Below are 461,373 nucleotides of genomic sequence, written 5' to 3'. Positions count from 1 at the left end.
CCAAGCGCGCTTTGTTTGTCGCCGTAAGCGCCCCCGACATGAATGTTAATGACGGCACGGTCCGCGATGCCCATAGCGTCGAGCATGTCATAATGATAGGCCATATCCTTGACCGCATTTGCGGTAATCTCCTGTTTTGGGCTTGTGAAAAGGGTGAACTGGTTCGGATGAAAACTCGTTCTGAGATCATATTTTCTGACCAGCTCGCCGATCTCGCGGAACTCCTGGCGAAACGGCGTGACAAAATCCCACAGCACATCCGGGTGGGTGGCGAGCGGCACAATCGAGCTTGAGAACCTGTACAGCGGGATGCCGTGTCCGATCACATAGTGGATGGTGCGCAGCGTATTGGTAAGATTTGCTTTCGTCACAGAAAGCAGGGCCTCTTTCCGTTCGCTTGCGGAAAGTGTTGTATAGCGCGCATACGTTAAGGTTTTTGCGGGGGATGCGTCCCAAAGACACGTGGCGTTTGAGACGAATCCGAATCTGAACAGCATAGGTTTTCTCCTTTATAAAAAATAAGATATGGCCCTTCCCAGCCATTCTGCAGGAAGCTGTCTGACGGAGCGCTGTTTCACTTTTTCTAATGTGAGGAGCTCGGATTTTTCGATGTCCTGCTTTATGGTTGAGAGCACTTCCTCAGTAAAGGTCTCATCATTAATGATGACATTCACTTCTTCATTCCAGAACAGGCTCCGTTTATCAAAATTCGGCGTGCCGATAATACTGATGCGGTCATCAATAATGAAGGCTTTGACATGATAAAAGCCTTGATAATACCGGTAGATGAGGCAGCCGGCCTTCAGAAGCTCGGGATAATAGGCAAAAGCTGTTTCCCGAACGAGCGGGTGGTCTGACTTCATCGGCACAATCAAAGTCACTTTGACGCCTTTTCGGCAAGCCGAAATAAGCGCTGCCTGAAGCTTTTTGCTCGGTACATAATAAGGCGTGCAGATAATGATGTTTTTCTCCGCTTTAAGGATGCAGCTTTCATAATGCGATTCAAGCGAAAAACCGTCAGACGCATATGTCCTATGAGCGATACTCCCTTCGGATAACGGCGGATAAACCTCGGGTGATTCCAGTGTTTTTCCGGTGCTTCGTTTCAGATCGTTTGCAAAAAGAGTCTGGAGATCCGCAGTGCCTTCGCCGGTCACCCGCAGGTGATAATCCTCCCAGTTTCCGAACTTCGCTTTTTTGCCGAGATACTCTTCCGCGATATTAAATCCGCCTACATAGCCGATTTTGCCGTCAATGACGGTCACTTTCCGGTGATTCCGTTTTTGCAGCCTGAAAAAAAGATACGGAAATCCCGGTTTGTTCAGAAAATGAACGTGAACGCCGGCTTTTTCCATCGTTTGAATGGAAGGCTTTTTCACTTGGCGGCTGCCCGCCCAATCGAGCAGCAGATATACGGAGACGCCGGCCTGCGCCTTTTCTTTCAATAAATGAAACATATCATGGCAGACTTGGTCGTTCTTCATAATAAAAAACATCATATGAATAGAAGAGACGGCTTGGCGGATATCAGCCGTCATTTGCTGCACAAGCTCATTGCCGCAGTGAATGAGTCTGATATCACTCTTTTTCGGCGCGAAAACGGGTTCGTACGCCTGTTTTTTGTACGCCGCCCGGCCAAGCAGCATATCAAGCAGCATAAGTGCGATAAATATAATGAAAATGACAAGTAACACAAAAAAGACCTTCATACCGACGCCTCCTTTCCGAAGTATCGGTAGTGTGCCCCGAGAATCCGAATTTAATTATTGACTGAACACTCATTCATTATTTATGATAAAGTAAAGATATGACAATGAAGAGGGGAATCAGAACAAAGGGGGAGACAAGATGAACGCTTTTCTCATGGTAAACGCGCTGCTGTTCTTAGCTGTAACCGCTTACGCCGTTTATTTATTCGTTTACCTGATCAGAACAAGGATCGCTTATATTAAGCTCGGCCAGAGGGAAGAATTTGATAAACGCCTGAAAGAACGCTTGCAGAAGATATGGGTGAATGTGTTCGGACAGAAAAAATTGCTGAAAGATAAAAAAAGCGGAATCATCCACGTTCTGTTTTTTTACGGTTTTATACTCGTTCAGTTCGGTGCTATTGATTTTATTCTGAAAGGGCTGCTTCCTGACCGGCATTTGCCGTTCGGCCCGCTTTATCCGGCATTTACCTTTTTTCAGGAAATCGTCACGTTTCTTATTTTAGTCGCCGTGGTCTGGGCATTTTACCGGCGCTACATTGAAAAACTCGTCAGACTGAAACGCGGGTTTAAGGCGGGGCTTGTCCTCCTGTTTATCGGCGGACTGATGGTAACGGTGCTTCTCGGGAACGCCATGAACCTTTTATGGCACGATCATTCTCTGTCTTGGACTGAACCGATCGCTTCCTCGATTGCGTTTGTACTCGGCGGTCTTTCAGCGCCGGCTGCAGCCGCCGTGTTTTATGTTTCATGGTGGCTTCATCTGTTGTTCCTGCTCAGCTTTTTAGTGTACGTGCCGCAATCAAAGCATGCGCACTTAATTGCGGGTCCGGCGAATGTGTTCCTCAGCAGGCTTGATTCAAAAGGAAAGCTGGAAAAAATCGATTTCACCGATGAGACGAAAGAAAGCTACGGCGTCGGAAAGATTGAAGACTTCCGCCGCTCTCAGCTTGTTGATCTTTATGCCTGCGTCGAGTGCGGACGCTGTACAAATATGTGTCCGGCCTCCGGTACGGGCAAAATGCTATCGCCGATGGATCTCATTTTAAAGCTCAGAGACCACCTGACGGAAAAAGGCGCTGCCGTGACGTCAAAGTCCCCGTGGGTGCCCGCCCCCGTTTTTCAGCACACGAAAGCGAATCAGCTCGCAGCGGCTTCCTCAGGGGGAGGATCGCGTGAGGCGGCGGCAGCCATTGACTACAACCCGAGCTTAATCGGCGAGGTTATCACGGAAGAGGAGATCTGGGCGTGCACCACATGCCGCAATTGTGAAGATCAATGCCCGGTCATGAATGAACACGTTGATAAAATTATCGATCTGCGCCGCTATCTCGTGCTTACGGAAGGGAAGATGGACAGCGACGCGCAGCGGGCGATGACAAGCATTGAAAGACAGGGAAACCCGTGGGGCTTAAACCGGAAAGAGCGGGAAAACTGGCGGGAGCAATCCGATGCGGAGATTCCGACGGTGAAAGAAATGAAAAAACAAGATAAAGAGTTCGAATACTTGTTTTGGGTCGGTTCAATGGGTTCCTATGACAACAGGAGCCAAAAGATTGCCGTTTCATTTGCAAAGCTGCTCAATGAAGCGGGCGTATCCTTTGCGATTCTTGGCAATAAAGAAAAAAACTCAGGCGATACACCGCGCCGTTTGGGCAACGAGTTTCTGTTCCAAGAGCTGGCGGAACACAACATCGGCGAATTTGAAAAACACGGGATCAAAAAAATCGTCACGATTGATCCGCACGCCTATAATATGTTCAAAAATGAATATCCGGATTTCGGATTCCGGGCCGAAGTCTATCATCATACTGAATTATTAGCAGAGCTAGTGTCGCAGGGGAAATTAAAACCGCTTCACCCGGTGAATGAGACGATTACTTTCCATGACTCATGCTATTTAGGCAGATACAATGAGGTGTATGAGCCGCCGAGAGCGATTTTAAAAGCTATTCCGGGCGTTCAATTGAAAGAAATGGAGCGCAGCCGTGAAAACGGAATGTGCTGCGGCGCCGGGGGAGGACTCATGTGGATGGAAGAAGAAACGGGAGCGAGAATTAACACGGCCCGGACCGAGCAGGCGCTTTCAGTCAGCCCGACGGTCATCAGCTCCGGCTGCCCTTACTGCCTGACCATGCTCGGTGACGGTACGAAAGCGAAAGAAGCCGAAGACGCGATCGGCACTTATGATGTCAGTGAATTGCTCGCCATGTCTGTATTCGGCGCGGAAAAACAAGAGTCTTTATAGAGAAAAGCAGGCCGCCCGCGCATATGCCGGCGGCTTTATTTTGGCGCATCGGACGAATTATGAAGGAACGGCTCTAAAATTTCTTAAATTACACTGTTAAGGGTAGCATATTCTGTTTTAATTTGTTTATAATGAGAGGTATGGTTTGTGAACAAAACAATACAAAATCGTTCTTATTATAGGATAGAAACAGATACATATAAGTAATAGAAAGGGAGTGTCCGACCTTGAGTATCAAACAATATTCTCAGGAACAGCTGAAGCAGATGGCTTTAGTTGAAATCGCTCACGAAATTTTCTCAGAACATAAAAAACCGGTTCCGTTCCAGGAGCTGCTGAATGAAATTATCTCCTTGCTCGGTGTTACGAAAGAGGAACTGGGTGACCGTATCGCCCAATTTTATACCGACCTTAACATTGACGGCCGCTTCATTGCCCTGTCAGACCAGACATGGGGGCTTCGCAGCTGGTATCCGTACGATCAGCTGGACGAAGAAACACAGCCGACTGTAAAAGCGAAAAAGAAAAAAGCGAAAAAAGTTGTTGAGGAAGATCTTGATCTTGACGAATTCGAGGAAGTTGATGAAGATGACATCGATCTCGATGAGGTTGAAGACGAGCTGGACATTGAATCAGAAGACTTTGACGACGATCTCGATGAAGATGAGGACGAAGAGCTTGAGATTGATGAGGAGATCATCGACGAAGATGAAGAGGATTTTGATGAGGAAGACGAGGATCGCAAAGACTGATATTCTATCTCGAAAACGATCTTGACTTTCATTGTCGAACTATGTAGTATGTATTTTGGGCTCTTCAAAAAGAAGAGAATTCATAAGAGTGCTACGCTCCCTTTCAAGAAATTGAAAGGGAGCTTTCTTATTTTCATCTCCCAAATTCTTTTACACATCATTTGTTTTTAGTGAAATGATTTTCTATAAAACGGCACATTTTAAAGAATGTAGCGCAGACCGAAGAGAGGAGCAAACGAAATGACGAAATACATTTTTGTAACCGGGGGAGTTGTATCTTCACTCGGAAAAGGAATTGTGGCAGCATCACTGGGCCGCCTTTTGAAAAACAGAGGCATGAGCGTCACTATCCAAAAATTTGACCCTTATATCAACGTTGACCCGGGAACGATGAGCCCGTACCAGCACGGTGAGGTATTCGTTACCGATGATGGCGCTGAGACTGACCTTGACTTAGGGCATTATGAGCGTTTCATTGACATTAATCTGAACAGATTCAGCAACGTGACGACCGGTAAAATCTACTCTGCCGTCTTGAAAAAAGAACGCCGCGGGGACTACCTCGGGGGAACGGTGCAGGTCATTCCGCATATCACAAATGAACTGAAAGACCGCGTTTACCGTGCCGGCAAAGAAACAAACGCGGATGTAGTCATTACTGAAATCGGCGGAACAGTAGGGGACATCGAATCCCTTCCGTTCCTGGAAGCCATCCGTCAAATGAAAAGCGACATCGGCCATGAAAACGTGATGTACATCCACTGTACGCTTGTGCCGTACATTAAAGCGGCGGGCGAGCTGAAAACAAAACCGACGCAGCACAGCGTAAAAGAGCTGAGAAGCCTCGGCATTCAGCCTAATATCATCGTCGTGCGCACAGAAATGCCGATTTCTCAAGATATGAAAGATAAAATCGCGCTGTTCTGCGATATTGACACGAAAGCGGTTATCGAATGTGAAGATGCGGACAACCTTTACTCCATCCCGCTTAACCTTCAGGAGCAGGGACTCGATAAGCTTGTCTGCGATCATATGAAATTAGAGTGCAAAGACCCGGATATGACGGAATGGAAAGACCTTGTCACGAAAGTGAAAAACTTGTCTAAAACCATTACAATCAGTCTCGTCGGAAAATATGTCGAGCTTCAGGACGCTTACATTTCAGTCGTTGAATCACTTCGCCACGCGGGCTATGCGTTTGACGCCGATGTGAAGATCAAATGGATTAACGCTGAAGAAGTGACAGAAAGCAATATTCAAGAGCTGACAAGCGGCACAGACGGAATCATCGTGCCGGGCGGTTTCGGAGACCGCGGCGTAGAAGGAAAAATCATCGCCGCCAAGTATGCGCGTGAACAAAAAATTCCGTTCTTCGGCATCTGCCTCGGTATGCAGATTGCATCCATTGAATATGCACGAAACGTATTAGGTCTGGAAGGGGCTCACTCTGCGGAGATCGATCCGTCTACTCCTTATCCGATCATCGACCTTCTTCCTGAACAAAAAGATGTCGAGGATCTTGGAGGAACGCTTCGTCTCGGACTGTACCCTTGTAAGCTTCAGGAAGACACGAAAGCTTTCGAAGCTTATGCGGATGAAGTGGTGTACGAGCGCCACCGCCACCGTTATGAATTCAATAATGAATACAGACAGCAAATGGAAGAGAACGGTTTTGTGTTCTCAGGCACAAGCCCTGACGGCCGCCTTGTGGAAATCATCGAGCTGAAAGACCATCCTTGGTATGTCGCTTGCCAATTCCACCCTGAGTTCAAATCAAGACCGACAAGACCTCAGCCTTTATTCAAAGACTTTATCGGCGCTTCCGTACAAGCTGCAGAAGAGAAGTAATAAAAAAAAGACTTGCCTCCGTTAGAAGCGGCAAGTCTTTTTTCTGCATCAGGCATATTCCTGCATCATTTCCTTTAACGTAAAGGACAGTGCGTGATATACATACAGGCCTGTCATTAATGAAGGGAAGCCGTATCTTGTTCCGTCTTCGTCGGGCAGAAGCGGCATTTTTAATTTGCTGTCAATATGAACATCGCAAAATTCCTCAATCCCGGTTTGGTCCTTGATGACGGGAGATACGCAGACGAGGCCGATGCCTTTTTCATAAAGCTTTTGAGCCAGCGCCTGTTCTTCAGCCGTGCCCGGACCTGAACAGAACATCAGCACCCTGTCGCTTTCTGTAATCGAATCAGCTGTATCCGGAAACGCTTTGACGGCAGGCATCGGTTCGGAGCCGAGTTCCGCCTCGCACAAAATGCCCTGCATCTCATTTGCGCCGTATAAATAAATGGAATGGCCGCTGACGGCTGCCTGCGCCAGCAGCCGCGCGCCGTCTTCTATTGCTTCTGATTCCTTATCCTGAATGCGGGAAAAAATGCCTGCAAGCTGTGTCGTAAAGATCTTTAACATGAGTGAAACCTCCTTTACACATACAAGAACAGTATACAACAAAAGAGAAAATGCTCAGAAAATGTCGGAAAGTAGACTATTATAATTAAAGGAAATGTGAAAATCAAACAGAATACATAAACAACTGCTTACTTTTGACGAAAATGATAATATTGGGGTGTAAAATGATGAATGAAAAGATTTTAATCGTAGATGACCAATACGGTATACGTATATTGCTTAATGAAGTGTTTCATAAAGAAGGGTACCAGACGTTTCAGGCCGCCAACGGCATTCAGGCGCTGGACATCGTAACGAAGGAACGGCCCGATCTCGTGCTTTTAGATATGAAAATCCCCGGCATGGACGGAATCGAAATTCTCAAACGAATGAAAATGATCGACGAATCCATCCGCGTCATTATTATGACCGCTTACGGAGAACTCGATATGATTAAGGAATCGAAAGAGCTCGGTGCGCTTACACATTTTGCCAAACCTTTTGACATTGATGAGATCAGAGACGCAGTGAAAAAATATTTACCTCTAAAATCGAATTAATAAAATTAGAAACAATTATGTCATTGTGTTGCCGATTTGTCGAAAAGTTGGTATCCTAGAGATGGAGAAAAAGCGATCTGTTGTTTTACATATGACAGGTTTTTATGGTCATGCTATAGGGTGGAAAGCTTTTTTCGAGAAGAAGCAAATCAGGCTACATAAGGAGGACTTTCGACATGCCTTTAGTTTCAATGACGGAAATGTTGAATACAGCTAAAGAAAAAGGATATGCTGTTGGACAATTTAACTTAAATAACCTTGAGTTCACTCAAGCTATTTTACAAGCAGCACAAGAGGAAAAATCCCCGGTTATTCTTGGTGTTTCAGAAGGCGCGGGACGCTACATGGGCGGCTTCAAAACAGTGGTTGCCATGGTTAAAGCTCTTATGGAAGAATACAAAGTGACAGTACCTGTTGCCATTCACTTAGACCACGGTTCAAGCTTTGAATCTTGTGCGAAAGCGATTCATGCAGGTTTCACTTCTGTAATGATCGACGCATCTCACCATCCGTTTGAGGAAAACGTAGCAACTACAGCTAAAGTGGTTGAGCTTGCTCATTTCCACGGCGTTTCAGTTGAAGCTGAACTCGGAACTGTCGGCGGACAGGAAGATGACGTTATCGCTGAAGGCGTAATCTATGCTGACCCTAAAGAGTGTCAAGAACTTGTAGAGCGCACTGGCATCGACTGCCTTGCACCTGCATTGGGTTCTGTTCACGGTCCTTACAAAGGCGAACCGAACCTCGGCTTCAAAGAAATGGAAGACATCGGCAAAACAACCGGCCTTCCGTTAGTACTTCATGGCGGTACAGGAATTCCGACTGCCGACATTAAAAAATCAATCTCACTTGGTACGGCTAAAATCAACGTAAACACTGAAAACCAAATTTCTTCTGCAAAAGCTGTCCGCGAAACATTGGCAGCTAAGCCGAACGAATACGATCCACGTAAATATCTTGGACCTGCTCGTGAAGCGATCAAAGAAACGGTTATCGGCAAAATGCGTGAGTTCGGTTCTTCAAACCAAGCTTAATCCAAATGTAACATCCATAACCGCCTGACAGCTTTGACAGGCGGTTTTATGTCTTACCTTTAGAAAGCGCAATCATGTTTTACAGTTCTGAAAATTTATTACTGGGGAGGCTTTCCTTATGTTATTTTTCATTGATACAGCAAACATTGACGAGATTAAAGAAGCTTATGAACTTGGCGTTCTTGCCGGAGTTACGACAAACCCTAGTTTAGTGGCAAAGGAAGCTGACGTGTCTTTCCATGACAGACTGCGTGAGATTACGGAAGTCGTGAAAGGCTCCGTAAGCGCCGAAGTCATTTCCCTGAATGCTGAAGAAATGATTGAAGAAGGTAAAGAACTTGCGAAAATCGCGCCGAATATCACGGTGAAAATTCCGATGACGTCTGAAGGATTAAAAGCCGTAAAAGCGCTGAGCGACCTGAACATTAAAACAAACGTGACGCTCATCTTCAGCGCCAACCAGGCGCTTTTGGCCGCCAGAGCCGGAGCGACTTATGTTTCTCCGTTCTTAGGCCGTCTGGATGATATCGGTCATAACGGTCTTGAACTGATTTCAGAAATAAGACAGATTTTTGACATTCATGACATTGATACACAAATCATCGCAGCTTCCATCCGTCATGCGCAGCACGTGACTGAAGCCGCTTTACGCGGTGCGCATATCGGTACGATGCCGCTGAAAGTCATTCACCAGCTGACAAAGCACCCGTTAACGGATAAAGGCATCGAGCAATTCTTGGCAGACTGGAATAAATAAGGGCGAAAAAGGCGGCAAACCGGTTGCATCCGTTTGCCGCACCCTTATGTTTTCCTGTTTGACGCGGGCCTTCAATATCAAAGTTCCCCGGAATGTAAACCCGGCGGGTCTCTGTGCATCCTATGTTAAAAATGCCCCGCAAAGCTTCGCTATTTTCTTCCTGTTATTTTATAATGTCCTTGTATTCTTTCTCTTCGAATTGGCTACATTTTGGACAAGAGCTTTATTTGCAGAGACAGAATAAAATGCCATTTTATTTACGCTCCGCTGCTATCTTCTTATGGAAGGAGACTATCATGGAAAAGTTGAATATTGCCGGCGGCGACCCGTTGAACGGAACCGTACATATCAGCGGCGCGAAAAACAGCGCCGTCGCATTGATACCCGCAACCATTCTGGCAAATTCCGAAGTAACGATTGAAGGGCTTCCGGAGATCTCAGATATTGAAACGCTGCGTGACCTGCTGAAAGAAATCGGCGGAAACGTCCATTTTGAAAAAGGAGAAATGGTCGTGGATCCTTCACCGATGATCAGCATGCCGCTTCCTAACGGCAAAGTAAAAAAACTCCGGGCTTCCTATTATTTAATGGGTGCGATGCTCGGGCGTTTCAAGCAGGCGGTCATCGGACTGCCGGGCGGATGCCATCTTGGGCCGCGGCCGATAGACCAGCACATTAAAGGGTTTGAGGCGCTTGGCGCAGAAGTCACCAATGAACAAGGCGCGATTTACCTGCGCGCCGAAAGGCTGAGAGGCGCACGGATTTATTTAGATGTCGTCAGCGTGGGAGCGACGATCAATATCATGCTTGCCGCTGTACTGGCTGAAGGAAAAACCGTGATAGAAAACGCCGCCAAGGAACCTGAGATTATTGATGTTGCCACATTGCTCACCAGTATGGGCGCAAAGATAAAGGGCGCCGGAACCAATGTGATCAGAATCGATGGCGTGAAGGAGCTGCACGGATGCAGGCATACCATCATCCCGGACAGAATTGAGGCGGGCACCTTTATGATCGCCGGCGCGGCGATGGGGAAAGAAGTCATTATTGATAATGTCATACCGACTCACCTGGAGTCTTTAACGGCAAAGCTCAGGGAAATGGGTTTTCACATTGAGACGAGTGATGATCAGCTGCTCATGCTCGGCGGGCAGAAGCAAATAAAACCGGTCGATGTGAAAACGCTTGTTTACCCGGGATTCCCGACTGACCTTCAGCAGCCGATGACATCTCTGTTAACGAGAGCGAGCGGCACGAGCGTCGTGACTGACACCATCTACTCGGCCAGATTTAAACATATTGATGAACTGAGACGGATGGGCGCCAACATGAAAGTGGAAGGCAGATCGGCCATTATCACCGGTCCGGCCGAGCTTCAGGGCGCAAAAGTAAAGGCGAGCGATCTGCGTGCGGGCGCTTGTCTGGTCGTAGCTGGGCTGATGGCTGACGGCGTAACCGAAATTACCGGTCTTGAGCATTTGGACCGCGGCTACAGCAATCTTGAGAAAAAACTCGAAGGTCTGGGCGCCACAATCTGGCGGCAAGGGCTGACGGACGAAGAAATAGAACAGCTGCAAAATTCATAGAAATGCGGACTTTTGAGAGGAGATCGTGTTGAAATGGAAAGAAGCTTATCAATGGAATTGGTTCGAGTTACTGAAGCGGCGGCTTTAGCATCTGCCAGATGGATGGGCCGCGGGAAAAAGGATGAAGCCGATGATGCGGCGACAAGCGCAATGCGTGACGTGTTTGACACGGTGCCGATGAAAGGCACGGTCGTGATTGGGGAAGGCGAGATGGACGAAGCGCCGATGCTTTACATCGGCGAAAAGCTCGGAAACGGATACGGCCCCCGCGTCGATGTCGCCGTCGATCCTCTTGAAGGCACAAACATCGTAGCCAGCGGCGGCTGGAATGCACTGACGGTGATCGCGGTCGCTGATCATGGAACACTGCTGAATGCTCCTGATATGTATATGGAAAAAATCGCGGTCGGACCTGAAGCGGTAGGCTGTATCGATATTGAAGCTCCTGTCATTGATAACTTAAAAGCTGTTGCGAAAGCGAAAAACAAAGATATTGAAGATGTCGTGGCAACCATTTTAAACCGTGACAGACATGAAAGAATCATCTCTGAATTGCGTGAGGCGGGCGCCAGGATCAAACTGATCAATGACGGTGATGTCGCGGGCGCCATCAATACGGCCTTTGACCATACGGGCGTAGACATTCTTTTCGGTTCAGGCGGGGCACCTGAAGGCGTGCTGTCTGCTGTTGCGTTAAAAGCGCTCGGCGGCGAGATCATCGGCAGGCTTCTGCCGCAAAGTGCGGAAGAGCAAGCCCGCTGTGAGCGGATGGGCCTTGATGTGTCCAAAGTGCTCCGGTTGGAGGACCTTGTGAGAGGGGACGACGCCATTTTTGCCGCAACGGGCGTAACGGACGGAGAGCTTTTGAAAGGCGTTCAGTTCAAAGGCTCCGTCGGCACGACTGAAAGTCTGGTCATCCGGGCGAAATCAGGAACGGTCCGATTCGTTGACGGAAGACACAGCCTGAAGAAGAAACCAAATCTTGTCATCCGGCCATAAATAGAGAAAAGCGGGACGGAAAGTCCCGCTTTTCTTTTGCAAAAAAGAGTCAACCCTATCATTTATATGTCAAAGCATTATTTAAGTTGAATAATTTTTTAAAATGAGGTAAAAATAAAGAGTGCTGCGATTTTTCTGTGTAATTCCTTCTTTTGAGTACTGGGAAATTTTCAAATTCTACCGCATACAGACGATATAAATATTGATCTTCTCAAGTTTTTGTCCTCGCTTCCTTCAAAACTCATTAAGACATTCCTTTTTTAAAAAAAGCGCCGATCATGGGTGGAAGTGTTACCGATAGAAGTTCCTGAACGTTTTATAAAAGAATGTGCTTTGGCGGAATCATGCTAAGCAGCCGATTTTGAATGAAAACAGCAATACATTGACTATGAAAAGCGTGGTGTTTTTATGAAAGACGTATCTATTTCCTCTTTGGAAAATATGAAATTAAAAGAACTATACGAACTGGCAAGACATTATAAAATCTCCTACTACAGCAAACTGACCAAAAAAGAATTAATCTTTGCGATACTGAAAGCCAACGCCGAGCAGGAGGATCTTCTGTTTATGGAAGGCGTGCTCGAAATCATCCAATCGGAAGGATTCGGCTTCCTCAGACCGATTAATTACTCGCCAAGCTCAGAAGACATCTACATTTCTGCTTCCCAGATCCGCCGCTTTGATTTAAGAAACGGTGACAAAGTATCCGGCAAGGTGCGCCCGCCGAAAGAAAATGAACGCTATTACGGACTTTTGCACGTTGAAGCGGTAAATGGAGATGATCCGGAATCTGCGAAAGAGCGCGTCCATTTTCCTGCGCTGACTCCGCTTTACCCGGATCGCCAAATGGTGCTTGAGACGAAACCGAATTATCTCTCAACACGAATTCTCGATATGATGGCTCCCGTCGGATTCGGCCAGCGGGGACTGATCGTAGCGCCGCCGAAAGCCGGTAAAACCATGCTGTTAAAAGAAATCGCTAACAGCATTACGACAAATCAGCCTGACGCTGAATTGATCGTTCTCTTAATTGACGAAAGACCGGAAGAAGTAACGGATATTGAACGTTCCGTAGCGGGCGATGTCGTCAGCTCGACGTTCGATGAGGTGCCGGAAAATCATATCAAGGTAGCTGAGCTTGTGCTGGAACGGGCGATGCGTCTCGTTGAACACAAAAAAGACGTCATCATTCTGATGGACAGCATTACCCGTTTGGCGCGTGCCTACAACCTCGTCATCCCGCCTAGCGGACGTACGCTTTCCGGCGGTATTGACCCGGCTGCATTCCATCGTCCGAAGCGCTTTTTCGGGGCTGCGAGAAACATTGAAGAGGGCGGCAGCCTGACCATTTTGGCGACAGCGCTCGTAGATACGGGCTCCCGGATGGATGACGTCATCTATGAAGAATTTAAAGGAACGGGCAACATGGAGCTTCACCTTGACCGTTCTCTTGCGGAAAGACGGATTTTCCCGGCGATCGATATCCGCCGCTCAGGCACACGGAAGGAAGAGCTGCTCGTGCCGAAAGAGCATCTTGACCGTTTATGGGCGATCCGCAAATCGATGTCTGATTCTCCGGACTTCGCAGAGAAGTTTATGAGAAAAATGAAAAAAACGAAAACGAATCAGGAATTCTTCGATCTGATCAACCAAGAATGGAAGCAGGCAAACCTTTCATCATCAGCCCGCCGCTGATAAAAAATGTATTTGCAAATGCAGTAAATGACTGATATAATTCTCTCATATGCGTTCCGGATTCGATCCGGAATAATAACTCTGTTTCCACACGGGATTCAGGGCGGAAGGAGATGGATACAATGAAAGCAGGAATTCATCCTAATTTCAAAAAAGCAACAGTTAAATGCGCTTGCGGAAATGAATTTGAAACAGGCTCAGTAAAAGAAGAGGTACGCGTTGAGATTTGCTCTGAATGCCACCCATTCTACACTGGACGTCAAAAATTCGCTTCTGCTGATGGTCGTGTTGATCGCTTTAACAAAAAATACGGTCTTAAGTAATAATAGATTTTACAGGCAGGCAAGAATTGCTTCTTGCCTGTTTTTTATGTCTATAAACAGGAAAAAAGGGGAGCGGATAGCCTATGTACATAATGAAGCAAAGCGGATGGCTTGAGCTGATATGCGGCAGCATGTTCTCTGGAAAATCAGAAGAGCTGATCCGCAGAGTGAAAAGAGCGACATATGCGAAGCAGGAGGTTAAGGTGTTCAAACCTGCCATTGATAATCGCTACAGTGAGGAAGCCGTCGTTTCTCACAATGGCACATCCATGACAAGTCACGTCATCTCGTCCTCGGCTGAAATATGGGATCATATCAGTGAAAGCACGGACGTCATCGCAGTAGATGAAGTGCAGTTTTTCGGCAAATCAATCATTGATGACTTATCCATGCTTGCTGATAAAGGCTATCGTGTCATTGCGGCCGGACTTGATATGGATTTCCGGGGAGAGCCGTTCGGCGTTGTGCCGGACCTGATGGCGATTGCCGAATCGGTAACGAAGCTGCAGGCGGTCTGCTCTGTCTGCGGGTCACCGGCAAGCCGTACGCAGCGTTTAATTGACGGGAAGCCCGCTTCCTATGATGATCCGGTCATTTTAGTAGGCGCGTCGGAGTCATACGAAGCGAGATGCAGACATCATCACGAAGTCCCGAAAAAACAGACTGATAAATAACCCTTTTCATGAAAACATCGGAAAAAAATCCGGTGTTTTTTTATCGTTTTTTCAAAAAATGTAGTTAAATAATTTAAAAAAGAGTATGAAAAAATTAAGTAATTTTCATCTCTTGAATTTTCATTTTTACAGGCATAAAATGACTAAGTAATGTAAATAGTTATGAGACATTGTTCGAATAATTGTCAAAAAAAGATATAGCAGATCGCGATCGCACTAGCCAAAACGGGTAATTACTTAACTTTGTTAACTATTTGAAGAAAGAAGGAGATTTTCTTGAATAATATTAAAGTAACGAAGGAAGGCAACTTAGAAACTACTTTAAGAGGAAAAGAAGTTCTATCTATCCCTACTTTAAATAAAGGTGTTGCGTTTTCAGCAGAGGAAAGAAAAAGCCTTGGATTAGACGGGCTGCTTCCTCCGACAATTCTGTCTCTTGATGAGCAGGCAAAACGCGCATACGAGCAGTTTCAGGCTCAGCCGGACCGCCTTCGCCAAAACGTGTATTTGAACGATTTGCAAAACCGTAACGAAGTTCTTTTCTTTAAATTGCTACAAAACCATCTTCGTGAAATGCTGCCGGTTGTTTACACACCGACTGTCGGTGAAGCGATTCAAGAATACAGCCATGAGTACAGAAGACCTCAAGGAATTTACCTTTCTATCGACAATGTGGAAGGAATTGAAGAAGCCTTTGAAAATCTTCATGCCACTGCGGGCGATATTGATCTGATCGTTGCGACAGATTCAGAAAGCATCCTCGGAATCGGTGACTGGGGTGTAGGCGGTATCAACATCGCCATCGGTAAATTAGCCGTATACACAGCTGCTGCCGGTATTGACCCAAGCCGTGTTATTCCTGTTGTTCTTGACGTCGGTACAAACAACGAGAAACTTCTGAATGATCCTTTATACATCGGTAACCGCCATGAACGTATCCAAGGCGAACGTTATGAAGCTTTCATTGACGCTTATGTAAAAGCTGCGCTTAAATATTTCCCTAAAGCTCTTCTTCACTGGGAAGACCTTGGAAACAAAAACGCGCGCAATATCATGAAGAAATACAACCATGAAATACTTACATTCAACGATGACATTCAAGGAACTGGTGCGATTACGCTTGCAGGTGTTCTTGCGGCTATGAAGAAAACAGGCGCGTCTATTAAAGATCAGCGTGTGGTTGTCTTCGGTGCGGGATCTGCCGGAATCGGAATCGCTGACCAAATCCGCGACACTATGGTGCTTGCCGGTCTTTCTGAAGAAGAAGCCAACAAAGCGTTCTACACAATGGACTACAGAGGCTTATTAATTGAAGGCATGGAAAACATTCTTGATTTCCAACAGCCGTACCTGCGTACAGCTGAAGAAATTAAAGATTGGAAACGCGATGAAAATGGACAAATTCCTTTCATTGAAGTTATCCGTCAAGCGAAACCGACTATCTTAATCGGTACATCAGGCCAAAGCGGTGCATTCAGTGAAGAAATCGTGAAAGAAATGGCTAAACACGTTGAGCGTCCGGTCATCATGCCGATGTCTAACCCGACACCGCTTGCTGAAGCCGTTCCTAGCGATCTTTTCAAATGGACTGACGGTAAAGTGCTTGTGGCGACAGGAAGCCCGTTTGACAATGTCGAGTACAATGGCGTTTCTCATGAAATCGGACAATCTAACAACGCATTCGCGTTCCCTGGACTTGGTCTTGGTTCAATCGTTGTAGAAGCGAAAGTGATTACTCCTGCAATGTTTGCGGCAACTGCTGACGCAATCGCAGAAAGCGTTGATTTTGAAACACCGGGTGCAGGCCTTCTGCCGAGCATGAGCGACTTACAAGAAGTTTCAATTAAAGTTGCGATCGCAGTAGCGGAAACTGCAATTAAAGAAGGCGTGGCAAACCGCATTCCTGAAAATGTGGAACAAGCCGTTCTTGATGCAATGTGGAAACCGCAATATAAACAAGTTGTAGCTAAATAATTTGTACGATTAATTTTACAGTCCGAGGGAAAGCTTTTATCTAAAGGCTAAAGTATACGGACATCAAGGATTTGGAGGAGAACATTTTGAGCTTCTTAGATATTTTAATCCTCCTGGCACCGATCTTTTTCGTGATCGTGCTGGGTTGGTTCGCAGGTCGCTTCGGAAGTTATGACGCGAAGTCAGCAAAAGGGGTAAGCACCTTAGTTACGAAGTACGCGCTGCCGGCGCATTTTATCGCCAGCATTTTAACCACTTCAAGAAGTGCGTTTTTAACACAGATTCCTTTGATGATCGCTTTAATCATCGGGATCGTCGGATTCTATATCGTCATTTTGCTGGTATGCAAATTTATCTTTAAGTATGATTTAACGAATTCATCTGTATTTTCTTTAAACTCAGCACAGCCGACATTTGCGTTTATGGGTATTCCTGTACTCGGAAGCTTGTTCGGCGCAAACGAAGTAGCGATTCCTATTGCCGTTACGGGTATCGTAGTTAACGCCATGCTTGATCCGCTTGCGATCATTATCGCTACTGTCGGTGAGTCATCTAAGAAACAAGACAATGAAAACGAAAGCTTCTGGAAAATGACTGGTAAGTCTATTCTTCACGGTCTTTCCGAACCGCTTGCGGCTGCACCGCTTATCAGTATCATTCTTGTGCTTTTCGGTGTAAGTCTTCCTGAGCTGGGCGACAAAATGCTTGAGCAGCTCGGCAGCACAACATCAGGTGTTGCGCTCTTCGCCGTCGGTGTAACTGTCGGTATCCGCAACATTAAGCTCAGTCTGCCGGCTTTCGGTATCGCTTTGTTAAAAGTTGCCGTTCAGCCTGCATTGATGTACCTGATCGCTCTTGCAGTTGGACTTCCGGCTGACCAGATCACAAAAGCGGTATTGCTTGTTGCATTCCCTGGATCTGCGGTAGCGGCGATGATTGCCACACGCTTCGAAAAACAAGAGGAAGAAACTGCGTCAGCGTTCGTAATCAGTGCGATTTTATCTCTGATCTCACTGCCGATCATCATTGCGCTGACCGCATAATAAAAAGCTCCCTGTTTCAGGGAGCTTTTTTGATTAGAATTGAAATTTAAAAGGTGAAAATCTGGTTTTTTTTCTGGATTTCTTATGTTCTGAAGAAGCGGCTGTTTCTGAGAGGGGAGCTGACTGGGCAAGTTCCTGGATGCGGGAGGCCAATGTTTGCAATTCGGCATTGAGGTCGTCAATTTCCCGCCTGTGCTGAAGAAGCTGATATGAAACCCCTTCATCCGCTTTTTGTTTCAGCTGGCGTTCCAGCTCTTCTATTCTGGAAAGCAGATGGTTCCCGTCCTGTTTCTCTTTCGTGAGAACATCCAGTTTGCGCTCCAGCTCAGCCAACCTTTGTTCGGCGCCGCCGTTGATTTTCGGACGCTGCAAAATAAAGCCCGTCCGTTTTTTCGGCTGCCGGGGCACTTGGACGTCCAGAAGAGCAGTGCCTTCAGAAATTTGCTGCTTGACCGATTTCAGCACATCAAGGTCCTCAGGCGTAAAAGAATAATGTCCGAGCTCGTTCCGTTCAGCCGGAAGATTCAGCTGCTTGACCCACCTTTGCACCGTTTTTGCGGAGACGCCGAGTTCTTTCGCGGCCATGTTTGTATTCATGATCACATACCTCCTTTTTTGCTAGGTATTCGACCATGAGGCGGCGTTCCCTTCACATTAGACAAAACAAGAAGGAATTCGCCAAAGAAAGCGGCATTTCTTCAAAAAACGTTACGCTTCATACAATTCAAGCGGAAGCTTGTCGGGATCGAAGAAAAAGGTAAAGCGTTTTCCCGTCAGCGGATCGGTTCTGATCGGTTCTGTTTCGATGCCTTTTTCCTTTAACTCCCGGACGGCTGCTTCAAGATCGTTTACAGTGAAGGCAAGATGCCGGAGACCTGCGGCTTCAGGGCGGGTCGGCCGTTCGGGCGGATCGGGGAAGGAAAACAATTCAATCACATACGCGCCGTCCAGCGCCAGATCGAGTTTATAAGACCCGCGCTCCTTTCGGTATGTTTCTTTCATAATGCCGAAACCGAGTATCTCGGTGTAAAAAGCTTTCGACTTTTCATAATCAGAGCATATGATTGCTATATGGTGGATGGATTTCAGCATATCCGCTCCTCCTTTTTTGCTTCAGTATAACAGAGGCGAATTGCTTTTGACTGGCGATAAGCCCTATACTATAATGAGAATGTTACGCACAGGAAAACAGAGGTGAAGACCGTGTTAGACCGTTTACAGTCAATTGAACAACGATACGAAAAATTAAATGAGCTTTTAAGTGATCCGGAAGTGGTCAACGATCCGAAAAAGCTTAGAGAATATTCGAAAGAGCAATCTGATATACAAGAAACCGTTGAAGTCTATAGACAATACAGAGACGCATCAGAACAGCTTGCCGATGCGAAAGCGATGCTTGAGGATAAGCTTGATGCCGATATGAGAGAAATGGTGAAGGAAGAAATCTCCGAACTTCAGGGAGAGACTGAAACCTTATCAGAGCGTTTGAAAGTGCTTCTCATCCCGAAAGACCCGAACGATGACAAAAATGTCATCATGGAGATCCGCGGCGCAGCGGGCGGAGAAGAAGCCGCGCTGTTTGCGGGAAATCTCTACAGAATGTACTCCCGTTATGCCGAAGTCCAAGGCTGGAAGACTGAAGTCATGGAAGCAAGCGTGACCGGAACGGGCGGTTACAAGGAAATCATCTTTATGATTACGGGAAAAGGCGCGTACTCTAAGCTGAAATATGAAAATGGGGCGCACCGCGTGCAGCGTGTACCGGAAACGGAATCAGGCGGCCGTATTCATACGTCTACGGCGACGGTGGCGTGTCTTCCTGAAGCGGAAGAAGTAGAAGTGGACATCCACGAAAAAGATATCCGCGTTGATACATTCGCATCAAGCGGACCGGGCGGACAAAGCGTAAACACGACAATGTCAGCCGTACGTTTAACGCATTTACCGACAGGTGTCGTCGTATCCTGCCAGGACGAAAAGTCTCAGATTAAAAACAAAGAAAAAGCGATGAAGGTGCTCCGCGCCAGAGTCTATGACAAATTCCAGCAGGAAGCTCAGGCTGAATACGATCAAAACCGTAAATCAGCCGTCGGCTCAGGCGACCGTTCCGAACGTATCCGCACATACAATTTCCCGCAAAACCGTGTGACGGATCACCGCATCGGCCTGACGATTCAAAAGCTGGATCAAATCCTGGAAGGCAAGCTTGATGAAGTGGTTGAAGCGCTAATCGTAGAAGACCAGTCAAGCAAGCTCCAGCAGGCGGAAAATTAAGATGAAGACCATTTTTGAAGCCCTAAGCTGGGCTTCTTCTTATTTAACTGAAGCGGGAAGAGAAAAAAACGCGGCCGAGCTGCTGCTGTTAAATGATACCGGAATGGATCGGAGCAAGCTTCTCGCAAATCTGCAGGAGCCCGTCGGCGAGGACGAGCTTTACCGATTCAGACGGCATGTGGAAATGCATAAAGAAGGCGTTCCGATTCAATATATTATCGGGAAAGAACAGTTTTACGGCAGGGAATTTTTTGTGAATGACGATGTTCTCATTCCGCGTCCGGAAACGGAAGAGGTCGTCTTTCATCTGCTGGACAAACAGAAGCGGGTGTTTTCCGAGGGAGAACGCCTGAACGTCATTGATATCGGTACGGGGAGCGGAGCCATTGCGGTGACACTTGCGCTTGAATGCGGTCATTTTTCAGTAGCGGCTTCGGATATTTCAAAAGAAGCGCTTCAGGTGGCGCAAAGAAATGCGCAAAACCTCGGAGCGGACGTGTGCTTTTTACAGGGAGACCTGTTAACTCCTTTTATTTCGTCAGGAAAAAAAGCGGACATTATTGTTTCCAATCCGCCGTATATTTCTGAAGAAGAGATGGCGGATTTATCGGATATCGTCCGTTTCCATGAGCCGCTTCATGCCCTTACGGACGGCGGTGACGGTTTGAAATTCTACAAGCGGTTTATGGAGGATCTGCCTCTTGTCATGAAGGACAAAGCGCTTGTCGTATTTGAAATCGGATATAATCAGGGAAAAGCCGTGGGAGACCTGTTCCGTCATTCCTTTCCGAATGCGGAAGTGGAAGTCGTAAAGGACATCAACGGAAAAGACAGAACCGTTTCGGCGGTCATCAAATCATGAAAAAAGCCTGCCGGTACGCACACGGCGGGCTTTTGTACAATGGAAAGAAAATGAAGGGGGATCCGCCTTGAAAAAAGCGTTTGCCTTCGGATGTATACTGGCCGCCGCAGCTTGTGCGGCAGGATTTGTTCTGCCGTTTGACTTTGATGTCATATTCGGTGCCGTTACGGCCGTTCTTATCATCACGGCGATCATTGTTTCCGGGCTGGCCGTAAGCGGAGCGGAGCAGCGGGCCAACTATCATTCTGAAACAAAAGAAGGACGGCACGCCCGTTTGAAGATGGCCGCCGTTTTCTTTTGCGGCGCTCTGCCTTCAGCCGTCTGTCTGCTGATTACGCTTCTGTAGCCGGGGTTGGTCTTTGCAGCAATACGGAATCCCACACCCAATAGACGATGGCTGTTAAAACCGCAAAGATATAAAAGGCTGAATTAGAAAACAGAGATTGGCCTGACGGCTGCAAAAGGCCGAAGATGAGCCCGTTTGCGACGAATGACGCCCCTAAATAATAAAGAAAATACACCGGGTGAAATCTCTTCGGCTTTTTATTCAGAAAGTATTGAAGCGGGAGCGCGAAAATTAAATAAGGAAACAAAAAATAAAACGCCATCGAAATGAAAGCCGCAATAATGAATTGATGAACATACAAAATTGAATAAATGACAGACATACATGCCGCCGACAGCAGCACGGTGTAATTATATTTCATCTGAAAACCCTCCTATCAAAATAATATCGTACCATATTCTGAGTCTGTCAATGCAGATTATCAGCTTGCTAGATTTTTTTCTTCCTGCCGGTTTAAACCTTTTCCGTCATGTCCATAATGAGACTAGACAAAAAAGCACGGAGAGGAACGGTGGGGACCGATGAAACAGACAATGATGATTTGCATATATATTTTTCTTTTATTATCAGGAGCGCTTGCAGGTTTGACAAAAGAAGAAACGGCGCGGGCATCAGCCAATGAGCCCGTTGTCATACCGGATGAAGCGATCCGGCTTAGGATTTTGGCCAACAGTGATAACGATGAGGATCAAAAGCTCAAGCGCCAGATCAGAGATGCTGTAAACAAGGAAATCACGGGCTGGGTGAAAGATATCACTTCCATTGAAGAAGCGCGCCGCCTCATTCGTTCGAAGCTCCCTGAAATTAAAGAAATCGCCAAAAAAACGATGAAAGAAAAGGGTGCGCATCAATCCGTATCCGTTAAATTCAATAAAATCTCGTTTCCGACAAAGCTTTACGGCAATATGGTCTATCCGGCCGGAAAATATGAAGCGATTTTAATTACTCTCGGCAATGGTGAAGGCGCCAACTGGTGGTGTGTCTTGTTTCCGCCGCTGTGCTTCCTTGATTTCTCAAACGGTGAAGCGGTGAAAGACCAGGAAGACGGCGGACAGAAGCACGAAGAAACGAAGAAACAGACAGAAAAAGTAATGGATGACGTAAAAGCAAAGGCTGATAAAGCGAAGAAAGAAAATAAGGATGACGATAAAACCGAAGTGAAGTTTTTCCTCGTCGATTGGATTTCAGATCTATTTTCCTGAAGCAAAAAGGCATAAATCCGGATTCGATTCATAGATTGGAAGAAAGAGTTGGTCGAAACGGAGGGAAATATATGTTTTATCAGCTGAGAGTGGCAAGAGATCAAGATACGGAAGCGTTGGAGGCCTTTTTGAAAAAGGCTGATACGGCACATGCTGAAATCGATCAGCAGATCAGCCGGTTTATCATGCTGGAGGACAGTGAAAAAAAGATTGCCGCCTGTCTCGGCATCGAAAAATTCAGCGGCGGAAAAGGGCTTCTTCGTTCACTCGTCATGTCGGACAGGCTGAACCAAAGCCATATCGTTACGCTGTTTCAAAGTATGGATGTGCTGTGTAAAAAACATGAAATTCAAGATGTCTACTTAGTCGCCAATCAGCCATCATCTGCTGAATTTCTGACTGTGATGGGATTTGAAACGTGCGCCGATGTGCCTGATGAACTGTATACGTCCGAGCATTTCCGCAATTCGTTATGCACAGAGGGTTCGTTTTTAATGGTGAAAACCACCGCCTAACCTTACTTATACACAAAGTTATCCACTTATTGAAAAGTGTTGTCCACAGTTTGTGGATAACACTTGTTTTATTTAAGGACATCTTTTATACTTTCAAAAGGAATACACGAGAGAAAATAAAGTTTTACCGCTTTAAAATAAGGAGTTTGGTTATACATGAAAACAAGAAGATGGTTTGTGGATTCTTCCGCAGAATTATCCACAACTGACCCCCAGATTACACAAGCAGCGGAATTGCTTCGTCAGAATGAAGTTGTGGCTTTTCCGACAGAAACCGTTTACGGACTTGGCGCTAATGCTGAAAATACGGAAGCCGTAACGAAAATATATGAGGCGAAAGGAAGACCGAGCGATAATCCGCTGATCGTGCATATATCTGACATCGGCCAGCTTGATCGTTTTATCAGCCATATTCCCGAGACGGCGAAAAAGCTCATGAAGCTTTTTTGGCCGGGGGCGCTGACTCTTGTCTTGCCGTGTAAGCCCGGGGTGCTGTCACCCCGTGTCACCGCGGGGCTTGAGACGGTAGCTGTCAGAATGCCGGATCATCCGGTGGCGTTAGCCCTGATCAGCTCGGCCGGACTGCCGATCGCAGCCCCGAGCGCGAATTTATCAGGCAAACCGAGCCCGACGAAGGCCGAGCACGTGGCTCATGATTTAAACGGCCGCATTGCCGGTATTGTGGACGGCGGCGCGACGGGGATCGGAGTAGAATCAACCGTTCTTTCCTGTGCGGGGAAACAGCCTGTGCTGCTTCGCCCGGGCGGCGTGACAAAAGAGCAGATTGAATCCGCCGCCGGTCCGGTCCTTGTGGATAAAGGACTGACCGAAGAAGATGAAGTTCCTATTTCTCCCGGTATGAAATATACACATTACGCGCCTTCTGCACCGCTGGCTATTGCTGACGGCGGCGCCCGGAGAATTCAAGAGCTGGCGGACGAATATAAAAGCCGGGGAAAACGAATCGGCATCCTGACAACAGAAGAGAACGCCGATAGTTACCAGGCTGATTTTATTAAGGTCTGCGGCCGGCGCGCCGACCTTGAAACAGTGGCGTCCGCCTTATACGATGCGCTCCGCAGCTTTGATGAAGCGGAAGTGGATATGATTATTTCTGAATCCTTTCCGGATACCGGAGTGGGGCTCGCCGTTATGAACAGGCTGATGAAAGCCGCAGGCGGCACCGTTATCCATTAACTTGTTCTACCCCTTATCGGACATGCATAAGCTAAACAAGCGGGCACGTCCAAGGGGGTTTTTTATTTCATGTCGAATCTATTCATCGGGGAGCTTGTCTCCTTAAGCATCATGGCATTTGCTTTGGGGACGGATGCTTTTTCCGTCGGGCTCGGAATGGGAATGATTCAGATGAGGAAAAAACAGATTTTTCATATAGGGGTTGTCATCGGACTGTTTCATGTCATGATGCCGCTGGCGGGAATGGCGGCCGGGCATCTGCTGTCCGGTTTTCTGGGGATGCTCGCTGTTTACATCGGCGGGTCTCTTCTTTTCATTTTAGGGGTGCAAATGATCATCGCCGCGTTTAAACAATCAGACGGGCCGCTCATATCTCCGGCAGGCTCGGGACTGATATTATTCGCGGTCGGTGTCAGTCTTGACAGCTTTTCTGTCGGGCTCAGCCTCGGAATGAACGGTTCCAATCCGATTCTGGCCGTTGCGCTGTTCGGAGCCTTCAGCGCCGTTTTAACATGGGCGGGTCTTTTGGCGGGAAGAAAGGTGCAGTCCTGGCTCGGCTCCTACAGCGAAGCGCTCGGCGGAGCCATTTTGATCGGATTCGGGCTGAAACTGCTTTTACCGATATAAGATACGTAAAAAAAGAAACGAAGATGCCGTTTCTTTTTTCTTCATTTATAATAGGCAGTAAGAGGTGACGGATATGAAAATAATCTTTGTTTGTACAGGCAATACGTGCCGCAGTCCCATGGCTGAGGCTCTTTTTAAATCCATTGCGGTAACGAAAGGGCTGGACGTCAGCGCAAGCTCTGCCGGAGTATTCGCGTCTCCGCACGGAAAGGCGTCGGCACATGCCGTGGAAGCGCTGTTTGAAAAACGGATCGCTCTCAATCACACATCATCTCCCTTATCGGAAGAACATATCGAGACGGCCGATCTTGTGCTGGCGATGACCGAACAGCATAAACAGCTGATCGAAAGCAGATATCAAAACAGTCAGGGCAAAGTATTTACCATTAAAGAATACGTAACGGGGACAAAGGGAGATATCTCTGACCCGTTCGGCGGTTCGCTTGATGTTTATAAACAGACGCGGGACGAACTGGAGGAGCTGCTGATCCTTTTGGCTGATCAATTACTTGATGGCAAAAGCAAGTAACCTGTCAGAAAATCTGCAAACAGGTCATTTGCAAAACGAATGTGAAAGAGTAGAATGAAATCAACGGATTTCGTAAAAAAAGGACAAGCACACTGGGCTGTCTTCGCCCAGCCACACCTAGGAGGTAAATTGAATGAAAGTAGCTATTGCGTCAGATCACGGCGGCGTCCATATCCGCGAAGAAATAAAAAGTCTTTTAGATGAATTGCAGATTGAATACATTGATATGGGCTGTGAATGCGGCGGCGGCTCTGTCGATTATTCAGACTACGCTTTTCCGGTAGCGGAAAAAGTGGTGAGCGGCGAAGTTGACAGGGGAATTTTAATTTGCGGCACAGGCATCGGCATGAGCATTTCCGCTAACAAGGTAAAAGGAATACGCTGTGCGCTTGCCCATGACACTTTCAGCGCAAAAGCGACGCGAGAACACAATGATACAAATGTTCTTGCGATGGGAGAACGCGTTATCGGCCCGGGTCTGGCGCGCGAAATCGCAAAAATCTGGCTGACGACTGAATTTACGGGCGGCCGCCACGAACGGCGGATCGGCAAAATCGCAGATTACGAAGAAAAAAATCTGTAAGAGGTGCTGGACAATGGAAGAGATGAAGCAAAAATGGACGGGCATGCTGACTGAATTTCAAGAGCAGGCCGGACTGACGGACGGCAGTCTGCTGGTAATCGGGTGCAGTACGAGTGAAGCCGCCGGAAGCCGGATCGGCACCGCCGGAAGCGGGGAATGGGCTGAATTGATTTACGGCGGACTTGCCCGATTCAAGGAAAAAACGGGTGTGCATCTTGCTTTTCAATGCTGTGAGCATTTAAACAGGGCGCTTGTCATCGAAGCGGAAACGGCCGAGCGGTTCAGGCTTCCCATTGTTTCCGCCGTCCCCGTCCCGAAAGCGGGCGGAGCGATGGCTTCTTATGCATACCGGCAGATGCAATCTCCCGTGCTCGCTGAATCGATTCAGGCCGACGCCGGAATTGACATCGGAGATACGTTCATCGGCATGCATTTAAAACCCGTCGCCGTCCCTGTCCGGGTATCAAGCCGTGAGCTCGGAGAAGCACATGTGACGATGGCCCGGACAAGGCCGAAGCTGATCGGCGGAATTCGCGCTGTTTATGAATGCGAATGATGAAAATACTTTTCCTATATAATGTTCGTGTTTTCTAATTAAATATTGTGATTTTTTTAAATAAGCTGTTACATTCACCTGAAAAACCATGTACAATAAGGTGGTAAAAATAAAGAACAGGAAACGGATAGGAGAGGATTTCGCTGATGAAACATTTACCTGTACAAGATAAACAAGTGTTTAACGCCATCAGAGATGAGCGTAAGCGTCAACAGACTAAGATCGAATTAATTGCTTCTGAAAACTTCGTGACGGAAGCGGTAATGGAAGCACAAGGCTCTGTTTTAACAAACAAATACGCTGAAGGCTATCCCGGCAAACGCTACTACGGCGGCTGTGAGCACGTTGATGTCGTTGAGGACATCGCCCGCGACCGCGCGAAAGAGATTTTCGGAGCTGAGCATGTAAACGTTCAGCCGCACTCAGGCGCTCAGGCGAACATGGCTGTTTACTTCACGATTCTAGAGCACGGCGACACGGTGCTCGGCATGAACCTCTCCCACGGCGGCCACTTAACACACGGAAGCCCGGTTAATTTCAGCGGCGTTCAATACAACTTTGTTGAATACGGTGTCGATAAAGACACGCAATATATAGATTATGAAGATGTGCGTGAAAAAGCGCTGGCGCATAAGCCGAAACTCATCGTTGCCGGAGCGAGCGCGTATCCCCGCACGATCGACTTTAAAAAATTCCGTGACATCGCTGATGAAGTCGGCGCTTACTTCATGGTCGACATGGCGCATATCGCGGGTCTTGTCGCGGCCGGCCTTCATCCGAATCCGGTTCCTTACGCTGACTTTGTAACGACAACGACTCACAAAACACTTCGCGGACCGCGCGGAGGAATGATCCTTTGCCGTGAAGAGTTCGGCAAAAAAATTGATAAATCTATTTTCCCTGGCATCCAAGGCGGACCGCTTATGCATGTCATCGCGGCAAAAGCCGTTTCTTTCGGGGAAGTGCTTGAAGATGATTTCAAAACATATGCGCAAAATGTCATCTCGAACGCGAAGCGCCTTGCTGAATCTCTGAACAAAGAGGGCATTCAGCTCGTATCAGGCGGAACGGATAACCACCTTGTGCTTGTTGACCTCCGTTCTCTCGGTCTGACCGGAAAAGTCGCTGAACATGTTCTTGATGAAATCGGCATTACATCTAATAAAAACGCGATTCCTTACGATCCGGAAAAACCGTTCGTCACAAGCGGAATCCGTCTCGGTACGGCAGCTGTGACAAGCCGCGGATTTGACGGTGACGCGCTTGAAGAAGTCGGCGCCATCATCGGCCTCGCGCTGAAAAATCATGAAGACGAAGCAAAACTTGAAGAAGCGAGACAGCGTGTGTCTGCCTTGACTGAGAAGTTTCCTTTATACAAAGAACTGGACTATTAATAAGGAAGAAACCCGCCGGAACCCTAATCCGGCGGGTTTTTTTATGATTTTCTTGAAACTGTTTGTCTTTTTCTGTAGAATCAATAGAAGTGTGAAAAAGTCACTCGGACAACAAAAAAGGAGCTGAACACAGTATGGGAAAGGTTTACGTATTTGATCATCCTTTAATCCAGCATAAGCTGACATATATTCGAAATGAAAATACAGGCACAAAGGATTTCAGAGACCTTGTAGACGAAGTTGCATCACTGATGGCGTTTGAAATTACACGTGATCTTCCGCTTAAAGAAGTGGAAGTGAAAACACCTGTTCAAACAGCGACATCCAAAGTGATTTCAGGGAAGAAACTCGGTATTGTGCCGATCCTGAGAGCGGGTCTTGGAATGGTGGACGGCATGCTGAAATTAATCCCGGCGGCTAAAGTGGGACATGTCGGATTATACCGTGATCCGGAAACCTTAAAACCGGTGGAATACTATGTCAAGCTTCCTTCTGATGTAGAAGAGCGTGAATTTATTGTCGTGGACCCGATGCTTGCAACGGGAGGCTCTGCGGTTGAAGCGATAAACAGCCTGAAAAAGCGCGGCGCGAGAAACATTCGTTTTATGTGTCTTGTAGCGGCTCCGGAAGGCGTGGAAGAGCTGCAGAAACATCATTCTGACGTTGATATTTATATCGCGGCCCTTGATGAAAAACTGAATGAAAAAGGCTATATCGTTCCGGGTCTCGGTGACGCGGGTGACAGACTGTACGGAACAAAATAAATCAGAAAACCTCATTCAGAGGTTTTCTTTTTTTATCCAGATTTTTGCTGAATGGGGAGAGTTCATACAGTTATAGGTGAATTTGTGAACATTCTGTGTATGCTTTCGGTATAAAAAGTTTTTTAACTTTAAACAGATTGACACATGTTAGGGGCTATTGTATGCTAAACGAGGGTATTATGAGAAGGTTTTCATTCCTTTCATTTCTAGTATCCATCCTCATTTTAAATCCTCCCAAAAAAACCCGTTACATGAGGATTTATCTAAGCGAATGAAACAGCATCCCGCACCAGGAGGATGAGTGGTTTTTTCGAACAGGCCGTTTTTTTGCGGGACAAAAAAGGCCTTCTGCAAGGGTTAACCGCATGTATTGCCGTATCCAGGAATTATATTACATTTTCATCAGGAGACAGATAGTTGATGGACGATCCCAATCTTACATTCAGCAGACAACGGAGATATGTATTTATGATCTTAGCAATCTATTTGCTGGGATATGGTCTTACGGCGTATAAAACTGTTTTTTTAGGCCTCTTTTTGGGAACTGTTTTCAGTTTGTTTAATCTATGGCTCTTGACCAGAAGAATGAATGCTTTTGACAAGGCCGTAGCGAAAGGAAAGTCCATACGATCACTCGGGAGCGCAGCGCGTTGGTGCAATGCGGTACTTGCGATGGCTATCGCCTTTAAATATCCCGACAAAGTCAGTGTGGCAAGTGTGATTATTGGATTAATGACAATTTATCCCGTCATTATGATAGATTCCATTATTCAGCTCAAACGTTCATCAATGGAAGAGAGGTGAAAACCCATTGAATCACGATTACAGAACTATTGATTTGTTTGGTCTTACTTTTAATCTGACAAACATTCTGATGATTACTGTGGCAAGTGTGATTGTGCTGCTGATTGCGATTCTTACTACGAGAACGCTGTCCATCCGTCCGGGAAAAGCCCAGAACTTCATGGAATGGATTGTTGATTTTGTCCGCAATATTATAGGCAGTACAATGGATTTAAAGACAGGGGCTAACTTCTTGGCGCTTGGTGTAACCTTGCTGATGTACATATTTGTATCAAATATGCTGGGGCTGCCGTTTTCTGTAACGGTCGGACACGAGCTTTGGTGGAAATCACCGACGGCTGATCCGGCTATTACCCTGACTCTGGCCGTTATGGTAGTGTCATTGACGCACTATTACGGCGTGAAGATGAAAGGCTTGAAGGAATATTCTAAGGATTATCTCAGACCGGTTCCGCTTATGTTCCCGATGAAGATCATTGAGGAGTTTGCGAATACGCTGACACTCGGACTTCGTCTTTACGGTAACATTTTCGCCGGGGAAATTCTTCTGGGCCTTCTTGCAAATCTGGCGACGAATTTCTACTCAAACAGTTTCTTTCTCGGTTTGGTCGGCACAGTCGGAGCCATTATTCCGATGCTTGCATGGCAGGCATTCAGCTTGTTCATCGGTACCATCCAGGCATTTATCTTTACGATGCTGACGATGGTGTACATGTCACACAAAATCAGTCATGATCATTAAAATCATATATCCATTCGGATAACATTTTAAAGGAGGAACTTTTTCATGAATTTAATAGCAGCTGCGATTGCAATCGGTTTAGGTGCACTTGGTGCAGGTATTGGTAACGGTTTGATTGTTTCACGTACGGTAGAGGGAATTGCCCGTCAGCCGGAAGCAGGAAAAGAACTTAGAACTCTTATGTTCATGGGTATCGCATTAGTTGAGGCCCTTCCTATTATCGCTGTCGTTATCGCGTTCTTAGCGTTCTTTGGCTAAGCAAAAAAGCCTTATATGAACTAAAAATGGCGAAGATCACTCTAAGAGAACCTTCGCCATTGCTTTATGTCTGATAAGCAGGCCGGCTTGAAACGGCTTTTTATCAGCAGAGAAAACCTGCAGAAGGGAGTTGCCGTAGTAGATGTCTCAATTACCTCTTGAATTAGGACTTTCGTTTAACGGCGGAGATATCCTATTCCAATTGTTAGCTATGTTAGTTTTATTAGCGCTTCTCAAGAAATTCGCTCTTGGACCGCTATTAAATATAATGAAACAGCGTGAAGATCATATCGCCGGCGAAATTACGTCCGCTGAAGAAAGAAATAAAGAAGCGCAGAAGTTGATTGAAGAGCAGCGCGTTCTTTTAAAAGAAGCGAAACAGGAATCACAATCACTCATTGAAAATGCGAAAAAGCTGGGTGAAAAGCAGAAGGAAGACATTATCCAGGCTGCGCGCGCCGAGTCTGAAAGATTAAAAGAAGCGGCGAGAACCGAAATTGTCAAAGAAAAAGAACAAGCGGTTTCCGCACTTCGCGAGCAAGTCGCATCACTTTCTGTCTTAATCGCATCGAAAGTGATTGAAAAAGAGCTTGATGAACAAGCCCAAGAAAAACTGATTCAGGACTATCTTAAAGAGGTAGGAGAAAGCCGATGAGTGGATCTGCTGTCTCTAAACGATACGCGTCAGCGCTTTTCGACATTGCCGTTGAGACTTCTCAAATCAATGAAATCGAAGAAGAGCTTACCGTACTAAAAGAAGTTTTCCGAAACGAAGCCGGATTACAGGAAGTGTTAAGCCATCCGAAGGTATCGGCTGCTAAGAAAAAAGAGCTGATTCAGCAATCATTCGGCGCACTGTCTGAGTCCGTGCTGCATACGATTTTTCTTCTGATTGACCGCCGCCGGTCTTCGATTGTGCCTGATCTCACAGACGAGTTTATTAAACTTGCAAATCAGGCCCGTCAGACAGAGGATGCGGTTGTTTATTCAGTAAAACCGCTGTCAGAGGCGGAAATGTTATCATTATCTCAAGTATTTGCAAAAAAAGCCGGAATCGCTTCGCTCAGAATCAGAAATGAAGTGCAGACGGATTTAATAGGCGGCATTAAAGTCCGCATTGGAAACCGGATTTATGACGGAAGCGTGAGCGGAAAGCTTGAGCGCATGGAACGTCAACTTGCCGGAGGAAATCGATAGAAGGGGTGAAACCTAAGTGAGCATCAAAGCTGAAGAGATTAGCACGCTGATAAAGCAGCAAATTCAAAATTACCAATCTGAAATTGAAGTTCATGACGTAGGTACAGTCATCCAAGTCGGAGACGGTATTGCGCGTGTGCACGGCCTTGACAATTGTATGGCCGGTGAACTTGTTGAGTTTTCAAACGGCGTTTTGGGTATGGCTCAAAACCTTGAAGAATCCAATGTAGGTATCGTTATCTTAGGACCTTACAGAGATATCCGTGAAGGCGATGAGGTCAAAAGAACGGGCCGCATCATGGAAGTGCCTGTAGGCGAAGAATTAATCGGACGTATCGTCAACCCGCTCGGACAGCCGGTAGACGGACTGGGTCCGATTCTGACAAGCAAAACCCGACCGATTGAAAGCCAGGCTCCAGGCGTAATGGACCGTAAATCGGTACATGAGCCGCTGCAAACAGGTATTAAAGCGATCGACGCGTTAATTCCGATCGGCCGCGGACAGCGTGAGCTGATTATCGGGGACCGCCAGACAGGTAAAACATCTGTTGCGATTGATACAATCTTAAACCAAAAAGACCAAGACATGATCTGTGTGTACGTAGCGATCGGTCAAAAAGAATCTACAGTACGCGGCGTAGTGGAAACACTTCGTAAGCACGGCGCGCTTGACTACACGATTGTCGTGACGGCGTCCGCTTCACAGCCGGCTCCGCTTCTTTACCTTGCACCGTATGCAGGGGTGACAATGGGTGAAGAATTCATGTACAACGGCAAGCACGTTCTCGTCGTATATGATGATTTATCCAAACAAGCGGCCGCTTACCGTGAGCTGTCATTGCTTCTTCGCCGTCCGCCGGGCCGTGAAGCATTCCCTGGGGATGTATTCTATCTTCATTCCCGTCTGCTTGAGCGCGCAGCCAAGCTGAGTGATGCAAAAGGCGCAGGATCAATTACGGCGCTGCCGTTCGTCGAAACACAAGCCGGAGATATCTCCGCTTATATCCCGACAAACGTCATTTCCATTACTGACGGACAGATTTTCCTTCAATCCGACCTATTCTTCTCAGGCGTGCGTCCTGCGATCAATGCCGGATTATCCGTATCCCGTGTCGGCGGATCAGCCCAAATCAAAGCGATGAAAAAGGTAGCGGGAACATTGCGTCTTGACCTTGCTTCATACCGTGAACTTGAAGCATTCGCTCAATTCGGATCTGATCTTGACCAGGCGACTCAGGCGAAACTGAACCGCGGTGCGCGTACAGTTGAAGTGCTGAAGCAAGACTTGAATAAGCCGCTTCCGGTTGAAAAACAGGTAGCCATTCTTTATGCGCTGACAAAAGGATATCTTGATGATATTCCGGTTGCGGATATCAGACGTTTTGAAGAAGAGTACTACATGTACCTTGATCAAAACCATAAAGATCTGCTTGACGGCATTGCGAAAACAGGAAACCTTCCTGCTGATGAAGACTTCAAAGCTGCAATCGAAGGCTTCAAACGCACATTTGCACCAAGCAACTAACCCTTAGAAGATGAGAGAAAAAGGTTCTCTTTTTCTCTCTTTTTACGCAAATGAAGAATAAAGGTGGTGAAATCTTTGGCCTCATTACGCGATATTAAGTCAAGGATCACGTCAACGAAAAAAACAAGCCAGATCACAAAAGCCATGCAGATGGTATCCGCTGCGAAACTGAACCGTGCGGAAACCAACGCGAAGTCATTTGCTCCGTATATGGATAAGATCCAGGAGGTTGTGTTTAACGTCGGAAAAGGCGCGAAAAACGCGAAACACCCGATGCTTGTCTCAAGAGAAGTGAAAAAGACGGCGTATCTCGTCATTACGTCTGACCGCGGGCTTGCGGGTGCGTTTAACAGTTCGGTTCTGCGAAACGCTTACCGCACCATTCAAGAACGCCATCAGTCTAAAGATGAATACACGGTGATTGCAATCGGCAGAGTCGGCCGCGATTTCTTCAAAAAACGGGAAATCCCGATTTTGTCTGAGTTAGTGGGGCTTGGCGACGAGGTCACTTTTGCTCAGATTAAAGATTTGACCCGTCAGACGGTTCAAATGTTTATCGATGGCGCTTTTGATGAACTGCATTTGGTATATAACCATTTCGTCAGTGCGATTTCACAGGAAGTGACGGAGAAAAAAGTGCTGCCTTTAACGGATTTCGGAACGAGCGGCGGGAAGCGCACGGCTTCTTACGAGTTCGAACCGGATGAAGAAGAGGTGCTCGAAGTGCTGCTCCCTCAATATGCGGAAAGCTTAATTTACGGTGCGCTTCTTGACAGTAAAGCAAGTGAACACGCTGCGAGAATGACAGCAATGAAAAATGCGACTGATAATGCGAAAGAACTCATTGATTCACTTTCGCTTTCATATAACCGCGCGCGTCAAGCGGCGATTACACAAGAAATTACCGAAATTGTCGGCGGTGCAGCCGCTTTAGAATAGAAAGATTTTGTCAGGAGGGATAGCGATGAAGAAAGGACGCGTAAGTCAGGTGCTTGGACCGGTTGTCGACGTACGTTTCGAGGACGGCCACTTGCCTGCGATTTATAATGCGATTAAAGTTTCACAGCCAGCTTCAGGCGAAAATGAAGTAAGCATCGATCTAACGCTAGAGGTTGCTCTTCATTTAGGCGATGATACAGTCCGTACAATTGCCATGGCATCTACGGACGGAATTCAGCGCGGAATGGAAGCCGTTGATACAGGTGCTCCGATTTCCGTTCCTGTCGGTGATGTTACTCTCGGCCGCGTATTTAACGTACTGGGAGATAAAATTGATTTAAATGAACCGCTGCCTGCGGATGCTCAAAAGGACCCGATCCACAGATCAGCTCCTTCATTCGATGAGCTTTCAACTGAGGTTGAAATTCTTGAAACAGGAATTAAAGTTGTTGACCTGCTTGCTCCTTACATCAAGGGCGGTAAAATCGGGTTGTTCGGCGGTGCCGGCGTAGGTAAAACCGTATTAATCCAGGAATTAATCAACAACATCGCGCAAGAGCACGGCGGTATTTCCGTATTCGCCGGTGTAGGAGAGCGTACTCGTGAAGGGAACGACCTTTTCTACGAAATGAGCGATTCAGGCGTTATCAAGAAAACAGCCATGGTCTTCGGACAAATGAACGAGCCGCCGGGCGCACGTATGCGTGTAGCACTGACGGGTCTTACAATGGCTGAGCATTTCCGTGATAAACAAGGACAGGACGTACTGTTCTTTATCGATAACATTTTCCGTTTCACACAAGCGGGTTCAGAGGTTTCCGCGCTTCTCGGCCGTATGCCTTCTGCGGTTGGTTATCAGCCGACGCTTGCGACAGAAATGGGTCAGCTTCAAGAGCGTATTACGTCTACAAACGTTGGTTCAGTTACATCTATCCAGGCGATCTACGTGCCTGCCGATGACTACACTGACCCGGCTCCGGCGACGACATTCGCTCACTTGGATGCAACGACTAACCTTGAGCGTAAATTAACTGAAATGGGTATCTACCCTGCGGTTGATCCGCTGGCTTCCACTTCCCGCGCGCTTGCTCCGGAAATTGTCGGAGAAGAGCATTATGCGGTGGCGCGTGAAGTCCAGTCAACGCTTCAGCGTTACAAAGAACTTCAGGATATTATTGCGATTCTCGGTATGGACGAATTGGGCGAAGAAGATAAGCTTGTCGTTCACCGCGCACGCCGTATCCAGTTCTTCCTTTCTCAAAACTTCCACGTAGCTGAGCAGTTTACGGGACAAAAGGGTTCTTACGTGCCTGTTAAAGAAACGGTAAGAGGCTTTAAAGAAATCCTTTCCGGTAAATATGACCATCTTCCGGAAGATGCATTCCGTCTTGTGGGACGCATTGAAGAAGTCATTGAGAATGCAAAAGAGATGGGTGTAGAAGTTTAATCTGGTCCTAGGAGGGTAAAAGCATGAAGACCGTTAAAGTCAATATCGTTACTCCCGACGGCCCAGTATATGATGCTGATATTGAAATGGTAAGTGTAAGAGCCGAGAGCGGTGATCTCGGTATCTTGCCGGGCCATATTCCGACCGTGGCTCCGCTTAAAATCGGCGCTGTCCGCCTTAAAAAAGACGGACAGACCGACTTGGCGGCTGTCAGCGGCGGATTTTTAGAAGTCCGTCCTGATCAGGTCACTATCCTTGCACAAGCCGCTGAAACAGCGGACAGCATTGATAAAGAGCGCGCCCTTGCTGCGAAAAAGCGGGCGGAAGACCGTTTAAACAAACGATCAGATGATACTGACATTCGTCGGGCTGAGCTTGCGTTACAGCGGGCTGTAAACAGATTGGATGTTGCAGGAAACTAAAAAAGAATCCTTCTCGGCTATCTGAGAAGGATTCTTTTTCTATATTAACGCATAAGAGATTCATAGACGCCGATAAGCGGATGATCCTCTTCTTTTTGCAGATATAAATGTTCACAGCAGTTGTCGGTGTGCCACGTTTTGTTTCCTCTTCGCACACCCGTCGTATAGGCGCCGTCCGTGTACGGATAAGGTTTGACGATCCATTCGGCATCGTCATGGTGTCTGATGGCGCAATCGATGACATACACGCTGAGCATTTTCTCAAATTCGTCAATCGGCAGGTTCCAATCCGCCAGCAGCAGCTCTTTTATGCTGCGGAAGTAAAGGGTTTCCAATTCCTGCAGGCTGCCGTGTGAATAATCTAGAGAAATGTTGAAAAACTGACATAATTCTTTCAGTTCCTCTGTTTGGGACTGTCTATAATCATAGTAGAATGCAATCGCTTCCCACTCGTGGTCAAATACGGGCAGTGTTTCTCCATACTGCTTTTCCGGATGAAAAAAGGAATGATTCATATTCCCATCTCCTTTCCAAAAAAGTATACCATGCCGGAGAACGGACATTTAAGCGGGGATTGCCCCTAATTTTGGATAAAAATTCTGCTGTAAAAATGATCATCTTTCTCTCTTCTTCTTATATAATAAGAGAGGATATGAGGGGCGGAAAAAATGAAAGGAGATGGAATTTGTGAATGTATTGGGGCAGCAGGCCGCAATCAGCATCCTGATTCACTTGGTATGCATTGCGGTGACATGGTGGGCGCTTCAGGCCGTCAACTTTGATCCGCTGATCCGAAAAGGAAAAATAGTGCAGGCACGGCTGCTGATTATTCTTCTTACCATTGCGATCGGGACGGCAGTCGCCAACTTCTTTTTAGATTATCTTACCTATTCGAAGCAGCTTCCATACTTGTTTTAAGAAGTTTCGTCAGTTTTAATGAAGGGAATCGCTGGGGGAGAAACCAATTTTACTTCACCCGCTTGGCGAGTTTTGACGAAGTTTTCCATGTATCGCTTTCCCCGGCTCCGGCAAAAATGGGAGTAAAGGGGAGAGATCGATATGAAGAAAAAAAGAGCAGGCCGTATCATCTTGTTTTTTGTTTTTTTAAGCGCCTTAATTGCGGTATTTCATTCCATTCATGCGAGTGAGCTGTCTCCGCTTGCCCAAATTGCCGAAGGAATGGAACGGCAGCATGTCACTGTTGATGAGTGGACGCTTCATGCGAAAGAAAATCTGAACCTGTCACTGAGTGAATTTGATGACAAGGTGAAAGAACTGAAGACGCAGAATCCGCAGTATCATTGGGAAACCGCCGAGGAAGATAAAATCATAAAGGCCGTCGGCACATATTCTGACAAAAAAAATCACACAACTTTTAAACTGCAGCTCGTCACTACCCTCAAAAATCAGAACCCAACTTCGTATTTATTATATGAGCAAATGAGCCCGGAGCAACCGGAAAACTGGAATGATACATATGAACAGTTTGAACGGCAGGCACATGACATATTTCAAAATAAAGTATTTATTTTTACTTGTCTAAAGGGTCATTTAAATGATAATATGAGTATTGTTTTGCAAAAAAAAGCAGAACAGCTCATGAAAGAATTTGAAGCAAGTCCAGTTGAACATGTAGTTGAGCCTCATTTCGTTTCTGTTTCTGCATTTACATATAAGTGGACAGATTACATCATGACATCGAAACATAAGATGAATGTGCAAATTGCGCTTAGAAGTGCGGGAATGGGCGAAAAACATACCGTTACGGTTGGCACACCAATCGTGACAACTGAATATTAATATAGAGAATATAGGGACGCGGAGGGGAATACCTTGGAAAAAATCATCGTCCGCGGCGGTCAGAAGTTAAACGGCACAGTGAAAGTTGAAGGAGCAAAAAATGCCGTTTTGCCTGTTATCGCTGCATCTTTATTAGCAAGTGAAGAAAAAAGCGTAATATGTGATGTACCTACGCTCTCCGATGTATATACAATTAACGAAGTGTTGCGTCATTTAGGAGCAGATGTGCATTTTGAGAATAATGAAGTTACCGTAAACGCTTCTTACGCTTTAGAAACAGAAGCACCTTTTGAATATGTGCGTAAAATGCGCGCGTCAGTGCTTGTTATGGGCCCTCTGTTAGCCCGTACGGGTCATTCAAGAGTAGCGCTTCCTGGCGGCTGCGCAATCGGCTCAAGACCGATTGACCAGCATTTAAAAGGCTTTGAAGCAATGGGTGCAAAAATCAAAGTAGGCAACGGCTTTATTGAAGCAGAAGTGGAAGGCCGTCTGCAGGGCGCAAAAATCTATTTAGATTTCCCAAGTGTGGGTGCGACAGAAAACTTGATTATGGCAGCTGCATTAGCTGAAGGAACAACAACGCTTGAAAACGTGGCAAAAGAGCCTGAAATCGTTGACTTAGCGAACTATATCAATGCGATGGGCGGAAAAATCCGCGGAGCCGGCACAGGCACCATTAAAATTGAAGGTGTCGAGAAGCTTCGCGGCGTAAGACACAATATCATTCCTGACCGTATTGAAGCGGGTACTTTCATGGTGGCTGCGGCTATCACGGAAGGAAATGTATTAGTAAAAGGTGCGGTTCCTGAGCATCTTACGTCTTTAATTGCGAAGATGGAAGAAATGGGCGTCAAAATTACGGATGAAGGAGAAGGCCTTCGTGTCATCGGTCCTGCACAGCTGAAGCCGATCGACATCAAAACGATGCCTCACCCAGGATTCCCGACTGACATGCAGTCACAAATGATGGCGCTGCTGCTCCGTGCGAGCGGAACAAGCATGATTACTGAAACTGTGTTTGAAAACCGTTTTATGCATGCTGAAGAATTCCGCCGGATGAATGGCGACATTAAAATTGAAGGACGTTCTGTGATCATTAACGGTCCTGTACAGCTGCAAGGCGCAGAAGTTGCCGCTACGGACCTGCGTGCGGGCGCGGCGCTGATTCTTGCGGGATTAGTGGCTGAAGGTCATACACGCGTCACGGAACTGAAGCATTTGGATCGCGGTTATGTGGATTTCCATAAAAAACTTGAGGCTCTCGGCGCTGACATCGAGCGTGTTGTCGATGAAACGGCCGCTGAACAAGAAAGTAAAGAAGCCGTTACTGACTTAAACGCATAATGGTTACAAAAACAGTATGTCAATCTGGCATACTGTTTTTTTATATGGTTTATCATCATTATTATGCTCTGAATTCCAAAAAAGAATACGTTTTTCGCGTAAATAATCGAATAAAAGAATCTGTCCAAAAGGAAGTCATATTAGCTTGTCCCTGCCCATAAGATGAAGTAGAGTCGAATCCCAAGCAGGAGGCAGCTGATATATGAAACCCATTGTATTTCTACTATCCGGGCTGTGTGTACTTATTCTTCTTGTTCCCACCATTCTCGTCCTTCCGTTTCAGGCCGAAAAAGGAGCAGCCGTAAACAGGGAGCCCGGACACAAAACAGCACACACCATACGAGAAACAAAAGGAGCAGAAACAACATTGAAAGAATCACCTGTATCCGTTCCGGTTTATCGGACATCCAATCATTCTGTAGAAAACATCCCGCTTGAAGAGTACGTGATCGGTGTCGTGGCTTCCGAAATGCCCGTAGAATTTAAAGCGGAGGCCTTAAAAGCCCAGGCGCTCGCTGCCCGTACATTCATCGTCAGACTGATGGTCGCAAACTCAGCCGTTCAGGCCCCGAAAGGATCACTGGTGGATGACACGCAAATGTTCCAAGTCTATCAAAGCAAAAGCCAGCTGAAAAAAGAATGGGGTTCTAAGTACGCGCAAAACCTTAAGAAAATCACAAACGCGGTGGCCGGTACGCAAGGAAAGATTTTAACGTATGAAAACAAGCCGATTGAGGCATCTTTTTTCTCTACAAGCAATGGGTATACGGAAAATGCGGAAGCCTATTGGACAAGCGCCATTCCTTATTTAAAGAGCGTGAAAAGCCCTTGGGATAAAAAATCGCCAAAATATCTCGCCACCCAGACTTTCAGTGTGCCGGAGTTTCAGCAGAAGCTCGGTGTGCAGCTCGCAGGACAAGACACGGTGGGGCAGATTACGGCCAGAACGCCGGGACATCAAGTGGCGACGGCCGTCATAAACGGCAAGAAGCTGAAGGGACGAGACATTCGGGAAAAACTCGGACTCCGTTCTGCCGACTTTGAATGGAAACGAACCGGCGGCAGCATCACCATTACGACGAAAGGATTCGGTCACGGCGTCGGCATGAGCCAGTACGGTGCCAATTATATGGCGGAGCAGGGAAAATCCGTGACGGACATCGTCAAGCATTATTATCAGGGAGTGGATATTTCCGAGGCAGATTCATTTTTAAGCAAATATATGGCGAAAAAGTAGACGCTTTCATCAGCGTCTTTTTTTCGGAAAACTATTCCATAAACGGTTAAGGAACCAACGGACTCATATAACGAAAGGCTAAAGGCTGACAAATGCGGATAGATGGCTGCGCACCGGGTGAAAATCACTGATAAAAATGCCGCTTCTATGTGAATATACGCAAAAATAATGAGGAACCCCGTCCTATTTATTTCCCTTTTCAACTCATTTACGATAGGTAGTGTTCGACGTTGAACGGAAATCTATTGAAAAGGGGAAAAGCAATGAAAAAAACATTTTCACTCATACTCATGTTCGGTTTGCTGCTGACTGCTGCATCTCCTGCTTTTGCTGCTGAGAATGCAAACGAGAATTCTTTCTTTAAACCTAAAAACAATACCGCCATTTTGCTTGATGCGAGCGGCAGTATGGCGAAACGGATAGACGGTGTTTCTAAATACAACATGGCAAAAGATGAAATTGTCCGTTTTGCGGATCAAATTAAATCTAAATCACATGTCAGAATGACGGTTTTCGGTTCTGAAGGCAATAATAAAAACTCCGGAAAAGTTCAGTCTTGTGAATCTATTCGCGGTGTATACGGATTCCAAAAGTTTGACAAACAGAGCTTCCTTAATTCTCTGAACGGAATCGGGCCTACTGGCTGGACACCGATTGCAAAGGCATTAGAGGATGCGAAGGCTTCTTTTAACGGCGTGCACAAACTCGGCAGTAAATCCGTTTACCTGTTAACGGACGGCGAGGAGACATGCGGAGGAGATCCTATTAAGACAGCGAAAGAACTTCGCAAACAGCATATTAAAGTCAATGTAATCGGCTTTGACTTTAATGAAGGCTTCAATGGCCAGCTTCACGCGATTGCCGGAGCGGGCGGAGGAAAATATTACGAAGCTCACAGTCAAAAGGATATGAACCGTATCTTTACATTAGAAGCGAGTTCATTAGCGGAATAAGAAAAGGCGCCGTTTTCGGCCCTTTTTTTTACGCCTGAATTAACAAAATTTTCAAGAAGAAATGAAGAGAAAACTGTAAAAAGAATCAGATTCCGGACTTATATTACAAAAAGGGCGAAAAAGGCATTAAATCTGTCATCTTTTATCCAATCTTTCTAGGATGAAGCGCATAATTCTGTTCATTTTTAACGATGTACCGCCCCTCACACAAAAGGCATCCCGCCCTATTTCTTTTTGCATATTCCTCATCTAGCATAGAGAAGAGCCGGGGCCCATCGGCGAAAAACAAATGGAGAGGAATGAAGGAAATGAAAAAAATGTTTACTGCGGGGATTGTCGGACTTTTGACGCTTTCACTCGGATCACCTGTTTTTGCGGCTGAGAAAAAGCACGAGGAAACAAACGTCGCTGTGCTGTTTGACGCAAGCGGAAGCATGATACAAAAAACAGGGGGAGAGCGTAAAATAGATGTCGCGAAAGATTCTGTCACCTCTTTTGCGAAAGTTCTTCCTGAAGACACAAATCTGATGCTCCGGGTGTTCGGCCATAAGGGCAATAATAAAAACTCCGGAAAAGCCGTATCATGTAATGCGACAGAAACTTTATACGGCCTTCAGCCGTACGCCGTGACTCCGTTTGAGCAATCGCTCAGCCAGATTAAACCGACCGGCTGGACACCGATTGCAAAGGCGCTTTCTGATACACGTGAAGAATTTGAGCGGGCCGGCGCTAAAGGGAAAAACGTCGTATACCTGATTACAGACGGTGAAGAAACATGCGGCGGTAATCCTCAGGCTGAAATTCAAAAGCTCCGTAAAGCGAACGTCAACACGATCGTCAATATCATCGGCTTCAACTTCGGCATGAAAGGAAGCGAAAGCCTTGAAAAAGCGGCGGAAGCAGGAGGCGGCACATATGTCTCAGCTGACAGCGCGGCCGAGTTCAAACAGGCTTGGGAAGACGCTGCAAAGGATTTAGCAAAAGAATAGGTTAAAAAAGGACGCCCGAGCGGCGTCTTTTTTGTTTAGAAAACGGAACCGAGGGAATGATACGACTAAAAGGAGATGACCGCTGTTGTTAAAAGGAGCAGGCATTATATTAGTGCTGGCGGCAGTCGTTTTTGTTCTATTGGGAGTTTTTCTGAAGCTTGCCGCCTTCATATTCGTCAGTATATTGGCCATTATCGCCGCAGTTATTTTATTCACCGTTCTGAGCAGACATCACCGCAACGAAACATAGAGTCCGAAGAGGGCTCTTTTTTTAAACCGCAAATTCGACAAAATACAGGGATTGTGGAAGAATAAAAGAGAAGGATACTGCGGAGGGGAATACAGTGGATGAAAAAACAACAGCGGTAAGAGAAATATACCGCTATGAAAAAGGGGTATTAACAAAAACGGCAGATCGGATGGTTTCAGAGTATCCATTGACTGTCATGGTGAACGGGCAGGAATTTGTTACGCTCGTCTGCACGCCTGATCATTTAGAGGAGCTCGTGATCGGATTTCTCGCATCAGAAGGCGTCATTCGTTTTGAAAAAGAGATCAAAAGCTTTACTATAGATGAAAGTCTCGGATTTGCATATGTGGAGCTGACGAATCCCGAAGTGCTTGAGCAAAAAGACTATACGAAAAGAGTCATCGGTTCATGCTGCGGGAAAGGCCGCCATTTTTACTTTCAGCAGGATGTAAAAACGGCCAAAACCGCCGTCAGCCGCATCACTATAACTCCTGAGACGTGTCTTCACCTCATGAAGGAGATGCAAAGCGGGAGCGGCACATTCCAGGAAACGGGCGGCGTCCATAATGCGGCGCTGTGCGATACGGAAAAGATGCTCTTCATGAGGACGGACATCGGGCGCCATAACGCACTCGATAAGCTGTACGGCTGCTGTTTGAAAAACGGAATGCCCGTCCGTGACAAGCTGATTGTTTTCAGCGGCCGGATTTCCTCAGAGGTCTTATTAAAAGCCGCAAAAATCGGCGTGTCGATTGTCATTTCAAAATCGGCGCCGACGGAGCTTGCGCTGCAAATGGCGGAAGAGCTGAACATCACGGCGATAGGCTTTGTCAGAAACGGGTCGTTTAATGTATATACACATCCTGAACGGATTGAACAATAGAAAGGGGTCTTGGGCTTATGAATACAGAAACGCGCCGGGTGTCAGACAAAAGGGACAGGCCGCTCAGGGATCTCCGTATCTCTGTAACCGACCGCTGCAACTTCAGATGCACGTACTGTATGCCAGCCGAACTATTCGGACCGGATTATCCATTTTTACAAAAGACAGAATTGCTCTCATTTGAGGAGCTTGAGAGGCTTGCGAAACTGTTTGTCGGCCGTTTCGGCGTTGAAAAAATCAGGCTGACGGGCGGAGAGCCGCTGATGAGAAAAGATATGCCTGAATTGATCAGAAAACTTGCGCGCATCCCGGGGCTTAAAGATATTGCGATGACGACAAACGGCTCACTGCTTCCCGTGTATGCGGAAAAGCTGAAGCAGGCGGGGCTGCACCGCGTGACTGTCAGCCTCGATTCTTTAGAAGATGAGCGGTTTAAGGCCATTAACGGCCGCGGCGTCTCGGTGAACAAGGTGCTTGAAGGCATAGAGGCGGCAAAAGAGGCCGGACTCGGTGTTAAAATCAATATGGTTGTCCAAAAAGGCGTCAATGAAAAAGACATCCTGCCGATGGCTCGCTATTTTAAAGAAAAGGGTCATATTCTCCGGTTTATTGAATTTATGGATGTCGGCAATACGAATCAATGGAACAAAAAAGACGTGATCACGAAGGCTGAGATCATTGATCTGATCAATCAGCACATGCCGACGGAACCGGTAGAAGCGAATTATAAAGGCGAGGTCGCTTCCAGGTTCCGCTATCTTGACGGATCTGGCGAAATCGGCGTGATTTCCTCCGTCTCAGATGCATTCTGCGCCTCCTGCAACAGAGCGCGCCTGTCGGCGAGGGGCGAGCTGTTTACGTGCCTGTTTGCTTCCGCAGGCTACGATGTGAGGAAGCTTGTGCGCGGCGGCCTGACCGATGACGAATTGACGGAGTCCATCGCTTCTGTCTGGAAAAACCGCACGGATCAGTATTCAATTGACCGCGCGCTTTCTAAAACAGATGGGAAAAAGAAAGTCGAAATGTCTTATATAGGCGGATGATGAAGCTTGCCCGAACAAGGGCAGGCTTTTTTATTCAAAAGAAGCTGAGCGGTCTGTTCAAAAAATACCGGTGCCAGCCGAAATATATGATAGGAATTTTGATGCAGGACGATCAAGTTATTCAATTCCAAAGCCATACAATATGTTAAAATATAACCAATAGAAATTAGAAAAGGTTGTGAAAGGGGCATGACCGCATACGAGATTCCGTCATCTCAAGTTGGAGTCAAGATCAACAAATGGTACAAGCACATTTTAGCGTTTCAAGCGGCTGATGCCATAAAGCTGAAAGAGGAAATTGATGAGGATATACAACGGATGGAGGAAGACCAGCTGCTGCTGCTGTATTATCAGCTGATCAGCTACCGCCATCATATTATGCTTGATTACGTCAAGCCGGATTTCACCGAACAATCACAAATTCAGTACAGCGAGCTGCAAAAGACGATCGAAAGCACGGACAGCATATCGGGACTGTCTGAGTATTATTTCCATTTGTTCAGAGGGATGTATGAATTCGATCAGAATAACTATGTTGCAGCTATTTCTTTTTACCGGAAAGCGGAAAAACTCCTTTCATTTGTCGAGGATGATATAGAGAGGGCGGAATTCCATTTCAAGATGTCTGAAGTGTTTTATGTCATGAAGCAGACTCATTTTTCCATGAATCACGGGATTCAGGCGCTGGATACATATATAAAACACGATTTTTACAGAGTGCGGAGGATTCAATGCCATTTCGTCATCTCAGGAAACTATATCGACTGCAAAAACTACGACAAAGCGCTCGATCATTTAGATGAAGCGCTCCGCCTTTCTTTGCTTGAAGGACAGCCCCGCCTGATCGGGTCTTCGCTTTACAATCTGGGGAATTGTTATTCTGAAAAGCGCGATCTGGATGAAGCGGCCCGTTACTTTAGAAAAGCGGTTCCCGTTTTTGAGGAGCATCAGCTTGAACAGCTTCCGAAGGCGCTGTTCAGCTTAACACACACCCTTTTCAGGCTGCATGATGACGAAGCGGCCCTTGCCTATTATGAAAGAGGGGTTATGATCGCGAAAGAACGCGGCGACCGATTCAGTTTAGAGAAATATAAGTTTTTACAAGCGCTTTATCTGGAATCCCTCAATATGGACTTAATCCACGAAGTGTTTGATTATATGAATAAAAAATCGCTGTATGTGTATATTGAAGATTTCGCCTTGGAGGCCGCCATTTACACAAGCGCCCATAAGCAATATAAAGAAGCGGCGTATTTTTATGAACAAGCGATTCGCATGAGAGAAAACATTCAAAAAGAACAATGTTTATACGATATATAAGTTTCTTTAACCATCTGATCGGCAGGTGGTTATTTTTTTATGCACATTATGACGTTTGATCTTAGAAAAAATCGGAAAAATCGCAAAAGAGGGAAAAAAGAATGATGGAAAGGAGGGATTTGTTGTTCGGATTTAATGATATGATAAAGTTTTTCGTATCATTTCTCATCATTCTGCCGATGGTGTCTGTCATCCATGTGTCAGGCCACAGTTTTATGGCGATGCTGTTCGGAGGCAAGGCGTCATTGGATATCGGAATGGGGAAACGTCTTTTAAAAGTAGGACCGATTCAGGTTCGGCGTATCTACTTTATAGATTCTTTCTGCAAGTTCGGCGAATTGCGGATAGATAACCGTCTGACGAGTGCGCTCGTCTATTCCGGAGGCTGTCTGTTTAATCTCGCTTCTATTTTTTTAATAAATCTGCTGATCATAAAAGATGTCCTTGAGCCAAACTTATTTTTTTACCAATTTGTCTATTTTTCAACTTATTATGTTTTCTTTGCCCTTCTTCCGGTCCAATATGGGGATAATAAGCTGTCAGACGGATTGGCCGTTTACAAAGTGATCCGCTACGGGGAACGCTGTGAAATCAATAATTGAGAGTTTACATGTTTGTGTTCGGGCTGAAAGGGAAGAAAACAAGTACACAAGAACAAAAGGAGCTGAAGAGATCATGAGTCAAGATAACGGTTTAAAAGACAAAGTAAAAGGCGGCATGAACAAAATGAAAGGGGAAGCGAAAGACAAAGCCGGTGACATGACAGACAAGACCGACTTAAAAGCGGAAGGTAAAAAAGACAAAGCGAAAGGCAGCCTGCAAAAGGGTGTCGGCAAAACGAAAGATAAACTCAGTGACGATTAATTTGAAATGAAAACCCTGCAAAAGCCCAAAATGTTTTGGGCTTTTTTTTATGAGAAATGACAGAATTTCCAGTTCGTTTGGTTAATATTCACTAAATTTTTAAATATTCTATAAATTTACCGGTAATTTCTTTATAATATTCACAAAGAATGCATCTTTCTTCACATTTGATTAAACGTTTGTTTAAGAAAAAAATAAGAAATCGGGAATTTCTGCAAAAGGAATCAGGCTGTTCGCCGTCGAATAACTTTTATCACTTAACATTTCATGAGGTGAAGGGGGTGGTAACCGCCTGCATCGTTTCGGTATGACCATGTGGATTGCGTTTACTATCAAAAGGGGGAATACGATGAAACTGACACCGGTTGAACAAGAAAAATTGCTTATTTTCACAGCGGGCGAGCTCGCAAAACAGCGGAAAGAGCGCGGCGTTCTGCTGAATTATCCTGAAGCTGCCGCATATTTGACCTGTTACCTGATGGAAGGCGCCAGGGACGGAAAAAGCGTTGCTGAGCTGATGGAATCCGGCCGCACCGTTTTGACGGAAAAAGACGTTATGGAAGGCGTTCCGGAAATGCTGGACAGCATTCAGGTGGAAGCGACGTTCCCGGACGGGGTTAAGCTTGTCACCGTTCATCAGCCGATCAAAGCGGAGGTGAAGTCATGAAGCCGGGAGCCATTCAAGTCGCAAAGGGGACCATCACCATTAACGAAGGCCGAAAGACGCTGGAGGTGTCAGTCACCAATAACGGAACAAGGTCAGTGCAGGTAGGGTCGCATTTTCATTTTGCGGAAGCTAACGGCGCCCTGTCCTTCAATCGGGAGAAAGCAATCGGCATGCGTCTTGACATTCCGTCAGGCACATCGGTCCGTTTTGAACCGGGAGAAGAGAAAACCGTCACGCTCGTGGAAATCGGAGGACGAAAAACGGTCAGAGGTCTGAACGGCATGTCTGATACGTATATGGATGAGCGGGGTAAAGAGAAGACTCTGTCAAATCTTAAAAAAGCCGGATGGATGGAGGAGGCAATCCGATGAAAATGTCACGCGAGCAATACGCAGAACTGTTCGGACCGACAACGGGAGACAAAGTCAGACTCGGAGATACGGATTTATGGATCGAGGTCGAAAAAGACTTCACGAATTACGGAGAAGAAATGATTTTCGGCGGGGGAAAAACAATCCGGGACGGTATGGGACAGAACGGCCGCATCACAGGAAAAGACGGGGCGCTTGATCTTGTCATTACAAACGCCGTCATCCTGGATTATACCGGGATCGTCAAGGCGGATATCGGAGTGAAGGACGGCCGGATTGTCGGCGTGGGGAAAAGCGGAAACCCGGATATCATGGATGGGGTGGACCCGCACATGATCATCGGCGCCGGAACAGAAGTCATTTCCGGTGAAGGAAAAATCGTAACGGCCGGCGGCGTTGATACGCATATCCACTTTATCTGCCCGCAACAGATGGAAGTCGCGCTTTCTTCAGGTGTGACCACGCTTCTGGGCGGCGGAACGGGCCCTGCGACGGGAAGTAAAGCGACGACCTGTACATCCGGCGCGTGGTACATGTCGAGAATGCTGGAGGCGGCTGAGCAATTTCCGATCAATGTCGGGTTTTTAGGGAAAGGGAATGCTTCTGATAAAGCGCCTCTCATTGAGCAGACAGAAGCCGGCGCGATCGGCCTGAAGCTGCATGAAGATTGGGGAACAACGCCAAGCGCCATCAAAACTTGCATGGAAGTAGCGGATGAGGCGGATATTCAGGTGGCGATTCACACAGACACGATTAATGAAGCGGGCTTTTTAGAAAACACACTTGATGCGATCGGCGACCGGGTTATCCATACATATCACATAGAGGGAGCCGGCGGAGGCCATGCACCGGATATTATGAAACTCGCATCTTACGCCAATATTCTGCCGTCCTCTACGACGCCGACGATTCCGTATACCGTCAACACGATGGACGAGCATCTTGATATGATGATGGTCTGCCATCATTTAGATTCAAAAGTGCCTGAAGACGTGGCGTTCAGTCATTCACGCATCAGAGCGGCCACCATTGCGGCGGAGGATATTCTGCACGATATCGGCGCCATCAGCATGACATCATCTGACTCGCAGGCGATGGGCAGGGTGGGAGAAGTGATTATCCGGACATGGCAGGTTGCCGATAAAATGAAAAAGCAGCGAGGCGCTCTTTCAGGAGAAAACGGCAATGACAATGTACGCGCCAAACGCTATATCGCCAAATACACGATCAATCCGGCCATCACCCACGGCTTGAGCCATGAAGTCGGTTCCGTCGAAAAAGGAAAGCTCGCCGACCTCGTATTATGGGACCCGGTTTTCTTCGGCGTCAAACCTGAACTTGTGCTCAAAGGCGGCATGGTCGCCCGCGCCCAAATGGGAGACCCGAATGCTTCCATTCCGACGCCTGAGCCTGTGTTTATGCGGCAGATGTACGCTTCATACGGTAAAGCGAACCGCAATACTTCTATTACATTTATGTCCCAGGCCGGTATCGCAAACGGCGTACCGGAAAAGCTCGGGCTTGAAAAAATGATTTCTCCCGTACGGAATATCCGTAAGCTGAGTAAGCTCGACATGAAGCTGAATGATGCGATGCCGAATATACAAGTCGATCCGAAAACCTATCAGGTGTTCGCCGACGGAGAAGAGCTGGCATGCCAGCCCGTCAGCTATGTTCCGCTCGGACAGCGTTATTTCTTATTTTAATCCTTCTCCGGCCGGTTTCCCGCCGGCCTATTTACACCTCTGTTGCCAACTTGATTTCATCCTCCCGCCTGATTTAGTGTATATTAATAGTTGACAAACAAATGAAATGTAACTATTATGGTTACAACGGTGGTGAAAAACATGATTAACAGCCGTCTTGCTGTGGCCATTCACATTCTATCGCTGATCTCAACGGATGAACGGGCATCATCAGATATGATTGCAGGCAGCGTAAACACCAATCCCGTCGTAGTGCGGAGAACGATCAGCCAGCTGAAAAAAGCAGGTATTCTGACATCCCGGGCGGGTGTTCCGGGAGCCAGCCTGAAAAAAGATCCGTCTGAGATTACCCTCCTGGAGGTTTACAGGGCGGTGCAGAATAAGGAAGAGCTTTTTGCGGTTCACGATAATCCGAATCCGGACTGTCCGGTCGGCAAAAATATTCAGCGTGCGCTTGATGAGACGTTCGGAAGCGTTCAGCGGGCAATGGAGAATGAATTGGCGAGCAAGTCCCTTTATGATGTAATGAATCATCTCTTTTGTTAAAAAGAGATGGCTTCATGCCGCCAGAGGTGTAACAATAATGGTTACAAATGAGGAGGAAAAGAACATGAAAATCGGAATTATCGGAGCAAGCGGAAAAGCGGGAAGCGCTATTATGAAGGAAGCGAAGGAACGCGTCCATGAGGTGGCGGCAATCGTCAGAAATGCATCAAACGTAAAAGATCAAGATGTCACGGTTGTGGAAAAAGACATCTTTGATTTGACGGCTGAGGATATAAAGCCATTTGATGCCGTAGTCAACGCATTCGGCGCGCCGGCGGGCAAGGAGCATCTGCATGTTGAAGCGGGAAAAGCACTAATCAGCATCTTCAAGGAAGCAAAAGATACAACATTATTTGTCGTTGGCGGAGCAGGCAGCCTCTTTGTTGATGAAGCAAAAACAACACGTCTGGCTGAAACGCCGGAATTTCCGAAAGAATATCTGCAGACAGCGCTTCAGCAGACGAAAAATTTACAAGACCTTGAAAACAGCGAGTCCATTTCTTGGACATTTCTGAGTCCGGCGGCAATGTTTGATCCGAACGGAAAACGCACGGGAGCATACAAAAAAGGCAAAGACACACTCATCGTCAATGATGCAGGCGACAGCTATATCAGCTACGCCGATTATGCCATTGCCGTGTTGGATGAATTGGAAAATCCAAAGCACCAAAACGAGCGCTTTACCGTTGTCGGAGAAGCGGAATAAGAAAAAAATCCCCGGCGGATGCGCCGGGATTTTCTTTTTTAATATGTATTGGCATCAATGTTATCAAATACGCCGTCAACAATGCCGAGCGTCATAAGTACAATGAAGAGAACAATACCGAGAACGGACAAGCCGACCGTCACGATCAGATAGATCCCCTGCATTTTCACGAACTTCGCGTAATTCTCCAGCATATGTTCCTCTGTCAGTTCATTGAACTGCTCCGCCATCTGTCCCGCTTCTTTTGCAGAGCGCATCAAAAAAATGCCGGCAATGATCTGCAGAACGCCTGGAATGGCTCCGATTAAGAAGAAAAACGCACCCGACAGCGCCGCAAATGCGCCCATAATAATAAACAAAATACCTGTCGCTTTTCCCCATTTCGAAATAGAAATAAGCGAACGATTTACTGATTCAGGTTTCAAAACTTGGCACTCCTTTACAAAAAAATACTCACTTTTCATTTATACACTATTCGGCCATTCTTTTGAATATAAAATGTGTTTTTTCCCGCCGTGTGTCCGTTTCTATATAAGAAATTCCCGGAGATACACCCGGGAATTACAAAATCGGCGACAGAAGCCTTGAAATCGATTCTTTGATGCGGATCCGCAGCGAACGCTCCTGGTATTCTTCATACGTATATTTTCTGGAGACGAGCAGATCTTCTTTAAATGAAGAAATGAGCTTTTTCGCGATGGTGACGTCATAAATAAAGGCGTTGACTTCAAAATTAAGCCTGAAGCTTCTGACGTCGATATTCGCCGTACCGACTGAAGCCGTCTCATCATCGACGACAATCGTCTTTGCATGAATAAAGCCGTTATCGTAAATATAGACCGAGGCCCCGGCTTTCAAAAGATCGCCGATGTAAGATAAAGTCGCCCAGTAAACGAAAGCGTGATCCGGTTTGTTCGGGATCATGATTTTTACGTCGATGCCTGACAGGCAGGCGATCCTGAGAGCGTCTAAAAGACTTGAGTCAGGAATAAAGTAAGGCGTCTGAATCAGGATCGACCGTTTGGCCGTTGAGATCATTTTGATATAACCATTTTTAATTTGTTCCCATTCTGAATCCGGTCCGCTCGTGACAATCTGCATCCCCACATTGCCCTTCGGCTCGCATTCCGGAAAATGATTCGGAACGTATGTGAGCGTATGGTGATGGGAGGCTTGATTCCAGTCGAGGATAAACCTTGTCTGAATGGCGTGAACCGCCGTGCCCTGAAGCCTGAGGTGCGTATCGCGCCAGTAGCCGAATTTCGGGTTCAGGCCGAGATATTCGTCTCCGACGTTAAAGCCGCCGACATATCCGGTTTCGCCGTCAATAATCACGAGCTTGCGGTGATTCCGATAATTGAGCCGCAAATTAATCGGACGCAGCCTGGAAGGAAAAAAGACCTCCACATGGCCGCCGGCATCCCGCAGCGGTTTGAAGAATTTTTTTCTGAGCGTTCTTGAACCGAGTTCATCATATAACACTCTGACCTTTACGCCTTCCTGTGCTTTTTTCACTAAGGCATCGCGCAATTTTTTTCCCAGCTCATCACCTTTATAAATATAATATTGAAGATGAATGTGATCTTTTGCATTGGAAATGTCTTTCATTAAGCGTTTGAATTTATCGCGCCCGTCCGTTAAAATCTCAACTGAATTATCCTCTGTAAAGACAGCGTGGTTGTTCATGACAAGCATATAGATCAGGTCTTTATTATCCACAGTCGCCCTGTTGTTAAATTGGAATTGCCTCGATTTCAGATCTTTCAGCTGAAACTTCAGCAGCTTTTCAATCCCGATCTTTTTACGGTCTTCCCATTGAAACAGGTGCTTGCGTCTCAGGTTATGGCCGAATAAGAGGTATAAAATAAACCCTAAAATGGGAATAAAAAAAAGAACCAAAAGCCAAGCCCAGGAAGCGCTGGCGTCGCGTCTTTCTTTGAAAATCACGATGATGGCCAAAAGTATATTTAAAACGAAAAAAAATCCGAATAAAATAAATGAAATGCTCACTTTGCAACCCCGCTATATCATATTTATCAAGACTGTGCCCATTAGTATTCCGACAAGTGCAGCAATCTGATTCCCATTTCAAATTATAACATTGACATTTTGAAAGAATAAAGAGCCGGAATCAAAGATGGATGCAGTTTTCTTTCAAAGAAAGTTCCGGGTGCGGTAAAATAAGCATATATGAAAAAGAAGACAAAAATGACAGCAAAGGGGAGAGGGTATGAAGCTGGAACATGCGGAACAATTGCCGGGATTCATAAAAAAAGAAATTCAGAAAATCCAAATCGCCATCACGCCGCTGATGAAAAAAAGCATCATTTACCGTTTTCTTGCTTTCCCGCTCGCCGCTTTTTCTCTGTTTCATCTGGCATCGCTTTTGATTCAGGCTCCTTCCGGGAGAGGAGCTTTCGTATCGGCCGGCATTTTTGCGCTCCTTGCGGCCTTGGGTCTTGCGTTTTTTAAAGAAGCCGGTTATCAGCGGAAACAGGTGCAAAAAACGATCCGTCTGTATATGCTGAACAGAATCAGAAAAAGCAATATTCTGTCCGAGGAACGGAAAAACGCCTATACCCGATTGATTGCGGAGGAGCCGTCTGCGATGAAGAGTTTTATTGAATTTTTAACGGAAGAAGACCGGAAAAAAGAAATGCTGTATTAAAAAAGAGCTGACACGCGATCAGCTCTTTTTGTCATTCAAACACCGGGTCGTTCTCATAGTAATAGGAATCAGGCGTGTCATACGTATCAGTGTTGTGATAAGCCATAATTCCGATGACAGCGAAGATGACGACTAAAATAAAAGCGATAATGCCCAATGCCACACTGGATACAGCGTAAAAAAACTGCATTTTGATAAAGGACGCGTAATGTTCGAGCATATTTTCTTCCGCGTTTTCTTCTATGCCTTCCTGAAGGGCGGCAGCCGCTTTTGCCGAGCGCATCAGCATGACGCCGGAAATGATGAGCAAAACCCCCGGGATGGCTCCGAGCAGCGTCACTATGGCTGACAGAGCGGACAGAGAGCCCGTAATGATAAGAAATACGGCGGTGATTTTTCCCCATTTGGCAATGTCTGCAAGGGAACGGGTTTTTTTATTGAGCGGCTGATTTTCGTCTTTTTCTTTATCGATGCTGATCATGACAGTTCTCTCCCTAAAATGTTCAAGTCATATCGTTTTCCGTCCATTTCGGCGATACCCGGGAATACGCCCCATTCAGTAAAGCCGAATTTTTCAAACAGCTTAATGCTCGGCACATTATGGCCGAAGATAAAAGCCATCAGATTCCGGATGCCGATTTTCGGAGCGATCGCAAGAGCTTCTTTCAGCAGAAAGCTTCCCGCTCCTTTACTCCGGCAATCCTGATGCAGATAGATGCTGATCTCCGCTGTTTTGTCATAGGCCGGACGGCCGTAAAACGTTTCAAAGCTGATCCAGGCCGCCACTTTGCCGTTCTCATCTTCCGCGACCATCAGCGGGCGCCGGTCCGTGTGCCGCAAAAACCAATCCATCCGGTCTTCGGGCGTCACTTCTTCCGTATCAGCCGTTACCATTCGTGAGGCAATCGTCGAGTTGTATATGGCCACAACCGCATCTAAATCTTCCGAAACGGCTTTGCGCAGGGTTAAATTCATATTCCGGGATCTCCCTTCACATTTTATTACATAATTAAGAGCAATCTGCACATACTACTTCCAAAAAGTTTTTTATAGATGTGTATATATTTTCAGAAAAGTGTTCAGAATGTTGCTGAGGTGATGAACAAATGAGAGAGGAAGAAAAGAAAACTTCTCAAGTCAAAAAACTTCAGCGGTTCTTTCGCAAACGCTGGATATTCCCTGCAATCTACTTAGTCAGTGCGGCCGTCATTTTAACAGCTGTCCTTTGGTATCAATCCGTTTCAAATGATGTGAAGGACAATCTGACGAATAACGGCGGAAACTCCGCGTATGACAACGGCAAAGACGATGCCGTCGAAGTAGGCAAGTCAATGGAAAACGTCGCAATGCCGGCTGCTCATTCTGAAAATGTTTCTGTTGTGAAAAAGTTTTACGAAACTAATGCCGCAAAAAAAGAGAAAGAAGCAGCACTTGTTAACTATAATAACACGTACAGCCTAAGTAAAGGAATTGACTTAGCTGAGAAAGACGGAAAATCATTTGATGTTTCTGCTTCTCTGAGCGGTACGGTTGTTAAAGCTGCTAAAGATCCGGTACTGGGATATGTTGTCGAAATTGAACACTCAGACGGCCTGTCTACTGTCTATCAGTCTTTATCTGAAGTCAGCGTCGACCAGGGCGACAAAGTAAAGCAGAACCAAGTCATCGGAAAATCAGGAAAAAATCTTTACAGTGAAGAAAGCGGAAATCACGTTCACTTTGAAATCCGCAAAGACGGTGTAGCGATGAACCCGCTGAACTTTATGGACAAACCGGTAACATCTATTGAAAAAGCGGCGGCTGAAGAGAAAAACGCTGTGACAGAAGAAACGGAAGGGGCCATTCAGCAGTCTTCCGAGAAAAAAGATGTGACGCCTAAACAAGAAACCGAGGAAAAACCCGGCGGTAAAGAAGACGGCACAAAAGACAAGACAGATGGTAAAGATGACGGTTCAATGAAAGATTCAGGCAAGTAACTGTGATCCTTAAGCGCCTATCAGCTCTGATAGGCGCTTTTCATTTTGCCGCATGTGCCTTTATACTGGTAGAAAACGAGGAGATGCTGAATGAATAAATGTCTGGCGGCGGGGTGGCTCGTCTTTGTTTTCATTTCTGCTTTGACTGAAAGCTTTCACGATATGATTGTGACGCAGACGGTGGCCTTCCGTTTCACGCCCCATCCGGATGCTTCCGGTTTCTTTGTGTTCGATATGGCGGAGCTGGCCATACCGGAAGCGGCGATTCAAAAGCTCGGGCACGCGTTTTCGTTTTTTGTGCTCACCTATTTGTTTTTCAGAGAGCGCAGGCGCATGAAGAGGGCGGTGCTGTATGCATTGGCCGCCGCGTTTTTGACAGAAATCGTCCAGCTCTTTTTCGGAAGAAACGGATGCCTCCGCGATGTGCTGATTGACGGTCTCGGCACTGCCGCATTCTGTGCTATACAAAGGAAAAAGCATACGGCCAAACATACAAAAACCGGCAGTCTGTGACAGACGCCGGCTTTTTTTATAGATTATGGTTTGTCGATTTGTTTTTATGAACGATACTTTCGTAGATTCGCACGATCAGATCGACAATCGGACGAAGCACATTTGAAAATCTGAACAGCAGGAATCCGACAACGAGGGCGACAATAATGCTTCCGAGCACATCAATCGGATAATGGTGGCCGACCCAGATTCTTGAGAAGCCTGTCAAAAGGCCGAAAATCACCAGCGGCCAGCCGAGTTTTTTGTTGCGGAACAGAATCGCAATTGAAATCGCTAAAGCGCCTGTCGTATGGTCACTCGGAAAAGAAGCATCCGCGGCATGAGGGATCAGCGTATGAACCGTATGCTCGACAAAGGGGCGCGGCTCGACATAGACTTTTGTGATGAGATAGTTGACGATAAGCGCCGCAATCCCGGTGAAGCCCGCATACAGGGCGTTTTGTCTGCCTTTTGTGCTTCCGAACAGCCACATGGCAAGCAGGAAAAGGGCATAGGCGTAAATGGAGTATTCCGTTATAAATACCATGATAGAGTCGAGAATGGCACTATGGTGCGACAAACCATTGATCGCTTTAAATAGTTCGTAATTCACAAATATCACCTTTTATCTTTATTTTATATGAACAGTGTAATGCTTTTTTCTATGAGACACAATTGGTATTAAAAATAATCATAAAAAAGTAAACAGATTGAAACGTGACTGTATTGCTGTGCGTCAAGTATGAGGGAAAAGAATAGCCGAAGGAGTTTTGTCCGTTGCTGAAACGTTTAAAAAACGCCGATCTGCCGCTTGTGTTTGTCATCATGCTGCTTTGCGGATTCGGCTTGTTAATGGTGTACAGCGCCAGTGATGTGATGGGGTCTCAGCGGTACGGAGACCCATCCTATTTCTTCCATAAACAGAGAACCTCTTTACTGATCGGAATATGCTTATTTTTATTCGCCGCCTGTCTGCCGTATAAGCGGTATGCGCGGCTTGTACCGCTGTTTGTGGTCGGTTCGCTGTTATTGCTGCTGCTCGTGTTGATACCGGGAATCGGGCTGGAGCGGAATTTTTCCCGCCGATGGCTGGGAGCGGGACCGCTTGTCGTACAGCCGTCTGAATTGGCGAAGATCGCGATGATTTTGTATTTCGCTTCAATTTATACGAAAAAGCAGCCGTACATTCATCAATTTGTGAAAGGTGTTCTGCCGCCTTTAGTGATTTTGGGGACCGCTTTTATCTTGACATTGGCTGAGCCTGATTTAGGGACGGCTTCCTTAATCCTGGCGGCGTGCGGTTCGATTTTATTATGTGCCGGCTTGAAAAAGCGCCATTTGTTCGTGCTCGGGGCAACGGCGGTGTCAGGGGTCGTTTATCTCGCATTTTCCGCTTCTTATCGTGTGAAGCGCCTCGTTTCCTTTACCAATCCGTTTGGTGATGCGAACGGGGATGGCTATCAGCTGATTCAATCCTATTTTGCTATTTCCGGAGGCGGATTTTTCGGAAGAGGGCTTGGGAACAGTGTTGAAAAAATGAATTATCTGCCTGAGGCGCATACTGATTTCATTATGGCCGTGATCAGCGAAGAACTGGGGATATTCGGTGTTCTGATCGTTTTGGGATTATATTTTGCGTTAATGCTTCTCGGCGTAAAAACAGCCGTGCGTGCTGATGACCCGTTCGGGAAGCTTCTCGCCGTCGGAATTACGTTTCAATTAATGTTTCAGGTTGTATTGAATTTGGGAGCGATGAGCGGACTTCTCCCCGTCACGGGTGTGCCGCTTCCGTTTATCAGCTACGGCGGTTCTTCGTTGATCATGACGCTGTTTTTGTGCGGCATACTGGTCAATATCAGTACATATGCGAATAAACAAACCGCACGTCATAAGCGGCCGATCCCGCATGAAAAAAAGGTTTCTTCTTTTTGATGAAGATTGAAAAAAACGCCCGGGACATGCTGTCTCCGGGCGTTCTGTATGTTTATAATGCTTCGGGTCCTTCTTCTCCGGTGCGGATATTAATCGTGTTTCCGATTTCGTAGACGAATATTTTGCCGTCGCCCGGCTCCCCCGTTTTCAGCACTTTTTTCGCCGTTTCGACCACTTGATCAACGGGGACTTTACTTACAACGATTTCCACTTTCAGCCGTTCATACACATTGCTCTCAATTTTGATTCCGCGGTACAGTTCGGTGTGGGCTTTTTGAAGGCCGCAGCCGTGTACGTTGGAGAAGGTCAGCGATGTGACTCCGATTTTACCGAGTTCCTGTTTCAATGTTTCAAATTTAGCCGGACGCGTAACGATTTCTACTTTGAACATTTGACCGCTCATCTAAGTCACTCCTCACTTTATAAGTCCTGATATGCTTTTTCCCCGTGCATCGTTAAATCAAGCCCAAGTGACTCTTCTTCTTCACTGGCGCGGAGGGGAATGAAGAGACCTACAATTTTAATGATAACGAAAGTGACAATAAATACAAATACATAGGTTGCCGCAATGGCTGCAATCTGTTTCCAAAGCAGCCCCGGATCGCCGTAAAACAGCCCGTTTGCCCCGCCTTCATTGACGGAGACGGTGGCGAATAAACCGGTCGCGATGCCGCCCCATGTGCCGCCGATCCCATGCAGGCCGAAAGCGTCAAGCGCATCATCATATCCGAACGTCTTTTTGAGCCAATAAACGCCCCAAAAACAGACAAGCCCGCCGATGAAACCGATCACAATGGATGAAAACGGCGTAACGAACCCGGCGGCCGGCGTAATGGCGACAAGCCCGGCGATAGCGCCTGATACAGCGCCCAGCATGGTCGGCTTTTTGTTCAGCATCCACTCGATTACAATCCATCCGATAATTCCGGCGGCAGCTGCGGTGTTTGTATTAATGAAAGCAAACATCGCAATGCTGTCAAGCGTCAGGGCGCTGCCGACATTGAAGCCGAACCATCCGAACCAAATGAGCGCCCCGCCCAAGAAAGTATAAATTAAGTTGTGAGGGGAAGCCGCCGTACCGTCCTTGCGTTTCCCAAGCACAATCGCCAGCACAAGCCCGGCGACTCCGGAAGAAATGTGAACGACGTTTCCGCCTGCGAAATCAAGAGCGCCCATTTGGCCGATCCAGCCGCCGCCCCATACCCAGTGCGCAACGGGCGTATATACGAGTGAAGCCCACAAAAAGGAAAATACAAGAAAGGCGCTGAATCTCATGCGTTCAGCAAATGCTCCGGAAATAACCGCCGTCGTCAGTACGGCAAATGTCATTTGGAACATCATGAACAATGAATGCGGGATCGTATCACTGTAGCTTCCGGGTTCAAATCCGACTCCCTTCAGCCCCGCCCATTCAATGCCGCCAAGCCATGTATTGCCGGGAGCAAAAGCAAGTGAATATCCGTACAAAACCCAAACGACGGATACGATGGCGAGTGAAGAAAAACTGTGCATCGCCGTGCTGAGCACGTTTTTGCTTTTTACCATTCCGCCGTAAAACAAAGCCAACCCGGGGGTCATCAGCCACACGAGTAAAGCGCAAAAGAACATAAATACTGTATCGCCTATCTGCATGTTGTATTCCTCCGTCTCATTTCAGAATGTGATCATGATTAATTAATTATTATAGAGAAAAAAGAACGATAAAACATTTTCGTGTAAGGTTATATGACATGGTTTTTCGCGATATATAATGTCGAATTTTCAAATAAACAGGAAGTGACTTTATATCCGTAAAAAGAGCGCCGGAGCACGGCGCAAGAAATCCGGCCCGGGAAAGAGTAAAATAAACGGGGTGAGAAACACTAACTGTATCAGGAGGAATTATTATGACTGCATCATTAAATCTGCAATTTGAAAAAACGGCTTTGGTCATTATCGATTTACAAAAAGGCATCGTTCCGATTGATAAAAGCGGCGCCGTTGTGCCGAACACCAAAAAATTAATTGATGTGTTCCGTGAAAAAGGCGGCTTTATCAGCTTTGTGAACGTGGACTTTCACGACGGAGCGGATGCGCTGAAGCCGCTGACGGATGAAGAGGCGGCAGGCCATTCGGCTCCGGCGGCGGATTGGGCTGAATTTGTGCCTGAAATCGGAGTGAAGGAAAATGATTATACGGTAACAAAACGGCAGTGGGGGGCGTTTTTCGGCACGGACCTGGATCTTCAGCTCAGAAGACGGGGAATCGACACGATTGTATTATGCGGGATTGCGACAAACATCGGCGTGGAAAGCACGGCGCGGGAGGCTTTTCAGCTCGGGTATCAGCAAGTTTTCGTGACTGACGCGATGGCGACATTCAGCGATGAACAGCACGAGGCGACACTCAAGTTTATCTTCCCGAAAATCGGCAGAAGCCGGACGACGGAAGAATTTATCGCGCAGACCAAATGACAATCTCCAAAAAAAGCCGCGTCCTGTTTCTGACTGCCGTGGCTTCGGGAACGATGCTGAACCCGTTGAACTCGTCGATGATTTCTCTTGCGCTTCACAGCATTCAGCATGAATTTCACCTGTCGTTTACTACGGTGTCCTGGCTGATATCGTCCTTTTATCTGGCCAGCGCGGTGGCGCAGCCTGTCACCGGGAAGCTCGGTGATATGCTTGGCAGGAAGAAGCTGTTTTTGATCGGACTTCTGCTTGTTGCCGTCTCTGCCATCGGCGCGCCGTTTGCGCCGACTTTTATGACGTTGCTGATCATGAGGCTTTTTCAATCGATCGGAAGCAGCGCGATATATCCGTCCGGCGTCGGGTTGATCCGTTCAAATATCCGGGAGCGGCAGGCATCGGCGCTGGCCGTTCTGTCCATATTTGCATCAGCTATGACGGCGCTCGGTCCGACTCTCGGCGGTTTTCTGATCGTTTGGGGAGGATGGCCCGCAATCTTTTTCGTCAATCTGCCGTTTATCGTTCTCAGCTTTTTTCTCGGCATGTATATGTTTCCGAAAGATGAAAAACGCGAGATCGGCGGCTTGAAATCCGTGCTCCGTCAGCTTGATACGATCGGTATACTCCTGTTTGCCGGGGCGATTATACTTCTCTTGTCGTTTTTATTGTCCTTCAGTACGAAGCCACATTATACAGAAGGCGTATTCGGGCTTTTGTTTGTCGTCCTGTTTATCTGGCGCGAGCTGAAAACGGAGAAGCCGTTTATTGATGTCAGGCTGTTTAAAACACATCGGAAACTATCGTCGGTGTATATTCAATTTATTTTGCTGAATATCTTCTTTTACTGCATTTTTTTCGGGCTTCCGAGCTATTTTCAGGATGAAATGCATTTGTCCGTTCAGACAAGCGGATTGATTATGCTGTTTATGTCGGGCATGAGCATCTTGGTGTCGCCGTTGACCGGAAAATGGATAGATAAGAAAGGGATTCTTCAGCCTATTGTCGCCGGAACATGTCTGACCGCGATCGGGGCGGTGCTGTTAACGTTCTTCTTTCTTCAGGCGCCCATGATAGGAAAAGGGCTGATTCTGTCTGTGTTGGGCGTCGGCTATGGATTTGGCAATGTGACGTTTCAGGCGGCCATGCTGAAAACAAGCCCGGCTGACATGGTCGGAACAACGTCCGGCCTGTTTCAGACCTGCCGGTATCTGGGTTCGATTTTGTCTTCTGTCATTTTGGGCATTCTTTTCGGAAAAGAAATTACCGCCGGCCATTTTCATATGCTTGGCACGATTCTTATCATTGTCGGCGCCGTAAGCCTTTTGATGGCGTTCCGGTTTTCGGTTCTCCTCAAAAAGGCCTCTTAACAGCCGCATCAAAAGAGACGGGCTCTCCCCGTCTCTTTTTTTATGTGTAATATGCTCAAAAATCAAAACGATTATTGTCGACAGCACCCAATGTTATTTGCGGAATTTTCAGTTATATTTTTTAACATGAAATGTGAGGAATCCGAACATTCGGGAGGGAGAAGATGAAAAAAACAATGAACAGTCGGCTCAGCAATAAAGATTTACTGCCTGTGGAGGAAGGAGAACGGACGTGGAAAGCGGTGAATTTTGCATCCATCTGGATGGGGTGTATTCATAACATTCCGACCTATGCGACTGTGGGCGGACTCATTGCGATCGGCCTTTCACCATGGCAGGTGCTCGCCATTATCGTGACAGCGTCACTCATTTTGTTTGCCGCTATGGCCTTAAACGGCCATGCCGGTACGAAATACGGCCTTCCGTTTCCGGTCATTATCAGAGCTTCCTACGGGATATACGGCGCTAACATTCCGGCGCTTCTCAGGGCGTTTACGGCCATCATGTGGCTCGGAATTCAAACATTTGCCGGGAGCACGGCTTTACATATCCTGCTTCTGAATATATGGCCTGGCTGGGGGAGTCTCGGCGGAGATTGGAATTTGTTCGGGCTTCATCTGCCGGGCTTTCTGTCGTTCATTTTCTTTTGGGGCATTCACCTGCTTGTGCTGCGGCACGGCATGGAATCGATCAAAAAATTTGAAGTGTGGGCGGGACCGCTTGTTTATCTCGTATTCGGCGGAATGGTCTGGTGGGCGATAGATATTGCCGGCGGGCTTGGCCCGATTTACTCCCAGCCGGGAAAGTTCCATACCTTTTCTGAAACGTTTTGGCCGTTTGCAGCCGGAGTAACTGGCATTATCGGAATATGGGCGACGCTGATTCTGAATATTCCTGACTTCACCCGGTTCGCCGCGTCGCAAAAAGAACAGATTCGCGGCCAGTTTTACGGGCTGCCGGGAACGTTTGCGCTGTTTGCGTTTGCGAGCATTACGGTGACTTCCGGGTCACAGGCGGCGTTCGGAGAACCGATTTGGGATGTGGTGGAGATTTTGGCCCGGTTTGATAATCCTTTCGTTATCGCTCTTTCAGTCATCACGCTCTGCATCGCCGCCGTTTCGGTTAACGTGGCGGCAAATATCGTGTCACCGGCTTATGACTTGGCGAATGCCTTGCCGAAATATATTACCTTCAAGAGAGGAGGGTATTTGACCGCCGTTTTGGCCCTGTTTACAATACCGTGGAAGCTGATGGAAAGCGCCACAAATGTATATGCGTTTCTCGGGCTCATCGGCGGGATGCTCGGACCGGTGGCCGGAGTGATGATGGCCGATTATTTTATGATCAGAAAAAGACAGCTTTCAGTTGAAGACCTTTATTCGGAAAACGGACAGTACACCTATTACAAAGGCTATAATTACCGGGCATTTGCCGCGACCTTTCTCGGCGCATTTATTTCCTTAATCGGGATGTACGTCCCGGCGTTGGCCGGAATCTATGATATCTCCTGGTTTGCGGGTGTGCTTGTGTCATGTCTCGGATATACGGCGCTTATGTACATTCATCCTCCTTATGCAAAATCGGCGGGGCGCATGGTGCGGGAAAGAGCGGCAGAATAAAAAAAGCCGGGGGCTGCACCCCGGCTTTTTGTCATATCAGTCTGCGATTGAAACGTTTCCGTCCGCTTCAAGCGGCGTTCTTTTTTTCTGGCTCCAGCCATACAGAAGCAGGGCAATCAGGACGAACAGCCCCGCTGCCAGATAAATCGTATGGAATCCGGCGGAAGCGACAAAGAGGCCGAATACATAGGACCCGCCGGCAATCCCGCTGTCAAAGAAAGTGAAGAAGGTAGCCGTTGCGAAGCCTGAACGGTGTCCGGGCGAGTTCTGAATCGCCAACGTCTGCATACACGGTACGATAGAGCCGTAGCCAAGACCAATTACAGCGCCGGACAAGAGAAGCATGACGGCGCTGTTTGTCATCGCCAGCATGCAAAGACCCGCGGAGAACACGATAATGGACGGATAGATGACGATCCCCGGCCCCACTCTGTCAAACAGCTTTCCAGTGAAAGGACGGGCAGCCATCATCGTCACTGCGAAACAGACGAAGAAATAACCGCTGACATCCAACAGATGGATCGTCTTTGCGTAAACGGATAAATATGACGTCACACTTGAATAACAGAAAGAAATGGACAACCCGACAATCGCGATTTTAAGCGCGCCTTTTTCAAACATATCGGAGAAAGAAAAACGGAAGACAGTCGTTCCGCTGTTGTTTTGATCCGGCACACGAATCATGAAAGCGATTAACAAGCCTAAAGAAACAAAAACGGCAAAAATCGTAAAGAAAACCGGGAATGAAATGACCTTCACAAGGCTCAGCCCGAGAAACGGACCGATCGCCATGGCAAGGTTCATAGACATTGCGAAATAACCGAGCCCCTCGCCGCGCCGCTTAACAGGAATAATGTCAGCGGCGATTGCGCCCGTGACCGTCGTTAAAATGCTGAACCAGATGCCCTGGAAGAAACGCAGTCCGAGCAGCAGATAAAAATTGTGTATCGGCAAATACAGATAAGAAGACAGGGCGAACAGCGCCAGAGAAATAATCGTCATTCTTTTTTTACCGAACCGTTCGATAATCGCCCCTGAAAATGGACGGGTAATAATAGCGGATAACAGGAACAGGCTGATCAAAAGCCCTCCTTGCGACTCACTGCCGCCAAGCTCCTGAATCATATAAATAGGCAGCACGGCCAAAAATGTATAAAAGAACACAAAGACAAATAAATTCACGAGTACGACCATTATAAAATCTTTGGTCCAGATCGAGTCAGATTTACTCAAAAGTACAGCACTTCCCTTTCTTTATGATTTCGTTAAAAACACATTCAGAAACTCAGAAAAAGCTTCTTTATCTCCATCTTGGAAATCCGCAAGCATGTCTTCCTCGAACTTCAGCATCTCTTGATTGATGCTGTCATATTTCAATTCAGCTTCCATCGTCAGGACGACGAGCTTTTCCCGCTTGTCTTCTCCCTGTTCCCGCTGAATCCAGCCGTTTTCTTCAAGGCGTTTGATCGTTCTTGTAATGGTCGGCGCCTCCACGTTCAAATAGGACCAGATTTCTTTTTGGGTCATCGGTCCGATCGTTTTTAAGCAATATAGGATTGACCATTGAGAGGAGTAAAGGCCGAATGGTTCCAGCCGTTCATTGGCTTTCTTCGTAATCAGGCGGGCGCATTGATTGATTTGATGAATGAGGCGTCTGTTGACGTGGATCATTTCCGTTCTCCTTTTCAAAAAACTTACCTAAGTAACTAATTGTGCTTTTTTATTCTACAGCAGGATCGCGCGGATGTAAAGCCCACGTTCAAAAGCAGAAAATTGTGATCCGCCCCTTGTCCTTATTGAGTTTTTAGCATATTCCCAATTCATTGCTAATACACTGTTACAAACCTAACAAAGAGAGTGTTTGAGGTGAGGGATCGTGGGCATATTTCAAAAACCTTCTTATATAATCGGACAACGAAGAAGCGGCATCATCAGTGAATCTGTTACAGAATACGGATCTCATTTCACACTTCTCACATCCAACTGGGGAGGTCGAGTGGTGTGCACGATTACATCAAAGAGCGAACAATCAAGATTGGTAAGTATATCGTGGAGACGAAAAAAACCGTTCGTGTCATTGCGAAAGAGTTTGGTGTTTCCAAAAGTACCGTACACAAAGATTTGACAGAGCGCCTGCCTGAAATCAATCCTGACTTGGCGAATGAAGTAAAAGAAATACTCGATTATCATAAATCCATCAGGCATTTAAGAGGGGGAGAGGCGACGAAGTTAAAGTACAAAAAGGATGAAATTCTTGAAGGGGAGCCCGTTCAGCAGCCGTAGCGTCTGACGTCTGCCGGCCCCTTTTTTCTCCTCCGGGCCGTTTCGCGAATATCCGCAAAATTTTGTCAAGAACTTATATGGTTCAGCAGCTTTTTTTTGATAAATTATGATAATATATATAATTAGGGCACAATGTGGATATTTTACTGTGAAACAGATATCAAGGAGGATATAAATAGATGTTTGCAAGGGATATTGGAATTGACCTCGGTACTGCAAATGTACTGATCCATGTAAAAGGAAAAGGAATTGTTCTGAATGAGCCTTCCGTTGTGGCGCTTGATAAAAACAGCGGAAAAGTGCTGGCGGTCGGCGAAGAAGCCAGACGAATGGTTGGACGTACACCTGGGAATATTGTTGCGATCCGTCCGCTGAAAGACGGCGTAATCGCAGACTTCGAAGTAACAGAAGCCATGCTGAAACACTTCATTAATAAGCTGAATGTAAAAGGACTTTTCTCAAAACCGCGCATGCTGATCTGCTGCCCGACGAATATTACGTCCGTTGAGCAAAAAGCGATTAAAGAAGCAGCTGAAAAAAGCGGCGGAAAACATGTATACCTTGAAGAAGAACCGAAAGTTGCCGCTATCGGCGCGGGTATGGAAATCTTCCAGCCAAGCGGTAACATGGTTGTTGACATCGGAGGCGGAACGACAGATATCGCAGTTATTTCTATGGGCGATATCGTCACCTCCTCCTCTATTAAGATGGCTGGGGACAAGTTTGACATGGAAATCTTAAATTATATCAAACGTGAGTACAAACTGCTGATCGGTGAACGTACCGCTGAAGATATTAAGGTGAAGGTCGCAACGGTTTTCCCAGACGCACGTCATGAAGAAATCACCATTCGCGGCCGTGACATGGTTTCCGGTCTGCCGAGAACAATTACAGTAAACAGCAAAGAAGTGGAAGAAGCCCTTCGTGAATCAGTTGCTGTCATTGTGCAGGCTGCCAAGCAGGTTCTTGAAAGAACACCGCCTGAATTGTCCGCTGACATCATCGACCGCGGCGTTATTATTACCGGCGGCGGAGCGCTGTTAAACGGACTTGACCAGCTTCTCGCCGAAGAGCTGAGGGTTCCTGTTCTTGTCGCTGAGAATCCGATGGATTGTGTTGCGGTCGGAACGGGCGTCATGCTTGATAACATGGACAAGCTTCCAAAACGCAAACTGAGCTGATCATAAAACCTCATTCTGAAAAAGAATGGGGTTTTTTTCTGTCAAACCCTTCACGAACGGGAAGGAAAATCCGATAATAAGAAAAAATGCTGATTTTCATTATAGAACAAATGTTCCGGTTGAGCAACCGGAAATAATGAGGTGGAAGACTTGTTAAAAGGATTATATACCGCAACGTCCGCAATGATTACACAGCAGAGAAGAACGGAAATGCTGTCAAATAATATCGCAAACGCGAACACATCGGGGTACAAAGAGGATCAAGGCTCGATCCGCGCTTTCCCTGAGATGCTTCTGAGCCGAATCGAAGGCGATAAAAAAACGAAAATCGGTTCCGTCAATACGGGCGTGTACATGCAGGAGCTGAAACCATTGTTCACGCAGGGAAGCCTGAAAACAACCGATCAGCCGACGGATATCGCGCTTATGGAAAATCAGGTTCCCAAGAATGCTGAAACGAACGAAAACGCTGAGCTGTTTTATCCCGTTCAGACCGCGGGAGGCGTGCGCTATTCAAAAAGCAGCACTTTCTCATTAAATCAAAACAATCAGCTTACGATAAACGGAAATCTTGTTTTATCAACAAACGGACAGCCGATTACAGTCGACAATGAAAAATTCACCGTATCAGAAAACGGAACGGTCACAACAAACGGCCGGCAGGCGGGGCGGATTGACATCAGAATGGAAGAAGACGTGCGCAATCTGAAACGGGACGGCAACGACTTATACAGCACGGCCGACGGCTCTGAACTGCCGAGCGCGGCGGCGAATCCCCAAGTTTCGTATTCATTAAAGCAAGGCGTCTCGGAGCTATCAAACGTGGACGTGACGAGCACGTATACAGAAATGACGGAAGCATACAGATCATTTGAAGCCAATCAGAAAGTCATTCAGGCTTACGATAAAAGCATGGATAAAGCCGCAAATGAAATCGGCAAAGTGTAACAAAATGGGGGACGTTCAATTATGATGCTCAGATCAATGCTGACGGCTTCAACAGCCTTAAATCAGCTTCAGCAGCAGATGGATACAGTCAGCAGCAACCTTTCAAACAGTGATACGACAGGCTATAAAGCGAGGGACTCCCGCTTTTCAGAACTGATCAGACAGCAGTATGACCATATAGATGATAAAAAGGAAAATTCGCCAAACATGCGGAAAACACCGCCCGGCCTGCGTCTCGGCTCCGGAACGGTCATGACGCCGCAGATGGACTCAGGACAGGGAAGCATCAAAAAAACCGACCGTGACCTTGATATCGCGTTCACATCACCTTATCAATACCTCCAGGCAGAAGCGGACGGACGGCGGGTGTATACAAGGGACGGCTCACTCACCCTCAAGCCGGCCGGCGGAAATGACCGGCTGCTTCAGCTCATGACAGCGGGAGGCAATCCCATTCTCGATGAGAACGGTCAGCCCATACAGATTGACAGTTCGCTGACTAAGCTGAAAATCAGCAAAACCGGAACTCTGACAGCTTCAGACCAGACAGGAACCCGTTCGCAGACTTTTAATCTCGGCATCGTTAATGTCAATAACCCTCAGGAGCTTCATGCGGAGGGGGATAATCTGTTTTCCGTAAATGGCACCGGGGCTTCAGCCATTGAAGAGCTTACCGGCGCAAAACGGCAGGAAATCGGCATGGAACAGGGCGCGCTTGAAAATTCAAATGTCGATATGTCAAAGGAAATGACCGACTTAATCGTGTCTCAGCGTTCCTACCAGCTGAACAGCCGCACGATTACATTGGGAGACCAAATGCTGGGCTTAATCAACTCAGTCAGATAAAAGAAGGGGCGTTTTGATCAGCCGCGCATGATAAAAAATGCGGCTTTCTCAAAATCGCCCTTTTTTTTGTAGTAATCAGTAATATCTTGAAGCAGCACTTCTAAATCCACCCACGCTTCAATTTTCTGCAGCTCCAGCACAAGCTTCTGCAGCCGGTCGTACGGATCCTCCTGAGAGGTATACAGTATGTTGAGCGCGGTCAGCTTCAGTTTCATGATGTTGTTCTGCACTTTATCAGCTATGTATAATCCTTTCTGAAGCACGGCTTGTCCTTCTGCGGCAGACCCGGTTTTAAAAAGTGACCTGACCGCTTCGTATACACAATGAAGATAGGAAACGGGAGACTCCTTCTCGAAAAGCTGATTGCCTAAAACCTTTTTGTAAAAAGGGAGCGCCTCTTGATCTTTTTTCTGGGCGGTCTTTAAAAATCCAAAATTATAATAGGCGTGGCACAGCAGGTTATTGTCATTGATCCGATCCGTTATTTTTATAGATTCATTGAAGAGCTGTTCCGCGTCTTCATAGCGTGCCTCGTCTATGTAGTTCACGGCGAGAAGCAGCTGGCAGCTGAGCACTTTTTTGATGTAGCCGGCTTCATTTTGATAGATCTCCAGTGCTTTATTGACATATTGAATGGAAAGCGGAGACGACTTCATCATGTAATAAGCACCCGCTGTTTTATAATAAAATTCAGCGGCTTCAAAACGGTCCTGGATGGCCGGCAGATACTGTTCAGCTTCTTTAAAGCGGCAGACCGCACGGTTCGGAGTGCCATTCACCATATGGAATAACCCTTTGAAAAAATAGAAATAATAAGTTAATTCATGATCCATCTCATCTTTGCGCCGCTTCAGCTCGCAGAACAGTTTATTCAGACCGTCTTTTTTCTCAAACAGCAGCTGGAACCGCGCGAAAAACAGCTGATATCTGAGTTTGAGCTTCGCATTCCTTTGTAATTTGGGGAGATGCTGATTGATTTGTTCGTGAAGGGAACGGGCTAGATCGAATTGGCGTTTTCCCATGGCGTCATACCACTCATTCAGCATCACCAGCGTGCGTTTTTCAGTAAACTTAGCAATCATCTTCCAACCTCTTTGCATAGGGTAAAAATCTTTATTTATCATAACACATTAATGGACGAGGCTCATTGCCAGCTGGTTACAGTTTACAGCGCAGTTGAAAAAGAAATTGATTCATAATATACTTCCAAATGTACAGATTGGTTACCGCATATACCTTCTATACATACTATTGTCGATGAAGGAGATGTCAAGGAATGCTTGATACTCAGCAAATTAAAGAAATTATTCCCCATCGCTATCCGTTTCTTCTGGTAGACAGAATTACGGAAGTCGAAGAAGGAAAACGGGCGGCGGGATATAAAAATGTTACGGCTAATGAAGACTTTTTTAACGGACATTTTCCTGAATACCCTGTGATGCCGGGCGTATTAATCGTGGAGGCTTTGGCGCAGGTCGGAGCGGTTGCGATGCTGATTAAAGAAGAAAACCGGGGCAGACTCGCATTTTTTGCGGGGATTGATAACTGCCGTTTTAAAAAGCAGGTAAAACCGGGTGACAAGCTGGAGCTTGAGGTTGATATTATCCGCGCACGCGGTACGATCGGACGCGGCAAAGGCGTTGCCAAAGTTGACGGCGAGCTCGTGTGTGAAGCTGAATTAACCTTTGCACTCGGAGAATAAAAAAACAAATGGGCTTATTAAAAAAGCCCATTTTGTATAGAAAGGGGTGAATGTAATGTGGTCGGAATTTAAAAGCTTTGCGATGCGGGGCAATATCATGGATCTGGCAATCGGGGTTGTCATCGGCGGCGCTTTCGGGAAAATCGTGACGTCGCTCGTTGAAGATATCATCATGCCGCTTGTCGGTCTGCTTCTGGGCGGTCTCGATTTTTCTGGACTGGCCGTGACATTCGGCGACGCCCATATCAAGTACGGAAGCTTCATTCAAACGATTGTGAACTTCTTTATTATTTCATTTTCTATTTTTATCGTGATCCGCACAATAGGCAAGCTGAGACGTAAAAAAGAAGCAGAGGAAGAGGCGGAAGAAGCTGAAGAAACAGATCAGCAGACAGAGCTGCTGACTGAAATCAGAGATCTGCTGAAACAGCGGGCTCAATATAATGACTAGGATAGAAAAAAAGGCTGGATGATTAATGTCCGGCCTTTTTCATGATTACAATTTTTGTTTGAACGCTTCAATCAGCCGGCTGCCCGAGTAGCCTTCTTTCACGAGTGACTCAAGAATGCTTTCTGATCCGGGGTGATTTCTTGACACCATCTGACCGTAAATTAAAACTTGAATACTCTTTTCCAGCTCCACGATATTTTTGATGCTTCCCGACAGCTGGGCGGGACGGTTGCTTTTTTTCGTAATCGTTACAAACACCTTCGCTTCTTTCTGGCTTTTCATCAGCATGTCAAAAAAAGAAAAGTGTTCGGCCGGGACCAGAGCTTCAATTAACCAATGATTTTCACCGTCTTCTTTATTGATAATCAATCCGTCTAAAAGGGGAAACTGTTCAATCGGCTGATCGTCTTTATCTAAACGTTCCACATTCAGATCAACCAGTTTAAATGTTTTCATCTCTATTTTCACCCCTGTTGTCCATGTTTTTCGTTCATTTATTATAACACATCTTACTTTTTTCGGGAAAAAGCTGTAAGACATGCTTCATCATCTTTGTAGGCGGTCGACATTTAATCATTTCTATTTTTTCATTATAATGTAAAAGAATATAGTCATGGAGAGATGCTTATGAATCAATTGCGCCTGAAGGAAATCTATATAGAAGACGGCACAAGGCGGGAAGATCATTCCTACTTAGTATCCAAAAAGGAAGATTGTGAGGTGCATCTTAACAGAAGCGGGAATGTCGTCTTTTTATATGAAACAAAAGACCGCATGGAACAGTATAAAATTCAGCTTTCACTGTCTGATAAAAAGCTGAGTTTTTACTGGTTCGCATGGGATGGCGGAAAGTTTGTCCGCATGTTTGAGAAAGACTGGCTCAAAACGAAACTTTTCTCGCGGCTGCTCAAAAATACATATTACATAAGCGGTCAAAAGAAAAAGTTTTTTTTATCAGAAAGAAAAGCGAAAACATAAGAGCGGCATAAACGGATAACGGTATTTCCCGCTTTTTGCTTTCAGAGGCCCTTGTACTACAATGAAGCCAGCCGCGAAAAGAGAGGAGGACACGGCTTGTTTAACCACGTTATGCTTGTCGGACGGCTGACGAAAGACCCGGAGCTCCGTTTTACATCAGCGGGCATCCCTGTCGCTCATATTACCTTGGCGGTGAGCCGCAATTTTAAAAGCGCGTCGGGTGAAACCGGTACGGACTTCGTCAACTGCACCATCTGGAGAAAAAACGCTGAAAACACGGCGCTGTACTGCCAAAAAGGGTCAATGGTCGGTGTGAGCGGCAGAATCCAGACGAGAAGCTATGAAAAGACAGACGGCGTAAAAGTCTATGTGACCGAGGTCATGGCTGATACCGTTCGGTTTATGGATCAAAAACGGAAAGAGCCGCTGGCTGAATAGCATGCTTTTTTCCTCTATCTCCCGCCTTTTTGCGGGCCCCGCAATGCCCCCTCCCCATCCGCCAGTCGAAAGACTGGTTTTTTTGTACGGGTACTAAAAAATGGTTAAAAAGAAGTGATTTCACTTATAAACACTTAAAATCATTGAATATATTGAAATGAAAACTTATAATTACTTACAGATAAGTGACGAAAAAAGGAATGAGGACGTGTATCAAGAAGAAAGACTGATTGCGATAATGGAATATTTGAAACAGCATCGGCGGATCACCGCGGAACAGATCTGTTCGCTGCTTCATATTTCAAGAGACACCGCAAGACGGGACCTTGTAAAGCTGAAAGAGCGCGGGGCGATTATCAGAACACGGGGCGGCGCGATTCTCCCGTCTGTGCATCAGGAAGTGCCGGGCTATTCGGGCCGGCTGCAAACCGTTTCTGAAGAGAAAAACAAAATCGGCAAGCTGGCCGCCTCCCTGATCCATAAAGGAGACCGGATCATTCTGGATACCTCCACAACCGTTCAGGCCTGCGCCGAGCATTTAAATGTCACCGACTGCACTGTTATTACAAATTCGATCAATCAGGCCGATATCCTTTCTGCAAAAGAGGGAATTGATATTCATCTGCTCGGCGGAAAGCTCCAAAAGGAACATCGGTTTTTATACGGTGCTTCTGTCGTAGAAAAACTGGGGGATTATCACGCCGACAAGGTGCTGATCGGCGTTGTCGGCATCTCGGAAAACGGTCTGACGATACCGCATGAAGAGGACGGCATGGTGAAACGTAAAATGATCCGCCAGGCGGAACAGGTGATTGCGCTGAGCGATCATTCCAAGCTTGGCCGTACGAGTTTTTATCAATATGCAGAACTGCACGAGATTGATCTGCTTATTACCGATCGGCTGCCGGATCAGGATTTTTGCGACCTGCTCGACCGGCACGGCGTAGAATTGCTTGTAACTGAATCTGAAGAAGAGGATGAGGACATGTGAAACTGATTGCCATAGATCTGGACGGCACACTGCTGAACAGCAGCCATCAAGTGAGCGATGAAAACGAGCGGGCTTTAAGGGAAGCCGGGCAAGCCGGAATTGAAATTGTGGTCTCTACGGGGCGCGCGCATTTTGACGTGCGCTCCATATTCGAACCGCTCGGCATAAAAACCTGGGTCATCAGTGCAAACGGAGCCGCTATTCACGCTCCTGACGGCAGCCTGTACCATTGTGATGCGATTGAAGAAACAAGAGCGCGGGGCATTTTGTCTTGGCTTGAAGAGAATCAATATTACTATGAGGTGTTTACAAACAAAGCCATATATACGCCTGAAACGGGCAGGCAGCTGCTCGAAATCGAAATGGACCGGGTGAAAAGCGCCAATCCGGATACCGATCTTTCTATTTTGGAGCAGGCGGCTTCAGTTCAATTCAGCCAGTCCGGTTTTGCTTACATTCGAACATACCGTGAGCTCTTTGAGAAAGAAGAGCGCCTGGATTTTTACAATATTCTCGGCTTTTCGTTTGATGAGCGGAAGCTGAAAGCGGGCTGGGAACGATTCAGCGATCAGAAAGATATCACCCTTGTCAGCTCTGCGGATCACAATTTTGAACTGTCGGCGCGAAATGCCTCAAAAGGGCAGGCGCTTAAACGGCTGGCGCAAAAGCTCGGCATTCCGATGGCTGAAACCGCCGCGGTCGGTGACAGCTTAAATGACTACTCAATGCTTCAGGCGGCCGGAAAAGGCATAGCGATGGGAAATGCGAGAGAAGATATTAAAGAGATCGCAGACGCCGTTACATTGACAAATGATCAAAACGGCGTTGCGCATATGATCAGGAATTTACTGTAAAAGGTTTGGCGATACTGTTCATGACTGGCGTGACGCATTCATGGCAAATGCGGCGTAACAGTAAGGACGACATAAAAGACCGGCTCTTCAAAGAGAGCCGGCCTTTTTACGTTCAATGTGATTGCGCCGATGCGCTGAGGGTGAATAATTCTTCAAGCTCCTCAGATGACAGCTCGGTTATCCAATTCTCACTTTGGATAATCTGATCGTTCAGCGTTTGTTTCGTTTCGAGCATGGTGTCAATTTTTTCTTCAATCGTTCCCGTCGTAATTAATTTGTGAACGTGGACGAACCGCTCCTGGCCGATTCGGTAGGCGCGGTCGGTCGCCTGGTTTTCCACCGCCGGATTCCACCATCTGTCATAGTGAATGACGTGATTGGCAGCCGTGAGGTTCAGGCCGGTTCCGCCCGCTTTCAGTGACAAAATCAAGGTCGGGTATTCTTTCTTCTGGAACCGCTCCACGAGAGAATCGCGTTCCTGCTTGGACAGGCTTCCGTTTAAAAACTGAACCGGTTCTCCGAATGTTTTTTCCAGAAGGCGTTTCATCATGTTGCCCATCTGAATGTATTGGGTAAATATGAGGCAGCTTTCTCCCTGGCCGCGGATCACCGCCATTAAGTCAAGCAGCTTTTCCAGTTTGACTGATCTCCCGTTTAACAGCTCTGTCTGTTCTTCCTTTAAATAGAGCGCGGGATGGTCGCATATTTGCTTCAACCGGCCGAGCATGCTCAGAATCAGCGCTTTCCGCTGCATGCCGGTCAGAGAAGCCATATGTTCAAATGTATCTTTGACAAGTTGCTCATAAAGGGATGCCTGTTCGGCCGAGAGCGGGATGAACTCTTTTTCTTCAAGCTTGTCAGGGAGATTAAGCGCCACGTCTTCATCCCGTTTTGTCCGGCGCAGTAAAAACGGCCGGATTAACTGCTGAAGCTGGCTGATTCTTTTTTCGTCCCGGTCCTTTTCAATCGGCAGCACATAGCGTTTATGAAAGCCCGTCAGACTGCCGAGATAGCCTTTGTTCATAAAATCAAAGATCGACCAAAGCTCTGTCAGGCGGTTTTCCATCGGTGTTCCGCTCAGCGCGATATGATGCACGCCTTTCAGCTTTCTGATCGCGCGGGACTGTTTCGTATGCGCGTTTTTAATATTTTGCGCTTCATCAAGGCAGATGGTGCTCCAAGTCACGGAAGAAAGCTCTTCCTGATCGGCGTGTGAGAGTCCGTAAGAAGTAAGCACGACATCCGCGTCCTGATAGGCGGGGACAAATGCTTCTTCCTTCGGCCGGCGGGGGCCGTAATGGAGCACGGCCTTCAGCTGCGGCGCAAAGGTCTGGAGCTCACGCTGCCAGTTGCCGAGCACCGATGTCGGCGCAATGATTAAGGCAGGCGCTTTTTGCCGTCCGCTTTCTTTCACATGGAGAAAATAGGCGATCATCTGAATCGTCTTTCCAAGACCCATGTCATCTGCGAGACAGGCGCCGAAGCCGTTCTCCCGTAAAAACAGAAGCCAGTTCATGCCGTAAATCTGATAAGGACGGAGCGTGCCTTGAAAAGCGGCGCTGACTTCATGCTCCGGCAGGTCCCGGGCGTCCGCCAGTTTGCGGATCAGGCTTCTGAGCTGTTTTGATAATTCGATCTTGATCCCGGCAAATGCCGATGAGTCAATGATGTCCGTGTCCTCGCCGCCATCTTCATTCTGATCCATCAGCTCACGCGCCAATACATCGGACATATGAAGGCCTTCTGATTCCGCTTTTTCCATCAGTTTTTTCATCTGTTTAATAAATTGCGGATCAATTTTCACCCATTGACCGCGGATGTTGACGAGACGCCTGTTGTTTGCGACAAGCTCATTGAATTCATCCTCTGTCAGCTCAATTCCGTTTGTGGCGAATCTCCAGTTGAAATCAAGCAGGGCGTTCATGCCGACGAAGGACTCGCCCCGCGGTGAGGAAGACACTTTCGCCTTGAGCATCATATTGCTGTCCCGGACAATCTGCCACCATGATGGGAGAAGAATCTCAACGCCCATATCGACAAGGGTCTCACTCGCTTCCGATAAGAAGATCCATGCCTCTTCTTCAGAAATCAGCGTCGTTCCCGAATCAAACGAAAGCCAGGGAACCGTTCTGCGGAAGCGGTCCTGCTCACGCGCGATTTTTCCGCTGTATGCCTGCCACGCTTTTTTCAGTCCTTTCAGTCCGTCGAAAAAGGTGATGGCGCCGGTTTTTTTCTCGCGTAAAAACATTTCGATTTTCCAGTCGTCGCCATCGAAATCAGGCTCGTTTAATCGCAGGCCGACGGTAAACGGCGTCAGATCGTCATGCCAGCCGATTCCTTCGAGAAAATCATCTTCATCCAAAAAGGAGCCTTTAAATGTATGAACGGCCGGCGAACGGGTTTCGATATGCTGCCATTTCTCCCGCAGGTCATCATTGTACTGAATGTAGTCTTGTACCGCGGCCGAGAACCAGTCTGCCGTAAATCCTTCCAGCAAAAGTTCGCGGTCTTTGAAGCGCAGGACGCCATTTTGCCAAGCGTCATAATCCGGAAGAAAATCGCCGTCGGCAATAAATTCGTATATCGTCGAAGCCGCTTCAATTAATGGCTCCGTTTCCTTTGTCAGCTGCACGGTGCTGAATGAATTGAACGAGTTTTTTCCGAGCAGCTCGACGGTCATCCACGGGCTGAGCAGAACGGCCGGGGTGCCGATGAAGCTGACGTCTTCAAGAAACGTTCCGTAAAAGGTGGACTCATGCCATTGGAACAAATGAGTCTTCATCTGACTGAGAGTGAGCGGCTGCTCTTTCTCATCATGGCTTGACAGCGTAAATGTCCAATCTTCCATTTGTTCTACATGAATGAAAATTTCCTTAAGACTCGCCATCAATCAACTTTCCTTTCTGCAATTCTTCTTGAAGGGCGCGCAGCCTCTTGTAGCTTGCGCTCAGCTGGCTGATATACCGCTCCCATACCTGCTGTTTTTTTGCCTTTTTATACAGCGTCCGCAGTTTTTTCAAATGCCGCGCAGCCTCTTTATAGGCGCTGCGGTTTTTTTGGTCGATAAAAAAGGCCGCAGCCCGGTGATAGGAGGGAATGAGGGCTTCCGGATCGCTGGCGGCAATTTCTTTCAGGATGTCCTTTTCGATTTCCCAGACGGAAAAACCGACGAGGCTGTGAATCTCCACCCATTCCGCGTACCGCCGTTTTTCGTACAGATACTGGCTGTATTCAGTAAAGGTATAGGGAAGGCAGCCGGAAGCAAACCGTTCAAACAGCTGATCATCGCGTGAGTGCCGCGCATAATCTGCCAGCAGCACAAACAGTTCTCCGATAATGTCGCGCATTTCTTTAAACGGCTTATCAAGCTTCGTATAGGTCACGGCAAGAGGTTCGATGTGACCATACCATGTCTTCAGCCGTTTCCAGTCTTTTTTCGCGGTGAGCTCACCGAGCCATTGAAAGGTATACGGCAGCGCTTCAGGAGGGAAGCGGGACATATCTTCAAAGACCGCTGTATCATCTTTTTGCAAAAAGGCCAAATGAAGCCGTCCGAACCGCAATTCCGGCGAAAAACGGCGTCCGCTTTCCTGTGCGAGAATCTCCTGTTCACGCGCGATCCATTTCGGCCGGTTCAAAAGCGCGCTCCACATTTCGCCGAATACCCGGAGGCGTTCGTATTGAAAAAGCTCTTCTTTCAACAGCAGCCTGCGGAGCACCGGGGGCGTCCGGTCCAAAAAGGGATCAAGCGAGAAAGACAACGCGTACGTTTTCAGTCTGTCAATGGAGGAGTAAATCGTATCCATCAGCTGTTCCACATATGGATTGATGCTGTAATAATCTTTTTCGGCATCCAATCTGCCTGACTCAATCAACGTAAACATGTGAAGCCAGACGGCAAGCGCCGAATGAATCTGATATAAGCTTTTAAGCTCAGGTTTTTTCGGGGCGTGTTTTTTGAGCGCTGACAAATAGCCGTAATAAAGCCCCTGCATCGTCTGGCTTCCGGCCGGCGTCCGCGCCTCCCACAGCGAGAATTCCGAATCAAAAAAAGCGAGCCAGCTTGACAGCGACTCTTCATTCGGCAGCACTTTTTCCTGAAACTGCCGGCGGACAAGCTCCCTGCTTTCCTCAAGCTTTTCTCTTTCAAGCCAATGCTCGGTAAAGGAACCGACCCGGTCAAATTGGGCATATACGTAAAGAAAAACGGCCAGCACGTGGCGGCAGATCGTCTCAGACGGGCATGCGCAGCCGCTTTTCACCATGAAAAATAAGTTCAGCGTGACCCTTACAGGCACAACATCCTGCACATACGCGGAAATCTCTGTCGGGGTTTGAACCTGTATACGATAGACGGAATCCTGCCGATATAAAATGAGTGCCTTCTTCATCAGCTGAACATTGTCTTCATTGTAAGGAAGAAGTTCTTTAAGCTGTTCAGCCGCTGCGAGCACATCTTCTTTAGCAATCATATTCTGAAGCATGATTATCGCTCCTAACGAGTCACAAAATAAAAAGATTCCAATTCCTCTATTATATCGCAACACATGATTCGGAAAAAGTTTTTCCTAAAAAAGGACATAAAAACCCGAGTGTGTCGAATGATGTATTAGAGATTGCAAAACAGCACCCGACAGCATATAATAATCTTGTTTTCAATTTAATGGAAGCCGAAAGGAAACGAATGATGAAGAAAACGAAGTTAGATCAAGAGGAGTTTCTGAAGATTTTAATGCATGCGCACGACATCGGTGAGCAGTCCTCTGAGATGACCACAAAAGAAATGCTTGAGAATTTGATTTCTCATATTAAAAATGGATATGCAACATAAAATCCCGCGGGCTCTTTACCGCGGGATTTTTTATTGCTCCTGTAAAACCAGTGTATAAAACGCTTACAAAAATAAACCGGAAGTGTTTGTCTATTTTTGTCGAATATTGTCATTTGAAAAGGTTAGAAATGACAGTTCAAAGCTGTATAATCGTAATTGGAAAAGTTCATTGGAGGGAATAGGAATCGATATGGAGGTTATATGGGAGAATCTACAAGCATAAAGGAAATATTCGCAATACTGAGAAAGCGTCTGCTGTTTATACTTATCATTACCGCGGCGGCGGCTGCCGCAGGCGGACTCATCAGTTTCTTCGCTCTTACGCCGGTCTATGAAAACTCAACTCAAATTTTGGTCAGTCAATCCAAAAACAACCAAAAAGAAGTCCAATTCAATGACGTTCAAACCAACCTCCAATTAATCAACACGTATAATGTCATCATCAAAAGCCCGGTCATTCTCGACGAAGTAATTAAACAGCTGAAACTGTCAATGACTTCGAAAGAACTGGAATCGAAAATCACGGTATCCAGCGAGCAGGATTCACAAGTCGTGACAATCGCCGTGCGGGATACGGATGCAAAGCGGGCGGCCGTTATGGCAAATGCGGTTGCAGCCGTTTTTCAGGACAAGATCACAACCATCATGAATGTGGATAATGTCAGCATCCTTTCAAAGGCCGAAGCGGCGGACAGCCCGTCACCCGTAGAGCCTAACCGTAAGCTGAATATCGCGATTGCGTTTGCCGCCGGACTTTTGGGCGGGATCGGTCTCGCCTTTTTGCTGGAACACTTGGATAATACGATCAAATCGGAAGAACAGCTGGAATCGGTACTCGGCATCCCGATCTTGGGAACGGTTACTTCAATCAGCACAAAAGACAGCCTCGCTAAAGGCGTGAGGATGGCAGAAACAAAACAAGCGGGAGGCGGACATGTTGACGCGTAAAAAAGACAAATTTGCAAAACGAAGCGTGATTACGATGTCAGAGCCGAAGTCCATTAACTCAGAACAATATCGTACGATCCGCACAAACATTGAGTTTTCTTCCGTTGATACGGAGGTGAAGTCTCTTTTGATCACATCCGCCGGTCCGGAAGAAGGAAAATCGACTACCGCAGCCAATCTTGCCGTCGTATTTGCCCAGCAGGGGAAAAAAGTGCTTTTAATTGATGCGGATCTGCGCAAACCGACGGTTCATTTCTCCTTCAAATTGGATAACGGAACCGGCTTAACGTCGCTGCTGGTAAAACAGATTCCGTTTCAGAAAGCCGTTCTGCCGGCTGATGAAGCCAATCTGGATATTTTAACGAGCGGGCCGATCCCACCCAATCCGGCGGAGCTTTTATCGACGGATGCCATGAAGGGGCTTCTGTCAGAAGCAACCGACGCTTATGATAAGGTGATTTTGGACACGCCCCCCGTATTGGCCGTAGCCGATACGAAAATATTAGGCAGCTATACTGACGGGGCCATTATGGTGATCTCAAGCGGGAAAACGGACAAGGAAAAAGCGGCCAAAGCGAAAGAAGCGCTCGATTACTGCCCGTGCAAACTCCTTGGGGCCGTCATGAACGGGAAGAGACAAACGAAACATTCGGACTACGCTTATTATAGACAATAATGTCATAATGGGCGCGGTCCATTCTTTTTAAGGAGGGACTGTAATATGATAGATATCCATTGTCACATCCTTCCTTCCATAGACGACGGCGCGGCGGATGATACAGAAAGCCTCAAGATGGCGAGAGAAGCGGTCAGACAGGGGATTGATACGATCATCGCGACGCCGCATCACATGAAATACCGCTATGACACTGACCGGCATACGATCAAAGAAGCCGTCAGACTGTTAAACAAACGTTTGAATAAGGAAGGCGTTCCGCTGACCGTTCTGCCCGGCCAGGAAATCAGAACAGACGGAGATCTGCTGGCAGGTCTTCAAAATGGCTCGCTTGTCCCGCTCCATGATACAAAGTATGTGCTGGCGGAGTTTCCGGCGGATCATGTCCCGGCCTACGCTGAAAGGTTATTTTATGAACTGCAGCTGAACGGATATGTCCCCGTCATCGCCCATCCGGAGCGGAACAGAGAAATCCGCGAAAACCCATCCGTCCTTTACAGTCTCGTGAAGAAAGGCGCGGCTGCCCAAGTGACGGCCGGCTGCATTGCCGGGGCATTCGGGCGGAAAGCGAAGTCCTTTTCGCTGCAGCTTATTGAAGCGAATTTGATCCACTTTCTCGCATCTGACGCCCATAATCTCGGATCGAGAAATTTTTATTATCAGGAGGCGCTCGGCGTTCTGAAAAAAGAAGCCGGGGCGGAGCTGATTTACATGCTTACGGAAAACGCGGCGCTTCTCGTTGAAAACAAAGCTGTTTATAAGGAACCTCCGCTGCCTGTGGCCCGGCGTAAGCGCTGGGGTCTTTTTTAATCGTCGTCTCCATCCCGTTTAAATGAGGCGTAAGCGGCTGTTTTGCAAGATGATCTTTTTATGCTTATGCTATTATCAGCGGCCGGCGCCGTTTTCCTTTCAAATCCGCAGGCTTCCGGCATTCTGCCGGCGCCGGGGTCATATGATAATAACGGTAAGCTGCCCAGCAGCAATTTCTAAACGGTTGGGGGAACACGATGAAAATAACAGTGATCGGAACAGGCTACGTCGGTCTTGTGACAGGAGTGTCTCTTTCAGAAATCGGCCATGACGTAACATGCATAGATATTGACGAACGTAAGGTTGAGCAGATGAGAAAGGGAATGTCCCCTATCTTTGAACCGGGTCTTGAAGATATGATGAAACGAAATATCGGCCGGTATCGGCTGGCCTTTGAAACGAGCTACGAAAAAGGACTTGCGGAAGCAGACGTTATCTTTATAGCGGTCGGAACGCCGCAAAAAGAAGACGGGCACGCAAACCTTACCTATATTGAAAATGTCGCCGAAATGATTGCCGAACATATTTCAAAAGATGTGATCGTCGTGACAAAAAGCACGGTTCCCGTAGGAACGAATGACAGGATCAGCGAGGTTATTCATTCACGGCTGAAGGCGGACGTGAACATTTCGATCGCCTCGAATCCGGAATTTCTGCGTGAAGGTTCGGCGATTCACGATACTTTTCACGGTGACCGCATCGTGATCGGGACTGAGGACCGGCAAACGCGGGAAACGCTTGACCGGGTTTTCGCGCCGCTTGCGATTCCGGTTTATCATACGGATATCAGAAGCGCTGAGATGATCAAATATGCGTCAAACGCTTTTTTAGCGGCAAAAATCAGTTTTATTAATGAAATTTCTCATATATGTGAAAAAGTCGGTGCGGATGTGGAATCAGTCGCACACGGAATGGGATTGGATAAACGGATCGGCAATCAATTCTTAAGAGCCGGCATCGGCTACGGCGGATCCTGCTTTCCGAAAGATACAAACGCCCTCGTGCAGATCGCCGGACATGTGGAGCATGATTTTGAATTGCTGAAGTCCGTCATTAAAGTTAACAATAACCAGCAGTCTATGCTGGTTGATAAAGTGCTGAATCGTCTCGGCGGTGTCACGGGAAAAACCATAGCCTTATTAGGGCTGTCTTTTAAGCCGAATACGGATGATATGCGGGATGCGCCGTCCATTGTCATTGCGGATCGTCTGGCTGCTTTTGACGCCCGGATTACAGCGTACGATCCGATCGCTTCATTCCGGGCTTCCGAGCTGCTTCCGGATACGGTGTCTTATCGGGACTCCATAGAAGCAGCCGTCAGAGGAGCGGATGCCGTCCTGATTTTGACAGACTGGGAACATATTAAGCATTTTCCGCTTGAAGCCTACAAAGAGCTGATGGAAACCCCGGTTATTTTCGACGGGAGAAACTGCCACTCGCTTGAGGAAGCGGAACAGGCGGGCGTGGAATATATCTCAATCGGAAGAAGAGCCGTCGTGCCTCAGACTGATTCTGTCACTTAAAAGGCCGGCAATCCGCGCCGGCCTTTTATCATGCGGTTATTTAGAAACGAAGGGGGCATCAATCGTGGAAAAAACATGGCAATTGCCGAAACAAATGGAATCATCCCGCGGCCTGCTGGAACCGTCATCGAGGCCTTTTATCAAACTGCACGTCAAAAAAGCTGAAACGGGACGGTATGACAGTAAAATCGCCGGAGATCCCTATTTTCCGAAACATGAGCCGTATCCTGAAGATGAAAGCGGCAGGCCGATGAAGCTCCTCGCCCAGATCAATTTTGCGGACATGCCCGGACTGCCTGATTTTCCGGATACCGGTATTCTTCAGTTTTACATATCGGTCAGTGATGACGTATACGGTCTGAATTTTGACGACGGATGCGCGCAAACGGGTTTCTGTGTCAAATATTTTGAGCACGTGACAGAGCAAGAAGCAGAGCTCATGGATGATTTTTCTTTCGTTCAGGTTGACGATGAGTACGATTTTCCGATTCAATCAGAAGCGCTGATCACCCCTGAGCTGTCTGCTGAATGGGTGCTCCCGTCTGATTTTCAATTCAGGCAGTATGCCGGGATGGATGCCTTCGACTATTTCGAGCAGTTTGACGACGAGGTGTATGACGAATATACGGCGAACGCATTCGGCCATAAAATAAGCGGATATGCGTCCTTTACCCAGGAGGATCCGCGGTCTTATTCTCATCAGGACCATACGATTCTGCTGCTGCAAATTGATTCAGACGATGATATTGATTCGATGTGGGGAGATGTCGGAATCGCCAATTTCTTTATCAGACCGGAAGACTTGAAGAAAAAAGATTTCTCAAATGTTTTGTACAACTGGGACTGCAGTTAACCGAACATTTTGATCATCATACACGGCAAAGGAGACGGTTAAATCTGTCTCCTTTTTTTAGGGAATTTATCATGGATATATAGAGGAGATCTGTGAATGGATATGCCGGTTATGTGAGTCTTTTGGCGTTAATGATGAGCGCTCCAGCTGTTGAAAATAAGTCATTTAACCTATTTAAGCCGCTTTCTGTCTATTTTAAAATATAATATATGGAAATATAGTATGGAAAAGTCTGTGCTTTTTGTACGACTTTTTGCGTAAGACGAGGTGAAAACAGATGAGCCATTCAACCACATTAAGCCATATTAACAGCACAATCAGCCATAAACTGGGCGAGATCGAACACCAAATTGAAAAATTAAAAGAAGCGAAGAGAGAGATAGAATCTCTGCAGGAAGAGGGCATGTCTGAAATTAAAGACATCCTCAGACCGCACTTGGATCATCATTGGACCGGCACTTTCGCAGAAGAATTTGATGACCGGCGCGATCAGGCCCATACAGAAGCATACAGAATCGTCACAGATAAATACGACGGGTATATGTATCGAATCGGCTTGAAGATGACACAGCTTGAAATTGAAAAAGGAGGGCTCCTTGCCGCCAGAAGCATCGCGAGAGAGGCAGAACACCTGCTGACGCTTGGAGAAGAAGCCCTTGACGCGGTAGGAGACAAAATACAATCAATCAAAAGAAGCTGGAGTTGGTTTTAATGGAAATAAAACTCAAATACGGAGCCGTCATGAAGCAGCTTGAATCCGTCAGCAGCGCTTTGGAGGCCGTTTCTATCGGGAGCGCCGGTTCAAACGGAAAAAACAGACTCGACTATACCTCCAAGTATGAATCCCGCGAGGCAAAGCTTGTCTCCATGATCAGCGAATATAAGCAAGCCGTTCATAAGAATATCGCGGACGTAAAAGACAACGTAGACTCCCTGAAAGAACAGGACGAGGCGATCGCCGTAAAATAACGAAAGAAAGGACTTGCCGATGAGCAAAGTGTTTGAATCACAATCGTTAACGGATGAAGCAGACAAGAGAAAGAAACAATACGAAGCTCTTGAAGAGCAGCTGCATGCGCTCAAACAATCCTTTCAAGGAATGGCTGATCTCGGCGATGCTTTGAAAGGGAAAGGCGCAGACAATATAAAGGATTTCTTTCAGGGGCAAGCGGAAATCGCCGACAGCTGGCTGACGCTTGTCTCTGCTCAAATTGCGTTTTTAAATGGCATTTCAGGTGACATAAAAGATCAAAAACTGAGTGATTCATATGTGGAGACTTCATTTTTGGAGCACGAGCTGGCCAACGCAGACTTGAAAGCTTCAGAGATTGTCTCCGCTCATAAAGCAGAAATCGATTCGATTTTGTCAAGCATCAGCGATATTATTCATCTCGACACGTATTCACTTGATGCCTACGCGGATAAAATGGGCGATGCCCAGAAAACCAGACGTGACACGATCACGGCAGTCGATAAGCTTGATGAATCCCTGAGCACTGAATATCAAAACTTAGAATCCCTGGACAACGCAGTGCTCAGCAAATATTCCGTACTTATGCAGGCCACCAGCAACGGAAAAAACGCATCCCCTATGTACTATGACAAAAAAGCCTTCCACAGCAATGAGATCTACAAAAGCGTTATTGAAACAGAAAAACAGGGAACAGCATATATCGATGCGAAAACCCAACAAGCCGAAGCAAGACAGCTTCAGGAAAAAGCTGAAGAAGAAGCCAATAAACCATGGTACGAGAAAACATGGGATGGCATCTGCAACTTTACTGGAGAAGTCACTGGCTATTATGATTATAAAAGAGCAGCAGAAGGCGTTGATCCGGTTACCGGGGAAAAACTTTCAACCGCAGAACGCGTTACAGCAGGAGCAATGGCCGCCGCCGGATTCATACCGGTCGTCGGCTGGGCAGGCCGCGCCTTCAAAGGCGGAAAAGCCATTTACAAAACCGGAAAAACTGTCATTGCCGCAGAGCATGCTTTAGACGCCTACAAAGCAGGCAAATCCCTAGACATTCTCAAAATGACAGAAATGGGCGCATACGGCCTCGTTGCCTCAAACGGATTCTCAGAAGCGGTCACAGGCAAAGATATGTTTGGAAACAAAGTATCTGAGGAGAAGCGTAAGCAAGGGGCGCTGGAAGCGGCTTTGAGCTTGGTTGGAGCGGGCAGTCTGGCCAAATCGGTTGATCATAGTGTATCAATGTATCGAAAAGTGGATAAAGGTTCGACAGTTAAAGTGAAACTATCAGATATACGACATGTCGTGAATCCGACCCATGTGAAAAAAGTAGCTCATCAAACCTATCAATCAGTTAAAAAACGATCTTTATCGGTGATAGAATCAGCTGGTGAAACCGTACGTTTTGCGAAACAGCTGATGGGAACATTCCGAAATCAGCCAGCATACGCATATGCTAAAAGCAGCTACTATACTGAGAGTTTGATTAATAAAGAAGCTGTCAAGAAAGTCGCACAGTATCCAGTTAATTACCTAAAACAAGTTGCTAAAGACCATATTCACTATATTACACAAACAGGGAAGGTATTCTATGATGCCTCGTCGAAAGTGTTTCGTACAAGCGATGGAAAATTTGCGAAAAAACCGAAAGCAGATCATGTAGAAGAGCCTAAGGTGCTGAAAGTTGAGAGGCAAAAAAACGTTCATAGTGAAGGCACTAAAGCTGCTGGTGAACTAAATAAAGACTTAGCGAAAGCATATCTCAGAGATATAGAAGCCAAAACTGGACGAAAGGTTTGTAAAGAGCAGATCGACCATATAAAAGAAGCTTTAAGAAATAATAACTATGAGAAATTAACACCAAAAGAAACAGCTAAGCATAGGAGCAAATTCACATCAAGTTTGAAAGATAGATTGATTGCAGAATGGGAAGAAAAAACCAATCAAAAGTGGCCTAGATATACAGAAGAGGTTTTTGATAAGCATGGAGAAGTCGCCCGAAGTATTGGTCAACCGTACGATGCCCATCATATCATAGAGAACAACTTTGGTGGCCCTCACGAGTGGTGGAATATTCATCCGGCAAAATATCCGGATGAACACCAAGCGGGGATACATGGAAAGGGAGCACCATCAGGAAAACTTTTTCCAAGGAGGTAAAAATAGTTCATGGCTGAATTTGGATTTATAAATCATTTAGAAAATAAAACATATAAGGTACCTGAAGAGGAAATATTAAAAGCTGAACAAAGAATGAACGTAGATATTCCAAATGATTTAAAACAATTATATTTAGAAGTCGGTTATGGTTTTATTAAAGGTGAAAGTGATAATGCAATTAATAGGATATTGGGGCCAGGGGCAGTAGCCGACATTAGACTGAGAGAAGGAATTTTTGAGTTTGACCCAGATTTAGATGAACTTTATGATGATGAAAATAAACTTATTTTTTTTGAAGTAAACGAGGGTGTTTATATTTCGATAGATTTACAATTGGAAAATAATCCAATATTTTATTTTGACACTCAAATAGCTGAATCGTTAGAGGATTTTTTTAAAAAGTTCCTCAATGATAACGAATATTTTATTGATTTAATTGAGGATTAGACTTAAAAATGGGATAGTTAGAAGAATTAATTGACCTTGATTGGCTAGTGAAGCCTTTCAAGGTTTTTTTTAAAATGAATTGTTATTTTCTATTTAAGGTGACTTAAATGTCTGTTGCGCTATGAACCTGTCACAGGAGAAAAACTCTCCACCACAGAACGCCTCACTGCAGGAGTGTGAACCGGTGAGAAAAAAAGGTGATAAGTATGATGCTCACCATATTATCGAAAACAGTTTTGAGGGAGAACATGAGTGGTGGAATATCCACCCAGCTAAGTTTCCTAATGAGTATCAATCTGATATTCATGGGACGGGTTCACCTGCTAATGAACTATTCAAGGGAGGTAAATAATTGTGAAATATGATTTTATTAAAAGTTACAAAGAGAACACATTTTATCCAGTAAGTGAGAATGAAATTTTAGAAGTAGAAAATAAGTTAGGTTTAAGGCTACCTTATGATTTGAGACAGTTTCTTCTAGAGGTGGGTTACGGCTTTCTTAAAAAATCAGAATATAATATTAACCGCATTCTTGGACCTGCTTCAATCAGAGATGCAAGATTAAAAGTTAATGACTTTGAATTTTATCCAGATATTGAAGTTTATGAGGAACTTGAAGAAGATAAAGTGATTTTCTTTGAAGCAAATGAAAGTGCTTTGTTACTAATTGAATTAGGCAATGAACAAAATAATTCAATATATTATGATGATATAAAAATTGCAGATTCATTAGAAGAGTTTTTAATAGAACTTATGAAAAATGATAAATATTATCTCGATTTAATTGAGGATTAGGTAAATTAATGGACCTTGATTGGCTGCTGAAGCCATTCTAATTTTTTTATAATAAAATGTGTTTTCAAGAAGAAAAACTAAAACGCTACAGAACAATTAACAGTTGAAGTGACTTGCCGCATATACAGCCTTTCAACACGGGATTAACATTAGGAGATGCCTTGTTTACTGTTATAATTAGAATTGCTATAGTTAAAAACTTGCCGTGTTGTCATCGGCAAGTTTTTTTACGGATAGGATAACAATTTGGAGTACAGAAGGTGGTATAACAAGTAATGAATTTTGGGAAATATTATAATCTAGTAGAAGAGGTAATTGAATTTTCAAAAACCTTCAAACCTATAAAATCAGTTAATGTATCTAATTTTACTAAAATAATTAATGATCAAAAACAGGCTGAATACTTGGCTTATGAAGAAGTATATGGAGAAGACGAATATACATGGAAAGATATAAGGGAAATTGAGATGAGTGAAGTATGGGGGCGATTTTACGAATTAGAAGATAATCAAAAGCCGGAAAATATAGACTCGTTATTAGATATTTTTTCTGAAAACATCAGAAGTGCTTCTACTGGATATAATGCCTTTTTTGAGGATATAGTAGCTGACCTAAACAATTGTGCTATTAATAGAGCAATTAATGGTAATACGAATAATTTTTTTGAAAAAGTTTTTGAAATTTATAAAGCGGGTTATTTTCCATGTGGTTGGAATGGCGATTATCCTAACGGGAATTTTATCGTCTTGAAAAAAGATTGAGAGTGGATCTCAAGAAACAAACGTCAGTCTAATGACTAATCCAAGGGCTGGCGTTTTTGTTTTAATATATACAGTTTTTAGTTCTTTAGGGAAATCTCATAGAAATATGTTGATAGAAACAGTAATAAGGAAGGATTACGAAATCTACTTATCAAAAACCTCTTCTGTATGGCTTGGCCACTTTTGATTGGTTTTTGCTTCCCATTCGGCAATCAATTAAAAATAATTATATTTTGAAGTAGAGTTATCTATTTCATTATCTTAAATCCCATAATGGAGAAGTTGCCCGAAGTATTGGTCAACAGTATGATGCCCATTATACATAGAGAACAACTTTGGAGGCCCTCATGAATGGTGTGGAATATTCATCCGGCAAAATATCCGGATGCACACCACGAGGAAATATATGGAAAGGGAGCAACATCAGGAAAGCTTTTTCCAAGGAGGTAAAAATAGTTCATGGCTGAATTTGAATTTATAAATCATTTAGATAATAAAACATATAAGGTACCTGAAGAGGATATATTAAAAGCTGAACAAAGAATGAACGTAGATATTCCAAATGATTTAAAACAATTATATTTAGAAGTCGGTTATGGTTTTATTAAAGGTGAAAGTGATAATGCAATTAATAGGATATTGGGGCCAGGGGCAGTAGCCGACATTAGACTAAGAGAAGGAATTTTTGAGTTTGACCCAGATTTAGATGAACTTTATGATGATGAAAATAAACTTATTTTTTTTGAAGTAAACGAGGGTGTTTATATTTCTATAGATTTACAATTGGGGAATAATCCAATATTTTATTTTGACACTCAAATAGCTGAATCGTTAGAGGATTTTTTAAAAAAGTTCCTCAATGATAACAAATATTATATTGATTTAACTGAGGATTAGACTTAAAAGTGTGAAGGGTTTGAAGAATTAATTGACCTTGATTGGCTGATGAAGCCTTTCAAGGTTTTTTTACAAATGAATTGTTATTTTCTGTTTAAGATGACTTAAATGTCTGTTGGGCTATGAACCTGTCTTCGGGGAAAATGGAAATTATATTGAATAATTGGAGGTTAATTATGGATAATACAAATTTCAGTAATTTAACAGAAGACGGCAAAGTAATATTTTTTCTTGGATTTTCAGAAAAAGTTTTGACGGTATTTTCTCAAAAGGAAGATCAGGTCTTAGCAAAGAAAGTTATATATAAATGTTGGGATTGGTTAAAAGATAAAGAAAATATAGGGGACATTCTATATGAATCACTAGATAATGAAGAAAATGGGATAACATTAATTCAAGAGATGTCAGTGAATGAAACAGATGTAACAGCTTGGAACTGTATTATAGATGCAGTTGCTTATACTAGTAGAAAAGCATTTGAAAGAGAAGACGTCAAATATTATCCAGAACCAATTGCTTTAGTTGATGATACATTATTAGACCATTTTATGGATTGTTTTACAAAATGCATAGATAATGCAGATAGTTATATTAGAAAAATGAATATTTTATTGGATGCATACAAGAATGGGAACATTATGGGTGATTTACGGACAGAGGTTTTAAGGGAACTTCAAATACAAAACTAATTATGCACTCAATTGAAAAGGTAATGCATAGAAAAAGCACTGGATTTCCTTTTAGGTAACAAGTGCTTTTGTTTTTTACAAATTACTTATGCCTGTACAATTAAAAGGTGCTTACTTGAAATAGATACTTCATAATGGCTGTCCTCATGAAGTCCGTTACTGGAAAAGTCACTGGCTATTATGATTATAAAAGAGCAGCAGAAGGCGTTGATCCGGTTACCGGGGAAAAACTCTCAACCGCAGAACGCGTTACAGCAGGAGCAATGGCCGCCGCCGAATTCATACCGGTCGTCGGCTGGGCAGGCCGCGCCTTCAAAGGCGGAAAAGCCATTTACAAAACCGGAAAAACTGTCATTGCCGCAGAACATGCTTTAGACGCCTACAAAGCAGGTGACATTCTCAAAATGACAGAAATGGGCGCATACGGCCTCGTTGCCTCAAACGGATTCTCAGAAGCCGTCACAGGCAGAGATATGTTTGGAAACAAAGTATCTGAGGAGAAGCGTAAGCAAGGGGCGCTGGAAGCGGCTTTGAGCTTGGTTGGAGCCGGGGCGCTGGCGAAGCATGTAAACAAAGGCATACCGCTTGCAACCCATTCAAAAGTCCAAAAAGCAAACAAAACACTAGAAAAAGTAAAGCAATTCAAAGTCCCGACAAATGTCCGCGTGTACGCAGAACGCCCGGTAACAACTAATGGCTTCACGTTCGGACTCCCAACAGCCCGTATAGATGTGGAAACGGCCGCTGTGAAGGATCTTGGGATTGTGAAGATGGTTAGTGATGGCGTCCGTAAGGGAAGATCTCATAGGCCCAACATTTCTAAAAATCACGATAAAGTAGCACATGATGGGTATTATGGACGTAAAGAATTTAGAACGATGCTTAATAATGCTTCGTTCACTCCGCATGGACATAAACATGTTAAGGCTAAAACTCCTGAAGAAGCAAAACGTTTTAGTATGACAGGTAGAAAGGCTGCTCAGTACTTACCAGATGTGAATAACAAAGTTTTAGAAAAAGAAGCACTTCTAAAAGGTCATATTATTGATAATGGCAATAACAACTATTATTTCATTTATGATGCAGGAAAAACAATCGGTTATGATCTTGGCACACCAACCAACCTGGATTAGAGCAGAGTTTTCTGGCGGTGAATATCACGGACATCCGATTTCTGGAAGTCGATTAGATAAGTATTTAAAACAACTTGGTATTGATAAGTAATAGGAGGCTTTTATGAGAAAGATAAAAAAAATGCCAGAAGTAAGTTTACAATCCTTAAGGATTCCGAAAGGATGGACCATAAATCAAAACAGCTTTAGAGAAATTGATCCGAAAAATCTAGCTCCAGACGATGAAAAGTGGTTATTTTTTTCACAAGATTTATTGCAATTAACATACTCTCGTAAAAATTACTTACTTGATTTAGGTTGGTATCCAGATGCGGATGCTAGTGGATTTTATCAACTGGTTGTGATACAAAATGATGATTGGGATAACCCCATGTATGAATTTCAGTCAAATAACCATATTGAAGTAGTTGAAAATATAGAAATGATATTAAACAAAGTTACGAATAGTGAAATGTAGTTAATTGATTAAAACTAAAAGCTTGCGGAACCTGAATTGCAAGTTTTTCAACAAGAATTTTTAAGCGAAAAACAGACACTAGTTAACTTGAGGCAGGATTGATTTTAGGTGCACGTGAAACAAATACACCATTTCAACATAAACGAAAAAGAAGAATTTATAAAAACACAGCAATCCCTTAAACATAAAATTAACCTGTCACCCACCATCGCCCCAGACTCCATCAACACCTGCGCAGGCGTCGATCTCGCCTATTGGGATCAGGACGGCGAACCGTACGGGGTGTGCAGTATCATTGTCATTGACGCCGATACAAAAGAAGTCATTGAAAAAGTGCACAGCATGGGGAAAATCAGTGTGCCGTATGTTTCCGGTTTTCTTGCGTTTCGTGAGCTGCCGCTGATCATCGAAGCGGCGAAAAAGCTGGAGACGGAGCCGGATGTGTTTTTGTTTGATGGCAACGGGTATCTGCATTACAATCATATGGGCATTGCCACCCATGCGGCTTTTTTTCTGGGTAAGCCGACGATTGGGATTGCGAAAACTTATCTCAAAATTAAAGGCTGTGATTTCATAATGCCTGAAAATGAAGTCGGTGCCTATACCGATATCATTATTGACGGTGTGGTATATGGCCGGGCGCTGCGGACGCGGCAGGATGTGAAGCCTATCTTCTTGTCTTGCGGGAATGACATTAATTTAGAAAGCAGCTATCAGATCACGATGAGCCTGATCAATCAAGAAAGCAGACTGCCGATCCCTGTCCGCCTGGCTGACCTTGAAACACATATCCTGCGAACATTTTATCAGAAAAATCACGTATAACCCTTGCAGTTCAGGAGCTGCAAGGGTTTTTATTGATCAGGCCATCTGTGAAAATGGCAGGAACCACGTGCAAATTAAGCAGAAGCGAAGAAACAACTGTCATAGCGAACACATGTCGGTACCGAAATAAAAAAGCACCTGTCCAGGTGCTTTTCTTTATAAATGAGGGATCACAAGGCCTCCATACAAAAACGCCGCGATAATCAAAAATGCCGGGTGCATCTTGAATTTTGTCAAAGCAAGGAGGGAGATCCCCGCAATCACTATTGATTGAACCCAGCCGATAGCTTTGATTCCGTCTGCGCCGATTTGCCAGGTAAGAATGAGCATCATGACTGCAATGACAGGCTGGACGGACAGCGTCATGCCTTTGATGACAGGTGATTGGCGGAAGCGCTGAATGATGCGCAGCAGGACGATCAATGCGAGCGCCGACGGTACAACGGTTGCGATCAGCGCGATCAGGAAGCCGGGCCATCCTCCTGCGCTGTAGCCGACATACGCGGCGATTTTGGTGGCGATCGGGCCCGGTAATGCGTTCGCAAGTGCGAGCATATTTGAGAATTGATCGTTTGTGAGCCAGCTGTATCTGTTGACGACTTCTTCAAACATCAGCGGGATAGACGCAGGCCCGCCGCCATATCCCAGCAGGTTTGCGATAAAAAACGCCATAAATATATAGATCATTATCATGGGGACGACATTCCTTTATCTTTTGAATGCTTATTTGTGATTTTGTTTTTCAATTTAAAATGAAACGCACCGTACGCTAAAAAAATGATAATGACAAGGCCGGGATTGATCTGTAACGTTTGCAGGCCGATAAAAGCGACGATAAAAAACAGGATGCCGGTGACCCAGCCGAAACCTTTCAGCGCTTTTTGCCCAAACTCGTATGCCATGATACCGAGCATTACTGCAATCACCGGCGTGACGGCACCGATCATGCCGGCAACAACCGCTGAATGGCTTAACACATTTACAGCGGTAAACAAGCCCGCCATAGCGAGGCATGTAGGGAGAATGTGGGCGAGAGTTGCCGCGATTGCGCCTAACGTGCCCTTTAGCCTGAAGCCCAGATACGCAGCCATTTTAGTGGCGATTGGACCCGGCAGCGCATTTGCGATCGCTAATATTTCCCCGAATTCATCATCGTCTATCCATTTGTATTTGTTGACGGCTTCATGGCGGATGAGCGGGATCACGGACGGGCCGCCCCCGAATCCGAGTATGCCTGTCCGCACCATCGCCGCCGTAATGTCCCAATAGGGGTTTTTCATTGCCGTGTCCTCCTTACAGCTTCATGCCCATTCTGCTTTTATACCGTTTAATCAGCATTTGGCAATCGACACTGACGACGCCTTTTTGCGTATAGAGCCGTTTTGTCAAAAACTCTTCCATCTCCTGATCATTTGCGAAAATGCCGTGCATATGCAGCTTGCTCGGACCTGTCATATGATAAAGGCTTGTCACGGCGGGCTCCTGTTCAAGCTTTAATGCCGTTTCCTCCAAATACTGCGGCTCCACCTCCACATTAAAAAACACAGACACATGACGTCCGATTTTCGCCGGGTTGATGACGGCGGTGAATTTTTCAATCACGCCGGCATCCAGTAAATGCTGGATGCGCTGCTGAACCGCCACTCGCGACAGATTAACCCGCTTTCCTAAGTCTGTATAGGAAATCCTCCCTTCCTCGTGCAGAATCGAGAGAATATGTTTATCCGTTTCATCAAGTACAAGATTCGGAATTCTGTACTCATGTTCCAATCGGTTTCACCTTCCTTCATTTGGCAGATATTATTGTATCATGAAATCTTACGGAATGAAGGAGAATTTTTTAATTATTTTCGATATGTAATAAATCAGGTTCATTTCCTATCGTAAGGTAAATAATGCGTGAGATTTTCTTCCAGGAAAGTAGATGCCCCACGGTGCCGTTTTTTATAATTGAGAAAATTTGTAAAGGGGCTTGCCATGAATACTTCAACCATCGGAACGAAACAAATGGTCGTCAGTCCGCATTATCTTGCTTCTCAGGCGGGTGCCGGCATTCTCGAGAAGGGCGGCAACGCGTTTGATGCGGCGGTGGCGGTCAGCGCCTGCCTGGCAGTCGTGTATCCGCATATGACAGGGATTGGCGGAGATTCATTTTGGCTTACATATCATCAAGAATCGGGCAGGATAAAAGCATATAACGGGAGCGGCCGTTCAGGAATGCAGGTGACGAGAGACTTGTATCGGGGCAGAGAAGCGATACCTCTGCGCGGGACAGAAAGCGCCATTACCGTTCCGGGAATGGCGGACAGCTGGGATGCCGTGCTTTCGGCGTACGGACGTCTTTCGCTCGCTGAGGTGCTGAAGCCTGCTCTTGATTATGCGGCAAACGGATTTCCGGTATCCGTCGATCAGTGCGCCCACACAGAACGTAATCTCGCTCTTTTAGCCTCGATGCCGTATACCTCGTCCATTTTTACGAGAAACAAAAAAACGCCCATGCCAGGCGAGCGGTTTGTCCAAAAGGATCTGGCGGCCAGCTTGGAACAGCTTGCCGAAAAAGGCAGGAGTGCATTTTATGAAGGAGATCTCGCTCAAAGCATCACATCATTTCTGCAGAACAACGGCGGGCGTCTGACGCTTGAAGATTTTAAAGCCCATCGCGGCGAGTGGTCGGACCCGGTATCCTCTGATTACCGCGGGTGCCGAATCTATCAGGCTCCGCCGAATTCACAGGGCTTTACAGGCTTAATGACGCTCAATATATTGGAAAACTATGATTTTACCCAGATTGAACACGGCTCCTTTGAATATTATCATCTGCTGATCGAGGCGCTGAAAAAGAGTTTTCAGCACCGGAATGAAGTGCTGACTGATCCTGCGTTTTCTCATATTCCGCTGGATCGGCTGCTTGATAAACGGTATGCAAAGCAGCTGGCGGAAGAAATCGGTGATATGGCTGCGCCGGCGGTAAGCCGGCCGGTCGGAAGCGACACCGCTTACGCCGCCGTCGCCGATGCGGAAGGAAATGCCGTTTCCTTTATTCAGAGCCTTTATTTCGAGTTCGGGTCTGCCGTGACGGCGGGGGAGACGGGCATTCTGCTGCAAAACCGCGGGTCATTTTTCTCACTGGATGAATCTCATGTCAATACACTTGAACCGGGCAAGCGGACGTTCCACACACTCATGCCGGCGATGGCCTTTAAAGAAGGAAAGCCGCACATCCTGTACGGAACCCAGGGAGGGGAAGGCCAGCCGCAAACTCAGACGGCGGTGATTACGCGCATCATTGATTACAAAATGGATCCGCAGCAGGCTGTCAGTGAGCCGCGCTGGGTCTGGGGACGGACATGGGGAGAGGAGTACGAAGGGCTGAGGGTCGAAAGCAGAATCAGCCCCGAAACGAGGGAAGCGTTAAAGCATTGCGGTCACCGCGTTGAGACCGTTGGCGATTTTGACAGGCTCATGGGACACGCAGCAGCGATCGTCATTGATGAAGAAGGCTTTCTCAAAGGCGGAACCGACCCGCGCGGAGACGGAGCGGCTGCAGGAGTATAGAGCATGATCCGCTAAAAAGGGTGAAAAAAATAAGCACGCCAAGTGCCGCGGAAAGACCCGCGTAAAACGAATCGTACACATATTGCTTTTTCTCCTGCTGGTGCCAGCCGTTGCAGCAAAAAAACATAGAAATAACTCCCGCAAATACGTACAATTCATTGAAAAATGTCACCGCTGCGGTGCCTATAATAAGCAGTGAAATTTCGATCAATCGATGTGTGCCGTTTATCGGTTTCTGATTTTTAACAGGCATTGGCAAACCGAGAAGTTGACAGCAAACACTTGAAACATGAGACTGAACAAAACAAATACGGCTGAAAAAATCAGTAAATGAATGATATCCATGGTCTCCCACTAAAACTTGGTCATTCCTTTCATACGGGTGAGGACATTCTAAATTTCAATATTCTATAAGACATTAGGCTGTGTTAAACGGTAAATGGCTGAAAAAGACCCCTTTTGAAAGGGGTCTTTTTGACTAGTTTCTTCTATTATATTAGGTCCTGTTTCAGGTCGGACGGACGAGTGTATATGTCTTTCCGAGTCTGGCATATTCATTCCCCGCGAGCCTCGCCGCGGGCTGCAGCTCATCCATCCGTATGTAGCCCTTATCAGCGTCATATACTTGGTCATTCAAATGAAAACAAACGACTCTGCCGATGATGAGATCTGTTGTCGTTTCTCCGCTGTCATTTTGGAACGGAAGGTGGCGTTCGAGTATACATTCAAACCTGACCTTCGCTTCTTTTATACCGGGAACACTGATACAAGCGCTGTCTGTCACAGAAAGGTCTGTTATGCCAAGCTCACTGACATCAGGATCAAGCCTTGCCGCCGTTTTGTTAATGTCTTCAATAATGGACTCATCACTCACATGCACGACGAATTCCTGATGAACGATTGCATTTCTCGCGGTGTCTTTCTGCCGTCCGTCCGCGCGGTTTACAGAGATGGCAAGAAGCGGCGGATCTGCGGAGACAATGTTATAAAAACTGAAGGGCGCCGCGTTTACGGCGCCGTTGATAGATGAACACGTAGTGACAAATGCAATCGGCCGGGGAACTACAGTGCCGGAAAGCAATTTGTAGGTGTCTTTTGCGTTCAGTTCGTCTGCTCGTAAGATATGCATCAATTCGGCCGCCTTTCTTTTTCGTATAACCTGATTATACCGAAAGAAAATTCGGAAACACAACAAAAGAAACCCGGCTGCATATCTTATCTCGTGGCATATATCTGATTGAGGAAAAAAGGCTTCCGTTTAGCCGGCAGCCTATTTACAAATGGTGTTAGGTTGTTGGGGGATTATTTGTAGTTTTTCTTTACAACCCAAACATTTCCGTCTTTCCAGTACTCTGTTTTGCTGCAGTAATCGTCTTTTTTATGGCTGGTTTTTTTATGAGAACGGTAAGGTTTTTTCTGAGTGCGTTTTTTCTTGCGGCGGCACGATTTTTTATTACTGCGTGATCTTTTGTGAGAGCGGCACGATTTTTTATTGCTGCGAGATCTTTTGTGAGAGCGGCACGATTTTTTATTGCTGCGTGATCTTTTGTGAGACCGGCATGACTTCTTACGGCTGCGGGATTTTTTGCGAGAGCGGCACGATTTTTTATTGCTGCGAGATCTTTTGTGAGAGCGGCATGATTTTTTATGGCTGCGTGATCTTTTGTGAGAACGTGATCTTTTATGGCTGCGAGATCTTTTGTGAGAGCGGCATGATTTTTTATGGCTGCGAGATCTTTTGTGAGAGCGGCACGATTTTTTGTGGCTGCGAGATCTTTTGTGAGAACGGGATTTTTTATGGCTGCGAGATTTTCTCTTCTTACCGCTTTTTTTGCTGTGCGGCTCTTGGTACAAATAATTTTTCAACCCTTCGGTACTTGCAGACTGTACTGCTTCTTCGATATCAGAATGGGAATAGTGGCCCATTTTGAAACCTCCTCTTGATATATGTTTTAAGGATGCGATCCTTACTACCACATAGTACGCATGGAAGAAAAAAGTGTATGTGTGTTCTGCTGAGTTTTATATAAAATGCACAGCCTAAATTAATACAGGGAGGTTTACAAGTGAAAGACCAATCAAACTTGCCTCTATACCAGCTGTTTATTCATCCGAAAGACTTGTGGGAGCTGAAAAAAGACATTTGGGATGATGATCCGGTGCCCGCGGTGCTGAGAGTTAATCAAAAACGGCTTGACATTGATCTGGCGTACCGCGGCTCTCATATAAGAGATTTTAAGAAAAAATCGTATCATATCACGTTTTATTCGCCGAAAACATTTCGCAGGGCTAAAGAAATACATTTAAACGCTGAGTACAAAGATCCGTCGATGATGCGGAATAAACTGTCTCTCGATTTCTTCGCGGAACTTGGGACGCTGTCACCGAAGGCGAATTTCGTATCCTTGCAAATCAACGGCAAATATGAGGGGGTGTACCTTGAGCTGGAGTCAGTGGATGAATACTTTCTGGCGAAACGGAATCTGGCGGACGGCGCCGTTTTTTACGCGGTTGACGATGACGCCAATTTCTCCCTTGTCAGTGATCTGGAGCGGGATACGAAAACATCGCTCGAACTCGGCTATGAAAAGAAAACAGGAACGAAAGAAGACGATTTTTACTTGCAGGATATGATCTATAAAATTAATACCGTGCCGAAGTCGGAGTTCAAGGGGGAGATTGTCAAACACTTGGACGCGGATAAGTATCTGCGGTGGCTTGCGGGCATCGTGTTTACCTCTAACTATGATGGGTTTGTTCATAATTACGCCTTGTACCGGAATCATGAAACGGGACTCTTTGAAGTCATTCCGTGGGATTACGACGCGACGTGGGGAAGAGACATTCACGGAGAGCGGATGGATGCCGATTATGTCAGAATACAAGGGTTTAATACCTTGACTGCAAGGCTTCTGGATGAACCGTATTTCCGCAAAGCATACAAACAGCTTCTGGAAGAGACGCTTCAGACCCGGTTTACCATTGACTATATGAAACCGAAAGTCATGTCGCTGTATGAACAGATCAGGCCGTTTGTCGCGAAGGATCCTTATAAGAAAGATGAGATTGACCGCTTTGACCGGGAGCCTGATGTGATTTGCGAATACATTAAGGAGCGGTCCGCCTTCATCAGCAGTGAGTTAAAGCAGTGGAATATCTGATTTTAGAATGAAGGGAAATTTTTTGCAAATAGGCTGGTGAACCAGTTCCCGAAAAGAATCGGGATACGTATATATGCATTATGTTTTGACATTAATGAGAAATATGACTAGGAGGACAATAGATGAAACGCAATACGAATCGGCATCGGTTTGATGATAACTTTTTGCATGCGATGGAAGGAAAAGTGATTACTGTCTACCGGGGGGGCCCGGAGTCTAAGACAGGAAGATTGGCAGACATTCAATCGGATTATATAGCTCTTCAGGTTGATAATAAAATTGTTTACTATCAATGGAAGCACGTGAAAAGTGTAACGGAAAATACGAGTGAGACAGTATCGCCGGCCGAGTCGGCAGAATGCGAAAAAGCTGATGATTTCCAAGACCTGATCAGCCGGATGACCAATCGCACGGTGCAGTTGAATCAGGGAGGTCCGGAATCGAAAAGAGGAAAGCTTCACGAAACAGGGGACGATTTTCTTGTGCTGGAAACGGAAGATGACGGAATTGTATATTTTAACACCGACCATGTCAAAAGCATCAGCGCGGAACAAGAAGATGATCAAGAGGATGAGCGTACAGAGTTTGAAATGGCCGATGATTTTCACGGCATATTTAAATGCCTGATCCACAAATGGGTTTCTATCAACCGCGGCGGTCCTGAAGCCGTTGAAGGTATACTTGTGGATAATTCCGACGGCCACTATACCCTTGTGAAAGATAAAGAAGTGCTGCGAATCCATCCGCTTCATATCAAGAGTATAAGCGCAGGGGCAAAAGGAGCAGCTAAAAAAGAGGAGAATAAAAACGAGAATCAAGGTGAGAAAGAGTGTACTGAAGAGGAATCACATGAGGAGCATCATACTTCCTCTGAAAAATCGAAAAGATCATCAAGATCGGTTCGATCCTCAAAACGGGATGAAGAGGACTCTTATAGTTACGCCACTGTATTAAGAACAATAGATTATCGGTGGAAACGCGGCCGTAAATGACCGGAAAGATTGTCCGTAAACGCGGGAGAGGGGGGATGAAATGGCTGGATTAAGCAGATTTCTGGATAAACAAGTCGATATTGAAATATCGGGAAATACAACATTTTCAGGAACTCTTTTAGATATCGGTCATGATATCATTGTGATTTATGACGGCCGGACTTTTCTTTATATCCCGCTGCTGCATCTTCAGCGGATGACTTTGACGCTGCCGGACGATCAGAATCAAGGGGCGTACACAAGAAAAGAAGGTCCGCATCCTGAAAAACAGGAACATTCATTTTCTTATCGAAATACCCTCCAGCATATAAAAGGCAGATTTACAGAAATATTCGTGACAGGAGACCGTTCCATTCATGGGTATGTGACAAGTGTTCTAAACGATTATTTCGTTTTCTTCTCTCCGGTTTATAAGACGCTTTTCATTTCGATGCATCATTTGAAATGGCTGACACCATACTCCAATGAGCAGACGCCGTATACATTAAACAGCTCAGAGCTGCCGGTTGTTCCCGCTAATGTGCCCCTTGTCCGGAATTTTGAGGAGCAATTAAAAAAATATATCGGCAAATTGATTATTCTGGATTTAGGAGATATACCGAATAAAGTGGGATTGTTACAGGACGTCTCCGCTAATATCCTTGAATTGACCAATGCAGAGGGAGATACTGTTTTTTGGAAATTGAATCATTTAAAAACCATGCACCTCCCATAAATAATAAAACTGCCTCTCTTATACAGCAGGCAGTTTTTTTCATCGGAGCTAAAGATAAATCCAACTGATCCAAACAAATAAAACGGTAATGGTAAACACAACGGTGAGAGGGACAACGATAATAGTCGTTTTTATATATTCCGACCAAGAGACTTTTTCGCCGTGCTGTCTGGTGATATGCATCCAGATAAGTGTGGCTAATGTCCCGATCGGCAGAAGCAATGATCCGATATCACTGCCGATAATATTAGCCAAATAAATGATTTTAACGGTTAATGGGTCGATTGACATTTCAGTTAATGTCAAGGTGCTGATCATTAAGGCAGGATGGTTATTGAACAAATTGGAGAGGACGGATGTAGCAATTCCCATAATAGATGCTGCGTGGGCAATGCTTTGTGAGACATAAGGCTCAATATACTGCACAAGCAATGCGGTCAGTCCGATATTATGAAGACCGTAGATGATAATATACATCGTGAAGGCAAAAACAAAGATATGCCATGGTGCTTTTCTTAATAAGTCTGCCGGGCCGATTTTTAAATAAAACCATCTCCAGCCAAGCAGAATGACTGAACTGATGACGGCCACAAGCGAAACGGATATGCCGATGTAAGAAGCTGCAAACAGACTGATCCGTACTAACAATACGAATGCCAAAACACAAAACATGATGTTCGTGCGGCTGTTTTGGGCCGGGTCCGGCGGAGGCTGAAGCGGATGATATCTTTTGTGTTTCAGCGAATCAAAATGAACCGGAATATCGGGGAGCTGCTTCGGCAAGCGGCGGTAAAAAACAGCAAACAACAGAAAGGCCATAAACACCAGTCCCAGCGTGCCGGGGATAAACATCATGTTGGTATACAAATAAAGATCCATGCCTATCATTTTGAGAGAAATTAAATTGACGATATTACTGACGCCGATCGGGGTGCTTGCTGCCGTCGCAATTAATACACCGCTTATTAAATACGGCGTTTTTTGGTGTCTTTTAAGTCCGAGATACTGTAATACCAATAGTAAAATAGGGGTGGTGATTAAAACGCTGCCGTCATTATTCAGAAAGAGCGTCATTGAAAAACAAAGCAGGTTGGTTAACCAAAAAAGCCGGATGCCTGACCCTTTGGCGCGATGGAGCAGCTTGGCTGCCGCCCAATTGAAAAAACCGAAGCTTTCCAGCGCGATCGCCATAATCATTGTGGAGATAATGGTTATGGATGCTCCGGTGACTTTTGACCCTATATCTCCTAAATCATGAAAGGAAACGGTTCCGCTTAACAATACGAGAATGGCGCCCAGCGCTGCCGGAACGGCTTCATTTATTCCCCCGGGTCTCCAAAATATAAAAATAATGGTTGCAAAGAAAGAAATCAGGGTCAAAATGACGCTAATATGTGTAATGTGTTCTGCCTCCTTTTTGAATGGGCCATTGCCGCCCCGTTATTTTTATCCCTCCTGATCAGTTGTACTGTATGTATACGAGTACAGGACGAAAGGTGTACTGAGCGTTTCTACTAATTTAATAAAATTCCATATAAGCACACAAAAAAAGAGGCTGCTTTTCGGCGCCCTCTTTTTTTATGCATTTTCCTTATCCGCCTGCAATAAAGCCTGGCGTTTATTCATAATCTCCAAGAAATGTTTCAGGATCGGGTTTTGATTGTCCTTGCGGTAGGCGATGACCCATTCGGCGGTAAGCTGAACCTGATTGATGTCGCGATAGGCGACTTCGAGATTAAACAGCTTTTTAGCTGAAGAAGGTACGAAGGTCACACCGATTCCGGCGCTTACCAACCCGATCACCATTTGATACTCCGTCGCTTCCTGAACGATTTTCGGTTTGAAGCCCGCCTGCTCGCAAAAGTTTACAAATTCCAGGTATAAAGTCGGCCATGTTTCTTTCGCAAGTGTGATAATCGGTTGGTTTTTTAAATCCTGAATATCGATTGTTTGTTTGGCGGTAAGCGGGTGCTGCTTCGGCAAAGCCAGTATGCAAGGACTGCTCTGCACCTTTTCCATATGTAAAGCCGAATGCTGTAAAGGCGGATGAAGGATGCCGATATCAATGTTTCCCTTCAGAAGCTCTTCCTGCTGTCTGAAAGAGGAAATTTCACGCAGATCCAGCTTGACAGAGGGGAACTTTTCACGGAATTCCCGAATGATCGGCGGCAGAAATTCATATGTGGCCGAGCCGACAAAACCGACGACAAGGCGGCCGAGCTCTCCCCGTGCGGTCCTCTGCGCCATTTCAATCGCTTTGTCTATTTGTTCGATCGCGTTTCTGCTGTGTTTTAAAAAACTTTCTCCGGCAGCTGAAAGCTCTACAACCCGTTTCGTGCGCTTTAATAAAGTCACGCCGACTTCCTTCTCAAGCTGTTTGATCTGCTGGCTGAGAGGAGGCTGTGTCATATTTAACCGAAGCGCAGCTTTGCCGAAATGAAGTTCTTCGGCAACGGCAATAAAGTATTGAAGATGGCGAAGCTCCATCCTTATCCATTCCTTTCCCTTTGTTAATTATTCGTGAAACATATTAATCATACGGCGAATTGATATTGGAGGTCAATTTCCAAAGAGTGTATAGTGAATAATATCACAAATTACTTAAAATTTTATATTTAATATGCATAATAAGGAGTGAGGGTGTTGGCAAAAGCAACAAATGAACTAAAAACCTCTGGTAAAAATCGCGGGGCGGAGCTTGTTGTTGATTGCTTAGTGGAGCAAGGTGTCACACATGTTTTTGGCATTCCGGGTGCAAAAATTGATGCAGTATTTGATGCGTTAAAAGATAAAGGACCTGAACTGGTTTTATGCCGTCACGAACAGAACGCTGCGTTTATGGCAGCGGCTGTTGGAAGACTGACAGGAAAACCTGGCGTTTGTCTCGTTACTTCAGGCCCGGGGGCATCCAACTTGGCGACCGGCTTGTTAACGGCTAATACAGAAGGTGATCCGGTAGTTGCACTGGCGGGAAACGTGATTCGCGCAGACCGGTTAAAACGGACACACCAATCATTGGACAATGCGGCGCTATTTCAGCCGATCACAAAATACAGTGTAGAAGTACAGGAAACAGGGAATATACCAGAAGCGGTAACAAACGCCTTCAGGGCAGCGTCAGCAGGTCAGGCCGGCGCGGCTTTTGTGAGCTTTCCGCAGGATGTTGTGAATGAAATCACAACTGTAAAAAACGTACGCAGCGTGCCGGCGCCGAAACAAGGCCCTGCACCGGAAGAAGCGGTCAGTGCGGCTATCGCGAAAATCCAGACGGCGAAACTTCCCGTTCTGTTAGTCGGCATGAAAGGCGGAAGACCGGAGGCGGTAAAACAAATCCGCAAACTGCTTGCTAAAACAAAACTGCCTTTCGTGGAAACGTACCAAGGGGCCGGCACATTGTCCAGAGAGCTGGAAGACCAATATTTCGGCCGGATCGGACTGTTCCGCAACCAGCCGGGCGATCTTCTGCTTGAACAGGCGGATGTCGTATTAACGATCGGTTACGATCCGATTGAATACGATCCGAAGTTCTGGAATGTAAACGGCGACCGTGACATTATCCATCTTGATGAAATTCAGGCCGATATCGATCATGCGTATCAGCCGGAATTAGAATTACTGGGCGATATCGCCGCAACGGTCAAACAAATTGAGCACGACGCGGTGACATTTGATATGGGCAGCCGTGAACAGGAAGTGCTGGACGAATTAAAACAAATACTCTCAGACAGCGAGAAGGCTCCAAGCGACCATAAATCCGACAGAGTGCATCCTCTGCAAATCGTCCAAGAACTGCGCAGCGCAATTGATGACGACGTAACCGTTACTTGTGACATCGGCTCTCACGCCATCTGGATGTCCCGCTACTTCCGCGCTTATGAGCCGCTGAAGCTGATGATCAGCAACGGCATGCAGACATTGGGCGTAGCGCTTCCTTGGGCGATTGCCGCCACATTGGTGAATCCGGGTGAAAAAGTCGTATCTGTTTCAGGAGACGGAGGATTCCTGTTCTCAGCAATGGAACTGGAAACGGCGGTCCGCTTAAAATCGCCGATCGTTCACCTTGTCTGGAATGACAGCACATATGATATGGTCGCATTCCAGCAAATGAAAAAATATAACCGTACATCATGCGTAGATTTCGGAAACATTGACATCGTAAAATATGCGGAAAGCTTCGGCGCCACCGGCTTGCGCGTTGAGTCACCGGAACAGCTGGCAGACGTGCTGCAAAAAGGCTTGAACACAGAGGGTCCTGTCATCATCGACATTCCTGTCGATTACAGTGACAACGTCCATTTATCAAGCGACATGCTTCCGAAGCAATTCAAAGAAAAAATGAAAGCAAAAGCTCTCTAGCACTCTGCGCACCATGACCTGTTTTCTAAAACAGCCCAATTCAAAAGGAGTGAAGGGAATATGAAAAACGCAAGTGACATCCAAGTGATGAGCCGCGGAGACAAGGGCTCACCTGAGGATCAGATTTATCAAGTATCAACAATGACATCTCTGCTGGACGGAGTATATGACGGAGATTTTGATATGGCTGACATTCCGAAGTTCGGTGATTTCGGAATCGGCACTTTCAACAAACTGGACGGCGAGTTAATCGGATTTGACGGACAATTTTACCGTCTGCGCGGCGACGGAACGGCTACGCCTGTTAAAAGCGGAGACCTGTCACCATTCTGCTCATTCACATTTTTCACGCCGGATATGACGCATACGATCGACGGCGAAATGACCCGTGAAGAATTTGAGCAGGAAATCGCCAGCCTTCTGCCTAGTAAAAACTTATTTTATGCGATCCGTTTAGACGGCGTATTTAAAAAGGTGCAGACTAGAACGGTAGAGCGTCAGGAGAAACCGTACGTTCCGATGATCGAAGCGGTGAAAACACAGCCTGTGTTCAACTTTGACGACATTCAGGGAACGATCGCCGGCTTCTGGACACCGGGTTACGCAAACGGCATCGCTGTTTCCGGATATCACCTGCACTTCATTGATGAAGGGCGCAATTCCGGCGGACATGTGTTTGACTATGTCATTAAAGATTGCAAAGTGACCATTTCTCAAAAAATGAACATGAACCTCAAGCTTCCGAATACGGCGGACTTTTTCAACGCAAATTTAGATAATCCTAATTTCGCGAAGGATATTGAAACAACCGAAGGAAGCCCTGAATAAACGAAAAAAGAAAGCCCATTTTTCTTCGGGGCTTTCTTTTTATTTGGCTGAACCGGCAATGATTAGGTAAAATACAGTCAAAAGGGAAAGGTGTGGTAGCTGTGAAAGTATTGGTATTAGCGGTTCACCCTGACATGGAGAACTCAGCGGTCAATAAGGCATGGACAGAAGAATTAAAAAAACATGATGAACTCACGGTCCGTGAGCTTTATAAAGAATATCCGGACGGGCAAATCGATGCGGAAAAGGAGCGTCAGCTGTGTGAACAGTATGACCGGATCGTATTTCAATTTCCGCTGTATTGGTACAGTGCGCCTCCGCTCTTAAAAACATGGATGGATCATGTGCTGTCGTACGGATGGGCTTACGGCTCCAAAGGAAAGGCGCTGCACGGCAAAGAATTGATGCTGGCTGTTTCCGTAGGTGCCGGAGAGGATGCATATCAGGCAGGCGGTTCCAATCACTTTACATTGAGCGAGCTGTTAAGGCCGTTTCAGGCAATGGCTAATTTTACAGGTATGACCTATTTGCCGGCTTTCGCGCTGTACGGTGTAAATGGGGCGGATGCGGCGGATATTCATGACAATGCTAAACGTCTGGCTGCTTACATAAAGAAATCATTTTAAAATGAGCCGCCGCTTCGCTTTCATCCGACAATATTTCCTGAGAAATATTTCGAATCCCCGACATTTTTGACTGTCAGAAAGAAAAAAACGGATTTCGCGCTGAATTTGCGAAATCCGTTTTGATATTATGTCAGTTTTTGCAGATCTTTTGTGCTGATATATCCCGTTGCGCCGCCGTAATCAACAAGCGCCCAGCCGAAATCAATCCCGCCGCGGGCTGTTTTTTTCCAGCCTAAGAAAGAAACGCTCGTGTTTTTAGCAAGGGAAGCTTTGACCGCTTGTTTTTCTGTAAATACTTTTGTTTTTGCCGTAGTTTTTACGGTTGTTGCTTCTTTGACAATATAATGAGTAGATACAAATCCTGTTTTTCCGTTTTTATAATGAACTTTTGCCCAGTCAGCGCTCGGGAATGAAACAACCTTTAAGCTGTCGCCTAAATGAAGGATATCAGCTTTCGGACTGGCTGCTGATGCTTTTGTTCTGACGTTCAATGCTTCCGCGGAAACGAGATAAGAGTCAAGCGGATAGCTGTACAGATCGTCAATCTTGACCGCTTCTTGCGCGTGTGTCTCGGGAAGAGGCGTTATTCCGGCAGCGGAAGCCGCTGTTATTCCCGCTGCAAGAGTCAGGATTGATGCCGCTTTGGCTGTTTTCTTCATCTCTATCTCTCCTTTTACTTCTTCTTTTCACGTTTTTCCGGAAGTATAAACATCGGACGGTTACTTTTGCGTTTGAAGTTTCAATGGAGCGGAAATGGTTTTTTTGATTTTTTCTCCTTTTAGCACCTGTTCCGCCGCTTCTGCCGCCAGTTTTCCGATCAGTTCCGGCTGCTGGGCGACCGTGGCTGTCAGCTTCCCGTTTTTAATGGAAGAAATCGCATCCTTATTTCCGTCAAAACCGACGACCAGAATGTGTTTGCCTGAGCTGTTGATCGCTTCGAGCGCACCGAGCGCCATTTCATCATTATGGGCGAACACGGCTTTGATGTCAGGATGGCCCTGGAGCAGGTTTTCCATGACGGTTAATCCTTTTGTGCGGTCAAAATCCGCCGCTTGTTTCGTTACGACATCCAGCTTTTTGTCGGCAATATGATGAAATCCCGTTCCGCGTTCCCGGGTCGCCGAGGCGCCCGGAACCCCTTGCAATTCAGCTACCTTGGCGCCTTTTCCGAGGTAGTCGGCGAGGTAGTCGGCCGCCATTTCTCCTCCTTTGATATTGTCAGAGGCGACAAGCGTTTCGACTTTGCCGTGTTCGGCTGAACGATCAAGCGCAATGACAGGAATGCCGAGGGAATTTGCCGATTCGACGGCGGTTGAAATCGCTGATGAATCGGTCGGATTGATCAGCAGTGCATCGACGCCCTGCTGGATCAGATCTTCTACGTCATTCGACTGTTTTGATGAATCATTTTGAGCATCGACAATAATGACCTTCATGCCCCGTTTTTTGGCTTCCTTTACAACTCCTTCTTTTAATGAAACGAAGAATGGGTTATTCAAAGTGGAGACGGACAGTCCGATTGTAAATTCTTTTTTATGTTTTGCGTTTGACGGCTTTGCCCATTGGGGCGGCTCAAGTGAACAGGCGGACAGCAAAAACAGTGATAATGCCGCAATCGCGATGATGGCTTTCTTCATAATGATCCTCCTACTATGCCGATTTTTTGCGGTCCAGCAGCACCGCGATTAAAATGACGATTCCTTTGACGACGAGCTGATAAAAAGATGATACGCCGAGAAGGTTCAAGCCGTTGTTCAGCGTTCCGATAATCAAAACCCCGATCAGCGTTCCGATGATGCGCCCCCGTCCGCCGGACAAACTCGTTCCGCCGAGAACGACCGCTGCGATGGCGTCCAGCTCGTATGATTCCCCGGCCGTCGGCTGTGCGGAATTTAGGCGTGATGTCAGAATCGCTCCCGCAAGCGCCGATAATAAACCTGTCAGAGAATAGATCATGATCTTGATACGGGGCACTTTGATTCCCGATATCAGCGCCGCTTTCTCATTGCCGCCGATGGCGTATGTCCGGCGGCCGAACGGTGTTTTGTGGAGAAGAATCCATAGGGCCGCAAATGCAATCAGCATCGTAATGGCGGGGACGGGGATGCCGAGAAAATACCCGCGCCCGAATAATTGAAAAGCGTAGTTTGTACCGAGTCCCGTAATCGGATTTCCGTCCGTATAGACGAGAGTCAGTCCTCGAAAGACGGTCATTGTCGCTAAAGTGGCGATGAACGGCGCCATTTTTCCTTTTGTTATTAAGAAACCGTTGATCATACCGAGTACGGCGCCGATCGCGCAGCCGAGGATGACGGCTAAGATCGGGTCAATGCCTGATACCATCATACCGGCGACTAATGCGCTTGATAAGGCGAGGATGGCTCCGACAGAGAGATCAATGCCGCCCGTTAAAATGACAAATGTCATTCCGAAAGCGATCAGTGCGTTAATCGCAACCTGCCGAAGAAGGTTGAGAATATTGAGCGGTTCAAGAAAACTCGGGTTTAAAACAGAAACGATCAACACAAGAATCAGTAAGCCGAGAAACGGACCGAGTTTTTGCGTGAAGGTATGAATGGAAAAACGCTTTTGTTCAGTTGGTGTCATTGGTTCAGTTTTCATTCTGCTGCCCTCCCGTGGCAAGTGTCATGATGTGTTCTTGTGTTGCGCCGGCCGCATTGATTTCTCCATTGATACGGCCTTCATGGACGACGATGATTCTGTCACTCATGCCGAGAATTTCCGGCAGCTCGGAAGAAACCATGATGATGGCGACTCCGCGATCGGTCAGTTCATTCATTAATGAATAGATTTCCCGTTTCGCGCCTACATCGACGCCCCTTGTCGGTTCATCGAGGATGAGAACTTTTGGACCGATACCGATCCACTTGGCGATGACGACTTTTTGCTGATTTCCGCCTGATAAATGCCGCGCCGCGATTTCCGGAGAAGCGGTTTTAATCGTCAGCCTTTTGATGAGCAGCTCAACGAACTCCGCCTCGCGTTTTCGGTCAATGATGCCTTTCGGAGAGAAACTGGTCAGGTTCGGCAATGAGATGTTTTCACGAATGGACGTATCCAGCAGCAGCCCTTCATCTTTGCGGTTTTCTGTAATCAGACCCAGTCCCTTGCGGATGGCATCATATGGATTCCGAATGTCGGTTTTTCGGCCGGAAATCCGGATCTCTCCGGAATCGAGCCGGTCAATGCCGAACAGCGCCCTCATGATTTCTGTCCGTCCGGCACCCATTAAGCCGGAAACGCCGAGGATTTCTCCGGCGCGCACATGGAAACTGACCTGTGAAAAGCTTCCTTTTTTTGAGGCGTTTTTCACTTCGAGCACCTTATCGCCGAGTGACGGTGTGCGTGTCGGATATCGATCGGTCAGCTCCCGCCCGACCATTTTTTTGACCACTTCATCAAAATTGGTGTCTTTAATATGCACCGTATCGACAGTAAGGCCGTCCCGCATAATGGTGATCCGGTCACAAATCGAAAAAATTTCTTCCATTCTGTGCGATATATAGACGATCGATACGCCGTCCTGTTTTAACGCCGTCATTACTTCAAACAGCTTGCTGATTTCCCGTTCGGTCAGCGCCGCGGTCGGTTCGTCCATAATAATGACTTCGGCGTTTGTCATCAGCGCTTTGGCAATCTCAATCATCTGCTGCTGTCCGACGGAACATTGTCCGGCTTCCCGATCAAGAGGCAGCGAGACACCCAGTTTTTCAAGCTGTGATTTTGCTAGCGCTTTCATTTTCTTCGTTTCCAAAACGCCGAATGCCGTCGTCAGCTCTTTACCGATAAAGAGGTTTTCAAGCACCGTCATGTCCGGCCATATATTCAGCTCCTGATGGATAAAGGCGATTCCGTGTTTTTCGGCTTCTTTTGGATTGGAGAAGCTCATATTTGTTCCGTTTATCGTAATATTTCCTTTGTCAAGCCGGTGCAGCCCGGTGAGCAGATTCATTAAAGTCGATTTGCCCGCTCCGTTTTCTCCCATTAAAGCGTGGATTTCTCCCGGTAGAAGCTCAAATGATACGCCGGAGAGCACTTGGTTTTTCCCGAAGGCTTTATGAATGTCTGTCATGCCGATGTGCATGCTGGATCCCTTCTTTCTAAAAAATCACACCCGCCTGCAGGATGCAGTTGGCGTATGGCGTCATTTCACCCGTTCGGATGACGGCTTTTGCTTTCCGTGTGAGCCGTTTGAATTCTTCATGGGGCATGTATTCGATCGTCTGCTCTGAGAAATGGCTTTCTATAAATCTTGCATTCTCAGGATTTGCGTCTTTGATTTCAGAGGCGGCAATCACCTTTTCGACTGCCATTTCTCCGGCGGCCAGTTTGGTAACGTCCCGAAAGGCGGGAACGCCCGCCGTTAAGGACAAATCAATTTTAGGGACACCATCAGGGACGGGGAGACCCGCATCAGCGATCGCGATGAGGTCTGTATGCCCGAGATCGGCTAATACTTTGGCAATGTGGCTGTTTAACATTCCGTGTTTCTTCATGACAGCAGCTCCTCGACTTCTTTTCTGGCAGGCATGCCGCCTTGGGCGCCGAAGTGCTGCACGGACAGGGAGGCGGCGAGGTTGGCAAACAGCAGCGCTTGTTCGATGTCCTGTCCTTCCGCGAGTGCGACGGCAAATGCCGCATTAAAGGTATCGCCGGCTCCCGTCGTGTCGACCGCTTCAACAGGGAAGGCGGGAACGAGCCGTTCCGCGATGCCGTCTGAGTACCGCACGCCTTGTTTTCCTTCGGTAATAAACAATTTGCCGGGATAGCCGGCGAGCGCTTCTTCTTTCGTCCGATCAGGAAATAAAATGGATGCTTCATGTTCGTTCGGCGTAAGATAAGCGGCATTCTCAATGGTTGATTGTTTCAGCGGGCGGGCCGGCGCCGGATTCAGGATAACCGGAATTTGATGCGCACGGCAGTAGCTGCACACTTCTTCAACGGTTTCTTCAGGGATCTCCTGCTGGATCAGAACAATATCAATGCCGGGAAGTTTCGCGAGCGCTGTTTTGGCATAAGCGGGGGAGATGTCATCGTTTGCGCCTTTTACGACGACGATGCTGTTATCTCCTTCTGCGAGCACAATATGAGCCGTTCCGCTTTTTTTATGTGTAATCGTTTCCATATAGTCCGTATTGACACCGTTTGCCTGGAGATTTTCAATAATTGCTTTTCCGTAGCTGTCACTGCCTACTTTTCCTACCATATATACGTTTGCGCCCAGGCGGGAAGCTGCTACGGCCTGATTGGCGCCTTTTCCTCCGGGCACGGTTTGAAAGTCTGCGCCCAGTACGGTTTCTCCAGCTTTCGGACGTCGTTCAGATGTGACGACAAGATCCATAGAACAGCTTCCGATAACACAAATTTCACTCACGGTGATCATCCTTTCTCGTCGTTTGTCTTTTCATGTATGTCACGGGCATTTGTATGGCCGTCTCTTTCGGCGGTTCTTTCTTTATCAATTGCAGCAGCAGGTTTGCCGCTCGTTTTCCCATCTCATATGCAGGCTGGCGAATGGTTGAAAGGGGCGGGAATAAAAGCCCGCTCTGCGGAATATCGTCATACCCGATAATCTGAATCTCCTCCGGAACTTTTTTACCGAGCCGCAGCGCCTCATGGAGTACGGCAGCCGCCGCAATATCATTGCTGGCGATGACGCCGTCGGTTTCCGGGTATGCGGCAAACAATTCTTCTGCTAAAATGGCGGCATCCTTGATGGAAAATGAAGCGGCGGAGATGACATTGAACTGCGCGCCGGCTTTTTGCAGCACATCAAGTGCGCCGTTAAAACGTTCCTGAGCGGTTTGAAGGTGGCCGGGCCCTTTGACAAGCGTGATGCTTGTGCTTTGGCCGCGGAGCATTTCCTCAGCCGCTCGTTTTCCGCCTGCCCGCCCGTCACTGAATACGGATGGGGCGCCTTCTTTTGTCCGGTCCAGAAATACGACCGGGTAAAGGCTGCCGCTGTATTCGGGAAGGTCGGGATAATTGGTGGCTGCCAAAATACCGGCAACTTGATTTTGTTTAAATGTTTGCAGGTAATCGAGTTCTTTTTCCAATTCTTCATCGCTGTTGCCGATGATCAGCCGGTATCCTTCCCGCTGCAATTCGTCTTCAGCGCCGCGGGCAAGCTGCGGGAAAAAGGGATTCGTAATATCCGGAAGCAAAAGCCCGACCAGTCTGGATTCTCTTTTATTAAGAGAACGGGCAACTTCATTCGGATAATAATTCAGCTTCTCCATGGCCAGCATGACCTTTGTTCTTGTATCTTCATGCACGTAGCCATTGTCATTGAGGACACGCGAGACCGTGGCAACAGAGACGCCGGCAGCGCCTGCGACATCTTTAATCGTTGCCAACAAACACTCCTCCTTCATTTATGTAACCGTTTACATAGAAAGGGTACCACGAATAAATTCGATTGGCAATAAAAAAAGAGGCCGGGGCCTCCTTTAATTCACGATACCGATTTGAGAGATATTCACTTTGATATCAGGAACAATCTCTATGGAAGGGTAGATTTCACGCCAATTGAGATGCTTGCCCCGCTCATAATAATGGGTTTGGTATCTCCGGCCGATGCCGAAAATATCCGAGTTATGCTCCTGAATATGGCTGATCACCGATCTGGCCTGTTCATTCAGATTGGCTGAGGCTTGTTTGTTAATTTGGGCGATAGCCGTATAAGAACTCAGTTTGTCCTTCGGATACTCCAAGACACGTGCATTCAGGTTTAAACGAATTTTCACTTTCAAATGCTGAGGATCTGTATTTAGAAATACAATCTTTCGCGAGGTATCCGTGATGCCGAGAGAAATGTAATTTTCAATATCCATTTTGTATTTGTCCCACAGTTTCAGATTAATATTAGCCGATTTATTAAATTGCCCGCTTAAAAGAGTCAGAAGGGTCGAATCCTGACCGAGCACCTCAGTCACTTTCCGCTGACCGCTGAACAGGGCTGAACCCTCTACCTTTATGGTCTGTCCGTTAATCGATAAATAAGGAAGGGCGAAATCCTCATTAGCCGTCAGCATGCTTGAACGGATGGATTGCAAATTTTCCATGCTGATATTTGATTCCGTATAAGCGCTTGTTAATAAATTCGTTAAATACTTGCTGACGATCAATTTCTGCCGGACGATCAGCTTCAGTACTTCAATCGCCTCGCCGTCCTTTACAACCGCCGGATGAGCGAGGAGCGGACTTTTTGGATCCCTGTAAAATACATCGAGGTATGGAAAAAGCGGTTTTTCCGCCATTTTCTCACCGATTAATAAGACTCTTTGCTTGGACGTGTCAATACGCTGATCAACAAGCTTATCCAATTGGAACCGTGCTTCACGGATGGTGTGCCCTGAAGCGCTGAGCACCGTCGTAACGAAGGAGCCGCCTGTTTCCTGTTCCGCCTGGGAGGACTGAACCTTCCGATAGGTGATGCCGATTTTATTTTTACCGTCTTGATCCACGTCGAGGCTTGCGGTCAGCACGAGAGAAATATCTTTAAATAAATTTTGGTCCCAGCAGCCCGCAAGCGTAAGGCTTGCACACATGAGACTGATAAGAAACGCTTTTTTAATGCGCATGGCGGACACCCTTTTTGCATACAAGGACAATCAATGTCATAAACGCCGGAAACAAATACACAAAAACAATGTCGGAAAGACGGAAAACCTGATCCAGCTGCTGTATCGTTTTATCCGTGCTTATGGCCCAAATAGATGGAAGAAAGACGAGAAAGGCCAGCAGATAAACAAACCGGCTGTGGTCTTTTTTGTTGAACAGCTTGGCCATTCCGGTGCTTGCCAAGTAAAACACGTTGGCCAATGTTGAAAAGACGGTCACGAACCAAAACGTCAAAAAGATCAGATCCGTCCGTTCGATAATTCTGAATGAAACGGTTTTTAACAAATACAGTACAGGCTCCGGGATAATCTTTATTTCTTCGGGGCTGATTGTGACAAAGCAAGTAAGGGTGATGTACAGATAGTAAAGGATAATACAGACGTTTGAAATCGTCATTATTTTGTAGCGCTGGCTGACGGTGCAGTTGATAAGGGGCCCGATTACAAGCGCCGCCTGAAATCCGGTAATGCTGACCAGTGTCTGCTGCACCCCGGTCAGCATGTCTTTTGCGGTTCCGTGAAAAATCGGCATAATGTTTGTCACATCAGCTTTTCCCAGCGTGTATAAAAGCGGCAGAGAGATCAGCAGCAAAAAAGGCGTTAAGATAAAGCTGAACCTGGCGATAGCATTCAGCGGGGCTTGGGCGATATAGACAGAACCGAGTATCAGCATTAAGCAGATCACCCAATTCGGAGTCAGAGGGAGCACCCAGATATCCAAGATCCGTGTAAATACAGAAAGAATGAGCGTGCAGAGAAACGTGAAATATAAAATATACAGCACTTGCAGCCCTTTGCCGGCGAATGTTCCGAACACCTCCTCCAGCATTTCGTACAGATTCATCTTCGGAAACCGGTGAAATAATATCATATACAGACTGAATGTAAGCTGGACAAGCAGCCCGGTGAGCAGAATGGAAATCCACCCGCTGCTTCCCGATTTCATCATCAGCAAATGGGGCAGCGCCAAAATGCCGATGCTGATCTGCGTCTGATTAATGAAAAACACTGCTTGAAGCCGGCTGATTTTTTTAGTCTTCATCTTTTCTCCACCCCCGAACATGTTTAATCTGCTTTGAATCTTGCGGCCTCAAATAAAACGGCCTTCTTTTAATGAACCAAGCCGGAAGCCGGATAAACGCATCCTTTAAGTCACTGAAATGAAACGGCGTCAGAGATGATAGATAAGGAATCCCGAGTGATTCAAGCTTGCACAGATTCATCAGGATAAGCCCGAAGCCGAGCCCGATACCAATAAAACCGAACGATGATGCCAGAAACATAAGCGGAAATCTGAGCGTTCGAATGGACGTGCTCATTTCATATGAAGGAAGCACAAAAGAGGAAACAGCCGTAACGGCTACGACGATAATCATCATATTAGAAATGAGTCCCGCCTGAACAACTGCGTCACCGATCACGAGACCGCCGACAATGCCGATCGTCTGACTGATCGGTTTCGGGAGCCTGATACCGGCTTCGCGGATCAGTTCGATCGTAATCTCCATAATCATGGCTTCTATCAGCGGAGGGAAGGGAATATCAACAATCGAATTTTTCATGGTGATAATCAGATCGTTGGGAATGACTTCAAAATGAAACGCAATCAGCGCAATATAAAAAGCGGGCAGCGTAATCGCGATCATAAAGGCGAAAAATCTCAGCACCCTCAAAAAACTGGCGGAAATCCACCTTGTGCTGTAGTCATCCGGCGATTGAAAAAATGAAAAGAACGTGATCGGCGCAATTAAGGCTGACGGGCTCCCATCCATCATGATGAGGACACAGCCTTCCATCACGCTTGCTTTTGCTTTATCCGGCCGTTCCGTATGAACGATCTGCGGAAATATGGAAAACGAATTATCTTCTATCGACTCTTCGATAATTCCGGGCGCAAGCACACTGTCTATACGCAGGTACGACAGGCGCCGCTTCACTTCCTCCACAATCTCCTGATTGGCGATATTCTCAACAAAAATGACTGCGACCTTTGATTTGGCTCGTTCTCCGATATCCATATAATGAACGGAGAGGTGGCGGTCCTGTATGTGAAACCGCAGCTGATGAATGTTCGTTTCCAAACTTTCCACAAACCCGTCATGGGCCCCGCGGACGATGCTTTCAGATTCTGGTTCCATAATGGAACGCAGCGGATTCTGCCCGACAGAGAACAGCTTCGCCTTACTTGACGCATCGCTGAGAAAAACAACCTGGCCGGCCAAAATCCCGTCGATAATTTTTCTGATCTCATCCGTTTCCGCACTGCTGACAGCATCCATCGCTTCCTCAAGTGAGCCGTTCTGCAAGTTGTCGCTTAACAGAAACTCATTCAGCTTCTGTTCTTCTATCATTTGTTCAATATAAAAAAAAGCGGTATGACGATCCTGCAGTTTGATCCTTCGTATTTTAAAATCACCGCAAACACACATCAGTTCCTGCATTTTTCGTACAGCCGATTCAAAATCACCGGGAAGCCGTTTGTTTTGTATATCCGCAGACATCAGACCGCCTCCTTTCCGCGTTATCTGTAGTTTTCAGCGGCTATTCCTTTTTTATGCATTTTATAAAATAGAGGAATTTATTGATGATGCTTGATGTTTTACCAAGAAGTTCACAATTATGGATGAACATTTCTTGAACGAATATAAAGATTTATTAAAATTATTTCAAAAGAGTGATAAATGGCCTGTAAATGGAACGAAAGCAAATAGACTTTCCGCATATAAATTGTGTATTTCCTGTAAACACTCCGGACCCGTCTGTTTCTGTCATGAGCAAGTCATTCCGATAGTTATTTTGGAATAGGACTGTCAGCAGGATATGGGGAGAAATGAATGACTTTAAGACCTTATCCTTAACAAAAAAGGCAGTTTGCATCCAGCGGACGGAGAGTCCCGAATCGTATGCGCAGTGCGGAAAATGTTGATATAACGGGCTGTGTAAAGATGGATTATGATTGCATCTTTTTCTTCCGGAACGCAAATAGTCCATTTAGTCCAAACGAATATCCGTAGGAAAATGTAAACGCATTCATTTTTCTTATAAAAAATTTAAGTGAGTTCGAAGTCCTGCTTATTCCCAAAAAAAGCAATTCGATAATAGGAAGAATAGCGCCGCTAATAGAGAAGTTTGGCTCAGTGCAGGCGGGGAGATTATGTTACATAATGCCGATTGAGAATTCATAGTGAAGCTATATACTGATGAATGAATTTATCAATACAGAAGGAGATGTCAAAAATCAATGTGGTTACTCATTATAGCCTGTGCTGCCGTACTAATCATCGGAATCATTGAAAAAAGGCGGCATCAGAAGAATATCGATGCTCTGCCAGTACGCGTCAATATTAATGGTATCCGCGGCAAGTCAACCGTAACGAGGCTGACGACCGGAATACTGATGGAGGCGGGCTACAAAACAGTCGGAAAAACGACGGGAACAGATGCAAGGATGATCTATTGGGATACACCTGAGGAGAAACCGATCAAACGGAAACCGCAGGGCCCGAATATCGGCGAGCAAAAAGAGGTAATGAAGGAAACCGTAGAACGGGGCGCCAATGCCATTGTCAGTGAATGTATGGCGGTAAACCCGGATTATCAGATTATCTTTCAGGAAGAACTGCTTCAAGCCAACATCGGCGTCATCGTGAATGTGCTTGAAGACCATATGGACGTTATGGGGCCGACGCTTGATGAAATTGCTGAAGCATTTACCGCGACGATTCCATATAACGGCCATCTTGTGATTACAGACAGTGAATACACAGATTTCTTTAAAGAAAAAGCCGCAGAGCGGAATACCGAAGTCATTATTGCGGATAACTCTAAAATTACTGATGAATACCTGCGGAAATTCGAATATATGGTCTTTCCTGATAACGCTTCCCTTGCGCTCGGCGTTGCCCAAGCTCTCGGTATAGATGAAGAAACAGCGTTTAAAGGAATGCTGAATGCGCCGCCTGATCCTGGCGCCATGAGAATTCTGCCGCTGCTCAGCACGAAGGAGCCCGGTCATTTCGTAAACGGCTTTGCCGCAAATGATGCATCTTCTACTTTAAATATATGGAAACGTGTAAAGGAAATCGGCTACCCGACAGATGAACCGATTGTTATCATGAACTGCCGCGCCGACCGCGTGGACAGAACGATTCAGTTTGCCAACGACGTGCTTCCGTACATTAAAACGAAGGAACTCATTCTCATTGGCGAGACAACAGAACCGATCGTCAGAGCTTATGAAGAAGGCAAGATTCCTGCTGATACACTGCACGATCTGGAATATAAATCAACAGACGAAATCATGGACGTGCTGAAAACAAGAATGCAAAACCGTGTCATATATGGGGTCGGCAATATCCACGGTTCAGCGGAACCATTAATTGAAAAAATCCAAGAGTACAAGGTGAAACAGCTCGTTAGCTAGGAGGAATAGGATAAATGTTCGGATCAGATTTATATATCTCACTTATTTTAGGCGTGTTAATCAGTTTAATTTTTGCGGAAAAAACAGGTATCGTACCTGCCGGTTTAGTTGTACCGGGTTATTTAGGACTCGTTTTTAACCAGCCTGTCTTTATTTTACTCGTGCTGTTAGTGAGTCTTCTTACATACGTCATCGTCAAATACGGTTTATCTAAATTTATGATTTTGTACGGACGCAGAAAATTCGCAGCAATGCTGATTACGGGAATCTGCTTAAAAATCGCACTTGATTTTCTTTACCCGATCGTACCGTTTGAGATATCAGAATTCCGCGGAATCGGTATCATTGTACCGGGTCTGATCGCCAACACCATTCAGAAACAGGGATTAACGATTACATTTGCCAGCACGCTGTTCTTAAGCGGCGCAACTTTTGCCATTATGTTTGCTTACTACTTAATCTAATGTAAGGTGTGTCAAACGATGAAAAAACAATTAACCTTTCAAGAAAAACTGCTGAAGCTGACCAAACAGCAGAAAAAGAAGACCAATCTTCACGTTTTTATCGCACTGCCGATCGTCTTTTGCCTGATGTTCGTCTGCATCCTGACAGGGAAGGCGGAGACGCCGAGTGTGAAAAGAAATGCCGATGACCTTGTGTCAGCCTCATTCGTCGGAGATATTATGATGGGCCGGAATGTGGAGAAAGTGACAAAGCATAACGGAACGGAAAGCGTTTTCCGCTACGCAAAGCCATTCTTCGAAGCATCCGACTATGTGTCGGGGAACTTTGAAAACCCGGTTACATATAAAAAGAACTACAAAGAAGCAGAAAAAAATATCCACCTTCAGTCAAACAAAGATGCCGTAAAAGTATTGAAGGACATGAATTTCACCGTTCTGACGGCAGCCAACAACCATGCGATGGATTACGGCCCTCAAGGAATGCGGGATACAGTTGAAGAATTTTCAAAGCAGAACCTTGAACTTGTCGGTGCAGGCCTTACGCTTAAAGAAGCCGAGGAAAACATTTCATATCAAGATGTAAACGGAGTCAAAATCGCAACGTTAGGATTCACCGATGTTTCCGGAAAAGGCTTTGCAGCTAAACGAAATGCGCCGGGTGTGCTTCCGGCCGATCCTGAGCTGTTTATTCCGATGATCTCTAAAGCCAAAAAGAATGCAGACCTCGTCATTGTTCAAACACATTGGGGACAGGAATACGATAATGATCCGAATGACAGACAGCGCCAATTGGCAAGAGCAATGTCAGATGCCGGAGCGGATATTATCGTCGGACACCATCCGCACGTGCTTGAACCGATCGAAATGTACCACGGCACTGTTATTTTCTACAGCCTGGGCAACTTCGTATTTGACCAGGGATGGACAAGAACGAGAGACACAGCGCTTGTTCAATATCACCTGCAGAAAAACGGCACGGGCCGCTTTGAAGTCACGCCGATGAACATTCACGAAGCGACGCCTGCGCCGGTTAAAAAAGGCAGCATCAATCATAAAACAATCATACGTGAACTGACGAAAGAATCGAATTTCAAGTGGAGCGTCAAGGACGGAAAATTAACGTTTGATGTGGACCACAGCGATATCTTAAAAAAGAAAGCGGAGTGAAAAACAAATGAAAATCATTAAAGCAGGATGGCCGTTTGTCGCAATCATTATGGTATTTATGTTTATGTCAGCTTTTAAATTCAATGATCAGCTCACAGATCAGGAAAAACAAAAAATTGACACAGAAATGCAAAAAATTCAGCAGGAGGACACAGCGGGCGCGAAATAAGCGCATGATTCCGCTTGCCGGCATATTTTTTGTACCGAATCCAGTAAAGAATGCCCGTATCGGGCATTCTTTTTTTATGCTCTCCTAAACATTTACTTAAAGTTACCGATGTAAAAACTAGTAAAAATAAGGAGAGTGAACAGAAAACATGCTCACAAGCTGGAGGAAGTACATCCTTGCCGGCCTTATGATTTGTCTTGTGGCACCTGCAGTAACGAGAACGGAAATTGCTGAAGCGGATTCTCAAGTTTCTGCCCTGATGGTTTCAGACGCGCAAAAACTTGTCGGAAATAAATATGTTTACGGAGGCGAAGAGCCTAAGGAAGGTTTTGATCCGTCCGGATTGATGCAGTATCTTTTCAGCAGGCAGAACATCCATCTGCCGAGAACGGTCAGTGATCAATGGAAAGTCGGAGCTGCCGTCAAAGAAAATGAGCTTTTACCAGGGGATATTGTTTTTTTCAAAAAGTCGGATTCATTACAAACAGCGCCCGTCCAAGACGGCCTTTATATCGGAAATGGAGAGATGATACACAGTTCTCCGTCAGCAGGCGTAACCGTCACAAGCTTTCAAAAAAGCAATTATTGGATGAATTTATATCTTGGCGCAAAGCGGATTACAAAAGATCCGGAGCTGGCTGATAATCCGATCGTTCAGGAGGCCGCCCGTTATCTCGACATTCCGTATGTATTCGGCGGAGGCACACCTGAAGAGGGATTCGACTGTTCAGGGCTTGTCCAATATGTTTTTGAAAACAAGCTTCACATTTATCTGCCGAGATCTGCGGAACAGCAGTGGCTGGTCGGTGAGAAAATAAAACTGAGCAGCATAAAGCCCGGGGACGTGATTTATTTCAGTGATACGTATAAAAAAGGAATTTCCCATGCGGGCATTTATGCGGGAGAGGGAAGATTCATCCAAGCGAGCCGCTCAGCAAAAGTCACCATTTCCTACTTGTCGGAAGATTATTGGAAAAAACATTTTACAGGGGTGCGCCGATTCAGCAATCTGGCCATTTCAAAAGAAAATCCCGTTGTGTCAACAGCGGCTGATTATATCGGAATTTCTTATCTGAAAGGCGGCGCTTCACCGGAAACCGGCTTTGATACGGCGGGATTTGTTCAATACGTCTATCAAAAAGCAAAAGGAATCAGCCTGCCGCGTTACGCGGAGAAGCAGATGCAGGCGGGCGCTCCGGTCAGTAAACAGGATTTGAAGCCCGGCGATCTGGTCTTTTTTAAAGCGGAAAGCCTAAACCCGGCCATTTATATCGGGAACGGACAAGTTATTCATGTCACTCTGTCCGCAGGCGTGACCATAACAAATATGAATACGAGCGCTTATTGGAAGGACAAGTATGCGGGCAGCATCCGGCTTCCGTAAAAAAAGACGTCAGAGAGTATCTCTGACGTCTTTTTCTTTTACCGTTTGGGCGCTCTGAATCCCGCCGCTTCCGCTTCCTCTACAGAACAGAACATTTCCACTTTACAGATAACGTTGATTCATCTGTTATAGGTGCTTACTCAACCTCATGTTTATCTTTTCAAATTCTTCAAAAGGCATGCACAGTGCGAATGCATATCGACTACCTAGACGAGCATAACTCGCCAATGGTTCGGATAGAGTTATTAATCTTTCATAAGGAGAGGGTTTAAATTGAAACACATCACTTTTGCTTTATTAGCAAGCATCCTGGTCATTATTGCCGAAGTGGTTCACAGAATAATTTTTAGAATGTTTGGCTTACCATTTGATCAAGCAATAATTTCTGGGGTGGATTTGTAGTTGTTTATTTTGTACTAGCTCTATTTTCTTCTTTACTCTTTAGAAATTTAGGTTCAAACAGTAGAAAATTCGAGGCTTAATAAGGGTTCTGGTGCTTTCTCCGTTTATTGAAGCAACCAAGAGACGTATATGTTATATGGAACAAAAAGACCGGCCAGCGCGCCGGTTTTTTTATGTCAGTACGTTTGCATAGAGGGATTGCTATCAGAAGCGCTCCTAGAGTTTTATGAGCACAGTGAAGAAATGTCCAAAAATTTGTATTTTTTTCGACAACAACCTAACCTTCTACAAAATATGACAAATTTCCCCATTGCAAGGTAGTAAAATCAGATTACCTGCTAAGCGAGTAAGCAGCAGGCAACAAATCAAAAGGGGGCAATAAAAATGTTAAAAAGTAAACTCAAAAAGATAGTAGGAGCTACAGCACTTGTTGGCGCTATACTAGTATCTGGATCACCAGCAGTAAATGCGGTGGTTAAGCCTGAAGATTTAATACCAATTCGAAACAAATACAAAGATGCTTATCAATTTCAATGGAATGGTAACAATAAAGTAACAGTTTTCTGGAGGGATAGTAACGGTGATTCTATTCATGACACATTTGATTGTGTAACCGTTATAGATGGTACTTGCTATGTATATAAGTAATTAGATCGTAATCAATCTTATTTTTCAATCCTGTCTCAATTTAAAAATGAACTTGAATAAAAGAGACAGGATTTTCATTAATAAATCAACTTCTGATAATAAAGATATGGGAACTTAGCTAACTGGCCTACAGTTGATATCCCCAATCGATTTAAATTCTCTTCCATCCTCCCGCCTATTCCCCACATTTTAGACAAAGAATGAACCTTCCAGAGCTTATTTGTTACATCTTCATATCTCCAACGGGCAATGCCGCTTTTTGTTTTCTTGCTTTCTATGTCAAGGGCCAGTTTATTAAGTAACATATTGTCGCCAATCACTACTGTGCACATCAAACCAAATTCTCTCCACATACTGCTTTTTTTAAATTGCTGCGGCCATTTCTTCAGAATCTTCCTTTCCTGCATCTAAAAAAGGTTCATCAATCGAATACGTATGAACACTTTCTTCAGAAACAAACCTATAGAATAGTTTTGTAATCTCAGTTGAGGGGTCTGTCGTCCGATCGTAGTATGTACTTCCTGGCGTGTGATAAATGCCGTTTCGGCTGCCTTTAATGTTGCATCCCTGTGAGGTGTCGGCTGCCTTCGTTTCGGCATGCCCGCCGGAGGAAGAGGCGGTGTTTTGCGCCGATTCAGCGTTTCCGGCTGTTTTTGTTTCTTCCTTTTGCCGCTTTAATGTTTTATTTTCTGACTGAAGCGTTTCAGCGGTCTTTTCGAGTTTCTTTTGTGAATCTTTTAATTTCTCATTGTCTTGTTTGAGTGATTTGTTTGTTTTTTTCAGCTCTTTTATTTCTTTACTGAGTTTTTCTTCATTTCCTGCTTCGGCTTCGGATTTTTCCTTTTCGGCCGCGGCGCTGATGCTTTCATATTTTTTCTCAAGCGCCTGATGTTCCTTCGTCAATTTTTGATAAGCCGTATAAGGGTGCTGTATTTCTCCTCGGCTTTCACGGCCGATGTGTCCGGCTCTGCCGAAGAGCCTCCGATCAGCAACAGGATAAACCCGCCGATGAGAAGGGGGCCAAAACAGCTTTTTTGAAAAACGTTTTTCTTTTTTTACTGCTTTGCATATGAGATGGAATATTCAAAGTATCCAAGTGCGAAGAGAAAAGCTAAAAATCCAATAATAGCGATTGCATTCGACATCATGAAACTCCTTTTTTTCTTTATTTTACAATTTATTTTCATTTTTAGGAATTCCTTTTTTAGAAACATGAAAAGCCAGGTCGTGGAAGACCTGGCTTTTGCCGGACAGATTTTTTATTGTTCATTGTCGAGAAGCCGGTTGATGAAATAGGCAACACCGTTTTCATCATTGCTTTTTGTAATATATGTGCTTTTTTCTTTCAGTTCATCAATCGCATTGCCCATGGCGATGCGGTTTCCGGCCGCTTCAAACATGGAGAAATCATTCGGGCTGTCGCCGATGGCGTAAATATCCTGTTTTTCTATTCCGTACAGCGAAGCAAGCTCCTTCAGAGCCCGTCCCTTTCCGGAACCGGCAGGGAGGATTTCGATAATGTGTTTTCCGGAAGAAGTCTGGGATAATTTCGGGTGATGTGTAATTTCTTCTTTGGCGTTTTTCAGTTTTTCCATATCAAAAGAGAAACAAAGGAGCTTGTAAATATGTTCGTCTCCGTTAAAAATCGCCTGTATATCCTGCACGGGTTTAATGCCGAATTGTTTGAACTGCGTCTTTGCGCCCTCCCACAATGTCTGAATATCTTCCTCAGGATTGGCGCTTTTCAGAATGTCCAGTTCCGCCTGCAGTTTGGACTCGCCGTCAAACGGAGACAAGAGATGATCATCCGTATAAACCTCGAAGTAAATATCGTTTCCCGTTAAATAAGCGGCGATATCCTTACCGGCCTGCTGATCCATTAAGAACCGGCTGATGAGGCGGTATCCTTTGTCGTGAACTGTCCCGCCGTTTGCCGCAATGATCGGAATATCCAAATCTTTTAAGAGCGCCTTAACATCAAAAGTGGCTCTGCCCGTACAGATGGCCACAAGAATGCCCGATTCATCCGCTCTTTGTAAAGCCGCTCTGTTTTCCGGAGAAATCACACTTTCCGAGTTCAGTAATGTGCCGTCTAAGTCAATGGCTATCAATTTCATATGTATGGATGCCCTCCTTAAAAATAAAGCTGCTTCATGTAGTATGTTCAGCTTTTTGTGAAATCAGCACAGAAAGCCGTCAGTTAAAAGGCTATACCTTCATGTCCTTTTTTTCAACAGAAAAACGGCGGGGTTTGCTGAAACCCCGCCGTGACATCTTACTCGTCTAAATCCTTTTTTAATGTCGCTTTCACTTCTTGAAGCTTCTCCTCATTCAGCTTGAAGTAATAAATATTTTTGCCGTACTGAGGAGTGTAAATATAGCTGTCTGAACCTGTCAGCTGCAAAGAATCCACTTTTTTCAGCGAGGTGATAAACGGAAACAGGCCGATGGCGTCATTAAGAGATAAGTTCATTTTTAAGTTTTTCCCTAAGCTGTCGACGATATCGTCATAAGAAGGGATCGAGCTTAACGATTTAGATTTGTTAATAATGGCGCTCAGCACTTCCATCTGTCTTTGTCCTCGCATCAGATCGGTGTCCGCTTTGCGTGTTCTTACATAAGCCAATGCCTGCTCCCCGTCAAGCGTCTGAACGCCCGGCTTCAGCACGACTTTTCCTTTTGTATCGACTTTAATTCGATCGGCAATTTTCTGGCTTTTTACATTTACCGTAATGCCGTTCAATTCATTGACGACATCCCGGAACGCGTTAAAGTTGCTCTCAACCACATAATCTACCGGAATATCAAGCATGTTTTCTACTGTTTTATAAGTTAAATTATAACCGCCGTAAGCATGTGCGTGCGCGAATTTGTCATAGCCGTGTCCTGGGATATTGACATAAGAATCCCGCGGGATGCTGAGCATTGTCGCTGTTTTCTTTTTCCGGTTGAAGGTGACGAGCACGTTGGCGTCACTTCTTGCGTCATCTACTGATTCGCCCTTATTGTCACGGGCGTCTATTCCTAAAAGCAATACGGTGAAAGAATCCTTCTTCGGATCAAACTCTTTGATCCGTTTCACGGACTGGTCGCCGCGGTCAAGGCTGACGTGCGCTTCTTTAGTTGCATTATTCAGTTTCACAAATGCGTAGGTGCCGACGGAACCGGCGATCACCAATAAGAAAGCGGCGAAAACCAGTACAAATTTCACCCATTTTCTGAGGCGTTTTTTCTTTTTTCTGCGTTGAGATCGTTCTTCCATATCATTACCTCTCGTTTCTATTCTTTGTGAAGCGTACCATAATTGTTGACTTGGAGCAACTCTGCAAATGAGAAAATTCTAAATCTTTCTCTCTATTTCGACAACATCTACTGTTATTTTTGCATCAGGTTCACATTATATTGGACGGCAGGAACCGGGAAATGTTTCGTCGCTTTGTAAAAAATAATCAGTAAAATAATGGATATTAACGATACGAAGGTTTGAAACAATCGGAAACAGGCAAAAGAAGCAGTAGAACAATTCCGCGCGGATACAGCGCAGGAAGAGGGGAGTCAATATAACATGAAAAGCATACACTCGAATAAATGGCTCTATTTTTTCGGCGCCCTCGGCGGTGCTTTATACGGATATGATACCGGGGTCATTTCCGGGGCTATTTTATTTATGAAAAAAGAACTGGGACTGAACGCCTTCACAGAAGGCCTTGTCGTCAGTTCGTTATTGGCGGGGGCGATTCTCGGATCGGGATTCGCCGGCAAGCTGACTGACCGGTTCGGCAGGCGGAAAGCCATCATGGGGGCGGCGCTGCTGTTTTGTATAGGCGGATTAGGTGTCGCATTTGCACCGAATACACAGGTGATGGTTCTTTTCCGGATCATTCTCGGACTGGCTGTCGGAACATCTACAACGATCGTTCCGCTTTACTTATCGGAGCTGGCTCCGAAGCATAAACGGGGCGCGCTTTCTTCGCTGAATCAGCTGATGATTACGGTCGGAATCCTCATTTCGTATATCGTGAATTATATATTTGCCGATTCAGGCGCTTGGCGCTGGATGCTTGGTCTTGCGGTTGTGCCGTCAGTCATTCTGCTGATCGGAATCTTATTCATGCCCGAAAGCCCGCGCTGGCTGTTTACGATCGGCAAAGAAGATAAAGCAAGAGAAATTCTTTCGTCATTGCGGGGAACGAAGAATATTGATGACGAGATTGATCAGATGAAAGAGGCGGAAAAGGAAAACGAAGGCGGCTTGAAAGAATTGTTTGAGCCGTGGGTGAGACCCGCGCTGATTGCCGGCCTCGGACTTGCCTTTTTACAGCAATTCATCGGGACAAATACAATTATCTATTATGCTCCGAAAACATTTACCAGTGTCGGGTTCGGCAATTCTGCGTCTATATTGGGAACCGTCGGAATCGGTGCCGTCAATGTTATTATGACGCTTGCGGCTATCAAAGTCATTGATAAAATCGGGCGGAAGCCGCTGCTGCTGGCCGGAAATGCGGGCATGGTCATCAGTCTGCTCGTATTGGCCGCGGTCAATCTTTTCTTCGGAGATTCAGCAGCCGCATCATGGACAACGGTTATTTGTTTAGGCCTGTTTATCATCGTGTTTGCAGTTAGCTGGGGACCTGTCGTGTGGGTTATGCTTCCGGAATTATTCCCGCTGCATGTCCGCGGTATCGGGACGGGTGTCTCGACTCTGGTGCTGCATGCCGGAACATTGCTTGTCTCATTAACCTTTCCGATGTTAATGGAGGCCGTCGGGATCAGCTATTTATTTCTCATATATGCCGTGATCGGGATACTGGCATTCCTGTTCGTCCGGTTTAAAGTGACCGAGACAAAGGGGAAAAGCCTTGAAGAAATTGAACAAGACCTGCGAAGCCGTAACGGCGGCTCGGAATCAGAGTCAAAACAGCAGACAGTTCATCCTTAATAGTCTGGTATGAGAGGGGGCGGTGATACACCGGCCCCTTAAAACTTATGCGTGCCGCGCCCGGTCACATAAATGACAGGAATATGTCATACGTTAGTATAAAGTCACGATAAAGGCGGGGATGCCGGTGAAAACGAGCATTATTATCCTTACATATAATGAGCTGGAACTGACGAAAAAATGTCTGGCCAGCATTAATCAATACACCGACAAAGAAGAGATAGAACTGATTATAGTTGATAACGGTTCATCAGACGGAACAAGAGACTACATATCAAGCCTTCCTGACGTCAAAGTTATTCTAAATGAAAAAAATCTCGGTTTCGCCAAGGGCTGCAACCAAGGAATCGAAGCGGCGGCGGGGGACAATCTGCTGTTTCTGAACAACGATACGATGGTCACCAAAAATTGGCTCAGCGCCATGCTGAGGGTGCTGTATCAATCTGAAAAAACCGGTATGGTCGGGCCCGTCAGCAACTATGTCAGCGGTGATCAGATGATCCATGACGCGTATCAATCGCTGGATGAGCTGGAGTCGTTCGCCGAAGCTTATTGTGAAAGGGAAAAGCATAACACGAAGCGGGTGCTCCGCCTTGTCGGCTTCTGCCTTCTGGTGAAAAAAAGCGTCATGGAAGACCTCGGCCCGTTCGATGAACAATTCGGATACGGTTCTTTTGAAGATGATGACCTATGTCTGCGCGCCCTGCAAAAAGGCTACAGCCTCTACATCGCCCGCGATGCCTTTGTGCATCATCACGGACACGCGACGTTTACGGCTAATCAGGATATCAATATCAATCAATTATATTTGGAGAACCGCCGGCGGTTTACGGAAAAATGGGGCACTGATTTTACGTACTTTACCCATCCGAGACCGGAAATTGCTGAGCTCGTTCCCCGGGATGCGAAACGGATACTTGATGTCGGCTGCGGCGCGGGGGCTACGGGACTGGAACTTCAAAACAGACAGCCCTGTGAACTGTACGGAATAGAACTGCACCCGCTGGCGGCGCAAGCGGCAAAAGGGCACTATGAAGCGGTTTTGCAAGAAGATGTCGAAGAAGTGAAGCTGCCTTATCCGGAAGGCTTTTTTGATTGCATCATTTTTGCGGACATCCTTGAGCACTTAAAAGACCCTTGGCGTGTCATTGAAACGTATTCGTCTTATTTATCGCCTGCCGGATCAATCGTATGCAGCATTCCGAATATTTCTCACGCCGAAGCGCTGTTCCCGCTTCTGCTCGGTGACTGGACATACAGAGACGCCGGTATTCTTGACCGCACCCACTTGCGTTTTTTTACGCCGCAGACGGTGCGCACGCTCTTTCCGGAAGAGACATTTGACGTAAAAAAACAGTCCTATACGTATGTTCACGTTGATGAGCGGGTGCAGCTGTTTTTACAGGAAATCACACGCATGGCGCAGGCGATGCAATTTCCGGTGACACAGCTGCCCGAACAAAGCCGGATTTATCAAATCCTCCTCCGTGTCGAAAAAACACACTGAAGCCTATCGTCCCATCGTTCCGAAGTTGACAATCTGAATGGAAACATCATAGTCAAAAGCGGCTTCAGAAAAGGTCTCATCCCAATGATTCTTCACTTTCTTCCAATAGTCGGGATATTGAACGCGGACTCTGTCAGAAAAGAATACAGGGTCCGTTTCATATTGATTCTGCAGCTTATCGATGACTTCTTTTACATCGCTTTTCAGTTTTTTTTCGAAAATCTTTTCCAGCCCGTTTAAATAATGCTGATTGAATGAATCCTCGCCGGCATATTGATCCTCTGACAAGAGGCCTTTTGTTTTCACCGCTACGTGAAATGACAGCTTTCCGTTTTTCAGCCGGGGGGTGATTTTGGATGTTGATTTTTTTATCTCGAAGGTAATCGGGTGTCCTCCTTTATCCATAGCGGGCAGCACGCCGCCCTGTATCGTTCCCATCAGCCAATTCAGGCTTTGTGTTTCGTATGATGACAGAAATCCTGCCAGTCTGTTTTGTTTTTTGTTTTTGATTATGGCCGCTCCGTCATACACCGTTTTTCCTTTTTGATTGCTGACGGCCTGAATGAGAAAGCTGACTTTATTATGGCAGTAAATTGATGCTCTCCCGATTCTGAGCGGTTTTAAAATTTTCCCGTTGTAGCCGCCGTTGTTCGTGAGGTCGATCAGCTTTTCCGCGGCCATGGGCTGCTGCTGATTCGGCGTCGGCTCTGTCAGAATATCGGACGCTTTTCCTCTTGCGGCGAAGAGATAGCTGCTCCGCCGCAATTCATCATCGCGGATAAAGTGATTCATCATCTGCAGTATATTTTGATCGGCCAGCAATTTATCGCTGAAGACCAGGACTTTTAAATGATCGCTGTAAACGGGCGGATCTTTTAAAGAGACCTCACTGACTGCTTCAAGAATGGTATCCCCCCGCGTCGTCACATTGACAAACACGGGCCGGCCGGAAGCCTGGCTGTTTTCACTTTGGGGCAGCAGATTTTGATAGGTTAATTTATATTGGCGGTCACTCGTTACATCAATGGCCACCCCCCGGGCGAAAGATACCTTTTCGACCTCCTTCGCGTCCCAGCATCCTGAAAGCATCATCAATATGAAAAGCGCCGCCGCCCATTTTATGAAAAGTGTCATGACGTCTGTTTCCTCCCGGCTATTTTCTTCAACCAGCTGACAAACCAAGTGAGAAAAGGAATCATAATGACGGCAAAAAACGTATACCCGAGAATATTCGCGAATGCAAACACACTGTTGATATCATCGGGGTACATCGAAAGGCCGAATGTCACCGCTAATAATCCTCCCAGCAGCCAGCCATTGTTTTTATTTTTCAGCCCGAAAATGGTGTTTAATCCGAGATGCGCCCCTTTAAAAGAGCCGAGCATACAGGTAAACTGCTGGCATGTCCACGTAATTAAAAGAAAGATATCAAACCGTTCAATGAAAATTCCCTGGATTTCTAAGGCATGAATAAGGGAAATTGTCGGATACGTCACCGTTTTTGCTTCAGCGACCGACATACAGCCGATTACGACAAGCAGCGTAAAGCTGTAAAATAAGCCCGCACTTCCGATGCCGAAGACAGCCGCCTTTTTCGCCTGCTTCGGATTTTTCATAAACGGCACCAGAAAAAGAATCACTTCAAGTCCCGAAAAATAAAGAAGGGTCCGCGGAAACAGCTCAAAAAAGCTTTTGTAGCCCCCTTCCATGACAGGACGGACGAAATCCAGATTAAACAGTCTCAGGCTGAATATGAGCAGCGTAAGCAGAATGATGATCGTAATCGGAAAAAGATAGGCATAGAGCTTTGAAATGGGATAGATCCCGCCCGTCACATGGTAAATGCCGACTGCCAGAAAGATGAATATGACGACACCCATCGGCGTATTTTTCAGTAAAAAGTAGTTGATGACTTCACCGAGAAAACGGGCTTGGAAACAGACGGTGACGACAAAATAACAGCTGATGAACAAATTCAGCAGCGAACCGACGGCGCGGCCCATAATCCTTTGATTCAGCTCATAAATGGTTTCTCCGCTGTTCTTCTGCAAAAACGGCATAAAGAGCAGGACGATGCCGATAAAAACGACACTCTGCACAAGAATAATGATCCATCCGCTCGGACTGTCGGCTGAAGCGGCGGAACGCGGCAGTGTTAACACACCGGCTCCGATCATTGTTCCGCTTACCATGAGAAGGGTCTGCATAAAAGACAGCTTGTCTTCCGGTTTTTTCATGGGGATCACCTTTGCCTGATTTTATCTTTTGTCTCTTTTCTGGTCGGCCGTTTTTTCAAAAGGTGTGTCGGCAGTCTGACAATCGTATCTTTTAAGTCCTGGCCCGGCTGCGCCATAATCGGAATGATATAGTCCTGACCGAAGCTTTTCAGGCGCATCAGATGGCCGATGACAAGCAGATAGCACATGATCAGCCCGTATAAACCTAAAATCGCCGACAAAATCATCGAAAAAATACGGATGAGCCTCAGCGGAAAATTGAACGCATAGGAGGGCGCCGTAAAAGAGGCCAATGCCGTAACGGATACGACAATTACCATCATCGCACTGACGATGTTCGCCTGAACGGCGGCCTGGCCGATCACCACGCCTCCGATCAGGCCGATCGTCTGGCCGATCGGCTTCGGCAGCCTGAGTCCGGCTTCTCTGATCATCTCGATCGTAAAAATCATGATTAACGCTTCAACAAAAGGAGGGAACGGGACATTCAATCTGCTTCCGGCAATCGTCACCGCCATTCTTGTCGGCAAAAGCCCGGCGTGAAACGTAACGAGCGCAATGTAAAGGCCGGGTAAATAAATCGTGATTAAAATGCATGTATATCGAAGCAGCCTGAGAAAGGTAACCGGAATCCACCGCTGATTATAATCGTCAGGAGAGTGGATAAATTCATCAATGGTAGCCGGCACCAAAAGGGTAAAAGGCGTTCCGTCCACAAGAACGGAAACCCTTCCTTCCAAAAGAGCGCCCATGACCCGGTCGGGACGTTCGGTCGTCAAAACGGTCGGGAAAATGGAATACGTGTTATCTTCAATGAGCTGCTCGATCGCTCCTGATTCCGGAATGTCATCAATGGTGATGGAATTCAGTCTTTTTATCACTTCTTTTACGACATAATCAGGCGCGATATCCCGAATATAGGCCACGGCGAGCCGCTTTTTCGTCCGTTCGCCGAGTGTGATCTCTTTGATCTGAAGGTTGGGATCACCGGACTGCTCACGCAAAAGCGCCGTGTTCGTCCGAAGCTTTTCGACAAAGCCTATCCTCGGCCCCCGTTCAAGCACTTCTGAAGCCGGTTCTTCAATATCCCGCATTTTAAATGTTTCCGTATCAAAGGAAAGGGCTTCTTTCCATCCTTCAGCCAGCAAAACCGATTTGCCGGAAAGAATGTCTGCCTCAACATCCTTAAGTGAAGAAAGCCGGGTGTGGCGATATCCGAAAGAAATGGATGACAGCGGTGTTTCAGCCGGTTCCTTCTGATGCTCTGCGGCCGTCTGCACGGGAGAAATAATATATTCGGCAAGCAATTGATTTTCGGTCAGGCCGTCTATATACACAAGACAGGCGTTACATTTGCCGTTTCCGTACGTAAACGAATAAAACATAATGTCATCGCTTTGGCCGAACCGTTTTTTCAGCGCTTTAAGGTTTTGGCCGAGCTCAGCATTTATCGTCACAATGTTCCCCCCTTCCATCCGTTATTTTAATTTGCGACAAACAAGGCATTTTATTCTGGAACAGGAAATGACTGAGCATTCCGCCTTATCCGAATGGTATAATGAGCAGGTCAGCCATTTATACATATTGTTTTTTAACTGCGGCTCCCTCCGTGTTTTAAAAAAGATACAGGGGGAATGGGATATGAGCCGCTTTTTAAGGGGAGGGGAACGAACATGACGCAAGAGCCGATTTTTTTACAGCCTGTATGTAAAGAAAAAATATGGGGCGGCACGTTATTACGCGAACGATTCGGATACGGCATACCTTCAGAAACAACCGGCGAATGCTGGGCGATCTCAGCCCATCCGCACGGGATGAGCACGGTCAAAAGCGGTCCGTATCAAGGGAAAACCCTGATGGAACTGTGGGATCAGCATAGAGAATTATTCGGCGGAACGGAAGGGGACCGGTTTCCGCTGCTGACGAAAATACTGGACGTCAAACATTATCTGTCCGTCAAAGTCCACCCTGACGATTATGACGCCGAGGAGCATGGACAGGGCGAAACGGGAAAGTCTGAGTGCTGGTACATTATCGACTGTAAAGAAAATGCGGAAATCATATACGGTCATACGGCCCGTTCGAAAGCGGAGCTTGTCACCATGATTAACAGCGGTGATTGGGAAGGCCTGCTGCGCCGCGTGAAAATCAAACCCGGCGATTTTTATTATGTGCCGAGCGGAACCATTCATGCCATTTGCGCCGGGGCGCTCGTGCTTGAAACGCAGCAGAATTCAGATGCCGCCTACCGGATATATGATTACGGGCGTACAGATCAAAACGGCGGAACGCGTGATCTGCATATCCGCGATGCCGTCAATGCCGCCACCGTTCCTCATGTGGACGGATTTTTAGATGAATCAACCGAAACGAGAAAAGGCGTCACCATCAAAACCTTTGTGCAGGGAGAATACTTTTCTGTATACAAATGGGATATCAGCGGGACGGCGGAAATGACCCAGGACGCTCCGTTTATGCTGTGCAGCGTTATAGAAGGGAGCGGCTCCATCATCTGTGAAGGCAAATCCGCAAAGCTTGAAAAAGGCGCGCATTTCATACTGCCGGATCAGATGCCTGACTTTACGGTAACCGGAGAATGCACAATCATCGTTTCTCATATATAAATCATTCGAACTTAATCCCGTCTCTGGGATTAAGTTTTTTTATTTGGAAAATTGGATGACTTCTCTCTGTAAAAATGAAGGATGCCGGCCGATAAATAAACTAGTTTGATAGAAACCAATTGAATCAGAAAGAGGAGAAGGAATGAAAAAGAGATTCGTTGCACCTATGTTATTGTCCGCCGTTTTCCTTGTCTTTAGCACCGTTACAGAGCACGCTGAGGCCGCATACAGCGACTATTCCGTTTATGAGCTGGAGACGCAGCAGCAATTTGCTTCTGAGAATGAAGCGCTTCAAGCGGCAGCGAAATTGAAAAAGGATACGGGGTGGCAGGCTGACGCAAAGAAAGCCGGAAATGCGCCGCTCACTTATCAAATCTCCGTATCAGGTTTACACGATGAAACTGATGCGAAAGCCGTGCTGAAAGATTTTACGAAGCAGACGGGTGTGGCCGGCACTTACAGCGCAAGCGGAAGCAAACAGCCGTACGTGACTGTCACATCGGGAGTTCTATCAGACGAGCAGCAGACGAAAAACCTTCTTGCCAAATTGACGAAAGAAACGGGCGTGACCGGCACCGTCAAGCCGACGGGAACAAAGCAGCCGTACATGCAGGTCATGACTGCTGAGATGGCAGCTGAAGCGGACGCAAAAACGCTCACTAAAGAGTTGACGAAGCAGACGGGGGTGAAAGCGTCATACCGTCAGATCAAGCGGGAAACAGCGCAGTTTCAAATCCAGTCAGGAACAATTACCGGCGATCAAAAAGCTTTTCAAATCCAAACTGATTTTCAAAAGGAAACAGGCTTACAATCGTCGCTGACAATGACGGCAAAGGGCAGCGCGAATATCACCTTGACAGCCTCTGACATTTCAAATGCAAATGATGCGGCAGGCTTAGCGAAACAGCTGCAGCAGAAAACGGGTGTCAAAGGGAATGTTCAAAAGTATGCCCAAAGCAAAACGGCAACCGTGTACAATGTGCAGTCAGGGTATTTTAACGGAGTCAGCGCAGCACAAAATGCCGTCAGCCAAATCAAGAAGAATACCGGCGTCAGCGGAAGCTATCAAAAAGCCGGCACGAAAAATAATTATACGGTCGCGATGAGCGGACTGACGGCTCAGCAGCTGCAAAGCGTTCAATCTTTCTTTAAAAAGAAAAAATGGCATTGTGACGCATCACCTGTCAAAAAGCCGGCGTCGGTGTCCGTTTACCGGATCACGGCAGGACAGCTTACCGCCGCACAGGCAGATCAAGCAGAGGCGTTTTTCCGCCAGCAGCATGTAAAGACGGCAAGAACCGCGGCGGGAAAAACAGCAGAAAATGAATACCAGCTGCTTTCTCAACAGACGGCAGACCAGTCGAAGATAAAAAAAGGATTGAATCTGCTGGCCGGATATAAGCTGACTGCCGTTTCCAAAACAGTAGCCAAGCAAACGGGAGCAGCGTACCAAGTCACAACCGAATCACTGCTTGATACGGCAAAGATCAATCGTTCACTGGATTTCTTCAAAGGGAAAAAAGTATCCGCCGCCGCACAGAAAACAGGCGAAACAGCGTATACACAATTCAGCATTGAAACGGCACCGCTGCTTAAAAAGGAAGACATTGACCGTGTGACTGCCTTTTTCAAGCAAAACAAAGCGGTTGGCACTGTGAAGGAGACGGGGAAAACCGCCTATTCACAGTACGTCATCAAAACCGAAAAGTTCAGCAGTAAAACCGTTTTAAGTAAAAGCATGAGCTATTTCAGCGCCAAACAATTGCAGGCCGGTTATACGAGTCAAAGCCAGCCGGTTTATGAGCTCCGCATCCGCGATCAATTCACGGGAGCCGCTTCCGCAGAAGCCGCTTCCCAAAAGCTGAAAAAGCTGTACGGATGGACGATGGCCATTTTGAAAATAAAGAACGGACCGCAAATTATGAATACCAATTACAACATCTCGGTTGCTGATATGGTCAAAAAACAAATGACAGTCAGCCCGCAGACTGATGCCGCGGCTTACGCGTCGCTTACTTACATCAATACGGCTTCCGGAACGGTCACAGCAGACGTCCTGAACGTCCGATCAACTCCGGAAGTCAGTTCCGGCAATATTATCGGCCAGCTGAAAAAAGGCGATAAAGTCAGCATCATCGGCCAGACAAACGGCTGGGCCAAGCTCAGTATGGGCTGGAGAAACGCCAGCAGTAATGAAGTCGAGCAATACGTCAATCCGGATTACTTCGCACAAGACAGCAAGTATTACTTTCAATTTCTGAAGCTTTCTCAGACAGCCGGATTGAACGCATCGGAACTGAATCAAAAAGTGCTGGTCAATAAAGGAATACTGACAGGAAAAGGCCAGGCCTTTATTACAGCCGCCGGCAAATACAGCATCAATGAAGTGTATTTGATTTCGCATGCTTTGCTTGAAACGGGCAATGGCACGTCAGAGCTTGCAAATGGCATTACGTATAATGGAAAAAAGGTTTATAACATGTACGGCATCGGGGCTTATGACAGCAACCCGAATTACTACGGCGCACAATACGCGTATAATCAGGGCTGGTTTACTCCGGAAGCCGCGATTATCGGCGGAGCCCAATTCATCGGTGCGTCATATATTCACAATCCTTCATACGAACAGGACACACTGTATAAAATGAGATGGTCTCAAACCGCGTCCCATCAGTATGCGACAGACATCGGCTGGGCGTATAAGCAGGTAAACCGCATGTACAGCTTATACTCACTGCTGGATGACTATACGCTTTACTATGATGTTCCTGTCTATATGAAAGTGTAAAAAAAGGGCTGAAGTGTATGCTTCAGCCCTTCTTCATGCAAAAAAACACCTGCCGTCGGATTCAGGCAGGTGCTTCATCTCTTTTATTCATTTTTGTCTCTGCAAATTTCAATAACGCTTCACTCGAATTCCCATTTGAGTACATATTCCATTTGTCCGAGAACCGCTTCATTTCTTCTGCGTTAAATTGCTCTTTCGTCATTTCTTCAAGAAGGGCTCCGCTGTCATGACATGCCTTCCCGGGAATAACGGACGTATAATTGTCGATTAAACCGCGCTTTTGATCATATTCTTCCAGATCATATGTGAAAAAGAAAATCGGTTTATTTAAAAGCGCGAATTCAAAAGGTACGGAAGAGTAATCCGTAATTAAAATATCTGCCGCCTTTAAGAGATCATGAAGACGCATGTCAGACACATTTTTGATCGATTCGCTTTCAAACGAAGCTGAAATATGATCCAAAACGGCAGGGTGAAGCTTTACAAGCAGCATATACTCTCCGTTTAATTCGTTTGTGAGCTGTTCTTCGGTGAATGGGAGCCGGAAGGACTGCATATCATAATCCCTGAATGTCGGTGCGTACAAGATGATTTTTTTCGGCCATTTGCGCTTCAGTTGCGGCTTGTTTTCTTCATAATAGACGTCAGTCAGGGGGACACCCGTTTTTAACAGCTGGCTGTCCCGTATTCCGAAGGACTTTTTAAAAACGTCAGCCATCGCGTCTGAGCCGACGGTGACAAAATCAAACGAACGGTACACTTTTTTAAAGCGGCTGATGTCTGATGCCGGACGGTTTTGATTCGTCACATCCTCAAGGCCGAACTTTTTCAAAGAACCGTTCGCATGCCACACCTGAATGCATGTCGTTTGCGGCCGGCGGTTTAAAACGCTCGTCAGGAGAAAATAGTTATCCGTTATGACCGCTTTGCTCTTAAAAAGGATCGAAACGGCCTTCACAAGATGCAGCGGGTTTTTTTCGTTCAGATAAAAAGAGCCGAGACCGTCCAGCTCTTTTTTCAGACTGACGGCGTGTCTCGTATACAGAACCGTCACTTCGTAAGAAAGCGATTCAGCGTGCGCCTTGTAAGAACGGATGAGAGCCTGCGCATTTTCTTCAAAAGATACCAGCAGGGTCAGATGGTTCTTTGGCTTCACAGGCTTGAACAAAACGCCGAGAACCGTCAGATATATAGAATAGAAAGCGGCGAATAAAGATCGCAAGTTCATAGATTACCAATCTCTTTTGCAGTTTTATTTGTTTAAAGCTGTTTTGTTTGATCTTCAGCCTGCTTGGAATACAGGCTTTTATTTGATTTATTATCTCTCAAAACGGTAAAAGCATACTTCGGAATGTTCAGCATCCTTTTCCATCTCCACGGATTCGTCACCAGCCGGTACAGCCACTCCAGATTCGTTTTGATCATCCATCGGGGGGCGCGTTTCACCGTTCCGCTGAAAACATCAAAGCTTCCGCCCAAACCGATCGATACAGCCTGAGGGAAAAGATGTTTGTTTTCATAAATAAATTGTTCCTGATGCGGATAACCTAAGGCGACAAAGACGATATCGGGTTTCGCCCGGGAAATCTGTTTGGCGACGAAGCGTTTATCCGCTTCATAGCCGTTGCTGGCTCCGACAACTTCGATATGCGGATACTCTTTGCTGATCCGATTCAAAACGGCATCAAGCACGTCTTGTTTAGCTCCGTATAAAAATATTTTTTTAGACTGCCGGTTTGCGAGACCGAGCAGCGAAAGAAACACATCGAATCCCGCAATTCTTGATTTCAGCGGGTGCTGCGTCAAACGGGACATTAACACGACGCCGATACCATCCGGCAGGACGAAATCCGCGGAAGAAATGACTTGATGATAACCTTTGTCTTTCGCCGCAGCGTATCCGATCTCGGGGTTGACCGTCGCAATGACGGCACCTTGCTTTTGTGCGATATAATAAGTGTCTAAATATGAAATAAACTCCTGTAAATTTCCATTAACATAAGAAAGGTTGTGCACCATTTCAGTCTGCATCTGCCGTCCTCCTTTTGTACGGGATTTCCTTTCACTTTTTCGTGACTTAGGCTAAGCTTTATTTTAACATAATACCTTCAGATAAACTTAACAATAGTTTTACAAAAATATAAATAAGATAACAATTTCTTTAATCATATGCGTGAAAACCCTGCTAAACTCCTATTGCAATAACATTTGTTAATAAATGGAATTTAACTTCGTTTTACATTAGCTTAACCTTTTCAGGGCTATGTGATATAATGAGGTTCCATGAGTACGAAATTGGCACTTTAGTGATTAAGGATACAGCTGCGCAGCATTTCAGGGCAGTTGCTTGTTATACGTATGATGATAGAAAGGAGCTTTTGTTTCATGAAGAAGGTCATTACTTACGGAACGTTTGATTTACTGCATTGGGGTCATATTAAACTGCTTGAGCGCGCAAAGCAGCTTGGAGATTACCTTGTCGTTGCCATCTCAACAGATGAGTTCAACCTTCAAAAACAAAAAAAGGCCTATCACAGCTATGAACACAGAAAGCTGATTCTGGAAACAATCCGTTATGTCGATGAAGTCATTCCGGAAAACAGCTGGGATCAAAAAGTACGGGACGTAGCGGATCACAACATCGACGTGTTCGTAATGGGAGACGATTGGGAAGGCAAATTCGACTTCCTTAAAGATCAATGCGAAGTCATCTATCTCCCTAGAACCGAAGGCATTTCCACTACACAGATTAAAAAAGAAATTGCCGGGGTGTAATTGAAACATTCGGATATACAGATGATAAAGAAGTACTCCCTCCGGATAGGGAGTACTTCTTGTAATATAAGGTTATTTTCGCTATATTTGTTATGCGCTTTTGAAAAAAAGCTAGACAATAAGAGGAGAATTTAAAGATGAATCTTAGTAACTTTTTTAAATTGAATAAAAAAGAGTCCAAGCCTTCCATAGAAGAACGCGAATATACGATTTTAAATAAAGAAGCATTGGCGGATGAGAAGAAGGTAGCGGTAGTCGTTCCTGTTTATAATGCAGAAGAATACGTGCGGAAAACAGTTGATTCAGTAATCCTTCAAAACATCGGTTTTCAGCATATTTCTTTAATTTTGGTCGATGATTGTTCTACTGATGATTCCAGAAACATTCTGACTGAATACGCCGAACTGTATGAAAATATTACAGTCGTATTTCTGAAAGACAATACGGGAACCCCTGCTTATCCGAGAAACTTGGGAATTGAGCTTGCAAATGCAAAGTACATCACCTTTTTAGATGCGGATGATTGGTTTGCGCCGAACGGAGTTAAAATTTTATTCGACATGCTTGAAAGAGATCATGTAAATTATGCGGTCGGAAAAACGATCGAAATGCAGGTGAACGGACAAAAAACGATCGGGAAACATGAGTCCTCACTGAACAGAGCGAAAGTATCGCCTTTTTCAATCCGGCATATTTTCTATCATCTCGGCCCGCGGGCAAGAATGATGAACTTACAATTTTTAAGAGATAATAATATCAGATATCCGGAAATGAAATTTGCTGAAGATAAGCAATTTTTTATGGATGTTCTTTTGTCGTGCGGAGATATTTCAACGTCAACCGAACCGGTCTATTATCTGAACAGAATGGACAATAATGAGTCGCTGACAAAACAGACTAATATAATGGAAAAAACCGACACGAACATAGCCGTAATGAAGTATATTCTGAACAAAAAACTAGATACTGAAAAAGAAAAGATGGCAATGAACCGCCTGATTGAATTCGATTCCATTACGCGGCTTTTCGATCGGATGCACTTCCTGAAAAGCGAAAACAAAGAAGCCTACTACAATAAATTCAATGAAATTCTGAATGTGTTAAAGAAGACGAAATACGATATTTCCGAGACGTTTTTTCATCCGATTCATAAAACAGCCTACCGTCTGCTGATTCAAAAACAGTATGATGAGGTTGAAAAGCTGTTCCGCTGGTCTAAAAAAGAGCCTGAAAAAAACATCGTGACGCGGGATGGACTGGCTTATTTAGAAAGCCCGCTGACGGATGAAGAAAATAAACTGGTCGAACTGCGAATGCACGGAGAAACGGAAAGCGCGGTGTTCGCCGATAATAAATTCGCCGTTACGTTCCGCTTGTTCGGACAGGACCGAAATAATGCCCAATATATTCAGTTCCAGCACAGAGATAACATGAAAGTACTTCACCAGTTTCCGGTTCAGTCACTGGGAGACGGGCGGTACGTCCTTGAAATCCCGTTAAGTGACATTGAAAAAGTCGGACTTGGCGGTTATATTATGTATGTCATTTATAACGATTATGAACGTGTCATGTTAAACAGAGAAAATGACGAAAAGATAACAGCAGAAGCGAACGGGCTGCAATATCAATTCTACCGGACGGTGAAGGGGAACCTTTCGCTGAAAGTAACAAAATGATCATTGTGATTGGATATGTTTAATTGAAACAGAGGAGTAGACTTATTTTATGGGTATAGAAAATCCTGTCAGATACAAGTTAAAACATCTTAATATAAAGGACGATACATTCAGCATTACAATATCCTGTGAAAATGTCACTTTAAATGAAGAGCCTTCTCTTCAGATCATAAACCGTAGGACAAAAGCAGAACTTTCCGTCCCTCTGAAACGATTGGGCGAAGAAGGCGGGGAATACCATGCTGTCATGGGCACGGATCTGCTTTCTGACCATACGGACGGCAAAGGATGTCTTGATTTCTATGTCTCCTTTATAAATGATGACAGTGATATCAATAAAAAACGGTTAAAATCCAGCTTAGAACCTATTGAACTGTCTTCTTATAAAGATGAGGCTCATCATATGTTCTTTTTCCCTTACACGACGAAGAAAGGGAATTTCTCCTTAAAGCTGCTGCAGAAAAAGTTCGTCACTCGGATTGATGAAATGGAGCTCGAATCTGACGGCAGCTTACATCTTAAAGGTTTTGCATTCCGGCTGAATGCAGCGGAAACCTTAAAGATAAAAGAAAAAAACCTGATTCTGAAAATGAAAAAAGGAAACGAGGAAGAAGAAGAGCCTCTCATTCTGAAGTATCCGCTTCATGACGTGCCTAGGCACGACCTTGATGAATATGTTCAGGATACAACAATACTTGAAACGATTGGCTTTGATACAAAGATTGATTTGAATTCTGTTTATACAGAATTGAATCAGCAGCTTATCTTTCAATTCCATATTCAATTCATTTTTGAAGATGCCGGAACAGGTGAAGAGATAATCACCAACAGCAAGCCGTTAAAAGTACTGAAATCTGAACATGTAAATCCTAACCAATTCAAGATTCTGAAAACGGAAAAAGGGCCTGCCAGATTTCATGTTTTCACGAAAAAGAAAACGAAAAATCTTCATCTGAGAATGAATGATTACAGCTTCAGCACCCGCGTAGAGTATTTTGTGAAAGGAAAGCTGAAACGGGGCGCATCCTTTGTACGGAAAAGCAAGAATAAGCTGAAAAAGTTCATTGAGAAAAGAATACAAAACACTTATAAAGCGGGATTCAGGTTTGCAGGGAAACTGCCTGTCAAACAGAAGTTTGTCATGTTTGAAAGCTTTGCCGGAAAGCAATACAGCTGCAATCCGAGGGCGATTTATGAATACATGAGCAAAGAAATGCCGGAATACCGTCTGTGCTGGAGTGTAAACCCCGCTTATACACAGACATTTAAAGATAAAGGGATTCCTTATATCGAACGCTTTACGTTTAAATGGCTGTTTGCTATGGCAAGAGCCGAGTACTGGATTGTCAACAGCCGTATGCCGCTGTGGATCCCGAAACCTGAGCACACGACATATGTCCAGACATGGCACGGTACGCCTCTAAAGCGCCTTGCCGTTGATATGGATGAAGTGCATATGCCGGGAACCAACACTGAAAAATATAAGCGCAACTTTACGACAGAGGCTTCAAAATGGGATTATCTGATTTCACCGAACGCATATTCAACCGAAATTTTCGCTCGGGCGTTTCAGTTTAATAAAACCATGATTGAATCGGGGTATCCGCGGAATGACTTCCTTCAGACGGATAACAGTCCCGCTGTCATCAAAGCGCTGAAAGAAAAAATGAACCTTCCGCAAGATAAAAAAGTGATTATCTACGCACCGACATGGCGGGATGACCAATTTTATAAGAAAGGCAAATACAAGTTTGACCTTGATTTAGACCTTCACCAATTGAGAGAAGCGATCGGCGACCGTTATGTCATTATTTTACGGATGCATTATCTGGTGGCTGAAAACTTTGATCTCGGACCGTATGAAGGATTTGCGTATGATTTCTCCAGCTACGAAGATATCCGTGAGCTGTATATGGTCTCTGATTTACTCATAACGGACTATTCATCTGTCTTTTTTGACTATGCAAATCTGAAAAGACCGATGCTGTTTTATGTGCCTGATATCGAAACGTATCGGGATAAACTCAGAGGGTTTTACTTTGACTTTGAAAAAGAAGCGCCCGGCCCGCTGGTTAAAGAAACAGGCAACGTTATCAAATGGGTGAAAGAAACGGAATCTGATGATTATAAGCTTCCGGATTCGTTTGGTCCTTTTTATGAGAAGTTCTGTTATTTAGAAACCGGGGAATCGTCTGAAAAAGCCGTAAAAGTGATTTTCGGAGACAAGTAAATAAGTGCAAAAAAGCATAATTTAACCACGTTAATTATGCTTTTTTGCTTAATTGACGGCATGTTGCGCTCAATGGACGCAGGCCTGTTATGAAGTGAAAAATACATCGTAATCTGTTACAATTATGAGCGGTGCTTTTGTAAGTCAAAGCTATTACCAAAACTTACGACTAAGGAAGATTAGAATGAATGCATTGGTAAAAATTCTGAAAGAGCAATTCAACTCATTTCCGCTGATTATGCGGCTTGCAGTGTACGAAACGAAATCAAAGTATCAAGTGAACTATTTGGGTATATTGTGGCAGTTTCTCAACCCTATGATTCAAATGCTGGCTTACTGGTTCGTATTTGGGCTGGGGATTCGCGGCGGACATGATATGGTGCTTGGAAATGGAGACAGCGTACCGTTCATCGTCTGGATGCTGGCCGGCTTAATTCCTTGGTTCTTTATCAGTCCGACGATACTGGATGCATCTAACAGCGTTTTTAAACGGATAAATTTAGTGTCGAAAATGAACTTTCCGATCAGTTCACTGCCTTCTGTAGTGATAGCATCGAATTTATTCAGTTATTTTGTGATGATGGCGATTTATATTATTGTGCTGCTGAGCAACGGTCTGTTTCCGACGCTTCACTGGCTGCAATATATTTATTACCTGTTTTGCATGATCAGTTTTATGTTTGCTTTTGGCCTGTTTAATTCGACCATCAGCGTATTAATCAGAGACTATCAGTTTTTGCTTCAGGCTGTCACAAGGCTGCTCTTTTTCCTTCTGCCGATTTTCTGGGACATTGCAGAGAAATTTGGAAACAGGCCGGAAGTTTTGACCATCTTGAAGTTAAACCCTCTTTTCTATATTATCGAGGGCTTCAGAGACAGCTTTATGGAAGGGCAGTGGTTTTTCCACGACGTGAAATATACGCTGTATTTCTGGTTCGTCACACTGCTGTTGTTAACAGTCGGTTCACTTCTTCATATGAAATTCAGAGATAAGTTTGTTGACTTTCTTTAATATAGTAAGGAGATTATACGATGAAACTAAAAGTTTCGTTCAGAAATGTTTCAAAACAGTATTTTCTATATAAAAAACAGTCTGACAAAATTAAAGGGCTGTTTTTCCCAAACAGAAATCAAAAAGGTTTTTTCGCTGTCCGAAATGTTTCTTTTGACGTCTATGAAGGAGAAACGATCGGATTCGTAGGTATCAACGGCTCGGGAAAATCAACGATGTCCAACCTGCTGGCAAAAATCATCCCGCCGACAAGCGGAGAGATTGATATGAACGGGCAGCCGTCTTTAATCGCCATTTCCGCCGGTTTAAACAATCAATTAAGCGGTAAGGACAACATTCGTTTGAAATGCTTGATGATGGGTCTCAACAATCGGCAGATAGACGAGCTTTATGAAAAAATCGTTGAATTCGCGGATATCGGCGACTTTATAGATCAGCCTGTTAAAAGCTATTCAAGCGGTATGAAATCCCGTCTCGGCTTTGCTATATCGGCACATATGGATCCTGATATCCTTATTATTGATGAGGCACTCTCAGTAGGAGACCAGACTTTCTATCAAAAATGTGTAGACCGTATTACGGAATTTAAAGAACGCGGAAAAACGATCTTTTTTGTCAGTCATTCAATCGGACAGATTGAGAAAATGTGTGATCGTGTGGCTTGGATGCATTACGGCGAAATGCGTATGTTTGACGAAACAAAGGCCGTTGTGAAGGAATATAAAGCTTTTGTGGATTGGTTCAACAAGCTTTCAAAGAAAGAAAAGAAGAAATACCAAAATGAGCAGATTGAAGGCAGAACGAGGGCTGCCGAAGAACAGAAAATCACTCAGGCGCAGAAAAAGAAAGCGAAGCCCAAGTTCATTGCCAATACGATACAGATTACGCTGCTTGCATTACTGGCTGTAGGCGCGGCCGCTTCGATGTTCTCAGACAAGCCTCTGCGTGCGATCACATCTTTCGGTGACGTCAAACAGAGCGATGCCGGGCTTTATGAGTCGGTGAATAAACCTGCTTTGGTAAAAGCTGAAAAGGCGGATCTTTATGCTGAAAAAGATATAAAAGGGAAAGTCTCCGCAAGTGTAAGTTTCGGCACGAAGGTGCAGGTGGAAGCCGAGAATAACCAGGCGGCCAAAGTGAAATTAAATGATAAAGAGTACTTTATGAAAAAGGCTGATTTGTATAAAATGAACGCCTTAAAAAAGACGGATGTTCAGCTCGATGATTTCAGCAGCAGTTTATCAAGCCAAACAGCAAAAGAGTTTCTCTCATATATAAATAAAAGCCGGGACGATGTCCAGAGCAAATTGAAAAATCCGGCTGACGGGCAAACGGATGACGGACGAAAAGTAATAAAAGAATCCGATGCAAAAACGGATTTTGTGATTGAAAATAATACAGTCTCCGAAGTGATTTTTCATTTATCGCGTCCCGCAGACATCTCAGCTTTAAGTAAAAAAGGCGGCAGCAAAATCAACCAGCACTTGCTCATGGTTAAAAACCAGGAATATACTTTCTCTGTGAACAATGCTGATAAAACACTGACCGTAACGTCTAAAAAGTAAAGATCACATAAAAAAAGCTGCCGGATTCGGCAGCTTTTTCTATTCATTAGATTCTTCTTTTTCGAGAAGGTCCTTCATGAACGGAATTAATTTATGGCGGATATCGTTATCCTGTAAGGCAAATTCAAGCGTCGTTTCGATAAATCCAAGTTTTTCACCGACATCGAAACGTCTTCCTTCGAAATCATATGCGAAGACACGCTGAATGTCATTAAGCTTTTGAATGGCATCCGTTAATTGAATTTCCCCTCCGGCGCCGACTTCCTGCTGTTCCAAATACATGAAAATTTCAGGAGTAAAAACGTATCTTCCTAAAATCGCCAAGTTGGAAGGGGCTGTGCCCGGTTCAGGCTTTTCTACAAAATTTTTGACCTGGTAACGGCGTCCTTCATTTGTTAACGGGTCGATAATTCCGTATCGGTGTGTGTCACTTTCAGGAACTTGCTGAACTCCGATAATTGAAGACAATGTTTTTTCATATTCGTCCATCAGCTGACGAAGTCCCGGTTTTTCAGCCTGGACAATATCATCGCCGAGAAGAACGGCGAAAGGTTCATCACCGATGAAGTTGCGTGCGCACCAAACCGCATGACCGAGTCCCTTTGGCTCTTTTTGCCGGATATAGTGGATGTCCGCGATGTTTGACGATTTTTTCACTTTTTGGAGCAGTTCGATTTTCCCTTTTTCCTCCAAGTTTCGTTCCAGTTCAGGCGCGTGGTCGAAATGGTCTTCAATTGCTCTTTTACCTTTTCCGGTTACGATAATAATGTCTTCGATGCCGGATTCGACAGCTTCTTCGATAATATACTGAATTGTCGGCTTATCAACGATTGGCAGCATTTCTTTAGGCATTGCTTTTGTGGCCGGCAAAAAACGAGTGCCTAAACCTGCTGCCGGAATAATGGCTTTGCGTACTTTCTTCATTGAATAACACCATCCTTGTTTCTGCTAAATCTTTTTTTAAGAACTATAATCTAGTCTTTTTCAACTTTACCACAATTGATTGAAATTCACACCTTTTAATCCGCTTTCAAAGAGTCTTATAAAGGTTTTTGCTTTGTTTGCCGTTAAGCTTTACAATATCTAAGAAACGGCATAAATATGTTATAAAACGAGGTGCAGACAAACCGTTGAAAAAACTAAAAGTAATGACCGTATTCGGTACAAGACCTGAAGCAATTAAAATGGCTCCGCTCGTATTAGAGCTTGAAAAATATCCGGAAATTGATTCACTGGTGACTGTAACCGCACAGCACAGACAGATGCTGGATCAAGTGCTTGAAGCATTCAGCATTACACCTGATTATGATTTGAACATTATGAAAGAGCGTCAAACGCTTTCTGAAATTACATCTCATGCTCTGTTGAAATTGGACAAGCTGTTTCAAGAAGTAAAACCTGATATCGTTTTGGTTCACGGAGATACGACGACAACTTTCGCCGGAAGCCTTGCCGCCTTCTATCATCAAATCGCAGTCGGCCATGTAGAAGCCGGACTGCGTACGCAAAATAAATACTCTCCTTTCCCTGAGGAAGTCAACCGGCAGATGACAGGCGTGATCGCTGATGTGAATTTTGCGCCGACAAGCCAGGCTGAACAGAATCTGCTTGCGGAAAATAAAAAGCCGGATTCCATATTTGTCACGGGAAATACGGCGATAGACGCGCTTCAGACGACAGTCCGGGAAGATTATTTTCATCCGATTTTTGACAAGTTGGACGGAAGCAGGATGATTCTCCTGACAGCGCACAGACGTGAGAATTTAGGCAGGCCGATGGAACAGATGTTTAAGGCGGTCAGAAGAGTCGTTGAAGAGTTTGAGGACGTACAAGTCGTTTACCCCGTCCATTTGAATCCCGCCGTTCGTGAAGCCGCAGAGGCCCATTTCGCTGATTCGCACAGAGTGCATTTAATAGAACCTCTGGAGGTTGTGGATTTCCATAACTTCGCTGCGAAAGCCCATTTCATTTTGACCGACTCAGGCGGGGTGCAGGAGGAGGCGCCTTCCCTCGGCAAGCCGGTACTGGTGCTCCGGGACACAACCGAGCGCCCCGAAGGAGTGAAAGCCGGAACATTAAAGCTTGCGGGGACAGATGAAGAAACGGTGTATCAGCTGACAAAGCAGCTCTTAACCGATCAGGCTGAATATGAACGGATGTCAAAGGCATCGAACCCCTATGGTGACGGATCGGCCTCAAAACGGATTGCGGAGGAACTGCTGTATCGTTACGGCTATAGAAAAACCCGTCCGCAGCCTTTTACAGAATAAAAAACTCTGCATGAAATGCAGAGTTTTTTTATTAATTCAGGCTTTCTTTTAATTCTTTTTTTACTGAAGCGAGGCTTGCTTCATCTAATTTATAATAATAGATATTGTTAATTCTCGTTCCCGTTCCCTTCAGTTCATGCTGAATGACTTTGCTGCGGGCGTTTTTATAGTCAGTCATAACCGTCCACATATCATCGAATGACATGTTTGTTTTCATATTGTTTTCAATGACCTTAAACATATCGCCGAATTTTGTGACAGACGAGATGTTTGCCCCTTTCGCGATAATCCCTTCAATCACTTGGCGCTGGCGCTGCTGCCTGCCGAAATCTCCCCGGGGATCTTCTTTTCTCATACGGGTGTAGGCAAGTGCTTCTTCACCATTCAGGCTGATGTTCCCCGTTTTGAAAGAATGCCCGTCGTAGTTGAAGGCAAACGTGCTGTTCACCGTAATTCCTCCGAGTGTATCTACAGTATCTTTGAAGCTCTCCATGTTTACTTTCACAAAATAATCTACCGGCACATCAAGAAGGTCCTCAACGGTATCTGCGGCCATCTGCGTCCCGCCGAAGGCATAGGAGTGGTTGATTTTATCCATCGTTCCTTTGCCGGAGATTTTCGTATATGTATCGCGCGGAATGCTGACCATTTCCGTTGTACTCGTTTTAGGATTGACGGTCATATAAATCATCGTATCAGCGCGTCCTTTATCATTTTTCCGTTCATCGACGCCCATGATTAAAACAGAGATCGGGTCCTTCTTTCCGAGATCTATATCTGTGTCACGCTTGTCCGATTTTTTTAAGTCTTCCTGAATACTTGCCACCGTTGAAGCTGCTTTGTGCCACAAGTAGTAGACGTATCCTCCTGATGATAAAACTAACAGCCCGATGATTGTTACGATTGTCAAAAGAACTTTTTTCTTCTTTCTTTTTCGTTCAGCTCTCATTTGTCATCACCTTTTCTATTAACTTTCATGATGTAATTTACTAATCTTTATAAACCGAGTTATTTTTTTACTTCTAATCATGTAATAGACGAAATTCTTAAAAAAAGGTTACAAAAAGACCTTAAAATTTCCTTAAAAAAAAGTTAGTATAAGACGATACATAAAGATGAGGTGAAAAAAATGAAAAAAAATATTGCAGCTTCGTTCTTAATACTGCTCTTTTCTGTTGTATTGGCAGCTTGCGGAACGGCAGATCAATCAAAGAAGGGAAGCGGTTCTTCGGAGACGCAGACTCAAAAAGAAACGGCATATTATGTCGGAATGGCGGATACGCACACAATTGAAGTAAAAGTGGATGATCAGCCTGTCAGCTTTGAATTTTCTGATGACTTCTCTGATGTTCTGAATAAATTCAGCGAAAATGACAAAGTCAACATCACTTATTTCACAAATGATAAAGGCCAAAAAGAGATCAAGGAAATCGAGAAAGCAAAATAAAACACTATGATCAGCAAAAGGCGGGATAAAAAATTGAAGAAAACAATATGGGCTGTCTGTTTTTCTGTGATATTCAGCCTGGCTTTATTACCGGAAAACACTTTTGCGGCCAGTTCTGATATCTCCGTAAAACTGACGAATTATATAGGTAATAAATCGACTCTGAATATCGAACCCTCCGGAACTTATAAACTGACCGGAAGCGATGTGTCCTCCGTTGTCAGATTGGGAGGCGCATCCAAATATGATACGGCAAACACCGCGACATCAAAGTATTGGAAAAATCCTTCCAATGTGGTCGTCGTTAATACGGACGCTTATTTTGCGGACACGCTTTCCGTCGTTCCTTTAGCGAATAAACTGAAAGCGCCTATTTTGCTGACTGAAGCGAATAAACTCAGCAGCAGCACAGAAGCGCAAATCAAGAAATTCAGTCCGGATAATATTTTAATCATCGGCGGGACGAACAGTATTTCGTCAGCCGCGGAAAAGACATTGAAGAAATACGGCCGCACGAAACGGATCAGCGGAAAAAACAGGTATGATCTGTCCAAAAATATTGCGGCCGAAATGGGCAGCTATGATCAGGCAGTCGTAGTAACGGGAGATGTTTATACAGATGCATTGGCGATTGCGCCTTATGCTGCGCAAAACGGCTATCCGATTCTCCTGACGAAAAAAGACTCCCTCCCGAGCTACAATCTGCCTAAAAAAGTAATCATAATGGGAGGCACTTCAAGCGTCAGCAAAGACGTGGAGAATCAAATTAAAAAGAAGGCCTCGGTCACAAAAAGAATTACCGGCTCAAACAGATATCAAATATCAGCAAATGCAGTCACTTCGTTGGGCATGGATGCAAGCAAAACGGTGGCTGCCAACGGGACAAAATTAGCGGACATCGTTGTCGGCTCGAATATTGCCGCCGCAAACCATATGCCGCTTGTATATATCAAAAAAAGCGAAACACCGGCCGACGAAGCCAGCCTTTTTAAAACAAAAGGCACCTATTCTTATACATTAATAGGCAGCGCGAATTCAATTGCCGATTCAGTTAAGGCTGATTACGCAAAAGAGTTTTATCTTGTAAACGGAAAAACGTACCGCATTGAAACGTCCGGCGGCAAATTAGGCGTTGCCGGCATTAACAGCGGCAAAACGTCTTTCAAGGCGGTTCCTGAAAAATATTCAACATCAAACACAATCAGCATTGACGGCAAACCATATTTGGGGAATATGAGTTTTTCTGCTGAATCCGGCAAATATGTGAGACCTGTTAATGAAAACATTCCTTTTGAGGATTATCTGAAAGGTGTCCTGCCGAATGAAATGCCGGGAAGCTGGGCGACAGAAGCGCTGAAAGCTCAGGCGGTTGCCGCCCGTACCTACTCGATCAGCAAGGCGGGACAAACAGTTGCGGATACGACGGCTTTTCAGGTTTACGGGGGATACAGCTGGTATCCGAATGCCACAGCAGCCGTTGACGGAACAAAGGGAAAAGTGCTCACTTACTCCGGCAAATTGATAGATGCCACTTACTCATCAAGCAATGGCGGGTACATGGAAGCCAGCGATGAAGTCTGGGGATCGAAAGTGCCGTATTTAGTAGCCAAAAAGGATACAAAAGATCCGGAAATCAACTGGTCTTTAACATTGCAGAAGCAGCAGCTGCCAGCCGGCCTGGATATGAAAAATCCCGCAGCCTGGTGGTCTAAAACAGACGAAACAAATGCTGCGCAGCTCAATGGAATAAGAAATTGGCTGATGAAAAATAAAGAAACCAATGCAAATTCCATAAAAATTGCAAGCATCAATGATCTCTCACTTACCGGAACAACAAAAGGCCAGCGGGCAGAAGACGCTTCGGTGAAGGTCACGTACCATGTGAATGACAAGTCGAAAGGCTATGTTATGAACAAGACAGCATCTATTGGGGTGAAAGCGTCTGAACTCAGAACGATGATCGGAGCTTCATCTTTTAAAAGTACATACGCCAGTGTGTCCGGCAATTCTTCACAAATCACGATATCAGGAAAGGGATACGGACACGGTGTAGGAATGAGTCAATACGGAGCAAAAGAAAGAGCGGAGGCCGGAGAGCCGTATACTTCTATTCTTGCGTTCTATTATCCTAATACAGCACTTACAAACTATTAAACTTCTGTGGAGGAGATCGGATTGAAATTCATCATAAAATGTCTCCCTGTTTTCATTCTCGGGGTCATTCTTTTTGTTCCTTCCGCTTTGGCTGACAATACGGTCAAAAGGATAGGCGGAAGCACCCGGTATGATACGGCTGTATTGGCGGCAAAACAATCATGGGGTGAAGCGAAAACAGTTGTTATCACCGGCGGAACTTCATATGCTGATGCGATTGCCGCTGCGCCGCTGTCATATCAAAAAAATGCGCCGCTGCTGTTTACGAATAAAGATCAGCTGTCTGCCGGCACAAAAAAGGGATTAATTGATTTAAAAACAAAAAATGTGATTATCGTAGGCGGCACACCTGCCGTTTCCAAAAATACTGAAAATCAAATTGCTAAATTAGGCATCAGTGTCAAACGATTGTCTGGGAGCACGAGATATGCCACAGCCGCAAAAGTGGCGGGTGAAATGACAAAATCTTCTACAGCTCTGGTGGTAAACGGGTTTGTTGATGCAGATGGAATGGCTGCGATTTCTTATGCGTCTGCTAAAAAATATCCGATTTTATTTACCAATGACTCAACGTTAAATGGTTCTACATCCAATGCGATCAAAAGCCTGGGGATTAAAAACACGATTGTCATCGGCGGGACCGGAAGCATCAGCAGCTCGCTTTACAATAAGCTGCCGAATCCTTCAAGAGTCAGCGGCAAAAACCGTTATAATCTGTCTGTGAATCTTGCGAAAAAGACAAGCTTAAGCACAGGCTATACGTTTATTACCAATGGATTTAAAGAGGCGGATACCATTGTCGGAGGCGTTTTAAGTGCCAAACAGGGAAGAGTTCACCTGCTGACGAATGGAGACAGTCTGTCAAAAGACGTTCGGACGTATATCGGAAGTAAAAACATCACGAGCTTCACCGTCATAGGAAGTGCTTCATCTTTAAGCAATAATGCCGCATCGCAGCTTAAAAACCCCGTTGTCGGCAAAAAGGTCTTTATTGATCCGGGCCACGGTTTACAGGATTCAGGAGCAACCGGCAATGGCTTACTTGAAAAAAATGTGAACCTTGATATTGCTACGCGCCTTAACAACCAATTATACGGCGCGGGTGCGCTTACTGTAATGTCGAGGACGGGCGATACCTTTGATTCCCTTGAAGAGAGAGTGAACAAAGGGGCGAAGGCGAATGCCGATATTTTCATCAGCGTCCATGCAAATGCCAATGATAACAGCAGTGCAAACGGTACGGAGACGTATTATGATACAACCTACCAATCCGCAAACAGCCTGAGGCTTGCTCAAAATATTCAGCCGAAAATGGTTTCTGCCCTCGGTACGCGTGACCGCGGTGTGAAAACTGCCGGATTTTATGTGATTAAGTATTCCAAAATGCCTAGTGTTTTGTTAGAAACCGGCTTTGTCACAAGCCCGATTGATGCCAGCATTTTAAAACAATCAACGAAAAAGGACAGTCTCGCGGCGGGGATCACCCAAGGCGTTTCCTCCTATTTCAGATAATATTTTTCATTGCAAACAGACCGGTTCATACCGGTCTGTTTTTTTATTTTTTCATTATGCTTTGACTCAAATATGGATATGAATAGATTTACAATAAAAAAACAATAATCGAAACATTCTAATAAACATTAACGTTTCCTTTACTTCCAATTAACATCCATCTGCTAAACTCACGGCATAGGTCATCAAACATCCCAACAAATCGTGAGGTGTGTGTCAGTGGGAGCAGAGAAAAGCATGAATGTAAATAATAACTATGCAGTGCGGCAGGGGACTTCCGCTGCCGTAACGGAAAGAACGGCCCGTTATTTAGCTTTTAAGCGATTCATGGACATTGTGTTTGCGCTTGCGGGGCTTTTGGCGGCGCTCCCGGTGATGGGCCTGTTCTCCATACTGATTCGTTTGGAGTCGCCCGGTCCGGCTTTTTATAAGCAGGAGCGGGTAGGCAAAGACGGGAAGCCGTTTTATTTGTATAAGCTCCGCTCTATGAAAATAGATGCTGAAAAATCAGGGGCGGTCTGGGCGCTGAAAAAGGACCCCCGCGTAACAAAGGTCGGCGCTTTTATCAGAAGGACCCGTATTGATGAGCTGCCGCAGCTGTTAAATGTGCTGCGGGGAGAAATGAGCCTGATCGGCCCGCGTCCCGAACGGCCCGTTTTTACGGAACAGTTTCAGGCTGAGATACCCGGATTTACGGAGCGGCTGGCTGTTAAGCCGGGATTAAGCGGATGGGCGCAGGTCAACGGGGGATATGACATGACACCGAGGGAAAAGCTGATGTTTGACTTATATTATATCCGCAACCTGACCTTTTCATTGGAACTGAAGATTATGCTCAAAACGTGCAAAGTGATCTGGACCGGTGACGGGGCACGATAGAAAATTCTGGTCACAAGACAAAAAAGTAGGGAAAACGATGCCTAGTATTACAAGTCAAATCTTGCGCGGCGCTAAATGGACAAGTATTTCGACAGCGTGTATTACGGTCATTCAAGTCGTTCAATTCGCCTTGCTTGGGCGGGTCATGTCACTGGCTGAATTCGGCCTTGTCGGCATGATCACAACGGTTGTGGTGTTTGCCCAAATTGCGCTTGATATGGGCTTTGGCGCCGCGCTCATTCAAAAAGATCATGTAACTGAAAAACAGATGTCTTCCCTGTACTGGCTGAATATCATAACGGGACTTGCGCTGTTTGCGCTTCTGTTTTTCAGCAGTCCGCTCATTGCCGATTTTTATCGGCGGGAGGAGCTTGCCTATTTGATCCGCGTGCTGGCCATCATGTTTTTAATCGCACCGATCGGCCAGCAATATCAGTATATGCTTCAAAAAGCGCTGGCGTTTAACACGTTAAGCAAGATTGAAATCTTTTCAAATGTGCTGTCCTTCGTTTATTTGGCAGCTGCGGTTTTTTATACGGATCCGATTCTCGCGTATGTGATTTCTCAGGTGCTGCTGCAATCGTCAAAAGGTCTTCTGTACTGGATATCCTGCAGAAAAACATGGAGACCGGCGTTTGTTTTTGATCTGAAGGGGATGAAAGGCTTCTTTTCTTTCGGAGCCTTTCAGCTGTCTTCCCGGCTTGTGAACCGGCTCGGAGCGAATATTGATATGATTCTGATCGGCAGTTTTATTGGCGCGGAGGCGCTCGGCATTTACAATCTGGCCTATCAGATCGTCACGCTTCCGGTATTAAAGATTAATCCGATCATTACAAGAGTGGCATTTCCCGTCTTTGCGAAAAACAAGCATGAAAACAGCGTCATCAGAGAAGGATTTCTCAATATGACCAAAATGCTCGCGCTGATTTCTTTTCCGCTTTTGCTCGGTTTGGTTTCGGTGTCGGATGCATTCGTGGCTTCGATTTTCGGAGAAAAATGGCTTACGGCTGTCCCGGTCTTAAACGTTCTCGCCATCGTCGGGATTTTAAGGGTCCTGATGAACCCGAACGGATCAGTGCTGCTGGCAAAAGGGCGGGCTGATCTGGCATTTTATTGGGATGCCGGGGTGATGCTGCTGTATGGTGCGTCTTTGTACGCCGCCGTGCTGTCCGGCAGCCTCTTGACTGTAGCCTGGACGTACGCTTTCATCAGCATCCTGAATTTCCTGATCGGGCGCTGGCTGTTGGCATATGTCATTAAACTGCGTCTGTCGGTTTATTTCAAAGCCGTGGCCAAACCGTTTCTGCTTACGGCGGCAATGGGTGTCATCGCTTTTACAGCCAGCTTCGGCACCGAGCGGATCAGCCTTGATGTAAAGCTGCGTCTGGCGATCTCAGTAGCCTGCGGCGCATTGTGTTATTTATTCCTGTTAGGAAAAGCTTATCCGCATATGAAAAGTAAATTAAGAAAAGGGCGTTTGCTATGAAGGTATTGTGGATGACAAGTGTATATCCGAGCAGTGAAAAGCCGGGAGAAGGCGTTTTTCATGAGACGCAGGCACAAGAACTGAGAAAACTCGGCGCGGAGATGACCGTCATTTGTCCGCGGCCGAAGCTCGCCGCGCCATTCCGGATGCTGAAAAAGACATATCGGCAAAAGGATATAAGGCCTGCGCATGAATGGCGGAAAGGCGTGTCCGTCCACCGGCCGTTTTATCGGGCGGTTCCCGGGCAGCTGAAATGGGCCCAGCCGCATAAAAGAATGGCGTCATCGGTTCTTTCTGCGATCAAAAAGCACGGCCTGAAGCCCGATCTGATTCACGCGCATTTCGCCATGCCGTCAGGCGGAGCGGCCGCCATTGTCTCAAAAGCCTTGGGAATTCCGTATGTTCTGACATTGCATGGCAGTGATGTCAATGTCTATCCGCATTACAGCAAAAGCGCTCGCCGCGCATTTACATTTGCGGTCCGGGAGGCTGCTGATATTTATGCCGTCAGCGGCAGTCTGCGGGAACAAATGAAAAAGCTCAGCGAAGCGGATTGCAGCGTGCTTCCGATCGGCATCACGCTTGACGCCTTCCAAAAAAGAAACGAGACGAAAGAAGCCATCAGAAAACAGCTCGGTCTTCCTTCTGATAAAAAGCTGATCGTGTTCATCGGCAGGCTTGTGAAAGAGAAAGGCGTTTTCGACTTATCAAAAGCCGTTCAGTCATTGGATGAAAGATTTGAAGCCGTATTTGTCGGTGATGGACCCGCCAAATCCTCATTGCGGGAAGCCGCTCACATCGTAACGGGGCAAGTGCCGAATGACAAGATACAGGATTATCTGCTGGCGTCGGATATCATGGCGCTGCCGTCCTACAGTGAAGGCATGCCGACTGTGGTCATTGAGGCGCTCGCTCTGAAGGTGCCGGTAATTTGCACCGATGTCGGGGGTTTGGCTTCATTATTCGGTAAATATCGGCGTTTGCTGATCAGACCGGGTTCACCCGAAACGCTGGCAGAATCCATTTTGCAATATGACGAAGGAGCGGCTTGGACGCCGCAAACTGCCGATGAACTTTATCAAACCGTCTGCACGTATTTTGATGCAAGCCAAAACGCGAAAGCGCTGAAAGAGAAATACCGGACCGTAATGAACCGGGACGGGCAAGAGGAGAACCTTTCGAAAGAGGGATGAAGCTGTGAAAAAAATCGCTGTATTAGGAACAGGGTATGTAGGTCTTGTATCTGGAACTTGTTTTGCGGAAATCGGCAATCATGTGACTTGCTGCGACATTAATGAAGCGAAAATCAGAAGCTTGCAAAACGGAGTCATCCCGATATATGAACCGGGGCTTGAGGAATTAGCCGAAAAAAATGTCAGTGCCGGGCGTTTATCCTTTACAGCCGAAATTGAGCCGGCTGTAAAAGCCGCTGATATCATCTATATCGCCGTCGGGACACCGATGTCAAAGACGGGTGAAGCCGATCTGACCTATATTAAGGCAGCGGCGCAAACAATCGGAGAACAGCTGAACGGATACAAAATTATTGTCAACAAAAGCACCGTTCCGGTCGGGACGGGAAAACTCGTTTACCAAATCGTCAGCGAAGCGTCGAAAGGAAACCATCCGTTTGATGTCGCGTCAAATCCTGAATTCCTCCGCGAAGGCTCGGCAGTGCGGGATACGATGCAGATGGAGCGGGCGGTCATCGGCGCCACAAGCGAACATGCCGCTTCGGTTATTGAAGAGCTTCATAAGCCGTTCCGTACAAAAATCGTAAAGACCAATCTTGAAAGCGCGGAAATGATTAAGTATGCCGCAAATGCTTTTTTAGCCGCAAAAATATCCTTTATTAACGATATCGCCAATATTTGCGAACGTGTCGGGGCGGACATTTCTCACGTGTCAGAAGGCGTCGGCCTAGACAGCCGCATCGGGAATAAATTTCTGCAGGCGGGTATCGGGTTCGGCGGTTCCTGCTTTCCGAAAGATACAACCGCTTTATTGCATATCGCAAACGCCGCCGGCTATCCGTTTCAAATGATGGAAGCCGTCATTGAAACCAATCAGAAGCAGCGGATCCGTATTTCGGAAAAATTGAACCGCGCCATCGGTCCGGTAAAGGGGAAAACCGTGGCCGTACTGGGGCTGGCTTTTAAACCGCACACAAATGACGTCCGCTCCGCCCCGGCTCTTGATATCATCACAAGTCTTAAAGAGCAGGGCGCTTACGTGAAAGCGTATGATCCGATCGCGATTCCCGAAGCGTCTGCTGTATTAGGAGACGGCGGCATTGAATATCACACAGAGCTGTACAGTGCCATCGAAAACGCGGATGCATGTCTGATTACAACTGATTGGCCGGAAGTCAAGGAGATGGATCTTCAGAGGGCGAAGCAGCTGCTCAAACGGCCGGTCATCATTGACGGCAGAAATATATTCCCGCTGGAATATATGAGGGTTTCAGGATTCACTTATCATTCCGTCGGACGTCCCGCGGTTCATGCCGACCGGCAAATAAAAGAATTGGCAAGATAGAAAAAGATTTGTTTTGAGGCTCTCGGCAGCCCGGCTCGGCTGCCGGTTTTGGAAAGGGGTTTGCCATGTGAGTATCAAACGTTCAGCGGCACATGTTCTAGTGCTGCTTGCCGCTGTCATTACAGGAGTATTCATCATGCTGGAGGCGGTCAGAGCGGATGCCGGCTTTGGAAAAATCACCGTGCTGCTGCTTGCAGCCATGATCGGTATTGCCGGACTTGCTTTGATATCCGCCTTTACAACAAACGGCCGGATGTTTATGGGGCTCATTTATATACTGATCGCGTGTACATTTCTGAATCAGGCCTTCTTTGCGATCCATCTCGGGTTTTTCAGCTTATTTATATACCGGCTGTTATTAATCGGGGCGGGCGCCCTTCACATCGCCGGCATCCTGACAAACCGGCATCATATTGACAGATGGAATCGGGTGAATGTAAAAGGGGTTCTGATGTTTTTCGCTTTATGGTTTACATACGGTCTCATATCGCTATTGTGGGCAAAATCCGTGACGTACGGGATTAAATATTTGGCTTTAATGGCGATGGGCATGTTTTTGATTTATCTCATCGTCATGTTTATTCAGCGCCTTGATCAGCTGATGGTTTTTTACGGCATATGGCTAGTGATGACCATTTTTGTGATGGCGATCGGCTTTTACAATCATTTTACACACCACCATCTGCCGAGCTCCACGCTTTATAACGGACCGCAGTACAAACAGCATTATCCGACGTCTGTTTTCTTTAATCAAAATGATTTCGCGACGTTTTTATGCATCAGTTTCTTTCTGTACGCGGCGGCGGTGAAAAATATGAAAAACGGCTATGTGAAGGCCGTCAGCCTGCTCTTTGCGATCTGCGCTTTGTATTTAATCATTTTGACCGGTTCGCGCGCGAGCCTGCTGGGCATATGTGCGGGGGCAGCTGTATACGTCTTCATCCTGCTGCCTTCCCTGCTGAAAAAACTCGCGCTGTACGCTGCGGGGGCGGGTGCTGCGCTCTTTGCGGTTTTATTTGCGGGCCGTATCACCAATGCCGTCTTGAATCTCTTTTCAGCTCCGCAGGCGATGCCGGGACAGCACCCGCTTCCATCGAACCTCGCGCGGGCGAATCTTTTAAAGAACGCCTTTCACTACGTGATTGATTCCTGGGGATTCGGAGTGGGTGCCGGAAACGTCTCGTACTATTTAAAAGCTGAACCCGTGTATGATACGGGCGGCGTAGCTGAAGTGCACAACTGGCTCATCGAGATTATGGCGAACTTCGGCGTGCTCACGATGCTTGGCTATCTGACAGTCTACTTGTTCCTTTTTTGGACACTTTATAAATGGCATGAAAGAAAAACGGAAAATCAGTCAAGACTGATCACAGAAGGACTTATCACGGCAATGGCCGGTTTTTTGGTAAGCAGCATCAGCCCAAGCTCCGTATCGAATTTATTTTTTCACTGGGTATTTCTCTCACTCGTGATTGCGGCGGTCAATATTCTGAGGCGTTTACAAAAGGAGCCTGCCGTTACGGCGTACTATGAAAAACAGGGAGATGCGAGATGAAGGATATGTTGACAAGATTAACCCGGCGTATCAAAAAGAATATCATTTGGATCATTGCGCTGCCCGTTGTCCTAGGGGCGGCCGGTTATCTATTGCCGTCAAAAATCACCGGAACCAGCAGTTTCACATCGGTAGCCGCGATCGCCGCAGGAAATTATGATCATCCGCTTTATAACAATACAAAAGAAATTCCGCTCCTTTTGACGAGCGATACTTTTTTAAAGCAGGCTCTGCCTGAAAAAACAGATGAAGAAAGAACAGCCGTAAAAAGTAAACTGACTGTCGAAACACAGTCAGATTCATTGATCACGGTCAGTTACAGCGACCAAGATAAACAGGAGGCCGAATCGGTGTTTCAGGCTGTCATAAAGACTTTTCTGAAGAATGATCAGGAGCTGTTTGAAAAACGGGCAAAAGTGGTTCGGCAGAGTATTGACGCGCTTCAGGGAGAAACCGTCAGCGCGGATGCCAAAGTGGATAAGGAAAGATTTTTATACGAATTGAAAAACACACAGCTGAACCTGAAAGCTGCCGGCGTCATCAATTCAGAGCCGGTGAGTGAAACGGCGGGACAGGGCATGCCGCCGAAAAAGAAAGCGGTTCTGGGCGTTTTGATCGGCATTGCAGTTGCATTTATGTTCATTGTCATTCCTGAGTTTTTTAGAGAGTCCTTTTAAAAATCTGCGATGGAGATGTGACCATGACAAACTGGAAACCTTTCGTATCTGTCATTACACCGTCTTATAATGCAAGTGAATATATCGAAGACACGATTCAATCCGTTTTAGATCAAAGCCACCCGCATTGGGAAATGATTATCGCGGATGATTGTTCAACGGACGGAACGAGAGATATTTTACGGCAATATGAACAAAAGGATGAGCGGATCCGCGTCGTTTATTTAGACAAAAACCGGGGAGCCGCGGCTGCCAGAAATACAGCCCTTGAGCATGCCAAGGGGCGTTATGTCGCATTTTTGGACAGCGATGACAGATGGAAAAAGGAAAAGCTTCAAAAACAGCTGGCGTTTATGTCAGAGAGGTCCTGTGCTTTTTCATTTACGGGCTACAGCGTCATGGAGCAGGACGGAACGCCGACGGACAAAACGATTCAAGCGCCTGAAAGCCTGTCCTATGATGAAGCTTTAAAAAACACGATTATCGGATGCTTAACGGTCATGATTGACAGAGAACAGACGGGGCAGATTCAAATGCCTGATATCAGAACGCGGCAGGATTTGGCGACATGGCTGTCCCTTCTGAAAAGGGGATTTACAGCTTACGGCCTGAATGAGTGCCTTTCAGAATACAGGCTTGTGCAGAATTCAATTTCAAGCAACAAGTGGAAAGCCGCCAAAAAAACATGGTTTGTTTATAGAGAAATTGAGCGCCTGCACTTTATCAAGGCTTCGTGGTGTTTTATGCAATATGCGAAAAACGCGGTCATGAAAAGACTGTAGGCGTTAGAGGAGCTGGGTGATGAAGGTGGAACCGATTATTCACGTAATCGTCGGAGCGGCGGAATGGGGTCATGACCGGCTGAGATACAGACGGCACCGGCTGGCTGAATTTCTCGCCAGGCAAAAAGAAACGAAAAGTGTCATTTGGGTATGTCCGTCCCCGCGCGCAAATGACGGGCAAATGACCGGTATTGCCGAGGGAATCCGGCAGTTCGCGGTAAAGGATCTCCTGCAGCAGAAAGCATTCCGCTTCGGCAGGTATACAGATTTTTGCTACAGGAATAAGCTTTCACCATTGCTGAACGTGCTGAAGGAAGAAGGAGAAGGGGCCCGATGCTGCTTATGGTACACCTTCCCTGGTTTTCCGCTTCTGTCAGAACTGTTTCCTTGGGATGAAGTGATTTACGATTGCAGTGATCTGTGGGCCGCTCCGATCAGCGGACGGGCCGGGGTGCTGTCAAATATCAGAAGAAATATCATTAAACAGGCGGAAATGAGAATCATTCAGCGTGCCGATTCCATTACGTGCACATCTGACTGTCTTCATCAGGAGGTCGGAAAAAAGCTGGAGAACCCGTGCCAGAAGGTTTTCACCATTGAAAACGGAGTGGAATATGACCTGTTTTCACAGGAAAATAAACACCCGGATGAAGACATTTTACAGGGAAGAAATGGGCCGGTTCTCGGTTTTATCGGCGGCATCAAACCGAAGCTCGATTTCGCGCTTTTGGCGGAAACGGCAGATTTACGGCCAGATTGGACGATTTTATTGGTCGGTCCGAACACGGCTGAGGATGAGCAGGATTTCAAGTCGCTTCTGAAGCGCCCGAATGTCATCTGGACGGGACCTGCCGCGCCGAATGAGGTGCCATCCTATATGCAGCTCGTCGACATCGGCATTATGCCTTATAAAAATTCACCTTATAATGACGCGGTATTTCCGCTCAAGCTTTTTGAATTTTTAGCTGCCGGCAAACCGGTTGTCGGCTGCAACCTTGCTTCTACGGCCAAAATCAAAAGGCCTTATGTTTATGAATACGTTGAAGGCAGCAGCCCCGCAGATTTCATCGCAGCCTGCGAATCGCTCTTGGCAGCGGATCGCGGCGGATCATACGAGGCGTTGCGCCGCGAATTGGCCCGGAGACGGGATTGGAATGTTTTATTCGGCCATATGCTCGAATGCACGGGTATCATGAAAAATGCGCAGTCCCATTAAAAGGGAAAGCGCATTTTTTGATTTGCGTGTTTCTTTTTGATGATGCTTGTTATAATAACTAGTAAGAATTATAATGGAAGGAACGGTTCAATATCAGAAAAGACTTCATATAATTCCAAAGGAGACTTCTTTATGCTTGACGAACGCATGTTTCGCATAGTTGTTGCGTTTTTTGTCTCTCTGCTAACGGTTTTAATCCTAACTCCTATCGTAAAAAAAATTGCGATCAAAATAGGTGCAGTTGACCAGCCCAGCAACCGAAAAGTACATGATAAAATAATGCCCCGTATGGGCGGATTGGCCATTTTTATCGGCGTAGCGGCGGGTGTGCTCGCGGCCGGCATATATAATGAAACGAAGATGACCGCCATCACGGTGGGCGCGTTTATTATTGTTATTTTAGGAATTCTTGATGATAAATACCAATTAAGCGCAAAGGTAAAGTTTTTCGTCCAGTTAGCCGTAGCCATTATGATTGTGAGCACGGGACTGAAAATGGACTTTTTCTCCGTGCCGTTTTTAACGGAACGTTTAGAATTGGGATGGATCGCTTACCCGCTGACTGTGTTATGGATCGTCGGTATCACGAACGCGATGAACCTGATTGACGGTTTGGACGGACTCGCTGCCGGTCTGTCGGTCATCGGACTGTCCACCATCGCAGTAATGGCGTTATCCGGAGGCAAAATCCTTATCCTGTCACTTTCTCTCGTTGTGATAGGAAGCACACTCGGATTTTTATTTTATAATTTTCACCCGGCAAAAATATTTATGGGAGATACCGGATCGCTCTTTCTCGGATACGTCATTTCAGTACTCTCATTATTAGGTCTTTATAAAAGCGTGACTTTATTCAGTATCATCATTCCGATCATTATTTTGGGCGTGCCGATTTTTGATACGACGTTCGCTGTCATCAGACGGATACTAAACAAACAGCCGATTTCAGCGCCTGATAAGTCACATATACACCACCGGCTGATGGCCTTCGGGCTGTCACACCGAACGGCTGTCATCATCATTTATTTAATCGGCTTTATTTTCAGCATCAGTGCCATCCTGCTGAAAAGCGCGACCATATGGCTTTCGCTGTTTATTATTTTTGTATTGATTGTATTTATGCAAATCATAGCAGAGGTCACAGGGTTAGTAAATGAACAATTTAAACCATTTACCAAGTTTTACAAGAGATTGGTAAAGAAGAATTAAAAAGAGCAGATCATGCAAATGGTCTGCTTTTTTCTTTGATTCTGCTACTCTCTTAATTATATAGAAAAACCCGATCCTGCTCAAAGGATCGGGTTTACTGTTAATAGCCTGTTGTGCCGCCGGACTGTGTGCTGCCGGTTTCGTTTGCACCCGCAGTACCGTTGGTTGAATCGGTCGTGCCGCCGGTCCCTGTGCCGCCGGAAGTTGAATCAGTCGTACCGTCCGTTCCGGTGCTGTCAGAAGCAGGATCGGCCGCAGTGCTGCTTCCGGCCGGATAATCCAAATGCTTCTGCAAGGTTTGCCGTACTTTTTCGAGATTGGCCGGATCCGGTTGGAAATAATACGTTCCGCCCGTAGACGCGGTTCCGCCTCCGCCTAAATATAAATCTGTTCCTGTTATGGTCAGTGTATCAACCTTTTTGCTGGTAAAGCCGCTGTAAATCTGCTGAAGGGCGAGTCCTTCAGTGATGCGGATATTCGTTTGTACGTTATTGCTCGCTGTTTCAGCGATTTTATCGATTTTAGCAATATTTCCAGCCTTAGACATTTGGTCGATCAGTGCGTTTAGGATCTGCTTTTGGCGGTCATTCCGGCCGAAGTCTCCGCGCTTATCCTGCTTTCTCATCCGCGCGTAAGCCAGAGCCTGTTCACCGTTCAAATGCATGTTTCCTTTCTTGAAGTAGATCCGTTTCTTTTTACTGACGTCACTCATCTCGTCGAAATCAAATGGCACCTTTACATTGACTCCGCCGACTTCATCAATAACATCCTTAAAGCCGTTAAAATCGACAGTGACATACTTATCAATCGGTATGCCTAATAAGTCTTCTACAGTCGAGACGGTTTCATCCGCTCCGCCTTTAGCAAAAGCCGCATTGATTTTTGACTTTTTACCGGTTGTATCGCCGGCAAGCGTCACCCGCGTATCACGCGGAATACTCAGCATTTTCATTGTTTTATTTCTCGGATCAAGGGTAACAACAATAAGAGAGTCTGATCGTCCGCCTTTTCCGCTTGTGGCATAATTTTCGATCCCCATAAACAAAATGGAGAACGGTTTTTTCTTCATATCGATGACTTCATCCCGCAGTTTTGATTTATCTCCGCGGGAAAGGGCATCATATGCATTATCTGCCGCATTGATCGTTTTGTATACTTTGTACCCGCCAAACCCGGCAGCAACTAACAAAACGAGGGTAAGCAGCAGCAAAATCCGTTTGAAAATAATCTTTCGTTTGTTTTTCTTTTTCTTACGAACACGTACTCTTACACGTTCAGCCATTACATTAGTCTCCTTTAGGGCTGACGTCTGTTTCTAAATACGTCAGTTCTCCCTCTGTATTAATACTTTTGCCGTTCGTCAGCTCTGTCATCCATTTTATAAACGCTTCTTTTTCTTTTTCTTCAACGTATGTTTCAAATTCCACATGATCCGCATAATGGATCTCCTTCAGTAAAAAAACTGATTCTCTCAGTTCATTCTCTATTTTGCCGAGCCACGTATAATCCGCCGATGTATGCATAATCCGCATCAGCTTCCGTTCCGTAACTCCTATATGATTTAACCCCTCAGACACTGACTTCCCGTATGCGCGAATCAATCCGCCTGCTCCGAGCTTTATTCCGCCGAAATACCGGGTAACCACCGCGCAGGTATCTTTCAGGCCGCGTTTTTTCAGCACTTCCAGCATGGGTACGCCGGCTGTGCCGCTTGGTTCTCCGTCATCATTCGCCTTTTGTATATGATCCGTTTCTCCGATCAGATAAGCTGAGCAGTTATGAGTCGCATTCCAGTGCTGTTTTTTGATCTTTTGTATAAATTCCTGCGCTTCCGATTCAGAAGCGGCACGGCTCAGGTGGCAGATAAAACGTGATTTTTCGATCACAATCTCATGTTCACCTGTTTCTTTAACAGTTAAATAGCTGTGCAGCATGATTGCTGGACCCTCCTGACAAGCATTAAAAGACTTGTTTCTACAAATTCGAACAGACTTTAGAATTTTTGCGCATATTTTGGTATTATGAAAGAGTAAGATACTATATAAAAATGTTTTTTTCTAGAATATACGCATTCTTTCATTATAATTCGACACAAATTGCAGTTCAATTACATTTATAATAAAAATACATAACAACACCGTTACGGAGGGAGACTGATGAATAAAACGAAGATGGACTCCAAAGTTTTGGATTCTATACTTATGAAAATGCTGAAAACCGTGGACGGGAGTAAGGACGAGGTTTTTCAAATCGGAGAGCAGTCGCGCCAGCAATATGAGCAGCTGGTCGAAGAACTCAAACAGATCAAACAGCAGGTGTACGAAGTCATTGAGCTGGGCGACAAACTCGAAGTACATACCCGGCACGCAAGAAACCGCTTGTCGGAAGTAAGCAGAAATTTCCATAAGTTCAGCGAAGAAGAAATTCGCAACGCCTATGAAAAGGCGCACAAACTTCAAGTGGAACTGACGATGATCCAGCAGCGTGAAAAGCAGCTGCGGGAGCGCAGAGATGATTTAGAACGCCGGCTTTTGGGGCTCCAGGAAATCATTGAACGGTCAGAATCATTGGTCAGCCAAATAACCGTCGTTCTGAATTACCTGAATCAAGACCTTCGCCAAGTGGGGCTTCTGCTTGCCGATGCGCAGGCTAAACAAGATTTCGGTTTAAGAATTATCGAAGCCCAAGAGGAAGAAAGAAAAAGAGTTTCCAGAGAAATTCATGACGGCCCGGCTCAAATGCTGGCAAATGTCATGATGAGATCGGAATTGATAGAACGGATCTTCCGCGACCGCGGCACGGAGGACGGCTTTCAGGAAATCAGAAATCTTCGCCAGAATGTGCGGAATGCTCTTTACGAAGTCAGAAGGATTATATATGATTTAAGACCGATGGCATTGGACGATCTCGGGCTGATTCCGACACTGAGAAAATATCTTTATACAACTGAAGAATACAACGGAAAGGTGAAAATACATTTTCAGTGCATCGGAGACACGGAGAACAAAAGGCTTGCCCCGCAATTTGAAGTGGCGCTTTTCCGTCTCGCTCAGGAAGCCGTCACAAATGCACTGAAGCATTCAGAATCAGAGGAAATTACAGTAAAAGTGGAAGTAACTGCTGATTTTGTCGTTCTTATCATTAAGGACAACGGAAAAGGCTTTGATATCAATGAGGCTAAACAAAAGAAAAACAAGTCATTCGGCTTGCTGGGAATGAAAGAAAGAGTAGATCTGCTTGAAGGAACGATAACGATAGACTCTAAAATAGGTCTTGGGACATTTATCATGATTAAGGTTCCGTTATCTCTCGGCCTATAATTTGTTAAATAGAGCCAAAAGACATATTGACCGAACAGCGGCGTATATAGAACAATAGGATAAGGAGGCGTAGCGTGTGACTAAAGTAAATATTGTTATTATCGACGACCATCAACTATTCCGTGAGGGTGTAAAAAGAATATTGGATTTTGAACCTACCTTTGAAGTGGTAGCAGAAGGTGACGATGGTGATGAAGCGGCTCGTATCGTCGAGCATTATCATCCCGATGTCGTCATAATGGATATCAATATGCCGAATGTAAATGGAGTAGAGGCTACTAAGCAGCTTGTTGAGCTGTACCCTGAATCTAAGGTAATTATCCTCTCCATCCATGATGATGAAAACTATGTGACTCATGCTTTAAAAACAGGTGCAAGAGGCTATCTCCTGAAAGAGATGGACGCGGATACTTTAATCGAGGCAGTGAAAGTGGTAGCCGAGGGCGGTTCTTACCTTCACCCGAAAGTAACCCACAATCTTGTCAACGAATTCCGCCGTCTTGCGACAAGCGGAGTTTCTGCTCACCCTCAGCATGAGGTTTATCCGGAAATTCGGAGACCATTACATATATTAACGAGACGGGAATGTGAAGTGCTGCAAATGCTTGCAGACGGAAAAAGCAACCGCGGAATCGGTGAATCATTGTTTATCAGTGAGAAAACAGTGAAAAACCACGTGAGTAATATTTTGCAGAAAATGAACGTTAATGACCGGACACAAGCCGTTGTCGTAGCCATTAAAAACGGATGGGTAGAGATGCGTTAGTCTGTGTGAGAAGACTTGCCTGTTATGGCAAGTCTTTTTTTATGGCTTCATATCTATTAAAATACTTATTAAGTACTTAATAAGGCAGGTAAAGTGATGAATATTGCAGTTGTAACAGACAGTACAGCATATATTCCGAAAGAGATGAGAGAAGAACATCATATTCATATGATCCCTCTTCAAGTGGTTTTCGGTGAAAAAACATTCCGCGAAGAAACAGAACTCGACTGGAGAAGCTTTTATAAAGAAGTGAAAAATCATGATGAGCTGCCGACTACGTCCCAGCCTTCTTTCGGTGAATTAATCGCATTGTACGAAGAGCTGGGCAAAACATATGATGCAGTCATAAGTATACATTTGTCCAGCGGAATCAGCGGGACTTATAACAGCGCCGCTTCGGCAAACGCTATGGTTGATCATATTAAAATTTATCCTTTTGATTCAGAGATCAGCTGTTTGGCGCAAGGTTTTTATGCATTAAAAGCTGCACAGCTTATTAAAGACGGAGTTGACTCTCCGGAAGAGATTATAAAAGAGCTGGAAGAAATGAAAAAAACAGTCCGTGCTTATTTTATGGTGGACGATTTATCACATCTGCAGCGGGGCGGGCGTCTAAGCAGTGCTCAGGCTTTTATCGGCGGTCTGTTAAAGGTAAAGCCTATTCTTCATTTTGACAATAAGCTAATTGTTCCTTTTGAGAAGATTCGGACACGCAAAAAAGCGATTTCTAGAATTTTTGAGCTGTTTGCCGAGGATGCAGGTAAAGGAATCCCGATGCGGGCCGCTGTCATTCATGCAAACAGGGAAGAAGAAGCTGCTGAAATTATTCAAGAATTAAGCGGTAAATATCCTCATGTCGAATTCTATAACAGCTATTTCGGAGCCGTGATCGGAACCCATTTGGGCGAAGGCGCCATCGGAATCGGCTGGTGTTTGAAAAACTAAGTGCAAATCTCCGTTTTCAAGGGCGGAGATTTTTTATTTTCTGATTTTCGTAATTCGACAAAAAGTTTCCCGGCAGGCATACTTTAAGCAGAAAGGAGGCTGAGAGATGTCCGGAGGTGTTTCAGAATTTTCGGAGGTGCGGGATTTCTTTTACGGCAGGCATTTATTGAGATCTGAGATTCCGTTTTCTGATCAGTGCATCAAACGTTTTATAGAAGAAAAATATATAACGGCCGAGCCGTCAGTCATCCGCCGGAAAAACCGTTATGTCTGCCGTCGATGCGGCCAGTCTGACCAATCCTGCTTTGCGGTATTTTGGGCGCCCTCTGCCAAAAGACATATTACCTATTGCCGTTCCTGTGTCGTAATGGGAAGGGCTGATGAACTGACGTCATTATACTCTTGGAATCAAGCGGCTGAAAACAGCTGGGAGCCTATAAAGCTTTCTTGGGAAGGAACACTGACAGATGGACAGAAGCAGGCGGCGGATGCGCTTATAGAAGCGATAAAAGAGAAACAAGAGCTGCTGGTATGGGCGGTTTGCGGATCAGGGAAAACAGAGATGCTGTTTCCGGGTATAGAGTTTGCGCTGAATCACGGCTTGCGCGTCTGTGTCGCGACTCCGCGTACAGATGTCGTACTTGAACTGCTGCCGAGACTGAAAAAAGCATTTGAGAAAGTAGAAGTTTCTGCTCTGTACGGCGGCAGTGAAGACAAAGGCAGCTTGACTCCGCTAATGATCTCAACCGCTCACCAGCTGATGCGCTATCGAGATATTTTTGATGTAATGATAATAGATGAAGTAGATGCTTTTCCTTTTTCAGCCGATGAGACATTAAGATTCGCGGTTGATAAAGCCAGAAAGAAAAACAGCGCCCTAGTTTATGTAACGGCAACTCCTTCAGACACATTAAAAAAGAGGGCTGAGGCCGGTTTGCTGAAAAGCGTTCGCATACCGGCCAGATATCATCGGAAACCGCTCCCGGAGCCGCGTTTTTTGTGGTGCGGCAATTGGAAGAAGAAGCTTGAGAAAGGAAAACTGCCGCGCTCTGTAACGGATTGGGTCCGGCAAAAACTTCAATCACGACTGCCGGTTTTCTTATTCGTTCCGTCTGTACATATATTAAGAAAGACAACGGATTATTTTCAAAAATTAAACATCCGTGCAGAAGGCGTGCATGCGGAAGACACATGCAGAAAGGATAAAGTGAAACGGTTCAGAGAAGGACGGGTTGACTTGCTGGTAACGACTACGATTTTAGAAAGAGGCGTTACCGTACCCAAAGTCCAGACTTGTGTCCTCGGCGCAGAAGCACCTATCTTCACTGAGAGCGCACTCGTACAGATTGCAGGCAGAACGGGCAGGCATTATAAACATTTCAGCGGTGATGTCGTCATGTTTCATTTCGGAATGACAAACGGTATGAAGAAAGCAAAAAAACATATAGAATATATGAACAAATTGGCACAAAAAAATAAATTGTTGGACTAGTTAATTTCAGAAAACGTGATACAGTATACTCATACTTTTCCTATGAGGAGCTGTCAACATGCTTGTCAATTCTAAAGAAATCGTATTAAAGGAACTTCTCGACCGCTATATACCTCAGCTTCATATGAAATGCACATGCCGGGTATGCAAAAATGATGTACTGGCACTTTCATTAAACCGGGCTGAACCGGCATATGTTACTGATAAAAAGAAAGTTGCTTATGCAAAAGCAGAGATGGTTGATAAACAGAAAAATACGGCGCTGCTTGTGATTCTTGCTGAATCAGCGGCGATTGTTTCGGTTAATCCCAGCGAGTTCTGTGAGACTCGGGAAGGAGCGTAATTTCTCTGAATTGTTTATTGTGTGACTCCCCAATTTCAAGATCACTGACTTGGAGATCTCTATTTTCTCTGGCGCCGGAGCAAGAGGTATGCAGCGCATGCAGCAATCAATTTGAAAAAATTGAAGGCCCCGTATGCAGTTTATGCGGAAGGCCTCAGCAGTCAAACGAAAAATGCGCTGACTGCATGGCGCGGGAATCAAAAACGGAACAGCGCTTTTTGTTGCGGCAGAACCGTTCGGTTTATTTGTATAATGATGCAATGAAGGATTCATTGGCCCGGTTTAAATTCAGGGGTGATGCGAAAATCATTCAAGCATTTGAACGTGATTTTACTGCCGGCTTTAAAGCGGCATATCCGGCAAATACACATATCCTCGTCCCTATTCCGCTGAGCCCCGAACGGCTGGCGGACCGCGGATTCAATCAATCCGAGCTGCTGGCCTCCCTGCTCGGAATGCCCGTCATTTCCCCCCTCATCAGACTGAACAATGAAAAACAATCCAAAAAGAGCAAAACAGAAAGGCTCTCCGGAGAAAAAAAGTTTTCAGCTGCCGAAAACTCCGCAGAAGGTATGAACGTCATTTTAATAGACGATATTTATACGACGGGCGCCACACTTCATCAAGCTGCCGAAGCTCTGCTGACTGCAGGCAAAGCGTTATCGGTCTCCTCTTTTACTTTAATCAGGAGCTAAATCATTCTTTTTTCCTGCCGATATAATTGATAGAAATATAAGGCAGATAAAAGAAGGAATAGGAGTTAATACGATGGGTGAATTGGCGAATTGTCCAAAATGCAATGCTTTATTTTTTAAAACGAACCTGCAGACCGTATGTCAGGCATGTATTAAAGAAGAAGAAAAAGCATTTGAAACCGTCTATAAATTTTTGAGAAAGCAGGTCAACAGACAGTCGACGATGCAGCAGATTACTGAGGAAACAGGTGTTGAAGAAGAGCTGATCCTCAAATTTATCAAACAAAAAAGGATTCAGATCAGCCAGCTTCCGAATTTGGCATACCCTTGCGAAAGGTGCGGAAATCCGATCAGGACGGGGAAATTTTGCAAGTTCTGTCAAACCGATATTGAGTCGCAATTAGACCATATGAATCAAAAAACAGCTGCTGAATTCAAAGAGAAAAGTAGTTCAAATGACACATACTATGCCTATAATACCAAAAACACCTGATTCCCTAAACTAACTGATAACGCAGTCGATAAAAGAATTAGACTGCGAACAGAAAGCGAGAGGAATCCTATGAAAATCAATCAGTACGGAACACAATCCGTTAATCCATACCAAAAAAATTACGAAAAGCAAGCCGTACAAAAAGAGGCTGCAAAGCCGAAAGACAAAGTGGAAATTTCTTCTCATGCAAAAGAGCTTCAAAATGCGTCAGATGCGGTCATTAAAACACGTCAGGAAAAAATCGCTCAGCTGAAAGCGGATATAGAGAGCGGAACATATAAAATAGATTCAAACAGCATCGCTGAAAAAATAGTGAATTTCTATAAAAAGCAATAAAAAGGAGAAAGCCAATGTCAGCAAAGCCAATTATTGATCAACTGAAGCGACTTTGCGCACTGCATGAACATCTGCTCACGCTGTCTGAGGAGAAAACGGAAGCGCTGAAAGCAGGTAAAACAAAAGAGCTTTCCAACATATTGACTAAAGAGCAAAAGTATATTCAGGCAATCGGGCAGACTGAGGAAGAACGGATCAAGCTGACTTCTCAGTTTCTAAGCGGCAGTGAGGACAACACAATTGCTGCGTGCATCTCCAGAACTTCAGGCAGCGAAAAACAGGAGCTTGAAGGGTTATTTCACTCTTTGTCTGCGCTTCTTGACCGTCTGAAAGAAGTGAACGAGATGAACAAACAGCTCACGATTCAGGCTTTGCAATTCATCTCCGGGGCATTCGATATGATAATGCCGGGTGAAAAAGAGAATATGAATTATAAAGAGCCGCAAACGGCGCGCCAGCCTGTCAGCCGTTTGACATTATTCGATTCAAAAGCTTAGAACGGAGGATTTTCAATGCCATCGACTTTTATGGGGCTCGAAACAGCAAGGCGTGCACTGAGTGCGCAGCAGACTGCATTGAGCACAGTTTCAAATAACGTTGCAAATGCAAATACAGAAGGATATACAAGGCAGCGAGTCACGTTACAATCGACGAGTCCTTATCCCGCTGTATCAAAAAACAGTGATCTGACGGCCGGCCAAATCGGAACAGGGGTTAAAGCGGGTTCAGTGGAGCGCGTCAGAGACAGTTTTTTAGACTATCAGTACAGAACTGAAAATACAAAATTAGGCTACTATACAGCCCGTTCCAATTCATTATCGCAAATGGAAGGCGTCATGAAAGAGCTTGACGATAACGGATTAAACGGATCGCTCAGTTCGTTTTGGAATGCCCTTCAGGATCTGGCGACGAATCCGGAAAATACGGGAGCGCGCTCAGTCTTGCAGGAGCAGGGAAAATCTCTTGCCGAAAGTTTTAACTATATATCTACCTCGTTGACTAACATTCAGGGTGATATTAAAAAGAACCTGGATAACACAGCGGACCAGGTCAATTCAATTCTCAATCAGCTGAATGACCTTAATAATCAAATAGCTGCAGTTGAGCCGAGCGGTATGCTTCCTAATGATTTATATGACCAAAGAGACAGATTGATTGATCAATTATCTTCTATGGCAAATATAAAAGTTTCATATAATAAGTCGGGCGGACATTCCTTGGCGACTGCTGAGGGCACGGTTAACGTGGAATTGCTGAACGGAAATAACAATTCTCTCGGAACGCTGCTGGATGGTAATACAAAAACCGTTTCAGAAATGAAAATCAACTACGACAAGGACAGCGGCCTTGTGTCGAGTGTGTCAGTCGGCAGCAATGCGGTCAATGCGGATGCATTTACCGGAAAAGGCTCACTTTTAGGTCTTATTGAGTCATACGGCTATATGTCAAATGGAGAAGAAAAAGGCCTCTACCCTGAAATGCTGACGGCTCTTGACAATATGGCGCTATCCTTTGCTGACGCGTTTAATGCAGTTCACGAAAAAGGAAAGACCTATACAGGCGAACAGGGCGCGGCATTTTTTGATTTCAGCGGTGATGAAGCGGTGCCGGCAAAAGGTGCGGCAGCGAAAATAAAAGTCAGTGACAAAATCCTCGCGTCTACTGACAATATCGCAGCGTCGTTAAACGGAGAAAAAAGTGACGGCACAAACGCGACTAACTTGGCAGCCGTGCAGAACAGCAAGCTGACTATTAACGGTGAAACCACTACAATTAACGACTTTTATGAATCCCTTATCGGCAAGCTGGGCGTTAACTCACAAAAAGCGGCCAATCTTATGAACAACTCTGAAAGCAACACTCTTTCAGCCGATCAAAGGAGACAATCAGTCAGCGCCGTGTCTTTAGATGAAGAAATGACAAATATGATTCAGTTTCAGCACGCTTATAATGCCGCTGCGCGAATCATAACGATGCAGGATGAAATATTCGATAAAATTATTAACGGTATGGGCACCGGAGGAAGATAGGAGATAAGTAAATGAGAGTAACTCAAGGGATGATCGCAAAAAATTCTCTTCGATTTATCGGCTCAAGTTATGACAAGCTCGATCGGCTTCAGCAGCAAGTGTCTACGGGGAAAAAAATCACGAAAGCTTCTGATGACCCGGTCGTTGCAATGAAGGGAATGCAGTACCGTACTCAGCTTGCGCAGGTAAACCAATATCAGCGGAATGTTTCGCAAGGTTTTACATGGCTGGAAAACTCGGAATCAAGCGTAAACTCAGAAACCGATATTATGGGGAAAATCCGGGACTTGATGGTTCAGGCCAAAAGTGATTCGAACGGTGAAACGGAATTAAAAGCAATCGGTACAGAAATCGGCCAGCTGAAAAAGCAGCTCGTTTCTGTCGCGAATACTCAGGTGAACGGGCGTTACCTGTTTAACGGAACCAATTCAGACGTCCCGCCGATCACTGAAAATGCTGACGGTACATATACGTACAACTATGAAAATTACACTAGTGCTTCGGATGTTAACATCAACATCTCGAACGGTGCAGTGCTGAAAGTGAATTCTGACCCGAATTCAGCTTTCGGGGGCGTCGCTCAAAATGGGGATAATGTATTTGAATTTCTCAACTCCTTAGAAGCTTCTTTAAGCAAAGGTACGCTTTCCGAAGCAGATTCAAAACAGATTCTGTCAGATATCGACGGTTTTACTGACAAAATGAATGCTGAAAAATCCAATATCGGTGCACGCACAAACCGTTTGGAACTTATTCAGACAAGATTGGAATCACAAGCTGCAACTGCTGAAAAAGTATTGTCAGATAATGAAGATGTAGAAATGGAAGATGTGATTGTTGATTATTTATCTCAGCAGACGGTTCATAGAGCAGCGCTGTCAGTGAATGCGAATATTATTCAGCCGTCACTGATCGACTTTCTGAAATAATATAACTGACCGTCTTCAATATATAAAAAAAGCGACTCACACAGGGAGATCGCTTTTTTTACTAGAACACTCTAAAGAGGAGGGATTTCTATGCAGATGCCGAGATTGATTATTGACAGTGTGCCTGCTAAAATCGGTATTACCTTTCAGAAGGAAGAAATCGAGATGGAACAGCCGCCCGCTGACCTGGAAATCGAACAGCCGCCGGCAGAGCTGAGCATTGAAAGCACGCCGGCCAAACTGACGATTGATCAGACGAGGGCTTGGGAGAACTTGAATCTCAAATCATTTGAAAAGCTGAACGCGGAAGCCGCCCAGAAAGGAGCGGAAGCCTGCAGTGAGTTTATTGCAAAAACAGTCAGAGAAGGGAAGGAAATGGCGGCTATCGAAAAGAAAACCGGCAATGTGATGGCCCGGCAGGCAGCGGATGTCAGGCCGCCCGATCCATTCGGCGAATTCAGTGACTTTCTGCCTGCGCAGTTTCTCGTCGACATTGACTGCATTCCTTCAAAGCTTACGGTTGATATAGAGGCCCGCAAACCTTCAATTGAAGCAGCCGCCCACAAACCGGTATGGAATTACACGCCGGGGAAAGTTCAGATTGATATGATGCAAGACCCTAAGGTGACGATTTCGGTTGACGATGGTAACACAGAATAAAAGATGAAAGTGGTAAAGGATTGTGAAGCATGATTATTAAAACAAAATATCACGGAGAAATCAGAATAGACGAAGGGCAGATTATCTCATTTGAAAACGGCCTGCCGGGATTTAATGACGAGACTCAATTTGTTGTTCTTCCTTTGTCGGAAGATTCACCGTTTTTGGCGCTGCAATCTGTCAAACAGGAGCACATCGCCTTTATTGTCGCCAGTCCGTTTATTTTCTTTAAAGGGTACGAATTTGACATTGACCATGCGACGCTTGAGCTTTTGCATATTGAAGATATAGAGGACGTCGAGGTTATGGCGATTTTAACGCTGGAAGAGCCTTTTGAAAACACGACCGCCAATTTAAAAGCGCCGATTATCGTCAATAAAAAGGAAATGAAGGCGAAACAAATCATTTTACATGATGCTTCCTATGAAACAAAACATCTGATAGGAGGAGGATCATGCTAGTTCTCTCAAGAAAAGTGAATGAGTCAATTCAGATCGGACCCGATATTGAAATCAAGGTGATTGCGATTGAAGGAGAGCAAGTGAAGCTGGGAATTGAAGCGCCTCAGCATGTGGATATTCACCGGAAAGAAATATACTTGTCGATCCTGGAAGAGAACAACAGAGCCGTATCTTTTAATACCGATTTATTACTTAATTTATCCTCACAAAAAAAGTGAGGATTTTTTTATTTTCATATAAACAATAGAAGCGGCCGTCCGATATATATAGTGTAGCCAATGAGAGGAAAAATTTTCTTCAGAATGACGCTGCGAAAAATGCACAAGGACGTGCGAAAAACAATTCAGGGAGGAAATACAAAATGAGAATCAACCACAATATCGCGGCTCTTAACACTAGCCGTCAGCTGAATGCAGGTTCAAACTCTGCTGCAAAAAACATGGAAAAATTATCTTCAGGTCTTCGCATCAACCGCGCTGGTGATGACGCTGCGGGTCTTGCGATCTCTGAAAAAATGCGTTCTCAAATCCGCGGTTTAGACATGGCGTCTAAAAACGCTCAAGACGGAATCTCTCTTATCCAAACATCTGAGGGTGCATTGAACGAAACTCACAGCATTCTTCAGCGTATGAGCGAGCTTGCTACACAAGCGGCTAACGATACAAACACAGATTCTGACCGTTCTGAGCTTCAAAAAGAGATGGACCAATTAGCGTCTGAAGTAACAAGAATCTCTACTGACACTGAGTTCAACACGAAAAAACTTCTTGACGGAACTGCGAAAAACCTTACGTTCCAAATCGGAGCTAATGAAGGCCAAACAATGAGCCTGTCTATCAATAAAATGGACTCTGAAAGCCTGAAAGTCGGTACGACTTATACAGTAAATGCTGACGGATCTAAAATTACAGACAAAGATGGAAATGAAGCAACACTTGTAACTGACGGTTCTAAAGGACCGAATGGCTACTATGATGCTACTGATAAATTAGTTTATCAAGCTGACAGTGCTTTGACTGCAGATTCTAAAGTAACAAAAGGTATCGACATCTCATCTTCTGCTAAAGCTGCGTCTTCAGCTCTTACAACAATCAAAACAGCTATCGACACAGTATCTAGCGAGCGCGCTAAACTTGGTGCGGTTCAAAACCGTTTAGAGCACACAATCAACAACCTTGGTACTTCTTCTGAGAACCTGACATCTGCTGAATCACGTATCCGTGACGTAGACATGGCTTCTGAGATGATGGAGTACACGAAAAACAACATCCTTACTCAGGCTTCTCAAGCTATGCTTGCGCAAGCTAACCAACAGCCTCAGCAAGTTCTTCAATTGCTTAAAGGTTAATGACGGAAAGATCCTGGTTCTCCAGGGTCTTTTTTTATTTCCTCAGCTTTTCCCCTCATCATGCCAAGGAATCCCTATTGACAAAATGAAACATTATAATTTCAGTTAAAATATTGAAAACCTTTTAATATGACCGATATAAGAATAAGATCATACATTTATGGAGCTGCGATATGATAAACAGTCGGAAACTCACTGTTGTCATAGAGCCGTCTACGACTAAACGCCGAAAAGGAGAGGGTACATATGGTCACAAGAATCACAGGCCTAAATTCCGGTCTTGATGTAGATTCTCTGGTGAAAAAACTGATGGATGCCGAAAAGCAGCCGCTTAATAAATTGAACCAGAAAAAGCAGACGCTTGAATGGAAGCGTGATGCTTATCGGGAAATGAATACCCAGATTACCGACATGTATTCCACTACATTTAATAATATGCTGATGTCCACAAACTGGAATAAAAAAACAGTAACAAGTTCGGATTCCAGTGTCAGCGCGGTGGCCGTCAGTGCTGAGCAAAATATTTCAACAAGCATGTCCGTTCAGCAGCTGGCCACGCCGACGACGTATAAATCCTCAGGCTCCATCAATTTCACTTCAGGCCAGAGCCAAACATTGAAATTCAATGTCACAAATCCGGGTGACACGAAGCCGACTGAGGTAAACGTCACGATCGCCGCGACTGATACGATTGACGATGTGATTTCCAAACTGAACAGCTCGGGCCTCGGGGTGACGGCTTTAAAAGAGAAAATTTCCAATGGCACGGATTATGCGGACACGATTGCGTTCACTTCCAATAAAACGGGGGAAGGGTTTACCCTTGCCGCAGGCGATGACGCAACCAAAAGCTTTCTGAAAGATCAGCTCGGTTTTGCCGTTGATGATGCGACAAATAAACTGACGGCCAATGCCGAAGGGAAAAACGCGAAGTTTACATTCAACGGCCTTGAAATGACCAAAACGTCAAATAACTTTACGATCAACGGCATTAAATATACGCTGAACAGCGTGACGGATAGCAATAAAACGGTTACGATTAACAGCACGACTGATACGGACGGCATTTTTAACAACATTAAAGATTTTGTTGATAAATACAACACGTTAATTAAAAACGTAAACGCGAAGGTGACGGAATCAAAATACCGGGATTATACGCCGTTAACCGATGAACAAAGAGAAGCGATGACCGATAAGCAGGTTGAGCAGTGGGAGGCTAAAGCCAAAAGCGGTTTATTACGGAGCGACAGCACGCTGCAGAACGGTTTGGCGGAAATGCGGATTGATCTGTACTCAACGGTTACGATTGACGGAAAAAAATATCAGCTCGCGGATTTTGGAATTGAAACGTCTGATAACTACGCCGATCAAGGAAAGCTTGTCATTAAAGATGAAGCGAAACTGAAACAGAAAATTACCGAGAATCCGTCTCTCGTGGCTAAGCTGTTTAATGCGGACAGCCCTGATACAGCGAAAACCAAAAACCCGGAAGAGCAGGGGATTGCCCGGAGATTAAAAGACACATTAAACAAAATGCAGACTCAAATTTCAAAACAAGCGGGCACGGAAAGCTCGGTATCAACCAGCTTTGCCATCGGAAAAAGCCTGAACGAAGTAGAAACAAATATTACTAATATGAAAACGAAGCTGGATGACATCGAAACAAGATATTATAAAAAGTTCAGCGCGTTGGATACGGCATTGGAGAAATTGAACAGCCAATCTTCATATCTCATGTCAATGTTAGGATCTTCAACATCATAATCTTGGAGGTTTCACAAAAATGGCAATAAATAATCCTTTTGCTGCTTATCAGCAGACATCCGTCTTTACAGCCGCTCCGGAAGAGCTGACCCTTATGCTTTATAACGGCTGCCTGCGATTCATTAAGCTGGGCAGGCAGGCCATGAAGCAAAACAACCCTGAAGCCAAAAATGAAAATATCGTAAAGGCGCAAAACATCATTCAAGAGCTCAGCATCACGTTAAACAGGGAGATTGAGATTTCCGATCAGATGTCGTCAATCTATGATTACATCCGCCGCCGCCTGATTGAAGCGAACGTGCAGAATAACGAAGGATTTTTAGATGAAGCGGAAAAGCTCGTTACTGAATTTCGCGATACGTGGAAGCAGGCCATGCAGAGCGAACGGAAAAACAGCCATGGCGCGGGCGGCCTTGCCTGATGAACAGGAATGTCTTTTCTTTGTATAACGAAACGAAGAACATGTACGCCGAACTGAAGGATGCACCGGAAAGCGACGGTCTCATCAGCAGCGTTACGGCATTTACGGAGAAAAGGGAGGAGATGCTTGCGGGCATAAAACCGCCTTTTTCCGAAGAAGAACAAACGCTGCTTCAGCAGGTGACCGAGCTTGACCGCCTGATTGCCGGAGAAGTGAAACGGATCCAGGACGGCATCCGAAATGAAATAAAAACACTCAAGAAAAAACGGGTGTACCATAATACGTATTTTAATCCGTATCATCAAACGACAAGTGACGGCCGTTATTACGACAAACGCAAATAGGTGAGTGTTTTGAGAAGTTTGAACGATTACCATTTGGTGTCAGCATACTACCAGCTTCTTTTTACGATTGATGAGGGGCTTTGCTACCTATTGGATACGCAGGATGATTTTTTTAAGACGGAGGGCGAACGGATTTACAACGATTTGATTCAGGCTTTTTTTCATCTCGACTCCTCTCATGCGCTTATTTTGTCTATCGTTGAGTGCCAATGCGTGGAGACTGCGATTCGGTCATTTGACGAGATTTTTCAGAATTTCAGCATGTTAAATGATTATGATTTCCCGTCCGCTCCGTTTCAGGAGTTTTTAAAGACCATCTTTCTGCCGCATTATAAGCTGTGGATGGAGCAGACGCACGACTGCATCAAACCGTATGTTCTTCACTAGACCTGCTGCAAGCGGCAGGTCTTTTGCCTGCGTTCTTTGCATATACTTTAATCCTGCCGGAAGCTGCCGGATAAAAAGCTGACACCATTCGTCATCGTTCACTGATTTTACACATTATTTTAACGTTTCAGCAGGGATCAGAAGGGGTAAAAGAGAAATAGATACATATCCTTAGATAAAGGGAGGCGTTCTTTGATGAACTACAATATCAGAGGAGAAAACATTGAGGTTACACCTGCGTTAAAGGATCATGTGGAGAGAAAAATCGGCAAGCTGGAACGATATTTCGAGCAGAGCGTCAATGCCGATGTGAACGTCAACTTAAAATTCTATAATGATAAGGAATCAAAAGTTGAAGTCACCATTCCGATGACTGATCTGGCGCTTCGTTCCGAAGTGCATAACGAGGATATGTACAATGCAATTGATCTCGCAACAAACAAGCTGGAACGTCAAATCCGAAAGCATAAAACAAAGGTCAACCGGAAATTCCGTGAGCAGGGTCTGCCGAAACATTACTTCGAGAACGGGAGCGCCGCTGACACGAACGTAGCGGTTCAGGATGAAATTGAAGATGACAGCCCGGAAATTGTCCGCCAAAAGCGTTTTAATTTAAAACCGATGGATAATGAAGAAGCGATTCTCCAAATGAATATGCTCGGACATAATTTCTTCGTATTCACCAATGCCGAGACGAATCTCACAAATGTCGTTTACCGCAGAAATGACGGCAAATACGGATTAATTGAACCGACTGAATAAACCCATCCAGCCTTCCGTGAACGCGCGGAAGGTTTTTCTCTATCTTTATCTGCAAATTCTTTGGAAATAACAAAAGGTATGTTATGATAATGAGAGGTATACATGGACAGAAAATTATCATTTATTCCATGCGAAATTTGCATGTGAACATAGAGGAGCGTTATAGATGCTTGGGATTTTAAATAAAATGTTTGATCCGACCAAACGTGCGCTGAACAAATACGAAAAAATAGCAAATGACATTGATGCTGTAAAAGGAGATTATGAAAATCTCTCTGACGATGCACTTAAACATAAAACGGAAGAATTCAGAGAGCGGCTTGAAAAAGGAGAAACGACGGATGACCTTCTTGTCGAAGCTTTTGCCGTCGTTCGTGAAGCTTCCCGCCGTGTAACCGGCATGTTCCCGTTTAAAGTGCAGCTGATGGGGGGCCTTGCCCTTCATGAGGGGAATATCGCCGAAATGAAAACAGGGGAAGGGAAAACGCTGACGTCCACGCTTCCCGTATATTTAAATGCTTTGATGGGAAAAGGCGTTCACGTCGTAACAGTCAACGAATATCTGGCAAGCCGTGATGCTGAGCAAATGGGAGAAATTTTTACGTTTCTCGGGCTTACGGTCGGCCTGAACCTGAATTCGATGTCAAAAGACGAAAAACGCGAAGCTTACGCAGCCGATATCACGTATTCCACGAATAATGAGCTCGGCTTTGATTATTTGCGTGACAATATGGTGCTTTATAAAGAACAAATGGTGCAGCGTCCGCTTCATTTTGCCGTTATTGATGAAGTCGATTCAATTTTAGTCGATGAAGCGAGAACGCCATTAATTATTTCCGGACAAGCTCAGAAGTCCACAAAACTGTACGTGCAGGCAAATGCGTTTGTCCGCACACTCAAGAAGGATCAGGATTATACGTATGACGTCAAAACGAAGGGCGTTCAGCTGACGGAAGAAGGAATGACGAAGGCTGAAAAAGCGTTCGGCATCGACAACCTGTTCGATGTCAAAAACGTCGCCTTAAACCACCATATCAACCAGGCTTTAAAAGCCCATGCGGCAATGCAGAAAGATGTGGATTATGTTGTTGAGGACGGCCAGGTCGTCATCGTTGATTCCTTCACCGGCCGTCTGATGAAAGGACGCCGCTACAGTGAAGGCCTTCACCAGGCGATTGAGGCGAAAGAAGGCCTGGAGATTCAAAATGAAAGCATGACTTTGGCGACGATTACGTTCCAAAACTATTTCCGTATGTACGAAAAGCTGGCCGGTATGACCGGTACCGCAAAAACGGAAGAGGAAGAATTCCGCAATATTTATAACATGCAGGTTGTATCCATCCCGACCAACCAGCCTGTCATCCGTGACGACCGTCCGGACTTGATCTATCGCTCAATGGAAGGGAAATTCAAGGCGGTGGCGGAGGATGTCGCCCAGCGCTACATGACCGGACAGCCTGTTCTTGTCGGTACGGTTGCCGTTGAAACGTCTGAATTGATTTCAAAACTTCTGAAAAACAAAGGTATTCCGCATCAGGTGCTGAACGCGAAAAACCATGAGCGTGAAGCTCAGATCATTGAAGAAGCGGGACAAAAAGGCGCTGTCACGATTGCGACCAACATGGCAGGACGCGGAACCGACATTAAACTCGGTGAAGGCGTAAAAGAGCTTGGCGGCCTTGCAGTCGTCGGTACGGAACGCCACGAATCCCGCCGGATTGACAACCAGCTCCGCGGACGTTCAGGACGTCAGGGAGATCCGGGCATCACACAATTTTATCTTTCAATGGAAGATGAATTGATGCGCCGTTTCGGAGCTGAACGGACGATGGCGATGCTTGACCGGTTCGGTATGGATGACTCCACGCCGATTCAGAGCAAAATGGTGTCCCGCGCCGTGGAATCGTCTCAAAAACGTGTCGAAGGAAACAACTTCGATTCACGTAAACAGCTTCTTCAATATGACGACGTGCTCCGTCAGCAGCGCGAAGTCATTTACAAGCAGCGTTTTGAAGTCATTGATTCTGAAAACCTGCGTGACATTGTGGAAGGCATGATCAAGTCTTCTCTGGAGCGTGCGATTGCCGCTTATACACCGAGCGAGGAGCTTCCGGAAGAATGGAATCTTGACGGACTCGTGGAGCTGGTCAATACAACGTATCTTGATGAAGGCGCGCTTGAAAAGAGCGATATCTTTGGGAAAGAACCTGATGAAATGCATGAGATGATCATGGACCGCATCATGACGAAATATAATGAAAAAGAAGAGAATTTCGGCGCAGAGCAGATGCGTGAATTTGAAAAAGTAATCGTATTGCGTGCCGTCGATTCAAAATGGATGGATCATATTGATGCGATGGATCAGCTGCGTCAAGGGATTCACCTTCGCGCTTATGCGCAGACAAATCCGCTGCGTGAATACCAAATGGAAGGTTTCGCAATGTTTGAGCACATGATTGAGTCCATTGAGGACGAGGTCGCAAAGTTCGTCATGAAGGCTGAGATTGAAAGCAATCTGGAACGCGAAGAAGTTGTTCAGGGCCAAACGACGGCTCATCAGCAGCAGGACGGCGATGAAGCCAAACAAGCGAAAAAAGCGCCGGTGCGCAAAGTTGTAGATATCGGACGCAACGCGCCTTGCCATTGCGGAAGCGGAAAAAAATATAAAAATTGCTGCGGCCGGACAGAATAGTCACGACTGCAGGAAGCGAACATGACCGGGTCTGCGTCTTATGACGCCCCGGATCTTTTAATGAGGTGAATGGAATGGAATTATCAGAAATCAGGGCAGAGCTCGAAAATATGGCTTCTCGTTTAGCGGACTTCAGGGGGTCTCTTTGACCTCGAATCAAAGGAAGCCCGCATTGCAGAATTAGATGAACAGATGGCGGAACCGGAATTCTGGAATGACCAGCAGAAGGCCCAAACCGTCATCAATGAAGCGAACGGTCTGAAAGACTACGTGAACTCCTATCATCAGCTGAGCGAGTCTCACGAAGAGCTGCAAATGACATATGAGCTTTTAAAAGAAGAACCTGATCAGGAACTTCAGCAGGAGCTTGAGAAAGAGCTGAAGTCATTAACGAAGGAATTGAATGAATTTGAGCTTCAGCTGCTGCTCAGTGAACCATATGACAAAAATAACGCGATTTTAGAGCTTCATCCGGGAGCCGGCGGTACGGAATCCCAAGACTGGGGTTCCATGCTGCTCAGAATGTATACCCGCTGGGCGGAAAGACGCGGATGCAAAGTTGAAACACTTGATTATCTGCCTGGGGATGAAGCCGGAATTAAGTCGGTCACACTGCTTATTAAAGGCCACAATGCATACGGCTATTTAAAAGCGGAAAAAGGCGTACACCGTCTCGTTCGGATTTCTCCATTTGATTCATCAGGCCGCCGTCACACGTCATTCGTGTCATGTGAAGTCATGCCTGAATTCAATGAAGAAATCGATATCGAAATCCGGACCGAAGACATTAAAGTTGATACGTACCGGGCAAGCGGTGCCGGCGGACAGCACGTCAATACGACTGATTCAGCCGTTCGGATCACCCACCTGCCGACAAATGTAGTCGTCACATGCCAAACGGAACGTTCACAAATCAAAAACCGCGACAGAGCGATGAAAATGCTCAAAGCGAAGCTGTATCAGCGCAGAATTGAAGAACAGCAGGCGGAGCTTGACGAAATCCGCGGCGAACAGAAAGAAATCGGCTGGGGCAGCCAAATCCGCTCGTACGTATTCCATCCGTACTCCATGGTGAAAGATCACCGGACCAATACGGAAATGGGGAACGTGCAGGCGGTTATGGACGGAGATATTGATATCTTTATTGATGCCTATTTACGCTCCAAACTGTCATAATCCGGGAACACACCTGCCAATGGCAAGGTGTGTTTTTTTTTATCACTTCTCTTTCTCCGTTTTTCACAATAGCGCTTTAGCAAATTAATACGGTATTTGGCTGTTATTTACTTCTAAGCCGGGAAGACTTAAAATGCTATCGAGAGAAAATCGGAGAACGGAGGATTTTGCATGGATGTGAATCACAATAAGCCGCTCCGTCTGATCAAAGATTATATATATATCATGATCGGCGCGGCGATTACAGGGGTCGTGTTTAACGTATTTTTGCTGCCGAACCGTATAGCAGCGGGAGGAGTAAGCGGAATCAGCACCATTTTAGAAACATTTGGTTTTGAACCGGCTTACGTGCAGTGGATTATTAACATTCCTTTGTTTATCGCCGGAGTGATCATTCTCGGCGGGAAATTCGGAATGAAGACGCTTGTCGGTTCCATCGTTCTGCCGCTTGCCGTCTTTTTAACAAGAGATCTGCCTGCCGCGACGACCCATGAATTGCTGGCGGCGATTTTCGGAGGCGTGGGGATCGGTACGGGTATCGGCATCGTTTATCTCGGCAAAGGCTCCACGGGGGGAACGGCTCTGGCGGCGCAGATCATTCACAAATACACGGGGCTTTCGTTAGGGACGTGTCTTGCCATCATGGACGGATTAATTGTGCTGAGCGCGATGCTCGTTTTCGGAGTGGAACAGGGACTGTATGCGATGCTCGGGGTATTTATTTCAAGCAAAACGATTGATGTCGTGCAGGTCGGGTTCAACCGCTCCAAAATGGCTTTAATCATTACGCAGCATGAAGAAGCCGTCAGGTCGGCTGTGTTTACGCAAATCGACAGGGGTGTGACGAAGATTTCCGCAGTCGGCGGGTATACGGAACATGACCGGCCGATTTTAATGTGTGTCGTCGGCCAGACCGAATTCACAAAACTGAAACAAATCGTCAAACAAATTGATGAGTCAGCTTTTGTCATTGTCGCAGACGCAAGCGAGGTGCTCGGCGAGGGTTTCAAACGCGCCTAAACGGAGTTATAATAGCGAAGGGGTGCATCTTACACATGAAATCAAAATGGGCGCTGCTAGTGCTGGTTCTGACCATGTCCGTCCTGCTGGCGGCATGCGGCGGATCCAATGAATCAAAAAAAGAAGGCTCTGACAGCTCAGGCGGATCAAAAGCATCCGCGTCAGCAGGAGAAGAGCTTTATCAGCAAAGCTGTATCGGCTGCCACGGAAAAGACTTAGAAGGCGGCGGCGGTCCCAATCTGCAGGAAGTCGGCGGGAAGTATGATGAAGCTAAAATTGAAAGCATCATTATAAACGGCCGCGGCAATATGCCGAGCCATCTTGTAAGTGATGAGGACGCAGCGAAGATCGCGAAATGGCTGTCACAGAAAAAATAACAGAAAAACCTTGCCTGTTATGAGGGGCAAGGTTTTTTCACGGCCTGGGAATGAAAAGAAACTGTAATAGTAATATGTCTAAATTTGACGTATAATGAAGTGTACTGAGGAAAAGGAACTTTCAGATTTTTCATCTGTTTCCTGGTAAATCGGCCATAAATCGCAGTATTGTTGCGAACTCTATGGCTGCAAGACATAAATAAAAGATTAGGTGATTTCATGATAGAGATGAAAGAAGTATATAAATCCTATCCGAACGGTGTAAAAGCGATTAACGGGCTGTCAGTCATGATTCATCCCGGAGAATTTGTATATGTCGTAGGACCGAGCGGAGCCGGTAAATCTACTTTTATCAAAATGATTTACAGAGAAGAAAAACCGACAAAAGGGCAAATATTGATTAATCATAAAGATCTCGCGGCTGTAAAAGAAAAAGAGATTCCTTTCGTGCGGCGTAAAATAGGTGTTGTTTTCCAAGATTTCAAACTTCTTCCGAAATTGACAGTATTTGAAAACGTCGCGTTTGCGCTTGAGGTTATCGGAGAGCAGCAGTCAGTCATTAAAAAACGAGTGCTTGAAGTGCTCGATCTTGTGCAGCTGAAGCATAAAGCGCGGCAGTTTCCCGACCAGCTTTCCGGAGGAGAACAGCAGCGTGTTTCCATCGCAAGATCCATCGTCAACAATCCTGACGTCGTTATAGCTGACGAACCGACGGGCAACCTTGATCCGGTAACATCATGGGAAGTCATGAAGACGCTGGAAGAGATCAACAACCGCGGAACGACTGTCGTGATGGCGACACACAATAAAGAAATAGTAAACACCATGAAGAAACGGGTCATCGCGATCGAAGACGGAATTATTGTGCGTGATGAGTCAAGAGGGGAGTATGGTTCTTATGATTAAAATTCTCGGGCGCCATTTGCGTGAGAGTTTTAAATCTCTCGGAAGAAACACATGGATGACTTTTGCATCCATCAGTGCCGTTACCGTTACATTGATATTGGTCGGCGTGTTTTTAGTCATTATGCTGAACTTAAACAACATGGCTAAAAATGCTGAAAAAGAAGTGGAGATTAAAGTATTAATCGATCTGACGTCGAATAAGAAAACGCAGGATACGCTGCAGAATGAGATTAAGGACATCTCGGGAATCCAAAGCGTAGAGTTTTCATCTAAAGATAAAGAGCTTGATCAATTGGTCAAAAGCTTCGGCGACAGCGGAAAGGCCATGAAAATGCAAGATCAGGAAAACCCGCTGAACAACGCGTTTGTCGTCAAAACGACAGATCCGCATGATACGCCGAAAGTCGCGAAAAAAATTGAGAAGCTTGATCATGTGTATAAAGTGACATACGGAAAAGAAGAAGTCAGCCGTCTGTTTAAGATCGTCGGCGTGTCACGCAACATCGGGATTGCGTTAATCATTGGCCTTCTGTTCACGGCGATGTTCTTAATTTCAAATACGATTAAAATCACGATTTTCGCAAGAAGAAAAGAGATAGAAATCATGAAGCTTGTCGGTGCGACAAACTGGTTTATCCGCTGGCCGTTTTTCCTTGAAGGGCTGCTGCTCGGAGTATTCGGTTCAGTCATACCGATCGCACTCGTGCTCAGTACGTACCAGTCGATGGTCGCTTGGGTGGCCCCAAAAGTTCAGGGATCATTTGTTTCACTTCTGCCGTACAGTCCGTTTGTGTTCCAAGTATCACTTGTGCTCATTCTGATCGGCGCGGTTATCGGAGTATGGGGAAGCCTGACTTCCATCCGAAAATTCCTTCGTGTATAAATAAAAAAAGCCAGTCTTTATCAGACTGGCTTTTTTTGATGGTTCCGTTACTGAATGACGGGCAGGGCTGGTGATCCGGGCTTTAATGTAAAGTCATAAGACGATTCGTCACGGTACATCGGGTCCGCATAAATGGAGTTTGAATCGTTTGCCGTTCCTTTTTGGTAAGCTGTGAATGAGTGGTATTCTTTGTTTTTCCAATTCCAAATGCCGTCTTTTCCTGTTTCTTTGTGATAGACGTTATGGTTAACGGTATTGCTTTCATTTTTCGTAAAATCATTTGCGATAAAAATCCGGGAACGGCTTGCCGTCATGATGTTTTTTTCGATGGTGTTCCCTTTTGTGTCGTACTGCAGCAGCAGCTGGCCGCCGTCAAGGTTCTTCGTGTCATTTCGGTACATGATGTTATGGGAGATCACGGAATTGATTGTGCCGCCGCGCTTCGTGTCATAGCCTCCGATTGAAATACCCGTGTAAGCATTGTTATACACCTTGTTATCCGTAATCCGGATATCTTGTGCGTATTTCCCTCTATGCTCGGAAGTGGCTTCAATGCCGAGATCGTTGTTGTATACGGTGTTTTTCCTAATGTCCACATGTTCTGCGCCGTCAACGTAAATACCGCCCGCTGAGTATTCATTGCCGTAGGCGGGATTTCCGTAAGAGGAATTATGGCTCACTGTATTGTTTTCAATGACGCCGTTTCGCGCATAATCGTTTTCTTTGGACGTTCCTTCGTAGCCGATTACGTCAATCCCGATATTGTTATTGTCCCGGATGGTATTGCCGGCGATGTTAAATCCGTCAATATTTCCGTTCAGAACTACCGCCTCGCTTGCGCCCAGCGTCAGTTTTTCAACCGTATTATTTGTGATGCTGACATCCTTCATCGCGCCTGTGCCGTAAAACGCGATGCCGTGTGCATTTCCGTCATCAGCCGTTGTTTTAATGTTTTGGATGCGGTTGCCGTCAATGGTAATATGACTGCTTGATCCGGTGACATAGATTCCCATGGCTGTCGCATCTTCTGATGAAACTGAGAGATTTTCAAGCGTAATGCCGTGAATGGTAATGTACTGTTTATTGCGGATTTGAATTAATGGTGTTTCAGAATCGCCGTCTGACGCAGATTTGCCGCTGATGGCGACATGCTCATTCTCATAGTTCTGAAATGTAATCGGCTTCTCAGACGTGCCGCTGTGCTTGACCTCAAATGTTTCATCGTACGTTCCTTCCCGTATCAATACGGTTGTTCCGGCCTCAGCCTTTTCCGCCGCATGCTTCAATGTGCGGAAAGGCTTTTCTTTCGTTCCATCATTTTGATCGCTGCCTGCGGGAGAAACATACACGGCATCCGCCTGCGTTTTTTCATTGGCCTCTGTTTTTTGCCAGACAAAGGCGGTAATGCCTGCGGCCAGCACCGCTGCGGATAAAATTGATAATTTTATTTTCATATCGTATTCTCCTGTATATTTAATGAATTATATACAGAATATTATACGTTACCCATTTATATGAAACAATTGCGTATTCATTTTTTTGTTGCCATTACATGAATTCTTTCAGGTTTACACATACTATCTCCAGGTTTTCGTAAAAGGACTAAGAGGAGGTAAACGATGAAACAGAAAATAATCGCAGCGATAGCGGCCGTCAGCATCATGTGCGGCGGAGCCCATATTGCCGGGGCGGCACAGCCGAATTCATCAGAAGCAGAAAGAAGCCAGGCAATGGAAAAAATCGAAAAAGCATATGAGCTGATCTCGAACGAATACGTGGAAAATGTAGATAAAGAAAAGCTTCTTGAAGGAGCGATTCAGGGGATGCTGTCTACATTAAACGACCCTTATTCCGTTTATATGGACAAGCAGACCGCCAAGCAGTTTTCCGATTCTCTTGATTCTTCTTTTGAAGGTATCGGCGCTGAAGTCGGTATGGAAGATAATAAAATCATTATCGTTTCACCGTTTAAGCAATCTCCGGCTGAAAAAGCAGGCCTCAAGCCGAATGATGAAATCATCAGTATAAACGGCGAGTCAATGAACGGGAAAGATTTAAACGAAGCCGTGCTGAAAATCAGGGGGAAAAAAGGATCGAAGGTTTCTATTAAAATACAGCGCCCGGGAACTGAAAAACAGCTGTCATTCCGGATTAAAAGAGCGGAAATTCCGCTGGAAACCGTATTTGCTTCCCGCAAAGAATCAGGCGGGCATCATGTCGGCTATATCGCCATATCGACATTTTCCGAGCATACCGCTCAGGACTTCGCAGCGGCGCTGAAAAAGCTTGAGAAACAAGGGATTGACGGGCTCGTTCTTGACGTAAGGGGAAATCCCGGCGGATACCTTCAAAGCGTCGAACAAATTTTAAAGCATTTCGTCACAAAAGACATGCCGTATATTCAAATCGCGGAACGTAACGGGGATAAAAAACAATATTTCTCAACCTTAAAAGATAAAAAGCCGTATCCCGTCAATGTCATCACGGATAAAGGAAGCGCCTCCGCTTCGGAAATTCTTGCGGGCGCATTGAAAGAGGCGGGACATTATGACGTTGTCGGTGATACCTCCTTCGGCAAAGGAACGGTTCAGCAGGCCGTACCTATGGGAGACGGCAGCAATATTAAATTGACGCTGTACAAATGGCTGACACCGAAAGGCAATTGGATTCACAAAAAAGGCATTACCCCGACAATCGCCGTAAGCCAGCCGGATTATTTTGCAGCGGGGCCGCTTCAGCTGAAACAGCCGCTTCAGCCTGATATGAACAGTGCGGATGTCAAACACGCCCAAATCCTGCTGAAAGGCTTGGGCTTCGACCCGGGCAGGGCGGACGGCTATTTCAGCAAAACAATGAAAAAAGCCGTTCTGGCGTTTCAAGACCGGAACAAGCTTGATAAAACAGCTGTCATTGACAAAAAAACAGCGGAAAAAATGAATCAGCTGATGAACGAGAAGAAATCTGACGAAAAAAATGATTTACAGCTGCAAATGGCGTTAAAATCATTATTTGTAAAATAAATGAAAAGGAGGCGTTTTTTTCGCCTCCTGTTTCTTTTGTCCTTCATCAAAAATGAACCAAAAGATATATAATTATGACGTTTTTGACAAGATATTAAAAAAATTTTCACATTTAAACATTTATAAAGGACAAACATTACCCGATATTTATAGGGAAGAGAGACTTTATGCCGAGTTAATATGTATTCAAAATGAAACTTTTGAAAGTTGCCTCAGTCAGTTTTAGTTCTTACAATAAAAGAAGGTTCTAATAGAGAACAGTTTTAGTCTGGCAGCTGCATTTCAGTATTGAAAGCAGAAGTGTTTGCGGCGCTTCAGCACGGCAGCTGTAATCACCCGTGCTTATCTGGATAAAAAAATGGGGGTTCACAATTGAAGAGGGCAAGTATTGTGCGTGAAAAAAAATATTATGAATTAGTGGAACAACTAAAAGACAGAACAAAAGACGTCACATTTTCATCAACAAAAGCACTAAGTCTTCTCATGCTGTTCAGCAGATACCTGGTCAATTACACAAATGTTGAATGCGTTCACGAAATCAATGAAGAGTGTGCAAAGCATTATTTCACTTACTTAATGAAAAACCATAAACGCTTAGGAATCAATCTGACGGATATTAAGCGGTCTATGCTTCTGATCAGCGGCGTGATCGAGGTGGAAGTCGACCACTATCTGAAAGATTTCTCTCTCTCAAATGTAACACTGTGGATGACGGAAGAGAGATAGACGTTTGAGATATTCAAGCCAATGATTATTTGGTAGAATAGAATTAAAATGTTTGGCTTGAGGCGGTGAAAGCAGTGTCTGTTCAATGGGGAATTGAACTTCTGAAAAGTATCGGTCTGTTTTTTTTGCACCCGATGTTTTGGTTTTTTATCATCATAAGTCTCGCATGCGGATATTTGCGGATTAAACGTGAACGCCATACGTTTCATACAAAAATCGCGGATATGTATGACGAGCTTATCTTTACATACATAAAAGGGCTTATACCGGGGATTCTTCTCTCCATATTATTTTTTGGACTGGGAATTTCGATTCCATTCGGCCTTCTCGGCATCATTGCGGCCGTGACGGCTTTGGCTTCGCTGACGTTCCGTATGAATTGGCTGTCATCAGCTTATATTGTCAGCGCCGGTATGTTCATTGTGTTTGTCCTTCAATATACCCACACAGTGCCGTTCGCGGATCGGTTTCCGCAGGCATTCGGCGTGAATTGGGCGTCAGCGGCCGTGTTCATGGGCCTTTTGATCATTACGGAGGGAGCGGCAGCTTACCGTTCAGCGCATGAAAAAACATCTCCGGCGCTTGTCGTCAGCAGCAGAGGTCTGCCCATCGGCCGTCAATTGGCGAATCGCGCATGGCTGCTTCCGCTTTTCTTATTGGTTCCGGGCAGCGGGCTTGAAACACACCTTTCTTGGTGGCCTGTCTTTACCGTGCCGGGCGGCTCTTTCCATTTGATCTGGATTCCTTATATCGCGGGCTTCGGACAGCGTGTGCAGGGATCCCTTCCGGAGGTCAGCATAAGGATAACGGCGAAACGTGTTATGTATCTCGGAATGATCGTTACCGCATTCGGGGCAGCGGCCCTTTGGTGGACTCCGCTTGCCGGTGCTGCCGTTTGTATCGCGGTGCTCGGACGCCTGTTTTTATCATTGAGACAGCGGTTGAACGATAATGCGGCTCCGTTTTATTTCTCTAAGCGGGATCAGGGCCTAATGGTGCTCGGTATCATTCCGAATACGCCCGCGGAAGATCTTAATCTGAAGATCGGTGAGATTATTACGAAAGTAAACGGCATACCCGTGAAGCATGTATCGGATTTTTATGAAGCACTTCAAAAAAACCGCGCATTTGTAAAAATGGAGATCATCGGCCTGAACGGTGAGATCCGGTTTGATCAGCGCGCGTCCTATGAAGGCGAACATCATGAATTAGGTATTTTATTCGTGCAGGATGAACATGAGCAAGAAGAAATGACAGCATTATAAAAAAACCCCGGTGCCGTTAAAAACACGGCGGCCGGGCTTTTTTTTACGGCCGGATTACAATGTCAGCCGGATACAATTCTGAGGTAATGGTGCCGACGACGGTATCGGACGCCGTGTCGATGACGGAAATCAGATTACTGAAAAAGTTCGTGACGAAGATACGTGTTCCGTCAGTATCCGGTTTGGCGCCGTACGGATACTGACCGACAGGAATAACCGCGGTGATCGTGTTTGCAGCTGTATTGAGCACAGATACGGTGCCGCTGCTTGAATTTAAAATATACACTTTCGCTCCGTCAGGCGTTATCGTGACACCGAGCGGATTCATCTCCGTATTGACGGTATCAATGAGGGTGTTTTTGCTGGTATCAATAATGGAGAGATTGTTGCTGTTAAGGTTTGTAATATAAGCCTTGCTTCCGTCCGGCGAAAAGACGAGATCAGAAGGAGAACTGTACGGCAGAATAATGGTTGCCGTCACTGTATTGTCTGCCGTGCGGATGATGGAAACGGTGTTGGTATTGGTATTCAGCACATATACAAGCTGTCCGTTCGGCGATACGGCGATGCCTGTCGGCAGAAGGCCGACGGGAATGACTGAGATGACGGTATTGGTTTGTGTGTTGATCACATAAACATTGCTGCTTTGCTGGTTGGTGACGTATATAAAGTTTCCGTTTGGCGAAGCTGCGATTTTATAAGGAGACGCGCCTGTCGGAATTCTCTTGACCTCGCTGCTTGTCTCGGTTGAGATAACGGATACGCTGTTTTCTCCCGAATTACATACGTACAGAAATCTGCCGTCGGGCGTTATTGTGATGCCAAGCGGCGCAGCCCCAACCGGAATGACATTGGAAACTGTGCCGGTGATTCTGTTGATGGTGCCGACATGGTTGCTCAAATAGTTGGTCACATATGCAAAAGCTGCCGGATTCACAGTGAGATCAGCGGAGGCCGGCAGCAGAGAACCGATGATCAGCACCGTATTTTCTGCGGAAAAGGTATACGTGCCTGCCGCCGGGAGTGTTTTGTTTTTCAGCACAAGCGTGAACTGGGCAAGTCCGAGAAGATCGAGCGTCAATGGCAACGTGACTTTTCTGCCGCCTTCTGATATTTGTGAAGAAGTTAAATTGTTGTTGTTGATGGTGTCATTCGTCGTTGCGGTAAACCCTTCAGGCAGCCGGAATACGACTCCGCCTAACGAGAGCACGGAATTCGGCGAATAGGTAAGAACGAGATCTGACGCAGTTCCTTCTGTGCTGTTTTGAACGGCACTGACTGTAAGAGACGGCGCCAGCGGCCTAACTTGGTCTGAACTCTTAGCCATTTACATTCCCCTTTTCTCTTTTAACTAAAAGATTCTCATAGAGCAAACGGCATTGCGATACTCTATGCATCGGGGGAGTGGGGTGACACTTTGAAAGAGAAAATTAAGAAGAAAAACTAGAAAAGGTTCCGGAAAGCAGATGCTTACGGAACCTTTTTCGTTTACGCCGAATGGCTTTTTTTCGTATGAACGGTTTCCCCGGACTTAATTCCAAGTGATACGAACAAGCCGATCACAGAAACGCCGATTAATATGATAAACAGAATATGAAATCCGGAGATTAAACCGATCAGTGCTGAAGAAATAATGCTTCCGAAATAACGGAAGGTGGAAAAAATCCCGGACGCGATGCCGGACATGCCCGGTTCTACCGTCGCAAGAGAAGACACCTGCATGCTCGTCAGCCCCGCCCCGGATGCGATGCCGCCCACAATAAGCGATGCCATAAGGAACGGGACGGAATGGGAATAAACCAAAAGCAGAAATAATAGATTGGCTCCGGCCATCAGCATGAAGGACAGAAAAATCATTCTTCGCGCGCCCCATTTATGATGCAGCTGAGCCCCGCCCCAGTTGCTGGCGGACATAAAAATCGAAAAGACGGACAGCGCCATGCCGCTGTGCGACGTATTCATGCTGAAGTGGCCGGTCATAAAGAGCGGCATAATCAATAGCACCGCGTACATCATTAGATTGCTTAACAGAACCGACAGATTGGCGCTTGTAAATGTTGAGCTTTTAAACAGGTCAAAATCAATAATCGGATGTTTCGTGCGCAGCTCCCGCCTGAAAAATAACGGAACAAATACAAGAATGAGCAGCGCGTATACCCAATAGCCCGTAGAGCTTTCGTTTTTCGTCAGAAGAATAATAGATACAATGCTGCCGGCAAGCAAAACGGATCCGATGATATCAAGCGGCGCGTCAGAAGTTTCTTCTTTATATTTAGGAAACATCATCAATGCCGTCCCGAGTGCGATCGCAAGAAACGGAATATTGACCCAAAAGATAGAATGCCAGCTGAAGCTCTCGATTAGAAGAGAGCCGATAAACGGGCCGAGAGCCGCGCCCAGTCCGGCACCGAGGCCGAAAAAACCGAATACTTTCGGAAGCCGTTTTTCAGACACGACATGGCGGATGATGGCGATGCTGTTTGGTGTAAGCAAAGCGCCGCCGGCGGCCTGAAGCGCCCGGAAGAAAATCAATAAGAAAAGACTTGGCGAGAGGGCGCACCCCAATGATGCGATAAGAAAAAGGCCGACGCCCCATAAATACATTTTTTTGTTCCCGTACATATCACCGAGCTTGCCGGCAATGGGCTGTGTCACGGCCATCACGATTAAATACACCGTCACTACCCATGTGATGCTGGCAATTGATTCGCTGAATGAGCGGGAAATGGATGAAAGGGCGACTGCGATCATCGTAGAATTGATGGGAACGAGTATGGCTCCCAGCAAAAGCGAAACGATCAGCGCCCATTCTTTCTTTGAACCCATCCTTCATCCTCCTAGGAGCCGGAAAAATTACCGGCTGACGATTCCTTTGATAAAAATCTCAGTGCTGTGTTTCAGCATCGTTTCCTCAGAAAGAGTAATGACCCTTTTCCCCAGCTGCAGACGGTGCATAAAATAACCGAAGACCATCGTCATAAAGACGTCTGCATTTGCTTCTTCACTGCCGGGGCTTATGATGTTTTTCTTGGTCAGCTCCTTAAAGTAAACGATTAAATATTTTTTCACAGATTGCGGATATACGATGATATCCTGCAGGACGTCTTCGAATAGTTCCGGTTCGCGCAGGCAAATACGGAACACCTCTTTTTTTTGTTCCAATTGCTGCAAAAGGGCCGTGGCGAAATGAAGAAGATCCTCATACAGATCGCCTTCCGCCTTGGCGATCATGTTTTCCGGTGCGGGCGTCTGCTGCTCAATCATTGCTTTCATTAGTCCTTGTTTGTTTTTAAAATTACGGAAAATCGTTGCTTCGCTTACATTCGCTTTTTCTGCGATTTCCTTTGTTGTCGCGGCGCGGTATCCTTTTTGGATAATAAGATTCATCGCAGCGTCAAGAATTCTCTTGTTCGTCGTTCTCAACATGTTTCACCTCGCGAAAATACTGGCAGGACAAGTATACACCCGCCCTGCCCGTCAATAAAGAGGGAAACCTAGCATGAAGCGCGTTTGACAATCGTAATCTTGCCGTTTGTGCCGTCTACCGAGACGATATCTCCGTCGTTGAGCCTGTCAGTCGCTGCGCGAGTGCCGAGAACGGCGGGAAGCCCGTATTCTCTTGCGATGATGGCCGCGTGTGACAGGATGCCGCCCGTGTCCGTAATGACGGCTTTTGCGTCTTGAAACAGACTGGTCCAAAGCGGTGTCGTCATTTTGCAGACAAGCACATCTCCTGATGAAAAACGGGAAAATTCACTTGCGTCACGAATGACTTTCACCGGGCCGCTTGCGATTCCGCTTGAAGCCGCAAGTCCGTAAATATGATGTTCAGTGTTTTTTTCATCTTCTGTGATGGAACCGGTAATCTGCTCAGCCGCTTGCAGCTGTTCTGGAGTCGGAGTGCCGAGATAAGCGGGCGCTTCAAGAAGCTGATATTGCTGGAACAGCTGTTTACGTTCAGCCGCTTTTTCCTGCATCGGAACAGGCGACGCCAGCGCTTTCTCGACTTCATCGCTGTATAAGTACCACATATCCTCCCGGTCATCGATCACGCCTTGTTTTTGTAGGAGCTCGCCGATTTTCAAAAGGCAAAGGCGTGCTTTGGCGTCCAGCATCGCATCAATATAAAAATGGTGATCATCTTTGATGACGGATGAAGACAGCGTCCACTGATAATAGCGGTCAAACCTCTCCCTGAAGCCGTCATCTTCGATTTTCTCCATGAAGGCGGCGTAAAGCTGTTTTCGTTTTTCTATCGTTTTATGAAACTCACTGTCAAAATCGTAGCCGTTCCGGACATAGTTCTGAATGTTAGCCAATGCGAAATAAGGATTTTCCGCCCACGTTTCTTCGATCAGATCGTGGCTTTTCACGGATCTCCAGCCGTATTCCTGTAAAAATTCACCGACTTGTTCAAGAAAGCGCTTTCCTTCATTTGATTGCAGAAGCGTCTGATGAAGCTCACCGGCAGGAGAAACCGTAAAGACGCGCCGCAGCTCAGGACTGTCCTTTACTTGTCCGGAAAGAAGCCAAAGCTGTCTGTCTGTTTCTAATGATTTATTCATGACACCCGCCAGCATTTCGTACAGAAGGGAGGTGTTTTCTTTCTCAATCTGTCCGTACATCGATTCCAGCATCATGTTTAACGCAACCTGCGGAAAGACAATATTGAAATGTTCTTCGTATCCTTTTAAATAGAAGTCTTGCAGGTTCCGGAAAGCATCGAGGGCAGTCTCCGGTGTATGGTTTGTATGCGCCAGTTCGTCCAGCTTTTGATAAAAAGGCAGAAAGGTTTCATGAATAATATCGTACATGCGATCAGCCAAGATGGGAAATAGCGCTTCTAACTGTTCTGCGGGCGGTTCGTCGTCCGTCTTATGCTGTCTGGAAAAAACACGGCCTTGATGAAGCTTGACACGCTCGATTTCGATGCCCATTACAGGGAATGTCTTTGTGCTCTCTTTGAGGCCGTATTCTAAAGCCGGCACAATAAGCGAGGCGAATAACGGGCTGACGGGGCCTTCTATATTGGACTCCATATTAAGCCAAAAATCTTTCTGATCCCGGGACGTCATGATAAAATCCCGTTCTTCGTCCGCCGCTTTCTGATCCTGCACGATGGTTGTAATCGGTCTGGCCTGAAGCAGATACAGCTTATTTTCGGCAAATCCGAATTCAAGATCCACGGGATAACCGTACAGTTCTTCGGTCTTTATCGTCAGCATGGCAAGCTCTTTGATGTTCTCGTCATCAAGGCAGAAGCGGTTTCTCATGTCAGCGGACGTCTCTTTTTCCGTCACGCCTTCCTCTTGAGAAACGATATACATTTCTTTTAAGCCGATTTCTTTGTCAATCTGAAATGTGCCTTTATTGACGATAAATGTATCGGGCGTCACGCTTCCGGAAACGATTGCTTCTCCGAGACCGTAGCTCGCGCTGATCATCAGTTCTCCGTCATCGTGTGTGACCGGGTTGCGGCTGAAAATGACTCCCGAAACCTCAGAATTGATCAGCCCTTGCACGACAACACCCATTAACGGTTCTGCGGTATCGTTGTTCATTTTCTCTTTATAGCCGCTGACCCGCGCCGAGAAGAAGGAAGCCCAGCATTCTTTCACTTTTCCGAGAAATTCTTCTTCTGTTTTGATATTTAAATAGGTTTCGTACTGGCCCGCGAAAGAAGCGCCTTCAAGATCTTCGGACGCGGATGAGGAACGTACGGCGACAGAGGCGTATGATTCTCTCAATTCATAAAATGATGCGGCCAGCTCATCCCGGAGCTCTTTTGAAAACGTGCCGTTCATAATGGCGCGCTCCATCTGTGCCTCTTCTGCTTGAAGCCGATTGTCTTCTATAAAACGTGTCAGAGCGTTCGTCTGAATGACAAAACCGTCGGGAACGGGCAGGCCGTTTTTCGTCAGTTTAATCAGGTTCATTCCTTTTGCTCCTGCTGAGCGGCTCGATTCTTCCGCTTTTTGAAATCGTACTGAATACATGCGTGATGCCCCCTTTTTCTTCATCCAAGAAAATGATAGTGAACACTATCATTACATTTTAAAGAGGGAGGAAGAAACTGTCAAAGACACAAAGACCTAATCGTTCTCCGCCTTTCGGCTGAAGAAAGGCAATTTGATTCATTTCGTTAACGGTTCAATGGATTTGCTTTTACATTTTTTCTGACAGATGATTGAAGAATGCTGAAAAAGGGTATTGTGATAGCAGGGGAACGATTGTCCGATTCTTCATTTTTTACTATAATCAGATGAGATGAAGAATTCCCGAGGAGGGTTTTTGTGATTACAAAAGCCGTTTTTGCATTATGTTTCCCTTTTATGCTGGTCGTCCTTTTTACGAGAGTCACTTTTAACCACTATGTGGCGATCGCTCTCACAGCCGCGCTGCTTTTCGCATCCTATTTAAAAGGCTACACCGAAACGTATTTTATCGTTGGATTGGATGTCGTCTCTCTGGTAGCCGGCGGGCTGTACATGGCTAAAAAAGAAGCAGACAAAAAGAAAGACAATGCCTGACATGGTGAATATGAAATAGAATGCCTGCTTTTACGCCATAAAAGCAGGTTTTTTATACAAAAATTGACTTGGTAAAAATAAACCATCGAACTTTAGTTCGTATTTTTAGTGATTTTGCCCGTCATTGTGTTACTATATCAATAGGAAGATTTCGTAAAGAAACGGAGGCTTTTTTGTGAAAGATCGTTTTGAGTTAGTCTCGAAATATCAGCCCCAGGGAGATCAGCCGCAAGCGATTGAGAAGCTTGTCAAAGGCATACAGGAAGGCAGAAAACACCAGACTCTCCTGGGAGCGACAGGGACGGGCAAAACCTTTACCGTGTCCAATTTGATTAAAGAAGTCAACAAGCCGACACTGGTCATTGCCCATAACAAAACCCTTGCCGGACAGCTGTACAGCGAGTTTAAGGAGTTTTTTCCGAACAACGCTGTCGAATACTTTGTCAGCTACTACGATTACTATCAGCCGGAGGCGTATGTGCCTCAGACGGATACATTTATAGAGAAAGACGCAAGCATTAACGATGAAATTGATAAACTGAGACACTCCGCGACATCCTCACTGTTTGAACGAAGAGATGTCATTATTATCGCGAGTGTATCATGCATATACGGTCTCGGTTCGCCTGAAGAATACCGGGAAATGGTCGTGTCGCTCAGACCGGAAATGGAGATTGAGCGAAATGAGCTGCTGAGAAAGCTTGTGGATATCCAGTATGCCCGCAATGATATCGACTTTCAGCGGGGGACGTTCCGCGTGCGCGGAGACGTTGTGGAAATCTTCCCGGCTTCCCGTGACGAACATTGTATCAGAGTGGAATTTTTCGGTGATGAAATTGAGCGGATCAGAGAGGTTGACGCTTTGACCGGAGAAATTCTCGGCGACCGCGATCATGTCGCGATTTTCCCGGCTTCCCACTTCGTCACACGGGCAGAAAAGATGGAAAAAGCGATTCTGAATATTGAACAGGAGCTTGAGGAGCGCTTAAAAGTCATGCGCGAAAACGGCAAGCTTCTGGAAGCCCAGCGTCTTGAGCAGCGCACGAGATATGATCTTGAAATGATGCGGGAAATGGGTTTCTGCTCGGGGATCGAGAACTATTCAAGACACTTGACGCTCCGTCCTCCGGGCTCCACGCCGTATACGCTGCTTGATTATTTTCCGGACGATTTTATGATTGTCGTTGATGAATCACACGTGACGATTCCGCAGGTGCGCGGCATGTTCAACGGTGACCAGGCAAGAAAACAGGTGCTTGTCGATCACGGGTTCCGCCTGCCGTCAGCGCTTGACAACCGTCCGCTCCGATTTGAGGAATTTGAAAAGCACATGCACAATATCGTGTACGTGTCGGCTACCCCGGGGCCGTATGAAATTGAGCATACGCCGGAAATGATCGAGCAGATCATCAGGCCGACGGGACTTCTCGACCCTCTCATTGATGTCCGTCCGATCGAAGGGCAGATTGATGATCTGATCGGTGAGATTCAGGCGAGGGTTGAACGGAATGAACGCGTGCTCGTGACGACTTTAACGAAAAAAATGTCAGAGGACCTGACCGATTATCTGAAGGAAATCGGCATCAAGGTCAATTATCTTCATTCCGAGATTAAGACGCTTGAACGGATTGAAATCATCCGTGACCTCCGCCTCGGGAAACATGATGTGTTAATCGGCATCAATCTGCTGAGGGAAGGGCTTGATATTCCGGAAGTGTCACTTGTCGCCATTCTGGATGCGGATAAAGAAGGCTTCCTCCGTTCCGAGCGTTCGCTGATTCAGACGATCGGACGGGCGGCCCGGAACGCAGAGGGCCGCGTCATCATGTATGCCGATAAAATCACGCGTTCGATGGAAATTGCGATTAATGAAACGAAGCGCCGGAGGGAACAGCAGGAGCGCTTTAACGAAATCCACGGCATTACGCCGCAAACGATCAATAAGGAAATCCGCGATGTGATCCGCGCGACGCAGGCCGCTGAGGATAAAGAAGAATATAAAACAAAAGCCGCGCCTAAGCTGGCGAAGATGACGAAGAAAGAACGCGAAAAAGTCGTTGAGCAAATGGAGCACGAAATGAAAGAAGCGGCCAGAGCGCTTGATTTCGAGCGGGCGGCAGAGCTTCGTGATTTACTGTTAGAGCTAAAAGCGGAAGGATGATGAACACATGGCAATTGACCGGATTGAGGTGAAAGGGGCAAGGGCGCATAATTTAAAAAACATTGATGTAACGATTCCGCGGGATCAGCTCGTCGTCGTGACGGGTCTGTCCGGATCGGGAAAATCATCCCTTGCTTTTGACACCATTTACGCGGAAGGACAGAGGCGGTATGTTGAATCGCTTTCCGCCTATGCGCGCCAATTTTTAGGGCAGATGGATAAGCCGGACGTTGATGCGATCGAAGGGCTTTCTCCGGCCATCAGCATTGACCAGAAAACGACAAGCCGCAATCCGCGGTCAACTGTCGGAACTGTAACGGAGATTTATGATTATCTCCGGCTCTTATACGCGAGAGTCGGGAAGCCGCACTGCCCGGAGCACGGCATCGAAATTACGTCTCAAACGATTGAACAGATGGTTGACCGTATTCTTGAATATCCGGAGCGGACGAAGCTTCAAGTGCTCGCGCCGATTATCTCCGGCAGAAAAGGCGCCCATGTCAAAGTGCTTGACCAAATCAGAAAGCAAGGTTACGTAAGAGTCCGGATTGACGGAGAAATGGCCGAGCTTTCCGATGAGATCGAACTTGAAAAAAATAAAAAGCATTCCATTGAAGTAGTCATTGACCGGATTGTCGTCAAGGAAGGCGTTGCCGCCCGGCTTTCCGACTCACTGGAAACCGCGCTCCGCTTAGGAGAAGGCCGAGTCATGATTGATGTCATCGGCCAGGAAGAGCTGATGTTCAGCGAGCATCACGCCTGTCCGATGTGCGGTTTTTCAATCGGTGAGCTTGAGCCCCGGCTGTTTTCGTTTAACAGCCCGTTCGGCGCCTGTCCGACATGCGACGGTCTTGGCTTGAAGCTGGAAGTGGATCCTGAACTCGTCATTCCAAATCCTGAGCTGTCATTAAAGGAACACGCCATAGCCCCGTGGACGCCGATCAGTTCACAATATTATCCGCAGCTGCTTCAGGCGGTCTGCACACATTACGGCATTGATATGGAGACTCCGGTCAAAGACCTGCCGAATCATCAGCTTGATAAAGTGCTTTACGGCAGCGGCAATGAACGGATCTACTTTAAATACGAGAATGATTTCGGGCAAGTGCGGGAAAATGAAATTGAGTTTGAAGGTGTGCTGCGCAATATTGAGAGACGGTATAAAGAGACAAGCTCCGATTATATCCGTGAACAGATGGAGCAGTACATGTCACAGAAGCCGTGCCCGACGTGCAAAGGCTACCGGCTGAAGAAAGAAGCGCTGGCCGTTTTGGTCAACGGACGCCACATCGGAACCATTACCGAGCTTTCCGTCGGCGATGCGCTGGAATTTTTCAAAAACCTGACGCTGTCTGAGAAAGATATGCAGATTGCCGATTTAATTTTAAGAGAAATTGTGGAGCGGCTCAGTTTCTTAGATAAAGTCGGTCTTGATTATCTGACGCTTAGCCGGGCGGCGGGGACGCTGTCAGGCGGAGAAGCCCAGCGTATCAGGCTTGCGACGCAGATCGGCTCCCGTTTGTCAGGCGTCCTGTACATTCTGGATGAGCCGTCCATCGGCCTTCACCAGCGTGACAATGACCGTCTGATCAGCGCGCTGAAAAACATGAGAGATCTCGGCAACACACTGATCGTCGTTGAGCATGATGAAGATACGATGATGGCTGCCGATTATTTGATAGACATCGGTCCCGGAGCCGGCATTCACGGCGGCCGTGTCATATCCGCGGGCACGCCTGAAGAAGTGATGAATGATGCGGACTCTCTGACCGGACGTTATTTATCAGGGGCTCAATTCATCCCGATGCCTCCGGAGAGAAGAAAACCTGACGGCCGATTCATTGAAATCAAAGGCGCTTCAGAAAACAACTTGAAAAAAGCGAACGCCAAATTCCCGCTCGGCACTTTTACGGCGGTGACAGGTGTGTCCGGTTCCGGAAAAAGCACGCTTGTGAATGAAATTCTGCATAAGGCGCTTGCGCAAAAACTTCATAAAGCCAAAGCGAAACCGGGAAGCCATAAAGAGATCAAAGGCCTCGATCATCTTGATAAGGTGATCGACATCGATCAGGCGCCGATCGGCCGGACACCGAGATCAAATCCGGCAACTTACACGGGAGTATTTGATGATATCCGCGATGTGTTCGCGCAGACAAATGAAGCGAAGGTGCGAGGCTACAAAAAAGGCCGATTCAGCTTTAATGTAAAAGGCGGGCGCTGTGAAGCCTGCCGCGGTGACGGCATTATCAAAATTGAGATGCATTTCCTTCCCGACGTGTACGTCCCGTGCGAAGTGTGCCACGGCAAACGTTACAACCGGGAGACGCTTGAGGTCACATACAAAGGAAAAAGCATTTCTGACGTTCTGGATATGACGGTGGAAGATGCTCTGTCTTTCTTTGAAAATATCCCGAAAATCAAACGCAAGCTTCAAACACTTGCCGATGTCGGACTCGGGTATGTGACGCTCGGCCAGCCGGCGACGACGCTGTCAGGCGGAGAAGCGCAGCGCGTGAAGCTTGCTTCCGAACTGCATAAGCGCTCCACCGGACGGACGCTGTATATTTTGGATGAACCGACGACAGGCCTTCACGTCGATGATATCGCACGGCTTTTGGTCGTGCTTCAAAGACTCGTTGATAACGGAGATACCGTTTTGGTCATTGAACACAATCTCGATATCATAAAAACGGCGGACTACATCGTAGATCTGGGACCTGAAGGCGGCGCGGGCGGCGGCACGATCGTAGCCTCAGGGACACCCGAAGAAGTTGTCGAAGTGAAAGAATCATATACGGGCCGCTATCTGAAACCAGTAATGGAACGTGATAAAAAACGGATGAAAACATTGCTGGCCGAAAAAGAAACGGCAGCCACGTAATAGATCAATAAAAACAGCCCAAAACGTATCGGTTTTGGGCTGTTTTGTTACAGGCTTTTTTTCTGTCGGGGAAGCTGTTTGCTTAAATGCATTAAGTCCTGCAGAATATGGGTGCTGCTGCTGTCCAGCAGCACTTTTATATATTGAATATCATGGGAAATGGGAAGTGGGGCTGCCTTGATCTGTTCCAATTCAGCCAGCATTTCACTGTTCATTCTTTTCTGTTCGCGAATTAATTTTCGCAGACTTTCTTCCGTCACTTGGTCGTTTCCGGGATCTTTCTCCATTGTATGTCCTCCTTGCATACGGTCAGGCTTTGTTACATATTGTAATGGGTTCGGGGAAAAGATTCTATAGTGAGATCCCGGAAATCCAAAATTATGTATAACGAATCATGTCCTTAGCATGAAAATGAAACCCGCCCATTTGTCATACGTATGTATAAGGAAGGGTTTTTTACATGACAGCACAGGGAGTGTTTTTATTGAATCGAAACCAAGCGATTATCGCATCAATCTGTTATTTCAGTGTATTTCTCGCGCCGCTCATTCTTCCGATTGTGGCTTACTTTGTCGTCGATGAAAAAGAGACGAAGCGGCATGCCATGCGCGCCCTGATTTCTCACATCATTCCGTTTGCGGGATTGTTGATTGTGATCGCCGGCGTTGTCGGCGGAGTGATTACGGCTCAGGGGGAGAGTATGGTTCCGTTTTTTGTTATGATAACAGGAGCTGCTGTTTATTTTCTGATCCTCATCGCAATGGTCATTTGGAATATCGTGCAGGGAATTAAGGTATTACGCCAGGTGTAAGAAAAGTCGGGGGAGGAGTTTTGTATGAAGCAGGAAAAAGAACGGATTTTAAAGCTTGTGGAAGAAGGCAGGCTGACGGCGCAGGAAGCCCTGACGCTCATTGAAAAACTGGATCATGAATATAAAGAAAAAGAAGAACAGATCACCGCATTATCAACAGAAGTCCAGGAACCCGCGGAAGATTTCGAAAGCGGGACAAAAGGAAGCCAAAAACCGTCGATCGGGGCTAAGCTGTTCGATTGGATTGATTCGGCCGTCAAAAAAGTGAAGGAAGCGGATCTCGATCTGAATTTCGGCCATGCACACGAAGTCCAGCATATTTTTCAATTTAAAGACAGTGAATTCTCGGCCATTGATATGCAGATCGCAAACGGCAGCGTCAATATCGTGCCGTGGGCGGATGAAGATATCAGAGCCGAATGCCAGGCGAAAGTGTACCGGGCGGACAGTCAGGAGGCGGCACGCACCGCATTTCTTCAGCACATTGAATGTGAAGTGAAGGGCAATAAGTTTTTTGTCCGCACGGAAAAGAAAACGATGAAAACCAATGTGACGCTTTATGTTCCTCAGAAAGAGTACGATAAGATAAGAGTGAAGCTGTTTAACGGACCGATCAGAGGGGAACATTTACATGTAAAAGAATTCTCAGCGAAAACGACAAACGGCGTTCTGTCATTCTCTCATTTGACGGCTGAGAAAGCGTCAGCGGAAACGGCTAACGGACAAATCAAGCTGGCCGGACACCAATGCGGCACGATTGAAGCGGAAACGATTAACGGCTTGATTGATTTGCGCGGATCGAGTGAATCCATTGACGTCCAAAGCTTTAACGGCAATATCATGCTTACCGTGACTGCGCCGCATTGCCGCTCCATCTACACGAAAACGACTACCGGAAACGTGGAAATCGCCCTGCCTGATGACGCGGCGGTGAAAGCGGAGCTGAAAAGCAATCTCGGCTCTCTCAGCCATGAGCTGATTGATGCGGAGATTTTAAAGGAAAAGAATGATACCATTCAAAAAGAACTGATGCTGGCATCAAATCAGGGCCATGATCAGCATCTCTCGATTTTCTCAGAATCGTTAACAGGGGCCATTAAGCTCAAGCATACTCAGAGGTGATTTGGATGAAAAGACTTTACCGTTCAGAAAAAAACCGTAAAATCGCCGGTGTCGTCGGCGGTTTGGCGGAGTACATCAATATGGATGCGTCGCTTTTGCGCATCATAACCGTTGTATTAGCGCTTGTCACGAGCGGAATCGTGCCGATTGTATATATTATCTGGTGTTTTGTTGTACCTTTAGAAGGAGATTTGAAATAAATGATCAAATGGGCAGTCAGCATTTTAGTAAATGCTTTATTATTAATCGTTATTGCGGGATATTTTGATTCCGTTCATATCAGCAGTATCGGAGCGGCTGTTATCGCAAGTGTGATTCTTTCTGTGTTAAATGTGCTGATCAAGCCGATCATCATTATATTGACATTGCCCGTCACGGTCGTAACCCTCGGCCTCTTTCTGTTTGTCATCAACGCCATCACGCTGATGATGACCGCTGCCTTGATGGGAGACAGCTTTCAGATTGACGGGTTCGGCACCGCCATTTGGGCATCCGTCGTGCTGTCCGTTTTCCACTTGCTGATTCAAAAAGGCATATTGGAGCCGCTTAGAAAAAGATAAAAAAAGCTGTCCCCAAGGGGGGCAGCTTTTTTATGTGCGGTACATAAGCGGCCGCCTCCTGACGCAACATAATGCATAGGGAGGTAATGAGATGAAACTTGTGATGACGCTCTTTTTTCTGATTGGTTTGCTTTGTGTGAGTCCTTCTGCGGATGCGGCGCGCAAAGAATCAGCAATCCCCGTGAATCAGCAGGAATTCGGACAGCCGCCTCATTACATACCGCTTCTGGAGAATCCTCCCCAAATAGAAGTAAAGGCGGAAATGAAAAGAAACCTGTTTATACAGGCTCATGTACAGAATCCCGACTATCAAGCATTTTCGGCGTTTCTTTTTTATAAACAAAGCAATGAGCTGGGATTTAAGATGGTGCCGATGGAGCCCGCGCCAGGCTCAATCCGGCTGTTTACGGCACAGGTTTCAAAACGGGATATCTGGAATGGAGAATTGGAATATTACCTCGTTTTCACCAATGGCAGACAGAGGGCGGAATCGGAGAAAAAGCGGCTGAAGCTTGACGGCTATCAAGCCGATTTGAATCATATTCCCGAGCTGATGATTACGGAACTTGCCGTTGATACGAAAAATGAAGACGGCGCTGATGCCTATGAATTTATCGAGGTGTATAACACGACGGACAGACCCATCCATTTTAAGGATTATCACATCCGCTACCGCTATCCGAAGGAAGGGCCGGAGTCAGATATGATATGGAGGCCGAAAGAAGATACGGTCATTCCGTCAGGCGGCTCTTACGTGTTTTGGCTGAGACGCGCCGCATCAGAACTGACGATAGATGATTTCAACCGCTACTACGGAACACAGCTGAAGGAGGGAAAACATCTCGCCGTCATCGAAGGGACGGACGGAATGTCCAACGACCGACCGCGGACGGTGGTGCTGTCGGCAAATACCGGAAAAACCATCGCCTCAGCACATTATCGAAAACACGCATTCCGCCGGCTGACTTCTTTGCTTTATAAATATCCGCTGAACGGAACGGGAGAATTGCTGAAGATTTCCACGAGCGAACATAAGCCGTCACCGGGATTCGTTTTTCAGGCACAGATCCCGCAGCAGAAAAGGGTGATCAAACCTGACAAGGAAAAACCGGTCATTGAAGACCTTACGGACCGAAAGCCGGTCCGGCCCGCTGAAAGCATCGAATTAAAGGCTGACATACGGGACAAAAACCTTGTCAAAACAGTCGCGTTTTATTACAGAACCAATGAGAAAAAACCATTCAAACGAATTCTGGTAGAAAAAGACCGCAACGACAGCTTATATCGTCACATTCTTTATTCTCCGGAACTGCTCGGCCAGGATCAGCTTGAGTATTACATCGCAGCCGGTGACGGAGAAAATGAAGCAAAAACGCCCGTCAAGATGATTGACATTGAACAGACGAGCAAATCACACGGACTCAGGATGAACATTGAACCCGAAGATACGATATCCGGCACCTATCTGCTCAAAGCGACATCCGACGTCAGCGCTGATAAGATCAAGCTGTGGATTGACGGCAAGCTGCAGGAGACCCGGCCGGCGCTGGAAAAAGAAGTTTACTTCGCTTTCGATGCCCGGAAAACGAATCTTTATTTCCAAAATACCGTCATGATGGAAAACGAGGTGCTGCACATTTTTGACGATCCGGCACACCGCTACAGAACGTACTCGGTTCTGCTGCCGGAACGTCTGCTGCAAAAAGGGGGCAAAACACAGAAAGTCTCCATCCGTTCGGGTTCAAAGGTTTCTCCGTATGACACGGGGGAGAATCGGGATGATTTTATCGTGAAAAATGCCCGCCTGGTGCTTTCAGACGGAACGGTGATCAAAAACGGGGAGCGGGATCCGGCTGAGCAGCTGTTTATCGGTGACGGCAAGCGGGCGAATCAGCGCATGACCTTCTCATTCAGCCTGCCGGATCATTTGTTTACGTCGCGGCTTCTGCCATGGAATACGGCGAAGCTTTCTGAAGGACATCACCACATTTTTGTAAGTGACGGTGAAGAGCAGCTCAGTCAGTCTGTGCTGGTGGACAATACCGGGCCGAAGATTGTTCCGGGAATCAAAGAAGGCTCGACACTGAAAGGTAACTTTGAGCTGAAAGCGGACATCCGTGATAAATGGAGCAAAGTAGAAGAAGTCAAAGCGTTTTTGGACGGAGAAAGCATCACGCTCCCGCATCATACGTCATCAGCCGATCTTAAGCCCGGAAAGCACACCCTTACCATCACTGCGGCAGACCTTGCGGGAAATGAAACAACATCCGTCCGCACCTTCCACATCAAACGGGAGGAGCCGAATCAGCCGGAGTTTACCGGCCAAAAAACCGGCGCCCATAAAGCGAAGCTGTCCGTCCGGGTAAAAGATCCGACGAAGGATGAAATGAATTTATCATTTTACCGTGGCTTCCGTTATACCGCGCGGAATCCGGGCAGCGTGAAAGTGTATCAGCATGCCTCATTGACAGAACCGCCGAGAGGCATTAAAGAAAATGAAATGCCGTTTACACTGCCGGAAATGAACCGCATCTCGGCAAATGACGGAAAAACCGTCTCGACGGAAAGCATGGAGCGTTTCCCTTATCACCGGTTTGAAGTGTCTGTTGACCCGTCTATTGACGAAACGGATCTGGCCGAGGCGGTCTGGAAAGGAAGCTCTCTGCCCGGCCGGAAGGTAACCATGTATATTTGGAATTACCGGACAAGCCGCTGGCAGGAGGCGGACAGCGTCCTTGCCAAAAATAAAAAGCCGTTTACGTTAAAAGCCGCCGTGTCCGCAGCCGATGCGGTGAAGAACTCAAAAATGAATGTCATCGTGCAGGATCAAATACCGGCGAAGGGCAACTACTCATTTGTCTGGATGTCGGATACACAGTATTACGCACAAGGGCACCCGAACATTTTTGATAAAATGACGGAATGGATCAAAGAAAATAAGGAAAAACACAATATTAAATATGTCTTTCATACCGGTGATATTGTCGATGATTCAATGGTTATGAAACAGTGGAAAAACGCCGATCACTCCATGCGGACACTCGACAAGGCGGGGATTCCGTACGGAGTGCTTGCCGGAAATCATGACGTCGGCCATAAAGACGGCACATACAGGACCTTCGGGGATTTCTTCGGGAGCCGCCGTTTTGAAAAGAAAATGCATTATGGCGGATCATACAAAAATAACCGCGGGCATTATGATCTGCTGTCGGCAAGCGGGAACGATTTTATTATGATTTATATGGGCTGGGGAATTACGGATCAAGAGATTGACTGGATCAATCAAGTGCTAAAGCGGTATCCGGACCGAACCGCCATATTATGCTTTCATGAGTATTTGCTTGTAAGCGGAAACCGAAGCCCGATCGGGGAGACGATCTATCAAAAAGTCGTCAAGCCGAATCGCAATGTGGCGATGGTATTAAGCGGCCATTACCATAATGCCATGAAAAAAACCGATGCCCTTGACGATGATGGAGACGGAAAACCGGACCGCCTCGTTCATCAAATTCTGACCGATTATCAGGATGGCCCTGAAGGGGGGCAAGGCTATATGCGCATTATGCAATTCGATCAGGCCGCCAATCAGGTTCACATGTTCTCCTACTCGCCGTATACGGACGACATCAATTACTATGACACCGATCTGTTCGCTGATAAAGACGAATTCTCAGCCGAAATGGATTTACAGCCGAAAATGAAAAAAGTAGCGACCGATTATTTTGAATGCAACGTCTATACGAATGAACTGCTCGGTCATAAAAAACACGTAAAAAGCGGAAAAACCGCGCATTGGGTCTGGGACGGCCTGCAGCCAGATTCCGTTTATTACTGGTACACCGTTGTCAAGGATCCGTACAACGGAAAAACAATATCGCCGATCTGGATGTTCAAAACAGGAAAAACGCCGTATCACCCGGCTCCGGATCAATTTGATTTTAAGCATGCTTCCAACCCATAATGCGAATACCGCCTGCTGATTGCCCAGAACAAAATCTGACGGTCAGCAGGATTTTTTCTGTAACGCGAATGGCGGCGCACAACTGTGATAAGTGTTTTTGACTTTTTTATGTCCCTTTTCTATACTTAAAACCGATTGGTTTTCTTAATATGCAGGAGGAAACATAATGAACAGTAAAACCGGGACAAAAGAAAGAATTATTCAAGCCTCTGCATACCTTTTTCAGATTCAGGGATACCATGCGACAGGTTTGAATCAAATCATAAAAGAGAGCGGAGCGCCCAGAGGGTCCGTATATCATCACTTTCCGAACGGAAAAGAAGAACTTGCTATTGAAGCGATCAAACATACGGGAAGATGCGTTAAAAAACAAATACAGAATAGTATGACTCAATTCGCGGATCCTGTCGAAGCCATTCAGCACTTTATTCATAGAACGGCTGAACAGTTTAATAATCCGCAGAGTATTGAGGGAGTGCCGGTTGGTTTGTTAGCGAGTGAGACAGCTCTGATAAATGAAACGTTAAGATGCACTTGTGTTGAGGTGTTTAAACAGTGGACGGATGTGTTTGTGGAAAAATTTCTTCAGCACGGATTTGAGCGAGAGGAAGCGGAGAAGCTTGGAATGACAATCAACTCGATGATTGAAGGCGGGATTATGTTTTCACTGGCTCATAAAAACAAAGAACCGCTGCTGCTGATTTCAAAGCAGGTTCCATATCTTGTCCGAAACAGAGGGTAGCATTTTGTTACTCTTTTCTTTATAATGACAACATGTAGACCGGTCGGTACAGTAAGATGTACGTTGGTTTACAAAGAGGAGGAAACACATTGGCACTATTAATCAACTCATTACCGCAAGAAAAAATGCCTTATTTATTGCGCAATGGGGAAGGACCCCGCTATTTGTTCGGGAGGCAAGCGGCGACCATTCTGGCAAATAAAAAAAGCACGGGTGACATGTTTGAAATCGTCCTGCTTTCCGGGGGAAAAGGCGATTCTTTCCCGCTTCATCTTCACAAAAAAACACATGAAGGCATCTTGGTTTTAAACGGAAAAGCAGAACTGACCCTCAATGGCGAGAAGCACCTTCTTACAGAAGGCGACTACGCCCAGATTCCGGCGGGCACAGTTCACGGCTATACAATGAGAAGCCATCGCACCCGTTTCGTTTCTTATACGATGAACGGAAACATGGCAGACTTTTATGCTGAAATCGGAACACCCTACAGTCATGCGGAACATCCTCCGTATGGTGAGGAAGTGTCTGATGACGTCTTTTTACAAGCCGCTTCTGGGTCTGACATAGAATTTGTATCAAATGAAGATGTCTTGGAAACCGAGGCGAAGCTTGTCACGAATGCAAAGCGTCCTGATGAAGTGGTTCCGTACGTACTTGAATCCGGGGAAGGGGACCGTCTGTTAACAGGAGACCAGCTTCACCGGATTGTTGCCGCTCAGAGCAATACTGACGGGCAATATATCGTGGTTTCTTCCGAAGGTCCGAAAGGCGATCGGATTGTTGAACATTATCACGAACATCATACAGAAACGTTTTACTGTCTGGAAGGCCAGATGACGATGTGGGCAAATGGTGAAGAAATACAGCTGAATCCCGGAGATTTCCTTCATGTTCCGGCTCATACCGTTCACTCTTACCGTTTGGATTCTCCGTATACGAAAATGGTCGGACTGCTTGTTTCCGGTTTATTTGAACCTTTCTTCCGGACTTTGGGGAGTCCGTATGATTATCATATTTTTCCGGCTGAACCCCAGCCCCTTCGTTTTGACAGAGTCATAGAGAATATCGGTCGGCTTGATTTGAAAATGGCAGATCAAAAAAATATGTAACTCCATAAAAAACATCTCCAACCCGAATCGGTTGGAGATGTTTCATTTCACCCTGTCCATATAATGCACAAATGTGTAGCGGTCGCCTCTGTATGCGGATTTGACATGCTCAAAGGCAGTGCCGTCCTGCAGATAAGTGGTCCGCTTTATATAGAGGACGGGCGCGCCGGGCTGGATGCCGAGCAGTTCCGCTTCTTCTTCAGAAGCTGCACCCGGTTCAAGCTCTTGTTTGGCGCGTGAGATCGGCATCTGATTGTACGCTTCGATATGCTCATACATGGATGAGCGAAAATGGGAGGCGTCCAGTTTTCCTGCTTTGTCAAACGGGATGTACGAGGCTTCAATTGCCATCGGGATATCATTCGCCAGCCGGACGCGGATGATTTTATGAAGCGTTGCCTGATAGCCGCATCCTAAAATAGAAGACAATTCTTCAGTCGCCTGAATCAGCTGGTATTCGGCAAGTCTGCTCCCCGGCTTCATACCCCGGCTTCTCATATCTTCCGTAAAGCTTGTCAGCCCTTGGAGCGGCTGTTCCATCTTCAGTTTGCTGACGAACGTTCCCCGGCCTTTCTGCCTGTATAAAAACCCTTCATTCACCAAATTGGAAAGGGCCTGGCGCACCGTCATTCGGCTGATGCCGAATTGTTCGGCGTATTCCCGCTCCGACGGAAGCAGCGCATCCGCTTTCAGCTCGCCGTTTTTGATTTGTGTTTTCAACTGTTCCATAATCTGAAAATAAATCGGAACCGGAGATTGTTTATCAATCTGCATAGGTCAAATCCTTTCAATCGCCGCCCGCAGCCTCTTCATCAATCAAGACCGTCACATCCGGGTGTGCGTGCAGGGCGGAGGCGGGGAATGCTTCGCTGACGCGTCCGTCCAGAAGCTGTTTCACCGCTTGGGCCTTGCTTTTTCCGGATGCCATGATCAAAATCCGTTTGCCGGACAAGATAGTCCCGATCCCCATTGTCACGGCTTTTTCAGGGACTTGATCGATTGACGGAAAGTACCGCGCATTCGCCTGTCTTGTCTCTTCATTCAGCTCAACGACATGGGTTCTGGATTCAAATGGCGTCCCGGGCTCATTAAAGCCGATATGGCCGTTGTGTCCGATGCCTAAAAGCTGAATATCCGCTCCGCCGAGTGTTTGAATTAATCGGTCATAGCGTTCGCATTCAGCATCAAGATCGTCTGCCCGTCCGTCAGGGAGAAAGTGGCGGTCCTTTCGGCTGTCGATATGTGCAAAAAAATGTGTATTCATATAATAATGATAGCTGTTTTTGTCCTCGGGAGAAAGTCCGGCGTATTCATCAAGATTGATCGTCGTGATATCCCGGAATGACAAGCCTTCGGAGCGGTGCCTCCGCACAAGTTCTTTGTATACGCCTTCGGGGGTGCCTCCCGTCGCAAGGCCCAGAACGGCATCCGGCTTTTGTTTGACTGTTTCAGCGATAATCGCTGCGGCTTTTTCACTTAATTCTTCATAATGTCTGCATGTGATGATGTTCATGTCCAATCAGCCTCCTTTGAGATATATGCGGTGTTTCCGCGGCAAATGGATGCCAGCACGCCGCACTGTCCGTCCGTCAGAATAACGTCGGCGTCTTTTCCTTCGGCAATACTTCCTTTGCGGTCAAATATGCCGAGGCGGCGGGCTGCATTTGCCGACGTCATATTTGCTATATCCAGCCATGAACAGTTCGTAAACCTGCGCATGAGGGCTGCGCCTTCATTCATTTTTAAAATGGAACCGGCCAGCGTCCCGTCAGGAAGAAGCGCCGTGTTCCCGCGAACGGTGACTTTTTGTCCGCCGAATTCGTACTCTCCGTCCTTAAGCCCTTTTGCCCGCATGGAGTCTGTAATCATCACCAGGTTTTGGCTTCCTTTCGCCAAAAAGGCAAGCTTTACGGCCAAAGGATGGGAATGAATACCGTCAGTGATCAGCTCCGCCGTGATGCGGCCGCAGGCGAGAGCCGTACCGATGCCCCCCGGCTCACGGTGATGAAAGGAGCTCATGGCGTTGAACAGGTGCGTCATATGTAGCGCTCCGGCATCCGCCGCTTTTTCTAAAAGATCGGCTCCCGCGTTTGTGTGTCCCATTGACGGGATGATGTTGCGGTCTTTTAAATAACGGATCAGGCTGAAATCAGGATCTTCTTCCGGCGCAAGCGTCACAATTTTGATCAGCCCTCCAGAGAGATGTTCCCATTTCTGAAAGAGCCCGGCATCGGCCGGGGTAATCCATTGTTTCGGCTGTGCTCCCGCCTTTTCCGGAGAGACGAAAGGCCCTTCTAAATGAATGCCGATCAACTCAGCTCCTTTATGCGCCTGGGGTGAAGATACCGTCCATTCTTTGGCGTTTTCGAGCGCTTTTTCAATGTTTTCGTGCTGCTGTGTAATTGTTGTCGCTAAAAAAGAGGTTGTTCCTTCTTCGGGCAGCCGGGCGGCCATTGTATCAAGCGCCGCGAAATCGGCATCCATCGTATCCGCGCCGTATCCGCCGTGAATATGGATATCAATCATTCCGGGAAGCGCATACGTGCCCTTGGGCGCCTTCCATTCCTTCTCATACGTTTCTTGCGGTCTTGTTTTACCCGCGTAAGAAATGATGCCGTCTTTTATGCCGAGAAATCCGTTTTGGATGATTTCATCTTCTGTTACGATGTCTGCACCGCTGATTAACAAGCTTTCAGCCACTTTAAAACACGCCTTTCTGGTTAGTTGTTAGTTTTATTTTACTCCTTTTTAGACTAGTTATCTAGACCAGTTATCCCGGAATTGTATAAATCTGTTTTGGTTCAGACGGTAAAGTGATAAAATATAACTGTTCAAAGCTCGGAACATCCCAGAACAGGAGGAACATATCTTGGCAAAGGTTCGGACCAAAGACGTAATGGAGCAGTTCCATTTAGAATTGATCAGCGGAGAAGAAGGAATTAACCGCCCGATTACGATGAGTGATTTATCACGGCCCGGTATTGAAATCGCCGGTTATTTTACATATTACCCGAGAGAACGGGTGCAGCTTTTAGGAAAAACGGAGCTGTCATTTTTCGATCAGCTTCCTGAAGAAGATAAAAAACAGCGGATGGAAGCGCTGTGCACCGATGTGACGCCGGCTATCATACTTTCCAGAGATATGCCGATTCCGCCGGAGCTTGTAGAAGCGTCCGAGAAAAACGGTGTGCCGGTGCTCAGATCGCCTCTGAAAACAACCAGACTGTCAAGCCGGCTGACGAATTTTCTTGAGAGCCGTCTCGCGCCCACAACCGCCATTCACGGCGTGCTTGTGGATATATACGGCGTCGGTGTGCTCATTACGGGAAAAAGCGGCGTCGGTAAAAGTGAAACAGCGCTGGAGCTCGTCAAACGCGGCCATCGCCTTGTCGCGGATGACTGCGTAGAAATCCGGCAGGAGGATCAGGACACGCTCGTCGGGAATGCGCCTGATCTGATTGAGCATCTGCTCGAAATCAGGGGGCTCGGCATTATAAATGTCATGACGCTGTTCGGAGCGGGCGCCGTCAGAAGCAACAAAAGAATCACAATCGTCATGGACCTTGAGCTTTGGGAGCAAGGGAAACAATACGACCGTCTCGGACTGGAAGAAGAAAAAATGAAAATCATTGATACGGAAATTACAAAACTGACCATTCCCGTCCGCCCGGGGCGAAATCTCGCCGTTATTATCGAAGTTGCCGCGATGAACTTCAGATTGAAGCGGATGGGCTTAAATGCTGCCGAGCAATTTACGAATAAGCTGGCGGATGTCATTGAAGACGGCGAACAAGACGAATAGGAGTTGGCAATAATATGAACGAAGCAGGAACACCAATCAATCCGATTGCCTTGCAGCTCGGGCCTTTATCCGTGCACTGGTACGGGATCATTATCGGCGCGGGTGCGTTATTAGGGCTTTGGATGGCCATGAGGGAGAGTGAAAAGCGGGGGATGGAAAAGGACATTTTTATTGATCTTGTTCTTTTCGCCATCCCGATCGCAATCATTTGCGCACGGGCATACTATGTGCTTTTCGAGTGGAGCTATTACTCGGAACACCCCGGGGAAATCATTAAAACCTGGAAAGGCGGCATCGCGATTCACGGCGGATTGATCGGCGCGATCGCAACGGGCGTTGTTTTTTCAAAAGTAAGAGGGATCTCATTCTGGAAGCTGGCGGATATTGCCGCGCCGAGTATTCTGCTCGGTCAGGCCATCGGGCGCTGGGGAAACTTTATCAACCAGGAGGCTCACGGCGAAACGGTCAGCCGGTCATTTTTAGAAAGCTTGCACCTTCCGGATTTCATCATTAATCAGATGTACATAGACGGACATTATTATCACCCGACGTTTTTGTATGAATCGCTGTGGAGTTTTGCGGGCGTCGTGATTCTGCTTCTGCTCCGCCGGGTGAACCTGCGCAGGGGCAATCTGTTTTTGACGTATGTGATCTGGTATTCAATCGGCAGATACTTTATTGAGGGAATGCGGACGGACAGCCTGATGCTTACGAGCCAGCTTCGGATCGCGCAGGTCATTTCCATTGTGCTGATTGTTCTCGCGATTATTTTAATGATTTTCAGACGCATGAAAGGGTATGCCGATAAGCGGTATGCCGACACGGACTGACGTCTGAAATCGGAAAGGACATAAGATGACTGATAAACGTGTAACCGCTATTTTATTCGATCTCGACGGCACGCTGATTGACACGAATGAACTGATTATCGCTTCTTACCTTCATACGCTTGATCATTATTGCCCGGGGCAGTTTAAAAGGGAAGATGTGCTTCCGTTTATCGGCCCGCCTCTGTATGAAACGTTTTCAGGCATTAATGCTGAAAAGTGCGATGAGATGATCAGCATGTACAGAGCATTCAACCATGAAAAGCACGATGAGCTCGTCACGGAGTATGAAACGGTTTATGAAACGCTTGAAGAATTGAAAAAAGCGGGATATCAGCTCGGTATTGTCACCACAAAGCTGAGGGATACAGTGAATATGGGATTGAAGCTGACAGGCATCGGTGCGTTTTTTGATACTGTCGTCACGCTTGATGATGTAAAGCACCCGAAGCCTGATCCTGAACCTGTGCGGCTCGCGCTCAGCCGGCTGGGGTGCGAGCCGTCGGAAGCCATGATGGTCGGTGACAATTATCACGATGTCATGGCTGGGAAAAACGCCGGCACGAAAACAGCCGGCGTCGCGTGGACGATTAAAGGCGCACAGGCGCTTTCCGCCTATGAACCCGATTATATGCTTGAGAAAATGAGTGATTTATTGCACATCACCGGAGTGAAGTAACCCGTGAGAAAAACAGACCGCCATCCGGTTTCAGGTGCAAATTCATTGTGGCATGTTTATCAGACGGTTCCCTTTCTGAAGGTGATGAAAAATTTCATCATCATTCAGATCGCAAGGTATACGCCGTTTTTAAGCGTGAAAAACTGGCTGTACCGAACCTTTTTGAAAATGAATGTCGGACAACAGACGTCATTCGCGCTGATGGTGATGCCGGATATCATGTTTCCCGAAAAAATCACTGTCGGAAAAAACAGCATCATCGGCTACAATACGACGATCTTGGCTCATGAATATTTAATACATGAGTACCGGACCGGTTTTGTCACAATCGGTGACGAGGTGATGATCGGGGCAAACACAACCATTCTGCCCGGCGTCACCATCGGGAGCGGAGCCGTTGTATCAGCCGGCACGCTGGTGCACAAAGATGTCCCGGCCGGGGCGTTTGTCGGAGGAAATCCGATGCAAGTGATCTATACGGACGAAGAAATGAAAGAACGAATGGGAAACCCCGCTGATTAACGTCAGCGGGGTTTTTTTATGACTTGATCACAATGGCCTGGCTGCCCATCTGCTTCCAGGCTTTTTCAAAGTCAGACCGGTCTGTTTTTCTGTTTTTATAGCCGTAAGGATCATTAACGTATACATAATCGTGATCATAACCGGTGACGGCTACGCTATGCATGCTGAACGTAATGTCGATCTTTCCGTTCGGCGTATTCCAAGTCTGCATATTATCAACCGGCTTAAAAGATGTGGTGGTAATCACCCAGACCGGCCGCCCTTTTTCAAGCTGCCGGTACACTGAAGAAATGTCTTTTCCCGTAAGATCGTATACTTTGTTCCCCGCATATTCTTTGGCAAGTTTATCAATCGGCTCATGATAAACGCCTAAACCGGGGCCGTTTTCCATATCTCCGGCAAATCCTTCATTCGGATCTCCTTTCAGCCCGCTGCTGTATGTGAGCGGAACTTTATTGATTTTATCCGCCAATGTATTTTTTGACACATGATATCCGGCATTGTTCAAAATCATGGCAAGGCTTGTCACCTCACAGCCATTGTAAAGTCTGGGAGAATCCATCTGTCTGTACAGAACGACATTCAGCGGTGACGCGCTCCCTTTTAACGGTGTTTTCTCATCAGGCTCGTCGGACTGCTGATTAAAAAAATTCAAATGAATATCGTTTGTATAGATGTTATACCCGAGATAGACAAGGATGGCTGTCAGAATCAGCACACATAATGTTCCAAGCGTCTTCATTATTACTCTCCCTTGTTTCTGATGAAGCTATTCTATGTATTATAGCACTTCTGCTCAATATGATTCGATCGTTCCGATATGTTTACAAGTTTGTTCATTCTTTAGCCATGTTTATGGAAAATAATAGGCGGACATTGGGCGTTGCAATTCGTTCTTTTATCTGCTAACATATTATCATATTAGCGAACTAAAGGATTCGGAATTTTCCTTCAGATAAAGCGGAGGTGTAAAAGGCAAATGTTTATGTTTGAGAAACCGCATGGCATGAGAGATACGCTGCCCGGTTTATACGAAGCAAAGAAAAAAGTCCGTTCTACACTGACGGATTTAATTGATAAATGGGGTTATCAGTTTATGGAGACGCCGACCCTTGAATTTTATGAAACAGTAGGCGTCCAGTCCGCCATTGAAGAACAGCAGCTGTTTAAGCTTCTCGATCAGGACGGAAAAACGCTTGTGCTTCGGCCTGACATGACCGGACCGATTGCCAGGGTGGCGGCGTCTAAGCTGCACAAAAACAATCATCCGCTCAGAGCGGGGTACGCGGCAAGCGTCTACCGCGCTCAGGAGCGGGAAGGCGGACGTCCGGCTGAATTCGAACAGGTCGGCGCGGAGCTGATCGGCGACGGATCAACAAGTGCGGACGCCGAGGTGATTGCGCTCGCGGCCGGCGCTTTGAAAAACGCGGGATTGCGCCAATTTAAAATCGCGATCGGCCATGCCGGACTCGCAGATGAGCTGTTTGTCGAGGTTTTGGGCAATGCCGAGCGGGCGGATGTTCTGCGGCGCTTTCTCTTTGAAAAGAATTACGTGGGGTACAAAGAACATGTCAAGTCGCTCCCGCTTTCTTCAATAGACAAAAGCCGGCTGCTCGGACTTCTGGAATTGCGCGGCGGAAAAGAGATCTGCGCCAAAGCGGGGGAGATCATCGGCATCTCCGGGCGAAGCGTGATTCAGGAGCTGGGAGACCTATGGGACATTCTTGAAGATTACGGGTGTGCCGAGCATATTCGCCTTGATCTGAACATGGTAAGCCATATGAGTTATTACACGGGAATTTTATTCGAAGTGTACGCGGCAAATGTCGGGTTTGTCATCGGAAGCGGCGGCCGCTATAACAATCTTCTCGGCCGTTTCGGCAGCCCTGCTCCCGCCACGGGCTTCGGGCTCCGTATCGACAGGCTGATTGAAGCGCTCGGCATCCGGGGAGAAACAAGTGATGCGGACGCGGTTATTTTCAGCAAGGAGCAGCGGCCGCAGGCCATTTTATTCGCGGAGGAAGAAAGGGCAAGAGGAAGAAAAGTCGTCCTGCAGGATTTGGCGGGCATTGAAAATATCGATCATATGACAAAATCATTCGCAAACGTCACCTACTTTATCGGTGCCAGAAAGGAAGAGCAGAATGGGTAAGGTACTCACAATGGCTATGCCAAAAGGACGGATATTTGAGGAAGCTGCCGGATTGCTGCGGCAGGCCGGATACAGGCTGCCCGGGGAGTTTGAAGAATCGAGAAAATTGATCATCGACGTTCCGGAAGAAAATCTCCGCTTTATTCTGGCAAAGCCGATGGACGTCACGACATATGTCGAGCATGGCGTCGCTGATGCCGGTATCGCCGGAAAGGATGTCATGCTTGAAGAAGAGCGTGACGTATATGAGGTGCTCGATCTGAACATCAGCAAATGCCATCTCGCCGTTGCAGGGCTTCCGGGAGCTGATTGGAACGGAGTCGCTCCGAGGATTGCGACAAAATATCCGAATGTTGCGTCAAGTTATTTCAGAGAACAGGGCGAGCAGGTGGAAATCATTAAGCTGAACGGTTCCATTGAGTTGGCGCCTTTAATCGGGCTAGCTGACAGAATCGTAGATATCGTTTCAACCGGGCGGACATTAAAGGAAAACGGTCTCGTAGAGTCGGAACATATTTGTGACATCACATCGCGTTTTATTGTCAACCCGGTCAGCTACCGCATGAAGGATGATGTAATCGACGAAATGGCGGCCAGGCTGGCGAGGGTTGTGGAAGGAGACACGGCAAAATGAAAATAACCGCAATAAAAAGAAGCGAACGGTTTTCACTGAAGCGTTCCATCGACAGCGGAACCGAAGAGCAGCGGAAAACCGTCAGAGCGATTATTGAAGACGTCAGAAAAAACGGTGATAAAGCCGTTTTAGCTTATACAAAAACATTTGACGGGGTCAGCCTGAACCAGATGGCGGTGAGCGGGGACGAAATCGCCGAGGCGTGCCGTCTGCTTGATGATCAGCTGCTGGAAGTGATCAGGCAGGCGATTGCCAATATTAAAGAATATCACGAACGCCAGCTGCAATCCTCTTGGTTTTACCACCGCAAAGACGGCACGATGCTCGGACAGAAAATAACGGCGCTCGATTCCGCGGGCGTATACGTGCCGGGCGGGACTGCCGCTTATCCGTCTTCCGTTTTAATGAATGTCATCCCCGCTCTCGCTGCGGGAGTGGAACGGATCGTTCTCGTCAGTCCTCCGGGAAAAGACGGCTGCCTTTCGCCGGGCGTTCTGGCGGCGGCGTCTGAGCTCGGCATAAAGGAAATTTACAAAGCGGGAGGCGCACAGGCGGTTGCCGCGCTCGCTTACGGAACGGAAACGATACAGCCTGTAGATAAGATCACGGGCCCCGGCAATATATTTGTAGCACTCGCGAAGCGCGAAGTCTTCGGCGTTGTGGATATTGACATGATTGCCGGACCCAGTGAAATCGTGGTTCTGGCAGACGATACGGCGGTGCCCAAAGAAGTCGCTGCTGACCTGCTTTCACAGGCCGAACACGATACGCTCAGCTCAAGCGTGCTTGTCACCGACTCACGGAAGCTTGCCGAAGCAGTATCAGATGAGGTGGATAAACAGCTTCAGACCCTGCCGCGCATAGAAATCGCCGAAGCGTCGATCAAGGATCACGGCCGCATTTATATCGCGGAATCGATGGAAGATGCAGTGGACACGGTGAATGCGCTGGCGCCCGAGCATTTAGAAATCATGACGCATTCGCCGGAGGCTTTGCTTGGAAGCATCAGACACGCGGGGGCGATTTTCTTAGGAGGATACAGCGCTGAACCGGTCGGCGATTATTTTGCCGGACCGAATCACGTTTTGCCGACAAACGGAACGGCGCGGTTTTCAAGCCCGTTGAATGTAACAGATTTTCAAAAGAAATCGAGCATCATCTCTTACAGCCGGAAGGCATTTGAAACGCACGCGGACAGCATTGCCGCATTTGCGAGACTGGAAGGGCTTGAAGCGCACGCAAGATCGATTGAAGCGAGAAACGGAGGAATAACCGATGAGAAAAGCGGAACGCGCCAGAACAACAAATGAGACCGATATTAAGCTGGCTTTCGAAATAGACGGAGAAGGAAACGCCGACATCAGCACGGATGTGCCGTTTATGACTCATATGCTTGATTTGTTCACAAAGCACGGGCAATTCAATTTAACTGTTGACGCAAAAGGCGATACGGAAATAGATGATCACCATACGACTGAAGATATCGGCATCTGTTTAGGGCAGGCTTTTTTGGAGGCGCTCGGTGATAAAAAAGGGATCAAACGGTACGGATCAGCGCTAGTACCGATGGACGAAGCGCTCGCCCAAGTCGCCGTAGACCTGAGCAACCGGCCGCACCTTGAGATGCGCGCTGCATTTCCGCAAGCGAAAGTCGGAACGTTTGATACTGAGCTGGTACATGAATTCCTATGGAAACTGGCGCTGGAAGCGAGAATGAATCTGCACGTCATCGTTCATTACGGCACGAATACCCATCATATGATAGAAGCAGTGTTTAAGGCGCTTGGCAGAGCGCTTGATGAAGCGTCAGCCATTGATCCGCGCGTCAAGGGTGTACCATCAACGAAAGGAATGCTGTAAATGATCGGTGTAATTGATTACGGAATGGGCAATTTATTCAGCGTGTCTAAGGCGCTGGAACGCGTCGGCGTCCCGTATCTCGTATCAGACCGGCCGGAAGAGCTGGAAAAAGCGGATGCTTTTATTCTTCCCGGTGTCGGATCGTTCAGTGACGCCATGGACAATTTACGCAGCTTGAAGCTTGATCGATTCATTCACCGCATGGTTGATGAGGGGAAGCTGCTTCTCGGCATCTGCCTCGGCATGCAGCTTATTTTCGAAGAAAGCAGCGAAAACGGCACTGCAAAAGGACTTGGCTTATTAGCCGGAAAAGCAGTGAGACTCAAAGACAGGGACGCTGAAGGAAACAAGCTGAAGGTGCCGCATATGGGCTGGAACCGGCTGACCTTTCACCAAACGTCTCCTTTGCTTTCAAAAGCGGAAGAAGGCTTCGTTTACTTTGTCCATTCTTATTATATAGACGGGATGGAAGACGGCGATCTTCTGGCAAGTGCCGAGTACGGCGTTCGAGTTCCCGCGGTCGTCGGGAAACACAATGTCTTCGGGACGCAGTTTCACCCGGAAAAAAGCGGCACGGCCGGAATGGCGATCCTAACACAATTTACAAAAATGGCAGCGGAACAGAAGGTGAAGAAATGAGCGCTTTTACATTATATCCGGCAATCGATATGAGAAACGGCAAATGCGTCCGGCTCATCCAAGGTGATTACGGCAAGGAAACGATATACGGAGACTCGCCTTTAGACATGGCGGCGCAATTTGCAAAAGAAGGTGCGGAATGGATTCATCTCGTGGATCTAGACGGTGCGAAAGCAGGCAAGAAAGTAAACGACCGGCATGTTCTTGACATCGTGCGGCAGCTTGATGTCAAAGTCGAGATCGGCGGGGGCATCCGTTCTGAAGCAGACGTGTACGGTTACTTATCACAAGGCGCCGATCGCGTCATTCTCGGCAGTTCGGCCGTTTCTGATCCGGCGTTTGTGAAAAGCATGCTGAAACAATATGGCGGGAAAATCGCCATCGGTCTCGATGCGAGGAACGGGTATGTCTCTACGGAAGGCTGGCTGGAAACATCCTCCGTAAGAGCGGCCGATCTGGGCCGTGAATTGGTTGTGGAAGGAGCGGAAACCTTCATTTTTACGGATATTGCAACTGACGGCATGCTGTCAGGCCCGAACATTGAAAGCACCGTCCAGCTCGCAAAAGCAACGGGAAAAACCGTCATCGCTTCAGGCGGGGTCAGCTCAGTCGCTGATCTCAAAGCGCTGGCCCGCTTCAAAGACGCCGGCGTATCAGGAGCGATTATCGGAAAAGCGCTGTATACAAAACAATTTACGTTGGCCGAGGCGCTCAGCGGGGTGAAGGACGCATGATAACGAAACGAATCATTCCGTGTCTTGATGTGAAAGAAGGACGCGTCGTCAAAGGCATTCAATTTCTCGGGCTGAAAGATGCCGGCGATCCTGTCGAGCTGGCTGAAGCATATGACAGGGAGGGCGCTGACGAGCTCGTTTTTCTCGACATTTCCGCTTCTCGTGAAGGCCGCAAGACGATGACAGACGTCGTTGAACAAGTTGCGGCAAAACTGGCGATTCCGTTTACGGTCGGCGGCGGAATCAATCAATTAAGCGATATGAAACGAATGCTTCGCGCCGGCGCTGATAAAGTATCCGTTAATACAGCGGCCGTCCTCCGACCCGAGCTGATTACGGAAGGAGCGGACTTTTTCGGCTCGCAATGTATCGTAGCGGCGATCGATGCAAAGTATGACGAAGACTCAGATTGCTATAAAGTGTACACACACGGCGGCAGAAAGAAAACCGAGTGGGAAGTCACAGCTTGGGCAAAAGAAGCCGTCAGCCGGGGAGCGGGTGAAATCTTGCTGACTAGCATGGACGCAGACGGAGAGAAAACGGGCTTTAACCATACGCTCACAAAGCTTGTCACACGTGCCGTCCCGGTGCCTGTCATTGCGTCAGGGGGAGCCGGCAGCGTGCGCCATATGCTTGAAGCGTTTACGATCGGTGAAGCGGACGCCGCGCTTGCAGCTTCAATATTTCATTACAAAGAAACATCGATAAAAGAAGTGAAAGATTATATGAAGAAACACGGGGTGAATGTGAGATGAAACGGGCAGATGAACTGCGGTTTGACGAGGCCGGACTGATTCCCGCCATCGTACAGGATGCGGCAAGCAAAGAAGTGCTGACACTGGCTTATATGAATCGTGAAACATATGAAAAAACGATAGAAACGAAAGAAACCTGGTTTTACAGCCGTTCACGGCAGGAGCTGTGGCATAAAGGAGCGACGTCGGGGAATACCCAAAAGGTAAAAGCTATCCGCTATGATTGTGATCAAGATGCCCTTGTCGTGCTTGTGGAGCCTTCAGGACCCGCATGCCACAAGGGAAGCTACAGCTGCTTTACTCCGGAAAAAGCGAACGTACAGGATCGTTTCGGCATCTTAAATGAACTGGAAAGCGTAATCGCCAAACGGCAGGCGGAGATGCCTGACGGGGCGTACACAACGTACCTGTTTCGGGAAGGTGTCGATAAAATCCTCAAAAAAGTCGGCGAAGAAGCCGCAGAGGTTATTATTGCCGCGAAAAACCGCGATCATGAAGAATTAAAATGGGAAGCGGCGGATTTGCTTTATCATTTGCTCGTTCTATTGCGAGAGCAGTCGCTTCCTCTGGACGACGTGCTTGCCGTCCTTGCGAAACGTCATTCGGCATCTGAATAAAAAAACCTCACGGAGAGATTCGTGAGGTTTTTTACATGCCAAACCTAAACGTTCATTAAAATATTCCTTATTTCTCAACCGGAGGCAGATGAATTTGATAATATTGACTAATAGAGTTTATTTTGGTTTTTATCAAAAATGTACGTTTTGTTCATATTCCGTTCATGCTCATCCGTTATAGTATAAACAGTGATATAGGAGGAAAACATATGCCGAATAAACAACCGAAACCAAAAGGGAAATTCAGTTCATTCTTTTCATTAGTCAAAAAAACAAAACCATCATACGGAATGCTGGCCTTCGCGCTGTCTCTCAGTATTGTGACAACGCTCGTCAGCCTGCTGATTCCGCTATTGACAAAGCAGCTCGTTGACGGTTTTTCCATGTCATCGCTGTCAGGCATGCAAATCGGAATCATCGCAGCCGTATTTATCGTACAGGCCGCATTAAGCGCCTACGCCACCTACGCCTTGAACTACAGCGGCCAGAAAATCATTTCGGGGCTGCGTGATTTGTTATGGCAGAAATTAATTAAACTGCCTGTCTCTTATTTTGACAAAAACGCCACGGGAGAAACGATCAGCCGTGTCACCAATGACACGATGGTGGTAAAAGAGCTGATCACAAACAATATCAGCGGATTTATTACCGGAATTATTTCCGTAATCGGATCACTGACGATCTTATTTATCATGAACTGGAAGCTGACATTGCTCGTGCTGATCGTCGTGCCGCTGGCTGCGGTTATTTTAGTGCCGATCGGCCGGAAAATGTTTAAAATTTCTCGGGAAACACAGGATGAAACAGCGAGATTCACCGGATTGTTGAACCACATCCTCCCGGAAATCAGGCTTGTGAAAGCGTCAAACGCTGAAGAAGCGGAATACGGCCGCGGAAAAGCGGGCATCATGGCGCTCTTTAAACTCGGTCTGCGTGAAGCGAAGGTGCAGTCACTTGTAGGCCCGCTTATCACCCTTGTATTAATGGCGGCGCTGGTTGCTGTCATCGGGTACGGCGGAATGCAGGTATCATCAGGTGAACTGACGGCCGGCGCACTCGTTGCCTTTATCTTGTATTTGTTTCAGATCATTATGCCGATGGGCCAGATCACTTCATTTTTCACACAGCTTCAAAAATCCGTCGGCGCAACGGAACGGATGATTCATATCCTTGCAGAAAAAGAAGAAGACATCCAGACCGGGAAAGCGATTGAAAACGCGGATCAGCCGATTAAGCTCGAACAAGTCTCATTCGGCTACAAAACAGATCAGACCATCTTAAAAGACATTACGGCAACGATTGAGGCCGGCAAAGTCACCGCGATTGTCGGACCGAGCGGCGGCGGAAAAACAACGTTATTTAAACTGCTTGAACGATTCTACAATCCGACGGCCGGCAGCATCCTGCTCGGAAATGAACCGATTGATACGTATTCCCTTGAATCATGGCGGGAGCATATCGGATACGTGTCTCAAGAAAGTCCGTTAATGTCAGGCACCATCCGCGACAATATCTGCTACGGATTAAAACGCGAGGTGACCGATGAGGAACTGAGAAAAGCAGCCGATATGGCCTACGCCCTGCAATTTATTGAAGATTTACCGAAGAAATTTGAAACCGAGGTCGGTGAACGGGGGATTATGCTGTCAGGCGGACAGCGCCAGCGCATCGCCATTGCCAGAGCGCTTCTTCGCAATCCGAGCATTCTTATGCTTGATGAAGCGACATCAAGTCTGGACAGCCAATCTGAAAAATGGGTGCAGCAGGCGCTGGAAGTCTTGATGGAAGGCCGCACCACCATCGTGATTGCCCACCGTTTATCCACGGTTGTGGATGCAGATCAGCTTCTCTTTGTCGAACAGGGTGAAATCACCGGACGGGGCACACACCATGAATTAATGGCATCCCATTCGCTCTACCGCGATTTTGCGGAGCAGCAGCTGAAGCTGAATGCCGACTTAGAAAACAAAGCTGTGTAAAGCAAGACTTTATGAAAAGAAAGCAGCTGAAAAGCTGCTTTTTATTTTACAGCTTAGCCGATATGGCACAGTGACGGCACCATTTTGAGAGTCCGCTGAAAATACAGGAGACAATGAAAAAATAAGACGGCTTATAGCAAAAGAATACAAGTGAAATTTGGAAAAGCAGAAGGAGGGATTTTCATGGCTGTCATATTGGTTGCGGATGATGACCGCCATATCCGTGAGCTTGTCCGCCTCATGATGGAGCAGAGCGGCTTTGACGTCGCAGAAGCGGAAGACGGGGAAGCGGCGGTGCAGCTGATAGAATCAACACATATTGACCTCATCATACTGGATGTGATGATGCCGAAAATGGACGGGTTTGAAGTCAGTGAAGCCGTCCGCAGCTTTACGGATATTCCGATTTTGATGCTGACGGCAAAAGGCGAAACGCTGGATAAAGTGCAGGGTTTTACTTCCGGAGCGGACGATTATCTCGTCAAACCGTTTGAGCCGCTTGAGCTGGAAGCAAGGGTCAAAGCATTGCTGAAACGCTACCGGATCACCGCTGAAAAACTGCTGACCATCGGAACGGTCACATTAGATAAGCAATCCCGTACTGTAACGCGCGGCGGCGGATCGGGAATGACGCTGCCCCGGCGTGAATTTGAGCTTTTATTTAAGCTCGCCGGTTATCCGAATAAGACGTTTTCAAGAGAGCATTTAATAGAAGATATTTGGGGCTTTGATTATGAAGGTGACGAGCGGACGGTTGACGTTCATATTAAAAGGCTGAGAGAAAGGTTTCCGGAAAAGGACTATCCGTTTGCCATTCATACGGTGCGGGGTCTCGGCTACCGGTTTGTGGTGACAGAATGAAACAGATTCTCAGAACGGCGGGAAGAATCATCATCCTTCTCGTATTCACCGCATTTTTATGGCTGGCTGCCCACTTGATCGTTCAGGGCTTCGGTGTTATATGGCCGATTTTGCTGACGCCGTTCGTCGAGCAAATTCTGACGCTTTGGCTTGTTTTCGGCCTGCTGTTTTTAACGATGTTTATTTTTTCAAAGTCAGCGCGTAAACGACATCATGCGATCTGGGATTCGCTCACCGCCACGATCAAGCAAATGTCGAGCGGCAATTTCACCGCGGCCGCTTCCCGGAAAATGGAGAAAATTGAGCGGGACCACCCCGTGACGAAGTTGGCTGATGAACTGTCGACACTCGCCGCGGAACTGAGTGAAATGGAAAAACTGAAACAAGAATTTATTTCAAACGTTTCCCATGAAATCCAAACCCCGCTTACTTCATTAAAGGGCTATGCGCACCTCCTAAAAAAACCGGATTTATCATATGAAGAGCGGGGGCGCTACTTACACATCATCGAGACAGAAACAGAACGATTATCAAAAATCAGTGAAAATCTGCTGAAGCTCACCGCACTCGAACGCCAGACCGAACCGATACAAAAAAAACCGTTCCGCATTGACAAACAGCTGCGGCGCACCATATTGACCTGTGAGCCTGAATGGTCGGCCAAACAGATTGAGTTTCTCATTGATTTGCAGGAGTCGTATGTGTACGGAGATGAAGCGCTGCTCAGCCAAGTCTGGATGAATCTCATTCACAATGCCGTGAAATTTACCGGAGAAGGAGGCCGCATATCCGTTAAAATTACAGATTTGCCGGAGGCTGCGGCCATCGAAATCGCCGACAACGGAATCGGAATGGAGCCTGAGCAGGCAGAGCGCGTATTTGAACGGTTTTATAAAGCGGATAAAGCGAGAAACGCGGGGGGAAGCGGGCTCGGCCTGTCCATCGCCAAAAAAATCGCTGAGCTGCACGGCGGTTCGATAGAGGTTGAAAGCAAGCGCGGCGAAGGAACCCTTTTCCGCGTCATTCTTCCTGCCGACCCTCATGAAACAAACAGCTAAAATCTGGTCGAACCAGCCAGTAAAAAACGAAGCCGATCCTGTCTTTTGAACTATTGAGGCGAAACCGTTTTATGGTATACTACTGACGGTAATACGTATAAAACGGAGGGTATTTGTGGGAAAACACACTTCTGAACATAAAAAGCACGCACAAATTGTCCAGCTGCTTCAGGATGGACAATATTTTTTTCATAAAGGCTTAAAAGCATATAAAGAGCGGAATTTAAAAAGGGCCAGCAAACTGATTCAGCGGGCCGTTCATCTCGAACCGAATGATTCCGAGATGCTGTCCCGGCTGGCCGTCATTTATTCTGAAATGGGGCACTACCAGCAGTCAAATGAGCTGTTCGACTTTATTTTGGTGAACCTGAAAGAAGAAATGCCCGAGTGTCATTATTTTAAAGCGAATAATTTCGCGCATTTGGGGCTCTTTCAGGAAGCATACAAAGAAGCGGCGGCTTATTCTGATGCCGATCCGGACGGAGAATTCAGCGAAGAGATTGAAAACCTGATGGAGCTTCTGGATTTCGGCGAAGCGGGTGAAAACGAATCGCTCTATGACCAGGATGAACTGCTGATCAGGCAGGACCGGGCAAAAGCGCTTCTTGAGAGCGGCCAGCTTCATGAAGCGGTTGTCATGCTTGAAGAGATTACAGCCGATTACCCCGAGCTTTGGTCCGCATACAATAATCTGGCGCTCGCTTATTTTTACTCTGGCAATGTAACAAAAGCGAAACAGACGGTATTTGAAGTGCTTGAGAAAAATGAAGGCAATCTCCACGCCCTGTGCAACTACCTTGTATTCTGCTATTACGAGAGGGAAGATGAAAAAGTCGGAGAATTGAGCGAAAGGCTCGCCAACGTGTATCCGATTCTATTCGAACAGCGTTACAAGCTGGGGGCGACGCTTGCGCTTGTCGGCAGACATGATCTTGGCTATAAGTGGCTCCGTTCTCTATACAAAAGCGGATTTGAAGGCGACGACACGTTTTATTACTGGCTTGCCGCCTCAGCATACGGGACAGGCCGTACAGAATTTGCCGAAACCATTTGGAGAAAGGCCGAAACTGAATTTCCCGAATCAGACCGGCCCGCGCCTTGGGCGGAACGGCAGGAACCGCTGCCTGCTTCACTTGAACAGCGGCTTGCCGCCTATTATATCAGCAGCGCTGAAGGAGAGCGGCACCAGCTTGAAAAAGTTCTGGCTGCAAAACGCGCCGCCTCGCCGTTTGAACAAGAATTCGTCAGACTGCTGCTTTCCGGTGAAAAAGGCGCTTCAGGCGTCTCCCGTGATGCTTTGTTCACGTATCGGACGGTCAAGCTGCTGGAGAAAGCGGAAGCCGACAGTTTAAAGACTGACGTCATGAGCTGCTGGGTTTTTCACGTTATTCAGCACATCCGCGCCGCCGCTGCCGTACAGAATGAGCGGGCATGGGCCGCAGCCATCGCATACGTATGGAAGGAAGCAAACGGCGAAAAAACGACGAAAAAAGAAACCGCCGCCGTTTACGGTATATCCGTTGCAACACTCTCAAAATACATCAGACAAATAGATGATATATTAGAATAAAACCGATTCTTTCTATATAAAGAGTCGGTTCTTTTTTTATCAGGAAGTGATAAAACAGAACTTTACTGCCGAAAAAAGAGATTTTCATACGTATTTTTTTGCTTTTTGAATCAAAAACAGGCCGCAATCACCGTTTATTTTGCAAATGATGAAATTTGCAATCACATTGAAATATAACTGTAATAAAAATTGTCGAAACATGATGGTATAATGATTCTCGTACATAAGAGATTAGTTTTTTTTACATGTGCTGTATAATCTATACCAATTAACCAGTTTCAAAGATTCATACATAAAAATCATCAGCCTCACGGTATGTGAGGGAGCGTAACTTTGATGTTCATAATAGAATTCCAAATGAGAACAGGTTTAAAGTAAAAGGGAGGAAAGAAAAAGTGAAAAAGAGTTTATTAACACTTGGTTTGGCTTCCGTCATCGGGACAAGCAGTTTTTTGATCCCGTTTACAAAAACTGCATCGGCGGAAACATTAGACAGCAAAAAAGCGAAAATCGAAAGCAAGCAATCTGAGGTGGCTTCAAGCCTCGAAGCGAAAGAAAAGGAATTATCTAAGCTTCAGGAGAAGCAGGCTAAGATTGAAAAAGAACTGAAAGACATTAACGCCAAAGCGTTGGATACAAGTAATAAAATCGAAGATAAAAAAGCTGAAAACGAAAAAACGAAAAAGCAAATCGCTGATTTGAAAAAAGAAATCAAAGAAACAGAAGCGCGTATTGAAAAACGCAATGAAATCCTGAAAAAACGCGTTCGTTCTTTACAGGAAAACGGCGGTTCTCAAGGATACATTGACGTTCTTTTAGGAGCGACAAGCTTCGGGGACTTCATTTCCCGTGCGACTGCGGTATCTTCTATCGTTGATGCGGATAAAGACCTGATCAAACAGCAGGAGCAGGATAAAGCGAAACTCGAAGATGCAGAAGCTGAACTTAACGTGAAGCTTAAAAAAGTCCAAGATGACCTTGCGAAGTTAGAGTCTATGCAAAAAGACCTGAACAAACAGCTTGATCAGAAAGACAAGCTTTTCGACGAAGCGAAAAACGGTCAGAAAAAAGCGGCTTCCGCTATCTCTGATCTGAAAAAAGAAGCGTCACAGCTTGCAAACGAAAAAGCTCACACTGAAAAAGAACAGAAGCGCATTAAAGAAGAGCAGGCTGCAGCGGCTGCCCTGATCAAAAAACAGGAAGAAGCACAAAAAGCCTCTGAAGACCAAAACCAAAAAGATGACAGCCAGCCGGCATCTGCGGTTAAAACTGTGAAAAAAGCGGCTGTTTCAACTGAAACATCCGATTCATCTGACAGCTCAAGCAAATCGAGCAATTCAGGCGGATCATCTCATAACAGCGGCGGTTCAGATGATTCTGACGGATCTGTTATTTCAAATTCAGGCGGTATTGAAGGTGCGATCAGCGTAGGATCAAGCCTTGTGGGTAAATCTCCGTACAAGTTCGGCGGCGGACGCACGCAATCTGATATTAATAACCGTATTTTTGACTGCTCTTCATTTGTACGCTGGGCTTATGCTAACGCAGGCGTTAACCTCGGACCTGTAGGCGGCACAAGCACAGATACGCTAATCGGAAGAGGAAAAGCTGTCAGTGCGTCTGACATGAAACGCGGAGACTTAGTATTCTTCGATACGTATAAAACAAATGGCCACGTCGGCATCTACTTAGGTAACGGAACGTTCCTGAACGATAATACATCCCATGGTGTATCTATTGATTCTTTGAGCAACAGATACTGGAAAGATGCATTCAACGGCAATGTAAGACGTGTTGTGCAATAATGAATAAGACAAGGGCCTTCCATCCCGGAGGGCTCTTTCTTTATTTGTATACCCGGGTCAGGAGCTGCCTAATCACGGTTTCTCAGAAAAATGAGCAAAAAAATAGCGAATCGCTCTCAGATTTTATAGGATATGGGTAAGGAATACGATTGATGGGGATTCTTATTCATATAGGGGGCGCCCCATTTCGAAAAGGAGTGAATCATGGTGTCAGAAGAAAAAATTTATGATGTGATCATTATCGGCGCGGGTCCGGCGGGGATGACCGCTGCTGTTTACACATCACGAGCGAATTTATCCACATTAATGATCGAAAGGGGAATTCCGGGCGGCCAGATGGCCAACACGGAGGATGTTGAAAACTATCCGGGTTTTGAAAGCATTCTCGGCCCTGAACTTTCAAATAAAATGTTTGAACATGCGAAAAAATTCGGTGCGGAATATGCGTACGGCGATATTAAAGAAATTGTTGACGGCAAAGAATATAAAACGGTTAAAGCCGGATCAAAAGAATTTAAAGCGCGCGCCATCGTGATTTCTGCCGGAGCGGAATACAAAAAGATCGGCGTTCCCGGTGAAAAAGAACTTGGCGGCCGCGGCGTATCGTACTGTGCGGTATGTGACGGTGCATTCTTTAAAAATAAAGAGCTTGTCGTTGTCGGCGGCGGAGACTCCGCCGTGGAAGAAGGCGTCTATCTGACACGCTTTGCTTCAAAAGTCACCATCGTTCACAGACGCGACAAATTGCGTGCGCAAAGCATTCTCCAGGCGCGTGCCTTTGACAACGAGAAAATTGATTTCAAATGGAATAAAACCGTAAAAGAAATTCATGAAGAAAACGGAAAAGTCGGCAGACTGACTCTTGTGGATACTGTGACGGGAGAAGAGGAAGAATTCAAAGCTGACGGCGTCTTTATTTATATCGGCATGCTTCCGCTTTCTAAACCGTTCGAAAACTTGGGCATCACAAATGAAGAGGGCTACATTGAAACAAATGATCAAATGGAAACAAAAGTTCCCGGCATTTTCGCCGCTGGAGACATCCGTGAAAAATCACTCCGCCAGATCGTAACGGCGACAGGTGACGGAAGTATTGCGGCTCAAAGCGTTCAGCATTATGTGGAAGAGCTTCAGGAGACGCTTAAAACCGTTTAATCATCACTGTAATGTTCAGTTTTTGAATCGTTACTGGGTTTTAATTCCGCTGTAACACGGGTGAAATACTGATGTTTTAAGATGAATGTAGTAATTGACCCCCTTTTTATATGAATACACCTTGGCACGGATTTCAGTATCCGTGCCCTTTTTTTGTGATTTTTGGTTATCTGTCAAATAAAAGAAAAGGATGTCGGTGTCTCTGCATTGTGAGAGACATGCCGAAACGGTATAATGAAGAGACGATGATTTGTTGAGAAGGTTAGGTGACGTACTTGTGCAAAGAGTGACAAATTGTGTGCTGCAGGCAGATGACCAGGTTCTCCTTCTCCAAAAGCCGAGACGGGGCTGGTGGGTCGCGCCCGGCGGGAAGATGGAGAGCGGCGAATCAGTCAGAGATTCCGTCATCAGAGAGTACAGAGAAGAGACGGGTATTTATATATTAAATCCGCAGTTAAAAGGCGTGTTTACCTTTATTATTAAGGAACAGGAACAAATCGTGTCAGAGTGGATGATGTTTACTTTTGTCGCCGATTCCTACACGGGACGGAATGTCGCTGAATCAGAAGAAGGCGTTCTGAAGTGGCATGACGTAAAAGATATCCACAACCTTCCGATGGCACCCGGAGACGGGCATATTCTTGATTTTATGATCAAGGGCCAAGGGCTTTTGCACGGGACCTTTACGTATACGCCGGATTTCGAGCTGCTCAGCTATCGTTTAGATCCGCAGCTTATCAAATAAAAAGAAAGACCGCAGGGGGGAGAAAGATGAGTGTGAATGAAAATCATGATATTCAGCTCGTCATTATAACGGGAATGTCTGGAGCGGGGAAAACCGTCGCCATCCAAAGCTTTGAGGATCTCGGCTATTTTTGCGTCGACAATCTGCCGCCTTCCTTGCTGCCGAAATTTTTGGAGCTGATGAAAGAATCAAGTTCAAAAATGAGCAAGGTCGCGCTTGTCATGGATCTGCGGGGACGTGAATTTTTTGACAGGCTGATTGAGGCGCTGGATGAAATGGCGGAAAATCCGTGGATTACACCGCGCATTCTCTTTTTAGACGCTAAGGATTCCATCCTTGTGACGAGATATAAAGAAACGAGACGTTCTCATCCGCTGGCCGCTACCGGGCTTCCTCTTGAAGGAATCGCGCTGGAACGCCAGCTGCTTGAAGAATTGAAAGGGCGCTCTCAGCTGATCTATGACACATCGGATATGAAACCGCGTGATCTGCGTGAAAAAATCGTTGCGCATTTCGCCACGAACCAAGGTGAAACATTTACAGTGAACGTGATGTCATTCGGTTTCAAATACGGCCTTCCGATAGATGCCGACCTCGTGTTTGATGTAAGGTTTCTGCCGAATCCGTTCTACATTGAAAGCATGAGGCCGCTTACGGGGAAAGATGAGGAAGTGTCATCTTATGTGATGAAGTGGAACGAAACCCAAAAGTTTATCGAAAAGCTTGTTGATCTGCTTGGCTTTATGCTTCCGTCCTATAAGCGCGAAGGAAAAAGCCAGCTTGTCATCGCGATCGGCTGTACGGGCGGCCAGCACCGCTCCGTTACACTCGCTGAGTATCTGGCTGATTATTTTAAAAAGGATTTTTATACTCATGTCACTCACCGGGACATTGAAAAGAGAAGCCGGAAATGAATAAGAAGCCGAAAATCGCAATCTTCGGCGGCGGAACGGGTCTGTCCGTGCTGCTTCGGGGATTAAAGCATAAGCCCGTTGATATTACGGCGATTGTGACAGTTGCTGATGACGGCGGAAGTTCAGGCCGTCTGCGGGATGAACTTCAAATTCCGCCGCCGGGTGACATCCGTAACGTATTGGCCGCTTTGTCAGATGTTGAGCCGCTCGTTGAAAATCTGTTTCAGCACCGTTTCAACAAAGGAAGCGACTTAACCGGACATTCGCTCGGCAATTTGATTTTGGCAGCGATGACAAATATAACCGGTGATTTTTTTCATGCTGTCACCGAAATGAGCAAGGTGCTGAATGTCCGCGGCAGAGTGCTGCCGGCTGCCAATACCAGTGTCGTTCTTCACGCCGAAATGGAGGACGGGCAGGTCGTCTCCGGAGAATCGACAATCCCTTCTTACGGCCAGCGCATTAAACGGGTGTTCCTTACGCCTGAAAAAATTGATCCGCTGCCGGAAACGATTGAGGTGATCCGCCAGGCCGATTTAATCATTATCGGTCCGGGAAGCCTGTACACAAGCATTCTTCCGAATCTGCTCGTGCCGAAAATCGGAGAGGAAGTCGTCAAGGCTGCGGCCAAAAAAGTATATATCTGCAACGTCATGACCCAGCCCGGCGAAACGCTTCAATACAGCGCGGCCGACCATGTCAAGGCGCTGAACGATCATATGGAGCAGCCGTTTATCGACACGATTTTAATCAATAATGAAGATATCCCTGACGAAATCAAAAGCAAATATGCGAAAGAGCTGGCCCGACCCGTTGAATTTAACGTTGAAAAGCTGAAAGCCATGGGGCTTGAGGTCATCAGGGACCAGATTATCACGTATAAAAATGGCGTAATCCGTCACGATACACATAAAGTGGCTTCTCTTCTCGTTGATTTATTAAGGGACTAGAGGTCTTTTGAAATGAGGTGGCTCATATGTCATTTGCATCGGAAACAAAAAAAGAACTGACGAATCTGGAAGTAAAGGACTGCTGCGCCAATGCGGAGCTGTCCGCTCTGATTCGGATGAACGGTTCACTGTCATTTTCAAACCGCCATCTCGTGCTTGACGTTCAAACCGAAAATGCGGCGATTGCCCGCCGCATTTATACATTGCTGAAGAAACAATATGATGTATCGGTCGAACTGTTAGTCAGAAAAAAAATGCGGCTGAAAAAAAACAATGTTTATATTGTACGCTTTTCTGAAAACGCAAAGCTGATTCTGGAGGAATTAAAAATCCTCGGAGAGAACTTTGTATTTGAACGGAATATTTCTGAAGAACTGGTGGCGAAGCGGTGCTGCAAGCGTTCTTATATGAGAGGGGCGTTTTTGGCGGGGGGATCCGTGAATAATCCCGAAACATCGTCATACCACTTGGAAATCTTTTCGCTTTATAAGGAACATAACGATTCATTATGCGCGCTGCTGAATGAATTTCATCTGAACAGCAAAACGCTTGAACGGAAAAAAGGCTATATTACGTACTTAAAAGAGGCGGAAAAAATCACCGAATTTCTGAATGTCATCGGCGCCCACAATTCACTGCTGCGCTTTGAAGATGTGCGGATTGTCAGAGATATGAGAAACTCAGTGAACCGCCTCGTAAATTGTGAAACAGCCAACTTAAACAAAACCATCGGGGCTTCGCTCAGACAGGTGGAAAATATTAAATACATTGATGAACGGATCGGTCTTGAAGCGCTTCCGGAAAAGCTTCGCGAAATTGCGCAGCTGCGGATTGATTATCAGGAAGTCACGCTGAAAGAACTTGGGGAAATGGTTGCAAGCGGGAAAATCAGCAAATCCGGCATCAATCACAGGCTGAGAAAGCTCGATGAAATCGCAGAACAGCTGCGTACAGGACAAAGCATCACTTTGAAATAACCGTACAGAAAAGGGGAGATCTTATGGTTCAGGAGAAAGTGGAAGTGCGTTTAAAGACGGGATTGCAGGCGCGTCCCGCCGCATTGTTTGTACAGGAGGCAAATCGCTTTACATCAGATGTGTTTCTTGAGAAAAACGGCAAGAAAGTGAATGCCAAAAGCATTATGGGATTAATGAGCCTGGCGGTCAGCACGGGGACGGAAGTCACTCTGATCGCTGAAGGCGAGGATGAAAAGGAAGCGCTTGAAAAGCTGTCCGCTTACGTGCAGGAAGAAGTGTAAGCGCTTTGTAAGGAGGACGGAACGATGAATGAGTTCCTGAAAGATTGTTATCAAACGATAGGCTGGGAAAAGGAGTCACTCGATTTCAGCAGCCTGCCCGAATTTTTAAAGGCGCTCGCGTATCGGTTTCCGTTTGAAAATCGCGCGGTTTTATCAAAAAAAGAATATGACGTCACGAAAGAAGGACTTTGGCGGCATATGGTGAAAGAGCCTCATGGCGGACTTTGTTATGACTTGAACGGACTGCTTTATTTCATACTGAAAGACGCCGGATTTGACGTCAAATTGATCCGCGGAACGGTCTGGAACAACGGATGGGAGCTGCCCGGCACACATGCGGCCGTGCTTCTTTCCGCCGAAGGAAATGAATACATCGCTGACACAGGCTTCGGACTCAATCTCGCCATGCGGCCCGTTCCGCTATCCGGCGCCGAGGCGGTCTCTGCTGCCGGAGCGTTTCGTGTGAGAAAAGAACAAACGGAATTCGGGACACACGTGCTTGAAATGAACAAAGGGGACGGCTGGCAGACAGGTTACGCATTTTCGCTTGAAGAAATCGGTGAAAAGGACCTCAAGGCCATGAAACAAACGATCTTTGAACATGAGCGGTCTCCATTCAATAAACGCCTGCTTGCTTCTAAGCGGACGCCGGAGGGGCACATGGTTCTGTCTGAACGCAATGTAACGATTCAAAAACACGATGGCCCGGCGGAAAAAAGTGAAATTGACCGATCAGAGTTTGAAGAAAAATTTATTACACACTTTATGTAAAGCTTGCAGGTTCTCTGCAGAAAAAAACGGCCTCCCGCAGGGAAGCCGTTTTTTTCGTTATCTGATTTTTGTAAAGGTCTGATAATGGTCCGTTGTTTTGTAAATCAGCCAGTCGCTTGAGTAAAGAATCCGGTCTGAATTTCTGAAGCCTGATGTATAGTTAATATCCGCTTCACGCCACGTTCGTCCGCTTTTGGCCGGGAGTTTGCCTTCCCTGTTTGAGAAGATGTCTCCGCCGATGCTTTTCCCCGGAGCGACGTCCGCCAGATTCCCTTTTGATGCCACCCAGCCGAGGGCTTGTGCTTCTGATTTTGTAATGTAATTATCAGGAAGCTTATGATATGTCTGAAGATAATCCGCAACCCCGTCAAACGTGTTGATAACCTGTGCTTCTGTGTGTGCCTTGTGAGAAGGTGTTTCCGTTTTGGCAGCTGTTGAAAACAGCATCCCCGCCGCGGAGACAAGCACCAGTAAACAAACGGAAATCCATGATAATCGTTTTTTCAAAGCAATACCTCCCATTTTCATCATGTGAAGCTGATTCCTTTTCATTGTATCAGCAACGAAAGAAAGGAATAGAAAGAATTTAAAAATAGTACTTTTTATCTAGCGAAAAATAAACCCCGGCTGAACCAACCGGGATTTGTCTTCTTATTGAAATTCCTTAGTAAGATTTTTCGGCGTTCTTCCGTATACGGCGTCAATCATGTTTTGAGCGGCTTGTGTGAACATATTCAAGCGGATTTTAGCCGTTGCTGACCCGATATGCGGAAGCAATGTGACGTTTTCCAGCTGTAAAAGCGGATTGTCTTCTGAGACCGGTTCTTTTTCAAACACATCTAAACCGGCGCCTTTTATCCAGCCCTCCTGCAAGGCGCGGATGAGCGCTTTCTCATCAACCGTCTTTCCCCGGGAAATATTGACGAAAAATGCCGTATCTTTCATTAGTCTGAATTCCCGTTCTCCCATCATATGATACGTTTCGTCAGTAAGCGGCGTAATTAATAGCACAAAGTCTGACGTTTTCAGCAGTGTATCTAAGTCGGCATATGTAACGCCAAGCTCTTTCTCGGCATCCGGTTTTCTGTTGCGATTATAGTATAACACGTCCATATCAAAGCCGAATTTTGCCCGTTTGGCGGCTTGTTCACCGATTCTGCCCATGCCGATAATTCCTAACGTCTGATGGTGGACATCCATACCGAAAAGGGATTCTTCCTCAACAGTTCCCCATTTGCCGGCGCGGACGAATCGATCCAATTCGGCAACCCGTCTGGCGGAAGACAGGATTAATGAAAAAGCCAGATCAGCGACAGTGTCGTCCAAGGTGTATGGCGTATGCGTGCCGACGACCCCGCGTTTTTTCATTTCTTCTATATTAAAATTATCGTAGCCGACTGAATTATTGCTGACGACCTTCAGCTTCGGCGCGTGATCGAGTAAATCACTGTCAATCGCCGTTCCGGATGTCAGCAGCCCTTCAGCATCCTTCATTTTCTCGTACAGTTCTTCTTTTGAAATGGTATCTTCTTTCCAGATGTCATAGCGGCAATGTTCGCCTATCATTTGTTCGACTTCCGGCGGTATCGGTTTCGCGATGAATACATATGGTTTCAACGGGCTTCTCCTCCTTTGTCTTTCTTCTCTATTTTATTATAAAAGAGAAGCGGTAAAGTGAGAAATATTCAAACGCTCCGAATAAATTTCTGGTTCTTTTGAACTTAAAATGAAAAAGAGAAAAGGTAGTTCCCCTAAACCATAACAGAATCCGCCTATATTTCTGAAGGCAAAATGAGCGAAACGGCTGTTTTCAAAAGCTTTATAGGTTGGTATAAAGATAAATTTTATTATTTTTGAAAGATATAAATGAATATAATCTGAATTTACAGTTAAATTATCGTGTCTTTTTTTGAAAGCCTTTTCCACGCCTTTTTCTGTGCTATAATTCCTTACTGTAAGCTGGGTAAGAAGGCTTGCAATACAATATGATGGGAGATGATTAGAAAAATGGTTTCTTTATCAAGCATTTTGGAGCACAACCAGCAGTTTGTCCAAGAAAGGAAATACGAACCTTACCAAACGACAAAATTCCCGAAAAAAAAGCTTGTCATCGTATCCTGTATGGATACAAGGCTGACGGAGCTTCTGCCGCAGGCGATGGGACTCAGAAACGGTGATGCCAAAATCATAAAAAACGCGGGGGCCATTGTTTCTCACCCATTTGGAAGTGTCATGCGGAGCATTTTGGTTGCCGTTTATGAACTGGAAGCTGAGGAAGTCTGTATCGTAGGGCACCGCGAGTGCGGAATGTCGGGGTTAAATGCGGCTTCCATATTAAATAAAGCAAAAGATCGCGGCGTGGAGGAGAAATGTCTCAGCCTTCTTGAGCATGCGGGAGTCGACTTGGAAACATGGCTGACCGGTTTTCACAGCGTTGAAGAAAGCGTGGCACACAGCGTGAATATGGTCAGGCATCATCCGCTCTTGCCTGAAGAGGTGCCTGTGCACGGGCTTGTGATCGATCCGGGGACGGGGACGCTGGATGTTGTCGTTGACGGTTATGAAACGGTCAAAGGGGGATGCAGCTGACGATGCAATTTTCCGGCAGATATCAGGGGTACAATTTGCAGAAATTTCAGAAAGACTTGATCGCGGGAATTGTAGTTGGGATTGTAGCAATTCCTCTGGGAATGGCTTTTGCCATCGCCTCGGGGGTCGGTCCGGAATACGGGCTTTATACCGTTATTGTGGCCGGAATTCTGATTTCGTTGTTGGGCGGCTCTAAGTATCAGATCGGGGGGCCTACGGGGGCGTTTGTTCCCATTTTATTTGCCATTGTGATGCAGTATGGTTTTGAGAATTTACTTGTAGCCGGTTTTATGGCAGGCGTGATGCTCGTCCTGTTCGGCGTATTTAAACTCGGGAAGATTATGAAATTCGTGCCGAAGCCGGTGATCGTCGGATTTACGGCCGGGATTGCGGTGCTGATCTTCTCGGAGCAGATTGCCCATTTTCTCGGTCTGCGCGATATTCAAAAGCATGAAAGCTTTATCCTCAACATTGCGGAGATCGGCAAGAAGCTCGGGACCTTTAATTTGTACAGCATTTTCATCGCCGGCATCGCTTTAGCCATTTTGCTGTTATCAGCGAGGCTGATGCCGAAGATTCCCGGCGCGCTTGTGGCGCTGCTTGTATCTACAGCCGCGGCGGTTATGTTTTTTCCTGACAGGATGGCGACAATCGGTTCTGCTTACGGAGAAATTCCGAGGTCGCTCCCAGCTTTGCAGCTTCCGGATTTCTCAATTGATAACATGATTATGATGTTTCCGTCGGCTCTGATCATTGCGCTTCTCGGCGGACTTGAATCAATCTTATCAGCGATGGTCGCGGATAATATGAAAGGATCACGGCATGACAGCAATAGGGAGCTTGTCGGGCAGGGCATCGCCAATATGGCCGCGCCGCTTTTCGGCGGCATACCGGCAACGGGAGCGATTGCGCGGACCGCCACAAATATTAAAAACGGCGCAGTTTCTCCGATTTCCGGTATTGTCCACGGAGTCACCGTTCTCCTCGTCCTGCTCGTCTTCGCACCGCTTGCCGTTCATGTACCGCTGGCAAGTATGGCGCCGGTGTTGATGGTTGTGGCTTGGAACATGAGCGAGCGGAGGGAAGTCGCCAATATGATGCGGCTGAAAAACACTGATTCATTCGTGCTGGCGGTAACCTTTTTGCTGACGGTTCTGTTTGATTTAATCATCGGCGTTTCTGCCGGTCTCGTCCTCGCTTTTGTTTTCTTTATCAGGAAAATGAGCGAATCGACAAGCATCAAAACACCGCATGCTGCGGTCAAATCGGTGAAAAATGATTCGTCCGTCAGCACATATTCCATTGAAGGGCCGCTGTTTTTCGGTTCAATTGATTCATTGGAATCGTCATTGCTGGAGAGGCTTCAGGAAAAGCCGAAGACGCTTATTCTGCTGATGAATAATGTGCATTACATGGATACTTCCGCAGAAGCGGTGCTGGGGAATGTTATGAACCGGATCAAACGCCATAACGGCAGATTGATGATCGTCGGATTGCAATCACAGCCGAGGGAGCTGATCCGTAAAACGGGGCTGTTCCATAAAATCGGAAAACAGCACTTCTTTGAACATCAGGACGAGATAACGGGATAAATTCAGGCGCGGCCTGTCCAAGAAAAAAACGGACAGGCCGTGTTTTTATTTGGTTTCAAAGCGTTTGATCAGTTTTTCCTGATGGGCTTTCATCGCATCCTCTAAGGTGATCCCGTACTTATCGGCGAGGATGGCGAGGTTTCCGAGAACATCACCCATTTCTTCAATCAGCTCCTGCCTGCGTTCAGCCTGTGTCGTGTCCTTTTCATCCGGCCGGTCTCTCCCGATTTCATATGCTCTAACCGCCCGGGCGAGCTCACCCGCTTCTTCCATTAAAAAGCCGATTCTGATAAATGGCCCGTATTCCGTCCATCCTCTTTTTTCGTAAAAGTCTTTCATCCATTGTTCCGTTTCAGCCATCTGCATGTGAAACACTCCTTATGTCCTGTATGATTCTTATTGATATTATCATATAGAGATGGGACAATATATAGTGTGTTTTGATTTTCTGATGTACATATATAGATGCGGAGATGAAAAAATGAAAACCATTTGTGTATTTGCGGGGTCAAACCCGGGGGTAAATGAAGAGTACAAACGCAAAGCGGCCGAACTCGGTGAATATATGGCGGAGCAGGGAATCGGCCTTGTTTACGGCGGTTCACGGGTCGGTCTTATGGGAACCGTTGCCGATGCGTTAATGGCAGGCGGCGGAAAAGCTGTCGGTGTCATGCCGAGCGGACTGTTCAGCGGAGAGATTGTTCATCAGAATCTGACGGAGCTGATTGAAGTCAGCGGCATGCATGAGCGGAAAGCGAAAATGAGTGAGCTGGCTGACGGCTATATTGCCATGCCCGGCGGATTCGGAACATATGAAGAATTGTTTGAAGTGCTGTGCTGGACCCAGATCGGCATTCATCAAAAACCGATCGGACTTTATAATGTAAACGGCTATTTTGAACCGCTGATCAATATGGTCAAATACAGTATAAAAGAAGGCTTTTCCAATGAGTCTCATCTTCAATTGATTCATACATCCTCACGTCCGGATGAGCTGATTGAACAGATGAATCAGTACACATACCCGATTTTAGATAAGAAGTGGAGGGAAGTGTAAAGGGAGATTCTATAAGCAGTCATCGGGATTAATATGAATCTGCTCCCATTGGCCGGAGCTGTTTTTTCTCAGTTGTTTGGCTAACCTATCTGTATCATTCGTGAGCTGAAAATAGACAAAACGAGGTTTTCGGCTTCACGTAAAACACTAAAATAATGTAAGATCGTTTTGTCCGGGGACAAAGTGAGGGATTGGGGCAGATGAATGCTTTTCACAGGCTTATCAATATAAGGATCAAAAAAAGAACTTTCAATTGCTGTGTTCAGGACAGGCAGACAAGAGGGCCTGAAATATGTTTCGGCATCAACTGCTCTGAAGGAAGATTGTTCTGCGCTTGCATCTAATCCATCCTGATGGAAAAGTTCTCCGCCCATAAAATACCTTTTCTTTCTGGAAAAAGACCGTCTTCTCCACTTTATAGCGCGTCACGCCTTTCTTGATGATAAGACATATGTATGAGAATAAGATGAGAAAGAGACTGCGGATAGTTTTGAAAGAAGAACATCCATTTCCTCAGAGGAGATGGATGTTTTTTTGCGGTTTGCATAGTGTATGCGTTTACAACTTTTGACGCAGGATTGTTTCTTCCGATACGAAATCATCCTGCTGCATCGTTTGTTTTTTTGAACCGATTCCAAATATACCGAAAAAAGTTTGATTCAAAAATGGTGGAATAATCAATTTTATGAGCCGCCTTTCATTGCAATGGAGGTAGACAGGCAGGAAACCTGTAAAGAGATGGTGAAAAACGGCCTCGGTTATTCTGTTGTGCCGGAAATCTGTCTTCAGCCTTCTGATGAGTTATATACCTTGGCGCTTTCCTATAAAAATAACGAGCCTGTGATACGCGATACGTGGCTCATGTATGATTCTTCAGTGTTAGAATTGTCTGTTGTAAAAGCATTCATTACTTTTTTGAATGAAGAGAAAGCATAAAAAAACCTGCAAGAGGTTGAGACTCTCTTGCAGGCGGGATATTACTTCTGGTCTTCCGTATTGCGTGTCAGCACTTTATCGATTAAGCCGTATTCTAAAGCTTCATCAGCTGATTTGAAGTTGTCGCGGTCCGTGTCGCGCTCGATCACTTCAAGCGGCTGGCCGGTACGTTCAGCAAGCACTTTGTTTAATTTATCACGAAGCAAGAGAATGCGTTTAGCCGCGATTTCAATTTCAGTCGCCTGTCCTTGCGCTCCGCCAAGCGGCTGGTGAATCATGACTTCACTGTTAGGAAGCGCGTAACGTTTGCCTTTTTCTCCGGCAGCAAGTAAGAATGCTCCCATAGAAGCGGCCATACCGATGCAGATCGTGGATACTTTCGGTTTAATGAACTGCATTGTATCATAGATTGCCATACCGGCAGTGATTGATCCGCCAGGGCTGTTAATGTAAATGGAAATATCTTTTTCAGGGTCTTCCGCTTCAAGGAATAAAAGCTGTGACACGATGGAGTTTGCAACGTTGTCATCAATCGCAGATCCAAGCATGATAATACGGTCCTTCAAAAGACGGGAGTAAATGTCATAAGCTCTTTCTCCGCGGTTCGTTTGTTCAATGACTGTAGGTATTAAATTCATAATGCTCCTCCTTCACCTTTTAGGTAAGTATGTATTTACATGATACATTTTTGGTCAATAAAGGTCAAACAAAACGCTGACCAAAATGCCAACCTTTTCTTCTAACACCATTTTTCCCAGAAAACAAAAAGTTCAAACAGCAAAGTGAAAATGGAAGTTATCAATGGTCAATGGGCTGCTGTATGCCGCGCTGCCCTGTACCCCGGAGCTTGAGAAAATTATATGGCCGGAGCATACGAAATAGACCGCAGACGCGTCAGCACAGCACCTGATTAAGTTGTCCGTCTTTCCAAAAGCAGTACCGGCAAATACGTTTCCGGCGGAATATCATCAAATTCGCCTTCAATTTCTTTAGCTAAAATCTCGATGGCTGTTTTGGAAATCAATTCGATCGGCTGCTGGATGGTTGTCAATTCCGGCAGAATTGATTGAACGGTCTCGGTGCCGTCATAACCGATCACTTTTAATTGATGGGGGATGTCTTTTCCCCGTTTTTTAGCCTCGGTCATAACTGCGGCTGCCATGATATCATCGCTGGCAAAAATTCCGTCGGTGTCAGGCTGTTCATCAAATAATGTTGAAATGATGTCATGGTAATTTTGATAAAAGGGCACTTCGTATGTAATGGGCTGCCGTCCGTGTTTGTGCATGACATCTTCGTATGCTTTTCTTCTGAGGTTTGCCGGTGTAGTGAGTTCAATCGGACCGTTGATATGGACGATGTGCCGGCACTCTTTTTCGATCAGCAGTTCCGCCGCTTTTTTTCCGCCGTCATAATTGTCTGAGCCGACGACGGGAATCGAGTCCGATAAGTAATGGTCAATGGCGACAATCGGCAGATTTTGCTTGTGGTAATTGAGAATTCCCCGGTTATAAGTCACGGCGATGACGCCGTCCACTTGGTTTCTAATCAGCATTTCCAAATATTTTTCTTCTTTGTCTTTCCGATGTAAACTGTTGCAAAGCAGCAGTTTGTAGCCCATGGACGTACAAATGCTTTCAATATGAAAGGCGAGTTCACCGAAAAACGGGTTGCTGGCGTTCGGGATGATAAGCCCTATTAAATTGGTTCGTTTTCGGAATAAGGAGCGGGCCAGATCGTTTGGAAAGTAATTGATTTCTTCCATCGCCTTGTACACTTTTTCTTTTGTTTTTTCGCTGATATAGCCGCGGTTATTTAATACCCGCGAAACGGTTGTAGAGGAAACTCCCGCTATTTTTGCAACATCATGAATGTTAGGCTTCATTCCCTTGCCCTCCTGCTTTACTGAAATGGCTTACAATTCTCGTCACGCACTTATTTTAGAGAATCGGGCTGACATGTGCAAGGAAACTCCATGTGTCTGTTTTCACATGAATAGGATTGATTTCAATAATCAGAAAATTGTATGTCAACCGATTGACATATGAAACCGGTTGACATACAATTCTTTTTGAAAGCGCTTTACAAAAAAGGATATTGGTGCAGCAAAAGTGAAAGGGCCGAACAGCGGTAAAAAGAAAGCGCTTACGATACACTCGCATGAATCTGCTGAAAAAGAAGAAGGAAGTACGTGGCTTAGCGGTTCGGGAACGGGGATTAAGACATATACATGTCCGATCAAAGGAGCGGTGAACATGAAAAGCGCAAAAAGTCTGTATTGGAAACTGAGTGCTTATTTTTTCTTTTTCTTTTTTACTTGGTCATCCAGCTATTCTTTATTTGCGATTTGGTTAGGGCAAGAAATCAATTTAAACGGATCAGCGACAGGCATTATCTTTTCTGTAAACGCCGTATTTGCCCTGTGCATGCAGCCTCTTTACGGTTTTATCTCTGACAAATTGGGGCTGAAGAAAAAGATATTGTTTATGATCAGCTTTCTTCTTCTATTTACAGGCCCGTTTTATATTTTCATCTATGGACCGCTCCTGCAGTACAACGTCTTCCTTGGCGCGGTTGTCGGAGGCTTGTATTTGGGTGCCGCTTTTTTGGCGGGGATAGGCGCGATTGAAACTTACATTGAAAAGGTCAGCCGGAAATATCAATTCGAGTATGGAAAATCAAGAATGTGGGGCTCGCTGGGCTGGGCGGCCGCTGCATTTTTTGCAGGGCAGCTTTTCAATATCAATCCCAATATCAACTTCTGGATTGCGTCTGTATCAGCTGTCATTTTAACGGCCATTATCATGTCTGTGAAAATCGAAATGACCGACCATGAGAAAAACAGAGCGGATTCGGTCCGGTTAAAAGACGTGGGTCGTCTCTTTTTATTAAAAGATTTCTGGTTTTTTATGATGTACATTATCGGAGTGACTTGTATATACGGCGTTTATGATCAGCAGTTTCCGATCTACTATGCGTCTTTATTTCCTTCAGTGTCGATAGGTAACCAAGTATTCGGCTACCTTAATTCGTTCCAGGTATTTTTGGAGGCAGGCATGATGTTTCTCGCACCTTTAATCGTCAATAAGTGTGGGGCGAAAAACAGTTTGATTTTAGCGGGGTTTTTAATGGCTTTCCGCATTATCGGATCCGGAATCGCAGTTGAGCCTGTAGGGATTTCATCAATGAAACTCATCCACGCACTGGAATTGCCGATTATGCTGATCGCCGTTTTTAAATATTTGGCGGCCAATTTCGATACGCGTCTTTCGTCCGTCCTTTATCTCGTCGGCTTTCAATTTGCATCACAGGCAGGCGCGTCGATTCTATCACCGCTTGCGGGAGGATTGTATGACAGTGCGGGGTTCCGTCAAACTTATCTCATTATGGGAATCGTAGTCTTTGGTTTTACCATGATCTCCATGTTTACTTTATTGAACCCGAAAAAAACAGCAGGCGTGTGCAGCATTTATAAAAAATCGGATAGAGAGGATGTCGCAAATGGATAGAATTCAGCAGGCGGAAGAAGCCTTGAAGAAAGCCGAGGGTAAAGTGAAACAAAGATATCGGCTGGGGTACCATATTATGCCCCGGGCGAATTGGATCAATGATCCGAACGGGCTTATTCAGTTTAAGGGAGAATACCACGTTTTTTTTCAGCATCATCCGTTTGATGAGAACTGGGGGCCGATGCATTGGGGACATGTAAAGAGTAAAGACCTCATTCATTGGGAGCACTTGCCGATTGCCTTAGCGCCGGGCGACGCATTCGATCAAAGCGGCTGTTTTTCAGGAAGCGCGGTCGATGATCATGGAAGACTTGCCTTAATCTATACCGGGCATAATATGATTGATCCTGAGAAAGACCTTTTCTATCAAACTCAAAATATCGCTGTCAGCAAAGATGGTGAAGTATTTGAAAAGCTTCAAGATAACCCTGTTATTGCGGAACCGCCGGAAGACAGCGCCCGCCATTTCCGCGACCCGAAAGTGTGGAAGCATCGCGGAGGCTGGTATATGGTAGTCGGCAATTCCACAAAGGAAAACGTCGGGCGGGTCATTTTATATCGTTCACCTAATTTGCGTGATTGGGAATACGCCGGCGTTCTCGCCCAAAGTGACGGAAATCTCGGCTATATGTGGGAATGCCCTGATTTCTTTGAATTAGGCGGCAAACATGTCCTGCTGATTTCGCCTCAAGGGATGGAAGCAAACGGTGATTCCTATAAAAATTTACATCAAACCGGTTATTTAATTGGTGACTATAATGATGAAACAAATAAATTTACACACGGCGCTTTTAAAGAACTGGATCACGGCCATGATTTTTACGCCGTTCAAACATTACTGGATGATAAAGGACGCAGAATTGCCGTCGGCTGGATGGATATGTGGGAATCCGAGATGCCGACAAAAGCGGACGGATGGTGCGGTGCTTTGACGCTGCCGCGGGAACTGATATTGCGTGATGATCATAAACTTTTGATGAATCCCGTGGAAGAAACCAAGCAGCTGCGAACAAAGGAATACCGGGAATGTGCCGGCCGGCAGGTATCAGGGAGTTACTTGGCAAAGACGTCCGAAGAGCTGCTTGAAATCCAAGTCGTGTATGATGTAAACGATTGCGATGCCGAATCGGCAGGTTTTAAGATACGGGGCCTTGATGAAGAAGAACTTGTTCTTAAGTACAACCTAACGGATAAAAAATTGACACTTGATTGCACCAAGATGGGGAAAGCGAAAGACGGTGTAAGAAGGGTGCGGCTGGATGCAAGCGGCAAGCTGGCGCTGCGTATATTTATTGACAGATCCTCGATTGAAGTATTCGCAAACCATGGAGAAGCAACGATGACAAGCCGTATCTATCCGAAAGAGGGCAGATTGGGGCTTGAGCTGTTTTCTGAGAAAGGCGCTGTGAAGGTTGAAGAATTCACCTATTGGACGTTAAAAGACATTTGGAAACGAAGCTAAAACACTGAAGGCGTTTCGCGGCGTGTCTGTTCGCAAACGAATAGCCGTTATGTGAGGCGGGATTATGCTGCATGAGAACGCTGCATAATCCTGTCACGATACGCCGTAAATCACGTTTCATTGAAAAAGTATTGCTTTCTGCACGTTTCTTTATTATAATATAAAGGTATCTGATTGAAATAACGTGCGCTCGTAGCTCAGTTGGATAGAGCGGTGGTTTCCGGTACCACGTCTGTCGGGGGTTCGAATCCCTCCGAGCGCGTAACAGTTAAAAACCTCGCAGATGAATCAATCTGTGAGGTTTTTTTGTTTACCTTGTTTTGAAGCTGTTAACGAATGTGTCTCTGTTATTTTCAGCTCCGGCAATCAGCTGCGCACTTTCACTGATCCGCTGTGCGAGAGCTTTTTGCGCTTTGCCTTCGAAACTGTTCAATAGGGCTGAATAAACTTCAGTTAATTCATCTTTCAATGTGTTCAAATCGAATTTTGGCTGAAGCGTTCGGCGCACTGTTTCCAGTTTTGTCCCCGCTGCCTGTGTCATGGCGGTTTTCAGCATCTGCCGCTGCAGCATTTTCCTCATGGGATCATCTTTTTGTTCCAGAAGCTTGTCTAATGTCGTCATAAAAATCATCTCCTATAAACGTAACCAGTTTGCCAGCATGTGATCTTTTTCTTTAAAGTCATCCGCTATTGTATGTAAGAATCCGCCGATCTCTTCAAGGTCTGTGATCGCCGTCTGCAATGAATCAATAAATGCCTGCTCAGCCTGTGTGTCGTAAAAAACCGGGCCTTTATCGTAAGACTGCGCAATATCCTCAAGTGTATTGGCCACATCTTGTGCATGAAGCTGATCATACAGGCCGTGTCCGACTTGGCCGTAAAATTCCGTTTTCAGCTCGGCGATTTTTTCATCGTGCTCTTGATAGGCGTTCTGCGCTTCTTTTTTCATTGTCCGCAAATCCTCGGTCATGGCCTGCACCTTTTCAGCCAGCTTTTTGGCGATCGCGGGCGTTACTTTAATCGCGTCTCCGCTTCCGATCGCACCGGCCGGGAGGAGAGCTCCGAGGTTTTTATCGAAGACTAATTCATCTCCGTTCGGATTTGCGATGTTTCCGTTTCGGTCAAACATGAAATTCGCTTCGTTTAAACCGTGTGTATCTGGATTTCTCAGAATGACTGTAGTGAAGAAATAAGCGAGATTCTTGCCTATCTGCTCGCTCAATTTCCCATCAAGACGCTGCTTTCGGCTGAACTGTGAGAGCGAGGGGTTTTTCGTATAAATCGTTGTCCCGTTATGCCGGTCATATTCGTTCCAATAACCTGCCCCGACCATGTCGTCCGGATTGATAATTGATCGTATGTAAGGATCGTATAAGCCGCTGTTGATTTCTTTCTGGGTTTCTTTATCATGCAGTTTTACGACAGAAGGACTGTTAAAAGCGACTGCGTAAATATCATTGTTGACCGCACTGTATTCCGCTTCTGCGCCTCCCAGTGAATGTCCGGTAGTTGAAATAATCGTTGACGTTCCGGCATACTTTTTCTTTACGCTGCGTACCAGCTGATCGGCTTGATCGATTTGCGAAGTTTTCGTCAGCAGCTTATAGTTTCCGGTTGTGAGCATGGCGTCTTGAGAAGGTGTTCCATTATATTTTCCGAGTGTTTTAGACGTGTCCTTGGCGCCCTTTTTAACAATATAATGGGTTTCTTTTTTCGGATCATTTCCGAAAACAATGTTCCCGCCGTCGGCTTTTACGCCATCATTGATCGGATCTTTTCCGATATCGGTTCCCGCAAAGGCGACGACAACGTTTTTGGGGTCTTTTGATTTAATCCATTTTCCGTTTTTCTTTTCAGCTTGTGACAGAACAACCGCGTCAAGTCCTGTATCACTGTCATTTCGAACCTGCTCAACGTACCAACCAATCTTGTTTTCTGTTACAATTGGTGTGTTACTTTTTAATTTTTCTTTAATTTGATCATACTTATATGCATTTCTACTTAATGAATAATATGTGCTATCCGACAAATTTGGAACTTTTATGTTTTTATTCATGCAAAACCTCGTAATTTCAGTGTAAAATGGTGTTTGGAAGGATGAATCATTTTGAAAAAATTCCTTATTATTCTAGCTTTAGTAATTATAGCAGTCGGAGGTTTTATTGTGAAGAACAACGCCCAACATAATGAAGAAATTGAAGAATTTAAAACTGCGAAAATACATATGGAAAAATTTTTGAAGGCAAATTATGAAGGGATAGACAGCGTTCAGTTCGAGGATAGATATGAAACGGATCCAATGGGCGGTATGCAAGTGTTTGGATATTATAATCAAGACAAAACCAACAAATTTGATGGTATCTACGATCCGACAAATAATAAGATAATGAGCCATAGTGTTGATGCAGTTATGAAAAAAGAGTGCAGAGACAAAGATTGCGAATACTAAAAATAGACGCCAACGAAGGTGTCTATTTTTCTTCATAATGTCTGATATAATTTACCGCTTTTCAAGGCCGAGAGATATGCTATGTATGCATCTTTTTCGACAATCAATGCACGAACCTCATAGTTAAAATTAACATAGAAGGGGGTGGTTTCTAATTGAAAAAGAACAGGTACATAATGATTCTTATTTTAATAATTGTAGCAGTTGGGGGTCTTTTTAAGAAGCATCAGTATGATCAAAAGAAAAAAGAGATTGCGTTATTCGAAGAAGCCCAGAATCATATGGAAAAGTTTTTAGCAACGAACTATAAAAATGTAGATGATATCCATTTTTCTGATGATTACTATATTAATCCAATGGGTGGTATTAGTGTTAAGGGTTATACTAACGGAAAAAAAGAGTTTGAAGGTCTATATGATCCAAGTAATAAAGAAATATTGTCATATACTGTTGATGCCGAACCCAAAGAAGAATGTAAAGATAAGCTTTGTACAAGATAAATTAGCCCGCCCAAATCGAGCTGGGCTAATTTTGTTTTATTGCCTATCCTCTATCTCCTCGACATAAAACAAATCTTCCATAGGCACATTTAATCCTCTGTTAATAATGAATAGTGTTGTGATATCATGTCTTGTATTTGTTTTAAATCTATCGTAGCTCTCATAGAGCCAACCTAACTCAGCCAATTCCTTCTGGCTTTGAATTCCCTTCCTCTTCATAACTTCATTTAACCTAGATCTAACTATAAGATTTTTTAGAAATTCACACACCCTTTAGGCAAGTGTAACTAACGCTTATATAAAAGTATTCTCGACTTCTGATACATTGATGTTTTGTAGACATATACAACACCCCAAAGGTTGATGTAAATTTAATATAAGAAAGGATGAGTTTGTGAATAAATACATAATTATCCTGATTTTTGTAATGGTTATAGCGTCAGGAGGTACCTACTTGAAGTCCCAACATGATAAAAAAGAAGCAGAACAAGAACTTTTTATCCAAGCGAAGAACAAAATGGAAAGCTATATAAAAGCTAATTACAAAAATATAAAGCAAATTACATACATTAACGATTACAAAATAAATCCTATGGGTGGTATTTCCGTGAAGGGGTACTTGAATGGTAATAAGGAAAAAGAATTTTTTGGACTTTATGACAAAACGAATGATGAAATAGGAGTATCATCAGTCGATGCGGAAGAGAAACCTGAGTGTCAAGAAAAAGAATGTGAATACTAAAAGGCGCTAGAATAGAGAAAACCTTTTTATGATTCCTTTCTAGTTCGCGAGCCGCATGTGAACATGAAGCGGTAATGAACAATACAGTAAATGAAAAAGACAAGGGTTTCGGCATTTGCCGTCCTTGTCTTTTTTTATTAAACACCTTTTTACCGGGTGAAGCATCTCATCATTTGACAGTCCATTTTAACAGCGTTACAATTAATCATGTAAATAGTTACATGTATATATAAACATAATGTATCGGGGGAGGTGATACGTCTTGAATGAACCTTCTTTAAAAAAGTGATGTCTCTGCAAATTGAAGTGGATGAACCGATCGTTGCTGGGCAGACTGGATTAGGGAAAAGGCAGCTGATCCCGATTCGGGGCGGAACGGTCAGCGGCGCTATAAAGGGGCGTGTTCTTCCGGGCGGGGCAGACGCCCAGATCATCCGTCCGAACGGCCGGGTCGATCTTTCTGCCAGGTATGCGCTGGAAACCGAAGAGCATGAAGTCATTTATGTTGAGAACAACGGCCTCCGCCAAGTCAGTGAACCGTTCCGCCGGCAGGCTGCAGAGGGGCGCATCATTGATCCCGAGCACGTGTATTTCCGCACTGTGCCTGTGTTTGAAACAAGCAGTAAGGCATATTAGCATCTGCAGGACCGGATGTTTATCGGGGCTGCGGTCAGGTTGCCGGATGAAATTCGGTTAGATATTTATGAAGTTCAATAATAATAATATGGAGAGTGAGTTAACATGGAAAACTTTATCGGAAGCCATATGATTTACACATATGAAAACGGCTGGGAGTATGAAATTTATATTAAAAATGATCATACGATCGACTATCGGATTCATAGCGGAATGGTAGGCGGCCGCTGGGTGCGCGACCAAGAAGTGAATATCGTAAAGCTGACAGAAGGCGTATATAAAGTGTCATGGACTGAACCGACAGGCACAGACGTTTCATTAAACTTTATGCCGAATGAAAAACGGATGCACGGGATTATTTTCTTCCCGAAATGGGTTCATGAGCATCCGGAAATCACGGTGTGCTACCAAAATGATTACATTGATGTGATGAAAGAGTCACGTGAGAAATACGACACATACCCGAAATATGTTGTTCCCGAGTTTGCGGATATTACGTATCTCAACAATGCGGGAATCAATAACGAAGCATTGATTTCAGAAGCGCCGTACGAAGGAATGACTGATGATATTCGCGCGGGAAAATTAAAATAATAGAAAAAACCCGGCAGCTTGGCCGGGTTTTTTTGTATCAGTAAATCCGGCGGCTTTTACGACAGGGTTTTGGTCATGATAAAGTCGATTTGTTTATCATCCCCCATATAAAAAGAGTGTTCTCCGGTGTGAATAAACCCCATTTTTTGATAAAACGCAATTGCATTTTCGTTTTTTTCCCATACGCCCAGCCAGATTTTCTTTTTATTGTGTTCAGTTGCGATTTTTACAGCCTGATTCAGCAGAAATTTTCCAAGTCCGTGTTTCTGATAGTTCTTTCTTATATAAATTCTCTCAATTTCTAGAGAATCTTCACTCATTTTTTCTGATTGAGCTTCGTTCATGTTGACTTTTACATATCCGGCAAGGTCATCATCATAATAAGCAAAATAGAATTGCGAAGAGAGATTGGATAATTCCGTTTTCAGCTGTTCAGAGCGAAATGCAGTTTCCAAATAAGCTTTCATATTTTCAGATGAATTTTGATCTTTAAATGTATCATTGAATGTTTCAATGCTTATCTCTCGGAGTGCCGCTATATCGTTAAGGCCGCACTTTTTTATTTTGATATTCATATTCATACATCTCCTTTCTTCAGTTAATTTTCTGTTGTATTTGCAACGAAAATACCGTATATTAAACATATCGTAATTTTGTTGTATTTACAACTTAAAATTATAAAATGAGGCTGATCAAGTGAGATATGTTTTTTATGTTTTGGGAATCATCATATTGACCTTTGGTATTTCTGTCACCATTCAATCCGATCTTGGAACGTCGCCTTTTGATGCGCTTATCGTGGGACTGTCTGTAAATGCGGGCCTTACCGTGGGAAGCTGGGAAGTCATTATAGCTTTCCTGCTAATTTGCTGTAATTCAATGTTAAAAAGACAAAGACCGGAATTTTCAGGAATGATTACCGCGTTTATAACGGGAATTGGGATTGATTTGTGGCTTTTTTTCCTGCATCGAATCATAACGCCTGAACTATGGTACGGAAAAGCGGGGTGCTTTGCAATCGGTTTGGTTGTGATAGGGATAGGCACCGCGACTTATCTGCACACAAATTTCGCACCGATCCCTGTTGACCGGTTAACGTTAATTATCCGCGAATTAACCGGGAGAAGCATCTTTTTTTCAAGAACGGTCATTTACTTCGTATTTTTTATACTGGCATTGATCTTAAAAGGACCGGTAGGCGTTGGTACGTTTTTTACCGCTTGTTTAGGAGGAATTATCCTTCATTTCTTTATGCCGATTACCGGAAGGTGGATAGACAGCATCTTAACAGCATCTCAAAAGCAGGAAGAAACTAAAACCCGGTGACGGCCGGGTTTTTTGCTTAATGTGCGTTATTCCTTATTTTTAAGAGGAGGCCCTGCTGCGGCAATCTGTGCGATTTTGCGGTTAACGTCTCTATCGTATAGTCCGCCGTGATAGCAGATGACCTTTTCGATATCATAGGATGCCAGTTTTGCCACGGATCGATAGGCTTCTTCCATGTCAGGAGTTTGAGGCGGATTCGGTCCTTGAAGCTCCCCGCCTCTGACGATCAGAGCGTCTCCGGCGATAAGCGGTTTCGAGGCCGAATGATACAGGCTGATATGCCCCGGTGTATGCCCGGGTGTATGGATCACGGTCAGCCCGCCGGCCAGTTGATCTCCGTCTGTGACGGTATGAGTGACGGTCAGTCCGAACGTCTGCTTGCCGTTTGAAGACATTTGCGCAGCGAGCGGCTTTGGAAGTGTTTTAAGGAGGGGAAGTTCTCCCTGTATATAAGGTTTATCAGCGTCATGGGCATAAATTTCAATGTCCGGAAATTCCGTTTTCAGCTGTGCGGCGCTTCCGATGTGATCAATGTCCTGGTGGGTGAGCAAGATGCCGGTTAATTCCCCGGGTGAAAATCCCGCGGTTTCCAGCTGCATTGCGATGTCTTTCACCATACCGGGCATTCCCGTGTCAACGAGAATCAAATCGTCTTCTGTATGAAATATTGTCGGTGTCATAGTGAATTGTCCATCCGGCATTGCCGGGATCGGGATGTGTAAATGAATAGGGATACATTTCGCTTTTTCTGTCATTTGTTTGCCGAAAGCTTTACTTTCAGCGCACCTCCAGTTCATATATCAGATTTAAAATGCATTCATCAGGGCGCCTATCTTCTGTGCGGCGCTCTCTGAAAAGAATGTTTTCATGTGTGAGTCGGTCTCAGCTGCCGTTTCTTCCGCATAAGCAAACATTTTTTCTTCATATTGTTTTACCGCTTTGTCTATATCAGCATTGTGTAAGATAGAAAGCCCGAGTTCCGCCGCATCCAGCATAGCCAGATTGGCTCCCGCCCCGGCAAACGGCGTCATGAGATGGGCGGCATCACCGATCAGCGTGACGCCTTGTTTGTGCTGCCACTTATGCTGCACGGGCAAGCTGTACAGTCTTCGCGGCAGAATGGTTTCTCCTGCGTATTGGATGTAATGTTTCAGGTCATCGCTCCAGTCCTCAAAAAGCTCCAGAAGTTTCTGCTTCGCCTCCTCGGGCTGATCATAATCTATGTCGTTTTCATCTATCCAATTCCTGCCGGCGGCAAAGCATAAATAGACCCGGATTTTGCCGTCTCCATTGAGCTGAGCCATAATCGCTTTCCGGTCATCAAGGGCATACATGCTCCCCGTGCCGTGAAAGCAGGCGAGGTCAGGGAAGTAAGCCGCCGCATTCATAATATGAAGCTCAATCATGCTGATTCCGGAGTATTCAACAGGCGCATCGCTGAGAAGGGGACGAACCCGGGAAAAGGCGCCGTCCGCCGCAATGATAAGATCAAAGACGTCTGTATGTCCGTTTTCAAATTCGAGCTTATGACGTCCTTTCTCAAGCGGAACGGCATGAGAAAGCTTATGCCCCCATTTGATCGTGTCCGGCTTCAGCGATTGCAGCAGCAGTCTGCGAAGTTCGGTTCGGTCAATTTCAGGCCGCCCATGATCCGTCAGTTTTTCAGGTCCGGTCTCAGCAAAAACGGTTCCTTTTTTATCTGTGATTTTCAGCGCCTGCCCTTCATAACGGCAGATCGACCGGAAGGAGCCGAGAAGGCCGGCCGCCTGCAGCGCTTTTTGTCCGGTTTGTTCATCTAAATCAAGCGTTCCGCCCTGCTGCCGCTCAGCCGGTGATGTTTCCTGCTCATAAATGACCGGGGCGAGCCCTCCCTGCTGCAGAATGCGCGCCAGTGTCAGACCGCCGGGCCCTGCACCGATAATCGCAATTCGTTTTTCTTGGCTGTTCATATTTATACTCACCTCAATTTTTTAACTGCCGGTTTATCCGGCTTCTTGCAGTATAATAGGTTTGTATGAACTCAATATGAACTTGTAAAAAAGGGGAGGGGTTTTCATGAGCGGTCAAAGAAAGCTCGTTTTTTACGGAGCTGTCAGCGCAGATGGCTATCTTGCGCGGGAAAATCATTCTTTGGATTGGCTGATCGGAACTGAAGGTGAAGAAGACACCGATTATGCAGACTTCTATGAATCTGTCGATACGATCGTCATGGGCAGAAAAACATATGAGGAAATATTGGTTTTATTGCCTGATGAATTTCCATATAAGGGGAAAGAATGCTTTGTGTTTTCACGGACATTGACCGGGTGTACTGAAGATGTGCGGTTTATTCATGAAGAACCTGCCGATTTTATACAAGCGTTGAAACGCCAAGATGGCAAGCGGATTTGGATTGTCGGCGGTGGTGATCTGCTGCAGCCGATATTGAAAGAAGAGCTTGTCGATGAGTTTATCATTCAGATCGCTCCCGTTCTGCTTGGCCGGGGTATTCCGTTATTCAGACCGGGAGAGACGGAGACCGCATTGAAGCTTACGGATGTCCGGCGCTACAAGCAATTTGCGGAATTGCGTTATGAAGTAAGATAGAATGAAATATGAAAGAAACCCAGTAAGGTTACCGGGTTTCTTTTTTCATGTTTGTTTTTATTTTTTGATATTGTGTGGGCCGGTCCGTATGAAAATCCTGCAACCATTTAATATGGAAATGGGTATTCTGCGAAACCGAATGACTAGGCTGAAGCTGACTGATGTCTGAAGTGAGATGAAAACGAAACCCCAAGGGAGCGGTTCCCTTGGGGTTTTTTTATGCTTGAAACAGAATGCGGCGTTTGGCTGAATCGGGATCGCTTTCCGTCGAGACGGATGTGTTGAAAATGATCGTCTCACGCGAACCTGTTTCATACTGAGGCCAATGGAGCTGATCAGTGTCCGGTTTTCCGGTTTTTGCAAAAGCGATCCATGCGGATTGAATCAGCTTGGAGAGCTGTTTTGCATCTTCGCCGAGCGGTTCCTGCAGGGTCTTTTTCAAAGAATCAAAGTTTCCGAACACAAACGGCAATTCCAGAGCGTGAACCGCTTTATGAAACGGCGGTGTTTCGCCATGCCAGTCAAAGCGGTACATCCAGACGGGCGCGTATTGCGATTGTTCTTGTGCAAAGGCAACGGCAGGCCGCCAGAATTTCAGATCTGTCATCATATCAATTTGTCCTGTTAAAGAATGCGGATATAAATCTGCCGCTTGCTTGGCGCAGTTCTCTCCGAGATGATAAAGCAAATATTCTTGCTGTTTTTTCTCGGAATGAATTTCTGTATCAGGGGTGAAAAACAAATATGCTTCATCACGATTGGTTCCGATGATCATTGGTATGCCTTCCGCGGCCCCGTCTGCTATGGCTTTGGCCGGTTCCGCAGGCAATGTGGCCGGATCGATGGCGGGCTGAAACAAAAGATGAAAAATGCTTTGATCTATTGTGTTCCGCAACTTATCCGCAGTCTTGAGAATGTCATTAACGGAAAGCTCCTGCAATTGATCAGTGCCCGCCTCTTGAATAAATGCTGTTGTGATCTCTTTTGCCACGTCCGCCGGCATCGTCTGAGAGGCGCCGCTTTCCAGTATGGCTTTATGAAACAGGCCTTTTGCGTCAGGCATGGCCATAAGTGAGGCGATGCTCATGCCGCCTGCCGATTCACCGAATACCGTGACATTATCAGGGTCTCCTCCGAATGCGGAGATATTGTCCTTCACCCAGCGCAGCGCGGCGATCTGATCGAGCATGCCGATATTGCCGGGATATGTGTCATTAATAGAAAACAAATGTAAAAAACCGAACGGCCCGAGCCTGTAATTAAGTGTCACCACAATAACATCGCCGTCAGCGGCAAGAGCAGATGCGTCGTAAGTCGGTTCGCTTCCGGCACCTAGGAAAAATGCGCCGCCATGAATCCATACCATGACAGGACGTTTCCCGCCCTCTGAATCGGGAGCGAACACATTGAGGTAAAGGCAATCTTCAGATTGAGGCGGTACATCTCCGGAAAATGACATCGACAGCAAATCAGCCGGCTGCGGGCAAACCGGTCCGAACGAATCGGCATTTTTTACGCCGTCCCAAGGTGCGGGCGGCTTCGGCGCTTTAAATCTCAGTTCTCCAACGGGCGGTTTTGCATACGGTATACCCTTCCATGTGCGGACACCGTGACCGGCAGTTCCCTTCAATGCGCCGCAGCGGGTTTGAACGGTAAGTTCTGTCATTATTTCATCCCCCTTTTTCATTTCATTATAAACAGAGATGATGACAAGAAGCGAATAAAAGCCCTTTCATCAGCATATGATCAGTAACGTTTCCGTTCTAAAAATGATCTGACTTCCTGAACGGACAAGCCGAGTTCTTTTGCTTCCTGCATCAGCGCTTTCCATTCCTCAATATTGGATTCAGTCAGTTTTCTGTTGCGGTAGGGTGCGGGCTCCGGCCGTTTTTCAGTCAGTTTGTTCGTAAAGGTGAACAGTTCTTCTTTCGGCATGCCTGACTGCACGGCCTGCACAAGATGGATACGCCACTCATCTTCCGTGTCTCCCATGTGATGCAGCATCGTTTCGGCATCAAAAAGCTCCGTCAGATCGACCTGCAGGGTGGCGGACACTTTTTTTAGAAATTGAATAGACGGATTTGAATGAACCCCCCGTTCTATCTTGCTTAAATAAGATTTAGAGACACCTGCTTCGACTGCTAGCTGATTAATGGAGTAGCCTTTTCTTCTGCGGTATAAACGTATTATTCTTCCAATCATTATGCTGAATTCTCCCCTGTATACTGGCATTTTTTGTTCATTATAAGAAATTTTTTGTTCTTTATAAAATTTAAAATTATAAGGTAAGTGCAGTAAATAAGAGGAAAATCATGATAATGTTCTCTAAAAAGAACTAAATGGCTTAATTTGAAATTTTCAAATTTCGGGCTTTTCTTTTATAATCCAATCATTAACAGAAGGGGGCGTTTAAGCCTGATGCAACAAGGATGAGGCTGTATATTACATGAATGAGAATATGAGTTTTAAAGAATTATTTGACATTATTAAGCACAGATTTTTACTGATTTTTATCATGACAGCAGTGGTGACGCTGGTGACGGGATACATCCAATTTCGAGTGATTTCGCCCGTTTATCAGGCATCGACCCAGGTGCTCATTCATGAAACAAGCGGTGAAAAAAAATCAAATCTCAGCGACATCCAGCTGAATCTCCATTACAACAACACGTTTCAAACGATAATGAAAAGCCCGGTTGTGCTTGAGAAAGTGAAGCGGAAGCTCCATCTTTCTGAGACGGCATCCGCTTTGAAAGCAAAGATCACGACAAGCAGCGAAACCGATTCAGAAATCATCACCGCAGCGGTGCAGGATGAGAATCCGAAACAGGCCGCCGCAATAGCGAACACGCTGATGAAAACATTTAAAAAAGAAGTCCGCGACAGGATGAATATAAAAGGCGTCATCGTTTTGTCTGAGGCAAAAGCATCGGAAAGCCCGATGGTCAAGCCTTCGCGCATCCGGAATATCCTGATGGCATTCGGTGCGGCCCTTATGGCCGGTGTGACGCTTGCGTTTTTTCTCCACTTTCTTGATGAAACCGTTAAAAGCGAGCGGCAGCTCAGCGAAAAAACAGATTTGCCTGTTTTAGGGGTTGTGTATGATATCAAAAATCAGAAGACACGGTCTGATGAAAAACATTTCGGGGAGTGAGGCATTTGGGATTCAGAAAAAAGAAGTCAAGACGGGGATTGGCTCAAATATCCGTTTTACACCACAAATCATTGGTAGCTGAACAATACCGCACCATTCGGACAAATATTGAGTTTTCCTCTGTACAGACCCATTTGCGCTCCATTCTCGTCACTTCTTCCGTTCCGGGAGAAGGAAAATCATTCAGCGCCGCCAACCTTGCCGCGGTATTTGCGCAGCAGGAAAAAAAGGTGCTGCTCGTCGATGCGGATTTACGAAAACCGACGATACATGAGACTTATCAGCTTGAAAATGTACAAGGTCTTACGAATGTGTTAGTCGGAAACGCTTCCCTCAGCGAAACGGTGCAAAAAACACTGATAGATAATCTTTATATCTTAACAAGCGGTCCGACGCCGCCGAATCCGGCTGAGCTTTTGTCCTCTAAAGCGATGGGAGAGCTGATTCAGGAGATGTACAGCCGGTACAGTCTGGTCATTTTCGATTCACCTCCGCTTTTGGCGGTGGCGGACGGACAGATTTTAGCGAACCAGACGGATGGAAGCGTTCTCGTCGTCTTGAGCGGAAAAACAAAAATGGATACCGTCCAAAAGGCGAAAGACGCGCTTCAGCAGTCGAAGGCGAAGCTTTTGGGCGCGCTGCTGAATAAAAAGAAAATCAAAAAAACAGAACACTACTCGTATTGAGCGGTGAAGGTGATGTCTCCTTACCTTTATCAAAGGAGGCACTCGGCTCTGCTGTGGGCAGCGGTTTTCGCTGCCTTAGATGCTGGTCGTCGGTGGCGGGGTGTGAGGACGGGTTAAATGCCCAATTTATCTTAAAATGCCGCATTTTTATCGGCTTAGCTGTTATGCCTGTTTTTTTTTTGCGAAAACCGTATCAGCTAAACCGATAAATGAGGAGGGGAAAGATTGACTTACCGGAGAAGACTTTCAATGATATTTGCATTGGATACGTATCTCGTTTTACTTTCCGTTGTTATAGGATATCAATTTTTTGAGGATTCTTATCACTTTTATGACTCCGGAGCGCTCTTGCTGACCGCGGTGAGCATGCTGATCAGCCACCATGTATGCGCTTTTATGTTTCACCAGTATAAGCAGGTATGGACGTATACGGGAATAGGGGAGCTGCTTGCCCTGCTGAAGGGGATCACTCTGTCCGCAGCGGTGACGGCCGCCGTTCAATATGGGGTGTTCCACACGATTTTGTTCCGGCTTTTAGCTGTCAGCTGGATGGTTCAGCTATTGTTTATCGGAGGCAGCCGGATGATTTCACGCGTGCTGAAAGAAACGATCGGCAAGAAGCAAAATGACTCTTCCCGGGCGCTGATTATCGGCGCCGGCGCGGGGGGGACGCTGCTCGCCCGTCAGCTTACGCAGAAAAATGATCTCGGAATCATGCCTGTGGCTTTTATTGATGATGACCAGACGAAGCATAAGCTCGAGATTATGGGGCTGCCCGTCATCGGCGGAAAAGAAAGCATTATGCCGGCGGTGCAGAGGCTGAGAATTCACCATATCATCATCGCCATTCCGTCTCTTTGCACCCATGAGCTTCAGACTTTATACAAAGAATGTGTGCAGACGGGCGCCCATATTAAAATCATGCCGCAATTTGATGAGATCCTGCTGGGAACACAGGCTGCCGGACACATCAGAGATGTAAACGCCGAAGATCTGCTCGGCAGAAAACCGGTCACCCTGGATACGAGCAAAATTTCTGACAGCATAAAGGGAAAAACGATTCTGGTCACGGGTGCCGGCGGCTCTATCGGTTCTGAGATCTGCCGCCAGATCAGCTCGTTTCTTCCGCGTGAAATCGTCCTTCTCGGCCACGGGGAAAACAGCATTTATTCCGTGCATTCCGAACTGTCAGCACGCTTTGGGAAAGAGGTGCTTTTTCACGCTGAGATCGCTGATATTCAGGACAGAGATAAAATCTTTACTTTGATGAAAAAATACGAGCCGCACGTCGTCTATCATGCGGCTGCCCATAAACATGTGCCGTTAATGGAACATAACCCGGAGGAAGCTGTCAAAAACAACATCATCGGCACAAAAAATGTCGCCGAGGCCGCCGATATGTGCGGAACGGAAACGTTCGTGCTGATTTCTTCTGATAAAGCGGTCAATCCGGCCAATGTTATGGGGGCGACGAAGCGGTTTGCGGAAATGGTCATCATGAACCTCGGAAAAATCAGCCGCACCAAATTCGCCGCCGTCCGTTTCGGAAATGTGCTCGGAAGCCGCGGCAGCGTCATTCCGATTTTCAAAAAGCAAATTGCAAAAGGCGGACCCGTCACCGTCACGCATCCGGCGATGACAAGATATTTTATGACGATCCCCGAAGCGTCAAGACTCGTCATTCAGGCGGGGGCGCTTGCAAAAGGGCGGCAGATTTTCGTTCTGGATATGGGAGAACCCGTCAAAATCGTCGATCTGGCAAAAAACCTGATTCATTTATCAGGCTATACGACAGAACAGATTCCCATTGAATTCTCCGGCATCCGACCGGGAGAAAAGATGTATGAAGAACTGCTGAATCATAATGAAGTACATACGGAACAGATTTTTCCGAAAATCCATATCGGGAAAGCGGTGGACGGGGATTGGGCCGTGCTCATCCGCTTTATGGAAGAATTCAGCCGTCTGCCTGAGGAAGAGCTGAGAAAACGGCTGTTTGAGGCAATCGAATCAGTACATGAAGAAGCGGCCGCAGGCGTGTGATGGGAGGTCAGAAAGATGACGAAAAAAGTATTATTCTGTGCCACTGTCGATTATCATTTTAAAGCCTTTCATCTTCCGTATTTTCAATGGTTTCAGGATATGGGCTGGGAGGTGCACGTCGCGGCAGGCGGTGATATGAATCTGCCGTTCGTGAATGAAAAGTTTTCCGTTCCGATCCGGCGCTCACCGTTTCATCCCGAAAATCTTTCTGTTTACAGACAGCTGAAACGGCTCATTCAGGATAACGGCTATGACATGATTCACTGCCATACGCCGGTCGGCGGCGTGCTCGCCCGCCTTGCCGCGAGACAAGCGCGCCAAAAAGGGACAAAGGTGCTCTACACCGCGCACGGTTTTCACTTCTGTGAGGGAGCGCCTCTGAAAAATTGGCTTCTTTATTACCCGATCGAAAAATTTCTTTCTTCTTATACGGATTGCCTGATTACCATTAATGAAGAGGATTACGAACGGGCCAAGCAAATGAAAAAAACGGATTGCGACGCGAAAAAAATACACGGCATCGGCGTTGATACGGACAGGTTTCGGCCTGTGAGCCGGGCGGAGAGTGAACGTCTGAGAGAAAAACACGGCTTCACTGCCGGAGAATTTATCCTCGTTTATCCCGCTGAATTAAACGGCAATAAAAACCAGGGTATCCTCATTGAGGCTGCGGCATTGCTGAAGAACAGCATCCCTGAGCTGAAGCTTGTATTTGCGGGGGAAGGCGCGATGGAAGAGTCGTACAGAAAAAAGGCTGAATCACTCGGTGTATCCGACATTGTGCGGTTTTACGGTTTTTGCCGGGACATTCATGAACTCATTCAGCTTGCTGATCTGTCTGTCGCCTCAAGTATCCGCGAAGGGCTCGGCATGAATGTCCTTGAGGGAATGGCTGCCGAAAAGCCCGCCGTTGCTGCAGATAACAGGGGGCACCGTGAGATCATCGAAGACGGCGTGAATGGTTTTCTCGTGCCGGCCGGAGACAGCGCGGCGTTTGCCGATCGGATTGAAAAGCTGTACCGCTCCCCCGGCCTGCGAAAAGCAATGGGGCAAAAAGGGCGCCGTACGGCGGAATGTTTTTCAGAAACACGCACGGTAAAGGAAATGGCGCATATTTACGCCGGTTATATGGATAAAAAGGAGAAAAGCGTATGAATGCAGGAGCACAACCGAAAATTTCCGTCATCATGGGAATTTATAATTGCGAACAGACATTGGCGGAGAGTATTGAATCCATCCTGAGCCAATCTTATAAGAATTGGGAGCTGATTATGTGTGATGACGCGTCAACTGACGGAACGTATCAGATTGCGCGCCGTTACGCGGATCATTACAGCGACCGGATCACGCTGATTCAAAATAAGACAAATCAACGGCTTGCCGCTTCGCTGAACCGCTGTCTGACATACGCATCGGGCGATTATATCGCCAGACAGGACGGAGACGATATCTCCGCCCCGAGGAGACTGGAAAAACAGGCCGCTTTCTTAAACAAGCACGCCCACTATCAAGTCGTAGGCACGGGTATGCTCGTATTTGACGAATTCGGCGTGAGGGGCGCCCGGCTTTTGCCGCCGGTGCCGAAACCGGAAATCATGGCGAAAGGCACACCGTTCTGCCACGGCACCATTATGATGCGGGCCGAAGCGTACAAAGCGCTCGGCGGCTACCGGTCAGTCAGGCGGACGAGGCGGATGGAGGATATCGATTTGTGGCTGCGCTTTTTTGAAGAGGGCTTCAGGGGGTACAATCTCCAGGAAACGCTGTATAAAGTGAGAGAGGACAGCGATGCGTTTAAACGGAGATCGTTCACGTATTCCATTGATAATGCTGTGCTCGTTTTTCAGGCGTGCAGACGGCTGAAGCTGCCGCTTTCTCATTACGTGTATATCGCAAAGCCGCTCATCCGCGCTATTACGCCGCCCGCGGTCATGAACCGTTATCATAAAAACAGGGACATCCGCCAAAAAGAAGGGCTTGCCGAACATGACTGACACACCTGTTCGGGTGCTGCACATCTTCAGCGGGATGAACAGAGGCGGCGCAGAAACGATGATGATGAATTTGTACCGGAAGATGGACAGAACGAAGGTGCAGTTTGATTTTTTAACCCATAGGAACGATCCGTGCGCTTATGATGAGGAAATTCTTATTCTCGGCGGACGGCTTTTTTATGTGCCGAGCATCGGCAGCACAAATCCGATAACATTTGTGAAACAGGTCAAACGGGTGATTCAGGAAAAAGGCCCGTTTGCCGCCGTGCACGCCCATACCGATTTTCAATCGGGATTTATCGCGCTGGCTGCGCGTTTAGCCGGTGTCCCGGTGCGGATCTGCCATTCTCACAGCACGTCGTGGCGGGGGCGGTCGTCGCGGCTTGCCGGGATGCAGCTGTTTGTATTCAGACGGATGATCACGGCAAACGCCACCGCGCTGTGCGCCTGCGGGGAAGAGGCGGGACGTTTCTTATTCGGTAAAGAAAAAGATGTGCATCTTTTGCCGAACGGCATTGATCTCGATTTATTTGCAGGCGGGCGTGCGGATACAGAATCGGAAAAAAGGAAGCGGGGCATTGCCGGCGGCCGTTTGGCAATCGGCCATATCGGCCGCTTTACAGAGGAGAAAAACCACCAATTTCTGCTCCGGCTGGCCGCTGATATGAAAGAGCGGGGCATCGGCTTTCAGCTGATTCTCGCTGGAGACGGTCCGCTTCGCACTGATATGGAAAAACTGGCGGAGAAGCTGGGGCTTGATGATGATGTGCGTTTTATCGGTGTAGAGGAGCGCGTCCATGATCTGCTGAAAACGCTGGATGTATTTGTCATGCCTTCTCTATATGAGGGGCTGCCTGTCACGCTCGTTGAAGCGCAGGCCTCCGGGGTGCCGTGCGTGATATCAGACGGCATAACAGAAGAAGCCGATGCCGGGCTCGGACTGGTCAGCAGGCTCAGCCTCAAAGAGCCGCCCGAACTATGGGCAGCCGCGATTTTACGGGCAGCGGAGACACCGGTGCCTGACAAGGCCCGCATTAAAGAAACCCTTGGACGGCTGGGATATGATGCGGGAGAAAATGCGGGGGCTGTTATGAAGCTTTACAATATGAATTGTGAAAAGGAACAGTAACGAATGATTGTATATGTAGTCAATATGGGAATTGTTTATATTTGGTCATGGTTCGCGAAAATGTGCGGCGGGCGTGATCAATCGCTTTCGACCGGGTACCGCCCGAATCAGCTCGTCATGCTGGTTCCGCTGCTATCGCTGGTATTGGTCTCCGGGTTACGCTACAGAGTCGGAACGGATTTTCAGACGTACGCGCTGATGTACAAACTGGCGGGCAATTACGGCAGCATATGGGAGATTTTCGGGTTCGGAGCGAAAAAAGCCGCCGTTGACCCGGGGTTTACCGCTCTCATCTGGCTCATGAATTTTATCACGAAAGATCCGCAAATCATGTATTTCACCGTGGCGGTCGTGACGTGCAGCTTTATTTTAAAAGGGCTCGCCGAGTTCGGCCGTCCGTTTGAGCTGAGTGTGTTTTTGTTTTTAGGCACGTATCATTATTACGCTTCTTTTAACGGCATCAGGCAGTATATGGTGGCGGCCGTGCTGTTTTGGGCCGTCCGCTACGTGATCAGCGGAAGCTGGAAGCGTTATATGTCAATCGTTGTCCTGTGCTCGCTCTTTCATTCCTCGGCCCTGATCATGATTCCGGTTTATTTTATCGTCAGAAGAAGGGCATGGTCGCCCGCGATTTTCGGGCTGTCGGCATTGTTTCTTCTCATGACGTTTCTGTATCAGAAGTTCATTTCGCTGTTTGTCGTCGTACTGGAAAACAGCTCGTACGGCCATTATGAGAAATGGCTGATGACCAATACGAACGGGATGAACGTCGTAAAAATCGCGGTGCTGCTTCTGCCGCTGTTTTTGGCTTTCTGCTACCGGGAGCGGCTGCGGAAGCTCTGGCCTGGCATTGATGTCATCGTGAATTTCTGTCTGCTCGGCCTGCTGTTCGGTCTGCTGGCGACAAAGGATGTTATTTTTGCCCGGTTTAATATATATTTCGGCCTGTACCAAATGATCCTGATACCTTATTTTGTGAGGATTTTTGATGAAAAATCGAATGCCCTGATTTATATCGCCATTATTGTCTGTTATTTTCTTTACAGCTATTTGCTTATGCCGGTCGATTCGTCTGTGCTTCCGTACAGAACGATTTTTTCCCGGTAATGGATACTGGAGGTTTATATGGAAACACCCGAGGTCAGTTTATTAATTGCTGTGTATAATACGGAAACCTATTTAGAAAGATGTTTAGATTCATTGCTCAATCAGTCGCTCGCCAATATCGAAATCATCGCCGTCAATGACGGGTCAACCGATCAAAGCCCGGCCATTCTTGAAACCTATCAAAAGCGGGATGAGAGAATACGGGTCATTCATCAGAAAAACCGGGGGCTCGGCGCGGTCCGCAACAAAGGCATTGAGGCGGCGCGCGGCGAATTTATCGCTTTTATTGATGCGGACGACTGGGTTGAACCGGATTATTGCCTGCGCATGTATGAAAAAGCGAAGGCTGATCAGGCTGATCTCGTCATTTGCGAATATGCGGCCGAATTTGCGGATACGGGGAAAACCGTCGTATCAACGATCGCTTCAGCATATGAGGGCCGTCCGAAACAACTGTACCTGAAAGATTTATTTGAGGGAAGAGTCAGCGGATTTTCATGGAACAAGCTGTACAACAGAACCATGATCGAACAGCATCGGCTGCGCTTTCCGCTTCGTGATGAGCTGGAGCACGTGGAGGATCAGTACTTCAGCCTCCGGGCGCATGTTTACGCAGGTGCGGTCTCGTACGTGGATCAGCCGCTCTATCATTATCGGATTCACTTGACTTCCATTGTGCAAAGCTATCAGAAAAAGCTGTTTGACTCAGGTCTCGTTCTCTATCGGCTGAACGAGGCTTTTTTGCGTGAAAACGGCTGCTTACAGGAGTACCGGCAGGAGCTGGACTTTTTTATCGTCCAGCACGGAACAGTCTGCCTGCTTAATGAATGGAAGCGGAATAACGGCGGACGTTTTTCTGAGAAATGGCAGAATATCAGCCGGATATGCGCTGATCCAGTGTTCCGCCTGAGTCTTTCCAAAACAGGAACGGCGCCGTTTGACGCTAAACGCTCATGCCTTCTGCTTTTGGCGAAGCTGAAGCTGATTCCGTTCGTATCGCTGGCATCAGCTGCGTATCAGCGGGCAATCGAGTACAAAATGAAAATCAGAGGGTGAAGACATGTCGATACAATCTTTAAAAATCAATCTCGCGGAATGGCTTTTGCTTAAGGTTAAATACCCGTCTCAATTTCATTTCGGAACGGCAGCGGACGGGGCGGGGCATACAGCGGCAAGAAAAAAGATCATTCTGACTCTGCTTCCGTCCCACGATAATCTCGGCGATCACGCCATCGCCTACGCAAGCAAAACGTTTCTTGAACGGGAGTATCCCGATTTTGACATCATTGAGGTAGATATGAAGGATATATACAGATCCGCAAAAGCGCTGATCAAAAAACGTCACCCCGATGATATGGTATTCATCATCGGCGGAGGGAACATGGGTGATTTGTACCGTTATGAGGAATGGACGCGCCGTTTCATTATAAAAACATTCCATCAGTATCGGATCGTTCAGCTTCCGGCGACGGCTCACTTTTCTGATTCAAAAAAGGGGCGGAAGGAACTGAAGCGCGCCCAAAAAGTGTATAATGCGCATCCCGACCTTTTGTTAATGGCGAGAGACGAGACGACGTATCAATGGATGAAGCGTCATTTTCCCGGAAAAACAGTGCTCAAACAGCCTGACATGGTCTTATATTTGGATAAAAGCGAACGGCGCCTCCCGCGGGAAGGGATCTACCTCTGTTTACGCGAGGACCGGGAGAGCGCGCTGACCGCTGAGGAAAGAACGATGGTAAAAGAAGCTTTGGCTGAAGAGTACGGAGAACTGCATTCATTTACCACGACGGTCGGCCGGAGGGTCAGCCGCCATACACGCGAAGAAGAGCTGGAGGCGCTGTGGAATACACTGAAAGGCGCTGAAGCCGTCGTAACTGACAGGCTTCACGGGATGATTTTTTGTGCGCTGACGAAAACGCCTTGTGTCGTCATTCGTTCTTTTGATCATAAAGTGATGGAAGGCTTTCAATGGCTGAAACATATACCAAATATGACATTGCTTGAACGTCCGGAGCCTGAAGCCGTGACGGCCGCTGTAAACCGGCTGCTGAGCGGCAAGTATGAGGAAGGCGGTTCTTTGCGCAGTGTTTATTTTGCCGGGCTGCGCTCGAAAATCAGCGGTGATGCCCAATGAACGCGCCGCTGGTAAGCGTGATCGTCCCGATGTATAAGACAGAGCCTTTTATTAAAGCATGCGCGGTATCTTTAACAAAACAGACGCTGAGAGACATCGAAATTATTTTCGTCAATGACGGCTCACCGGATCAGTCCGGCCGGATGGCTGAACAATTCGCCGCAGCAGATGCGAGAATCCGGGTGATTCATCAAGAAAACGGCGGTCTGAGCTCGGCCCGCAATGCCGGAATTAAAGCCGCCCGCGGCCGTTATATCGGCTTTGTGGACGGCGATGACTACGTGACGGAAACGATGTTCGAGCGGCTTTATGAAGAAGCGGAAAAGAACCGGCTGGATATCGCCGGATGCGGCTATTATAAGGAAACGCCGTCTAAGGAAAGAGCGTATATGCCGCCGTCCATTCCGCCGGGCCGCGTCTTCACAGCGGCTGAGATGACTGATCTGCTGATTCGCGCGCACGAACATCGGTTTATTTGGTACGTATGGCGCTATATATACCGGAGAGAAGCATTGCAAGGGCTGTTGTTTCATGAAGATATCCGATTTGCCGAGGACTCTCCGTTCAACTTGGCAGCGTTCCGCCATGCAGCACGTGTCAAAGTGATAGAGGAGGGGCTTTATATTTATCGGGAAAACCCAAAAAGCCTTACAGAAACTCCATTTAAGCCGCACTTAGATGACGAACTGCAAAAGCAATATGAAGCGAAAATGGCTTTTTATGAGGCGAACGGGCTGACGGACGCCTGCCGGAGCGATATCAATACGTATTTGTGCAAGCATCAGATCCCGATGCTGATCGCCAATGCATGCGCCGCCCCGCAGCCGTCACATGAGATTACGGCGCACATCGGCAGAATTTTAACGTATGACATGGTAAAAGCGGCGGTGCGCAGCACGCCGTGCCGGCATAAACAGCTGCTGGCCGGGGAACGTGTGGTGCTCGGCCTGTGCAAAATGCGCCTTCCGCTGCTTCTGCATGCATTTTTCGATCGGAAAACGAAAGAGAAAGGCAGTGCGGAAGGAGCATGAAATTTGCCATTAATTTCGGCGCCAATGTGACGGCGTTTTTACTATCGGTGTTTTTATCAGTATGGATGACCCCCTTTATTGTGAAGACATTAGGTGTGGAGGCTTTTGGGTTTGTCCATCTGACACAGAATATTATTAACTATTTCTCTATTATTACCGTTGCGCTGAGCTCTGTCGTTGTGAGATTTTTCACCGTCGCCGCCCACAGGGGGAACAGGGATGAGGCCAATGCGTATGTAAGCAATTATTTAGCCGCGTCTGTCGTGATCTCGCTATTGCTCGCTGTGCCGCTCGCCGGGACGGCTTTTTTTATTGACCGGATCATGAATGTTCCGGCCGGGCTGTTAACGGATGTGAGGCTCTCTATCGTGATCGGCAGTGTGCTGTTTATGCTGACGTTTTTTATGGCGGGTTTCGCGACGGGGCCGTTTTTTGCCAACAAGCTTTATATCACAAGTTCCATTCAGGCCGTGCAAATGCTGGTCAGGGTGCTGTGTGTGCTTGCTCTGTTTACGTTCCTTCCGCCGAAGATCTGGCAGATCCAGCTCTCGGCTTTAGCCGGCGCTATCTGCGCAGCCGTGCTGACGTTTTTCTTTTTTAAGAAATTGATTCCGTGGTTTTCTTTCAGGCGGAAAGCCTTGTCATTACAGACGAGCAAAGTGCTGTTTTCAGCCGGTGCCTGGAGCTCTGTCAACCAGATCGGCGTGCTGCTGTTTCTGCAGATTGACCTCATGACGGCAAACCTCGTGCTGGGGCCGTCGGAAGCGGGCGTTTATGCGGCGATTATTCAATTTCCGCTTCTGCTCAGAAGTCTTGCCGGGACGCTTGCTTCGCTGTTTGCGCCGGTTTTGACTTCCTTCTATTCAAAAGGTGATATGGAAGGTCTCCTGTCTTACGCCAATAAGGCCGTGCGGCTCAACGGGCTTCTGCTCGCGCTTCCCGCCGCCCTATTAGGAGGGCTTGCCGAACCGTTTCTGTCGATTTGGCTGGGCCCGTCGTTTGTGAGGACGGCGCCGATTTTATACATTCACGCCGCGTATTTGGCGGTCAGTCTCTCCGTCATGCCGCTATTTTACGTATGGACGGCTTTTAATAAACAAAAAACGCCCGCCGTCGTTACTTTATGCTTAGGCGGACTGAATGTCCTATTAGCCGTTGTTCTCAGCGGGCCGGCTCATCTCGGTCTGTACGGCATCACCATTGCCGGAGCTGTCTCTCTCATTTTGAAAAATGCCGTCTTCACGCCGCTGTATGTTTCACATATTACCGGTTTTCAGAAAACCGCGTTTTACAAAGGCATGTTCGGTCCGTTGGCGGCGGCTGTATTTGCCTGGGCTGTCTGCCGGGGAATCCGGCTGTTTTCACCGCTTGACAGCTGGACCGGCCTAATCGCCGCAGGGCTTGCCGTATGCATGAGCTATACCGCATTCGCTTTTTTCTTCATTTGTACGAAGGAAGAAAGGCGGCTTGCTTTACAGAAATGCCGAAAAGTGAAAGGAGCTGTTCAGATTTGAAGGCGAAACGTGTATTTGATATAGCGGCCGCGATGTTGTTATTGTGCGGCGCAAGTGTCATTCTTCTCTTCGCCATGGCCGCCGTCAGATGCGCCATCGGGTCGCCGGTGTTCTTTAAACAGACGAGACCCGGGTATAACGGACGTCCGTTTACTTTGTATAAACTCAGGACGATGACGGATGCGCGTGACGAAAACGGTGCGCCGCTTCCGGATCATCTGCGTCTGACCCGAGCGGGAATGCTGATCAGAAAACTGAGCATCGATGAGCTTCCCCAGCTTTTTAATGTGATCAAAGGCGATATCAGTCTGGTCGGCCCCCGCCCTTTGCTGATGGATTATCTGCCGCTTTACACGGCGGAGCAGGCGCGGCGGCATGAGGTGAAACCGGGCATTACGGGCTGGGCGCAGATTAATGGGAGAAATGCGATTTCCTGGGAAGAAAAATTCAAGCTCGACGTGTGGTATGTCGATAACCGCACATTCCTTCTCGACTTGAAAATACTGCTGTTAACAGTGAAAAAGGTTCTCGTGTCAGAGGGGATACATCAATCCGGCCATGCGACGGCAAAGCGCTTCACAGGCAGCGGAGATATCTCATCGTGAAAAAGGTCGTGCTGATCGGACACGGCGGACACGGAAAAGTTGTAAAGGAAATCGTGAAGGCCCGGTCCGATATGGAGCTTGCGGGCATATTGGACGACGGATTCAGCGGTTTTGCCGTTCGGGGCGGTTTGTATACGGGCCGAACGAAAGACGTGCACATGCTTCGGAAACTCGTCCCCGGAGCCGTGTTTACGATATGCATCGGTCACAATGGTGTAAGAAAGCAGCTCGCTGAAACGCTTGGGCTTGAACATGATGATTACGCCGCACTCATTCACCCCGGGGCGATCGTCAGTGAAACGGCTTCCGTCGGACACGGAACGGTTGTGATGGCGGGCGCCGTCATTCAGGCGGGCGCAGACATCGGCTCGCATTGCATCATCAATACGGGTGCGGTTGCCGATCATGACAATGCAATCGGAGATTACGTTCATCTTTCCCCGCGCGCTGCGCTTGCCGGCGGAGTGAAAGTCGGGGAAGGAGCGCACATCGGAATCGGCGCTTCCGTCATACCGCGGATAGACATCGGTCCTTGGTCGGTTATCGGCGCGGGGGCTGCCGTCATCAGCCGGATTCCCGCTCATGTGACGGCGGTCGGCGTTCCGGCCCGCGTCATCTCCTCTATTCATAATGAAAAAGGATGATTTCATGCAAACAAACAAACGGATTTATTTGTCTCCGCCTCATATGAGCGGAAAAGAACAGGAATACATCGCGGAAGCTTTCCGTTCCAATTGGATTGCGCCGCTCGGTCCGCTCGTCAATTCGTTTGAAGCGCGGCTCGCGGAATATGCGGGGGTGAAAAGCGCGGCGGCGGTAAGCTCGGGAACGGCCGCCATCCATCTTGCCCTGCGGCTTGCGGGTGTGAAAAAAGGAGACGCTGTATTTTGTCCTTCCTTTACGTTTGTCGCCACGGCGAATCCGATTGTGTATGAGCAGGCAGAGCCCGTTTTCATTGATTCGGAATGGGAGACGTGGAACATGTCGCCCGCCGCGCTTGAGCGGGCGCTCCGGGATGCAAAACGGTGCGGCAGGCTCCCAAAAGCGGTGATCGCCGTCAATCTTTACGGCCAAAGCGCAAAAATGGATGAATTGTTAAGCCTTTGCGACGCATACGGAGTCTGTCTGATTGAAGACGCCGCCGAGTCCTTAGGATCAACATATAAAGGCAGGCAGAGCGGCACGTTCGGCCGTTTCGGCATTTATTCCTTTAACGGCAACAAAATCATTACAACATCGGGAGGCGGCATGCTCGTGTCTGACGATGAAGCCGCTATTGAAAAAGCGAAGTTTCTTGCGTCACAGGCGAGAGATGCCGCCGTTCATTACCAGCACAGTGAGCTCGGTTATAACTACAGGCTCAGCAACATTCTCGCAGGCGTCGGTATATCGCAGCTTGAAGTGCTCGAAGAACGCGTCCGGGCGAGGAGAGAAATCTTTCACAGGTATAAGGAAGCGCTGGAAACGTATCCGGGCATCCGCATGATGCCGGAGCTTGAAGGTACGGTTTCAAACCGATGGCTGACGGCTCTGACGCTTGATAACGGCGTGACGCCTGAGGAAGCTGTCGCCTGTCTTGCCGAACAGAATATTGAGGCCCGGCCGCTGTGGAAACCGCTGCATACGCAGCCGCTTTTCTCATCTTCCGTTTTTTATCCTCACAGCGATCATGAACGGGTCTCTGAGAACCTTTTCAGCCGGGGCATTTGTCTGCCGTCCGGGTCTGATTTGTCTATTGAAGAGCAGCAGCGTGTCATTGACGCACTTGCACAACTGTTTGAAATGAAAGGGGAGAAAACATGGACAGCCGCCATGTCATGAGCCGATTAAAAGAAACGCTGACAGGTCTGCTCAGCGTCATACCGCCCCAGTCTGACATCATTTATGCCGACTATCCCCTCTACGGAAATGTAGGGGATTTATTGATTATGAAAGGGACGGAGGCGTTTTTTAAAGCGCACGGCATCCGCGTGAAACAGCGCTGGAATCCTGACAATTTTCCGTTCGGACGCAGGGCGGACAAAAAGACGATCATCGTCTGTCAGGGAGGCGGGAATTTCGGGGATCTCTATCCGTACTATCAGACGTTCAGAGAAAAAATCGTCAAAGCCTTTCCCGAAAACAGGATCGTCATTCTGCCCCAATCCATCTATTATCAGGATGAAACACGGCTGCGAAAGACAGCGGCGCTTTTTGCGGAGCACAAGGATCTGCACCTGTTTACGAGAGATCATGTGTCATACGAAACTGCGAAACGCTTTTTTTCGGCGAATCACATCGGGCTTCTGCCTGATATGGCCCATCAGCTGTATCCGATCAAGACGGCAGCGGCTCCGTCACGCGGCAGGCTTCATTTTATCCGCACGGATGGGGAAATCAATCCGAAACTGCAAAATAATCATTCCGTTAAAAGCTGCGACTGGCAGCATGTGCTGTCAGCAAGTGACCGCCGGGGAATCGCTTTTTTCCAGACGCTGAATGTCCTGAATAAAAAAGCGGGAAACCCGCTGCCGATTGCGCGGTTTTGGAAAATCTATTCGGATTTCCTGACGAAAAAAGCGGTCCGGTTTTTCAGCAGGTACGAATCGGCGGAAACGTCAAGGCTTCACGGCCACATCCTGTCCTCGCTTCTTGGGAAACCGAATACTGTCATTGATAATTCATACGGGAAAAATGCCAACTATTATCACACCTGGACGCACGAAGCGCCGGACGTCCGTCTGATCGGTGAAACCGCCGACAAGAAGGAAAACCTTCCGCTTTGAATGAGCGGAAGGTTTATTTTGTTTCTCCCCGTTTTACTTTGTTATACGCCTCATCCAAATGCTGAATTCTTTTGAGCACAACCGAGTTTTTCGTCAGCTGATCCTGTACAAGGGTTGAGACGACGGAGCGGTAATAGCTGTTCATCGCATGAATTCGGTCTTCATTCGGATTCATTTCAATATGCTGTGTAAAGTTTTCAATAAAATAAGGAACAGAAAAAAGTTCTGACATCTATAAAGCAACTCCTTTTAATAAGTATATACGGTATGAAACCAATCATGTACAATGAAAAAAGGGGAGTGAGCATGATGGATATCAAACTTCAGCAAACACAAATTTTAAAGCCTCAATTGACTCAAGAGCTTAAACAGGCCATCACTTTGCTCGGATACAATTCCGCGGAACTGGCCGGGTATATTGATGAGCTCTCTCTGGAAAACCCTCTGATTGAACGAAAGGAAACAGACACGCCGCCACTATCTTACCATAAAACAAATAAAAACAGGATGAAAGAACAGGACGGAAGCCAGCAGATCAGGCTTACGCGCAAATCGCTGCAGGATTCGCTCAAACAGCAGGCCTTAGACATAAAGCTGTCCGATGCCGAAAAGAAAATTTTTAATTATCTGATATATTCCTTGGATTCAAACGGATATTTAAAAGAGGACATACAAGCTGCTGCGGACCATGTATCCGCTTCACTAGAGGAGACGGAAGCCGTTCTGGCAAAGCTTCAATCGCTTGAGCCTGCGGGAATCGGCGCCCGGTCTTTACAGGAATGCATTCTTCTTCAGCTCCGCCGTCTGCCCAAGCGGAACGAACAGGCGGAATGGATTGCCGGCGCCTATTTTGAGCTTTTTGCAAGGAAGAACTGGAAAGCGCTTACATTGAAAACGGGCATTCCGCTCAAAGACATTCAGGACATCTTTGACATGATCAGCGCGCTTGACCCGAGGCCGGGGCTATGTTATGCGCATGAGGAGCCGGGTTTTTACATTGAACCGGATATTTTCATTACGGTGAAAAACGGCATCATTCAAGCGCGGCTCAACAGCCGTTCGTTCCCGGATATCCAGCTTCATGCCCATTATCGGCCGATGCTGTCAGCCGTTGGATGCCGAGACACGAAAGATTATCTCTCGGCAAAATATCAGGAATGGCGCTGGCTGAACCGGGCTTTATCGCAAAGAAAACAAACGATCACGAGAATTATCGGCGTCCTGACTGAACGGCAGGCATCCTTTTTTCTCACAGGAAAAAGCGGCATGCAGCCGCTGACTCTAAGAGAGGTGGCGGAAACGCTGGAGCTCCACGAATCAACGATCAGCCGGGCCATAAAAGGAAAGTACGTGCAGACGCCGTACGGACTGTACGATATGAAAACATTTTTTTCGGCGAAAGCTGAATCATCGGGAGAAGGCAGCGCCTCAAATTATGCCGTAAAAGCACACCTGGAAGCATTGGTCCGTAAAGAAGACAAAAAGAAACCTTTTTCAGACCAAAAGCTTGCCGATCTGCTGCTTGAACAATATGACATCCGAATTTCAAGACGCACCGTCGCCAAATACCGTGACCAATTAAATATCCCGCCGTCATCGGCGAGAAAACGATACAGCTGAAACCTCCCCGAGCCAAATCCCGGGGAGGTTCTCTTTGTTACGGGATCATCCATGAAAACAGATGATGCTGTAAAAATGTAATGAGACAGACGAGCAAAAGCAAAAACAGACTGTGCTTAATCGTGAAGCGGAAAAGCTCTGCTTCCTTGCCCGCCAGACCGACAGCGGCACAGGCCACCGCAATGGATTGCGGAGAAATCATTTTTCCGGTGACGCCGCCTGATGAATTGGCGGCGACAGAGAGAACCGGATCCATTCCGACAGAGAGCGCCGTCACCTTTTGCAATCCGCCGAACAATAAATTGGCCGACGTATCAGAGCCGGTAATAAACACGCCGAGCCAGCCGAGCACCGGCGAAAAAAAGGTAAACATCGCGCCCGTCATGGCAAGCGCAAGACCGAGTGTCGCGCTCATGCCGGAAGCATTCGTCACATAAGCAAAGCCGACAACAGATACGATGGTGACAATCGGAAGCGTTAGTTCTTTTATGGTTTCTATAAGCGCTCCGCCCCATGACTTCCAAGGCATGCCGAGTGCGAACTTGGAGATGACGGCAGCAATCAGAATCGCCGTGCCCGCTGAACCGAAAAATTCAAGCTTGTACACGGCTTCAATCGGCGTGCCGTCAGCCTGAAGAATTTGCTGATTTACAAATGGGACGGGAGGGGTGAAGGTCAATGCGCTCCCGGCTGCATTCAGCCAGGAAAGCCATAGTGACGTTCCTTCGTAATGACCAGTCAAGGCGGCCTTCACGCCGGGAATCCCCCAAACGGATATCATGGCCGTCAGAAGAAGGAAAGGAGACCATGCTTTAAAAACCGCAGCCCCCGCGTACACGGCCGGCGTGCCGTCAGCGGCTGCTGCTGATTCCCGTTCTGCCGCGAACCGAAAGGCCGTTTTCGGTTTCCAAAATTTCAAAAACACGGTGAGCGCGGCCATGGACACAAGCGCCGACAGCACATCAGGCAGCTCAGGCCCTAAAAAGTTTGAGCTTGCGTACTGCACGGCCGCAAAGGAGACGCCGGAAACAAGAATGGCCGGCCATACTTCAAAAGCCTTTTTAAACCCGCTCATCAAAATGATTAAATAAAGCGGAATAAATACGGATAAAAACGGCAGCTGCCGGCCGACCATTTGAGAAATTTCCATAGCCGGTATTCCGGTCGGACCTTCGACGGCGGTAATCGGAATGCCGATCGCGCCAAAGGCAACAGGCGCAGTATTGGCAATCAGGCAGATCCCCGCCGCATAAAGCGGCTGAAAACCAAGTCCGACGAGCAAAGCGGCCGAGATCGCGACGGGAGCGCCGAAACCGGCGGCGCCTTCTAAAAACGCCCCGAATGAAAAGGCGATGAGCAGCGCCTGCAAACGCCGGTCATCTGTAATCGACAGCACCGAACTCCGGATAATCTCAAATTGTCCTGTTTTTACGGTGATTTTATACAAAAAGACGGATGTGATGATAATCCAGCCGATCGGAAGCAGCCCGTACACCGCTCCCTGCGAAGCGGACAGCACCGCTTTTTCGGCCGGCATTCCGTAAACAAATACAGCGATTAAAAGTGAAACGGCTAATGTCAAAAGCCCCGCTATGTACCCCTTCATCCGTTTCACCGCCAGCGCCCAAAAAAAGAAGATAATCGGCACGAGCGCGCAAGCCGCCGATAAAAGCAAATTTCCCCCTAAAGGAGCGTACCCCTGTGTCCATTGCATCCCTAAAAACCCCTCCTTATGACATGTAAACGATTACTTTTTATGATAAGGTCATCTGATGACCGGGTTAATTAGCATTATATTTTGAAGGTTTTGAAAATACAATACTTTTCTGAAACAAATTGTCTGAACCTGTCGGCGGCACGAAAAAAGAAGTATAATAGACGATAAACATCAAGATTCACAAGTGACGGGGTGATCACGTTGAAATATAAACAAATTAAAACGAAAAAAATCTACGAAGAAGTCGCTGATGCATTGCTTGAGAAGATAAAAGCGGGCGAGCTTAAGCCGGGTGAAAAGCTTGATTCCGTTCAGGCGCTTTCTGAGAGTTTTCAGGTCAGCCGCTCGGCAGTCAGAGAAGCGCTGTCAGCTTTGAAAGCGATGGGGCTCGTCGACATGAAACAGGGAGAAGGCACATACATAAAAGAATTTGAGCCGGCCCATATTTCCCAGCCGCTTTCTTCCGCCCTCTTAATGAAAAAAGAGGACGTCAAACAGCTGCTCGAAGTCAGAAAGCTGCTTGAACTGGGCGTCGCCGCAATGGCCGCTGAAAAACGAACCGAAGAAGATTTACAAAAAATCCGCCAAGCTCTCATGGAGATGAAAGACATCGACGGAGACGAAGAATTGGGGGAAAAAGCAGATTTCTCCTTTCACATGGCGCTGGCTGAAGCATCACAAAACGGCCTGCTCAAGCATCTCATGAATCATGTCTCCGCGCTGCTTTTGGAAACGATGAGAGAAACGAGAAAGATTTGGCTGTTTTCTAAACAAACGAGCGTGAAAAGATTATATGAAGAGCATGAACGCATTTACAGCGCCGTCGCCGCCGGAGACGCGGATGAAGCGGAAGCCGCGATGACGGCGCACCTGACGAATGTGGAAGAAGTGCTGGGGGCTTACTTTGAAGAAAATGTATAAAAGCTGACTTGTGAAAGGGGATAAGATCACATGCAGGCCGAATCTTTTTTTTCTGACCATGCAAGGAAAGCCCTTACAAACGATCCTCCCGGGGAATGGATGCCGGATGCTCCGAAAGCGTGCATCCCTCTGCATTCCGGCTATCCCGATCCCGCACTCGTTCCTGATAAGGAGCTGAAAGAAGCCGCATCCCGCCTTCTGGATGAGGAGCGCGATCTGCCGCTGCATTATATGGGAAGTCCGAGGCCGGCTGTTTTAAAAAAGCAGATTCAAAAACGATTAGCCGTCCGCGGCATTCACTGCCTGGACGATGAGCTGATCGTGACTTCAGGCGCCTGTCAGGCGATAGATCTGGCTGCCCGGGTTTTTCTTGATGAACAAACCCCCGCTGCCGTTGAAGCTCCTGCCTACATGGAGGCGCTCGAGATTTTAAAAAATTACACACCGCATATGATGAGCGTTCCGGCAGATCAAGAGGGCCTGCAAACAGAAACATTAGCCCTCATGCTTGAGGAAAGAAAACGCAAAGGGCTTGTGCTTCCCCGTCTTCTGTACACGATACCCGCTTTTCAGAATCCTGCGGGAACCGTGATGTCAGCAAAGCGGAGAACCCGCTTGCTTCAGCTGGCCGAAACGTATGATTTTCTCATCTTGGAGGATGATGCATACGGAGAGCTCGGATTCACCGATATCCCGCCGCCTTTAAAGGCCATGGATCAGAAGGGCCGGGTACTGTACGCCGGTTCATTATCAAAAGTCATCGCCCCGGGTATGAGGATCGGCTGGATTACAGGGAATGCTGCTTTCATCAAGGCTTTGTCATGGTTTAAAAAAGACTTGGACCACCCATTTTCTCAAGCGGTGACCGCCGTCTACCTGGAGCAAACGGATGTTGAAGAGCGGCTCGCCGCCTTGCGGGAAGCATACCGGAGCAAACGTGACGTTTTGCTCGCCGCATTAAAACAATATCTTCCGGAATCCGCATCTTGGAACGTGCCGGACGGCGGTTATTTTGTTTGGGTGAGAGTGCCGGGTGCGGATACGTCCGCACTGCTGGCGCGGGCTCTTTCTTCAGGCGTTTCTTATGTACCCGGAAAATATTTTTTTCTGAACCAGGAAGACGGTGCGGAATATCTCCGCCTGTCGTTCAGTTATGCAGGTAAAGCTGCGATAAAAGAGGGCGTGCAAAAGCTGGGGCGCCTGCTGGAAAACGAGATGTAAAGCAGCATGTGAAGCTTTCGGGCTTCTCTTTTTTTGTGCCTCTAGCGCATCGGGCACAGGATTTTTCAGAAAAACCTTCCAATCCATATTCAGAATAGTGTAGGATATTTATAGAGCTTTCCCAAAAACAGGTCATCAGATGACCAGATCACATATTGAGGATGAAAGAGGGGTTCATCATGAAAGTCTCATTATTTGTCACGTGCCTTGTGGATATGTTTCAGACTAATGTCGGAAAGGCGACGGTTGAATTGCTGGAACGGCTCGGGTGTGAGGTGGATTTTCCCGAAGGGCAGATTTGCTGCGGTCAGCCGGCATACAACAGCGGGTATGTGACGGATGCGAAAAAAGCGATGAAGCGGATGATTGCCGCGTTTGAGGAAGCGGAGTACGTCGTCAGTCCGTCAGGTTCCTGTACGACGATGTTCCGTGACTATCCGCATCTGTTTCAGGACGATCCGAAGTGGGCGGTAAAAGCGCAGCAGCTTGCAGACAAAACATATGAGTTAACAGATTTTATTGTCAATGTTCTCGGGGTGGAGGATGTCGGGGCAGTGCTGCATAAAAAAGCGACATTACATACATCGTGCCACATGACAAGGCTGCTCGGCGTGTCGGAGGAGCCGATGAAGCTTTTGCGCCATGTAAAGGGGCTTGAGTTTACTCCGCTTCCCGGAAAACATCAATGCTGCGGATTCGGCGGAACGTTTTCTGTGAAAATGGCGCAAATCTCCGAACAAATGGTGGATGAGAAGGTCGCCTGTGTGGAAGACACGGAGGCCGAGGTGCTGATCGGTGCGGATTGCGGCTGTCTGATGAATATCGGCGGGCGTCTTGACCGGAAAGAAAAAAACGTCAGAGTCATGCACATCGCCGAAGTGCTGAACAGCAGATAACGAGAAACAACAGGGGGGTAAAATCATGGCGATGAAAATCGGTACCGCCGCTTTTAAAGAGCGGGTATCAGAAGGAATAGATAATGAGTTTATGAGAGGAGCCGTCTCCGGAGCGCAGGAACGGCTCAGGACAAGAAGGCTTCAGGCGGCAGAGGAATTGGGAAACTGGGAGGATTGGCGTTCGCATGCGGAAGAAATCAGGCAGCATGTGCTGGACAATCTTGATTTCTATTTGGAACAGCTCGCCGAAAATGTCGCCAAAAGAGGCGGACACGTCTTTTTCGCCGAAACGGCGGAAGAAGCGTCCTCATATATCCGCGATGTCATTCGGCAGAAAAGCGCCAAAAAAATCGTTAAATCCAAATCCATGGTGACAGAAGAAATCAATATGAACGAAGTGCTTGAAGAAGAGGGCTGTGAAGTCGTAGAAACGGATCTCGGCGAATACATTCTCCAGATTGACGATCACGATCCGCCGTCACACATCGTTGCTCCCGCTCTTCACAAAAACAAAGAGCAGATCCGTGACGTGTTTAAAGAAAGACTCGGATACAAGCAGACGGAAAAACCGGAAGAGCTCGTTATGCACGCACGCAGCGTTCTCCGGAAAAAATTTCTCGAAGCGGACGTCGGCATCACGGGCTGCAACTTTGCAATCGCGGATACCGGTTCGGTCAGTCTCGTGACAAACGAAGGAAACGGCCGCCTTGTGTCCGCGTTGCCGAAGACGCAGATTACCGTAATGGGAATGGAGCGGATCGTTCCTTCATTTTCTGAGTTTGAAGTGCTTGTCAGCATGCTGACGAGAAGCGCCGTCGGCCAGCGGCTTACAAGTTACATTACGGCGCTGACGGGTCCCCGGCGGGAGGGAGAAGCTGACGGACCGGAGGAATTCCATCTAGTGGTCGTGGACAACGGGCGTTCCCGCATACTCGGCACGGAATTTCAATCGGTGCTGCAATGTATCCGCTGCGCCGCCTGCATTAATGTCTGTCCCGTGTACCGGCATGTCGGCGGACATTCGTACGGGTCCATCTATTCGGGCCCGATCGGCGCCGTCTTATCGCCGCTTCTCGGCGGATATGACGAGTATAAGGAGCTTCCGTACGCCTCCTCCTTATGCGCGGCCTGTACGGAAGCGTGCCCCGTTAAAATTCCGCTGCACGAACTGCTGCTCAAGCACCGGCAGAACATCGTGGAAAAAGAGGGCAAAGCGCCGTTCAGCGAAAAATTGGCCATGAAAGCTTTTGGGCTCGGCTCATCATCCCCGTCCCTTTATAAAATGGGATCAAAATGGGCGCCAGCCGCCATGATGCCGTTTACGGAAGATGACAAAATATCAAAAGGACCGGGACCGTTAAAGGGATGGACAACAGTCCGGGACTTCCCGGCGCCGCATAAATCAAGATTCCGAGATTGGTTTAAAGATCGGGAAACACAAAAGGAGGAAGAATGATGATGAAAGGGACGGTTAAACATCAGGAATCCTTTTTAAACCGGATCGCTGAAAGCCTGGGCAGAGAGCGCAGAAAATCAGGCGTGTCCCTGCCTGAATGGAAGTATCAGCCTCAATATGAAACGCACGCGGGCTGTACGGAAGATGACCTTGTCACGATGCTGAAAGACCACTGCGTCAACATTCATACGGAGCTGATCGAAACGGATGCCGCCGGGCTTTACGCCGCTTTGCGCACGCAGGTGGAACGCTTTGAAGGGGGGCCTGTCATCATCCCGAAAGACAGCCGGTTTGAAACGTACGGCCTGCAGAACCTTATGACAGAAGAGTGGCCGGATGAAGGGATTCCGGTATGGGAATGGGATGCGGAACAAGGAGCGAAAAATATTGAAAAAGCGGAACAGGCGAATGTAGGCATCACATTCAGCGAGATCACGCTTGCGGAATCAGCCACCGTCGTTTTGTATGCGTCAGAGCATGCCGGCCGTTCTGTCAGCCTGCTTCCGACGACCTATATCGCAATCATCCCGAAATCTTCCATTGTGCCGAGAATGACGCAGGCCAGTGATATATTGAAACAGCAGATCAGAGACGGCGTCACTGTTCCTTCCTGCATCAACTATATTACAGGACCGAGCAACTCGGCCGATATCGAAATGGATTTGGTTGTCGGCGTCCACGGACCCATTAAAGCTGCTTATATCCTTGTGAATGACCGATAACAAAAACAACCCCCGGTTCAGACCGGGGGTTGTTTTTATATAAACGCGTTAATGATCATGATAAAACAAATCGCACTGACAGAAATAATTGTTTCCATCGCCGTCCATGTCAGGAATGTTTCTTTCACCGTCATTCCGAAATACTCTTTAATGAGCCAGAAACCGGAGTCGTTGACATGAGACAGAATCAAAGAACCCGCTCCTGTTGCTAATACAAGAAGCTCGCTGCTGACGCCCGGCATGACAGATGCAATCGGTGCGACAATGCCGGCCGCCGTCATCATGGCAACAGTCGCTGAACCTGTGGCGACGCGGATGACCGCCGCGATTGTCCAGCTTAAAAGAACGGGAGAGAAGCTTGAATGCTTCGCCAGATCAGCGATATAAGTGCCGACGCCTGAATCAATCAGGACGTTGTTAAAAGCGCCGCCGGCTCCGATCACAAGCAGAATGGAAGCGATCGGCCCCAGACAGTCATTGCTGAATTTTAAAATGCTTTCTCTGTTAAAGCCCTGATAAAAACCAAGGCTGAAAAAGGAGTAAACCGTGGCGATCAAAAGTGCTGTGACAGGATCGCCGATAAATTTAAAAGTTTCATAGAGCGTGCTTTTTTCCGGAAGCGCAATTTCGGCAAGCGTTGCCATAAGCATCAGGATCACCGGTACCAATATCGTAAACAATGTATTTGCGAATCCAGGAAGCTTGCGTTTCTCATTTCGTTCAATAAATTGTTTTTTCAAAAGGTCGGGAACGGGTTTATGAATGCGCTTACCAATCCATTTTCCGTAAAGCGGCCCCGCGATGATGGCAGTCGGAATGCCGACGATTAAAGAATACAAAATCGTTTTTCCGACATTTGCGTGATAAATGCCGACAGCCGCCATCGCCGCCGGGTGGGGCGGTACCAATCCGTGCACGACGGAAAGTCCCGCAAGGAGCGGAATCCCGATCGTCACTAATGAAACGCCGGTTTCAATCGCAATCGTAAACAAAAGCGGCACAAGCAGGACGAAGCCGACCTGGAAAAACACCGGGATGCCGACGATAAAAGCGACGGCCATCATCGCCCAATGCACTTTCTTTTTGCCGAAGCGGCCGATCAGGGTGTGAGCGATCCGCTCCGCACCCCCTGATTCAGCCATCATTTTACCGAGCATCGTACCGAGAGCCAGCACGATCGCAAGCAGAGACAGCGTATTGCCGAGCCCGGTTTTCATCGAAGTGATAATGTCCGGAAGATGCATGCCCGTTGCGAAACCGACAAGAATGGATGTAATCAAAAGACTGATAAAAGGATTTAACTTAGCGACTGTAATCAATAAGAGTAAAACGATAATAGCGGCAATGACAATAAACAGTAACATGACCTTTTCACCCTTTCAAAGAAGAATTAACGGCTTTGTTTGAGCTGAAATTCACTGATGACGTCAAATTCATCTTTGAGCTTGTCATACAGCCGCTCGTATAAGTAAAACAGCTCAATATATGTTTCGCTGTTTTTGACATTCGGTTCATGGCGGTGAGAAATTCTGATCCAGTCCTGAACATCCTCAATCTGTTCCATTTCGCCAAGGCTGTGTAGAGCGAGGACGGCAGCTCCGAGCGCCGAGGCTTCATAACTTTCCGGTACGAGAACTTCCCGCCCCATCGTATCGGACAAAATCTGTCTCCACAGCGGCGACCTCGCAAATCCTCCCGAAGCCCGCACGTCTTTTGCGGGACCCGCCAAATCTCTCAGTGCGACCCCGATTGAAAAGACGCTCATGATGACGCCTTCCAGCACCGCTCTGATAAAATGCTCCCGTTTATGACGGAGGCTGATGCCGAAAAACGTTCCGCGGGCATTCGGATTCCAAAACGGCGCGCGCTCTCCTGATAAAAACGGCAGAAACAGCAATCCCTCAGAACCTGCGGGCACTTTATCCGCGATATCAATCATTAAATCGTACGGATCAATGCCCAGCCGCTTCGCCGTTTCGACTTCCGGAGAAGCGAATTCATCACGAAGCCAGCGCAGCATAATGCCTCCGTTATTCGTCGGGCCGCCGATGACCCAATGCTTGTCAGTCAGCGCGTAACAGAACGTCCGCGCTTTTTCATCCGTAATCGGTGTATCCGTCACCGAACGCACGGCACCGCTTGTTCCGATCGTAACGGCTACTTCGCCTTTGCCGATCGCGCCTACTCCCAGGTTCGCGAGCACGCCGTCATTTGCGCCGATGATAAACGGGGTATCCGCATGAATGCCCATCCGTGCCGCGATTTCCGGCGGAAGGCCGCGCAGCTGATGAGTGGTCGGCACGATGTCCGACAGCTGATCTTCCCGGATTCCGGCAATCCGGAGCGCTTCTTCATCCCAGGAAAGCGTCTCTAAACGGAACAGCCCTGTTGCCGAAGCGATGGAATAATCGACGACATATGTCCCGAAAAACTCGTGCAGAATATATTCCTTAATACTGATGAATTTGGCGGTTTTCGCGAATGTCTCCTTATCCTGCTCTCTCATCCACACAATTTTGGAAAGCGGGGACATCGGGTGAATCGGTGTACCCGTCCTTTTATAAATATCGAAACCGTTCATCTCTTTTATAATCCGTTTTGATTGCTCAGCGCTGCGGTTGTCCGCCCAAATGATGCTTTTGGTCAGCAGGCCGCCGTGTTGATCGACAGCAATCAAAGAGTGCATGGCGGTGCTGATACCGATTGCAAGCAGTTTGTCAGGACTCAGTCCGGCCTTTGTGACGGCGCCCCTGATGCTTCCGATAACCGCTTCCAAAATGTGCTCAGGATCCTGCTCGGCCCATGCCGGCTTTGGCTGTATTAAATCATAGTGAACCGAATGCTTGGCTAACACTTTGCCTCTTGGTCCGAACAGAACGGCTTTCGTACTGGTCGTGCCGATATCCAGACCGATAACAGCTTGGGTTTCCTTCATATATATCCCGCCTAATCTAATTGAATAATAAGATAGATTGATAATGTATGCCCTTACAAAGTCAATTATAGGAATAATTTTTTTATAAATCAACGATGAAGAAGAAAAATTTTTTCATAAAATTGTCTCATTTCCCGCTGTATCGGCATTTTTCTTTTGAAAAATAAATATTCAGAAAGCGATTACAAACGTTTGTGCGCGATCATTTTTCTGATTTTCTGCAAGTTGGCGAGCGTTTTCTCCTGCCGCAGACGGGCCGTTGCGAAATACAGTGTATCAATGACTGTCAGCTGGGCGAGTCTTGCGGACATCGCTTCCGTTCTGAAGGCCGTCTCCCTTGTTGATGTATACAGCACAACGTCGGAAATCTGGGTGAGAGGCGATTTTTGATAGCTTGTAATGCCGATCGTTCCTGCGCCGAGCGATTTGGCCGTTTTCACCGCGTCGAGCACATCTTTGTTGCTCCCCGAATGAGAAATGCCGATGACCGCGCTTCCGGGACCGAGAAGACCCGCTGACATCGCCTGAAAGTGAGAATCCGTATGCGCGATGCAGTTTATGCCCGTACGCATAAACTTATGATACGCGTCAGTGGCGATCAGCCCGGAGCCGCCGTTTCCGTAAAATTCGATTCTGTCTGCACCGTGAATCATCTCTACCGCTTTTTCAACATCGGCCGGATCCAATAAATGAAAGGTATCGGTCAGGCCGGAAATATTTGCGCGGAAAACTTTCTGAATGATGACTTCGATATCGTCATCGGGGCTCATTTCTTCATGAATGTGCTGTACCGGCTCCTGAACGATCTCCTGAGCAAGCGTGATTTTTAAATCCTGATAGCCGGAAAAACCGAGACGCTTGCACAGCCTGAAAATCGTCGCTTCAGAGCTTTTCGTTTTTTCCGCCAGCTGAATGATGGAGAGGTGAACCACGTCTTTCGGTTCCTTCACGATATGGTCTGCAATCGCTCTTAATTTTGGCGACAAGCCTTTACTGGCAGCTTGAATCTTCCCGATGCTGCTAGAATTGACAGGGGTCATGCTATAACCTCCTTACTCGAATGTAAACGCATACTTTTATGATAAAGCAAGTTTCAATATAAGGAAAACAGAATTTTAAAATTGTTTTTTCGATTTAAAATATAAAAAAAAGAGAAAGGCCGCCGATGATAGAAAGTGAGGAGGAATCTGGATGAAAAAAGCATGGATTCTCGTCATTTCATTCGGCATTGCGCTTGCCCTGTTTTTATACGCAAATACAAAGGTAAAAGCGGAAAGCGCGGCACCCGGAAAGCAAAGCCCGGTTTCCGAATTTCTGCTGAGATTTTTGAATGACTTGGAAGGGCAATAAGCGGCAAAAATTATGTATTGACTTTGAAAATAGAAGACTGTATATTATGTTACTATATTCAGAAAATAAAAACTCAAGAGATTCATTTAACATAAAACACTGTGAACGGGAGCAGTAAAAGAATCCAGTCAGAAAAAGAGAGCCGCGGGGTGGTGCAACGCGGACTGATTGTTCTTTGAACTCGCCCGGAAGTGGCAGGGCGGAACGGAATTGTCGGAATATTCCCTATGTCCTAACGGCTGACCTTCGTTAAAAGGTTTAAAAGCTGGATTCCGGATATTCGGGATCAACAAGAGTGGTACCGCGGCTGCCTGAGGCACGCCGTCTCTTTTCTAAAAAGAGGCGGCGTGCTTTTTTATGTGATGAACGATTTTTTGCGAGAGGGCGTGTGATAGATGGAAAAGGACAAGCAAACGTTAAAACGGACGATGTCGTCCAGACACATTATGATGATGGCGCTTGGAGGCGCGATCGGAGCCGGGCTTTTTAAAGGCAGCAGCACGGCGATTGATGAAGCCGGGCCGTCCGTATTATTGGCCTATCTCCTCGGCGGAATTATTCTGCTGTTTATTATGCAGGGGCTGGCTGAAATGGCTGTCCGAAATAAAAATGCAAGAACGTTCCGTGATTTAGTTCAGCAGTCTCTCGGATCGTACGCCGCATACTTTTTAGACTGGATTTATTGGAAAATGTGGGTGCTCAATATTGCCGCAGAAGCGGTAGTAGCCGCGATTTTTATTCAATATTGGCTGCCGGAATGTCCGATATGGATCCTGGCTTTGATCATTTCCATCGTGGTTACGGTTGTTAACATGCTTTCGGTGAAGCTGTTTGCCGAGACAGAGTACTGGCTCGCGCTTATTAAAATTACGGTGATTGTCATCTTTATTTTATGCGGTATTCTGCTGTTATTTTTCTCATTCGGCAATCACACGGCGCCGGGGCTGTCTCATTTAACGGACCACGGCGGATTTTTCCCGCATGGAGCGGGGGGCGTCATTACGGCGATGCTCGTTGTGATCTACTCATACGGCGGAACGGAAATCATCGGCGTCACGCTGGCGGAGACAAAAAATCCTGAAAAGGTGATTCCGAAAGCTGTCCGCAGCACGTTAACGCGGATTGTCGCTTTTTACTTGCTGCCGTTTTTCATCATTGTCAGTCTGATTCCTTGGAATCAAGTCAACAGCGTTCCGGAAAGCCCGTTTGTTATCGTATTTAAGATGATCGGAATTCCGGGTGCCGACCATATTATGAATGCCGTCATTCTTCTTGCGATCATCTCGTCCATGAACTCGGGACTGTACGGATCATCCCGCGTCTTGTTTACGCAGGCTTCTGACGGCCGGGTGCCGAAAGTCTTTTCAAAACTATCGAAGAAAAAGGTTCCTGTCTATGCGATTCTGACATGTACGTCGTTTTTATATGTAGGCGTTCTGATTTCTTTATTTGCGGGAAGCCAGACGTTTAATTATTTGATGGGTTCACTCGGCTATACCGTGCTGTTCATTTGGCTGATTATCGGGTTCGCCCATCTGAAATCAAGAAAACATGCAGCGGAACAGCCCGCTTATTACGTAAAATGGTTCCCGTACACGACATGGTTCGCGGTGCTTGCGCTTTTGGCCATCCTGATTGGCGTGATTGCCACGACTTCCATCGTCATCACCTGCATCACGGCGGCCATCTATCTGCTCATTACGGCTGCGTATCTTGTAAAAGGGAGACGCCAATAAATAAAAAACTCTTGCCCCGCGGCAAGAGTTTTTTTAATGAACGGCCTTTTTTTCTGGGGCCAAAGCAGGTGTTTTCAGCTTCTTCGGTGTCATATTCACCAAACAGATGCTTGTGACGATCAGAAGCAGTCCGGCCAAAAGGCTGACGGTCAGCGGCTCATGCAGGAAAATCGAGCTGACGATAATGGAAATGAGCGGGATCAGGAAGGTGTAAGAGGCAACCTTGCTTGCTTCCCCTGAACCGACAAGCGTAAAAAAGACGAGCCAGCCGAGCGCGATAACAAACACCGAAATGAATAGAAGGCTGAGAATGAACGGAGCTTTCCATTGAATCGCTGAAAAGCTTTCCGAAAAACTGCCGGAGCTGACAAGCAGCCCGCCGCCGATCAGAAGCTGAAGAGCGACCATCCAGATGGAGTCCACGCGTCCTCCCGTTCTTTTCATAAATACCGTGCCGAGCGCCCAGCTGACCGCAGAGCCTAATGCCAGAAGAATGCCGGCGATGGAAATATGGCCTCCGAAACCGGCTGCGCTGATGACGGCGACACCGGCGAAGCCCAGAATAAGACCGGCTATTTTTAAAGGAAACATCGGTTCCCCGAGCCACAGCCAAGAAAAAACGCCCATTAAGACCGGCTGGAAAAACACAATGGCTGAAAATAAGCCGGCGGGCAGGTAATTCAAGCCGACCGTTTGCAGGCCGTAAAATAAAGTGATATTTAAAATAGCAGAAATAAGATAGATCGGCCACGTTTCTTTAAAACGCAGCTTTTTAAAACGGGGCACCGCAACCATTAACAGCAGCAGTCCGCCGATCAGCGTGCGGATTCCGGCAAACAGAAGGGGCGGCGAATAGGCGAGCGCGGCCTTTGTCAGCGGCCAGTTAATCCCCCATACCGTGACTAAAAACGCCAGCATGAGAGCCGTCTGTATTCTCGAAAGCTGTTTCACGTCGTTCACTCCTTGTAGAACAATTCCATCATATGATACGGTAATCAGTAAGATAAATAAAATGAATCTTTTTTATAAGGAGCATAAGTAAAACGTTATGACGATTACACAACTGCGGGTTTTTGTTCAAATAGCTGAAACGGGAAGTTTTACAAAAGCAGGGCAGGCGCTGAATATGACGCAGCCCGCCGTCAGCCATGCCGTATCGGCGCTTGAGACGGAGCTCGGCATCAAGCTGATCATCCGGGAACGCCGCAACGGCTTAAGGCTCACGGACACGGGCAAAAAAATTCTCGTACATATCAGAGAGGTGCTCAAAGGCATAGAAAAAGCCGAGCAGCTGGCTGCCGCGGAAAGAGGGCTTGAACAGGGAACGATTCACATTGGCACATTTCCGGCCGCTTCCGCTTATTTCATTCCAAAGCTGATCAGCGTGTTTAAAAAAAGGTATCCGAAGCTTGAACTGGTGCTGCATGAAGGAACGGCGGACGAAGTGAAGGAGTGGCTGCAATCCCGGATGATTGATGCGGGCATTTTGCTTTTTCCGACAGAGGATATGGATTATTTCCTGCTGAAAAAAGACAAAATGGCAGCGGTTATGCATAGGGATCACCCTCTCGCCGCACGCCCAGCCGTAACAATAAAGGATCTGGACGGCGAACCGATGGTGGTCTGCGACGGCGGTTACACGTCGCCTTTTTCCGGCCTGTTTAAACAAGCCGGTGCCGAACTTTGCGCCGCCTTTACCGTTTTTAATGTCAGCACATCCATTAATATGGTGCGGGAGGGGTTAGGCATGGCAATCTTATCGGAAATGTCTATGGCCGGCAATCCTCTTCCGGAAGAAGTGGTGATTAAAGAGTTTACCCCGGATGTATTCAGGGAGGTGCAGCTGGCGGTTCCTTCTATAAAAGACGCCTCACTTGCCGCCAAGCTTTTTATTGAAATCGCCGAGGAGCTGTTCATCCGTAAGAAAACCGCCGCTGACTGATTGTTCGAAGATCATCGAATCAAATTGTTTAACTCACGGGAACAGCTGTGGTAAGGTGTGTGGTAGAGACCTTGTTTAAGATCTGCTTACACTAAACCATAAAGGAGAAAACGATGGCTGAACATACATTGAAAGATACTGCGTTTTCCGTATTGAATTTATCGCCGGTCGTACAGGGGGGGACGGTTGCAGAATCGTTCCGCAACAGCATGGATTTAGCGCGCCGCGCCGAGGAGTGGGGCTATAACCGCTACTGGCTGGCGGAGCATCATAATATAGAAGGAGTTGCCAGTTCGGCAACGTCAGTGCTGATCGGCCACATCGCCGGCGGCACGAAAAAAATCCGCGTCGGTTCAGGCGGCATTATGCTGCCGAACCACTCGTCGCTTGTGATCGCGGAGCAATTCGGAACCCTTGAAACGTTATATCCGGGGCGGATTGACCTCGGGCTCGGACGCGCTCCTGGAACCGACCAATTAACGGCGAGAGCCTTAAGAAGGAATATAAACAGCGGAGAAGATTTTCCGGAGCAGCTTGAAGAATTGAGAAATTACTTCAAACCGTCAGGCAATGTGCGCAACCAAGTCCGCGCCATTCCGGGCGAAGGGCTGGACGTGCCGATCTGGCTTTTGGGCTCAAGCGGCTTCAGCGCGCGTCTTGCGGGTGAGCTCGGACTTCCGTTCGCCTTTGCAGCTCACTTCTCACCGAAAAACACCGTGCCCGCTCTTGAGCTGTACCGAAGCTCCTTCCGCCCGTCAGACGTACTGGATAAACCATACGCGATGGTCGGCGTCACCGTCATTGCCGCGGATACGGATGAAAAGGCGGAGCATCTGGCGACATCGCATTATCAAAGATTTTTAGACCTCGTACGCGGTACGCCGAATCAGCTGAAACCTCCTGTTGAAGACATGGATCAAATCTGGTCGCCGTATGAAAAAGCGATGGTCAATGAACAGCTCAGTTCAACGATCGTCGGCGGACCTGATCGTGTGAAGGAAAAGCTGGAAAGCTTCATCCGGACAACACAGGCGGATGAAATCATGGTGAATTCGGAAAGCTTTGAGCATGCCGACAGAATGCGGTCGTTTGAAATTATTGCCGAATTAAAAAACAGCTGAGCAAAAAAGCAATGTGCGTGCACATTGCTTTTTTTATTCGCTGATCCGCTTTACGGAATTCCGGATAACGAGTTCCGGTTCGTACACGACGTTATCCTGCTTCGGTTTTTTATGTTCTAAGCTGTCGATGACGTATTTTGCCGCCGCTTTCCCCATAATTGATTTCGGATGCTTGACAGAGGTAAGCTTCACCTCGGAAATCTGGGCGAAATGTGAATCATCATAGCCCATGACTGACACGTCATCAGGCACCTTTAAACCGAATTCTCTGAGAAGATTAATCGTCTTCAGCGCAATTTCGTCATTGTAACAAAGAATGGCCGTCGGATGTGACCCGCTGTTCTGCTCAAGGGTAAGCTTCATTTTTTGGAGAAGCACGGTTTCTTTTTCCTCAGTTGTGTAAGTCACGATCATGTCCGGCGATGGAAAAATCCCGCGCTCCCGATGTGCCTGCAGATAGCCGTTCATCCGTTTGACGCCCTGCGTGTCATCTGCTTTAAAGATTCCCATAATGTGCGTGTGGCCGAGGGACATAACGTATTCGCAAGCCATCATGCCGCCTTTGACATCATTGACGGAAAAGCTCGGTGCGGCCAGCTCCGCATAAGAGGCGTTAATCATGGCAAACGGAATGCCGTTTTTCTCCAGATTGAGATAGTAGCCGATGTTGGGCGTCTGAAGCGCGCTTTTTGTGGGCTCGACAATCAGCCCGTCTATATTTTTGGACAGCAGGTTTTCAAGGCCCCGTCGTTCACTTTCTGTATTGTTGTTGGTGCTCGTCAGAAGCATGGAATAGCCCTGTTCGCTTAAATAAGATTCGATTCCCCTGATGATGCTCGGGAAAATATAGTCTGATATGTACGTTGTAATAACGCCGATCGTTTTGTTTGAATGCATGGCTGATTTCGCCGTGCGTGAAGCGACAAAGGTGCCTCCGCCCTGAACGCTGTACAGCAGTCCTTGCGAGACCAAATCCCCGATCGCTTTTCTGATGGTATGGCGGCTGACGCCGAACTGCTGCATCAGCTCATTTTCCGTAGGCAGTTTTTGATCCGGCTGTATTTTCCCTTGATTCAGCCAAGAACAAATTTCTTCTTTTACTTGAGCATATTTCGGTAGCATATCAATTCCTCCAAAATGTATACGGACAAATTCAAGTATAACATAGTAAGCCCTTTCATCAAGCGTCAAAAATAATTGACAGATTATGAAAAACTGCTTATTCTTTATTTGTACGTACTAATTTTCCTTATTTTTAGATAAAATTCTTTATAAGTACGTACAAATGTGACGGCGAAGATAACAAAGCCACACCAAACGCCGGCACTCTGATTTGTAAGCGTTTTTATTCTATTATACGCGGGAGGGTAAAATTCATGAAGAATCACCCGGCACCAATTGGTTCACATGTACCAGTCACTCGGCAGCATTCCATGTGGTTTGTCATTCTCATCTCATGTGCGGCCGGACTTGGAGGGCTTTTGTACGGTTATGACACGGCGGTGATTTCCGGCGCGATCGGTTTTCTGAAAGACTTGTACCGCTTAAGTCCTTTTATGGAAGGGCTCGTGATTTCAAGCATTATGATCGGCGGTGTTTTCGGTGTCGGTATTTCCGGATTTTTGAGCGACCGTTTCGGACGGAGAAAGATCCTGATGGCAGCAGCGCTTTTGTTTGCGGTGTCAGCGGTTGTCTCTGCGCTTTCTCAAAGCGTGTCTTCCTTAATTATCGCCAGAATTATCGGCGGCCTGGGAATCGGAATGGGCTCCTCGCTTTCTGTCACCTATATTACCGAAGCCGCTCCGCCGGCCATCCGCGGCAGTCTGTCTTCACTGTATCAGCTGTTTACGATATTGGGGATCTCCGGCACTTATTTTATTAACCTTGCCGTCCAGCAATCCGGTTCATATGAATGGGGAGTGCATACCGGCTGGCGGTGGATGCTCGCTTACGGAATGATTCCGTCCGTCATCTTTTTTATCGTGCTGTTTCTCGTGCCGGAAAGTCCGCGCTGGCTTGCAAAAGCGGGGCGCCGGAATGAAGCCCTCGCCGTGCTGACGCGTATTAACGGCGAACAGACCGCGAAAGAAGAAATCAAACAAATCGAAACGTCTTTACAATTAGAAAAAATGGGTTCATTATCTCAGCTGTTTAAACCGGGGCTGAGAAAAGCGCTTGTGATCGGGATTCTGCTGGCTTTATTCAATCAGGTCATCGGTATGAACGCGATTACGTATTACGGGCCGGAAATCTTTAAAATGATGGGCTTCGGGCAGAATGCGGGGTTTGTCACCACATGCATCGTCGGTGTCGTCGAAGTGATTTTCACCGTTATCGCGGTTCTTTTAGTCGATAAAGTAGGCCGGAAAAAGCTGATGGGGGTCGGATCTGCCTTTATGGCGCTGTTCATGATCTTAATCGGGGCATCCTTTTATTTTCATCTGGCGAGCGGGACGGCTTTAGTCGTCATTATATTGGGATTCGTCGCCGCTTTCTGCGTTTCAGTGGGGCCGATTACGTGGATCATGATTTCAGAAATCTTCCCGAATCACCTCCGTGCACGCGCCGCCGGTATTGCGACAATATTCTTATGGGGGGCGAATTGGGCGATCGGCCAGTTTGTGCCGATGATGATCAGCGGCTTAGGTCTCGCGTACACCTTCTGGATATTCGCCGTCATTAATGTTCTCTGTTTCTTGTTCGTCGTGACGATCTGTCCTGAGACGAAAAATAAATCACTAGAAGAAATAGAACAACTCTGGATAAAATGAAAGCGTTTTACGACAAAAGCCCGCTCCGGCGGGCTTTTGTCTGTCACCTTCATTCCGTTTCTGTATATAATGACTGTATCAAGGAGATACTGGTAAATGTTGCGAAGAATGTCGAGGAATTGACCTTTAACAGTTGAATTAACAATGTCACCCTGTTAAAATAATTAAAGAAAGCAGACATAATTTTTTTTGGCTATGATGGGACGTTTTTTGTCATAGCGGGACATTTTCTGTCCAGTATGAATAGGAAGGAACGTTTGAGTCATGAACCAGTTAATACAAGCTCAAAAAAAATTATTGCCTGATCTTTTGCTTGTGATGCAGAAAAGATTTGAAATCTTGCAGTATATCAGGCTTACTGAACCGATCGGCCGCAGAAGCCTTGCAGCCAGTCTCGGATTGACCGAGCGCGTTCTCAGAAGCGAGGTTCAGTTTTTGAAAGAACAGAATCTCATCGATATAAAAACAAACGGCATGACACTGACGGAAGAGGGCTATTCACTGCTTTCGATTCTGGAAGATACGATGAAGGATGTTTTAGGATTGACGCTTTTGGAAAAGACATTAAAGGAACGTCTTAATCTGAAAGACGCCATTATCGTTTCCGGAGACAGCGACCAATCTCCTTGGGTCAAAAAAGAATTAGGGAGAGCGGCCGTCGCATGTATGAAAAAGAGATTTTCAGGCAAAAATATCGTCGCTGTAACCGGCGGTACGACAATTGAAGCTGTCGCCGATATGATGACGCCGGATTCAAAAAACCGCGAGCTCCTGTTTGTGCCTGCAAGAGGCGGTTTAGGCGAAAACGTCAAAAATCAGGCGAACACCATATGCGCGCATATGGCGGAAAAAGCTTCAGGCACTTACCGGCTTTTGTTTGTTCCCGGACAGCTGTCACAAGGCGCCTACTCATCTATTATTGAAGAGCCTTCCGTAAAAGAGGTGCTTCACACGATTAAATCAGCGAGTATGCTCATTCACGGAATCGGCGAAGCTAGAACAATGGCGGAGCGAAGAAACACGCCTTTGGAAGATTTGAAGAAAATAGATGACAATCACGCGGTGACAGAGGCATTCGGCTACTACTTTAATGCGGACGGAGAAGTCGTTCACAAGGTGCATTCAGTCGGAATGCAGCTCGATGACCTCGGCGCCATTCCCGACATTATCGCGGTAGCGGGCGGATCATCAAAAGCGGAAGCAATTGAAGCTTATTTTAAAAAGCAGCGAAACACGGTTCTCGTCACGGACGAAGGAGCCGCAAAGAAGTTATTAAGGGATAACAGTCCCTCAATATAAATATCTCTCACTTATTTAAAGGAGGAAACAATCATGGCAGTAAAAGTCGGTATTAACGGTTTTGGTCGTATTGGACGCAACGTATTCCGCGCAGCATTAAACAATCCTGAAGTTGAGGTAGTAGCGGTTAACGATTTAACAGACGCTAACATGCTTGCTCATCTTTTACAATATGATTCCGTACACGGAAAATTAGACGCAGAAGTTAAAGTTGACGGCAGCAACCTTGTTGTTAACGGCAAAACAATCGAAGTTTCTGCTGAGCGCGATCCTGCGAAACTCAGCTGGGGCAAACAAGGCGTTGAAATCGTAGTTGAATCTACTGGTTTCTTCACAAAACGCGCAGACGCTGCGAAACATTTAGAAGCTGGCGCGAAAAAAGTTATCATCTCTGCACCTGCTAACGAAGAAGATATCACAATCGTTATGGGTGTTAACGAAGACAAATACGATGCGGCTAACCACCATGTTATCTCTAACGCATCTTGCACAACAAACTGCCTTGCGCCGTTTGCAAAAGTACTTAACGACAAATTCGGCATCAAACGCGGTATGATGACAACTGTTCACTCTTACACAAACGATCAGCAAATTCTTGATCTTCCGCACAAAGACTACCGTCGTGCGCGTGCAGCAGCTGAAAACATCATTCCTACATCAACTGGTGCTGCTAAAGCAGTTTCCCTCGTTCTTCCTGAACTGAAAGGCAAACTGAACGGCGGAGCTATGCGTGTGCCGACTCCAAACGTTTCTCTTGTTGACTTAGTTGCTGAACTGAACAAAGACGTAACGGCTGAAGACGTAAACGCAGCTCTTAAAGAAGCGGCTGAAGGCGACCTTAAAGGAATCCTTGGCTACAGCGAAGAGCCATTAGTATCCGGAGACTACAACGGCAATGCTAACTCTTCTACAATCGATGCTCTTTCTACAATGGTTATGGAAGGCAGCATGGTAAAAGTAATCTCTTGGTACGATAACGAAAGCGGCTACTCTAACCGCGTTGTTGACCTTGCAGCTTACATCGCAAAACAAGGTCTTTAATTCATAGCTCCCGGAAAGGGCCGGACTTGGTTCTTTCGGACAGAAACGCTATAATGAAAGCGGACAAGGGAAGGGGACGGACTCCCTTTCCCTTTTTCCATGAGGACCGGCTTTCAGAAAGCGCCGGATTGCTGCAGGACGTCCGCGTTTTGCAGTTTCCGCGGCACTTTCGTTTTCGGGGCCGCCTGCCCTGGCTCAGAAGACGATCTGCCCCGTGCCGAGAAGCTGCAATCTGCCCCGCGGCGGAAGCATCATGAGGCGGTTTCACGTTTCACGTTTTTCGTGCTATGTAAACCATTTTGAAGGAGGATCTCCTAAGGCATGAATAAGAAAACAGTAAAAGACATCGACGTAAAAGGCAAAGTCGTATTCTGCCGCGTTGACTTTAACGTTCCAATGAAAGACGGGGAAGTAACAGACGATACTCGTATCCGTGCTGCGCTTCCAACAATCAAACACCTTGCAGACCAAGGCGCGAAAGTCCTTCTTGCGAGCCACTTAGGCCGCCCGAAAGGTGAAGTGGTTGAGGAGCTTCGTTTAACTCCTGTCGCTGCACGCTTAGGCGAACTGCTTGACAAAGAAGTGAAAAAAGCGGATGAAGCTTACGGAGATGCTGTAAAAGCACAAATTTCCGATATGAAGGACGGAGACGTTCTTGTATTGGAAAACGTACGTTTCTACCCTGGTGAAGAGAAAAATGATCCTGAGCTTGCAAAAGCATTTGCTGAGCTTGCGGATGTATATGTCAATGACGCATTCGGTGCTGCCCACCGTGCTCACGCATCTACAGCCGGAATTGCCGAGCATCTGCCGGCGGTTGCAGGATTCCTGATGGAAAAAGAGCTTGACGTTCTCGGCAAAGCCGTGACAAATCCTGAGCGCCCGTTTACGGCGATCATCGGCGGTGCGAAAGTAAAAGACAAAATCGGCGTAATCGAAAGCCTGCTTGATAAAGTGGACAACCTGATTATCGGCGGAGGTCTTGCTTACACATTCGTAAAAGCCCTTGGATACGAAATCGGTAAATCTTTGCTTGAAGAAGATAAAATCGAGCTTGCAAAATCATTCATGGACCGCGCGAAAGAAAAAGGCGTGAAATTCTATATGCCTGAAGATGTGCTCGTTGCAGACGATTTCTCTAACGATGCAAACGTAAAAATGGTGCCGATCTCTGAAATCCCTAGTGATTTAGAAGCAATCGACATTGGTACGAAAACACGCGAAACGTATGCTGACGTTATCAAAAACAGCAAACTTGTCGTGTGGAACGGTCCGATGGGCGTATTCGAAATCGACTTGTTCGCTCAAGGAACAAAAGCGGTTGCGGAAGCATTGGCAGAGGCGAAAGATACATACTCTGTCATCGGCGGAGGAGACTCTGCGGCAGCCGTTGAAAAATTCGGCCTTGCTGATAAAATGAGCCATATCTCTACAGGCGGCGGCGCATCTCTTGAATTCATGGAAGGCAAAGAGCTTCCTGGTGTAGCTGCGCTGAACGATAAATAAAAACTGCTATAAGGAAGTGGAACAGATGAGAAAACCAATTATAGCCGGTAACTGGAAAATGAACAAAACACTCGGCGAGGCTGTCAGCTTCGTTGAAGAAGTGAAAAATTCCATTCCAGCAGCAGACAAAGCGGAAGCCGTTGTTTGCGCACCAGCTCTTTTCTTAGAAAAGCTGACTTCTGCTGTTAAAGGAACTGACTTAAAAGTCGGCGCCCAAAACATGCATTTTGAAGAAAACGGTGCGTTCACAGGCGAAATCAGCCCGGTCGCTCTGAAAGACCTTGGCGTGGATTACTGCGTCATCGGCCACTCTGAGCGCCGTGAAATGTTCGCTGAAACTGATGAAACAGTTAACAAAAAAGCGCATGCCGCTTTCAAACACGGCATTGTGCCGATCATTTGCGTAGGTGAAACGCTTGAAGAGCGCGAAGCCGGAAAAACAAATGATCTTGTTGCCGATCAAGTGAAAAAAGGTCTTGCGGGTCTTTCTGAAGAGCAAGTTGCAGCTTCCGTTATTGCGTACGAGCCAATCTGGGCAATCGGAACAGGCAAATCTTCTACAGCGAAAGATGCAAACGACGTCTGCGCGCATATCCGCAAAGTTGTTGCTGAAAGCTTCAGCCAAGAAGCTGCTGACAAGCTCCGCATTCAATACGGCGGCAGCGTAAAACCTGCAAATATTAAAGAATATATGGCAGAGTCCGATATTGACGGTGCTTTGGTCGGCGGCGCAAGCCTTGAACCGCAGTCATTCGTTCAATTATTGGAGGAAGGTCAATATGAGTAAAAAACCAGCTGCACTCATCATTCTTGATGGGTTCGGATTACGCAATGAAACAGTCGGAAACGCAGTCGCACAAGCGAAAAAACCGAATTTCGACCGTTATTGGAACCAATACCCTCATCAGACGCTGACGGCATCAGGCGAAGCAGTCGGACTGCCTGAAGGACAGATGGGGAACTCTGAAGTCGGACATTTGAATATCGGCGCCGGACGTATTGTGTACCAAAGCTTAACACGCGTGAACGTTGCCATCCGCGAAGGTGAATTCGAACGCAATCAAACGTTCCTTGACGCCATCAAAAACGCGAAGGACAACGACAAAGCGCTGCACCTGTTCGGTCTTCTTTCTGACGGAGGCGTACACAGTCATATCAATCATTTATTCGCGCTGTTAAAGCTTGCGAAAAGTGAAGGGCTGACGAAGGTGTATATTCACGGTTTCCTCGACGGCCGCGATGTAGGTCCGCAAACAGCGAAAACTTACATTCAGCAGCTGAATGAGCAAATCGAAGAAATCGGTGTCGGCGAAATCGCCAGCATTTCCGGACGCTACTACTCCATGGACCGCGACAAACGCTGGGACCGTGTGGAAAAAGCGTACCGCGCAATGGCTTACGGCGAAGGCCCGTCTTACAAGAGCGCGATGGATGTAGTGGATGATTCTTATGCGAACGGCATTCATGATGAATTCGTCATTCCGTCCGTCATCACAAAAGAAAACGGCGAACCTGTTGCGAAAATTCATGACGGCGATTCTGTGATTTTCTATAATTTCAGACCTGACCGCGCCATTCAGATTTCGAACACGTTTACCAACAAAGATTTCCGCGATTTCGACCGCGGTGAAAATCATCCGAAAAACCTGTATTTCGTCTGCCTGACTCACTTCAGTGAATCTGTTGACGGATATGTGGCTTTTAAACCGGTAAACCTTGATAATACGGTCGGTGAAGTATTAGCACAGCACGGGTTAAAACAGCTTCGTATTGCGGAAACTGAAAAGTATCCGCACGTTACGTTCTTTATGAGCGGCGGCCGCGAAGAAGAATTCCCGGGCGAAGAGCGCATCCTCATTAACTCGCCGAAGGTCGCGACATATGACCTGAAGCCTGAAATGAGCGCGTATGAAGTGAAGGATGCTCTTGTAAAAGAAATCGCGGCTGACAAGCACGACGCGATCATCCTGAACTTTGCAAACCCTGACATGGTCGGCCACTCCGGAATGGTCGAACCGACAATTAAAGCAATTGAAGCAGTGGACGAATGCTTAGGCGAAGTGGTTGACGCCATCATCGCTAAAGGCGGCCACGCCATCATTACCGCTGATCACGGTAATGCAGACATTCTGATTACAGAAACAGGCGAACCGCACACTGCCCATACGACAAACCCAGTCCCTGTCATTGTGACGAAAGAAGGCGTGACGCTGCGCGAAGGCGGAATCCTAGGCGACCTCGCACCAACGTTATTAGACCTTCTCGGTGTTGAAAAACCGAAAGAAATGACCGGAACATCTCTAATTCAAAAATAAGCGTAAATCAAAAGGAGAGACAAACTCATGCCATACATTGTTGATGTTTATGCACGCGAAGTCCTTGACTCCCGCGGCAACCCGACAGTTGAAGTTGAAGTATATACAGAAACAGGAGCTTTTGGCCGCGCATTAGTGCCAAGCGGAGCTTCTACAGGTGAATACGAAGCGGTTGAGCTTCGTGACGGCGACAAAGACCGTTACCTTGGAAAAGGCGTGTTAACTGCTGTTAACAACGTAAACGAAATCATTTCTCCAGAGCTTCTCGGCTTTGACGTAACAGAACAAAACGCAATCGATCAGCTTTTAATCGAGCTTGACGGAACTGAAAACAAAGGCAAACTCGGTGCGAACGCAATCCTTGGCGTATCTATGGCTTGTGCGCGCGCTGCTGCTGATTTCTTACAGATTCCTCTTTATCAGTACCTTGGAGGCTTCAACTCAAAAACGCTTCCTGTACCGATGATGAACATCGTAAACGGCGGAGAGCATGCTGACAACAACGTAGACATTCAAGAATTCATGATTATGCCTGTAGGTGCGCCTAACTTCCGTGAAGCGCTTCGCATGGGCGCTCAAATCTTCCACAGCCTGAAATCAGTTCTTTCTGCTAAAGGAATGAACACAGCTGTAGGTGACGAAGGCGGATTCGCTCCGAACCTTGGTTCTAACGAAGAAGCGCTTCAAACAATCGTTGAAGCAATCGAAAAAGCCGGCTTCAAACCTGGCGAAGAAGTGAAACTTGCTATGGATGCTGCATCTTCTGAGTTCTACAACAAAGAAGACGGCAAATACCATCTGTCTGGCGAAGGCGTTGTGAAAACATCTGCTGAAATGGTTGACTGGTATGAAGAAATGGTTTCTAAATACCCAATCATCTCTATCGAAGACGGACTTGACGAAAATGACTGGGAAGGACATAAACTTCTTACAGAGCGTCTTGGCAAAAAAGTTCAGCTTGTCGGTGACGACCTTTTCGTTACAAACACGAAAAAGCTTGCTGAAGGTATCAAAAACGGCGTAGGCAACTCTATCCTGATCAAAGTAAACCAAATCGGTACATTGACTGAAACATTCGATGCGATCGAAATGGCGAAACGCGCGGGCTACACTGCCGTTATCTCTCACCGTTCTGGTGAAACTGAAGACAGCACAATCGCTGACATCGCTGTGGCAACAAACGCAGGACAAATCAAAACAGGTGCTCCGTCACGTACGGACCGTGTTGCGAAATACAACCAGCTTCTTCGCATCGAAGATCAGTTGGCTGAAACTGCTCAATACCACGGTATCAACTCTTTCTATAACTTGAATAAGTAATGAAAGAATGCCGGGAGATATTCTCCCGGCTTTTTTTTATGCCTTCGCACTTTTCCCTCCTTTTTCATCATTTTCATTTGGTCAATAATGTTCATTTTTTTCCTTTTTAAAGGAATCATTGTCCATCAATCGAAAGGAAGAGGTGTAATAAGAGGAGGGATTTTGATGAAATTTTCATTTATGTCAGCCGCGGTGGCAGCAAGTGTTATATGGGGCGCGTCTGCCGGACCGCTGTCCGAAACCGATGCTCATTCAACAGTGAAGGCGCCGGTTTTTGATGCTGACGAGGCATTGGACACCATGCATGCTCTGAGTGAAACCATCGGACCGAGGGAAACGGGAACTGCGAAAGAAAAGGAAGCGGCTGAATACATATCGAATCGCCTGAGGGCTCAAGGCGCCGCTGTCCAAGTACAGACATTTCAATTGAAAAAGTATTTTTCAGGTTCAGTCACAGCAGGAGACCATGAATTCCCGCTCCGCTCCGCTGATCAATCCGCTGTTGAAAAAGAGCTGAGAATAGAGGGCGGGATCTTTGACGGCGGCCTCGGATTACGCGATGACGTAACGGGAGCCAAAGGAAAGATTGCAGTAATCCGTGAGGGGAAGATCCCCGTTTCGCAAAAGATAAAGCATGCCGAACAAGCGGGAGCCAAAGCAGTCATTATTTATAATCAGGCAACAAAACCGCTTGCTGTCCGCCCGCACAGCGGGAAAGGAATAACAATACCAGCGGCGGGTATGAAAAAAGAAGACGGTGAAGCATTGCTGCAGGAAAAGCAGGCAGTCATTCAGTTTAAAAATTATAAAAACCGAACCTCACAAAATATCATAGGAACTCGCAAATCGGCACAGGCCAATCCTTCTGATGCTGATATTATTTATGTCACAGCGCATTATGACAGCGTAAAAGGAGCGCCCGGAGCGGACGATAACGCCTCAGGCACATCTGCCGTTCTGGAAATAAGCAAGCAGTTTACACACATACCGAAAGATAAAGAAATCCGTTTTATCCTGTTCGGTGCAGAAGAATTATGGTCTGCGGGTTCATCTTATTACGTCAGTACACTCACGAAAGAGGAAAGAAAGCACAGCCAGGCCAATTTTAATGCCGATATGATTGCGACTGACTGGAAAGAAGCGAGCCAAATGTGTGTCACCACTCCTGACGGCAGGGAAAATCCGAGTGTCCGGTATGCTGAAAAAGCGGCTGAACAATCCCGGCTGGTCAAGCCAAGCCTGATTCAGCTCGGTTACTCAGACCACGTCTCTTTTTATGAAGCGGGAATTCCGTCGGCTAACTGGATTTGGCTCAGCCCAGATACACATGAGCCGGGGCCCTGGTATCACACCGAGAATGATAATATGAAACATATCAGCAAAGAACGATTAGAGAAAGCGGGAGCACTCGTTACCGGAGCTGTAACGGAGGCTATGAAAGAATAAAAAAAACAGGCTGCGGCCTGTTTTTTTTATTGTTTTCTGTTTATTCTTTCAATTAGGGGAGATTTTCTCACTTGTTACCAAATATGTACCATTTAACAGGATTTTATTTTATGAATAAAAGAAAAATAAATATATAATACCTAATTTATAAAAGGATATAAAACCCATTCAACAAATTTTAACTTTTGTTATAATTGCGATATCGATCGATATTTGTATTAAATTGTAAAAAACGATACTCTTTTCTATCTATTAGGGGGCGAAAAATGAATACTGTCACAAAAGAAGCCAGCAACCTTGGTCAAAAACGGCTGTTACATCTGATTGAAACGAAGCAGGCGATTGTAGGCGTGTTAGGCATGGGATATGTGGGATTTCCTCTTGCACTGGAATGTGTTGATAAAGGATACAATGTTATCGGATTCGACAAAAACAGTGAAAAGGTTTCCTTGTTAGCCGCCGGAAGCAGCCATATTCAAGATATAGAGGACGACAGACTGAACTCTGCTTTACAAACAAAACGATTTCAAGTCAGTGCCGACATGTCGCTTATCCAAAAATGTGACATCATTGTGATATGTGTGCCGACACCCCTGAACAAAAAAGACAAGATCCCCGATTTATCCTACATCGACAGTGCAGTTGACAGCATGATCGCTTATGGAAGACAGCATCAGCTTTTAATTTTAGAAAGCACCACCTACCCTGGAACAACTAAAAAAAAGATTGCCGAAAGAATGACATCAAGCCGCCGCATGGAAATAGGAACAGACTTTTTTACGGCTTATTCACCGGAAAGAATCGATCCGGGCAACAGTCAATATGAAGTATCAGATATTCCTAAAGTAGTCGGCGGGATTACACAGACTTGCACAGAACTCGCCTCAGCGTTTTACAGCACCATCGTTACCAGCATTCACCCGGTCACCTCACCCGAAGTAGCTGAAACAGCTAAACTCCTAGAGAATACCTATCGTTATGTCAATATAGCTCTCATCAATGAAATGGCGCTTAATTGCCGTGAACTCGACATTGATATATGGGAAGTCATCTGCGCGGCGGACACGAAGCCGTTCGGCTTTCAAAAATTTATCCCGGGCCCCGGAGTCGGGGGCCATTGTATCCCGATTGATCCTTTTTACTTCAAATGGATTGCGAATGAAAAAGGGCTGCAGACAAAATTAATTGATCTGGCGGACGAAATCAATTCTAACATGCCGATTTCTGTCTCTGAATATGCCCTGAAACTGGCGGGCAAAGACAAATGCAGCATTTTAATAATAGGAGCCGCCTATAAAAAAAATACAAATGATCCGCGTGAATCCTCAGTGTTTACGATAATGGAAGAATTGATGGACAAGGGATGCGCGATTGATTATCATGATCCGTTTATCAGCAAGATCAGCTTGAATGACGGAAGCCGCAAACAATCTGTCCCTTTCACAAAAGAACAAATCAATCAATACGACGTCATCATCATTCATACAGATCACGATGTGATTGACTACAGTATTTTGAAGGATGCCTCACCGATTATCTTTGACACAAGAAATGTATGCAGGGAAAAATCAGCCGACAATTGCAGAGTTGTCACTTTATAGGAGGGAACGGTCATTAGTAATCGATTTATCTCTTTTCACAGACCTGATATGACAAACGAAGAAATCGCAAGCGTCACCGAAACAATTCAATCGGGATGGATTTCGAAAGGCCCGAAGGTAATAGATTTTGAAAAAAAGCTGGGAGAGTTTATAGGAGCCGAACACGTCATCAGCTGTAATTCAGGAACCGCTGCATTACACATGGCTTTATTGGCGCTCAGTGTGGGAGAAGGCGATGAAGTCATCGTGCCGAGCTTCACGTTCTGTTCCAGTGTCAATGTCATCCTGCACGCCGGAGCCGTTCCTGTGTTTGCGGATATATGCGAGAAAAATCTGTGTGCAGATCCTGAAGATGTCAGGAAGAAAATAACGCCGCGCACAAAAGCGGTAATTGCGGTTCATTTTGCCGGCTATCCGGCTGGTCTGGAAAACTTGCAGTCCATTTGTAAAGAACACGGTTTATACCTGATTGAAGACGCCGCTCATGCGCTCGGTACAAAATATAACGGAAGTATGATCGGCACCCACGGCGATGCGGTGTGCTTCAGCTTTTACGCTACCAAAAATATTACAACGGGGGAAGGCGGAGCCCTCGTCATGAAAGACGAACAGGCCGCAGAAAGAGCGAGGCTGTACGGCTGGCACGGCATCACAAAAAATGCCTGGAACCGGTACGGTGAAAAAGGCAGCTGGAGATACGACGTTTTACTGCCGGGTTTTAAATATAATATGACGGATATTCAGGCCGCACTCGGTCTGGTTCAATTGAAACGCGCAAACGAAATTCAAGAAAAACGGGAACAGATCGCTCAATTTTATGTACGTGAACTGTCAGGCCAATCTGACAAAGCGGCGCTTCCGCTTTCTGACATTCCAAACGGCATAGCGCACTCATGGCATTTATTTATTTTACGGATTCGAGAAAACGGCGGCATGGACAGAGATCTGTTTATTGAGAAAATGAAAGAAAAACAAATCGGGCTGAGCGTGCACTTTATTCCCGTGCATATGCATCCTTACTATAAAAAACATTTTCCTGCTGAGCTTCCGGTAACTGAACGTGTTTTCCGGGAGATCGTATCACTGCCTCTTTACAGCCAATTATCAGATGAGGATTGCAGCTATATTGTCAAGTCTATAAAAGAAGTTTTGACTATCAGCCAGGAGGTTGGATCATGAAGAATATTGCGATTATCGGAGGGGCCGGTTTTATCGGAAGCGAACTGGCGGCATTATTACAGACCAAAGGGTATCACACCATTATTGCAGACCAAAAGAAGCCGGCTTTTGACACTGAATACCGCCACACGGATATCCTTGACCGGACGTCGCTGCGCGAATCACTGCGGGGAGCGGATGCGGTTGTCCATTTGGCGGCAATGGTCGGAGTGGACAGCTGCCGAAGCAATGAAGAAGACGTCATACGGGTCAATTTTGAAGGAACGAAAAACGTCGCTGAGGTATGCGGTGAATTGGGAATCAGCACGCTTCTTTTCTCATCGAGCTCAGAAGTATTCGGAGATTCACCTGATTTTCCTTATACCGAGACGAGCAGAAAGCTTCCGAAATCGGCTTACGGAAAAGCCAAACTGCAATCAGAGGAATATTTAAGAGAACAAGCTTCCGATAAACTTCATATTCGGGTCGTCCGGTACTTTAACGTATACGGGCCGAAACAGCGCGAGGATTTTGTCATAAACAAGTTTTTCAGCCTGGCCGAGAATGGGTCAGAGCTGCCTCTTTACGGAGACGGCGGACAAATACGCTGCTTCAGCTATATCAGTGATATCGTCAACGGAACTTATCTCGCGCTCGTTCATGAAGGAGCCGTCTTTGAAGACTTCAATATCGGGAACGACCAGCCGATCACGATAAAAGAACTGGCTGAGAAAGTCAATGTGCTCTCAGGCAGAGAGAAGGATAACTATCTGTTTAAGAAGCTCGGTGAAGACGGCGTAAGAGGAAAAGACATCGAGATTTTTAAACGGGCGCCATCAATCGAGAAGGCGAAACGTCTGCTCGGATATTCTCCGAAAGTAAGTCTGAATGAAGGCCTGGAGATCATTAAAAATGAAAGACAAAAGCACAAACTTTCACTTTCCTAAAAACCCGGAAGAGGTCAAATATCCAATTTATCCGGGTCAGTTGTCAGTCAGGAGCCGTCTGCGCGCAGTGAAACACTTGCTTACGGCTGAACAAAGCGGACTGACTGAAAAACTGGAAAAACGTTACGAAAAAGGGGTTGTGCTGACCTCCAGCGGGAGTGCGGCACTGGTGCTCGCATTAACTTATTCGGGAGCCGGGCGGGGAAAAGAAGTGATTTTCTCATCCTTCAGCTGCCCGAATGTCATTGATGCCGTGCTGCAATCCGGTGCGACGCCTGTTTTTGCGCAGCTGGATAAGCACCTTTCCTTATCGTTCGAGGATGTCAAAAAAAAAGCGACGCGGCAGACGTGTGCGATTATCCTCACGCATGTATACGGCCGGAGAGAAAACACCGCAATCATTGACTGGGCGAAGGAAAATGGAATTGTTGTCATTGATGATGCCGCTCAAGCCATGTTTACAAAACAAGCGGATACATTTGCTGGCGGTCTGGGTGATTTCGGCGTTTTAAGCTTTGGTCCGTCAAAGCCGCTTGCGAGTATCGGAGGCGGTGCGTTAATTGCGCCGAAAGAATTGCTGCGGCAAAACGCAAATCCCCCGATGGAACGGCGCAGCCAAGTGACGGCTGACTATCGCTTCTATATCAGAAATCAAAGAATACAAGCTGTTATGAAGCGGAAACGGCATCATCCCGTTTCATATATTTATAGAAAAGCGGGCGTGATGCCTTCCATGAAAGCCACAAAGCTCGAAGCTCTGCCGGATAAACCGGCTGTTGTACCGGTGCTGCGCATGCATCCGGCAAGGGAAGCCATAATTGACGATCAGCTTTCACGTATGGATCAGCTTGTAACAGCTTCATTCCAAAACGTGGAGGCGGCAGGAGAAATCTTTGCAAAGGCGGAAGAGACATACGGCATAAGAATGATCCAGCCTCAAGAAGGGGAACATCTGAATTATTTAACGATCGTATTTCCCCGGGATGAAGAGCGGTACGGGTGTTCCGTTTATTTAGCTGAAAGAGGCATCCAAACATGCTGGAACTATCTTCCTCTCGAACGTATTCCGATTTATGAAACATATGCGGGAGATGGAGAGGAAGATCCGCTTTGGAAAAGAGTTCTTTCTCTGCCGTTTAAACCGCCTCTGCGCCAAGAGCAAATCAGATATATAGCCGAATCCGTTTTATCATATTGTGAACAAAAGAATAAGACTGAATAGTGGTGATAACTATGCAAAAAACAGCAGTATGCACGACCCGCGAGGCATGGGATCGGGCCGCTGACATGTATCAGGCGGGATTGTTTCAAAGCTATGATTGGGGAATCCTCATGGAAGAGCTTCCCGGCACGTCATTTCACCCTGTCAGACTGACAACGGACGGAGGACAAGTAATCTATCTTCCGCTTTTTGAACAGAAGGGCGTATTATCCGGCAATATGATCGGATACGGCGGCGTTATTTCAGATCGCCCCATCTCATTTGCATGGCTTCAAAGTGAAATCAAGGCCATATTCGGCCGGAACATATCCCGGATGCTGATTCCGTACGGTCAGACTTCTTTTACAGAAGAAAGCGGAGAAGTGTGGACGGAGAAGGCGACACAGATCCTTACGCTTCCGGACACGTTTGACGAACTTTGGACGGGCATTTCCGGAAAAGCCCGGACGGCAGTCAGATACGCTGAAAAAGAGAACACGGTCACCCGTCTGATCGGGCGAAAAGAACTTGGAGCGTTTTATGAACTCTACAAAGAACATACGGCGGCAATCGGCGCGGCTTATGTCCTGAGTGAAGGTTTTTTCCAAAAGCTGCTTGACCTATTTGCGGACCGGATGTTTTGGATAGGGGCATATCAGGAGGAAACGCTGATCAGCAGCAGTATTTTTCTCTATGACCGCTCCCATTTCTATTATTGGCAGAATGTAAACAGCCCGGCGGGAAAAAAAGCGCAGGCCTCTTACTTATTGATGCGTGACGCCCTGCAATTCGCCATTTGCCGCAAGCTTCAATGGGCTGATTTTGGCTATTCACACAGTAAAGAAATCGCGAGACCGAAACGATATTGGGGAGCTGAAGAAAAACAATGCCGACTTTTTGCGAAAACGGAATGAAAACAATAAGCGGCCATCAATCCAGTTATCTGCCATGGTACGGTTTTTTTGAAAAAATGTATAAGTCGGATCTGTTTGCCATTCATGACACAGCTCAATTTGAAAAAAAAGGATTTCTCAACCGCAACAGAATCAAAACGCCGCAAGGCCCCAGATGGCTGACGGTGCCTTTGCAGATGAAACAGTATAAAGACATAGAGCTTCGGAATATGAAAATCGATCAGACACAGGATTGGCAGAAAAAACATTGGATGGCAATTAAAATGAACTATGCGAAAGCCCCCTATTTTGAGCGCTACCAGCATTTTTTTCAGGATGTCTATCAGCGGGAGTGGGAATATCTCCATGATTTGAATATGCACATTATTGAATTTTTCCGAAAAGAGCTCCGTATTGAAACGCCGATGTGTTATGTTTCAGAGCTTGAATGCCGGAAGGGGAAAAAAAGCGATTTTGTTTTAGCGCTTTGTCAGGAGCTTGGGGCGGACCGTTATTATTCAGGCAGTCAGGGTTCCGACTATTTAATAGAAAGCGATTTTGAAAGAAACGGAATTGTCATTGAGTATCAGCAGATCAGACATTTTGGCTATCCTCAATTATTCGGGGAGCATATCCCTCACCTCTCCGTGCTTGATATGCTGATGAACTGCGGTGCGGATACAGCCGAAATGTTAGTCAAAGGAGGGCAATATGATGAAAGTAATGGTATTTGCAGCGCATCCCGACGATGAAATTATCGGCGTCGGCGGCACGCTCGCCAAACATGTCCGCCAGGGTGACAGCGTGTCGGCGGTCATTATGGCGGAAGGCAAGTCATCAAGAAAAACCGATTATGAAAAGCCGGAAGAGTCCGTTATGGAGCATTCTCATCAAGAAACGGAACAGGCGCTCAGCACTCTGGGCATCCATGATTTTGTCAGATTGAACCTTCCTGATAACAGAATGGATTCAATGGATTTGCTGGATGTCGTGAAGGAAGCGGAGAAACAAATCAGCCGTTTTCAGCCTGACATTGTGTATACCCAGTACGGGGGTGATATTAATATTGACCACTCCGTCGTATTCAGAGCGGTCATGACGGCAACCCGTCCGCTTCCCGGCCATACGGTAAAACGGGTTTTTGCCTATGAAACATTGTCTTCGACGGAATGGAATTATTGTCAGAAGGATCAGTTTCATGCCAATTTCTTCGTTAATATTGAAGACGAGCTTGAAACGAAATTGAAATCAATGGCGTGTTACGGCTCGGAGCTCAGAGACTTCCCTCATCCCCGTTCTTTGCAGGCGATAGAACATAATGCCCATGTGTGGGGAGCAAAATCGGGTTTTTCCGCTGCGGAAGCGTTTATGCTTGTGAGAGGGACATGGTGACTGTATTATGATTGCTCAAATTCCGTTTTTCGGACTTGATCCGAAGCAAATCGATGAAAAATGGGTGGAAGCGGGATACGGTCTGGAAGCGAATATTTTTGACGGCCGTTCCTTTGAGGAAGCGGATTACAGCAAAACATTCAATCAGACGCTGGAATATGCAAAACAGCTTGATCCTTCATTATTGACGCTGCATTTCCCGACAGATCACGCCGATTATGTGCATGAAGAACAAATTAAAAAACAGCTTTATCACTTTGCGGAGCTTGCTGTTAAATACGGCGCCAAAGGCATAACAGTCCATGCGAATCAATTTATGACGGTTGAAGAATTTCAAGTCTATGACCTGGAGGGCAACCGTAAAAAAATCGTTGAATTTTTCGCAGAGTTTGATGAGCAGCTGAAAGGAACGGACATTTGGATCGGTGTGGAAAACCTTCCGATCATCGGGAATCTGGGAGAGGATTTTGATCCGATTTTCATCTACCCTGAAGATTTTACAGAACTGGTTCAGCTGGATCTGAAGCATGTCGGTATTACGTGGGATCTGTGCCACTGGGCGATTACCTATCAGACTCACTTATCTTCAGCGCTTATGTTCAGAAATGACCAGCTGAGATACCCGGATTTCTTTCAGTTTCTTTCGATAAAAGAGAGCATTAAGCATTATCACTTCAGCTCATTTCGCCAGCTGGCGTTCCCGCATGGCGATGTCCGCTGCTTTGAGGGCCGCCATCCGAGTGAAGGGACAATCGCTGAAGAGCTGCTCAGACGGGCTGCCGATACTTTGCAGGAGCTTTATCGGAATCAAGATACCGGCATTGTATTTGAGGTGATGGAAAAGGATTATACAAAAAGACGTGAATCATGGAGAACGCTGGAATGGTTCGGCGGTGTTTCTGATGAGGATGAAAAAAGGGCCTGATATGACGTATCGAACACCGAACTATGCAAAGCTTTGGTGTGCCCAGGTGTTTTCTTCAGCAGCGGACGGTGTCTGGCTCATTGCCCTGCCGCTGTTAGTATTAGAATTGACCGGCAGCAAAATTCTTGTCGGTGTTATCTCTTTTATCGAACTAGTGCCCTTGACATTCGGAGTGCTGGCGGGACCGCTGATTGATTTATTCCGAAAAAAGTCGATCTTGTATTTGTGCAACACGGGCCGGGCCGTCATTATGATCCTCTTGGCGGTGCTCAGCGCGAACGATTTATTAACCGTGTGGATTGCCGGGGTGTGCGCATTTTGTTTATCACTGCAATCAATGCTGTTTGCTCCGGCGAAAGTCGCCATCATTCCGCTGCTCGTCCGCAAACAGCATCTTGATCAGGCGACATCTCTGATCAATACGAGTGACTTGATCGGACTCATTGTCGGAAAATTGATCAGCGGTATCATGATTGCGGCTATTCCGTTCGGACTTCTGTTTGCCATAAACGGAACTGCTTTTTTTATCTCCGCGGTATTGATCACATTCATTCGTATTTCAGAACAGCCCGGTGAAAAAAGCAACGGCGCTGAAGATCTAAAAGCCGGATACAGAATGCTGAAAGGAAATACGGCATGGATGACATCGGTCGGATACTTTTTCGTCGTGAACCTCGTCATTGCCGGTTTCATTTCAGTAATGGGGCCGATTCTTGCTGTGGAGCGTTTTCAGCAGAACTATTCTGTATGGTTTGCCGTCATGTATTCAATGTTTCAGGCGGGAATGCTTTTGGGCAATCTGGCCGTATTTTTCAAATGGAATACAAAACGCTTGAACCGGCTGTACCCGCGGACGTTAACGGCATCGGGGCTGCTCATTATGCTGCTGTTTTTTCCCCTTCATGGGTTTGAGTGCATCATCTTCCTGGTGCTTGGCATCATTATCTCGTATATTGATGTGCAAACGGTGCTGTATTTCCAAAAGACGGTTCCGACCGCATATTTCGGAAGAGTCTTTGCACTGATTTTTTCAATTGTAAAAATGGGAGAACCGCTGTCGGCCGCTGTCTACACAGGGCTTCTGCTGTTGATGAATGCGGACTATGTTTACGCAGCGGTCGGACTGACCCTTATGCTCGTTTTTGCTATTTTATCAGTCAGGCAAGGGAGTCAAAGAAATACAGAGAAACAAGCGGATCAATCTGTCTGAACTTTATACGAAGGGGCGCCGATATCAGCCGGCGCCCCTTTTTATCATAAGTCCAAATAAAGCCTTATCATATCCCGGCATTGAATGCCGTTTTCAAAAATGTCTTCATCATAATGCCTGATAAAAAAATCATGGTCGACAGCCTGAATGCGGAATCCGCATTTTTGATAGAGTGACAGCTGATGAATACTCGAATTTCCAGTGCCGATTTCAATCGTGTCAGCTCCCGATTGTCTTGCTTTTTCAATGGCATCCCGCACCAGAAGCTTTCCAAATCCCCTGTTCTGCAGCGATTCTTTTACTGCGATGTTTACGATTTCTATAGTCTTAGGCCTTGTTTGCAATAAGACATAAACCCCTGCAAGCTCGTCTGATGCCCAAGCCGTATAGCATTCGCCTCTTGTAAGATAATCATCGACAATCTCCCTCGACGGATCGGCCAGCAGTAATAATTCATACAGCGCTTCATCCGGCTCTGCGGCTTTTCGGATGCTCAATTTTTGCATGTCTGTTTCTCCTCCTTCATTGTGATCGACAGCTATTTTTTCAAAATAACTCCAAAATCATTCTACTTTATTATAAAATATGAAACATAGGAAAAGTTATACAAGTTTTGCAGATTGAATAGGAGGAAAGTCATGTTTTTTTGTAAGTATTGCGGCCAGCAGAACAATGAAGAGGCGCGTTTCTGTAAAGAATGCGGAAAGCCGATCGGGAAAGGAAGCCGACAGGCGGCTGAAAAAGCGGCTGAACCTGCATCACAGCCGAGAAAGCCCATCCCTAAAAAAACGCTCTTCCTATGGGGAGGCATCGCTGCAGCGCTGATCTTATTGATTGCCGCATATAAAACCGGAGCCTGGCTGACATCGGAAAAAAGGCTCACGGATCAATTCGAACAGGCGGTTCATGACGGGGACACGAAAAAGCTCGCTGCCCTTCTCACTCCTTCAGACAAAAAACTGAAGCTGAATGAGACCAATGTCAAACCGCTCCTTGCATACGCAAAGAAACACGATGAACTGCTGGCATCGCTTCGCGGCGATTCGTCGGAAAAAGATGCCGTATACGTCAAAAAGGAGGGAAAAACCCTTCTCTTGTTTGACCATTACGAGCTGAAAGTAGATCCGGTTTATTTCCGCATCACAAGCAATTATAAAGGCGCCGATCTTTATATCAACAGCGAGAAAACAGGCACGGTCAAAAAAGCCGATGAAACCCAAACATTCGGCCCGTACGCACCGGGTGTCTATACGGCGGAAGCCAAGCTGAAAAATGATACGGTTGACGTTGTCAAAAAGCGAGAGGCGGAGGCAGCCGGCAGCCGGAATGTTGAGTTTAACCTGCCGCTGGATGCCGAGGATGTGACGTTTACTCCGGCAGACAGCTTCAAAAACGTGAAAGGCGATCTGCTGATAAACGGCAAGTCCGTTCATAAAGATCCTTTTACATCGGTTACATACGGCCCGCTCTTAACTGACGGTTCCATGACGGCAGCCGTGGAGGCTGATTTTCCTTGGGGGGAAACGAAAACCGCCGATGTTCCGATCAACAGTACTGATATGGAATTAACGCTTATCCCGGGTCAAGATACACAAAAAACAATCATGGACACGATTGTCAAAACAACGAAGCAGTATACGAAAGCCATGGCAGACGGGAATACTGATCAGATGACCGAGGCCGGTTCAGCGTGGAAAGAGCAGACGAAAGAAGTAGTTTCCGGCATGAAGAGTTCCGGCACTTTTTTGAAAGATCAGTATAAAGAGACAAGCTTTGATCTTGATTCATTTGCGATTTCTCAAGAGAACGGCCGCTGGCAAGTAACCGTTACAGGTAAAGAGCTCCATCAGTCGGCGTATTTCGACGGGAATACGAAACCAGATATGGAAGAGTCGGAACCGAGCTATCATTATGTACTCTCATATGATACAAAACATAAAAAATGGGTTTTTGAAAAAGCTGATCCAGCCTCAGATTCTTCTGGGACAAATGTAAAAAAAATAAAAAACGACCAGCCGAAGACCTACACATCCGCATGGGCATCATCCAAAGGAAACACAGCTTCAGGCAGCCTTACAAATGAACAAGTCACATCGTTTATGGTTGATTATCTGACAAACCAATCAAGTGCTGTCAGTCTTAACAATTTTGCCATCATGGCGGGTAATTTAGAAGAGGGAAGCCCTTTGTATGCTGATCAGCAGAAACTGGTCAAAAAACTGTACAGCGAGGGAACGACAGAAGTATTTAATGAAGTAAATGTAAAAAGCTTTTCGCAGAACGGTTCCCGTCTGACGATTCATACGTACGAGGAGTTTTATATTACGAAAGCCGGCGGCAGTCCAAAGCTCAGAACATATAATTGGACGTATGGCGGCGTTGTGAAAGACGGAAGAATTTATTTATCATCCATTCAATAAAAAAATCCCCGCGCCACTCAGGCAGCGGGGGTTTCCGTTTTTAAAAGAAAAAATAATTCATGAGTTCTTTTATATAATGCTTGATCGTGAATTGAAAGGTTACGCAAATGATCAAATAGATGATGATAACAAAATAAGTGATATCCGCCTTAGCCGTAAGCTGATGCTGATAGCTCGCCAGCATGAGCGGGGGCACGGCAAACGCCGCTCCTAAAAGACCGACGGCCAGAATGGTAAAGCAAACGGTTGTGTGCAGCAGCATAAAAATGAGTGCGAGAAGCAAAATAGCTGTAAACGGAATCAAAAATGCTCCGAATCTGGACAGCGAATCTTTAAACGGCACCTGCGCGCCGCCTGCTTTTAAAGCGATAAAAATCAAAAGATATAAGCAGAAAACGCATAATGCAAAGGTAAGCGCCGGTTTGATCACAACCGCGGTAAAACTGACGTCACGAAAGCCGTCTGATAAAAGAATATACAGCATAATCGGCGTCACCAGGCAGAAAAGCACCATGTTGATAATACTGCTGACAAGCTGTTCGCCGCCTGTCGTTTTACATGTCTGATACGGTTTCTTTAAAACATCAAGCACGAATAAGGCAAATTGCTTTGAAGCCTGTTTAGCGGCGGCCCCGGCTTGCGCTGCCTGGCCCTGCATTTGGCCTGCGCCTCCCTGTCCGGGCTGGGGCGCCCCGCACTTTTCACAAAACTTTCCGCCATCCGTTTGATGGCCGCATTGAGGACAATACATTATAAAACTCCTTTTACATGAAATATAGGGATTTTGTTCAATATTTACATTATAAAAGAAAAAAGGGCGGATGTAACGGAGATTTCTAAAGATATACAATTCAATATCTCTATTATTTGATATTAGAGAAAAAGTACCCGTTATGGTAGAATTTTAATGGAACTATTGATTCGGAGTGATAGAGGAAATTAACAGATGCTTAAAAAATTAAAAATGCTTTATCGGCTGCTGAAATTCGGCAAACACTTATGGAGATAGCACATGGAAAAAAACCGTCCTGAAAAGGGCGGTTTTTTTTCTTTTTCCGGATCGGCCGGCTCAGGTTACAAAAAACAGACCTCCGGGTAAGAATCATGCATAAGAAACAGCGGAAAACAAAACATAAACCAATAACGGCAAGCCATAAGGAGGTACGCATGTTTTCATTTATCATTCATGTCTTCATTTCCCTGTTTGCAGTGTCCAATCCCATCGGAAACGTGCCGATCTTTCTTTCGCTGACAGAGGGGTACCCGGAGAAAGAACGGACAGCGATCGCACGCAAGGCTTCCGTGCTGTCGTTTATCATCTTGGCGGCCTTTTTAATCTTCGGCCATCTGATTTTTAAACTGTTCGACATTAACATTCATGCTTTACGTATCGCGGGAGGCATTTTTATTTTCGGCATCGCTTATAATCTTCTGAACGCGAAACAATCCCACGTACAGTCCCTTCACCATGAAGAGAAAGGGGAAAGCAAGGAGAAAGCCGATATTTCCGTGACGCCATTGTCGATTCCGATTATTGCCGGTCCCGGTACGATCGCAACGGTCATGAGCCTGTCGGCCGGCCATGGCGGCATCTTCCATTACATCAGCGTGCTTATCGGCATTGCGGCCGTCATCGCGATGACGTTCATATTCTTTCACTATTCATCCTTCATCAGCAACAAGCTTGGGAAAACCGAAATGAATGTCATTACCCGGCTGATGGGACTGATTTTGGCGGTGGTGGCGATCGGCATGATCGGCGCCGGCCTGAAAGGCATGTTTCCGATATTGGTTTCCTGAACTGAAAAAAAGCAGCGCCCGGTTATGTTCGAGTGCTGCTTTTTTCTATTTTCGGCACATGCTGAAACACTTCTTCACTCTCAAAAAATTCTATCAAACGGCTCAGCCAGTCATAATAATGGAGCCAGTCCGTCAGTTCGTCCAACAGCTGACGGGCTTTTTCTTCAATGCCGGGACTGAGGTTTTCCGATTCCAGAAGCTCAGTCAGTTCGCGGTTCAGCTTTTTATACAGCATTTTGTTTTTGCTGACCGTCTTTGTCCAATTTGCCGTAAACAGGGAGATAAACGTCTGGTAATAATCACGCTCCACGTCGTAAAGATCTTTCCGAACGCCTTTTTCAAACACTTTTTCAGCCAGATTGGCATCGGTCATCTCACGGACTACCTGGCTCATTCTCGTTTTGCTCATTCCGGTCGCCTCTGACAGCTCATTTAACGTCATCGGCTTTCGGTTCATATAAATAATACCGAGCACACGCCCGAGGGTGGCCGGCATTCCGAATGTATGCATATTCTCGGCGATTCTCTCAATGAGATGCTCTTCAGCATGACTGATGATATCAAGAGCGTTTTTTTCCACAGCTGATCATCCCTTCACTGGCTTTTCATGGAGACAATATATCATATTTTTTACAGTTGTTGAAAAAGACAATGCGGCAGGATATGCGAGCTATCGGGAGAGATTGTAAGAACCTCCGCATTATCAGCGGGATAACATGAAATAATACGTATATTATATATAATTTCAACACATTGTAAACTTTTTATTTTATAAATTTCATCTTATAATAAAGATTATACTTTTCAGAAAAATAACGGAACCCTTCGGAGGTGCACGGATTGCTGAGATTAGAAAATGTTTCAAAAGTCTATAAAGGCGGTAAAAAAGCTGTCAACAGCATTGATTTAACTATCGAAAAAGGCGAGTTTATTTGTTTTATCGGGCCGAGCGGCTGCGGTAAAACAACGACGATGAAAATGATTAACAGACTGATTGAGCCGTCATCAGGAAAGATTTTCATTGATGGCGAGAATATCATGGAGCAGGACCCTGTGGAGCTGAGACGGAAAATCGGCTACGTCATTCAGCAGATCGGACTTTTCCCCCATATGACCATTCAGCAGAACATTTCCCTCGTGCCGAAACTGCTGAAATGGCCGGAACAAAAGCGGAAGGAACGGGCGCGTGAGCTATTGAAGCTCGTCGATATGGGCCCGGAATATTTAGACCGCTATCCTCACGAACTGAGCGGCGGACAGCAGCAGAGAATCGGCGTGCTGCGCGCCCTGGCGGCGGAACCCCCTCTTATTCTCATGGATGAACCGTTCGGAGCGCTTGATCCGATTACGCGTGATTCGCTTCAGGAAGAATTCAAAAAACTGCAAAGAACGTTGAATAAAACGATCGTATTTGTGACCCACGATATGGATGAAGCCATTAAGCTGGCTGACCGGATTGTCATTTTAAAAGGGGGAGAGATCGTTCAGGCCGGCACGCCTGATGACATCCTCAGAAATCCGGCTAATGAGTTTGTCGAAGAATTTATCGGCAAAGAACGGTTATTGCAATCAAGACCGGACATTGAACGCGTCGAGCAGATGATGAACAAAAAGCCTGTCACCGTTACGGCGGACAAAACACTTTCGCACGCGATACAGGTGATGCGGGAACACCGTGTCGATTCCCTGCTTGTCGTTGATGACCTGAATGTGCTGCAAGGATATGTCGATGTCGAAATCATTGATCAGAACCGGAAAAAAGCGAGCCTCGTCGGCGACGTGCTCCGCTCTGATCTGTATACGGTCGAGCAGGGTACACTGCTTCGCGATACCGTACGCAAAATTTTAAAGCGGGGAATGAAATATGTACCCGTCGTTGATGAACAAAGGCATTTAGTCGGGATTGTCACGAGAGCGAGCCTTGTCGACATCGTTTACGATTCAATCTGGGGCGAGGAAGACCAGCTGGTGACAGGCTGACAGGGGAGGAACTCTTACAATGAATGAAATGATCAAGTTTTTGCAGACGAACGGCGGAGAACTGTTATATAAAACGTGGGAGCATTTATACATTTCGATCATCGCCGTTATATTAGGCATTCTCGTCGCCGTACCGCTCGGAGTGGCGCTGACGAGAATGAAAAAGGGCGCAGGCGCCGTCATCGGCGCCGTCAACATTGTGCAGACCTTGCCGAGTCTTGCGATACTGGCGTTTTTTATCCCGCTGTTAGGGGTGGGAAAGATGCCGGCGATCGTCGCGCTGTTTTTCTATTCGGTGCTGCCGATTCTTCGAAATACGTATACCGGCATTCAAGGCGTAAACAAAAATCTATTAGAATCGGGAAAGGGCATCGGGATGACCGTCTGGGAGCAGATCAGGCTTGTGGAACTGCCGCTTGCCATTCCGGTGATCATGGCGGGCATCCGCACATCCACCATTTATCTGATCGGCTGGGCGACGCTTGCTTCTTTTATCGGAGGCGGCGGACTCGGAGACTATATTTTTATCGGCCTGAACCTCTATCAGCCTGAATATATTATAGGCGGCGCCGTGCCTGTCACCATTTTAGCCATTATCATTGATTATCTGCTTGCGGTGACGGAACGGAAGGTGACGCCGAAAGGGCTGAAAGGACTGAAGGAAGTATCATAAGGAGTTGGCTGTTTTGAAAAGAAAACAAACGAGATGGATGTGCGCGCTGGCGCTTTCGGCTGCTCTGCTTTTAGGCGGCTGTTCCCTGCCGGGGCTTAGCGGAGCCTCCGATGATACGATCAAAATCGGGGCGCAAAGCATAACGGAATCCGAAATTATCGCCAATATGCTCGCACAGATGATTGAGCATAATACAGACTTGAATACGGCATTAATTAAAAACCTCGGATCGAACTATGTCCAGCAGCAGGCGATGCTCGGCGGTGAAATCGATATCGCCGCGACGCGCTACTCAGGAACTGATTTGACAAGCACCCTCGGCATGGAAGCGGAAAAAGACCCGGAAAAAGCGCTATCCATCGTTCAGAAAGAATTTGAGAAACGCTTCCATTACAAATGGTTTGATTCTTACGGATTTGAAAACACGTACGCTTTTACCGTCTCGAAAGAGCTTGCGGAAAAGGACCATTTAGACAAAGTGTCTGACATTAAGAAGCATGCGGATCAATTTAAGCTCGGCGTAGACAATGCGTGGCTGAAACGGAAGGGCGACGGCTATAAGGGCTTTACCGACACGTACGGCTTTGAATTCGGCACAACCTATCCGATGCAGATCGGACTTGTATACGATGCCGTGAAAAACGAAAAAATGGACGCCGTCCTCGCCTATTCAACGGACGGACGGATTAAAGCGTACGATCTGAAAATTTTAAAAGACGACAAGCAATTTTTCCCGCCGTATGACTGTTCGCCGGTCATTCCCGACAGCGTGCTGAAACAGCATCCGGAACTGAAGGGCATTGTGAATAAACTGATCGGCAAAATCGATACGGAAACGATGCAGGAATTGAATTACGAGGTGGACGGCAAGCTGAAAGAACCGTCCGTCGTCGCTAAAGAATTTTTGGAGAAACATCATTATTTTGAATAAGAAATGAGGTGGGGCAAATGGAAGTGCTGCAGCAGCTCGGCACTTATTATTCTCAAAACGGCGCCTATGTGCTTCAGGAGTTTTACCGCCATTTTCTCATGTCGGTATACGGCGTTTTATTTGCGGCGATCGTTGGGATTCCGCTCGGCATCTTCATTGCCAGATACAGAAAATTAAGCGGCTGGGTATTCGCGGTGACAAACGTGATTCAGACCGTGCCGGCGCTTGCGATGCTTGCGGTGCTGATGCTCGTCATGGGGCTCGGCGCCAATACGGTGATTTTGTCGCTGTTTTTATATTCGCTTCTTCCGATCATCCGGAACACGTACACGGGAATCGCAAGCATTGAACACGCTTATCTTGAATCGGGTAAAGCGATGGGCATGACCAAATTTCAAGTGCTCCGCATGGTGGAGCTGCCGCTTGCGCTCGCCGTCATCATGGCGGGGCTGCGGACGGCGCTTGTGATCGCAATCGGCATTACGGCAATCGGAACGTTTGTCGGCGCGGGCGGACTCGGTGACATCATTGTCAGGGGATCAAACGCCACGAACGGCACCGCGATTATTTTAGCCGGCGCCATTCCTACGGCGCTGATGGCCGTTATCGCAGATCTTGTGATGGCGTGGCTGGAGCGGTCGCTCAGCCCGGTGAAGAAGAAAAAACGAACCAAAGCGCCGAATGCGGCATAAGAAAAAAACGCCTTGCGGGTCAGGGCGTTTTTTCTTATGGCTTCGGAACATGCTTGAAAATTTCTTCGCTTTCGAAAAACTCGATCAGGCGGCTGATCCAATTGTAGTAATCAAGCCAATCCTTTAATTCTTTCAGCAGTTCGTTGATTTTTTCTTCAGCTTCTTCTGTCACGCCGTTTTCAAGGGCGGCTGTCAGTTCGCGGCTCAGCTTTTTATGCATCATTTTATTTTTGCTGACGACCTTGCTCCATGTGGCCGTAAACAGCGTAATAAAGGTTTGGTAATAATCCTGCTCGACATCGTATAAATCTTTGCGGACGCCTTTTTCAAACACTTTTTCCGCCAGATTGACATCAAGCATTTCACGGACGGCCTGGCTCATTCTCGTTTTGCTCATGCCGGTCGCTTCTGATAATTCAGTTAAGGTCATCGGCTTGCGGTTCATATAAATAATGCCTAAAATGCGCCCCACTGTTGCGGGCATCCCGAATGTATGCATATTTTCAGCGATTCGTTCTATCAAATGATCTTCAGCTTGTTCGATTACGTGTAACGGATCTTTCTCCAACAGTTTCAATCCTTTCAGTCAGCAATTCCGATGTCAATATACCATATTTTTAAACCGGCGGAAATGCTCTTACGAGAGAATTTGGCAGTAATTCGAAGCAATAAGAAGAACTTTGCCGGTCAATACGGGTAAATCAGCGCTTACACATACTTTATATATAATATGGACAAATTGTAAACTTTTTATTTTATAAAGTTTAATTTATAATGGGAAACGTTCAATTGTCTGAAAAGTTAAATACGAATTTAACAAATTGAATAAACTTAATTGTGGAGGTGTGGGTATTTGCTGACATTAGAAAATGTCTCCAAAACGTATAAAGGCGGAAAAAAAGCAGTTAACAGCATCAATCTGAATATCGCTAAGGGCGAATTTATTTGTTTTATCGGACCGAGCGGCTGCGGCAAAACGACGACGATGAAAATGATCAACCGCTTAATTGAACCGTCCGAAGGCAGAATCTTGATTGAAGGCCGGAATATTATGGAACAAGACCCGGTGGAACTCAGGAGAAGCATCGGCTATGTCATTCAGCAGATCGGGCTGTTTCCGCATATGACCATTCAGCAGAACATTACTCTCGTTCCGAAGCTTTTAAAGCATCCTGTCGAAAAACGGAAGGAACGGGCGCGGGAGCTTCTAAAGCTCGTTGATATGGGACCTGAATATTTAGACCGTTACCCTCATGAACTGAGCGGAGGACAGCAGCAGCGAATAGGTGTATTACGGGCACTTGCCGCAGAGCCGCCGCTTATCTTAATGGATGAACCGTTCGGGGCGCTTGACCCGATTACGAGGGATTCCCTTCAAGAAGAATTTAAAAAACTGCAAAAAACCTTACATAAAACCATCGTATTTGTTACCCATGATATGGACGAAGCCATCAAGCTTGCGGACAGAATCGTCATTTTGAAAGCGGGAGAAATCGTCCAGGCCGGAACGCCCGATGAAATTCTCAGATTTCCGGCGAATGAATTTGTAGAGGAGTTTATCGGCAAGGAACGGCTGATCCAATCATCCAGCCCTGATATTGAGCGCGTGGAGCAGATCATGAATCCCGATCCTGTAACGATAACACCGGAGAAAACGCTGTCATCCGCCATTCAGCTGATGCGCGCCGAGCGGGTGGACTCGCTGCTCGTCATTGATGAGAAGAACGTTCTCCAAGGTTATGTCGATGTGGAAATGATTGACCGCAAACGAAGACAGGCGGCACTCGTCGCGGAAGTGCTTGAGCGGGACCTGTACACGGTCAGAAGCGGAACCCTGCTTCGCGACGCCGTTCATAAAATTTTAAAAAGAGGCATGAAATTTGTGCCCGTCATTGATGACGCCGGCTGTTTAACGGGAATCGTGACAAGGGCCAGCCTCGTTGACATCGTCTATGACTCCATTTGGGGAGAAGAGAATCAGCTTGCGGTAATGTCATGAGGAGGATTAATTTTATATGAATGAGACCGTGCAATTTTTACAGGCAAACGGCGGAGAGCTGCTTTATAAAACATGGGAGCACCTGTACATCTCATTAATTGCCGTCATGGCGGGCATTCTCGCTGCCGTGCCGCTCGGCATCGTGCTGACAAGGATGAAAAAAGGTGCCGGTGCCGTCATCGGCATCGTCAATATCATTCAAACCTTGCCGAGCCTGGCCATTCTCGCGTTTTTTATTCCGCTTTTAGGGGTAGGAAAGGTTCCGGCGATTGCGGCGCTGTTTTTCTATTCAGTGCTGCCGATTCTCAGAAACACGTATACGGGGATTATCGGCGTCAACCGGCATCTTCTTGAATCAGGAAAAGGGATCGGCATGACCGCATGGGAGCAGATCAGGCTTGTAGAGCTCCCGCTTGCCGCCCCGGTCATCATGGCGGGCATCCGGACATCCTCGATTTATTTAATCGGCTGGGCGACGCTCGCCTCCTTTATCGGCGGAGGCGGACTTGGAGATTACATTTTTATCGGCTTGAACCTTTACCAGCCGGAGTATATTATCGCAGGCGCCGTTCCGGTCACGATTTTGGCGGCCGCCGTCGATTACGCGCTGGGGCTGACGGAACGGAAAGTTACGCCTGACGGGCTGAAGGACTTAAAGAACGCTTCATAAGGAGGAGGTCTCTCATGGGGAAAAGATGCAAAAAACGGCTGCTTGCATTCGCCTGTATCGGCATGCTGCTCCTTGGCGGATGCTCGCTCCCGGGATTGAGCGCCGCATCGGAGGATACCATTAAAATCGGTGCGCAAAGCATGACCGAATCAGAAATCATCGCGAGCATGCTCGGACAGATGATTGAACATCACAGCGGCTTGAAGACATCCGTTATTAAAAACCTCGGCTCAAATGCCGTACAGCAGCAATCTTTGGAGAACGGTGATATTGATATCGCCGCTACGCGCTATACAGGAGACGCGCTGACGGGCACGCTGCGCATGGAGCCGGAAAAAGACCCGGACAAAGCGCTGCGGCTGGTTCAGGATCAATTTCAAAGCAGATATGATATGAAATGGTTTGATTCCTACGGCTTTGATAATACATACGTCTTTACCGTTTCCAAACAGCTTGCCCGCAAATACCATTTAGAAACGGTATCCGATGTCAAAAAAGAAGCGTCTCAACTTAAATTCGGCGTTGACAACTATTGGATGAAGCTGAGAGGCAATGGATACCAGGATTTCATGAAAACATACGGAATGGCATTTGAAGGCACGTATCCGATGCAGATCGGCCTTGTGTATGACGCGCTGAAAAGCAGGAAAATGGATATCGCGCTCGCTTATTCCACCGACGGAAGAATCATTGCTTACGGACTGAAAACGCTGAAGGATGATAAGCGGTTCTTTCCTCCGTACGACTGTTCACCCGTCGTACCGGATCGTGTATTAAAAGAGAATCCCGAACTGGAAGGCGTGATCAATAAAATGATCGGCGCGATTGATACAAAGATGATGCAGAAAATGAATTACGAAGTTGACGGACAATTAAAAGAGCCGTCAGTCGTGGCCAAGGAATATTTAGAAAAACATCATTACTTTGAATAACGGAAAGGAGATGTTCGGATGGACACGCTGAGAGAGCTGTTTACGTATTACGTTCAAAACGGCAGCTATGTTCTGTATGAGTGCTGGAGGCATTTTCTCATGTCAGCGTACGGCGTCGTTTTCGCCGCCGTTTTCGCCATTCCGGCGGGAATTGTGACAGCCAGGCACAAGCGTCTCTCCGGCTGGGTGTTTGCTGTGGCGAATGTGATTCAAACTGTTCCGGCGCTGGCGATGCTCGCCGTCCTGATGCTTGTCATGGGACTCGGTGCCAATACGGTCATTACGGCCTTGTTTTTGTATTCCCTTCTGCCGATTCTCAGAAATACGCACACGGGCATTATCAATATTGAGCACGCTTATCTTGAGTCGGGAAAAGCGATGGGCATGACGAAATACCAAGTGCTTCGCATGGTGGAGCTGCCGCTTGCGCTTTCAGTCATTATGGCGGGTCTCCGAACGGCGCTCGTCATTGCCATCGGCATCACGGCGATCGGCACCTTCGTCGGCGCAGGCGGCCTCGGCGATATGATCGTCAGAGGATCGAACGCGACAAACGGAACCGCCATTATTCTGGCGGGCGCCATTCCGACCGCGCTGATGGCGGTGGCCGCAGATCTGTTGATGGCGTGGCTGGAACGCGCGCTCAGCCCTGTGAAAAAACAAAAAAGAAAGCTGCTTGTGCGCTCAGCCTCATGAAAAAAAGCATTCTTCCGCGTGAAGAATGCTTTTTTTATTTCTTGATTAAATTTTGATATCTGCGCTGTAACGTATGACATATCAAATAACAAAGCAGAGGGGTAATCATATGAGCAACATCTTAGAAACGAGACAGCTGCAAAAATCATTCGGCAGACAACAGGCAGTGGCTGATGTGTCTCTATCGGTTAAGCGCAACAGTATATACGGGCTGCTCGGTCCGAACGGCGCCGGAAAATCAACGACTCTTAAAATATTGACCGGCATCTTGCGGCAAACATCCGGCGAGGTTCTGTTCGACGGGCATCCATGGAAGCGCGAAGATTTGAAAAACATCGGTTCCCTGATTGAAGCGCCGCCGCTTTACAGCAACCTGACAGCCGCTGAAAATCTGAGAGTCCGCTGCGTTATGCTCGGACTGCCTGAGTCAAGAATTGCTGAAGTGCTGGAAATCACGGGATTAACGGGGACCGGAAAAAAGCGCGCCGGCCAATTTTCCATGGGAATGAAACAGCGGCTAGGCATTGCGTTAGCATTAGTAAACCGTCCGTCGCTCTTAATTCTTGACGAGCCGACAAACGGATTGGATCCGATGGGTATTCAGGATTTGCGGGAATTTATCCGCTCCCTGCCCGCACAGGGAATGACGGTGATTTTATCAAGCCACCTGTTATCTGAAGTCGAGCAGATCGCAGACCATATCGGAATCATCAGTGACGGCGTTTTGGGATACCAGGGAGAAATCAGCCGGGAAGACGATCTGGAGCAGCTGTTTCTCGAGGTTGTCAAATCAACACGGGAGAAAGCGGGGACAGGAAAATGATTCAGTACATGCAAGCGGAACACCTTACATCTAAAAGAACATTTATCAGAAAGCTGATCATTTTGATTCCGCTTCTGAACACGGCTTTTTCTTTTCTGCTGAATACGGCTTATTTTATGACGGGCACGTTCAATTGGTGGGCGGTTATTTTCATGCCGCTCATGATTGCTCTAATGTGCGGTTTATCTGTTGAAAAAGAGAAAAAATCTGCGCATGACCGTGCTGTGTACTCATTGCCGGCAGATTTAAAAAGCATATGGCTCTCAAAAATAAGCATGATCGCGCTGTATTCACTCCTGTCGCAAATCGTCTTTTTCATCATCATGTTTTTACTTGGCCTTGTGTTTCCGGGAATTGCTGCGCTGCAGCTGAAAGGCGTTGAAGCAGGCTCCCTTTTATGGCTGACGACGCTTTGGGAAATCCCATTGTGCTTATGGATTGCCAGACAGTTCGGGTTTACGGCAGTCATCCTCGTGAATATGATCGCCGCCTTTGCTTTGGGTATTGTGCCGGCGTCCGGTTCATTGTGGTGGCTGAGTCCGTGGAGCTGGTCAGTCCGGGTGATGTCACCGATTCTCGGGATCCATCCGAACGGAATTCAACTTCCCGCAGACAGCGGCTTATTAAACGGAAACGTGATTTTTCCGGCTATTATTCTTTCTATCCTTTCTTTTATCGCAATAAGTTTGATTTCCGCCGTGTCTTTTGCAAAAGGGGGAAACCGGTCATGACCGTGCTTTTGAGATCTATGTGGGCCGATGTATTAAAAATGAAGCGCACGCCGCTCATATGGATGCATGCTGCGGCGCCGGCCGTATGCGCAGGATTTTTCCTTTTGTATATGTATGGAAGGGTTCAGGATTCTTATATACTGTACAGCGTCTTTTTCAGCGCAATTGCTGTTTTATACCCTTTATTAATCGGTATTGTCTGCGGCATGTCTGCCTCTGTTGAGGAGCAGGCGGGGCATTTTCAGATGATGCTGGCGGTGCCTCATTCTAAAATCGTCAGTTTTGCGGGCAAGCTGCTGCTGTTGCTGCTGTTGAATGTGTTATCGATAGGTCTCGCCATCTGTCTTTATTTGGCGGGGATGAAGTTTGTTCTTCACATCAATGATCTCCCGTACCTTCTTTATTTAATAGGAGGGGCATGGCTGATTGCAGGCAGTATTCCGCTTTATATGATTTCTTTTTTTGTCGGCATGAAGTACGGCATGGGGCCGGTCTGTCTCTTAGGGGGAGCGGGTTTATTAATGGCTTCGCTGATGAATACGGGATTGGGCGATATCATCTGGCGTTTTTTCCCGTGGGCATGGAGCGTGCGGCTGCCTGGCCTTGAAGGACTGCTGCATTTTGACAAAGTCAAAAAAGACTTCCTCCCTTATGTGAGATACGATATGAGATTCGGAGAAATAATGTTATATTTTTCTATAATGATATTATGTCTGGCCGGCCTCTATTGGTGCAAAAGATGGGAAGGGCGGCGTTCATATGAATAAAGGCAAGGAGCGATTCGGCCGGTGGCAAACATTTTAGCGGTAGATGATGAAAAAGATATTCTCGTTCTGATCAGAAACATTTTACAGCGTGATCAGCATACAGTAACGATTCTGGAAAAAGCGGAGGATCAGTCATTGGATTTTTTTCAAGGCTATGATTTGATTCTTCTTGATGTCATGATGCCCGGAACGGACGGGATTGAACTCTGCCGGCGGATCCGGCCGCTGGTGGACAGCCCGATCCTGTTTTTAACGGCAAAGTCTGACGAAGAATCCATTGTGAAAGGACTCATGACAGGCGCTGATGATTACATCACAAAGCCGTTCGGCGTAAAAGAATTGATGGCAAGGGTAAATGCGCATGTCAGAAGGGAAAGTCGGGAAAAGCGTCAGACGAAACGTCTGATATCAGGCTTCATGTTTGATTTTGACAATAAAGAAGTATGGTTGGATGACCGGAAACTGCCTCTTACGAAAAATGAATATAAAATCGTAGAATTTCTGGCACAGCATAAAAACAGAACATTCTCACGTGAACAGATTTACGAGGAAGTGTACGGCTTGGACGGCGATGCGCTCTATTCAACCATTACGGAGTTTATCAGAACCATCCGGAAAAAATGTAAAGAACACGGGGCTGATCCGATCAAAACGGTGTGGGGTGTCGGATACAAATGGGAATAGCAAAAGGAAAATCCAGCATCCGCAAAGAGCTTGTCAAGTTTACCATCACGCTGTGTCTGAGCACGATGGGAGTGGCAGCATTATGCGTCGCCTTAAATGCTGTCGCTCTGAATGCCGGAGCGATCCTGCCGGCAAATTACAGCGAGCATGAGGCGGAACAGATCAAGCCCCGCCTGAAATCGGCGGAAAAGATAACAGAAGACATGATTCCCGACGGTATGACATACGCCGTTTTTGATAAAAAAACAAAGCGGATGACGAAAGGAACGATGACAGAAAAAGACGCGGCCAACGCCAGAAAAAAGATTCAGCATCAGCCGTATTTTAATTATGCCCAAAAAGGGTTTATGGTAGTTGATCGGAAAGATGAGTATGGCGTTCTCCAATATTCGCTCAGGTCGGAATTTCAGTCACCGCTGTTAAGGCGCTATCTGCCGAATTATGAATGGACGGGTCTTGCTATTCTGATCACTTTGCTTCTTTTAACCGTGTTTATCGTGACGACGCGTTTCGCGAATCAGCTGAGACGGCATTTCAGCACACTCAGTTCCATTACGGCAAGCATTCAAAAACAGAATTTAAATATCAATCCGGAAAGGTCACGTATAAAGGAATTTGACGATGTCATTGATTCTCTGCTGAAAATGAAAGACGCGCTTCAGGCATCTCTGGCGGCGCAATGGGAGGCGGAGCGGATAAAAAAGGAACAGATCGGCGCGCTTGCGCATGATATTAAAATTCCGGCAACGATCATTAAAGGAAATGCCGAGCTGCTGCAGTTAACAGAACCTGATGAGGAGCAGACGGAATACACGCAGTATATCCTTGATGCCGGAAACAAAATCGAGCAATATGTCGGGCAGCTGATTCAGCTTTCTAAAGCGGAGGAGGCAGTTGCCGTTCATCTGGAATATACCGATCTCAGAGAGTGGCTTCAGAACATATATCGTGACGCAGCGGCGCTTGCGGGGCCGAAGCAGATTGATCTCGTCCTCAGCGAACAGGGAATTGACCGAAAAGAAGCGCCGATCGATCACGAACTGCTCCGCAGGGCGGTCATGAATATCGCGGCGAATGCCGCCGACTATACGCCGGAAGGAGGAGAAATCCGTGTGGACGTCCTATGCACCGATACCGCCCTCAGTATTGCCGTATCTGACAGCGGCAGCGGGTTCTCGCAGGAAGCGCTGAAAAGAGCGACACAGCTTTTTTACACGGAAGATAAAAGCAGACATTCGGCGGGGCATCACGGCATGGGACTTACATTCGCCCATCATGTCGTACATCTTCATCACGGGGAATTGATACTTGAAAATAAGAAGTCTGGAGGTGCCCGGGCGGAAATTCAAATTCCGCTGGAAGGCATCAGACAAAAACAAGCCCTGCACGCATGAGGGCTTGTTTTCCTGTTTAAGAAAGGAAAAAATAAAAACGGCTGTCCGTTTGAGAGATCAGCCGCTTATGCGGAAAAGAGTTTATCAGGAAGGATCAATCCATTGTGAAGACCACTTGGATATCTCCTCTAAAATAGGGGCTAATGCGCAGCCTTTTTCCGTTAAAGAATACTCAATGCGGACAGGCGTTTCCGGAATGACTTCCCGTTTGATCACACCTTCTGTTTCAAGTTCTTTCAGCCTTTCTGACAGAACTCTGCCGCTTAAATTCGGAAGCGCTGCCTCAATCTCACTGAAGCGCTGCTGTCCGTTCAATAGCTGAAAGACGATAAGAGCGACCCAGCGTTTACTCAAGATGTCGACTGCCTTTTCAAATCTGGGACACATTTCTGATTGCTTCATGCTTTTTCACCTCGTCTTCTGCTATTATACCGCAAAATCCGAGGGAACGTATGTCTGGCGTTTGTTAAGTTGGGGAGGGTTTCAAAAAGAGGATGAGGAATCCGGGGAGCGCTTTTTCGCTTCAGCCGCGATAAAATCAAAGTATTTGCTGACGCTTTCAATATCTTCTTTTGTGAAGTGCTGCCATTTTTTGCTGTCAAACAGCGGCAGATGCTCCGCGCCTCTGGCAACGGCTGTCTGATAGATAGCGTATATGGATTGATAGCTCTCAGGGGCCTCGCGGATTTCCTCCTGAAATGACTTGATGTGTCCGGCCCGCGCCATTAACTCCTCGTACGGAATTTTTAATGTGTCCGCCAATTTTTTAATGGTCGCGGGTTTAGGAATGCCGCGGTGCCCGTTTTCAATTCTGGAAATGGTCGCCGAGCTGACGCCGGAATAGACGGCAAGCTGATTAACGGTAAGCTTCCGGGCGCGGCGCAGCTCTCTTAATTGCTTTCCGAATGTGTTCATTAGGATCGCCTCACATGTGCAAAGTCATGAGTCTTCATTTGTTCTTTTTTTGGCTTCCGCGGATAAGAACGCAAAGTATTTATCAAGCAGAACCAAGTCTTCTTTCGACAGGTGCCGCCAGTTCTCCCGCTCCAAAAGGGATAAATCATGCAGCTCATACGTTTCGGCTTTTTCCAGCAAGGTGCAGCCCGTGTCGTACGAGACTCCCGTTTCCTGAACGGTCTCTATGTATCCCGCCGTCTGCATCAGTTCCTCGTACGGGATTTTTAACGCATCTGCGAGCTTTTTAATGGTTGCAGGTTTCGGCACCCCGCGTTTGCCGTTTTCAATCCGCGAGATTCCCGCGGCACTGACGCCTGAATACGTTGCCAGCTGGTTCACTGTCAGATGCCGTTTCTCCCGCAATGTCCGTAATTGTTTCCCGAAGCTTTCCACAGTTCTTCCCCCTCCCGCGGTCTATTTATATTCTAGTATGTTTATTGACTAAAGGGAATAGGCAGGCTGGAAAAGTATTGACAAAAGTTAACAAAAGCCGTATGGTTATGTATAAGAAAGAAAGTATTTGACAGAACGGAAGGTGAAGAAAGTGGTCGAAAAGATACAGATCAGAAGAGATTATGTGCTGCAATATATGGTCAATAATGACTACTCGTTAAACCAGCTCGCCCTGGAGATCGGAATATCTCCCGCCACACTGAGCCGTGTACTGAATGGAGAGCGGAGGCCGGGCCAGCTGGTCATCGGAAAAATGCTCTATTACTTTGACATGAAATTTGAAGATCTTTTTTACTACGACTTTGTTGACAAAAGTCAATAACAATTGAAAGACAAACACATTTCCGTTTTTTCTGACATGATGTGTACCGATACGGCGTGACATGCCCTTGCTTTTCATGTAAAATAGAAGCAATGTAGGCCAGTCAGTCTGGAGGTGTATGGGATGCACACATTATTGATTACTTTATTGGTTATCGTCAGTATTGCACTTATTATTGTCGTATTGCTTCAATCCAGCAAAAGCGCCGGTTTATCGGGTGCGATTTCAGGCGGGGCGGAGCAGCTTTTCGGAAAACAGAAAGCAAGGGGCCTTGATCTGATTCTTCACCGCACAACCGTTGTGCTGGCAGTCTTGTTTTTCGTGTTAACGATTTCGCTTGCGTATATCGTATAAGGCAATGTTTGTATAAGGTCTGATTAATATCAGGCCTTTTTCTTGTTGAGAGACCGCGTTTGTTTCTCGCAAAACTGTGGAAAACTAAATTGAATGTGCAAAAAAGGGGTTATGAGCATGAAAATTGTGACACCAAAACCATTTACATTTAAAGGCGGAGACAAAGCGGTGCTTCTGCTGCACGGATTTACGGGAAATACGGCAGATGTCAGAATGCTTGGCCGCTACTTGAATGAGCGCGGCTACACTTGCCACGCGCCTCAATATAAAGGGCACGGCGTTCCGCCGGAAGAGCTGGTACATACGGGACCAAAAGATTGGTGGAAAGACGTCATGGACGGTTATGAGTATTTACGGTCTGAAGGCTATGAAAACATTGCTGCCTGCGGACTGTCGCTTGGCGGGGTTTTTTCATTGAAATTGGGTTACACTGTACCCATAAAGGGAATTGTACCTATGTGTGCGCCGATGCACATTAAAAGTGAAGAGGTTATGTACGAAGGGGTTCTCTCCTACGCGCGCAATTATAAGAAATTCGAAGGAAAACAGCCGGAGCAGATTGAAAAAGAAATGAAGGAGTTTGAAAAAACGCCGATGAATACGCTCAAATCGCTTCAGGAGCTGATTGCCGATGTGCGCAAAAACGTCGACATGATCTATTCCCCGACATTTGTGGTTCAGGCACGGCATGACCATATGATTAATACAGAAAGTGCAAACATCATTTACAACGAGGTGGAAACGGACGACAAACAGCTGAAATGGTATGAAGAATCTGGACATGTCATTACGCTGGATAAAGAACGGGACCTCGTTCATCAGGATGTGTACGAATTTTTAGAGAAACTCGATTGGTAACAAACAGGAGGTCGGATAATGGAAAAAGAAGCGTTTATGGATCGCCTTCTCTCGTTCATGAAGGAAGAGGCGTACAAGCCCCTTACCGTTCAGGAACTCGAGGAGATGCTGAACATCACGGAAGCCGAAGAATTTAAAGAGCTGGTAAAAGCGCTGGTGGCGCTCGAGGAGACGGGACAGATCGTCCGCACCAGAAGCAACCGCTACGGGCTTCCGGAAAAAATGAATTTAGTAAAAGGAAAAATTTCCGCGCATGCGAAGGGCTTCGCGTTTCTGCTGCCGGAAGATACCTCATTAAGCGACGTGTTTATTCCGCCGAATGAGCTGAATACGGCTATGAACGGCGATATCGTCATGGTGCGGCTCAACTCCCAGTCAAGCGGATCGAGACAGGAAGGCACGGTCATCCGAATTCTGGAAAGAAGCATAGACCGCGTCGTGGGCACATACACAGAAACGAAAAGCTTCGGCTTTGTCATTCCGGATGATAAAAAAATCACGAGCGATATTTTTATTCCGAAACACGCCAAAAACGGCGCTGCGGAAGGCCATAAAGTCGTTGTGAAACTGACAAGCTACCCTGAAGGCAGAATGAACGCCGAAGGAGAAATCGTTGAAATACTCGGCCATAAAAATGATCCGGGCATTGATATTTTATCAATCATCCATAAGCACGGCCTGCCGGGAGACTTTCCGGCCGAAGCGATGGAACAGGCAACAAGTACGCCCGACACCATCGATGAAAAAGACATAAAAGACCGCCGTGATCTCCGTGATCAGGTCATTGTCACCATTGACGGCGCGGATGCGAAGGACCTCGATGACGCCGTCACCGTGACAAAGCTTGATAACGGCAGCTACAAGCTCGGCGTCCATATTGCCGACGTCAGCCATTACGTCACGGAGAATTCCCCGATTGATAAAGAAGCGCTGGAAAGAGGGACAAGCGTGTACTTGGTAGACCGGGTCATTCCGATGATCCCGCACAGGCTGTCTAACGGAATCTGTTCTTTAAATCCGAAGGTCGACCGCCTGACGCTTTCCTGCGAAATGACAATCAACCAGCAGGGACAGGTGACGGAGCACGAGATTTTCCAAAGCGTCATCAAAACGACGGAAAGAATGACCTATTCAGATGTCAACCGAATCCTCACAGAAGACGACGCTGAGCTGAAAGAAAGATATGAGCCGCTCGTCCCGATGTTTAAAGACATGGAACGCCTGGCGGAAATTCTCCGGGCGAAACGGATGAACCGCGGAGCCGTGGATTTTGATTTTAAAGAAGCGAAGGTGCTCGTCGATGAGGAAGGCGCCGTAAAAGACGTCGTCATCAGAGAGCGCTCAGTAGCGGAAAAGCTGATTGAGGAATTCATGCTTGTCGCAAACGAAACGGTGGCCGAACACTTCCATTGGATGAACGTGCCGTTTATTTACCGGATTCACGAAGAGCCGAACGCTGAAAAACTGCAAAAGTTTCTGGAGTTCGTCACGACATTCGGTTATATCGTCAAAGGGACAGCCGGAGACATTCATCCGCGCGCATTGCAAAGCATTCTTGACGAAGTGCGGGACCGTCCGGAAGAAACAGTGATCTCAACAGTCATGCTCCGTTCCATGAAGCAGGCGAAATACGACCCGCAAAGCTTGGGCCATTTCGGGCTGGCGACTGAATTTTATACACACTTCACATCGCCGATCCGCCGTTATCCTGACTTAATCGTTCACAGACTGATCAGAACGTATTTGATCAACGGACAATCGGACGAAGCAACTCAAGAAAAATGGGCCGAACGCCTTCCGGAAATCGCTGACCATACGTCAACGATGGAACGTCGCGCCGTTGATGCAGAGCGGGAAACGGACGATCTGAAAAAAGCGGAATATATGCTTGATAAAATCGGCGAGGAGTTTGACGGCATGATCAGTTCCGTCACGAATTTCGGAATGTTCGTCGAGCTGCCGAATACGATTGAAGGGCTTGTGCACGTCAGCTTTATGACGGATGATTATTACCGTTTTGACGAGCAGCATTTCGCCATGATCGGCGAACGCACGGGCAACGTTTACCGGATCGGGGATGAAATCACGGTCAAGGTCGTGGACGTCAATAAAGATGAGAGAAACATCGACTTTGAAATTGTCGGCATGAAAGGCACCCGCCGTCCGAGAGAAACAACAGGCGACCGCAGAAAACGCGGCAGACCGGCGCGGAAACGTGTATTAAACAGCAATACCCCGGCTTCACCGCCAAAATCGGAGGAAAAAGGGGAATGGTTTACAAAACCGAAGAAGAAAAAGAAAAAACGCGGTTTCCAAAACGCGCCGAAACAAAAACGCAAAAAGAAGAAGTAAATGCGAAAAGCAAATGGGGCAAAATGCTCTGTTTGCTTTCTTTCGCAAGCCGCATTTTCATTGTCGCGGAACGCTCCATTTGCTAAAATAAAGCGTATCGCACACAGAACGGTTTTTGCGGAGAGAGGAGGATAAGGCATGCCAAAAGGATCAGGCAAAGTATTATCACAAAACAAAAAAGCAAATCATGATTACTTTATAGAAGAAACCTATGAAACAGGCATCGTGCTGCAGGGAACGGAGATTAAGTCCATCCGCGCCGGCCGCGTAAACATGAAGGATTCCTTTGCGAAAATCGAGCGCGGCGAAGTGTTCCTCCACAACATGCACATCAGCCCGTACGAGCAGGGAAACCGCTATAACCACGACCCGCTCCGGACGAGAAAGCTTTTGATGCACCGGAAAGAAATCAATAAGCTGATCGGCCTGACAAAAGAGAAGGGCTATTCCCTCGTGCCGCTGAAGCTGTACTTGAAAAACGGCTTTGCCAAAGTATTAATCGGCCTCGGTAAAGGGAAGAAAACATATGATAAACGCGAAGATTTAAAACGAAAAGACGCTAAAAGAGAAATCGAAAGAGCGTTCAGAGACAGACAAAAAGGCTTCTGATGCGTGAGCCTTGATGTGATGACTGCCCTATGCTATACTGTTCACACATCAGATTCACAGGCTGTTTATTGAAGTAATTCCCAATTGAATTTGTCTGTGGTCATGATATAATAACAGTACAGCCAGTTGCGCAAGAGCTTGATAGATCTCCCGTATACCCTTAACAAGGGGACGTTACGGATTCGACAGGGATGGATCGAGCTTGAGCTGCGAGCCGAGAGGCGATCTCGTTAACACGCACCTAAATATAACTGGCAAAACTAAAAGTTTTAACCAAAACTTAGCACTAGCTGCCTAATAAACGCAGCGAGCTCTTCCTGACATTGCCTATGTGTCCGTGAAGAGCACATCTAAGTAGGCTACGCTTACGTTCCCGTCTGAGAACGTAAGAAGAGACTGACAGACTAGCTCTCGGAAGGCCCGCCCGCAGGCACGAAGACGAGTGAAACACGAAATATGCAGGCTACGCTCGTAGACGCTTAAGTAATCGATGTTTCTGGACGTGGGTTCGACTCCCACCGTCTCCATACATAACGCCAAAACCACGCTGTTATCAAGGGTTTCAACGCCCTCGGTAACAGCGTGGCAACATTTTGGCAACATTTTTTAAAATTCTTCGTTTTCTCCCTTTGTGCTGAAGGGAAGATGGCTTCGTGTTAATGCCATACCTCCATATCTAAATTCCTGTCGGTATATTTTATTTCCCTTACTACTCATTCAATAATAATTAAAAGGATAATCTAAAAGGTGATTTTCTTATCATTTTGTATTATCCATTCTGTATTTATCAATCTTCAATTTCTTATATTTTGACAAATATTGAGTTGTCCATGAAATAAAGTAAAGAGTAGAGATAGAGCCAACAGAATTACTATGCTCTGGGTCTATCTGTTTTCAGAATGAAATGAAAGATAGGGATTGAATTCGGAGTAGTTTCTTCAGTCTCATACATGGTTCTTCTGTTTAGATTTTAAATGAAATTGTTTTCTGCATAGAAAAATTTTCGGTTTATACTCGAAGTTAGTGAAGAGTATTAGCTATTTCGGGAATTACATACAATATAAACTAGGATTAATTCATGTTATCATTGTTTTATGGGAGGTGACGACATGAGTAAGATGAAGAAGACTCAATGTACCAACCTAAACGAAAGATTAAGCACTTAACCACTAATAAGCATTTTTGATGAGCGAGGAAAAAATTTATAGTAAGGATTGAAAAGAGTAATTATTTTACTTCAAGAATAGGGAGGGCAGATAATTGTTTTTTAAGACTAGTAGAAATACAGATGAAAAGAGCACTAATATAGCTTTCTATTCTTCATTCATCTATTGGGCAGGTTTTTTATTGATAAATAGTATCCTTGATTTTTTTAACAAGGGCTTAAAGATAAATTCACTTTTGTTATTAATAACAGGCTTAATAGTTTTTTTTGTTAGTGAATTTATATCAAAATGTATCAGAAAAATGAAAAATAAAAAAGTGTGAGCTTTCGCTCACACTTTTTTATTGAGATCTACAACTATATGTATTAGTTGCTCCTGAACCCATTTTTGTAATAATAATGCCTTTTCCTTTAGAATTACAGGCATTTATAGTACCCATACCTAAAAGCGGTACCGCACCTAACATTAATGTAAGTGCAGTTGGGCTTTTAGCAAAAATTTTAGCTATAGCTGTAGCTGTACCCCAAAATCCACTATTAATTCCAATAGCAGCACTCAATTGTCTTATTTGTGAGTTGCTAATTTTATATTCTTTATAGTTTATAACTCCCATTGTTGTTACCATGTGTTCGACAGGTTTAATAACTTCACTTCTATTTAATTCGTCAACATACTCTTTAAATATAACCAAAGCGTCATTGCCTGTCAAAGAAGCAGATGTTTGATTTTCATAATTTACAATAGTATCATACAGGGTTTTTGCTGCTAAACTTAGTTGACTAATTTCTTCTGGAGAATTAGATGATAGATTTTTCATATCCAATTTCTCATCTAATTCATTGATAGCATCAACTAATACTGCGGTGTTTTTTACATCTTTTCCTGATACAGTTATCGTGTCATTTTCTGACGTTTTTGTGATGGCTAAAGTGCTGATAGGAAAAATGCTAAATAAAAGCACTAGCGATAATAGAAAAACAAAAGATTTTTTCATCTATCTATAACCCTCCTTATAAGATTTAATTAAATTCTAACAATAATACACAATACAGTAAATGACTAGAATATTAATTTCTCCTTAACAAGTGAGAGGTGAGTTATAATAACGGGTTGATGGTAACGGATGAAGGTGTATCTTGCTAAATATAATGCCGAAAAATAAAGGAGTCCATTTGAATGATAGTTGTCATCATAGACGGAAAAGATGTTACAAGCACAGAAGCTTTACACCGTATCTTAAAAGATAAATTAGATTTCCCGGACTATTATGGTGAAAATCTGAATGCCTTATGGGATTGTCTGACAGGCTGGATAGAATTTCCGCTGACTTTGGTGTGGAAGAATTTTGAGATCAGTCAGAAGGAATTGGGTTCGGATGCTGATGATGTATTAAGGATATTAAAAAAGGCTCAGGAAGAGTTAGATGGTGAATTTTTCATTCAAATTGAGCAGCCGTCAGCCGGGACAACGGACAGGCACTAAAAAGTGCGTACTTCCTCTCATCCATTTTTCTATCCGATAATAGGGACGGAAGGTTTCATGCTTTCGATTTCGTTCCATATAAAAGAAGAGACTTGTGATTGGGAGGAATGGATGATGGATTTGCAGTTGAAAGGGAAGACGGCGCTTGTGACGGGATCTACGTCAGGAATCGGAAAGGCGATTGCGGCTTCACTGATTGCGGAAGGGGCGGCGGTGATCATTAACGGCCGCCGTGAAGAAAAGGTAAACGAAACGATCCGGGAATTGGAGAAGCAGACGCCGGATGCCCGTCTCTATCCGGCTGCCTTCGATTTAGGCACGGCGGAAGGATGCGGCGCGATTTTTCAGCAGTACCCGGATGTGGATATTCTCATCAACAATTTAGGAATCTTTGAACCTGCGGAATACTTTGATATTCCAGATGAAGAATGGCTCCGGTTTTTCGAGGTGAATATCATGAGCGGCGTACGTCTGACACGCCGGTATGCCAAGCGGATGATTGAACGGAAGGAAGGGCGGGTGATTTTTATCGCAAGTGAAGCGGCTGTCATGCCTTCTCAGGAAATGGCCCATTACAGCGCCACGAAAACGACGCAGCTGTCGCTGTCACGCAGTCTGGCCGAACTCACGGAAGGGACGAATGTGACGGTGAATACGGTTATGCCCGGCTCCACGAAAACAGAGGGCGTCGAAACGATGCTGGAGTCGCTTTATCCAGGTGAAAATCTGACCGCGGAGGAGGCGGAAAAACGATTTATGAAGGAAAATCGTCCGACGTCCATCATTCAGCGATTGATCCGCCCGGAAGAGATCGCCCACTTTGTCGCCTTTTTAAGCAGCCCGCTGTCGTCAGCCATTAACGGATCTGCATTGCGGATCGACGGCGGATTGGTGCGGAGCATTATATAAGATGAACATAAAAAAACCCCCGCAAAGTGAAGCGGGGTTTTTTTAATGCGGATCACACTGGTGAAACCGGCTGATCACTCTGCTGATTAAATCTTTTGTGGCGCAGTCAAAATGCTCTTCTTTTTGGTTTGTCAAAAGCCCGACCGGCGGTGAAATCGTTAAGTTATCGATTGGAATGACCTTCGTGCCCCTGATCGGCTCCGAGTGCGCCGTCGCCGTAAAGATCGAGACTCCGATATTTTCCCTGACATAGTATTGATGAGCCATGCTGCTGGTCAGCTCCATTTTTCGGTAGCGGCTGCCGATGGCCCGCTGCAGGTGCTGTTCAATTTGAATCCGAATCGGGCAGTTAGCAGGCGTGAAGATCAGACATTCATTTTCTAAATCTTCAAGATTGACGCTTGTTTTGGCGGCAAGAGGATGTCTGTCGGACACGATGACATTGAGCGAGTCATGGAAAAACGGATCGAAATAATTTTCCAGAATCAGCTCGGGCTCGCCGCAAACGGCAAAATCAATGGCGCCTTCCAGCAGTTTGCGGCTGCATGTATTGGCATCGTCCACACTGACATTGACCGACATGTCCGGATAATCATCTAAAAAGCCCCGCAGCACGGCAGGGAAGATCAGGCTTGCCGTCGGTTCGGATATGCCGATTTGAATAAGGCCTGCCTGCCCCTGTCTGATATCGGCCAGAGTGTGGTCAAGCACTTCGTATTGCGCGAGAAGCTGCCCGGCGCGCTCGTGAAACAGCCGCCCCGCTCTTGTCAGCTTCAGCTTCTTTCCCCGTTCAAACAGCTGCGCGCCTACATCCTGCTCCAGCTGTTTAATCCGCATTGAAATCGTCGGCTGTGAATAGTTCAGAATTTCGGCGGCTTTATAAAAGCTGCCTGACTGTACGATGGTATGAAACGTTTTAATGGTGCGTAACTCCAACGACATCCCCTCCCGGCTGTTCATTATTTTTCTTGAATCTTCACTTTACTTTTTTTGATTAGTCAAAAGAATCAGTTTGCTTTATAGTATAAACAATCAAAGCTCAGTAAACAAATTGGAATTATATATTTACGGGGGAGAGTGACCGGAATGAGTGAAGACATTTTTCGATTGGCTGAGAAAAAGGATGCGCCGGAGTTTTTAGAGCTGCTGTACAGCGCGTTTCAGCCGATCCGCAATTTGGAGATTGATTGGCCGTCAGCGCAGGCGGACATTGATATGGTAATAGAAAATATTGAAAATCATTCAGCCGTCGTGCTGGAACGGGACGGTCGGCTTCTTTCAACAATTACGATCTGTTTTCCGTGGGAAAGTGACACGCCTCCGTCAAAATATCCGTTTGTCTGGTGGTTTGCGACACTCCCTGAACTGAAAGGGCAGGGCATCGGCAGCAAACTTTTGACTTATGTGGAGGAACACGTGCTGCGGGATACGCTGAAGGCCCCGGCATTAACGCTCGGCACCTCGGCGCGCAAGCATCCCTGGCTTGTTGATATGTACAGACGGAGGGGCTATGAAGTGTATTTTGAGCAGGAGAAAGACGGAGATATCGGGGTCATGATGAGAAAGGTGCTCATACCGGAGAGGTTTGACGCCTCGCTGTTAGGCACACCGAGCTGGACGAAATCATGAAAAAACGAATCAGAGCCGGCTGTCTGCTCCTGCTGCTTAGCGCGCTGGCCGGGTGCGGACAAGGAGAAAGCACAAAAGCCGGGAGCGGCGTAAAGACCGTCGTTGTCGGCACGGGAACTGATTTCCCGAACATTGCTTTTATGAATGAAAAAGGCGAGCTGACCGGCTATGACATTGAAGTGATGAAAGCCATTGATAAACAGCTGCCGCAATACAAATTTGTCTTTAAGACGATGGATTTTTCGAATCTGCTCACAAGTCTCGGAAACCGGAAAATTGATGTGATCGCACACAATATGGCGAAAAACAAGGAACGGGAAAAACGCTTTTTATATCACAAAATCCCGTATAACTACTCGCCGATGTACATCACGGTAAAGGCGGATAATAACACGATACACACACTCCGGGATTTAAAAGGCAAAACCGTCATCGTCGGCGCGACGTCAAATGCGGCGGATTATATGACGGCATACAACAAAACCCACGGCAGTCCGATCCGTTTGAAATACGCAGGGCAGGGCAGCAATGATACAGCGAACCAAATTGAGACGGGACGCGCTGACGCCACCGTAGCCACGCCGTTTGCCGTCGATTTTCAAAATAAGACACACGCGTTCAAACAAAAGACGGTCGGTGATGTGCTGCTGGATACCGAGGTGTATTTTATGTTCAATAAAAACAGCCAAACCTTGGCGGACGACACGGACCGCGCGATTCAAAAGCTGGAGAAGGACGGCACATTGAAAAAGCTGAGCAAAAAATGGCTCGGCGCTGATTATTCAAAATCAAGTTTCACTAAATAATTGAAGCGGAAAACGGGGCGATCACATGAAAATAAGACTGGCGGTCATGTCATTAACAATTGCCGCAACGGCAGCGTTATCAGCTTGCAGCGCAGGCGGGGAAGCGGCATCAGGCAATGAGAAAAACGTGAAGAACATCACGGTCGGCACCGGCACTCAATTCCCGAATATTTGCTTTATTGATAATAAAGGCAATTTAACGGGCTATGACGTCGAGCTGGTGAAAGAGCTTGACAGGCGCCTGCCGGACCATCACTTCACCTTTAAAACGATGGATTTCTCCAACCTGCTTGTCAGCCTCGGCCAGCATAAAGTCGATATCGTGGCCCATCAAATGGAGAAAAGCGCCGAACGGGAGAAAAAATTTCTGTTCAATCAAGTCGCCTATAACAACTTCCCGCTGAAAATCACGGTGCTCCAAGATAACGGGAACATTAACGGCATTGATGACTTGAAAGGAAAGCGGGTCATTACAAGTCCGACGTCAAACGGAGCGCTTGTGCTGAAGAAATGGAATGAAAAACACGGCAGTCCGTTTGAAATCGCCTATGCGGGCCAAGGCTCCAACGACGCGGCCAATCAGCTGAAATCCGGCCGCGCCGATGCGACGATTTCTACGCCGTTTGCCGTCGATTTTCAAAACAAAACGAGCGCGGTCAAAGAAAAAACGGTCGGCGGGGTGCTGTCAAATGCCAAAGTGTTCTTCATGTTTAACAAAAATGAACAAACGCTGAGTGATGACATTGATAAAGCCCTTAAGGAAATCATTGATGACGGCACGCTCAAAAAGCTGAGTGAAAAGTGGCTCGGCGCGGATTATTCAAAGGAACAATATTAAGTAAAAAAGAGAGGGATCGGCAATGGAAAAAGCGTTTGATGTCAGTATGATCGCATCCTTTGTGCCGACATTGCTCGGGTATCTGCCCGTCACGCTGTATATATTGGCGGTGTCTTTGCTGTTCGGCTTTCTATTGGGGCTGCTTTTGGCTCTGCCCCGCATCTATCGCATTCCCGTTTTGAATCCGCTCGCAAAGCTGTATATCTCTTTTTTCAGAGGAACGCCCATTATGGTGCAGCTCTTCATTGTATTTTACGGCATTCCGGCGCTCACGGCGCTCGCCGGAATTGATACCTCCAAAATGGATCCTTTGTATGCGGCTATTGCCACGTACGCGCTGAGCAGTGCGGCAAGAGCGGCGGAAATCATCAGGGGAGGTGTGAACAGCATCGACGGCGGGCAGACGGAGGCGGCTTTAAGCATCGGGCTGAACAGGGGGCAGACATTCCGGCGCATCATTCTTCCCCAGGCGCTTTTGCAGGCCTTTCCCAACATCGGGAATATGGTGATCGGTTTCTTAAAAGATACGTCACTCGCTTTTTCGATAGGGGTGATGGATATGTCGGGCAGAGGACAGACCTTGATTACATCGAGCAATCATTCTCTTGAAGTGTATATCTCGCTTTCTGTTCTGTATTATGCAGCCGCCCTTTTATTTGAATGTGTCTTCAGATGGGCCGAAAAACGAATCAAGAAAGATGAGACGCGGCTTGTGACGGTTTTTGACATGAGCGCGCACGGTTAGAAAGGAGGGAGAACATTGGAGCTGGACATTCCGTTTATCGGCACTGCGATAAAAGAAATGATGAAAACCGTTCCGCTTACATTGGCGATGACGGTCATTCCGATTATCGCCGGGTTCTTTATAGCTCTTGGCAATATAACGGTGCGTATGTTCCGCATCAAATGGCTGTTTGCCTGCTCAGCGTTTTACGTGTCTTTTTTCCGAAGCACCCCGGCGATTCTCCATATTATGCTGATTTATTTAGGGGTTCCGCTTATTGCCGACCACTTCAGCAGTGAGTTCCATCTCGGCTGGACGGCCAATCAGATTCCGGTCGCCGTGTTTGTCATCATGGCACTGTCATTAACGGCAGGCGCTTATATGACGGAAATTCTCAGGTCGGGGATCATGGCTGTCGATACGGGGCAGGCGGAGGCGGCCTATTCAATCGGTCTGACGCGGGGCCAGATGATCCGGCGCGTGATTCTGCCGCAGGCGTTTATGATATCACTGCCGAACTTCACCAACATAGGCATCGGTTTTTTGCATACCACTTCAATCGCGGCAATCGTTGCAGTGCCTGAAATTACTGGAACGGCGACGATTGCCGCATCCGATAACTATGCGTTTCTGGAAGCATTTATCGGGGCGGCCGTGATTTATTGGGGGTTAACGCTGATTCTCGAGGCCGTAAACAGTCTGGCGGAAAAAAGGGCAGCCAGATATCAAGGAGGCGCAGTATGATCGAAATAAGAAACATTCAGAAACATTTTGGCAATCATCATGTGTTAAAAGGGATCAATTTAAGTGTGCAAAAAGGAGAAGTCGTGACCATCATCGGCCCGAGCGGTTCCGGGAAAACCACGTTTCTGCGCTGTCTTAATTTACTTGAGAGGCCGGATGAGGGCGCCATTTCTGTACACGGCGAAGTCATTAACTGCAAAAAGCCCGCCAAAAAAGACATTCTCCGACTGAGGAAACAGACGGCGATGGTATTTCAGCAATATCATTTGTTTTCGCATAAAACGGCGATTCAAAATGTCATGGAAGGTTTGACGGTCGCAAGGAAAATGAAAAAAACAGATGCGTACGCCATTGCGGAGCGGGAACTGGCTAAGGTTGGGCTTCAGGATAAATTGCACGCCTATCCGAATCAGCTGTCAGGAGGCCAGAAGCAGCGGGTCGGAATTGCCAGGGCGCTTGCCATTCATCCTGACGTGATGCTGTTTGACGAACCGACCGCTGCCCTCGATCCGGAGCTTGTCGGCGAAGTGCTTGAGGTGATGCTTAACATTGTGCGGACCGGCGCCACCATGATCATTGTCACACATGAAATGGAATTCGCCAGAAGAGTTTCCGACCAAATTGTGTTTATGGATGAAGGGGCAATCGTGGAACAAGGAACGCCTGAGGAAGTCTTTTATAAGACGAAAAAAGAAAGAACGAAGAAATTCCTCCGCCGCGTTCTTCCCGATTACGGTTATGACATAAAAGAACACATAAAGGAGCCTGTCGTATGATTCGTTTAAGCATTTTAGACCAAAGTGTCACTGCGGAAAATCAAACCGCAGAAGAAGCCTTGCGGCAAACGGTGAAATTGGCCCAGGAGGCCGAACAATACGGGTATGACCGTTTCTGGGCGGCGGAGCATCATAACAATGAAGAGATAGCAGGCTCGGCGCCGGAAATTGTCCTGGGGTATCTTGCCGCAAGCACGAAAAAAATCCGCCTCGCGTCCGGCGGGGTGATGCTGCAGCATTACAGCCCTTATAAAGTGGCGGAGCAGTTTCGGGTTTTGTCCGCCCTTGCCCCCGGCCGTGTGGCGCTCGGTGTCGGCAAAGCGCCCGGCGGATTTCAGCTGTCAACCGATGCGTTGCAGCGGGAGCTTGCGCAGCCTGCCCGTTTATTTGAAGAAAAGCTTGAAGAGCTGACTCATTTCATCCATAATGATTTTCCAGCCACGCATCGATACGCGTCATTGCGGCCGACTCCGCATACCGAGTATGCGCCGGACATCTTTTTGCTCGGCGGCAGCACAGAAAGCGCGGTTTCAGCGGCCAAACTCGGCATTTCCTTCGTTTTCGCCTATTTCATAAATGGTGAAGAGACCGCCTTAGAAAAAGCGCGCCAAGCCTTTGACGAGCATCTGCCGAAAGGGGCGAAAGCGGAATTCCATCTCGCGCCGATGGTATTTACCGCACATACGAAAGCAGAAGCGGAAAAACACGTGGTATCGCGTGAATCGGTCAAAATCGTTCTCAAGGACGGCAAAAAGGTGAATGTGAGTTCCAGAGAACAAGCGGATGCGTTTCTTGAAAAAGTCACACAGCCTTATAAGCTGATCACACAAAAAACCGGTGTCTTCGCAGGAACAAAAGAAGAAAACGCCGCCGCGCTGAGACGATTATCGGTTCAATACAGCATTACCGATTTTGTGATTTTGTCGCCTATCAAAAACGCCGAAGAAAAACGATTGTCTTACCGGCTGTTAAGCGAAGCGGTCCAGCCGGCCGCACAATTATAGGAGGTATGGAGCATGAGTCATGAAGTAAACGTAGTGGTCTGGAGCAAAAAGGGCTGCACCTATTGCGATGAAGTGAAAGGATATTTTCGGGAAAAAGCCATTGCTTACGAAACAATTGATGTGACAGAGCGGGACGAATTACGTGACGTGCTTCAGACTAAGTACGGCATCCGCCACGTCCCCGTCGTTGAAATCGGCAGCGGTGACAGCCGTATGTATCAGGCCGTTACACAAGTCGGCATTGAATATGTAGAACGGGCGCTTGCCGATTATAAGGAAATAAAGGGGGAGAGAAAATGAGCCGGACGGATCTCATTCAATTCGGAGCCATGATTCATGGTGTCGGCGGCACAACGGACGGCTGGCGTCATCCCGACGCTGATCCGTCAGCAAGCACGAATGTGGCCTTTTACAAACAAAAAGCGCAGACTGCTGAAAAAGGGCTGTTCAGCTTCGCTTTTATTGCAGACGGCTTGTTCATTTCTGAAAAATCCATCCCGCATTTCTTAAATCGGTTTGAGCCGATCACTATTTTATCGGCGCTTGCCGCTTCTACAACCCATCTTGGTTTAATCGGCACTTTTTCCACATCATTCACTGAGCCGTTCACCATCGCCAGACAGCTGATGTCTCTTGACCATATCAGCGGCGGCCGGGCGGGCTGGAATCTCGTCACCTCTCCGCAGGCGGGAGCGGCGCGCAATCACAGCAAAGAAAGCCTTCCCGACCACAGCCGGCGCTACGCCATCGCCCAGGAACATGTGGATGTGGTGCGCGGTCTGTGGAATTCCTGGGAAGAAGACGCGTTTGTCCGCAACAAAGAAACCGGGCAGTTTTTTGATCCTGACAAACTGCATCGTCTGTATCACAAAGGCGAATATTTTCAAGTGGAGGGCCCGCTGAATATCGGCCGTTCTAAACAGGGGGAGCCGGTCGTTTTCCAAGCGGGATCTTCAGAAAACGGCCGGGCGTTTGCCGCTCGGAATGCCGATGCAATTTTTACACATTCCAGTTCACTTGAAGAAACGAAAGCCTTTTATGATGATGTGAAAAAGCGGGCGGCGGATTACGGCCGGGATGTTTCGAAGCTGCGGATCTTTCCGGGAATCAGTCCGATTATAGCCGGCTCACAAGAAGAAGCGGAGGCGAAATACCAGGAATTCGCCGAGCTGATCCCGATAGAGAATGCCGTTAAATATGTGGCCCGATTCTTTGACGATTATGATCTGAGCCGTTTTCCGCTGGATGAGCCGTTCCCTGATTTGGGCGACATCGGGAAAAACGCGTTTCAAAGCACGACAGACCGCATCAAAAGAGATGCGAAAGCCCGGAATCTTACACTGCGTCAAGTGGCGCGTGAAGCAGCGTTTCCGCGAACCCTCTTTATCGGCACACCGGAACGTGTGGCGTCGTTAATTGAAACATGGTTTCAGGCAGAGGCCGCGGACGGCTTTATCATTCAATCTGACATCCCGGGCACACTTGAAGCCTTTGTGGATCGTGTCATACCGATCCTTCAGGAAAAGGGGCTGTACCGTAAAAGCTATCCGGCGGATACACTGCGGGGGAATCTTGGATTGGATATTCCCGTCTGCAAACCCAATCCGATTTTGAGCAGAAGCTGAGGTTTCTGCTTTTTCTGCTGCTTGGAATCTCGTCATTAACGCCTTTCTAAAAAAATATACTGATTTCAAGATATTATTGTTGCTAAATGATTTTTTTGTAACTATAATTATTACAGAGTTGATCAGTATAAAAAAACATTCATATTTCATAATAAATATGTGTGTAATTTGAATACGAAAGGGCTGTTTACAATGGCAAAAGTACTTTATATCACTGCTCATCCCCATGATGAAAAGACATCTTACAGCATGGCGGCAGGAAAAGCATTTATTGATTCTTATAAAGAATCCAATCCGAATGATGAGGTTGTACATATCGACCTTTACAAAGAGAACATTCCTCATATCGACGCGGATGTATTCAGCGGCTGGGGGAAACTTCAATCCGGAACAGGTTTTGAAGAGCTTTCCGAAAACGAAAAAGCGAAAGTCGGCCGTCTTAACGAGTTGAGTGATCAATTCGCGGCAGCTGATAAATACGTATTTGTCACACCGCTTTGGAACTTCTCATTCCCGCCTGTCATGAAAGCGTACCTTGATTCTGTGGCTGTAGCCGGAAAATCATTCAAATATACAGAGCAAGGTCCGATCGGTCTTTTGACAGACAAAAAAGCGCTCCACATTCAGGCGCGCGGAGGCTATTACTCCGAAGGTCCGGCGGCTGACATGGAAATGGGCCACCGTTACATCGGCATCATGATGAACTTCTTCGGCGTTCCTTCTTTTGACGGCTTAATCGTTGAAGGTCATAATGCTGAACCGAATAAAGCACAGCAAATTAAAGAAGATGCGATTGCCCGCGCGAAAGAAGCCGGAAAATCATTCTGATCTTAAAAAAACCTCCCCGCTGTACGGCCGGGAGGTTTTTTATGTTAAAGTGCAATCGTTCTTTTTTGTTCGCTGCTTCTCATCGCCGCTTCAATGACGCGGATGACATCGATGCCTTCTTTTGCGGTAACGGGAAGCGGTTTTCCGTTTAAGATGCTGTCTGCCAGCAGTTTGTAGTACGTAAGGTAAGAACCGTTCTGAGAGGGGATTGTTTCTGTATGTCTTTTCTCATCCGTTGCGGTTGTCAGCTCTCCGAAGTTGTCAGGATCATCAGCGCCCCAGCTGTCGTCAACCGGCTTTTTGCCGGCTAAGAGCGCATCTTCCTGTCCGTCTATTCCGTATTTGATAAAGCTTGCATTCCGTCCGTGAATCTGATAGCGCGGACCGCTGGTCGCATTCATGGAACCGGATTGAAGAATGACCTGAAGCTTGCCGTAATGAAGCACGGCTAGAAAGCAGTCGGCGGTTTCACTGTTGTCACGTTGTTTCATCACATGTGCCGTGACGGATTCCGGCATTCCGAAAAGCAAAAGTGTCTGGTCAATGATATGTGAACCGAGATCGTAAAGCGTGCCCGTGGCGGGTCCGCTTTTTTCGCGCCATTTTTCCTGAACAACCGGGTTGTATAGGTCATAGCTGACTTGATATGTATGAATGTCTTGAAGCGCTCCGTCCTGTATCAGCTTTTGAATCGTTAAAAAGTCATTGTCCCAGCGGCGGTTGTGATACACGCTCAGTAAGACGCCCTTATCTTCAGCCGTTCTTCTCAGCTCCTCAGCTTCAGCCAAAGTCGCCGTCATCGGTTTTTCCACGACGGTGTGTTTTCCCGCAAGAAGACATTTCATCGCTGATTCATAATGCATTCCGCTCGGTGTCGTGACGATGACAAGATCAATGTCAGGATCACCGGTAATGTCTTCAATCGTGCGTACGGCTTCAGTCTCCGGCAGATCACGTTTGACCTCATCGGTTCTGGAGGTCATGACTTTTTTGATCTGATAATCATCAAGGACGTCCAAAAGCGGTGCGTGAAAGACTTTCCCTGACAAACCATATCCCAATATGCCAACCTTTATCGTTTTCAATGAATTGCCCCCTCTTGATATGTGATAACCTTATGTACCCTATATACCTACTGGTAAAACTTGTGTGTTGAAATTTTTTTACACCGGTTTTTCAAGACTGTATAATGAAGATAACAAAGAAAAAACCGAGGTGAAAAATGGACAAACATACCGAACATCAATCGTTAAATCATAAAAGTGCCAAGGAAAAAGACCAGATTCTGAACCGGCTGAAACGGATTGAAGGTCAAGTCAGGGGCATTCAGAATATGGTGGAGAATGAACGATATTGCGTGGATATTCTCGTGCAGATTTCAGCCGTACAGGCCGCCATGCAGAAGGTCGCGTTTCATCTGCTGGAAGATCACGCCCATCACTGCGTAGCCGGCGCCATCGAGAGCGGAAACGGGGAGCAGGCGATTGCCGAGCTGCTTGATGTCGTGAAAAAAATGAAATAAATGTTTTGAAATACCCTACAGGGGTATGGTAACATAAAAAAGAAAAAACAAGATATGGAGGGATTTATCATGGAACAAAAAACGCTGCAAGTGGAAGGCATGTCCTGTCAGCATTGCGTCAAAGCAGTAGAGAGCGGAGTAGGAGAACTGAACGGAGTGACGGCGGTTCAGGTGAATTTGGAAGCCGGACAGGTGGATGTGACGTTTGATGAGAAGAAAGTCTCCGTATCAGATATAAAAGACGCGATTGAAGATCAGGGTTATGACGTCGTATAGGGGTTATCGCGCTTCGGGAACGGGCGCGGTTTTCTTTTATCATATTTATACCCCCCTGGGGTTTGTGAGAAGAGGTGAGGGCATTGAGTGAACAGAAAGAGATGACCATTCAAGTGGGGGGCATGACATGCGCCGCCTGCGCTTCAAGAATTGAAAAAGGGCTGAAACGGATGGACGGCGTCAATGAAGCTTCCGTCAATCTTGCGCTTGAAACCTCAAACATTTCCTATCAGCCTGACAAAATCGAAGCAAGCGCCATAAAAGATAAAATTGAAAAACTAGGCTATCACGTCGTGACGGAAAAAGCCGATTTCCAGATTGAAGGCATGACGTGCGCCGCCTGCGCCAATCGGATTGAAAAGCGCCTGAACAAAATAGAGGGCGTTGTGAGCGCGCCGGTGAATTTCGCCCTGGAAACGGTCACCGTTGAATACAATCCGAAAGAGGTGACACCGAAAGAGCTGAAAGAGACCGTGGCAAAGCTCGGCTACCGGTTAGAAGATAAGGAAGCGGGCGGCCAAGACGGCGGATTGTCTCAAAAGGAGAAAGAACAGCGTAAACTGCTGATCAGGCTGGTGTTTTCTGCCGTGCTCTCATTTCCGCTTTTATGGTCGATGGTCAGCCATTTTTCCTTTACTTCTTTTATCTGGATGCCGGATATCCTGATGAATCCATGGCTGCAATTCGCGCTCGCCACTCCGGTGCAACTCATCATCGGCTGGCCTTTTTATACAGGGGCGTACAAGGCGCTTAGAAATAAAAGCGCCAATATGGATGTTCTCGTTGCACTCGGAACGACGGCCGCTTACGCGTACAGTCTGTATATGACGATTGCATCTCTCGGACGAAACGGCCATGTTGAGGGGCTTTATTATGAAACGAGCGCCATTTTGCTGACTTTGATTTTGCTTGGAAAGTTTTTGGAGATGAAGGCGAAAGGCCGCTCATCAGAAGCGATTAAAAAGCTAATGAAGCTTCAGGCGAAGACGGCGGCGGTTGAGCGGGACGGCAAAGTACAAGTGATTCCGATTGATGAGGTCCTGGCTGGGGACATCATATATGTGAAACCGGGAGAACGCGTCCCTGTGGACGGCGAGGTGATTGAAGGCCATTCCGCGATTGATGAATCGATGATTACGGGAGAAAGCATGCCTGTCGATAAGTCGCCGGGAAGCACCGTCACCGGGGCGACGATCAATGCAAACGGCTTTCTCAAAATCAGAGCGGTTAATGTCGGGAAGGATACCGCGCTTGCCCACATTATTAAAATCGTGGAAGTAGCCCAAGGATCAAAAGCACCCATTCAGCGGCTCGCGGATCACATTTCCGGCATTTTCGTCCCGATCGTGCTGGGGCTGGCCGTGCTGACTTTTCTCATTTGGTATGTATGGGCGGCGCCGGGCCAGTTTTCTGAAGCGATCGGCAAATTCATCGCCGTGCTTGTCATTGCCTGTCCGTGCGCCCTCGGGCTCGCCACTCCGACGAGCATTATGGCGGGGTCGGGCCGCGCCGCTGAATTCGGCATTCTCTTTAAAGGCGGAGAGCATTTAGAAAAGACACAGCGCCTGACAACAATCGTACTTGATAAAACAGGAACGGTGACAAACGGCAGACCGGTGCTGACAGACGCCGTACCGGCAGCGGGAATGAACGAAGAGGAACTCCTGCGGCTGGCGGCTGCCGCCGAAACGGGATCGGAGCACCCGCTTGGAGAAGCCATCGTTTCAGGAGCCGAAAAACGGGGGATTTCCATACCGAAAATAACCCGTTTCCAAGCCAGGGTCGGCTCGGGAATATACGCCGAGGCCGACGGCAGAACAATTCTTGCCGGATCAAGACGGCTGATGGAATCAGAACACATTGAACATGAGTCACTGCTTCCGCAAATGTCCCGATTAGAGGCGGAGGGAAAAACGGTCATGCTTATTGCAGCTGACGGCAAAGCGGCGGGGCTTATCGCAGTCGCCGATACCATTAAAGAAACATCCCGCGCCGCAGTGAAACGCCTGAAGGATATGGGTCTGGACGTCATGATGATGACCGGTGACAACCAAAAGACGGCGGAAGCCATTGCAAAAGCAGCAGGCATCAGCAGCGTGATTGCCGAAGTGCTTCCCGAACAAAAGGCAGAAGAGATTTCCCGGCTGCAAAAAGAAGGCCGGCGTGTGGCGATGGTCGGCGACGGCATCAATGATGCTCCGGCGCTGGCCACGGCCGATATAGGAATGGCCATCGGCACCGGCACCGATATCGCGATGGAAGCAGCTGATATTACGCTGATCCGCGGAGACTTGAACGGCATTGCCGACGCCATCGGCATGAGCAGGCTCACCATGAGAAACATCAAGCAGAATTTAGGCTGGGCATTGGGCTACAACAGCATCGGCATTCCGATTGCGGCATCCGGCTTTTTGGCACCGTGGGTGGCAGGCGCCGCCATGGCGTTCAGCTCGGTATCGGTCGTCCTTAATGCTTTGCGTTTACAGAAGGTAAAAAAAGACAAAATAGGCTGATGCCTGTTTTGTTTTTTTATTGACACTTTATTCAAAACCTGCATATAATATAGAAAACACTTATATGAACATATGCTCATATATATAATTTGTTTAGCTGTATTGATGTTATGGGAATCCTATTACGGAAGGTAGGGTGAGTCGAAATGAAAGCAGCCAAAGGTGAATTTGTGTTAGACGGACTTGATTGCAGCAACTGTGCAAAAAAAATAGAAAACGGCGTAAAAGCCATTGACGGCATAGACGGCTGTGCTGTCAATTTTGCGGCAAGCACCATCACGGTTTCTGCCGGGGGCAAAGACGAACAGTGGATGAAAGACGAAGTTGCGAAAAAGGTAAAGTCCATTGATCCTCATGTGAACGTCCGTTCAAAGCATGAAGATAAACCCGGCGGGGATGAATACCGCAAAAAGCTGCGGCTGATGTTAGGAAGGCTGGCGGCGGGTGCCGTTTTGGGCGTCATCGCTTATTTCGCGCACGCGGGGACCGTCCTTGAGTTTCTGCTCTTTTTTGCTTCGTATTTGATCATCGGCGGCGATATCGTAGCCAGAGCGGGAAAAAATATTGTCCGCGGACAGGTATTTGATGAGCATTTTCTCATGGCGCTTGCCACAATCGGCGCATTTATTATTCATCAGTATCCGGAAGGCGTCGCAGTCATGCTGTTCTATCAAATCGGTGAATTATTTCAGGGAGCGGCCGTCAGCCGATCCAGAAAATCGATCAGCGCGTTATTGGACATTCGTCCTGAGTACGCCAATGTAAAAACAGAAGGCGGCATGACAGCAGTTCCGCCGCAGGACGTCCAAGTCGGACAGGTCATCGTCGTTAATCCCGGAGAACGGATTCCGTTGGACGGAAAGGTGCTGAGCGGCTCATCAATGGTTGATACATCCGCTTTAACGGGTGAATCCGTGCCGAGAAAAGCGGAGCCGGGGCAAGATGTAATGGCGGGATTTATGAACCAGAACGGCGTGCTTCATATTGAAACCGCTAAAGGATATGAAGACTCGGCCGTATCAAAAATATTGGATCTCGTCGAAAATGCGGCCGGCCGTAAAGCGAAAACGGAAAATTTTATTACAAAGTTTGCTAAATATTATACGCCGGCCGTTGTGATTGTTGCGGTGCTTCTCGCCTTTTTGCCGCCGCTTCTCGTACCGTCAGCCGCGCTTTCTGACTGGGTGTACCGGGCGCTGATTTTCCTTGTGATTTCTTGTCCGTGCGCACTCGTCGTCTCCATTCCGCTTGGTTTTTTCGGCGGTATCGGTGCCGCGTCAAAAGCGGGAGTGCTCGTGAAAGGAAGCAACTATTTAGAAGCGCTTAATCATGTGGCATACGCGGTGTTTGATAAAACGGGAACCTTGACGAAAGGCAATTTCGCCGTTACTGATATCAAACCGGCGGCAGGGTTTACGAAAGACAGCCTGCTTCATGCGGCCGCGCTTGCAGAAGTCCATTCCAATCATCCGATTGCTGCATCCATCCGTGAGGCTTACAATAAACCGCTTGCGGCTCAGGAAATTGAAGAATATGAAGAAATACCCGGACACGGTATTCGGGTGAAAACCGGCGGATCAACGATTTTGGCCGGAAATCAAAAACTGATGGAAAAAGAACAAATCGCTTTCGGCACAGCTGAAAACAAGGGAACCATCGTCTATGCGGCCGTCGATCAGCAATATGCGGGGGCAATCGTGATCGCTGATGAAATCAAAGAGGACGCCAAACAGGCCATTGCCTCTTTAAAAGCGCTCGGTGTCAAACGGACAATTATGCTGACGGGTGATTCAAAGCAGACCGGTGAAGCGGTCGGCCGCGAGCTCGGTATTGATGACGTGTATACAGAGCTTTTGCCGGGTGACAAAGTAGACCGCGTTGAAGAACTCGAAGCGGCGCTTTCACCGAATGAAAAATTGATGTTTGTCGGTGACGGGATAAATGATACGCCTGTGCTTGCCAGAGCTGACATCGGAGCTGCCATGGGGGCTCTCGGCTCTGATGCCGCCGTCGAAGCGGCCGATGTCGTCCTGATGACAGACCAGCCGTCAAAAGCAGCCGAAGCCATCCGGATTGCACGCCGCACACGCCGGATCGTCTGGCAGAACATCGGTTTTGCATTAGGCGTAAAAATAATTTTTCTCCTGCTTGGCGCACTCGGATTCGCCACCATGTGGGAAGCGGTCTTCTCAGATGTCGGCGTCACGCTGATTGCCGTGGCCAACGCAATGCGTGTCATGAGGGTGAAAGCGGAATAATTGTCAAAGATAATTCGTTTTTCAGGGTTTTCTTAAAGAAGGTTGTCTTGGTAAAATAGAGAAGCGGGCCATCCGGCATTCGCTTCTTTTTTATTTTAAAAACAATGAGGTGTCTGAGTGAAAAAGAAACAATCGTCTGCGAAATTTGCGGTGATCCTGACGTTAATCGTTGTCGTTTTATTTGCGGCCATCGTAATTATTAACAACCAATCGGAAAAAGCGGGCGAAACAGTCGCCGAACAGCCTTCCATTAAAGGACAGCCTGTGCTCGGCAAAGACAGCGCGCCTGTTACGGTAGTTGAATTCGGAGATTACAAATGTCCTTCATGCAAAGTATTTAACAGCGATATTTTTCCGAAAATCAAAAAAGATTTTATCGATAAAGGCGACGTGAAATTTTCTTTTGTGAACGTGATGTTCCACGGAAGCGGATCGCGTCTGGCGGCTCTTGCTTCAGAAGAGGTGTGGAAAGAAGACCCGGCATCATTCTGGGCATTCCATGAGAAGCTGTTTGAACAGCAGCCGTCAAGCGAACAGGAATGGGTCACGCCTGCATTGCTTGAAAAAACGGTCAAAAGCACCGCCAAAAAGGTTGATCCTGACAAGCTGAAGGAAAACCTTGATAAAGAAACCTTCTCAAAAGAGCTGAAAGCTGACACTGATCTGAATGATAAATTAAACATTACGGCGACACCGACGATTTACGTAAATGACAAATTGATTAAAGACTTCTCTGATTATAAGGAGATTTCAAAAACGATTAAGAAAGAGCTGAAAAATGAAAAATAGAATCGTATTTTTATATGCTTCTTGGGTAATAGCTCTTGTTGCCATGCTCGGCAGCCTTTATTTCAGCGAGATCAGAAAATTCATACCGTGCGAGCTGTGCTGGTATCAAAGAATTCTCATGTACCCGCTTGTCCTGATTTTAGGAATCGCCACCTTCCAGGGTGACACGCGCGTGAAAAAATATGTCCTGCCGATGGCCGTCATCGGCGCGTTTATATCGACAATGCATTACCTTGAGCAGAAGGTGCCCGGTTTCAGCGGCATCAAGCCGTGCGTCTACGGCGTTCCTTGCTCATCTGAATATATTAACTGGTTCGGTTTCATTACCATTCCTTTTTTAGCATTGACGGCATTTATTCTCATCATTATCTGCATGTGTTTTGTCAAAACGGAACGCACGGCAAAATAAAGAGCCTGCTCCATGGGAGCGGCTCTTTTTCTATTATTTGTACCAAGCTTTGTTTGTCTCAATCTGTCTGTTGTGGGAGCTGTCCCAAATATCCACGGAGTAGGCATAGTCATAATTCATGACGCAGCGGATGCCGCTGCCTTGGGCGTCATGCTGAAGTCCGAAATTATGGGAAAACTCGTGCTGGGCCGCTTTTGCCGTGTTGGCCGTACCTTGGTCAAGGTTCACGCTGAAAGCAGGGCCGCTCGGTTTGCCGTTATATACATATGCGATGCCGCCGGCGTCAAAACTTGATTTTGCGGTAAAACCGACGACAAAATGATAATTTTGATTACTGAAGCTGCTTTGGAGATTCGATAAAATCTGAGAACTGTTTGATCCGTAGGAATTCCAAGCCTGCACGGCCTGTACGACGAAATCAATGTTGTGATCACGGTTGAAGGCGACATCAGCCTGCTCCACGATCTGGACGATTCTTGTTTGCCAGTCGCTGTATTTGGCGCGGTATTCAGCGTCCGCCACCGCCAGCACCCTGACCTTCTGGCTGCCCGTGCTTGCTTTAGTCGAGGCTTTCTCCTGGTTGACATTGGCGTTGAATCGTTTCGTGCCGACCTGCTTACCGTTTTCATCCAAAATTTTTGTATCAACCGTCTGTTCAATCTGAACCGGGCCTTTCAGATCTTTAAAATGATCGGCTTTCGGAAGCGGGTCCGTATACACCGTTTTGGCCGGCTCCGCATGAGTGTGCGAATGCGTATGGCTTTCGGCTGACGGCAGGCCGGGAATTAATCCGGCGGCCAATAAAACAGGAAAAACAAGTGAACTGATTTTCATCTTATAACCCCCTTTATGTTAGAGTAGGTATTCAATGAAACTTCCAATAAACCTCCTAATATAGTATAAAATAGGAAAAAATTCTCGCTTCCGGCAGTTACGGAGGCGATTGTCCCGGTTTCGGAATCAGAATCTTTCAAAAATAAGGTTGATTTTAAGAGAAAGCGATTATAAAATCTAATGGTCGTCAGAAAATTTAACAAATAAAAAGGAGCATATGGAATGGCCTGGGAGCTGCTTAGTGTAATCGGCATCATTGCGTTTGCGGTCAGCGGAGCGATTGTTGCGATGGAAGAGGAGTATGATATTTTAGGCGTGTATATCTTGGGGATTGTAACGGCGTTTGGCGGAGGAGCCATCCGAAATCTGCTGATCGGTGTTCCGGTCTCCGCCTTGTGGGAGCAAGGCGCGTTTTTTCAAATCGCTCTCGCATCAGTTACGATAGTCTTTTTGTTTCCGAAGCTGCTGTTAAGACATTGGAGTAAATGGGGAAACGTATCCGATGCCATCGGGCTTTCCGCGTTTGCCATCCAAGGCGCTTTATATGCCGTGAAAATGGGCCATCCGCTCAGTGCGGTGGTTGCGGCTGCGGTGCTGACCGGAAGCGGGGGCGGCATCATACGGGATTTGCTCGCGGGCAGGAAGCCGCTTGTACTAAAGGCGGAAATTTATGCAGTCTGGGCCGCGCTCGGAGGATTAATCGTGGGCCTCGGCTGGGCCGGGAATGCGGCCGGTTTGTATTTGCTGTTCCTTGTGCTTGTGGCATGCCGTATCTGCAGTTATGTTTTCAGGTGGCGCCTGCCGAATCGTTCCTATCATATAGATCAGTAAAAAACCGATTTCACAATAGAAATCGGTTTTTTTGCGTAACGGCTTCTGAAAAAAAAGACGCCCGATAAGATAAGAAAAAGAGTATTTGACTATAATGCTGAATATTATGTTGCATATATGTTTGTGTGATGAGCCGAATTTGTCAGCTTGATGTCGGAGGTGCCGCTGATGGCAAAACGTGATGAAGAATGGAAAGAAGAGCAGGGACGAATCAATTTTGTAATGAAAGAACTGAATCAGAAAGAAACGCGGATTGAAGCATCATCGGGCGGATTGAAGCAGGATATTGTCGGCCTGAGAAAAACGTTCTGGGATGATGTCACCGTTAATTTGGATGACGCCCATGAAGCGGCGGAAACATTTTCAAGCATCAAACAGCAGGCGGAAATGCTTTCAGAGCGTGAACGGACGCATCGGCTTCAATATCGGCAGCTTCAAAAAATCCAAAAGCTGAAAGCCTCTCCTTACTTCGGCCGTGTCGATTTTACGGAAAAAGGGGAATCTTCTTCCGAGCGGATTTATATCGGGCTGACTTCTTTAATGGACGAAAACAATGAGCAATTTCTCATTTACGATTGGCGGGCGCCCATCTCATCTCTTTACTATCAATATTCCCCGGGAAAAGCCCGCTACGAAGTTCCGGAAGAAACCATAGAAGGCGACATCACACTGAAGCGGCAGTTTATCATTAAAAACGGGACGCTTAAAGCGATGTTCAACACGGATATGACGATTGGTGACGAAATGCTGCAAGAGGTGCTAAGCGAACATTCCGGCCGGCATATGAAAAATATCGTGTCAACCATACAAAAAGAACAGAATGAAATCATCCGGGATGAAAAAAGCAAATTTCTCATCGTTCAGGGAGCCGCCGGAAGCGGGAAAACATCCGCGGCGCTTCAGCGGGCCGCTTATTTGCTGTACCGAGGGCGCGGTGTCCTTGATGCCCGTCAGATTGTGCTGTTTTCTCCGAACATTTTGTTCAACAGTTACGTTTCCGCCGTATTGCCGGAACTGGGAGAAGAGAATATGGAGCAGGCCACCTTTCAGGAATATATCGCCCGCCGGCTCGGACGAAAGTTTGATTGTGAAAGCCCGTACGAGCAGCTCGAATATTGCCTGACTGAGCAAAATCAGGAGGCGCTTTCCGTAAGGCTCGGAGCCATCGCCTACAAAGCGTCATCAGCTTTCCGGACCATGATTGACCGTTACGCCGGATCGCTTTCCGTCTCCGGCCTGATGTGTAAACAGATCAGCTTCCGAGGAGAAATACTGATTTCAAAAGAGCGGATTGAAGATTACTTTTACTCACTTGATCAGCAGCTGCCGATTCCGAACAGAGCGGAGCTGACGGCGGAATGGCTTCTCGGGGAAATCAGCGCACTCGAAAAAAAGGAACGTAAGAAGGAATGGGTTCTGCAGGAGAGTGAGCTGCTTGATAAGGAAGACTATGCTCAGGTTTATCAAAAACTCAAGAAGCAAGCGGCGGATGATGAACCTGCTTTTGACGACCATCAGCGCGAACAGCGGCTGCTTGGCGCCATCATTGTGGGAAAAGCTTTTAAGCCGATTAAGCAGGCAGTCAGACAGCTTGGCTTTCTCGATATAAAACGGATGTATCTCCGGCTGTTTTCAGACTGGGGATCCTATGAAAAGCCTGATCATTGGCAGAGCATCGGCGCTTTGACCCGGAAAGCGTTCGCAGAGCAGTCACTCCCTTATGAAGATGCAGCTCCGTATCTTTATTTACAGGACCTAATAGAAGGAAAAAGAAAAAACACACAAATGAAGCACGTATTCATTGATGAAGCGCAGGATTATTCCCCATTTCAGCTGACGTATATTCAAAGCATCTTCCCAACAGCGAAGATGACGGTGCTCGGTGATATCAGCCAGTCGATTTATGCCCACACCATCACGGGCCCTTCTTCACTTGCCGGCTGCTTTCGCAATGGCGCAGAAAAATATGTCAGCCTGAAGCGGACTTACAGATCGACGCGGCAGATTGTTGAATTTACGAAAGCGCTGCTCGATGACGGCGATGACATTGAGCCTTTTAACCGGAACGGGGAAAAACCGCGTGTCCTGCGGGCGGATACAGAAAAAGCGCGGCAGGAGCAATTGACGGAAACAATACGGGAACTCAGGCAAAAAGGCTGGGAGACGATCGCCGTCATCTGCAAAACTGCCGCGGAAGCAAAAAAAGTATTTCAGGCGGTCAGTGTCGCAAGCGATGTCCGTTTGATCAATAAAGAAAATCAGCCTTTCCAAAAAGGGGTATGCGTCATTCCCGTGTATTTGGCAAAAGGCATTGAGTTTGACGCCGTCATTGTCGCTGACGCCTCTGTTACTCAATACAAAAGCCAGCATGACCGCAAGCTGTTATATACGGCCTGCACGCGGGCGATGCATCATCTGACCGTGCTGTCACCCGGAGAATCTTCTCCTTTTATAAAAGAAGTGCCCGCCAGCTTATTCGTGTAAGCCCTTTGCCGAGTGCAAAGGGCTTTTTATCATTAGTAATCTTAATCATTATCATCATGATTATATATTTTACTTACATACAAATTTTCGGTAAAGTTTCAATTAGAATATTATTTTGACAATTCCTATAGAAATAACGTACGTTACGTTTAATTCCTTGTGAGGTGGATATCGTTGCAACTTCAGGTCATGAACAGTCCGTTTAATCAGGAGCAGGCAGAGCTCCTTAACCGCCTTCTGCCGACCTTGACAGAATCACAGAAAATCTGGCTGAGCGGTTACTTGGCTGCGGCCCGGTCCGAGTCCGGTGAAACAGCCGCACCCGCTCCCCAGGTTCCGGCAGAAAGCCCGGCAGTCTCAAGAGAGGTGACCGTCTTATACGGGTCGCAAACGGGAAATGCGGAAGGTCTTGCGAAACAGACGGTAAAGACGCTTGAGGAACGGGGATTCCAGGTCACCATAGCGTCGATGAATGATTTTAAGCCGAATAGTCTGAAAAAAATAAACAATTTACTGATCGTGGTAAGTACGCACGGAGAAGGAGATCCGCCGGATAATGCGCTGGCTTTTCATGAATTTCTTCACGGCAGACGCGCGCCGAAGCTTGAAGCGCTCCGTTTTTCCGTTTTGGCGCTCGGTGACAGCTCGTATGAATTTTTCTGCCAAACCGGCAAAGAATTTGATGAGCGTCTTCAAGAGCTCGGCGGCACGCAGCTTGCGCCCCGGGTTGATTGCGATCTCGATTATGATGAGCCGTTTTCGGAATGGCTTGACGCGGTCATCGGCGGTTTGAACGAAGGAGCGGGAAACCAAACAGCCGAAGCGCCTGCCGAAACGCCCGGTCTCGGTGAATCCGTTTATTCCAGAACAAATCCGTTTCGGGCGGAGGTTCTTGAGAACATCAATCTGAACGGACGCGGTTCGAATAAAGAAACGCGCCATCTCGAGCTTTCGCTTGAAGGCTCGGGTCTCGCGTATCAGCCCGGAGACAGCCTCGGCATCTATCCGGAAAATGACCCGGCGCTGGTTGATGAGCTGATCCATGAGCTGAAATGGGACCCGAAACAGGAAGTGGCGGTGAATAAACAAGGAGAGCTCCGTCCGCTGAAAGACGCGCTGACTTCTCATTTTGAAATCACCGTCCTGACAAAACCGCTCCTGCAAAAGGCCGCACAGTTTACGGCTGACAAAAAGCTGAGTGAACTTCTGGCCGAAGGGAACGAAGAGCAGGTGAAAGCATACATCAACGGCCGTGACCTGCTTGATCTCGTCCGTGATTTCGGCCCGTGGGAAGCGTCCGCGGAAGACTTTCTTTCAATCCTGCGTAAAATGCCGGCCCGGCTCTATTCGATCGCAAGCAGTTTAGAAGCGAATCCGGAAGAAGTGCATCTGACAATCGGAGCGGTCAGATATGACGCGCACGGCAGGGAACGAAAAGGCGTCTGCAGCATTCTGTGTGCGGAACGGCTCCAGCCGGGAGATACGCTTCCGATTTACATTCAGCATAACCAAAACTTCAAGCTGCCGGAAAATCCGGATACACCGATCATTATGGTCGGGCCGGGGACAGGCATCGCGCCTTTCCGTTCCTTTATGCAGGAGCGTGAAGAAACCGGAGCCGAAGGGAAAACATGGCTGTTTTTCGGAGATCAGCACTTTGTCACTGATTTTCTGTATCAGACGGAATGGCAAAAATGGCTGCAAAACGGTGTACTTACAAAAATGGACGTCGCTTTTTCCCGGGATTCGGAGGAAAAAGTATATGTGCAGCACCGCATGAAAGAACGAAGCAAAGAGCTGTATGAATGGCTGCAGCAGGGAGCAGCCGTATACATCTGCGGTGATGAACAGCATATGGCGCATGACGTGCACCAGGCGCTTCTCGATATTATTCAGGAAGAAGGCGGCATGAGCCGTGAAAAAGCGGAAAGCTTCCTGGCAGACATGCAGCAGAAAAAACGCTATCAGCGTGACGTATATTGATTTTGGTTTGAAAGGAGCTTATTCAGCATGGTGAACAACATTTTAAAAGCGCCGGAAGGCCCTCCAAGTGATGTTGAGGATATTAAAGAAAAAAGTGATTATTTGCGCGGCACATTGAAAGAAGTCATGCTAGACCGGATTTCAGCCGGCATCCCGGACGATGACAACCGGCTGATGAAGCATCACGGAAGCTACTTGCAGGATGACCGCGACCTCCGCAATGAACGTCAGAAACAAAAGCTTGAACCGGCGTATCAGTTCATGCTGCGCGTCCGGATGCCCGGCGGCGTTTCAACTCCGGAACAATGGCTTGTCATGGATGAACTGGCGCAAAAATACGGAAATCATACATTAAAGCTGACAACGCGTGAAACATTCCAAATGCACGGAATTTTAAAATGGAACATGAAAAAAACGATTCAGAAAATCAATGCGGCGCTGCTTGATACCATTGCGGCCTGCGGAGATGTCAACCGAAACGTCATGTGCGCTTCAAATCCGTATCAGTCGGAAATTCATGCCGAAGTATACGAATGGTCGAAAAAACTGAGCGACGACCTTCTTCCGCGCACGAGAGCCTATCATGAAATCTGGCTTGATGAAGAACGTGTGGCGGGCACTCCTGACACGGAAACGGAACCGATGTACGGGCCGCTGTATCTGCCGCGGAAATTCAAAATCGGAATCGCCGTGCCTCCGTCCAATGATATCGATGTCTTTTCTCAAGATCTTGGCTTCATTGCCATTGTAGAAGAAGGCAGGCTTATCGGCTTTAATGTAGCGATCGGCGGCGGTATGGGAATGACGCACGGCGATACGGCCACTTATCCGCAGCTTTCAAAAGTCATCGGCTTCTGCAAGCCGGAGCAGCTTTATGATATAGCGGAAAAAGTTATTACGATTCAGCGTGATTATGGAAACCGTTCCGTCAGAAAGAATGCCAGATTCAAATATACCGTTGACCGTCTCGGGCTGGACAACGTAAAAAACGAGCTGGAAAACCGCCTTGGCTGGCAGCTGGATGAAGCGAAACCTTATCATTTTGACCATAACGGCGACCGTTACGGATGGGTGAAGGGCGTAAAAGGAAAATGGCACTTTACGATGTTTATCGAAGGCGGCCGTGTCACGGACTATGAGGATTACAAGCTGATGACGGGATTGCGTGAAATCGCCAAAGTCCATACGGGGGATTTCCGTCTCACCTCTAATCAAAACCTGATTATCGGCAATGTCTCGAGCCAGAAAAAGCAGCAAATCAGCGAATTAATCGAACAATACGGCCTGACAGACGGCCGGCAGCATTCCGCCCTGCGCCGCAGTTCAATGGCTTGCGTCGCGCTTCCGACATGCGGGCTCGCCATGGCCGAAGCGGAGCGGTATCTGCCGAAGCTGATTGATAAAATTGAAGAAATTGTTGACGAAAACGGGCTGCGGGATGAAGAAATCACCATCCGTATGACAGGATGCCCGAATGGCTGCGCCCGCCATGCGCTCGGCGAAATCGGTTTTATCGGAAAGGCGCCGGGAAAATATAATATGTATTTAGGAGCAGCGTTTGACGGCAGCCGTTTAAGCAAAATGTACCGGGAAAATATCGATGAAGAGGAAATTTTGAGTGAGCTTCGCACCATTCTGCCGCGCTACGCGAAAGAGCGGGAGGAAGGCGAACACTTCGGAGATTTCGTCATCCGCGCGGGCATCATTAAAGCGACAACAGACGGAACGAATTTTCACGAATAAAACAGAGCTGCTGACAAGAACGCAGCCTGCGAAAAGCTTGTTTTCACTGAAAACAAGCTTTTTTCTTTTCTGGAAAAATAAAGTGGGAGGCAAAAAGTTCGCCGTGAGCACGTTATGAGAAATTTTAAATAAAAACGGGTAAAATAAAAGAAGACTGGTTGTGTGCGGAAAATATATCAGGCCTGCCCGATGATTGGCTCCGGCCTTTGATCAAGGAAGAGAACAGGCAATGATGATACAATGCAGCAGATGAAGGAGGTCATGCTTTGGACATATTTTTAGTCGTACTCGTACTTTTAACCATCATTGCGATCTCAAATATTATAAATCGGTTTGTCCCCTTTATCCCGGTGCCTCTGATTCAGGTGGCGCTCGGTATCATTGCGGCGTCATTTCCACAGGGGCTTCATTTTGAACTGAATACCGAATTGTTTTTTGTTTTGTTTATTGCTCCGCTGCTTTTTAACGATGGAAAACGAACGCCGCGTGCGGAACTTTGGAATTTAAGAGCGCCGATTCTGCTTCTTGCGCTCGGGCTCGTGTTTGCCACGGTGATTGTCGGCGGTTACACCATTCATTGGATGATTCCGGGTATTCCGCTGGCCGCCGCGTTCGGCCTGGCGGCGATTCTGTCACCGACTGACGTTGTTGCGGTCAGCGCTCTGTCAGGACGTGTGAAGATGCCAAAAGGCATTCTCCGTCTCCTTGAAGGAGAAGGGCTGATGAATGACGCATCCGGCCTGGTCGCTTTTAAATTTGCGATTGCGGCAGCCGTGACGGGGGCATTTTCGCTCGCGCAGGCCGCGTTCAGCTTCGTTCTGATTTCAGCCGGCGGTTTACTCAGCGGTGTCGTTATTTCTTTTTTGATTATCCGTTTCCGGTTATTTTTGCGCCGCCTCGGCATGCAGGATGTCACGATGCATATGCTCATTCAAATTCTGACGCCGTTTGTCATCTATCTGGCGGCTGAAGAAATCGGCGTTTCCGGCATTTTAGCGGTTGTGGCCGGCGGCATCACGCATGCGGTGGAGCAGGATCGTCTTGAGTCAACGATGGTCAAACTGCAAATCGTCTCTTCAAGTACGTGGAATATTATTTTGTTCATTCTTAACGGTCTTGTTTTCGTGATTTTAGGAACGCAAATACCGGATGTGATTTCTGTCATTTTTAATGACACCGCGTTTAACAATATGATGGTCATCGGGTACATTATCGTCATTACGCTGACGTTAATGATTCTCAGGTTTTTGTGGGTGCTGTTTTTTTGGAACGGGAAGTGGTTTTTTAACAAGGACCAGAGCATTTATAAGCCCGGCCTGCGCTCCACCCTGCTGATTTCAGTTTCAGGCGTCAGGGGAGCGGTCACGCTTGCGGGTTCCTTTTCCATACCGTACGTGATCTCCGACGGCTCGCCGTTTCCTGAACGGAATTTGATTCTCTTTTTAGCCGCGGGCGTTATTTTGTGCACATTGGTGCTGGCGACAATCGTACTGCCGATTCTGACTGAAAAGCCGGAAGACAATGTGAAAGAAAAGAAAGTCAAATTGCTGACAGCGAGACGGAAGCTGATAAAGGCTGCTTTAACGGCCATTAAAGAAAATATGAATGAGACAAACAAAACGGCTTCTTTTGCGGTCATTGCCGAGTACAATGAGAAAATGAAAAATCTCAGGTTCCAGCAGTTCAATGTAAAAAACCGCACGAAAAAAGATGAACGGAAGGTTCGCGCCCAAGGGATACAGGCTGAACAGGAAGAATTGCTGCGGCTGATTGAGCGGGGCGACATACCGGAAGAAACGGCCGACAGTTTACAGGAACGGTTCGATGAGCTGGAAGTGCTTTATACCAATCCGTTTAAAGTCGGCTTGTCTAAGAAAAAGCTGAAACGGCTGATGTACTGGATCTTTTTCGGCGAACATAAAAAGCCGGAAATGTCGATTTTAAATGAAGAAGGCCTTATTCGCGCCACAAGGGTTAAAACGGCAAAAGCGGCTATTGAAAGCCTGAAAAAACACATGACCGAAGAAAATAAAGACGTGACGCTTGCCGTCATTTCCTTTTACAATCACTTGATTTTCAGGCTGGGGCACTCGTATCACGAACAGAGTCCGAGCCGCCGTTTTGAAAATCAAAAACTCGAAATCAAACTGCGGGCCGTGCAGGCCATCCGCAACGAAATCCAAACATTATTCGAAGAACGGGAGATTTCCCGCGACATGTCGCATGAGCTTCGCCAATACATTAATGATGTTGAGGCGGCCATGCTTGACGGAGATGAATAAACGAAAAAAGTCCGGCGTATGTGCGCCGGACTTTTTTATATTACGGGCGATGGAATTCGACGTGATTGCCGTCGCGGTCAAACCAGCCTCTGAAGGCCCAGTTGATCCAGCCGCCATCGCCTTTATTGGTGAAGCTTCCGTCTTCAAACACCCAAATGCCGTACGTAATGCCGTCATAAACGGCCGAACCGTAAAACTGAACGCCGTTAAAATGATCTTCATATTCCTGGCTTAAATTAAACACCATGACGTTATATTTTTGTCCGGAAGAATAGAATGAAGATTCCATTAAATTTTTGACGAAGCCGTCACGGTTTTTTGCGGACTTGATCGCGTCTGCAATTTGATTGCCGATTCCGAGGAGGTCAACGTCAATATTTAATCCTACATCTTTTGCTGAGACATCTGATGTTTGCTGTGCCATGTTTTGAGGGACCGGGTTTTCTTTTGCGGATACAAAGGACAGAGGAGTCAGAGACAAAGCGGCGCCAAGGGCAACGGACATAGGGATACGCATACGTTTCATAATATTTCCTCCTTCAATTGTTTGGTGGCTACAGTAGCGATTTACCCGGACAGTTACCTCTTTAACCTTAATTATTCAAAAATAGGAAAATAATAACGTTAATGGTTCTTGGGAACTAAAAATGGTTTCTGTTAGAACGATGAGCGTATAATTGGTTTCTTACCGCAGAAATATGAGATAATAATAACCGTTTACATAATGACTAGAAAGGATGGTTCAACGTGGCAAAAAGCTTAAAAGATACTGTAAAGCTTCATAATGGCGTTGAAATGCCGTGGTTCGGCCTTGGCGTGTTCAAGGTGGAAAACGGAAGCGTAGCGGCAAACGCTGTCGAAGCGGCTATCAGAAACGGCTACCGCAGCATTGATACGGCGGCTATTTACAAAAATGAAGAAGGTGTCGGTGAAGGCATCAGAGCTGCAGGCGTTGCCAGAGAAGAGCTGTTCATCACGTCAAAAGTGTGGAATGAAGATCAAGGATACGAAACGACACTTGACGCGTTTGAGAAAAGCCTTGAGCGCCTCGGCCTCGACTACCTCGATCTTTATCTGATTCATTGGCCTGGCAAGGATAAATATAAAGACACATGGCGCGCTCTTGAAAAGCTGTACAAAGACGGCAAAATCCGCGCAATCGGCGTCAGCAACTTCCAAGTGCATCATTTAGAAGAACTGCTGAAAGATGCTGAAATCAAGCCGATGGTCAACCAGATAGAATTCCATCCGCGCCTGACTCAAAAAGAAGTAAGAGATTTCTGCAAAGCGCAGGGCATTCAAGTGGAAGCATGGTCTCCATTGATGCAGGGACAACTCCTGGATAACGATGTGCTGTCACAAATTGCGGAAAAACATAACAAATCGGTTGCTCAAGTGATTTTGCGCTGGGACCTTCAAAACGAAGTCGTTACCATTCCGAAATCCATTAAAGAGCACCGCATTATAGAAAATGCCGTTATTTTTGATTTCGAACTGTCACAGGAAGAAATGGAAAACATCAGCGCATTAAACAAAAACGAGCGTGTCGGCCCGAATCCGGACGAGCTTCTGTTCTAAGAAAAAACAGCCCTTTACGGGGCTGTTTTTCGTTTTACATAAATGTCTGTGTCTGCCGTTTTACGCTGAACCTGTATGCGGCAATTAATAAAAGGGCGGCGGCGAAGGCTCCTAAAATAGTGATATTCAGTGTCAGGCTTTGGAGCGAACGGCCGTGCTGCAGTTGATCCACCGTATCGAGCACCCAGTGCTGAGGCAGAAATTCGGCGATTGTCTGCACCGTTTTCGGCATAATATTGCCGGGAAAGAAGCAGCCTGCCAGCAAACATGTCGGTACGACGATTAAATTCAAAAGCGCCGACGCCGAAGCGCTGCTGTTGGAAAAACCGACGGTAATAAAGGCGATCCCGATCGCGCTTAAGGCAAACAGCATCATCAGGGCGAACAGCTGCCACAGCGGGAATGACGGCTGAATATGAAAAGCTGTGCCCATAAAGAGAACGGCGAATATAATTTGGACGGCCATGATGATCATATTCACCGCCGCGTTCGCCAATACATACTGTTTTGACGTGATCGGCGTTGACAGCAGCCTGTAGTACGTTCTGTTTTCTCTCTCTTTAATCATCAGTTCTGTCAGGTTGCCGGCGGAATAGAGCATAATAATGATGAGATACCCGATGACTGAGTAAGTCATTTCTTTATGGTTCGATGTATCTTGTAAAACAGCTGATTCCGTTTGAATGGGAGAATGCTTGAAATCGGCGTACATCGCCTGAAATGCTTTCGCGTCTCCGCCGGAAGATTTGCCGATTGAGGCGGCGCTGTTAATATAATTGTACAGATAAGAGCTGACATACCCGGTGACCTGGGCGCCTTTCAGCGAGGTCATGCCGATGTGAGACGGTCTCCCGTCTTTTACGCTTTGAGAAAATCCTTTTTCAAACGTAATCAGCGCCTCCATTTTCCCTGACGCGATCTTTGATGAGGCAGACGCAGCCGTTTCCTCCGAAATCCTCACATGATCCAGCCCTTTTAAAAACGATACCGTATCCTGGGACACTTCTCCTCCGTCTTGGTTGAGAATGCCGATATTGAGCGTTTCGGCTCCGCCATTGGCATTGGTCATGAAGGAGAGAAAGACGCCGATCAGCGGTGCGCCGATATAAAGGATGAGCTGTTTTTTGCTTTTTGTAATCCCTTTGAGAGTATGTGTAAACAGCCACCAGAAGTTTTTCATATTACAGTCCCTCCCGTCTATGAAACGTAACCGCGGCGATCAGCAAAAAAAGCGCCGCTAATGCTGTATTTAAACCAATTGCAGGCCAGGCGGCTGATACGTCATTGGCGTATATAATTTTATTAATCGCCTTATTGATCCAGGTTAATGGCGACAGGGCGGAAATTCCTCCGTCTTCATATTTATAATAGGCGCCGCCGATAATGGACATCACCTGAACGATGATGACAGTGATTAATCTGGCGCTTTCGGGTTTTCTGGTCAAATAGCTCATGCTGAGACCGAAGCTGACGGCCAAAAGAATTTCAGAGACGAGAATCAAAAGCACAAGTCCCATATGGCTGCCCCAATTCGCTTTTAAGATAAATTTGCTGAAGGCGACAACGGCAAGGATCGTCAGAAAGTTCACAGCCAAAATGCCGAGCATTTTTCCGAGAAAGATATCGCTTTTCGAAAGCGGCGCGGCGATCAGGCGATCCGCAGTGTGCCGTATTCTTTCCCCGCGGAACAAGGTGCTTGCAAAAATTGAGGCGTACAGCCCGATCATTGTCGTCATGGAGACCGCGTAAAAATCTTTCGCTTTCGGTTCTTTCGCTTTGTTTAAAGACGTTTGCTTAATATAATCACTTTTTATTTCGCCGGCGGCAGGTGCCTTATGTGCCTTGTAAGCGGCGGCGCCAGCCTTGTATTGGTTGGTAAAAGCGGTCAGCATGCCTTGGACGATCGTGCCGTTCATGCCGCTCCGGTCATTTGTATAGATTTGAAAACCGCTGTTTTTTACAGTGACGAAAGCATCCGCCTGATTTTCACGAACATCGTTTTTGCCTTTTGCTTCAGTGTCCGCTTTTTGAAAATAGACATGCTCTTTTTTGGCTGCTTTCATAAAATCAGTAAAATAATGAGAAAGAGGGCCGTTTGACTGGTCCGTATAAACCACCTTGATATTTCCGACCGTCACCTCTGAGTCAAAGGCGTTTGATAATGCCGCACTGAAAATCAGCATAAAGACGATCGGAAAAGCAAGCATGAAAATAAAGGTCCGTCTGTCACGGAAACTGATTTTGATTTCTTTCCCGGCGATGTGCAGTATACGCATTTGCAATCCTCCTTTCAGTTTGGTCAGTCGCGCAGGCTTCTGCCTGTCAGAGTGAGAAATACCGTTTCTAAGTCAGGGGCCTGTTCCTGTAAGGAGCGGATTTCAATTCCTTTGTCCATGAAGTATCGGATCAGGCGGTTTAAATTGTTGACCCCTGTGTCAGAGCTGATTTTTACGCTGTTTTCTTCCAGTGCCGCGGCTCTGACGCCGGGAATCTCCTGAATATCGCCGAGGCTGATGCCGTTTCCGGATGACAGCTCAATCACGACATCTTTTGTGTCGGTAATGATGGAGGTCAGCTGTTCCTTTGTGCCTTCCGCGATGACTTTTCCGTGGTCAATGATGGCGATGCGCGTGCATATTTCTTCAACTTCCTCCATGTAATGGCTCGTATAGATGATCGTGCAGCCCATTTCATTCAGCTTTTTCACTGATTGCAGAATATAATTTCTTGATTGCGGGTCAATGCCGACCGTCGGTTCGTCCATGATGATCAATTTCGGCCGGTGGGCAAGGGCGCAGGCAATATTGAGCCGGCGTTTCATTCCGCCGGAAAAATGCTTCGGCAGATATTTGTGTTTATCGCTCAAGCCGACGAATGTCAGTGCTTCCTCGACCCGTTCTTTCAGAGCCGCCCCTCTCAGGCCGTATAACCCCGCGAAGAATTTCACATTTTCATAGGCGTTTAATTCTTCGTAAATGGCGAGGTCCTGCGGGACGATGCCGATATTCATTTTCGTTGCTTTGCTGTGCTTGAAAATATCTTTGCCGAGAAACAAGATGTCTCCGCCGGAAGGTTTTAAAAGGCCTGAAATCATGTTGATGGTTGTGCTTTTTCCGGCTCCGTTTGCGCCGAGAAACCCGAAAATCTCACCTTCTTTTACGGCAAGTGACATTTGGTCAACGGCGGCGTAATCGCCGAATTTCTTACTCAGCTGTTTGAGCTCCAAAATGTTCATGTTTCCACCTCTATGTCTTATGATGCTCTTATTATAAAAAAAAGAATGAACGGCCGTTAGTGCAGCAGTTCATTCCTTTGACATGAGAATCTTCATATTTTTCGCATGAAAACATTCACTTATTCAATCGGCAGCAATGTCGTGACGGAAAAACCCGCCGTGCCGTCAAAAATGACGGTTCCGCGAAGAACGGCGGCCCGTTCTTCCATACCGAGCATGCCGAGGCCTTTTTTAAAGCGGACGGCGCCGTTTCCGTTATCTTTCACTTCCGCTTTCACGGCTTTATTCAGTACATGAATATCAATGGAAACCTGTGTGGCATCGGCGTATTTCATCGTGTTGGTCAGGGCTTCGGTTACGTTTTCCTGAATGACTTTCCAATGCATTTGCGTCAGCCTGTCCAAATCGCCTCTGTACGTAAACGGAACCGGCAGGCCGTTTTTAGCCGAAAATTCATCAATAAATGTTCTTAATCTGTGAATGCCCATTTGTTCAGCGGGCGGTTTCATATTTTTCAGCGTAATCCGGATATCCTCTATGCCCTCTTTAGAAATGGTAATGGCGTTTTGAAGCAGGCCTGCCGCTTTTTCAGGATGGGAGCTGAGCATCCGCTTTGCCGCTTCCATCTGAATGAGCGCGCCGGTCATGGAGTGGCCGATTTTGTCATGGATGGCTTGGGACAATCTGTTTCTTTCTTCGAGTTTGCCGGTGTACTCCGATTGTTTGATGTATTCTGTGCTGCTGTGCAGCTGTTTCGTCAGCTTTTCGATGCTCGACCGCATGCTGTCTGACTGCTCCTCATATTTCTTCAGCCGAGCGTTTGACCGGGCGGCCAATACGAAAATCGCCAGACAGAACAGGGTTATGACGGTATAGGCGGGAAGATCGCCGTACGGGATAAATAAAAATGGCAAAAACACAAACAGGCAGAACACATAGCGGTGAACCGGGTATTCGGCAAGGACGGCGAAAATGGCGGGCGGTAAAAGAAACAGAAACGCCGGATGGCCCCGTACGGAAAGCCAGAGGGTCAATGCCAGCGCGAGCAGGGTGATTCCGCGTCTCCAAGCGGGCGGCCTGATCATGCAGACCGCAATGCCCAAAGACAGATAAAGCAGCAGAAACAAGACTGCGTACGGCGTGTAAAGGCGGTCTGCCGATACGAATAAAAAGGCCGTGTAAAAAATGACGATCAGTCTGCTCATCAGCATCCAAAAATGCATACCGTTCAACGCCCGTTATCCACCTTCCCGGTAATATAATAAATCGCGATCTGCGTTCTGTGCTCAAGTCCCGTTTTCCCTAAAATAGATGAAATATAATTGGCCGTCGTCCCTTCAGAAATGAAAAGCTGTTTTGAAATTTCCCTGTTCGAGAATCCTTTCGCAATGAGCGACATGATGCTGAGCTCTCTTTCAGTAAACTGGCTTTCATCAATCTGATGCGCTGTTTCCGCCGGACGGAAAAGGCTGTCTTTTATTTTATCCAGCACGGTGTCCTGAAGGATGCTGTGTCCGTTGAAGACGCTTTTGATCGCATCGCGGATCCGTTCCGGTTCGGTGTTTTTTAATAAATATCCTTTCGCGCCGTTTTTAATCGCTTCTAAAATATACTCATCGTCATCAAATGTCGTCAGGATCATCGGCTTCGTATCCGTTTCCTCAGCAATCCGCTTTGCGGCTTCGACGCCGTTCATTACCGGCATGCGGACGTCCAATAAAGCGATATCGACGGGATTGTTTTTACAATACTCCGCCGCCTCCAGTCCGTTTTCCAAAGTTGCCGATACAGTAAATTCCTCATATGTATGCAAAATGATTTTCATTCCTTCTCTGATGAAAGAATTATCATCCGCGATAATGACATTAATCTTCATGGCCGCATCCTTTGTGTGTTTTTGTTTCATTATATACCATCCGATTTTAAATCAAAAAGCCTCCCGGCGAAATCTGCGCGGAAGGCGGATGGTCAAGCGGGTTTTTTCAATTGGATGAAAAACAGCATCAGAAAAGAAATGATCATAATACAGATCACCCATACCCAGGCAAGTGTTTCATTACCGGAATCCATCGCGACGTAAATCGCTGTCGGCAGCGTTTGGGTGACGCCCGGGATGTTTCCCGCAAACATTAAGGTCGCCCCGAATTCACCGAGCGCTCTTGCGATACTGAGAATGCTTCCGGTCAAGAGGGAGGGAAAGGCAAGCGGGACGGAAATGCGGGTAAATACCTGCCATCTGCCGGCTCCGTCTACTTTCGCCGCTCCTTCGATGTCAGAATCAACCGCGGCGAAACCCGTTTTGGCGGACTGATACATTAGCGGGAAAGCGACGATGGCCGAAGCGATCACCGCGGCCCACCACGTGAAGATGACGGACTGGTGAAAAATCTGTTCAATCGCCCGGCCGATAACGCTGTGTTTCCCGAAAATGATAATCAGAATGAAACCGACAACGGTAGGAGGAAGAACGAGCGGGAGCATAAACAGGGTTTCCACGGCCGTTTTTCCGGGAAATTTCGCTTTCGCCATCCAGGCGCCGGCGAGCGTCCCGAGAATGATGACGGCGATGCCTGATGCCAAAGCCACCTCAAAAGACAGTACGACGGGAGTGAAAAATTCCGAAGCCGTAATATTACTTGGCAGTAAATCCATATTTCTTAAACACTTTCATCGCTTCATCTGACTGCAGATACTGATAAAACGCTTCTGCTTCTTTACGGTGCTTTGTATCCTTGACGATGCCGAGCGGATACACGATCGGATCGTGTGTTTTCGCGGGCGCTTCATCGGTGATTTTCACCTTCTTTGAAATCAGCGCGTCTGTTTTATAGACAAGCCCGGCATCAACATTTCCGGTTTCAACATAAGAAAGCACCTGGCGGACGTCTTTTGCATAGACGACTTTATCTTTTACCTTGTCCCATAGGGATAATTTCGTCAATGACTGTTTGGCGTATTGTCCGGCCGGAACGGATTCAGGCGTGCCGAGCGCGATTTTATCCGTACTGTCTTTTTTCAGGTCATTCAGATGTGTAAGGTGTGCGCTGTTTTTCTCAGGCACGATCATGACGAGGTCGTTTTTCAAAAGATCCGTGCTGTCTTTTTTGTCGATATCTCCGTCATCAACGAGCTTTTGGAATTTATCTTCGGCTGCCGAGAAGAATAAATCAGCTCCCGCGCCTTGTGAGATTTGTTTTTGCAATGTGCCCGATGATCCGAAGTTGTCTTGAATGGTCACATTTGAATGGGACTTTTCATAGTTGGTTTGGATTTCTTCAAGCGCATCTTGGGCGCTGGCCGCCGCGGAAACGGTCAGCGTCACTTTTTCGTTTTGTCCGCCTTTGGACGATTGTCCGGATGAGCAGCCCGCAGCTGCCAGGAAAACGGCCATAGCCGCAGTTGTGATTAGTGTCGCTTTCTTTTTCAAAATGGTGCACCCCTTATAGCTAAATATCATTAGATCACACTAATTATAACGTAAATGTACGTTGTGTTGCGGTTTTTTTTCAATAACTGAACAGTTATAATAAAAACGGAGCGTGATATTATGGCAGAAGCCACTTCCTATACAATAGAAGAGGTTGCGGGCCTTTTGAAGGTCTCAAAACTGACGGTATATGATTTGATAAAAAAAGGGCTCATTCCGGCGTACAAGGTCGGGAGACAGATGAGAGTCGATGAAGAAGACTTAAAACAATATAAAGCAAACATGAGGATGTCAAAAAAGCCATCCGCAGCCGATGCGGCTGACTCGTCCCGCAGGCGGGAGCCGGAAAAAAGGGAGTCCGTTATCATCAGCGGGCAGGATGTGTCGATGGACCTCCTCAGCAAACAGCTGGAACGAACGATACAGGCGGCTCCGCTCCGCAAGTACAGCGGCAGTTTAAACAGCCTGATCGAGATGTACCGGGGGGCTTGCGATATCGTCAGTCTTCATTTGTACGATGGGGAGACGGGGCAGTATAACATTCCGTATGTGAAGCGCATTCTTTCAGGAGAGCCGTTTGCGCTCTTTCATGTCGTGCTTCGGCAGGCCGGATTATATGTGAAAAAAGGCAATCCGCTGAACATTCAGGGCTTTCAGGACTTGAGCAGAAAGGACGTCCGCATCGTCAATCGCGAAAAAGGATCAGGCGCGAGAGTGCTGCTGGATGAACAGCTCAGATCATTCGGCATCACGCCGTCTGATGTCGCCGGCTACCATGACATTGTCACGGATCATCTGTCAGCGGCTTCACAAGTATCCGGCGGAAAAGCGGATATAGGAGTCGGATCGCAGCATGCGGCGCATATGGCAGGCACGGATTTTATCCCGGTGATCAGTGAGCAGTACGATGTTGTCGTCTTAAAACAAAACCTGGAGCTTGTTCAAAGCGTGCGGGACATTCTCAATTCCGAGGAATTCAAGTCTCAGCTTTCTCAATTATCCGGATATGATACGAAAATGACCGGACGGCTGATATATGAAACATAAAAAAATCCCTCCATAAAACGGAGGGATTTTTTTATTGCTTGTAAAACCGCAGCAGGTCGCCGTTTAATATTTTATCGGAAAGCATCAGCTCTTGTTCCGCTTTTTCTTTTTCATCGCTGCACGCGCTCACGTCAGAAAGCGGTTCACCCGTTTTGCGGCTGTAACACGTATTTTTCGTATAAATATGATCATCCGTGATAAAGCTGCCGTTTCTCAGTACAGCAAACGGAGTCCGCTCTTTGGAAAACAGATCATTGCCGAACTGAATGCTGCCTTTCGTTTCAATGCCGAGAAGGTGAAGCAGCGTCGGTTTTACATCAACCTGTCCCGCAGCGGAAGCAACCGTTTCCGGCGCACGGTCGGTCACCCCGGGAATATGAATGATAAACGGCACGCGCTGAAGCTGAACCGTATCAAACGGAGTGATTTCCTCTTTTCCTAAGAATTCGGCAAGTCCTTTATTATGAGCTTCGGATATGCCGTAATGATCTCCCATCAGGACGATCATCGAGTTGTCATACAGTCCTGCTTTTTTCAGCTTCTTGAAAAAGTGTTTTAAGGCCTCATCTTCATAGCGGACCGTTGTCACATAGCGGTTTAATAAATCGCTGCTTGTGTCCGGTTCATCAATGAGCTGATCTTGTTTTTCAATTTCAAAAGGAAAATGGTTGGTCAAGGTCAGCAGGCTTGCATAAAACGGCTGCGGAAGCTTCTTTAATTTTTCCGCTGACTGCTCGAGAAACTCTTTGTCCTTCAGGCCCCAGCCCGTTGAATTTTCCTGTGTCACCTGAAATTCATCCGCGTCAAAAAAACGGTCGATTCCGAAGGCCCCGTACATCTCGTCCCGGTTCCAAAAGGCCTTATGGTTGGCATGCAGAACGGCTGAATAGTATTGATGGTCTTTTAACGCATGGTACATCGTATTGAACCGGTGGCCGCTTTTGGTAAAAAAAACGGCGCCGCTGGAAGACGGGTACAGCGAATTCGCGGTGATGAATTCTGAATCTGAGGTTTTACCCTGTTCGGTCTGCTGATAAAAATGAGTGAAATCATAACTTTTTTTCCGCAGCTTATTCATAAACGGGGTAATCTCCTGACCGTTAACCCGTTCATCCATCACAAAACGCTGTGTTGACTCGAGCGTCACAAAAATCACATTGCGTCCCTTTGCAAGCCCGAACTTTGAATCGGACGGGCTGCTGTAGTCGGCTTGAGTGTAATTCGCCACCGCCGCAAGGCTGTCTTCATCTGCAAACGCTTTAGCCCCTGCATTCAGCGTCTGCGAAATGGTGTCATACAAATGAAAGTGGAACAGGCCGATTCCTTTTACGAGCGCTTCGCGATCAAAAGGATGCTTGAACAGCTTCGGCTGCTCGGCCTCAGACAGCGCAAGGTTGCACAGCATGAGGCCGGCTGATGCCCACACATACGCTTTAACGGTCCGGGCGCCTGCTTTTCCCTTACCGGCTGTATCCCTTTTCGCAAGATAAAACAGAACCGCAATATCCAAGAATAAAGCGATATAAAGCGGGTGAAACAACTCTTGGACGCTGCTTCCCATATCGCCCATATTGCTCGCCTGAAATAAAACCGGTATGGTGATAAAATCAATATAAAACCCGTAAAACACCGTGTTTGCGATTAAAATCCCCGTCAGCATCACATTGGCCGAAAGCAAAAAGATCCGCTGTTTTTTTTCCGTCAGGAGCAGGGCGATGCCGAACAGCGGCACAATGAAGCTCAGCGGATTAATGAGAAGCAGACATTCCTCAAGAACAGAATTGTTCTGCAGATCAAAACCGAGCTTATAAACGACATATGTTTTTATCCACATGAACAGGATGGACAAGCATAAAAACCGATGATTTTTGAAAAAGGATTTCTTCATATGTATGACTCCTCACCCTAAAAGCGGAAAGACGCTTTTTGTTTAAGAGATGCGGCCGTGAACCAGTTCGTATAAATAATAGCAGGATACAATCGTTAAGCCGGCCAGCACAAGCTGCTCCGAAAAGCTCCCCGTCCTCATATAAAGGGGAAGACGGAAGCGGATCGCGGACGGAAACAGCAGTTTAATCCCGTTGACGGTCCATGCGTCAAGCACAAGATGGCTTGCCATTCCGATCATCAGTCCGGCGGAAATGCTTGGATTCGGAATGTAGGATGCCGTGATGAAAAACATAATAAGCATAAACAGCAGGCTGTGTGTAAATGTTCTGTGTCCGAACACCGTGCTTACGATTTTGGACAGAACGGGCAGCGTCCTGCCGATTTTGCTTTTCGTATGGCATATATCGGGAATCAGCGCCCCGAGGGCACCCGCTGAGGTCATCAGAACCGGATCATACCCGTAATAATAAGCAATTGCGGAACAAGAAGCGATGCCTCCCATGATGTGTGTTTTTCCTGTCATTTTTCGCTTCTCCTTTTTATTTTTGCCAAAATCCCCTGAATTACAAATATATCAAGAGAATGCATGTTTGATCAACAAACTTTACCTGTAACACCAAAAGGAAGGAGACGCGGATTCCGCATATTCTGCTACGGAAAAAGACACATTATAGGTGTACCTATATTTGATAAAGAGGTGATACAGATGGCTTTCTTTAACAAAGAAAAAGGAAAAAACAGCGATAAAAACAAAAACGTCATTCAAGGTGCGCTTGACGACGCCAGTGCAGCTCTGAAAGACGATCCGCTTCAAGAAGCTGTTCAAAAGAAAAAAAACAACCGCTGACCATATAAAACGGGTAGGGCGAATGCTCTATCCGTTTTCCGTCTAATTTTTCCCTTTGACAGATCTTTTTATCTCTGATAACCTCTGAGTAGAATTGAATGATAAAAATCCTCACTCTTTCTCGGTGAGGTAGAGGTTGCGCTTGATGATGAGTCGCACATGCCAGGCTGACAGGGGCCGCAAAACATGTGTTAAAGGCATCAGCGCCGAAGTGTAAAGAAAGCCGATCCTTCTTTATGCTGGGACTGTATCTGAATAAGTGCAGGACTGCCGCGTGCTTTTTCGCGGAGGGCTATCCGGAGATCAAGAGTGTGTGTTTCTTTAAGCATGGACTTTTGTTCAGGCTTTTTTTGTGTGTAAATATGGTCTCGGGGTCTGGTCCGTACGAATGAACAACCAGGAGGTACAGGAATGGAACAGACGAAAAAATGGGGTTTTTGGTTACTGACGGCATTTGTCGTAGGAAATATGGTAGGATCGGGCATCTTTTCCCTTCCGAGCACGCTCGCAAAAATCGCGAGTCCTTTCGGCGCTACATCGGCATGGCTTTTAACGGGAGCCGGTGTTTTAATGATCGCGCTTGTTTTCGGCCACCTATCCATCCGTAAGCCTGAGCTGACGGCGGGGCCGCAAAGCTATGCGAGAGCGCTGTTCAGCGATCGGAAAAAAGGGAATGCAGCCGGGTTCACGATGGTGTGGGGCTACTGGGTGGCGAGCTGGATCAGCAATGTGGCGATCATCACAAGCCTTGCCGGATATTTAACATCATTTTTCCCGATTTTAACGGATAAGCGTGAAATGTTTTCGATCGGCGGTCAGGCGGTTACGCTCGGCCAGCTGCTGACGTTTGCCGTATGTACGGTTTTATTATGGGGCACTCACACGATTCTCGTCTCCAGCATTAACGGTGCGAGTAAATTAAATTTCGTCACGACGTTTTCAAAAGTATTAGGATTTATCTTTTTTATCATTGCAGGTTTGTTTGTGTTTCAAACGTCGTTTTTCGATCATTTTTATTTTCCGGTTCAAACGGGCCCTCACACAGTTGAGGGAATCGGCGGGCAGATCCACAATGCGGCGATTTCAACATTATGGGCGTTCGTCGGGATTGAATCGGCGGTCATTTTATCCGGGCGCGCCCGTTCGCAGCGCGATGTGAAACGCGCCACCATTACCGGCTTATTGATCGCGCTCAGCATTTATATTATCGTGACATTGATTACGATGGGCGTGCTTCCGCATGATAAGCTTGTCGGCTCGGAGAAACCGTTTGTTGACGTCTTGTACGCGATTGTCGGCAATGCGGGAAGCATCATCATGGCAATTCTGGCGATCCTGTGTCTGTTCGGAACGATGCTCGGCTGGATTCTTCTCGGCTCTGAAGTTCCGTATCAAGCGGCGAAATCAGGGGACTTTCCCGCTGCTTTTGCAAAAACGAATAAACAGGGCAGTCCGGTTGTGTCGTTAATCGTCACGAACGTCATGTCACAGATCTTTATCTTTTCGGTTATTTCCCGGACGATCAGTGACGCGTTTACGTTTTTAACAACAGCGGCGACGCTCGCTTATCTGATTCCGTATCTCGTATCAGCGTTTTACAGCCTGAAGCTTGTTTGGACGGGAGAAACATATGACGAGATCAAGGGTTCAAGAGTGAGGGACGGTTTCATCGCCATCCTTGCCTGCATTTATTCTTTTTACGTCATTATTACCGGAACGGCCGATTTAACGACCTTTATTCTCGGTATCGGGCTGTTCTTCGTCGGTTTGCTGTTATATCCTTTCGTCTCAAAGAAATTTGCAAACAACAGACAATCGGTTTGAAAAAAAGACATCTCATGTCTGTGAGATGTCTTTTTTTGTTTGCGGCAGCGGATTACTTTTTGACGGCGTGTATAAAATGAATGGTCTCGAATGCGGTTAAATAGTCAGTGCGTCCGCTGAAAAAACGCTCATTGACGGCCGCTGGAGATAAGTGTTCATAAATAAGCAGACCTGATGATTCTAACACCTTTTCAATTTCTTCATAGCTGAAACACGATAGCATCGGCTCTCCGCTGGCTGCAGCCATTTTCACCATGTTTTCCACTCTGTTTGACAGTCCTTTTTCTTCAAAGAGCGACTGATCTGCATAATCAAAGACGATAGAGCTTCCGGGAGGGACTTGGTCAAATAATTGAGTAAGCAGGCGGGCCAGATGCTTTTTCGTAAGATAGTATGAAACGCCGAGCAGACTGAAAAAGGTTTTTTGGCGGGAAAAACCTTCTTGGTACAGACGGGTGAAAGAAAGTGAAGCGGCAAAGTCCATCGGTACAAAATGAAGATGACTCGGAATATCGAAATCCAGACGTTTCAATCTGTTTATTTTGTCTTCCTGTGAAGCGTAATGATCGATTTCAAAGATATCTAAGCCATTTGTTACCTCAGGATGCCTGAAACAGAAAGTATCCAGCCCCGCCCCAAGGATGACATATTGTTTAACCCCGAGCTTCATTTCATTCAGAAGCACTTTTTCACAATACGCGGCGCGGGCTAACGGTGTAGGAGACAGCTGGACTTGAATCACCCATTTTAAGATATCATCCGGTTTATCTTGAAGCTCCTGAGCCATGTCTTTGCTGAAGAATGATATACCTTGAATTAAATGATCACAAATGTCTGAATGCTCTTTTTCAGAAATAAGATCTTGTGCCAGAAAATCATCAAACATAACCGGTGTGCCGTATTTACTGTGGTACGCTCTTCCGTAAGCGGACAGCAGGGAAGTCATACTTGCCTTGTTTTCTTTCATATTAAGAATCCTCCGTCATTCACATCAATCTCCGGCCGGGAGAATCTTATTATACACGCTAATCCAAAATTGTAAATTTTAGCATAAATAAATTTTTTTGTCAAGTTTTAGGTAACATAAAAGCCGCTGTTTCAGCGGCTTCAGGGTTACTTCGTTAAGCTTTTTGTAATATAGTCCAGCTGGCCTTCAAGTGAGATCGGGTCTGAGAAATAGAAGCCGATCGGATCAATGCGGTAGACATGGTTTTGCTTGACGGCATCGAGGTTTTTCCAGATTGAACTGTCAAGGACGCCTTTGTCGTCACCGCCGGCCTGCCATGGTCCCATAAAGATATAGTCTCCTGCGAAGTCAGGCAGTTTTTCAAGTGAAATGCTGGCATAGCCCGGGCCTTGATTAATGGCTTTTTCCTGCGTCAGTTTTGTGGCTTTCAGCCCGAGTTTGTCATAAATGATGCTTCCCCCGCGGCCGAAGTCTTTACCGAATACATAGATGTCTTTACCGTTAGTCTGCATGATGGAGATGGTTTTTGAACCGACCGCTTTTTGAACTTTTGTTTTAGCGGCAGCTGTTTTCTTATCCCATTCGGCAAGCCATTTGTCTGCTTTATCTTTAGTGCCTGTCATTTTCGCAAACTCTTTGAATTGATCAATGTTGCTGAGTTTGTCATATTTAACGGCGATTGTCGGCGCGATTTTCTCCAGTTTTTCAATATCGGCCCCTTGTGTCGTCCAAACAACGATTAAATCAGGCTTCAGGTCAATGATTTTTTCAACGGACGTGCCGTCACCGATGTTTGTCACACCTTTTGTTTTCCCTTTGTAATAAGGGTTTTTAAATACGTTTTGCGGCGCGCCGACAACATTGATGCCGAGCTGTTTGAAGTCGCCGTAGTAGCCGTCAGCCATGACGACAACCCGTTTCGGGTGCTTCGGAATTTTAATATTGCCGTTTTCGGCTTTATACGTGATGGTTTCTTCTTTTTCAGAAGAACCTTTCGTGTCTGAAGAATTTCCGCATGCGGCCAAAGCGGCGATGAGCAGTACGGCAATCAGCGCTGCGCCGATTTTCTTGTATGTATGGAACATCTGGCATTCCTTCTTTCATAAAAAAATAGTGATAAAGAGAATCATTATCAGTGTGATTATATCACTGCTTTCATAGAGAAGCACGCTCTTTTTTAAGAAAAACTTTCTTTTTTTATATGAAATTAGGTCTATTAAAAGAGAAGAAAATAGTGCTATACTGAAACAAGTCATTGATAATCATTATCATTAACATTCTTGTCTTGGAGAAAGGAAGAACGAGTGTTGGGTCTATTAAAAAAGAAACAGACAATGACGGCTCAAGGGGCGTCAGGGAGCGAAATCCAGTGGACGGCGCGTTCATTCAGAGCGGCTGTGCTGCTTTTTGCCGGTATTGCGGTTTTATTGATCGGCGCAGTTTTGTCTGTTTCCATCGGAGCCGCCGATATTCATCTGCGGACGGTGTGGAACGCTCTCTTTCACTTTCAGCCGCAAAATACATCTCATCAAATCATACGCGATCTGAGGCTGCCGAGAACCGCCGCCGCCGCGCTCGTCGGGGCTTTTTTAGCTGTGTCCGGGGCAATCATGCAGGGGCTGACGCGGAACCCGCTTGCTGAGCCTTCCATTATGGGTGTGACTTCGGGGTCCGGCTTTGCGATCGCTTGCGCATTTGCTTTTTTTCCGGGGCTGTCTGCAGCGGGGCTTGTCTTATGGTCCTTTGCGGGAGCGGGAATCGGGGCGCTTATTGTTTTTGGCATCGGCTTGTTTTCAAAAGGCGGGCTGACACCTGTGAAGCTCGCGCTGGCCGGTACGGCAGTCGGCTATTTCTTGACGGGGCTTTCAAGCGCGATTGCGATCCGGTTTGACGTCGCCCAGGATGTGAAGTTCTGGTATGCCGGAGGGGTTGCATCCGTGAAATGGGAGGGCGTGCAGCTGCTTTTGGCAGTCGGCGTTATCGGTCTTTTGCTTGCCTTTTTGATTGCGCGCTCAGTGACGGTGCTGAGCTTGGGTGAGGAGCTGGCCAAAGGGCTCGGGCAGTATACGGCGCTTGTGAAAGTAATCGGAATGTTTGTCGTTGTCCTGCTGACGGGGGCTTCAGTCTCAGTTGCCGGAGCCATTTCTTTTATCGGCTTGGTGATTCCGCATATCACCCGATTTTTAGTCGGTGTCGATTACAGGTGGATTATTCCTTGTTCGGCGGTATTCGGCGCCGTCCTGTTAGTCTTCAGTGATATTGCCGCAAGACTCGTCAATGCGCCGTTTGAGACACCGGTCGGCGCTTTAACCGCCCTTATCGGCGTTCCCTTTTTCTTTTATTTGGCGCGCAGGGAAAGGAGAGGGCTGTAATGAATGTGAAATCGAAAAAACCGCTGGCGGTCGCGGCTGTTACGTTATTGCTCATATGCATCGTCTTTTTTATCAGCTTAAACATGGGTGTGATCCGGATTGCGCCTCTCGATACGTTACGAGTCTTTTTCGGACAAGGGGATGCACGGGATCAGCTTGTTTTATTTGAATTCAGACTCCCGCGCATGGTGCTGTCATTGCTGGCCGGCGCCGGGATCGCGGTTGCAGGCGCGATTTTTCAAAGCGTGTCTCAAAATGACTTGGCGGAGCCAGGCATTCTCGGTATTAACGCCGGAGCGTCTTTGGCGGTCGTTCTGTTTATCTTCTTTTTCCAAGGGGCCGCTGTTGATTTAAGCATGTTCAGTACATGGCTGCTTCCGGTGAGCGCTTTGGCGGGGGCTTTTCTGGCTGCGTTTCTCATCTACGTGCTGGCTTGGAAAAAAGGCGTTTCACCCGTCCGGCTCATTTTGGTCGGGATCGGCGTCAATGCGGGGTTTAATGCGCTGCTCTTGATTTTTCAGCTGAAAATGGACCCGCGGGACTTCATGCAGGCGCTTGTATGGATTTCCGGTTCGATTTGGAACGCCAATTGGAAAATGGTGCTGTCGATTTTGCCGTGGCTGCTGGTTCTGTTGCCGTTCAGCCTGTATAAAGCGAGGTATTTAAATGTGCTGCAGCTTGGTGACCAGCTGGCTGCGGGACTTGGCACCCGGGTTGAAAAGGAGCGGCGCGTTCTGCTGATTTCCGCTGTCGCCCTGACGGCGTCATGTGTTGCGGCAGCCGGCGGAATCGCTTTTCTCGGACTGATTGCGCCGCATTTGGCCAGAAGGCTTACCGGGCCGCGCCACCAGACGCTTATTCCGGTTTCAGCTTTGATCGGCGCATTTTTATTTCTGCTTGCCGATACGCTGGCGAGAAATGTGCTTGTGACGTCCGAAGTTCCCGTCGGCTTGGTGATTTCCGTGCTCGGAGCGCCGTATTTTATATATTTGCTGATGAAAACGAAATAGAGGAGGGAGACTGCCGCGATGAACTCATTATCGGCGGAACAGCTTACTGTCGGTTATGGTGACCGTCTGATAGCGAAAGAATTGGATATCGCCATACCGAAAGGAAAAATTACAACGCTGATCGGTCCGAACGGCTGCGGAAAATCGACGGTTCTTAAGACGATGTCAAGAATCATGAAACCGAAATCCGGCGCCGTCTATTTAAACGGACAGGCGATCATGCAAAAATCAACGAAGGACATCGCCAAGGAAATGGCAATCCTTCCGCAGACGCCTGAAGCGCCGAGCGGGCTGACCGTATACGAACTTGTTTCTTACGGCAGATTTCCGCATCAGTCCGGAATGGGCCGTTTGAGTGATAAAGACCGTGACATGATCAAATGGGCGCTTGAAGAGACGGGGATGGCCGAATTTTACGACCGGCCGATCGAAGCGCTTTCCGGCGGGCAGCGGCAGCGTGTGTGGATCGCAATGGCGCTCGCTCAAGAAACGGAGCTGCTGCTTCTTGATGAACCGACTACTTATTTAGATCTTGCCCATCAGCTGGAAATTCTGCAGCTGCTGGACAAATTAAACAAGGAGCAGGGACGAACCATTTTAATGGTCATTCATGATCTGAACCATGCCGCCCGTTTTTCCCATTATATGATCGCGCTGAAAAAAGGACGCGTCATCAAGGAAGGGACGGCGGAGGAAGTCATGACGCCCGGCATATTGGAAGACGTGTTTCAGATTGACGCACAGATCGTAAAAGATCCGCGCACGAACAAACCCGTCTGCTTAACCTACGATTTAATCCAGCATGAAAACGCCTCGGTATGACGGTAAAAACGCAGAGCCATTTCGGCCTGCGTTTTTTATTGCGCCCGGGTTTGTTTCTGCACGGAGACGCATTTATCCAACACGAAAAAAACCCCCGCCACAATCAGCTCCTCGGTCGTTGACAGCCAAATCTTTTCAATCAGTTTATCCGTCGTATACGCGGTCATCCAAAGAAACAGCAGCTGAACGGTGCTGGCTAAAAGAAGAAAAGGCAGCCTGCCCGTCCTGAAAAAGGTAAAACTATGTACCATCAGCCGCTCAAGCGGTTCAAAACATAATCCGAGAAGAATAAAAAGCACAGAAAAAAGCAGGACGTACGCCATCGATCCGTAGCTCGTCCCGGCTAATGAAAATACGGTCATCATCACGATGAAATACCCGAATAATACAGCGGCCGCTGCCAAGGCATACGTGAGCACCCGGAGAAAAAACAATTTCGGCCTGTTTTGATTGATCATCTGCTCAGCTCCTTTTCACACAGAGGAGACTTGCAGAGATGAACTCTGCAAGTCGATATGTGTCTTCAGCATTTCTTTTTGACGACTGGATGTTTCTCTTTCGAAAGAATGTCGGTAAAGTCTTTGCCCAGTTCAAGATGCTGCTGGACGAATTTCTCAGGAAGCATGGCGAGCCATTGGTTCAGAGACACATCGGCATAATGGTCATCTTTGAAGATTTCCAAGAAGACGAGCGGCTCATCTCCCAAGTTCTCGACATAGTGGCCCATTGCGAACGGGACGTAACCGACATCCCCGGCCTGATAGTTAAATGTTCTCGCATGGCCGTCCGAAGCAAAAACCGTCATCCGGCCTTTACCGGAAATATAATACTGCCATTCATGCGTATTCGGATGCCAGTGCAGCTCTCTCATTGCGCCCGGTTCGACCACGACAAGCGCTGAAGCGATCGTTTTGGACACTTTGAAGTTTGTGGAATCCGCGATATATACTTTGCCGCCGTCCGTCTCAGCAGTCGGGCCTTCATCCAGCAGACGGTAAGTGAACGGGTAAGGCACTTCGCCGTTCGGCCCTTCCACAATGTCATCTTTCAGCTTTCCGGGAACAGGCTCTTCAAAGATATATTTTTCTTTCCCAGGCAGGCCGGCAAGGTCTTTTTCTGAAACCCCGAAGTTGTTGGCGATGACATCAAGCGGCGTGTGGGCAAGCCAGTCAGTCACTTGGAATGTGCTGTTTTCTGAGAATGAGCCGTCATCAAAGACTAAGAGAAATTCACAGCCTTCTTTCAGCGCCTGAATGGAGTGCGGCAGACCTGACGGGAAGTACCACAGATCTCCTTCCTTCACGTCATCGATAAAACTGCGCCCCTGTTCATCGACAATCGTAATCCGCGCTTTGCCCGTCAGCATATAAGCCCATTCCGCTTCTTTATGCCAGTGCAGCTCACGGATGGCGCCCGGTTTTAAACGCATATTGACAGATGCGAGATTTTTAGAAATCGGCAGCTCGCGAACGGTCACCTCACGCGCGTATCCGCCCTTTTCCAGCCGGTTGTGCACATCTGAGAAAGAGAATTTCATATTATCCACTGTGCCGTGATCCGTTTCCGGCGGCACCAGCATATCCGGATTTTGGCGGTCTCTTTCAAGGTTGCGCGGAATCGTGACGGTCGCCCCTTTGTCTCCTCTGATCGGCTGCGGGATATTGCAGTTGTTTTCTTTTGACATGTGAATCGTCTCCTCTCAAGCTTTGTTTTTTTTCAGAAAGAGAATGTGAAAGGCCTTTCGTTTTCCCTTCTGCTTTGTTAAGTGATGCGTTCCGTTGAAAAGTCAACTTCGTTTGAAAATTAATTTTTCATCTTCTGGTCTTTCAGTTCTGTCATCAGCTCGATCAGGGCGTCAAATTTCTTCTCAAACCGGGTGAGAAGGTACATGGCAATCAGAGCCGGAAAGCCGAGATTGCCGATCTGTCTGACTGCTTCTTCTATAAAAACCTGATCCATTATCAGCCACCTCCTGACTTGACCTGCAGTCATGTATATAAGTGAAAGAAAGAGCGTCTCTTGTAAACCTGATATCCGGGCTGAGAGTCTTTTTTTGTTCCGGAAAAACCGGGACATAAGGAGTGTAAAACCTTAGTCGGAAAGGAGTAGTTTACTTTTTTTTGCTTTCTTTCATTTAATTTAAATAGGAGGCGGTTTTATGGACTATCAAGTTCTTTTACGGTCAAAATGCAAGGAAATCATGAAACATCCGATCGTCAAACATTTTTTAAGTGACCCACAGCATTACGAGAAATTTAAAAATGTGCTGGAACATTCAGACGAGAAAGATGCAAAATCACTGGACGAACATTTTAAGCAGTTTTATAAGGAAATCCGGATCATAAAATATATGAACTCTATGATCCGGATTTTCTCCATCGACTTTGACAAGCGCATCCGCAAAAATCAGAAGCGCTATCCGCTGACGGTGGATCAGCCGGAAGGAGGTGAAACGCTTCCCTATGAAATGGGAAAAGACGCGTATGAAGAGTTTCTGCGGCGGCAGGGAGATTTGAGCCAGCATGTCCAAAACCGGGATTTATATGAAGCGCTCCAGACGTTAACCGATAAACAAAAAAGTGTGCTGACGAATATTTACCTTCACGGAGCGACGATGAAGGAGATTGCCGAGTCGCTGGGTGAATCCCGGCAGAACATTTCCAATATTCATAAAAAAGGGCTCGACAATCTGAGAAAGCAGCTGGACAAGCAAAAAAAGGGGGAAAATAAGCAGTGAACGGGCCATTTGATTTCAACAAAGAGAAAACAGATATCGACGAAATGGAACTCTTGATATCGCGTTTTTCGCCAATGATAAAAAAAAAACTGAGCAATACGTCTTACCAGGAAAGAGAGGATTTGGAACAAGAATTAAAGATTAAAATAGTTGAAAAAGCGGACATGCTGTTATGCCAGGAAGTGCCTGGGTTTTGGGAATTTATTCTACATCTTATAAATGAAAACTCCTGACAAAAGGGCGGGATGACTGATATACCGCTCTGCCACCGCGAGAAAAACGAGAGAAGATATCCGGTCTCGTTTTTCTTTTCTGCTCCCCGCAAGACCTCCGCACTAAAAAAGTGCCAAATCTTATCCATATAATGATATGATGAAAAAAACAAAGAGAAAGGAACGTCCAAGGTGGAAAATGCGTCAATTTTAATTGTAGACGATGAGAAGGCGATCGTTGATATGGTCAAACGCGTTCTCGTCAAAGAAGGCTATCACAACATTAAGACAGCCGGCAGCGCCGAGGAAGCGATTGAATTTGTTAAACATGAAACCGCGGATCTGCTCGTGCTGGATGTGATGATGGAAGGCATGTCCGGTTTTGAAGCATGCACCGAAATCCGGAACTATACCGATGCTCCGATCTTTTTTCTGACTGCCCGGTCTTCTGATGCGGATAAGCTGTCAGGATTTGCATTGGGGGCTGATGATTATATAACAAAGCCGTTTAATCCGCTCGAATTGGCGGCGCGGATCAGGGCGACGTTAAAAAGAACCTATAAGCGCGAAGAGAAAACGGCGGTCAAGACGTATTCATACAGCCATTTTTCCTATTCGCCGCAAAACGCCGAGCTGATCGTCGGGGGCGAGCCCGTCAGCTGCTCCGCACAGCTTCTGCAATTGCTGCAATATTTCTGCGAACACCCTGATGTGGTGCTCTCAAAAGACCAGATCTATGAAAAAGTGTGGGGATATCCGTCTTACGGCGACAACAACACCGTCATGGTGCACATCCGCAAGCTCAGAGAAAAGATTGAAAAAGACCCAAGCGATCCGTCCTATATTGTAACGGTGCGCGGCCTCGGCTATCGGTTTATTCCCGATCAAGGAGAAAAAGGAACCCGGTCATGAGAATGCGCGGAAAATTTCTGCTCCACTTTTTTGGGCAGCTGCTGCTTGTCATCCTGCTGATCTCTGTTTTGGCCGTCGCTTCTTTTTTCTATTTGGATTGGCGTTTCAGCGAAGCGGAAGCCAATGCGGGACTGACCAAAGCGACGGCTGACTCGTTTGAAGCGTGGCTTGATAAAAATGAAGACGGCACATGGGATGTTGATGAATTTTTAAAGATGTCGGTCAGAAAGCAGAAAGGCTGGCTGCAGATCATTAATGATAATGAAAAAACGGACTACGCGTACAGAGTGCCGAAAGACGTCCCGAGCCATTACAGCAGAAAAGATCTCTTATCCATTTATCAGTACCGGAATTTTGACAACTACAAGCTGAACTACTGGACGGTCACGATTAATAATGAGACCTATTTGATTCTGTTCGGCTGGAAATCCGCCAGCGAGCAGCTTCTCACTTACATCGAATCACAGGAGCCATCCCTCGCTTCCCTTTCTCAATATAAAAAAAGCACGGTTGATTATATTAAACGGGAAAAAGGGGCGGTCTACCTTCTCGAGGACAGCGGCAGACTGCTCGGAGATATCAACAGCACCAAAAAAGAGCGGAACAACGTCAATGAGCTTGAATTGCTGAAATACAATTCCAAGCCGTGGAATTATAAGCGGGAAATTTCTTTTAAAAGACTCGATAAAACGAAATGGATGGTCGCGTCGGTGCCGAACCCCGTGTACATCCCCGATCATGAGTTTAACAAGTCATTTTTGAGAAATGTGATGAAAACCCTCTTTTTGCTGATCGGAATCTTGGTATTTATGATCTGTATTCTGACAATCTGGTACTCTTTCCGTTTCGGATGGCCTCTGTTTCATACCATCAAATGGCTTGTCAATTTATCAAAGGGCCGGCTTGAAGAGCCGAAGAACCGCAAAGGACAGCCGGTCAGCAAAAACAAAAAAGGCAAAACAAAGCAGCCGTTCCGCTTTTTCGCCGAGATTTTCGAATCGATGGACCAGCTGACCGATACGCTGAAGCGGGATAAGAAAAACAGAGAAAAAATCCAAGCGACAAGGGAAGAGTGGATCGCCGGACTCAGCCATGACTTAAAAACGCCGCTGAGCACGATTTACGGCTACAGCATGATGCTTGAATCGAAGCAATACGACTGGACCCCGGAGGAAGTCAAAGAAATGGGGCAGATCGTCCGGGAAAAATCAGAATATATGTCAAAACTGATTGAGGACTTAAACTTGACATACCGTCTGAAAAACGCCGCCCTCCCGATTGAACGGCGGCTGATCAACGTCGTTCCGTTTATCAGAAACGTCACGAACGATTTTACGAAAAACACGTTCTCGGAAGGCTATGACATCGCCTTTGAAACCAAAAAGGAAGACATTCTTTTCGCCATTGATGAAGCATGGTTCCGCCGTATTCTGGAGAATTTGCTGGCAAACGCCGTAAAGCATAATAAGAAAGGGACCGCCATTCGGGTCGTGCTCGAGGAATCAGCCGAACAGCTGATTCTGAAGGTGAAAGATAACGGAAGAGGAATGGATGAAGAAACGATTCACCAGCTGTTTAACCGTTATTACCGGGGAACGAATACGAAGGGGCCGTCGGAAGGAACGGGACTCGGACTCGCCATCGCAAAGGAACTGGTTCATCTTCATAACGGAACCATTCATGTTAACAGCAGAATCAGCGCCGGAACGGTTATTACGATTCTTTTTAAAAAAGATTGAGTTTGGACGCCGCTTTGTCGGGAATAACAATAGGAGACTGACAAGCAAAAGAGGTGTTCACACATGGAAGCAGCATTACGAGCAGATACGAGAGCGGTGATCGGAGAAGGCCCCTTATGGGATAAGGACAAGGAATGCCTGTACTGGGTGGATATACTGGGCAGCCAGCTCCATATCTTTACTCCGGCTGACGGAATCAACCGTTCCGTTAAATTCAAATCATTCGTAACGGCTCTGGCTTTGTATTCAAAGGAAGAGCTGGTGATGACGATGAAAGACGGTTTTTATCTGTACAATCTGCAGGAAGATACGTTGACGAAGATGAAGCAGCCGAAAGACATGCGGGAAGATATCCGTTTCAATGACGCCAAGTGCGACCCGTCCGGAAGATTATGGGCGGGAACGACGAGCATGGAAGGCAAAGAAGAGGAGGCTTCGCTGTACCGTCTGAATACGGACGGCAGCCTTGCCAAAATAAAAGACCAGGTCTCCACTTCCAACGGTCTGGATTGGGATCGAGACCGAAACCTGATGTATTATATCGATACTCCGACGCAGGAAATCGTCCGTTATTCATACGATCCGGAAACCGGAGCCGTATCAGATCCGAAAACGGTTTACCGATTTCCGAAGTCGCAAGGATCTCCCGACGGAATGACCATTGACCGGGACGGAATGCTGTGGGTGGCTCTGTTCGGAGGCGGCCGTGCCGTCCGGATTGACCCGTTTTCTCATAAAGAAATCGCATCTATTGAAGTTCCCGCAAAATACGTCACCTGCTGCGCGTTCGGAGGCAGAGAGCTGAACACATTATACATTACGACCGCGACGGAAAAATTGACGGAAGCCGAAAGACTTGAGCAGCCGCATGCGGGCGGCCTGTTTTCCGCAGAGCTTGAGACGGGAGGGTGGGAGCCGGTTCCGTTTGCAGGCATGATATAAAAAAAGCCCGGGCATATAGGGGACAGTTCCCATTGTGCCGGGCTTTTTTTCGTTAAATGGAGCGGATGATGCCGCCTTCAACCCGCTGTGCGGTGCCGTTAATGGCAGATGCCGCATCTGAAGCGAGAAATACAATCGTATTGGCGACTTCTTCCGGCGTCGCGTAGCGCTGAATCAAGGACGTCGGTTCATTCACTTTAAAATAATCCCGGACGAAGCTGTCCGTATCTTCTCCGGCAGCCTTAGCGGCTCCTTCCATGTAAGCAGCGACGCCTTCGGTCCATGTCGGTCCGGGCAGCACGGAGTTTACCGTGACATTTGTGCCTTTTGTCATTTCTGCCATTCCCCGTGACAAGCTGATTAACGCCGTTTTCGTCATTGAATACGGAATCATTTGCGCAAGCGGTTTGACACCGGCCTCACTGGAGATGTTCAGAATCCGTCCGCTGTTTCTTTCAAGCATTTGCGGCAGAAAACGCCGGCACAGGCGCACGGCGCTCATGACATTTACTTCAAAATACCGGGTCCATTCATCATCAGTCACCTCAGCGAAGTCCTTTACTTCAAAAAATCCGAGGTTATTGACGAGAATATCGACTTCTCCGATTCCGCCGGCGCGCTTAATCAGGTCATCCGCCTCATCCTGACGCGATAAATCAGCGGCAATGCCGTGAACCGTTCCGTAAGCGGAAAGCTCCTCAACCGTCCGTTCCACGGTTTCTTTTTTTCTTCCGTTTACAATCACCTCGGCGCCTTCGGCTAAAAAGCTTTTTGCCGCGGCTTTTCCGATGCCTGAAGTTGATCCTGTAATCAAAACGAGCTTTCGTTTAAGCTGTAATTCCATGATGATCCTCCTCTTAACATGATTGTGTAACAGTATACATGATGGATTTTAGTGTTTACGAACAATTTGCTTTCATGCAAAAAGGCCGGATATACAAGCCTGACAGACTTATAGTATAATTACTGCGAAAAAAGGATACGAATGTCAAAGAGACAATCGTTTACCATAACCAGGGGGAGTTAAAAGAATGAAGAAAATCACTGCCGTCTGGGCGGCGCTCTTTGTCACCGCCTTTGTGATCGCCGGCTGTTCCGGCGCACAAGAAGAAGGAAGCGCGGCAAAACAAAAAGCCGTATCAACCGAAGCATTCCCGGTAACCATTAAGGATGCCGCCAACGAAAAAGTAACCATAAAGCAGGCACCGGAAAAAATCGTTTCCCTCATGCCGAGCAATACGGAAATTACATACGCGCTGGGGCTAGGAGATAAGATCGCAGGCGTCACGACAAATGATACATATCCGAAAGAAGCGGTAAAAAAACCGAAAGTCGGAGATATGAATGTTAACGCTGAGAAAGTCATCGCGCTGAAGCCGGATCTCGTGCTTGCCCACGCGTCCTCTATGTCCGCTTCCGCCGATGCGATGAAGCAATTAAAAGATGCGGGCATCACCTTATTAACGGTCAATGACGCTCAATCGTTCCAAGAAGTGTACAAATCAATCAGCATGATCGGAAAAGCGGCCGGCAAAGAAAAACAGGCGGACAAGCTGATCAAATCGATGAAATCCGACCTTTCCGTCATAGAAAAGAAAGCGGCGGCCATCTCTGAAAAAGATGAAAAGAAAGTATTCGTCGAAGTTTCTCCTGACGGCTACACGACGGGAAAAGGCACGTTTATGAACGAAATGCTTGAAGATATACATGCGAAAAACGCGGCCGGCAGCCAGACCGGCTGGGTGCAGCTGACGGATGAAGCGATTGTCAAAATGAATCCGGATGTCATCATTACGACAGACGGCGTAAAGGCAGCTGAAGTGGAAAAACGCGCCGGCTGGGGTGCCGTCAATGCGGTCAAACACCATAACGTCTATTCTGTTGATCCTGACCTTGTCACACGCTCTGGCCCGCGTCTGGTAAAAGGGGTCGAGAAGCTTGCAGAAAGCGTTTATCCTGAAACGTTTAAAAAGTAACCGCCCGCTGGCCTACACGATCAGCCTGCTGTTTTTAGCCGTTTGTACGGCACTCGGCATTTCAATCGGCAGTCTGCATATCCCTTTATCCGACGTTTTTTTGATCGGGATCGGCCGGACCTCCTCTGTTGATCCCATGAATGTAAATATTATGATGAATATCCGTCTGCCGAGAGTCATTCTGGCAGCCCTTGTCGGTGCCGCGTTATCAATTGCGGGAGCGGCGTTTCAGGGGCTTCTGAAAAATCCGCTCGCCGACCCTTATACACTCGGGGTATCTTCAGGAGCCTCGGCGGGGGCCGTTATCACTTTGTTTTTCGGCATTCAGATTCCCGTCATCGGCCGGTTCACACTTCCAGTCGTCAGTATTGCCGCAGCCATTGCGGTTATGGCGGCGGTTCTTTTTTTCAGCCGTCTCGTTCATGCGTCCATGTCGGTTTCGACGCTCATTTTGACAGGCATCATCATGAATTCTTTTCTCGGGGCCCTCATTTCGCTTGTGATCGCTTTAACGGGAAATGATCTGCTCCCGATTGTCCGCTGGCTGTTAGGCAGCGTGTCAATGAGGGGCTGGGGCTATGTCGCGCTGTTTCTGCCTTTTTTTCTGGCCGGGACGGCGCTTCTGCTTATCAACGGCAGAGAATTAAACATTATGACCTATGGAGAAGAAAAGGCAAGGCTTTTAGGCGTCAGTACGGGAAAGAGAAAACTGCTGATGATTACCGCCGGATCTCTGCTGACGGGAGGAGCGGTTGCCGTATCGGGGACGATCGGGTTTGTCGGCCTTGTCATTCCCCATGTGACGCGGCTTTTATGGGGAACGGATCATCGCCATTTACTGCCGCTGTCAGCACTGACGGGCGCCGGTTTTCTCATTTTGGCGGATTTGTTTTCCCGCACCGTTATTGAACCTGTCGAATTGCCGATCGGCATTATGACGGCATTGGCGGGAGCGCCTGTATTTGCTTTGATTCTGCTTCGCCAGCACCATGGAGGGAAACGCTTATGATCAGGGTGAGCAGCCTGTCCGGCGGGTACGGAGGGCGGATGATTGTAGAGGATGTCAGCTTTACTGCCGGAAAGGGTGAATTTGTCGGCATACTCGGTCCGAACGGCTCAGGAAAAACAACACTGATGAAACTGCTGACGGGGATGCTCCCTCCCTCAAAAGGCGAGGTGTTCGTCGCAGGCAAGCCTATCGGCAGATACAAGCCGCGGGAGCTTGCGAAAATCATGGCCGTTTTGCCGCAGCATACAGAACAAGCCTTTACATTTACCGTCAAGGAAACGGTGTCCTTTGGCAGATACCCGTTTCAAAAAGGACTCTTCAGACAGACGGATCAAAACGACGAAGACATTATCCGGGAAGCGATGGAAATGGCGGGCATCGCCCGCTATGCGCAGCAATCCGTCCGCAATCTGAGCGGCGGAGAAAGGCAGCGCGTCTATTTGGCGCAGGCGCTGGCTCAGCAGCCCGAGGTGCTGTGTCTGGATGAGCCGACGACATTTCTTGATCTCAAATATCAAAAAGACCTGCTCGATACGGTGAAGCGGCTGACGAGAGAAAGGGGCCTTACGGTCATCAGTATTTTTCACGACCTCAACGCCGCGGGACAATACTGTGATCAGCTCCTGATGATGAAGGACGGACGCGCTTTTTCGAAGCAGCCGCCGGAGCAGGCTTTGAAAAAAGAGACGATAGAAGACATTTACGGCATCACCGTCAGCGCTGTTGACCAACAAACGTCGTCGAAACCGCTGATCGCCTTCAAGCCGGAAGTGCGGGAAGAAAGAGAATCCGCCACCGTTCCGTTTGCCTCTCTGATAAACAAAAGCGGAAATACCGTAACGCTTCATACAGACCGGCCGTTTAGAATGTTGTCAACCTCATCTGACGGATCAGGTTTTTCGTGGAGCCGCCGGCTTTCCGGCTCAGCGGCCGCTGGTTTGATCTGCCGGACGTTTGATTCGGTTACGATTGCCGTGACAGCGCAGCACACCGTTTGGGCACTTATCAGCGGACGTTTATCTGAACAGGGATTTGTACGGCTGTTAACGGCAGCGGCAGAAGCGAGAATGCAGGCTCTTTCCGGAATACAGGCAAATGGTGACATTGTCATTGCCGCTTTTCAGACGGGAGAGGCAGTGGACGCCCGTCATGCGGAAAAAGCCGTCAGAAGCGGGATCACGGCATGTGTAAAAGCGGCGGAAGAAGGAGGAATAGATCGATGAAGCTCTATACGAAAACCGGCGATAAAGGACAGACAAGCCTGATCGGCGGCAGAACGGATAAAGACAGTCTGCGGGTTGAGAGCTACGGGACGATTGATGAGCTGAACAGCTTTATCGGGCTTGCGCTTGCGGAGCTTGCTGATTGTGAGAATTGCGGTGATCTGAAAGCCGAACTCCGAAACATTCAGCACGAGCTGTTTGACTGCGGCGGCGATTTGGCGACTGTCACTGAGCATAAGAACTATAAATTGAGAGAGCAATCTATTTCCGTATTGGAAGACTGCATAGACCGTTATACGGCTGAAGCGCCCCCGCTTGAGAAATTTATTCTTCCGGGCGGGCATAAGGCGGCTGCCCAGCTTCACATCGCGCGGACCGTTACAAGACGGGCGGAGCGTCTCACCGTGAAACTGAGCAAAACAGAAGAGATAAACGATACGGTGCTGCGTTACTTGAACCGCCTGTCTGATTATTTTTTTGCGGCGGCAAGAGCAGTCAACGCAAGACAAGGCGTTAAGGATGTAGAGTATGAGAGAAGCGCCGCAGTATTCCGTGACGATGAATAACGTTTCATTCAGCCGGCGGCAGCATGCCGGCTGTTTTTTTGTGGAGATACCCATCAATTGAACCCTTATTGCCAGTAGGAAAATGTATCTTATGCATTATTGACTGAAAAATTAAAAAATGAGATATTATAAGAAACGCTGTAAAATAATGGGGGATTTGATAGATGGATACATATAATAAGAGCGAGAGCATCTGGAATAAAAATTTCACCTTTCTGTTTATCTCAAGGCTTGTCAAATTGTCGGGAGACGGTTTTGCCTTTAATTCCATTCTATGGTTTTTGATTTTTGACGGAGAAGGCGCGATCGGCACGGCTCTGCTGATTGCGGTCACGTTTCTTCCGGAGGCGATGCTGGCGCCGATTACCGGGCCTTTTATGAAGCAGCATACGCTGAAATTCTGGATGTATTTTTCCGACCTCACGCGCGCGGCGGTCGTGTTAATCATTCCGGTCTGTTATTTTAACGGTTTTTCTCCTTTATGGTTTGTCATGCTCCTCATGATCGTGCATTCAGCCACGGGAGCCGCTTATAATCCTGCATCCATCTCGTTAATCCCCAATATTGTCGGAGAAAACAGCCTGCAGAAAGCGAATGCGGTCATCCAGTCATCAGGCCAGATCGTCAGGCTTGCCGCCATTACGCTGAGCGGGGTGTTTTTAACATTTATCAGTCCCGCCTATTCTTTGTTTATCGCACTTATATTCTATCTTCTATCAGGTTTTCTCGTACTCTTTATTGCATACCAAGTTCATCAGGACAAACAGAAGACCGTCGCCGTTAAACAGCGCGGAACGTATTTCGGAAGACTCAAACGGGGTTTTGTGCTTGTCAGAAAACACCAGATTTTATACCCGCTCGCTATCTACTGTATCTTCATGAATTTTGCGGCCGCTCCGTGGGAGGCGCTCTCTGCCGTTTATGTCGCTGAAGATTTACACATGCCGCCGATCATCTACTCGCTTTTGAAAGCGACAGGCACGGGCGGAGCCTTTTTAATGGGTTTTATTTTGGCAAAAGTGAAGGTGAACAAATACGGTCTCCTGTTTGTGTCGGCGGGAATCATAGAAGGGGCGGCATTTTTCATCACGGGCATCAACACTTTTCTGCCGCTCGTCTTCCTCGCCGCGTTTGCATTCGGATCTGCCGTCAGCGCCATTAATGTGCCGGAATATACCATTATTCAGACGTCTGTGGACAAAGATGACCAGCCGCAAGTTTATGCCGTCATCCATATGATCTCAAACATATCCATTCCGCTCGGTGCGGTTCTATGCGGATACGCGGCTAACGCTTTCGGTTCCGGAAAAGTCATCGCCGCCGGCGGTCTCGTCGAAGTCCTGTCCGGTCTCGGAATATTGTTTTTTACGAAGCTGGCCAAAGCGGAACGCTCCGATCTCATCAGGGAAAAAGAAGCGAGCGTCAGAATCTAGCATTTCCGTTAAACGCCCTGTGCCGTCCGGCACAGCGGCGTTTTTTTTATGTAAGGGTCCGGGGGCTTATACGACTCCGGTCTGATATGAAAATCAATCTCTGACTCGTTTTGCCGTCCGCGGGATTTGTTTATAGTAAAGACAAGGAAAACGAAAGGAGGATCTGCATGAATATAAATGTAAAAACGGCAGGCGGCTTCCTGCTGATTGTGTTCGGACTTTCTGTCTTTTTCGGAGGGGGCCACTTCGCACTTATCATCCCGCTGGCGATCGGAGGCCTGATGCTTTACTGGGGAATAAAACGGTTTTCAAAAGGCCGCGCCGTATCCGGTATCATCGCGGGCGTCATCGGGGCTATGATTCTCGTCGGCTCTCTTCCGTTTATCGTAGCCATCGGACTGGCTGGCGCCATGGTGTATTTCGGGTGGAAGATGATGAAGCAGGGCGGCTCAGACACTGATTCCCGGCAGTATGAACCGGAAGCGGCATCACCGGGCTATCAATCCGGATTTGATTCTGAATGGGAAGAATTTTTGAAGAAAAAATAAGGAGGAAAACAAAATGGTCTTAAAAAGAATAAGAGATATGTTCGTCGCATCTGTTAATGAAGGGCTTGATAAATTAGAAAATCCGAAAGTCATGCTGAATCAATATGTGCGTGACATGGAAAGTGATATCGCCAAGGCGAAACAAACGATTGTCAAACAGCACACAATCGTCCATCAGTTTAAGAAAAAACAAGAAGACGCCTCAGAAACGGCGGCTAAGCGGAAAAATCAAGCTCAGCTTGCCTTTGACGCAGGGGAAGAGGAGCTTGCGAAAAAGGCTCTGACTGAAATGAAATACCTTGAGGGAAAAGCGGCCGAACATGAAAAAGCGTATGAGCAGGCGAAAACACAGCTGGCAGAGCTGAAAGAACAGCTGGAGACTTTGGAAACGCGTCTTCGCGACGTAAAGGATAAAAAACAGGCGCTCATCGCCCGCGCCAACGCCGCGAAAGCGAAGGAACATATGAACGCATCTTTTGACAAAATTGACAGCGAAAGCGCCTACAGAGAGTTCCTTCGAATGGAAAACCGCATTGAAGAAATGGAAGTCCGCGTCAAATACGGCACTTCGGCTGAGGCGAACACAGAAGTCAGCCGATCGCAATATTCGGACGAGGTCGAAGCTGAGCTTGAAAAAATGCGCTCGCTTTCTCTGGAAAGAACGGAGCATCAAAAAGCGGCTCATGAATAATGTGCACAAGGGAAGATCGGCGCTTTTGCGCCTCTTCCCTATACGCACGTATCAATTATCAGGCTTTTCCTTTATAATAAAATGAATGAAAAAGGATGGAGCGTAATGAAGCGTAAGATTGCCAAAGGGCTGATGGCGGCGTCCGTTCTGATCTGCTGTCTGTTTTTGGTGAAAGAAGTGGTTGCCGGGCGTTTTTTTCCGCTGTACGAAACAGAAACGGAATCCGTAAGCGTGCCGCCCCGTGCCGTTAAAAGCCTATCCGTTTCATCTGAACAGACGGATGTGAAAATTATCGCGGAAGCGCGGAATGATATCTCGGCAAACGTGACGGGACCGGCGGGAAAAATGTTTGTCCGCAGCCGGGGGAAAACCCTTGATCTCAAAGCGAAGGATAAAGGGTTCCAATTTCTGAATCTCTTTCAGCGTCCTCTGCTGATTGTCCGCATTCCGTATGATTATCATCAGGACATCGCCGTCCGTTCATCAAGCGGCAGCATTGCCTTTGACGGAAACAGGGGGCTGTCTCTTTCACATCTCAGCGTCCGTACTGTAAGCGGGAACATGTCGCTGAAGCATGTAAAGACGGATGTGTTTGAAGCGAAAGGGCTGTCGGGCGATCTCACAGCAGCCGATCTTGCGGCGAAAACGGCGGATGTCCGCTTATCCTCCGGCAATGTGGGTCTTCATCATGTGTCGGGCCCTCTTGACGTTCGGGTCGCTTCCGGCAGTGTCGATGCCTCGCTTGAGACGGCGAATGCCCCCGTATCCGTCAGGCTTGCGAGCGGCAGCGCAGCCATCAGCCTGCCGAAAGACGGGAGTTTTACGGTGAACGCCGAAACGGCAAGCGGGAGAATTCAGCCGTCCTATTCCTTTGAGAAAACGAGTAAGGAAGGCGGGGCTTTTACCGGTATTAAAGGCAGCGGTGCAAGAATGATTGATATAAAAGTGACGAGCGGCAATATTGCACTGCAATAGACAAGGAAAGGAGGGGCAGGCAGCTGAAATGGCAAAAAAACAGATTCTCGGACTTATCATCGCCTTATTTGGCGTCAGCATGTTTTTACGTATTATCGGTATCGGCGACTTCTTGTTTTGGCCGCTCTTTTTTCTGATCACAGGCTATATCTTTAATAAATATTCCCGCAGCTGGCTCGGCTCCGTCCTGTATATCTTCGCCGCTTTTTTGTTTTTGAGAAACCTGTTCAGCGCCACCTTCAACCTGTTCGGCTATGCCTTCGCCGCCTTTCTCATTTACGCGGGCTACAGGCTTCTTAAAGGAAAGCGCGTGTTTGAACATAAAGAGAAGAAAATCAATCTTAAAAAAGAAGAGCAGCCAAAGCCTTCCGTCCAGCCGGAAAGCAGACAGCCGGATCTCCGCAGCTATTTTATCGGCGAGCTGCGCATGATGAAGGATCCGTTTGAGCTGAATGATTTAAATGTCTCCGGATTCATCGGCGATGTGAAAATCGATCTGTCAAAAGCGATGATTCCCGAAGGAGAAAGCACGATGACAATCAGCGGTGTCATCGGCAATGTTGATGTGTACGTCCCGCCCGATATCGAAGTATCCGTCAGTTCGTCAGCTTTTATCGGCGATATGAATCTGCTCGGCTCTAAGAAAAGCGGCATGAGCACGAACCTGTATAAAGTGTCTCCCGAGTACGGCGACTCGCCGCGGAGGATTAAAATATCAATTTCGTTATTCATCGGCGATGTGGATGTGAAGTATTTATGAGGAAAAAATTACTCGCCAATATTCAGTGGCGCGCCATGAGGATGACCGCGGGGCTCAGTCTGCTCCTTTGCGCTGTGTTTATTACGCTGATGCTGTTATATTACGGGCTTGACCCGATGCTTTTGTTTTCTTCCGGCTGGTTCGGTATTCCGTTCGTGGTCATCCTGCTTTTGGCGTCTCTTTCGGCCGGACTGATCTCCGGTTATGTATACGGCGGCCGTCTGAAAACAAGAATGGATACATTGATTGAAGCGGTTTTGAAATTTGAAAACGGCAATTTCGCCTATCGGGTGCCGCCGCTCGGCGATGATGAAATCGGCCTGGCGGCAGACCAGCTCAACGAAATGGCCAAGCGGGTCGAGCTGCAGGTCACATCGCTCCAAAAGCTCTCCAATGAGCGGGCGGAATGGCAGGATCAAATGAAAAAATCAGTCATCACTGAAGAACGCCAGCGGCTGGCGCGCGATCTGCACGATGCCGTCAGCCAGCAGCTCTTTGCCATTTCCATGATGACATCCGCCGTCCTAGAGCAGGTAAAAGATGCGGATGACAAAATCGTTAAACGGATCCGCATGGTTGAACATATGGCGGGCGAAGCGCAAAATGAAATGAGGGCGCTGCTATTGCATCTGCGGCCCGTCACTTTAGAAGGAAAAGGTCTGAAAGAAGGGCTGATTGAGCTGTTAAAAGAATTCAAAGCGAAGCAGCCGCTTGATATTGAGTGGGATATCAGCGACACGGGTGTGTCAAAAGGCGTTGAAGACCATCTGTTCCGAATTGTGCAGGAGGCGCTTTCCAACGTTTTCAGGCATTCAAAGGCGACCAAGGTCACCGTCAGGCTCGGCGCGAAACATCAAAAGCTGCAGCTTAAAGTCATTGATAACGGGGCGGGTTTTACGATGGATCAAGTCAAAGCATCCTCTTACGGCCTGCATTCCATCAAGGAAAGAGCGAGTGAAATCGGCGGCATAGCGGAAATTATCTCCGTGAAGGGAAAAGGCACGCAGATCGACGTGAAAGTCCCGATTTATCAGAAAACAAAAGGAGAGAACGACAGTGATTCGAGTGTTACTGATTGATGATCACGAAATGGTCAGGATGGGCCTGGCCGCATTTTTAGAAGCACAGCCGGACATTGAAGTCGCCGGTGAAGCGTCAGACGGACAGCAGGGCGTCGATCTGGCCGCAGAGCTTTTGCCGGATGTGATTTTAATGGATCTTGTCATGGACGGCATGGACGGCATCGAAGCGACAAAACAGATCTGCGCGAAACTCAATGATCCGAAAATCATCGTGCTGACGAGCTTTATTGATGATGACAAAGTGTATCCGGTGATCGAAGCGGGAGCGCTCAGCTATTTGCTGAAAACATCCAAAGCGGCAGAAATAGCCGAAGCCATCAGAGCGGCTGCCAAGGGCGAACCGAAGCTTGAATCGAAGGTGGCGGGAAAAGTGCTGTCAAGGCTGCGCCATTCAGAAAATCAGCTTCCGCATGAAACACTGACAAAAAGAGAACTGGAAATCCTCTGTCTCGTCGCGGAAGGCAAGACGAATAAAGAGATTGGAGAAGAGCTGTTCATAACGATTAAAACGGTGAAAACCCACATCACGAATATATTGTCAAAGCTTGATGTCAGTGACCGCACGCAGGCAGCCGTATATGCCCACCGCAATCATCTCGTGACATAAACAAAGGAGAGCGGCGTTATGCACACTCTCCCAAGGGACAGGTTATTGGGACATTCCCTTTGTTCCGAAATCTCTGATGGCGACTTTGACTTTGTATTCAATATCGGCTTCACTGAAATGATGATCCCAGTCTGACGACACCTTTTTCCACTTGTCAGGATAATGAATCCGGACCTGATTATCCAAACCGGTAATATCGACTTTTAAATCATGCTGCAGATAATCAATGAATGTCATAACATCTGAATGGATGCTGCGTTTTACCGTGTTTTTGATTTCATTTATATAGGACTCCTTAAAGGAATCTTCTTTCGGGTTCCAATCCTCAGACAGACGGCCTTCAACAAACCGGGTGACGATAAACTTGAATTTCCCGTTTTTATATTGTGTTTTCACATCATATTTGCTGGAGAATACCTCGAACGATAAATAATAATTATCATGCTTTGCAAATGTGACGCCTCCCTTTACCGTGCCTGTGAACAGGTTCATATTCTGGACTTGAAAAGGCGTTAAATTCGCATACCAGAATTTATTTTTTATAATGGATGCGCCCCAGATTTCCAGCCTGCTGCCTACTTTGCGCACTTGAGGAAGGACGAAGGTCTCGCCTTTGGCGATTTTCTCGGATATTTCTCCTAATGTCACGGGTTTTATCATTCGGATGGTGACCGCGTTATTTTCTGTTAAGTCATAGATCGTATTTGACGCAGGCTCCCCCTGATCACTGACATTGAAGATATCTTTCGTTTTGTCCGGCACTGTCATCACATTGCAGCTTCTTCTCGTTCCATTGTCCCTGACAAATTGGTTCATCAATGCGTCAAGCGGGATGCCGTTCTTTAACAGCGTTTCGGAAAACAGCATGATGCGCAAGTGCTGGGAGAAAGCGGGGTGATTTTTTAATGATGCCGTTCTTAAGGCTTGATGGACGGTTTCCCCGGAAGTGGAAGTCACCTTTGTCGTGTTGCTTGATGACGACTGCTGTGAACTTGCTTTTTGCGGGATCAGAATCTGCTGCGTCACTTCCACATTTTCTTCCTCAGGTTTATCGAGCCCGACTCCGATAACAAGGCTCAAATCTTCTATATTCCGGCTGTCCCAGCATCCGGCCAAAAGCAATGTGCAAAGGATGATAACGATATATTTCTTCATTGCGCTTTTTTCACCTTCCTTTTCACAGCGACGACTGCAAACATCAGTAAAGGCAGCAAAAAGAAACCTAAGAAGATGTAGCCGAGAATATCACTGAACAGCATCAGCTTGTTAGCGTCTTTTGGCATCAAGGACCCGAAGTATGTCGCGATGCCTACGAAGATGACGCCCTTTTTCTGCTTCAGCCCGAAAATTTTATTAAGGCCGGACGTCGCGAAATATCCGTACGATACATAGGTGGTGAAAAATTGAATAATCCAGACAGCAAGCAAAAAGGACTCAAACCTTTCGATAAAAAGCCCTTTGATTTCAAATGATTGAAAGAGCGCGATTGTAGGCCAGATCATTGTTTTGACATCCTGGATGGTTAAGGCGCCGGCGACGAGCACGAAGGTAATAATATATAAAATAATCGGGATGCCGAAACCCGCGGCCGACATACGGAACGTGTGCTTTTTATTTTTGAGGTACTCGGGGAGAAACAGCATAACCTCAATGCCCAAAAAGGAAACAGAAACGACGGTCAAAGAGGCCATAACGGGAGAAAACCCCTGTCCGAGCACCGGCCGCAGATTGTCGATATCAAATATTTTAAAGCTGAAAGAAAACACCACCAGCAAAATAATAATCGTAATCGTTAAATAAAAAGGAAAAAGCCTGCCGATATCATTTATGCCGCCGATAATCAAATAAATGGAACAGGCGATAAAGATAAACAGCGTGACCGGCACGGGCGTTCTTTCCAATAAAAAGAATTTGACCATTTCCGCCATCGCCCGGGCTTCGAAGCTGGCGACTCCTATAAAATAGAGGCAGATCATGAGATTGACGATATTTCCCGCCCATTTGCCGAGACCTTCTTTCATATAATCAAAAAATGATTCGTACTGATGCTTTTTCATAATGAGCGTGTTGAGATAAATCAATAGGATAAAGATGATGCCTTCCAGACATAATGCGATCCAGCCGTCCGGCGAATTCGCCTTTGATGACAGCGCACGCGGCATGGTGAGGAGGCCCGCACCGAGCATCGTGTTGGAAATCAATGCTGTCCCTTGATAGCTTGTAAGCTTACTGTGAGTTGTTTTCTGGCTCATTTACGTTTTTCGCCTCTTTTGGTTGATTTTTAATAGGGAGACGGAGAATAGAATCGTTTGAATTTTTTAAGCTGAAAAACCCATTCGGCGAGAAATACGGGGAACCGAAGCTTCGCTGTCTCGATAAATGAGTGTAGATCGCCAGCATAAATAAAATCATGCCGTACAGCCCGAAAGCTGCGGCAGTAAACATCGAAATGAAACGGAGCACACGGAATGAAAGCCCCATCCCGTACTGCGGCACCGTAAATGAAGCCAGCGCGACAATACTGACCACGATTACCATGATAGAGCTGACAAGATTCGCCTCAACGGCCGCCTGACCGATGACGACTCCGCCCACCAATCCGATCGTCTGGCCGAGCGGATTGGGAAGTCTCAAGCCAGCCTCTCTCAGCAGTTCTATCGTAATTTCCATTACCATCGCTTCGATGATAGGCGGGAAGGGGATGTTTTCTCTGTTCGCTGCGATGGTGACTGCAAGCGACGTCGGCAGAAGCCCTTGGTGAAACGAAACGAGGGCGATATAAATGGACGAAAAAAACAGCGTGATAAAAATAGATGTAAACCGCAGCGCCCGGATGAGCGAGGCGGAAATCCACCGTTCATAATAATCATCGGGAGACTGCATTAAAATTCCTAAAGAAGCCGGAACCACCAGCGCAAACGGTGAGTTGTCGACAAGGATAGCGACGCGGCCGTTAAACAAGGCGGAAGAGACTTTATCAGGCCGTTCGGTATTTTGTATTTGCGGAAACGGCGAATACTTATTATCCTCAATAAGCTCCTCAAGCGTTCCGGAATCCTGAATGTCATCCATCTTCACTTTGCTGAGACGCTTTAAAACATCATTGACGACAGATGGGTCCGCCTCATCATCGATGTACATGACAGTGGCGTATTTCAACTTGCTTTCTCCGATCGGAACCCTCTTCGTTTTCAGCTTCGGATGGTTCGTCCGCTGCCTGATCATGGCGACGTTTGTATCAGAATCTTCTATGAAGGCAATTTTAGGCCCTCTTACGACCTTTTCGGATGTGGGCTCTGTTACGCTTCTTTTTTCTCTTTTTCCGGTGGACAGAATATACACATGGTCAAGGCCGTTAATGAACATGGCACATTTCCCGCGCAGAATGGAGATGACGGCTTCCTTCGCCGTAAAGACGGGGCGGGCGTCAATCTTATCAAGACGTTTCGTCACCGTTTCCAGCGTCAAGGTGTCTTCTTCCTGAAGCAGCGTTTCAATCGCTTCTTTTATTTTGTCTTCATCGTTCATTTCACTCAGATACATATAATAAAAAACAAGCCCGTTCGGAAGCATTTTTTTATTTTGAACCAGGTCATCGTTCTGCTCTACATGGGGAAGCACCATAGCCAGATTAATGTGTATGTATTCCTTGAATTCCGATTGCGCCATCGACAGTCACCCGCCTTCCAATCCTTAATTGAGGTTATCTTTTCCTGTTAAAAAAATGATATACTATGATAAAGTATTTAATGGTACAAGTTTTTTTATGAAAGCGGAGGAGAGATGTGGCACAAGTCAGACTGGCAGGGAATGCCGAAGAAATAGAACAGCTCATCAAATCATTTGAAGCGCATTATGAAGTGGCTTACACGTCGAAGGAATACCGTAAAACAAATCCGAAGTACAAATACTCTAAGGATTCGCGCGTCTATCTTGAGCTGAAATTAAAAACGGCCAAGGCCGAAAAATAAAAAGGGTTTCATCTGTTACTGGCGAATAATACTCAGGGTGAAGCAACTGTTATGGAGGGATACATAAATGGACTACAGAATTGAAAAAGACACCATGGGAGAAATTAAAGTTCCGGCAGATAAATTTTGGGGCGCTCAGACACAGCGCAGCAAAGAGAACTTCAAAATCGGTTCAGAAAAAATGCCTCAGCGTGTTGTGAAGGCGTTTGCAATTTTAAAAAGAAGCACGGCGATCGCTAACGAACGCCTCGGCAACTTAGAGTCTGAAAAAGCACAGGCCATTGCCGCTGTATGTGACGATGTGTTAAACGGCAAATATGACGATAACTTTCCGCTCGTTGTCTGGCAGACGGGAAGCGGCACACAAAGCAACATGAATATGAACGAAGTGGTGGCCAACCGCGCGACTGCTTTATTGAAAGAACAAAATTCCGAGCTGAAGATTCATCCGAATGATGACGTTAACCGCAGCCAAAGCTCAAACGATACATTCCCGACGGCGATGCACGTTGCGGCGGTTCTTGCCGTATATGAACAGCTCGTTCCGGCGCTTGATCAGCTCCGTACGACACTTGATGAAAAAGCGAAAGCGTATCAGGATATTGTAAAAATCGGACGTACGCATTTGCAGGACGCGACTCCGCTGACGCTCGGACAGGAAATCAGCGGCTGGGTATACATGCTTGACCGTTCTAAAGAAATGATTCTTGAGTCAACGGAAAAAATCCGCGCGCTTGCCATCGGCGGCACGGCAGTCGGCACGGGAATCAACGCCCACCCGCAGTTCGGTGAACTCGTCGCTGAAGAAATCACAAAAGTAACGGGGCAGACATTCAAGAGCTCGCCTAATAAATTCCATGCGCTGACTAGCCATGATGAAATCACTCACGTCCACGGTGCGTTAAAAGCATTGGCTGCCGACCTGATGAAGATTGCCAACGATGTCAGATGGCTGGCAAGCGGCCCGCGCTGCGGAATCGGCGAAATCGTCATTCCTGAAAATGAGCCGGGAAGCTCTATCATGCCGGGCAAAGTCAACCCGACACAAAGTGAGGCGCTGACAATGATCGCCGCACAAGTGATGGGAAATGACGCGACAATCGGATTTGCGGCCAGCCAAGGAAACTTCGAGCTGAATGTCTTCAAGCCGGTTATTATTTATAACTTCCTGCAGACAGTGCAGCTTCTCAGTGACGGAATGAATTCCTTCCATGACAAATGCGCTGTCGGTATTGAGCCGAACAAAGAGACGATTCAGGAAAATCTCTCTAACTCATTAATGCTTGTTACGGCGCTTAACCCGCACATCGGTTATGAAAACGCCGCAAAAATCGCCAAGCTCGCCCACAAAGAAGGCTTGACGCTGAAAGAAGCGGCATTACAGCTGAACCTTCTGACAGAAGAACAATTTAATGAAATGGTGCGTCCGGAAGATATGGTGCATCCGAAAGCGTAAACAGAAAGAACGGCTGCAGTCACTGCGGCCGTTCTTCTAAATAAACTGCTGTTTCAGTAAAAATCTGAGCTGTTCTGCATCTTCAGCCAGCAGGTCGGATTCCTTCAAATTCAGTATCATTCCTTTGATGATTGCCGGTTTCGGCGACTTTTTCTTCATTTCCGCTTCCAGAATATCCAAGCTCTCGGTGAATTCAGATGATTGCGGCTTGTCCATCGTGCTGATGCGCGCGCGGAGGGTCTCAAAGATCGATTGACTTAAAGGATCGGGCTGCCCGTTATGAAGGGGCCCAAACAGCGAGCTTGCCTCATCAAGAGAAATAAACGGTTCATCATGTCTGTCCGCCATTCCGTTTACGATGTCATCAATTCTGTGAATCACGGTATTTGCAAGAAGTGCAGGCTGTACGGACCGGCCGGTCAGAATGAGATATTCAAGATACATCTGACTGATTCCTTCTATTAAAAAACAAAGTTCGGCTGTGTATGGTTCGGCTTTTTCTCCGTAAATAGCAAGAAGACTGTCGATATGAAACTGCAGGATCGACCGGCGGATTCTCTTTCCGCATTGCGCCACTTCTTCAGTATAAGGAAGTGAACCGTCTTTCATCTGCACGGTAATAAAATCCTGATGCGCGAGAATCGATTCGAAAAATACCGCAAGCTGTTTTTGGTAAGCGGCTCTCGGGCTGTCGCCCTCCGTTTGGATCGTCGTGATTCGGGTAAACGTTTTATCGTAGTAGTAATTCAGCATAGATAAAAGCAGTGCTTCTTTGGAAGGAAAGTAAAGATAAAAAGCCCCTTTTGAGATTTTACATTCATCGGCAATTTCCTGAACCGAGGTTGATTTGTACCCTTTTCGGGCAAACAATTTGATTGCTGCTTCAATAATCAGCTTTTCTTTTTCCTTCAATGGTTCCACCCTTTCGGAGCCAGGAGGCTGGCTTGTGCTTCTCATGTATGACTAAATGGTCATATTGATATTCCATAAATTTAACCTGATTGTAACTTGTTTTTTTGTTTTGTTTTATTTATATTATAAAGTGAGCTGACCGAATGGTCAAAGTTCTGGCGAAAGGGTGAATCTGAAAATGAAAGAATTAGATGAAATGATCAGCCGCTTGCGAAACAGAGGAATTAAAGTCGAAAAGGTGAAATATCCGAAAAAGACAATTTGTGAAAAGAAATGGGTTCATCAATGCCAAAAACCGCTGAAAACAAACTACAGAGATTTTAACGGCTACTCCTTCACATAAAAAAAGACTGCAATGAAACACTACAGTCTACTTTGGTACGATAATCCGGTAGATTACACCCGATTGGTCATTTTCAATTGAAATTGATGCTTTATGCAGGGTTAAAATCCGTTTTACGATGCTGAGTCCTATGCCGAACTCGCCTTTCTTCCCTTTATTAAAAGGCTCGTACAAGCTGGATAGCATCTCATCCTCGATCGGAGGCCCGTCATTTTTAACCGTCATGACAATCTGCTGCTGATTTTGGCTGATCCGAATGTGAATCGCCGTTTCTGCGTAGCGGATTTGATTTTCAAGAATGTTTTCAAGGAGCTTGCTCCATTGTTCCGGATCACCGGGCATCATCATTACATCTTCTGTGTCAACGGTCCACGATAATTCCTTCCGGGCCCATTTGAGCCGTTCAATGACTTCTTCCGTGACCTTCACAATGTCAAATGTCTCATGGTGCACCCGCTGCTTCATTAAATAATCAAGCTTCGTTAAATATAATAGATCCTTAATTTTCTTCTCAAGCTTTTCTGCTTCGCCTTCAATTACATCAATTGTGTTTTCCAGATCCCCCTTAGGAAAAATCCCGTCCTTTATTGATTGAGTATAGCCCCTTATTACCATGACAGGCGTTTTTAAATCATGAGAGATATTTTGCAGGAGCGTTCTTTCCGTTTCATCCTTTTGCACCAGTTTGCTCCGCATGTCTTCAATGGTATGGCCTAATTTTCCGATTTCGTCTTTTCTGTCGACGATGACCGGATCATCCCAATCCTGTTCCGAAATCCGTTTGACATGCTTTTCTAAGGAAACGAGCGGGCGCGAAAGATATTTAGCAAGCCAAATCGCCGGAATCCAGCTCAGCAAAATCACGCCGGCAATGATAAAGAGCAGCTGCTTGAACAGGGTGTATGCCAGATCATCACGATAAGAATCAAGCGCATATGACAGCATCATGGCATTCTGGCCGTTAATGGTGAGGCCTTTTTTAATGACGAAAAACACTTTTTCACCGCTGATGTCCGCGCTGTAGCGTTTCGTGACGCTGTGCTGGCGGCCCGCGAGATTGTACACCTTATGGATAAAAGAAGAAGAAAAATAGTTCAAGTCTTTGTCGCTGGCCGACTCTTCCCGTTCCGGCAAAAGAACGTGCTGAACGGATCGGAAAGTCGTCGGAGCGGTCGCATCTTCGCTGTAATATCCCCGCTCGATCGACCCGGGCAGCCGATACTCCGTCAGCACATGCTGTTCATTTTCAATGGTCGTGTACGTTTCATCCGTGAAAAAATTACGGAGCGTATTTGAGAACAGCACGAGAAGCAGAATCGAGATGGCTAAAAGGATGCCTGAGATGACCACCCATATTTGAAAAGCAAGCGGCTTATTTTTCATGACGTCATCATCCTGTAGCCGAATCCGTAAATGGTTTCAACCTTTAACCCGGGCATTTTTTTCCGCAGCCTCCGCACAAGATCATCGACCACCCGGTCAGTGCCGAAATAATCATGGCCCCATATTTTCAGCAGAATATCTTCTCTGGAAAAGGGGTGTCCCTTGTGATGAAGAAATAAAAGCAGCAGATCAAATTCCTTAGACGTCAAATTGACAAGGCTGCCGTTTTCATCATAAACCTCTCTGGCCTCTTCGATCACATTGTAGGAGGAAACGGTGATCCCGGTTTTTTGGGGGGCGGGCTGTTCTTTATACACAAGCTCCAGAAGTTTCTGCACCCGTATAATCAGCTCTCTCGGCAAAAAAGGCTTGGCGATATAATCATTGCTTCCAAGCTCTAACCCGAGAACTCTGTCAATATCGGCATCCCGCGCGGAAATGAAAATGACCGGGACATCGGGATCTTTTTCTTTTATTTCTTTTATCAATGTATAGCCGTCCGTATCCGGAAGCATGATGTCAAGAATCCAAAGATGGGGAGACGGCTGCATCTGCTTTCTGGCATCTTCGCCTTTTGTGAAAGATGTAATGTTCCAGCCTTCATTCTCTAAATATTTTGTGAGCAGTTCATTCAGGTTATCCTCATCTTCAACTAGATAAATGGTGTATGACAAGGCATTTCACATCCTTTCAACGTCATTATACTAGTTTTAACACACTCAAGCCGCATTTTCATAATTTCACATATTCTTTTCATTTTTATCCCACAATGTTTGTTTATGATGTGTATAAGGGAAGAAAGGAAGAAAAAAAGCGGGGAAGATAATATGTTCAAACACATTTTGTTTTGGAGCTTTGCTTTTCTCCTTATAATTGGGACAATAGAACTTGTACATGCGATGAATATTTAAACAATAGAATGAAAACATGCTAAAGGAGTGTGCTTGAATATGAACGATCAGCGAGATGACGGCATGAACCGCGATCAGTCAGATCTTTCACATACGGAGCAAAACAGAAATGCCCAGCAGCAGATCAGCCATCAGGAGACGGAGCTGCTCGAAGGCCCCGTCTCGCAAGATGCAGAAAAAGAGACGGCTGCCGGCACGGAATTTGAAAAAACGGCTGCTGTGAAAAAAGAAAAAAAACGGAGAGCCGCTTGGCTGAGCCCGGTTTTGGGCGGCATCATCGGCGGCGGCCTCGTGCTTGGCATTGTGCCGAATCTGCCGGGTGAGCAGCATAAGACAGAAGCTGTTTCTGATACGAAACAAGTTCAGTCATCGAATTTTACGTCAACGCCATTAAAAAATACTTCAAGCGTAGCGGATATGGTAGAAGATTTGGAGCCTGCGATTGTCGGAGTGTCCAACTACCAGGCTTCGCAAAGCAGCCAGTTCGGATTTGACGGCGGTTCAAGCTCTGAAACGGAGAGCGGCACGGGGTCCGGCGTCATCTTCAAAAAAGACGGCGGAAAAGCGTACATCATCACGAACAACCATGTCGTAGAAGGAGCAAACAAACTGTCGGTAACCCTTTATAACGGGAAAACCGAAACGGCAAAGCTTGTCGGAAAGGATGCCATCAGTGACTTGGCCGTACTGGAAATCAGCTCGTCCAATGTCAAAAAAGCGGCCAGCTTCGGGGATTCTTCGCAGCTTCGCATTGCCGATAAAGTGATTGCCATCGGCAACCCGCTCGGCCAGCAGTTCTCCGGCACCGTCACACAAGGCGTCATCAGCGGGCTGAACAGAACGGTAGACGCCGATACATCCCAAGGCACGGTGGAAATGAACGTGATTCAGACGGATGCGGCGATTAACCCCGGAAACAGCGGCGGGCCGTTAATCAACTCCAGCGGCCAGGTCATCGGCATCAACAGCATGAAAGTCAGTGAAAACGGCGTGGAATCACTCGGCTTCGCCATTCCGAGCAACGATGTAGAACCGATTGTCGACCAGCTTCTTGCAAAAGGAAAAGTCGAGCGCCCGTTTTTAGGTGTGCAGATGATTGATATGTCGCAAGTGCCGGAAACCTATCAGGAAAACACGCTCGGACTGTTCGGCGACCAGCTGTCTAAGGGCGTTTACGTAAAAGAAGTGCAGTCAGGCTCACCGGCTGCGAAAGCGGGCATCAAATCAAATGACGTCATTGTAAAATTGAACGGCAAAGATATTGAGAGCAGCGCCGATATCAGACAGATCCTATATAACCAGCTGAAAATCGGCGATAAGACGACTGTTCAAGTTCTCAGAAGCGGAAGCAAAAAGACGCTGAACATATCATTAACGAAACAAACTGAAAGCGCGAGCTGAACGCATAAAAAAAGCTGAACCTTCATCGAAGGTTCAGCTTTTTTCGCGTCATGCTCCCAAGTAGGCTGACAGCATCCACGCATGCTTGTCCGCTTCTTCTGCCAATCCGACAAACAGGTCGGCAGTTGACGGGTCATTTTGTTCCTCAGCGATGCCGATGACAAATTTGGATTCGCGGCTGATTTGTTTGTAGTCTTGAATCAGTGATTCCACCATTTCAGAGGCTGTTTTTTCCTGACCTTCATCTGTAATGGAAGCCTGTTCAAGGTAGCTGTGTAAAGTCGCTGCAGGCTGTCCGCCGATGGCCAGAAGTCGCTCCGCGATCGCATCCGCCGTTTCTGCCGCTTCGTTATACAGTTCTTCAAACTTTTCATGCAGCGTAAAGAAATGAGGGCCTTTTACATACCAATGAAAACGGTGCAATTTAGAGTAAAGGATAAACCAGTTTGATAATTGTGTGTTCATTGATTTCTCAACCAGAGTTTCAGTTTTTTTCGCGTTTTGTGCGTTCATATTCATCGTCCTCCCTGTGATCTGTTAATTTAATTATATCACGTATCAAATAAAAATCAATACTAAATTATAATAATTATAATTTAGGTTTAAGTAAACAGCTTTTTCTTTATAACAGATTCCCAGGCAGACCACGGGAAGAGTGAACGGAAAGCCAATGTCAGCTTAATGCCTCTGCCGATCGGATACCGCAGTTTCTTCAGGCGCTTTTTTTGTGCCAATTGATAAATCAGCTCCGCCACCTCATCGGGATCGCCGCTTTTTGATGCACTGGCTTTGACGTTAGCTTCAATGGGCTGATAAAAGCGGTAATAGGGCGAGTCTTGACCGGGTGCCGTAATTTGATTGGAGAGAGACGTCTCCCAAATCGAAGTTTTATAGGATCCGGGTTCTATTAAAGCGGCATCAATCCCTAAAGGCAGGAGCTCAAGCCGCAGACACTCTGTAAACCCTTCAATCGCGAATTTGGAAGAGGCGTACGGCGAAAGCGCCGGAAAGCCGGTCAGTCCGCTGATGCTGCTGATATTGACAATTTTCGCCCCGCCGTTTTTTCTCATAGAAGGGAGTACGGTTTTTGTGACATGAATCAGGCCGAATACATTCGTTTCAAACTGCTGTCTGTAATGTTCCATCGGCACATCTTCAATAAATCCCCCGTACGCAGTGCCGGCGTTGTTCACGAGCAGGTCAACCGGCCCGAAACCGCTGACGGTTTTACCGAAGTCAGACACTGATTGCTCATCCGTCACATCTAAAGCAACGATCGTAATATGGGCGGATGCTCCCGCTTGAGCGGCGGCTTCTTTCAGTGCTTCAGCTTTCTCCGGCTGTCTGGCTGTTGCGATGACGTGGTAAGACCGGGCGAGCTTCAGCGCTGTCAGCAGCCCGAATCCGCTCGTCGCGCCGGTTATAACGGCAATTTTTCTGTTCATCTTATTATCCCCCTCGTTTGTTCTATTTCTAAGTGTATAACATCTTGCGGATAGGAAGAAGAAATCGTTCGGAAATATGTCAGAATTGTTTTATAATGGAATCAGCTTCGTTAGAAAGGGGTAATGAAAAAGATGGCATTAGAGGGATTGAAGGAAACGTGGGATTTAAACTCCATTTTTGAGGGCGGGAGCAGGTCGGAAGATTTTCAGCAATACATACAAGAGCTTAAAAAGCAACTTAGTGCTTTTCAAAAAGCGGCAGAGGCGTTTACAGTTCCGTCGCATGCTGATGAAGGCGGGGAGCTGGTCAATCTGATTGATAGGTTTGAACGGTCAGCGATTATGATCAGGCAGGCGGGAGCTTTCGTCAGCTGTCTTCAGGCTCAGAACACTGATGATCAGAAAGCGAATGAGTGGAGGGCGCGGATCAATCAGCTGAGCAGTGATTTTAAATCCGCTCTGGTTACGCTTGACGATACACTTGCCCGGATTGACGAGCGGGTTTGGGAGGAGCTGCTGCAAAAACCGGAACTTCAGGAACTCACATACGTTTTAAATGAAAGAAGAGACCGGATCCGGGAGAAGCTCAGCGCTTCAGAAGAAAGACTGATTGAAGGTCTGGCCGTTGACGGCTATCACGCATGGGGCGACCTGTACAATGCGGCGGTCGGCAGAATGAAGATTCCGTTTGAGGATAAAGAGCTGTCGGTCGGCCAAGCGGAAAATATGATGGCGCACCCGGACCGCGGCATCAGGCGGCAAGTGTTTAAGGAGCTTAACGAAGCGTGGAAGGGAGAAGAGGAGCTGTTCGGCAGCACGCTGAACCATCTGGCCGGCTTTCGAACGGAAATCTATAAAGCACGGGGCTGGGAAAGCGCCTTGAAAGAGCCGCTTGCGATCAACCGGATGAAAAAAGAAACGCTGGATGTCATGTGGCAGGTAATTACTGATCATAAAAAGCCTTTTGCCGAATATCTGAATCGAAAGGCGTCTCTTTTAGGGCTGGAGCAGTTGAATTGGTATGATGTGAATGCGCCGATCAGTGAGGCACCGAAAGAATACACATATGATGAAGCGGCCAATCTGATCGTCAGCCAATTTTCGACGTTTGGCAAAAAGCTGTCCGCATTTACGGAAAAAGCGTTCCGCGATCGGTGGATTGAAGCGGAAGACCGGAGCGGCAAACGGGTCGGCGGTTTCTGCACCAGCTTTCCCGACAGCGGAGAATCCCGGATTTTCATGACGTTTTCAGGAAGCGCTTCAAATGTATCGACGCTTGCGCATGAACTCGGGCACGCGTTTCACCAGGAGGCCATGCTCCAAGTGCGGCAGCTGAACAGAGCTTACGCCATGAATGTCGCTGAAACAGCCTCGACTTTTGCGGAAATGATCGTTGCCGACGCCGCTTTGAAACAAGCGGAGACAAAGGATGAAAAGCTGTTCTTGCTTGAAGATAAAATTCAAAAAAGCATAGATATGTTAATGGACATCCATGCGAGATTTTTATTTGAAACGCGGTTTTATGAAGAGCGGAAACAGGGCGTCGTTCCGGCTGAGAAACTGAATGAACTGATGGAAGCGGCGCAGAAAGAAGCATTTTGCGATTCATTAGGGGAATACCATCCTCATTTCTGGGCGTCAAAGCTTCATTTTCATATTACGGGAGTGCCGTTCTACAACTTTCCGTATACATTCGGTTATTTATTTTCGCTTGGAATATATGCAAGAGCTCTTCGGGAGAAAACGGACTTTGAAGAAAAATATATCGCGCTTTTGTGTGACACGGCTTCGATGACCGTTGAGGATTTGGCGATGAAGCACCTTGGAGCGGATCTGACGGAACGGGCGTTTTGGGAAGATGCGATACGCCTTGCGGTACGGGATGTGCAGGAATTTTTAGAGCTGACTGAATGATGATAAATAGTTGAACTGGCCGGAGCTGTTACCGCTCCGGTTCTTTTTTGTTCCATGAATGACAGCGGCCTCCCTTGGAAATACCTAAAAACGATCGGAATTGAATGGGAGTGAATCGCATGAAATGGATCAGGACGGTGGGCGTTTTATGTCTTACGCTGATGCTGATTGCCGGCTGCCGATTGAATGAAGAAAAACGGGAAGCGGAACAAGACAGCACACCCGTGTCATCCGCGAAGCCGGTTCCTTACAGCAGCTTTTCCCTGCGCGTCAACTACGGAGCCGGAGAGCATAACCGCTATGAGGGTTTGTATGAAAGAAAAGGTGGTCATGAAAAGGCAGACATCCAGGATAAGCTCTCAGGGGTTCACAGAGAGGGCGAGGAAGCGCTCGATGAAATGAAGATGATCCTCGGGGAACTTGCCGTAAACAGCCGGATGCAGGAAGGCGAAGTCGTCCGGCAGGTGCTTTCGGCTTTTAATTTAGACAGCCATTATGACCATTTTTATTTGAAACTGAAAAAAAGCGACGGAGAAATGACGGAAATAAAAAAATAACCTCCGTCCGCTGCTTTTTTGCCCAAAACTAATTGATAATGATATTCAGAGTCATTAATTTCTGTTACAATATAATCATTATCTCACGTTGAATGTGTAAGCAGTTTGTTTATATACATAGTGTTGGGAAACACAAAAAAGGAGCGGTTAGCGGTATGAGTGCAATTTCTACAGAGACGCTGAGCTTAGGGTACGGAGAGACTGTTATCATTGACGAATTGGATGTTGCGATTCCAAAAGGCGAAATAACTGTATTGATCGGAAGCAACGGCTGCGGAAAATCGACGCTTTTACGTTCATTGGCACGGCTGATGAAACCGAGGGGCGGTTCTGTGCTTTTAGAAGGAAAAGCCATCGCTAAGCTTCCAACGAAGGAAGTCGCAAGAGAACTGGCTATCTTGCCGCAGAGTCCGTCAGCTCCCGAAGGCCTGACGGTGCATCAGCTTGTGAAGCAGGGAAGATACCCTTATCAAAGCTGGCTGAAGCAATGGTCCAAAGAGGACGAAGACGCCGTGGCAAAAGCGCTTAAAGCGACGAAGCTTGAGGAAATGGCCGACCGCCCGGTGGATTCCTTGTCAGGCGGACAGCGACAGCGTGCATGGATTGCGATGACACTCGCTCAGGATACGGATATCATTCTGCTTGACGAGCCGACAACCTATCTCGACATGACGCATCAAATTGAAATACTTGATTTGCTGTTTGAATTAAATGAAAAAGAAAAACGGACGATCGTCATGGTGCTGCACGACCTCAATCTGGCATGCCGTTATGCTCATTATCTGGTCGCCATTAAGGATAAACAGATTTACGCAGAGGGGCGTCCCGAAGAAGTCATCACTTGTGAGCTTGTGCAGAAGGTATTTGCGATGAACTGCCAGGTAACACAGGACCCGCTGTTCGGCACGCCGCTTTGCATTCCGCACGGACGCGGCAGATGTATCGTGCAGGAAGCGGCCCTCACCGCCCGATTGTCATAATCATGGAAAAGGGAAGGGAACGGTATGGAAGAGAAGCTACAGCAGCAGCTGGACGGCCTGCTTGAGAAATACACAGAACTATTGCTTGGAGAAACAAATCCGGATCTAAAGGAAGAAGTCAGGCAGTGGATTTTGTATACACATATCGCAAAAAGCATGCCTCCCCTCGTAAAACATTGGAATGAATCCTACCCGGACGCCAAAGAGGGCATAAAAGCCGCGATACAGCACATTAAACAGCTCAATGAAGATCACAGAAAAAAACAATAAAAAAGCTTTCGGCATCAAAGAGGGGTGCCGGAAGCTTTTTTTGCTGAAAACGAATCAATAAAGGCCCGTAATGCACTGCTCATATACGAATCCTTCCGCGTGACAAATTCCGTTTTCATCAGGCTGAAGGATTCAGGGATGGTCCAAATCCGAACCGCTCCCAGTGCGGCGTGCTGTGTGATTACGCTTCTCGGAAGCAGTGTAATGCCGAGCCCAGCCGAAGATGTGTTTATCGTCCTCTCGGGCAATGCGGCGGGAGACTGGTCTTTCGGAAACGGGAAGGCCCAGATGATATAAAAAAAAGCCCGCGGCCATCGCGGGCTTTTTCTCTATTAAACGGCTTTCGCTTTTTCTTCTTCTTTGCCTGTTTTTTTGTTTGTCAGTTTAATTGATTTAACAAACAGCGTCAGGATCAATCCGGCTGCGATGAAGGCCAGCCCTGTGAAAAACACGCTGTGAAGCGAATCCATCAGTGACGTTTTCAAAACCGGCACGATATGGGAAGAAAACGCGGCAGGAATCTGCTTAATCGATTCCTGACTGAACAGGGATTGAAGCAGTCCTTCAGGATTCTTGTCAATCATACCTTTAAACTGCTCGGCAAAAGCACTTGCCTGTTTCGGGAGTGAGTCTAAGTAAGGCACCAGTCTGTCGGATAAAAGGCTTCCGGATCTGGCATTCATGACAGCGCCTAGCACCGTAATGCCGAACGTTCCCCCGATCATCCGGAAAAATTGGCTTGAAGAAGTCACGACGCCAAGCTCTTCTTTTGAAAACGTTTCTTGCAGAGCGAGCGTGAGAAGCGGCATGACGAGCCCCATTCCAAGACCGATCACGGCCATATAGCACGTAGCCGCGAGTTTGCTGGTATCCAGCTGCAAAGTCGTTAATAAGAAGAAGCCGACGGCCATGATCAGCATGCCGATCATGATTTGCGGTTTAATCCCGATTTTGTAAACCAGCTGGCCTCCGATAATACTTGTGATGATCATAGATACCATCATCGGCGTCATAATCGTTCCGGACGCGGTGGCGCTGACGCCGATAATTCCCTGCATAAAGAAAGGAACAAACGTGACGGCGCCGAACATGCCGATACTCATGAAAAAGCCGATCAGATTCAGTACAGTAAACGTTCTGTTTTTAAACAGATACATCGGAAGAATTGGCTCTTTTGCTTTGATTTCAGCGAAAACGAATCCGACAATTCCGGCAAGCGCAAGTACAAAGAGACCGATAATCTGCCATGATCCCCATGCGTAATCCTTTCCTCCGAAGCTGAGCGCGAGGAGGAGGCTGACGATTCCGACGATCATTGTGAAAATGCCGGCGATGTCAAAGTTAATCGGCCCAGTCTGTTTTCTGCCCTGAAGTCCTCTTGCGATAAAGATCACGGCTAAGATTCCGACAGGCAGGTTGATATAGAAAACCCATTTCCAATTTAAAGAGTCAACAATCCAGCCCCCGATTTGCGGGCCGATAACGGAAGCAAGACCGTAAATCGCCCCGAAAAGCCCTTGGAACTTGGCACGCTGTTTCCCTGTGAACAAATCCCCGATGACGATCATGGCCATCGGCATCATGACACCGCCGCCGATTCCCTGAAGGCCGCGGAAAATAATCAGTTCCGTCATGTTGCTGGCCATTCCGCACAGTGCGGAAGCTCCCATAAAAATCAATAAACCTGACACATATACGACGCGGCGCCCCAATAAATCTGCAAGTTTCCCCGCAATCGGAACGATCGTCGTTGAAGTTAAAAGATATGCCGTGGTCAGCCACGTCATCATGCTTAATCCCCCGAGGTCACCCACGATTTTAGGAATCGCCGTTCCTACGATGGTGCCGTCAAGGGCTGAGAAAAACATGGCGATAATTAAACCGGTTATTAATAATGCGCGTTTTGGATCCTTTTGTTCAATGCTCATGTTTCGGCAGCTCCTCTTTTCTATCATTTTCTTTTTTAGCCGCCGCGTATTTCTCGGCGGCTTCCGCTACTTTGCGGACGATGTTCATGGACTGAAGCAGTTCCTCATCAGTCAGAACGGACAGGTTTCGCGCTAATATCGCTTTTCTTCCTTCCACGACATCTTCGAATTTTTTTTCGCCTTTTTTGGTAAGGCTGATATCGATGACACGTCTGTCCTGCTGATTATGTTTGCGGACGATGAGCCCTTTTTGCTCGAGGCGGTCGGCCATCAGCGTCACTGCGCTCGGTTTTACTTCCATGCGTTCCGCGATTTCGGAAACTTTGCAGCTCCCGTGCTTTTTCAGGCTGGCTAAAACAAATAATTGGGCAGGCGTCACCTCATGCATCGCCATGCTTTCCATCATTTCCGGCTGTATGTTTTGCAGCAGCGTCTGAAGAGATTTTTGGATATCAGACACATATTGATCCGCGTTTTTCATAATTCCTCCTCATCAGTTCCTTTGAAAAATAATTAACATTAGTTAAATATAAATAAGGATTAATGTTAAGTCAATCCTTTTGTGCAAAAATAAAAAAAGGATTGATGTTTGGCGAAAACATCAAATCCTTTTTCTTCGTGTTACTGCTGGTAGGGTGACTGCTGCTGAATCGTCTGCTGGAACTTCTGATACGATTGCTGAAGCTTTTGGGTATCGGCTGCTTCAATGGAATACCAGCCATTCTGAAACATCACATCGTATAATCTTCTTTGCGCTTTTTGTGACTCATCGAAAATGGCCTGAATATCTTGATAAAGAGACTCATGGCTGAGCTCGTGCAGGGCCGTGCAATATGAAGCCGTTATATACTTTTCCGTCGTCAGCAGCTCATTCACCAAGTCTCTGTCATTCATTTGCGCCGTATTGGGCACGGGCGTTTGCGGGTTAGTGATTTTTTGATTTTGCTGTTCCATGTATTGTCCTCCTATTGCATATAGCCTGTTGTTGTCTGTCCGCCTTGAGCAGGATTCAAGTGGCCCAATATGTTTTGATAATGCTTCTGATGCATCCGGCCGATTTGTTCAAGCTCTTGTTTTAACGTCTGATTCTGGCAGTGTTCCGCCATAAAATGAGCTTTTTTCATGGCAAGAAGATTCCAGTTCAGCATGTCCTCAAGGTACAAATGGTCTTTCGTTGAGATGACGGCAGGCGGCAAGTTTCCGTGCTGCTCTTGGTTGTTCATTTAAACGCCTCCTTCAATTCTGTTCTTTTTAGCTTTCTCTGCGATCGGGATTTCATACAGATAAATTAAAATAACTCACCATTTGTGTAAGAGACATGAATATTTACAATAAAACAGGCACTATCAGAAGAGAAAACCTTCGGATAATGCCTGTTTATGTTAACGTTTCAATATGATGCAGTTGTCAGCAGAGGCACTAGGATTGGGCTTCTGCTGCTGGCTTAGTGTCTAGATCGGTGCCAGCTTTTCTTTCAGATATTTTAATTTTTGGTAGAAGAAAAGCAGAAAATACTCCGGCGATTAATAATATAAGCCCTGCGAAAAATACACTGTGAAGAGAGTCCATTAACGCTGTCTTCATTATCGGTATGATGTGATTTGCTATAGAATGCGGAAATTGTTCGAATGAATCAGAACTGAACAGCCTCTGCAGCAGGACTTGGGGATTGCTGCTGATCATCTCTTTGAGATGAGCTGCCAATGCGTTTTCTTGTTTTGGAAAATTGTCCAAAAAAGGAACTAATTTATCGGTTAATATATTTCCTGACTTGGCATTCATCACTGCCCCCAGAATCGTAATTCCAAACGTACCTCCGATTGAGCGGAAAAATTGGCTTGACGAAGTAACGACGCCGAGCGTTTCTTTAGAGAAACTTTCTTGAAGTGCCAGAGTAATAATGGGCATAACAAGCCCCATACCAAAGCCAATGATTGCTACATAAGTAGTTGCGGTTAATTTGCTTGTGTCATCTTCTAATGTAGATAATAAAAAATAAGCACATGATATGATTGCCATCCCCATGATAATTTGTGCTTTAATGCCGATTTTAAAGACCAGCTGTCCGCCTATAATACTTGAGATAATCATTGCAATCATCATTGGTGTCATGATCGTGCCGGACTCTGATGCACTCATACCGATTATTCCTTGCATGAAGAATGGGACAAAAGTGATTGCTGCAAACATCCCAATACTCATAAAGAACCCTATTAAATTTAGGAAGATAAAAGTTCTGCTTTTTAAAAGTTGCATAGGCAGGATTGGTTCTTTAGCTTTTTTTTCTGCAAATACAAAACCTATAATACTTATAGTGGCCAAAGCTAGTAGACAAAATGTCTGCCAGGACAACCAGTCAAATTCTTTTCCGCCAAAACTGAGAGTAAGCAGCAAACAGACGACGCCCGTAATCATTGTAAACATTCCGGTAAAATCAAAATGAATCGGTCCCGTGTATTTCTTAGCTTGCAGCCCCATCGCAATAAAGAACACAGCTACCATTCCCACGGGCAAATTGATAAAAAATACCCAATGCCAACTGAAAGAATCTACAATCCACCCCCCAATTTGCGGTCCGATTACAGAGGCAAGGGCGTAAATGCCGCCAAATACACCTTGAAATCTGGCACGCTGTTTGCCTGTAAATAAATCTCCAATGACAATCATGGCCATCGGCATCATAATGCCTCCGCCAAGTCCTTGTAATCCTCGGAACACAATTAATGCTTTCATATTATCAGCCAGACCGCACAGTGAAGACCCGATCATGAATATAATCAGTCCGGCCATATATACGGCCCGCCGGCCTAATAGGTCCGCCAGTTTTCCTGCAATTGGAACAATGGATGTAGAAGTTAATAGGTACGCTGTAGTCAGCCAAGTCATCATGCTCAGTCCGCCGAGATCTCCTACAATCTTAGGCATAACCGTCCCTACGATCGTTCCGTCTAGGGCGGAAAAAAACATAGCTATAATCAGTCCGATTAATAAAAGTGTACGTTTAGATTTTCCTGTTGAATCCACTTGAAGGTTCCCTCTTTTCGTATGTTTCGAGCATAGTGATTCTTCAAAAATAAGGTAAATGGATAACTCATGCGGTCCCTTCTTTAAATTCCGTTAGGTAAGAGAAGCCATCTTAAAGATGAAGGATCCGTAAAGCTATTAGAAAAAAATAATAATAATGCTTTGGAGGTATGTTTGTGAGGCATAGGTAAATTCAGCAGAATGATTTTGAAATTCTGCTTTTCCTTTTTAATAGATACGTTCATTAAACTGAATTATCAATTTTAAATATAAGCCATTGTAAAATATAAATCAATTATCTTTTAAGGAATATTTTCAAATTATAAAGGTATAAAGGATTGTAATTATAAGTATTTTTGGGAAAGAAGAAATGAATTATAAGTCAAATATCAACTGGATAAATAGCCTATTTACTTTTTTGTGTCTCTTTAAAAACCGTTTGAATATCTTGATAATATAAATCCTTGCTTTGGCGTACGAGTCTTAAGGATATATGTGCTGGATTGATATTCTGCCAATTTGTACATTTAGCGTGTTTTTTCTCTGCGATCGGGATTTCATACACGAATAAAAGAAAAAGGAGGGGGGTCACCCTTGCTGCGGAGTATATGTTTATTTTTGTCGAAAAATAAAATGCTTACGAAATTCGCCCAGGCTTACGGCCTCCGCTTCGGCGCGGGAAGATTCGTTGCGGGGGAAACGCTCACAGAAGCCGTGAAAACGGTAAAGCGGCTGAACCAAAACGGGTTATCGGCTTCGATTGATTACCTTGGTGAATATGCAGGTTCAGAGAAAGATGCAAGAATGACGGCCGAAGAATGTAAAAAAGCAATCAGGGCGATCGCCGATCATCAATTGGACTGTGAGCTGTCTCTGAAATTAACATCCATCGGTCTGGATATTTCCGAGAAACTCGCGGAACAGCATGTCAGAGACATATTGAAGGAAGCAAAAGAATGCCGTGTCCCCGTAACGGTTGACATGGAGGACTATTCTAGGTGCGGCCGTACGCTTGATTTGTATAAGCGGTGCAAGCCGGATTTTCCGATGCTAGGAACCGTCATTCAGGCTTATTTGTACCGCGCCGCTGAAGATATCAGCAGCCTGATGCCATACAAGCCGCGGCTCAGGCTTGTAAAAGGCGCTTATAAAGAAGCGGCAGCCGTCGCGTTTCCCGATAAAAAAGGGACCGATCTTCATTTCCAGCAGCTGATTAAGCTGCAGCTTTTGAGCGGCCATGAAACAGCGGTGGCGACACATGACGAGGACATCATTTCTTATACGAAAACACTCGTCAGCGACCATCAAATTCCCCGCGGGCAGTTCGAATTCCAAATGCTGTACGGCATCAGAACGGAGCGGCAGAAGGAGCTTGCCGAAGAAGGATACAGGATGAGGGTGTACGTCCCGTACGGAACCGATTGGTACGGCTACCTGATGAGAAGAATTGCTGAGCGCCCGGCAAATGCGGCGTTCGTGCTGAAAGGAATCTTCAAAAAATAACGGCTGCTTCAAAAAGCAGCCGCAGTATGTTATTCCATGTTTTCTTTTTTATATTGCTGATTTTGGCTCGTCCGTTTGCCGCCGCCGTATTTTTGCTTCGGTCCCGCATTTCCTTTCATGCTGGCCGCGCTCACTGCGCCAGAAGACGGATCTTTTCTCCCTCTCACCATATCCTTCACCTCCGGGTTTAATTTTCCCGTCCCCGGCAGAGAACATGCGGAAGGCGAAAAATTTAAAAAAATTCCATATTTGCTATTGAAGTCATCCGGAAAATCTTTTAAGATGAAAGAAGAAAAGGGTTTCATTTTTTTTGCCGAAAAAATGAATGACTATTCATTCAAAGTTCAAGGGGGATGACTCATGCACAAGTTTATAAAGAAGGCAGCCGTTCTCGGATCAGGCGTCATGGGGTCCGGAATTGCCGCGCACTTGGCTAACATCGGAATTCCCGTCCTGCTGCTTGATATTGTGCCAAACGAGCTGACAAAGGATGAGGTGAAAAAAGGGCTGACATTAGAAAGCCCGGAGGTCCGCAGCAGACTGAGCCGATCGGCCATGAAAAAACTGCTGAAGCAAAAACCGGCGCCGCTGACTTCAGCTTCCAATCTCGACTATATAACGGCGGGGAATTTGGAAGATGACGCGGCTCAATTGAATGATGCCGATTGGATTATTGAAGTCGTTGTAGAAAATCTTGACGTAAAAAAACAGATTTTCTCACTTGTTGATGAACACCGGAAACCTGGAAGCATCGTATCCAGCAATACGTCCGGTATTTCCGTAACAAAAATGGCGGAAGGCAGATCTGCCGATTTTAAAGCTCATTTCTTAGGAACCCATTTCTTTAATCCGGCCCGTTACTTAAAGCTTCTGGAAATCATTCCGATTCAGGAAACAGATCCTGACGTGCTGAAGTTTATGACTTCATTTGCAGAAAACACGCTCGGAAAAGGTGTTGTTATCGCAAAAGACACGCCTAACTTTATCGCCAACCGCATCGGTACGTACGGCTTGTTAGTCACGGTAAGAGAAATGCTTTCTTCCGGCTGCGGCATTGGCGAGGTGGATACGGTGACCGGGCCTTTGATCGGCAGACCGAAAAGCGCGACCTTCAGAACCCTTGACGTTGTGGGGCTTGATACATTCGCTCATGTGGCAAAAAATGTTTATGATAAAGCCGACGGCGCTGAAAAAGACATGTTTAAGCTGCCGGAATTTATGAATGACATGCTGAAAAACAATTGGCTGGGCAGCAAATCAGGTCAAGGTTTTTACAAAAAAGAAGGTAAAACAATATATGAGCTCGATCCGCTAACCATGACATACGGCGAGCGCACGAAAATGAAAACGCCCGCTTTAGAAGCCGCCAAACAGGCAAAGGGTGCCAAAGGCAAAATGAAAGCGCTTATTTATGCTGATGACCGCGCCGGACGACTGCTGTGGAATATTACGTCGCAAACCCTCTTATACTCAGCTCAGCTTCTTGGTGAGATCGCTGATGATATAAAAGCGATTGACGACGCCATGAAATGGGGCTTCGGATGGGAGCTCGGCCCGTTTGAGGTGTGGGATGCCATCGGTGTCAGAAAATCAGCGGAGCGGCTTGAACAAGAAGGCGCAAAACTGCCCCGCTGGGTGAAAGAAATGCTTGATCAAGGCCATGAAACATTTTATATGAAGGAAAACGGAACACAATTTTACTATTCAGACGGCCAATACAGGGCAGTAAAAGATAATCCGAAACGGATCAGCCTGCAAACGTTAAAAGAAACAAAAGGCGTGATCAGCAAAAACAGCGGAGCAAGTCTGATTGATCTCGGCGATGATGTCGCCCTTCTGGAATTTCATACGAAAAGCAATGCGATCGGCTTAGACATTATTCAGATGATTGACAATGCGCTTGAGGAAACAGAGCGGAATTATAAAGGACTTGTCATCGGAAACCAAGGCAGACATTTCTGCGCGGGGGCAAACCTTGCGATGATTTTAATGGAAGCTCAGGATGATAACTTCATGGAAGTCGATTTTGTCATCCGCCGTTTTCAGCAGACGATGCTGAACATCAAATACAGCGCCAAACCTGTTGTGGCGGCGCCGTTTGGGATGACACTCGGCGGGGGAACGGAAGTCTGTCTCCCGGCGGCACGCGTTCAGGCGGCGAGCGAATCGTATATGGGTCTTGTTGAAACCGGCGTCGGTCTTATTCCGGGCGGCGGAGGAAATAAAGAGCTGTACATGAATTACTTGAACAGCGGAAGTGAACTGATGGACGCGGCCATTAAAACCTTTGAAACAATTGCGCTTGCAAAGGTGTCCGGTTCGGCGCACGAAGCGCGTGATATGCAGATTTTGTCCGCGGCTGACCGTGTCAGCATGAATCAGGATCACCTGCTGCACGATGCGAAACAGCTGGCAGCTTCCTTATATGACAGCGGATACCGCCCGCCAGCCCGCAAAAAAGTGAGAGTCACCGGGGAAACCGGCTGTGCGGCGTTACTGCTCGGAGCAGACCAAATGAGACGGTCGGGTTATTTATCAGATCACGATATGAAGATTGCGAAGAAGCTGGCTCATGTCATTGCCGGAGGAAGAGTTCCGTTCGGCACGGAGGTTTCAGAAGAATATTTACTCGAGATTGAAAGAGAAGCCTTTTTAAGCCTCGCTGGCGAGGCGAAGTCTCAAGCGAGAATGCAGCATATGCTGGTCAAAGGCAAACCTTTACGGAACTAGGAGGGTGTTTATGAGAGAAGCAGTCATTGTGGCCGGTGCGAGAACTCCGGTCGGTAAAGCGAAAAAAGGGTCGCTTGCAGCCGTTCGTCCTGATGATTTAGGCGCGCTTTGTGTGAAAGAAACGCTGAAACGGGCAGGCGGCTATGAAGGGAATATCGATGACTTAATTATCGGATGTGCAACACCTGAAGCCGAACAAGGATTAAATATGGCGCGGAATATCGGTGCGCTGGCGGGGCTTCCTCATACGGTGCCGGCTATTACGGTGAACCGCTACTGCTCTTCCGGACTCCAATCCATCGCTTACGGAGCTGAAAAAATCATGATCGGCGCGGGTGACACGGTAATTGCGGGCGGTGCGGAATCCATGTCGCAAGTACCGATGATGGGGCATGTGACCCGCCCGAATATCGCTTTGGCGGAGCATGCGCCTGAGTATTACATGAGCATGGGACACACAGCGGAGCAGGTCGCCGAAAGGTACGGTGTATCCAGAGAAGACCAGGATGCGTTTGCCGTCCGGAGCCATCAGAATGCCGCAAAAGCCCTTAAAGAAGGGAAATTCAATGACGAAATCGTACCGGTTGAAGTGTCGCTGACAGAAATCGGTGATGACCATAAGCCCCGGAAAAAACAATTTATCTTTTCTCAAGATGAAGGCGTGCGTCCGGGCACATCGGCTGACGTTTTAGCGAAGCTCCGTCCGGCGTTTTCTAAAACGGGAACCGTGACGGCCGGGAACTCTTCACAAACAAGTGACGGCGCGGCGGCTGTCATGCTGATGGATCGCGAAAAAGCTTCGTCGCTCGGATTGGCGCCGCTTGTCAAATTCCGTTCCTTTGCCGTAGGCGGCGTTCCGCCAGAGGTAATGGGGATCGGACCGATTGAAGCCATTCCGCGGGCGCTCAAGCTTGCAGGACTCGAATTACAGGATATCGGGCTTTTTGAATTGAATGAGGCCTTTGCTTCACAGGCCATTCAAGTTATCAGATCGCTCGGAATAGATGAAGAAAAGGTGAACGTAAATGGAGGCGCCATCGCGCTCGGACATCCGCTCGGATGCACGGGGGCGAAGCTGACCCTTTCACTCATCCATGAAATGAAACGGAGAAACGAGCAATTCGGCGTGGTGACGATGTGCATCGGAGGCGGCATGGGCGCTGCCGGCGTATTTGAGCTCATTTAAAAAAAGGGGGAAACGAACATGAAACAGGAAACGGTCAACGTCAAAAAAGGCGGCAGCTTTCTGATTGAAGAAACGGGATATGATCAAGTATTCACACCGGAGGATTTTACTGACGAACATAAAATGATCGGCAAAACGACAGAAGACTATGTCGTAAACGATGTTCTTCCTTATATTGATGAAATTGAAAACCATCAGTTTGAGCACTCAGTCAGACTGCTGAAAAAAGCCGGAGATCTCGGTCTCCTCGGAGCAGATGTGCCTGAAGAGTACGGCGGCATCGGCCTGGATAAAATCAGTTCAGCCTTCATTACGGAAAAGTTTTCACGTGCCGGCAGCTTTTCGCTTTCTTACGGCGCTCACGTCGGTATCGGTTCATTGCCGATCGTGTTCTTCGGCACGGAAGAACAGAAGAAAACATATTTGCCGGACTTGGCTTCAGGACAAAGAATCGCGGCATACGCCTTAACTGAGCCGGGTTCAGGTTCAGATGCCCTCGGCGCGAAAACAACGGCCGTTTTGAATGAAGCGGGCACACACTATATTCTCAATGGAGAAAAGCAATGGATTACAAACTCCGCCTTTGCAGATGTCTTTGTCGTCTATGCTAAAGTGGACGGAGATAAGTTTTCCGCATTTATCGTAGAAAAAAATTATCCGGGTGTGTCAACGGGCCCTGAAGAGAAAAAAATGGGGATTAAGGGTTCATCGACAAGAACGCTGATTTTAGATCAGGCGGAAGTGCCGAAAGAAAACCTTCTCGGCGAAATCGGAAAAGGCCATGTCATTGCCTTTAATATCCTGAATATCGGGCGTTACAAGCTTGCCGTCGGCACAATCGGGGCTTCTAAACGGGTGATTGAGCTGTCTGCCGCTTACGCAAACCAGCGCCGGCAATTTAAAACGCCGATCTCAAGTTTCACGCTCACTCAGGAAAAGCTTGCGACGATGTCAGCAAGGCTTTACGCCATGGAGAGCTCTGTATACAGAACAGTGGGTCTGTTCGAAGATAATATGAGCAGACTGACGGAAGAAGCGCAAAAAGACGGACGCGAAGTCGCGAAGTCAATCGCCGAGTACGCGATTGAATGCTCGCTCAACAAAATGTGCGGGTCTGAAACACTTGACTACATTGCCGACGAAGGCGTTCAAATTCACGGCGGTTACGGGTTTATGCAGGAATATGAAGTGGAGCGCGCTTATCGTGACTCCAGAATCAACAGAATTTTCGAGGGCACAAATGAAATCAACCGCCTGATCGTAACGAGCACGTTCCTGAAAAAAGCCTTGAAAGGGCAGCTCCCGCTCTTTGAAAAAGCGAAAGCGCTCCAGGAAGAGCTCATGATGCTGATGCCTGAAGAGCCGGGCTCAGAACCTCTTGAACAGGAAAAATACATTGTCAGACAGGCGAAAAAGATCGCCCTGCTGACAGCGGGACTCGCGGCGCAGAAATACGGAAAAGAGATCGAAGGCGAGCAGGAAATCATGGTGAACATTGCCGATATCGTCAGCGCGCTGTACGCTTTGGAATCTGCCGTCCTCAGAACGGAAAAAGCGATTGCGGCGGACGGTGCCGAAAAAGCCGCGCAGAAGCTGTTATATACGGAAATCTTTGCCCAGGAAGCCCTTCAGAACATTGAAGCGCACGCCAAAGAATCACTCATCGCCATGGAGGAAGGAGATTCCCTCCGCATGATGCTTTCTGTGCTGCGCAAACTGACGCGTTTGACACCGAAAAATCTCATTCAGAAAAAACGTGAAGCGGCTGCCGCTGTCTTCCGTGAAGAAAAATATACGGTTTGATCACATGCTGTAAGCGCTCCTTCATCCGGAGCGCTTTTTCATGAAGCAACGTTATAGGTTTTTACCAGTGATTGTGTTAAAATAACGACGATCATTTACAAGGGGTGAAGAAGATGTCGTTAAATTTTTACTGGTACCCTAAATGCGGAACGTGCCGTAATGCGAAAAAATGGCTGGAAGACCGCGGTAAGGAAATAAACGAAATACATATTGTGGAAGAAACACCGGCGAAAGAAGAAATCAAAGACCTCTACGAAAAGAGCGGCCTTGAGCTCAGAAAGTTTTTCAACACGAGCGGCATGAAATACCGCGAGCTGAACTTAAAGGAAAAACTGTACCACATGTCAGAGGATGAACAGCTTGAACTCCTGGCATCAGACGGTATGCTCCTGAAGCGCCCGATTACGACAGACGGCGAAAAAGTCACTGTCGGCTTTAAAGAAGACCAATTCGAAAAATATTGGATGTAATGCCAGGTTCAAAGAATTATGGTATCTTCTTATTATAAGAAAAAAATGGAGGGATTTAGATGAGCACACCGAAAGATATGCGTTATTCCAAAGAGCACGAATGGGTAAAAGTTGAGGACGGAAAAGCCCGTATCGGGATTACACACTTCGCGCAATCCGAACTTGGCGACATCGTATTTGTCGAGCTTCCTGAAGTCGGCGCTGAAATTAAAGCGGACGAGCCATTCGGCAGCGTAGAATCTGTCAAAACCGTATCCGAACTATACGCACCGATTAACGGAACGGTGACGGAAGTGAACGAAGACCTTGATGACAGTCCTGAATTCGTAAACGAGTCTCCGTATGAAAAAGCGTGGATGATCGTCGTGGAACCGGCTGATGCTGAAGAAATCGAAAACCTCATGACTTCCGAGCAATATGACGAAATGACACAGGAAGACTGATCGGATAGCAAAAGGGCCATTTGGACATTCTATCTGTAACGGGAGGTGTCCAATATGGCTTTTGATAAACAAAAGGTCGATGTCACGGAGAACATCACGGGCCGCTTTCAAAACGGCCGGTTTTCCTTGTTTCATGAAAATGAAGCCATCGGCGAGATGACAGGCATGAACCAGTACGAGCTCAAACAGGGCTTTTTATTTGAAAATCAAAAATTTTATAAAACAGCCGATGTCATAAACGGCAACGATCCGAAATATGTGGATTGCGATTATGAGAACGGCTGGTGTTAACTGTTGGCGGTGAATTTCACTGCCTTCTTTTTCAATTGAGCCTAAAACAATCGGCAGGTGATGCGCTTATGTTCAACGGAGATGAAAAGGTCATAATCGTAGAAGGAAAATCAGATAAAATCAAAGTCAGGGAAGTGCTCATCGAACCCGCGGAAATCATCTGTACAAACGGAACGATCGGCCAAACCGAACTGGAAGACTTGGCGGACCGCCTGTTTGACAGAGACGTGTATATTTTAACGGACGCAGACGACTCCGGAGAAAAATTAAGAAAACAGCTGAAAAGGGAGCTTCCCGAAGCGCGCCATATCTGCATAGACAGAACATACAGGCAAGTCGAATCGTGCCCGGGCCATCATCTCGCATCTGTGCTGATCAGAGCCGGCCTTGATGCAGACCCTGTATTTTTGAAAAAGAACGACCTGAGGTGGTAATCAAAATGAAAGAACTCCAAGAAAATGAACTCGAATCGATTCAGGATGACGTCTATCTCCTGTATTTGTACACCCCGTTTTGCGGCACATGCCAGCTGGCGTCCAAAATGCTTTCCGTCGTCGAAGAAATGCTGCCAGAAGCCGCCTTCTATAAAAACAACGTGAATTATTCCCCCGCATTCGCCAAAGCCTATCAGATTGAGAGCGTTCCGTGCTTTTTGCTGTTTAAAGGCGGAGAGCTTGTTGAGAAAGGATACGCCTTCCGCTCCGTTTCCTATTTATATGAGCTGATTAAACAAAAAACATCGCAAACGTTCCCGATGTGACAATTTTTACAGGAAAATGTCGTGCGGTTTATAAAGGGTTCTGTCCGTTAAAAAGAGAAATGTGTATGTATGGCCATTAAAACGGGAGGTTATACGAGTGGAGAAAATAGAAGTTTTAGAGAATGACGGACAGCATCTGTTTTTGAAACCGCTATTAAACGCCTCAACGCTGCTGATTACATTCCAAGGAGAAACAGAAGCCTTAACGGTCTCAATTAACGGACAGGGAGAAATGAGAAAAACGGCGGCTTCAAAGGAAAAATCTAATTTGACCTTTTACGGAAACCAGACGGAAATCATTCATCTCTTGCACGGTGATGTCTCTTTGCAGAAACTTATCCAAAGCGGAAAACTCAAAGTGAAGGGATCATTTCGGGCCCTGCTGAAGCTGGAGGCCATCCTCTGGCTGACAAACGGATTTTTTCAGGCGGTCAGCAAGCGGCCGTAACTGCCATTCTACCTATGTGACAATAGCTCCCATTATTTATTTTATTGACTTTTTATCATTCGCCGTGCTATTCTACAGTAAGAATTTCCGGACGAAAATACAATATGTTTTCTCTTATCAAGAGAGGTGGAGGGAAGTGCCCTATGAAGCCCGGCAACCATCAACGATGTTGAAATGGTGCCAATTCACTCAAAGCGATCTGCTTTGGAAGATGAGAGAAAGGCCTTTTTCAATAAGCCTTTCTGCTCATTTTTGCAGAAAGGCTTTTCTTTTGCAGAGAAACCCGGAAGATTTCTTAGAATAGTGTAAGGCAGGTGATTGCTTTGATCCATCTTCAAAATGTTTCAAAAATTTACAAAGCGAAGCATGGGGATGTCAATGCTGTCCAAGATGTCACTCTTGATATCAAAAAGGGCGAAATATTTGGAATTATAGGATATAGCGGAGCTGGTAAAAGTTCCTTAATCCGTCTCCTGAACGGCCTTGAAAAGCCGACATCAGGCACCGTGGAAGTCGCGGGGACGGAATTAAATAAAGTAAGCAGCCGCGCATTGAGAAAAGCGCGTCAGGAAATCAGCATGATCTTCCAGCATTTTAACCTTCTTTGGTCGCGAACCGTCCGGGAGAACATTATGTTTCCGCTGGAAATCGCCGGCGTGAAAAAAAGCGAACGAGTCCGCCGCGCCGATGAATTGATTAAACTGGTCGGATTAGAAGGAAAAGAAAAGTCTTATCCGTCGCAGCTGAGCGGCGGACAAAAACAGCGTGTCGGCATCGCCCGGGCGCTCGCCAATAATCCGAAAGTCCTTCTATGTGATGAAGCGACATCAGCGCTAGACCCGCAGACGACCGATTCAATTTTAGATCTTTTATCCGATATAAATGACAAACTCGGCCTGACAATTGTGCTCATTACTCATGAAATGCACGTCATCCGAAAAATCTGCAACAGAGTCGCCGTCATGGAAAACGGGAAAGTCGTTGAAGAAGGCGAAGTGCTCCAAGTCTTCAGAAACCCGCGTGAGCCGATGACAAAGCGTTTCGTTCAGCAGGTGACAGAACCGGAGGAGACGAAAGAAACCATTCAGCATTTTCTGCAGGAAACCGCCACAGGAAAAACGATTCAGCTTTCATTTGTCGGGCAGGCTGCCGAACAGCCGCTCATTACGGAGATGATCCGAAACTTTGACGTGGACGTCAATATTCTGCAGGGGAAAATTTCACAGACGAAAGACGGAGCCTACGGTTCTTTATTCATCCATATTGACGGTCAGGAAAAAGAAGTAGAAAACGTGATCCGGTTCATCAAAGACAAACAGGTAGAAGCAGAGGTGATCACAAATGTTTGAAAAATGGTTCCCGAACGTTGATATAACCGAGCTGTGGACGGCCACATACGAGACTCTTTATATGACGGTCATCGCTTTAGCCTTTTCATTTGTCATCGGAGCGATTCTCGGCCTTCTGCTCTTTTTAACGGGAAAGGGAAGCTTATGGGAAAATAAAATCATTAACACCGTGATTGCGGCGGTTGTCAATATTTTCAGGTCTATTCCGTTTCTTATTTTAATTATTCTGCTTCTCGGCTTTACTAAGTTTTTGGTCGGATCGATTTTAGGGCCGAACGCGGCATTGCCCGCGCTGATTATCGGCTCCGCGCCGTTTTATGCCCGCCTTGTTGAAATCGCGCTCCGGGAAGTTAATAAAGGAGTCATCGAAGCTGCGAGATCAATGGGAGCAAAGACATCGACGATTATCTTCAAAGTACTGATTCCTGAATCAATGCCTGCGTTAATCTCGGGCATCACCGTTACGGCTATCGCCCTGATCGGATCTACCGCCATTGCCGGCGCCATCGGTTCGGGCGGACTCGGAAACCTTGCATATGTAGAAGGATACCAGTCCAATAATACGGATGTAACGTTTGTGGCAACTGTATTTATTCTCATCATCGTCTTTATCATTCAAATTATCGGTGATGTGATTACAAATATAATAGACAAAAGATAAGGGAGGATTTACATTGAAAAAGATTGTACTAAGTGCGCTGCTGCTTGTGTTCGCGGGAGTTTTGACTGCCTGCGGATCAAACGGCTCTAATAAAAAGGAAATCGTCGTCGCTGCGACAAAAACACCGCATGCTGAAATCTTAAAAGAAGCGGAGCCGCTTCTGAAGGAAAAAGGCTACACATTAACAGTAAAAGTGCTGAACGATTACAAAATGTACAACAAAGCGTTAGCTGACAAAGAAGTGGATGCGAACTACTTCCAGCACGTTCCTTACCTTGAACAGGAAATGAAAGAAAATAAAGACTACAAACTCGTAAATGCCGGAGCCGTTCACCTTGAGCCGTTCGGAATTTACACGAAAAAATACAAATCACTGAAAGACCTGCCTAAAGGCGCGACCATCATCATGACAAACAACGTCGCAGAACAAGGCCGTATGCTGGCGATGCTTCAAAAAGCCGGACTGATCACACTGGATCCGAAGGTGAAAACAATTGACGCCACTACGAAAAACATTACGAAAAACCCGAAAAACCTGATATTCAAAAAAATCGCCCCTGAATTAACGGCGAAAGCATATAATGAAGAAGAAGGCGACGCAGTCTTCATTAACGTTAACTATGCGATTCAAAACAAATTGAATCCGTTAAAAGATGCGATTGAAGTGGAATCAACGAAAAACAACCCGTACGCCAACATCATTGCCGTTCGCAAAGGTGACGAAAAATCAGCGAAAATCAAAGCGCTTATGGAAGTGCTTCATTCTAAGAAAATCAAAGACTTTATTGAGAAAAAATACGACGGAGCCGTACTTCCTGTATCTGAATAAAGCGAAAACCCCGGATGAATCATCCGGGGTTTTTTTCGGGTATTAATCGGAGAACTGTCCATAATAAAAGGGAAGGTTAACGATTGGAGGGAATGGCAGTGGCTCAATATCAGGATAACGGCAAAAGCGTGCATGACGCATTAAAACAATACAAAGAAGGTTTAGGCATATTCGAACAGAAAATGCCGATGATGGGACGGAAGTTTAATGAATTTACTGAACAGTGTTTCTCAGCGGATTCATTAACTGAAAAAGAGAAACAATTAATCGCTCTCGGCATCAGCATCAGTGCCCAAGATGAATTTTGCATGATTTATCATACGAAGGGCTGCCTTGACCAGGGCGCGACAGAGGAAAACATCCTTGAGGTCATCAGCGTCGCGGCGGCATTCGGAGGAGGCGCAGCGCTCAGTCAGGGAGTGACCCTCGTGCAGCAGTGCATTCAGGAATTCGGACATACGACGCATTAGAAAGAGCAATCGTGTGAATACCGCTTTTCACATAAAACCAGCGCCGGTTTCCGGCACATTCGAAAGGATTCAGGGGCACACTCTCTTTGGCCGGAGCAGCGGATCATTGTTACAATGGAAACAAACAAATGAAGGGATTGATTCATTATCTGCACCAGCCATGAAAGACTGGACCTTGACTATACGCCTGAAATGGAAAAAGCGATGCAGAAGTCACACGGCATCGGCTACGAGGAATATGGACGGCGTCTTTCAAAAAGGATGGAAGTCGAACGGCAGAGGGAGCTTGAATACCAAAAAAGCAAGTTCCTCGCAGCGCAGCTTAATGAGAAAATCGGTCAGTAAAAAAGGGCGGAATTCCGCCCTTTTTCTGTTTCAAACAGCTTTAATTACGCCTGGATCTTTGATAAACTTTAGGAATGTTCCGGGTAATATAAAAAGTTGTATTTACTTTTCATTTGTTATAAAATTAGAATGAGAATAAATTGAGAATAATGATTATATATTTTGGAGGTATAGATATGGCTGCTTCAACATTAACGATCAAGGATCTTCACGTTGAAATCGAAGGAAAAGAGATCTTAAAAGGTGTAAACCTTGAAATAAAAGGCGGCGAATTCCACGCTGTCATGGGCCCGAACGGTACCGGTAAATCCACGCTTTCAGCAGCGATTATGGGACACCCGAAATACGAAGTTACAAAAGGCAGCATCACGCTTGACGGCAAAGATGTACTGGAAATGGAAGTGGACGAGCGCGCTCAGGCGGGTCTTTTCCTTGCGATGCAGTACCCAAGTGAAATCAGCGGTGTGACAAATGCCGATTTCCTTCGCTCTGCGATTAACGCACGCCGCGAAGAAGGCGATGAAATTTCGCTTATGAAATTCATCCGCAAAATGGACGAAAACATGGAGTTCCTTGAAATGGACCCTGAAATGGCGCAGCGTTACCTGAACGAAGGCTTCTCCGGCGGAGAGAAAAAACGCAACGAAATCCTTCAGCTTATGATGATCGAGCCGAAAATCGCCATTCTTGACGAAATCGATTCAGGTCTTGATATCGATGCGCTTAAAGTCGTTTCTAAAGGAATCAACAAAATGCGCAGCGAAAACTTCGGCTGCTTAATGATCACTCACTATCAGCGCCTTCTGAACTACATCACGCCTGATGTCGTTCACGTTATGATGCAGGGACGCGTAGTGAAATCAGGCGGAGCGGAACTTGCGCAGCGCCTTGAAGCGGAAGGTTATGACTGGATTAAAAAAGAACTCGGCATTGAAGACGAAACTGTAGGCCAAGAAGCGTAAGCGTTAGGGGGATAAACATGACATTGGAAACGAAACTATCCGTAGATCAGGAATATGTCAAAGGCTTTTCCGAAAAGCATCAAGAACCTGCCTGGCTGAAAAACCTGCGCTTACAGGCTCTTGAAAAAGCTGAAGATCTGCCGCTGCCTAAGCCTGATAAAACAAAAATCACAAATTGGAACTTTACAAAGTTCAACAAGCATACAGTAGAAAATGCGCCGCTTGCTTCTTTAGAAGATTTAGCTGATGAAGCAAAAGCGCTGATCGACATTGAAAACGAAGACAAAACGTTATACGTGCAGCGTGACCAAACGCCTGCTTTCCTGTCTCTGTCTAAAGAGCTGAAAGACAAAGGCGTCATTTTCACGGACATCTTAACGGCTGCCCGTGAGCACAGCGACCTCGTTGAGAAATATTTCATGAAAGACGGCGTAAAGGTCGACGAGCATAAATTGACTGCGCTTCATGCGGCATTAATGAACGGCGGGGCATTCCTTTATGTTCCTAAAAACGTTCAGGTGGAAACGCCTGTTCAGGCCGTTTATGTTCATGAAAGCAATGACACGGCATTGTTTAACCACGTGCTGATCGTCGCTGAAGACCACAGCTCCGTCACTTACGTTGAGAACTACATCAGCACGGTGAATCCGAAAGAAGCTGTGTTCAACATTATCAGTGAAGTGATCACAGGTGATAACGCCAGCGTGACGTACGGTGCCGTTGACAACCTGTCAGCAGGTGTCACAACATACGTCAACCGCCGCGGAGCCGCGCGCGGACGCGACAGCAGAATCGAGTGGGCGCTCGGTCTGATGAACGACGGCGACACGATTTCTGAAAACACGACTAACCTCTATGGAGACGGCACATACGGCGATACGAAAACCGTAGTTGTCGGAAGAGGAGAACAGACGGAAAACTTTACGACGCAGATCATCCACTTCGGTAAGGCTTCAGAAGGTTATATCCTGAAGCACGGAGTCATGAAAGATGCCGCATCTTCCATCTTTAACGGGATCGGCAAAATTGAGCACGGCGCGTCTAAAGCAAACGCTGAACAGGAATCCCGCGTCCTGATGCTGAGTGAAAAAGCACGCGGTGACGCAAACCCGATTCTTTTAATTGATGAAGACGATGTAACTGCAGGACATGCGGCATCTGTCGGCCGCGTGGATCCGATTCAGCTTTACTACCTAATGAGCCGCGGAATTCCGAAAGAAGAAGCGGAACGCTTAGTCATTTACGGATTCCTTGCTCCGGTGGTAAAAGAGCTTCCGATTGAAGGAGTTAAGAAACAGCTCGTCTCCGTCATCGAAAGGAAAGTAAAATAATGAATATCACCGATATTCGTGAACAGTTCCCGATCCTTCATCAGCAAGTGAACGGACATGACCTCGTGTACCTTGACAGCGCGGCGACTTCTCAGAAGCCGCGGGCTGTCATTGAGGCAGTGGATCAGTATTACAACCGATACAATTCCAATGTCCACAGAGGCGTCCATACTCTTGGCACAAGAGCGACAGACGGCTATGAAGGAGCGCGTGAAAAAGTCCGTAAGTTTATTAATGCGAAGTCAATGGCTGAGGTCATTTTCACAAAAGGCACGACAACTTCACTGAATATGGTGGCGCTGAGCTATGCCCGCGCCAACTTAAAACCCGGTGATGAAGTGGTCATCACCCAAATGGAGCATCATGCGAATATCATTCCGTGGCAGCAGGCTGTAAAAGCAACCGGCGCGACTTTAAAATATATTCCGATGCAGGAAGACGGCACGCTTTCGTTAGAAGACGTCCGGCAGACTGTCACAAGCCATACGAAGATCGTGGCGGTCGCTCATGTGTCAAACGTACTCGGCACGATCAACCCGATTAAAGAAATCGCCAAAATCGCTCATGACAATGGCGCGGTCATCGTGGTCGACGGAGCGCAGAGCACACCTCACATGAAAATCGACGTCCAAGACTTGGATTGCGACTTCTTCGCGCTTTCTTCCCATAAAATGTGCGGCCCGACGGGAATCGGCGTGCTGTACGGCAAGAAAGAACTGCTTGAGAATATGGAGCCGGCCGAATTTGGCGGCGAGATGATCGACTTTGTAGGGCTTTATGAATCAACTTGGAAAGAGCTTCCGTGGAAATTTGAAGCAGGCACGCCGATTATCGCAGGCGCGATCGGACTGGGAGCCGCGATTGATTTTCTTGAAGAGATCGGTCTCGACGAGATTTCCCGGCATGAGCATAAGCTTGCAGCCTATGCGCTTGACCGTTTCGAACAGCTTGACGGCGTGACGGTGTACGGTCCGAAAGAGCGGGCGGGCCTTGTGACATTTAATCTTGATGATGTTCACCCTCATGATGTCGCGACTGTCCTCGATGCAGAGGGCATTGCGGTCAGAGCGGGCCATCATTGCGCCCAGCCGCTCATGAAATGGCTGGATGTATCTGCTACTGCGAGAGCGAGTTTTTATCTGTATAATACAGAGGACGAGATCGATAAGCTCGCGGAAGCCCTCCAAAAGACAAAGGAGTACTTTACAAATGTCTTTTAATGCAAATTTAGATACATTGTACAGACAAGTGATCATGGATCATTATAAAAATCCGCGCAACAAAGGGGTTTTGGATGACAGCATCGTCGTCGATATGAACAACCCGACTTGCGGCGACCGGATCAGACTGACAATGAAGCTTGACGGCGATACCGTTAAGGAAGCGAAGTTTGATGGGGAAGGCTGCTCCATCTCCATGGCTTCAGCTTCTATGATGACGCAGGCGATTAAAGGAAAAGATATTGATACCGCCCTCTCCATGTCTAAGATCTTCTCAGACATGATGCTGGGGAAAGAGTATGACGACTCAATAGATCTCGGGGATATTGAAGCCCTTCAAGGCGTTGCGAAATTCCCGGCCCGGATTAAATGTGCCACCCTTTCATGGAAAGCACTTGAAAAAGGAGTCGCTGGCGAAAAAGGCGGCAATTAAAAGATTGGAGTGAAAATGGATGGCTAAAAAAATGCCTGAAATTGGTGAATACAAGTACGGTTTTCACGATAAGGACGTTTCCATTTTCCGTTCAGAGCGCGGATTGACAAAAGAAATCGTAGAAGAAATTTCACGTATGAAAGAAGAGCCTCAATGGATGCTTGATTTCCGCCTGAAATCTCTTGAGCATTTCTACAACATGCCGATGCCGCAGTGGGGCGGGGATTTAAACTCTTTAAACTTTGACGAGATTACGTACTACGTAAAACCGTCTGAGCGTTCAGAGCGTTCTTGGGATGAAGTGCCTGAGGAAATTAAACAGACATTCGACAAACTCGGTATTCCTGAAGCTGAGCAAAAATACCTTGCAGGTGTTTCCGCACAGTACGAATCTGAGGTTGTTTATCACAACATGAAAGAAGATCTTGAAGCGCAAGGCATTGTCTTCAAAGATACAGACAGCGCGCTGAAAGAAAATGAAGACATTTTCCGTGAGCACTGGGCGAAAGTCATTCCGCCGACTGATAACAAGTTTGCGGCGCTGAACTCAGCTGTTTGGTCCGGCGGATCTTTCATCTACGTGCCAAAAGGCGTGAAGGTTGAAACACCGCTTCAAGCTTACTTCCGCATCAACTCAGAAAACATGGGTCAGTTCGAACGTACGCTGATCATCGTTGACGAAGAAGCAAGCGTTCATTACGTAGAAGGATGTACGGCTCCTGTGTACACAACAAACTCGCTTCACAGCGCGGTTGTTGAGATCATCGTGAAAAAAGGCGGCTACTGCCGTTATACAACGATCCAAAACTGGGCGAACAACGTTTACAACCTTGTTACGAAACGTACCGTTTGTGAAGAAAACGCGACGATGGAATGGGTAGACGGAAACATCGGTTCTAAATTGACGATGAAATATCCGGCTGTCATTCTGAAAGGCGAAGGCGCACGCGGCATGACGCTTTCTATCGCTCTTGCGGGCAAAGGACAGCATCAGGACGCAGGTGCGAAAATGATTCACCTTGCACCGAATACGTCATCCACAATCGTATCAAAATCGATTTCTAAACAGGGCGGAAAAGTAACATACCGCGGTATCGTCCACTTCGGACGGAAAGCGGACGGCGCCCGTTCAAACATCGAGTGCGATACGCTCATCATGGATAACAAATCAACTTCTGATACAATCCCTTACAATGAAATTCTGAACGACAACATTTCATTGGAGCACGAAGCGAAAGTATCAAAGGTTTCTGAGGAACAGCTTTTCTACTTGATGAGCCGCGGTATTTCTGAAGAAGAAGCGACAGAAATGATCGTTATGGGCTTCATCGAGCCGTTCACAAAAGAACTTCCGATGGAATACGCAGTTGAAATGAACCGTTTGATTAAGTTCGAAATGGAAGGTAGTATCGGATAACCTATATATATCAAAGGTTTGAGGGGTTTCATCCCGTGCCAACTTGGTGGCGTGCCAAATTTGTGCCAAGTTGACCTTATCTTTTAGTATAGGAGGCGAACTTTTGAAGTTCGTCTTCTTCTATTTTTCGGTAATATCAAGATAAGGATCAGCTGTTGTTTTGATGGTTTTATGCTCCAAGCGATGTAATTTCTAAAATTACTTCAAGCTGAACAAAGGTTCATTCCTTTACATTTGCTTTTTTATCCTCAAGCTGATCCTTTCACAACTTTATCAAAAAGCATATTGCGATCATTTATTGTTTGTCCATAATATTTTCTTTCTTCAACTTTTGCTGCTTCTATTTTCTGCTTCCTTTTTTGTAAGGCTTACTAATTTTCCATCCTTGTGTACCCCTGCCTGCCATTTTCCACTGGCTAACTTTCTGAAGTTTGCCATGACGCCTTTTCCTCTTTCAATCCTTTAAAGCAATTTCGATAAGGCCCCTAATTTTGATTTTTCTTCTGTTGTCAGAAGCCTGTCCTTAAAAAATAGTGGATCATTAGAATCTAATAAATGATCAAGTTTCAATCGCTCGTCTCTAACTCGTAGCATAACCGTTGTTCAAACTTTTAAGGTAATTCCTGTATATGCTCAATAATATCTTCTGTTTTTTCACCTTGCATAGTTATATTTAAATTCATATATCCTGCTGCTTTCATCAAACCCTCGTATGGAACTTCTAAGCTTTTTTAATACTTCAATTGATGGTTAATCACGTTTCCCACCTTTTTATTAACACAAAACAGTCTAGGATAGGATGTTAAGATACCTTATTATTCATTTTTATCCATATAATGGTGAAATCAAAAAATACGGCTTGTTTTAGATGAACAAAGCTACATCAATCATCAATAATTCTGTTTTAACAATCAGCACACCTGTCATGAGGAGACAGTCGTACTGCTGACGAAACTATAAAATAGTTGAACCCTAGGAATCGCTTATAGTGTGATTTCTAGGGTTTTGTTTTATGGGATTTGGGATTGAGCATGAGCGAATTTGGTTTTAGCGGGTTTGTGGAAACAATAATGACGTTGAATAGGTGATACATTTTTGCAATGATGGTTTAACAAGTTGGTGCGGAAGAGTGAAGAAACAAGGATTTAAAATAGTTTCAGCAGGCCTTTTCTAAAGTGATAATATGAAATATATATATATTTCATATTTTTGTCGACGAAGCAAACTCGATATGCTATAATGTGTAATATATAAATATTTCAAAAAATAATTTCTGTGATTAGGGGCGATTTATTTGGAGAAAAGAAAATTAAATGAATTCGTAACATTCGTTCCTGGTATTAATCCAACAAGAGCACAAAAGCAGTTTGAAACTCAAAAAATAAATTATTATGACCAAGCGTCTTTTGAAGCTGATTATAATCGTGAGGACGTAGCTGTTGAAGAAAAGGCAAAACCTTTATTTCAAAGTAACCTATCGTTAAATGAAGCTGATGTTGTTATCAGTAACTCATTGCAGCTAGCAACAATTGTCGGTGAAAATAATGTTAGTAAAGTGTTGTCCCTCAACTTTACAAAAATAGAGTTTGATAGCGAACAACTTGATAAGAGATATTTTCTTTACTTGTTTAATGCTCACAAAGATGTGAAGCGACAAAAAGAAAGGGAGTTACAGGGGAGTGGTCCTGTTCTAAGAATTCCGCTCCGTGCTCTTGGGGAAATTATCGTTCCAGTTGTTCCGATCGAGGAACAGAAGAAAATAGGCACTATATACGTAGAAACAATGAAGCTACAAAATAAGTTAAGCCAATACGCAGACTTGATAGGGCAGTTTACGAGCTCGGTAATAGAAGGAACATTAAAGGGGGGAGTAATGAAATGAAAAGTCAAACGGAATTAGCATTTGAAAATGAAGTTATCGATTATTTGACCAAAATCGGTGGAGTAAAACAATGGGAATACAAAAAAAACATTAAAACAACCGAACAACTTTGGGATAACTTTAAAATAATCCTAGAACAAAACAATAGCGCACGATTAGATGAGCCCTTGTCTATTACTGAATTTAACCAAGTGAAGAAAATCATCACTAGTATCGAATCACCTTACCAGGCCGGACAGTTTTTGTATGGCGTTAATGGTGTTTCTGAAATTGAAGTTGACCTTGATAATGGTAGACATGTGTTCTTGACAGTATTCGACCAAGCTCAAGTGGGTGGCGGGAATACCGTTTATCAAGTGGTGAATCAAATTAAACGGCCAAAAGTTGTTGATGGTAAGCCGACTCGCAGGTTTGATGTGACTTTACTTATTAATGGTTTGCCGATTATTCAAATAGAATTAAAGAAAGCACTTCATAGCGCTACGGAATCTTTAAATCAGATGGAACAGTATATAGCTGAAAAACAATTCAGCGGTATCTTTTCAACCTTGCAGATTTTAATCGCGATGACACCTTTTGATATTCGTTATATGGCAAATACGCCCCTCGAAAACTTTAACCGAGCTTTTGCTTTTAATTGGCAAAACGAAGATGATGCTCGCCCTATTCGATCATGGAAGATGTTTGCGGATAAAGTGTTGTCCATTCCAATGGCTCATGATTTGGCAACACGTTACATGGTACTAGATGGTACAAAAAACAAAGAAAGTATCAAAGTCATGCGTCCTTATCAAGTCTATGCCACAAAGCGTGTGCTTGATAAAGTTAGAAAGTTTGACTTCAAATATGATGATGGTAAATTAGGATACATTTGGCACACGACAGGCTCAGGTAAAACAATCACAAGTTTTAAGACAGCGTGGCTTGCAAGCCGTCTATCTAATATAGATAAAGTGATCTTCTTGGTTGACCGGATCGCACTTACCAACCAAACAGCAGATGCTTATAAAGCCTATGATCCTGTTGCTGGTTTTGAAGGGAAAACTGGTGTGGTGGGTGACACAGCCAATATCTCAGACCTTCATCGCAAACTAACGAAGAAAAGCGATAAGAACATCATTGTAACAAGTATCCAAAAAATGTCGCGTTATGTAGCGCGGGACAGCTTCAAGCCACTTAATGAAAATATTCTTTTTATCGTGGATGAAGCCCACCGTTCAACTGGCAGTGGTACTGAAAATGAAGGGATGCTTGAAGCGATTCGAAAAGCAATTCCTAATTCTGCTTGGATTGGTTATACTGGTACACCAAAATTCCCCGAAACACGAGAAATCTTTGGTGAACTATTACATGCATATACCATTAAAGAAGCTATTGCGGATAAAAATGTATTAGGGTTTAACGTTGAATTTAAGGAAACGATCGAGGCTCCCGAAGATCCTACCGAAGAGGATATTGATGATAATATTCGTGGTAGTGTTTACGACTATAGTCCAGAACATGTGAAGTTAGTAGTGAAAGACATCTTTGATAATTGGAAGAAACGTTCAAATGATCGTAAGTATAATGCCTTGTTTACAGTCCACGTTGGTGGTAATAAAGCAAGTACACCAAGAGCGATGGAATATTTTGATAAGTTTGCTGAAGAAAATGCGAATCGTCCAGCAGATCAACGGTTAAAAATTGCAGTAAGTTTCTCAGCAGACACATCCAATAGTATTCATCAGCTGAAAACGAACGAAAACTTGCACAGAGCCATCAAAACCTATAACGCAATGTTTGGCACAGCTTTTGATATGACTACAGTTAAAGCCTACACAGAAGACTTAGCACGACGTTTGAACAAGACAGCTGATGATGGCAACTATTTAGATTTGGTCATTGTTGTGGATCAACTTTTGACCGGTTTTGATGCGCCTGAGATGAATACGCTCTATATTGATCGAACGCTAAAGGGAGGGAACTTGATTCAGGCATACTCACGTACAAATCGAATACATAACGTTGTCGATAAGCCTTGGGGAAATGTCGTGAATTATCGTTGGCCGGAGCAAAATGAGTATGAAATGAATAAGGCTTTTGCTATTTATTCAAATCGTGCATCTGCCGACGAACAACTTTCACTTGAAGAATTGAAGAAAGGCAACGAAGAGTCTGGTATCACTTCCAAACCATTTAGCAAGGTCCAAGCTGAGATGCAAGAAGTCATCAAGAAGCTTTCCACGCTCACAGACGATTTTATACAATTACCACCAAGTGAAAAAGCACAGGATGAAGTCTTTGAGAATCTTAAAGAGTATAATCGTTTGTTAAGTCAGTTGAAACAATATACCGAAGATGATGATCAAAATCCTATTTCTGCCTATGATAATCCTGAAGAGTTCTATGAACGTTTAGGTATTACTGAAGAGCAGGAAGTCATTTTAACAACTGTAATCGCAGGTGAGTTGAAAGAACGACGTGCAAAGCGAGAAGACATTGATATTTCGCAAGTTAATCTTTCTATGGTTCATATTCACGATGTGACCATCAACTATGATTATTTGATTGAGTTGATCGCTCAGATGGCTGACGAAGTTCACGCGAATGAAATGTCAAAAGCGGAAAGAACACGTGATGAAATCCAAGTTGAAATCGCCAAGTCTGACAATGAAAAAGAAAAATCTAAGGTGAGTCATTTTGTATCTAAGATTTTCACCAAAGAGTTTGAATTTGATCATTATCCAGCACCTCGAAGTGTTGAAAAAATGAACCAAGCAATGGATCAAGCACAAAAGGATACGAATATCCGACTTGTAACGAACTTCATCCGGACTTGGGGACTTGATAACAGTACAAAGCCTAAGGAACTTGAAAACTTGATTAAGAAACACCGATTAGGTCAAGAAGATATGGATAAACAAGGGGAGTTAACCGCTATCATGAATGACGCAAGAGCTGATTATAAAGAAATTGCAATTGAAGAGATTGCAGCGTTAAGCTGGGTTCGGTATCGCATTGAATTTCGTAAGGCATTTTACGAAATGGCCGACGAAATTAAGAAGGGAGAGTAGTCAGGTGATAAAATTATGCAGGCTACAAAGAGGAGAGCAGAAATGAGCGATAACATAACAAATTCACCCCAATTTAGATTCGCAGGATATACTGACACTTGGGAACAACATAAGTTGGGAGAGGTTTACACGGAAAGAAACGAAAGAGGTAATAATTCTTTGCCAATTCTTTCGGTTTCAATTCATCACGGTATTTCAAAAGGTGAATTAGACAGCAGTTCATTGGGTAAGGTAGTTCGCAGAAGTGAAGATAAATCCTTGTATAAAAGTGTGCGCTCCGGCGATCTAGTATTCAACATGATGCGTGCCTGGCAAGGAGCAATCGGCGTAGCAAAGATAGAAGGAATGGTAAGCCCTGCCTATATTACAGCCATTCCAAATAAAAAGTTATTTCCGCCATTTATGGACTATTGTTTACGGCGACATGAGATAATTGCCCAGATAAATAATTTTTCTTATGGAGTCACAGATTTCAGAAAAAGGCTGTATTGGGATTCGTTTTCCAAAGTTTCGTGTTTTATTCCTTCTGTTCCTGAACAAATCAAAATCAATTTGTTCTTCAATCACCTCGACAACCTCATCACCCTTCATCAGCGTAAGTTAGAACTGTTGAAAGATATGAAAAAAGGCCTGCTTCAAAAAATATTTCCGAAAGATGGAGCCAATGTTCCTGAAATTCGCTTTGTAGGATTTACTGATGCTTGGGAACAGCGTGAGGTCGGAGAATTCCTTGAAGAAAGTAAAATTAAAGGTTCGGATGGATCAGTTGCAAAAAAATTAACAGTTAAGCTTTGGAGAAAAGGAATAGTTCTAAAAGAAGAAATATATAAAGGAAGCAAAGCCACTCAATATTACATTAGAAAATCAGGACAATTTATGTACGGGAAATTAGATTTTTTAAATCAAGCATTTGGTATTGTCCCAGATGAATTAGACGGCTACGAATCAACATTAGACTCTCCAGCATTTGATTTTAAAAATGATTTAAATCCTAATTTCTTTTTAGAATATGTAGCTTTAGAACGATTTTATAAATATCAAGGAAATATAGCTAATGGGTCTAGAAAAGCAAAACGTATTCATGTAGAGACTTTTTTTAGAATGCCAATACCTATTCCTAGTTATGAAGAACAACAAAAAATAGGTTCATTTTTCAAACAACTAGACGATACCATTATGCTTCATCAACATGAGTTAAATTCGCTGAAAGATTTAAAGAAATCACTGCTTCAAAAAATGTTTGTATAAGAAAAGGAGATTATATAAATGAGTAATGCAAAAGATATTACATCAAAACTATGGGGAATGGCTAACAAATTGCGTGGGACAATGGATGCAAGTGAGTACAAGAACTATATTTTGCCGTTTATGTTCTATCGATACTTATCAGAAAATCAAGATGAATACTTAAAAATCAATGGTTTGGAAGAGTTTTACGAAGTGACAGATGAAACTGAAAAAGAAGATTATCTTGAGGAAATTAGTAAAGGTATCGGATATGCGATTGATCCTGCCTACACTTGGGGCAAAATCGTATCAAAAATTGAAAATCATAAAATCAAAGCTAGTGACTTCCAAGATATGTTTGACTCATTCAATACAAATGCAAAACGTAACGCGATTGCCGAAGCTGATTTTGCTAATGTATTTTCAGATGTTAACCTTGGGGATACACGTCTAGGTTCAAGTACAAACGAACGTGCAAAGGCTTTAAATGATATCGTGTTGATGATTAACGAATTTACTTTCAAAAACGATTCAGGCCGTGATATTTTGGGTGACGTTTACGAGTATTTGATTGGGCAATTTGCTGCCAATGCTGGTAAAAAAGGCGGGGAATTTTATACACCACATGAAGTTAGTCAAATACTGGCAAAAATCGTAACGAATGATGCAGATGGAACTAAAGGTCAATTCCGTGTTTATGATCCTACAATGGGATCAGGTTCACTTCTTCTAACAGTTCAAAAAGAATTGCCAAATGGTGATGAAGAAGGAAGCGTTGAGTTTTATGGCCAAGAGTTGAATACGACGACTTATAACTTAGCTCGCATGAATTTGATGATGCATGGCGTTAACTATCGAAATATGGAATTGAAACGAGCAGACACACTTGATGCTGACTGGCCATTTGCTGAAAAAGATGGCACACAAATTCCTTTGAAGTTCGACGCCGTCGTATCAAACCCCCCATATTCACATAAATGGGATACAAAAGATGTTGATCGAGAAAAAGATACACGTTTCAAGGGTTATGGTGTAGCACCTGCATCTAAGGCAGATTATGCTTTTGTTCTTCATGGACTTTATCATTTAGATAAAGCAGGAACGATGGCTATCGTATTACCGCATGGGGTACTCTTCCGAGGTGCCTCTGAAGGCAAAATCCGCAAAAATATCATAGATAATAATCTATTAGATACTGTTATTGGATTGCCAGCTAACTTGTTTTATGGCACAAGCATCCCAACCTGTGTGCTGGTATTCAAAGGTCGTGAAGTTCGCAAGAGTAAAGATATTTTGTTTATCGATGCTTCAAATGAGTTTAAAAAAGGAAAGAACCAAAACAAACTCTCTCCTGAAAACATCGACAAAATTATTGAAACTTACCGTAACCGTAAAGACGTTGAGAAATATGCTCATGTGGCATCTTTGGATGAAATCAAAGAAAATGATTACAATTTGAACATTCCACGGTATGTGGACACGTTTGAAGAAGAAGAAGTTATTCCACTTTCACAAGTGGCTCAAGAGTTGACAGAAGTAAAAGCTGATATTACGAATTCATATGACAAATTGTTTGAGCTTTTGAACGAGTTGAATGGGACAACCGATGAAGCCAAAGAAGAACTGAGTAAATTTATCAGTCTTTTAGGTAAATAATAGTGTTAGAAAAGAGCTAAGGAGGATTTAAACCTTGGCTCTTTTCACAAACACTTGGGATAGCGTAAGTTGGGGGACTTAGCTGATATTGTATGCGGCTTCTAGTTCATGCCAACTTGACATTATAATCCATTTTAAACCATTTAAAGAAATGGCTATATATCAAAGGCTTAAACGGTTTTGTTGTAAATCAGTCCATCCCATTTCGAGCAAATTTGATTAAGTTCGAAATGGAAGGCTCAATCGGTTAATAGTAAAACCCCGCCACATGGCGGGGTTTTTTTGTTTATTGAATAGTGAAATTTCCGTATTCGCTTGACCGGACATGAATCGGCCCGTCTAAATTATAGTTCTTCGCTTTTACGATATCACGGAAAACGTCGACACGGGCAACTGATTCTCTCCATTCATCTTGAGTGTCCTTATCAGACGGATTCATCAGATCATCATAGCGCACATCCAAAAATTTATTCAGCCATTTTTTCTCGTCTGTCCCGTCTTTCGGTGACCCGCCCATTTTTTTGTTCGTGCGTTTAATCAGGGCATAAAAGGAGTCTGGATCATCGCCGTCGCCGTGCTGAATCACTGTATCGTACATCACTGCTTTTGCCAGTGCCGTTTTCAATCCGGCTTGATCTGAACGTTTCATCGCCGGCTGATAATACAAGCGGTCATTTACCTCATCTTGGGCAGCTCGGAAAGCCTTATCATTGCCAAGCGAACGCCAGGCAGAAGCGAATCCTTTCAGATTGCTGGTGTCATCGCTTTCGTTTTTCGCAAGACGGCGCAATTCAGGCAAATACTTTTTCAATTTGTTATTCGGGACCGCTTTCGTGTATACTTCCACTACTTCCAGCGCATCCCCGGTAGCCGTGGTAAATCCGGCCCGCCCGCAAGTGTAACCTCTTCCGTCATCCAACTCTTCAACATATCCGTATTGAATTTCCGTCTTTCCGTTTTCAAAGATGCTGGTCAGCTGTTCCGCCCGGCGCTTCTGATCCTTATTCAGCCCGGCCGCCAAAACCGTTCCGCTCATTATCAGGGTAAAAAACATGGTGAAAATAAGTGATGAAACCGCCGTCTTCTTCCAAAAACCTGATTTTTTCTTCAAACCGATTCTCATTGTCATACCCCTTTCACATGTCTTGTTACGCCATCAGTATACATGAGGGGGATGTCTGATTGTTGAAAACACACGAATTTGTCAATATTTTGAATCCTAAGCCCTATTTGGCGATTCATAAAAAGAACGCACTTTCATCAGACAGATAAACCCGTTCTCGCATCATTCTCATCTGTGACATAGTCAACATGGAGAAATCCGCATTGTACCGCCTGCTGATAAAGGGCTTCCAGCATGTCCGGATCTTTGCAGTATAAGGATACATATGAGCAATCTGCGATGAGAAGCACAAGCTCACAGGAACTTTCCAAATATTCTTCGTACGTATTGATTTCCGTTACCATCCCGCTTGGGAAAGCCTTCAATTCTGCAAAAATCATATAATAAGAGTTTCCTTCAAGACGCTGACGGAGCTCATGGCCCTCAATGATGCGCTGTTCTTCCGGAAACAGGTCTGCATCGGTGTCTTCTTTGAAGTCGGTAAACGCCTCCCCATCACCGATAAACCACGTATAGGCGGAAATGGGGAATGGTTTTAATATGTCTGCCGCAAACTGTCCGAATGTGTTCGGGATGTCAAAAGTAAGGCCTCGTTTCATTTTGTCGTTTCTCCTTTCTGCTGCTGCCAGAATCATATGGTATACTATTTGGATAAATATTGAAAGGGCTGGACGATATGACAACACGATACGGCATTGATGCGCCTTATGGTGCGTTTGGATTTATCTTTGTTGCGTTCCTTTACGGCGCAGGCACTTTATGGGGAATTATTCCTCCCTTCTGGGGCTGGCTGACGGGCGCCTTGTTTTTATTACTCGGTCTTTGGATGCTGCTGTATTCAATGACTATTAAACTTCCACACCGCCATCGCATTCTCGCGCTTTCCGGCTTAAAGCCGAACATGAAGGTGCTTGATGTCGGGACGGGGCGGGGACTGATAGCCATCGCCGCGGCGCAGAAAGGCGCAGATGTCTCAGCGATTGACAAGTGGTCTGGCTGGGATCTGGGCGGAAACGGACGAGAGGCGTTTGAACAGAACAGACGGGCTGAAGGAGCGCCGGAAATTGATCTGTATGACGGACTGGCGCAAGACATGCCGTTTCCTGATGAAACGTTTGACCTTGTCATTTCGCATTTTGTCGTACACAACATTTCAGGCAGAAAAGAGCGGGAACGGGCGATCGCGGAAATGGTGAGGGTGCTGAGGCCCGGCGGCACATTGGCCGTATCAGATATAAAAAATATGTCTCAATACAGAAAGTTTCTTGAGGAAAACGGCTTTCAGACGAGGACTTATTCCTTTTATCATACGTTTCCGTTTTCGAAACTCATCATTGCGGTCAGGACTCCGGTAGGAACCGGGCGCTCCATTTGTTAAAATAAATAAGACAAAACAGATAGAAAAGGTGTTACACATGAAGTCTTATATCATTATCGGAGCCGGCATTCTCGGTGCGTCAGCGGCTTATCATCTTGCAAAGGCCGGAGCGGAAGTAACGGTCATTGACCGGAAACACCCGGGCCAGGCGACTGACGCAGCGGCGGGGATCGTTTGCCCGTGGCTGTCGCAGCGCCGCAATCAGGCATGGTATGCGATCGCAAAAGGCGGTGCCCGTTATTATGAACAATTGATACAGCAGCTGGAAGCCGACGGAGAAACTGACACCGGTTATCAAAAGGTCGGTGCCGTCAGTCTCCATACGGATGAAAAAAAGCTCAGCCAGATGGAAGAAAGAGCTTATAAAAGAAGAGAGGACGCTCCTGAAATCGGCGGCATCACAAGACTGACTCCGGCAGAAACGAAGGCATTGTTTCCCGCGCTGTCGGAGGAATACGGAGCGGTTCATATCAGCGGTGCGGCCCGGGTGAACGGGAGGGCGCTTCGTAAGGCGCTGTTAAACGCGGCCATGAAGCACGGTGCGGCAGTTTATAATGAAGAGGCGTCAATACTGGCAGAGGACGGGGCCGTCACCGGGGTGAAAACGGAAGAACGCACGCTTCATGCCGACCAGGTTCTCGTAACGGCGGGAGCTTGGGCGAAGGAGCTGCTTCAGCCGCTGGGCATCCGCTTTTCAGTATCGTACCAAAAGGCGCAGATCGTTCATTTAGAGCTTCAGGGAGAGGATACGGGCGGATGGCCTGTGGTTATGCCGCCGAACGACCAGTACATCCTCGCATTTGACAGCGGCAGAATCGTAGCGGGCGCGACTCATGAAAACGATACCGGCATGGATTTGCGGGTGACGGCAGGCGGTCTCCGCGAGATTTTTGACAAAGCATTAACAGTCGCGCCGGGGCTTTCAGACAGTACCGTGATGGAGACAAGAGTCGGTTTCAGGCCGTTTACTCCCGGTTTTCTTCCTGTTATCGGCAGCCTGCCGAATATCAGCGGCCTCCTCGTGGCCAACGGGCTCGGCGCCTCGGGGCTGACGAGCGGACCGTATCTCGGAGCTGAACTGGCGAAACTCGCGCTCGGCCAGCAGACCGAAATTGATTTGAGCCTCTATGATCCGGCCGGCGCGCTCGAATGAAAGAATGGCTTTTCGGGTATTCTTATGGTAGGATGGAGCTTTAATGAATAAGAGGACGTGACCTATTATGATAAAAATAAAACTTCCTGCTCCTGATGTAACCATTACGGAACGGCAGCAGTCACCGTCGGAAAATGAACCGGCGATTAAAGCGATTTACGGTTTCATTGATTTTCACCAAATTCCGAGAGACAAAGGCGGCATATTTATGTTTTATAACATTCATGACGAGCTGCTGTTTGTCGGGAAAGCCCGTAAATTAAGACAAAGAATCAAAAAGCATTTTGAAGACAATGTGTCGCCTGTTAAACATCACAGGGACGAAGTGTATAAAATTGAAGTATGTGTCGTAAATGATCCGATGGAAAGAGATATTTACGAAACGTACGCGATCAATACCCTTCAGTCGAAATACAACATTGAGAAAGTATTTTATAAATAAGCAAAACCGGAGCCCTTTTAAGCTCCGGTTTTATTTATGCTTACAGTGCCAGCCACATCACTGCGATGTGCACGATCAGCAGGCAGTAAACGACGAGGAATAACTGGACGACCCGTTTTCTGAATAACATGCAGACAACCATAAGCACGGGAAAAATCAGGACGCCGGCCGTTTTATTGATGGCTGTATTCGGACGGTTCGACGCGTCATAGTGAATAGCCATATCAGCAGGAAGAAACGGATAAAACACAATCGACAGAATAAAGGCGAGTGCCACCGCTCCCCACAGCACCTTATCATTCATCAAAAACATATGAACACTCCTTTTTTACATATAATAGTATATTAGTCCAAAAAATCTAATTTCTCAATATTTTACCTGTTGAATGGTGTATAATCATGTCAATGAAATGTCCATTCGACAGGAGGGTTTCAATTGACTGACAAGAGACAAAACAGCATGTTTTCATTCTTTCTTTTTATAATGGCCGCCTGGATCATCGTTTTGTTTTTAACCGTCATCGCGGCACTGCCAAGCTCCGCCATCCAATTAACCAAGCATCAATCCAAAACCGTTTCCATGATTTATCCGCAAAGCTGGGGATTTTTCAGTAAAGATCCGAGAGAAGACAGTCTGAACATCTATCTCCTTGATGCCGATGAAAAGCTCAGATGGCCGAATAATTCACTGAAAAATGTGATCGGCTTAAACCGATACGGGCGGACGCAAGGGATAGAGCTCGGCCTTATGCTGGAAAAGCTGCCTTCCAAAGAGAAGTGGCACGACTTCACGGCTGGCCAGGACTTTAAGAATACCACATTTTTGAAAATGAAAAATGAGTCGCCCTCCCCAAGGCTGAAAGGGAAAATGATCATTACATATGAACGCATTACCCCGTGGGCATGGAGCAAACATACCGAAACGAAACGAACCGTTAAAAAATATATCGGAGTGGATGTCAATTGATTCAGGATGCAAAAAAGCAGCTCACTTTATGGATGATGCAGAATCCGCCTTGGACAAATGTGTACGGGCTTGCCAGAAGCTTAATCGCGCTCGGCACGCTGCTGACATTGCTGTTCAATCCGGCGTCTGTCTTCTTCAAAACGCAAAATCAAATGCTCAGCTTTTCCGACACGTTCAGTTTGTTTTTGATGTTTCCCGATTTCCGTTATATTGAGATCGTCAAAGCCGTTTGTATCTGTATTTTAATTCTGGTTGTCATTGGCTGGCGGCCCCGCCTCACCGGTTTTTTTCATTGGTGGATTTCGTACAGCTTCCAAAACTCCGCCGTTACTCTTGACGGAGGAGATCAGGTGGCTGCTGTTTTTACGCTGCTGCTGCTTCCGCTGACATTAACTGATCCGCGGAAATGGCACTGGTCTCCGTACGAGGCGTCTTTTGAGAAGAGGCCGCTTGAGCCTTACTACCGTTCGTTATGCTGGGCGACGCTGACGATCATCAGAATACAGGTCGCGATGCTGTACTTTAACTCCGTCATTGCCAAGCTGATGGAAGAAGAATGGCAGAACGGAACCGCCGTTTATTACTATTTGAACGATCCGATGCTGGGGCTGCCGGATGCGCTTCACAGTCTGTTTGACTTTATCCTGCAGTCAAAGCTTGTCATCATCCCGACTTGGGGCACACTCATTGTGCAAACCATTATGTTCTGCGCTTTGTTCGCTCCGAAAAAATATTGGCGTCTGATATTGTTTATATCCATTTTCATGCACGAAATCTTTGCTGTTATGCTGGGGCTTACCTCGTTCTCCATTACGGTATCTGGTATTTTAGTCCTGTTTTTGGTACCGGCAGAGAAAACAGTAGCTTTGAACCATTACAATCCGCTTTTTATCAGATACAATTTTCTCAATAAAAGGAAAAGGAGGAAATTATATGGTTAAAAGCAAGAAATCCGCTGCCGCCATGTTGCTGGTGTTTGTTTTAATGATCGCATTAGTCGGCCCGCATGCCACAGCGAAAACGGAGGCATCCGTCTCTTATTCGGGTGAACACATTTTTTCCGGCATCTTTTTCGGACAAGGTGAGGTCGCAAAGCTTCTTCCTGAAGTATGGGATACGAAAGCCGTCAAAAAGATCAATCAGGATGAATTAAAACAAGTTTCCGATCAGGTGATCGCTGATATTAAAAAGTCATCGCCGGATTATTTTAAAAAGTTAAAAGCGGCGGTCTACAGCGGCGATTATGAGAAAGTGAACAGCGTCATCGATCAAGGCTCACAGATTATGGCGAAAGTGCTGAAAGAAGAGTTTGACAAAAAAAGCATGGACAAAGGAAAATCAACGGCCATCGGACAATGCGCAACGGCTGTATGGGTATTTTTAAACGCGGCGGCCGCCATTGAGACGATCGCTCTTGCGGTAGCGGCCATCATTTTGACAGTAGCAAGCGTTGACGAAGATTCCGACTTAGGAAAAGAGCAGCTCATCGCAAATGTCGTTGACCGCATTAATGCGCAGCACTAAGCTGAAGAAAGAAAACGCTAAGGAAACGGGCCTTAGCGTTTTTTAATTTGCAGCATCTGATTTAAGTATGCCTCTGAATCAAAGCCGAGTTCCTCGTCGGCTTCTTTTTTCAGTTCTAGATGAAGTCGCACATACGTGTCATATTTCGGACTGAGCTTTTGAAGAAGATTGCTGAAAGGCGAGCCCGCTTTCAGCGCGGGCAGATCAGAAGCGGATTCCCCGATCTTGATCAGGCTTTCTCTGTATTCTTCATCCGTCTGCACTCTTTTCACAAGCTGAATGATTGTGTTTTTATGAGTGTCCCAAGTGGCTGGGTCTCTCTCCAAAATCCGCTCGATGAATTGGTCATGCTGGGCTTTGTGCTGCTGGAGCTGAGCAGGATCCTCACTGCCGACAAGCTGCATCATCGGGTGTGCAGCCGGAACTTCATCCATATCATCCAATACTTTAATTAGCTCCGCCCATGCCGCTTTTTTCTCATCTGTATCAATAGAAAAGTCAAGGAAAGGTTCAAACAGCGCGGCGATAAATTCTCCGAAATCTCCCGGGAACAGTTTCTTCAGCTGAAGCCCCATATACTTCGGTTCATCTATTTTGACCTCGCCGATATCATGTAAAATCGAATCGACGTTGTCTGCATCCTCCACCCGTTTGAGCAGCATTTCGGTCAATTTCCGTTCCTGCTCAAGCTCTTCAATCTGCCGGCTGAGTTTTTGATGCTGCTGCCGCAGTATATCATGCAGGCTGGTGCCCTCTAAGAGGAACGCTTTAATATCGCTTACGGACAGTGCCAGCATTCGAAGGGCGGCAATCATTTTCAGCGTATTCACGTCCTGAGCTGAATACTCACGGTATCCGTTATCAGGGTTTTTACTGACAGTAATTAAACCTTCCTGCTCATAATATTTGATGGCTTTTTTCGTGAGGCCCGTCTGCCGGGCGGCTTCTTTTATATTCATTCTGCATCACTCCCTGCTTTTCATTCTAAACGTGTCTCTAAGGGTCAGGTCAAGAGAGCGCGGGAAATAAGATGAGTTCATTTCATATTTTAGAAATTTCAGAAAATATGATTGACAACACGCCTTTATTGCGATTAATATAACGTTATATAATGTTATATAACATTAT

463 protein-coding genes, 1 tRNA gene, 1 other RNA gene, 9 pseudogenes, 2 riboswitches and 1 other annotated feature (1 of these 477 only partly in view) are annotated in these 461,373 nt (G+C 46.6%); of the genes and pseudogenes, 347 read left to right on the top strand and 127 right to left on the bottom strand.

Going from position 1 to position 461,373, the window contains the following annotated elements; translation table 11 throughout:
• Nucleotides 1–497 carry the 5' portion of a UV DNA damage repair endonuclease UvsE gene (uvsE, locus tag QRX25_RS18055; protein ID WP_212099638.1) on the bottom strand. The gene continues 466 nt to the left of window position 1, outside the view, so only the first 497 of its 963 coding nucleotides appear in the window; it begins with the start codon at nt 495–497; the stop codon falls past the left edge of the window.
• A gap of 12 nt (nt 498–509) precedes the next feature.
• Nucleotides 510–1,709 carry a cardiolipin synthase gene (gene cls, locus QRX25_RS18050; protein WP_212099635.1) on the bottom strand — a complete coding sequence of 400 codons (1,200 nt, stop codon included), beginning with the start codon at nt 1,707–1,709 and terminating at the stop codon, nt 510–512.
• A 139-nt stretch (nt 1,710–1,848) separates the two neighbouring features.
• Here cls (QRX25_RS18050) and QRX25_RS18045 point away from each other — a divergent pair, with 139 nt between their 5' ends.
• From QRX25_RS18045 to pyrG, 3 genes are all read left to right on the top strand, one after another.
• Nucleotides 1,849–3,957: a (Fe-S)-binding protein gene (locus QRX25_RS18045; protein WP_115996658.1), complete on the top strand. Its 2,109-nt coding sequence runs from the start codon at nt 1,849–1,851 to the stop codon at nt 3,955–3,957.
• A 227-nt stretch (nt 3,958–4,184) separates the two neighbouring features.
• Nucleotides 4,185–4,709, top strand: coding sequence for a DNA-directed RNA polymerase subunit delta (gene rpoE / locus QRX25_RS18040; RefSeq protein WP_115996660.1), 525 nt, complete (start codon nt 4,185–4,187; stop codon nt 4,707–4,709).
• A 240-nt stretch (nt 4,710–4,949) separates the two neighbouring features.
• Complete coding sequence (gene pyrG, locus QRX25_RS18035; RefSeq protein WP_045512698.1) at nt 4,950–6,557, top strand: glutamine hydrolyzing CTP synthase; 1,608 nt, start codon at nt 4,950–4,952, stop codon at nt 6,555–6,557.
• A gap of 48 nt (nt 6,558–6,605) precedes the next feature.
• Here pyrG and QRX25_RS18030 read toward each other — a convergent pair whose 3' ends face one another.
• Entirely contained in the window at nt 6,606–7,127 is a 522-nt protein-coding gene (locus QRX25_RS18030) for a DUF2529 domain-containing protein (protein ID WP_065982559.1), read from the bottom strand.
• 164 nt (nt 7,128–7,291) lie between these two features.
• On the opposite strand from QRX25_RS18030, the gene spo0F reads away from it, so the two are divergent.
• From spo0F to QRX25_RS17980, 11 genes and pseudogenes are all read left to right on the top strand, one after another.
• A complete protein-coding gene (gene spo0F / locus QRX25_RS18025; protein WP_012118670.1) occupies nt 7,292–7,666 on the top strand; it encodes a sporulation initiation phosphotransferase Spo0F in 375 nt (124 codons plus the stop codon).
• 176 nt (nt 7,667–7,842) lie between these two features.
• Entirely contained in the window at nt 7,843–8,700 is an 858-nt protein-coding gene (locus QRX25_RS18020; RefSeq protein ID WP_013353932.1) for a class II fructose-bisphosphate aldolase, read from the top strand.
• 118 nt (nt 8,701–8,818) lie between these two features.
• Entirely contained in the window at nt 8,819–9,457 is a 639-nt protein-coding gene (fsa, locus tag QRX25_RS18015) for a fructose-6-phosphate aldolase (protein ID WP_045512695.1), read from the top strand.
• A gap of 296 nt (nt 9,458–9,753) precedes the next feature.
• The gene (gene murA / locus QRX25_RS18010) at nt 9,754–11,043 is read left to right on the top strand and encodes a UDP-N-acetylglucosamine 1-carboxyvinyltransferase (protein WP_013353930.1); all 1,290 of its coding nucleotides are present in this window, start codon (nt 9,754–9,756) and stop codon (nt 11,041–11,043) included.
• A gap of 33 nt (nt 11,044–11,076) precedes the next feature.
• Nucleotides 11,077–12,042 (top strand): class II fructose-bisphosphatase, encoded by a 966-nt coding sequence (gene glpX, locus QRX25_RS18005; RefSeq protein WP_065982558.1) that lies wholly within the window; start codon nt 11,077–11,079, stop codon nt 12,040–12,042.
• A gap of 201 nt (nt 12,043–12,243) precedes the next feature.
• Nucleotides 12,244–12,393, top strand: a pseudogene (locus QRX25_RS19880) (hypothetical protein).
• 57 nt (nt 12,394–12,450) lie between these two features.
• Nucleotides 12,451–13,737, top strand: coding sequence for a transcription termination factor Rho (gene rho / locus QRX25_RS18000; protein ID WP_003151107.1), 1,287 nt, complete (start codon nt 12,451–12,453; stop codon nt 13,735–13,737).
• Nucleotides 13,738–13,859: 122 nt separating this feature from the next.
• Nucleotides 13,860–14,060, top strand: a complete 201-nt coding sequence (rpmE, locus tag QRX25_RS17995) for a 50S ribosomal protein L31 (RefSeq protein WP_003151132.1) — start codon at nt 13,860–13,862, stop codon at nt 14,058–14,060.
• An 83-nt stretch (nt 14,061–14,143) separates the two neighbouring features.
• The gene (locus QRX25_RS17990) at nt 14,144–14,734 is read left to right on the top strand and encodes a thymidine kinase (RefSeq protein WP_115996662.1); all 591 of its coding nucleotides are present in this window, start codon (nt 14,144–14,146) and stop codon (nt 14,732–14,734) included.
• A 276-nt stretch (nt 14,735–15,010) separates the two neighbouring features.
• Nucleotides 15,011–16,708, top strand: a complete 1,698-nt coding sequence (gene malS, locus QRX25_RS17985; RefSeq protein ID WP_013353927.1) for an oxaloacetate-decarboxylating malate dehydrogenase — start codon at nt 15,011–15,013, stop codon at nt 16,706–16,708.
• Nucleotides 16,709–16,794: 86 nt separating this feature from the next.
• Nucleotides 16,795–17,751, top strand: a complete 957-nt coding sequence (locus tag QRX25_RS17980) for an AEC family transporter (protein WP_013353926.1) — start codon at nt 16,795–16,797, stop codon at nt 17,749–17,751.
• A 33-nt stretch (nt 17,752–17,784) separates the two neighbouring features.
• Here the strand turns inward: QRX25_RS17980 and racA are convergent, their stop codons facing one another.
• Together racA and gloA2 are read right to left on the bottom strand one after the other, a co-directional pair.
• The gene (racA, locus tag QRX25_RS17975; protein WP_115996664.1) at nt 17,785–18,348 is read right to left on the bottom strand and encodes a chromosome-anchoring protein RacA; all 564 of its coding nucleotides are present in this window, start codon (nt 18,346–18,348) and stop codon (nt 17,785–17,787) included.
• Nucleotides 18,349–18,459: 111 nt separating this feature from the next.
• Entirely contained in the window at nt 18,460–18,843 is a 384-nt protein-coding gene (gloA2, locus tag QRX25_RS17970; protein WP_014471155.1) for an SMU1112c/YaeR family gloxylase I-like metalloprotein, read from the bottom strand.
• A 111-nt stretch (nt 18,844–18,954) separates the two neighbouring features.
• On the opposite strand from gloA2, the gene prfA reads away from it, so the two are divergent.
• The 3 genes from prfA to QRX25_RS17955 all read left to right on the top strand — a co-directional run bounded on the left by prfA (nt 18,955) and on the right by QRX25_RS17955 (nt 21,233).
• Nucleotides 18,955–20,025, top strand: a complete 1,071-nt coding sequence (prfA, locus tag QRX25_RS17965; RefSeq protein WP_212101784.1) for a peptide chain release factor 1 — start codon at nt 18,955–18,957, stop codon at nt 20,023–20,025.
• Between the two features lies 1 nt (nt 20,026).
• Nucleotides 20,027–20,887 carry a peptide chain release factor N(5)-glutamine methyltransferase gene (gene prmC / locus QRX25_RS17960; protein ID WP_212099632.1) on the top strand — a complete coding sequence of 287 codons (861 nt, stop codon included), beginning with the start codon at nt 20,027–20,029 and terminating at the stop codon, nt 20,885–20,887.
• Between the two features lie 67 nt (nt 20,888–20,954).
• Complete coding sequence (locus QRX25_RS17955; protein WP_212099629.1) at nt 20,955–21,233, top strand: DUF5316 family protein; 279 nt, start codon at nt 20,955–20,957, stop codon at nt 21,231–21,233.
• On the opposite strand, the gene QRX25_RS17950 is transcribed toward QRX25_RS17955, so the two are convergent.
• On the bottom strand, nt 21,220–21,594 hold the full coding sequence (locus tag QRX25_RS17950; protein ID WP_065982553.1) for a UPF0715 family protein: 375 nt from the start codon (nt 21,592–21,594) through the stop codon (nt 21,220–21,222). The two genes, QRX25_RS17955 and QRX25_RS17950, sit on opposite strands and share 14 nt — an antisense overlap.
• A 160-nt stretch (nt 21,595–21,754) precedes the next feature.
• Here QRX25_RS17950 and spoIIR point away from each other — a divergent pair, with 160 nt between their 5' ends.
• From spoIIR to QRX25_RS17860, 18 genes are all read left to right on the top strand, one after another.
• Entirely contained in the window at nt 21,755–22,435 is a 681-nt protein-coding gene (gene spoIIR / locus QRX25_RS17945) for a stage II sporulation protein R (protein WP_065982552.1), read from the top strand.
• A gap of 71 nt (nt 22,436–22,506) precedes the next feature.
• The gene (locus tag QRX25_RS17940; protein ID WP_013353918.1) at nt 22,507–22,950 is read left to right on the top strand and encodes a GNAT family N-acetyltransferase; all 444 of its coding nucleotides are present in this window, start codon (nt 22,507–22,509) and stop codon (nt 22,948–22,950) included.
• Between the two features lie 156 nt (nt 22,951–23,106).
• A complete protein-coding gene (locus tag QRX25_RS17935; protein WP_065982551.1) occupies nt 23,107–24,147 on the top strand; it encodes an L-threonylcarbamoyladenylate synthase in 1,041 nt (346 codons plus the stop codon).
• A 69-nt stretch (nt 24,148–24,216) separates the two neighbouring features.
• Nucleotides 24,217–24,774, top strand: a complete 558-nt coding sequence (locus tag QRX25_RS17930) for a manganese efflux pump MntP (RefSeq protein ID WP_065982550.1) — start codon at nt 24,217–24,219, stop codon at nt 24,772–24,774.
• Between the two features lie 73 nt (nt 24,775–24,847).
• The gene (locus QRX25_RS17925) at nt 24,848–25,303 is read left to right on the top strand and encodes a low molecular weight protein arginine phosphatase (protein ID WP_065982549.1); all 456 of its coding nucleotides are present in this window, start codon (nt 24,848–24,850) and stop codon (nt 25,301–25,303) included.
• Between the two features lie 133 nt (nt 25,304–25,436).
• Complete coding sequence (gene rpiB / locus QRX25_RS17920) at nt 25,437–25,886, top strand: ribose 5-phosphate isomerase B (protein WP_013353914.1); 450 nt, start codon at nt 25,437–25,439, stop codon at nt 25,884–25,886.
• A 13-nt stretch (nt 25,887–25,899) separates the two neighbouring features.
• On the top strand, nt 25,900–26,442 hold the full coding sequence (locus QRX25_RS17915) for a TIGR01440 family protein (protein ID WP_065982548.1): 543 nt from the start codon (nt 25,900–25,902) through the stop codon (nt 26,440–26,442).
• A gap of 146 nt (nt 26,443–26,588) precedes the next feature.
• Complete coding sequence (gene glyA, locus QRX25_RS17910; RefSeq protein WP_013353912.1) at nt 26,589–27,836, top strand: serine hydroxymethyltransferase; 1,248 nt, start codon at nt 26,589–26,591, stop codon at nt 27,834–27,836.
• A 134-nt stretch (nt 27,837–27,970) separates the two neighbouring features.
• On the top strand, nt 27,971–28,600 hold the full coding sequence (gene upp / locus QRX25_RS17905) for a uracil phosphoribosyltransferase (protein WP_003151154.1): 630 nt from the start codon (nt 27,971–27,973) through the stop codon (nt 28,598–28,600).
• Between the two features lie 420 nt (nt 28,601–29,020).
• Nucleotides 29,021–29,404, top strand: a complete 384-nt coding sequence (locus QRX25_RS17900) for an ATP synthase subunit I (protein ID WP_065982933.1) — start codon at nt 29,021–29,023, stop codon at nt 29,402–29,404.
• A 7-nt stretch (nt 29,405–29,411) separates the two neighbouring features.
• Nucleotides 29,412–30,146: a F0F1 ATP synthase subunit A gene (atpB, locus tag QRX25_RS17895; protein ID WP_003151158.1), complete on the top strand. Its 735-nt coding sequence runs from the start codon at nt 29,412–29,414 to the stop codon at nt 30,144–30,146.
• A 45-nt stretch (nt 30,147–30,191) separates the two neighbouring features.
• Nucleotides 30,192–30,404, top strand: coding sequence for a F0F1 ATP synthase subunit C (gene atpE / locus QRX25_RS17890; RefSeq protein WP_003151167.1), 213 nt, complete (start codon nt 30,192–30,194; stop codon nt 30,402–30,404).
• A 142-nt stretch (nt 30,405–30,546) separates the two neighbouring features.
• Nucleotides 30,547–31,059 carry a F0F1 ATP synthase subunit B gene (atpF, locus tag QRX25_RS17885; RefSeq protein WP_013353909.1) on the top strand — a complete coding sequence of 171 codons (513 nt, stop codon included), beginning with the start codon at nt 30,547–30,549 and terminating at the stop codon, nt 31,057–31,059.
• Nucleotides 31,056–31,601: a F0F1 ATP synthase subunit delta gene (locus QRX25_RS17880; protein ID WP_003151169.1), complete on the top strand. Its 546-nt coding sequence runs from the start codon at nt 31,056–31,058 to the stop codon at nt 31,599–31,601. Before atpF ends, QRX25_RS17880 begins: the two co-directional genes overlap by 4 nt.
• 16 nt (nt 31,602–31,617) lie before the next feature.
• Nucleotides 31,618–33,126, top strand: a complete 1,509-nt coding sequence (atpA, locus tag QRX25_RS17875; RefSeq protein WP_003151170.1) for a F0F1 ATP synthase subunit alpha — start codon at nt 31,618–31,620, stop codon at nt 33,124–33,126.
• Nucleotides 33,127–33,201: 75 nt separating this feature from the next.
• Nucleotides 33,202–34,065, top strand: a complete 864-nt coding sequence (atpG, locus tag QRX25_RS17870; protein WP_065982547.1) for an ATP synthase F1 subunit gamma — start codon at nt 33,202–33,204, stop codon at nt 34,063–34,065.
• Nucleotides 34,066–34,090: 25 nt separating this feature from the next.
• Nucleotides 34,091–35,512 (top strand): F0F1 ATP synthase subunit beta, encoded by a 1,422-nt coding sequence (gene atpD, locus QRX25_RS17865; protein WP_065982546.1) that lies wholly within the window; start codon nt 34,091–34,093, stop codon nt 35,510–35,512.
• Nucleotides 35,513–35,535: 23 nt separating this feature from the next.
• On the top strand, nt 35,536–35,934 hold the full coding sequence (locus QRX25_RS17860; protein WP_013353907.1) for a F0F1 ATP synthase subunit epsilon: 399 nt from the start codon (nt 35,536–35,538) through the stop codon (nt 35,932–35,934).
• A gap of 44 nt (nt 35,935–35,978) precedes the next feature.
• On the opposite strand, the gene QRX25_RS17855 is transcribed toward QRX25_RS17860, so the two are convergent.
• A complete protein-coding gene (locus QRX25_RS17855; RefSeq protein WP_013353906.1) occupies nt 35,979–36,449 on the bottom strand; it encodes a YwmA family protein in 471 nt (156 codons plus the stop codon).
• Nucleotides 36,450–36,621: 172 nt separating this feature from the next.
• Between QRX25_RS17855 and QRX25_RS17850 the strand changes: the two genes are divergently transcribed.
• From QRX25_RS17850 to QRX25_RS17770, 17 genes are all read left to right on the top strand, one after another.
• Nucleotides 36,622–36,852, top strand: a complete 231-nt coding sequence (locus QRX25_RS17850; RefSeq protein WP_013353905.1) for a DUF1146 family protein — start codon at nt 36,622–36,624, stop codon at nt 36,850–36,852.
• Between the two features lie 141 nt (nt 36,853–36,993).
• The gene (locus QRX25_RS17845) at nt 36,994–37,734 is read left to right on the top strand and encodes a YwmB family TATA-box binding protein (RefSeq protein ID WP_212099626.1); all 741 of its coding nucleotides are present in this window, start codon (nt 36,994–36,996) and stop codon (nt 37,732–37,734) included.
• A gap of 33 nt (nt 37,735–37,767) precedes the next feature.
• Entirely contained in the window at nt 37,768–39,078 is a 1,311-nt protein-coding gene (murA, locus tag QRX25_RS17840; protein ID WP_013353903.1) for a UDP-N-acetylglucosamine 1-carboxyvinyltransferase, read from the top strand.
• Nucleotides 39,079–39,280: 202 nt separating this feature from the next.
• Entirely contained in the window at nt 39,281–40,315 is a 1,035-nt protein-coding gene (gene spoIID, locus QRX25_RS17835) for a stage II sporulation protein D (protein ID WP_212099623.1), read from the top strand.
• A gap of 263 nt (nt 40,316–40,578) precedes the next feature.
• A complete protein-coding gene (locus QRX25_RS17830) occupies nt 40,579–41,268 on the top strand; it encodes a VWA domain-containing protein (RefSeq protein WP_115996676.1) in 690 nt (229 codons plus the stop codon).
• 308 nt (nt 41,269–41,576) lie between these two features.
• Nucleotides 41,577–42,257, top strand: coding sequence for a VWA domain-containing protein (locus QRX25_RS17825; RefSeq protein ID WP_014471147.1), 681 nt, complete (start codon nt 41,577–41,579; stop codon nt 42,255–42,257).
• A gap of 85 nt (nt 42,258–42,342) precedes the next feature.
• Nucleotides 42,343–42,507: a hypothetical protein gene (locus QRX25_RS17820; RefSeq protein ID WP_190277775.1), complete on the top strand. Its 165-nt coding sequence runs from the start codon at nt 42,343–42,345 to the stop codon at nt 42,505–42,507.
• Between the two features lie 94 nt (nt 42,508–42,601).
• Nucleotides 42,602–43,390 carry a formate dehydrogenase accessory sulfurtransferase FdhD gene (fdhD, locus tag QRX25_RS17815; protein ID WP_115996678.1) on the top strand — a complete coding sequence of 263 codons (789 nt, stop codon included), beginning with the start codon at nt 42,602–42,604 and terminating at the stop codon, nt 43,388–43,390.
• 17 nt (nt 43,391–43,407) lie between these two features.
• Nucleotides 43,408–44,433 carry a GTP 3',8-cyclase MoaA gene (gene moaA, locus QRX25_RS17810; RefSeq protein WP_115996680.1) on the top strand — a complete coding sequence of 342 codons (1,026 nt, stop codon included), beginning with the start codon at nt 43,408–43,410 and terminating at the stop codon, nt 44,431–44,433.
• A gap of 189 nt (nt 44,434–44,622) precedes the next feature.
• Nucleotides 44,623–45,753, top strand: a complete 1,131-nt coding sequence (locus QRX25_RS17805; protein ID WP_065982539.1) for a Rap family tetratricopeptide repeat protein — start codon at nt 44,623–44,625, stop codon at nt 45,751–45,753.
• Between the two features lie 122 nt (nt 45,754–45,875).
• On the top strand, nt 45,876–46,355 hold the full coding sequence (locus QRX25_RS17800; protein WP_065982538.1) for a hypothetical protein: 480 nt from the start codon (nt 45,876–45,878) through the stop codon (nt 46,353–46,355).
• A gap of 73 nt (nt 46,356–46,428) precedes the next feature.
• On the top strand, nt 46,429–46,617 hold the full coding sequence (locus QRX25_RS17795) for a CsbD family protein (protein ID WP_014472339.1): 189 nt from the start codon (nt 46,429–46,431) through the stop codon (nt 46,615–46,617).
• 349 nt (nt 46,618–46,966) lie between these two features.
• Nucleotides 46,967–47,284 (top strand): urease subunit gamma, encoded by a 318-nt coding sequence (gene ureA / locus QRX25_RS17790; protein ID WP_013353896.1) that lies wholly within the window; start codon nt 46,967–46,969, stop codon nt 47,282–47,284.
• Nucleotides 47,281–47,655, top strand: a complete 375-nt coding sequence (gene ureB / locus QRX25_RS17785; protein ID WP_212099620.1) for an urease subunit beta — start codon at nt 47,281–47,283, stop codon at nt 47,653–47,655. Before ureA ends, ureB begins: the two co-directional genes overlap by 4 nt.
• On the top strand, nt 47,652–49,361 hold the full coding sequence (gene ureC, locus QRX25_RS17780; RefSeq protein ID WP_065982535.1) for an urease subunit alpha: 1,710 nt from the start codon (nt 47,652–47,654) through the stop codon (nt 49,359–49,361). Before ureB ends, ureC begins: the two co-directional genes overlap by 4 nt.
• 141 nt (nt 49,362–49,502) lie before the next feature.
• Entirely contained in the window at nt 49,503–49,907 is a 405-nt protein-coding gene (locus QRX25_RS17775) for an Rrf2 family transcriptional regulator (protein ID WP_003151203.1), read from the top strand.
• A 64-nt stretch (nt 49,908–49,971) separates the two neighbouring features.
• The gene (locus tag QRX25_RS17770) at nt 49,972–50,613 is read left to right on the top strand and encodes an NAD(P)-dependent oxidoreductase (RefSeq protein ID WP_212099617.1); all 642 of its coding nucleotides are present in this window, start codon (nt 49,972–49,974) and stop codon (nt 50,611–50,613) included.
• A 38-nt stretch (nt 50,614–50,651) separates the two neighbouring features.
• On the opposite strand, the gene QRX25_RS17765 is transcribed toward QRX25_RS17770, so the two are convergent.
• Nucleotides 50,652–51,038, bottom strand: a complete 387-nt coding sequence (locus tag QRX25_RS17765; RefSeq protein WP_065982533.1) for a DUF5362 family protein — start codon at nt 51,036–51,038, stop codon at nt 50,652–50,654.
• A 136-nt stretch (nt 51,039–51,174) separates the two neighbouring features.
• A complete protein-coding gene (cls, locus tag QRX25_RS17760; protein WP_065982532.1) occupies nt 51,175–52,623 on the bottom strand; it encodes a cardiolipin synthase in 1,449 nt (482 codons plus the stop codon).
• Between the two features lie 220 nt (nt 52,624–52,843).
• On the opposite strand from cls (QRX25_RS17760), the gene QRX25_RS17755 reads away from it, so the two are divergent.
• Nucleotides 52,844–53,281: a DUF5392 family protein gene (locus QRX25_RS17755; RefSeq protein ID WP_065982531.1), complete on the top strand. Its 438-nt coding sequence runs from the start codon at nt 52,844–52,846 to the stop codon at nt 53,279–53,281.
• Between the two features lie 31 nt (nt 53,282–53,312).
• Here QRX25_RS17755 and QRX25_RS17750 read toward each other — a convergent pair whose 3' ends face one another.
• Together QRX25_RS17750 and QRX25_RS17745 are read right to left on the bottom strand one after the other, a co-directional pair.
• A complete protein-coding gene (locus QRX25_RS17750) occupies nt 53,313–53,762 on the bottom strand; it encodes a DUF5362 family protein (RefSeq protein WP_065982530.1) in 450 nt (149 codons plus the stop codon).
• A complete protein-coding gene (locus QRX25_RS17745; protein ID WP_212099615.1) occupies nt 53,759–54,256 on the bottom strand; it encodes a GNAT family N-acetyltransferase in 498 nt (165 codons plus the stop codon). The genes QRX25_RS17750 and QRX25_RS17745 overlap by 4 nt, the downstream gene beginning before the upstream one ends.
• A 131-nt stretch (nt 54,257–54,387) precedes the next feature.
• Here QRX25_RS17745 and spoIIQ point away from each other — a divergent pair, with 131 nt between their 5' ends.
• Both spoIIQ and QRX25_RS17735 read left to right on the top strand, forming a co-directional pair.
• Nucleotides 54,388–55,257 (top strand): stage II sporulation protein SpoIIQ, encoded by an 870-nt coding sequence (spoIIQ, locus tag QRX25_RS17740; protein WP_014471139.1) that lies wholly within the window; start codon nt 54,388–54,390, stop codon nt 55,255–55,257.
• Nucleotides 55,258–55,347: 90 nt separating this feature from the next.
• The gene (locus tag QRX25_RS17735) at nt 55,348–55,770 is read left to right on the top strand and encodes a VanZ family protein (RefSeq protein WP_212099613.1); all 423 of its coding nucleotides are present in this window, start codon (nt 55,348–55,350) and stop codon (nt 55,768–55,770) included.
• Nucleotides 55,771–55,786: 16 nt separating this feature from the next.
• On the opposite strand, the gene QRX25_RS17730 is transcribed toward QRX25_RS17735, so the two are convergent.
• On the bottom strand, nt 55,787–56,362 hold the full coding sequence (locus QRX25_RS17730; RefSeq protein WP_013353885.1) for an undecaprenyl-diphosphatase: 576 nt from the start codon (nt 56,360–56,362) through the stop codon (nt 55,787–55,789).
• Between the two features lie 164 nt (nt 56,363–56,526).
• Here QRX25_RS17730 and ftsW point away from each other — a divergent pair, with 164 nt between their 5' ends.
• Nucleotides 56,527–57,681, top strand: coding sequence for a putative lipid II flippase FtsW (gene ftsW, locus QRX25_RS17725; RefSeq protein WP_212099611.1), 1,155 nt, complete (start codon nt 56,527–56,529; stop codon nt 57,679–57,681).
• A gap of 52 nt (nt 57,682–57,733) precedes the next feature.
• Here ftsW and QRX25_RS17720 read toward each other — a convergent pair whose 3' ends face one another.
• Nucleotides 57,734–58,084 (bottom strand): P-II family nitrogen regulator, encoded by a 351-nt coding sequence (locus tag QRX25_RS17720; RefSeq protein WP_115996686.1) that lies wholly within the window; start codon nt 58,082–58,084, stop codon nt 57,734–57,736.
• Nucleotides 58,085–58,101: 17 nt separating this feature from the next.
• Nucleotides 58,102–59,313, bottom strand: a complete 1,212-nt coding sequence (locus tag QRX25_RS17715) for an ammonium transporter (protein WP_212099609.1) — start codon at nt 59,311–59,313, stop codon at nt 58,102–58,104.
• Nucleotides 59,314–59,567: 254 nt separating this feature from the next.
• Between QRX25_RS17715 and QRX25_RS17710 the strand changes: the two genes are divergently transcribed.
• The 3 genes from QRX25_RS17710 to QRX25_RS17700 all read left to right on the top strand — a co-directional run bounded on the left by QRX25_RS17710 (nt 59,568) and on the right by QRX25_RS17700 (nt 63,114).
• Nucleotides 59,568–60,134, top strand: coding sequence for an isochorismatase family protein (locus QRX25_RS17710; protein ID WP_065982525.1), 567 nt, complete (start codon nt 59,568–59,570; stop codon nt 60,132–60,134).
• Nucleotides 60,131–61,495 carry an MFS transporter gene (locus tag QRX25_RS17705; protein WP_212099607.1) on the top strand — a complete coding sequence of 455 codons (1,365 nt, stop codon included), beginning with the start codon at nt 60,131–60,133 and terminating at the stop codon, nt 61,493–61,495. The genes QRX25_RS17710 and QRX25_RS17705 overlap by 4 nt, the downstream gene beginning before the upstream one ends.
• A 164-nt stretch (nt 61,496–61,659) precedes the next feature.
• A complete protein-coding gene (locus QRX25_RS17700) occupies nt 61,660–63,114 on the top strand; it encodes an NCS1 family nucleobase:cation symporter-1 (RefSeq protein WP_212099605.1) in 1,455 nt (484 codons plus the stop codon).
• A gap of 36 nt (nt 63,115–63,150) precedes the next feature.
• On the opposite strand, the gene QRX25_RS17695 is transcribed toward QRX25_RS17700, so the two are convergent.
• Together QRX25_RS17695 and QRX25_RS17690 are read right to left on the bottom strand one after the other, a co-directional pair.
• Nucleotides 63,151–64,347 (bottom strand): MFS transporter, encoded by a 1,197-nt coding sequence (locus tag QRX25_RS17695; protein WP_212099603.1) that lies wholly within the window; start codon nt 64,345–64,347, stop codon nt 63,151–63,153.
• Nucleotides 64,348–64,368: 21 nt separating this feature from the next.
• The gene (locus tag QRX25_RS17690; RefSeq protein ID WP_212099601.1) at nt 64,369–64,785 is read right to left on the bottom strand and encodes a MarR family winged helix-turn-helix transcriptional regulator; all 417 of its coding nucleotides are present in this window, start codon (nt 64,783–64,785) and stop codon (nt 64,369–64,371) included.
• Between the two features lie 330 nt (nt 64,786–65,115).
• Between QRX25_RS17690 and spoIIID the strand changes: the two genes are divergently transcribed.
• The 4 genes from spoIIID to QRX25_RS17670 all read left to right on the top strand — a co-directional run bounded on the left by spoIIID (nt 65,116) and on the right by QRX25_RS17670 (nt 68,372).
• Nucleotides 65,116–65,397, top strand: a complete 282-nt coding sequence (gene spoIIID, locus QRX25_RS17685; RefSeq protein ID WP_003151236.1) for a sporulation transcriptional regulator SpoIIID — start codon at nt 65,116–65,118, stop codon at nt 65,395–65,397.
• A gap of 179 nt (nt 65,398–65,576) precedes the next feature.
• Nucleotides 65,577–66,578, top strand: coding sequence for a cell shape-determining protein Mbl (gene mbl / locus QRX25_RS17680; RefSeq protein ID WP_003151237.1), 1,002 nt, complete (start codon nt 65,577–65,579; stop codon nt 66,576–66,578).
• Nucleotides 66,579–66,728: 150 nt separating this feature from the next.
• Nucleotides 66,729–67,526 (top strand): flagellar hook-basal body complex protein FlhO, encoded by a 798-nt coding sequence (flhO, locus tag QRX25_RS17675; RefSeq protein ID WP_065982520.1) that lies wholly within the window; start codon nt 66,729–66,731, stop codon nt 67,524–67,526.
• 24 nt (nt 67,527–67,550) lie between these two features.
• A complete protein-coding gene (locus QRX25_RS17670) occupies nt 67,551–68,372 on the top strand; it encodes a flagellar hook-basal body protein (protein ID WP_212101779.1) in 822 nt (273 codons plus the stop codon).
• A gap of 17 nt (nt 68,373–68,389) precedes the next feature.
• Here the strand turns inward: QRX25_RS17670 and QRX25_RS17665 are convergent, their stop codons facing one another.
• Entirely contained in the window at nt 68,390–69,454 is a 1,065-nt protein-coding gene (locus QRX25_RS17665) for a tetratricopeptide repeat protein (protein ID WP_212099600.1), read from the bottom strand.
• 194 nt (nt 69,455–69,648) lie between these two features.
• Here QRX25_RS17665 and fabZ point away from each other — a divergent pair, with 194 nt between their 5' ends.
• Both fabZ and mscL read left to right on the top strand, forming a co-directional pair.
• A complete protein-coding gene (fabZ, locus tag QRX25_RS17660) occupies nt 69,649–70,074 on the top strand; it encodes a 3-hydroxyacyl-ACP dehydratase FabZ (RefSeq protein WP_113766487.1) in 426 nt (141 codons plus the stop codon).
• 55 nt (nt 70,075–70,129) lie between these two features.
• On the top strand, nt 70,130–70,525 hold the full coding sequence (gene mscL, locus QRX25_RS17655; protein WP_013353873.1) for a large conductance mechanosensitive channel protein MscL: 396 nt from the start codon (nt 70,130–70,132) through the stop codon (nt 70,523–70,525).
• 45 nt (nt 70,526–70,570) lie between these two features.
• Here mscL and QRX25_RS17650 read toward each other — a convergent pair whose 3' ends face one another.
• The gene (locus tag QRX25_RS17650; RefSeq protein WP_013353872.1) at nt 70,571–70,981 is read right to left on the bottom strand and encodes a YwpF-like family protein; all 411 of its coding nucleotides are present in this window, start codon (nt 70,979–70,981) and stop codon (nt 70,571–70,573) included.
• Between the two features lie 171 nt (nt 70,982–71,152).
• Here QRX25_RS17650 and QRX25_RS17645 point away from each other — a divergent pair, with 171 nt between their 5' ends.
• The 4 genes from QRX25_RS17645 to QRX25_RS17630 all read left to right on the top strand — a co-directional run bounded on the left by QRX25_RS17645 (nt 71,153) and on the right by QRX25_RS17630 (nt 73,786).
• Nucleotides 71,153–71,503 (top strand): hypothetical protein, encoded by a 351-nt coding sequence (locus QRX25_RS17645; RefSeq protein WP_065982517.1) that lies wholly within the window; start codon nt 71,153–71,155, stop codon nt 71,501–71,503.
• Between the two features lie 96 nt (nt 71,504–71,599).
• Complete coding sequence (locus QRX25_RS17640; protein ID WP_065982516.1) at nt 71,600–71,941, top strand: single-stranded DNA-binding protein; 342 nt, start codon at nt 71,600–71,602, stop codon at nt 71,939–71,941.
• A gap of 208 nt (nt 71,942–72,149) precedes the next feature.
• Complete coding sequence (gene glcR / locus QRX25_RS17635; protein WP_045512580.1) at nt 72,150–72,932, top strand: transcriptional regulator GlcR; 783 nt, start codon at nt 72,150–72,152, stop codon at nt 72,930–72,932.
• Nucleotides 72,929–73,786: a Cof-type HAD-IIB family hydrolase gene (locus QRX25_RS17630; protein ID WP_212099599.1), complete on the top strand. Its 858-nt coding sequence runs from the start codon at nt 72,929–72,931 to the stop codon at nt 73,784–73,786. The genes glcR and QRX25_RS17630 overlap by 4 nt, the downstream gene beginning before the upstream one ends.
• A gap of 112 nt (nt 73,787–73,898) precedes the next feature.
• Here the strand turns inward: QRX25_RS17630 and QRX25_RS17625 are convergent, their stop codons facing one another.
• Together QRX25_RS17625 and QRX25_RS17620 are read right to left on the bottom strand one after the other, a co-directional pair.
• Nucleotides 73,899–76,673, bottom strand: coding sequence for a DEAD/DEAH box helicase (locus QRX25_RS17625; protein ID WP_212099598.1), 2,775 nt, complete (start codon nt 76,671–76,673; stop codon nt 73,899–73,901).
• Complete coding sequence (locus QRX25_RS17620) at nt 76,660–78,270, bottom strand: SWIM zinc finger family protein (RefSeq protein WP_212099597.1); 1,611 nt, start codon at nt 78,268–78,270, stop codon at nt 76,660–76,662. The genes QRX25_RS17625 and QRX25_RS17620 overlap by 14 nt, the downstream gene beginning before the upstream one ends.
• A 203-nt stretch (nt 78,271–78,473) precedes the next feature.
• Between QRX25_RS17620 and QRX25_RS17615 the strand changes: the two genes are divergently transcribed.
• From QRX25_RS17615 to QRX25_RS17530, 18 genes and pseudogenes are all read left to right on the top strand, one after another.
• Nucleotides 78,474–78,617: a YwzD family small protein gene (locus tag QRX25_RS17615; RefSeq protein ID WP_014471134.1), complete on the top strand. Its 144-nt coding sequence runs from the start codon at nt 78,474–78,476 to the stop codon at nt 78,615–78,617.
• A gap of 201 nt (nt 78,618–78,818) precedes the next feature.
• Complete coding sequence (gene tkmA, locus QRX25_RS17610) at nt 78,819–79,565, top strand: protein-tyrosine kinase activator TkmA (RefSeq protein WP_212099596.1); 747 nt, start codon at nt 78,819–78,821, stop codon at nt 79,563–79,565.
• A complete protein-coding gene (locus QRX25_RS17605; RefSeq protein ID WP_212099595.1) occupies nt 79,552–80,241 on the top strand; it encodes a CpsD/CapB family tyrosine-protein kinase in 690 nt (229 codons plus the stop codon). The genes tkmA and QRX25_RS17605 overlap by 14 nt, the downstream gene beginning before the upstream one ends.
• Before the next feature lie 45 nt (nt 80,242–80,286).
• On the top strand, nt 80,287–81,051 hold the full coding sequence (locus QRX25_RS17600; protein ID WP_115996706.1) for a tyrosine-protein phosphatase: 765 nt from the start codon (nt 80,287–80,289) through the stop codon (nt 81,049–81,051).
• 197 nt (nt 81,052–81,248) lie between these two features.
• On the top strand, nt 81,249–82,574 hold the full coding sequence (locus QRX25_RS17595; protein ID WP_065982509.1) for a UDP-glucose dehydrogenase family protein: 1,326 nt from the start codon (nt 81,249–81,251) through the stop codon (nt 82,572–82,574).
• A 64-nt stretch (nt 82,575–82,638) separates the two neighbouring features.
• Nucleotides 82,639–83,427: a YwqG family protein gene (locus tag QRX25_RS17590; RefSeq protein WP_065982508.1), complete on the top strand. Its 789-nt coding sequence runs from the start codon at nt 82,639–82,641 to the stop codon at nt 83,425–83,427.
• Nucleotides 83,428–83,704: 277 nt separating this feature from the next.
• The gene (locus tag QRX25_RS17585) at nt 83,705–84,139 is read left to right on the top strand and encodes a YwqH-like family protein (RefSeq protein WP_065982507.1); all 435 of its coding nucleotides are present in this window, start codon (nt 83,705–83,707) and stop codon (nt 84,137–84,139) included.
• Complete coding sequence (locus QRX25_RS17580) at nt 84,139–84,396, top strand: YwqI/YxiC family protein (protein WP_014471125.1); 258 nt, start codon at nt 84,139–84,141, stop codon at nt 84,394–84,396. Before QRX25_RS17585 ends, QRX25_RS17580 begins: the two co-directional genes overlap by 1 nt.
• 19 nt (nt 84,397–84,415) lie before the next feature.
• Nucleotides 84,416–86,560 carry a ribonuclease YeeF family protein gene (locus QRX25_RS17575; RefSeq protein ID WP_212099593.1) on the top strand — a complete coding sequence of 715 codons (2,145 nt, stop codon included), beginning with the start codon at nt 84,416–84,418 and terminating at the stop codon, nt 86,558–86,560.
• 9 nt (nt 86,561–86,569) lie between these two features.
• On the top strand, nt 86,570–87,007 hold the full coding sequence (locus QRX25_RS17570; protein WP_212099590.1) for an SMI1/KNR4 family protein: 438 nt from the start codon (nt 86,570–86,572) through the stop codon (nt 87,005–87,007).
• 184 nt (nt 87,008–87,191) lie between these two features.
• Nucleotides 87,192–87,359, top strand: a pseudogene (locus tag QRX25_RS17565) (WXG100 family type VII secretion target); the annotation flags it as partial.
• A gap of 2 nt (nt 87,360–87,361) precedes the next feature.
• Entirely contained in the window at nt 87,362–87,802 is a 441-nt protein-coding gene (locus tag QRX25_RS17560; protein WP_212099587.1) for an SMI1/KNR4 family protein, read from the top strand.
• Between the two features lie 275 nt (nt 87,803–88,077).
• Nucleotides 88,078–88,563 carry a hypothetical protein gene (locus QRX25_RS17555; protein WP_212099583.1) on the top strand — a complete coding sequence of 162 codons (486 nt, stop codon included), beginning with the start codon at nt 88,078–88,080 and terminating at the stop codon, nt 88,561–88,563.
• A 459-nt stretch (nt 88,564–89,022) separates the two neighbouring features.
• A complete protein-coding gene (locus QRX25_RS17550; RefSeq protein ID WP_212099579.1) occupies nt 89,023–89,460 on the top strand; it encodes an SMI1/KNR4 family protein in 438 nt (145 codons plus the stop codon).
• 176 nt (nt 89,461–89,636) lie between these two features.
• Nucleotides 89,637–90,149 carry an Imm6 family immunity protein gene (locus QRX25_RS17545; protein WP_212099576.1) on the top strand — a complete coding sequence of 171 codons (513 nt, stop codon included), beginning with the start codon at nt 89,637–89,639 and terminating at the stop codon, nt 90,147–90,149.
• Nucleotides 90,150–90,307: 158 nt separating this feature from the next.
• Nucleotides 90,308–90,724 (top strand): annotated as a pseudogene (locus tag QRX25_RS17540) (pre-toxin TG domain-containing protein); the annotation flags it as partial.
• A gap of 661 nt (nt 90,725–91,385) precedes the next feature.
• Nucleotides 91,386–91,739, top strand: a complete 354-nt coding sequence (locus QRX25_RS17535) for a hypothetical protein (protein ID WP_115996714.1) — start codon at nt 91,386–91,388, stop codon at nt 91,737–91,739.
• Nucleotides 91,740–91,847: 108 nt separating this feature from the next.
• Entirely contained in the window at nt 91,848–92,564 is a 717-nt protein-coding gene (locus tag QRX25_RS17530; protein WP_212099573.1) for an endonuclease V, read from the top strand.
• A 156-nt stretch (nt 92,565–92,720) separates the two neighbouring features.
• Here the strand turns inward: QRX25_RS17530 and chrA are convergent, their stop codons facing one another.
• From chrA to chrS, 3 genes are read right to left on the bottom strand one after another with little or no spacing between them, the layout of a single operon-like run.
• The gene (gene chrA, locus QRX25_RS17525; protein WP_013353851.1) at nt 92,721–93,257 is read right to left on the bottom strand and encodes a chromate resistance efflux protein ChrA; all 537 of its coding nucleotides are present in this window, start codon (nt 93,255–93,257) and stop codon (nt 92,721–92,723) included.
• The gene (gene chrB, locus QRX25_RS17520; RefSeq protein WP_013353850.1) at nt 93,254–93,844 is read right to left on the bottom strand and encodes a chromate efflux transporter ChrB; all 591 of its coding nucleotides are present in this window, start codon (nt 93,842–93,844) and stop codon (nt 93,254–93,256) included. Before chrB ends, chrA begins: the two co-directional genes overlap by 4 nt.
• A 13-nt stretch (nt 93,845–93,857) precedes the next feature.
• A complete protein-coding gene (chrS, locus tag QRX25_RS17515; RefSeq protein ID WP_212099570.1) occupies nt 93,858–94,334 on the bottom strand; it encodes a chromate efflux transcriptional regulator ChrS in 477 nt (158 codons plus the stop codon).
• A 207-nt stretch (nt 94,335–94,541) separates the two neighbouring features.
• Between chrS and ggt the strand changes: the two genes are divergently transcribed.
• Nucleotides 94,542–96,119, top strand: a complete 1,578-nt coding sequence (gene ggt / locus QRX25_RS17510) for a gamma-glutamyltransferase (protein WP_212099567.1) — start codon at nt 94,542–94,544, stop codon at nt 96,117–96,119.
• A 508-nt stretch (nt 96,120–96,627) separates the two neighbouring features.
• Here ggt and QRX25_RS17505 read toward each other — a convergent pair.
• Together QRX25_RS17505 and QRX25_RS17500 are read right to left on the bottom strand one after the other, a co-directional pair.
• On the bottom strand, nt 96,628–97,248 hold the full coding sequence (locus tag QRX25_RS17505; protein ID WP_212099564.1) for a flavin reductase family protein: 621 nt from the start codon (nt 97,246–97,248) through the stop codon (nt 96,628–96,630).
• Nucleotides 97,249–97,421: 173 nt separating this feature from the next.
• Nucleotides 97,422–98,045 carry a CotG/ExsB N-terminal domain-containing protein gene (locus QRX25_RS17500; protein ID WP_249199277.1) on the bottom strand — a complete coding sequence of 208 codons (624 nt, stop codon included), beginning with the start codon at nt 98,043–98,045 and terminating at the stop codon, nt 97,422–97,424.
• A 140-nt stretch (nt 98,046–98,185) separates the two neighbouring features.
• Here QRX25_RS17500 and QRX25_RS17495 point away from each other — a divergent pair, with 140 nt between their 5' ends.
• The 3 genes from QRX25_RS17495 (at nt 98,186) to QRX25_RS17485 (ending at nt 100,987) form a co-directional block, all read left to right on the top strand.
• Nucleotides 98,186–99,280 carry a CotH kinase family protein gene (locus tag QRX25_RS17495; protein ID WP_115996726.1) on the top strand — a complete coding sequence of 365 codons (1,095 nt, stop codon included), beginning with the start codon at nt 98,186–98,188 and terminating at the stop codon, nt 99,278–99,280.
• A gap of 122 nt (nt 99,281–99,402) precedes the next feature.
• On the top strand, nt 99,403–100,272 hold the full coding sequence (locus QRX25_RS17490; RefSeq protein ID WP_065982498.1) for a spore coat protein: 870 nt from the start codon (nt 99,403–99,405) through the stop codon (nt 100,270–100,272).
• 40 nt (nt 100,273–100,312) lie between these two features.
• On the top strand, nt 100,313–100,987 hold the full coding sequence (locus QRX25_RS17485) for a YwrJ family protein (RefSeq protein ID WP_115996728.1): 675 nt from the start codon (nt 100,313–100,315) through the stop codon (nt 100,985–100,987).
• A 48-nt stretch (nt 100,988–101,035) separates the two neighbouring features.
• Here the strand turns inward: QRX25_RS17485 and QRX25_RS17480 are convergent, their stop codons facing one another.
• Together QRX25_RS17480 and alsR are read right to left on the bottom strand one after the other, a co-directional pair.
• Nucleotides 101,036–102,367, bottom strand: a complete 1,332-nt coding sequence (locus QRX25_RS17480; RefSeq protein ID WP_115996730.1) for an arsenic transporter — start codon at nt 102,365–102,367, stop codon at nt 101,036–101,038.
• A 198-nt stretch (nt 102,368–102,565) separates the two neighbouring features.
• Nucleotides 102,566–103,474, bottom strand: a complete 909-nt coding sequence (gene alsR, locus QRX25_RS17475; protein WP_014471118.1) for an acetoin biosynthesis transcriptional regulator AlsR — start codon at nt 103,472–103,474, stop codon at nt 102,566–102,568.
• A gap of 156 nt (nt 103,475–103,630) precedes the next feature.
• Between alsR and alsS the strand changes: the two genes are divergently transcribed.
• The 3 genes from alsS (at nt 103,631) to QRX25_RS17460 (ending at nt 106,797) form a co-directional block, all read left to right on the top strand.
• Nucleotides 103,631–105,343 (top strand): acetolactate synthase AlsS, encoded by a 1,713-nt coding sequence (gene alsS / locus QRX25_RS17470; protein ID WP_212099561.1) that lies wholly within the window; start codon nt 103,631–103,633, stop codon nt 105,341–105,343.
• Nucleotides 105,344–105,403: 60 nt separating this feature from the next.
• Nucleotides 105,404–106,171, top strand: a complete 768-nt coding sequence (budA, locus tag QRX25_RS17465; RefSeq protein WP_115996732.1) for an acetolactate decarboxylase — start codon at nt 105,404–105,406, stop codon at nt 106,169–106,171.
• A gap of 101 nt (nt 106,172–106,272) precedes the next feature.
• On the top strand, nt 106,273–106,797 hold the full coding sequence (locus tag QRX25_RS17460; protein ID WP_088613567.1) for an NAD(P)H-dependent oxidoreductase: 525 nt from the start codon (nt 106,273–106,275) through the stop codon (nt 106,795–106,797).
• Between the two features lie 125 nt (nt 106,798–106,922).
• Here QRX25_RS17460 and QRX25_RS17455 read toward each other — a convergent pair whose 3' ends face one another.
• The 10 genes from QRX25_RS17455 to QRX25_RS17410 all read right to left on the bottom strand — a co-directional run bounded on the left by QRX25_RS17455 (nt 106,923) and on the right by QRX25_RS17410 (nt 116,941).
• A complete protein-coding gene (locus QRX25_RS17455; RefSeq protein WP_065982492.1) occupies nt 106,923–107,456 on the bottom strand; it encodes an SH3 domain-containing protein in 534 nt (177 codons plus the stop codon).
• Nucleotides 107,457–107,516: 60 nt separating this feature from the next.
• Nucleotides 107,517–108,434 carry a ribose ABC transporter substrate-binding protein RbsB gene (gene rbsB, locus QRX25_RS17450; RefSeq protein WP_212099557.1) on the bottom strand — a complete coding sequence of 306 codons (918 nt, stop codon included), beginning with the start codon at nt 108,432–108,434 and terminating at the stop codon, nt 107,517–107,519.
• Nucleotides 108,435–108,447: 13 nt separating this feature from the next.
• Entirely contained in the window at nt 108,448–109,419 is a 972-nt protein-coding gene (rbsC, locus tag QRX25_RS17445; RefSeq protein WP_013353834.1) for a ribose ABC transporter permease RbsC, read from the bottom strand.
• On the bottom strand, nt 109,409–110,902 hold the full coding sequence (locus tag QRX25_RS17440; protein ID WP_212099554.1) for a sugar ABC transporter ATP-binding protein: 1,494 nt from the start codon (nt 110,900–110,902) through the stop codon (nt 109,409–109,411). Before QRX25_RS17440 ends, rbsC begins: the two co-directional genes overlap by 11 nt.
• Before the next feature lie 16 nt (nt 110,903–110,918).
• On the bottom strand, nt 110,919–111,314 hold the full coding sequence (rbsD, locus tag QRX25_RS17435) for a D-ribose pyranase (protein ID WP_065982488.1): 396 nt from the start codon (nt 111,312–111,314) through the stop codon (nt 110,919–110,921).
• Nucleotides 111,311–112,192 (bottom strand): ribokinase, encoded by an 882-nt coding sequence (rbsK, locus tag QRX25_RS17430; protein WP_212099551.1) that lies wholly within the window; start codon nt 112,190–112,192, stop codon nt 111,311–111,313. The genes rbsD and rbsK overlap by 4 nt, the downstream gene beginning before the upstream one ends.
• Nucleotides 112,185–113,174, bottom strand: coding sequence for a LacI family DNA-binding transcriptional regulator (locus QRX25_RS17425; RefSeq protein WP_065982486.1), 990 nt, complete (start codon nt 113,172–113,174; stop codon nt 112,185–112,187). Before QRX25_RS17425 ends, rbsK begins: the two co-directional genes overlap by 8 nt.
• A 93-nt stretch (nt 113,175–113,267) precedes the next feature.
• Nucleotides 113,268–114,401, bottom strand: coding sequence for a Ger(x)C family spore germination protein (locus QRX25_RS17420; RefSeq protein ID WP_115996741.1), 1,134 nt, complete (start codon nt 114,399–114,401; stop codon nt 113,268–113,270).
• Nucleotides 114,391–115,482, bottom strand: a complete 1,092-nt coding sequence (locus QRX25_RS17415; RefSeq protein WP_212099547.1) for a GerAB/ArcD/ProY family transporter — start codon at nt 115,480–115,482, stop codon at nt 114,391–114,393. The genes QRX25_RS17420 and QRX25_RS17415 overlap by 11 nt, the downstream gene beginning before the upstream one ends.
• Complete coding sequence (locus QRX25_RS17410) at nt 115,472–116,941, bottom strand: spore germination protein (protein ID WP_212099544.1); 1,470 nt, start codon at nt 116,939–116,941, stop codon at nt 115,472–115,474. Before QRX25_RS17410 ends, QRX25_RS17415 begins: the two co-directional genes overlap by 11 nt.
• A 740-nt stretch (nt 116,942–117,681) precedes the next feature.
• Here QRX25_RS17410 and pgsB point away from each other — a divergent pair.
• From pgsB to QRX25_RS17385, 5 genes are all read left to right on the top strand, one after another.
• Complete coding sequence (gene pgsB, locus QRX25_RS17405; protein WP_003151337.1) at nt 117,682–118,863, top strand: poly-gamma-glutamate synthase PgsB; 1,182 nt, start codon at nt 117,682–117,684, stop codon at nt 118,861–118,863.
• Nucleotides 118,864–118,877: 14 nt separating this feature from the next.
• Complete coding sequence (gene pgsC, locus QRX25_RS17400; protein WP_065982482.1) at nt 118,878–119,327, top strand: poly-gamma-glutamate biosynthesis protein PgsC; 450 nt, start codon at nt 118,878–118,880, stop codon at nt 119,325–119,327.
• An 18-nt stretch (nt 119,328–119,345) separates the two neighbouring features.
• Nucleotides 119,346–120,494, top strand: a complete 1,149-nt coding sequence (locus QRX25_RS17395; RefSeq protein WP_013353823.1) for a CapA family protein — start codon at nt 119,346–119,348, stop codon at nt 120,492–120,494.
• Nucleotides 120,495–120,501: 7 nt separating this feature from the next.
• A complete protein-coding gene (gene edmS / locus QRX25_RS17390; RefSeq protein ID WP_115996747.1) occupies nt 120,502–120,663 on the top strand; it encodes an extrachromosomal elements maintenance protein EdmS in 162 nt (53 codons plus the stop codon).
• A 148-nt stretch (nt 120,664–120,811) separates the two neighbouring features.
• Nucleotides 120,812–122,047 (top strand): C40 family peptidase, encoded by a 1,236-nt coding sequence (locus QRX25_RS17385; RefSeq protein ID WP_212099541.1) that lies wholly within the window; start codon nt 120,812–120,814, stop codon nt 122,045–122,047.
• 38 nt (nt 122,048–122,085) lie between these two features.
• Here QRX25_RS17385 and QRX25_RS19875 read toward each other — a convergent pair whose 3' ends face one another.
• Nucleotides 122,086–122,142 (bottom strand): sunset domain-containing protein, encoded by a 57-nt coding sequence (locus QRX25_RS19875; protein ID WP_445012586.1) that lies wholly within the window; start codon nt 122,140–122,142, stop codon nt 122,086–122,088.
• Nucleotides 122,143–122,320: 178 nt separating this feature from the next.
• Between QRX25_RS19875 and QRX25_RS17380 the strand changes: the two genes are divergently transcribed.
• Nucleotides 122,321–122,449 (top strand): bacteriocin-like WGxF protein, encoded by a 129-nt coding sequence (locus tag QRX25_RS17380; RefSeq protein ID WP_249199275.1) that lies wholly within the window; start codon nt 122,321–122,323, stop codon nt 122,447–122,449.
• Nucleotides 122,450–122,833: 384 nt separating this feature from the next.
• The gene (locus QRX25_RS17375) at nt 122,834–123,097 is read left to right on the top strand and encodes a hypothetical protein (protein ID WP_071347492.1); all 264 of its coding nucleotides are present in this window, start codon (nt 122,834–122,836) and stop codon (nt 123,095–123,097) included.
• 89 nt (nt 123,098–123,186) lie between these two features.
• Here the strand turns inward: QRX25_RS17375 and QRX25_RS17370 are convergent.
• From QRX25_RS17370 to QRX25_RS17355, 4 genes and pseudogenes are all read right to left on the bottom strand, one after another.
• A pseudogene (locus tag QRX25_RS17370) lies at nt 123,187–123,586 on the bottom strand (Y-family DNA polymerase); the annotation flags it as partial.
• Nucleotides 123,584–124,242 (bottom strand): annotated as a pseudogene (locus QRX25_RS17365) (hypothetical protein); the annotation flags it as partial. The pseudogenes QRX25_RS17365 and QRX25_RS17370, both read right to left, overlap by 3 nt.
• 114 nt (nt 124,243–124,356) lie before the next feature.
• On the bottom strand, nt 124,357–125,214 hold the full coding sequence (locus QRX25_RS17360) for a Cof-type HAD-IIB family hydrolase (RefSeq protein WP_065982479.1): 858 nt from the start codon (nt 125,212–125,214) through the stop codon (nt 124,357–124,359).
• A 158-nt stretch (nt 125,215–125,372) separates the two neighbouring features.
• On the bottom strand, nt 125,373–126,359 hold the full coding sequence (locus QRX25_RS17355) for an LCP family protein (protein ID WP_115996752.1): 987 nt from the start codon (nt 126,357–126,359) through the stop codon (nt 125,373–125,375).
• Nucleotides 126,360–126,662: 303 nt separating this feature from the next.
• Here QRX25_RS17355 and QRX25_RS17350 point away from each other — a divergent pair, with 303 nt between their 5' ends.
• Both QRX25_RS17350 and QRX25_RS17345 read left to right on the top strand, forming a co-directional pair.
• Nucleotides 126,663–128,039 carry a sugar porter family MFS transporter gene (locus QRX25_RS17350; RefSeq protein ID WP_212099538.1) on the top strand — a complete coding sequence of 459 codons (1,377 nt, stop codon included), beginning with the start codon at nt 126,663–126,665 and terminating at the stop codon, nt 128,037–128,039.
• A 121-nt stretch (nt 128,040–128,160) separates the two neighbouring features.
• Nucleotides 128,161–129,546 (top strand): glycosyltransferase, encoded by a 1,386-nt coding sequence (locus QRX25_RS17345; RefSeq protein WP_212099535.1) that lies wholly within the window; start codon nt 128,161–128,163, stop codon nt 129,544–129,546.
• A gap of 3 nt (nt 129,547–129,549) precedes the next feature.
• On the opposite strand, the gene QRX25_RS17340 is transcribed toward QRX25_RS17345, so the two are convergent.
• Genes QRX25_RS17340 through gerBA form a run of 3 tightly spaced genes read right to left on the bottom strand, consistent with a single transcriptional unit; the run spans nt 129,550 to nt 133,240 of the window.
• Nucleotides 129,550–130,680, bottom strand: coding sequence for a Ger(x)C family spore germination protein (locus QRX25_RS17340; protein ID WP_212099532.1), 1,131 nt, complete (start codon nt 130,678–130,680; stop codon nt 129,550–129,552).
• Nucleotides 130,677–131,783, bottom strand: a complete 1,107-nt coding sequence (locus QRX25_RS17335; RefSeq protein ID WP_065982474.1) for a GerAB/ArcD/ProY family transporter — start codon at nt 131,781–131,783, stop codon at nt 130,677–130,679. The genes QRX25_RS17340 and QRX25_RS17335 overlap by 4 nt, the downstream gene beginning before the upstream one ends.
• Before the next feature lie 5 nt (nt 131,784–131,788).
• Nucleotides 131,789–133,240 carry a spore germination protein GerBA gene (gene gerBA, locus QRX25_RS17330; RefSeq protein WP_212099529.1) on the bottom strand — a complete coding sequence of 484 codons (1,452 nt, stop codon included), beginning with the start codon at nt 133,238–133,240 and terminating at the stop codon, nt 131,789–131,791.
• Nucleotides 133,241–133,456: 216 nt separating this feature from the next.
• On the opposite strand from gerBA, the gene manA reads away from it, so the two are divergent.
• Nucleotides 133,457–134,407 (top strand): mannose-6-phosphate isomerase, class I, encoded by a 951-nt coding sequence (gene manA / locus QRX25_RS17325; RefSeq protein ID WP_212099526.1) that lies wholly within the window; start codon nt 133,457–133,459, stop codon nt 134,405–134,407.
• A 142-nt stretch (nt 134,408–134,549) separates the two neighbouring features.
• Nucleotides 134,550–137,195: an N-acetylglucosaminidase gene (locus QRX25_RS17320; RefSeq protein WP_212099524.1), complete on the top strand. Its 2,646-nt coding sequence runs from the start codon at nt 134,550–134,552 to the stop codon at nt 137,193–137,195.
• Nucleotides 137,196–137,256: 61 nt separating this feature from the next.
• On the opposite strand, the gene QRX25_RS17315 is transcribed toward QRX25_RS17320, so the two are convergent.
• Together QRX25_RS17315 and QRX25_RS17310 are read right to left on the bottom strand one after the other, a co-directional pair.
• Nucleotides 137,257–138,423 (bottom strand): CDP-glycerol glycerophosphotransferase family protein, encoded by a 1,167-nt coding sequence (locus QRX25_RS17315; RefSeq protein WP_212099522.1) that lies wholly within the window; start codon nt 138,421–138,423, stop codon nt 137,257–137,259.
• A 32-nt stretch (nt 138,424–138,455) separates the two neighbouring features.
• Entirely contained in the window at nt 138,456–139,226 is a 771-nt protein-coding gene (locus QRX25_RS17310) for a WecB/TagA/CpsF family glycosyltransferase (protein ID WP_045512437.1), read from the bottom strand.
• Between the two features lie 354 nt (nt 139,227–139,580).
• Here QRX25_RS17310 and tagD point away from each other — a divergent pair, with 354 nt between their 5' ends.
• The 5 genes from tagD to tagH all read left to right on the top strand — a co-directional run bounded on the left by tagD (nt 139,581) and on the right by tagH (nt 146,453).
• The gene (gene tagD, locus QRX25_RS17305) at nt 139,581–139,970 is read left to right on the top strand and encodes a glycerol-3-phosphate cytidylyltransferase (protein ID WP_003151361.1); all 390 of its coding nucleotides are present in this window, start codon (nt 139,581–139,583) and stop codon (nt 139,968–139,970) included.
• A gap of 137 nt (nt 139,971–140,107) precedes the next feature.
• Nucleotides 140,108–141,646 carry a glycosyltransferase family 2 protein gene (locus tag QRX25_RS17300; RefSeq protein ID WP_115996767.1) on the top strand — a complete coding sequence of 513 codons (1,539 nt, stop codon included), beginning with the start codon at nt 140,108–140,110 and terminating at the stop codon, nt 141,644–141,646.
• A 49-nt stretch (nt 141,647–141,695) separates the two neighbouring features.
• Nucleotides 141,696–143,876 carry a CDP-glycerol glycerophosphotransferase family protein gene (locus tag QRX25_RS17295; protein ID WP_115996769.1) on the top strand — a complete coding sequence of 727 codons (2,181 nt, stop codon included), beginning with the start codon at nt 141,696–141,698 and terminating at the stop codon, nt 143,874–143,876.
• Nucleotides 143,877–144,060: 184 nt separating this feature from the next.
• Nucleotides 144,061–144,888 (top strand): ABC transporter permease, encoded by an 828-nt coding sequence (locus QRX25_RS17290; protein WP_003151365.1) that lies wholly within the window; start codon nt 144,061–144,063, stop codon nt 144,886–144,888.
• 20 nt (nt 144,889–144,908) lie between these two features.
• On the top strand, nt 144,909–146,453 hold the full coding sequence (gene tagH / locus QRX25_RS17285) for a teichoic acids export ABC transporter ATP-binding subunit TagH (protein ID WP_212099520.1): 1,545 nt from the start codon (nt 144,909–144,911) through the stop codon (nt 146,451–146,453).
• A gap of 39 nt (nt 146,454–146,492) precedes the next feature.
• Here tagH and galU read toward each other — a convergent pair whose 3' ends face one another.
• Nucleotides 146,493–147,377, bottom strand: coding sequence for a UTP--glucose-1-phosphate uridylyltransferase GalU (galU, locus tag QRX25_RS17280; RefSeq protein ID WP_212099518.1), 885 nt, complete (start codon nt 147,375–147,377; stop codon nt 146,493–146,495).
• A gap of 206 nt (nt 147,378–147,583) precedes the next feature.
• Here galU and wecB point away from each other — a divergent pair, with 206 nt between their 5' ends.
• Nucleotides 147,584–148,723 (top strand): non-hydrolyzing UDP-N-acetylglucosamine 2-epimerase, encoded by a 1,140-nt coding sequence (wecB, locus tag QRX25_RS17275; RefSeq protein ID WP_071347503.1) that lies wholly within the window; start codon nt 147,584–147,586, stop codon nt 148,721–148,723.
• Between the two features lie 31 nt (nt 148,724–148,754).
• Here wecB and tagU read toward each other — a convergent pair whose 3' ends face one another.
• On the bottom strand, nt 148,755–149,672 hold the full coding sequence (gene tagU, locus QRX25_RS17270) for a polyisoprenyl-teichoic acid--peptidoglycan teichoic acid transferase TagU (RefSeq protein ID WP_065982464.1): 918 nt from the start codon (nt 149,670–149,672) through the stop codon (nt 148,755–148,757).
• Between the two features lie 180 nt (nt 149,673–149,852).
• Here tagU and lytA point away from each other — a divergent pair, with 180 nt between their 5' ends.
• From lytA to QRX25_RS17210, 12 genes are all read left to right on the top strand, one after another.
• The gene (gene lytA / locus QRX25_RS17265) at nt 149,853–150,170 is read left to right on the top strand and encodes an acidic lipoprotein LytA (RefSeq protein WP_065982463.1); all 318 of its coding nucleotides are present in this window, start codon (nt 149,853–149,855) and stop codon (nt 150,168–150,170) included.
• A gap of 33 nt (nt 150,171–150,203) precedes the next feature.
• Complete coding sequence (locus QRX25_RS17260) at nt 150,204–152,324, top strand: SpoIID/LytB domain-containing protein (RefSeq protein WP_212099516.1); 2,121 nt, start codon at nt 150,204–150,206, stop codon at nt 152,322–152,324.
• A gap of 21 nt (nt 152,325–152,345) precedes the next feature.
• Nucleotides 152,346–153,836 carry an N-acetylmuramoyl-L-alanine amidase gene (locus QRX25_RS17255; protein WP_212099514.1) on the top strand — a complete coding sequence of 497 codons (1,491 nt, stop codon included), beginning with the start codon at nt 152,346–152,348 and terminating at the stop codon, nt 153,834–153,836.
• Between the two features lie 219 nt (nt 153,837–154,055).
• Nucleotides 154,056–154,715: an exopolysaccharide biosynthesis polyprenyl glycosylphosphotransferase gene (locus tag QRX25_RS17250; RefSeq protein ID WP_014471097.1), complete on the top strand. Its 660-nt coding sequence runs from the start codon at nt 154,056–154,058 to the stop codon at nt 154,713–154,715.
• Between the two features lie 37 nt (nt 154,716–154,752).
• Nucleotides 154,753–156,201, top strand: a complete 1,449-nt coding sequence (gene tuaB / locus QRX25_RS17245; protein ID WP_212099511.1) for a teichuronic acid biosynthesis protein TuaB — start codon at nt 154,753–154,755, stop codon at nt 156,199–156,201.
• Nucleotides 156,198–157,394, top strand: a complete 1,197-nt coding sequence (gene tuaC / locus QRX25_RS17240; protein ID WP_212099509.1) for a teichuronic acid biosynthesis protein TuaC — start codon at nt 156,198–156,200, stop codon at nt 157,392–157,394. Before tuaB ends, tuaC begins: the two co-directional genes overlap by 4 nt.
• A gap of 4 nt (nt 157,395–157,398) precedes the next feature.
• Nucleotides 157,399–158,739: a UDP-glucose 6-dehydrogenase TuaD gene (gene tuaD / locus QRX25_RS17235; protein WP_212099506.1), complete on the top strand. Its 1,341-nt coding sequence runs from the start codon at nt 157,399–157,401 to the stop codon at nt 158,737–158,739.
• A 67-nt stretch (nt 158,740–158,806) separates the two neighbouring features.
• The gene (gene tuaE, locus QRX25_RS17230) at nt 158,807–160,294 is read left to right on the top strand and encodes a teichuronic acid biosynthesis protein TuaE (protein ID WP_212099503.1); all 1,488 of its coding nucleotides are present in this window, start codon (nt 158,807–158,809) and stop codon (nt 160,292–160,294) included.
• The gene (gene tuaF, locus QRX25_RS17225) at nt 160,291–160,971 is read left to right on the top strand and encodes a teichuronic acid biosynthesis protein TuaF (RefSeq protein ID WP_045512391.1); all 681 of its coding nucleotides are present in this window, start codon (nt 160,291–160,293) and stop codon (nt 160,969–160,971) included. The genes tuaE and tuaF overlap by 4 nt, the downstream gene beginning before the upstream one ends.
• Before the next feature lie 23 nt (nt 160,972–160,994).
• Nucleotides 160,995–161,753 (top strand): teichuronic acid biosynthesis protein TuaG, encoded by a 759-nt coding sequence (gene tuaG / locus QRX25_RS17220; RefSeq protein ID WP_065982458.1) that lies wholly within the window; start codon nt 160,995–160,997, stop codon nt 161,751–161,753.
• A gap of 19 nt (nt 161,754–161,772) precedes the next feature.
• Nucleotides 161,773–162,969, top strand: a complete 1,197-nt coding sequence (tuaH, locus tag QRX25_RS17215; protein WP_212099500.1) for a teichuronic acid biosynthesis protein TuaH — start codon at nt 161,773–161,775, stop codon at nt 162,967–162,969.
• Between the two features lie 132 nt (nt 162,970–163,101).
• Complete coding sequence (locus QRX25_RS17210; protein ID WP_060964142.1) at nt 163,102–164,178, top strand: glycosyltransferase family 4 protein; 1,077 nt, start codon at nt 163,102–163,104, stop codon at nt 164,176–164,178.
• Between the two features lie 100 nt (nt 164,179–164,278).
• Here QRX25_RS17210 and QRX25_RS17205 read toward each other — a convergent pair whose 3' ends face one another.
• Nucleotides 164,279–165,460: an LCP family protein gene (locus QRX25_RS17205; RefSeq protein WP_065982456.1), complete on the bottom strand. Its 1,182-nt coding sequence runs from the start codon at nt 165,458–165,460 to the stop codon at nt 164,279–164,281.
• A 4-nt stretch (nt 165,461–165,464) separates the two neighbouring features.
• The gene (locus tag QRX25_RS17200; protein WP_212099496.1) at nt 165,465–166,112 is read right to left on the bottom strand and encodes a YigZ family protein; all 648 of its coding nucleotides are present in this window, start codon (nt 166,110–166,112) and stop codon (nt 165,465–165,467) included.
• 222 nt (nt 166,113–166,334) lie between these two features.
• Here QRX25_RS17200 and degS point away from each other — a divergent pair, with 222 nt between their 5' ends.
• From degS to ftsX, 26 genes are all read left to right on the top strand, one after another.
• Complete coding sequence (gene degS, locus QRX25_RS17195; protein ID WP_065982454.1) at nt 166,335–167,498, top strand: two-component sensor histidine kinase DegS; 1,164 nt, start codon at nt 166,335–166,337, stop codon at nt 167,496–167,498.
• A 76-nt stretch (nt 167,499–167,574) separates the two neighbouring features.
• Nucleotides 167,575–168,264: a two-component system response regulator DegU gene (degU, locus tag QRX25_RS17190; RefSeq protein WP_003219701.1), complete on the top strand. Its 690-nt coding sequence runs from the start codon at nt 167,575–167,577 to the stop codon at nt 168,262–168,264.
• A 96-nt stretch (nt 168,265–168,360) separates the two neighbouring features.
• On the top strand, nt 168,361–169,209 hold the full coding sequence (locus QRX25_RS17185; protein WP_212099493.1) for a DegV family protein: 849 nt from the start codon (nt 168,361–168,363) through the stop codon (nt 169,207–169,209).
• A gap of 106 nt (nt 169,210–169,315) precedes the next feature.
• Nucleotides 169,316–170,701 carry an ATP-dependent helicase ComFA gene (locus QRX25_RS17180; RefSeq protein ID WP_212099490.1) on the top strand — a complete coding sequence of 462 codons (1,386 nt, stop codon included), beginning with the start codon at nt 169,316–169,318 and terminating at the stop codon, nt 170,699–170,701.
• 58 nt (nt 170,702–170,759) lie between these two features.
• Nucleotides 170,760–171,044: a late competence protein ComFB gene (gene comFB / locus QRX25_RS17175; RefSeq protein WP_013353784.1), complete on the top strand. Its 285-nt coding sequence runs from the start codon at nt 170,760–170,762 to the stop codon at nt 171,042–171,044.
• A gap of 5 nt (nt 171,045–171,049) precedes the next feature.
• The gene (locus QRX25_RS17170; RefSeq protein WP_196769352.1) at nt 171,050–171,739 is read left to right on the top strand and encodes a double zinc ribbon domain-containing protein; all 690 of its coding nucleotides are present in this window, start codon (nt 171,050–171,052) and stop codon (nt 171,737–171,739) included.
• 73 nt (nt 171,740–171,812) lie between these two features.
• Nucleotides 171,813–172,232 carry a TIGR03826 family flagellar region protein gene (locus QRX25_RS17165; protein WP_212099487.1) on the top strand — a complete coding sequence of 140 codons (420 nt, stop codon included), beginning with the start codon at nt 171,813–171,815 and terminating at the stop codon, nt 172,230–172,232.
• 69 nt (nt 172,233–172,301) lie between these two features.
• Nucleotides 172,302–172,568, top strand: a complete 267-nt coding sequence (flgM, locus tag QRX25_RS17160; RefSeq protein ID WP_212099484.1) for a flagellar biosynthesis anti-sigma factor FlgM — start codon at nt 172,302–172,304, stop codon at nt 172,566–172,568.
• A 14-nt stretch (nt 172,569–172,582) separates the two neighbouring features.
• Nucleotides 172,583–173,065 carry a flagellar protein FlgN gene (locus tag QRX25_RS17155; protein ID WP_013353780.1) on the top strand — a complete coding sequence of 161 codons (483 nt, stop codon included), beginning with the start codon at nt 172,583–172,585 and terminating at the stop codon, nt 173,063–173,065.
• 15 nt (nt 173,066–173,080) lie between these two features.
• On the top strand, nt 173,081–174,598 hold the full coding sequence (gene flgK, locus QRX25_RS17150; protein WP_065982450.1) for a flagellar hook-associated protein FlgK: 1,518 nt from the start codon (nt 173,081–173,083) through the stop codon (nt 174,596–174,598).
• A gap of 11 nt (nt 174,599–174,609) precedes the next feature.
• Nucleotides 174,610–175,527, top strand: coding sequence for a flagellar hook-associated protein FlgL (gene flgL, locus QRX25_RS17145; protein ID WP_115996789.1), 918 nt, complete (start codon nt 174,610–174,612; stop codon nt 175,525–175,527).
• Between the two features lie 90 nt (nt 175,528–175,617).
• A complete protein-coding gene (locus QRX25_RS17140; protein WP_115996791.1) occupies nt 175,618–176,187 on the top strand; it encodes a DUF6470 family protein in 570 nt (189 codons plus the stop codon).
• Nucleotides 176,188–176,216: 29 nt separating this feature from the next.
• On the top strand, nt 176,217–176,648 hold the full coding sequence (gene fliW / locus QRX25_RS17135; protein ID WP_007407475.1) for a flagellar assembly protein FliW: 432 nt from the start codon (nt 176,217–176,219) through the stop codon (nt 176,646–176,648).
• Nucleotides 176,642–176,866, top strand: coding sequence for a carbon storage regulator CsrA (gene csrA / locus QRX25_RS17130; RefSeq protein WP_003151402.1), 225 nt, complete (start codon nt 176,642–176,644; stop codon nt 176,864–176,866). The genes fliW and csrA overlap by 7 nt, the downstream gene beginning before the upstream one ends.
• A gap of 143 nt (nt 176,867–177,009) precedes the next feature.
• A complete protein-coding gene (locus tag QRX25_RS17125; RefSeq protein WP_065982447.1) occupies nt 177,010–177,996 on the top strand; it encodes a flagellin N-terminal helical domain-containing protein in 987 nt (328 codons plus the stop codon).
• A gap of 246 nt (nt 177,997–178,242) precedes the next feature.
• Nucleotides 178,243–179,763, top strand: a complete 1,521-nt coding sequence (locus tag QRX25_RS17120; protein ID WP_065982446.1) for a flagellar hook-associated protein 2 — start codon at nt 178,243–178,245, stop codon at nt 179,761–179,763.
• A gap of 19 nt (nt 179,764–179,782) precedes the next feature.
• Nucleotides 179,783–180,184, top strand: a complete 402-nt coding sequence (gene fliS / locus QRX25_RS17115; protein ID WP_212099482.1) for a flagellar export chaperone FliS — start codon at nt 179,783–179,785, stop codon at nt 180,182–180,184.
• Entirely contained in the window at nt 180,184–180,528 is a 345-nt protein-coding gene (fliT, locus tag QRX25_RS17110; protein WP_212099480.1) for a flagellar protein FliT, read from the top strand. Before fliS ends, fliT begins: the two co-directional genes overlap by 1 nt.
• A gap of 9 nt (nt 180,529–180,537) precedes the next feature.
• Nucleotides 180,538–180,915: a DUF8042 domain-containing protein gene (locus QRX25_RS17105; protein ID WP_115996798.1), complete on the top strand. Its 378-nt coding sequence runs from the start codon at nt 180,538–180,540 to the stop codon at nt 180,913–180,915.
• Between the two features lie 195 nt (nt 180,916–181,110).
• Nucleotides 181,111–181,677: a ribosome hibernation-promoting factor, HPF/YfiA family gene (gene hpf / locus QRX25_RS17100; protein ID WP_016937784.1), complete on the top strand. Its 567-nt coding sequence runs from the start codon at nt 181,111–181,113 to the stop codon at nt 181,675–181,677.
• Between the two features lie 166 nt (nt 181,678–181,843).
• On the top strand, nt 181,844–184,369 hold the full coding sequence (secA, locus tag QRX25_RS17095) for a preprotein translocase subunit SecA (RefSeq protein ID WP_212099478.1): 2,526 nt from the start codon (nt 181,844–181,846) through the stop codon (nt 184,367–184,369).
• Nucleotides 184,370–184,443: 74 nt separating this feature from the next.
• Nucleotides 184,444–185,545 (top strand): peptide chain release factor 2 gene (gene prfB / locus QRX25_RS17090; RefSeq protein ID WP_115996803.1). Its coding sequence is split into 2 segments (ribosomal slippage): nt 184,444–184,515 and nt 184,517–185,545, totalling 1,101 coding nucleotides; the frame shifts between segments, so codons are not numbered across the junction.
• A gap of 171 nt (nt 185,546–185,716) precedes the next feature.
• Nucleotides 185,717–186,565 carry a YitT family protein gene (locus QRX25_RS17085; RefSeq protein WP_013353768.1) on the top strand — a complete coding sequence of 283 codons (849 nt, stop codon included), beginning with the start codon at nt 185,717–185,719 and terminating at the stop codon, nt 186,563–186,565.
• A gap of 35 nt (nt 186,566–186,600) precedes the next feature.
• Nucleotides 186,601–186,942: a cytochrome c551 gene (cccB, locus tag QRX25_RS17080; protein WP_065982442.1), complete on the top strand. Its 342-nt coding sequence runs from the start codon at nt 186,601–186,603 to the stop codon at nt 186,940–186,942.
• 219 nt (nt 186,943–187,161) lie between these two features.
• Nucleotides 187,162–187,848 (top strand): cell division ATP-binding protein FtsE, encoded by a 687-nt coding sequence (gene ftsE / locus QRX25_RS17075; RefSeq protein WP_003151418.1) that lies wholly within the window; start codon nt 187,162–187,164, stop codon nt 187,846–187,848.
• Nucleotides 187,841–188,731 carry a permease-like cell division protein FtsX gene (gene ftsX, locus QRX25_RS17070; RefSeq protein ID WP_065982929.1) on the top strand — a complete coding sequence of 297 codons (891 nt, stop codon included), beginning with the start codon at nt 187,841–187,843 and terminating at the stop codon, nt 188,729–188,731. The genes ftsE and ftsX overlap by 8 nt, the downstream gene beginning before the upstream one ends.
• Before the next feature lie 47 nt (nt 188,732–188,778).
• On the opposite strand, the gene QRX25_RS17065 is transcribed toward ftsX, so the two are convergent.
• Entirely contained in the window at nt 188,779–190,185 is a 1,407-nt protein-coding gene (locus tag QRX25_RS17065; protein ID WP_212099476.1) for a right-handed parallel beta-helix repeat-containing protein, read from the bottom strand.
• A gap of 207 nt (nt 190,186–190,392) precedes the next feature.
• On the opposite strand from QRX25_RS17065, the gene ctpB reads away from it, so the two are divergent.
• From ctpB to minJ, 3 genes are all read left to right on the top strand, one after another.
• A complete protein-coding gene (gene ctpB / locus QRX25_RS17060) occupies nt 190,393–191,751 on the top strand; it encodes a carboxy-terminal processing protease CtpB (RefSeq protein ID WP_373925714.1) in 1,359 nt (452 codons plus the stop codon).
• A 372-nt stretch (nt 191,752–192,123) separates the two neighbouring features.
• Nucleotides 192,124–192,477 (top strand): swarming motility protein SwrAA, encoded by a 354-nt coding sequence (swrA, locus tag QRX25_RS17055; RefSeq protein ID WP_014305920.1) that lies wholly within the window; start codon nt 192,124–192,126, stop codon nt 192,475–192,477.
• Nucleotides 192,478–192,551: 74 nt separating this feature from the next.
• On the top strand, nt 192,552–193,742 hold the full coding sequence (gene minJ / locus QRX25_RS17050) for a cell division topological determinant MinJ (protein WP_045512322.1): 1,191 nt from the start codon (nt 192,552–192,554) through the stop codon (nt 193,740–193,742).
• Nucleotides 193,743–193,785: 43 nt separating this feature from the next.
• Here minJ and QRX25_RS17045 read toward each other — a convergent pair whose 3' ends face one another.
• The 4 genes from QRX25_RS17045 to QRX25_RS17030 form a co-directional block, all read right to left on the bottom strand.
• Nucleotides 193,786–195,069, bottom strand: coding sequence for a BslA/BslB family hydrophobin (locus QRX25_RS17045; protein ID WP_212099472.1), 1,284 nt, complete (start codon nt 195,067–195,069; stop codon nt 193,786–193,788).
• A 161-nt stretch (nt 195,070–195,230) separates the two neighbouring features.
• Nucleotides 195,231–196,568, bottom strand: coding sequence for an MFS transporter (locus tag QRX25_RS17040; RefSeq protein WP_212099469.1), 1,338 nt, complete (start codon nt 196,566–196,568; stop codon nt 195,231–195,233).
• Nucleotides 196,569–196,595: 27 nt separating this feature from the next.
• Nucleotides 196,596–197,165 carry a TetR/AcrR family transcriptional regulator gene (locus QRX25_RS17035; RefSeq protein ID WP_065522325.1) on the bottom strand — a complete coding sequence of 190 codons (570 nt, stop codon included), beginning with the start codon at nt 197,163–197,165 and terminating at the stop codon, nt 196,596–196,598.
• A 71-nt stretch (nt 197,166–197,236) separates the two neighbouring features.
• Complete coding sequence (locus QRX25_RS17030) at nt 197,237–199,738, bottom strand: PEP/pyruvate-binding domain-containing protein (protein ID WP_212099466.1); 2,502 nt, start codon at nt 199,736–199,738, stop codon at nt 197,237–197,239.
• Nucleotides 199,739–200,035: 297 nt separating this feature from the next.
• On the opposite strand from QRX25_RS17030, the gene QRX25_RS17025 reads away from it, so the two are divergent.
• The 3 genes from QRX25_RS17025 to uvrA all read left to right on the top strand — a co-directional run bounded on the left by QRX25_RS17025 (nt 200,036) and on the right by uvrA (nt 205,314).
• Nucleotides 200,036–200,272, top strand: a complete 237-nt coding sequence (locus QRX25_RS17025) for a CsbA family protein (protein ID WP_003151438.1) — start codon at nt 200,036–200,038, stop codon at nt 200,270–200,272.
• Nucleotides 200,273–200,447: 175 nt separating this feature from the next.
• Nucleotides 200,448–202,433, top strand: coding sequence for an excinuclease ABC subunit UvrB (gene uvrB / locus QRX25_RS17020; RefSeq protein WP_212099462.1), 1,986 nt, complete (start codon nt 200,448–200,450; stop codon nt 202,431–202,433).
• Nucleotides 202,434–202,440: 7 nt separating this feature from the next.
• On the top strand, nt 202,441–205,314 hold the full coding sequence (gene uvrA, locus QRX25_RS17015; RefSeq protein WP_013353756.1) for an excinuclease ABC subunit UvrA: 2,874 nt from the start codon (nt 202,441–202,443) through the stop codon (nt 205,312–205,314).
• 47 nt (nt 205,315–205,361) lie between these two features.
• Here uvrA and QRX25_RS17010 read toward each other — a convergent pair whose 3' ends face one another.
• Complete coding sequence (locus QRX25_RS17010) at nt 205,362–205,601, bottom strand: hypothetical protein (RefSeq protein ID WP_014471080.1); 240 nt, start codon at nt 205,599–205,601, stop codon at nt 205,362–205,364.
• 197 nt (nt 205,602–205,798) lie between these two features.
• Between QRX25_RS17010 and QRX25_RS17005 the strand changes: the two genes are divergently transcribed.
• From QRX25_RS17005 to QRX25_RS16975, 7 genes are all read left to right on the top strand, one after another.
• Nucleotides 205,799–206,125 carry a magnetosome magnetite crystal formation protein family gene (locus QRX25_RS17005; RefSeq protein WP_025649342.1) on the top strand — a complete coding sequence of 109 codons (327 nt, stop codon included), beginning with the start codon at nt 205,799–205,801 and terminating at the stop codon, nt 206,123–206,125.
• 24 nt (nt 206,126–206,149) lie between these two features.
• Entirely contained in the window at nt 206,150–207,247 is a 1,098-nt protein-coding gene (locus tag QRX25_RS17000; protein ID WP_013353753.1) for a DUF4097 family beta strand repeat-containing protein, read from the top strand.
• Nucleotides 207,248–207,252: 5 nt separating this feature from the next.
• Nucleotides 207,253–207,447 carry a PspC domain-containing protein gene (locus QRX25_RS16995; protein ID WP_003151448.1) on the top strand — a complete coding sequence of 65 codons (195 nt, stop codon included), beginning with the start codon at nt 207,253–207,255 and terminating at the stop codon, nt 207,445–207,447.
• Nucleotides 207,448–207,807: a phage holin family protein gene (locus tag QRX25_RS16990; protein WP_013353752.1), complete on the top strand. Its 360-nt coding sequence runs from the start codon at nt 207,448–207,450 to the stop codon at nt 207,805–207,807. It begins immediately after the preceding gene.
• Nucleotides 207,808–207,898: 91 nt separating this feature from the next.
• The gene (locus QRX25_RS16985) at nt 207,899–211,768 is read left to right on the top strand and encodes a metallophosphoesterase (protein ID WP_212099460.1); all 3,870 of its coding nucleotides are present in this window, start codon (nt 207,899–207,901) and stop codon (nt 211,766–211,768) included.
• 166 nt (nt 211,769–211,934) lie between these two features.
• A complete protein-coding gene (locus QRX25_RS16980; protein ID WP_065982433.1) occupies nt 211,935–212,510 on the top strand; it encodes a TetR/AcrR family transcriptional regulator in 576 nt (191 codons plus the stop codon).
• A 125-nt stretch (nt 212,511–212,635) separates the two neighbouring features.
• The gene (locus QRX25_RS16975) at nt 212,636–213,619 is read left to right on the top strand and encodes a quercetin 2,3-dioxygenase (protein ID WP_238156940.1); all 984 of its coding nucleotides are present in this window, start codon (nt 212,636–212,638) and stop codon (nt 213,617–213,619) included.
• A gap of 42 nt (nt 213,620–213,661) precedes the next feature.
• Here QRX25_RS16975 and QRX25_RS16970 read toward each other — a convergent pair whose 3' ends face one another.
• Genes QRX25_RS16970 through nagA form a run of 3 tightly spaced genes read right to left on the bottom strand, consistent with a single transcriptional unit; the run spans nt 213,662 to nt 216,319 of the window.
• On the bottom strand, nt 213,662–214,393 hold the full coding sequence (locus tag QRX25_RS16970) for a GntR family transcriptional regulator (RefSeq protein ID WP_065982431.1): 732 nt from the start codon (nt 214,391–214,393) through the stop codon (nt 213,662–213,664).
• Nucleotides 214,394–214,406: 13 nt separating this feature from the next.
• Complete coding sequence (gene nagB / locus QRX25_RS16965; protein ID WP_013353748.1) at nt 214,407–215,132, bottom strand: glucosamine-6-phosphate deaminase; 726 nt, start codon at nt 215,130–215,132, stop codon at nt 214,407–214,409.
• Nucleotides 215,129–216,319 carry an N-acetylglucosamine-6-phosphate deacetylase gene (gene nagA, locus QRX25_RS16960; protein WP_115996814.1) on the bottom strand — a complete coding sequence of 397 codons (1,191 nt, stop codon included), beginning with the start codon at nt 216,317–216,319 and terminating at the stop codon, nt 215,129–215,131. The genes nagB and nagA overlap by 4 nt, the downstream gene beginning before the upstream one ends.
• A gap of 169 nt (nt 216,320–216,488) precedes the next feature.
• Here nagA and hprK point away from each other — a divergent pair, with 169 nt between their 5' ends.
• The 4 genes from hprK to QRX25_RS16940 are packed head-to-tail and all read left to right on the top strand — an operon-like array spanning nt 216,489 to nt 219,449.
• Nucleotides 216,489–217,421, top strand: coding sequence for an HPr(Ser) kinase/phosphatase (hprK, locus tag QRX25_RS16955; RefSeq protein ID WP_065982429.1), 933 nt, complete (start codon nt 216,489–216,491; stop codon nt 217,419–217,421).
• Between the two features lie 14 nt (nt 217,422–217,435).
• The gene (gene lgt / locus QRX25_RS16950) at nt 217,436–218,251 is read left to right on the top strand and encodes a prolipoprotein diacylglyceryl transferase (protein ID WP_212099457.1); all 816 of its coding nucleotides are present in this window, start codon (nt 217,436–217,438) and stop codon (nt 218,249–218,251) included.
• A 25-nt stretch (nt 218,252–218,276) separates the two neighbouring features.
• The gene (gene ppaX, locus QRX25_RS16945; protein WP_212099454.1) at nt 218,277–218,927 is read left to right on the top strand and encodes a pyrophosphatase PpaX; all 651 of its coding nucleotides are present in this window, start codon (nt 218,277–218,279) and stop codon (nt 218,925–218,927) included.
• Between the two features lie 3 nt (nt 218,928–218,930).
• Nucleotides 218,931–219,449 carry an acyltransferase gene (locus tag QRX25_RS16940; RefSeq protein ID WP_065982426.1) on the top strand — a complete coding sequence of 173 codons (519 nt, stop codon included), beginning with the start codon at nt 218,931–218,933 and terminating at the stop codon, nt 219,447–219,449.
• A gap of 16 nt (nt 219,450–219,465) precedes the next feature.
• On the opposite strand, the gene QRX25_RS16935 is transcribed toward QRX25_RS16940, so the two are convergent.
• Nucleotides 219,466–220,191, bottom strand: coding sequence for a C39 family peptidase (locus QRX25_RS16935; protein ID WP_007614029.1), 726 nt, complete (start codon nt 220,189–220,191; stop codon nt 219,466–219,468).
• A gap of 237 nt (nt 220,192–220,428) precedes the next feature.
• On the opposite strand from QRX25_RS16935, the gene QRX25_RS16930 reads away from it, so the two are divergent.
• The 20 genes from QRX25_RS16930 to QRX25_RS16835 all read left to right on the top strand — a co-directional run bounded on the left by QRX25_RS16930 (nt 220,429) and on the right by QRX25_RS16835 (nt 239,906).
• On the top strand, nt 220,429–221,601 hold the full coding sequence (locus QRX25_RS16930; RefSeq protein WP_065982425.1) for an ATP phosphoribosyltransferase regulatory subunit: 1,173 nt from the start codon (nt 220,429–220,431) through the stop codon (nt 221,599–221,601).
• The gene (gene hisG / locus QRX25_RS16925) at nt 221,594–222,235 is read left to right on the top strand and encodes an ATP phosphoribosyltransferase (RefSeq protein WP_013353740.1); all 642 of its coding nucleotides are present in this window, start codon (nt 221,594–221,596) and stop codon (nt 222,233–222,235) included. The genes QRX25_RS16930 and hisG overlap by 8 nt, the downstream gene beginning before the upstream one ends.
• Nucleotides 222,232–223,545, top strand: a complete 1,314-nt coding sequence (gene hisD, locus QRX25_RS16920; protein WP_065982424.1) for a histidinol dehydrogenase — start codon at nt 222,232–222,234, stop codon at nt 223,543–223,545. Before hisG ends, hisD begins: the two co-directional genes overlap by 4 nt.
• On the top strand, nt 223,511–224,095 hold the full coding sequence (gene hisB, locus QRX25_RS16915) for an imidazoleglycerol-phosphate dehydratase HisB (protein ID WP_212099451.1): 585 nt from the start codon (nt 223,511–223,513) through the stop codon (nt 224,093–224,095). The genes hisD and hisB overlap by 35 nt, the downstream gene beginning before the upstream one ends.
• Nucleotides 224,096–224,734, top strand: coding sequence for an imidazole glycerol phosphate synthase subunit HisH (gene hisH / locus QRX25_RS16910; protein WP_212099448.1), 639 nt, complete (start codon nt 224,096–224,098; stop codon nt 224,732–224,734). It begins immediately after the preceding gene.
• Entirely contained in the window at nt 224,731–225,468 is a 738-nt protein-coding gene (gene hisA / locus QRX25_RS16905) for a 1-(5-phosphoribosyl)-5-[(5-phosphoribosylamino)methylideneamino]imidazole-4-carboxamide isomerase (protein WP_212099445.1), read from the top strand. The genes hisH and hisA overlap by 4 nt, the downstream gene beginning before the upstream one ends.
• The gene (hisF, locus tag QRX25_RS16900) at nt 225,465–226,223 is read left to right on the top strand and encodes an imidazole glycerol phosphate synthase subunit HisF (protein WP_212099442.1); all 759 of its coding nucleotides are present in this window, start codon (nt 225,465–225,467) and stop codon (nt 226,221–226,223) included. Before hisA ends, hisF begins: the two co-directional genes overlap by 4 nt.
• A complete protein-coding gene (gene hisIE / locus QRX25_RS16895) occupies nt 226,220–226,840 on the top strand; it encodes a bifunctional phosphoribosyl-AMP cyclohydrolase/phosphoribosyl-ATP diphosphatase HisIE (protein WP_212099439.1) in 621 nt (206 codons plus the stop codon). Before hisF ends, hisIE begins: the two co-directional genes overlap by 4 nt.
• Nucleotides 226,841–227,049: 209 nt before the next feature.
• Nucleotides 227,050–228,819, top strand: coding sequence for an ABC transporter ATP-binding protein (locus QRX25_RS16890; RefSeq protein ID WP_014471077.1), 1,770 nt, complete (start codon nt 227,050–227,052; stop codon nt 228,817–228,819).
• A 183-nt stretch (nt 228,820–229,002) separates the two neighbouring features.
• Entirely contained in the window at nt 229,003–229,680 is a 678-nt protein-coding gene (locus QRX25_RS16885) for a response regulator transcription factor (protein WP_013353732.1), read from the top strand.
• Nucleotides 229,677–230,738 (top strand): sensor histidine kinase, encoded by a 1,062-nt coding sequence (locus QRX25_RS16880; protein ID WP_115996820.1) that lies wholly within the window; start codon nt 229,677–229,679, stop codon nt 230,736–230,738. The genes QRX25_RS16885 and QRX25_RS16880 overlap by 4 nt, the downstream gene beginning before the upstream one ends.
• 115 nt (nt 230,739–230,853) lie before the next feature.
• Nucleotides 230,854–232,308, top strand: coding sequence for a tetratricopeptide repeat protein (locus QRX25_RS16875; protein WP_212099436.1), 1,455 nt, complete (start codon nt 230,854–230,856; stop codon nt 232,306–232,308).
• Between the two features lie 395 nt (nt 232,309–232,703).
• Nucleotides 232,704–234,113 carry a peptidoglycan DL-endopeptidase CwlO gene (gene cwlO, locus QRX25_RS16870; RefSeq protein WP_212099433.1) on the top strand — a complete coding sequence of 470 codons (1,410 nt, stop codon included), beginning with the start codon at nt 232,704–232,706 and terminating at the stop codon, nt 234,111–234,113.
• 207 nt (nt 234,114–234,320) lie between these two features.
• Nucleotides 234,321–235,268, top strand: a complete 948-nt coding sequence (gene trxB, locus QRX25_RS16865) for a thioredoxin-disulfide reductase (RefSeq protein WP_014471075.1) — start codon at nt 234,321–234,323, stop codon at nt 235,266–235,268.
• A gap of 277 nt (nt 235,269–235,545) precedes the next feature.
• Nucleotides 235,546–236,013: an 8-oxo-dGTP diphosphatase gene (locus QRX25_RS16860; protein ID WP_065982415.1), complete on the top strand. Its 468-nt coding sequence runs from the start codon at nt 235,546–235,548 to the stop codon at nt 236,011–236,013.
• Nucleotides 236,014–236,039: 26 nt separating this feature from the next.
• Nucleotides 236,040–236,927: an RNase adapter RapZ gene (rapZ, locus tag QRX25_RS16855; RefSeq protein ID WP_013353726.1), complete on the top strand. Its 888-nt coding sequence runs from the start codon at nt 236,040–236,042 to the stop codon at nt 236,925–236,927.
• A complete protein-coding gene (gene mgfK / locus QRX25_RS16850; protein WP_014471072.1) occupies nt 236,924–237,877 on the top strand; it encodes a gluconeogenesis morphogenetic factor MgfK in 954 nt (317 codons plus the stop codon). The genes rapZ and mgfK overlap by 4 nt, the downstream gene beginning before the upstream one ends.
• A gap of 26 nt (nt 237,878–237,903) precedes the next feature.
• A complete protein-coding gene (gene whiA / locus QRX25_RS16845; protein ID WP_065982412.1) occupies nt 237,904–238,854 on the top strand; it encodes a DNA-binding protein WhiA in 951 nt (316 codons plus the stop codon).
• A 23-nt stretch (nt 238,855–238,877) separates the two neighbouring features.
• Entirely contained in the window at nt 238,878–239,135 is a 258-nt protein-coding gene (locus tag QRX25_RS16840; protein ID WP_013353724.1) for an HPr family phosphocarrier protein, read from the top strand.
• A 24-nt stretch (nt 239,136–239,159) separates the two neighbouring features.
• A complete protein-coding gene (locus QRX25_RS16835) occupies nt 239,160–239,906 on the top strand; it encodes an arylamine N-acetyltransferase family protein (RefSeq protein ID WP_065982411.1) in 747 nt (248 codons plus the stop codon).
• Between the two features lie 57 nt (nt 239,907–239,963).
• Here QRX25_RS16835 and QRX25_RS16830 read toward each other — a convergent pair whose 3' ends face one another.
• The 3 genes from QRX25_RS16830 to QRX25_RS16820 all read right to left on the bottom strand — a co-directional run bounded on the left by QRX25_RS16830 (nt 239,964) and on the right by QRX25_RS16820 (nt 241,832).
• Complete coding sequence (locus QRX25_RS16830) at nt 239,964–240,353, bottom strand: ribonuclease (protein WP_231131126.1); 390 nt, start codon at nt 240,351–240,353, stop codon at nt 239,964–239,966.
• A gap of 204 nt (nt 240,354–240,557) precedes the next feature.
• A complete protein-coding gene (locus QRX25_RS16825) occupies nt 240,558–241,523 on the bottom strand; it encodes a 2-hydroxyacid dehydrogenase (RefSeq protein WP_212099431.1) in 966 nt (321 codons plus the stop codon).
• A 36-nt stretch (nt 241,524–241,559) separates the two neighbouring features.
• Nucleotides 241,560–241,832, bottom strand: a complete 273-nt coding sequence (locus QRX25_RS16820; protein ID WP_258415385.1) for a hypothetical protein — start codon at nt 241,830–241,832, stop codon at nt 241,560–241,562.
• A 72-nt stretch (nt 241,833–241,904) separates the two neighbouring features.
• Here QRX25_RS16820 and QRX25_RS16815 point away from each other — a divergent pair, with 72 nt between their 5' ends.
• Nucleotides 241,905–242,495, top strand: coding sequence for a beta-class carbonic anhydrase (locus QRX25_RS16815; protein WP_088030702.1), 591 nt, complete (start codon nt 241,905–241,907; stop codon nt 242,493–242,495).
• Nucleotides 242,496–242,497: 2 nt separating this feature from the next.
• Nucleotides 242,498–244,087: a SulP family inorganic anion transporter gene (locus tag QRX25_RS16810; protein WP_065982928.1), complete on the top strand. Its 1,590-nt coding sequence runs from the start codon at nt 242,498–242,500 to the stop codon at nt 244,085–244,087.
• Nucleotides 244,088–244,132: 45 nt separating this feature from the next.
• On the opposite strand, the gene QRX25_RS16805 is transcribed toward QRX25_RS16810, so the two are convergent.
• Complete coding sequence (locus QRX25_RS16805) at nt 244,133–244,453, bottom strand: MazG nucleotide pyrophosphohydrolase domain-containing protein (protein ID WP_065982407.1); 321 nt, start codon at nt 244,451–244,453, stop codon at nt 244,133–244,135.
• Nucleotides 244,454–244,568: 115 nt separating this feature from the next.
• Between QRX25_RS16805 and QRX25_RS16800 the strand changes: the two genes are divergently transcribed.
• Both QRX25_RS16800 and QRX25_RS16795 read left to right on the top strand, forming a co-directional pair.
• Nucleotides 244,569–245,144 (top strand): TIGR00730 family Rossman fold protein, encoded by a 576-nt coding sequence (locus tag QRX25_RS16800; RefSeq protein ID WP_013353716.1) that lies wholly within the window; start codon nt 244,569–244,571, stop codon nt 245,142–245,144.
• Between the two features lie 648 nt (nt 245,145–245,792).
• Nucleotides 245,793–246,080 (top strand): annotated as a pseudogene (locus tag QRX25_RS16795) (LysR substrate-binding domain-containing protein); the annotation flags it as partial.
• Nucleotides 246,081–246,121: 41 nt separating this feature from the next.
• Here QRX25_RS16795 and clpP read toward each other — a convergent pair.
• Together clpP and QRX25_RS16785 are read right to left on the bottom strand one after the other, a co-directional pair.
• A complete protein-coding gene (gene clpP / locus QRX25_RS16790) occupies nt 246,122–246,718 on the bottom strand; it encodes an ATP-dependent Clp endopeptidase proteolytic subunit ClpP (protein ID WP_003151513.1) in 597 nt (198 codons plus the stop codon).
• A 272-nt stretch (nt 246,719–246,990) separates the two neighbouring features.
• The gene (locus QRX25_RS16785; protein WP_212099429.1) at nt 246,991–247,965 is read right to left on the bottom strand and encodes a LacI family DNA-binding transcriptional regulator; all 975 of its coding nucleotides are present in this window, start codon (nt 247,963–247,965) and stop codon (nt 246,991–246,993) included.
• A 370-nt stretch (nt 247,966–248,335) separates the two neighbouring features.
• Here QRX25_RS16785 and QRX25_RS16780 point away from each other — a divergent pair, with 370 nt between their 5' ends.
• The 3 genes from QRX25_RS16780 to QRX25_RS16770 all read left to right on the top strand — a co-directional run bounded on the left by QRX25_RS16780 (nt 248,336) and on the right by QRX25_RS16770 (nt 251,313).
• Nucleotides 248,336–249,589, top strand: coding sequence for an MFS transporter (locus tag QRX25_RS16780; RefSeq protein ID WP_212101777.1), 1,254 nt, complete (start codon nt 248,336–248,338; stop codon nt 249,587–249,589).
• Nucleotides 249,582–251,051, top strand: coding sequence for a glycoside hydrolase family 32 protein (locus QRX25_RS16775; protein ID WP_212099427.1), 1,470 nt, complete (start codon nt 249,582–249,584; stop codon nt 251,049–251,051). Before QRX25_RS16780 ends, QRX25_RS16775 begins: the two co-directional genes overlap by 8 nt.
• A 186-nt stretch (nt 251,052–251,237) precedes the next feature.
• A tRNA-Arg gene (locus QRX25_RS16770) sits at nt 251,238–251,313 on the top strand.
• Between the two features lie 48 nt (nt 251,314–251,361).
• On the opposite strand, the gene QRX25_RS16765 is transcribed toward QRX25_RS16770, so the two are convergent.
• The gene (locus tag QRX25_RS16765; RefSeq protein WP_088613509.1) at nt 251,362–251,673 is read right to left on the bottom strand and encodes a hypothetical protein; all 312 of its coding nucleotides are present in this window, start codon (nt 251,671–251,673) and stop codon (nt 251,362–251,364) included.
• Nucleotides 251,674–251,685: 12 nt separating this feature from the next.
• Entirely contained in the window at nt 251,686–253,107 is a 1,422-nt protein-coding gene (locus QRX25_RS16760) for a lipase (RefSeq protein ID WP_212099425.1), read from the bottom strand.
• A 108-nt stretch (nt 253,108–253,215) separates the two neighbouring features.
• On the opposite strand from QRX25_RS16760, the gene QRX25_RS16755 reads away from it, so the two are divergent.
• The 5 genes and pseudogenes from QRX25_RS16755 to padC all read left to right on the top strand — a co-directional run bounded on the left by QRX25_RS16755 (nt 253,216) and on the right by padC (nt 255,972).
• On the top strand, nt 253,216–253,500 hold the full coding sequence (locus tag QRX25_RS16755) for a DUF1433 domain-containing protein (protein WP_081309520.1): 285 nt from the start codon (nt 253,216–253,218) through the stop codon (nt 253,498–253,500).
• A 155-nt stretch (nt 253,501–253,655) separates the two neighbouring features.
• A complete protein-coding gene (locus QRX25_RS16750) occupies nt 253,656–254,000 on the top strand; it encodes a DUF1433 domain-containing protein (protein ID WP_212099423.1) in 345 nt (114 codons plus the stop codon).
• Between the two features lie 454 nt (nt 254,001–254,454).
• Entirely contained in the window at nt 254,455–254,742 is a 288-nt protein-coding gene (locus QRX25_RS16745; protein ID WP_212099421.1) for a DUF1433 domain-containing protein, read from the top strand.
• A gap of 288 nt (nt 254,743–255,030) precedes the next feature.
• Nucleotides 255,031–255,459: pseudogene (locus tag QRX25_RS16740) on the top strand (DUF3237 domain-containing protein).
• Between the two features lie 24 nt (nt 255,460–255,483).
• Nucleotides 255,484–255,972, top strand: coding sequence for a phenolic acid decarboxylase (padC, locus tag QRX25_RS16735; protein WP_013353702.1), 489 nt, complete (start codon nt 255,484–255,486; stop codon nt 255,970–255,972).
• Nucleotides 255,973–256,028: 56 nt separating this feature from the next.
• On the opposite strand, the gene paiA is transcribed toward padC, so the two are convergent.
• The gene (gene paiA, locus QRX25_RS16730; RefSeq protein ID WP_212099418.1) at nt 256,029–256,547 is read right to left on the bottom strand and encodes a spermidine/spermine N(1)-acetyltransferase; all 519 of its coding nucleotides are present in this window, start codon (nt 256,545–256,547) and stop codon (nt 256,029–256,031) included.
• 121 nt (nt 256,548–256,668) lie between these two features.
• Here paiA and QRX25_RS16725 point away from each other — a divergent pair, with 121 nt between their 5' ends.
• A complete protein-coding gene (locus QRX25_RS16725) occupies nt 256,669–257,298 on the top strand; it encodes a YczE/YyaS/YitT family protein (RefSeq protein ID WP_212099415.1) in 630 nt (209 codons plus the stop codon).
• A 26-nt stretch (nt 257,299–257,324) separates the two neighbouring features.
• On the opposite strand, the gene QRX25_RS16720 is transcribed toward QRX25_RS16725, so the two are convergent.
• Both QRX25_RS16720 and QRX25_RS16715 read right to left on the bottom strand, forming a co-directional pair.
• The gene (locus tag QRX25_RS16720; protein WP_258415379.1) at nt 257,325–258,053 is read right to left on the bottom strand and encodes an MBL fold metallo-hydrolase; all 729 of its coding nucleotides are present in this window, start codon (nt 258,051–258,053) and stop codon (nt 257,325–257,327) included.
• 51 nt (nt 258,054–258,104) lie between these two features.
• Entirely contained in the window at nt 258,105–259,247 is a 1,143-nt protein-coding gene (locus QRX25_RS16715; RefSeq protein ID WP_212099409.1) for an FAD-dependent oxidoreductase, read from the bottom strand.
• A gap of 106 nt (nt 259,248–259,353) precedes the next feature.
• On the opposite strand from QRX25_RS16715, the gene QRX25_RS16710 reads away from it, so the two are divergent.
• Nucleotides 259,354–259,884, top strand: coding sequence for a dihydrofolate reductase family protein (locus tag QRX25_RS16710; protein WP_065982395.1), 531 nt, complete (start codon nt 259,354–259,356; stop codon nt 259,882–259,884).
• A 217-nt stretch (nt 259,885–260,101) separates the two neighbouring features.
• Here QRX25_RS16710 and QRX25_RS16705 read toward each other — a convergent pair whose 3' ends face one another.
• Together QRX25_RS16705 and slrR are read right to left on the bottom strand one after the other, a co-directional pair.
• Nucleotides 260,102–261,550 carry a carboxylesterase/lipase family protein gene (locus tag QRX25_RS16705; protein ID WP_212099407.1) on the bottom strand — a complete coding sequence of 483 codons (1,449 nt, stop codon included), beginning with the start codon at nt 261,548–261,550 and terminating at the stop codon, nt 260,102–260,104.
• Nucleotides 261,551–261,630: 80 nt separating this feature from the next.
• Nucleotides 261,631–262,086 carry an HTH-type transcriptional regulator SlrR gene (gene slrR / locus QRX25_RS16700; RefSeq protein ID WP_007407395.1) on the bottom strand — a complete coding sequence of 152 codons (456 nt, stop codon included), beginning with the start codon at nt 262,084–262,086 and terminating at the stop codon, nt 261,631–261,633.
• Between the two features lie 244 nt (nt 262,087–262,330).
• On the opposite strand from slrR, the gene QRX25_RS16695 reads away from it, so the two are divergent.
• The 15 genes from QRX25_RS16695 (at nt 262,331) to QRX25_RS16625 (ending at nt 278,049) form a co-directional block, all read left to right on the top strand.
• Nucleotides 262,331–263,038 carry a YveK family protein gene (locus tag QRX25_RS16695; protein WP_212099404.1) on the top strand — a complete coding sequence of 236 codons (708 nt, stop codon included), beginning with the start codon at nt 262,331–262,333 and terminating at the stop codon, nt 263,036–263,038.
• 5 nt (nt 263,039–263,043) lie between these two features.
• Nucleotides 263,044–263,724, top strand: coding sequence for a protein tyrosine kinase EpsB (gene epsB, locus QRX25_RS16690; RefSeq protein ID WP_212099401.1), 681 nt, complete (start codon nt 263,044–263,046; stop codon nt 263,722–263,724).
• Nucleotides 263,725–263,949: 225 nt separating this feature from the next.
• Nucleotides 263,950–265,767 carry a polysaccharide biosynthesis protein gene (locus QRX25_RS16685; RefSeq protein WP_193551579.1) on the top strand — a complete coding sequence of 606 codons (1,818 nt, stop codon included), beginning with the start codon at nt 263,950–263,952 and terminating at the stop codon, nt 265,765–265,767.
• Between the two features lie 15 nt (nt 265,768–265,782).
• Nucleotides 265,783–266,922: a glycosyltransferase family 4 protein gene (locus tag QRX25_RS16680; RefSeq protein WP_115996852.1), complete on the top strand. Its 1,140-nt coding sequence runs from the start codon at nt 265,783–265,785 to the stop codon at nt 266,920–266,922.
• Nucleotides 266,919–267,761, top strand: a complete 843-nt coding sequence (gene epsE, locus QRX25_RS16675) for a glycosyltransferase EpsE (protein ID WP_065522287.1) — start codon at nt 266,919–266,921, stop codon at nt 267,759–267,761. The genes QRX25_RS16680 and epsE overlap by 4 nt, the downstream gene beginning before the upstream one ends.
• The gene (locus tag QRX25_RS16670) at nt 267,754–268,890 is read left to right on the top strand and encodes a glycosyltransferase family 1 protein (RefSeq protein WP_212099398.1); all 1,137 of its coding nucleotides are present in this window, start codon (nt 267,754–267,756) and stop codon (nt 268,888–268,890) included. The genes epsE and QRX25_RS16670 overlap by 8 nt, the downstream gene beginning before the upstream one ends.
• Nucleotides 268,891–268,893: 3 nt before the next feature.
• Nucleotides 268,894–269,997 carry a biofilm exopolysaccharide biosynthesis protein EpsG gene (gene epsG / locus QRX25_RS16665; protein ID WP_065982388.1) on the top strand — a complete coding sequence of 368 codons (1,104 nt, stop codon included), beginning with the start codon at nt 268,894–268,896 and terminating at the stop codon, nt 269,995–269,997.
• Between the two features lie 18 nt (nt 269,998–270,015).
• Nucleotides 270,016–271,053: a glycosyltransferase family 2 protein gene (locus QRX25_RS16660; RefSeq protein ID WP_212099395.1), complete on the top strand. Its 1,038-nt coding sequence runs from the start codon at nt 270,016–270,018 to the stop codon at nt 271,051–271,053.
• A gap of 4 nt (nt 271,054–271,057) precedes the next feature.
• Complete coding sequence (locus QRX25_RS16655; RefSeq protein ID WP_212099392.1) at nt 271,058–272,134, top strand: polysaccharide pyruvyl transferase family protein; 1,077 nt, start codon at nt 271,058–271,060, stop codon at nt 272,132–272,134.
• Complete coding sequence (locus tag QRX25_RS16650) at nt 272,131–273,165, top strand: glycosyltransferase (protein ID WP_115996860.1); 1,035 nt, start codon at nt 272,131–272,133, stop codon at nt 273,163–273,165. The genes QRX25_RS16655 and QRX25_RS16650 overlap by 4 nt, the downstream gene beginning before the upstream one ends.
• Nucleotides 273,162–274,679 carry an MATE family efflux transporter gene (locus QRX25_RS16645; protein ID WP_065982385.1) on the top strand — a complete coding sequence of 506 codons (1,518 nt, stop codon included), beginning with the start codon at nt 273,162–273,164 and terminating at the stop codon, nt 274,677–274,679. The genes QRX25_RS16650 and QRX25_RS16645 overlap by 4 nt, the downstream gene beginning before the upstream one ends.
• Entirely contained in the window at nt 274,676–275,284 is a 609-nt protein-coding gene (locus tag QRX25_RS16640) for a sugar transferase (protein WP_115996863.1), read from the top strand. Before QRX25_RS16645 ends, QRX25_RS16640 begins: the two co-directional genes overlap by 4 nt.
• Nucleotides 275,281–275,928, top strand: a complete 648-nt coding sequence (locus QRX25_RS16635) for an acetyltransferase (RefSeq protein WP_065982383.1) — start codon at nt 275,281–275,283, stop codon at nt 275,926–275,928. The genes QRX25_RS16640 and QRX25_RS16635 overlap by 4 nt, the downstream gene beginning before the upstream one ends.
• A 4-nt stretch (nt 275,929–275,932) precedes the next feature.
• Entirely contained in the window at nt 275,933–277,105 is a 1,173-nt protein-coding gene (locus QRX25_RS16630; protein WP_212099389.1) for a DegT/DnrJ/EryC1/StrS family aminotransferase, read from the top strand.
• Nucleotides 277,084–278,049: a polysaccharide pyruvyl transferase family protein gene (locus tag QRX25_RS16625; protein ID WP_115996867.1), complete on the top strand. Its 966-nt coding sequence runs from the start codon at nt 277,084–277,086 to the stop codon at nt 278,047–278,049. Before QRX25_RS16630 ends, QRX25_RS16625 begins: the two co-directional genes overlap by 22 nt.
• A gap of 13 nt (nt 278,050–278,062) precedes the next feature.
• On the opposite strand, the gene yvfG is transcribed toward QRX25_RS16625, so the two are convergent.
• A complete protein-coding gene (gene yvfG / locus QRX25_RS16620; protein ID WP_003151570.1) occupies nt 278,063–278,281 on the bottom strand; it encodes a protein YvfG in 219 nt (72 codons plus the stop codon).
• 77 nt (nt 278,282–278,358) lie between these two features.
• Here yvfG and rpoN point away from each other — a divergent pair, with 77 nt between their 5' ends.
• On the top strand, nt 278,359–279,669 hold the full coding sequence (gene rpoN / locus QRX25_RS16615; RefSeq protein WP_238156935.1) for an RNA polymerase factor sigma-54: 1,311 nt from the start codon (nt 278,359–278,361) through the stop codon (nt 279,667–279,669).
• A gap of 37 nt (nt 279,670–279,706) precedes the next feature.
• Here the strand turns inward: rpoN and lutP are convergent, their stop codons facing one another.
• Entirely contained in the window at nt 279,707–281,383 is a 1,677-nt protein-coding gene (gene lutP, locus QRX25_RS16610; RefSeq protein WP_115996871.1) for an L-lactate permease LutP, read from the bottom strand.
• A gap of 204 nt (nt 281,384–281,587) precedes the next feature.
• On the opposite strand from lutP, the gene lutR reads away from it, so the two are divergent.
• The 5 genes from lutR to QRX25_RS16585 all read left to right on the top strand — a co-directional run bounded on the left by lutR (nt 281,588) and on the right by QRX25_RS16585 (nt 286,602).
• The gene (gene lutR / locus QRX25_RS16605; RefSeq protein ID WP_013353677.1) at nt 281,588–282,307 is read left to right on the top strand and encodes an L-lactate utilization/bacilysin biosynthesis transcriptional regulator LutR; all 720 of its coding nucleotides are present in this window, start codon (nt 281,588–281,590) and stop codon (nt 282,305–282,307) included.
• Between the two features lie 30 nt (nt 282,308–282,337).
• Nucleotides 282,338–283,528: an aminotransferase-like domain-containing protein gene (locus QRX25_RS16600; RefSeq protein WP_115996873.1), complete on the top strand. Its 1,191-nt coding sequence runs from the start codon at nt 282,338–282,340 to the stop codon at nt 283,526–283,528.
• A 179-nt stretch (nt 283,529–283,707) separates the two neighbouring features.
• On the top strand, nt 283,708–284,424 hold the full coding sequence (lutA, locus tag QRX25_RS16595; protein WP_065982378.1) for a lactate utilization iron-sulfur protein LutA: 717 nt from the start codon (nt 283,708–283,710) through the stop codon (nt 284,422–284,424).
• Nucleotides 284,425–284,449: 25 nt separating this feature from the next.
• Complete coding sequence (gene lutB / locus QRX25_RS16590; RefSeq protein WP_065982377.1) at nt 284,450–285,880, top strand: lactate utilization iron-sulfur protein LutB; 1,431 nt, start codon at nt 284,450–284,452, stop codon at nt 285,878–285,880.
• On the top strand, nt 285,880–286,602 hold the full coding sequence (locus tag QRX25_RS16585; protein ID WP_115996874.1) for a LutC/YkgG family protein: 723 nt from the start codon (nt 285,880–285,882) through the stop codon (nt 286,600–286,602). Before lutB ends, QRX25_RS16585 begins: the two co-directional genes overlap by 1 nt.
• Nucleotides 286,603–286,637: 35 nt before the next feature.
• Here the strand turns inward: QRX25_RS16585 and QRX25_RS16580 are convergent, their stop codons facing one another.
• The 3 genes from QRX25_RS16580 to QRX25_RS16570 form a co-directional block, all read right to left on the bottom strand.
• Nucleotides 286,638–287,966 (bottom strand): GntP family permease, encoded by a 1,329-nt coding sequence (locus tag QRX25_RS16580; protein ID WP_045512151.1) that lies wholly within the window; start codon nt 287,964–287,966, stop codon nt 286,638–286,640.
• Nucleotides 287,967–287,992: 26 nt separating this feature from the next.
• On the bottom strand, nt 287,993–289,537 hold the full coding sequence (gntK, locus tag QRX25_RS16575) for a gluconokinase (protein ID WP_212099386.1): 1,545 nt from the start codon (nt 289,535–289,537) through the stop codon (nt 287,993–287,995).
• Between the two features lie 182 nt (nt 289,538–289,719).
• Nucleotides 289,720–290,577 (bottom strand): MurR/RpiR family transcriptional regulator, encoded by an 858-nt coding sequence (locus tag QRX25_RS16570; RefSeq protein WP_115996876.1) that lies wholly within the window; start codon nt 290,575–290,577, stop codon nt 289,720–289,722.
• 151 nt (nt 290,578–290,728) lie between these two features.
• Between QRX25_RS16570 and QRX25_RS16565 the strand changes: the two genes are divergently transcribed.
• Both QRX25_RS16565 and QRX25_RS16560 read left to right on the top strand, forming a co-directional pair.
• Entirely contained in the window at nt 290,729–290,887 is a 159-nt protein-coding gene (locus QRX25_RS16565) for a hypothetical protein (protein WP_212099383.1), read from the top strand.
• Nucleotides 290,888–290,979: 92 nt separating this feature from the next.
• Nucleotides 290,980–291,219, top strand: a binding site (T-box leader).
• A gap of 63 nt (nt 291,220–291,282) precedes the next feature.
• Complete coding sequence (locus tag QRX25_RS16560; protein WP_065982373.1) at nt 291,283–292,623, top strand: amino acid permease; 1,341 nt, start codon at nt 291,283–291,285, stop codon at nt 292,621–292,623.
• A 33-nt stretch (nt 292,624–292,656) separates the two neighbouring features.
• Here the strand turns inward: QRX25_RS16560 and QRX25_RS16555 are convergent, their stop codons facing one another.
• Nucleotides 292,657–293,574 (bottom strand): DMT family transporter, encoded by a 918-nt coding sequence (locus tag QRX25_RS16555; RefSeq protein WP_212099380.1) that lies wholly within the window; start codon nt 293,572–293,574, stop codon nt 292,657–292,659.
• Between the two features lie 97 nt (nt 293,575–293,671).
• Between QRX25_RS16555 and QRX25_RS16550 the strand changes: the two genes are divergently transcribed.
• Nucleotides 293,672–294,565: a LysR family transcriptional regulator gene (locus tag QRX25_RS16550; protein WP_212099377.1), complete on the top strand. Its 894-nt coding sequence runs from the start codon at nt 293,672–293,674 to the stop codon at nt 294,563–294,565.
• 113 nt (nt 294,566–294,678) lie between these two features.
• Nucleotides 294,679–295,686 (top strand): LLM class flavin-dependent oxidoreductase, encoded by a 1,008-nt coding sequence (locus QRX25_RS16545; RefSeq protein ID WP_065982370.1) that lies wholly within the window; start codon nt 294,679–294,681, stop codon nt 295,684–295,686.
• A 33-nt stretch (nt 295,687–295,719) separates the two neighbouring features.
• On the opposite strand, the gene araR is transcribed toward QRX25_RS16545, so the two are convergent.
• Entirely contained in the window at nt 295,720–296,808 is a 1,089-nt protein-coding gene (araR, locus tag QRX25_RS16540; RefSeq protein ID WP_212099374.1) for an arabinose utilization transcriptional regulator AraR, read from the bottom strand.
• A 254-nt stretch (nt 296,809–297,062) separates the two neighbouring features.
• Between araR and araE the strand changes: the two genes are divergently transcribed.
• The 17 genes from araE (at nt 297,063) to QRX25_RS16455 (ending at nt 316,711) form a co-directional block, all read left to right on the top strand.
• Nucleotides 297,063–298,457: an arabinose-proton symporter AraE gene (gene araE / locus QRX25_RS16535; protein WP_115996882.1), complete on the top strand. Its 1,395-nt coding sequence runs from the start codon at nt 297,063–297,065 to the stop codon at nt 298,455–298,457.
• Between the two features lie 264 nt (nt 298,458–298,721).
• Entirely contained in the window at nt 298,722–299,756 is a 1,035-nt protein-coding gene (cggR, locus tag QRX25_RS16530) for a gapA transcriptional regulator CggR (RefSeq protein WP_071347583.1), read from the top strand.
• A 33-nt stretch (nt 299,757–299,789) separates the two neighbouring features.
• Nucleotides 299,790–300,797, top strand: a complete 1,008-nt coding sequence (gap, locus tag QRX25_RS16525; protein WP_003151611.1) for a type I glyceraldehyde-3-phosphate dehydrogenase — start codon at nt 299,790–299,792, stop codon at nt 300,795–300,797.
• Nucleotides 300,798–301,118: 321 nt separating this feature from the next.
• Nucleotides 301,119–302,303 (top strand): phosphoglycerate kinase, encoded by a 1,185-nt coding sequence (locus QRX25_RS16520; RefSeq protein ID WP_065982367.1) that lies wholly within the window; start codon nt 301,119–301,121, stop codon nt 302,301–302,303.
• 25 nt (nt 302,304–302,328) lie between these two features.
• Complete coding sequence (gene tpiA, locus QRX25_RS16515) at nt 302,329–303,090, top strand: triose-phosphate isomerase (RefSeq protein WP_013353661.1); 762 nt, start codon at nt 302,329–302,331, stop codon at nt 303,088–303,090.
• A complete protein-coding gene (gene gpmI / locus QRX25_RS16510) occupies nt 303,083–304,618 on the top strand; it encodes a 2,3-bisphosphoglycerate-independent phosphoglycerate mutase (protein ID WP_045512117.1) in 1,536 nt (511 codons plus the stop codon). The genes tpiA and gpmI overlap by 8 nt, the downstream gene beginning before the upstream one ends.
• A gap of 27 nt (nt 304,619–304,645) precedes the next feature.
• Entirely contained in the window at nt 304,646–305,938 is a 1,293-nt protein-coding gene (gene eno, locus QRX25_RS16505) for a phosphopyruvate hydratase (RefSeq protein ID WP_007409956.1), read from the top strand.
• A gap of 165 nt (nt 305,939–306,103) precedes the next feature.
• Nucleotides 306,104–307,384, top strand: a complete 1,281-nt coding sequence (locus tag QRX25_RS16500) for a M28 family peptidase (protein WP_212099371.1) — start codon at nt 306,104–306,106, stop codon at nt 307,382–307,384.
• 266 nt (nt 307,385–307,650) lie between these two features.
• The gene (locus tag QRX25_RS16495) at nt 307,651–308,985 is read left to right on the top strand and encodes a nucleotide sugar dehydrogenase (RefSeq protein ID WP_212099368.1); all 1,335 of its coding nucleotides are present in this window, start codon (nt 307,651–307,653) and stop codon (nt 308,983–308,985) included.
• Nucleotides 308,986–309,033: 48 nt separating this feature from the next.
• Nucleotides 309,034–310,164: a DegT/DnrJ/EryC1/StrS family aminotransferase gene (locus QRX25_RS16490; protein ID WP_212099365.1), complete on the top strand. Its 1,131-nt coding sequence runs from the start codon at nt 309,034–309,036 to the stop codon at nt 310,162–310,164.
• On the top strand, nt 310,161–311,090 hold the full coding sequence (locus QRX25_RS16485) for an NAD-dependent epimerase/dehydratase family protein (protein WP_115996892.1): 930 nt from the start codon (nt 310,161–310,163) through the stop codon (nt 311,088–311,090). The genes QRX25_RS16490 and QRX25_RS16485 overlap by 4 nt, the downstream gene beginning before the upstream one ends.
• Entirely contained in the window at nt 311,056–312,312 is a 1,257-nt protein-coding gene (locus QRX25_RS16480; protein WP_212099362.1) for an aminotransferase class V-fold PLP-dependent enzyme, read from the top strand. The genes QRX25_RS16485 and QRX25_RS16480 overlap by 35 nt, the downstream gene beginning before the upstream one ends.
• A gap of 11 nt (nt 312,313–312,323) precedes the next feature.
• Complete coding sequence (locus QRX25_RS16475; RefSeq protein ID WP_212099359.1) at nt 312,324–313,205, top strand: GNAT family N-acetyltransferase; 882 nt, start codon at nt 312,324–312,326, stop codon at nt 313,203–313,205.
• Nucleotides 313,178–313,936, top strand: coding sequence for a WbqC family protein (locus tag QRX25_RS16470; protein ID WP_212099356.1), 759 nt, complete (start codon nt 313,178–313,180; stop codon nt 313,934–313,936). The genes QRX25_RS16475 and QRX25_RS16470 overlap by 28 nt, the downstream gene beginning before the upstream one ends.
• The gene (locus QRX25_RS16465; protein WP_014471049.1) at nt 313,899–314,576 is read left to right on the top strand and encodes a PIG-L deacetylase family protein; all 678 of its coding nucleotides are present in this window, start codon (nt 313,899–313,901) and stop codon (nt 314,574–314,576) included. Before QRX25_RS16470 ends, QRX25_RS16465 begins: the two co-directional genes overlap by 38 nt.
• Nucleotides 314,577–314,583: 7 nt before the next feature.
• A complete protein-coding gene (locus tag QRX25_RS16460) occupies nt 314,584–315,501 on the top strand; it encodes a TIM barrel protein (RefSeq protein WP_065982360.1) in 918 nt (305 codons plus the stop codon).
• Nucleotides 315,479–316,711 (top strand): MFS transporter, encoded by a 1,233-nt coding sequence (locus tag QRX25_RS16455; protein WP_115996896.1) that lies wholly within the window; start codon nt 315,479–315,481, stop codon nt 316,709–316,711. The genes QRX25_RS16460 and QRX25_RS16455 overlap by 23 nt, the downstream gene beginning before the upstream one ends.
• Before the next feature lie 44 nt (nt 316,712–316,755).
• On the opposite strand, the gene QRX25_RS16450 is transcribed toward QRX25_RS16455, so the two are convergent.
• Nucleotides 316,756–317,217 (bottom strand): GNAT family N-acetyltransferase, encoded by a 462-nt coding sequence (locus QRX25_RS16450; RefSeq protein WP_115996898.1) that lies wholly within the window; start codon nt 317,215–317,217, stop codon nt 316,756–316,758.
• 132 nt (nt 317,218–317,349) lie between these two features.
• Between QRX25_RS16450 and QRX25_RS16445 the strand changes: the two genes are divergently transcribed.
• Nucleotides 317,350–319,131 (top strand): zinc ribbon domain-containing protein YvbJ, encoded by a 1,782-nt coding sequence (locus QRX25_RS16445; RefSeq protein ID WP_115996900.1) that lies wholly within the window; start codon nt 317,350–317,352, stop codon nt 319,129–319,131.
• Between the two features lie 40 nt (nt 319,132–319,171).
• On the opposite strand, the gene QRX25_RS16440 is transcribed toward QRX25_RS16445, so the two are convergent.
• Nucleotides 319,172–319,882, bottom strand: a complete 711-nt coding sequence (locus QRX25_RS16440) for a zinc ribbon domain-containing protein (RefSeq protein WP_212099354.1) — start codon at nt 319,880–319,882, stop codon at nt 319,172–319,174.
• A gap of 416 nt (nt 319,883–320,298) precedes the next feature.
• On the opposite strand from QRX25_RS16440, the gene QRX25_RS16435 reads away from it, so the two are divergent.
• Nucleotides 320,299–320,931 (top strand): NAAT family transporter, encoded by a 633-nt coding sequence (locus QRX25_RS16435; protein ID WP_014471043.1) that lies wholly within the window; start codon nt 320,299–320,301, stop codon nt 320,929–320,931.
• 22 nt (nt 320,932–320,953) lie between these two features.
• On the opposite strand, the gene QRX25_RS16430 is transcribed toward QRX25_RS16435, so the two are convergent.
• Nucleotides 320,954–321,511 (bottom strand): GbsR/MarR family transcriptional regulator, encoded by a 558-nt coding sequence (locus QRX25_RS16430; protein WP_065982355.1) that lies wholly within the window; start codon nt 321,509–321,511, stop codon nt 320,954–320,956.
• 260 nt (nt 321,512–321,771) lie between these two features.
• On the opposite strand from QRX25_RS16430, the gene opuCA reads away from it, so the two are divergent.
• The 4 genes from opuCA to opuCD are packed head-to-tail and all read left to right on the top strand — an operon-like array spanning nt 321,772 to nt 325,207.
• The gene (gene opuCA, locus QRX25_RS16425; protein WP_212099352.1) at nt 321,772–322,911 is read left to right on the top strand and encodes a betaine/proline/choline family ABC transporter ATP-binding protein; all 1,140 of its coding nucleotides are present in this window, start codon (nt 321,772–321,774) and stop codon (nt 322,909–322,911) included.
• Nucleotides 322,912–322,930: 19 nt separating this feature from the next.
• Nucleotides 322,931–323,584 carry an ABC transporter permease gene (locus tag QRX25_RS16420; RefSeq protein WP_013353643.1) on the top strand — a complete coding sequence of 218 codons (654 nt, stop codon included), beginning with the start codon at nt 322,931–322,933 and terminating at the stop codon, nt 323,582–323,584.
• 37 nt (nt 323,585–323,621) lie between these two features.
• Nucleotides 323,622–324,515: an osmoprotectant ABC transporter substrate-binding protein gene (gene opuCC / locus QRX25_RS16415; protein ID WP_212101774.1), complete on the top strand. Its 894-nt coding sequence runs from the start codon at nt 323,622–323,624 to the stop codon at nt 324,513–324,515.
• 17 nt (nt 324,516–324,532) lie between these two features.
• A complete protein-coding gene (gene opuCD / locus QRX25_RS16410) occupies nt 324,533–325,207 on the top strand; it encodes a glycine betaine/carnitine/choline/choline sulfate ABC transporter permease OpuCD (protein ID WP_115996905.1) in 675 nt (224 codons plus the stop codon).
• A gap of 34 nt (nt 325,208–325,241) precedes the next feature.
• On the opposite strand, the gene QRX25_RS16405 is transcribed toward opuCD, so the two are convergent.
• Complete coding sequence (locus tag QRX25_RS16405; protein WP_212099350.1) at nt 325,242–325,775, bottom strand: GbsR/MarR family transcriptional regulator; 534 nt, start codon at nt 325,773–325,775, stop codon at nt 325,242–325,244.
• A gap of 285 nt (nt 325,776–326,060) precedes the next feature.
• On the opposite strand from QRX25_RS16405, the gene QRX25_RS16400 reads away from it, so the two are divergent.
• From QRX25_RS16400 to QRX25_RS16360, 9 genes are all read left to right on the top strand, one after another.
• Entirely contained in the window at nt 326,061–327,206 is a 1,146-nt protein-coding gene (locus QRX25_RS16400; protein WP_212099348.1) for a betaine/proline/choline family ABC transporter ATP-binding protein, read from the top strand.
• Nucleotides 327,207–327,222: 16 nt separating this feature from the next.
• Complete coding sequence (locus QRX25_RS16395; protein WP_212099347.1) at nt 327,223–327,876, top strand: ABC transporter permease; 654 nt, start codon at nt 327,223–327,225, stop codon at nt 327,874–327,876.
• Nucleotides 327,877–327,890: 14 nt separating this feature from the next.
• Nucleotides 327,891–328,808 carry an osmoprotectant ABC transporter substrate-binding protein gene (locus QRX25_RS16390; protein ID WP_212099345.1) on the top strand — a complete coding sequence of 306 codons (918 nt, stop codon included), beginning with the start codon at nt 327,891–327,893 and terminating at the stop codon, nt 328,806–328,808.
• Between the two features lie 18 nt (nt 328,809–328,826).
• Nucleotides 328,827–329,504: an ABC transporter permease gene (locus QRX25_RS16385; RefSeq protein WP_212099343.1), complete on the top strand. Its 678-nt coding sequence runs from the start codon at nt 328,827–328,829 to the stop codon at nt 329,502–329,504.
• 109 nt (nt 329,505–329,613) lie between these two features.
• The gene (locus tag QRX25_RS16380) at nt 329,614–330,327 is read left to right on the top strand and encodes a lantibiotic protection ABC transporter ATP-binding protein (RefSeq protein WP_065982346.1); all 714 of its coding nucleotides are present in this window, start codon (nt 329,614–329,616) and stop codon (nt 330,325–330,327) included.
• Entirely contained in the window at nt 330,324–331,058 is a 735-nt protein-coding gene (locus QRX25_RS16375) for a lantibiotic immunity ABC transporter MutE/EpiE family permease subunit (RefSeq protein ID WP_212099341.1), read from the top strand. Before QRX25_RS16380 ends, QRX25_RS16375 begins: the two co-directional genes overlap by 4 nt.
• Nucleotides 331,055–331,825, top strand: a complete 771-nt coding sequence (locus QRX25_RS16370; RefSeq protein ID WP_212099338.1) for a lantibiotic immunity ABC transporter MutG family permease subunit — start codon at nt 331,055–331,057, stop codon at nt 331,823–331,825. The genes QRX25_RS16375 and QRX25_RS16370 overlap by 4 nt, the downstream gene beginning before the upstream one ends.
• Before the next feature lie 21 nt (nt 331,826–331,846).
• On the top strand, nt 331,847–332,509 hold the full coding sequence (locus tag QRX25_RS16365; RefSeq protein ID WP_013353632.1) for a response regulator transcription factor: 663 nt from the start codon (nt 331,847–331,849) through the stop codon (nt 332,507–332,509).
• On the top strand, nt 332,500–333,903 hold the full coding sequence (locus QRX25_RS16360) for a sensor histidine kinase (RefSeq protein ID WP_212099335.1): 1,404 nt from the start codon (nt 332,500–332,502) through the stop codon (nt 333,901–333,903). Before QRX25_RS16365 ends, QRX25_RS16360 begins: the two co-directional genes overlap by 10 nt.
• A gap of 84 nt (nt 333,904–333,987) precedes the next feature.
• Here the strand turns inward: QRX25_RS16360 and catR are convergent, their stop codons facing one another.
• From catR to rghR, 3 genes are all read right to left on the bottom strand, one after another.
• Nucleotides 333,988–334,305 (bottom strand): catDE operon transcriptional regulator CatR, encoded by a 318-nt coding sequence (gene catR / locus QRX25_RS16355; RefSeq protein ID WP_013353630.1) that lies wholly within the window; start codon nt 334,303–334,305, stop codon nt 333,988–333,990.
• Between the two features lie 81 nt (nt 334,306–334,386).
• Nucleotides 334,387–334,818: a helix-turn-helix domain-containing protein gene (locus QRX25_RS16350; protein WP_013353629.1), complete on the bottom strand. Its 432-nt coding sequence runs from the start codon at nt 334,816–334,818 to the stop codon at nt 334,387–334,389.
• A gap of 24 nt (nt 334,819–334,842) precedes the next feature.
• Nucleotides 334,843–335,253, bottom strand: a complete 411-nt coding sequence (gene rghR / locus QRX25_RS16345) for a transcriptional repressor RghR (protein WP_013353628.1) — start codon at nt 335,251–335,253, stop codon at nt 334,843–334,845.
• 196 nt (nt 335,254–335,449) lie between these two features.
• Between rghR and QRX25_RS16340 the strand changes: the two genes are divergently transcribed.
• From QRX25_RS16340 to ssrA, 6 genes are all read left to right on the top strand, one after another.
• Nucleotides 335,450–335,635: a helix-turn-helix domain-containing protein gene (locus tag QRX25_RS16340; RefSeq protein WP_087920807.1), complete on the top strand. Its 186-nt coding sequence runs from the start codon at nt 335,450–335,452 to the stop codon at nt 335,633–335,635.
• A gap of 123 nt (nt 335,636–335,758) precedes the next feature.
• Complete coding sequence (gene secG, locus QRX25_RS16335; protein ID WP_013353627.1) at nt 335,759–335,989, top strand: preprotein translocase subunit SecG; 231 nt, start codon at nt 335,759–335,761, stop codon at nt 335,987–335,989.
• A 117-nt stretch (nt 335,990–336,106) separates the two neighbouring features.
• The gene (locus tag QRX25_RS16330) at nt 336,107–336,847 is read left to right on the top strand and encodes an alpha/beta hydrolase (RefSeq protein ID WP_013353626.1); all 741 of its coding nucleotides are present in this window, start codon (nt 336,107–336,109) and stop codon (nt 336,845–336,847) included.
• 18 nt (nt 336,848–336,865) lie between these two features.
• The gene (rnr, locus tag QRX25_RS16325) at nt 336,866–339,199 is read left to right on the top strand and encodes a ribonuclease R (RefSeq protein ID WP_065982340.1); all 2,334 of its coding nucleotides are present in this window, start codon (nt 336,866–336,868) and stop codon (nt 339,197–339,199) included.
• A 138-nt stretch (nt 339,200–339,337) separates the two neighbouring features.
• Entirely contained in the window at nt 339,338–339,808 is a 471-nt protein-coding gene (gene smpB, locus QRX25_RS16320; protein ID WP_003151688.1) for an SsrA-binding protein, read from the top strand.
• Nucleotides 339,809–339,975: 167 nt separating this feature from the next.
• Nucleotides 339,976–340,338: a transfer-messenger RNA gene (ssrA, locus tag QRX25_RS16315) on the top strand.
• A 976-nt stretch (nt 340,339–341,314) separates the two neighbouring features.
• Here ssrA and QRX25_RS16310 read toward each other — a convergent pair.
• Nucleotides 341,315–341,968: a hypothetical protein gene (locus QRX25_RS16310; RefSeq protein WP_212099333.1), complete on the bottom strand. Its 654-nt coding sequence runs from the start codon at nt 341,966–341,968 to the stop codon at nt 341,315–341,317.
• 182 nt (nt 341,969–342,150) lie between these two features.
• On the opposite strand from QRX25_RS16310, the gene QRX25_RS16305 reads away from it, so the two are divergent.
• Nucleotides 342,151–342,456 carry a barstar family protein gene (locus QRX25_RS16305; RefSeq protein ID WP_212099331.1) on the top strand — a complete coding sequence of 102 codons (306 nt, stop codon included), beginning with the start codon at nt 342,151–342,153 and terminating at the stop codon, nt 342,454–342,456.
• Between the two features lie 114 nt (nt 342,457–342,570).
• On the top strand, nt 342,571–343,365 hold the full coding sequence (locus QRX25_RS16300; RefSeq protein ID WP_065982338.1) for an SDR family NAD(P)-dependent oxidoreductase: 795 nt from the start codon (nt 342,571–342,573) through the stop codon (nt 343,363–343,365).
• 42 nt (nt 343,366–343,407) lie between these two features.
• Here QRX25_RS16300 and QRX25_RS16295 read toward each other — a convergent pair whose 3' ends face one another.
• The gene (locus QRX25_RS16295; protein ID WP_014471031.1) at nt 343,408–344,301 is read right to left on the bottom strand and encodes a LysR family transcriptional regulator; all 894 of its coding nucleotides are present in this window, start codon (nt 344,299–344,301) and stop codon (nt 343,408–343,410) included.
• Between the two features lie 150 nt (nt 344,302–344,451).
• Here QRX25_RS16295 and QRX25_RS16290 point away from each other — a divergent pair, with 150 nt between their 5' ends.
• From QRX25_RS16290 to QRX25_RS16245, 10 genes are all read left to right on the top strand, one after another.
• On the top strand, nt 344,452–344,994 hold the full coding sequence (locus tag QRX25_RS16290; RefSeq protein ID WP_212099329.1) for a GNAT family N-acetyltransferase: 543 nt from the start codon (nt 344,452–344,454) through the stop codon (nt 344,992–344,994).
• Nucleotides 344,991–345,800: an amino acid ABC transporter substrate-binding protein gene (locus QRX25_RS16285; RefSeq protein ID WP_212099327.1), complete on the top strand. Its 810-nt coding sequence runs from the start codon at nt 344,991–344,993 to the stop codon at nt 345,798–345,800. The genes QRX25_RS16290 and QRX25_RS16285 overlap by 4 nt, the downstream gene beginning before the upstream one ends.
• 25 nt (nt 345,801–345,825) lie before the next feature.
• Entirely contained in the window at nt 345,826–346,638 is an 813-nt protein-coding gene (locus tag QRX25_RS16280) for an amino acid ABC transporter substrate-binding protein (RefSeq protein WP_212099325.1), read from the top strand.
• A gap of 22 nt (nt 346,639–346,660) precedes the next feature.
• Nucleotides 346,661–347,383 (top strand): amino acid ABC transporter permease, encoded by a 723-nt coding sequence (locus tag QRX25_RS16275; protein WP_212099323.1) that lies wholly within the window; start codon nt 346,661–346,663, stop codon nt 347,381–347,383.
• A gap of 15 nt (nt 347,384–347,398) precedes the next feature.
• Nucleotides 347,399–348,106 carry an amino acid ABC transporter permease gene (locus tag QRX25_RS16270; RefSeq protein ID WP_212099321.1) on the top strand — a complete coding sequence of 236 codons (708 nt, stop codon included), beginning with the start codon at nt 347,399–347,401 and terminating at the stop codon, nt 348,104–348,106.
• A complete protein-coding gene (locus QRX25_RS16265) occupies nt 348,103–348,882 on the top strand; it encodes an amino acid ABC transporter ATP-binding protein (RefSeq protein ID WP_212099318.1) in 780 nt (259 codons plus the stop codon). The genes QRX25_RS16270 and QRX25_RS16265 overlap by 4 nt, the downstream gene beginning before the upstream one ends.
• On the top strand, nt 348,879–349,886 hold the full coding sequence (locus QRX25_RS16260; protein ID WP_212099316.1) for an LLM class flavin-dependent oxidoreductase: 1,008 nt from the start codon (nt 348,879–348,881) through the stop codon (nt 349,884–349,886). The genes QRX25_RS16265 and QRX25_RS16260 overlap by 4 nt, the downstream gene beginning before the upstream one ends.
• Nucleotides 349,887–349,898: 12 nt before the next feature.
• Entirely contained in the window at nt 349,899–350,186 is a 288-nt protein-coding gene (locus tag QRX25_RS16255) for a glutaredoxin family protein (protein ID WP_212099314.1), read from the top strand.
• Entirely contained in the window at nt 350,183–351,511 is a 1,329-nt protein-coding gene (locus QRX25_RS16250) for an LLM class flavin-dependent oxidoreductase (protein ID WP_212099312.1), read from the top strand. The genes QRX25_RS16255 and QRX25_RS16250 overlap by 4 nt, the downstream gene beginning before the upstream one ends.
• A gap of 192 nt (nt 351,512–351,703) precedes the next feature.
• On the top strand, nt 351,704–352,339 hold the full coding sequence (locus QRX25_RS16245) for an FMN-dependent NADH-azoreductase (RefSeq protein ID WP_065982328.1): 636 nt from the start codon (nt 351,704–351,706) through the stop codon (nt 352,337–352,339).
• Nucleotides 352,340–352,383: 44 nt separating this feature from the next.
• On the opposite strand, the gene iolW is transcribed toward QRX25_RS16245, so the two are convergent.
• Nucleotides 352,384–353,424: a scyllo-inositol 2-dehydrogenase gene (gene iolW / locus QRX25_RS16240; protein ID WP_212099310.1), complete on the bottom strand. Its 1,041-nt coding sequence runs from the start codon at nt 353,422–353,424 to the stop codon at nt 352,384–352,386.
• Nucleotides 353,425–353,561: 137 nt separating this feature from the next.
• Between iolW and csoR the strand changes: the two genes are divergently transcribed.
• The 6 genes from csoR to QRX25_RS16210 all read left to right on the top strand — a co-directional run bounded on the left by csoR (nt 353,562) and on the right by QRX25_RS16210 (nt 360,106).
• Entirely contained in the window at nt 353,562–353,861 is a 300-nt protein-coding gene (gene csoR, locus QRX25_RS16235; protein WP_014471020.1) for a copper-sensing transcriptional repressor CsoR, read from the top strand.
• A 69-nt stretch (nt 353,862–353,930) separates the two neighbouring features.
• The gene (gene copZ / locus QRX25_RS16230; protein ID WP_088613456.1) at nt 353,931–354,137 is read left to right on the top strand and encodes a copper chaperone CopZ; all 207 of its coding nucleotides are present in this window, start codon (nt 353,931–353,933) and stop codon (nt 354,135–354,137) included.
• 83 nt (nt 354,138–354,220) lie between these two features.
• Entirely contained in the window at nt 354,221–356,650 is a 2,430-nt protein-coding gene (locus QRX25_RS16225) for a heavy metal translocating P-type ATPase (protein ID WP_212099308.1), read from the top strand.
• 146 nt (nt 356,651–356,796) lie between these two features.
• Nucleotides 356,797–358,908, top strand: coding sequence for a heavy metal translocating P-type ATPase (locus QRX25_RS16220; RefSeq protein ID WP_212099306.1), 2,112 nt, complete (start codon nt 356,797–356,799; stop codon nt 358,906–358,908).
• A gap of 117 nt (nt 358,909–359,025) precedes the next feature.
• On the top strand, nt 359,026–359,697 hold the full coding sequence (bdbD, locus tag QRX25_RS16215) for a disulfide bond formation protein BdbD (RefSeq protein ID WP_065982323.1): 672 nt from the start codon (nt 359,026–359,028) through the stop codon (nt 359,695–359,697).
• Nucleotides 359,687–360,106: a disulfide oxidoreductase gene (locus QRX25_RS16210; RefSeq protein WP_014471015.1), complete on the top strand. Its 420-nt coding sequence runs from the start codon at nt 359,687–359,689 to the stop codon at nt 360,104–360,106. The genes bdbD and QRX25_RS16210 overlap by 11 nt, the downstream gene beginning before the upstream one ends.
• Before the next feature lie 33 nt (nt 360,107–360,139).
• On the opposite strand, the gene QRX25_RS16205 is transcribed toward QRX25_RS16210, so the two are convergent.
• A complete protein-coding gene (locus QRX25_RS16205) occupies nt 360,140–360,940 on the bottom strand; it encodes a zinc-dependent metalloprotease (protein WP_115996952.1) in 801 nt (266 codons plus the stop codon).
• Between the two features lie 222 nt (nt 360,941–361,162).
• On the opposite strand from QRX25_RS16205, the gene QRX25_RS16200 reads away from it, so the two are divergent.
• From QRX25_RS16200 to QRX25_RS16180, 5 genes are all read left to right on the top strand, one after another.
• Nucleotides 361,163–361,771 carry a trimeric intracellular cation channel family protein gene (locus QRX25_RS16200; protein WP_212099303.1) on the top strand — a complete coding sequence of 203 codons (609 nt, stop codon included), beginning with the start codon at nt 361,163–361,165 and terminating at the stop codon, nt 361,769–361,771.
• Between the two features lie 168 nt (nt 361,772–361,939).
• On the top strand, nt 361,940–364,255 hold the full coding sequence (helD, locus tag QRX25_RS16195) for an RNA polymerase recycling motor HelD (RefSeq protein ID WP_212099300.1): 2,316 nt from the start codon (nt 361,940–361,942) through the stop codon (nt 364,253–364,255).
• Between the two features lie 174 nt (nt 364,256–364,429).
• Entirely contained in the window at nt 364,430–366,238 is a 1,809-nt protein-coding gene (locus QRX25_RS16190; protein WP_212099297.1) for an assimilatory sulfite reductase (NADPH) flavoprotein subunit, read from the top strand.
• 27 nt (nt 366,239–366,265) lie between these two features.
• The gene (cysI, locus tag QRX25_RS16185) at nt 366,266–367,981 is read left to right on the top strand and encodes an assimilatory sulfite reductase (NADPH) hemoprotein subunit (RefSeq protein ID WP_212099294.1); all 1,716 of its coding nucleotides are present in this window, start codon (nt 366,266–366,268) and stop codon (nt 367,979–367,981) included.
• Between the two features lie 266 nt (nt 367,982–368,247).
• The gene (locus QRX25_RS16180; RefSeq protein ID WP_115996959.1) at nt 368,248–370,263 is read left to right on the top strand and encodes a Na+/H+ antiporter; all 2,016 of its coding nucleotides are present in this window, start codon (nt 368,248–368,250) and stop codon (nt 370,261–370,263) included.
• 40 nt (nt 370,264–370,303) lie between these two features.
• Here the strand turns inward: QRX25_RS16180 and QRX25_RS16175 are convergent, their stop codons facing one another.
• Nucleotides 370,304–370,789, bottom strand: a complete 486-nt coding sequence (locus tag QRX25_RS16175; protein ID WP_014471008.1) for a hypothetical protein — start codon at nt 370,787–370,789, stop codon at nt 370,304–370,306.
• 221 nt (nt 370,790–371,010) lie between these two features.
• Between QRX25_RS16175 and pgoN the strand changes: the two genes are divergently transcribed.
• Nucleotides 371,011–371,841 (top strand): glyoxal/methylglyoxal reductase, encoded by an 831-nt coding sequence (pgoN, locus tag QRX25_RS16170; protein WP_212099291.1) that lies wholly within the window; start codon nt 371,011–371,013, stop codon nt 371,839–371,841.
• Between the two features lie 34 nt (nt 371,842–371,875).
• Here the strand turns inward: pgoN and QRX25_RS16165 are convergent, their stop codons facing one another.
• The 7 genes from QRX25_RS16165 to modA form a co-directional block, all read right to left on the bottom strand.
• Nucleotides 371,876–373,021 (bottom strand): ABC transporter permease, encoded by a 1,146-nt coding sequence (locus tag QRX25_RS16165; protein WP_115996961.1) that lies wholly within the window; start codon nt 373,019–373,021, stop codon nt 371,876–371,878.
• A gap of 1 nt (nt 373,022) precedes the next feature.
• Nucleotides 373,023–374,117, bottom strand: a complete 1,095-nt coding sequence (locus QRX25_RS16160; protein WP_212099288.1) for an ABC transporter permease — start codon at nt 374,115–374,117, stop codon at nt 373,023–373,025.
• A 23-nt stretch (nt 374,118–374,140) separates the two neighbouring features.
• The gene (locus QRX25_RS16155) at nt 374,141–375,076 is read right to left on the bottom strand and encodes an ABC transporter ATP-binding protein (RefSeq protein ID WP_065982314.1); all 936 of its coding nucleotides are present in this window, start codon (nt 375,074–375,076) and stop codon (nt 374,141–374,143) included.
• A 119-nt stretch (nt 375,077–375,195) separates the two neighbouring features.
• On the bottom strand, nt 375,196–376,299 hold the full coding sequence (locus tag QRX25_RS16150; protein WP_212101771.1) for a sensor histidine kinase: 1,104 nt from the start codon (nt 376,297–376,299) through the stop codon (nt 375,196–375,198).
• Nucleotides 376,300–376,304: 5 nt separating this feature from the next.
• Nucleotides 376,305–376,952, bottom strand: coding sequence for a response regulator transcription factor (locus tag QRX25_RS16145; RefSeq protein ID WP_088613889.1), 648 nt, complete (start codon nt 376,950–376,952; stop codon nt 376,305–376,307).
• Between the two features lie 92 nt (nt 376,953–377,044).
• On the bottom strand, nt 377,045–377,728 hold the full coding sequence (modB, locus tag QRX25_RS16140) for a molybdate ABC transporter permease subunit (RefSeq protein ID WP_212099284.1): 684 nt from the start codon (nt 377,726–377,728) through the stop codon (nt 377,045–377,047).
• Complete coding sequence (modA, locus tag QRX25_RS16135; protein WP_373925713.1) at nt 377,709–378,467, bottom strand: molybdate ABC transporter substrate-binding protein; 759 nt, start codon at nt 378,465–378,467, stop codon at nt 377,709–377,711. The genes modB and modA overlap by 20 nt, the downstream gene beginning before the upstream one ends.
• A gap of 156 nt (nt 378,468–378,623) precedes the next feature.
• On the opposite strand from modA, the gene QRX25_RS16130 reads away from it, so the two are divergent.
• Entirely contained in the window at nt 378,624–379,550 is a 927-nt protein-coding gene (locus QRX25_RS16130; protein WP_065982312.1) for a substrate-binding domain-containing protein, read from the top strand.
• A 31-nt stretch (nt 379,551–379,581) separates the two neighbouring features.
• Here QRX25_RS16130 and QRX25_RS16125 read toward each other — a convergent pair whose 3' ends face one another.
• Together QRX25_RS16125 and QRX25_RS16120 are read right to left on the bottom strand one after the other, a co-directional pair.
• Complete coding sequence (locus QRX25_RS16125; protein ID WP_212099281.1) at nt 379,582–381,438, bottom strand: LTA synthase family protein; 1,857 nt, start codon at nt 381,436–381,438, stop codon at nt 379,582–379,584.
• 42 nt (nt 381,439–381,480) lie between these two features.
• Nucleotides 381,481–381,963 (bottom strand): metal-dependent hydrolase, encoded by a 483-nt coding sequence (locus QRX25_RS16120; protein ID WP_032876542.1) that lies wholly within the window; start codon nt 381,961–381,963, stop codon nt 381,481–381,483.
• A 183-nt stretch (nt 381,964–382,146) separates the two neighbouring features.
• Between QRX25_RS16120 and sspJ the strand changes: the two genes are divergently transcribed.
• Together sspJ and QRX25_RS16110 are read left to right on the top strand one after the other, a co-directional pair.
• Nucleotides 382,147–382,287, top strand: coding sequence for a small acid-soluble spore protein SspJ (gene sspJ / locus QRX25_RS16115; protein ID WP_003151760.1), 141 nt, complete (start codon nt 382,147–382,149; stop codon nt 382,285–382,287).
• 122 nt (nt 382,288–382,409) lie between these two features.
• Nucleotides 382,410–382,590: riboswitch (Lysine riboswitch) on the top strand.
• A 108-nt stretch (nt 382,591–382,698) separates the two neighbouring features.
• On the top strand, nt 382,699–384,111 hold the full coding sequence (locus QRX25_RS16110; protein WP_013353586.1) for an amino acid permease: 1,413 nt from the start codon (nt 382,699–382,701) through the stop codon (nt 384,109–384,111).
• Between the two features lie 52 nt (nt 384,112–384,163).
• Here QRX25_RS16110 and QRX25_RS16105 read toward each other — a convergent pair whose 3' ends face one another.
• Together QRX25_RS16105 and QRX25_RS16100 are read right to left on the bottom strand one after the other, a co-directional pair.
• Complete coding sequence (locus QRX25_RS16105) at nt 384,164–385,078, bottom strand: class I SAM-dependent methyltransferase (protein ID WP_212099278.1); 915 nt, start codon at nt 385,076–385,078, stop codon at nt 384,164–384,166.
• A 146-nt stretch (nt 385,079–385,224) separates the two neighbouring features.
• Entirely contained in the window at nt 385,225–386,163 is a 939-nt protein-coding gene (locus QRX25_RS16100) for an iron-hydroxamate ABC transporter substrate-binding protein (RefSeq protein WP_212099275.1), read from the bottom strand.
• A gap of 249 nt (nt 386,164–386,412) precedes the next feature.
• Between QRX25_RS16100 and QRX25_RS16095 the strand changes: the two genes are divergently transcribed.
• From QRX25_RS16095 to QRX25_RS16085, 3 genes are read left to right on the top strand one after another with little or no spacing between them, the layout of a single operon-like run.
• On the top strand, nt 386,413–387,450 hold the full coding sequence (locus QRX25_RS16095; RefSeq protein ID WP_044051913.1) for a FecCD family ABC transporter permease: 1,038 nt from the start codon (nt 386,413–386,415) through the stop codon (nt 387,448–387,450).
• Nucleotides 387,450–388,460, top strand: a complete 1,011-nt coding sequence (locus tag QRX25_RS16090; RefSeq protein ID WP_212099272.1) for a FecCD family ABC transporter permease — start codon at nt 387,450–387,452, stop codon at nt 388,458–388,460. The genes QRX25_RS16095 and QRX25_RS16090 overlap by 1 nt, the downstream gene beginning before the upstream one ends.
• An 18-nt stretch (nt 388,461–388,478) precedes the next feature.
• On the top strand, nt 388,479–389,282 hold the full coding sequence (locus tag QRX25_RS16085) for an ABC transporter ATP-binding protein (protein WP_065982306.1): 804 nt from the start codon (nt 388,479–388,481) through the stop codon (nt 389,280–389,282).
• Between the two features lie 35 nt (nt 389,283–389,317).
• Here the strand turns inward: QRX25_RS16085 and rsiO are convergent, their stop codons facing one another.
• From rsiO to QRX25_RS16070, 3 genes are all read right to left on the bottom strand, one after another.
• Nucleotides 389,318–389,740, bottom strand: a complete 423-nt coding sequence (rsiO, locus tag QRX25_RS16080) for an acid stress-sensitive anti sigma factor RsiO (RefSeq protein ID WP_212099269.1) — start codon at nt 389,738–389,740, stop codon at nt 389,318–389,320.
• A gap of 65 nt (nt 389,741–389,805) precedes the next feature.
• Nucleotides 389,806–390,966, bottom strand: a complete 1,161-nt coding sequence (gene oxdC / locus QRX25_RS16075) for an oxalate decarboxylase (RefSeq protein ID WP_065982304.1) — start codon at nt 390,964–390,966, stop codon at nt 389,806–389,808.
• A 119-nt stretch (nt 390,967–391,085) separates the two neighbouring features.
• The gene (locus QRX25_RS16070) at nt 391,086–391,241 is read right to left on the bottom strand and encodes a YvrJ family protein (protein WP_012118419.1); all 156 of its coding nucleotides are present in this window, start codon (nt 391,239–391,241) and stop codon (nt 391,086–391,088) included.
• Between the two features lie 241 nt (nt 391,242–391,482).
• Between QRX25_RS16070 and sigO the strand changes: the two genes are divergently transcribed.
• The 5 genes from sigO (at nt 391,483) to QRX25_RS16045 (ending at nt 395,824) form a co-directional block, all read left to right on the top strand.
• Nucleotides 391,483–392,019 (top strand): RNA polymerase sigma factor SigO, encoded by a 537-nt coding sequence (sigO, locus tag QRX25_RS16065; protein ID WP_212101768.1) that lies wholly within the window; start codon nt 391,483–391,485, stop codon nt 392,017–392,019.
• Complete coding sequence (rsoA, locus tag QRX25_RS16060; protein ID WP_013353577.1) at nt 392,016–392,252, top strand: sigma-O factor regulator RsoA; 237 nt, start codon at nt 392,016–392,018, stop codon at nt 392,250–392,252. The genes sigO and rsoA overlap by 4 nt, the downstream gene beginning before the upstream one ends.
• A 171-nt stretch (nt 392,253–392,423) precedes the next feature.
• Nucleotides 392,424–393,143, top strand: a complete 720-nt coding sequence (locus QRX25_RS16055) for a response regulator transcription factor (RefSeq protein ID WP_045511928.1) — start codon at nt 392,424–392,426, stop codon at nt 393,141–393,143.
• Entirely contained in the window at nt 393,140–394,882 is a 1,743-nt protein-coding gene (locus QRX25_RS16050) for a HAMP domain-containing sensor histidine kinase (RefSeq protein ID WP_212099267.1), read from the top strand. Before QRX25_RS16055 ends, QRX25_RS16050 begins: the two co-directional genes overlap by 4 nt.
• 63 nt (nt 394,883–394,945) lie before the next feature.
• Entirely contained in the window at nt 394,946–395,824 is an 879-nt protein-coding gene (locus QRX25_RS16045; protein WP_065522210.1) for an SMP-30/gluconolactonase/LRE family protein, read from the top strand.
• A gap of 52 nt (nt 395,825–395,876) precedes the next feature.
• On the opposite strand, the gene QRX25_RS16040 is transcribed toward QRX25_RS16045, so the two are convergent.
• Entirely contained in the window at nt 395,877–396,668 is a 792-nt protein-coding gene (locus tag QRX25_RS16040; RefSeq protein ID WP_065982299.1) for an SDR family NAD(P)-dependent oxidoreductase, read from the bottom strand.
• Between the two features lie 187 nt (nt 396,669–396,855).
• Between QRX25_RS16040 and QRX25_RS16035 the strand changes: the two genes are divergently transcribed.
• From QRX25_RS16035 to liaR, 11 genes are all read left to right on the top strand, one after another.
• Nucleotides 396,856–397,800 (top strand): ABC transporter substrate-binding protein, encoded by a 945-nt coding sequence (locus QRX25_RS16035; protein WP_212099265.1) that lies wholly within the window; start codon nt 396,856–396,858, stop codon nt 397,798–397,800.
• The gene (locus QRX25_RS16030) at nt 397,763–398,809 is read left to right on the top strand and encodes a FecCD family ABC transporter permease (RefSeq protein ID WP_212099263.1); all 1,047 of its coding nucleotides are present in this window, start codon (nt 397,763–397,765) and stop codon (nt 398,807–398,809) included. Before QRX25_RS16035 ends, QRX25_RS16030 begins: the two co-directional genes overlap by 38 nt.
• Complete coding sequence (locus tag QRX25_RS16025) at nt 398,806–400,032, top strand: ABC transporter ATP-binding protein (protein WP_212099261.1); 1,227 nt, start codon at nt 398,806–398,808, stop codon at nt 400,030–400,032. The genes QRX25_RS16030 and QRX25_RS16025 overlap by 4 nt, the downstream gene beginning before the upstream one ends.
• Nucleotides 400,029–400,598, top strand: a complete 570-nt coding sequence (locus tag QRX25_RS16020) for a cob(I)yrinic acid a,c-diamide adenosyltransferase (protein WP_212099259.1) — start codon at nt 400,029–400,031, stop codon at nt 400,596–400,598. The genes QRX25_RS16025 and QRX25_RS16020 overlap by 4 nt, the downstream gene beginning before the upstream one ends.
• Nucleotides 400,599–400,762: 164 nt before the next feature.
• Nucleotides 400,763–402,031: an MFS transporter gene (locus QRX25_RS16015; RefSeq protein ID WP_212099257.1), complete on the top strand. Its 1,269-nt coding sequence runs from the start codon at nt 400,763–400,765 to the stop codon at nt 402,029–402,031.
• Nucleotides 402,032–402,198: 167 nt separating this feature from the next.
• Nucleotides 402,199–402,579, top strand: a complete 381-nt coding sequence (locus QRX25_RS16010; RefSeq protein WP_212099254.1) for a protein liaI — start codon at nt 402,199–402,201, stop codon at nt 402,577–402,579.
• A 13-nt stretch (nt 402,580–402,592) separates the two neighbouring features.
• Nucleotides 402,593–403,270: a stress responsive protein LiaH gene (gene liaH, locus QRX25_RS16005; protein WP_212099251.1), complete on the top strand. Its 678-nt coding sequence runs from the start codon at nt 402,593–402,595 to the stop codon at nt 403,268–403,270.
• Between the two features lie 105 nt (nt 403,271–403,375).
• A complete protein-coding gene (liaG, locus tag QRX25_RS16000) occupies nt 403,376–404,245 on the top strand; it encodes a LiaG family protein (protein WP_212099249.1) in 870 nt (289 codons plus the stop codon).
• Between the two features lie 28 nt (nt 404,246–404,273).
• Nucleotides 404,274–405,005 (top strand): cell wall-active antibiotics response protein LiaF, encoded by a 732-nt coding sequence (gene liaF / locus QRX25_RS15995; protein WP_065982291.1) that lies wholly within the window; start codon nt 404,274–404,276, stop codon nt 405,003–405,005.
• A complete protein-coding gene (gene liaS, locus QRX25_RS15990; protein WP_003151796.1) occupies nt 405,002–406,084 on the top strand; it encodes a two-component system sensor histidine kinase LiaS in 1,083 nt (360 codons plus the stop codon). Before liaF ends, liaS begins: the two co-directional genes overlap by 4 nt.
• The gene (gene liaR, locus QRX25_RS15985) at nt 406,062–406,694 is read left to right on the top strand and encodes a two-component system response regulator LiaR (RefSeq protein ID WP_003151798.1); all 633 of its coding nucleotides are present in this window, start codon (nt 406,062–406,064) and stop codon (nt 406,692–406,694) included. Before liaS ends, liaR begins: the two co-directional genes overlap by 23 nt.
• Nucleotides 406,695–406,736: 42 nt before the next feature.
• On the opposite strand, the gene QRX25_RS15980 is transcribed toward liaR, so the two are convergent.
• From QRX25_RS15980 to gerAA, 3 genes are read right to left on the bottom strand one after another with little or no spacing between them, the layout of a single operon-like run.
• Nucleotides 406,737–407,849, bottom strand: coding sequence for a Ger(x)C family spore germination protein (locus QRX25_RS15980; RefSeq protein WP_212099246.1), 1,113 nt, complete (start codon nt 407,847–407,849; stop codon nt 406,737–406,739).
• Complete coding sequence (locus tag QRX25_RS15975) at nt 407,846–408,946, bottom strand: spore germination protein (protein WP_115996985.1); 1,101 nt, start codon at nt 408,944–408,946, stop codon at nt 407,846–407,848. The genes QRX25_RS15980 and QRX25_RS15975 overlap by 4 nt, the downstream gene beginning before the upstream one ends.
• On the bottom strand, nt 408,921–410,363 hold the full coding sequence (gene gerAA / locus QRX25_RS15970) for a spore germination receptor protein GerAA (protein ID WP_212099243.1): 1,443 nt from the start codon (nt 410,361–410,363) through the stop codon (nt 408,921–408,923). The genes QRX25_RS15975 and gerAA overlap by 26 nt, the downstream gene beginning before the upstream one ends.
• Nucleotides 410,364–410,479: 116 nt before the next feature.
• Between gerAA and QRX25_RS15965 the strand changes: the two genes are divergently transcribed.
• Both QRX25_RS15965 and fumC read left to right on the top strand, forming a co-directional pair.
• Nucleotides 410,480–410,665, top strand: coding sequence for a YvzF family protein (locus tag QRX25_RS15965; RefSeq protein WP_003151806.1), 186 nt, complete (start codon nt 410,480–410,482; stop codon nt 410,663–410,665).
• Between the two features lie 67 nt (nt 410,666–410,732).
• Nucleotides 410,733–412,121 (top strand): class II fumarate hydratase, encoded by a 1,389-nt coding sequence (fumC, locus tag QRX25_RS15960; protein ID WP_115996987.1) that lies wholly within the window; start codon nt 410,733–410,735, stop codon nt 412,119–412,121.
• Between the two features lie 36 nt (nt 412,122–412,157).
• Here fumC and QRX25_RS15955 read toward each other — a convergent pair whose 3' ends face one another.
• Complete coding sequence (locus QRX25_RS15955; RefSeq protein ID WP_115996988.1) at nt 412,158–413,033, bottom strand: TetR/AcrR family transcriptional regulator; 876 nt, start codon at nt 413,031–413,033, stop codon at nt 412,158–412,160.
• 178 nt (nt 413,034–413,211) lie between these two features.
• Here QRX25_RS15955 and spxO point away from each other — a divergent pair, with 178 nt between their 5' ends.
• A complete protein-coding gene (spxO, locus tag QRX25_RS15950) occupies nt 413,212–413,376 on the top strand; it encodes an anti-adapter protein SpxO (protein ID WP_007410067.1) in 165 nt (54 codons plus the stop codon).
• A 27-nt stretch (nt 413,377–413,403) separates the two neighbouring features.
• Here spxO and cssS read toward each other — a convergent pair whose 3' ends face one another.
• Both cssS and cssR read right to left on the bottom strand, forming a co-directional pair.
• Nucleotides 413,404–414,759: a two-component system sensor histidine kinase CssS gene (cssS, locus tag QRX25_RS15945; protein WP_212099240.1), complete on the bottom strand. Its 1,356-nt coding sequence runs from the start codon at nt 414,757–414,759 to the stop codon at nt 413,404–413,406.
• Nucleotides 414,756–415,433 (bottom strand): two-component system response regulator CssR, encoded by a 678-nt coding sequence (cssR, locus tag QRX25_RS15940; protein WP_065982285.1) that lies wholly within the window; start codon nt 415,431–415,433, stop codon nt 414,756–414,758. The genes cssS and cssR overlap by 4 nt, the downstream gene beginning before the upstream one ends.
• A 276-nt stretch (nt 415,434–415,709) precedes the next feature.
• On the opposite strand from cssR, the gene htrB reads away from it, so the two are divergent.
• Nucleotides 415,710–417,071, top strand: a complete 1,362-nt coding sequence (gene htrB / locus QRX25_RS15935; RefSeq protein ID WP_212099237.1) for a serine protease Do-like protein HtrB — start codon at nt 415,710–415,712, stop codon at nt 417,069–417,071.
• Between the two features lie 48 nt (nt 417,072–417,119).
• Here the strand turns inward: htrB and QRX25_RS15930 are convergent, their stop codons facing one another.
• Nucleotides 417,120–417,584, bottom strand: a complete 465-nt coding sequence (locus tag QRX25_RS15930) for a Dps family protein (protein ID WP_065982283.1) — start codon at nt 417,582–417,584, stop codon at nt 417,120–417,122.
• Between the two features lie 89 nt (nt 417,585–417,673).
• Nucleotides 417,674–418,516, bottom strand: a complete 843-nt coding sequence (locus QRX25_RS15925) for an oxidoreductase (protein ID WP_212099234.1) — start codon at nt 418,514–418,516, stop codon at nt 417,674–417,676.
• Nucleotides 418,517–418,648: 132 nt separating this feature from the next.
• Here QRX25_RS15925 and QRX25_RS15920 point away from each other — a divergent pair, with 132 nt between their 5' ends.
• The 4 genes and pseudogenes from QRX25_RS15920 (at nt 418,649) to QRX25_RS15905 (ending at nt 422,237) form a co-directional block, all read left to right on the top strand.
• Nucleotides 418,649–420,430: a M3 family oligoendopeptidase gene (locus tag QRX25_RS15920; protein WP_115996991.1), complete on the top strand. Its 1,782-nt coding sequence runs from the start codon at nt 418,649–418,651 to the stop codon at nt 420,428–420,430.
• 119 nt (nt 420,431–420,549) lie between these two features.
• On the top strand, nt 420,550–420,987 hold the full coding sequence (locus QRX25_RS15915; RefSeq protein WP_115996992.1) for a YusW family protein: 438 nt from the start codon (nt 420,550–420,552) through the stop codon (nt 420,985–420,987).
• Between the two features lie 155 nt (nt 420,988–421,142).
• Nucleotides 421,143–421,967: an ABC transporter ATP-binding protein gene (locus tag QRX25_RS15910; RefSeq protein ID WP_065982279.1), complete on the top strand. Its 825-nt coding sequence runs from the start codon at nt 421,143–421,145 to the stop codon at nt 421,965–421,967.
• Nucleotides 421,968–421,969: 2 nt separating this feature from the next.
• A pseudogene (locus QRX25_RS15905) lies at nt 421,970–422,237 on the top strand (YusU family protein).
• A gap of 14 nt (nt 422,238–422,251) precedes the next feature.
• On the opposite strand, the gene QRX25_RS15900 reads toward QRX25_RS15905, so the two are convergent.
• The 6 genes from QRX25_RS15900 to QRX25_RS15875 form a co-directional block, all read right to left on the bottom strand.
• On the bottom strand, nt 422,252–422,485 hold the full coding sequence (locus QRX25_RS15900; RefSeq protein ID WP_258415311.1) for a LysR substrate-binding domain-containing protein: 234 nt from the start codon (nt 422,483–422,485) through the stop codon (nt 422,252–422,254).
• Between the two features lie 84 nt (nt 422,486–422,569).
• The gene (locus tag QRX25_RS15895) at nt 422,570–424,165 is read right to left on the bottom strand and encodes an MDR family MFS transporter (RefSeq protein WP_115996993.1); all 1,596 of its coding nucleotides are present in this window, start codon (nt 424,163–424,165) and stop codon (nt 422,570–422,572) included.
• The gene (locus QRX25_RS15890; RefSeq protein ID WP_212099231.1) at nt 424,155–424,646 is read right to left on the bottom strand and encodes a MarR family winged helix-turn-helix transcriptional regulator; all 492 of its coding nucleotides are present in this window, start codon (nt 424,644–424,646) and stop codon (nt 424,155–424,157) included. Before QRX25_RS15890 ends, QRX25_RS15895 begins: the two co-directional genes overlap by 11 nt.
• 140 nt (nt 424,647–424,786) lie before the next feature.
• Nucleotides 424,787–425,119 carry a spore coat protein gene (locus tag QRX25_RS15885; RefSeq protein WP_065982275.1) on the bottom strand — a complete coding sequence of 111 codons (333 nt, stop codon included), beginning with the start codon at nt 425,117–425,119 and terminating at the stop codon, nt 424,787–424,789.
• An 11-nt stretch (nt 425,120–425,130) separates the two neighbouring features.
• Nucleotides 425,131–425,388 carry a hypothetical protein gene (locus QRX25_RS15880; RefSeq protein ID WP_065982274.1) on the bottom strand — a complete coding sequence of 86 codons (258 nt, stop codon included), beginning with the start codon at nt 425,386–425,388 and terminating at the stop codon, nt 425,131–425,133.
• Between the two features lie 196 nt (nt 425,389–425,584).
• Nucleotides 425,585–427,132 (bottom strand): MDR family MFS transporter, encoded by a 1,548-nt coding sequence (locus tag QRX25_RS15875; RefSeq protein WP_373925712.1) that lies wholly within the window; start codon nt 427,130–427,132, stop codon nt 425,585–425,587.
• A gap of 651 nt (nt 427,133–427,783) precedes the next feature.
• Between QRX25_RS15875 and QRX25_RS15870 the strand changes: the two genes are divergently transcribed.
• Nucleotides 427,784–428,692, top strand: coding sequence for a proline dehydrogenase family protein (locus QRX25_RS15870; protein ID WP_212099227.1), 909 nt, complete (start codon nt 427,784–427,786; stop codon nt 428,690–428,692).
• A gap of 29 nt (nt 428,693–428,721) precedes the next feature.
• Here the strand turns inward: QRX25_RS15870 and QRX25_RS15865 are convergent, their stop codons facing one another.
• Nucleotides 428,722–428,862: a YuzL family protein gene (locus QRX25_RS15865; RefSeq protein WP_013353541.1), complete on the bottom strand. Its 141-nt coding sequence runs from the start codon at nt 428,860–428,862 to the stop codon at nt 428,722–428,724.
• A 190-nt stretch (nt 428,863–429,052) separates the two neighbouring features.
• Here QRX25_RS15865 and QRX25_RS15860 point away from each other — a divergent pair, with 190 nt between their 5' ends.
• The 23 genes from QRX25_RS15860 (at nt 429,053) to QRX25_RS15750 (ending at nt 453,658) form a co-directional block, all read left to right on the top strand.
• A complete protein-coding gene (locus tag QRX25_RS15860; RefSeq protein ID WP_212099224.1) occupies nt 429,053–431,422 on the top strand; it encodes a 3-hydroxyacyl-CoA dehydrogenase/enoyl-CoA hydratase family protein in 2,370 nt (789 codons plus the stop codon).
• Nucleotides 431,423–431,432: 10 nt separating this feature from the next.
• A complete protein-coding gene (locus QRX25_RS15855; RefSeq protein ID WP_065982270.1) occupies nt 431,433–432,608 on the top strand; it encodes an acetyl-CoA C-acetyltransferase in 1,176 nt (391 codons plus the stop codon).
• Nucleotides 432,609–432,626: 18 nt separating this feature from the next.
• Nucleotides 432,627–434,411, top strand: coding sequence for an acyl-CoA dehydrogenase FadE (locus QRX25_RS15850; RefSeq protein WP_065982269.1), 1,785 nt, complete (start codon nt 432,627–432,629; stop codon nt 434,409–434,411).
• A gap of 113 nt (nt 434,412–434,524) precedes the next feature.
• Nucleotides 434,525–434,881 carry an arsenate reductase family protein gene (locus QRX25_RS15845; protein WP_045511825.1) on the top strand — a complete coding sequence of 119 codons (357 nt, stop codon included), beginning with the start codon at nt 434,525–434,527 and terminating at the stop codon, nt 434,879–434,881.
• Between the two features lie 59 nt (nt 434,882–434,940).
• Nucleotides 434,941–435,324 carry a glycine cleavage system protein GcvH gene (gene gcvH / locus QRX25_RS15840; RefSeq protein WP_013353536.1) on the top strand — a complete coding sequence of 128 codons (384 nt, stop codon included), beginning with the start codon at nt 434,941–434,943 and terminating at the stop codon, nt 435,322–435,324.
• A 54-nt stretch (nt 435,325–435,378) separates the two neighbouring features.
• Complete coding sequence (locus QRX25_RS15835) at nt 435,379–435,615, top strand: YusG family protein (protein ID WP_013353535.1); 237 nt, start codon at nt 435,379–435,381, stop codon at nt 435,613–435,615.
• A gap of 68 nt (nt 435,616–435,683) precedes the next feature.
• Nucleotides 435,684–436,049: a toprim domain-containing protein gene (locus QRX25_RS15830; RefSeq protein ID WP_014470995.1), complete on the top strand. Its 366-nt coding sequence runs from the start codon at nt 435,684–435,686 to the stop codon at nt 436,047–436,049.
• A 5-nt stretch (nt 436,050–436,054) separates the two neighbouring features.
• Nucleotides 436,055–436,375, top strand: coding sequence for a thioredoxin family protein (locus QRX25_RS15825; protein WP_013353533.1), 321 nt, complete (start codon nt 436,055–436,057; stop codon nt 436,373–436,375).
• Nucleotides 436,376–436,472: 97 nt separating this feature from the next.
• Complete coding sequence (locus tag QRX25_RS15820) at nt 436,473–436,823, top strand: SCP2 sterol-binding domain-containing protein (RefSeq protein ID WP_013353532.1); 351 nt, start codon at nt 436,473–436,475, stop codon at nt 436,821–436,823.
• Nucleotides 436,824–436,934: 111 nt separating this feature from the next.
• Nucleotides 436,935–437,041, top strand: a riboswitch (SAM riboswitch).
• Nucleotides 437,042–437,146: 105 nt separating this feature from the next.
• Nucleotides 437,147–438,172 carry a methionine ABC transporter ATP-binding protein gene (metN, locus tag QRX25_RS15815; RefSeq protein WP_212099221.1) on the top strand — a complete coding sequence of 342 codons (1,026 nt, stop codon included), beginning with the start codon at nt 437,147–437,149 and terminating at the stop codon, nt 438,170–438,172.
• Nucleotides 438,165–438,833: a methionine ABC transporter permease gene (locus QRX25_RS15810; RefSeq protein WP_065522184.1), complete on the top strand. Its 669-nt coding sequence runs from the start codon at nt 438,165–438,167 to the stop codon at nt 438,831–438,833. The genes metN and QRX25_RS15810 overlap by 8 nt, the downstream gene beginning before the upstream one ends.
• 13 nt (nt 438,834–438,846) lie before the next feature.
• Nucleotides 438,847–439,662 carry a MetQ/NlpA family ABC transporter substrate-binding protein gene (gene metQ / locus QRX25_RS15805; RefSeq protein WP_212099219.1) on the top strand — a complete coding sequence of 272 codons (816 nt, stop codon included), beginning with the start codon at nt 438,847–438,849 and terminating at the stop codon, nt 439,660–439,662.
• Nucleotides 439,663–439,754: 92 nt separating this feature from the next.
• Nucleotides 439,755–440,132, top strand: a complete 378-nt coding sequence (locus QRX25_RS15800; RefSeq protein WP_031306536.1) for a carboxymuconolactone decarboxylase family protein — start codon at nt 439,755–439,757, stop codon at nt 440,130–440,132.
• A 192-nt stretch (nt 440,133–440,324) separates the two neighbouring features.
• Nucleotides 440,325–440,477: a YuzK family famiily protein gene (locus QRX25_RS15795; RefSeq protein WP_003151857.1), complete on the top strand. Its 153-nt coding sequence runs from the start codon at nt 440,325–440,327 to the stop codon at nt 440,475–440,477.
• Nucleotides 440,478–440,653: 176 nt separating this feature from the next.
• On the top strand, nt 440,654–441,439 hold the full coding sequence (gene sufC, locus QRX25_RS15790) for a Fe-S cluster assembly ATPase SufC (protein ID WP_071347653.1): 786 nt from the start codon (nt 440,654–440,656) through the stop codon (nt 441,437–441,439).
• 17 nt (nt 441,440–441,456) lie between these two features.
• A complete protein-coding gene (sufD, locus tag QRX25_RS15785) occupies nt 441,457–442,770 on the top strand; it encodes a Fe-S cluster assembly protein SufD (RefSeq protein ID WP_013353527.1) in 1,314 nt (437 codons plus the stop codon).
• Nucleotides 442,770–443,990: a cysteine desulfurase SufS gene (sufS, locus tag QRX25_RS15780; protein ID WP_212099216.1), complete on the top strand. Its 1,221-nt coding sequence runs from the start codon at nt 442,770–442,772 to the stop codon at nt 443,988–443,990. The genes sufD and sufS overlap by 1 nt, the downstream gene beginning before the upstream one ends.
• Nucleotides 443,980–444,423, top strand: a complete 444-nt coding sequence (sufU, locus tag QRX25_RS15775) for a Fe-S cluster assembly sulfur transfer protein SufU (protein ID WP_065982263.1) — start codon at nt 443,980–443,982, stop codon at nt 444,421–444,423. The genes sufS and sufU overlap by 11 nt, the downstream gene beginning before the upstream one ends.
• A gap of 19 nt (nt 444,424–444,442) precedes the next feature.
• Nucleotides 444,443–445,840 (top strand): Fe-S cluster assembly protein SufB, encoded by a 1,398-nt coding sequence (sufB, locus tag QRX25_RS15770; RefSeq protein ID WP_003151878.1) that lies wholly within the window; start codon nt 444,443–444,445, stop codon nt 445,838–445,840.
• Between the two features lie 1,294 nt (nt 445,841–447,134).
• Nucleotides 447,135–447,722 carry a restriction endonuclease subunit S gene (locus QRX25_RS15765; protein WP_212099213.1) on the top strand — a complete coding sequence of 196 codons (588 nt, stop codon included), beginning with the start codon at nt 447,135–447,137 and terminating at the stop codon, nt 447,720–447,722.
• The gene (locus tag QRX25_RS15760) at nt 447,719–450,775 is read left to right on the top strand and encodes a type I restriction endonuclease subunit R (RefSeq protein WP_212099210.1); all 3,057 of its coding nucleotides are present in this window, start codon (nt 447,719–447,721) and stop codon (nt 450,773–450,775) included. The genes QRX25_RS15765 and QRX25_RS15760 overlap by 4 nt, the downstream gene beginning before the upstream one ends.
• Nucleotides 450,776–450,790: 15 nt before the next feature.
• Complete coding sequence (locus QRX25_RS15755; protein WP_249199263.1) at nt 450,791–452,023, top strand: restriction endonuclease subunit S; 1,233 nt, start codon at nt 450,791–450,793, stop codon at nt 452,021–452,023.
• A gap of 18 nt (nt 452,024–452,041) precedes the next feature.
• Nucleotides 452,042–453,658 (top strand): type I restriction-modification system subunit M, encoded by a 1,617-nt coding sequence (locus QRX25_RS15750; protein WP_212099207.1) that lies wholly within the window; start codon nt 452,042–452,044, stop codon nt 453,656–453,658.
• Nucleotides 453,659–453,944: 286 nt separating this feature from the next.
• Here QRX25_RS15750 and csn read toward each other — a convergent pair whose 3' ends face one another.
• The gene (gene csn / locus QRX25_RS15745) at nt 453,945–454,781 is read right to left on the bottom strand and encodes a chitosanase (RefSeq protein ID WP_212099204.1); all 837 of its coding nucleotides are present in this window, start codon (nt 454,779–454,781) and stop codon (nt 453,945–453,947) included.
• Nucleotides 454,782–454,918: 137 nt separating this feature from the next.
• A complete protein-coding gene (locus tag QRX25_RS15740) occupies nt 454,919–455,380 on the bottom strand; it encodes a DUF2691 family protein (protein WP_065982261.1) in 462 nt (153 codons plus the stop codon).
• A gap of 77 nt (nt 455,381–455,457) precedes the next feature.
• Here QRX25_RS15740 and QRX25_RS15735 point away from each other — a divergent pair, with 77 nt between their 5' ends.
• The 3 genes from QRX25_RS15735 to QRX25_RS15725 all read left to right on the top strand — a co-directional run bounded on the left by QRX25_RS15735 (nt 455,458) and on the right by QRX25_RS15725 (nt 457,754).
• Complete coding sequence (locus tag QRX25_RS15735) at nt 455,458–456,159, top strand: class I SAM-dependent methyltransferase (protein WP_065982260.1); 702 nt, start codon at nt 455,458–455,460, stop codon at nt 456,157–456,159.
• 37 nt (nt 456,160–456,196) lie between these two features.
• Nucleotides 456,197–457,312: an NAD(P)/FAD-dependent oxidoreductase gene (locus QRX25_RS15730; protein ID WP_212099201.1), complete on the top strand. Its 1,116-nt coding sequence runs from the start codon at nt 456,197–456,199 to the stop codon at nt 457,310–457,312.
• 67 nt (nt 457,313–457,379) lie between these two features.
• Nucleotides 457,380–457,754 carry a nucleotide excision repair endonuclease gene (locus QRX25_RS15725; protein WP_013353482.1) on the top strand — a complete coding sequence of 125 codons (375 nt, stop codon included), beginning with the start codon at nt 457,380–457,382 and terminating at the stop codon, nt 457,752–457,754.
• A gap of 40 nt (nt 457,755–457,794) precedes the next feature.
• Here QRX25_RS15725 and QRX25_RS15720 read toward each other — a convergent pair whose 3' ends face one another.
• Nucleotides 457,795–458,067, bottom strand: a complete 273-nt coding sequence (locus tag QRX25_RS15720) for a DUF1648 domain-containing protein (RefSeq protein ID WP_065982258.1) — start codon at nt 458,065–458,067, stop codon at nt 457,795–457,797.
• Nucleotides 458,068–458,190: 123 nt separating this feature from the next.
• On the opposite strand from QRX25_RS15720, the gene QRX25_RS15715 reads away from it, so the two are divergent.
• The 3 genes and pseudogenes from QRX25_RS15715 (at nt 458,191) to QRX25_RS15705 (ending at nt 460,245) form a co-directional block, all read left to right on the top strand.
• Nucleotides 458,191–458,721 carry an SdpA family antimicrobial peptide system protein gene (locus QRX25_RS15715; RefSeq protein ID WP_212099198.1) on the top strand — a complete coding sequence of 177 codons (531 nt, stop codon included), beginning with the start codon at nt 458,191–458,193 and terminating at the stop codon, nt 458,719–458,721.
• A gap of 32 nt (nt 458,722–458,753) precedes the next feature.
• Nucleotides 458,754–459,570, top strand: a pseudogene (locus tag QRX25_RS15710) (sporulation-delaying protein SdpB family protein); the annotation flags it as partial.
• A gap of 84 nt (nt 459,571–459,654) precedes the next feature.
• Entirely contained in the window at nt 459,655–460,245 is a 591-nt protein-coding gene (locus tag QRX25_RS15705) for a sporulation delaying protein family toxin (protein ID WP_212099195.1), read from the top strand.
• A gap of 32 nt (nt 460,246–460,277) precedes the next feature.
• Here the strand turns inward: QRX25_RS15705 and QRX25_RS15700 are convergent, their stop codons facing one another.
• Nucleotides 460,278–461,204 (bottom strand): MerR family transcriptional regulator, encoded by a 927-nt coding sequence (locus QRX25_RS15700; protein ID WP_212099192.1) that lies wholly within the window; start codon nt 461,202–461,204, stop codon nt 460,278–460,280.
• Between the last annotated feature and the right edge of the window lie 169 nt (nt 461,205–461,373).

The sequence above is a fragment of the Bacillus sp. L381 genome, assembly GCF_030284525.1.
In the GTDB taxonomy this organism is placed as follows: Bacteria; Bacillota; Bacilli; order Bacillales; family Bacillaceae; genus Bacillus; species Bacillus amyloliquefaciens.
Note: the sequence above shows the minus strand (reverse complement) of the source record. Positions and strands in the feature narration are given on the sequence as shown.

What these genes read in the sequence shown, in the direction of transcription:
- cls (WP_212099635.1), bottom strand. Translation starts at nt 1,709, where the DNA reads ATGAAGGTCTTTTTTGTGTTACTTGTCATTTTCATTATATTTATCGCA.
- QRX25_RS18045 (WP_115996658.1), top strand. Translation starts at nt 1,849, where the DNA reads ATGAACGCTTTTCTCATGGTAAACGCGCTGCTGTTCTTAGCTGTAACC.
- pyrG (WP_045512698.1), top strand. Translation starts at nt 4,950, where the DNA reads ATGACGAAATACATTTTTGTAACCGGGGGAGTTGTATCTTCACTCGGA.
- QRX25_RS18030 (WP_065982559.1), bottom strand. Translation starts at nt 7,127, where the DNA reads ATGTTAAAGATCTTTACGACACAGCTTGCAGGCATTTTTTCCCGCATT.
- spo0F (WP_012118670.1), top strand. Translation starts at nt 7,292, where the DNA reads ATGATGAATGAAAAGATTTTAATCGTAGATGACCAATACGGTATACGT.
- QRX25_RS18020 (WP_013353932.1), top strand. Translation starts at nt 7,843, where the DNA reads ATGCCTTTAGTTTCAATGACGGAAATGTTGAATACAGCTAAAGAAAAA.
- fsa (WP_045512695.1), top strand. Translation starts at nt 8,819, where the DNA reads ATGTTATTTTTCATTGATACAGCAAACATTGACGAGATTAAAGAAGCT.
- murA (WP_013353930.1), top strand. Translation starts at nt 9,754, where the DNA reads ATGGAAAAGTTGAATATTGCCGGCGGCGACCCGTTGAACGGAACCGTA.
- glpX (WP_065982558.1), top strand. Translation starts at nt 11,077, where the DNA reads ATGGAAAGAAGCTTATCAATGGAATTGGTTCGAGTTACTGAAGCGGCG.
- rho (WP_003151107.1), top strand. Translation starts at nt 12,451, where the DNA reads ATGAAAGACGTATCTATTTCCTCTTTGGAAAATATGAAATTAAAAGAA.
- rpmE (WP_003151132.1), top strand. Translation starts at nt 13,860, where the DNA reads ATGAAAGCAGGAATTCATCCTAATTTCAAAAAAGCAACAGTTAAATGC.
- QRX25_RS17990 (WP_115996662.1), top strand. Translation starts at nt 14,144, where the DNA reads ATGTACATAATGAAGCAAAGCGGATGGCTTGAGCTGATATGCGGCAGC.
- racA (WP_115996664.1), bottom strand. Translation starts at nt 18,348, where the DNA reads ATGAATACAAACATGGCCGCGAAAGAACTCGGCGTCTCCGCAAAAACG.
- gloA2 (WP_014471155.1), bottom strand. Translation starts at nt 18,843, where the DNA reads ATGCTGAAATCCATCCACCATATAGCAATCATATGCTCTGATTATGAA.
- prmC (WP_212099632.1), top strand. Translation starts at nt 20,027, where the DNA reads ATGAAGACCATTTTTGAAGCCCTAAGCTGGGCTTCTTCTTATTTAACT.
- QRX25_RS17950 (WP_065982553.1), bottom strand. Translation starts at nt 21,594, where the DNA reads ATGAAATATAATTACACCGTGCTGCTGTCGGCGGCATGTATGTCTGTC.
- spoIIR (WP_065982552.1), top strand. Translation starts at nt 21,755, where the DNA reads ATGAAACAGACAATGATGATTTGCATATATATTTTTCTTTTATTATCA.
- QRX25_RS17940 (WP_013353918.1), top strand. Translation starts at nt 22,507, where the DNA reads ATGTTTTATCAGCTGAGAGTGGCAAGAGATCAAGATACGGAAGCGTTG.
- QRX25_RS17935 (WP_065982551.1), top strand. Translation starts at nt 23,107, where the DNA reads ATGAAAACAAGAAGATGGTTTGTGGATTCTTCCGCAGAATTATCCACA.
- QRX25_RS17930 (WP_065982550.1), top strand. Translation starts at nt 24,217, where the DNA reads ATGTCGAATCTATTCATCGGGGAGCTTGTCTCCTTAAGCATCATGGCA.
- QRX25_RS17925 (WP_065982549.1), top strand. Translation starts at nt 24,848, where the DNA reads ATGAAAATAATCTTTGTTTGTACAGGCAATACGTGCCGCAGTCCCATG.
- rpiB (WP_013353914.1), top strand. Translation starts at nt 25,437, where the DNA reads ATGAAAGTAGCTATTGCGTCAGATCACGGCGGCGTCCATATCCGCGAA.
- QRX25_RS17915 (WP_065982548.1), top strand. Translation starts at nt 25,900, where the DNA reads ATGGAAGAGATGAAGCAAAAATGGACGGGCATGCTGACTGAATTTCAA.
- glyA (WP_013353912.1), top strand. Translation starts at nt 26,589, where the DNA reads ATGAAACATTTACCTGTACAAGATAAACAAGTGTTTAACGCCATCAGA.
- upp (WP_003151154.1), top strand. Translation starts at nt 27,971, where the DNA reads ATGGGAAAGGTTTACGTATTTGATCATCCTTTAATCCAGCATAAGCTG.
- QRX25_RS17900 (WP_065982933.1), top strand. Translation starts at nt 29,021, where the DNA reads ATGGACGATCCCAATCTTACATTCAGCAGACAACGGAGATATGTATTT.
- atpE (WP_003151167.1), top strand. Translation starts at nt 30,192, where the DNA reads ATGAATTTAATAGCAGCTGCGATTGCAATCGGTTTAGGTGCACTTGGT.
- atpF (WP_013353909.1), top strand. Translation starts at nt 30,547, where the DNA reads ATGTCTCAATTACCTCTTGAATTAGGACTTTCGTTTAACGGCGGAGAT.
- QRX25_RS17880 (WP_003151169.1), top strand. Translation starts at nt 31,056, where the DNA reads ATGAGTGGATCTGCTGTCTCTAAACGATACGCGTCAGCGCTTTTCGAC.
- atpD (WP_065982546.1), top strand. Translation starts at nt 34,091, where the DNA reads ATGAAGAAAGGACGCGTAAGTCAGGTGCTTGGACCGGTTGTCGACGTA.
- QRX25_RS17860 (WP_013353907.1), top strand. Translation starts at nt 35,536, where the DNA reads ATGAAGACCGTTAAAGTCAATATCGTTACTCCCGACGGCCCAGTATAT.
- QRX25_RS17855 (WP_013353906.1), bottom strand. Translation starts at nt 36,449, where the DNA reads ATGAATCATTCCTTTTTTCATCCGGAAAAGCAGTATGGAGAAACACTG.
- QRX25_RS17845 (WP_212099626.1), top strand. Translation starts at nt 36,994, where the DNA reads ATGAAGAAAAAAAGAGCAGGCCGTATCATCTTGTTTTTTGTTTTTTTA.
- spoIID (WP_212099623.1), top strand. Translation starts at nt 39,281, where the DNA reads ATGAAACCCATTGTATTTCTACTATCCGGGCTGTGTGTACTTATTCTT.
- QRX25_RS17830 (WP_115996676.1), top strand. Translation starts at nt 40,579, where the DNA reads ATGAAAAAAACATTTTCACTCATACTCATGTTCGGTTTGCTGCTGACT.
- QRX25_RS17825 (WP_014471147.1), top strand. Translation starts at nt 41,577, where the DNA reads ATGAAAAAAATGTTTACTGCGGGGATTGTCGGACTTTTGACGCTTTCA.
- moaA (WP_115996680.1), top strand. Translation starts at nt 43,408, where the DNA reads ATGAATACAGAAACGCGCCGGGTGTCAGACAAAAGGGACAGGCCGCTC.
- QRX25_RS17805 (WP_065982539.1), top strand. Translation starts at nt 44,623, where the DNA reads ATGACCGCATACGAGATTCCGTCATCTCAAGTTGGAGTCAAGATCAAC.
- QRX25_RS17795 (WP_014472339.1), top strand. Translation starts at nt 46,429, where the DNA reads ATGAGTCAAGATAACGGTTTAAAAGACAAAGTAAAAGGCGGCATGAAC.
- ureA (WP_013353896.1), top strand. Translation starts at nt 46,967, where the DNA reads ATGAAACTGACACCGGTTGAACAAGAAAAATTGCTTATTTTCACAGCG.
- ureB (WP_212099620.1), top strand. Translation starts at nt 47,281, where the DNA reads ATGAAGCCGGGAGCCATTCAAGTCGCAAAGGGGACCATCACCATTAAC.
- ureC (WP_065982535.1), top strand. Translation starts at nt 47,652, where the DNA reads ATGAAAATGTCACGCGAGCAATACGCAGAACTGTTCGGACCGACAACG.
- QRX25_RS17775 (WP_003151203.1), top strand. Translation starts at nt 49,503, where the DNA reads ATGATTAACAGCCGTCTTGCTGTGGCCATTCACATTCTATCGCTGATC.
- QRX25_RS17770 (WP_212099617.1), top strand. Translation starts at nt 49,972, where the DNA reads ATGAAAATCGGAATTATCGGAGCAAGCGGAAAAGCGGGAAGCGCTATT.
- QRX25_RS17755 (WP_065982531.1), top strand. Translation starts at nt 52,844, where the DNA reads ATGAAGCTGGAACATGCGGAACAATTGCCGGGATTCATAAAAAAAGAA.
- QRX25_RS17750 (WP_065982530.1), bottom strand. Translation starts at nt 53,762, where the DNA reads ATGATCAGCATCGATAAAGAAAAAGACGAAAATCAGCCGCTCAATAAA.
- QRX25_RS17745 (WP_212099615.1), bottom strand. Translation starts at nt 54,256, where the DNA reads ATGAATTTAACCCTGCGCAAAGCCGTTTCGGAAGATTTAGATGCGGTT.
- spoIIQ (WP_014471139.1), top strand. Translation starts at nt 54,388, where the DNA reads ATGAGAGAGGAAGAAAAGAAAACTTCTCAAGTCAAAAAACTTCAGCGG.
- QRX25_RS17735 (WP_212099613.1), top strand. Translation starts at nt 55,348, where the DNA reads ATGAATAAATGTCTGGCGGCGGGGTGGCTCGTCTTTGTTTTCATTTCT.
- QRX25_RS17720 (WP_115996686.1), bottom strand. Translation starts at nt 58,084, where the DNA reads ATGAGCGGTCAAATGTTCAAAGTAGAAATCGTTACGCGTCCGGCTAAA.
- QRX25_RS17715 (WP_212099609.1), bottom strand. Translation starts at nt 59,313, where the DNA reads ATGCAGATAGGCGATACAGTATTTATGTTCTTTTGCGCTTTACTCGTG.
- QRX25_RS17710 (WP_065982525.1), top strand. Translation starts at nt 59,568, where the DNA reads ATGACTGCATCATTAAATCTGCAATTTGAAAAAACGGCTTTGGTCATT.
- QRX25_RS17705 (WP_212099607.1), top strand. Translation starts at nt 60,131, where the DNA reads ATGACAATCTCCAAAAAAAGCCGCGTCCTGTTTCTGACTGCCGTGGCT.
- QRX25_RS17700 (WP_212099605.1), top strand. Translation starts at nt 61,660, where the DNA reads ATGAAAAAAACAATGAACAGTCGGCTCAGCAATAAAGATTTACTGCCT.
- QRX25_RS17690 (WP_212099601.1), bottom strand. Translation starts at nt 64,785, where the DNA reads ATGATCCACGTCAACAGACGCCTCATTCATCAAATCAATCAATGCGCC.
- mbl (WP_003151237.1), top strand. Translation starts at nt 65,577, where the DNA reads ATGTTTGCAAGGGATATTGGAATTGACCTCGGTACTGCAAATGTACTG.
- QRX25_RS17670 (WP_212101779.1), top strand. Translation starts at nt 67,551, where the DNA reads ATGCTCAGATCAATGCTGACGGCTTCAACAGCCTTAAATCAGCTTCAG.
- QRX25_RS17665 (WP_212099600.1), bottom strand. Translation starts at nt 69,454, where the DNA reads ATGATTGCTAAGTTTACTGAAAAACGCACGCTGGTGATGCTGAATGAG.
- fabZ (WP_113766487.1), top strand. Translation starts at nt 69,649, where the DNA reads ATGCTTGATACTCAGCAAATTAAAGAAATTATTCCCCATCGCTATCCG.
- mscL (WP_013353873.1), top strand. Translation starts at nt 70,130, where the DNA reads ATGTGGTCGGAATTTAAAAGCTTTGCGATGCGGGGCAATATCATGGAT.
- QRX25_RS17650 (WP_013353872.1), bottom strand. Translation starts at nt 70,981, where the DNA reads ATGAAAACATTTAAACTGGTTGATCTGAATGTGGAACGTTTAGATAAA.
- QRX25_RS17645 (WP_065982517.1), top strand. Translation starts at nt 71,153, where the DNA reads ATGAATCAATTGCGCCTGAAGGAAATCTATATAGAAGACGGCACAAGG.
- QRX25_RS17625 (WP_212099598.1), bottom strand. Translation starts at nt 76,673, where the DNA reads ATGGCGAGTCTTAAGGAAATTTTCATTCATGTAGAACAAATGGAAGAT.
- QRX25_RS17620 (WP_212099597.1), bottom strand. Translation starts at nt 78,270, where the DNA reads ATGCTTCAGAATATGATTGCTAAAGAAGATGTGCTCGCAGCGGCTGAA.
- QRX25_RS17615 (WP_014471134.1), top strand. Translation starts at nt 78,474, where the DNA reads ATGAAGAAAACGAAGTTAGATCAAGAGGAGTTTCTGAAGATTTTAATG.
- tkmA (WP_212099596.1), top strand. Translation starts at nt 78,819, where the DNA reads ATGGGAGAATCTACAAGCATAAAGGAAATATTCGCAATACTGAGAAAG.
- QRX25_RS17605 (WP_212099595.1), top strand. Translation starts at nt 79,552, where the DNA reads ATGTTGACGCGTAAAAAAGACAAATTTGCAAAACGAAGCGTGATTACG.
- QRX25_RS17600 (WP_115996706.1), top strand. Translation starts at nt 80,287, where the DNA reads ATGATAGATATCCATTGTCACATCCTTCCTTCCATAGACGACGGCGCG.
- QRX25_RS17595 (WP_065982509.1), top strand. Translation starts at nt 81,249, where the DNA reads ATGAAAATAACAGTGATCGGAACAGGCTACGTCGGTCTTGTGACAGGA.
- QRX25_RS17585 (WP_065982507.1), top strand. Translation starts at nt 83,705, where the DNA reads ATGAGCCATTCAACCACATTAAGCCATATTAACAGCACAATCAGCCAT.
- QRX25_RS17580 (WP_014471125.1), top strand. Translation starts at nt 84,139, where the DNA reads ATGGAAATAAAACTCAAATACGGAGCCGTCATGAAGCAGCTTGAATCC.
- QRX25_RS17575 (WP_212099593.1), top strand. Translation starts at nt 84,416, where the DNA reads ATGAGCAAAGTGTTTGAATCACAATCGTTAACGGATGAAGCAGACAAG.
- QRX25_RS17570 (WP_212099590.1), top strand. Translation starts at nt 86,570, where the DNA reads ATGGCTGAATTTGGATTTATAAATCATTTAGAAAATAAAACATATAAG.
- QRX25_RS17555 (WP_212099583.1), top strand. Translation starts at nt 88,078, where the DNA reads ATGAATTTTGGGAAATATTATAATCTAGTAGAAGAGGTAATTGAATTT.
- QRX25_RS17550 (WP_212099579.1), top strand. Translation starts at nt 89,023, where the DNA reads ATGGCTGAATTTGAATTTATAAATCATTTAGATAATAAAACATATAAG.
- QRX25_RS17545 (WP_212099576.1), top strand. Translation starts at nt 89,637, where the DNA reads ATGGATAATACAAATTTCAGTAATTTAACAGAAGACGGCAAAGTAATA.
- QRX25_RS17535 (WP_115996714.1), top strand. Translation starts at nt 91,386, where the DNA reads ATGAGAAAGATAAAAAAAATGCCAGAAGTAAGTTTACAATCCTTAAGG.
- chrA (WP_013353851.1), bottom strand. Translation starts at nt 93,257, where the DNA reads ATGATAATGATCTATATATTTATGGCGTTTTTTATCGCAAACCTGCTG.
- chrB (WP_013353850.1), bottom strand. Translation starts at nt 93,844, where the DNA reads ATGAAAAACCCCTATTGGGACATTACGGCGGCGATGGTGCGGACAGGC.
- ggt (WP_212099567.1), top strand. Translation starts at nt 94,542, where the DNA reads ATGAATACTTCAACCATCGGAACGAAACAAATGGTCGTCAGTCCGCAT.
- QRX25_RS17505 (WP_212099564.1), bottom strand. Translation starts at nt 97,248, where the DNA reads ATGCATATCTTACGAGCAGACGAACTGAACGCAAAAGACACCTACAAA.
- QRX25_RS17500 (WP_249199277.1), bottom strand. Translation starts at nt 98,045, where the DNA reads ATGGGCCACTATTCCCATTCTGATATCGAAGAAGCAGTACAGTCTGCA.
- QRX25_RS17490 (WP_065982498.1), top strand. Translation starts at nt 99,403, where the DNA reads ATGAAACGCAATACGAATCGGCATCGGTTTGATGATAACTTTTTGCAT.
- QRX25_RS17485 (WP_115996728.1), top strand. Translation starts at nt 100,313, where the DNA reads ATGGCTGGATTAAGCAGATTTCTGGATAAACAAGTCGATATTGAAATA.
- alsR (WP_014471118.1), bottom strand. Translation starts at nt 103,474, where the DNA reads ATGGAGCTTCGCCATCTTCAATACTTTATTGCCGTTGCCGAAGAACTT.
- budA (WP_115996732.1), top strand. Translation starts at nt 105,404, where the DNA reads ATGAAAAACGCAAGTGACATCCAAGTGATGAGCCGCGGAGACAAGGGC.
- QRX25_RS17455 (WP_065982492.1), bottom strand. Translation starts at nt 107,456, where the DNA reads ATGAAGAAAACAGCCAAAGCGGCATCAATCCTGACTCTTGCAGCGGGA.
- rbsB (WP_212099557.1), bottom strand. Translation starts at nt 108,434, where the DNA reads ATGAAGAAAGCCATCATCGCGATTGCGGCATTATCACTGTTTTTGCTG.
- rbsC (WP_013353834.1), bottom strand. Translation starts at nt 109,419, where the DNA reads ATGAAAACTGAACCAATGACACCAACTGAACAAAAGCGTTTTTCCATT.
- QRX25_RS17440 (WP_212099554.1), bottom strand. Translation starts at nt 110,902, where the DNA reads ATGCACATCGGCATGACAGACATTCATAAAGCCTTCGGGAAAAACCAA.
- rbsD (WP_065982488.1), bottom strand. Translation starts at nt 111,314, where the DNA reads ATGAAGAAACACGGAATGTTAAACAGCCACATTGCCAAAGTATTAGCC.
- QRX25_RS17420 (WP_115996741.1), bottom strand. Translation starts at nt 114,401, where the DNA reads ATGCGCATTAAAAAAGCGTTTCTTATCAGTCTCATGTGTGCAAGCCTT.
- QRX25_RS17415 (WP_212099547.1), bottom strand. Translation starts at nt 115,482, where the DNA reads ATGAAGACTAAAAAAATCAGCCGGCTTCAAGCAGTGTTTTTCATTAAT.
- QRX25_RS17410 (WP_212099544.1), bottom strand. Translation starts at nt 116,941, where the DNA reads ATGTCTGCGGATATACAAAACAAACGGCTTCCCGGTGATTTTGAATCG.
- pgsB (WP_003151337.1), top strand. Translation starts at nt 117,682, where the DNA reads ATGTGGTTACTCATTATAGCCTGTGCTGCCGTACTAATCATCGGAATC.
- pgsC (WP_065982482.1), top strand. Translation starts at nt 118,878, where the DNA reads ATGTTCGGATCAGATTTATATATCTCACTTATTTTAGGCGTGTTAATC.
- QRX25_RS17395 (WP_013353823.1), top strand. Translation starts at nt 119,346, where the DNA reads ATGAAAAAACAATTAACCTTTCAAGAAAAACTGCTGAAGCTGACCAAA.
- edmS (WP_115996747.1), top strand. Translation starts at nt 120,502, where the DNA reads ATGAAAATCATTAAAGCAGGATGGCCGTTTGTCGCAATCATTATGGTA.
- QRX25_RS17385 (WP_212099541.1), top strand. Translation starts at nt 120,812, where the DNA reads ATGCTCACAAGCTGGAGGAAGTACATCCTTGCCGGCCTTATGATTTGT.
- QRX25_RS17375 (WP_071347492.1), top strand. Translation starts at nt 122,834, where the DNA reads ATGTTAAAAAGTAAACTCAAAAAGATAGTAGGAGCTACAGCACTTGTT.
- QRX25_RS17360 (WP_065982479.1), bottom strand. Translation starts at nt 125,214, where the DNA reads ATGAAATTGATAGCCATTGACTTAGACGGCACATTACTGAACTCGGAA.
- QRX25_RS17355 (WP_115996752.1), bottom strand. Translation starts at nt 126,359, where the DNA reads ATGGAAGAACGATCTCAACGCAGAAAAAAGAAAAAACGCCTCAGAAAA.
- QRX25_RS17350 (WP_212099538.1), top strand. Translation starts at nt 126,663, where the DNA reads ATGAAAAGCATACACTCGAATAAATGGCTCTATTTTTTCGGCGCCCTC.
- QRX25_RS17345 (WP_212099535.1), top strand. Translation starts at nt 128,161, where the DNA reads ATGCCGGTGAAAACGAGCATTATTATCCTTACATATAATGAGCTGGAA.
- QRX25_RS17340 (WP_212099532.1), bottom strand. Translation starts at nt 130,680, where the DNA reads ATGACACTTTTCATAAAATGGGCGGCGGCGCTTTTCATATTGATGATG.
- QRX25_RS17335 (WP_065982474.1), bottom strand. Translation starts at nt 131,783, where the DNA reads ATGAAAAAACCGGAAGACAAGCTGTCTTTTATGCAGACCCTTCTCATG.
- manA (WP_212099526.1), top strand. Translation starts at nt 133,457, where the DNA reads ATGACGCAAGAGCCGATTTTTTTACAGCCTGTATGTAAAGAAAAAATA.
- QRX25_RS17320 (WP_212099524.1), top strand. Translation starts at nt 134,550, where the DNA reads ATGAAAAAGAGATTCGTTGCACCTATGTTATTGTCCGCCGTTTTCCTT.
- QRX25_RS17315 (WP_212099522.1), bottom strand. Translation starts at nt 138,423, where the DNA reads ATGAACTTGCGATCTTTATTCGCCGCTTTCTATTCTATATATCTGACG.
- QRX25_RS17310 (WP_045512437.1), bottom strand. Translation starts at nt 139,226, where the DNA reads ATGCAGACTGAAATGGTGCACAACCTTTCTTATGTTAATGGAAATTTA.
- tagD (WP_003151361.1), top strand. Translation starts at nt 139,581, where the DNA reads ATGAAGAAGGTCATTACTTACGGAACGTTTGATTTACTGCATTGGGGT.
- QRX25_RS17300 (WP_115996767.1), top strand. Translation starts at nt 140,108, where the DNA reads ATGAATCTTAGTAACTTTTTTAAATTGAATAAAAAAGAGTCCAAGCCT.
- QRX25_RS17295 (WP_115996769.1), top strand. Translation starts at nt 141,696, where the DNA reads ATGGGTATAGAAAATCCTGTCAGATACAAGTTAAAACATCTTAATATA.
- QRX25_RS17290 (WP_003151365.1), top strand. Translation starts at nt 144,061, where the DNA reads ATGAATGCATTGGTAAAAATTCTGAAAGAGCAATTCAACTCATTTCCG.
- tagH (WP_212099520.1), top strand. Translation starts at nt 144,909, where the DNA reads ATGAAACTAAAAGTTTCGTTCAGAAATGTTTCAAAACAGTATTTTCTA.
- galU (WP_212099518.1), bottom strand. Translation starts at nt 147,377, where the DNA reads ATGAAGAAAGTACGCAAAGCCATTATTCCGGCAGCAGGTTTAGGCACT.
- tagU (WP_065982464.1), bottom strand. Translation starts at nt 149,672, where the DNA reads ATGAGAGCTGAACGAAAAAGAAAGAAGAAAAAAGTTCTTTTGACAATC.
- lytA (WP_065982463.1), top strand. Translation starts at nt 149,853, where the DNA reads ATGAAAAAAAATATTGCAGCTTCGTTCTTAATACTGCTCTTTTCTGTT.
- tuaB (WP_212099511.1), top strand. Translation starts at nt 154,753, where the DNA reads ATGCCTAGTATTACAAGTCAAATCTTGCGCGGCGCTAAATGGACAAGT.
- tuaC (WP_212099509.1), top strand. Translation starts at nt 156,198, where the DNA reads ATGAAGGTATTGTGGATGACAAGTGTATATCCGAGCAGTGAAAAGCCG.
- tuaF (WP_045512391.1), top strand. Translation starts at nt 160,291, where the DNA reads ATGAAGGATATGTTGACAAGATTAACCCGGCGTATCAAAAAGAATATC.
- tuaG (WP_065982458.1), top strand. Translation starts at nt 160,995, where the DNA reads ATGACAAACTGGAAACCTTTCGTATCTGTCATTACACCGTCTTATAAT.
- tuaH (WP_212099500.1), top strand. Translation starts at nt 161,773, where the DNA reads ATGAAGGTGGAACCGATTATTCACGTAATCGTCGGAGCGGCGGAATGG.
- QRX25_RS17210 (WP_060964142.1), top strand. Translation starts at nt 163,102, where the DNA reads ATGCTTGACGAACGCATGTTTCGCATAGTTGTTGCGTTTTTTGTCTCT.
- QRX25_RS17205 (WP_065982456.1), bottom strand. Translation starts at nt 165,460, where the DNA reads ATGGCTGAACGTGTAAGAGTACGTGTTCGTAAGAAAAAGAAAAACAAA.
- QRX25_RS17200 (WP_212099496.1), bottom strand. Translation starts at nt 166,112, where the DNA reads ATGCTGCACAGCTATTTAACTGTTAAAGAAACAGGTGAACATGAGATT.
- degS (WP_065982454.1), top strand. Translation starts at nt 166,335, where the DNA reads ATGAATAAAACGAAGATGGACTCCAAAGTTTTGGATTCTATACTTATG.
- QRX25_RS17185 (WP_212099493.1), top strand. Translation starts at nt 168,361, where the DNA reads ATGAATATTGCAGTTGTAACAGACAGTACAGCATATATTCCGAAAGAG.
- QRX25_RS17180 (WP_212099490.1), top strand. Translation starts at nt 169,316, where the DNA reads ATGTCCGGAGGTGTTTCAGAATTTTCGGAGGTGCGGGATTTCTTTTAC.
- comFB (WP_013353784.1), top strand. Translation starts at nt 170,760, where the DNA reads ATGCTTGTCAATTCTAAAGAAATCGTATTAAAGGAACTTCTCGACCGC.
- QRX25_RS17165 (WP_212099487.1), top strand. Translation starts at nt 171,813, where the DNA reads ATGGGTGAATTGGCGAATTGTCCAAAATGCAATGCTTTATTTTTTAAA.
- flgM (WP_212099484.1), top strand. Translation starts at nt 172,302, where the DNA reads ATGAAAATCAATCAGTACGGAACACAATCCGTTAATCCATACCAAAAA.
- QRX25_RS17155 (WP_013353780.1), top strand. Translation starts at nt 172,583, where the DNA reads ATGTCAGCAAAGCCAATTATTGATCAACTGAAGCGACTTTGCGCACTG.
- flgK (WP_065982450.1), top strand. Translation starts at nt 173,081, where the DNA reads ATGCCATCGACTTTTATGGGGCTCGAAACAGCAAGGCGTGCACTGAGT.
- flgL (WP_115996789.1), top strand. Translation starts at nt 174,610, where the DNA reads ATGAGAGTAACTCAAGGGATGATCGCAAAAAATTCTCTTCGATTTATC.
- QRX25_RS17140 (WP_115996791.1), top strand. Translation starts at nt 175,618, where the DNA reads ATGCAGATGCCGAGATTGATTATTGACAGTGTGCCTGCTAAAATCGGT.
- fliW (WP_007407475.1), top strand. Translation starts at nt 176,217, where the DNA reads ATGATTATTAAAACAAAATATCACGGAGAAATCAGAATAGACGAAGGG.
- csrA (WP_003151402.1), top strand. Translation starts at nt 176,642, where the DNA reads ATGCTAGTTCTCTCAAGAAAAGTGAATGAGTCAATTCAGATCGGACCC.
- QRX25_RS17125 (WP_065982447.1), top strand. Translation starts at nt 177,010, where the DNA reads ATGAGAATCAACCACAATATCGCGGCTCTTAACACTAGCCGTCAGCTG.
- QRX25_RS17120 (WP_065982446.1), top strand. Translation starts at nt 178,243, where the DNA reads ATGGTCACAAGAATCACAGGCCTAAATTCCGGTCTTGATGTAGATTCT.
- fliS (WP_212099482.1), top strand. Translation starts at nt 179,783, where the DNA reads ATGGCAATAAATAATCCTTTTGCTGCTTATCAGCAGACATCCGTCTTT.
- fliT (WP_212099480.1), top strand. Translation starts at nt 180,184, where the DNA reads ATGAACAGGAATGTCTTTTCTTTGTATAACGAAACGAAGAACATGTAC.
- hpf (WP_016937784.1), top strand. Translation starts at nt 181,111, where the DNA reads ATGAACTACAATATCAGAGGAGAAAACATTGAGGTTACACCTGCGTTA.
- secA (WP_212099478.1), top strand. Translation starts at nt 181,844, where the DNA reads ATGCTTGGGATTTTAAATAAAATGTTTGATCCGACCAAACGTGCGCTG.
- QRX25_RS17085 (WP_013353768.1), top strand. Translation starts at nt 185,717, where the DNA reads ATGGATGTGAATCACAATAAGCCGCTCCGTCTGATCAAAGATTATATA.
- cccB (WP_065982442.1), top strand. Translation starts at nt 186,601, where the DNA reads ATGAAATCAAAATGGGCGCTGCTAGTGCTGGTTCTGACCATGTCCGTC.
- ftsE (WP_003151418.1), top strand. Translation starts at nt 187,162, where the DNA reads ATGATAGAGATGAAAGAAGTATATAAATCCTATCCGAACGGTGTAAAA.
- ftsX (WP_065982929.1), top strand. Translation starts at nt 187,841, where the DNA reads ATGATTAAAATTCTCGGGCGCCATTTGCGTGAGAGTTTTAAATCTCTC.
- QRX25_RS17065 (WP_212099476.1), bottom strand. Translation starts at nt 190,185, where the DNA reads ATGAAAATAAAATTATCAATTTTATCCGCAGCGGTGCTGGCCGCAGGC.
- ctpB (WP_373925714.1), top strand. Translation starts at nt 190,393, where the DNA reads ATGTGCGGCGGAGCCCATATTGCCGGGGCGGCACAGCCGAATTCATCA.
- QRX25_RS17045 (WP_212099472.1), bottom strand. Translation starts at nt 195,069, where the DNA reads ATGGCTAAGAGTTCAGACCAAGTTAGGCCGCTGGCGCCGTCTCTTACA.
- QRX25_RS17040 (WP_212099469.1), bottom strand. Translation starts at nt 196,568, where the DNA reads ATGGGTTCAAAGAAAGAATGGGCGCTGATCGTTTCGCTTTTGCTGGGA.
- QRX25_RS17030 (WP_212099466.1), bottom strand. Translation starts at nt 199,738, where the DNA reads ATGTATTCAGTACGATTTCAAAAAGCGGAAGAATCGAGCCGCTCAGCA.
- uvrA (WP_013353756.1), top strand. Translation starts at nt 202,441, where the DNA reads ATGGCAATTGACCGGATTGAGGTGAAAGGGGCAAGGGCGCATAATTTA.
- QRX25_RS17010 (WP_014471080.1), bottom strand. Translation starts at nt 205,601, where the DNA reads ATGGAGAAAGATCCCGGAAACGACCAAGTGACGGAAGAAAGTCTGCGA.
- QRX25_RS17000 (WP_013353753.1), top strand. Translation starts at nt 206,150, where the DNA reads ATGAAGCAGGAAAAAGAACGGATTTTAAAGCTTGTGGAAGAAGGCAGG.
- QRX25_RS16995 (WP_003151448.1), top strand. Translation starts at nt 207,253, where the DNA reads ATGAAAAGACTTTACCGTTCAGAAAAAAACCGTAAAATCGCCGGTGTC.
- QRX25_RS16990 (WP_013353752.1), top strand. Translation starts at nt 207,448, where the DNA reads ATGATCAAATGGGCAGTCAGCATTTTAGTAAATGCTTTATTATTAATC.
- QRX25_RS16985 (WP_212099460.1), top strand. Translation starts at nt 207,899, where the DNA reads ATGAAACTTGTGATGACGCTCTTTTTTCTGATTGGTTTGCTTTGTGTG.
- QRX25_RS16980 (WP_065982433.1), top strand. Translation starts at nt 211,935, where the DNA reads ATGAACAGTAAAACCGGGACAAAAGAAAGAATTATTCAAGCCTCTGCA.
- QRX25_RS16975 (WP_238156940.1), top strand. Translation starts at nt 212,636, where the DNA reads ATGCCTTATTTATTGCGCAATGGGGAAGGACCCCGCTATTTGTTCGGG.
- QRX25_RS16970 (WP_065982431.1), bottom strand. Translation starts at nt 214,393, where the DNA reads ATGCAGATTGATAAACAATCTCCGGTTCCGATTTATTTTCAGATTATG.
- nagB (WP_013353748.1), bottom strand. Translation starts at nt 215,132, where the DNA reads ATGAACATCATCACATGCAGACATTATGAAGAATTAAGTGAAAAAGCC.
- lgt (WP_212099457.1), top strand. Translation starts at nt 217,436, where the DNA reads ATGAACGAAGCAGGAACACCAATCAATCCGATTGCCTTGCAGCTCGGG.
- ppaX (WP_212099454.1), top strand. Translation starts at nt 218,277, where the DNA reads ATGACTGATAAACGTGTAACCGCTATTTTATTCGATCTCGACGGCACG.
- QRX25_RS16935 (WP_007614029.1), bottom strand. Translation starts at nt 220,191, where the DNA reads ATGAAGACGCTTGGAACATTATGTGTGCTGATTCTGACAGCCATCCTT.
- QRX25_RS16930 (WP_065982425.1), top strand. Translation starts at nt 220,429, where the DNA reads ATGTTTATGTTTGAGAAACCGCATGGCATGAGAGATACGCTGCCCGGT.
- hisG (WP_013353740.1), top strand. Translation starts at nt 221,594, where the DNA reads ATGGGTAAGGTACTCACAATGGCTATGCCAAAAGGACGGATATTTGAG.
- hisD (WP_065982424.1), top strand. Translation starts at nt 222,232, where the DNA reads ATGAAAATAACCGCAATAAAAAGAAGCGAACGGTTTTCACTGAAGCGT.
- hisB (WP_212099451.1), top strand. Translation starts at nt 223,511, where the DNA reads ATGAGAAAAGCGGAACGCGCCAGAACAACAAATGAGACCGATATTAAG.
- hisH (WP_212099448.1), top strand. Translation starts at nt 224,096, where the DNA reads ATGATCGGTGTAATTGATTACGGAATGGGCAATTTATTCAGCGTGTCT.
- hisA (WP_212099445.1), top strand. Translation starts at nt 224,731, where the DNA reads ATGAGCGCTTTTACATTATATCCGGCAATCGATATGAGAAACGGCAAA.
- hisF (WP_212099442.1), top strand. Translation starts at nt 225,465, where the DNA reads ATGATAACGAAACGAATCATTCCGTGTCTTGATGTGAAAGAAGGACGC.
- hisIE (WP_212099439.1), top strand. Translation starts at nt 226,220, where the DNA reads ATGAAACGGGCAGATGAACTGCGGTTTGACGAGGCCGGACTGATTCCC.
- QRX25_RS16890 (WP_014471077.1), top strand. Translation starts at nt 227,050, where the DNA reads ATGCCGAATAAACAACCGAAACCAAAAGGGAAATTCAGTTCATTCTTT.
- QRX25_RS16885 (WP_013353732.1), top strand. Translation starts at nt 229,003, where the DNA reads ATGGCTGTCATATTGGTTGCGGATGATGACCGCCATATCCGTGAGCTT.
- QRX25_RS16880 (WP_115996820.1), top strand. Translation starts at nt 229,677, where the DNA reads ATGAAACAGATTCTCAGAACGGCGGGAAGAATCATCATCCTTCTCGTA.
- rapZ (WP_013353726.1), top strand. Translation starts at nt 236,040, where the DNA reads ATGAGTGTGAATGAAAATCATGATATTCAGCTCGTCATTATAACGGGA.
- mgfK (WP_014471072.1), top strand. Translation starts at nt 236,924, where the DNA reads ATGAATAAGAAGCCGAAAATCGCAATCTTCGGCGGCGGAACGGGTCTG.
- whiA (WP_065982412.1), top strand. Translation starts at nt 237,904, where the DNA reads ATGTCATTTGCATCGGAAACAAAAAAAGAACTGACGAATCTGGAAGTA.
- QRX25_RS16840 (WP_013353724.1), top strand. Translation starts at nt 238,878, where the DNA reads ATGGTTCAGGAGAAAGTGGAAGTGCGTTTAAAGACGGGATTGCAGGCG.
- QRX25_RS16835 (WP_065982411.1), top strand. Translation starts at nt 239,160, where the DNA reads ATGAATGAGTTCCTGAAAGATTGTTATCAAACGATAGGCTGGGAAAAG.
- QRX25_RS16830 (WP_231131126.1), bottom strand. Translation starts at nt 240,353, where the DNA reads ATGCTGTTTTCAACAGCTGCCAAAACGGAAACACCTTCTCACAAGGCA.
- QRX25_RS16810 (WP_065982928.1), top strand. Translation starts at nt 242,498, where the DNA reads ATGCAATTTTCCGGCAGATATCAGGGGTACAATTTGCAGAAATTTCAG.
- QRX25_RS16805 (WP_065982407.1), bottom strand. Translation starts at nt 244,453, where the DNA reads ATGCAGATGGCTGAAACGGAACAATGGATGAAAGACTTTTACGAAAAA.
- QRX25_RS16800 (WP_013353716.1), top strand. Translation starts at nt 244,569, where the DNA reads ATGAAAACCATTTGTGTATTTGCGGGGTCAAACCCGGGGGTAAATGAA.
- clpP (WP_003151513.1), bottom strand. Translation starts at nt 246,718, where the DNA reads ATGAATTTAATACCTACAGTCATTGAACAAACGAACCGCGGAGAAAGA.
- QRX25_RS16785 (WP_212099429.1), bottom strand. Translation starts at nt 247,965, where the DNA reads ATGAAGCCTAACATTCATGATGTTGCAAAAATAGCGGGAGTTTCCTCT.
- QRX25_RS16780 (WP_212101777.1), top strand. Translation starts at nt 248,336, where the DNA reads ATGAAAAGCGCAAAAAGTCTGTATTGGAAACTGAGTGCTTATTTTTTC.
- QRX25_RS16775 (WP_212099427.1), top strand. Translation starts at nt 249,582, where the DNA reads ATGGATAGAATTCAGCAGGCGGAAGAAGCCTTGAAGAAAGCCGAGGGT.
- QRX25_RS16765 (WP_088613509.1), bottom strand. Translation starts at nt 251,673, where the DNA reads ATGACGACATTAGACAAGCTTCTGGAACAAAAAGATGATCCCATGAGG.
- QRX25_RS16760 (WP_212099425.1), bottom strand. Translation starts at nt 253,107, where the DNA reads ATGAATAAAAACATAAAAGTTCCAAATTTGTCGGATAGCACATATTAT.
- padC (WP_013353702.1), top strand. Translation starts at nt 255,484, where the DNA reads ATGGAAAACTTTATCGGAAGCCATATGATTTACACATATGAAAACGGC.
- paiA (WP_212099418.1), bottom strand. Translation starts at nt 256,547, where the DNA reads ATGAATATCAAAATAAAAAAGTGCGGCCTTAACGATATAGCGGCACTC.
- QRX25_RS16720 (WP_258415379.1), bottom strand. Translation starts at nt 258,053, where the DNA reads ATGACAGAAAAAGCGAAATGTATCCCTATTCATTTACACATCCCGATC.
- QRX25_RS16715 (WP_212099409.1), bottom strand. Translation starts at nt 259,247, where the DNA reads ATGAACAGCCAAGAAAAACGAATTGCGATTATCGGTGCAGGGCCCGGC.
- QRX25_RS16710 (WP_065982395.1), top strand. Translation starts at nt 259,354, where the DNA reads ATGAGCGGTCAAAGAAAGCTCGTTTTTTACGGAGCTGTCAGCGCAGAT.
- QRX25_RS16705 (WP_212099407.1), bottom strand. Translation starts at nt 261,550, where the DNA reads ATGACAGAACTTACCGTTCAAACCCGCTGCGGCGCATTGAAGGGAACT.
- slrR (WP_007407395.1), bottom strand. Translation starts at nt 262,086, where the DNA reads ATGATTGGAAGAATAATACGTTTATACCGCAGAAGAAAAGGCTACTCC.
- QRX25_RS16695 (WP_212099404.1), top strand. Translation starts at nt 262,331, where the DNA reads ATGAATGAGAATATGAGTTTTAAAGAATTATTTGACATTATTAAGCAC.
- QRX25_RS16680 (WP_115996852.1), top strand. Translation starts at nt 265,783, where the DNA reads ATGACGAAAAAAGTATTATTCTGTGCCACTGTCGATTATCATTTTAAA.
- epsE (WP_065522287.1), top strand. Translation starts at nt 266,919, where the DNA reads ATGAATGCAGGAGCACAACCGAAAATTTCCGTCATCATGGGAATTTAT.
- QRX25_RS16670 (WP_212099398.1), top strand. Translation starts at nt 267,754, where the DNA reads ATGACTGACACACCTGTTCGGGTGCTGCACATCTTCAGCGGGATGAAC.
- epsG (WP_065982388.1), top strand. Translation starts at nt 268,894, where the DNA reads ATGATTGTATATGTAGTCAATATGGGAATTGTTTATATTTGGTCATGG.
- QRX25_RS16660 (WP_212099395.1), top strand. Translation starts at nt 270,016, where the DNA reads ATGGAAACACCCGAGGTCAGTTTATTAATTGCTGTGTATAATACGGAA.
- QRX25_RS16655 (WP_212099392.1), top strand. Translation starts at nt 271,058, where the DNA reads ATGTCGATACAATCTTTAAAAATCAATCTCGCGGAATGGCTTTTGCTT.
- QRX25_RS16650 (WP_115996860.1), top strand. Translation starts at nt 272,131, where the DNA reads ATGAACGCGCCGCTGGTAAGCGTGATCGTCCCGATGTATAAGACAGAG.
- QRX25_RS16645 (WP_065982385.1), top strand. Translation starts at nt 273,162, where the DNA reads ATGAAATTTGCCATTAATTTCGGCGCCAATGTGACGGCGTTTTTACTA.
- QRX25_RS16630 (WP_212099389.1), top strand. Translation starts at nt 275,933, where the DNA reads ATGCAAACAAACAAACGGATTTATTTGTCTCCGCCTCATATGAGCGGA.
- QRX25_RS16625 (WP_115996867.1), top strand. Translation starts at nt 277,084, where the DNA reads ATGGACAGCCGCCATGTCATGAGCCGATTAAAAGAAACGCTGACAGGT.
- yvfG (WP_003151570.1), bottom strand. Translation starts at nt 278,281, where the DNA reads ATGTCAGAACTTTTTTCTGTTCCTTATTTTATTGAAAACTTTACACAG.
- rpoN (WP_238156935.1), top strand. Translation starts at nt 278,359, where the DNA reads ATGGATATCAAACTTCAGCAAACACAAATTTTAAAGCCTCAATTGACT.
- lutP (WP_115996871.1), bottom strand. Translation starts at nt 281,383, where the DNA reads ATGCAATGGACACAGGGGTACGCTCCTTTAGGGGGAAATTTGCTTTTA.
- QRX25_RS16600 (WP_115996873.1), top strand. Translation starts at nt 282,338, where the DNA reads ATGCAGGCCGAATCTTTTTTTTCTGACCATGCAAGGAAAGCCCTTACA.
- lutA (WP_065982378.1), top strand. Translation starts at nt 283,708, where the DNA reads ATGAAAGTCTCATTATTTGTCACGTGCCTTGTGGATATGTTTCAGACT.
- lutB (WP_065982377.1), top strand. Translation starts at nt 284,450, where the DNA reads ATGGCGATGAAAATCGGTACCGCCGCTTTTAAAGAGCGGGTATCAGAA.
- QRX25_RS16585 (WP_115996874.1), top strand. Translation starts at nt 285,880, where the DNA reads ATGATGAAAGGGACGGTTAAACATCAGGAATCCTTTTTAAACCGGATC.
- QRX25_RS16580 (WP_045512151.1), bottom strand. Translation starts at nt 287,966, where the DNA reads ATGTTACTGTTTATTGTCATTGCCGCTATTATCGTTTTACTCTTATTG.
- gntK (WP_212099386.1), bottom strand. Translation starts at nt 289,537, where the DNA reads ATGAAGGAAACCCAAGCTGTTATCGGTCTGGATATCGGCACGACCAGT.
- QRX25_RS16570 (WP_115996876.1), bottom strand. Translation starts at nt 290,577, where the DNA reads ATGACCCCTGTCAATTCTAGCAGCATCGGGAAGATTCAAGCTGCCAGT.
- QRX25_RS16565 (WP_212099383.1), top strand. Translation starts at nt 290,729, where the DNA reads ATGAAAAAAGCATGGATTCTCGTCATTTCATTCGGCATTGCGCTTGCC.
- QRX25_RS16560 (WP_065982373.1), top strand. Translation starts at nt 291,283, where the DNA reads ATGGAAAAGGACAAGCAAACGTTAAAACGGACGATGTCGTCCAGACAC.
- QRX25_RS16550 (WP_212099377.1), top strand. Translation starts at nt 293,672, where the DNA reads ATGACGATTACACAACTGCGGGTTTTTGTTCAAATAGCTGAAACGGGA.
- QRX25_RS16545 (WP_065982370.1), top strand. Translation starts at nt 294,679, where the DNA reads ATGGCTGAACATACATTGAAAGATACTGCGTTTTCCGTATTGAATTTA.
- araR (WP_212099374.1), bottom strand. Translation starts at nt 296,808, where the DNA reads ATGCTACCGAAATATGCTCAAGTAAAAGAAGAAATTTGTTCTTGGCTG.
- araE (WP_115996882.1), top strand. Translation starts at nt 297,063, where the DNA reads ATGAAGAATCACCCGGCACCAATTGGTTCACATGTACCAGTCACTCGG.
- cggR (WP_071347583.1), top strand. Translation starts at nt 298,722, where the DNA reads ATGAACCAGTTAATACAAGCTCAAAAAAAATTATTGCCTGATCTTTTG.
- gap (WP_003151611.1), top strand. Translation starts at nt 299,790, where the DNA reads ATGGCAGTAAAAGTCGGTATTAACGGTTTTGGTCGTATTGGACGCAAC.
- QRX25_RS16520 (WP_065982367.1), top strand. Translation starts at nt 301,119, where the DNA reads ATGAATAAGAAAACAGTAAAAGACATCGACGTAAAAGGCAAAGTCGTA.
- tpiA (WP_013353661.1), top strand. Translation starts at nt 302,329, where the DNA reads ATGAGAAAACCAATTATAGCCGGTAACTGGAAAATGAACAAAACACTC.
- gpmI (WP_045512117.1), top strand. Translation starts at nt 303,083, where the DNA reads ATGAGTAAAAAACCAGCTGCACTCATCATTCTTGATGGGTTCGGATTA.
- eno (WP_007409956.1), top strand. Translation starts at nt 304,646, where the DNA reads ATGCCATACATTGTTGATGTTTATGCACGCGAAGTCCTTGACTCCCGC.
- QRX25_RS16500 (WP_212099371.1), top strand. Translation starts at nt 306,104, where the DNA reads ATGAAATTTTCATTTATGTCAGCCGCGGTGGCAGCAAGTGTTATATGG.
- QRX25_RS16495 (WP_212099368.1), top strand. Translation starts at nt 307,651, where the DNA reads ATGAATACTGTCACAAAAGAAGCCAGCAACCTTGGTCAAAAACGGCTG.
- QRX25_RS16490 (WP_212099365.1), top strand. Translation starts at nt 309,034, where the DNA reads ATGACAAACGAAGAAATCGCAAGCGTCACCGAAACAATTCAATCGGGA.
- QRX25_RS16485 (WP_115996892.1), top strand. Translation starts at nt 310,161, where the DNA reads ATGAAGAATATTGCGATTATCGGAGGGGCCGGTTTTATCGGAAGCGAA.
- QRX25_RS16480 (WP_212099362.1), top strand. Translation starts at nt 311,056, where the DNA reads ATGAAAGACAAAAGCACAAACTTTCACTTTCCTAAAAACCCGGAAGAG.
- QRX25_RS16475 (WP_212099359.1), top strand. Translation starts at nt 312,324, where the DNA reads ATGCAAAAAACAGCAGTATGCACGACCCGCGAGGCATGGGATCGGGCC.
- QRX25_RS16470 (WP_212099356.1), top strand. Translation starts at nt 313,178, where the DNA reads ATGCCGACTTTTTGCGAAAACGGAATGAAAACAATAAGCGGCCATCAA.
- QRX25_RS16465 (WP_014471049.1), top strand. Translation starts at nt 313,899, where the DNA reads ATGAAAGTAATGGTATTTGCAGCGCATCCCGACGATGAAATTATCGGC.
- QRX25_RS16460 (WP_065982360.1), top strand. Translation starts at nt 314,584, where the DNA reads ATGATTGCTCAAATTCCGTTTTTCGGACTTGATCCGAAGCAAATCGAT.
- QRX25_RS16455 (WP_115996896.1), top strand. Translation starts at nt 315,479, where the DNA reads ATGAGGATGAAAAAAGGGCCTGATATGACGTATCGAACACCGAACTAT.
- QRX25_RS16450 (WP_115996898.1), bottom strand. Translation starts at nt 317,217, where the DNA reads ATGCAAAAATTGAGCATCCGAAAAGCCGCAGAGCCGGATGAAGCGCTG.
- QRX25_RS16445 (WP_115996900.1), top strand. Translation starts at nt 317,350, where the DNA reads ATGTTTTTTTGTAAGTATTGCGGCCAGCAGAACAATGAAGAGGCGCGT.
- QRX25_RS16440 (WP_212099354.1), bottom strand. Translation starts at nt 319,882, where the DNA reads ATGTATTGTCCTCAATGCGGCCATCAAACGGATGGCGGAAAGTTTTGT.
- QRX25_RS16435 (WP_014471043.1), top strand. Translation starts at nt 320,299, where the DNA reads ATGTTTTCATTTATCATTCATGTCTTCATTTCCCTGTTTGCAGTGTCC.
- QRX25_RS16420 (WP_013353643.1), top strand. Translation starts at nt 322,931, where the DNA reads ATGAATGAAATGATCAAGTTTTTGCAGACGAACGGCGGAGAACTGTTA.
- opuCC (WP_212101774.1), top strand. Translation starts at nt 323,622, where the DNA reads ATGTGCGCGCTGGCGCTTTCGGCTGCTCTGCTTTTAGGCGGCTGTTCC.
- opuCD (WP_115996905.1), top strand. Translation starts at nt 324,533, where the DNA reads ATGGAAGTGCTGCAGCAGCTCGGCACTTATTATTCTCAAAACGGCGCC.
- QRX25_RS16395 (WP_212099347.1), top strand. Translation starts at nt 327,223, where the DNA reads ATGAATGAGACCGTGCAATTTTTACAGGCAAACGGCGGAGAGCTGCTT.
- QRX25_RS16390 (WP_212099345.1), top strand. Translation starts at nt 327,891, where the DNA reads ATGGGGAAAAGATGCAAAAAACGGCTGCTTGCATTCGCCTGTATCGGC.
- QRX25_RS16385 (WP_212099343.1), top strand. Translation starts at nt 328,827, where the DNA reads ATGGACACGCTGAGAGAGCTGTTTACGTATTACGTTCAAAACGGCAGC.
- QRX25_RS16380 (WP_065982346.1), top strand. Translation starts at nt 329,614, where the DNA reads ATGAGCAACATCTTAGAAACGAGACAGCTGCAAAAATCATTCGGCAGA.
- QRX25_RS16375 (WP_212099341.1), top strand. Translation starts at nt 330,324, where the DNA reads ATGATTCAGTACATGCAAGCGGAACACCTTACATCTAAAAGAACATTT.
- QRX25_RS16370 (WP_212099338.1), top strand. Translation starts at nt 331,055, where the DNA reads ATGACCGTGCTTTTGAGATCTATGTGGGCCGATGTATTAAAAATGAAG.
- QRX25_RS16360 (WP_212099335.1), top strand. Translation starts at nt 332,500, where the DNA reads ATGGGAATAGCAAAAGGAAAATCCAGCATCCGCAAAGAGCTTGTCAAG.
- catR (WP_013353630.1), bottom strand. Translation starts at nt 334,305, where the DNA reads ATGAAGCAATCAGAAATGTGTCCCAGATTTGAAAAGGCAGTCGACATC.
- QRX25_RS16350 (WP_013353629.1), bottom strand. Translation starts at nt 334,818, where the DNA reads ATGAACACATTCGGAAAGCAATTAAGAGAGCTGCGCCGCGCCCGGAAG.
- QRX25_RS16340 (WP_087920807.1), top strand. Translation starts at nt 335,450, where the DNA reads ATGGTCAATAATGACTACTCGTTAAACCAGCTCGCCCTGGAGATCGGA.
- secG (WP_013353627.1), top strand. Translation starts at nt 335,759, where the DNA reads ATGCACACATTATTGATTACTTTATTGGTTATCGTCAGTATTGCACTT.
- QRX25_RS16330 (WP_013353626.1), top strand. Translation starts at nt 336,107, where the DNA reads ATGAAAATTGTGACACCAAAACCATTTACATTTAAAGGCGGAGACAAA.
- rnr (WP_065982340.1), top strand. Translation starts at nt 336,866, where the DNA reads ATGGAAAAAGAAGCGTTTATGGATCGCCTTCTCTCGTTCATGAAGGAA.
- smpB (WP_003151688.1), top strand. Translation starts at nt 339,338, where the DNA reads ATGCCAAAAGGATCAGGCAAAGTATTATCACAAAACAAAAAAGCAAAT.
- QRX25_RS16310 (WP_212099333.1), bottom strand. Translation starts at nt 341,968, where the DNA reads ATGAAAAAATCTTTTGTTTTTCTATTATCGCTAGTGCTTTTATTTAGC.
- QRX25_RS16305 (WP_212099331.1), top strand. Translation starts at nt 342,151, where the DNA reads ATGATAGTTGTCATCATAGACGGAAAAGATGTTACAAGCACAGAAGCT.
- QRX25_RS16300 (WP_065982338.1), top strand. Translation starts at nt 342,571, where the DNA reads ATGGATTTGCAGTTGAAAGGGAAGACGGCGCTTGTGACGGGATCTACG.
- QRX25_RS16290 (WP_212099329.1), top strand. Translation starts at nt 344,452, where the DNA reads ATGAGTGAAGACATTTTTCGATTGGCTGAGAAAAAGGATGCGCCGGAG.
- QRX25_RS16285 (WP_212099327.1), top strand. Translation starts at nt 344,991, where the DNA reads ATGAAAAAACGAATCAGAGCCGGCTGTCTGCTCCTGCTGCTTAGCGCG.
- QRX25_RS16280 (WP_212099325.1), top strand. Translation starts at nt 345,826, where the DNA reads ATGAAAATAAGACTGGCGGTCATGTCATTAACAATTGCCGCAACGGCA.
- QRX25_RS16275 (WP_212099323.1), top strand. Translation starts at nt 346,661, where the DNA reads ATGGAAAAAGCGTTTGATGTCAGTATGATCGCATCCTTTGTGCCGACA.
- QRX25_RS16265 (WP_212099318.1), top strand. Translation starts at nt 348,103, where the DNA reads ATGATCGAAATAAGAAACATTCAGAAACATTTTGGCAATCATCATGTG.
- QRX25_RS16260 (WP_212099316.1), top strand. Translation starts at nt 348,879, where the DNA reads ATGATTCGTTTAAGCATTTTAGACCAAAGTGTCACTGCGGAAAATCAA.
- QRX25_RS16255 (WP_212099314.1), top strand. Translation starts at nt 349,899, where the DNA reads ATGAGTCATGAAGTAAACGTAGTGGTCTGGAGCAAAAAGGGCTGCACC.
- QRX25_RS16250 (WP_212099312.1), top strand. Translation starts at nt 350,183, where the DNA reads ATGAGCCGGACGGATCTCATTCAATTCGGAGCCATGATTCATGGTGTC.
- QRX25_RS16245 (WP_065982328.1), top strand. Translation starts at nt 351,704, where the DNA reads ATGGCAAAAGTACTTTATATCACTGCTCATCCCCATGATGAAAAGACA.
- csoR (WP_014471020.1), top strand. Translation starts at nt 353,562, where the DNA reads ATGGACAAACATACCGAACATCAATCGTTAAATCATAAAAGTGCCAAG.
- copZ (WP_088613456.1), top strand. Translation starts at nt 353,931, where the DNA reads ATGGAACAAAAAACGCTGCAAGTGGAAGGCATGTCCTGTCAGCATTGC.
- QRX25_RS16220 (WP_212099306.1), top strand. Translation starts at nt 356,797, where the DNA reads ATGAAAGCAGCCAAAGGTGAATTTGTGTTAGACGGACTTGATTGCAGC.
- QRX25_RS16210 (WP_014471015.1), top strand. Translation starts at nt 359,687, where the DNA reads ATGAAAAATAGAATCGTATTTTTATATGCTTCTTGGGTAATAGCTCTT.
- QRX25_RS16205 (WP_115996952.1), bottom strand. Translation starts at nt 360,940, where the DNA reads ATGAAAATCAGTTCACTTGTTTTTCCTGTTTTATTGGCCGCCGGATTA.
- QRX25_RS16200 (WP_212099303.1), top strand. Translation starts at nt 361,163, where the DNA reads ATGGCCTGGGAGCTGCTTAGTGTAATCGGCATCATTGCGTTTGCGGTC.
- helD (WP_212099300.1), top strand. Translation starts at nt 361,940, where the DNA reads ATGGCAAAACGTGATGAAGAATGGAAAGAAGAGCAGGGACGAATCAAT.
- cysI (WP_212099294.1), top strand. Translation starts at nt 366,266, where the DNA reads ATGGTGAACAACATTTTAAAAGCGCCGGAAGGCCCTCCAAGTGATGTT.
- QRX25_RS16175 (WP_014471008.1), bottom strand. Translation starts at nt 370,789, where the DNA reads ATGAAACGTATGCGTATCCCTATGTCCGTTGCCCTTGGCGCCGCTTTG.
- QRX25_RS16165 (WP_115996961.1), bottom strand. Translation starts at nt 373,021, where the DNA reads ATGAAAAACTTCTGGTGGCTGTTTACACATACTCTCAAAGGGATTACA.
- QRX25_RS16160 (WP_212099288.1), bottom strand. Translation starts at nt 374,117, where the DNA reads ATGCGTATACTGCACATCGCCGGGAAAGAAATCAAAATCAGTTTCCGT.
- QRX25_RS16155 (WP_065982314.1), bottom strand. Translation starts at nt 375,076, where the DNA reads ATGAACATTTTGGAGCTCAAACAGCTGAGTAAGAAATTCGGCGATTAC.
- QRX25_RS16150 (WP_212101771.1), bottom strand. Translation starts at nt 376,299, where the DNA reads ATGCATTTTTGGATGCTGATGAGCAGACTGATCGTCATTTTTTACACG.
- QRX25_RS16145 (WP_088613889.1), bottom strand. Translation starts at nt 376,952, where the DNA reads ATGAAGATTAATGTCATTATCGCGGATGATAATTCTTTCATCAGAGAA.
- modB (WP_212099284.1), bottom strand. Translation starts at nt 377,728, where the DNA reads ATGGATTTACTGCCAAGTAATATTACGGCTTCGGAATTTTTCACTCCC.
- modA (WP_373925713.1), bottom strand. Translation starts at nt 378,467, where the DNA reads ATGGCCGTTTTCCTGGCAGCTGCGGGCTGCTCATCCGGACAATCGTCC.
- QRX25_RS16130 (WP_065982312.1), top strand. Translation starts at nt 378,624, where the DNA reads ATGGCAGAAGCCACTTCCTATACAATAGAAGAGGTTGCGGGCCTTTTG.
- QRX25_RS16125 (WP_212099281.1), bottom strand. Translation starts at nt 381,438, where the DNA reads ATGAAGAAATCCTTTTTCAAAAATCATCGGTTTTTATGCTTGTCCATC.
- QRX25_RS16120 (WP_032876542.1), bottom strand. Translation starts at nt 381,963, where the DNA reads ATGACAGGAAAAACACACATCATGGGAGGCATCGCTTCTTGTTCCGCA.
- sspJ (WP_003151760.1), top strand. Translation starts at nt 382,147, where the DNA reads ATGGCTTTCTTTAACAAAGAAAAAGGAAAAAACAGCGATAAAAACAAA.
- QRX25_RS16110 (WP_013353586.1), top strand. Translation starts at nt 382,699, where the DNA reads ATGGAACAGACGAAAAAATGGGGTTTTTGGTTACTGACGGCATTTGTC.
- QRX25_RS16105 (WP_212099278.1), bottom strand. Translation starts at nt 385,078, where the DNA reads ATGAAAGAAAACAAGGCAAGTATGACTTCCCTGCTGTCCGCTTACGGA.
- QRX25_RS16100 (WP_212099275.1), bottom strand. Translation starts at nt 386,163, where the DNA reads ATGTTCCATACATACAAGAAAATCGGCGCAGCGCTGATTGCCGTACTG.
- QRX25_RS16095 (WP_044051913.1), top strand. Translation starts at nt 386,413, where the DNA reads ATGACGGCTCAAGGGGCGTCAGGGAGCGAAATCCAGTGGACGGCGCGT.
- QRX25_RS16090 (WP_212099272.1), top strand. Translation starts at nt 387,450, where the DNA reads ATGAATGTGAAATCGAAAAAACCGCTGGCGGTCGCGGCTGTTACGTTA.
- QRX25_RS16085 (WP_065982306.1), top strand. Translation starts at nt 388,479, where the DNA reads ATGAACTCATTATCGGCGGAACAGCTTACTGTCGGTTATGGTGACCGT.
- rsiO (WP_212099269.1), bottom strand. Translation starts at nt 389,740, where the DNA reads ATGATCAATCAAAACAGGCCGAAATTGTTTTTTCTCCGGGTGCTCACG.
- oxdC (WP_065982304.1), bottom strand. Translation starts at nt 390,966, where the DNA reads ATGTCAAAAGAAAACAACTGCAATATCCCGCAGCCGATCAGAGGAGAC.
- QRX25_RS16070 (WP_012118419.1), bottom strand. Translation starts at nt 391,241, where the DNA reads ATGGATCAGGTTTTTATAGAAGAAGCAGTCAGACAGATCGGCAATCTC.
- sigO (WP_212101768.1), top strand. Translation starts at nt 391,483, where the DNA reads ATGAAACATCCGATCGTCAAACATTTTTTAAGTGACCCACAGCATTAC.
- QRX25_RS16050 (WP_212099267.1), top strand. Translation starts at nt 393,140, where the DNA reads ATGAGAATGCGCGGAAAATTTCTGCTCCACTTTTTTGGGCAGCTGCTG.
- QRX25_RS16045 (WP_065522210.1), top strand. Translation starts at nt 394,946, where the DNA reads ATGGAAGCAGCATTACGAGCAGATACGAGAGCGGTGATCGGAGAAGGC.
- QRX25_RS16040 (WP_065982299.1), bottom strand. Translation starts at nt 396,668, where the DNA reads ATGGAATTACAGCTTAAACGAAAGCTCGTTTTGATTACAGGATCAACT.
- QRX25_RS16035 (WP_212099265.1), top strand. Translation starts at nt 396,856, where the DNA reads ATGAAGAAAATCACTGCCGTCTGGGCGGCGCTCTTTGTCACCGCCTTT.
- QRX25_RS16025 (WP_212099261.1), top strand. Translation starts at nt 398,806, where the DNA reads ATGATCAGGGTGAGCAGCCTGTCCGGCGGGTACGGAGGGCGGATGATT.
- QRX25_RS16020 (WP_212099259.1), top strand. Translation starts at nt 400,029, where the DNA reads ATGAAGCTCTATACGAAAACCGGCGATAAAGGACAGACAAGCCTGATC.
- QRX25_RS16015 (WP_212099257.1), top strand. Translation starts at nt 400,763, where the DNA reads ATGGATACATATAATAAGAGCGAGAGCATCTGGAATAAAAATTTCACC.
- QRX25_RS16010 (WP_212099254.1), top strand. Translation starts at nt 402,199, where the DNA reads ATGAATATAAATGTAAAAACGGCAGGCGGCTTCCTGCTGATTGTGTTC.
- liaH (WP_212099251.1), top strand. Translation starts at nt 402,593, where the DNA reads ATGGTCTTAAAAAGAATAAGAGATATGTTCGTCGCATCTGTTAATGAA.
- liaG (WP_212099249.1), top strand. Translation starts at nt 403,376, where the DNA reads ATGAAGCGTAAGATTGCCAAAGGGCTGATGGCGGCGTCCGTTCTGATC.
- liaF (WP_065982291.1), top strand. Translation starts at nt 404,274, where the DNA reads ATGGCAAAAAAACAGATTCTCGGACTTATCATCGCCTTATTTGGCGTC.
- liaS (WP_003151796.1), top strand. Translation starts at nt 405,002, where the DNA reads ATGAGGAAAAAATTACTCGCCAATATTCAGTGGCGCGCCATGAGGATG.
- QRX25_RS15980 (WP_212099246.1), bottom strand. Translation starts at nt 407,849, where the DNA reads ATGAAGAAATATATCGTTATCATCCTTTGCACATTGCTTTTGGCCGGA.
- QRX25_RS15975 (WP_115996985.1), bottom strand. Translation starts at nt 408,946, where the DNA reads ATGAGCCAGAAAACAACTCACAGTAAGCTTACAAGCTATCAAGGGACA.
- gerAA (WP_212099243.1), bottom strand. Translation starts at nt 410,363, where the DNA reads ATGGCGCAATCGGAATTCAAGGAATACATACACATTAATCTGGCTATG.
- fumC (WP_115996987.1), top strand. Translation starts at nt 410,733, where the DNA reads ATGGACTACAGAATTGAAAAAGACACCATGGGAGAAATTAAAGTTCCG.
- spxO (WP_007410067.1), top strand. Translation starts at nt 413,212, where the DNA reads ATGAAAGAATTAGATGAAATGATCAGCCGCTTGCGAAACAGAGGAATT.
- cssS (WP_212099240.1), bottom strand. Translation starts at nt 414,759, where the DNA reads ATGAAAAATAAGCCGCTTGCTTTTCAAATATGGGTGGTCATCTCAGGC.
- htrB (WP_212099237.1), top strand. Translation starts at nt 415,710, where the DNA reads ATGAACGATCAGCGAGATGACGGCATGAACCGCGATCAGTCAGATCTT.
- QRX25_RS15930 (WP_065982283.1), bottom strand. Translation starts at nt 417,584, where the DNA reads ATGAACGCACAAAACGCGAAAAAAACTGAAACTCTGGTTGAGAAATCA.
- QRX25_RS15925 (WP_212099234.1), bottom strand. Translation starts at nt 418,516, where the DNA reads ATGAACAGAAAAATTGCCGTTATAACCGGCGCGACGAGCGGATTCGGG.
- QRX25_RS15920 (WP_115996991.1), top strand. Translation starts at nt 418,649, where the DNA reads ATGGCATTAGAGGGATTGAAGGAAACGTGGGATTTAAACTCCATTTTT.
- QRX25_RS15915 (WP_115996992.1), top strand. Translation starts at nt 420,550, where the DNA reads ATGAAATGGATCAGGACGGTGGGCGTTTTATGTCTTACGCTGATGCTG.
- QRX25_RS15910 (WP_065982279.1), top strand. Translation starts at nt 421,143, where the DNA reads ATGAGTGCAATTTCTACAGAGACGCTGAGCTTAGGGTACGGAGAGACT.
- QRX25_RS15895 (WP_115996993.1), bottom strand. Translation starts at nt 424,165, where the DNA reads ATGAGCATTGAACAAAAGGATCCAAAACGCGCATTATTAATAACCGGT.
- QRX25_RS15890 (WP_212099231.1), bottom strand. Translation starts at nt 424,646, where the DNA reads ATGAAAAACGCGGATCAATATGTGTCTGATATCCAAAAATCTCTTCAG.
- QRX25_RS15885 (WP_065982275.1), bottom strand. Translation starts at nt 425,119, where the DNA reads ATGGAACAGCAAAATCAAAAAATCACTAACCCGCAAACGCCCGTGCCC.
- QRX25_RS15880 (WP_065982274.1), bottom strand. Translation starts at nt 425,388, where the DNA reads ATGAACAACCAAGAGCAGCACGGAAACTTGCCGCCTGCCGTCATCTCA.
- QRX25_RS15875 (WP_373925712.1), bottom strand. Translation starts at nt 427,132, where the DNA reads ATGTTTTTTTCCGCCCTAGACGGAACGATCGTAGGGACGGTTATGCCT.
- QRX25_RS15865 (WP_013353541.1), bottom strand. Translation starts at nt 428,862, where the DNA reads ATGGTGAGAGGGAGAAAAGATCCGTCTTCTGGCGCAGTGAGCGCGGCC.
- QRX25_RS15860 (WP_212099224.1), top strand. Translation starts at nt 429,053, where the DNA reads ATGCACAAGTTTATAAAGAAGGCAGCCGTTCTCGGATCAGGCGTCATG.
- QRX25_RS15855 (WP_065982270.1), top strand. Translation starts at nt 431,433, where the DNA reads ATGAGAGAAGCAGTCATTGTGGCCGGTGCGAGAACTCCGGTCGGTAAA.
- QRX25_RS15850 (WP_065982269.1), top strand. Translation starts at nt 432,627, where the DNA reads ATGAAACAGGAAACGGTCAACGTCAAAAAAGGCGGCAGCTTTCTGATT.
- QRX25_RS15845 (WP_045511825.1), top strand. Translation starts at nt 434,525, where the DNA reads ATGTCGTTAAATTTTTACTGGTACCCTAAATGCGGAACGTGCCGTAAT.
- gcvH (WP_013353536.1), top strand. Translation starts at nt 434,941, where the DNA reads ATGAGCACACCGAAAGATATGCGTTATTCCAAAGAGCACGAATGGGTA.
- QRX25_RS15835 (WP_013353535.1), top strand. Translation starts at nt 435,379, where the DNA reads ATGGCTTTTGATAAACAAAAGGTCGATGTCACGGAGAACATCACGGGC.
- QRX25_RS15830 (WP_014470995.1), top strand. Translation starts at nt 435,684, where the DNA reads ATGTTCAACGGAGATGAAAAGGTCATAATCGTAGAAGGAAAATCAGAT.
- QRX25_RS15825 (WP_013353533.1), top strand. Translation starts at nt 436,055, where the DNA reads ATGAAAGAACTCCAAGAAAATGAACTCGAATCGATTCAGGATGACGTC.
- QRX25_RS15810 (WP_065522184.1), top strand. Translation starts at nt 438,165, where the DNA reads ATGTTTGAAAAATGGTTCCCGAACGTTGATATAACCGAGCTGTGGACG.
- QRX25_RS15800 (WP_031306536.1), top strand. Translation starts at nt 439,755, where the DNA reads ATGGCAGTGGCTCAATATCAGGATAACGGCAAAAGCGTGCATGACGCA.
- QRX25_RS15795 (WP_003151857.1), top strand. Translation starts at nt 440,325, where the DNA reads ATGGAAAAAGCGATGCAGAAGTCACACGGCATCGGCTACGAGGAATAT.
- sufC (WP_071347653.1), top strand. Translation starts at nt 440,654, where the DNA reads ATGGCTGCTTCAACATTAACGATCAAGGATCTTCACGTTGAAATCGAA.
- sufD (WP_013353527.1), top strand. Translation starts at nt 441,457, where the DNA reads ATGACATTGGAAACGAAACTATCCGTAGATCAGGAATATGTCAAAGGC.
- sufS (WP_212099216.1), top strand. Translation starts at nt 442,770, where the DNA reads ATGAATATCACCGATATTCGTGAACAGTTCCCGATCCTTCATCAGCAA.
- sufU (WP_065982263.1), top strand. Translation starts at nt 443,980, where the DNA reads ATGTCTTTTAATGCAAATTTAGATACATTGTACAGACAAGTGATCATG.
- sufB (WP_003151878.1), top strand. Translation starts at nt 444,443, where the DNA reads ATGGCTAAAAAAATGCCTGAAATTGGTGAATACAAGTACGGTTTTCAC.
- QRX25_RS15760 (WP_212099210.1), top strand. Translation starts at nt 447,719, where the DNA reads ATGAAAAGTCAAACGGAATTAGCATTTGAAAATGAAGTTATCGATTAT.
- QRX25_RS15755 (WP_249199263.1), top strand. Translation starts at nt 450,791, where the DNA reads ATGCAGGCTACAAAGAGGAGAGCAGAAATGAGCGATAACATAACAAAT.
- QRX25_RS15750 (WP_212099207.1), top strand. Translation starts at nt 452,042, where the DNA reads ATGAGTAATGCAAAAGATATTACATCAAAACTATGGGGAATGGCTAAC.
- csn (WP_212099204.1), bottom strand. Translation starts at nt 454,781, where the DNA reads ATGAGAATCGGTTTGAAGAAAAAATCAGGTTTTTGGAAGAAGACGGCG.
- QRX25_RS15740 (WP_065982261.1), bottom strand. Translation starts at nt 455,380, where the DNA reads ATGAAACGAGGCCTTACTTTTGACATCCCGAACACATTCGGACAGTTT.
- QRX25_RS15735 (WP_065982260.1), top strand. Translation starts at nt 455,458, where the DNA reads ATGACAACACGATACGGCATTGATGCGCCTTATGGTGCGTTTGGATTT.
- QRX25_RS15730 (WP_212099201.1), top strand. Translation starts at nt 456,197, where the DNA reads ATGAAGTCTTATATCATTATCGGAGCCGGCATTCTCGGTGCGTCAGCG.
- QRX25_RS15725 (WP_013353482.1), top strand. Translation starts at nt 457,380, where the DNA reads ATGATAAAAATAAAACTTCCTGCTCCTGATGTAACCATTACGGAACGG.
- QRX25_RS15720 (WP_065982258.1), bottom strand. Translation starts at nt 458,067, where the DNA reads ATGTTTTTGATGAATGATAAGGTGCTGTGGGGAGCGGTGGCACTCGCC.
- QRX25_RS15705 (WP_212099195.1), top strand. Translation starts at nt 459,655, where the DNA reads ATGGTTAAAAGCAAGAAATCCGCTGCCGCCATGTTGCTGGTGTTTGTT.
- QRX25_RS15700 (WP_212099192.1), bottom strand. Translation starts at nt 461,204, where the DNA reads ATGAATATAAAAGAAGCCGCCCGGCAGACGGGCCTCACGAAAAAAGCC.